The organism is Sphingomonas fuzhouensis (assembly GCF_034659795.1).
Taxonomy (GTDB): domain Bacteria; phylum Pseudomonadota; class Alphaproteobacteria; order Sphingomonadales; family Sphingomonadaceae; genus Sphingomonas; species Sphingomonas fuzhouensis.
In genome coordinates, this window is record NZ_JAXSQY010000001.1 from 638,416 (window position 1) to 1,030,258 (window position 391,843).

Here is a 391,843-nt window from a genome sequence, read left to right on the forward strand (position 1 = left end):
CCACCGGGGGTCGGGGTGATCTCGGTCTTGGTGTAGGAGCCACCGCCCGTCAGGCCGAAGCCGTCGAGGAAGCCGACGATCTGCCCCAGCGGCAGTGTCCCCGCCAGTTCGACGCCGTAGATTTTGCCGCCGGTGCCGTTGATCGGCCGGGTGATGCGCCCTTGCGTCGGAATGCCCGCAGGCAGCGAGGCGGGCAGCGGTAGACCGGCATAATTGTAAGGCTGCTCAAGATTGTAAACGAAGCTCTTGAGATCCTTGTAGAAGCCCTGCGCGGCGAGGTAGCCGCGCGTGCCGAAATATTTCTCGACCGTCACGTCATAGGAGTTGGAGCGGATCGGGCGGAGATAGGGATTGCCGCCATTGCCCGAGATGATGCCCTGTGCCGCGTCGAAGCCATAGGACAGCGCAACCCGCATATCGTCGAAGCGGGGCCGCATCATCTGGCGCGCCGCCGCCACGCGGAACACCCAGTCGCTGGGCAGGCGCAGCGACAGGTTGGCGCTGGGCAGGATGTCCCAATAATCGGCGCCCTGGGTGATGTTGGTATAGCCGGTGCCGTTATAGATCAGCCCGCGCGACTTCTGCTCGGTGCCGACCGCCTGCACGCCGACATTGCCGGTCAGCTCGGCGGTGCCGAGTTGCGCCTTCAGGTCCGCCTGGAGATAGGCGGTCATCAGATGCTCGGTCGTGGTATAGGCCTTGGCGGGCACGTCGGGGCTGGTGTTGGGCGTCAGCGTATAGACCCCGCCCGCCAGCAGCGCGCGCGGATCGTAGCTGAGCATCGGTCCCAGACCCAGATAAGTCAGGTCGGTCGGCGTCTGGCGATATTGCTGCGGCAACGGCGCGATGGTCGCACCACCCGGCAGCGTCACGAAGGACTCGTTCGGCGCCAGCGACTTGACGTGATCGGTATAGTTCAGGCCGAAGCGCAACGCGCTGACGATCGGCGTCTCGACCTCGCGTTCGATCTCGACGCGGTATTGCTTGATCTGGTCGGTGATCTTGCGGTCGTTGAAATAGCCCGCCTGCCGCGTCGAGCCGCCCCAGCCCAGCGGATCGGTCAGCTGGATGAGGTTGGGGTCGGAATAGTTGAGCGTCGGCTTGAACACGGTGCCGGTGGGCCCGGTTACGAAGCCGATCGTATCGGTCGCGCCATTGCCCTGGCCGTATCCGGTGCCGCTATAGGTTTCCAGCGTCACCTCGTCGCGGTCGGTGCGCGAATAGCTGAGGTCGATGAACGCGCTCCAGCCGTCATCGCCCTTGTACTTGCCGTTATAGCCGAACGAATAGAGCTTGGCCTTGCGCTGGAACGAGTCGTTGCGGACAACGCCTTCGACCTTGTTGAAGGTGCCCGAGGTGACGAGGCCGTTATTGACCACCGCATTGGTCAGCGACGTGCCCGAACCCCATTGCAGCGGCAGTTCGATGCCGCGCTTGATCTGGTCGTCGTTGAAGTCGGAATAGAAGCCGTCGAGCGTGCTGGTGAACGTGTCGCTCATCCGCCACTGCACCGTGCCCGACAGGCCGAGGCGCTTCAGCGTGGTCGAGGTGACATAGGATTTGGACCCGCCGATGACGTCGACCGGCTGGCCGCCGACCGTGGTCTGGGCATAACCCCAGGCATTGCCTTCCTGAATCTGGTATGGTTCGTTCAGATAGCTGGCCGACAGCGCGACGCCGATCGTGTCGTCGGCGAACTGGTCGACATAGGTCGCGCTGGCGCGGTAGCCGAAATCCTTCGACCCCGCATTCAGCTTGCCGATATCGGCATAGGTGCCGCGCGCACCGACCGAGATCACGCGCTTGCCGTAATCGAGCGGGCGGATGGTCTTCAGGTCGACGGTGCCCGACAGGCCCTGGCCGATCAGCCCGGCATTGGCCGTCTTGTAGATCAGGACCTGGTTGACGACTTCCGCCGGATACTGGTCATATTCGACCGCGCGGTTGTCGCCGGTCGAGGTCTGCTCGCGCCCGTTCAGCAGCGTGGTCGAGAAATCGGGGGCGAAGCCGCGGATCGAGATGGCATTGGAGCGGCCATTGACGCGCTGCGACGTGACGCCGGGCAGGCGGGCGATGGACTCGGCGATCGAGGCGTCGGGCAGCTTGCCGATATCCTCGGCCGAGACGGACTCGACGACCAGGTCGCGGTTCTTCTTCTCGGCGACGGCATTTTCCAGCGCGGCGCGAAAGCCGGTGACGACGATATCGCCTGGCTCGGATTCGGCCTGGGCCTGCTGGGCGGCGGCATCGGCCTGGCCGGTGGTGGGTGCGGGCACGATCGCGGCGCTTTGCGCGAAGGCGGGCGCGGCGATGACCATGGCCAGCGTGCTGACCCCGAGCTTCAGGAACGAGCGCGCGGCATCGGCCGGCGCCCCAGGGCGAACCGTCATGAAATCCCCTCCAGGAAACCCCGTCTTCGTTCAAAGGACGGGTATGGTTGTTGCCCCTCCTGTGAAAGGACGCGCACCGAAAAGGAATGATGCCGCATACGTATTCAATGCGGCCGGATCGGCCTGTTGCATTATTACGACAGCGCTTCTGCTTAACCCGGCTCAGGAAAGCCGGTAAGCGGGGCGGAGAGGAGGAAGCATCGATTTGGCCGGTCCGCGAAAGCCCACATCGTTCGACATCGCGCAAATGGCGGGCGTATCGCAGCCGACGGTCAGCCGTGCGCTGCGCGGCAGCCCCTCGGTCAGCGCCGCCACCCGCGCGCGGATCGAGGCGATTGCCAAGACCCTGAACTATACGGTCGACCGCGCCGCCTCCAATCTGCGCAGCGGGCAGACCCGCACGCTGGCGCTGCTCCTCTTCCGCGATCCCTCGCCGGGGCGGACGCTCATCAACCCGTTCTTTCTCGGCATGCTGGGCTCCATCATGGAGAGTTGCGCGGAGGTCGGCTACGACCTGCTCGTCTCGTTCCAGAACCCGACCAGCAACTGGCAGGCGGATTATGAGGACAGCCACCGTGCCGATGGGCTGATCCTGCTGGGCTATGGCGACTATGCCGATTACCGCGAACAGTTGGAGACGCTGGTCGCGCGCGGCACGCATTTCGTGCGCTGGGGATCGGTGACGCCGGGGCAGCCGGGGCTGACTATCGGCTGCGACAATCATGCGGGCGCACTGGCCGCGACGCGGCATCTGATCGCGCAGGGGCGCAAGCGGATCGCCTTTCTGGGCGATGCGACCGACCATTATCCCGAATTTCACGATCGCTATCGCGGCTATTGCGACGCGTTGGCCGAGGCGGGGCTGGACTGCGATCCGGCGCTGCAGGTCGGTGCGATTTCCAGCGAAGAGGCGGGCGAACAGGCGGCGCGCGCCTTGCTGGCGCGGGGGCGGTCCTTTGACGGGATCATGGCGGCCAGCGATCTGATCGCGCTGGCCGCGCTGCGGGTCGTGACGGAGGCGGGGTTCCGCGTGCCCGCCGATATCTCGCTGGTCGGCTTCGACGATATTCCGGCGGCGAGTTTTGCGCATCCGCCGCTCAGCACGGTGATCCAGGACGCCGCCGCCGCCGGACGATTGCTGGTGAGGGCGCTGCTCGCCGAGATTGCGGGCAAGCCGCGAACGCCGACCCTGCTGCCCGCCACGCTCGTCGTGCGCGGGTCAAGTATCAGACCATAATCATAACGAAAATAATATGTTGGGAGAGACTATGGAGAAGCCGCGTCAGGGCTTTTGGGGGTTGTGGAACACCTCGTTCGGCTTTTTCGGCATCCAGATCGGCTTTGCTCTGCAAAACGCCAATGTCAGCCGCATCTTCCAGTCGCTGGGGACGGCCGAGAAGGACCTGGCGTTCCTGTGGATCGCCGCACCCCTGACCGGGCTGCTCGTCCAGCCGGTGATCGGCCATTATAGCGACCGGACCTGGGGACGGTTCGGGCGGCGGCGGCCTTATTTCCTGGCAGGCGCGGTGCTCGCGACGCTGGCGCTGGTGGGGATGCCCAATGCGGGCGGGCTGGTCGCGGCCGCGATGCTGCTTTGGCTGCTCGACGCCTCGCTCAACGTGTCGATGGAGCCGTTCCGCGCCTTTGTCGGCGACATGTTGCCCAGCCGCCAGCGGACGGCGGGCTATGCGTTCCAGACCGGGTTCATCGGCGCGGGGGCGGTGTTGGGGTCGCTGGCCCCGATGGTGCTGACCGATGTCTTCCATGTCGCTAATGTCGCCGCACCGGGCGAGGTGCCGCCCTCGGTGCGCTATGGCTTTTATATCGGTGCCGTGGCCCTGTTCATTGCAGTGTTGTGGACCGTCCTGACCACGCGTGAATATGCGCCCGAGCAACTCGCCGCCTTTGCCGATAGCGATGAAGGGCAGGCGACGCATAGCGATGCCGCGCCCAGCGATCGGATGGGCACGGCGCCGCTCTGGATCGCGGGCGGGGCGGTGATCGTCGCGGGCGTCGGCTGGCTGGGGCTGGACAAGCCGGTCTATCTGCTGGGCGGCGGGCTGATCGCCTTTGGTCTCGCAAAGATCGTCAGCGCCGTGCTGGTTCGGGATGGGCGGGGGAGTAATGCGCTCAGCCAGATCCTTGCCGATCTGGCCGCCATGCCTTTAACGATGAAGCGGCTTGCGCTCGTTCAGTTCTTCACCTGGTCGGCGCTGTTCATCATGTGGATCTACACGACGCCAATCGTCGCCGAGCGGGTCTTTCATAGCAGCGATGCGAACAGCGCCGCGTTCAACGCGGGCGCGAACTGGGTCGGGGTGCTGTTCGCGGTCTATAGCGGGGTGGCAACGCTCTGGGCCTTCGCGCTGCCGCCGCTGGCGCGGGCGATCGGGCGGCGGAATACGCATATCCTGGGGCTGCTGAGCGGCGCGGCGGGGTTCGCGTCGTTTCTGGTGATCCGTGACGCGTGGTGGCTGATGGGGTCGATGGTGCTGGTCGGCATCGCCTGGGCCTCGATCCTGACCATGCCCTATGCGATCCTGTCGGCCGCGCTTCCGGCAGAAAAGCTGGGTATCTACATGGGGTTGTTCAACATCTTTATCGTACTGCCGCAGTTGATCGTATCGTCGATCATGGGTGCGGTGGTCGGGCATTTCTTTGCCGACAATCTGGTCTGGGCGATGGCGATCGCCGCTGCGGTGATGGGGCTGGCGGCGCTGGCGATGCTGCGGGTGGAGAAAACCGCCTGATCTAGGAGCGCGGCAGGGTAATCGTCGCCGCCAGTCCGCCCTCGGGCCGGTTGGTGAGGCGAATGTCGCCCCCCGCCTCGCGCACGATCGAGCGGGCGAGGGCGAGGCCCAGGCCCACCCCACCGGTGTCGCGGTTGCGCGAGGTTTCCAACCGGGTGAAGGGATCGAACACCGTCTCCAACTGCTCCTCGGCGATGCCGGGGCCCTGGTCGGCGACGATGATCGCGACATGCTCGGCCTGCGCATCGATGCGGACATCGGCGGCATGGCCATATTTGACCGCATTCTCGATCAGATTGCGCACCGCGCGCCGCATCAGCGAGGGGCGCAGTTTCAGGCGCAGGCGCCCGCGCTCCTCGAAGGTCACGTCCTGCCCCAGATCGTGGAAGTCGGCGACGACCGCATCGACCAGCGCGTTCAGGTCGACATCGGTCTCCGCCTCGCTCGGCCGCCCCATGCGCGCCAGCGAGAGGATATCCTCCAGCGTCTTGTTCATCTCGGCGATGGTGTCGGCCATGCGCAGCCGGTCCTGCTCGTCTTCGACCGACTCGATCCGGACGCGCAGCGCGGCGAGCGGCGTGCGCAGGTCATGCCCGATCGCACCCAGCATCCGGTCCTTTTCCTCCAGCATCGCTCCGATCCGCAGCCGCAGCGCGTTGAAGGCGGCGATCAGGCCCGACACGTCGAGCGGCCCTTGTTCGGGAATGGGCTCGCCCGGTACGCGCGGGTCGAACCGCTCGGCCGCGCGGGTCAGGTCGCGCAAGGGCCGCGAGATGCGCCGCCCGATCCACAGCACGGGAAGCAGGATGATGCCGTAGAGGATCAAGGTCTGGAAGAAGAGGCGCCAGACCAGGAACAGCCCCTCGCGTGGCCAGCCCGCCCGCGTCACGAACCAGCCCATTTTCGGCGTCTCGACCGCGATCAGTATTTCGTCTTCCGGATGGCGGTTGCGGTCGAAGCGGCGACGCGGCCAGTCGAAATCGGCGGTGTTGAACGGGCGGACGCCGGTCACGACCTGACGGACCGGGTGGCCGAGTTCCTTCATGCCTTCGCGCACGATCGATTCGACGACGGCGACGCGGGGCAGGTCCGGCTTGACCGGATTGGCCGGCAATCGCCGCACCCGACCGCGATCGGGACCTGGGCCGCGCCCCAACGCGCTTCGTTCGATCGCGTCGTTCAGCCGCGCGACCGAGGGGCCCGTCACCTGCTCCAGCACCAGCGTCCGCCGCTCGCCGAGCAGCAGGACGAAGCTGATCGCCTGTGCCACGAACAGCGCGATGGCGAGCAGCAGCGCCATCTGCGCCGCCAGCCGACGTGGCCAGAAGCGGAGCTTCACGGGCCTGGGCGTCACAGGCGCGTGACTTCGGCGGCGAGCGTATAGCCGCCGCCCCAGACCGTCTTGATGATCTCGGGCGATTTAGGGTCCGCCTCGATCTTGCGGCGCAGGCGGCTGACCTGATTGTCGATCGCCCGGTCGAAGGCGGCGGCCTCGCGCCCCTGGGTGAGGTCGAGCAACTGATCGCGGGTCAACACCTGGCGCGGGCGGCTGACCAGCGCGAGGAGGAGGTTATATTCGCCGGTGGACAGCATCACCGACACACCCTCGCGGTCGACCAGCGAGCGTTCGCCCGATTTCAGCACCCAGCCCGCAAAGGCATAGGAGCCGCTGTCGGGTGCATGGTGGCGCGCGCCGCCCGCCTGGGTCCGGCGCAGCACGACCTTGGCACGCGTCGCCAGCTCGCGCGGGGAGAAGGGCTTCACGACATAATCGTCCGCCCCCATCTCCAGTCCGACGATCCGGTCGGTTTCCTCGGCCCGCGCGGTCAGCAGGATGACCGGCACCTCACTGGTCGCGGCGATATGGCGGCAGAGCGACAGGCCGTCCTCGCCCGGCATCATGATGTCCAGGATGACCAAGTCGATGGCATAGGCGGCCAGCCGCGTGCGTGCCGAGGCGGCGTCGCCCGCCTGCGTCACGCGGAAACCCTGTTTGGTGAGATAGACGGCCAGCGGCTCGCGGATCGAACGCTCATCGTCGACGAGCAGCAAATGCGGCGTTTCGGACATAGGATCGGTGTCTAGCATGGCGGGCGCAAGCCGCAAAAGGGACGGGCCGGGGGAGAATGGCCCGTCCCTCTTGCAGTCGATCAGTCGGCGTCGGGCCGGGGCCGATCGGGGGCGGTCATGCCGCCGCCATGACGGCCGCCCCAGCGTGGGGCGGCGGCGCGTTCCGCCGGGTCGATCTTGCCGTCATGATTGGTGTCGAGCCGATCGAACATCGCGGCGGCGCGGGCGCGGAAGGCGTCGGCGGTTATCGGCTGCGGCGCGGGGCGACCCGGCCGGTCGGGGCGTGCGCCCTCGGGACGGCGGGCAGCGCGTTCGGCCCGCTGCTGCGCGCGATAGGCCTGCATTTCCTCGGGCGTGACGGTGCCGTCGTGATTGGCATCCATCGCGGCGAAGCGCCGGTCGGCAGCGGCGAGCGCGGCGGCGCGGGTGATGTTGCCGCTGGCATCCGGTTGCAGCCCCATCAGGCCGCCGCGCATCCCGCCGCCGGGCGGGGGTGGCGGTGCGTCACTCTGGGCATGGGCCGCAGTCGTGCTGAATATCGCGGCGCTCAGCAGCAGGGCGGGGGAAAGGCCGATCAGGGTCTTTCGCATGGGGTGGGCATCCTCTTGACGGCAAGGGTGAAGTCCCCGCCGGACGATGGCCTTTCTGCGCCCCGGCTGTCGCCCGATCATGTCGGACCGCCCCCGCAATTGTCGCAAATTGTGTGCCTCAGTCCAGAAAGCGGTCGTCGAACATGCCGTAGAGGATCGTCGAGGCGTAGAGCGCGATGGCATGGGGGCGCGCCATCGTGCCCGCCCATTTGCGCATGTCGAAGGCGGCGTTCTGGATCGCCATCAGCGCCTGCGCCGCGATCAGCGCATCGACCGCGCGCATCGATCCTTCGCCGATGCCGTCCATGATCGTGCCCGCATAGCGCCGCGCGATCCGGTTGGACCGTTCGACCATCTGGGCGCGCACGTCACCGGGCAGGCTGGCGAGCGCGGTGGTGCGCAGCAGCGGCCCGCGCTCGGCGAACTGGATGTCGAGCAACGTCGCGATCGCACTCGACAAACGATGCCAATGGCTGCCCCCGGCGGCGTCGGCCAGTTGCTGGGCGGTGGTGATGGTGTCGAAGCTGCGGCGATAACAGGCGGCGACCAGATCGTCCTTGGCGTCGAGATGATGGTAGAAGCTGCCCTTGGTCACGTTCAGCTCGGACGCGATGCGCTGTACGCTGGCGCCGCGATAGCCGAGCTGGTTGATGAGCCGCGTCGCCGCCAGCAGAAATGCCTCGCGCCCCGGCTCGTGCTCGTCCGCCGTCCGGGCATCGAGGTCGAGCATGGCGGGCGACCAGTGCGCACCGGGCGCGGCGATGCCATGGGTCAGCACGTCGAGCAGCCGTTCCTCGACACGCGCATATTGGTCGGGCTCGTACCGGCCCAGCCACATCGGCAGCCAGAAGGTGTTTTCCAGCAGGACATGCGCGCGGGCGCCGTGCAGGTCGGTATGCGCACGGCTGGGGGCGGGGCCCCACAGGCTGCGGGTGGCGCGGAAGACCTTTTGCCAACCGGCCATCAACCGGCCCCGGATCGGCTCTTCCATCGCGCGCAGGTCGGACAGCACGGCGAACGGCGTTTCTTCACCGCGTTCGATCCGCGCGAGCCGCGCCATATTGATCGACAGATAGCGGGCGACACGGGCTTGCGGCGTCGCCTCTTCGGCGGCCTCTTCCAGCATCGCGAGCAACCGTTCCAGCGTGTGTTCGAACGCCGCGGCGGCCAGATCCTCCTTGCGGCGGAAATAATAGGTGACGCTGGTGGTGTTCAGCCCGACGCGGCGCGCGACATCGGCAAAGGTCAGGCCCTTGGCCGATTGTTCGTTGATCGCCTGCGCCGCCGCCGCCAATATGGCATCACGCTTCTGCCGATAGCGCTCGGTATTCTGTCCTTCACCGACGGACGTTGCCGCCATCCCTTGCATCCTCTCCGATGGTCGCGGCGCATGACGACGCGATCGGCCATGTTTAGAAGCGGAAGTGTCGTGCGTCACCGGTATTTGCACATCATCGCGCTGGAGAGGGAGGAAAAATCCGTCATCATCCTAAAATGGGTATGGCGTCTGCCCCGAAACGGTACGGTGCAGCCGGTCCCGCAGGACCGGCCGGGCGGGGCTTCGGCATCGCCGCCGCCGTTAGCCTATGGCTCCCGGCTCACCCCCACGCAGGCGGATCAGCCCTTCCTGCGCTACGCTGGCCACCAGCCGCCCGTCGGCGGCGAAGATGCGCCCCCGGTTGAACCCGCGCGCATGGCCCGCCCAGGGGCTGTCGGTCGTATAGAGCAGCCATTCGTCCGCCCGGAACGGCTCGTGCAGCCATAGCGCATGGTCCAGGCTCGCGGTCTGCATGTCGTGGATCAGCCAGTTGATCCCGTGCGGCAGCGTCGAGGTGCCGAGCAGCGCGAAATCGCTGGCATAGGCCAGGATCGCCCGGTGCAGCGCGGGATCATCGCCGATCGGCGCGACCAGCCGGAACCAGATCGCCTGGACCGGCTCGCGTGGTTCGGGGGCGAGCATCTGACGCGGATCGACGGGACGCAACTCGATCGGGCGCGGGCGTTCGAGAAAGGCACGGATCTGCGTCGGCACCTGATCGCCCAGCTGCGCGAGCAGGGTGTGTTCGGACGGGAGCGCGTCGGGCGCGGGAACGTCGGGCATCGCGTCCTGATGATGCATGCCCGCTTCGGGTGTCTGGAACGAGCAGGCCATGTTGAGGATCGGCTTGCCCTTCTGCATCGCGATCACCCGGCGGGTGGCGAAGCTGCGCCCCTCGAAATCGCGTTCGACCCGGTAGATGATCGGAAACCGCTCGTCGCCGGGCCGCATGAAGTAGGCGTGGAGCGAATGGGCGATGCGCGGCGCATCCGTGGCGCGCTGTGCGGCCTGCAACGCCTGCGCGATCACCTGCCCGCCGAAGACGCGGCCCTGACCGCCGGGGCGCCGGGCGCCGCGATAGAGATCGGTGTCGATCTCCTCGACATCCAGCAGCGCGACCAGGCCTTGCGCCAGTTGATCGGACGAGGGGCGGGGGCGGGGTGTCGCGTTCATCGGCCAAGTGATGGGAAACGTTAACGTAAACGTCAACCCGAAAGGCCGGGATTCGGGCCGGGGCGGTGGAACTGGGACGCACCAAAAGATGCTTTCGCGCTGTTGGGGGGCTCGCTACACAGTCGGCAGCGATCTGGCTGGGAGAAGGCGATGGACGGTGTGAACGATGATGGTGTCTCGGAACGTGCCGAACTGCACTTCCTGGCGGCATTGACCGAGGAACTGATGCGCCATCTGATGGAGGCCGGGGTGCTGACCCGGACCCAGCTTCAGTCGATTGAAAATGCGGTGGCGGAACGCACCGGCGGCATCCCCCGCGCCTGGTGACGCGGCCCATGGGGCGACATGTACGCCTCACATGACATAAAGGTCATCGTCTGACGGCGTTAGCGGCTTTTCTACCATGGGAAAGCCGCTAACGTGACCGTCATGAGTGACGTGCATGACGACGTGGTCGACAAGGCTTATCCGGCGGGTGATTCGATCCTGGGGGTGCCGGTGGGCATGGGGCCGCGCGATGCGGTGCGGATCGCGATGCGGCGCGACCGGTTGCTCGCCGGGCTGACCCTGACGGCGGGGGCGGGATTTATCCTGGCCTTGCCCTTCGCGCTCCATGAGGGGGCCGAATTCTTCCTGCCGCTGACCACCGCGCTGGTCATCGCGATCGCGCTGGTGCCCATATTGGAATGGCTGGAGCGGCGGCGCGTGCCCTCGGCGCTCGCGGCACTGATGTGCGTGCTCCTGTTCCTGATCGTCGCGAATATCGCGCTGGCGGCGATCATCGTGCCCGCGACCGACTTCTTCCGCCTGCTGCCCAGCCGGATCGGGCGCATCCAGTCCAATCTGGCGCCCCTGCTCGACCTCTATTCCAGCCTCGAACACTATGTGAACAAGGCGCTGCGCCAGGTCGCCTCCACCCCCATCCGCCAGGCGCAGACATCGGCCGTGTCGCCGCCCAGCTCGATCCTCGAACTGGCGGCGACCTCGGCACCGGCGCTGATCGTGCAGTTCCTGTTCGGCGTCCTCGTCGTCTTCTTCGTGTTGTCCGGCTGGACCCGGATGCGAAAGGAGACGATTCGCGGGCGGACCAGCTTCGACGGCGCGATGGCGACCGCGCGGGTGATCCAGGAGGTGGTGGACGACGTCTCGGCCTATCTGGGCACGATCACCATCATCAACCTGGCCTTGGGTGGCGCGGTGGCGGGGGCCTTGTCGCTGTTCGGCATGCCCTATCCGCTGATGTGGGGCGGTATCGTCGCGCTGCTTAATTATATCCCCTATTTCGGTCCGGTGATCGGGGCGCTGCTGCTGGCGGTGGGCGGTCTGATGACCTTCAGCGACATCTGGGTCGCGTTGGCGCCGCCTGCGATCATGTACGGGATGCACCTGATCGAGGCGAACCTCATCACCCCGCTGATCGTCGGACATCGCCTGACCATCAGCCCGGTGCTGATCCTGATCTCGTTGAGCTTCTGGGGATGGGTCTGGGGCACGCTCGGCGCATTGCTGGCGGTGCCGCTGCTCATCATCCTGCAAACCGTCCTGAAGGCGGCCGGAAAGCCCGATATCGCGGGCTTCCTGTTCGAGCATGGAACGCTCACCCATCTCGACCGCGAAACCGACCCGGAGGACGTTCCGCAAGAAAAATGAAATGATGCGTTGACAGGTTCGGAAGGCTCGCCTAGTTGGCGCGCCTCGACGCTTTCAGCGGGTGTAGCTCAGTTGGTTAGAGCGCCGGCCTGTCACGCCGGAGGTCGCGGGTTCGAGCCCCGTCACTCGCGCCATTCCCTTACCGGAATGGCTGAAAATATCGAAATCCCCATTGGGGCCGATGCCTACATTGGTAGGCATCACATGGCTTTCAAGCGGGTGTAGCTCAGTTGGTTAGAGCGCCGGCCTGTCACGCCGGAGGTCGCGGGTTCGAGCCCCGTCACTCGCGCCATCCTTCGGGATGGCGTTTTTGTTTGCCGACAGCGCTGGGTTCTCCCCGCGTCATCCCAGCGACGGCTTCGTCAGCGCCGACCACCCTCCATCCAGCGCAGCAGCGGCTTCATCGGTGTGATCCATATGATCCCGGCGACGATGTAGAAGGCCAGTTGCAACACCCAATGCCATTGGCCGATGGTCGCGGACAGGCTGGCGACCAGTGCCGCCCAGGCGATGATGATCGCGACGATCAGCAGCATTCCGGCGGGTTTGCGCCAACTGGGGGTCATGGGACGATCCATTCCGATTCGGTGGCGATGGCGTGAAGCGGCACGTCCCAAGGATCGGGCGCCAGTTGCTCGACCGCCTGGACGCCCCAGGCAAGGCCGACGCGCCAGGCATCGGGATGGGCGGCAAAGGCGCGGTCATAATGGCCTGCGCCCTGTCCCAGCCGATTGCCGCGCCGGTCGAAGCCGACCAGTGGCGTCAGGATGATGTCGGGGCGGCATTCCGGCGCGTCGTCGGCGGGCTGGTGCAGGCCGAACGCTCCGACATGCAAATCCTGCCCCTGCGCCCATCGCAGGAAGCGGATCGGGTTCTCCCGGTCGACGACATGGGGCAGGGCGAGGGTCGCGCCCGCATGAAGCGCGGCCTCGACCCACAGTGCAGGATCGGCCTCCGCCCTCAGGGGGCGATAGGCGGCAATGACGAGATTGGGGAACAGCCGGTCCAGAAAGGGCCTTGCCACCGGCAGCAGGCCGGGGCCGTGCGCGTCGCGCAGGGCCCGCATCCGGGCGCGCAGGGTACGCTTATCGATCATGACAGGGTGGGGCGGGTGGCGGGACCGCCATGGCCGTTTGCCGTAATATCCACCGACGCCCAATACGTCAGGTGGGGACCATGTACGTCGGACCAGGGTCCGGGCAGGGACAGCCCCCTTGGATGAAGAATAGCCTCAGGGATTATCGTGGCTCGTACCGGGCAGAGCCCGCCGCCAACCCATGTAGGCGAGCGCCCAAGGATACTCAAGGGTGTCCTTCCTCATCCAGCGCATCGGCCAGCCCCTCCAGCCGCTCGGCGATGCGGGCGAGCGCGGCTTCGCTGACTGCGGCGCCTGCGGGGGGACGCCGTTCGGCCTCTTCCAGGGAATCGGCCAGCATCAGCGCCACGAACAGCAGCGCCCGCTCGCCATTATGGCCGCCCGAGGCGCGTAGCGCCGCCGACCAGCGCTGGTCGAGCATCTGGCCCAGCATCCGGACGCGGGCCTCGCCGCCGTCCTGACACGCCACGCGGTGCGGCCGGTCGCCGACCAGGATCGTCACCTCGGCCATCAGGCGGCGCTCCCCCGGCTGATGACGTCATCAAGGGCGCTCACCGCCTCGGCCATGCGCGCCTTCAGCGCGGCGTGACGGCGGGCGAGCGCATCCTCCTTGGTGGCGCGGGTTCGGATCGCCCGTTCGATGCGGGCGATCGCGCGGTCGATCCGCTCGACGGAGGAAAGGACGTCGTCGGCAATAGGTTCGGGCATGAAAGGGGCTTAGCAGGCTGGTTTCATGCGGCAACCCGGAATTGGACGGCCAGCGGCGCTGCGGCGGTTGACAGACACTCGCGCGGCTCCGAAAGGCGTGGCGCGAACGATGGAATCATCTGAACGATCTCCATCCAACCGGGGGCGGTGCCGTCCAAGGCACGGCCCGTAAGAGACAGGAGCTTGCTGGCATGACGGTCAAGGTTGCAATCAACGGTTTCGGCCGCATCGGTCGTCTGGTCGCGCGTGCGATCCTCGAGCGTGGCGAGGGCGCGCTGGAACTGGTCGCGATCAACGATCTCGCCGACGCCAAGTCCAATGCCTGGCTGTTCAGCCGCGACAGCATCCATGGCCGCTATCCGGGCGAAGTGTCGGCCGAGGGCAACGACATCGTGATCGACGGCAAGCGCATCCGCGTCACCGCCGAGCGTGATCCGGCCAACCTGCCGCACAAGGAACTGGGCGTCGACCTGGTGCTGGAGTGCACCGGCTTCTTCACCGACAAGGCGTCGTGCGAAAAGCATATCGCGGCGGGCGCGAAGAAGGTGCTGATTTCGGCGCCGGGCAAGAATGTCGACCTGACCGTCGTGTACGGCGTCAACCATGACAAGCTGACCGCCGACCACACCATCGTGTCGAACGCCTCATGCACCACCAACTGCCTGGCGCCGGTCGCCAAGGTGCTGAACGACGCGATCGGTATCGAGCGCGGCCTGATGACGACGGTCCACGCCTATACCAACGACCAGAAGATCCTCGACCAGATCCACCCCGACCTGCGCCGCGCCCGCGCCGCCGCCATGTCGATGATCCCGACCACCACGGGTGCTGCCCGCGCGGTGGGTGAGGTTCTCCCCGAGTTGAAGGGCAAGCTGGACGGCTCGGCCATCCGCGTGCCGACCCCGGACGTCAGCCTGGTCGACCTGACCTTCACGCCCGCGCGCGACACGACCAAGGAAGAGGTCAACGCGATCCTGAAGGCGGCGTCGGAGAGCGAGGCGCTGAAGGGCGTGCTGGTCTATACCGACGAGCCGCTGGTCTCGATCGACCTGATGCACTCGCCGCAGTCCTCGACCGTCGACAGCCTGGAGACGGCGGTGATCGACGGCAAGCTGGTGCGCGTCGTGTCCTGGTACGACAATGAATGGGGCTTCTCGAACCGCATGGTCGACACCGCGACCGCGATGGCGAAGTTCCTCTGATGACGACGCGGGCGATGACCGGGCGTCTGGCCGGTATCGCCCGCCATGCCGTGCCGAAAGGGCCGATGGCGGTGATCGACACCGCCATCGTCACCCTGGAGGGCGGCATCGAAGGCGATGTGCGCGGGCGTGTGAAGCCCGGCGGTCGCGGGCGGCGTCAAGTGACGCTGATCGAGCGGGTCGACTGGAACGCCGCGCTGGCCGAGATCGATCGTGACATCCCCTGGCAGGAGCGCCGGGCGAACCTGCTGGTCGAGGATTTCGACCTTCCCCAAATTCCGGGCACCCGGCTTCGTATCGGGACTGTCCTGCTGCAAATCACCATGGAATGCGATCCGTGCCACCGCATGGACGCGATCGCCGATGGATTGCAGGCGGCTCTTCGGCCTGACTGGCGCGGTGGCGCGTGCAGCAAGGTGATCGAGGGCGGCACGATCCGCATCGGCGATACAATCAGGATCGAGGAATCATGACCAAGGCCTTCAAGACGCTCGACGATATGGGCGATGTCCAGGGCAAGCGCGTGCTGGTCCGCGAGGATCTGAACGTGCCGATGGCCGATGGCCGCGTCACCGACGACACCCGCCTGCGCGCGACGATCGCGACCGTGACCGAACTGGCCGACAAGGGCGCGATCGTCCTGATCCTCGCCCATTTCGGCCGCCCCAAGGGGCAGCGTAACCCCGAATTCTCGCTGGCGATGCTGACCCAGCCCTATGGCGACGTGCTGGGCCGTCCGGTCCGCTTCATCGACGATGTGGCGGGCGAGGCGGCGGAGGCTGCCGTTGCGACGCTGAACCCCGGCGATATCGCGATCCTGGAAAACACCCGCTTCCATGCCGGTGAGGAAAAGAACGACGCCGAACTGGCGGCGCAGATCGCGAAGCTCGGCGATCTCTACGTCAACGACGCCTTTTCGGCGGCGCACCGCGCGCACGTCTCGACCGAAGGGCTGGCCCGCCAGCTTCCCGCCTTTGCGGGCCGGGCGATGGAGGCCGAACTCGACGCGCTGGAAAAGGCACTGGGCAATCCCGAGCACCCCGTCGCGGCGGTGGTCGGCGGGGCCAAGGTTTCGACCAAGCTCGCCGTCCTCAAGCATCTGGTCGGCAAGGTCGATCACCTCATCATCGGCGGCGGCATGGCCAACACCTTCCTCGCCGCGCGCGGGGTCGATGTGGGCAAGTCGCTGTGCGAGCATGACCTGACCGGCACCGCCGAGGAGATCCTTGAGGCGGCGGACAAGGCGGGCTGTACCGTCCACCTGCCCTATGATGTGGTGGTGGCACGCGAGTTCAAGCCGAACCCCGAGACGCGCACTGTCAACGTGCACGAAGTCGCCGCCGACGAGATGATCCTCGACCTTGGCCCCAATGCGGTCGAAGCGCTCGGCGACGTGTTGAAGAACTGCCGCACCCTGGTCTGGAACGGCCCGCTCGGCGCGTTCGAGACGCCACCCTTCGACATGGCGACCGTCGCGCTGGCCAAGACGGCGGCGGCGCTGACCCAGGACGGCAGCCTCGTCTCGGTCGCAGGGGGCGGTGATACCGTCGCCGCGCTCAACCAGGCGGGCGTCGGCACGCAGTTCACCTTCGTCTCGACGGCGGGCGGCGCGTTCCTGGAGTGGATGGAAGGGCAGGACCTGCCCGGCGTCGCTGCGCTGATGGCCTAATCCAAATCCTCCCCTGTAAGGGGAGGTGGCAGGCCGAAGGCCTGACGGAGGGGTGTCACCATCGGCGAGGGTGGACCTACCCCATAAACGGAGACACCCCTCCACCAGCTTCGCTGGTCCCCCTCCCCTTGCAGGGGAGGAAGATTACATCGCTACGACCCCGTCGCCGCTGGCGGCGGGGTTTCCTTCAACAGCGGCACCAACAGCCGGTTGAGATCGTCGATATCGAACGCCGCCGCCTTGGCGTAGCGGACGCGTCCGGCGCGATCGATGATGTAGTTGGTCGGCACCGCGCCCAGTATCGCATAAGGCCCCTTGATCCGCCGCGCCGAAGGAATGGCCATCGCGGCGAACAGCGGTTTCAGCTTGTAGAGGGGCAGCGAATCCTCGGTCGCCACCGCGAACACCTTCAAGCCATGTTTGCCCTGGATGCGATAATATTGGTCGAGCAGCGGCAGCTCGGCCCGGCACGGCCCGCACCAGGTCGCCCAGAAGTTCAGCACGACCACCTGTCCCCGCAGATCGGCCAGCCGGACATGACTGCCGTCGATCAGCGTCAGATCGAAATCGGGCGCCATCTCACCCAATTCCGGTGCGGACTTGGCGATGGCCGGAGGGGCGGCCGTCGACATCATCAGCGCCGCAGCCAGCGCCCACCGAATCCCCGTCATCCTTTTCCTCCCCCCAAATCGCCCCGGATCAGGATGATCCTTGGTTGGACATGGCGCAAGGACGCTTGATCCCACTTGTCCGACTTGCTAGGTTAAACGCGTTAAACGAAGGAAGTGGCAATGCTCGGCGTCCGCCTCGATACCGAATTGGAAGAGCGGCTGGCGGCCGTCGCGCGCACGCAAGGGCGCAGCAAGAGCGATATCGCCCGTGAGGCGGTGCGCCGCTATGTCGACCTGCACGACGAAGCCTATCGCCGTGAAGCCCGCCGCCAGTCGACCCGCGCGTCGAAACGCGACACGCCGGAGGATTTCGCCTTCTGGAATGCGCTGGCCAAGGAGGCGGAGGCGTGAAGATTTCGCATGCCGCCATCGTGCTGGCGACGACAAGCGAGGGGAACGATCACCGGCCCTTCCTGGTTGTTCAGTCTGATCTCTATAACGAGACGCATAACACCATCACCGTCTGTCCCATGACGTCGGTCGTCGGCGGCGAGGCGCTGTTCCGCGTCGCCTTTTCCCCGCGCGAGCATACCGGCCTGACCGTCGAGTGCGAGGTGCAGGTGGACAAGATTCTGTCGATCCCGCGCAATCATATCGTCAAAGTGCTGGGCCATGCTTCGCCCACCCGGATGGAGCAGGTCGATCAGGCGCTGCGCCGCTGGCTGATGCTCTAACCCCGTTTCGAACCCAAAATCCGTCTGGAGAGAATTGATGACCCCGATCGTGAAAGCCATTCTCGACAAATATGAAGGCACACCCGCCGCGGTGAAGGCCAATCTCGCCCGCATCCTGATGCAGGGTAAGCTGGGCGGCACCGGCAAGGTCATCATCCTGCCGGTCGACCAGGGCTTCGAGCATGGCCCGGCGCGCAGCTTCGCGATCAACCCGCCCGCCTATGACCCGCATTACCATTTCCAGCTGGCGATCGACGCCGGGCTGTCGGCCTATGCCGCGCCGCTGGGCATGCTGGAGGCGGGCGCCGACACTTTTGCGGGCCAGATTCCGACCATCCTGAAGATCAACAGCTCGAACAGCTGGGGCACCTCGATCACCCAGGCGGTGACGGGCAGCGTGCAGGACGCGGTGCGGCTGGGCTGCGCGGCGATCGGCTTTACCATCTATCCGGGTTCGGACGGCATTTTCGACGCGATGGACCAGATCGCGATCCTGTCGGCCGAGGCGCGCGAGGCGGGCCTCGCCACCGTCATCTGGAGCTATCCGCGCGGCGGCAAGCTGACCAAGGACGGCGAACTGGCGCTCGACGTCGGTGCCTATGCCGCGCACATGGCGGCGCTGCTCGGCGCGCACATCATCAAGGTGAAGCTGCCCACCGACCATATCGAGCAGGCCGAGGCAAAGAAGGCCTATGAGGGCAAGGACTGGTCGAAGCAGTCCGACCGTGTCGCCCATGTCGTCCAGTCGAGCTTTGCGGGTCGTCGCATCGTCGTCTTCTCGGGTGGTGCCGCCAAGGGGGCGGACGCCGTCTATCAGGACGCGCGCGACATTCGTGACGGTGGCGGCAACGGCTCGATCATCGGCCGCAACACCTTCCAGCGTCCGCGTGACGAGGCGCTGGCGATGCTCGACAAGCTGATCGCGATCTACAAGAACGAAGAATAAGTTCTTGCTAGGGTTGGGCGTTCCGGTTGGGGAACCGGGACGCCCATTCCTCCGCCGCGCCAAAGAGGTGACGGATGCCGCGTCAGGCGCTAGGGGGAGGGCCATGACGCTTGATGACGATCCCCTGGGGCCCCTCGACCCGAATTTCGCCGCGGCCTTTACCCGCGATGTGCGGCGCCCGCCCTGCCAGCTCTATCTGATCTCGCCGCTCGACGTGACCGGTAATTTCGCCGACCGTTTGGCGCGCGCGCTCGACGCCGGGCCGGTCGCGGCCTTCCAGTTCCGCGTCAAGGACATGGACCAGCACGCCGCCGCCAAGCTGGCCGAACCGCTCCAGCGCATCTGCGCCGATCGCGAGGTCGCCTTCATCGTCAATGACAGCATCAGCCTGGCCAAGCGGCTGGGCGCGGACGGCGTGCATCTGGGCCAGGAAGACGGCGACGCCCGCGAGGCCCGCGACGTGCTCGGCCCCTCGGTCCAGATCGGCATCACCTGCCACGACAGCCGCCACCTGGCGATGGAAGCGGGCGAGGCGGGCGCGGACTATGTCGCGTTCGGCGCCTTCTACCCGACCATGACCAAGGAAACCAAACATCGGCCCGAGCCGGTGATCCTGTCCTGGTGGTCGGCGCTGTTCGAACTGCCCTGCGTCGCGATCGGCGGCATCACGCCTGCCAATGCCGCCCCGCTGGTCAAGGCAGGCGCGGACTTCCTCGCCGTGTCGGGCGCGGTGTGGAACGGCGATGAGACCGCGGCGGTCAAGGCCTTTGCCGAGGTCCTGCGCTGACCGTAGCCGCTGCGTCCGTTGCGCAGAGGAAACAAGCTCCGCCCGCCCGCGTTTAACCTAGGATCGATAGGCGGACCTGGGGAGCGGGCGTGAAGAGACTGGCAATCGCTCTTATCGGCGGCGTGGCAATGGCACTGGTCGCCGTGGCGACGCATCCGACCCCGGCGCAGAATGTGAAGCCAGTCGATCACCAGCCATCCGCCGCGCGCAATATGGCGGCATTGCCGCAATGAGGCGTGGCGGGGGCAGGGGGCCGCTGTCGCGTTTTGGCTGGGTGATGCTGGCCCTGATCGTCATCGCGGTCGGTGGCTTCCTGTCGATGCTGTCCTTCGGGCCGGGCGAGGTCGTGGTGCCGGACGTCGCGGCTCCCGCCAAACAGGCGGCGGCGGGCAGTGCGGCGGCCCTCGCCATGCCGATCGCCGATTATCCGGTGGCGTCGCTCCATCATGACTGGGGCGATCCGCGCGAGGGCGGCACGCGCAGGCATGAGGGGATCGACCTCCCCGCACCCGCCGGAACGCCCGTCGTCGCGGCGCTGAACGGCACGGTCGAGAAATTGTTCGACAGCGATCGCGGCGGCCATACCCTCTATATCCGTTCGCGCGATGGCCGCTGGAGCCTCTATTATGCGCATCTCAAGGGCTATGCGCCCGGCATCGCCGAAGGGCAGCGGGTCAGGCGCGGCCAGGTGGTCGGCTATGTCGGCGACACCGGCAATGCGGGGGCGGGCAACACCCATCTCCACTTCGCGATCAGCTGGATGCGCGCGGGCGACGGCTGGTGGCAGGGCGAGCCGGTCGATCCCTATCCGCTGCTTGCCGGAAAGCGCGCCACAGGCTAAAGCGGCCGACACGGACCGCCGGGCCGCTTCCATGCCCCGGCATCCTTTGCTCTTTCCAGCAGGTTGAAGACCCATGAAGATCAGCGGCGTGGACATTCGTCCCGGCAACATCATCGAGTATGAAGGCGGCATCTGGCGCGCCGTGAAGATTCAGCACACCCAGCCTGGCAAGGGCGGTGCATATATGCAGGTCGAGATGAAGAACCTCATCGACGGCCGCAAGACGAACGTCCGCTTCCGCTCCGCCGAGACGGTCGAGCGCGTCCGCCTGGACACCAAGGACTTCCAGTTCCTGTTCGCGGAAGGCGACGACCTGACCTTCATGGACAAGGAAAGCTATGAGCAGATCACGCTGCCGCGCGACCTGCTGGGCGATGCCGCCGCTTTCCTGCAGGACGGCATGGATGTCGTGATGGAACTGCACGAGGAAAAGCCGATCTCGGTCCAGCTTCCCGACCAGATCGAAGCCACCATCGTCGAGGCCGACGCGGTGGTGAAGGGGCAGACCGCCTCGTCTTCGTACAAGCCCGCCATCCTCGACAATGGCGTGCGCGTGATGGTGCCGCCGCACATCGCGTCCGGCACGCGCATCGTCGTCGACGTGTACGAACAGACCTACGTCCGCCGCGCGGACTGATGACGATCGGCGGATGACCGGCGCGATATAAGCGCGACCCCGTCATCCGCCGTCCCGGCCCGTCGTTCGCGGCGGGCCTTTTCAATTAGAGCGCCCTGGGCAAGCAGCGGCGCGATCGAAAGGACGATCATGGCCTCGCACTCCGGGCTTCTCACCATCATGGAACGCGCCGCGCGCAAGGCTGCCCCGCGTCTGCGCCGCGACTTCAACGAGGTTCAGCACCTCCAGGTCAGCCGCAAGGGTCCCGCCGACTTCGTGTCGATGGCCGACAAGCGCGCCGAGGAAACTGTCTTCGAGGAATTGAAGAAAGCCCGTCCCGACTGGAACTTCCTCATGGAGGAGGGCGGCGAGATCAAGGGCGATCCGTCGAAGCCGCGCTTCATCATCGACCCGCTCGACGGCACCTCGAACTTCCTGCACGGCATCCCGCACTTTGCCATCTCGATCGCGGTCGAGGAGCAGATGCCCAACGGCAAGCGCGAAGTCACGACCGGCCTGATCTATCAGCCGCTGACCGACGAGAGCTTCTGGGCCGAAAAGGGCCGGGGTGCGTGGTTGCAGGACGGCCGCCTGCGCGTGTCGTCGCGCCGCGATCTGTCGGAGGCGCTGATCGCCACCGGCATCCCGTTCCTCGGGCATGGTGATTTCGTCCAGTGGAGCCGCATTTTCGGGGCGATCGCGCCGCAGGTCGCCGGTATCCGCCGCTTCGGCTCGGCCGCGCTCGACCTCGCCTGGGTTGCCGCCGGTCGCTATGACGGCTTCTGGGAGTCGGGCCTGAAGCCATGGGACGCGGCGGCGGGCATGCTGTTGGTGCGCGAAGCGGGCGGTTTCGTCAGCGACTTCCGCGGCAGCGACAAGTCGCTTGAGCGCGGTGAGTATCTGGCGGCCAATGAGGGCTTGCATTCCAAGCTGCACAAGCTGCTGGCCAACGCGCTGCGTTAAGAATTTGGTGGGATTTGAGCGCGAGTGGCTGGGGCCCTTGCGCTCAACCATCTGAATTACCATGTAAAAATTCGAGGATAACAGCGGGTGGCGGCGTTCACTTGCGATTCATTCTCATGCCTCCGCTGGCTTGCTCCGGCCGACCCATCGGCCTAAAGCCATCCGCATCCAGTTCCGCATCTGCGAGAGAAAAACTTGGTCGATCTGTCGCAATATCTGCCGATCCTCCTGTTCCTGGGCGTTGCCCTGGCACTGTCGACGGCCTTCGTGTTTCTGCCGATGCTGGTGGCGCGCCTGACCGGTGCGCATCAGCCCAACGAGCAGAAGCTGTCCGAATATGAATGCGGCTTCCCCGCGTTCGAAGACCCGCGCAGCCAGTTCGACGTGCGTTTCTACCTCGTCGCGATCCTGTTCATCATCTTCGATCTGGAAGCGGCGTTTCTGTACCCCTGGGCGGTCAGCGTCTTCAGCCTCGGCTGGACCGCCTGGTTTTCGATGATGATCTTCATCGGCGAGCTCGCGCTGGGTCTCGTCTATGCGTGGAAGAAGGGAGCGTTGGATTGGGAGTAAATCTTCACTCCGGTCCGGTTGAGTTCAAGCCGCAGGCCCATGGCGGACTCGTCCATGATGGCCAGGCCGTCGTCCAGCCCGATCAGGGCTTCTTCGATGGTCTGAACGGCGAGCTGACCGACAAGGGCTTCCTCGTGACCTCGACCGAGGAACTGTTCCAATGGGCGCGCACCGGCTCGCTCTGGTGGATGACCTTCGGTCTGGCGTGCTGCGCGGTGGAGATGATCCACGTCAACATGCCGCGTTACGACATGGAGCGCTTCGGAGCCGCACCGCGCGCGTCGCCGCGTCAGTCGGACGTGATGATCGTCGCGGGCACGTTGTGCAACAAGATGGCTCCGGCGCTGCGTCGTGTGTACGACCAGATGTCGAACCCGAAATACGTCATCTCGATGGGCAGCTGCGCCAATGGCGGCGGCTATTATCATTACAGCTATTCGGTGGTGCGCGGCTGTGACCGGATCGTGCCCGTGGACATCTATGTCCCCGGCTGTCCGCCGACCGCCGAAGCGCTGTTGTATGGCGTGATGCAGCTGCAGCGGAAGATCCGCCGCGCCGGGAGCATCGAACGGTGAGGGCGCCTGCTCCCCGTTTCGCCGCGAATGACGGCGTGATCGATGCGGCCCGCGCCGCGCTTGGCCCGTGGCTGGTCGATGCGCGCGAGCATGTCGGTGAGGTCGCGCTGATCGTCGATCGCGCGAACCTGGTGCCCGCGATGACCGCGCTGCGCGATACCAAGGGGCTGGAATATCAGCAGCTGATGGAGATTGCGGGCGTCGACTATCCCGAGCGCGACGAGCGTTTCGAGGTGGTCTATTGCCTCCTCTCGCTGACCCGCAACCACCGCCTGCACGTCCATGTCTGCACCGACGAGGACAAGCCGGTGCCGTCGGTGACGGGCCTGTGGCCGGTCGCGGGCTGGCTGGAGCGTGAGGTCTATGACCTGTACGGCGTGCTGTTCTCAGGGAATAGCGACCTGCGTCGCATCCTGACCGACTATGGCTTCCGCGGCCATCCGCTGCGCAAGGACTTCCCGCTGACCGGTTATACCGAGCTGCGCTATTCGGAAGAGGAAAAGCGCGTCGTCTATGAGCCGGTGAAGCTGGCGCAGGACTTCCGCAACTTCGACTTCCAGAGCCCGTGGGAAGGTGCTGAATATGTCCTTCCCGGCGACGAGAAGGGCACGCAGGCGCAGGGTAAGGGGGCTCAGACCCCGGCCAGCGCCGACGCGGTGAAGAAGGCCGACGCCGCGCCGGACAAGACCGCCGCCGCCAACGCGCCCGAGACCAAGACCACCGAAAGCCCCAAGCAGACGGGCGCGGGTGAACCGCATCCGGGCAACAAGGCCGAAGGTAAGCCCCAGGACCCGGACGTCGTGCCGGGCAAGGGCGGAGGACAGAATCAGTGAGCGACTATGTCGACGAACTGCTCCACAAGACCGATGCGGTCGACCCGACCACGGGCGACGTGTCGATCCAGAACTATACGATCAACTTCGGCCCGCAGCATCCGGCGGCGCACGGCGTGCTGCGCCTCGTTATGGAGCTGGACGGCGAGATCGTCGAGCGCGTCGATCCGCATGTCGGCCTGCTGCATCGCGGCACCGAGAAGCTGATCGAGTACAAGACCTATTCGCAGGCGCTGCCCTATTTCGACCGCCTCGATTACTGCTCGCCGATGTGCATGGAGCACAGCTATGTGCTCGCGGTCGAAAAGCTGCTCGACCTCGAAGTACCGCTGCGCGCGCAGTATCTGCGGACGTTCTTTGCCGAGCTGACGCGCATTTCGAACCACATGCTCAATCTGGGCAGCCATGTGATGGACGTCGGCGCGATGACGCCGAACCTGTGGATGTTCGAAATCCGCGAAGACTGCATGAACTTCTATGAGCGCGCCTCGGGCGCGCGCATGCATGCGAATTATTTCCGTGTCGGTGGCGTCCACCAGGACGTGCCGCTCAAGCTGCTGACCGATATCGCCGACTGGCTCGATACCCGTCTGCCGCAGCTGTTCGAGGATGCGATCGGCCTCGTCGCCAACAACCGCATCTTCAAGCAGCGCAATGTCGACATCGCGGTGGTGAACCGCGAGGACGCGATCAAGTGGGGCTTCTCCGGCCCAATGATCCGCGGCTCGGGCATTCCGTGGGATTTGCGCAAGTCGCAGCCCTATGACGCCTATGACAAGGTGGACTTCGACGTGCCGGTGGGCACCAGCGGCGATTGCTATGACCGGTTCATGGTGCGTGTCGAGGAAGTGCGCCAGTCGGCCCGGATCATGAAGCAGTGCCTGGCGCAGATGCCCGAAGGTCCAGTGCTGGCCAGTGATCGCAAGGTCACGCCGCCCAAGCGCGGTGAGATGAAGCGCTCGATGGAAGCGCTGATCCACCACTTCAAGCTCTATACCGAAGGGTATCACGTCCCCGCCGGTGAAGTGTATGTCGCGACCGAAAGCCCCAAGGGCGAATTCGGCGTGTATCTCGTCTCCGACGGATCGAACAAACCCTATCGCTGCAAGATTCGCCCGACCGCGTTCAGCCATCTCCAGGCCATGGAATTCATGTCCAAGGGCCATATGCTGGCGGATACGACCGCGATCCTGGGCGCGATGGACATCGTGTTCGGGGAGTGTGACCGGTGATCCTCTCGCGTGAAAAACTTGGACTTCGCCTCATAGTTGTTGCGGCGTGTTTTGCTGCGGGGTGGATGGTTCTGAGTTTGGTCGGCATCCAGCATTGGAATGTCACCGGAGGCGACGTATCCGCGCTCATTGGCCTTATTGGTGGCACGATCGCGGCACACCTGATGACAGGTAAGAAGAATGGCTGACGCTCCCAACATCCCCGACGAGGCGGAAGTCCGCGCCCGCTGGGGCAATTTCGCCTGGACCGACGAGAACCAGAAGAAGGCGAACGAGATTCTCGCGCGCTATCCGAAGGGCCGCGAGCAGTCCTGCTCGATCCCGTTCCTTGATCTGGCCCAGCGCCAGGTCGGCGCGGAGACGCAGACGCAAGGCTGGCTGCCGGTGCCGGTGATCGAGTTCGTCGCGCGTCAGCTCGGCGTTGCGTACATGCGCATCTATGAGGTCGCGACCTTCTACACGATGTTCAACCTCGCGCCGGTCGGTCGCTATCATGTGCAGGTGTGCGGCACGACGCCGTGCATGCTGCGCGGGTCGGACGACGTGCTGGCGGCGTGCAAGAATAAGGGCCTCATCAAGGGCAAGACCACGCCCGACGGCATGTTCACGCTGACCGAGGTCGAGTGCATGGGCAATTGCGCCTCGGCCCCGATGGTCCAGATCAACGACGACAATTACGAGGACCTGGATTACGACCGTACGGTCACAATCCTCGAGGCGCTGGCCAAGGGCGAGCATCCGAAGACCGGCACCCAGGAGCCGGGTCGCCACACGGTCGAGCCGATCGGCGGTCCGACCACGCTGACCGCCATGGTCGGCGACAATCACGACTATCGCGGGGAGTGGGGCGCATAATGCTCGCTGACAAGGACCGCATTTTCACCAATCTCTACGGCTATCAGCCGTGGAACGTCGACGCGGCGATGAAGCGCGGCGATTGGGACAATACCAAGGCGCTGCTCGAGCTGGGCCAGGACAAGATCATCGACGTCATCAAGGCGTCGGGTCTGCGTGGACGTGGCGGGGCCGGCTTCCCGACCGGCATGAAGTGGAGCTTCATGCCCAAGGAACCGCGCCCCGACCGGCCGAGCTTCCTGGTCATCAACGCCGACGAGTCCGAGCCGGGCAGTTGCAAGGACCGCGAGATCATCCGCCACGATCCGCACAAGCTGATCGAGGGCGCGCTGGTCGCGGGCTTCGCGATGCGCGCGCGGGCGGCCTATATCTATATTCGCGGCGAATATATCCGCGAGGCCGAGACGCTGTTCGCAGCGGTGGCCGAGGCCTATGACCGGGGCTTCCTGGGCAAGAATGCCTGTGGCTCGGGTTACGATTTCGACGTCTTCGTTCACCGGGGCGCGGGCGCGTATATCTGCGGTGAAGAGACCGCGATGATCGAAAGCCTGGAGGGCAAGAAGGGCCAGCCGCGCCTGAAGCCGCCTTTCCCGGCGGGTGCGGGCCTCTATGGCTGCCCGACGACGGTCAACAACGTCGAGTCGATCGCGGTCGCTCCGACGATCCTGCGTCGCGGCGCCGAATGGTTTTCCTCCTTCGGGCGTGAGAACAACAAGGGCACCAAGCTCTTTCAGATTTCCGGCCATGTCGATCGCCCCTGCGTGGTCGAGGAAAGCATGTCGATCAGCTTCCGCGAGCTGATCGAGAAGCATTGCGGCGGCATTCGCGGCGGCTGGGACAATCTGCTCGCGGTGATCCCGGGTGGTTCGTCGGTGCCGTTGGTGCCCGCCGCCGAGATCATGGACGCGCCGATGGACTTCGACGGCCTGAAGGCGGTCGGATCGGGTCTCGGCACGGCGGCCGTCATCGTCATGGACAAGTCGACCGACATCGTCCGCGCGATCAGCCGCTTGTCGTACTTCTACAAGCATGAGAGCTGCGGCCAGTGCACGCCGTGCCGTGAAGGCACCGGCTGGATGTGGCGTGTGATGGAGCGGATGCGCACCGGCGATGCCGATGTGGCCGAGATCGACACGCTGTTCCAGGTGACGAAGCAGGTCGAAGGCCACACCATCTGCGCGCTGGGCGACGCGGCGGCCTGGCCGATCCAGGGCCTGATCCGCCACTTCCGCCCGGAGATGGAACGCCGCATTCGCGAACGCAAAGGCGAGACGGGCGGCAACGCCCCGATGATGGAAGCTGCCGAATAATGCCTAAGGTCAAAGTCGACGGCGTCGAGATCGAGGTGCCGCAGGGTGCCACCGTGCTCCAGGCCTGTGAGCTGGCGGGCAAGGAAATCCCGCGCTTCTGCTATCATGAGCGGCTGTCCATCGCGGGCAATTGCCGCATGTGCCTGGTCGAGGTGAAGCCTGGGCCCCCCAAGCCGCAGGCGTCGTGCGCGCTTCCGGCGGCGGACAATCAGGAAATCTTCACCACCACCCCGATGGTGAAGGCCGCGCGCGAAGGCGTGATGGAATTCCTGCTCATCAACCACCCGCTGGACTGCCCGATCTGCGATCAGGGCGGCGAGTGCGACCTGCAGGACCAGTCCATGGCCTATGGCAAGGGCCATAGCCGCTATGACGAGAACAAGCGGGCCGTCACCGAGAAATATATGGGTCCGATCGTGAAGACGGTCATGACCCGTTGCATCCAGTGCACCCGCTGCGTCCGCTTCGCCGAAGAGGTCGCGGGCGTGGAGGAGATCGGCGCGATCTATCGCGGCGAGAACATGCAGATCACGTCCTACCTCGAACAGGCCGTGTCGAGCGAGCTGTCGGGCAATGTCGTCGACCTGTGCCCGGTGGGCGCGCTGACGTCCAAGCCCTATGCGTTCGAGGCGCGTCCCTGGGAGCTGAAGAAGACGCTCGCCATCGACGTGATGGATGCGGTGGGAACGAACATCCGCCTCGACAGCCGGGGTCGTCAGGTGCTGCGCTGCGTGCCGCGGATCAACGACGAGGTGAATGAGGAGTGGGCGAGCGACAAGACGCGTCACGCGATCGACGGTCTGGTCCGTCGTCGTCTCGACCGTCCGTTCATCCGCCGCGACGGCAAGCTGGTGCCCGCGACTTGGGACGAGGCGTTCGCCGCGATCCGTGACATGAATGCGGGTTCGAGCGTCGCCGCGATCGCCGGTGATCTGGTCGATTGCGAGACGATGTTCGCCGCCAAGGCGCTGCTCGCCAAGATGGGGTCGTCGTTGCTCGAAGGTCGTCAGACTGGTATGGACTATGACGTGTCGAGCCTGGCTGCGGTCAACTTCAACACGACCATCGCGGGCGTCGAGCGCGCCGATGCGATCCTGCTGATCGGCACCAATCTGCGCTGGGAAGCGCCGCTGGTTAACACCCGTATCCGCAAGGCGATCAAGAAGGGCGCGAAGGTCTTCGCGATCGGCCCCGAAACCGACCTGACCTACAAGGTCGAGTGGCTGGGCGCCGACCTGTCGGTGCTGGGCAACCTGCCCGAGGTCGTGACCGAGCTGTTCGGCAAGGCCGCGCGTCCGATGGTGATCGTCGGTGGTGCTGCGCTGAAGGGTGCACATGGCGCCAGCCTGAAGCTTGTCGACCAGTTCAATCTGGTGCGGACGCTGGAGGATGGTTCGGCCTGGAACGGCTATAATGTCGTTCACATGGCGGCGGCTCGTATGGGCGGGCTGATGCTCGGCTATGCGCAGAAGGGCGGCATTGCGGACGTGGTTTCGGCCGCGCCGAAGCTCGCCTTCTTCCTGGGCGCCGACGAGGTCGATTTCGCCAACTTCTCCAATAGCTTCAAGGTGTTCGTCGGCCATCATGGCGACAAGGGTGCGCATCACGCCGATGTCATCCTGCCGGGTGCGACCTATGCCGAGAAGTCGGGCACCTGGGTCAACCTCGAAGGCCGGGTGCAGCGTGGCGACCGCGCGGTGTTCGCGCCTGGCGATGCGCGCGACGACTGGACGATCTTCCGCGCGCTGTCCGAAGTGCTGGGCCAGACCTTGCCGTTCGACACGCTGGAACAGCTGCGCGCTGCCATGGCCGCAGAGGTTCCGGCGCTGGGCCAGGTCGGCCTCGTGACCTTCGACTGGGCCGCACCGTCGCTGGACGCGACCGCGAGCGGCACGCTCGAGGGGTATCCGATCAAGGACTTCTACCTCACCAACGCGATCTGTCGCGCCAGCCCGACGATGCAGCGCTGCTCGGCCGAACTGGTCCATGGTGAGAGCTATGCGGAGGCAGCGGAGTGACCGCGTTTTTCAACACGACGCTCGGCCTTCCTTATGGCTGGGCCTGGACGATCGCGACGCTGGTCGGGATTCTGGCGATCGCGCTGCCGCTGATGCTGGCCGTCGCGATGGTCATCTATGTCGACCGCAAGATCTGGGCGGCGATGGCGCTGCGCCGGGGGCCGAACGTGGTTGGTCCCTTCGGTCTGCTTCAGTCCTTCGCCGACGGTCTGAAGGTCTTCCTGCAGGAAACCATCGTTCCGGCGGCCGCCAATCGCGGGCTGTTCCTGCTGGCGCCGATCATCACCTTCACGGTCGCGCTGATCGTTTGGGCAGTGGTCCCGTTCCAGCCGGGCGTGGTCGTCGCCAACATCAATGTCGGCCTGCTCTATGTCCTCGCGGCTTCGTCGCTGGGCGTATATGGCGTGATCCTGTCGGGCTGGGCATCGAACTCGAAATATCCCTTCTACTCGGCGCTTCGTGCGGCCGCGCAGATGGTGTCCTATGAAGTCGCGATCGGCTTCATCCTGATTTCGGTCGTGATGTGGTCGGGCAGCTTCAACCTGACGAATATCGTCGAGGCGCAGAAGGGTGTGCTGAACACGCCCGTCAACGGCTTCTTCCTCAACCCGCTGCTCTTCCCGATGGCGATCATGTTCTTCATCTCGGCACTGGCCGAGACGCAGCGCGCGCCGTTCGATCTGACCGAAGCGGAGTCGGAGCTCGTCGCGGGTTACCAGACCGAATATAGCTCGATGTCGTTCGCGCTGTTCTGGCTGGGTGAATATGCCAACGTCATCCTGATGTGCGCGCTGAACGCGATCCTGTTCTGGGGTGGCTATCTGCCGCCGCTCGACTGGGCGCCGCTTTACGCCGTGCCGGGCATCGTCTGGCTGCTCTTGAAGATGTGCTTCTTCTTCTTCGTCTTTTCCTGGGTGAAGGCGACCGTACCGCGCTACCGGTACGACCAGCTGATGCGGCTGGGCTGGAAGGTGTTCCTGCCGGTGTCGCTGTTCTGGGTATTCTTGGTGTCTGGCGTGCTGATGTATGCGCGCGTGGGAGTTCCGGCATGAGCGTCGCTCAGTACGTCAAGGCTTTTACGCTGTGGGAGTTCGTGAAGGGCCATGCGCTGACCCTTCGCTACTTCTTCAAGCCGAAGGCGACGATCAACTATCCGTACGAGAAGAACCCGATTTCCCCACGCTTCCGGGGCGAGCACGCGCTGCGTCGCTATCCCAATGGCGAGGAGCGGTGCATCGCGTGCAAGCTGTGCGAGGCGATCTGCCCCGCCCAGGCGATCACGATCGAGGCGGAACCCCGCGACGACGGCAGCCGCCGCACGACGCGCTACGACATCGACATGACCAAGTGCATCTATTGCGGGCTGTGCCAGGAGGCCTGCCCCGTGGATGCGATCGTCGAGGGTCCGAACTTCGAATTTTCGACCGAGACCCGCGAAGAGCTGATCTACGACAAGTCGAAGTTGCTCGATAACGGTGACCGCTGGGAAAGCGCGATCGCGGCGAACCTTGCCGCCGATGCGCCGTACCGTTAAAGCCCGCGACCAACGGTTCGGGGCGGACAGAAAAGGGGCCTGACAGGCAGTGATACAGGCTATCGCCTTCTATATTTTCGCGACCGTGGTGATCGTGTCCGCAGGGCTTACGATCGCGTCGCGCAATCCGGTGCACTCGGTCATGTGGCTGATCCTGGCGTTCTTCAACGCCGCGGGCCTCATGGTGCTGTGCGGGGCCGAGTTCATCGCGATGCTGCTCGTCATCGTCTATGTGGGCGCGGTCGCGGTGTTGTTCCTCTTCGTCGTCATGATGCTCGATATCGAGGTCGCGGCGATGCGGGCGGGCTTTGCGCGCTATCTGCCGCTGGGCCTGGCACTTGCCGTCGCCCTGCTGGCCGAGGTCATCATCGCGTTCCAGGCGTGGAGCGTCGGCGGCGTGCAGCTGGCGGCGCGTGCCGCGCCCATCGCGCCGGAAGTGTCCAACATCCAGGCGATCGGCAATCTGCTGTACACGCGCTATCTGTTCATCTTCGAGGGTGCCGGCCTGGTCCTGCTCGTCGCGATGATCGGTGCGATCGTGCTCACGCATCGCAAGCGCGGCGGCGTCCGTCCGCAGAACATCGCCAAGCAGAATGCGCGTCAGCCGCATGAGGCGATCCGCAATATCAATCAGCCCATCGGGCAGGGGGTGGAACTGTGACGATCGGTCTCGTCCATTATCTGGTCGTTGCAGCGATCCTGTTCACCATGGGGGTGCTGGGTATCTTCCTCAATCGGAAGAACCTGATCGTCATCCTCATGGCGATCGAGCTCATCCTGCTCGCCGTGAACCTGAACCTCGTCGCCTTCTCGGCCGCGCTTCAGGATCTGGTGGGTCAGGTCTTCGCCATGTTTGTCCTGACCGTGGCCGCCGGTGAGTCGGCGATCGGTCTGGCGATCCTGGTCATTTATTTCCGTGGCCGCGGCACCATCGCGGTCGACGATGTCAACCGGATGAAGGGGTAATCGGGTTGATCCTCGCTATCGTCTTCCTGCCGTTGCTGGCCGCCGCCATTGCGGGGTTCGGCAACAAGGCCATTGGGAACGTGCCCGCCAAGGTCGTCACGACCGGCGCGCTGTTCATTTCCTGTGCCCTCTCATGGCCGATCTTCATCGGTTATCTGTCGGGCCATAACGTCGCGACCGTGACGCCAGTGCTCCACTGGATCACCAGCGGCGATATGTCGGTCGACTGGGCGCTGCGCGTCGACTCGCTGACCGCGATCATGCTGGTGGTCATCACCAGCGTGTCGGCCTTGGTCCACCTCTATAGCTGGGGCTATATGAGCGAGGACCCGGATCAGCCGCGCTTCTTCGCCTATCTCTGCCTTTTCACCTTCGCGATGTTGATGCTCGTGACGGCGGACAATCTGGTCCAGATGTTCTTCGGCTGGGAAGGGGTGGGCCTTGCGTCCTACCTGCTGATCGGCTTCTGGTTCCGTAAGCCCTCGGCCAATGCGGCCGCGATCAAGGCGTTCGTCGTCAACCGCGTCGGCGACCTCGGTTTCATGCTCGGCATCTTCGGCACCTTCCTGGTGTTCAAGACCGTCTCGATCCCCGAGATCCTGGCGGCGGCGCCCGGCATGACGGGTTCGACCATCGGCTTCCTGGGCCACCGGTTCGACACGATGACCGTGCTCTGCCTGCTGCTGTTCGTCGGCGCGATGGGCAAGTCGGCGCAGCTGGGCCTCCACACCTGGTTGCCGGACGCGATGGAAGGCCCGACCCCTGTGTCGGCGCTGATCCACGCGGCGACGATGGTGACCGCGGGCGTGTTCATGGTGTGTCGCCTGTCGCCGATGTTCGAAACCTCGCCGACCGCCATGACGGTGGTGACGGTGGTGGGTGCCTGCACCTGCTTCTTCGCCGCGACGATCGGCACGGTGCAGACCGACATCAAGCGCGTCATCGCCTATTCGACCTGTTCGCAGCTCGGTTACATGTTCTTCGCGGCAGGCGTCGGCGCCTATGGCGCGGCGATGTTCCATCTGTTCACCCACGCTTTCTTCAAGGCGCTGTTGTTCCTGGGTGCGGGCTCGGTGATCCATGCGATGCATCACGAGCAGGACATGCGCTATTATGGTGGTCTGCGTCGCCACATCCCCGTAACCTTCTGGGGCATGATGATGGGCACGCTGGCGATCACCGGCGTTGGTATCTACGAAGTGGGCGGCTTTGCCGGTTACCACTCGAAGGACGCAATCATCGAAGTGGCCTATGCGGCGGGTTCGCCCTTTGCGTTCTGGGCGGGTGTGATCGCGGCGCTGCTGACCAGCTTCTATTCGTGGCGCCTGATGTTCCTGACCTTCTGGGGCAAGCCGCGCTGGGCCGCGTCGGAGCATATCCAGCACGCGTTGCATGACGCTCATGGCCACGGTCATGACGATCACGCGCACGCCCATGACGCGCATCATCATGACGAGGCGCATCACAATGTCGCGCATGCCGAGGATGCCGGTGACGAGCCGAGCGTTCACGGCGCGGCGCATACCGATCTGCCGGAAGGCACCGGCGGCTATCATCCGCATGAGAGCCCGCTGGTCATGCTGATCCCGCTGATCATCCTGTCGATCGGCGCGATCGCGGCGGGTTTCGTCTTCCAGCCCTGGTTCGTCTCGCCCGAGGCGGGTGAGACGTACTGGAAGGGTGCGATCTTCTTCAACGAACACCTGATGCATGCGATGCACGGCATTCCGGTGTGGGCGAAGCTGTCGGCGACGATCGTGATGCTGATCGGGTTCGTGACCGCGTATCTGACCTATATCCGTGCACCGGAGTTCCCGGCCAAGTTTGCGGACCAGTTCCGCATCCTGTACCGCTTCCTCCTCAACAAATGGTATTTCGACGAGATCTACCATTTCCTCTTCGTGCGCCCCGCCTTCGCGATCGGCCGGTTCCTGTGGCACCGTGGCGACGAGAAGACGATCGACCGCTTCGGTCCCAATGGTGTCGCCTGGCTCGTCCAGCTCGGCAGCAAGGGTGCGGCGCGCTTCCAGACGGGATACCTCTACAGCTATGCGTTCGTCATGTTGATCGGCCTGACCGCGGCCGTCACCTGGGCCATTTTGGGTTGATCGCGTGATGCAGGGCTTCCCGATCCTCTCCGTCATGCTGGCGGTCCCGGCTGTTGCCGCGATCGCCTGCCTTTTCCTCAACGCCAACGGCGCGCGTATGCTCGCGCTCGCCGCCACGCTGGTCGATTTCGTACTGGGCATCGTGCTCTGGATGAATTTCGACGTGGGCGGCGCCCAGTGGCAGTTTGTCGAGCATGCCCCCGGCATCTTCGGCCCGTTCGGCTGGTCGCTCGGCATCGATGGCTTCGCACTGCTGCTGATCATGCTCAGCGTGTTCCTGATGCCGATCTGCATCGGCGCCAGCTGGCGCGCGATCGACAAGCGGGTCCCGGAATATATGGGCCTGTTCCTGTTTACCGAAGTGCTGATGATCGGCACCTTCGCGGCGCAGGACCTGTTCCTCTTCTACGTCTTCTTCGAAGCCGGCCTGATCCCGATGTATCTGATCATCGGCATCTGGGGCGGGGCGAACCGCATCTACGCGTCGTACAAGTTCTTCCTGTACACGCTGCTCGGCTCGCTCCTCATGTTCGTCGCGATGCTCTATATGGCGCGCACGGCGGGCACGACCTCGATCCCGGCGCTGCTGGCCTATGACTTCCCGGTCTCGGTCCAGATGTGGCTTTGGTTCGCGTTCTTTGCCTCGTTCGCGGTGAAGATGCCGATGTGGCCGGTCCACACCTGGCTTCCCGACGCGCATGTGCAGGCGCCGACGGCGGGTTCGGTCATCCTGGCGGGCGTTCTGCTGAAGCTCGGCGGTTATGGTTTCATCCGCTTCCTGCTGCCGATGTTCCCGGAGGCGAGCGGACAGCTGACCTGGCTGATCTTCGCGCTGTCGGCGGTGGCGGTGATCTATGCCTCGCTGGTCGCGCTGGTGCAGTCCGACATGAAGAAGCTGATCGCCTATTCGTCGGTCGCGCACATGGCGATCGTGACCATCGGCCTCTATGCCTTCAACCAGCAGGGCATTGAGGGCGCGATGATCATGATGCTCAGCCATGGTCTGGTGTCGGGCGCGCTGTTCCTGTGCGTCGGCGTTATCTATGACCGGCTGCATACCCGCGAGATCGCGCGGTACGGTGGCCTGTCGATCAACATGCCGAAATATGCCGTGCTGTTCCTGTTCTTCACCATGGCGTCGATCGGTCTGCCGGGCACCAGCGGCTTCGTTGCCGAGTTCCTGTCGCTGATGGGCACCTATCAGGTGTCGACCTGGACCGCGCTGCTTTGCACCACCGGCATCATCCTGGGTGCGGCGTACATGCTCTATCTCTACCGGCGCGTCGCGTATGGCGAGATCAAGTCGGACGAGGTGGCGGCGATGCCTGACCTGTCGCATCGCGAGCTGTGGCTGCTGGCCCCGATCGCTGCGGTGACGCTGTGGATGGGCGTGTACCCGGAGAGCTTCCTGGCGCCGATGCGCAAGGACGTGGCGATCTTGCTTCAGCGGATCGACCGGGCGAACCCCGGTTCGGACAGCCGCCCGACCGCTGGCAAGCCTGCCCTTGTGACCACCCATGCCCCTGAGCACCAAGCTGCGCACGGGGAGGCGCACTGATGAGCTATTCGTTGAACCTCTTGATGGTCCTGCCCGAGTTGGTGCTGACCCTCGGCGCGATCGCGCTGATGCTCGTCGCTGCCTGGGGCGGGACCAACGCCACACGCGGCATCTCAATCGCGGCGGTGTTCGTGCTGGCGGGGGCGATGGTCGCGCTGGCCGGGCCTGCTACTACCGGCGGTCTCGCTTTTGGCGGGCTGTACCGGGCGGATGCCTTTGCGGGCTTTGCCAAGGTGCTGATCTATCTGGCGACCGCGGTGGCGATCATCATGGCGCCGCGCTTCTTCGCCCGTTCGCCGGGTGAGGATCTGCGGCCCGAATATCCCATCCTGATGCTGCTCTCGTCGGTTGGCATGGGTATGATGGTGTCGGCGGGTGACCTGCTGACCCTCTATGTCGGTCTCGAACTGCAGAGCCTGTCGGCCTATGTGCTGGCCAGCTTCATGCGGCGTGATGGTCGTTCGGCCGAAGCGGGCCTGAAGTATTTCGTCCTTGGCGCATTGGCCTCGGGCATCCTGCTCTACGGCATCTCGCTGGTCTATGGCTTCTCCGGTTCGACCGATTTCGCGCAGATCGCGGGCGCTTATGGTCGCGATGCGGCGATGGGCACACGCTCGCTGGGTTTGATGTTCGGCCTGGTATTCGTGTTCGCGGGCCTGGCGTTCAAGATGTCGGCGGTGCCGTTCCACATGTGGACTCCGGACGTCTATGAAGGCGCGCCGACCCCGGTCACGGCCTTCTTTGCCTCGGCTCCCAAGGTCGCGGCGATGGCGCTGGCGATCCGCGTCGCCGTCGAGGCGATGGGCTCGGCCGTGCAGCAGTGGCAGCAGATCGTGACCTTCGCCGCCCTGGCCTCGATTATCCTGGGTGCGGTCGCGGCGATCGGGCAGACCAACATCAAGCGGCTGCTGGCCTACTCCTCGATCAACAATGTCGGCTTTGCCCTGATCGGTCTGGCGGCGGGCACGGCGCAGGGCGTCGCGGCGGTGCTGACCTACCTGACCATCTACGTCATCATGACGCTGGGCGCGTTCCTGATCGTCATCCGCATGCGGGATGAGAACGGCAATCCGCTGGAGTCGATCGCCAGCCTGTCGGGCCTGTCGCGCACGCGTCCGGCGCTGGCTTGGGCGATGGCGTTCTTCATGTTCTCGGTCGCGGGCATTCCGCCGCTGCTCGGCTTCTATGCCAAGTTCGCGGTGTTCAATGCGGCGGTCGCGGCGGGCCTGTTCCCGCTGGCGGTGATCGGTGTCGTCGCCTCGGTGATCGGTGCTTATTATTATCTGCGCATCATCAAGACGATGTTCTTCGACGAGCCGGTCGGTGCGTGGGATAACGGCGATGCGCAGCCGGTCGAGAACGGCCTGATCGCCTTGTCGGCGTTGTTCGTCTCACCGGTCGGCTATCTGGCGATCCCGCTGCTTGGCGCTTGGTCGCTGGCGGCTGCTCGGGCGCTGTTCTGAGCCGATTGCTGCACGTCCCTGAAACGGGATCGACCAATGCCGATCTTCGCCAGCTTGCCGAGGCAGGCGGCGAAGAAGGCCTTTGGCTCCGCGCCGACCGCCAGATGGCGGGGCGCGGACGCCAGGGACGGGACTGGTCCTCGCCTTCGGGCAATTTTTACGGGTCGACCCTTGTGCGGTTGCGACCGGGCGATCCGATGGCGGCCACTTTGGCGCTGGTTGCAGCAGTGGCGATCGAAGACGCGGTTCGCGCCTGGCTTCCCGAGATTGGCGCTCGGTTGAGCCTGAAATGGCCCAACGACCTGCTGATCGACGGCGCGAAGCTGTCGGGTATCTTGTTGGAGCGCACCGGCGATGCGGTCATCATCGGCATGGGGATCAACCTGGCGTCGGCCCCGCAGCTACCCGACCGCGCTACGACCGCGCTGGTCGATCATGGCGTCGATGTCGCGCCCGCGGCGATGCAGGCGCTGCTCGCCGAAGCCATGATCCGCTGGCTCGCCGTCTGGCGCGAGCAGGGATTGGCCGCGATTACCCGGCGCTGGGAGGCCCGTGCGCATCCGCGTGGCACCGCATTGACGGCGCGGTTGCCCGATGGACAGGTCCTGACGGGCAGCTTTGAAGGGCTGGCAAGCGACGGCGCGCTGCGGCTCGGCTTGGCGGATGGCTCGGCCCATGTCATCCATGCCGGCGACATCTTCCTGGTCTGAGGAACCATCATGCTGCTTGCGATCGATGCCGGGAACACGAACGTGGTCTTCGCGCTGCTCGAGGGGCGGACGATCAAGGGCCGCTGGCGCATCGCGACCGATCCGCGCCGCACGGGTGACGAATATGCGGTGTGGCTTAGCCAGTTGCTGGCGCTGGAAGGCTATGCGCGCGAGGATGTGACCGGCGTCATCATCGCGACGGTCGTGCCGCGTGCGCTCCACAATCTGCAGGTGCTGGCGCAGAAATATTTCAAGGTCGATCCGCTGATCGCCGGACGCGCGCCGGTGGAGTGGGGGATCGCCATTGATGTCGACGAGCCCGCCTCGCTGGGCGCGGACCGCGCGGTCAACACGATCGCCGCGCACGAACTCTATCCCGGCGACCTCATCACCATCGATTTCGGCACCGCGACGACCTTCGACATCAGCGACTATCAGGGCGCGTACAAGGGCGGGATCATCGCGCCGGGCATCAACCTGTCGCTCGACGCGCTGGTGACCGCCGCCGCCAAGCTGCCCCGCATTGCGATCGAGGCGCCCGAGAGCCGCAGCGTGATCGGCCGCAACACGGTCGACCAGATGCATATCGGCATTTTCTGGGGCTATGTCGCGATGATCGAAGGATTGGTCGCGCGGTTGAAGGCGCAGGTCGGGCGGCCGGTGAAGGTGCTCGCGACCGGCGGCCTGGCGGCGCTTTTGTCGCCGCATACTGACGTATTCGATCATATCGAGCCCGATCTGACCATTCAGGGACTGGCGATCCTGTGGGAACGCGCCCATATCAGGTGACGAGTTTCGGATCGTGCCGCCCGCGAGATGCCGCAGGGCGCATGAGCCGCGAAGAAATGACCGCGCCCTGACCGGCGCACCCCTATCGCCCCGAACCCGCTTTCAGCGGGGTGGGCGTCTATTGTCAGGAAGTGAATGACTCCCAAGAAAGAATTGCTGTTCTGCGCGCTCGGTGGATCGGGCGAAATCGGCATGAACGTGAACCTGTACGGCACCGATGGTAAGTGGGTGATGGTCGATTGCGGCATCACCTTCGCCGATCCGGCCTATCCCGGCATCGACGTGATTCTGCCCGACCTCAGCTTCATCGAGGATCGGCTAGACGATCTGGTCGGCATCGTGCTGACCCATGGTCATGAAGACCATATCGGCGCGCTGCCCTATCTGGCCGAAGACCTGGGCGTGCCGATCTATGCCACCGCCTTTACCGCGGGCCTCGTCCGCGGCAAGCTGGAGGAAGAGGGCAGCGCCAATCGCGTCAAGCTGCGCGTGATGGAAGCGGGCAAGGCGTTCGAGGTCGGCCCGTTCGACTTCACCTTCGTCCCGCTGTCGCACTCCATTCCCGAAGCCAATGCGCTGCTGATCGAAACGGCGGTCGGCCGTGTCTTCCATACCGGCGATTGGAAGCTCGACCAGACCCCGGTTATCGGCAAGCCCGCCAGCCCTGCGCAGCTGTCGTCGATCGGCGATCGCGGTGTCGACATTCTGGTGTGCGATTCGACCAACGCCTTCAACACCGAGGCTTCGGGCTCGGAAGCCAGCGTCCGCCCCGGCATCGCCGAGACGGTCGCCAAGGCCAAGGGGCGGGTGGTCGTCACCACCTTTGCTTCCAACGCCGCGCGTCTGGTGACGCTGGGCGAAGTCGCCAAGGAGACGGGGCGCAAGCTGTGCGTCACCGGCCGTTCGCTCGACCGGATTTTGAAGGTCGGCAAGGCCTGCGGTTACTTTAAGGGCTTCCCGGAGACGGTCGATCCCGAAACCGCGATGCGCCTGCCCAAGGACCGCGTCCTGATCGTGGCGACCGGCGGGCAGGGCGAGCCGCGCGCGGCGCTGTCGCGCATCGCCGAGGGCAGCCACACGATCCGGCTCGACACCGGTGATACCGTGATCTTCTCGGCGCGCCAGATTCCGGGCAATGAGACGGCGGTCGGCCGTATCCAGAATATCCTGGCGGGCAAGGGCGTCCGCATGGTCACCGAGCGTCAGGCGCATGTCCATGTCTCGGGCCATCCCGGCCAGCCCGAACTGGCGCAGATGTACAAATGGCTTCGCCCGCGCACGCTGATGCCCGTGCATGGCGAGATGCGGCACATGATGGAGCATGCCCGCTTCGCCACGACGCAGGGCGTGCCGCAGACGCTGGTTCAGTCGGACGGCGATATCGTCCGCCTGCTGCCGGGCAACGCCACCAAGATCGGTCAGGCGCCGGTCGGGCGGCTGGTGCTGGACGGCGACGTCATCCTGCCGTCGGACGGATCGACGATGAACGAGCGGCGCAAGCTGGCGATCAATGGCCAGATCTCGGTCGGCGTCGCGGTCGCCAAGGGGCGGCTGGTCGGTAGCCCGCAGGTCCGCGTGCAGGGCGTGCCGGTCGAGGACGAGCGCGATGCCTTCATCGCCGAGGCGGTGGCCGCCGCGGCCAAGGCGGTCGACGGCCCGCGCCGTGCGACCGACAAGCTGCGCGAGGATATCCGCCTGTCGGTGCGCAAGGTGGCGACCCGCTGGACCGGCAAGAAGCCGATCGTCGACGTCCTGCTGATCGAGGGATAAGACCATGCACTGGACGTCGGCCCTTGCGATCTACGTCCTGTTCTGGTTCCTCGCCGTGTTCCTGGTCCTGCCCTTCGGGGTCAGGACCACGCACGAGGTGGGGGGGCAGCATATTCCCGGCACCGCCGAGAGCGCGCCGCACGTCTTTCTGATCGGGCGTTTCTTCCTGCGCACGACGATCGTCGCGACGGTGATGTTCGGCCTTTTCTATCTGAATTACGTCAACGGCTGGATCACCGCCGACATGCTCGACTGGAGCGGAGTGAGCGGGCGCGCCTGACATGGCGCGTGCGTCCCGCCTGTTCGATCTACTCCATCTGCTCCATCGCCAAAGTGGCGTCGTCTCCGGGCGGCATCTGGCCGAGCAACTCGGCATTTCGCTGCGCACCCTCTACCGCGATATCGCGACGCTTCAGGCGATGGGCGCGGATGTCGAGGGCGGGGCGGGAGTCGGCTATCGGCTGAAACCCGGCTTCATGCTGCCGCCGCTGCGCTTTCCGGTCGAGGAGGTCGAGGCGCTGGTCCTCGGCGCGCGCTGGGTGGCCGAGCGGGCGGACCCGGCGATGGGGCAGGCGGCGCGCAGTGCCGCCGCGCGGATCATGCGCGCGATGACGCCTGAACAGGCCGATGCGATGCGCGACACGGCGCTGTTCATCGCCTCACGCGCCGAGCCTTATGCGGCGAACGTCGATCCGGCCCCTTTGCGCGCCGCGATCCGGGCGGAGCGCCGCCTGTCGCTCCTCTATCGCGATGTGCAAGGGCAGGCGTCCGAGCGGATCATCTGGCCGATCGCGATGGCCCTGTTCGACCGCGCGGATATGCTGCTGGGGTGGTGCGAATTGCGCGGCGCGTACCGGACGTTCCGCATCGATCGGATCGTCACCGCTCGCACCCTGGCCGAGCGTTACCCGCGTCGCCGCGCGGTGCTGCTGCGCGAATGGCGCGAGGCCGAGGGTATTCCGCAGGAGCGTTTCCTGCTGACGGAAACTGACGCGGCGGTCGGATAGCCAGGGCTCCTCTTCAACGAAGGAGCTTTTCATGACCTGCCCGACCACGACCATTTTGCTGCACGTCGCCGATCCGCTCGCCAGTGCCGAATTTTATCGTCGCATTCTCGAAAGCGAGCCCGTCAGCGCGGACCAGGACTTTGTCCTGTTTGCACTATCGCCGGGCAACGCGCTCGGCCTGTGGCGCCGCGACCGGATCGATCCGCCCGCGACCGGCGTGACCGACAGCATCGAGATCGGCTTCAAACAGAGCCATGATGGCGTCGATGCCTGTCATGCCGATTGGGTGGCGCAGGGCGTGACCATCCTGATGCCACCGAGCGACCGTCCGTTCGGGCGCAGCTTCGTCGCGCTCGATCCGGATGGGCATCGGCTGCGGGTCTATGCGTTGAAGGGGTGAACGGCCTGCGCAACCGCCCTTCAAAATCCGAAGGCCGGAATGGCTGTTACCGCAGCCGCTCGATCGCCTGGGCCAGCGCGACATAGAGCTTGCCCATGTCCGACGACAACAGCGTCACGCCCAGCGGCGATCCGTCCCGCTGGGCCAGCACGCCGCGCAGCATCGCTTCGAAATCATGGATGTAGCGGTTCACATGGTCGCGGAACTTGGCGTCCGAATCATAGAGATCGGCGATGTCGCGCGCCTGATGCGAGTCGAGGATACGCACGGCCCGCCGCGTGAAGACGCCGCGATCCCCCTTTAGATAGGCCGCCCAGGCGCTGTCGGTGACTTCGGGCGCATAGATTTTGGTGATGTCGATCGAGGCGGAGTTGAGCGATTCGACCAGCAGCGAGGCGCGGCGGGCGAAATTGTCGCGGTCGGCGTCCTCGCGCTCGCTCCGGGCTTCCTCGATCCGGCTTTCGACGATCGCGGTCTTCTCCGCGATCAGGTCGGCCTGCCGTGCGAGGCGTTCGGTCGCGCGGGTGGCGGCCTCGACCGCGCCCTGCGTGGCGTCGACGATCGCATGGACCTGCCGCTCGACCGTGTCGCCGGTTGCGCGGCGCATCGCCTCGGCACTGGCGCGTTCGAGCGCCAATGCGGCTTGCGGAATGACCTCGGCCAGCGTCTCGCGCGCCTGTTCTGCCGCCGTCGCGGCCGTCTCGCGAACGCGCAGGAGGGCATCGACCAGCTTGGGCGCGGCCTCGTCGGCGAATTGGTGCGAACGGTCGATCGTCTCTTCGACCATCATGCCCAGCGCATCGGCCTTGGCGCGGCCGGTCGACAGCGTCTCGATCAGCGAGCCCGACAGCGTTTCCAGCGTCTGGCGCTGCTCGGCGATGACGTCGGCGATGGCTTCGATCGCCTCGTGCGTGCTTTCGGCCGCCGCGACGAGTGCCAGCAGCTCGGGCTTGGTTTCGACCACCACTTCGTGGCTGGCCTGCATCCGCGTGTCCAGGCGATCCAGCGCCTCGGGCAATGTCTCGTCGATCTCGCGCGCCGCGGCGTCGAGTGCGATCAGCAGGGTTTCGGTCGTGCCGATGACCCGGTTGGCCATGGCCTCGCCCGCTTCCAGCGCGCCGGTCATCGCGTCCGCCGATCCGCCCAAGGCGCTGATCGAGGCGGCGAGCATCTGCGATTTTTCCGTGCCCTGGCTATGAAGCACCGCGATTCGCGTCTCGACCCGTTCCAATTCGGTATCGAGCGTGTCGATCACCGTCTCGCCTGCGATCCGCTGCGCCTCCAGTTCGGCGGTCAGCCGGGCGACCGCGCCGTCGACGGTCGTCAGCCGCTCGGCCAGCGCGTCGGCACTGTCCCGGGCAGCGCTGTCGAGCGCGGCCTGGTTCGCCGCGACCATCGCCAGCATCGCCTCGCCCTGGGCGGCAATACCCTTGCGCGACTGGTCGATCGCCTCGGCGGTACGGTCGAGCAACGCGTCGATGGTCGTCGCGACATTGGCGGTGACATTTTCCAGATGCGCGCTGGCGGTGCGGCTGGTCGCCTCCATCTGTTCGATATGCGTGGCCAGGCGGAGCGTTGCACCGCTGGCGATCGTGTCGGCATCCTGGCCGCGCCGCCCGAGCGCCACGAGTTGTGCGTCGAGTGCGGACGCATGGCTCTCCGCCGAGCGTGCGGCCTCCGCCATCCGGTCGCTCGCCTCGCCCACCTCGTCGGCCGCGCGGGGAAGCGCGTCGAGTAGCTGGGTCAGGCTCGCCTGGCTGGTCCCGGCAATCTCGGCCAGGGTACGGCCATGCGCCTCGACCATCTGGATATCGTCGGCCAGATCGCGGGCGATGGTGTTGAAGCGCGTCTCGGCGGCCTGCGCCATTTCGGACAGCGCGATCGCCTGGGCCGACAATTCGGAGCGGTTGGCGGCCAGCGCCTGTCCGATCGCGGCGACCGCGCGTTCCAGCGCCGCCGCCTCAACGCGCATGTCCCGCGCGGTCAGCGCGAAGCGGCGTTGCTCGGCGCGGCTGCTGCGCTGTCCGACCAGCCAGAGGATCGCGATCAGCATCGGCCCGGCCAGCGCCAGGGTGACGAGCGGCGCCAGCGTCACCGCCGAAAGCGACGCCGTCGTGGCCAGGCCCCATGCCAGCACTGCAACGATCCATAAGACGGCGCCGATGATCGCCACGATCAACGGCCAGCGTGCCGGCGGTGCCTCTTCGACCGGGGCGGCCATGTCGTCGAGCCAGGGGCTGGACGTGGCGGAGAAGGCGGGCGCATCGTCATCGGCCGGGGGCAGGGGGGCATAGTCCACCATATCCGGTTCCGCGTTCGGCATGTCCGACCTGTCCTGACGCTCCGCGCGCAAATCCACGATCATCTGGGCCCCCGTGTCACAATGGGCCGGTTTATCACGTTTGCCAGCGGCAGAAAGCGAATTGCGCTATTCCGTGTCGTCGCGCTTCGGGTTTAAGGGGGGGGGATGACCTATGAGCATGGAACGATCGATTCTGCCTTGGCGGCCGTGGCGGGTGACGAACCGGCGGTCATCCAGGATCTTCGCCGTGCCTTTGTCGAGAGCGTGACCCGCGCGATGGAGGCGATGCACGCCGCCGAGAACGAAGGCGAATGGCGGGAAGCGGCGCTTCGACTGAAGGGGCTGGCCGCCAGCGTCAACGCGTTGCCGTTGATGACCCTGGCAGGGCAGGCGGCCGAGCGTGACGGTCCCGATGCCGTGATCCTCGACCGGATCGGGGAACTCGTCGCCCGGCTGTGACCCGGTGAGCCCGGCATGGGGCTCGGGGCTGGCATGGCGCGCGCCAAGCGCCTAACAGCACGCGATGCTGTCCGGTCTTCTCTTTGCGATTGACGACGCCGACGACCGCCCCGGGCGGTTGACGGCCACCTTGCCGTTCGCGGGTGTCACCCTGATCGAGTATCAGGCACGCCTGCTGATCGCGGCGGGCGCAGCGCAGATCATCATCGTGGTCGCCCGGCTGACCCCCGAGCTGCTCGGCGCGATCGCCCGAATCGCCCAGCGCGGCGTGGTGGTCGACACGGTGCGCAGCGCGGTCGAGGCGGCGGAAAAGCTCCATCCCCTGTCGCGCCTGCTGGTGTTGGCCGATGGCCTCATCACCACCGAGGATACGATCGCGCTGGTGCTGCGCGAGGCGGGGCATGACGCGCTGATCGTCCTGCCCGAGGCGGAGGCCGAAGCCGGGCTGGAGCGGGTCGGCGGGCAGATGGCATGGGCGGGCGTCGCGCGGCTCGATCCGCGCCGGGTCGCCGAAGTCGCCGGGCTGCCTCGCGATTATGACCTGCAATCGACCTTGCTCCGCCTCGCGGCGCAGGCACGGGCGACGCATATCCTGCTGCCCGCCGATGCCGAAAAGGCGGGCCATGGCATCGTCCACCGGGCCGAGGCGCTGGAAGCGCGCGGACGCGCGGTGGTCGCGCGGCTGGTGTCGGGGCGGCGGAGCTGGTTCGACCGTTATATCCTGGCACCCATTGCGCGATTGGCGCTGCCGCGTCTAGTCGAACGGGCCGTCCCCGCCCATGTCGCGGGCGGCGTCGGAGCCGGACTGGGCCTGTTGGGGCTGGTGCTGATCCTGTTCGGTCTGCCCGCCTTCGGGCTGATCGTCGCGATCATGGGGACGCTGGGCCTGGGGCTGGGTGAGACGCTGGCGGGGCTTCGCGACGAGCAGGGCACGGCGCGAGTCGGATCGGCGGCGATCGCCGCGCTGGCCGGGCTCGCCGTCGCGGCGGTCGGCTGGCAGGATTATCGGCTGTCGGGCGAGGATATCGCGCCGGTTCTGGCGTTGATGCTGATTATCCTGGGTATATTGGCGGAGCGCGCCGGGCTGTACCGGTTCCGGCGACGCTGGTGGGCCAGTCCGCCCGCCTATCTGCTGGTGATTTTCCCGGCGGCGCTGGTCGGCCTGTCCTCCTGGGGGCTGGCTTTGGCGAGCGTCTATGCCATCGTCACTTTGGCGTCCGCAATCGAGACATTGCGGTCCCAAGTTTAGTGTCGCTTTAACATCAAAGCGGTTAGCGGTTTCGGATGGCGGTCGAACCGGACCCACTTCACGCCTCCGAATGGCATGGCGCGCGGCTATCTGCCCGCGTTGCCGCCGCGCGTGCGCGCAGTGCGGCACGGGGGCGGGGGGCGGTGCTCGACCTGCGGCTGGACGATGATTCGCGGCTGACCGATCAGGTTCGCTTCGCGGTTACGGCGCGGCTGAAGAAACTGGTCGAGACGGCGATGTGCGATCTGCTGCATCAGGCGGAGCGAGTCGCACCGCAAGGCGAAGTGTCTCTGCGCCCCACCCCCGAACAGGTGATCGAACGTCTGCGCCGCGCCGATGCGCTGGCCGAGCCCGCGCTGGTCGAGGAACTGGTCGCGCAGGTTCGGCAGGAACTGATCGCCCACGCGCTGCCGATCGAAACCCTGGCGGGCGACGCGCCCAGCCTGCTCGTCCGCCTGACCGAAGCCCCCGATCGGATCGTGGCCGCGGCCGCGCGGGCGGTGCTGGCGGCCGAAGCCCGCGCACGCGATGCGGATGAGGCGGTGTCGCTGCCGATGCGTCTTCAGGACCGGTTGATCTGGACGGTGGCGGCGGCGCTGCGGGACGGCGACGAGCCGGCCTGGGACGGCGCGCTGGCGCAGGCGGCCGAGCGGGTGATCGCGGCGCAGGACGAGGCCGAGCGGCCAGGCGCAGCGGTATTGCGGCTGGCGGCGGCGATCGACGCGCGGGCGGCCGAACTGCCCGATCTGCTGCTCGAAAGCCTGTCCGATCGGCAACTGGGCGTGTTCGTCGCGCTTCTTACCCATGCGCTGGGCATCGAGCATGGCCTGGTGCGCGAGATCGTGTTGGAGCCCGAAGGCGACCGATTGTGGCTGGCCTTGCGGGCGCTGGAGCAGGATCGTGCGACGATCGCGCGAATCGGCCTGTCACTATGCGAAGCCGATGGCCGCCGCGACGTGGAGGCCTTTGCGGAGGCTCTGGACGCGATCATGGCCATTCCCGCCGCAGAGGCGCGCCGGGCCATCGCATCGCTGACGCTGCCCGAACCTTTTCGGGAGGCGATGGCGCGTCTGGAAGGTTCTGACCAGCGATGACCTCGATGGACAGTCCCGGCGAATCGATGGTGGCGCGCGCGATCCTGGATTCGGGCGACCATATCCTGTCGGCCGATCCCCCGATCGAGCTGTTGCACATGCGCGCGGGCGGCGGGGTCGGTGATTGCCTGGCAGTCGCCCCTATCGCCCGGATCGCGCGGCTTGCCCGGCGGCTGGGCATTGCGGTGTCGCGCCAGGTGGTGGTCGCCGATGATGAGGGCGATCTGGACCTGTGGGTGCAGGCCCGGCCCGAAACGGGGCAGATACGTCTGAGCGTCAGCGGCTGGCGTGACCGTGCCGCCTGGAAGCCGGGCGCGACGCCGCCCGATTATGCCGCGATGGGGGCCGATTTCCGCTGGGAAACCGATGCGGCGCTTCGCCTGACCTTTCTGTCGCCGGGCGCGGGTGCGCGCCATGGGTTCGACGGACAGGCGATGCTGGGGCGGCCGCTCAACGCGCTGTTCGCGTTCGATACGGGCGCGGCCGCCTTGCTGGACGATAGCGCGCCGCTCGATGGCCGGGGCGCGCGGTTGCGGCCGACCGATGCGCCGGTACGGCTGTCGGCGGCGATCCGGCATGACGGCATGGGCGGTATCGCCGGGCTGGTCGGCGCGACCTATCTGATCGACGAGCCGGGCGAGGGGGACGAGGATGTTGCGCTGCACCCCGGCGGCTCGCCGCTAACCGAGACGTTCACCGCTGGGCTCGACCGCGCGCTGCGCACGCCGCTGGCGCGGATCGTCGCCAATGCCGACAGCATCGCCGCGCGCAGCGACGGGCCGATCGCGGCGGAATATGCGGATTATGCCAATGACATCGCCCATGCCGGGCGGCATCTGATCGGGCTGGTCGACAATCTGGTCGAGTTGCAGGCGATCGAGCAACCCGATTTTCGCCTGGCCGCCACGCCGATCGACCTGGCCGATGTCGCGCGCCGTGCCGCCGGGCTGCTCGGGGTCCGTGCCGACGCCGCCGGGGTCGGCATCCGCCGTCCCGGCATGGCCGAGGGCCTGCCCGCCATCGGCGATTTCGGCCGCTGTCTTCAGATCCTCATCAACCTGATCGGCAATGCGATCCGCTATTCCCCGCGGGGGGGCGAGGTGATCGTCACCGCCGAGCGCGACGGCGAATGGGCGCTGGTCAGCGTTACCGATCACGGCAAGGGCATCGCACCCGAGGACCAACTGCGCATCTTCGAGAAGTTCGAACGCGTCGACCCCAGCGAGCCCGGCGGCAATGGCCTGGGCCTGTATATCGCCCGTCGTCTCGCGCGCGCGATGGGTGGCGAACTGGGGGTCGAAAGCGTGCCCGGCGAAGGTGCGACCTTCCTTTTCCGCCTGCGCGCTCGATAAAAAAAGGGCCCCCGAAGGAGCCCTTCTTCCCAATTTCCGCCCTGAACCGTTCAGCGCCGCCGGGGAAGCCGCCGCGCGATCAGGATCAGCGCCAGTCCCGCCACCGCGACGAACGCGCCGCGATCGGCCCATTCGCCCTGACCGAGCATGAAGCTCTGTTCGGGCCAGTGGATATATCCCAGGCCCTGGCCGATCCATAATCCCCCCGTCAGCGCCAGCATGACGCCGATGGCGATCAGGATCGGCCGGACCCGGTTCACGGCTTAGCGCTGCTCGACCGGAACATAGGCACGCTGCGTCGGGCCAGTGTAGAGCTGACGCGGACGGCCGATCTTCTGGTCGGGATCGGTGATCATCTCGTTCCACTGCGCGACCCAGCCGACGGTGCGGGCGAGGGCGAACAGCACCGTGAACATCTCGGTCGGGAAGCCGATCGCCGACAGGATCACGCCCGAATAGAAGTCGACGTTCGGGAACAGCTTCTTCTCGATGAAATACGGGTCGTTGAGCGCGATCTCTTCGAGGCGCAGCGCCGTCTCGAACAGCGGATCGTTGACCTTCAGCGCGTCGAACACTTCGCGCACGGTCTTCTGCATCACGGTCGCGCGCGGATCGTAATTCTTGTAGACGCGGTGACCGAAGCCCATCAGGCGGAACGGATCGTTCTTGTCCTTGGCGCGCGCGATGAACTCAGGGATACGCTCCGGCGTGCCGATCTCGCGCAGCATGTTGAGCGCGGCCTCGTTCGCGCCGCCATGCGCCGGACCCCACAGACAGGCGATGCCCGCCGCGATGCAGGCGAACGGGTTCGCGCCCGACGAGCCCGCCAGACGGACGGTCGAGGTCGAGGCATTCTGCTCGTGATCGGCGTGCAGGATGAAGATGCGGTCCATCGCCTTTTCGACGGCCGGGTTCACCTCATAGGCCTCGGCCGGAACGCCGAAGGTCATGCGCAGGAAGTTGCCGGTGTAGGACAGCGAATTGTCCGGGTACAGGAAGGGCTGGCCGACGCTGTACTTGTACGCCATTGCCGCGATCGTCGGGATCTTGGCGATCAGGCGGTGCGACGCGATGGTGCGCTGCACCGGGTCATGGATGTCGGTCGAGTCGTGATAAAAGGCCGACAGCGCACCGACGACGCCGCACATGATCGCCATCGGGTGCGCGTCGCGACGGAAACCGCGGAAGAACGCCGCCAGCTGCTCATGCACCATGGTGTGGCGCGTGATCGTGGTGGTGAAGCCCGACAGCTCGTCCTGGTTGGGCAGCTCGCCGTTCAGCAGCAGATAGGCGACTTCCATGAAGCTGCTATTCTCGGCCAGATCGCCGATCGCATAGCCGCGGTGGAGCAGCACGCCTTCGTCGCCGTCGATATAGGTCAGCTTCGACTGGCACGACGCGGTCGAGGTGAAGCCGGGATCATAGGTGAAGGCGCCGGTCTGCGCATAGAGCTTGCGGATGTCGACCACGTCGGGGCCGATCGAGCCCGACATGACCGGATAGTCAAAGCCCTTGCCGCCGATGTCGAATTTCGCGGTGTCGCTCATACTCAATGATCCTTCCTATCTGCGGTCATCTGGTCCGCGATCCGACCCAGGCTTTCCTCGCGGCCCAACAGGCTGAGCACGTCGAAGATCCCCGGAGACGTCTTGCGTCCGGTCAAGGCGGCGCGGAGCGGCTGGGCGACCTGGCCGAGCTTCACGCCCTCGGCTTCGGCCACTTTGCGTACCGCGTCTTCCAAAAGCTCCGTATCCCAGTTGTGCACCGCGTCAAGCGCGGTGTGAACGGAAACGAGAATGCCCCGTGCCTTTTCGTCGAGAAGGCCGGTGGCGGCATCGTCCAGGCTCAACGGACGGGTCGCAAAAAGGAACCGCGCGCCGTCGGCCAATTCGTTCAAATTCGCCGCGCGCGGCTTTAGCGACGGCATGGCGGCGGTCAGCAGCGCGACGTCCTCGACACCCATCCGCTTGGCCACCAGATCGGCGAGCCGCGCGTCATCGGCCTCGCGGATATAATGGCCGTTGAGGTTTTCGAGCTTCTTGAGGTCGAAGCGCGAAGGGGCCTTGCCGACGGCCGTCAGGTCGAACCACTTCACCGCCTCTTCGCGCGAAATGATCTCGGCATCGCCATGACCCCAGCCGAGGCGGAGGAGGTAATTGTCGAGCGCTTCGGGCAGGATACCCATTTCGTCGCGATACGCCTCGATGCCGACCGCGCCGTGGCGCTTGGACAGCTTGGCGCCGTCCGATCCGTGGATCAGCGGGATGTGCGCGTAGATCGGCTCGGCCCAGCCCATCGCCTTGTAGATCGGCAACTGGCGGAAGGCGTTGTTCAGGTGATCGTCGCCGCGAATGACATGGGTCACGCCCATGTCATGGTCGTCGACCACCACGGCCAGCATATAGGTCGGCGTGCCGTCCGAGCGGAGCAGGACGAGGTCGTCGAGTTCGGCATTCTGGACGGTGACGCTGCCCTGCACCCGGTCCTCGATTGTGACCGAGCCTTCACGCGGTGCACGCAGGCGGACGACGAAGGGCTGACCCTCGGGCGCCGTGGCGGGATCGGCGTCGCGCCAGGGCGAGCGGATGCGCAAGGGTTGCTTGGCGGCCTGCGCGGCCTCGCGCTGGGCGGCGATCTCGTCCTGCGTCATATAGCAGCGATAGGCGTGGCCGCGCGCCATCATCTCCTGCGCGACCTCGGCATGGCGGTCGGCGCGGGCGAACTGGAACACCGCGTCACCGTCCCAATCCAGGCCCAGCCAGCGCATGCCGTCCAGGATCGCGTCGATCGCGGGCTGGGTCGAGCGGACGCGGTCGGTATCCTCGATGCGCAGCAGGAACTTGCCGCCATTCGCGTGCGCGAACAGCCAGTTGAACAGCGCGGTGCGCGCGCCGCCGATATGGAGGAAGCCGGTCGGCGAGGGCGCGAAACGGGTCACGATCCCGTTGGCGGCGATATCATCTGTTGCGCTCAACCGCGCATACTCCCAATCATGAAATCCGATGGCCCATTCAGCCGCCGCAGCCCCTAGCACCATGCGCCCGCGCCGCCAAATGCCGCGCCTGATCCAATTGGAGCGCTGGGCCGAGGCGGAGCGCAACCAGATGCCGCTGTGGACGCCGGTGATGCTGGGGACGGGGATCGCGGCGTGGTTCGTGCTGCCCGATCCGAGAGCCTGGGTCGCGACGGCGCTATGGTGCGCCGCGATCGGCGTGGCGGCAGTGACGCTGTCCGATGGCGGACGGGTCATGCGGGGGGTGGGTGTCGCGGCGTTGGTGATGCTGGCGGGTGTGCTGCTCGCCTGGGCTCGCGCCGAGTCGGTGCGGGCGCCCGTGCTCGCCCGGCCGATGATGGCGGAGATGGTCGCGCGGGTGGAGGGTGTCGACCGGCTGGCCGCACGGCAGATCGTGCGCCTGATGCTGCACCCCTTAACGGCGTGGGACGGGCGGGGGCGGGACGTCGCCTTGCCGCCGCGCATCCGGGTGTCGCTGGCGGAGCAGGATGCCCCGATCGGGCTGGGGCCAGGCGCCGAAATTCGGGTGCGTGCCCGACTGATGCCGCCCGCAGGACCGGTTGCGCCGGGCGGCTATGATTTCGCGCGTGCGGCCTGGTTCCAGGGGATCGGAGCGACCGGGCGTGGCTTTGCACCCGTCGTCATGTTGCGCGGTGCGGGGGCGGACGAGGGGCTGCGTCGGCGCCTGTCGCAGCGGATCACGACGCGACTTGACGGAAGCGAAGGCGGGATCGCGGCGGCGCTGGCGACCGGCGATGTCGGTGCGATCGCCGAAAGCGATGCGGAGGCGATGCGTCGCGCAGGGCTGGCGCATCTGCTGTCGGTCAGTGGGCTGCATATCACGGCGGTCGTCGGGATCGCGATGACCTTGACCATCCGGCTGCTGGCGCTGTGGCCGGGGCTGGCGTTGCGGGTTCGCTTGCCGCTGGTGGGCGCGGCGGCGGGCGCTTTGGCGGCGATCGGCTATACGTGGCTGACGGGGGCGGAGGTGCCGACGATCCGGTCCTGCGTCGCGGCGATGCTGGTCCTGACCGCGCTGGCGCTGGGACGCGAGGCGATGACCTTGCGACTGGTCGCGGCGGGCGCGCTCATCGTCCTGGTGTTTCGGCCCGAGGCGCTGGTCGGTGCGAGCTTTCAACTGTCCTTTGCCGCGATCACCGCCATCGTGGCGCTGCACGATCACCCGGCGGTCCGGCGCGCGCTGGGGCCGCATCCCGACTGGCGCGTGACGGCGGCACGGCATCTGGGTGCGCTGCTGGTGACGGGATTGGTGGTGGAGGCGGCGCTTATGCCGATCGCCGTCTACCACTTCCACAAGGCCGGACTTTACGGCGCGCTGGCCAATATCGTCGCCATTCCATGGACGACCTTCGTCGCGATGCCGTTGGAGATGATCGCGCTGTTGCTCGACCCCCTGGGGCTGGGTGGGCCTTTCTGGTGGCTGCTCGGCAGGGCGATCGGGTTGCTGCTGGCGCTGGCGCACCATGTGTCGGCCATGCCGGGATCGGTCGTCGCCTTGCCTGTCGCGCCCGGATGGGCCTTTGGCGTGAGCGTGGTCGGGGGCGTGTGGATCGCGCTGTGGCGGACGCGGTATCGATGGCTGGGTGCGCCAGCGCTCGCCGCAGGGATCGCGGTCATGCTCGCTGCTCCCGCGCCGGACCTGATCGTGACCGGCGACGGCCGCCATGCCGCCATCGCGACGGACCAGGGCATGGCGCTGCTCCGCGACCGGGCAGGGGATTATATGCGCACCACCCTATCCGAACTGGGCGGGAGCAAGGCCGAGCCGCTTGTGCTGGCCAATCAGCCCCGCGCCCGATGCGGGCAAGATATGTGCGTGACGGACATCGTGCGGGACGGCCGGACCTGGCGGATCGCGGCCACGCGCAGTGGTTATCCCGTGCCGTGGGACGCGCTGGTCGCACTATGCAGGCGGGTCGATATCGTGGTTGCCGACCGGCGTCTTCCGCCCGCCTGTCGCCCGCGTTGGTTGAAACTCGATCCGTCGACCCTGCGGAATACCGGGGGCGTTTCGATCCGGCTAAACCCACCTGACGTTCGGACGACGCGTGAGCCGGGGGATCGGCATCCTTGGGCCTATATGCCTTCCGGCAAAGGGCGCTGACGGAGCAGTCTCGTATCGATGCTCGATGCCGCACGCGAATCCGCTGAACTTATTCTGGCTGAACCCAATCTGCTTATCGCGTCTTACGATTGGATACATCGACAGGAGAGAAAGCTACTCGCCGTTAGGGTGTGGCGGGTAATGCCCTCCGCCAAGCTTCCACCATGCTCCACCCCGACGAAGGCGGAGCTCCAGTAACAGGTCGATCGGAAGGAATTACCAGCCTTACCCCAACTGGGTCCCGGCCTCCGCCGGGACGATGTAATAGGTTCGGCAACGATCCGTCGCAGAGCGGAAAGGGGAACGACCCACGCCATGTCGGGCCCCTCACTCGATCCAAGGCGACGGAGAGACCGCCCGGCCCCCGCCATCCGCCATCATTCGTAGCGGCGGAGGATTCCCGACAATTTACCCTGCACCCGCACCTGCGCCGGCGCATAGCGTTGCGGATCATAAGCCCGGTTGGCGGGGTCGAGGCGGACCATCGAGCCTTCGCGTCGGAAATATTTCAGCGTCGCCTCACTATCGTCGATCAGCGCGACCACGATCTGGCCGTCGCGCGCGACATCGGTGCGGCGGATCAGGGCATAGTCGCCGTCGAGGATACCCGCCTCGACCATCGAATCGCCCGACACCTCCAGCGCATAATGCTCCCCCGAGCCCAGCAGCGCAGCGGGGACGGCGAGCATCGAACTGCCCTCGAACGCCTCGATCGGGACACCGGCGGCGATCCGGCCGTGCAGCGGGATTTCGACCACGTCATTGGCGGGCTCGATCGCCGGACGCGTGGCGGGAGTACGAACATTGCCCGGCCCCGGTTCGGCCGCGACCGGCTTTTCGGGCCGGTCGGGCATCCGCAAGACCTCCAGCGCGCGGGCGCGATTGGGCAGGCGGCGGATGAAGTTGCGCTCCTCCAGCGCGGAGATCAGGCGGTGGACGCCCGACTTGGACTTGAGGTCCAGCGCCTCCTTCATCTCCTCGAAGGAGGGCGAGACGCCGGTTTCCTTCAAACGGTCGTTGATGAAGCAGACAAGCTCATGCTGCTTTGCGGTGAGCATCGCGATCCTCCGTCCAGAACAGACGTGGAACTTATATGGAACGTATTGGCTTGCGTCAAGCGAGCATCAGGATTTCCGCCGAGTCGCCGATCGCGGCGGCCGGAGCATACGGCGGGCGGATAATGAGGCAGGTCGAACGCGCCAGCGTCAGCAGCATCGAGCTGTCCTGAATGGCCGCCGCATGGACCCGCCCGTCGATCATCGCGGCGCGGAGATAATCGATACGCGGGCCGTTGGCGGGCAAATCCTCGCCTAGAATGGCGGGGACGGGCGCGGGGAAAGGGGCCGCCGCGCCCGCCATATGGGCGATCAGCGGACGGACGAACAGCGTTGCGGTGACGAAGGCGGAAACCGGATTGCCTGGCAGGCTGAGCACCACCGTCTCGCCCAGGCGCCCGGCCATCATCGGTTTGCCGGGGCGAAGTGCGATACGCCAGAAATCGACGCTGCCCCCGGCGGCCTTCAGCGCAGGCTGGACGAGATCATGATCCCCGACCGACGCACCGCCCGTCGTCACCAGCAGGTCCGCCTCGACCGAGGCGAAGGCGTCGCGCAAGGCATCCAGATTGTCGGGAAGGATACCCAGATCGATGATGTCGACCGGCAGATCGGCGAGCATCGCGGCCAGCATCACGCCGTTCGATTCGGGCAGCGCGGTCGGATCGGTGCTGCCCGGCGGCACCAGCTCGTCGCCAGTCGCCGCGATCGCGACGCGGACGGGCGGACGGACGGGCAACGTGGCATGGCCGCCGGTCGCCGCGACCGCAATCCGCGCCGGGGTCAGCCGCTGTCCGGCGGCGATCAGCGTCGCGCCCTCGGCAAAGTCCAGGCCGCGTCGCCGCACATTGCGACCCTGATGGGCGGGGCCTTCGCCCGCCAGCGTCAAGATCGTGCCGTCGCGGGCGGCTTCTTCCTGCACAAGCACGGTATCGGCGCCATCGGGCAGCGCCGCGCCGGTAAAGATGCGAGTCGCCTGGCCGGGTTCGACCCGGCCCCCGAAAGGCCGCCCCGCCGCGCTTTCGCCGATGACGGTCCAGGGCCCCGGCATGTCTGCGAACCGGATCGCATAGCCGTCCATCGCCGACAGGTCGTGCGCAGGCTGGGTCCGCCGCGCAGCCACGTCGCGCGCCACCCAGCGTCCGGCGGCTTCGCGCAAAGGACGTTCGACGACGGGGCGTTCGCTGGCCAGTGACAGCAGGCGCGCCTGCGCTTCGGGGACGGGTAAGAGAATGACGGTCGCTCCTTTTGGCCCAAGGACGCATCCGGGCCTTGTCCGTTCCCGCGCTCGGAGGCGTCAGGCGTGCCAGTCGCCCGACTTGCCGCCGGTCTTCGCGATCAGGCGAATATCGCTGATCGTCATGCGCTTATCGAGTGCCTTTGCCATGTCGTAGATGGTCAGCAGCGTCACCGACACGGCGGCCAGCGCCTCCATTTCCACGCCCGTCTGGCCCGCCGTCGCGGCGGTGGCGGTGGCCGTCACGCCTTCTTCGTCCAGCGCGAGGTCGATCTCGACCTTGCTCAGCGGCAGGGGGTGGCAGAGGGGTATCAGGTCACTGGTCTTCTTGGCGGCCATGATGCCCGCTACCCGTGCGACCGCCAACACATCGCCCTTCTGGACGCTGCCCGCGCGGATCGCGGCGGCGGCGTCGGTGGACATGGTGATGCGGCCCCGCGCCACCGCCTGTCGCGAAGTGACCGCCTTGGCCCCGACATCGACCATCCGGGCCGCGCCCTCCGCGTCGAGATGGGTGAGGCCAGTCATCCGATCAGCGCGCGGGTCGCCGCCTCGACGTCCTGCTGGCGCATCAGCGCTTCGCCGACCAGGAAGCAGTGAATGCCGTGCTCGGCCATCGCGTCCAGATCGGCGCGCGTCGTCAGCCCGCTCTCGGCGACGAAGGTGCACCCGGCGGGCGCGCGGCCGACGAGTTCATAGGTCCGCTGAAAGTCGACGGAGAAGTCCCGGAGATCACGGTTGTTCACCCCGATCAGTCGCGACTTCAGCCGGGCTGCACGCTCCATCTCGGCGGCGTCGTGGACCTCGACCAGCGCGTCCATGCCGCATTCGATCGCGGCGGCTTCGATCTCCTGCATCTGCCCGTCATCGAGTGCGGCGACGATGATGAGGATGGCATCGGCCCCCAGCGCGCGCGACTCGTGCACCTGCCAGGGATCGACGATGAAGTCCTTGCGCAGCACCGGGATCGATACCGCGTCGCGCGCCTGTTCCAGGAAGATGTCGGCCCCCTGGAACCAGCGCTCGTCGGTCAGCACCGACAGGCACGCCGCGCCCCCGGCTTGGTAAGCGCGGGCATGGGCGGGGGGATCGAAATCGGCGCGGATCAGGCCCTTGGAGGGGCTGGCCTTCTTGACCTCGGCGATCAGCGCATGGCCGGTCTTGGCGTCGAGCGCGGCACGGAAACCGCGCGGGGCGGACATGGTCGCGATCTTGGCGTCCAGATCGGCATGCGACATGGTCGCCTTGCGCGCGGCAACATCGGCGCGCTTGGTTTCCAGGATGCGGTCGAGCATCGTCATCGGTAAGCAATCCATCGATCGAGAAGCGCCGCGGCCTCGCCCGAGTCGATCGCCCGAGCGGCAGCGACCGCGCCTTGGCGAAGGTCGGTGCTATGCCCGGCGACCAGCAGGGCGGCAGCGGCATTGAGGAGAACCGCGTCGCGATACGCGCCCGGCTCCCCGGCGAGAAGGCGGCGAAGCGCTTCGGCATTGTGCCGCGCGTCGCCGCCGCGAATGGCGGTGACGGGATGGCGGGGGAGGCCCGCATCCTCCGGCGTGATGGTCGCAGGCGCGGTGATCTCGCCCACCGATACCGCGATGCTGGGCCCGGCACCGGACAATTCGTCCAGCCCTTCCTCGCCCGACACGACCAGTGCAGCCTCGGCCCCCAGCTGCTCCAGCGCCTCGGCATAGACGGTTGCATAGTCGGGTCGCGCGATGCCGATCAACTGCCGCCCGACATGCGCGGGATTGGCGAGCGGACCCATCAGGTTGAAGATCGTCCGCCGTCCGATCCGCCGCCGGATTGGGGTGATCCGCGCCATCGCCGGATGATGGTTGGCGGCGAACAGGAAGGCGATGCCGATATCGCCCAGGCTGGCCTCGGCGACCTGGCCCGCCCGCTCCATGTCGAGGCCGAGCACTTCCAGCGTATCCGCCGCCCCCGCCTTGGACGAGGCGGCGCGATTGCCATGCTTGGCGACCGGCACGCCCAGCGCGGCGACGACCAGCGACACCGCGGTCGAGACGTTGAGCGTGTGGTGCCCGTCGCCCCCGGTGCCGCAGACATCGACGGTGCCTTTGGGCGCCGCGATCGGGATGACCCGCTGACGCATGGCGCGCGCGGCTTCGGCGATCTCGATCGAGGTCTCGCCGCGCTCGGTCAGGCCGATCAGGAAGGCGGCGATCGCGTCATCCTCGGCGCGGCCGTCCAATATGTCGGCAAAGGCGGCCGCCGCCGTCTCACGCGACAGCGGGCTGACGGGATCGGGCAGCAACGCGATGGTGGTCACGCGGCGCTCTCGACCGGCGGCCGCAACCGCTCGGGCAGCTCATGCGCGACGCCCGCTTCGCGCAGGAAATTGGCGAGCATCGCATGGCCATATTCGGTGGCGATGCTTTCCGGATGGAACTGAACGCCGTGAATCGGCAGCGTCGCGTGGCGGAAGCCCATCACCGTGCCATCCTCCGCGCGCGCATTGACGACCAGGCTGTCGGGCACGTCGTTGACGATCAGCGAGTGATAGCGGGTTGCGGTGAAGGGCGAGGGCAGGCCCCGGAACAGCCCGGTCCCGTCGTGCAGCACCGGCGAAGTCTTGCCGTGCATCAATCCGCCCCGCTCGACCAGACCGCCGAAATGCTGGCCGATCGCCTGATGGCCCAGGCACACGCCCAGCAGCGGCCGCCCCGCATCGGCGGCGGCGGCGACCAGGTCCAGGCTGACGCCCGCCTCGGTCGGCGTGCAGGGGCCGGGGGAGATGAGAAAGGCTTGCGCCCCCGACGAGAGCGCTTGGCCCGCCGAGATCGCGTCGTTGCGGACCACCTCCACCGCACTGCCCAATTCCTGAAGATAATGGACGAGGTTCCAGGTGAAGCTGTCGTAATTGTCGACGACCAGGATCATGGCACCGCCATAGCCGATCGTACGGACGGTGCAACGCCCCCTTGCTTGGCAGGGCAGCGCGAAGCTGTTGGCGGAATCGAAAGACATGCGACATATGGCCGCAATTTCGCCCGGAATCGGCCCCCGGCGCGCGCCGTTCAGCATGGAGCCATGCCGCGCGTCCGACGTTGTCAGGACATAAGGAGTTTTCGTCACCATGGTTCGAGCCGCTCTGATCGCCGCCCTGTTGCTGACCCCCGGTGTGGCGCTGGCCCAGCAATCCGCTCAGGAGGCGCAGGCCGAGAGCGGCCAGCCGCCCAAGCGCGTGCGCAACGTCACCCTGACCGGCGACCAGAAATGCCCCCCGAGTACCTCGGACGAAATCGTGGTCTGCGGCCGGGACGACGAGCCCTATCGCATTCCCAAGGCGCTGCGGAACGACAAGCCCATCCCTGCGCAGAACCAGAGCTGGGTCAACCGCGCCGCGACGATCGATCAGGTCGGCCGGGTGGCGGGCGGCATTCCCGACACCTGCTCGCCGGTCGGCACGGGCGGCCAGAGCGGGTGCAGCATCATGTGGAACCAGCAATATCAGGCCGACCGCCGCGCGCGTCGGGCCGAGGCGACGCCGCCTGCGGCTGACGGGGAGTAAGAGTTGATAGTGGTAAGACGGTCGGCGCTTTAACCTGCACGACCCTTACCCTTCCGGCGCTTTGCGCCTCCCTCCCTCTCCCATTGAGAGAGGGAAGGGGCCCGCCCGCGATAGCGGGTGGGAAGGGTGAGGGGCGTTCTCCCCGTTTACTGCCCGAAACCACCTTCGCCAGCCCGCGCCACCGCATCGCGCGCGGCGGCGAGCATGGCGCCCGCCTTGGCCTCGCATTCGCGCTGTTCATAGGCGGGGTCGCTGTCGGCGACGATACCTGCACCCGCCTGGACATGGATGGTGCCGTCCTTGACCACCGCCGTCCGCAGCACGATGCACGAATCCATCGAACCGTCGGGCGAGAAATAGCCGACGCCGCCTGCATAGGCCCCGCGTCGCTCCGGCTCCAGCTCGGCGATGATCTGGCAGGCGCGGACCTTGGGCGCGCCGCTGACCGTGCCTGCGGGGAAGCCCGCGAACAGCGCGTCGAGGGCGTCCTTGTCCTCCGCCAGATGGCCGACGACGTTGGAGACGATGTGCATGACGTGGCTGTAGAACTCGACCGTATAGCTGTCGGTCACCCGCACGCTGCCCGCCGAAGCCGCACGGCCGACATCGTTGCGGCCCAGGTCCAGCAGCATCAGATGCTCGGCGCGCTCCTTGGGATCGGCGAGCAGGCTGTCGCGGTTCGCGGCGTCCTCGGCGCGTGTCTTGCCGCGCGGCCGGGTGCCCGCGATCGGGCGGATCGTCACTTCGCCATTGCGGACGCGGACCAGGATTTCCGGGCTCGACCCGATCAGCGAAAAGCCCGGCAGGTCGAGATGGTAGAGGAAGGGTGAGGGGTTGATCCGCCGCAGGCTGCGATACAGCTCGAACGGCGGCAGGGTGAAGGGCGCGGAGAAACGCTGCGCCAGCACCACCTGAAAGATATCGCCCGCGACGATATAATCCTTCGCGCGGGCCACCATCTCGCCATAGCGGCCGGGCGCGAGCGCGGGCTGATAGGCGGGTTCGGGCAGGTCGGCGCGAACCGGCGCGGGCAAGGTCGCGGAGGCGAGGCGCGCGGCGGTCGCGTCCAGTCGCTCTTCCGCCTCGGCGATCATCCGAGCTGCGTCGCGCGACGCATCGGGCCAGACCGGTGCGACGAGATAGAGCGCATCGGCCAGCCGATCGAAGACCAGAATGACGGTCGGCCGCACGAAGATCATGTCGGGCAGGCCGAGCGGATCGGCCTCGGGCTGGGGCAGGGTCTCGACCAGCCCCACCGTCTCATAGCCGAAATAGCCGACCAGACAGGCCAGCGCGGAGGGAAGTCCCTTCGGCACCTCGGCGCGGCATTCGGCGACCAACGTGCGCAGCGCGGCGAGCGTCGGCGTGGGGCAGGGCTCGAACGCCGCGCGGTTGGTCGCCCAATGCCGGTTGATCGCGGCGTTGTGCCCTTCGGCGCGAAAGACGAGGTCGGGCGCGAGGCCGATCAGGCTGTACCGCCCCCGCGTTGCGCCGCCCTCGACCGATTCGAGCAGAAAGTCGCCGCGACCCGGCTCGATCAGCTTCAGCGCGGCGGCGACCGGCGTCTCGGTGTCGGCGATCTGCCGACGCCAGATCAGCTGCGGCTGGCCGTCCGCCAGCCGCTCGGCGGCGCTACGCTCAGTTGCTCCCATTGTTCAGCAGCTCCGAGCGGACCTTGGCGATCGCCTTGGGATCGGTCTTCACGCCGACCACGTCGCGGACCGCGCGGGCGAATTCCGAGACATATTCGCGCCCGATCAGACGGCCGATATCGGCGCGGGCGGCACGGATCGCGGCGTCGTTGCCGGTCGCATTGCCCGGTTCGATCTTGGTCACGCGGATGATGTACCAGCCCTCATTCTGCGGCGCGGCGAGCGTGCGCGCCTTGTTCTGCGGCATCGAGAAGAGCAGCGCGAGCGGGGCGGCGGCGGGGGTGTTCTGCGCGGCGGCCAGATCACGGCGCGAGGCGGCGATCGGACGGACCGGCGGCACCGCCAGCCCGGTTTCCTTCAGCGCCTGCGCCATCGGCATGCCCTTGTTCACCTTGGCGAGCACGGCATTGGCCAGCTTGCGCGCGGCGGCGCGTTCGCGGTCGGCGGTCAGGTCTGCGACGACTTGGTTACGCACCTGCGCCAGCGGACGCGGGGCCGAGCGCTGGATCTGGCCGACGCCGACGACGGCGAAGCCGCCATCCTGGCCGATCGGCACGATCTGCGGCGCGTCGCCCTGCTCGGCGGTGAAGGCGGCGGTGATCATCGCACGCTGTTCGGCTGTGGGCTGGAAGCCGGGGGCGTCGGGCGCGAGACCCTGGGCGGTCACGGCCGGGGTGGCCTGTGCCTGCAGCTTGCGGTCGGCCACCACCTCGTCGAACGTGGCGTTGCCCGACAGCGCGTCCTCGATCGCGTTGCGCATCTCGCCCAGCGCGGCGGCCTGCTTCTGCTTGGTCAGCTCGGCGACGATTTCGGGGCGCGCCTGGGCCAGAGTCTTGCCGGGAACCTGGGTGATCGCATCGACCTTGGCGACGACGAAGCCGAGCGTCCCGCGAACCGGGCCGACGACCGCCCCTTGCGCGGCACCGAACACCGCGTCGGCGACGGCGGCCGAGGTTTGCGCGGCATAGGCGGCCTTGTCGACGCCCTTCTGCACCGACGCCTCCAGCCCGGCGGCACGGGCCGCGTCGGCCAGCGAGGTGCCGCCCTTGGCCTTGGCCGCCAGCGCGTTCGCACCCGCCTGATCCGCGACGATGACCTGGGTCACGTCGCGCTTCTGGGTGGCGGCATAGCGCGATTGGTTGCTCTGATAATAACGGGCGATCTCCGCATCGGTCGGCACCGACTGGGCGGCGACGGCGGCGGGGCTGACGACCGCATAGCGGACCACACGACGTTCCGGCAGCGTGTAGCGCTGGAGGTTGCGGGTATAGAAGGTCTGGATGTCCGCGTCGCTGGGCGCGGGGCCTGCGGGCACCAGACGGGTCGGGATATAGCCGACCTCACCCTGCCGCTTTTCGAGCAGCAGCGAGGCATAGGGCAGCGCCATCTGGGTGGCGAACTGGGTCGCGCCGATGGTCGGGATGGTCAGCTGCTGCGCGAAGGTCGAACGCTCGATATCGGTGCGGACCTGCGCATCGGTCATCTTCCGCTGGGCCAGAAGCTGCTGGTAAAGCGCGGGGTCGAACTGGCCATTGGGGCCGCGAAACGCCGGGATCGAGGCGATCTGGCCATCGACCAGACGGCGCGAGACGACCATGCCCTGCTGTTTGCCGAACTGTTCGAGCGCCAGGCCGGTGATCTCGCGCTGGAGCACGCCCTCAAACCCGCCCGCCGCGATGAACTGCGCCATGTCGAGCGTCGGCTGTTCCTGGCGATAGGCCGCAACCTCGTTCTGCGCGGCGGTGCGCAGGTCGTTGGCGGTCACCTTCGCATCGCCGACCTTGGCGACTTCCGAGCCGGTCAGGCCGCCCGCCATTCCGGCGATGTTGGTCACGTCACCGGCCGCGAACGCGATCGCGATCACGCCCAGCACGATGAAGGTCACGACGACGCCGGCCTTGGAATTGATGATCCGGCGGAAGAAGCTGAGCATGGACGACCGATCGGCAAGAAATAAAAACGTGCCCGCTTTAGGGGCGAGGCGGCTCGGCATCAAGCTTGTGCGAAATCCACGATCCGCTATCGGTGTTGAACACGTAAAACATGCGACTCATCGGGGAGCCTGATATGGCACGGCGCAAATTGGTGGCGGGCAACTGGAAGATGAACGGTTCGCGCGCGGCGCTGGCCGAACTGGACGGCATCGCCAAGGCCGCCGAAGCCGCACCGGGCGTCGATGTGGCGATGGCGGTGCCCTTCACCCTGATCACGCCCGCCGCCGAGCGGGTGCCGGGCCTCGCCATTGGGGCAGAGGATGTGCATGAGCGCGACTCGGGGGCGCATACCGGCTGCGTCTCGGCGGCCATGGTTAGGGAAGCGGGGGCCAGCTTCACCATCGTCGGCCACTCGGAACGGCGCGCGGATCAGGGCGAAACCAGCCAGGACGCCTGGGCCAAGGCGGCGGCGGCGCATCGCCAGGGGCTGCACGTCATCCTGTGCTGCGGCGAGACCGAGGCGGAGCGCAATGCAGGGCGCGCCGAGCGCGTCGTGCAGGCGCAGATCGAAAAGTCGGTGCCGGACAATGCGGACGGCAGCTGGTTCACCCTGGCCTATGAGCCGCGCTGGGCGATCGGGACGGGGCGGACGCCGACCGTGGACGAGATCGCCAGCATCCACGCCATTGCGCGCGCCAAGCTGCGGATGCTGATCGGCGATGCGGCGGACGGGGTGCGCATCCTGTATGGCGGTTCGGTCACGGGCGAGAACGCCGCCGTGTTGCTGGCGGTCGAGAATGTCGATGGCGCGCTGGTCGGCGGGGCCAGCCTGACCGCCGCGAAGTTCGTGCCGATCATCGAAGCCGCCGCCGGATTGTAACCGGAACCCGTCATCCCGATAAGGGCTGGGATGACGGGTCGGACATCAGGCCGAATAACGCCCCTTCAACATTCGGGACGCCGCGCGCAGGGCATAGGCGTCGCCGCCCTTGGGCCGCCCCGGCTTGGCCGAGGGGCGCCAGGCGAACACGTCGAGATGGGCCCAGGCGATATCCTTGGGCACGAAGCGCCGCAGGAACAGTGCCGCCGTGATCGCGCCCGCAAAGCCGCCGTCCGGGGCATTGACCATGTCGGCGATGTCGGACTTGAGCATATCGTCATAGCCGTCCCACAGCGGCATTCGCCATACGGGGTCGTCCTCGGCAGCCGCCGCCGCGAGCAGATCGGCCGCCAGCGCCTCGTCATCGGTGAACAGCGGCGGCAGGTCCGGCCCCAGCGCCACCCGCGCTGCGCCGGTCAGCGTGGCGAAGTCGAGGATCAGCTCGGGCTTTTCCTCGCCCGCACGGGTCAGCGCGTCGCCCAGGATCAGGCGTCCCTCGGCATCGGTATTGGTATTCTCGACCGTCAGGCCCTTACGGGTCTTCAGCACGTCGCCGGGTCGGAAGGACGCCCCCGACACCGCATTCTCGACCGCCGGGATCAGCAGGTGGAGCCGCACCGGCAGCCTGGCCGCCATGACCAGTCCGGCGAGCGCGAGCGCATGGGCCGCGCCGCCCATGTCCTTCTTCATCAGCCGCATGCCAGCCGAGGGCTTGATGTCCAGACCGCCGGTGTCGAAGCACACGCCCTTGCCGACGATCGCGATGCGCGGATGGCTGGGGTCGCCCCAGTGCAGCTCGATCAGGCGGGGCGCCCGCTCGCGCGTCGCGGCCTGGCCGACCGCATGGATCATCGGATAGTCACGGGCCAGCGTCTCGCCGATCGTCACCGTGACCTGGGCGTGATGGGCGCGGGCGAGTGCTTCCGCCTCCGCTTCCAACTCGGCCGGACCGAGGTCGCCCGCGCCGGTATTGACCAGATCGCGGACCTGCGCCGTCGCGGCGGCGAGGCGGATTATTTCGTCCCGGTGGGCGACGTCGCGGGTCAGCAGCACGCGTGCGCCGTTGTCGTCGCCCTTGCGATAGCGGGTGAAGCGATACTGACCGAGCAGCCAGCCGAGCGCATTGGCACCGACCTCCGCGCCGTCGAGCCGATATTGGCCGTCCGGCAAGGCTTCGGCCAGCTTGGCGAGTGCCCAGGGGGCGGCGGCGTTCGCGACGCCCGCGACCACCGCCACCTCGCCGTCATGCGGCACGAGCATATGGGTGTCGGGCTTGGCCGTGAAACGCTGTGCGGCCGCCAGCGCGCGGGTGGCGGCGGACTGCCGCGCCAGCCAGTCGGCGAAAGCCTCTGGTGTCAGCAGGGTGATCGTCCGGGCGGCCTGGCCGCGATCGGGCTGGAGCAGGGGGGCGAAGTCGATCATTCGGCGGGGCTCACGAGGAATTGTTCGATCTTTCCGTTGGCGCCGGGCTCGGCATAGGTGCTGATCCGCAGGCTCCGGCCGGGATAGGTCACGCGGTAGGACCGGTTGACGAACCCGCCGCGCAGACGCGTGCGACCCGTCTGCTCGATCTTGGTCGGCGCGCCCAGCGGCGACAGGCTGGCCTTATAGTCGGCCAGCGTCGTCGGGGTGAAATAATAGGCCGCATCGTCGGTCAGCAGCGAACGGTCGAGGTTCCCGGTCTGCAACTGCGCATAGACGGCCTTGGTTCGATCGAGTGCGGCCGTGTCGGCATCACCCGTCTCGGACGGAGGCAGGATGATGTCGGCGATACCCTTTGCGATCCGGTTCTGGGCGTCGGCGAACCACGCATTGACCTCGACCACGATCGCGGCCTTGTCGTCCGGATACACGATATTCTCGGTGAGGAAGCCGACCGCCTCGCCGCTATGCTCGACCATGCGGTGCCCGTCGGCGACCGCGATCCCGACGCCCAGGCCATAGCCGGTGTTGGAGCCGTCGGTCAGCTTGACCGGCGTTTCCTGCTCGGCCCAGTCCTTGGGCGGAAGCAGCGTGCGGTTCATCCGCGCGATATCCCATTTTGCCAGGTCTTCGGCCGACATGGACAGCTCGCCCGCCGCATAGAGCCAGCCGGGAGCGGCGGGCTTTTCCACCCGCACGGGGCCGAGCGCGTGGCGGAGATAGCCCTGCGGAAAGCCGGGGCCGACCGCCTTGTCCTGATCCAGCGCGCGGATGCCGAGCGGCTTGAAGACATGGCTCTGGAGGAACTGGAGCAGCGGCTCGCCTGAGACCTTCTCGACGATCATGCCCGCGACGACATAGCCGGTGTTGGAATATTGCCACTGGGTGCCGGGCTTGAAGTCGAGCGGTGCCTTGGCCCAGCGGTCGACGATCCCTTGCGGCGTGGTCGGGGTCGCCATCGCCTTGAAGCTGTAATCCTGCGGCCAATAGTCGCGCAGGCCCGAAGTGTGGCTGAGCAGCTGGCGGATGGTGATCTTGTCGCCATCGGTGATGCCGGGGATATATTTGCTGACCCTATCGTCGAGCGACAGCTTGCCTTCATCGGCGAGCAGCAGGATCGCGGCGGCGGTGAACTGCTTGGATACCGACGCGATCTGATAGGGCAGCTTGGGGTCGGCGGGGCCAGCCTGCCCCTCGAACTGTTTGCCATAGGCCTTGGCGAGCACGATCTTGCCGCCGCGCACCACCGCGATCGAGGCGGAGGGGACGCCGGTATCGGCCAGCGTCCTGGTCACCAGCGTATCGATCTTCTGGGTTTCCGCCGGGGTCAGGGCCTGGGCGAGCAGCGGGGCGGGGGCGATGAGCGCGATCGCCGCCAGCAAAGTCGGGTATCTCATGCGTGCCAAGGAAGCAGGTTTGCGGGGGCGGCGCAACGGGGTGATGGGGATCGGTTCACCTGCTGACGGGTGCGCCGTTGGCTATGCCCCTCCACCACCGGGCTGCGCCCGGCGGTCCCCCTCCCCATCGAGGATGGGGAGGATTGGGATGTCCGTCATTCCTCCAGACATGTTCCTCCCCAAGCGCGCTTGGGGAGGGGGACCATCGCGACAGCGATGGTGGAGGGGCTATGTCCGGCCGATAGCGACGGGATTTATTCGTTCCCCGTCACCGGCACGCCGTACAGGTCATGCTCGTCGGCATCCTCGATCGCGACCGGCACGATATCGCCGACCGACAAATGCCCGGCATCACGCAGGAAGACCTCGCCGTCGATCTCGGGCGCATCGGCCTGGGAGCGGCCGGTCGCGCCGCCTTCCTCGTCCACCGCGTCGATGATAACGGGTAGGGTGCGGCCCACCTTGGCGGCGAGCTTGGCGGCGGAGATGGCGGCGGTCTTTTCCATGATCCGCGCGTAACGCTCTTCCTTCACTTCCTCGGGGACGTGATCGGGCAGGGCGTTGGCTGCGGCGCCCTCGACGGGCTCGAAGCGGAAGGCGCCGACCCGGTCGAGCTGGGCTTCGTCCAGCCAGTCGAGGAGATATTCGAAATCCTCCTCGGTTTCTCCGGGGAAACCGACGACGAAGGTCGAGCGGATCGCGATGTCGGGGCAGATGTCGCGCCACTGGTGGATGCGTTGCAGCACCTTGGCGTCGTTACCGGGGCGCTTCATGCGTTTCAGCACCGAGGGTGCGGCGTGCTGGAACGGAATGTCCAGATAGGGCAGCACCAGGCCGTCCGCCATCAGCGGGATCACCTGATCCACATGCGGATAGGGATAGACATAGTGGAGGCGCACCCACGGTGCGATCTTGCCGAGTTCGCGGGCCAGGTCGGTCATGTGCGGCACGACCTCCTGTCCCTTCCACATCCGCGGCTCGCGGCGGATGTCGATGCCGTAAGCCGAGGTATCCTGGCTGATGACCAGCAGCTCGCGCGTGCCCGCCGCGACCAGCTTCTCCGCCTCGCGCAGGATCGCATCGGGGCGGCGGCTGACCAGATCGCCGCGAAGCGACGGGATGATACAGAAGCTGCACCGATGGTTGCAGCCCTCGGAAATCTTGAGATAGCTATAGTGACGCGGGGTCAGCTTCAGGCCCGCATCGGGGATCAGGTCGATATAGGGGGACAGATTGGCGGGCGCGGCGGCATGGACAGCCTCGACCACCTGTTCATATTCATGCGCGCCGGTGATCGCGAGCACGTCCGGAAAGCGGGTGCGGATCGCCTCGGCTTCCTTGCCCATGCACCCCGTCACGATGACGCGGCCATTTTCCTTGATCGCCTCGCCGATCGCTTCCAGGCTCTCCTCCTTGGCGGAGTCGAGAAAGCCACAGGTGTTGACCAGCACGACATCGGCCCCGGCATAGTCGGGCGACATCTGATAGCCATCGGCGCGCAGCTGGGTCAGGATGCGTTCGCTGTCGACCAGATTCTTGGGACAGCCGAGCGAGACCATGCCGACGCGCGGCGGAGTAGGGAGTTTGGTTGCCATGGGATACGCGCGCACATAGGCGAAATCGTGCGGCTTTTCCAGATGTGCTTGCGCCAGGTGGTCGACAGGTCCGGGCGATCGCGGCATGAGGGGCGGAAATTCACAAGGGTTAAGCGCGATGCTGGCGATCGGATTGATGTCGGGAACCTCGCTCGACGGGGTGGATGCCGCGCTGATCGAGAGTGACGGCGACGCGCTGGTCCGGCCCATCGCCTTTCGGAGCGAACCCTATTCGGACGGTGCCCGCACCGAACTGGCCGAGGCGACCGCGCTGGCGCTGACCTTCGACCGGCCGCGTGCCAGTCCGCCGATCGTCGCGGCGGGCGAGTTGATCGTGCGCACCCATGCGATGGTCGTGCAGAAGCTGCTGCGCGATGCCGGGGTGGAAGCGGGCGCGGTCGATGTGATCGGCTTTCATGGCCAGACGGTGGCGCATCGCCCCGATCGCGGCTGGACCTGGCAGATCGGCGATGGGCAGGCGCTGGCGGATGCGACCGGCATCGTCACCGTCTCCGACTTCCGCTCCGCCGATGTCGCGGCGGGCGGGCAGGGGGCGCCGCTGATCCCCGTCTATCACGCCGCGCTGGCCGTCGATCTGCAGAAGCCGGTCGCGATCCTCAATCTGGGCGGTGTCGCGAACATCACTTGGATTGGCCGCGACGGGGCGCTGATCGCCTTCGACACCGGCCCTGCCAACGGCCTGATCGACAGCTGGATGGAGGCGGAGACCGGCCAGCGTTATGACGCGAACGGCGCGCTGGCGGCGAGCGGTCGGGTCGAGCCGACGGTGCTGGACACGATGATGGACAATGGCTGGTTCGACCTTGCGCCGCCCAAGTCGCTCGACCGCAATGACTTCACCATTCAGCCTGCGCGTGGGCTGTCGGCGGCGGATGGGGCGGCGACGCTGACCGCCTTTACCGCGCGGACCGTGGCGCGGGCGCTCGATCACCTGCCCGAGCGGCCCCGGCGGTTGCTGGTCGCGGGTGGCGGGCGGCATAATGCCACCATGCTGGCGATGATCGCCGCCGAGACGGGGCTGACGCCCGAGCCGACCGATGGGCTTGGCTGGGACGGCGATGCGCTGGAGGCGGAAGGATTCGCCTATATGGCGGTGCGGCGGCTTCGCGAGCTGCCGATCAGCTTTCCGGGTACGACGGGGGCGCCAGCGGCGATGACCGGCGGTGTGATCCATCGGCCCGCCGGGCGCTGAGGGCTCCCCCTTCGGGGAAATCGGGTCAGCGTTGCCGTTTGGGTTTTGCACGGACCATGGCGGGGACCGGGCAGCCATCGATTTCGCGAACGACGGCGAAGCGGGGTTCGGCGTCGGGCAGTTCGTTGAGCTTGTGCTGGCCGATGACGGGGGCGGGCTGGCTGACCTGCGTTTCCTTTGGCACGCAGCGTTCCGGCACCTGGCCGATGCGCGGCATGGTCGAAGACGGCGTTCCCCAATCCGCAGACAGCGCCAACACAGCGAGCAACAGCATCGATCATCTCCCGTGACAGGCGATCAGGATATGCTGTCCCTTGATCCTTATCAATCAGCGCGCGACATAGGCGTCGATCAGTGCGCCGACATAATCGGGCTTGTCGCTGGTCAGCTCGGGCGCGGCATGTCCCTTGCCATAGATGAAGCCGTAGATCGGATAGGTGGAGCTGCCCAGGCCATCCGAGTCGCGGAACCAGACCTTGACCATGCTCCAGTCATTTTCGGGGGATACGTCGAACAGGGTCACGTCCTGTTCGGCATGGCCGCGTTCGCCATTTTGGATCGACCAATTGGCATGGGTCAGCATCAGCACCCGGTCCTCGACCACGCGGCTGACCACCGCGACATGGCCCAGCGGCAGGCGGCTGGTCTTTTCGAAGACGACGACCGCGCCGACGCGGGGCTTGCGGCCGCGCGGATATTTTCCCTCCGCCTTCGACCACCAGGTCCAGGCATCGCCATAGATCGCGATGCCCGATGCCTGCCGCGCGAAGGGGACGCATTGCCCGACATAATCGAGCAGCGAGTGCGCCTCGGCGGATTGCATCACCGTCAGTGCGCAGAGCGATACGATTGCTTTGGACACCATGCCTCTCATGGCGCTCACGCTATCGGGATTGCGTGAACGCCAAACTGTTTATGTTGGTTAACAACGCGGTAAGGAGACCGGACGACGTGGAGTTGCGGTCAGCCGAGGCACCCCGCCGCACGGCTCAGCTCCGCCGGGCGCTGGCACGCGCCTCCAGCAGGTCCCACAGCCCGCGATGCTGGATCAGCAGCTGAGTCGCGCCGAATCCCCGCGCGCGCGCCAGGCCGATGCTCGATTCGTCATCCTCTTCTTCGTAGAGCGGCTCGGGCATGTGACCCGGCGTCGGCAACAGGCCGAAGCGCCGCGCCGCCTGGTCCAGCACCTGGCGGATCGATCGCCAGTCCAGGATCAGCGCCGACACCGCCCCGGTCGCACAGCCCCGCCGGTCCGAATTGGCAAGCATTTCCAGCGTATGGCGAAGCTGGGTCAGCGCCGCATCGGTCTGCGCCTGGCCGGGGGTGGAGGGCAGCGGGCCCGCCGCCGAGGTGAGATTGGCGAGGAAGGCGCGCTCGAAGGAAAAGGCGTTGGACGACTGGATCAGCCAGGGCAGCGTTTCAAGCTGGATGCCGCGCGCCATCGCGTAATCGATCATGCAGGGGTGGTTGCCATGGACCGCGCATACCGCATGGACGGCATCGGTCAGGTCATGCAGCAACACCTGCGGCATCAATAGCGCCTGCACATGCGGATGCCCGGCGCTGCCCCATTGCGCCAGGATCGCACGGATGTCGCCGCGTCGATCGCCTTGAAGATCCAATGCCGTAATCGTCGCCATATTCGTTCCGATAATGGGCCGGGTGCGGACGGCAGAATCCATGGTTCGTCCGCCACTCCCGAACGGACGGCCTAATCTGATTTCGTTAACGGCGAGTTTACGAAACCCGAAACGGTTGCGTTACGATCGAAAAAGCCCGGATTTCAGGATGAAAAACCGGTCCCCGAACATAGCGATCCGATCACGCTTGCGGGATCGCGACACCCCCGCGATAACGCCCGGCCATGCGCCGGGCGCGGGCCCGGCAACGACCAAGGTCTGGAGTGGTATGAATGCGCAAATGGGTGCTGGGTCTGGCGCTGGCTTCGGTCGGGGCATCGATCATGGGCGGAATGGGGGCACCGGCCATGGCCGCTGATGCCCCCGCGAAGCAGGACGTGCTGACGCTGTCGCGCGTGTTCGGCAGCCCGGACCTGTCGGGATCGCAGCCGCGCGGGCTTCGCCTGTCGCCCGACGGCACGCTGCTGACCGAGTTGCGGCCCCGCGCCGACGAGCGCGAGCGGCTCGACCTCTGGGCGCGCGATACCCGCACCGGGCAGGAGCGAATGCTGGTCGATTCGAAGAAGGTCGGATCGGGTGCCGAACTGTCGGAGGCCGAGAAGATGCAGCGCGAGCGTGCGCGCATCGGCGGGTCGAAGGGGATCGTCGCCTATGACTGGGCGCCCGACGGCAAGTCGATCCTGGTGCCGCTCGACGGCGATCTCTACCTCGCCAGCCTGGACGGCACGGTCCGCCGCCTGACCAACACGCCGGGTGGCGAGCTGAACCCGATCGTCAGCCCCAAGGGCGGCTATGTCAGCTTCGTGCGCGACCAGAATCTCTGGTCGATGCCGCTCGCCGGTGGGGAGGCGCGTCCGCTGACCACCGAAGGCGGCGGCACCGTCCATTTCGGCGAGGCGGAGTTCGTCGCGCAGGAGGAAATGCACCGCTTCACCGGTTATTGGTGGAGTCCCGATGAACGCTATATCGCGGTCGAGCGGTTCGACGATGCGCCGGTCAAGGTCGCGGTCCGCGCCGCGATCGGCGCGGCGGGGACCAAGGTCTATGAACAGCGCTATCCGGCGGCGGGCACGCCCAACGCGCTGGTCGACCTCTATGTGATGAAGGCGGACGGCTCGGGTCGGGTGAAGGTCGATCTGGGCAGCAATCCCGACATCTATCTGGCCCGCGTCGACTGGACGCCCGATGGCAAGACCCTGCTGGTCCAACGCGAGAGCCGCGACCAGAAGACGCTCGACATGCTGCGCGTCGACCCGGAAACCGGCAAGTCGACGGTCCTCTTCACCGAGCGTTCGGGGCAACGCAGCTGGATCAACCTGTCCGATGCCTATCGGCCGCTGAAGGACGGCAGTCTGATCTGGCGGTCGGAACGCGACGGTTTCGGCCATCTCTACCGCTTCGCCAATGGCCAGTGGACGCAGCTGACCAAGGGTCCTTGGGTCGTAACCGGCCTGGTCGGCGTCGACGAGGCGAAGGGGCGGCTCTATTTCACCGGGTTGAAGGACGATGTGCTCGAACAGCATCTCTATTCGGTCGATATCGCGCACCCGGATGTCATCACCCGCCTGACCGAGCGCGGCTATACCAACAGCGCCTCGATGGATTCGTCCGCCAGCCGCTTCATCGTCTCGCGCTCCAGCCCGAGCCAGCCGACGCAAATCTATCTTGCCGACACCAGCGGCAAGCGGCTGAACTGGATCAACGAGAATGCGATCAAGCCGGGGCACCCCTATTACCCCTATCTCGCCAGCCACCGCGAAACGAAGTTCGGTACGATCAAGGCCGATGACGGCACGACGCTCTATTGGGAGATGATCACGCCCAAGATGGAGCCGGGCAAGAAATATCCCGTCTTCTTCCAGCATTATGGCGGCCCCGGCACCGGCCAGCAGGTCACCCGCGCCTGGCAGGGGGCGTTGCCGCAATATCTGGTCGATCAGGGCTGGATCTTCTTCCAGCTCGACAATCGCGGCTCCTATAATCGTGGTAAGGCGTTCGAGGACCATATCTACCACGCGATGGGCACGGTCGAGGTCGCCGATCAGCTGGCGGGGGCGAACTATCTGAAGACGCTGCCTTTCGTCGATCCCACCAAGATCGCGACCTATGGCTGGTCCTATGGCGGCTATATGTCGATCAAGATGCTGGAAAAGACGCCGGGCGTCTATGCCGCCGCCGTGTCGGGCGCGCCGGTCACCGACTGGCAGCTTTACGACACCCATTATACCGAACGCTATCTGGGCGACCCGCGCACCGCGCCGGAAAGCTATGCCCAGGCCCAGGCGATCACCGCCGCGCCGAAAATCCATGATCCGTTGATGCTGATCCACGGCATGGCCGACGACAATGTCTTCCTCGACAACTCGACCGCCTTCGCCGCCGAGATGCAGAAGACCGACACGCCGTTCGAGATGATGCTCTATCCCGGCCAGACCCACCGCGTCGGCGGCCCCGGCATTTCCGAGCATCTGTGGCACACGATCCTGAACTTCCTCGACCGGACGGTGAAAGATAAGCCTGCCAAAAAATGATCGCGTCATTCCTCCCCTGCAAGGGGAGGGGGACCAGCGAAGCTGGTGGAGGGGTGTCCCCGCTGATGGTGACACCCCTCCGTCAGGGCTTCGCCCTGCCACCTCCCCTTGCAGGGGAGGAATTAGGTGAGCAGCCATGGCATTCCTGAAGACCTTCCACCTCTGGCCGTTCCTCGACACGTTGGTCAGCTATCTGACCGCGTTCATCCTCGGCACGCTGATCGGGGCCGAGCGGCAATATCGCCAGCGCACCGCCGGGCTGCGCACCAACGCGCTGGTCGCGATCGGGGCGGCGGCGTTCGTCGATCTCGGTCAGCGGCTGGGCGGCGATGTCGAATCGATCCGCATCATCGCCTATGTCGTCTCCGGCATCGGCTTTCTGGGCGCGGGCGTCATCATGAAGGAGGGGATGAACGTTCGCGGGCTGAACACCGCGGCGACCCTCTGGTGCTCGGCGGCGGTCGGCGCGATCGCGGGCAGCGACATGGTGGCCGAAGCCGTGCTGCTGACCTTCATCGTCCTGCTCGCCAACACCGCGCTGCGCCCGCTGGTCGATGCGATCAACCGCATTCCCGTCGAGGGGCGGCATGTCGAGGCGACCTATTCGGTCAGCCTGACCACGACCGCCGCCGAAGCGGGGCCGGTCGGCGACCTGCTGGTCGAGCATCTGGAAGAGGCGGGGCTCCCCGTCGCCGAACTGGAGACGGAGGAACTGGGCGAGGATCAGGTAACGGTCACCGCCACCCTGACCAGCACCATCGTCGAAGCGGGCGAGCTCGACCGGATTACCGACCATTTCCAGACCGTCCACGGCATCGTCCACGCGACCTGGGGCGCCAGTACGCATGATTGATGCGCGAACTGCACTCCCGCAAATCGTCGCCCGGGCGAAGGCTGGCTAAACCCCCGCTTGCCGTGATCAAACGCGCACTATTCGCAAAGTTGGTGGACGTGTCCGCGCAATGACGCTACCGGCTCATGCTTCCGAGTGGAGGGTTTAATGGGTTATCGCGTGGTGGTCGCCGGGGCGACGGGCAATGTCGGCCGGGAAATGATCAACATTCTGGCGGAGCGGGAATTCCCGATCGACGAGATCGCGGTGGTCGCGTCCTCGCGCAGCCAGGGCGACCAGATCGAATTTGGTGAGACCGGCAAGATGCTCACCATCAAGAATATCGAGCATTTCGATCCGACCGGCTGGGACATCGCGCTGTTCGCGATCGGGTCCGACGCGACCAAGGTGTACGCGCCCAAATTCGCCGCTGCGGGCTGCGTGGTGATCGACAATTCGTCGCTCTATCGCATGGACCCGGACGTGCCGCTGATCGTGCCGGAGGTGAACCCGGATGCGATCGACGGTTATACGGCCAAGAACATCATCGCCAATCCGAACTGCTCGACCGCGCAGATGGTCGTGGCGCTCAAGCCGCTGCACGACAAGGCCAGGATCAAGCGCGTCGTCGTCGCGACCTATCAGTCGGTGTCGGGCGCGGGCAAGGCGGGCATGGACGAACTGTTCGAGCAGAGCCGCAACATCTTCGTCGGCGACCCCGCCGAGCCCAAGAAGTTCACCAAGCAGATCGCCTTCAACGTGATCCCGCATATCGACAGCTTCCTGGACGACGGCTCGACCAAGGAAGAGTGGAAGATGGTCGCCGAGACCAAGAAGATCCTCGATCCCAAGGTCAAGGTGACGGCGACCTGCGTCCGCGTGCCGGTGTTCGTCGGCCATTCCGAAGCGCTGAACATCGAGTTCGAGGAGGAAATCTCCGCGACCGAGGCGCAGGACATCCTGCGCGAAGCCCCCGGCGTCATGCTGATCGACAAGCGCGAGGACGGCGGATACGTGACCCCGGTCGAGTGCGTCGGCGACTATGCGACCTTCATCAGCCGGGTTCGCGAGGACTCGACGGTCGATAACGGCCTGTCGCTGTGGTGCGTGTCGGACAATTTGCGCAAAGGCGCGGCGCTGAACGCGGTGCAGATCGCCGAACTGCTCGGCCGTCGCCACCTGAAGAAGGGCGACTGACGCTTATCTTCCTCCCCTGTAAGGGGAGGGGGTGTTCGAGCTTTGGTTTGCCTCCGGCAGACCAAGATTGTGCCGGGGGCACAATCTCGCTCGAACACGAAGCTGGTGGAGGGGTGTCCCGCTATCGAGAGGCGACACCCCTCCGTCAGGCTTCGCCTGCCACCTGCCCTTGAAGGGGAGGAAGAGGGTTTACCGCCCCATATACAGCCCCGGCCGGTGCCAGGCGAACAGGATCAGGCTGATCGCCGCCGCGCTGATCGCCGACCATATCATCTGCACGCCGCTGACCACCGGGATCGCCATCGACAGGATCACCACGTCCAGCGCGACCTGCGTCATGCCCATATTCCATCCCCGCTTGCGATAGAGCCAGATGGTGATGACGCCGGTCCCGCCGACCCCCGCCTGATGCCGGGCGAGCGCCAGGATGCCCATGCCGATCACGGTGCCGCCGACCAGCGCGGCGAAGGCCGGGTGGACGGTATCGACATGCACCGAAACACGGGTGATCGCGGACGCCACGCCGATCCCGATATTGACCAGCACCGTCTTCACCGCGAACCGCGCGCCCATCACCTTGTGCGCGAACAGGAAGAAGGGAATGTTGACCAGGGTGAACAGCACGCCCGCGGGCAGGGGGATCAGATAGGAGAGCAGCAACGCGACCCCCGCGATCCCGCCCGTCACCAGCCCCGCCGCTTTCAGGAACACCAGCCCCACGATCAACAGCGTACAGCCGATGAAGATCGCATAGGCATCCTCCAACAGGCTGTGGGGACGCCCGATCGGGCTGGGCAGGGCTTCGGTGGTCGGGGCGGTCGCTGCGGTCATCGAGGGTCCGGATCATGGGTCCGGCATCCGCTCCCGATTGGCCTGCTTCTGGCGGCAGAGGGGCGTTCCTTACCGTAATCGCTTCGAAACGCCAATCGCTTCGCCTAGCGCAGGATCAGCCAGCCAAGGGCGATCATCACCAACAGCGCATAGAGCCCGCCTTTGGCCTGGAGCAGATAGCTCGCCCCCAGCACGCCCGTCGCGGCCAGCGCGCAGGCGGCCACCCGGTCGGCCGCGATCCATTCCAGGATGACGAATGCCCCGACGATATTCGCCGCCGCGTTGACCGCGATCCACAGATAGGAGGGAAAGGCCCCGATCGACCCGATCAGGGGTATCTTGATCGTCGCGAAACCACGCATCGTGCCGGGAAACAGATCGGCCGCCAGATGGAAGCCGACGCCGAAACCCAGTCCGGCGGCGACCGCCCAGGTGCGCGGATCGAGGGTCGCGACATAGAAGGGCAGGATACTGTGCACCAGCGCGCTGCGGTGTTGAAGCTGGAGCGGTGTGTCCAGGTCGGGCAACCGCGTTCCCGCTGCCGTCGCGGCCGCTACGCTTGCGATCAGCATCCACGGCCCGCCCCCACCGGCGAACGCCAGGATCACCGCGAGAAGAAGGAACAAGGATGCTGCCATGGGCGGCGGCTAACGGCTTGTACCCCTTTTGTCCATGATCGCGACTCGTCGGGAATCAGAAAAAAGCACGGATTCCCGCCATTTTGTGATGACATGGTGAGGCGGGGACCCATCGCGCCGTTGCGGACCGCCTCGACCGGGCGGGAGTACAATTTTTTGAGGGTGGCCGCGCCGGCTCGCTCCGGCATAGTCGGCCCCATGACCATGCGGGCCAAAGCGGGCGTCGGGGCGCTGACCGACCGCGAGAAACAGACGCTACGCCTGATCGTGCGAGGGCATGACGCCAAGTCGATTGCGCGCGAACTGAACCTGTCCGTCCACACGATCAACGAACGGCTGCGCGACGCCCGCCGCAAGCTGTCGGTATCGAGCAGCCGCGAGGCGGCGCGGATGCTGCTGGAGGTGGAGGATGCGCCACCGCCCCCCGATTATCTGGGGGACATGAGGATCGGGGAGGACCAGCTCCAAGTGATGACGCAGGAAAGCCCGGCGCCGGTCGTCGGCGTCAGGCGCGGCATCCGCCGCCCCCGGATCATCATCGGAGCGACCCTCATGACCCTTGTCCTCAGCCTTCTCGCCCTTGGCGGCCTGACCCATATGGCTTCCGCACCGCCGCAAACGGCTTCCACCGTGGCGAGCGATCCTGCGGCGGTCGAGGCAGCACAGCGTTTCGTGCAACTGATCGACCAGGGGCGCTGGGCCGACAGCTACCGTATGACCACGACCAGTTTCCGCAGGCTCAATACCGAACAGGTCTGGGCCGCCACCTCGGACAAGGTGCGGACCCCGCTGGGCAAGACGGTGTCGCGCACCTTGCTCAGTCAGGACGACATTCCCGCCCCGCCCGCCGGTTATCGGATGGTGCGGTTCAATACCCGGTTCGGCAACTCGGCGGATGTCGTCGAAACGGTGACGCTGGAGCGCGAGGACGGCGAATGGCGGGTTGCCGGGATTTACGTCGGCTAAGGCAGACTGCCCTCACCCTTCCCTCTCCCATCGGGAGAGGGAGGGAGGCGCGGAGCGCCGGAAGGGTGAGGGCAGCATACCGGCAAGAAAGGTCCACATCCTCGCCGATCCGTATTAGGAGGGCGCGGTATAGCTTAACTGCCGGAGACCGAACCCTTGGCCGACACCGTCCCCGAAACCCGTTTTTTCGACAGCTTCGACGGCACCCCGATCGCCTGGCGCGAAATGGGGGAGGGGCGTGCGGTGGTGCTGATCCACGGCTATTTCTCCGACGCATATACGAACTGGATACGCTATGGCCATGCCGCCGCGATCGCGGCCAAGGGCTACCGGGTCATCATGCCCGATCTGCGCGCGCATGGCGAAAGCGGCAAGCCGCACGATCCCGCCGCCTATCCCGCCGATGCGCTGACCCGCGACGGCCATGCTTTGGTCGAGCATCTGGGGCTGACCGATTACGACCTGGGCGGCTATTCGCTGGGCGCGCGGACGGTCAGCCGGATGCTGGCGACGGGCGCGGAGCCGGGCAAGGCGATCTTCGCGGGCATGGGGCTGGAGGGGCTGCTCCACACCGACCGTCGGGTCGCGCATTTCACCAATATCCTGACCCGCCTTGGCGAGCATCAGCGCGGCAGCCCGGAATGGATGGCAGAGGCGTTCCTGAAGACCACCGGCGGCGATCCGGTGGCGCTGCTCCATATCCTGAAGACCTTTGCCGACACGTCGCTGTCGGCGATCGAGGGCTTCGACCTGCCTGTGCTGGTCGTGGCGGGCGTCGATGATTTCGACAATGGCGCGGCGGTCGATCTGGCCGAAGCCCTGCCGCGCGGTCGCTATGTCGAAATTCCCGGCAACCATATGAGTTCGGTGACGAAACCCGAACTGGGCGCGGCGATCGCGCAGTTTCTGACGGCTTGACGGCGGCGGCCAAAGCCGCACAACTGCGCGCCATTCGCCCCGGTTCGAGGGCAAATCAGAATTTCAGGGGGATAGCATGATCCGTTCCGCCGTTTCCGGCACCGTACTCGCCATCGCGCTGGCGAGTGGCGCCCAGGCCCAGAACGCCACCCAGACCGCCGCGCCGAGCACCCAGCCCGCCGCCACCGTCGCCGGGGCGGATGCCTTCGTCGCCGAGGCCGAAAAGACGCTCGCCGAAAAGTCGGTGCCTGCGCAGCAGATCGCCTGGGTCAACGCGACCTATATCACCGACGATACCGATGCGCTGGCCGCCGCCTCGGGCGCGGAGATGACCGCGCTCGCCGTGCGCTACGGCCTGGGCGCGGCGCGCTATCAGGCGCTGCCGGGGCTGTCCTACGACACCAAGCGCAAGCTCGACCTGCTTCGCGGTGGGATCACTCTGCCTGCGCCGACCACGCCGGGCGCCGCGGCGCAGCTGTCGATGCTGACCACGCGCATGTCCTCCTCCTATGGCAAGGGGAAGGGCCTGCTGAACGGCCAGCCGATCAACGGCTCCGATATCGAGGCCGCGATGGGCAGCGAGCGGGACCCGGCCAAGTTGAAGGAGATGTGGGTCAGCTGGCATGACAATGTCGGCGCGCCGATGCGCGCCGATTATGCGCAGATGACCGCGCTCGCCAATCAGGGCGCCAAGGAACTGGGCTATGTCGATGCCGGGTCGCTGTGGCGTTCGGGCTATGACATGCCGCCCGAACAGTTCGCGCAGCTGACCGACAAGATCTGGGGCGAACTGGAGCCGCTGTACAAGGCGCTGCACACCTATGTCCGGTGGAAGCTGAACGAGAAATATGGCGACACCGTCCAGTCCAAGACCGGCCCGATCCGTGCCGACCTGCTTGGCAATATGTGGGCGCAGGAATGGGGCAATATCTATGACCTCGTCGCGCCCAAGGGGGCGGGCGATGTCGGCTATGACACGGGCGAACTGCTGGAGGCCAAGGGCTATGACCCGGTCAAGATGGTGAAGACGGGTGAGGGCTTTTATTCCTCGCTGGGCTTTGCGCCGTTGCCGCAGACCTTCTGGCAGCGGTCTCAGATCGTGAAGCCCGCCGATCGCGAGGTGATCTGCCACGCCTCGGCCTGGGATATCAACAATCTGGACGATATCCGCATCAAGATGTGCACCAAGGTCAATGGCGACGACTTCGTCACCATCCACCATGAACTGGGCCATAATTACTATCAGCGCGCCTATATGAACCAGCCCTTCCTCTACAAGAACGGCGCGAATGACGGTTTCCATGAGGCGATCGGCGATACCGTCGCCCTGTCGATCACGCCCGATTATCTGGTGAAGATCGGTCTGCTCGATCCCGCCAAGGTGCCGAGCGCCGACAAGGATATCGGGCTGTTGCTGCGCCAGGCGATGGACAAGGTCGCGTTCCTGCCCTTCGGCCTGCTGATCGACAAGTGGCGCTGGGGCGTGTTCTCGGGCCAGATTCCGGCCAGCCAGTATCAGGCGGGCTGGGACGCGCTGCGCCTGAAATATCAGGGCGTGGTGCCGCCGGTCGCGCGTGACGAGACCAAATTCGATCCGGGTGCGAAGTATCACATCCCGGCGGGCGTGCCCTATGCGCGCTACTTCCTGGCGCGGGTGTTGCAGTTCCAGTTCTACAAGGCGGCCTGCGACCAGGCCGGGTGGAAGGGGCCGCTCCACCGCTGCTCCTTCTATGGCAACAAGGAGGTCGGCAAGAAGCTGAACGCGATGCTGGCGATGGGCCAGTCCAAGCCCTGGCCGGATGCGCTTCAGGTCTTTACCGGCAGCCGCGAAATGTCGGGCAAGGCGCTGGTCGAATATTTCGCGCCGCTGAAAGCCTGGCTGGACCAGCAGAACAAGGGCAAGCCGCAGGGGTGGTAAAGGTTTTCCTGGCAGGTGTTGCCTGCCCCTCCACCACGCGCTGACGCGCGCGGTCCCCTCCCCATCGAAGATGGGGAGGATTTGATGGACCATTCCTCCCCAAGCTGGCTTGGGGAGAGGGACCGCCGCGAAGCGGTGGTGGAGGGGCATGGTCGCTAGAGCGGTTTCCGACCAAGCTGAACCACCGTCATCGCCCTGCGGGCGACCGCTACGCGGCGGGGCGCTCTCGATCCGGGGCGGCGTTGCTTGTCGGTCCCGATGCTTGGGCATCGCTCCCTCCGCGCGCCTGGCCCCGAACCGAGATCGCCGCCGTGCCGATGATCCAACCTGGTCGGAAACGCTCTAGCGGCGACACCCCTCCGTCAGCCCTGCGGGCTGCCACCTCCCCTTGCAGGGGAGGAATTTGGAGCTTCTTCCCACCTGACCAAATCCCAACCTGCGTTCAGGCTGAGCGAAGTCGAAGCCCATGCCTCGACTTATGCCAGAGGGGACAGGTTTTCCTTTGGCCTTCGACTTGGCTCAGGCTGAACGGAGCGGGTGAGGGAATCAGCCCTGGTCGTCCTCGTCCCCGTCACGCTTTGCCGCACTCCCCTTGAGCGACAGCAGCGCCGCCGTCAGCCCGGCCGCGGCCGCAAGGCTGCCGAGGATCGAGGCGACACCCCATTTGCCGCCGATCTTGTCCAACCCCTGCTTGCCCAGCGCAGGGGCCGGCGCTGGCTTGATGGCGGCGGGTTTGCGCGGTGCGGTCTTGCGCGGTGTGGTGCGCTTGGTCGAACGTGGCTTGGGCGGTGCCTTGGGCTTGGCGGCGGGTTTGGGGACCTCTGACACCGCGTCGCCGCCCGTCTCCGTGCCGACCGGAGCAGGCGGCGTTTCCTCCGTCACGTCTGCCGGTTTGGGCGCGGGGCGCTTGCGCGGGGTCGGCGCGCCAGCGGCTTTGGGCGTGGCGCGGCGGCGGGGTGGGCGTGGCTTGTTCGGGTCCGTGGTGTCGACCATGGTGAAATCCCCCATTTCAACAAAGCAGCTTCGGTTCGTACCCGTAACGCTTACCCCGCCGCCCGGTTGCTTGTCCGCCTATCGATCAGCGGAAGGGCGGCTCGTTGAACGCGCGCAGCTTGCGGCTGTGCAGCTTGTTGCCCTCGCGCCGCAGCTGCTCGCACGTCTCGATGCCGATCCGCATATGCTCGCTGATCGCGCGCTCATAGAAGCGGTTGGCCTGGCCCGGCAGCTTGAGTTCGCCGTGCAGCGGCTTGTCCGAGACGCAGAGCAACGTCCCATAGGGCACGCGGAAACGATAGCCCTGCGCCGCGATCGTCGCCGACTCCATGTCGATGCCGACCGCGCGGCTGAGCGAGAAGCGCAGCGCCGACTTGGAGTAACGCAGCTCCCAGTTGCGGTCGTCAGTGGTGACGATGGTGCCGGTGCGCAGACGACGCTTCAGATCGTCGCCCGACTGGCCCGACACGATCTCGGCCGCCTTGGCGAGGGCGACCTGCACTTCGGCGATGGCAGGCACCGGGATTTCGGGCGGGAGGACATCGTCGAGCACATGGTCGTCACGCAGATAGGCATGGGCGAGCACATAGTCGCCGATCCGCTGGCTGGGCCGCAGGCCGCCGCAATGGCCGATCATCAGCCACGCCTCGGGCCGCATCACGGCCAGGTGATCGCAGATCGTCTTGGCGTTGGAGGGGCCGACGCCGATATTGACCAGCGTGATGCCGGTGCCGTCCTTGGCGACCAAATGATAGGCGGGCATCTGGTGCCGCCGCCAGGCGCTGTCGGTGACGATCTTGTCGACATCTTCCGGCCGCTCGATCACGATCCCGCCTGCACCCGATAGCGCGGTGAAGCGCGATCCCTCGCCCAGCTGTGACGCGCCCCAGCGGACGAACTCATCGACATAGCGGTGGTAATTGGTGAACAGCACATAGCGCTGGCAATGCTCGGGCGGGGTGCCGGTATAATGGCGCAGGCGGGCGAGCGAGAAGTCGGTGCGCAGGCCGTCGAACAGCGCCAGCGGCCGGTTGCCGTCGGCGGTCATCCACAGCCCGTCGGCAATCTCGTCACCGATGTGCGCAAGCTCGGTCGCGGGGAAGAACCGCGCCAGCTCGGCGGCCGATACCGTATCCAGGCTCAGCGCATGGCCGGGATCGAGGACATAAGGAAAGGGGATTTCCTGCCGACCCGGCACCGCCTCGACCGAGACGTCATAATCCTCGATCAGCAGGGTCAGCTGTTCGATCAGATAGTCCTTGAACAGCGCGGGCTTGGTCACGCTGATCCGATAGTCGCCAGGGGACACCAGGCGACCGAAGGAGCGCATCGGGGCGGGGCGTCCACCTTCGCCGCGATAGAGCAGCCGGATTTCGGGATAGGCGAAACAGCCCTGCGCGCGATCTTCCAGGCTGGGCGCGGTGCCGTCGCGGAGATAGAGGGTCAGCGCATCCTTCAGGCGCGTGACGGAGGCGGTATAAAGGCGGTCGAGTTCTTCGACGATCTGGACAGCGTGAGTCATCGGACAGAGCTAAGCCCTGTTGCGCAGGCTGGCAAGCGGGCGCGGGCGACATCGGATCGCCCGCGCCTTGCCTAAGGGGTCAGGCCCCTTGCGACGAATTCTCGTCGTCATTGGCGGTGCGCAGCTTGGACGCGCCGAAGGCGGCACCCGCCACCGCGGCCGCCACGCCCGCCGCGATGCCGGCGGCGGCATAGGGGTGTTCCTTCACCTTGCCACCGGCGGCCTTCGCGGCTCCTTGCGCCTTTTCGGTGAAGCTCTTGGCCTCAGCCTGCTTCTCGGGGGGGACATAGGTGGTCATGACCAGGGTTCCTCTCGTTATGCCAGTCCGTGATGCGCAAAAAACGCGGCGAGGCCCAGCACTGTTCCACCCCCGATCCGATCAGCCGTGCGTGTCGCCCGATCAGAGGGCGGCGAGAAGATGCTCCGCCGAGCTGACCTTGAACTCGCCGGGGGCCTCGACGAACAGCTGCTCGACGACGCCGTCATCGACCAGCATCGTATAGCGCTGGCTGCGCATGCCCATGCCGAATTTGGTGGCGTCCAGCGTCAGGCCGAGCGCCTTGGCGAAATCGCCATTGCCATCGGCCAGCATGGTGATCGCACCCGCGTCATTGGCCAGGCCCCAGGCCTTCATGACGAACACGTCGTTGACGGATGTGCAGGCGATCTCGTCCACGCCCTTGGCCTTCAGCGCCTCGGCCTGGGCGATGAAGCCGGGCAGATGCTGGGCCGAGCAGGTGGGGGTGAAGGCGCCGGGCACCGCGAAAAGCGCGACGCGCCGTCCCGCGAAATAGTCGGTGGTGGTCACCTGTTCGGGGCCCTCGGGCGTTACCTTGACCAGCGTGGTGGTGGGCAAGCGGTCTCCGGCCTTGATCGTCATCATGCAGATCCTTCGGGGGCAAGGCCCCGGCACCGTGCCGGGCCTTTGGTGCGTTCATGGGACGGAACGGGGATAGATTTCAAGCATGGCGGGGCGGGGCGGCGATGCCTATAATCGATGGCGTGCATCAACTGACCTATCTTTCCGGCCAATTCCTGCTTGCCCTGCCCGGTATGGCCGATCCCCGTTTCGACCATGCGATCATCGCGATCTGCGCGCATGACGAGGGCGGCGCGCTGGGCATCGGGCTGGGCACGACGATCGACGGGATCGGCTTCCACACGCTGCTCGACCAGTTCGGGATCGCGCATGGCGATATTCCCGACACGCCGGTCCATTATGGCGGTCCGGTCGAGCCCCGGCGCGGTTTCGTGCTGCATAGCCATGACTGGCAGGGGCAGGACAGCGTCGATGTCGGCGGCCGCTGGGTCCTGTCGAGCACGGTCGACGTGCTGCGCGCCATTGCCGAGGGTGCGGGGCCGTCGCAATGGATGGTGGCGCTGGGCTATGCCGGGTGGGATGCCGGGCAATTGGAGCAGGAGCTGCGAGAACCGGGATGCTGGTTCAACGTCGGCGGCGAGCCCGATATCCTGTTCGACGTGCCCGCCGAGGATCGCTGGCAGGCCGCGTTCGGCGCAGCCGGTGTCGATCCAAGGCAGTTGGTGACGGGCGGGGGCACCGCCTGAAAACCAGATCGCCAAAACGATATAAAGATATCTTTATATTTGATCCCTAAGGCGATCACCGCTAAGGCGGGCGCCGTGCCGATCGGCGTGCGCGCTACGTCTTGGTCGGCCCCATTTTGCACGGAGTTTCGTCGTGTCCACGACTGCCGCCACCAAGAACGATTATGTCATCAAGGATATCGGCCTGGCCGATTTCGGCCGCGCCGAGATCAAGATCGCCGAGACCGAGATGCCCGGCCTGATGGCCCTGCGTCAGGAATTCGGCGCTGCTCAGCCGCTCAAGGGCGCGCGCATCACCGGCTCGCTGCACATGACGATCCAGACCGCCGTGCTGATCGAGACGCTGACCGCGCTCGGCGCCGATGTGCGCTGGGCGACTTGCAACATCTTCTCGACCCAGGATCACGCCGCCGCCGCGATCGCCGCTGCGGGCATCCCCGTCTTCGCCGTGAAGGGCGAAACGCTGGCCGACTATTGGGACTATGTCGGCGACATCTTTGACTGGGACAAGAATGGTGACGGCACCACCGCCAACATCATCCTGGACGATGGCGGCGACGCGACCATGTTCGCGCTGTGGGGCGCCAAGCTGGAAGCTGGCCAGACCTTCGGCGAGCCGGAGAATGAAGAGGAAGTCGAGTTCCAGCGTTCGGTCAAGGCGTTCATCGCCAAGAAGCCGGGCTATCTGACCCAGACCGTCAAGAACCTGAAGGGCGTGTCGGAAGAGACGACCACCGGCGTTCACCGCCTGTACGAGATCGCGAAGAAGGGCGAGCTGCCTTTCCCTGCGATCAACGTCAACGACTCGGTCACCAAGTCGAAGTTCGACAACCTCTATGGTTGCAAGGAATCGCTGGTCGACGCGATCCGTCGCGCCACCGACGTCATGCTGGCGGGCAAGGTCGCTGCGGTCGCCGGTTTCGGCGACGTGGGCAAGGGCTCGGCCCAGTCGCTCCGCAACGGCGGCGCGCGCGTGCTCGTGACCGAAATCGATCCGATCTGCGCACTGCAGGCGGCGATGGAGGGCTTCGAGGTCGTGACCATGGATGAGGCCGTGAAGCGCGCCGACATCTTCGTCACCGCGACCGGCAATGCCGACGTCATCACCGCCGATCACATGAAGGCGATGAAGCCCATGTCGATCGTCTGCAACATCGGCCACTTCGACAGCGAGATCCAGATCGCGGCGCTGTCCAACTATAAGTGGACCGAAGTGAAGCCCGGCACCGACCTGGTCGAGTTCCCGGACGGCAAGCAGATCATCGTGCTGGCCAAGGGTCGCCTGGTGAACCTGGGCTGCGCAACCGGTCACCCGAGCTTCGTGATGTCGGCTTCGTTCACCAACCAGACTCTCGCCCAGATCGAGCTGTGGACCAAGTCCGAGAACTATAAGAACGAAGTCTACGTTCTGCCCAAGCACCTCGACGAGAAGGTGGCCGCGCTCCACCTCGAAAAGCTGGGCGTCCAGCTGTCGAAGCTGTCGGAGAAGCAGGCCGCTTACATCGGCGTGCCGGTCGAGGGCCCGTTCAAGCCGGATCACTATCGCTATTGATCCCGGCTCGGGGTCTTTACCCGAACCAAGGGGGCCGTCCGCAAGGGCGGCCCCTTTTTCGTGGCGTATCGCCTGTCGATCGGGCTAGAGATGCGGGGATGCAGCGTTCCGGTCCGGCCCTTCTCCAATGATTACGATCGGCAATACCGAGGCGGTCCTGCTGGGCGCAGGGGCCTGTGGGCTGATCGTGGTCGGCATGGTCCTTCTCTATCTCGGCGTTCGCGCGCGGGCGGAGGCGTCGACGGTGCGGCTGGAGCGCGACCGGCTTCACGCGCTGATGTGCGCAGGCCCGGCCCAGGCGATGGTGGTCCGCAGCGACGGGCGGATCGAGATGCCCCGACGCCTTGCCGACTGGCTGGGCCTCGCCGATGTCGCGCGCTTTTTGGAAGAACTGTCCGATGACGATGCGGGTCTGACGGCCGAGGATCAGGCGGTGTTCGCGACCGACCTGACCGCCGCGCAGAAGACCGGGCGTCGTTTCCGCCGGATCGTCCGGCCGCAGGGCTCCGCACGCACCTTGTTGTTCGAGGGGGCGCGGGCACCGGCCCATCAGGGCGCGGGCGGAGAGGTCGTCATCTGGGTCTTCGACATGACCGAGGCGCAGGACGAGATCGTTCGGCTTGACGGCGAAGCCAAGCGGCTGGGGGATGCCTTTCAGGCGCTGACCGGCCTGATCGAGGCGGCCCCCTTGCCCATGTGGTATCGCGGGCCCGACCTGCGGCTCGCCATGGTGAACAGCGCCTATGTCGAGGCGGTCGAGGGGCGCGATGCCGCCGATGTCGTCGGGCGCGGGCTGGAACTGGTGGAAGGATCGGGGCGCGGCGGACCGCTGGCGGGGGCGGCGGCGGCGCGCGATCGGGGACAGCCGCATGAGCAGGTGCTGCCCGCCACGATCGACGGGGCGCGTCGGGCACTACGTATCTTCGACGTGCCGCTGCCCACCGGCGGGATCGCGGGCTTCGCGGTCGATATCGAGGATCTCGAACAGTCGCGTGCGGGTGCCAAGCGCTTTGCCGAGGCACAGCGGGCGATGCTCGACCGGCTGTCGGCGGCGGTGGCGCATTTCGGGCCCGATCGCGGCCTCGTCTTCTGCAACCAGCCCTTCCGCCGTATGTTCGCGATGCGGGCCGAGTGGCTGGCCGATCATCCGGAGTTCGACCGTATCCTGGAGCGGATGCGCGAGGCCAATCGCAGCCCCGAGGTCCGCGACTTTCCCGGTTGGAAGGCCGAGCGGGTCGGCTGGTTCCGTCAGGCGAGCGGCGGGATCGAGGAGCAATGGCATCTGCCCGGCGGCACGCACCTGCGCGTCGTGGCGCAGCCGCTGCCCGATGGCGGGCTGCTGATGATCTTCGAGGATCGCACTGAGGAGGTGCAGTTGGCCTCCGCGCGCGACACGTTGCTGAGGGTGCGGACCGCGACCTTCGACAATCTGTTCGAGGCGCTGGGCGTGTTCGCCGCCGATGGCCGGTTGCAGCTGTGGAACAACCGCTTCCGCGCGCTCTGGGGTCTGGAGGAGGATTTCCTGACCAGCCATCCGCGTGTGGACGCCTTTGCCGAGCGCGTGGCCGAGCGGCTGGCGACACCGGGCCGCTCGGCGCTGATCGTCGATCTGGTCCGCTCCGCGACGATCGAGCGGCAGCAGCGCGGCGGCCGTGTCGCCTTTGCCGATGGGCGGCATTTCGAATTTGCGGGCGTGCCGCTGCCCGATGGCAATGCGCTGTTCACCCTGCTCGACATCACCGACAGCCGCCGTGCCGAACAAGCCTTGCGCGACCGTGCCGATGCGCTGGAGGCGGCGGACAAGGTCAAGACCGCCTTCGTCGCCAATATGAGCTATGAGCTGCGCACGCCGCTGACCTCGATCAGCGGTTTTGCCGAGATGCTGCATGGCGGCTTCGCCGGGCCGCTGCCCGAGACCGCGACGACCTATGTCGAGGCGATCCTCGAATCGACCGAGCGGCTGGGCCTGTTGGTCGATGATGTGCTCGACCTGACCCGCGACCAGGCCGATGGCGGGATTGCGCGCGAGGATGTCGAGCTGGCCCGCGTCGCACGCGCCGCCGCCGATACGATCCGGCCGATCGCGGGGCGGCGCAAGCTGGACTTCGCGGTTGAGGTCCACCGCTCGCTGGGGCGCGTCACCGGCGACCGTCGCCGCCTGCAGGAGACGATCGAGCATCTGCTCCGCCACGCGGTCGAACAGACGCCGGAAGGCGGGCGCATCCTGCTCCATGCCGATGGCGATGCCGTGCGGGCGCGGATCGTGGTGTCCGATGACGGGCAAGGTATGGACCAAGAGGCGGTGGCTCGCGCCTTCAACCGTTTCGCCGAGCCGGGGATCAAGGCGACGGGCGAACGCGCGCTGGGCCTGGGCCTGCCGCTCGCGAAGAAATTCGTCGAGGCGCATGGCGGCACCATCACCCTGCTCTCCGAGCCGGGGGAGGGCACGCTGGTCACGGTCGAACTGCCACGCCGTGTGACGGAGAAGGACAAGGCATGACGATCCGGCTGGCCGATGCCGCCGCGACCGAGGATTTCGGACGACGGCTGGCGACGCATATTCGCCCCGGTGACGTGGTGACGCTGACCGGCACGCTGGGGGCGGGCAAGACCAGTCTGGCGCGCGGGGTACTTGCCGCGCTCGGTCTGCCGGGCGAGGCACCTTCCCCCAGCTTTGCCATCGTTCAGCCCTATGCCCCGCCCGAAACCGCGTTTCCCGTCCTGCATGTCGATCTCTACCGGCTCGACGGGCCCGAGCAGATGGAGGAACTGGGGCTGGACGAGGCGCTGTGGGACTCCGCGCTGATCGTCGAATGGCCCGACCGTGCGGGCGAGGGCGCCTGGCCGCAGGCGCTAGCGCTGACCATCGCGATGGACCCGGACGGCGGACGTATCTTGACAGCGAAGGTGCCCTCGGGCTGGGAAATGCGATGGCCGATATGACCCCTCCGGCGGATGCGCCCGCCTTTCTGACGACGCTGGGATGGGAGGGGGCGGTGATCGCTCCGCTCGCCGGGGACGCGTCGTTCCGCCGCTATTTCCGGGTGACGCTGGCGGAGCGCCGCGCCGTCCTGATGGACGCGCCGCCGCCGCACGAGGACCCGCGCCCGTTCATCGCGATCGCGCGCTGGCTGGTCGGCCGGGGCTTTGCCGCGCCCGCGATCCTGGGGGCGGACGAAGCGCGCGGCCTCGTCCTGATCGAGGATTTCGGCGACGATCGGATGCGCGAGGCGATCGAGGCCGATCCCGACGCGACGGTGAAATTGTACAGCGACGCGGTCGATCTGCTCGCGGCGCTGCGCGGCCATGCCCCTGAGGGGCTGGCCCCTTATGACGAGGCCGTCCTCCACCGCGAGGTGGCGTTGTTCCCCGAATGGTACACGCCCGCCGTCGGCTTGGATGTCGATGTCGAGGGCTATCGCGCCGCCTGGGACCAGGTGTTCGCCCATGCGCTGGCCGACAAGCCCGTCACCGTGCTGCGCGACTATCATGTCGAAAATCTGATGCTGGTCGGGCCGAAGCGTACGCTCGGCCTGCTCGATTTCCAGGACGCGCTGGCGGGGCATCCCGCCTATGACCTCGTCTCGCTGCTTCAGGATGCGCGGCGCGATGTCGAGCCGTCGATCGAACAGGCGATGCTCCAGCGGTATCTGGCGACGACGGGCGAGGGCGATGCCTTTCTGGACGCCTATCATGTGCTGGGCGCACAGCGGAACGCCAAGATTCTGGGTATCTTCACCCGCCTGTGGAAGCGCGACGGCAAGCCGCGTTATGCCGCGCTGTGCCCGCGCGTCTGGGCCTATCTGGAGCGAGATCTGTCGCAGCCGGTGCTGGCCCCGGTCGCGGCGTGGTTCGACGACAATGTGCCGCCCGAACTGCGCGGCGATCCGAAGGTGTTGTCCCAATGACCCGCCAACTCTCGCTCCGTCCCACGCCTTCGGGGCAGGTGCCGCGCACCGCGATGGTGATGGCGGCGGGGTTGGGCAAGCGGATGCGCCCGCTGACCGCCACGCGCCCCAAGCCGTTGGTATCGGTGGCGGGCAAGCCGCTGATCGATCACGTCTTCGAGCGGCTGGTCGCGGCGGGGGTCGAGCGGGCGGTGGTCAACGTCCATTACCTCGCCGACCAGTTGGAAGCGCATCTGCGGGACCGTTTTCCGGGGATCGAGATCATCATCTCCGACGAGCGGGATCAGCTGCTCGAAACCGGCGGTGGGCTGGTCAAGGCGCGGCCGTTACTGGGTGACGAACCCGTGCTCGTCGTCAACAGCGACAATCTGTGGATTGACGGCCCGGTCGATGCGATCCGCCTGTTGTCGTCGCGCTGGGACGAAGGCGTGATGGATGCGCTGTTGCTGATGGTGCCGCTGGCCCGCGCGCATAATCATCAGGGGCAGGGCGATTTCCATCTCGGTGCCGATGGCCGCATCACCGCGCGGCGGGCGCAGGGCCGTGTCGCGCCCTTTTCCTATACCGGGCTACAGATCCTGCACCCGCGCCTGATCGTCGATGCGCCGGAGGGGCCGTTCTCGACCAATCTGTTCTGGAACCGGGCGATCGAGGCGGGACGTGCTTATGGCCAGGTCCATCAGGGCCTGTGGTTCGATGTCGGCACCCCCGCCGCGATCCCGCGCACGGAGCTGATCCTGACGGATGGCTGAGCCGCGTCGCCCGAGGCTGCACACCATCCCCGCGCATCGCGGTTTCGCCGATGCGCTGGTCGCCGGGCTGATGCGGCGGACCGGTGGCGATCCGCTGATGCTGGCGCAGGGCATGATCCTGCTGCCGACCAATCGCGGCGTCCGCGCGGTGACCGAGGCGTTCGTGCGCGCCAGCGGCGGCGGCCTGATCCTGCCGCGCATGGTGGCGCTGGGCGATCCCGAACTGGGCGAGGCGGCGGGCTCCGCGCTCGACCCCGCGGATGCCGAGGCACCCCCGCCGCCCGCCATCGCGCCCTCGGCGCGCCGGATGATCCTGGCCCGGTTGGTCGAGCAGGAGCGGCAGCGCGCGGGCCAGCCGGTGACGGCGGCCGAGGCGGTACGGCTGGCGGGCGATCTGGCGCGCACGCTGGACCAGATGCTGGTCGAGGAGGTCGATCCGGCCGAACTCGCCGCACTCGATCTGGGCCCCGAACTGACCGAGCATTGGCAGTCGGCGCTGGCGACCTTTTCCGTGGTGCTCGACCGCTGGCCCGCCGTGCTCGCGAAGATGGGGCGGATCGATGCGGCCCGGCGACGCACGCTGCTGCTCGATCGGATCACGGCGCGCTGGCGTGAGGCGCAGCCCGCCGGGTTCGTCTGCGCGGCGGGCGTTACCGATACCGCGCCTGCGGTGGCGCGGCTGCTGCGCTGCGTGTCGGAGATGCCGGGCGGGTCGGTGGTCTTTGCCGGGCTGGACCTGACCATGCCGGACGAGGAGTGGAACGCGCTCGGGCCGCACAAGCCCGACCCCGATACCGGGCGGGCCCGCCGGTCGATCGAGACGCATCCGCAATATGCGCTGAAGCTGCTGCTCGACCGTATGAGCGTCGGCCGCGGCGAGGTGACGGTGTGGCGCGGCGGCGGCGATTATGATGCCGGGCCCGCGCGCGGGCGTGCCATCGCCAATGCCATGGCCCCGGCCGACTTCACCGGCAAATGGACCGAACTGCCCGCCGAGGACCGGCGGCTGTCGGGCGTGTCGACCATCGAGCTCGCCACCCCCGCCGAAGAGGCGCAGGCGATCGCGCTGGCCCTGCGCGAGGCGGTCGAGGAACCGGGCCGGACCGCCGCGCTCGTCACGCCGGACCGGGCGCTGGCACGGCGGGTGGCGGCGCATTGTCGGCGCTGGAACATCCTGATCGACGATACGGCGGGGCGGCCCCTTTCGATCCTGCTGCCGGGCACCTTCCTGTTGCAACTGGCCGAGGCGGCGGCGCAAGCTTTCGCGCCGCTGCCTTTGCTGGCGCTGCTCAAGCATCCGCTGATCCATGGCGAGATGGAGCGGGTCGACTGGCTGGACGGCGTGCGCGCTCTCGATCAGGCGCTGCGGGGGCCTCGGCCTGCGCCAGGGCTGGAGGGGATTGCCGCGCATATCGCCGACAAGCCCACCGCCGCCGCCTTCTGGGCCAAGGCCGCGCCGATGCTGGAGGCGGTCGGGCGGACCTTCGGCGACGGACCGCAAGGGATGCGTAGCCTGCTCGCCTGTCTGCGCGAATGCGGCCAGACCCTGTGCGGCGACGCGCTATGGACGGGGCCAGCGGGCCGGGCGGCGGCGGAGTTTCTGGCGGGCTATGAGGAACAGGCCGATCACGGCCCCGCGCGGGTCGACCCCGCCGAGCTTCCGGCCCTGCTCCGCAGCCTGTTCGACGAGATCGCGATCCGCGCCATCCCGCGCGAGGGGCAGCATCCCCGACTCGCCATCTATGGCCCGATCGAGGCGCGGCTTCAGACCGCCGACCTGATGATCGCGGGTGGGCTGAACGAGGGTGTCTGGCCGGGGCGGCCCGCGCCCGATCCGTGGCTGGCGCCGCGTATCCGTTCGCTCTTGGGGCTGGTCGGCTTGGAGCAGCGGATCGGTATCGCCGCGCATGATCTGGCGCAGGCGATGGGTGCGCCCCGCGCGATCCTGACCCGTGCGCGCCGCGATGCGAGCGGGCCGACCCTGGCCTCACGCTTCTGGCTGCGCCTGCAGGCGATGGCGGGCGAGCGGTTCGAGGCGCATCCCAGCCTTGCACGCTGGGCCGAAAAGCTCGACCGGCCCGACGATTACACCCCCGCCGACCGCCCCGCGCCCAAGCCGCCTGCCGTGCTGCGCCCCACGACGATTTCGGTGACCGAGGTCGACCGGCTCAAGGCCGACCCTTACGCCTTTTACGCGCGCCGGGTGCTGCGCCTGTCGCCGCTCGATCCGGTCGATGCCGACCCCAGCGCGGCATGGCGTGGCACCGCCGTCCACGACATTCTGGAGATGTGGTGGAAGGAGGACCGGTGCGATGTCTCCGCGCTTCGCCCCCGCGCCCTGGCGATGTTGCGCGACCAGCGGACCCATCCGATGATGCGCGCGCTCTGGCAGCCGCGGCTGATCGAGGCGATCGACTGGATCGCCGCCGAGGTCGCCGCCAAGGCCACCGAGGGCCGTCACGTCCTCAGCGCCGAGGGCAAGGGCGAGGCCAAGCTGGCGGGGGTGACGCTGACCGGGCGGTTCGACCGGATCGACAAGGCCGCCGATGGTTCGCTGGTGGTGATCGACTACAAGACCGGCAAGCCGCCCTCCACCGCCGCCGTGCGCGAGGGGTTCAGCCTGCAACTGGGGCTGCTCGGCCTGATCGCCGAGCGTGGCGGGTTCGAGGGCGTCATCGGCAAGGCGGGCGGCTTCGAATATTGGTCGCTGGGCCGGGGGCGCGAGGGGCTGGGCTATATCGCCACGCCGGTCGATCCCGATGGCAAGCGCGAGCGTATCCGTACCGATGAGTTCGTCAGCATCGCGGCGGCCAATTTCACGGAGGCGGCGGGCCAATGGCTGACCGGTGATGCGCCGTTCACCGCCAAGCTGGTGCCCGAATATGCGCCCTATGCCGAATATGACCAACTGATGCGGCGGGATGAATGGTATGGCCGTGATCGGTGATCCCGGAGTGACGACATGACCGCGCGGCCCATGGCGAATCTGCCGCCGCTGAAGGGCGATCAGGCCGCCGCGAGCGACCCCGCCGCCCATGTCTGGCTGTCCGCCTCGGCGGGCACGGGCAAGACGCAGGTGCTGGCGGCGCGTGTCTTCCGCCTGCTGCTGCGCGGCGTCGCGCCGGAGGCGATATTGTGCCTGACCTTTACCAAGGCGGGCGCGGCGGAGATGGCGCAGCGGATCAACGGCCGCCTCGCCGCCTGGGTGCGGATGCCCGAGACCGAGCTGTTCGCCGATCTGAAGGCCTTGGGGGAGGCCGCAACGCCGGACCTGCGGGAACGGGCGCGGACGTTGTTCGCGCGCGTGCTCGACGCGCCGGGCGGCGGCCTGCGTATCCAGACCATCCATGGCTTCTGCCAGGGCCTGCTCGCGGCCTTCCCGGTCGAGGCAGGGCTGGCCCCCGGCTTCCGGCCGCTGGAGGCGCGCGAAGAGGCGGTGCTGGCGCGCGAGGCGCTGGCGCGGATGCTGGAGACCGCCGAGCGCGAAGGCCGGGTCGGCCCGGTCGAGACGGTCGGCGCGCTGTCGCTGCGGCTGGGGGAGGGCGGGGCGGAGGCGTTCCTTGCCGCCTGTGCCCGCGCACCGGGCGCGCTGGAGACGCTGCCCACCGGCATCCAGCCCTGGCTGCGGCGTGCGCTCGACCTGCCCTCGGGCGATATCGACGCGGCGATTGCCGAGGGTGTCGAGGAGATTGACGAGGATGCGGTCGCGCGGCTGGCGGGGGCGAACCGCGCCTGGGGCACTGCGACCGGCGAAAAGGCGGCGATCGTCCTCGAACGCTGGCTGGGCAGCGACCGGGCGGGGCGGGTGGCCGGGCTCGAAGAGCTGATGGGCACGGTCTTCACCGCCAAGGGCGAGCCGCGCAAGGCGTCCAAGAAGCTGACCGATGCCGACCCCGATTATGAAGATATGGCGCGCGAGCTGGGTGAGGCATGCCGCCATTTGCTGGGTCTGGCGGCACGGGCGCGGCATGCCGATCTGCTGGCCGATGCGCTGACCGTCGGGCGCGACTATGCGCGTGCCTATACCCTGTCCAAGCGGGCGATCGGCGCGGTCGATTTCGACGATCTGATCCGCACCACTGTCGAACTGCTGGAGCGGCCCGGCATCGGCGAATGGGTCCGCTACAAGCTGGATCAGGTGACTGAACATGTCCTGATCGACGAGGCGCAGGACACCAATGCGCACCAGTGGCGGATCGTCCGCGCGCTGGCCGACGAGTTCTTCGTCGGGCGCGGCCTCTATGCCCCCTCGACGCGGACGCTGTTCACCGTCGGCGATCACAAACAGGCGATCTTCGGCTTTCAGGGGACCGACCCGATCAACTTCCAGGCGGCCGAACTCCATTTCTCGCGCCGCGCCGAGGAGGTCGCGGGTGACGATGAATGGCCCGAGGATGAACGCGGCCTGCCGTTCAACCAGCTGTCGCTGACCCATAGCTTCCGCTCGACCACGCCGATCCTGGAGTTTGTCGATGCCGCGATCGAGGCGCTGGGCGAACCCGGCATGGGCATGGCGGGCGAGGTCGAACGCCACGCCAGCGAAGTGAAGGGCCCCGGCCGCGTCACGCTCTGGCCGCCGGTGGTGGCGGGCGGCAGCGACGAGGATGAAGAGGCGTGGATCGATGATGCGGTGCGCAAAGTCGCCACCGACATCGCGCGCGCCGTCCGTCGCTGGCTCGATGACGGCGTCATGCTGGAGAGCAAGGGCCGCAGGCTTGAGCCGCAGGACATCATGATCCTGGTCAAGCGGCGCGGTGACCTGGCCTCGCTGATCGTCGCGCGCCTCTATGCCGAGGGAGTGCCGGTGGCGGGCGTCGACCGGCTGCGCCTGAACGCGCCGCTGGCGGTGCAGGATCTGCTGGCGGCGGTGCGCTTCGTGTTGCAGCCGGAGGACGATCTTTCGCTCGCGTCCCTGCTCGTGTCGCCGCTGATCGGCTGGTCGCAGGAGCGTTTGATGGCGGCGGGGCACCGGGCGAGGGGATCGCTTTGGGCGCATCTGACGCGGACCCTGCCCGTCGAGGACCTGGCCCCGCTCCGCCAGATGCTGGCGCGCGCCGACGTGTTCACACCGTACCAGTTTCTGGAGGAATTGCTGTCCGGCCCGCTCGACGGTCGCCGCAAGCTGATCCGCCGATTAGGCACCGAGGCGCGCGATCCGATCGAGGAACTGCTCAACGCCGCGCTGACCTTCGAGAGCACGACCACGCCCTCGCTCCAGCGTTTCCTCGACTGGTTCGATCGCGGCGATGTCGAGATCGTGCGCGATCCGTCCGCGCCGCTCGATGCGGTGCGGGTGATGACCGCGCATGGCTCCAAGGGGTTGCAGGCGCCGCTCGTCATCCTGGCCGATGCCACCGCCGATCCGACCGCTTCGCCAAGGTCGATCCTGCGCTGGACGCCCGAGCCCGGCGCGTTGCCCATTCCGGTCTTCCCGCCGCGCGCCGAGGAGCGGGGTGGGCCGCTCGACGCGGTGGCCGCCGAGATCGCCGCGCGCGAACTGGCCGAGCATTGGCGGCTCTTCTATGTCGCGGCGACGCGTGCGGAAGAGCAACTCGTCATCACCGGCGCGCTGGGCAAGCGGGCGGCGGGGGTGCCGCCGATGCATAGCTGGTACGCGACCTGCGCCCGCGCGATGACCGCGCTGGGCGTGCCGGAGACCGAGCCAGGGGATGGCCAGTCGCGCCTGTTCCTCGGCACCCGGCCGCAGCCGCCGGTCGCGCTGCGCCCCGGTTCGGCCGTCGCCCCCGCCGAGCGCGAAGCGACCGCGCTGCCCTATTGGGTGCACAGCCCGGCCCCGCAAGAGTCGCGCCCGCCCCGTCCGCTGGCGCCGTCATCGCTGGGCGAGGATATGGTCGCCGATCCGCCGCCCACACCGGCGATGCGCGCGGCGGCGGAGCGTGGGCGGCTGATCCACTGCCTGCTCGAACGCCTGCCGCCGGTCGCGGTCGAGGCGCGGCGGGGCGCGGCGGAACGCTGGTTGACCCAGGCGGCGGGGGTCGAGGATGCGGCCTTGCGCGCCGATGTGACGGCCGCCGTCTTCGCGATCCTCGACGATCCGGCCTATGCCCGGCTGTTCGGGCCGGGCTCGCTGGCCGAGGTGCCTATTGCGGCGACGCTGGCCAACGGACTGGTCGTCTCGGGCCGGGTCGACCGGCTGCTGATCGAGGCGGACGCGATTTCGCTGATCGATTACAAGACGGGGCGGCGTGCGCCGACGGGGATCGAGGACGTGCCGCTATTCCATCTGGCGCAGATGGCGGGCTATGCCGCGGCGTTGGAAGTGATCTTTCCCGGTCGACCAGTATCGGTGGCGCTGCTGTATACGGCGGGGCCCAGGCTGGTCCGCGTGCCCGATGCGGTGCTGGCCGCGCACAAGCCCGGCTATCGCGATGGGGAGCAAAGCTTGGCGTTCGGTGGTTGAGCGACCGACGCCTGCATCCTAGATGGATGACAATCCAAGGAGTGAAGAAACATGGCAACCAAGCAGATCACCGACGCCAGCTTTGAGGCGGACGTCCTCAACTCCGACAAGCCGGTGCTGGTCGATTTCTGGGCCGAGTGGTGCGGACCGTGCAAGATGATCGGCCCGTCGCTGGAAGAGCTGTCCGAAGAGCTGGGCGAGCAGGTGACGATCGCCAAGCTGAACATCGACGACAATCCCGACGCGCCCGGTCGTTACGGCGTGCGCGGCATCCCGACGATGATCCTGTTCAAGGGCGGTGCCGCCGCCGCGACCAAGGTCGGTGCCGAGCCCAAGGGCCGGATCAAGGCCTGGCTCGAAGGCGCGCTCTGACGCTTGTGTCGATCTGAATAAGAGGGCCGCTCCCGTTCGTTGGGAGCGGCCCTTTTGATATCCGCCGTCATTGCTTCGCTACGCTCGCAATGACGGATGATGGTGCGTCAGCTGAGCGGGATCATCACGACGTCGCGAAATGGCGGGCGGTCCTGCAACGCCGCATACCAGCGCTCCAGATTGGGCCGTGACGGCCGCTCGACCGGCAACTGGAACCACGTATTCGCATAGGCCGCGACGGGAATGTCCCCGATGCCGAATGCATGACCCGACAGCCATTCCTGCCGCCCCAGCACATCGTCCAGGATCGCCGACAGGCCCGCCGCCCGCGCCACGCTCCGCTCGACCAGCGCGGTGTCGCGCTGGTCGGCTTCGGTGCGCACCATCTGGAAGAAGATCGGCCGGATCGCATCGGCCCAGGTGAAGCCCCAGTCCATCCATCGCTCCAGCGAAGCCCGCGCCTGCGGATCGGCCGGATAGAAGGCCTCGCCTCCATGCGTCGCCGCCAGATAGCGCAGGATGCTGTTCGATTCCCACAGGACGAAGCCGTCATCCTCGATCGTCGGGATCAACGCATTGGGATTGAGCGCGCGATACGCCGCATCCATCCCGAACGCGCCGCCGACGTCGTGGCGGTCATAGGCCAGCCCCATTTCCTCGGCCAGCCAGACGACCTTCTTCACATTGTGCGAGTTCAGGCGCCCCCAGATGGTCAGCATCGCGGCGTCAGCTCCGGTAATCGGCGTTGATCGAGATATAGCCATGCGTCAGGTCGCAGGTCCAAACCGTCGCAACGCCGTCGCCCAGGCCCAGGTCGACGCCGACTGCGATTTCCCGGCCCTTCAGATGCTGGGCAACCGGGGCCTCGTCATATCTCTCGACCGCCAGACCTTCGTGCGCGACCAGGGTCTCGCCGAAGCGGATCGACAGCCTGTCACGCTCCGCCGGTTCGCCCGCCTTGCCGACCGCCATGACGACGCGGCCCCAATTCGCATCCTCCCCCGCAATGGCGGTCTTCACCAGCGGCGAGTTGGCGATCGACATGGCGATGCGGTGCGCCGAGCGGTCGCTCTCCGCGCCCTCGACCCGGATTTCGATGAGCTTGGTCGCGCCTTCGCCGTCACGCACGACGAGCAATGCGAGCTGATGGCACAGATCGGCCAGCGCGGCGCGGAAGGCGTCGGCCCCGTCACTGTCATCGTCGGTGAGCAGGGCATTGCCCGCCTTGCCCGTGGCAAAGGCCAGCACCGTATCGCTGGTCGAGGTGTCGCCATCGACCGTGATGCACGAAAAGCTGCGGCCGTTGGCGGCGCTGAGCGCGCGTTGCAGGAATTCCGGGGCGACGGCGGCGTCGGTGAAGATGAAGCCCAGCATCGTCGCCATGTCGGGCGCGATCATGCCGGAGCCCTTGATGATCCCGGCCAGCGTCACCGTGCGGCCATCGACGATGGCCGTGGTCGTCGCACCCTTGGCGAAGGTGTCGGTGGTCATGATCGTCGCGGCGGCATCCTCCCAGCCGCAAGGCTCGGCGGTGAAGGCGGCATCCAGGCCCGCTTCCGCCTTGTCGATGGGCAGCGGCACGCCGATCACGCCGGTCGAGGCGACAAATATGTCCGACGGCTGGCAGTCGACGGCCGCCGCCGCGCGCGCGGCGATCGCCTCCACCGCGGCCCGGCCCCGGTGCCCGGTAAAGGCGTTGGAGTTGCCCGCATTGACGACCAGCGCACGGGCCTGACCCAGCACCAGCGCCTTGCGGCACCATTCCACTTCCGGGCTGGGGCATTTGCTGGTGGTCAGCACGCCCGCCACGCTCGTCCCCTCGGGCAGCGTCACGAAGGTCAGGTCGGTCCGGTCCCACTTCTTATACTGCGCGCGGGCGACGCGAAGCGTTACGCCATCGATTTCGGGCAGAGGGGGGAAGGGCTGGGCGAGGGGCGAAATGGCGGTGCTCATGGGGCCAAGCTAAATAGCCGAGCGGGGATCGGGGGCAAGCGCTTCCATCGCCTTGACCCACGCCGGGGCGACGGCTTTGATACGGATCGGCTGGACCGGGGTGGGGCGATATGTGGGGTCCCGTGCAGGACCACATGCAACGGATGGACGCGCGGCGCGTATCTGCCTAAGACAAGTCTCGCATGAACCTGCTTCTGCTCCTTTCTGCCCTTTTGTCCGCGCTGACCGGCGTGGGCGCGAGTGCGCGTGGGCAGGAGGCGCGCGGGGTCGTTGCCGAGCGTTGCATCGTGGCGGCTGCCAAGCAGGCTGCCGTGGCGCGCGCCGCGACCCGGCCGGTGCAGGCGCTTGCCGCGCTGGTGGATAGCGCCCGGCCGCTCGGGCTTTTCCGGGCGACCACACCCCGGCCGATTACCGCGATCTTCATGGGCCGTCGGCGCGAATAGGCCCGGCGTCGGTCTCGACCGACCCTTTCCTTGCCATTGCAGCCGCGCGCGCCTCCAGTCTTTGGCGCCGCGCCAGTCTCACGATATTTCAGTCAGGAAATCGCTTATGTTCGGCGGCCTCGCCAAGTCCCTGTTCGGTTCGTCCAACGACCGTTATGTCAAGTCGCTCAAGCCCCTGGTCGCCAAGATCGCCGACTTCGAGCCGACGATGGCGGCGATGAGCGACCACCAGCTCGCCGCGCAGACGGTCAAGTTCCGCGAGCAGCTGGATCAGGGCGCGACGCTCGACAGCCTGTTGCCCGAAGCCTTTGCGACCGTGCGCGAAGCGGCCAAGCGCGTGCTGGGTCAGCGTCACTATGACGTGCAGATGATCGGCGGCATCGTCCTTCATCGCGGTGAGATCGCCGAGATGCGCACGGGCGAGGGCAAGACGCTGGTCGCCACGCTCGCCACCTATCTCAACGCGCTGCCCGGCAAGGGCGTGCATGTCGTCACCGTCAACGACTATCTGGCCAGCCGCGACGCCGCGACCATGGGCCGCATCTATAATTTCCTGGGGCTGACCACCGGCACCATCATCCCCAATCTGGACGATGCGCAGCGCCGCGCGGCCTATGACGCCGACATCACCTATGGCACGAACAACGAGTTCGGCTTCGACTATCTTCGCGACAATATGAAGTATGAGCGCTCCTCAATGGTGCAGCGCCCCTTCAACTACGCGATCGTCGACGAGGTCGACTCGATCCTGATCGACGAGGCGCGCACCCCGCTCATCATCTCCGGCCCGACCGACGACAAGTCCGAGCTGTATATCGGCGTCGACGCGATCGTGAAGCAGCTGACCGAGGATGATTACGAGAAGGATGAGAAGCAGAAGTCGATCATCCTGACCGAGGACGGCACCGAGCGCGCCGAGCGCCTGCTGGAGGCGGCGGGGCTGCTCCAGGGCGAAAATCTCTACGACTTCGAGAATACCCAGGTCGTCCACCACCTGAACCAGGCGCTGCGTGCGAACATGATGTTCAAGCGCGACACCGATTACATCGTGAAGGACGGCAAGGTCATCATCATCGACGAGTTCACCGGCCGCATGATGGACGGACGTCGCTGGTCGGAAGGCCTCCACCAGGCGGTCGAGGCGAAGGAGGGCGTCAATATCGAGCCCGAGAACCAGACCATGGCCTCGATCACCTTCCAGAATTATTTCCGCATGTACCCGAAGATTTCGGGCATGACCGGGACCGCCGCCACGGAAGCGGGCGAATTCTACGACATCTACAAGATCAACGTCGTCACCATCCCGACCAATCTGCCGATCGCACGCGTCGACGAGGAAGACGAATTTTACAAGAACACCCAGGACAAGTTCCTGGCGATCGCCAAGAAGATCCGCGACCATGCCGCCAAGGGCCAGCCGGTGCTGGTCGGCACCGTCTCGATCGAGAAGTCCGAGCTGCTCAGCGAGTTCCTGACCCAGGAGAACGTACCCCACAAGGTGCTGAACGCCCGCTATCACGAGATGGAGGCGCATATCGTCGCGCAGGCGGGCCGTCTGGGTGCCGTCACTATCGCGACCAACATGGCCGGTCGCGGCACCGACATTCAGCTGGGCGGCAACCTCGAATTCCGGATGCTGGACGAGCATCCCGAGCTGGTCGAGGGCACGCCCGAATATGAGGAAGCGGCGACCCGTATCCGCGCCGAGATCGCCGCCGAAAAGCAGAAGGTGCTGGAGGCGGGCGGCCTGTTCGTGCTCGGCACCGAACGCCATGAAAGCCGCCGTATCGACAATCAGCTGCGCGGCCGTTCGGGCCGTCAGGGTGATCCGGGCCTGTCGCGCTTCTATCTCAGTCTCGACGACGATCTGCTCCGCATCTTCGGGCCGGACACGCTGTTCGCCAAGATGATGCGCAGCAATATCGAGGATGGCGAGGCGATCGGCAGCAAGTGGCTGTCCAAGGCGATCGAGACCGCGCAGAAGAAGGTAGAGGCGCGCAACTACGACATCCGCAAGCAGGTCGTCGAATATGATGACGTGATGAACGACCAGCGCAAGGTCATCTACGAACAGCGCTCCGACATCATGGATGCCGAGACGGTCGGCGATGTCGTCGCCGACATGCGCGCCGAGACGATCAACGCGATCGTCGGCACCGCCTGCCCGCCCAACAGCTATCCCGAGCAGTGGGATGTTGCGGGCATGAAGCAGCTGCTCAAGGACCAGCTGAACCTCGAGCTGCCGGTCGACGACTGGCTGACCGAGGAAGCGATCGACCCCGAAATCGTGCTGGAGCGCGTGACCGCCGAGGCCGATGCGATGGTCGAGGCCAAGGCCAAGGAGCTGGAGCCGGAAACCTGGGCGAGCGTCGAAAAGTCGATCCTGCTCCAGAATCTGGATCATCACTGGAAGGAGCATCTGGCGACGCTCGACGCGCTGCGCCAAGTCGTCCACCTGCGCGCCTATGCGCAGAAGACGCCGATCAACGAGTATAAGCACGAGGCGTTTTCGCTGTTCCAGCGGATGCTCGACAATATCCGCGAGGATGTCACCCGCACCATCGCCTATGCCCAGTTCCAGCTTCAGGCCCCGCCGGAACTGCCCGAGCTGCCGGACTTCATCACCTCGCACTTCGATCCGTTCACCGGCGAGGACAATAGCAACGATTGGGATGCCGCCGCGCGCGGGCTGCTCCAGCCGCAGATGCCGCCGATGCAGATCCCGCAGCCCGAGGGCATGGATCTCGGCACCGATCCCGCCCAGTGGGAAGGCCGCGTCAACCGCAACGCGCCGTGCCCCTGCGGCTCGGGCCTGAAGTACAAGCATTGCCACGGAGCGGTGACGGCCTGATCGTTTTACGATCGGCAGAATAATAGGGCGGCGGACTTCGGTTCGCCGCCCTTTTCATTCCTCCCCATCTCTGATGGGGAGGGGGACCGCCGCGAAGCGGTGGTGGTGGGGCACCTCGACCAGCGTTGCCCCCCTCCGTCAGCGCTCTGCGCTGTCACACCCCCTTACAGGGCAGGAATGTCGGACAGCCTTCGTTCAGCCCGGCCGCGCGATCCTCAGCCGACAGGGAGGATCAATCATGAAACGCTATGCGATTCTGGTCGCCATAATGGCTACGCTGCCCGCCAATGCGCCTGCGCAGTTCGTCAGTGCCGGACCGCCGGCTGATATCATCGCCATGCCCAACCAGCCGAGCTTTGCCGCGGATCGCCGGGATATCCGCCGCTCGATCCGCGCGGCGCGACGCAGCGGAGACATATCGCGCGCCGAGGCCCGGTCCTTCCGGCGAGAGGATGCCGCGATCGGCGAGCTGGCCGAGCGCTTCGGGCAGGACGGACTGTCGCTGTCCGAGGAACGTGAGTTGCAGGTCCGCGCCGAAGCGTTGCGGGGGATGGTCAATGCTCGCCGGGTGCGTGGCGGACGCCCCTGACGCCTTACGAAAAAGGGCGGCCACCCCGAAAGGTGACCGCCCCATCTTCGGGCATCGATGCCGACTTACTTCGGCAGCACCACCGTCGGCCCGATCGTGGCGACGATCGCGCGGGCGTCGAAGGCGCGGAGATTGTCGCGCGGGATCGGGCCCTTGCGCATCACGATCTCGGCGGTCGCTTCGTAGCGGTCGATGGTGTTGATATCCATGTTGTTGCCGAAGAAGGGATCACCCCAGAACGGGTCCCAGCTGCGCCAACCGAAGCCGCGGCCATAATAGCGCCACGACGGACCCCACCAGCCGCCGCCCCAGCCGCCGAAGCCCGGCCCAAAGGCACCGGGCGTCGAATAGGTGCGCGAGCGCAGCTGCGTGTCACGATCGGCCATCACGAAATAATCATAGCCATTGGCCAAAGTCAGCTCGGCCGCGCGGTACAGCAGATAACGCTCGACCGTATCACGCGAGGTGACGGTGTTGCCCGCGAAGCTGACGATGAAACGACCCGGCTCCAACTGCTGGTCGGAATAGCCGGTGCGGTAGAAGCCCGATCCGGTGGCGGGGCGATAGGTGGTTTCGGTCGCGCATCCCGCGACCATCAAGGTGCTGGCGCCGACCAGCGCGAGCGCGATCTTACGACCGAATTGCATGGACTTTTTTCCTTTCCTGCCGTCCGGCCGTGCCGAGCGACACCAGTCCTGTAGCGTATGGCAGCAAAACGGTCGATGAACGGTTTGGCTCCCGCGATGAATTGCGTGTTAGTCTCCGGCCAGATGCAGCGCGATCTGCCGCCGGTGCGGTGCCCGACGATGTTCGAACAGATAGATGCCCTGCCAAGTTCCCAGCGCCAGCCGCCCGTCGATCAGCGGGATCGACAGGTTCACGCCGGTCAGGATGCTGCGCAGATGCGCGGGCATGTCGTCGGGCCCCTCATCGTCATGGGCATAGGCACGGACATCCTCGGGCGCGATCCGTGCGAAATAATCGAGGATATCGGTCTTCACCTCCGGCGCGGCATTCTCCTGAATGATGAGCGAGGCCGAGGTATGGCGGCAGAACAGGGTCAACAGCCCCTCGTCCATGTCCTGTTCGCGGACCCAGGCAGTGACCGATCGAGTGATCTCGGTCAGGCCCTGACCCTGGGTGCCGAAGGTGATGATGGTGGTGGCTTGGCGCATGGGCGTTCAATGCCCGACATGCCCCAAGGGTGCCAGTCGCGTCGGGATTGAACGGGTTTGCGCGACGCGCGTTGTGCCCGCTTGAAGATTAAGGAGACCTGCCATGAAAGCCCTGCTCGCCGCTTTGGCCGTCGTTACCGTTGCTGCCCCGATCGCCGCCACGCCCGCCGTCGCACAGGAGCGCGACTATCGCTGGCATGGCGATCGCAACGACTGGGATGCCTCGCGCGACTATCGCCGCGGCAACCACCGCGAGCGTCGCCTGACCCGCGACGACCAGATTTTCCGTGGTCGCGACGGCCGCACCTATTGCAAGCGCAATGACGGCACTACCGGCCTGGTGATCGGTGCGGTCGGCGGCGGCGTGCTGGGCAATGTCATCGGCGGCGGGACGCTGGGCACGCTGCTGGGCGCGGGCGGCGGTGCGCTGCTTGGCCGTTCGATCGATCGCGGCAAGGTCCGCTGCCGCTAAGGTCGGGAGTCGTAAGGGCGTCGGTGGACAGGGTTCACCGGCGCCTTTCCATTTTTCTGGCCAAGCGCGCCGATCCTGCACCATGATGGGCGCGGGAGGGACGAAATGGCTTTTGATCTGAAATTTACGACGGCGATGGCGGCGGCGCTGCTGGCCAGCGGATGCAACCGGGCCAAAGCTGATGACAATTGGACCGCCGATCGCGACACGGCGATCTGCACCGACGCACAAGGTACGCGCCTGCCCGATGATCGTTGTCGGCAGCACCGCGTGGGCGGCGGCGGGGCCTTCTGGTATTTTCTCGGCCGTGGTCGGCCCATTCCCTTTTTCGGCGAACGCGCGACCGGCGGCAGCTTTCGCGCCGCGCCTGGCGCCCGCTATGGTTTTGCGCCCGCCGGTAGCGCAATGACCCGCGCCGCTGCCGTCAGCCGGGGCGGCTTCGGCGCATCGGCCCATCGCTTCGGCAGCATCCACGCATGATCCGCCAGACCCTGACCCCCCGGCCCGATTGGCAGGCCAAGGTCGAGGCGCTGGGCCTGATCTGGCATGAGGGGCGCGAGCGGCCCTATTGGGACGAAAGCGCCTGTTATCGCTTTACCCGCGCGCAAATCGATGTGATCGAAGGCGCGACGACCGAGCTGTACCGGCTGTTCCTGGCGGCAGGGGAGGCGGTGGTCAGCGATCCGGCGCTGCTGAACCGCTTCGCCATTCCGGCGGCCTTTCACGATCCGATTCGCGAAGCCTGGGAGGCCGAGCCGCCTTCGTTGAACTTCGGTCGGTTCGATCTCGGCTATGACGGAGGTGACGCGCCCAAATTGTTCGAGTTCAATTGCGACACGCCGACCTCGCTACTCGAAGCGGCGGTCGTGCAATGGGCGTGGAAGGAGGAGGTTTTCCCGGCGCTCGACCAGTTCAACAGCCTGCATGAGGCGCTGGTCGCCCGTTGGGCGGAAATCGCGCCCGCGTTGCCCGCCACGCTCCATGTCGCGCATGTCGAGGATCTGGCGGGCGAGGATGCCGTCACCGCCGCCTATGTGCGCGACACGGCCGAGGCGGCGGGGATCACGACCATGCCGATCCTGATGGAGCGGATCGGCTGGAATCACGCCACTCATTGCTTTGTCGACGAAGCGGATGTGCGGATCGAGGCGCTGTTCAAGCTCTATCCCTGGGAATGGCTGGTGCAGGAAGCGTTCGCGCCGCATCTCCTCGACAATCTGGAACGGGGCGACCTGACCTGGATCGAGCCGATCTGGAAGATGATCTGGTCGAACAAGGCGATTCTGCCGGTGCTGTGGGACCTGTTCCCCGGTCATCCCAACCTGTTGCCCACCAGCTTCACGATCCCGAACGGCGATGCGGTCGCCAAACCGCTGCTCTCGCGGGAAGGGGCCAATGTCTCGATCCGCAAGGCCGGGGCCATCGTCGCGGAGACGGCGGGGGATTATGGCGAGGAAGGCTATATCTACCAGTCGCTCTATCGCCTGCCCGAGGCGGCGCCGGGCTGTTTTCCGGTGCTGGGAAGCTGGGTGGTCGACGGCGCAGGCGTTGGGATGGGCATCCGCGAGGACGGCCTCATCACGTCGAACACCGCGCGGTTCGTGCCGCATGTGATCGACGGCTGACCCGTCATGGCTGGCGCTGTCTGGGAGAAGACAGCGCCGGTGGCTCCCTGAGTAGGATTCGAACCTACGGCCGCTCGATTAACAGTCGAGAGCTCTACCGCTGAGCTATCAGGGAATGTTCCGGCGCTGTGGAGGGGTCCTATAAAGGGCTCGAAAAAAGCCGCAACCCCTTTTTTGACGGTTTTGCGTAAGTCTGCCCGCCAAAGCTGTGGATAAAAGCGGGTCGGGCCTCAGTTGACTTACATTCCTCCCCTGAAAGGGGAGGTGGCAGGCCGAAGGCCTGACGGAGGGGTGTCCCGCTCTCGATAGGGGTGACACCCCTCCGACGCGCTACGCGCGCCACCTCCCCTTGCAGGGGAGGATTAGGGGGATGTGCTGCCGCTCGTCAGGAGACGAACTGCTCCATCGTGATGCGGTCGTCGAGCGCATGTTCGGGGTCGAACATAAGGGTGAGTTCGCGCGAGCGGTCCATGCAGATATCGACCTGTGCCACGTCGCGGACTTCGCGCTGGTCGGCCACCGCCGAGACGGGGCGCTTGCCGGGATCGAGGACCTTGATCGAGATGCGCGCCTTGTCGGGGAGGATCGCGCCGCGCCAGCGTCGGGGGCGGAAGGGGCTGATTGGGGTCAGCGCGATCAGCGCCGAGCCGAGCGGCAGGATCGGGCCCTGCGCCGAGAAATTATAGGCGGTCGATCCCGCCGGGGTCGCCGCCAGGATACCGTCGCACGCCAGTTCGGGCAGGACAATGCGGCCATTGACCGCGACCTCCAGCTTGGCGGTCTGGCGGGTTTCGCGCAGCAGCGACACTTCGTTGATCGCGGGCAGGGTATGGACGCGGCCATCGATCCCGGTCGCCGTCATCTGAAGCGGGGTGACGCGGAAGGGCTTGGCGCGCATCAACCGCTCTTCCAGCCCATAGCTGCGCCATTCGTTCATCAGGAAACCGACGGTGCCCAGGTTCATGCCGAACACCGGCACGGGCCCGCGTCGCCGCTCCAGCATCCGGTGCAGCGTCTGGAGCATGAAGCCGTCGCCGCCCAGCGCGATGACATAATCGGCCTCGTCGAAATCGACCCAGTCGCTGCTATTCTGAAGATCGGCGACCGCCGCCTGCGCGGGCGCGGTAGGCGAGGCGACGATCGCCCGCCGGACGGGATGCGTCATCCGCCGGTCACGCTCATATGACGCGATACCGCCGGGGCCGATCCCGACTCGATACGGAAATCATGCCGGGCGGGCTTGGCCGCCAGCCCCGCATCGATCGCCGCGTCCAGCGCCGCGATGCCCCCGTCCCGCAGCGCGGCCTTCAAATCCACCTGATCCTCATGACCAAGACACATATACAGCTTGCCCTCGGTCGTCAGCCTCACCCGGTTGCAGCCATCGCAAAAATTCGCGGTGAGGGGAGAAATCAGGCCAAGCCGGGTTCCACTACCCTCCACCTGCCAATAGCGGGCGGGGCCGCCGGTGCGGTGCCCGGCGCGGGTCAGGGGGAACTGTGCCGCCAGCCCGTCGAACACGGCGGTCAGCGGCAGGAAACGGTCGACCCGATCCTCATCGATCGCGCCCAGCGGCATCGTCTCGATCAGCGAAAGATCCAATTGCTCCGAAACGCACCATGACAGCATCGAACCGATCTCGTCTTCGTTCAGTCCCTTGAGCGCGACCATGTTGATCTTGATCGCAAGTCCTGCGTCGCGCGCGGAGAGGATGCCATGGATCACCTGTCCCACATCGCCGTGCCGGGTGATGTAGCGGAAACGCTCGGGGTCGCGGCTGTCCAGGCTGACATTGATCCGCCGGATTCCCGCATCGACCAGCGCGCCCGCATGATCGGCCAGCCGGGTGCCGTTGGTCGTCATGGTCAGCTCGTCCAGGCCATGGCCGACATGTCCGCCCAGCCGCTTGACCAGATCGCCCACGTCGCGCCGGACCAGCGGCTCACCGCCCGACAGGCGAATACGGGTCACGCCGCGCGCGATGAAGCGTTCGGCGATGATCGCGATTTCGTCCAGGCTCAACAGCTTGGCGCGGGGCAGGAAGGTCATCTGCTCGGCCATGCAATAGCGGCAGCGCAGGTCGCATCGATCGGTCACGGAAATACGCAGATAGCGGATCGTCCGGCCATGACGATCGACCAGCGATCCGGCGGCCGGGTGCCGGTCCGCCGCGGATATGGCATCCGCCATATTGGTCGGAATATTGACACGCCCCATCGTCATGACGGTAGCCCCAAGGCGGGACGCGAACAAGGTGGATTGCCGTTGGTGATCCCAGTGGCGGTGGATAGGGTGCGCCCATGACGCAGGATGAATTCGGTTTTAACGCCCACCGCAGAGGAACGGCGATCTTTGCGCTTTCGTTCCACCATCCTGCGATGCTGGACGAAGCCATCATCCGCGGCGGCTGGGCGATCTGGTCTATGGCGCCGCGCGATGGCGAGCCGCCCGCGGGCGACGTGTTGGTCGGTTCTTTTCTGGCCAGCGAGGCGCGGGTCGCCTTTATCGATGCACGCGGATCGAGCGATGCGGGGCTTCGCGCGGCCCAGGCGCTGGGGGCTGTGATCGCCGCGACCGGTGCCGCGATGCTGGTCGCCATTCCCGATTCGGAGCCCGAGACGTTCGACGCGTTCCTGGCCGCGGGCGTCACCCATATCCTGGCGCCCGACGCGGACGATGCGATGCTGCACGCCTCGCTGAAACTCGCCGAGCGCCATGCGCGGCGGACACTCGACGTGCGGCGGCGGCGGACCCATGCGGACGGCGAAGTCGGGGAAATCCATCGCTGGATCGCCGATGCGCTCGACCGGGGTGACCCGTGCGTTGCGGTTGTCGTCGCCTTGTCGCGGCTGGACCTGATCAACGCTGCCCATGGTCGACCGGCGGGCAATATGCTGCTGCGCGGGGTCGAGGTGCGGATGCAGGCCGCCGCCGCCGAGGCCTTTGGCGACCGGGCGATCGTCGCACGTTCGGGTGGTGCCGAGTTCGTGATGGCGGGCGTCGCGGATGGCCGCGATGCGCGTGCGATCGCGGAGACGCTGGAGGCCCTGCTCGCCCAGCCGTTCCAGGCGGGGGCGGTGCCGATCCGACTGGGCGTCCGCTTGGGCCTGTCGGAGTCCCGCCAGCATGAGGACCCGGCCAATTTGCTCGCGCGGGCGGGCGAAGCGCTGGCCCAGGCGCAGGCCAGCGACGGCGCGATGCTGCGCTTCGCGCATCCGGGCGATGTCGCGCCGCTCGACGTGCTGGCCGCCGATCTCCACCACGCGATCGAGCGGGGCGAGATCGACATCGTCTTCCAGCCGCAGGTCGCCATCAAGACCGGGCGGATCACCGGTGTCGAGGCGCTGGCCCGCTGGCGCCACCCGACGCTGGGGCCGCTGGGTGCCGACCCGTTGTTCGCGGCGGCCGAGCGCGCCGATCTGGGGCTCGCGCTGTCCGATCATATCCAGCAGATCGCACTGCAACGCGCGGCGCGCTGGCCGGGAACGCTGTCGCATCTGCGGTTGTCGATCAATATTACCGCCGCCGATGTCGGGCGGGCGGGGTTCGCGCGGATCTTCCTCGACCGGGTGGCGGCGAGCGGCTTTCCGATCGAGCGGCTGACCGTCGAGATTACCGAGACGGGGCTGATCCGCGAGCTGGACCGCGCCGCCGCCGTGCTCGACACGCTGCGCGACGCAGGCATCCGGGTGGCGATCGATGATTTCGGCACCGGCTATTCCAGCCTGGCCTATCTGACCAGCCTGCCGATCGACTATCTGAAGCTTGACCGGGCCCTGGTGACCGAGGTGGACGGATCACGGCGCGACCGGGTGGTGGTGCGCGGGATCATCCGGATTGCGGCCCATCTGGGCATGGGCATCGTGGCGGAAGGGGTCGAAACCCAGGAACAGGCCGCGCTGCTCGGGCGGCTGGGATGCGAGACCTATCAGGGCTTTCTATGCGCCGCGCCGCTGGACGAGATGGCGCTGCGGGCGATGGTCGAGGGAGAGTTGGAATGCGCGGCCTGACGATCGCGGCGGCCTTTGCGCTGTCGCCCATGGCGGTCCATGCCGCAGCCCCCGTCACCGATCCGGCGGCGGCTGGCATCCGGGCGGCGATGCTGGATAGCGCGGCGGCGTGGAATGCGGGCGATCTGAACCGGTTCGTCGCCATCTACGCCCCCGATGCGGTGTTCGTCGGACGGAACGGGCTGGTCCAGGGACGCGCGGCGATCGCCGACAGATACCGGAAGAGCTTCACCGATGGCGGGAATAGCCGGGGGCAGCTGCGTTTCGATTTCCTCGAGCTGAAGCGGATCGGCGACCGCCGCATACTGTTCGCGCGGTGGAACCTGTCGGGCGGCACGTCGGACGAGAGCGGGATGACCACCCTGGTCTTCGAGCACCGCGCCGATGGCTGGAAGATCGTCGCCGATCATAGCAGCTAGGCCCATTCCTCCCCAAGCTCGCTTGGGGAGGGGGACCGCCGCAAAGCGGTGGTGGAGGGGCTTTTCCCCGACGTTTGTATCCAGCCCCTTGCCCCTCCACCACGCCCTGCGGGCGCGGTCCCCCTCCCCATCGGAGATGGGGAGGAACGGAATTACCCCGCCGCTTTGGCCAAGCCCTTCGACAATTGCAGCGCGCCGTGCAGCCGTGCCTTGGGGTCCGGCCAGGCGCGGTTGAGCACCAGCCTGCCGTCGGGGCGCAGCTTGGCGAGTTCGCCCAGTCGCTCGACATAGGCGAACAGCCCGTCGACATTGGGTGGACGATTGTCGTGGAACGCCACCAGCACCCCGCGCGGGCCGACGTCCATCTTGGCGATGCACGCCGTCTTGGCGTTCAGCTTGATCTTGATGACCTGGATGAGGTTGTCGGTCGCCTCGGGCAGCGGGCCAAAGCGGTCGATCATCTCGGCGGCGAATTCCTCCACTTCCCTGTTCTTTTCCAGGTCGTTGAGACGCCGATACAGCCCCATGCGCAGGTCGAGATCGGGGACGTAATCGTCCGGGATCAGGATCGGCGCATCGACGGTGATCTGGGGCGAGAAGTCGCGCTTCTTCTCGAACGCGCCGCCCGCCTTGGCCTCCAGGATCGCCTCCTCCAGCATCGACTGGTAGAGTTCGTAGCCGACCTCCTTGATATGCCCCGACTGCTCGTCGCCGAGCAGATTGCCAGCCCCTCGAATGTCGAGGTCATGGCTCGCCAACTGGAAGCCCGCGCCCAGCGAGTCGAGGTCGGATAGCACCTTCAGCCGCTTCTCCGCCGCCTCGGTCATCATCCGCTCAGGGGGGGTGACCATATAGGCATAGGCGCGGGTTTTCGACCGGCCGACCCGCCCGCGCAACTGATAGAGCTGGGCCAGGCCGAAGCGGTCGGCGCGGTTGACGATCATCGTGTTGGCGGACGGAATGTCGATGCCGCTTTCGATGATGGTGGTCGACACCAGCACCTCGAACTTGCGGTCGTAAAAGGCGGACATGCGCTCTTCGACCTCGGTCGCCGACATCTGGCCGTGCGCGACGACATAGCGGACCTCGGGCACCTCCTTGCGCAGATACTCCTCGATATCCGGCAGGTCGGCGACGCGCGGGGTGACGAGGAAGCTCTGCCCGCCGCGATAATGTTCGCGTAAGAGAGCCTCGCGCAGCACGACCGGGTCCCAGGGCATGACATAGGTGCGCACCGCCAGGCGATCGACCGGCGGGGTCTGGATCACCGACAGTTCGCGCAGGCCCGACATCGCCATTTGCAGCGTGCGCGGGATCGGCGTGGCGGTCAGCGTCAGCATATGGACGTCGGCTTTCAGCGCCTTCAGCCGCTCCTTGTGGGTCACGCCGAACCGCTGCTCCTCATCGACGATGACGAGGCCGAGCCGCTTGAACTCCACATTCTTGGCCAGCAGCGCATGGGTGCCGACGACGATGTCGAGATCACCCGACGCCGCGCCGTCCTTGGTCCGCTTGGCCTCGGCGGCGGTGACGAGGCGGGAGAGGCGGCCGATCTTGATCGGGAAGCCCTCAAACCGCGTAACGAAATTGTTGTAGTGCTGGCGCGCGAGGAGCGTGGTCGGGCAGACCACCGCCACCTGCATCCCGGCCATCGCCGCGACGAAGGCGGCGCGAAGGGCCACCTCGGTCTTGCCGAAGCCGACATCGCCGACGATCAGCCGGTCCATCGGCTTGCCTGCGGTCAGGTCGCCCAGCACATCGTCGATCGCGCGGTCCTGATCGTCGGTTTCCTCGTAGGGGAAACGGTCGACGAACGCGGGATAGCCCGCGCTGTCCGGTTCGGCCACTTCGCCGGGGCGCAGCGCGCGTTCGGCGGCCACCGCGATCAGCTCGCCCGCGATCTCGCGGATGCGCTCCTTCATCCTGGCCTTGCGCCGCTGCCACGCCTCGCCGCCCAGACGGTCCAGCGTCGCGCCGTCCTCGCCCGAGCCATAGCGGGTCAGGACTTCGAGATTTTCGACCGGCACGTACAGCTTGTCGCCGCCCGCATAGGAGAGCGCCACACAGTCATGCGGGCTCTTGCCGACGGGGATCGAGGTCAGCCCCTCATAGCGGCCGATCCCGTGATCCGAGTGCACGACCAGATCGCCGGGCGAGAGCGTCGCCAGCTCGGCCAGGAACGCGTCGGCCGACTTGCGCCTTTTCTGCCGCCGGATCAGCCGGTCGCCCAGCATGTCCTGCTCGGTCAGCACCGCAATGCCCGGCGCAGTGAAGCCATGGTCGAGCGGCAGGACGACCAGCGCGACGCCGAAGCTTTTCGACGTGTCGGCGATGCCCAGCGCTTCCTGCCAGGTTTCGGCGGCCTTGGCCCCCTTCAGCCCATGATCCTTCAGCAGGCTGCCGAGCCGCTCGCGCGCGCCCACCGAATAGCTGGCGAGGACAGGCTTGCGGCCGTCCTTGCGTAAGCCTTCGACATGGTCGACGACCGCCTCATAGATATTGGCGTGGGCCGCGCGTTCGGGGGCGAAATCGCGCGCGCCGTCGACCTCGAAGTCGAGGACGGTGGCACTTTCCGGCTCGTGGAAGGGCGAGACGAGATGCGCGGTCGCAGCCTGCAGCCCTTCGTCCCATTCCTTGGGCGCGAGGTAGAGCGCCTTGGCAGGCAGTGGGCGGAAGCTGCCCGGTTGCGCGGCCTCGGCCCGTTTGCGGTTTTCGTAATAGTCGGCCACCGCCTCGAACCGGGCTGTCGCCGCCGCCGTCACGCCGCTGTCGCGCACCACCACCGCGCCGTCGCCGAGATGGTCGAACAGCGTCGACAGCTTCTCCTCGAACAGCGGCAGCCAATGCTCCATGCCCGCCATGCGCCGCCCCTCGGACACCGCCTGGTAGAGCGGATCGCCGGTCGCGGTCGCGCCGAAGGTTTCGCGGTAGCGGGTGCGGAAGCGCTTGATCGATTCCTCGTCGAGCAGCGCCTCGGAGGCGGGAAGCAGGGTGAAGCCTTCGATCCGGCCCGTCGTACGCTGGTCGGCGGGGTCGAAGGTGCGGACGCTCTCGATCTCGTCGCCGAAGAAGTCGAGGCGTAGCGCCTGTTCCTCGCCGCTGGGGAACAGATCGACCAGGCCGCCGCGCACCGCGAATTCGCCCTGGTCGTGCACCGTCTCGGTGCGGACATAGCCATTCGCCTGAAGCAGCGCCGACAGCTTTTCCAGCCCGATCCGCTCGCCGGGCGCGAGGCGGGCGACCAGTTGCCGGATGCGGAACGGCGTCAGTACCCGCTGGGTCGCGGCATTGGCGGTGGTCAGGACCAGCTGCGGCGTCTTGGGCTTTGCCTGGAGCCGGTGAAGCCCCGCGATCCGCTCCGCCATGACGCGCAAGGTCGGCGAGGCGCGGTCATAGGGCAGGCAGTCCCAGGCGGGGATCTGCAATATTTCCAGCTCGGGCGCGAAATAGGTCGCGGTCGAGGCCAGTTCGCGCATCTGTGCTTCGTCGGCGCAGATGAACACCGCGCGCGTCGTGGCGGCGCGTGCCAGATCGGCGAGCAGCACGGGCAGGAACCCCGCCGGAACGCCCGACAGGGTCAGCGGGCTTTTGGCGGACAGGATCGTCTTGATATCGGGCATGGGGTTCCGAAACTGGGGTGTTGAAGCATGGTGTCGTCAGCGTCCTTCACCCCTCCCCTTCAGGGGAGGGGCCGGGGGTGGGGCACTTCCGCGAGCGTGGCGCTCTTGGTGAGGCCCCACCCCAACCCCTCCCCTGAAGGGGAGGGGCTAGGCTCGGATCAAATCATCCGCGCGGGAATAAGTTACCGGGCGATCGGCACGAAATTCAGCGCGCGCATCCGCTGCATCACCGGGCCGTCCCATTGCGGGGGACATGCTTGGGTGCCGATGGCCCAGGCCATGATGTCGACATCCTGCTCCTCCAGCAGCGCCTCGAACCAGTCGAGTTCTTCTTGGCTCAGCGTCTCGTGATGCGCGTCGAAAAAGCCGCCGATCATCAGGTCGGCTTCCTTGGTGCCGCGATGCCAGGCGCGGAAGCGGAGGCGCTTGATACGGGTTTCGTGGTCCATGAGGCTCCGATCGAACGAGAATAGGTTCCGCACGCTCTGGCGGCGTACGAAGCAGAGGCTATACAGACCCATCTAGTCATGCGTCCCAATATCCTCAATCCGCTGTTCGCCGAGGTCACGTCGCTGAAAGGCGTCGGGCCCGGCCTCGCCAAGCCGCTCGAGCGTCTGCGCATCGCGCGGGTGGTCGATGTCGCCTTTCATCTGCCGACCGGTCATATCGACCGTTTTCCGCGCGACGAACTGATGGTGTCGGACGCGGGGCGGGTGATCGCCATTTCGTTGACCGTAAAGGAGCATCGCGCCTCATCGTCCCCGCGCGGGCCGACGCGCGTCCGCGCCGAGGATGCGGCGGGCAACAGCGTGGCGCTGGTCTATTTCGGCGGCAATTCGGGTTGGGTGAAGAAGCTGCTGCCGATCGGCGAAACCAAGGTCGTGTCCGGCCGCCTCGACCTGTACGGCCAGGATTTGCAGATCGTGCATCCCGATCTGGGCGACAGTGCCGAGGATTTCCGGGAGCGCGAGGCGATCTATCCGCTGTCGGAGGGGATCACCTCGCGGCGGCTGGGCGCGCTGGCGGCGCAGGCCGTCGAGCGTTCACCCGAGTTGCCCGAATGGATCGAGCCGGGACTGAAGGCGCAGCGCGGCTGGCCCGACTGGAAGGACGCACTGGCCCGCATCCATGCCGATCCGGCCGATGCCAAGGCACGTGAGCGGCTGGGCTATGACGAAGTGTTCGCCAATCAGCTGGCGATGACGCTGGTCCGCGCCGATACCCGCAAGCGGCGCGGGCGGGCCCTCAACGGTGACGGGCGCCTGCGCGACATGCTCAAGCTGCCCTATACGCTGACCGGCGCGCAGAGCCGGACGGTGCGCGAGATCGAGGGCGATCTGGCGCAGGACGCGCCGATGCTGCGGCTGCTCCAGGGTGACGTCGGCGCGGGCAAGACGCTGGTGGCGGCGATGGCGATGCTGATCGCGGTCGAGGCGGGGGCGCAGGCGGCGATGCTGGCCCCGACCGAAATCCTGGCGCGCCAGCATTATGAAACGCTACGCAAGACGCTCGCCGGGCTGCCGGTCGAGATCGCGGTGCTGACCGGCCGCGACAAGGGCAAGGCGCGCGAGGCCACGCTGATGGCGCTGGCGGCGGGGGAGATCGACATTCTTGTCGGCACGCATGCAATCTTTCAGGAAACGGTGACCTACCGCGACCTCGCGCTGGTCGTAGTGGACGAGCAGCACCGCTTCGGCGTGGCGCAGCGGATGATGCTGTCCGCCAAGGGCAAGGCCCCGCCGCACCTGCTGGCGATGACCGCAACGCCGATCCCGCGCACGCTGACGCTCGCCAATTATGGCGAGATGGATGTCAGCCGATTGGACGAGATGCCGCCCGGCCGCCAACCGATCGAGACGCGGGTGGTGTCCGAGGACCGGCTGGACGAGGTGGTCAACGCACTCGGCCGTCATTTGTCGGACGGCGGGCAGGCCTATTGGGTGTGCCCGCTGGTCGAGGAGAGCGAGAAGTCCGACCTCGCCGCTGCCGAGATGCGCGCCGAGACCCTGCGCGCCCGGTTCGGCGAGCGGGTGGGGCTGGTCCATGGCAAGATGAAGCCCGCCGAGAAGGACGCCGTCATGGAGGCGTTCGCGGGCGGGCGGCTGGGCGTGCTGGTCGCGACGACGGTGATCGAGGTGGGGGTGGACGTGCCCAACGCGACGCTGATCGTCATCGAACATGCCGACCGCTTCGGGCTCGCGCAGTTGCACCAGTTGCGCGGTCGGGTCGGGCGGGGCGGGGGGCTGTCGCGCTGTCTGCTCCTGCGGGGAAGCCATCTGTCGGAAACCTCGCGGGCGCGGCTCGCCCTGATGCGCGAAACCAATGACGGCTTCCGCATCGCGGAGGAGGATTTGCGGTTGCGCGGGGCTGGGGAGCTACTCGGCACGCGGCAGTCGGGGGAGATGGCGTTCCGGCTGGCCACGCCTGAAAATATGGCCGACCTGATGCAATGTGCGCAGGACGATGCGCGGCTGCTGATCGACCGCGATGGGGGACTGGAGGCCCCGCGCGGACAGGCGGCGCGGACGGCGCTTTATCTGTTCGAGCGGGATGCGGGCGTCGCGCTGTTGCGGTCGGGCTGAACGAAGCGGCGTTCGTCGCGTTGGGCGCGGATGGCTGCGTTTTTTCCGCTCATCCTCGTCCTGATCGCCGGCATCGGTCTGGCGATCCAGCCGCCGACCAATGCCGCGCTGGCCAAGGCTTCCGGCTCGGTGGTGCTGGCGGCGCTGACCTCTTTCCTGATCGGGACCGTGGTACTGGCGGTGGCCTGGGCCGCGATCGACCGGACCAGTCCGGCGGCGCTCAAGGGCGCGCCGGGTTGGGCTTGGCTTGGCGGGTTCTACGGCGCGGGTTTCGTCGCGGTGCTGGCCTATGCGGCGCCGCGTCTCGGCATTTCGGTCGCGCTGACGGCGGCGATCGCCAGCCAGTTGGTGGCGGCGCTGATCGTCGACCATTTCGGGCTGTTCGGGGTGCGGGTAGAGCCGGTGACGATGGGCAAGGTCATTGGAGTCGCGCTGGTGATTGCGGGGGCGGTGGTGGTGCGGCGAGGGTGAAGGCCTGGCTTATCAACGTAACCGTACCCCGGCGTAGGCCGGGGTCCAGTTGCTTTGCGGTTGAATGGGTGGAGAGAAAGCCTCCCACGCAGCGTGGTCCCGCTTCGCCGGCCGCTTAGAAACTGGGCCCCGGCCTTCGCCGGGGTACAATGTGGGGCGAAGGCCTATCTTCCCGAACCCCGTTCAGCCTGAGCGCAATCGAAGGCCAAGAGAATCACCCTGCCGTCAGCAAGCCGTGATTCTTCTTCCCCGAGGAAACCTTCACCGGTTCCGTGCCGACCGCGATGACGGCATTCTCGTCCGCAATCTTCTCGCCATCGACGCGTGCGCCGCCGCCCGCGATCAGGCGCCGTGCTTCGCCCTTGGACTTGGCGAAGCCCAGCCCGATCAGCGCATCGACGATGGTGATCGATCCGCCCGCGACCGCAAAGCTCGGCAATGCCGCGCCTGCCGATCCTTCCTCGAAGGTCCGCCGTGCCGTCTCGGCCGCTTCGTCCGCCGCCGCGCGGCCACGGCACATGGCGGTGGCTTCGTTAGCGAGGATCTTCTTGGCCTCGTTGATCTCCGCGCCTTCCAGCTTTTCGAGGCGGGCGATCTCGTCCAGCGGCAGGTCGGTGAACAGGCGCAGGAAGCGGCCCACGTCACGGTCGTCGGTGTTGCGCCAGAACTGCCAGTAATCAAAGTGCGGCAACTGGTCCTCGTGCAGCCAGACCGCGCCCGCCATGGTCTTGCCCATCTTGCCGCCGTCCGCCGTGGTGATGAGCGGGGTGGTCACGCCGAACACCTCGGTCCCGTCCATGCGGCGGGCGAGTTCGATGCCGTTGACGATATTGCCCCACTGGTCCGACCCGCCCATCTGCAACCGGCAGCCATGGCGCTGCGCCAGCTCGCGGAAGTCATAGGCCTGGAGGATCATATAGTTGAATTCGAGGAAGCTCAGCGACTGTTCGCGGTCGAGCCGCAGCTTCACCGAATCGAACGACAGCATCCGGTTGACCGAGAAATGCTGGCCCACTTCACGCAGGAAGGGGATATATTCCAGCTTGTCGAGCCAGTCGGCATTGTCGACCATGACCGCATCGCTGGGTCCGTCGCCGAAGGTCAGGAAGCGTTCGAAAATGCGCTTGATCGAGGCGACATTGGCCTGAATGCCATCTTCGGCGAGCAGCTTGCGCGCCTCGTCCTTGAAGCTGGGATCGCCGATCTTGCCGGTGCCGCCGCCCATCAGGACGATCGGCTTGTGCCCGGTCTGCTGCATCCGGCGCAGGAGCATGATCTGCACCAGGCTGCCGACGTGGAGTGACGGCGCGGTCGGATCGAAGCCGATATAGCCGGGCACGACCCCCGACGCCGCCAGCGTGTCCAGCGCGGCGGCATCGGTCATCTGGTGGACGTAACCCCGTTCATCCAGGGTGCGAAGCAGATCGGACGTGTATGCCATAGGCGTGGCTCGTTACACCGCCGATCCGCGTTCGTCACCCCACAGGAAACCGACGATCAGCGGCAGAGCGTCCGCCCGTTGCGCTGGACATAGCGGCAGGGGCGATAGCCCGAACCGGGGCCGGTATAGTTGGTATAGTCGCCCTGCGAGCGCGGATCGACATAGCCGGGGGTGCGGCGGGCACGATCATATTCGCGCGCGACGCGGGCCTCGCGCCGGGCGCGCCAGTCGTCACCTCGCCAGCCCCGATCATCGCGCCAGCCCCGCCGTTCGCCCCGCCAGTCGCCGCGATCATCACGCCGATCACGACGATCCTCGCGCCAGTCCGGGCGGTCGTCACGCCAGTCCCGGCGATCGCGGTCAAAACGGGGGCCGTCGTCGCGCCACGACTGGGCCTGGGCGCTGGAGACGGGCAGTGCCATCGTCGCCGCTACGCCCGCAACCGAAAGGCCGATCAAGGCCAAACCATGGAACAGCTTTTTCATACGCCAACTCCCAGGGGCACCGGCCCCATGTTCGTTTTCAACCTATGGCAGGTCACGGCGTTCCGAATCCTGAACCGCCTGTTAGGCGATGTTCAGGATTGCGGAAGGGGGCGTCAGTGCCCCGGCAGCTGGCTGAGCGGATCGACGGGCGTGCGGCCACGGCGCAGTTCGAAATGCAGTTCGGGCCGGTCAGCGAAACCCGTCTGTCCGGACAGGGCCAGCGTCTGGCCGCGCTTCACGCTCTGGCCGCGCTGGACCATCAGCTTGGAGGCATGGCCATAGACGCTGGTCCAGCCATCGCCATGCTTGACGATGACGAGGCCGCCCAGCGCCGCGATACCGTCGCCGACATAGGCGACCACGCCGTCCGCCGTTGCCTTGATCGGCGTACCGATCGGCACCGCGATCTTGATCCCATCATTGCGCTCGCCACTCGACCCTGCGCCGAAGCGTTTCACGACCTTGCCCTCGACCGGCCAGGCAAAGCCCGAGCGCAACCGGGTGGGCGCGGCGACGACGGCGGTCGGCGGCAGGACGCGGCGCGGCGTTGGGCTGGGCTTGGCGGGTTCCTGGTTGCTGGCGAGGGCAGGCTCACCGCCGGTCAGGATGTCATCGACATCGAGCGTGAAGGCGGCGGCCCGCTCGGCCGCGCTGCTGAGCGGTATGGCGCCGACCGCCATACCGGGGATCAGGATGCGCTGTCCCGCACGCAGGACGAACGGCTCGGTTAGCGCATTGGCCTCGACGATGCGCGACCATGCGACGCCATAGGCGCGCGCGATGGCGATACCGCTCTCGCCCGAGCGGACCAGATGATAGCGGCCGCCGGGAATGGTCAGCCGCTGGCCCGCACGGATCATGAAGGGCGGGGTCAGCGCATTGGCGCGCGCGATCGCTTCCGAGCCCGCACCCGTACGGTCCGCAATAGCGCGCAGCGTATCGCCCGGTTGGACGATGTAGGTCGTGTCGGCGATTTCGCGCGCATCGGGGGTGACGGGGCGCACTTCCCAGGACGGGCGCGGCGCAGGCAAGCTGGAGACACGGGGCGTGGGGGGCGTGGCCGGCATCGGCTTCTCGATGACGGGCATAGCCTGTGCCACGCGCGGGGCGGTGCGGCCCGGCGTCACCGGCACCGATCGGCGGATCGCGGGGCGCGATGGGTTCGGTCTGGCGATGGGCCTGGCCGGGGCAGGGCGGGGCATCGGCACGACCTGGGGCGGGGCGGCGTCGACGGGCGCGGCGGGGAGCGGCGCGACGGGTTCGGCCGCACGCATTGGCGGCTCCATATTTGGAATGCAACCCGATACGAGCAGCCCCGCGCCGATGATGCGCCCGATGGCGCCCGATGTCCGACTCAACCCCTAGTCCCCCCAAGAACCCGTTCAGCGATAGGCTTCGTTAAGCATAACGAATGAGGGTTCATGTGTCAGGTCGAGTTGCAAAGGCGTTACCGCGATGCAATCCGCGGCAATGGCATCCAGGTCGCTGTCCTGGCCCGGCTGGTGCGGCAGGCGGCCCAGCGCCAGCCAGTAATAGTCATAGCCGCGCGGGTCGGCGCGCCGTTCGAACCGGGCGCGGCCATAGTCGCGCAGGCCCTGGCGCGCCACGCGGATACCCTGCACCGCGTCCGGCGCGACCGGCGGGAAGTTGACGTTGAGCAAAGTGCGCGGGGCAAGGTCCAGGTCGAGCAGTGGGCGAAGCACCCGCTCGCCCCAGGCCTCCGCAGTCGCAAAGGATACCGCGTCGCCGACCGCCTGCTGCGCATAACGCTGACTGAGCGCGACCGAGCGTATGCCTGCCAGCGCCCCTTCCATCGCCGCCGACACCGTGCCGGAATACAAGACATCCTCGCCCAGATTGGCGCCGCGATTGACGCCCGACAGGATCAGGTCGGGCTTGTGGTCCGCCATCACCTCGCCCAGCGCCATCAGCACCGAATCGGTCGGTGTCCCCGTCACCGCAAAGCGCCGCTCACCGAACTGACGCAACCGCATCGGCCGGGTCAGGGTCAGCGAGCGGCTGGTCCCCGACTGGTCCTCGGCGGGTGCGACGATCCAGATATCGTCCGACAGCGTCGCCGCGATCCGCTCCAGTGCGGCCAGGCCCGGCGCATGATAGCCGTCGTCATTGGTGAGCAGGATGCGCATCAGCGCGGCTCCAGCACCGCCTGTCCGCCCAGATAAGGCTGCAGCATGTCCGGCACGACGACCGAGCCGTCCGCCTGCTGATAATTCTCGATCACCGCGACCAGGGTACGGCCGACCGCCAGTCCCGAGCCGTTCAGGGTATGGACGAAGCGCGTCCCCTTGCCCTCGGCGGGGCGATAGCGCGCCATCATCCGGCGCGCCTGGAAATCGGTGCAGGTCGAGCAGGACGAAATCTCACGATAGCGCGCCTGTCCGGGCAGCCAGACCTCCAGGTCATAGGTGCGCGCGGCCGAGAAGCCCATGTCGCCCGTGCACAGCAGCATCCGGCGATAGGGCAGGCCAAGCGCCTCCAGCACGCCTTCGGCGGCGGCGGTCATCCGCTCATGCTCGGCATCCGATTGCTCGGGCGTGGTGATCGACACCATCTCGACCTTGTCGAACTGGTGCTGGCGGATCAGCCCGCGCGTGTCGCGCCCCGCCGCGCCCGCTTCCGACCGGAAACAGGGGGTCAGCGCGGTGAAGCGCAGCGGCAGTTCGGTCTCGCTCAGGATCGCCTCGCGCACGATATTGGTCAGCGAGACTTCGGCCGTCGGGATCAGCCAGCGGCCATCGGTGGTGCGGAACAGGTCTTCGGCGAATTTGGGCAACTGCCCGGTGCCGAACGCCGCTTCGTCGCGGACCAGCAGTGGCGGCTGGACCAGTTCGAAGCCATGCTGCTCGGTCATCCGGTCGAGCATGAACTGGCCGAGCGCGCGCGACAGCCGTGCGATCGGCCCGCGCAGCAGGGTGAAGCGCGCGCCCGACAGCGCGACGCCGGTTTCGAAATCCATGCCCAGCGCGGGCGCGATCGCGTCATGCTCGCGCGCCTCGAACGTGAAGCTGGTCGGTTCGCCCTTCTGATGGACCAGCGCATTGTCATTCTCGTCCGCGCCTTGCGGCACATCGGCGGCGGGCAGGTTGGGAATGGCGGCGAGTGCGCTGTTCAGTTCGGCCTCGACGCTGCGTTCCTGCTCCTCCAGTTCGGGGAGCTTGGCCTTCAGCGCGGCGACCTCGTCCATCAATCCTTGCGCGCGCGCCTCGTCCTTGGCCGCCTTGGCCTGGCCGATCTGCTTGGACAGGTCGTTGCGGCGCGTCTGCGCCCCTTGCGCCTCGGCGATGATCGCGCGGCGACGCTCGTCGATCGCGATCAGCGTGTCGGCCTGGGGCGCGGCGCCCCGCTTGGCAAGGGCGGCGTCGAAGGCGGCGGGGTCGTCCCGGATCAGGCGAATGTCGTGCATGGGCGAGAGGCTATGGCCTTCGCTCCGCCGTCACGCAACCCGTGGCGAAGACCTTGCGTTACCCCTTTGCACATAGAAGGAGAAACGCGATGCAGGTGCCGCATAACAGCTTCGTGCTGGTCGTCGATGGCCGCAAGAGCCTGTTCTTCCGTAACGAAGGGGATGCCGAATATCCCAATCTGATCGTCGAACACGCGGTCGAACATCCCAATCCGGCGGACCGCGATCAGAAGACCGATAGTGCGGGGGCCGCATCCTCGACCCAGAGCGGCCCCGGTGCGCCGCCGATCGCGCAGGGCGGATCGAATCTGGCGGGCGGTGGTGGCCAGGGTGCCCAGTTCGCCGCCTCGCGCGGATCGATGGGCGAAACCGATTATCACCAGCAGGAGGAGGATCGCTTCGCCGCCGAAACCGCCGAGATGCTCAAGCGCCGCGCGCTCGCCAACGAGTTCGAGGCGCTGATCGTCGTCGCCCCGCCCAAGACGCTGGGCGAGTTGCGCAAACATTATCACAAGGCGGTCGAGGATCGGCTGGTGGGTGAACTGGCCAAGGATTTGACCGGCCATCCCGTGCCCGAGATCGAGGCCGCGCTGCAAAAGGCCTGATTGCCCTTGCCCGGCGGCGACGCGGTCAGGCCGTTTTCGGCTTGGCCAGTCGCCGCCGGATGACCAGCGCTGCCGCGGCGCTGCCGAACAGCAGGACCATCGGCGGGGCAGGAACCGGCGTGACCGGCGGTTTGTCGCCGCCCGACGATGACGCGCTGCTGGCCGAGGATGTGGACGAGGCGCTGGACGCCGACGACGCGCTGCTGGCGGAACTGGCCGAGGAGCCGTTGGACGACCAGCCGCTGCTGCTCGACGCATAGCCGCTCGAGGACGCCGAGGAAGCGGACGATGCCGAGGAGGCACTGGACGCGCTCGACGAACTGACATTGCCGGATGACGAACTGGTCGACGAGACATTGCCCGACGATGTCGACGACCCGCCCGAGGCCGATGACGTGGACGTCGACCCGCCGCTGCTGGTCGAGGAAATGATGATATTGCCGTTCGATCCGCCGCCACCGAAACCGAAGCCGCCGCCAAAACCGCCGCCCCAGCCGCCGCCCCAGCCGTCGCCGAAACCGCCACCCCAACCGCCGATCACGGCGGGGACATAGCCGCCGCCCGTCCCCAGCGGTGCGCTGGCGGGCAGGGGGACGGGGACCGGCGGTTCCTGGGTCGTGACGGTGACGATGGTCGGCGGCGGCGTGGTCGTCGTTGTGACGGTACGCGTGACGATCCGGCGCTTGCGATGCGGCGGGACGTGGTGGACGATACGCTTCTTGACCTTGGTCTGCTTGACCAGGGCCGGGCGCTGGGGACGGTCGACCATATGCACGGCCCCGCCGCCGATCACGGCGCCGCCCGCGACACATGCCGTCAGCTTCGCCAGGGCCATTCGCACAGACATCGTCACATCCTCAAACGGTGCAAGGCCCGAACCAAGGCTCAAGCGGCGTGATGGTTCCGGCACGCCGTCCGATCACGCCTATTGCAGCATTTCTTACGCCATTGTCATCACAGTGACCAAGAAATGCTTAAGCTCCAAGTCCGGAGTTTTTTCCGCCGTCTAGCTTTGGGATTCCGTAGCGGAAGGCGCGGCCGACCCGATAGCGCGGTGCGACGGTCGCCGATGGAGATTCGATAATTGGGTGTGGAAATTGGCCGCAATGGCACCAATTCGTCCATTTTCGGTTAACATCGCAACATTATTATAGAAATTGGCAACACGACGAAATGCCGGTCGCTTGCGGCAGACGGATGCACCGATTATAGGCCCTCTCAACCATCAGGGGGCGGCCCCGAGGACACGGTGCCGAACGTCGCACCGACGGGCCCTTTGGGAGAGTGGTATGGCGACGGTGTTTAATCGCGTGACGGACTCCACCGGGCCGGATGTGGCCAACGATATCGACGAGAATTATCGTCCCAGCGCGGACGAGCCTTTCATGAATCTGAAGCAGCAGGCGTATTTCCGCCGCAAGCTGATCGAATGGAAGGAGGCCATCCAGCGCGAGGCGCAGGGGACGCTGTCCCAGCTTCAGGTCGATTCGCTGCGCGAACCCGATCTGACCGATCGCGCTTCCAGCGAGACGGACTGGTCGATCGAGCTGCGCACCCGCGATCGCCAGCGCAAGCTGATCTCCAAGATCGATGCGGCGCTACGTCGTATCGAAGAGGGCGAATATGGGTATTGCGAGGTGACCGGCGAGCCGATCAGCCTGGGGCGGCTGGAGGCGCGGCCGATCGCGACCATGACGGTGGAGGCGCAGGAGCGTCACGAGCGCAATGAAAAAGTGTCCCGCGACGATTGAGGCGCGATGACCCCGACCGGTTCATGCCGGTCGGGGATGTCGGGGCTTATCAGGGCGTTGATCGGTGGGGTGGCCCGACCGAACGCAATCGGCTTGCCCCATATGATGACAGGCGGTTCGAATCCGTTGCCATTAATGATTGGCAACGGGACCCGGCGTAGCGCATGGTCGCGCGGAATTTTTACGGGTACGCAGGATAATCAGGATGGCGATGGACCGCGCACCCGCTAATAGGTCTGACATGGTGCAAGACGACGTGGAACGCAGCGACCGGACCGGACAGCGCGACAGCCTGTTGATGATGGCGCAGATGATGCTGGCCGACGAGTCCCAGCCGCGCGATGTCCGCGTCCGCAATATTTCCGAGGGCGGGTTGATGGCCGAACTGGCCGTAGCCGTGGAGATCGGTACGCCCGTCTCGCTCGATCTGCGTGGCATCGGCCCTGTGTCGGGGCGTATCGCCTGGTGCACCCAGGGACGGGTCGGGGTGGCGTTCGATCGCCAGATCGATCCCAAGCTGGTGCGCAGGCCGGTGGGCGGCGGCCCTTCGACGCCGGAATATGCCAAGCCCGCGACGGGCGGCAGGACCCGGTCGTTCCACTGATTATCACTTGAGGGTGCCGGCTGTCCCCATGGCCGGGGCAGCGAAGGCGGGCGGCCTGCCGGACAGGCGGCCCGCGACAAAGGCCGCGGCAGGTCAGGATGACCTGCGCGGCCACGCCAAGGCTATAGGCCTTGCATCTCTTCCTTCAGTTTGAGCTTCTGCTTTTTCAGATCCGCCAGGATCAGCGCGTCTGGCACGGGACGCTGTGATTCGGCGCTGATTCGCCGGTCAAGCGTGGCGTGCTTGGTCTCCAGGGCCGTTTGATGCGCCGTATGCATGGGCTTCAACCTCCTGTCTTCTGTTGGGGGAGTGATTAAAACACCAAAAATCCTGTCTGTCCCCACTCATTTTCGTCAGAATCGACCGGATGAGGCATTTGGCGCGACGACATGTTACGGCCTCTCGCCGCGCGCGTTTCCGCTTGCTACAGGGGCCCGATCGGCGTCGGACTTCCCGCGCCGGTCCGATCAGGGGGAGCAGGATGGACGTCACGCTGGCACGCGCGCGGATCGACATGTTGCGGACCGAACATCGCGATCTGGACGATGCGATCGCCGCCCTGCTGCAATCCTCGACCCCCGACCAGTTGCAGATCGCACGTCTGAAGAAACGCAAGCTGCGCCTGCGCGACGAGCTGGCGGAGCTGGAGGACCGGTTGATCCCCGACATCATCGCGTGAACGGCGGCTGGCGCGGGCGCTTCGTATCGGGACAGGTGGGGCAAAGCCGTCTCTTGTCCCCGCCGCGAACGGCATGCGAGCCAGGGGGCATGGCCAACGCATTGCCCGAATCCCCTTTCCACACGAAACTGATCGACAGCCTCTATGCCGAGGCGATGGCTTTGGCGGAGAGCGCGCGTGGCTATTTCGACGGGGTGGGGCGGAGCGAGCGCGATGCGCTGGCCCCTGTCGCGCGGGTCGCCTTTTCGTGCGAATCGTTGAAGGTCACGACGCGGCTGATGCATGTCATCGCCTGGGTGCTGACCCAGCGCGCGGTCGAGGCGGGAGAGATGCGCTGGGCCGATGCGCGCCATCCGGTGCGGCGGCTGGGGCGCTCGCCCGAGACGGATGATGCGCAGCTCGGGGCCTTGCCGGACCATGCGCAAAGGCTGACCCAGGCCAGCCTCGACCTGCACCGCCGGGTCGAGCGGCTGGACGAACTGGCCGACGCCGCGGTGCCGGTCGGCAGCCCCGTGCAGGCATTGCAGGCCCGGCTGGGTCAGGCCTTTTAAGGATCAGCGGGCGAGCGACAGCCGCGCCCGCGCGGCGTCATATTGGCGCGCCAGTGTCGCGACACGCTCGGCGGCGGGTAGGATCTGGTCGACCGCGCCGATCCCTTGGCCCGCGCCCCAGATGTCGCGCCACGCCTTGGCCGCCTGTCCACCGCCGAAGTTCATCGCCGCCGCATCACCCTCGGGCAGGTGATCGGGGTCGAGCCCCGCCGCCACGATCGAGGCGCGCAGGTAATTGCCATGAACACCGGTAAACAGGCTGGAATAGACGATGTCACTGGCTCGGCCGTCGACCACCGCCTGCTTATAGGCCTGTGCGGCATTGGCCTCGATCGTGGCGATAAAGGGCGAGCCGATATAGGCGAAGTCCGCCCCCATCGCCTGCGCCGCCAGGACGGCGTCGCCGGTCGCGATCGCCCCCGCCAGCGCCAGCGGCCCATCGAACCAGCCTCGGATCTCCTGGACCAGGGCAAAGGGCGACAGCCGCCCCGCATGGCCGCCCGCGCCGGTCGCCACCGCGATCAGACCGTCCGCGCCTTTCTCCACCGCCTTGCGTGCGAAACGGTCGTCGATCACGTCGTGCAACGTGATCCCGCCCCAGCGATGGACGCCCGCATTCACATCCTCGCGCGCGCCCAGGGAGGTGATGACGATCGGCACCTTCCACTTGGCACAGACCGCCAAGTCCGCCTCCAGCCGGTCGTTGGAGCGGTGGACGATCTGGTTGACCGCAAAGGGCGCGGCCGGGCGATCGGGATGCGCACGGTCATGCGCCGCCAGCTCCTCGGTGATCCGGTGCAGCCATTCGTCGAGCAGGCTGGCGGGCCGCGCGTTCAGGGCTGGAAACGACCCGACGATACCCGCCTTGCACTGGGCGATGACCAGATCCGGATTGGAGATGATGAACAGCGGGGACCCGATGACGGGCAGCGCCAGGCGACTCAGGGCAGGGGGCAGGCTCATGGCTTGACGATAACGTAAAGGTAAAGCCTGTCCAGCGCCGCAAAAGGTACGTGCAACATTATTACATGACCGTCATTTGCTTTGGGCGGCGTAGGGCGTAGAGATTTGCCCATTCCCAATTGAAAGGCCCCGATTGTCATGAAGTCCGCCCTTTCGGTCCTGTTGGCCCTGACCGTTTCCACCCCCGCCCTGGCGGCGGGCCAGTTGCCGCAGACCGTGGCCCCGATCCTGTACGACATCACGGTACGCCCCGATGCGAAGGCGCTGACCTTCACCGGCGAGGAAACGGTCGATGTCGATGTGAAGCAGGCGACCGCGACGATTGTCCTGAACGCCGCCGAGCTGACCATCACCCGCGCCACGTTCGACGGCAAGCCGGTGCCCTTCGCGCTCGACAAGGCGGCGCAGACCCTGACCCTCACCCTGCCACAGGCGGCGAGCGTCGGGCGGCACAAGGTGGGCTTTGCCTGGACCGGCACGATCAACCGCTCGGCCAATGGCCTGTTCGCGATCGACTATACCAATGCTGACGGCACGCCTGACCGGATGCTGGCCACCCAGTTCGAGGCACCCGACGCCCGCCGCTTCGCGCCGATGTGGGACGAGCCCGCCTTCAAGGCCCGGTTCCGCCTGACCGCGACCGCCCCGAAGGGCCAGCGCGCGATCAGCAACATGCCCGCCGCCTCGATCACCCCCCAGGCGGACGGCAGCCAGCTCTATCGCTTCGACGAAACGCCGGTGATGTCGAGCTATCTGCTCTATTTCGGATCGGGCAATCTGGACCGCAAGACGGTGGATGCGAACGGCGTCCAGATCGGCGTGGTCAGCCGCAAGGGCGTGGTCGACCAAGGCGATTACGCGTTGGGCGCGGCGACCAAGCTGCTGTCCTATTACAATGATTATTTCGGTACGCCCTATCCGCTGCCCAAGATGGACATGATCGCCGGGCCCGGCTCCAGCCAGTTCTTCGGCGCGATGGAGAATTGGGGCGCGATCTTCTATTTCGAGAACGAACTGCTCTTCAATCCGCTGGTGATGAGCGAGAGCAACCGTCAGCGCATCCACACCGTCGTCGCGCATGAAATGGCGCACCAGTGGTTCGGCGACCTCGTCACGCCGCGCTGGTGGGACGATCTGTGGCTGAACGAAGGCTTTGCCTCCTGGATGGAGGGCAAGGCCACCAACGACCTGAACCCGGCCTGGGAAGCGGCGGCCGCCAGCGTTTCGGGCGAGCGGGAATCGGCGATGGGGATCGACGCGACCAGCGCGACCCACCCGATCATCCGCAAGATCGAGACCGTCGACCAGATCGGCGAGGCGTTCGACAGCATCACCTACCTCAAGGGGCAGGCGGTGATCGGGATGCTGGAATCGATGCTGGGCCAGGACACGTTCCGCAAGGGCATCCGCGCCTATATGGCGAAGTACAAGTACCAGAACACCGTCACCGAACAGCTATGGGCCGAACTGTCCAAGGCGTCGGGCACCAATGTCGCGACGGTCGCGCATGACTTCACGCTGCAGGGCGGCGTGCCGCTCATCACTCAGGTCAGTTCGCGCTGCGAAGGCGGCAAGACCGTCGCGATGCTGTCCCAGGGGCGGTTCGGGCTGGATGCGGCATCGAAGACGCCGCAGACCTGGCATGTCCCGATCCGCGTCGCGACCATCGGCGGCGGGGAGACGAGCGCGATCGTGACGGGTGCGGCACCGACGGCCGTGACGATCGCGGGTTGCGGGACGCTGGTCCTCAACCAGGGCAAGGGCTCCTATACCCGCGTCATGTATGACGATCCGGGCCATGCTGCGATCGTGCGCGACTATACCAAGATGGAGCTGAAGGACCGGCTGGGCACGCTGGGCGACGATTATGCGCTGGCGGCGGGGGGATATCAGAGCCTGGGCCGCTGGTTCGACCTGATGGCGCAGGTCCGGCCCGAGGCCGATCCGCTGGAATGGGAAACGGTCGCAGGCGAACTCGGTCGCCTGGATGGACTATATGAGGGCACGCCGCTCGAAAAGCCGCTCCGCGCCAGGGCTGCGGCCATCCTGTCGCCGGTGCTGGCGCGGATCGGGTTCGAACCCAAGCCCGATGACAGTGCGCTCGTCTCGAACCTGCGCGAGACGCTGATCGGGATGCTGGGCGCCAGCGGTGACGATATGGTCGCCGCACGGGCGCGTGGCTATGTCGCGGCGCTTGCCAGGAACCCGAACGCCATTCCGGGCGCGATCCGGCAGCCGATCCTGGCGACCTATGCCAAGCGCGCGACGCCCGCCGAATGGGACAAGCTGCTCGACCTCGCCAAGGCCGAACGCAACCCGGTGGTGAAGAACCGCCTGGTCGCGCTGCTCGGCTATGCCGAGGACGAGGGGGCCGCGCGCCGGGCGCTGGGCCTGCTCAAGAACGACACCTTCACCCCGCCGCAGCGCGCCGCGCTGCTCCGCTCGATCGCGGGTGCGCATCCCGACATGGCATTCGACTGGGCGGTGGCGAACAAGCCGCTGGTCGACAGCTTCCTGGAGGAAAGCAACCGCGCGACCTTCATCGTCGGCCTGGGCGCAGGCTCGAACGATCCCGCCATGCCCGGCAAGATCGAGACCTGGGCCGCCGCCAACCTGTCCGAGGGTTCGCGCGGTGGGGCCAAGCGCTCGATCTCGCAGATCGCGGTGCGCAAGGCGGTCGCGGATCGGCTGAAGCCCGCCGTCGAGGCATGGCTGGCGCGCTGACGGTTCGGGATCGGCCCCTCCACCATTGCGCAGCAATGGTGGAGGGGCCGATCCCATCCTCTCGAACCGCTTGCCTTCCTGGCAAAAACGCGGGAACCATGACGGCTCCGTCACTTATTCCGTGAGCCCTTCGTGATCCGCAACAGCCTCGTCCTTCTTCTCGCCGCCACCACGCTGACCGCGCCGCTCGCCGCGCAGGAGGAGGGGGAGAAAAAGGCCGCGCATCACGAAGCCGCCAAGGCCGAGGCGGAGGCCGCCTGGGCCCGCGCGCCGTTGGAGGAGACCGAAGTTCGTCACCGCGACAGCGTGACGATCAACGGCCGTAATTATCCCTATATCGCATCGGCGGGCACGCTGACCGTGCGCGATATCGAGGGTAAGCCGACCGCCTCGATGTTCTATACTGCCTATACGCTCGACGGCACGAAGCCCGGCACCAAGCGGCCGGTGACGTTCCTGTACAATGGCGGGCCGGGATCGCCGTCCTTCTGGCTGCGCATGGGCTCGTTCGCGCCGATCCGCATCCGTACGACCAGCCCGGAGTTCGTACGGCCCGCACCCTATGATGTCGGGCCTAATCCGGACTCGCTGCTCGACAAGACCGACCTCGTGTTTCTCGACGCGATCGGCACCGGCTATTCGCGGCCGCTGGGGGATATGAAGCCCGCGCAATTTTACGGCGTCGACGAGGATGTCGATGTCTTTGCGGGCGCGATCCAGCGCTACGTCACCAAATATGGCCGCTGGATGAGCCCCAAATTCCTGCTCGGGGAAAGCTATGGCACGCTGCGTTCGGGGGCGCTGGCCTATCAGTTGCAGGAACGGGGCATGGCGCTGAACGGTGTGGTGCTGCTCAGTTCGATCATGAATTACGGCTATCGCCAGCCGGGGCTGGATCAGGTCTATCTCAACTATCTGCCCAGCTATGCCGCCACCGCCTGGTATCATAATCGCCTGGCCGACCGTCCCGCCGATGTCGCAACCGTGGTGGCGCAGGCCCGCGCCTTTGCGGTCGGGCCCTATATGTCGGCGCTGGCCAAGGGGCAGAACATCTCGCCCCAGGAACGCGACCAGGTCGCCGAACAGATGAGCCGCCTGATCGGCATCTCGCCCGATTACATCAAGCGCGCGAACCTGCGCATCGACCTGCCGCGGTTCCAGAAGGAATTGCTGCGGGGGCAGGCGCGGACGGTCGGCCGCTTCGATTCACGCTATCTGGGTATCGATACCGACGCGGCGGGCGAAGCGCCGGAAACCGACGCGTCGTCGGATGCGATCTCGGGCGCCTATATCGCGTCGTTCCAGGATTATCTGCAATCGACGCTCGGCTACAAGACCGAGCTACCCTATCGCCTGTCGGCGCGGGATGCGGCGGGCTGGACCTGGAACTGGAAGCACAAGTCGCCCGACGGCGGGCAGAACAATCCCAACACCGCGATCGATCTGGCCGCCGCGATGCGGGCAAACCCGTATCTGAAGGTGCTGTCGATGAACGGCTATTACGACATGGCGACCCCGTTCTTCGGCACCGAGAACGACCTGGGCCATATGATGCTGGAGCCAGCCCAGCAGGCGAATCTGCGCTTCACCTATTATCCGGCGGGGCACATGACCTATCTCAACCCTGACGCGCTGCGGAGCATGAAGGCGGACCTGTCGCGCTGGTATGACGAAGCGGTCAGCGATGCGAAATCCTCGACCCCGCCGGTGCCGCCATCGGGGCAGGGGGCACGGTGATCGATCGGCGATAGAGCGCACGATCAGGTGTCGTGCGCGCATTGCGGTGCGATGATGTCATCTGCCCGTAAATCCTCGAGGGGTAATCGCCAGAGGTTTAGGGCTAGATGACATGAGATAGCCTCACCCCTCCCCTTCAGGGGAGGAGCCGGGGGTGGGGCGGACCCGCAAGCGTGCGGTTCGGGGCAATGCCCCACCCCAACCCCTCCCCTGAAGGGGAGGGGCTCGCGTCGGTTCAATGCGCCTTATCCCCGACGCAGCATGGCCTCAGAATGCGATGCGGATCGGCTTGCCGGTATAGTTCACCGTCTTCGACGCAGGCAGATCGGCGATGCCTCCGGCCATGCCCGGCTTCACGACGACGATATTCAACCGCCGCGTTGACACCATGTTGGGAAAGCGGCCCTGCCGCGCGCCGATGGTCAAGGTTCGCCGCGCGTCGTCCCAGGTCAGGTCATAGGTCGCACGGCTGCCGCGTTCATAGGCATAGGTCTCGTTATCGTCCTCATACAGGGTGAAGCGGCCATCGGCGCCGGGATAGACGCGGATTTCATAGGGCGCGTCGGGCTTCTCGGTCGCATATTGCTGCACCGGGCCGAGCGGCAGGATCGCGCCTGCCCGGACATAGAGCGGCATGATGTCGAGGGGGACGTCGCGCGACGTCTCGGTGCCGCCCGCCACGCGCTGGTTCGTCCAGAAGTCGTACCAGTCGCTGCCTGCGGGCAGATAGGTCGCGACCGCCAGCTTCGGGGCTTCGCCCGCCTTGGCGGCCACGCGGCGCAGTTCGTCGGGAGTGCGCCAGGCGAAGCGCAGGTCGCGGTCGCCGTCGCCCTGATAATATTCGATGCGGATCGGCACGCGCTGTCCCTTGCGCAGCGTCACCTTCGCGCCATGATAGCGCGACGCACCGCTGGACCAGTCCTCGATTACCTTTCGCCCGTCGACGAACAGGCGCACGCCGTCATCGCCTTGCAGGCCCAGCTCATATTCGCCGTCCTCGGGCGCCACCAGCACGCCGTCCCAGCGGGCGGAGAAGTCGTTCAGGCTCTTCAGCCCCGGCGGCATGGGCTGGAGCGGCGGCTGGGGCCAGCGCTTGTCGATCACCGTATCGACGACGCGGCCTGCGGGCTTTTCGAAGTTGCGTCCCTCGAAATACTGGCCCGCCAGCCCCGGCTTGCCATCGGCCGTGAACAGCGCGGTCGCGGGCACGGTGGCGGCGGGTTCGGGCTCGACATGATACATGGCGCGGGTGACCGGGTGGACCAGCAGCGATCCGCCGAACATGAAGGCGTCGTTGAGCGCATGGACCCGCGCATCGTCGGGGAAGTCCATCGCCAGCGGCCGCATCATCGTATAGCCGCCCGACGTCACCTGCCACGCATTCGCATAGATATAGGGCAACAGCCGGTAGCGCAGGTTCACCGCGTCCAGCAGCGCGCCGTACATCTGCGGGTCGAGCGCCTTGAAGATATAGGGTTCGCGCTCGATGCTGGTGCCATGAACGCGCATCAGCGGGTTGAACACCGCATATTGGAACCAGCGCGCGAACAGCTCGCGATACGCGGGGTTCTTCTCGCCGCCGCTATAGCCGTTGACGAAGAAGCCGCCGGTGTCCTGCGTCCAATAGGGATTGCCGGTGACGGTGACGTTCACCCCGCCCGCGACCTGATGGCGCAGCGTCTCCCAGCTGGCCTGCGTATCCCCTGACCAGGATGTCGCCGCCGTCCGCTGCGCCCCCGCCCAGGCCGACCGGGTCAGGGTCAGCGCGCGCTTGTCGCTGGTCGCCCGCTGCCCCTGATAGGTGCCCAGCGTCGTCATCAGCGTATAGGCGTTCAGATAGCGCGAAAAGTCGCCCAGCGCGTTGCGGCCCAGCGACTTGACGTCGTCGACCGCCGCCTTGGCATCGTGCATCGCGCTGCTGACCTCGACCTCGGTCCCGTCCATCCACAGCGCGTCGACGCCTTTGTCGAGCAGGCCCGACTTGGCATGTTTGAAATAGATCTGTCGCCCCAGCGGGCTGAACGCGTCATAGACCCGCGCCTGTTTGGATATCCAGTGAAGCGGCTTGAACCGCAGGCCGTGCTGGTCCAGTTCCTTGCCCAAAGCGGTGTCGTTGCCGACCGAGGGCCAGATCGACACCATCAGCTTCATGTGCAGGTCGTGGATTTTGCGGATCGCGCCGACCGGATCGGGAAAGCGGGTCTTGTCCCACGTCATCCCGCTCCAGCTGCCGTCATTGCCGCCCCAATATTGCCAGTCCTGGACGATGTAATCGAGGGGGAAGCGTTCGCGGCGGAACGTCTCGGCCACTTCGACCAGCCGGTCCTGCGTTGTGTAGCGTTCCTTGCTCATGAACAGGCCGAAGGCTTGTTTGGGATACATGGGCGCGTCACCGGTCAGCTTGCGATAGGCCTGGACGACGCCGTCCATCGTATCGGCGCCCATGAAATAATAATCGACCCCGCCCGGCGCATCCTCCGCCCAGAGCCGCGCGCCGTTCGCATCGTCGGCAAAACGCATGTGCGAATAGGTGTCCCACATCACGCCATAGCGCCGGTTCGACACCATGACGGGGATGATGATGCCGATATTGGTCTGGATCAGGTCGAGGTCCGCGCCGCGCCGGTTGATCGTCGCGTCGTCGGTAAAGCCGAAGCCGTAAATCGCCTCGTCGGGCGTCAGGCGGAAACGGTTCTCCACCTCATAGCTGGGGTCCTTCGCGCTGGTGATCGGCTTGACGCTTTGCGGTCGGGCCTGGTCCTCGCGGGTATACAGCTTGCCTGCGGGATCGAAGAAGCTGACCGCCCCGGTTGTCTTGTCGACCGACAGGCGCAGTCGGGCGGTCGCGACGATCAGCGCCTCGGGCTGATCGGTCACCGTGAAGGCGATGTCGGCGGGCGGGGCGACGACCACGATGCTCTTCGCCGACCAATAGTTGCGGCCACCATTGGTGTTCACGCGCACGGTCGAAGGGCCATAGAACAGGATCGTCTTCGACACCCCGTTCAGCCGCAGCTGAACGCCATTGCGCAGCCGGCTATAGGTATAGCCCTGAACGGGTATCGGGCCGATCGCCTGAGGATGACCTTGCGCGTCGAGCCCCGTCGGCGTCCGCGCCTGCTCTTCGCCGACCGGTCCGGCGAGCGCCGATCCGCTCACCGCCAAACCCATCACCGCCACGCCGATGGCGAGTGCCGCCCGATACGCACGCTGGTTCACACGCTCTCCCGTCGTCATATTATCATTCGTCTCGGACACCGGAAGGACGACCAGCCATCAAAGGCGCGAACATACCGCCAAGATTGACGGCTATCCGCGTGATACCGATACGCGCTTCACGGCTCCTAATTGTCCGACTTTTGGAAGTGATACAGACTCTCGGGGGCGTTGCAAGAGCCTGACCCAGCGGTTTCGGAAACGTTTTCGATTGCAGGCTTTCAAATCCGTTCGTGCAGGCGCGTGGCGCTCGACCAATGGCGGCGTGGATAAAAGCCCCGCATGGGAAGTTCTGTGAGCCGGATATCGGGCGTTTGCGTATGATCGGCCATATAACGGGCGGCGTGCCATCGTCGTTTGATCGCGTTCGACGCCTTGGGGGTAGACGGCGGCCTTGCGATGATCGTCTTCGACCAGGGTGGCATAGGCCGTAAAAGGGAGATGGGGCGCCACATGATTTCGAAGGCCCGTATCGGATGGCTGCTCCATCGTATCGCTCGGAAAATCTGGTTTCGCGCCGCGCTCATCAGCGCCGCCAGCGTGGTGGTCGCCGCATTTGCGGGGATCGTCGCGCGAACCGTCCCCTATCATTTTACCGGCGATATCGGTCAGAATGCCGTCGGTACGGTCCTGGAAATCATCGCCTCGTCGATGCTGGCGGTGACCACCTTCTCTTTGACGGCGATGGTCAGCGCTTATTCCTCGGCGACCCAGCTCGCGACGCCGCGGGCGACACAATTGCTGATCTCGGATCGCATGTCGCAAAACGCGCTCTCGACCTTCCTTGGCGCCTTCATCTTTGCCGTCGTCGGCATCATCGGCCTGCAAACGCGGCTTTATGGCGGGCAGGGGCGTGTGTTGCTCTTGATCGCCACGGTCATGCTCGTGGCGCTGGTGGTCGTCACCCTGCTGCGCTGGATCGCCCATCTGGCCGCGTTCGGGCGCATGTCGGATGTGATCGACCGGGTCGAGGATGCGGCCCGATCGGCCATGCTGACCTTCGCGAACGATCCGTATCAAGGGGGTAGGCCCGCTATCCCGGTCCCCGACAATGCGCGACCGGTGCTGTCACAGACCATCGGTTATGTGACGCATGTCGATATCGAGCGCCTTGCCGCGCTGGCCCGGCGCCAGGAGATCGTCCTGCATGTGGAGGCGATCCCCGGTACGTTGGTCCATAAGGGGCGTCCGCTGCTCCGGACGGTCGGGGATGTGGCGGAACTGGAGGACGAACTGTCGCGCGCCTTCGTGATCGAGCGGCATCGCGCGTTCGACCATGACCCACGGCTTGGACAGATCGCGCTCGGCGAGATTGCCGGGCGGGCGCTGGCACCTGCCACCAACGATCCCGGTACGGCGATCGAGGTGCTGAACGCCTTGCTGCGGACCTTGAGCGAATTGCCGGTGCAGGGGCCTGCGCCCGACGATGATCTGCCGCCTGTCTATGTGCCGCGTCCGTCCGTGGACGAGTTGATGCGCGCCGGTTTCGCGCCGATCGTGCGTGAGGGGGCTGGCGAAGAAGAGGTGGCCATTCGCGCCTTCAAGGTGCTTCATGCGCTGGGAGAGACGCTGCCCCATGCCCTCGAAACCACGCAAGCCCTGGCGAATGAGCTGAAGCGGAATATCGAGCGGGTGATGCTCGACCAAGCCGCGCTCGCCAGGACGTTGGCGGTCTATGACGATCATGCGTGACGGCGGTATTGTCTTGGCGGGTGACGACACGTCGCCGGGTTATCTGCTGTGCTCAGGCGACCCGACGAAGGCGAGCAGGCTGACACGCTCGACCCGCTCTGATGTCCACGATGCCTGGGTTCAACTTACGCGTTTAACCATTCCACGGTGATCTCGCCCCGATGCCCTTCCGGCGCCAGTGCGGCGCGGAGGGCTTCGAGCAGAGGTGGCAATCCTTGCGTGAAGGCATAGGGCGGATTGACGATAAAAAGCCCCGCGCCGTTATAGATGCCGGGCTGATCGGCATCATACAGCCAATGCTCGACGACCAGGAATTTCGGGATGCCGAGCCTGCGCAAGTCGGTCTTCCACCGCTGATGCGTCGCGCGGTCCTTCAGCGGATACCAGATGACCGTCACGCCATGCGCCCATTTGCGGTGCGCGGCGGCGAGGGTAGCGGTGATGCGGGCGCGTTCGTCGGTCTGCTCATATGGCGGATCGACCACCACCACGCCGCGCGCCGTGCGGGTGGGAAGCATCGCGAGCCAAAGCTCATAGGCGTCGCGCTCATGCACGGCTGCAGGCGTACCGCGCATCGCGCCGCGTAACGAACGGGCGTCTTCGGGATGCTTTTCATTGAGGATCAGCACGTCCTGCGGGCGCAGGAGCTGCGCCAGGAACTGCGGCGAGCCGGGATAGAGCTGTGGCTCCGCCCCGACATTCACCGCCCGTACGGCGGCGCGATAGTCGTCCAACAAGGGGTTCGCATCGGCAAAGGCCCGCACCACGCCTTGCGCCGCTTCACCGGTGCGTTGCGCCTGCTCGCCGCCAAGGTCGTAGAGCCCGCAACCGGCATGGGTGTCGATCAGGGTCAGCGCGCCCTGTTTTTGCTGCAAGGCCCGGACAAGGGCCATCAGCAGGCTGTGCTTCACGACATCGGCGCTGTTGCCGGCATGGAAGGAGTGGCGATAATTCATGGCAATCCAAAACGAACCGGACGAAGGGCGTCGAAGTCCCTCCGAGCGAAGCCTCAAATCAGCTTTTGCGGTCGGCGGCAACCGGCGTCAGAGACAGCCGTGATCCGCAATCGCGCCCGCCATAGGTGCGGCCGACGCTATAGCGAGAGCTCTTCGAACTGGCCCGGTGCAATCCCGTCGACCGACCAGTCGCCGATCGACCAACGGACCAGCCTGAGGGTAGGCAACCCGACCGCCGCCGTCATGCGGCGCACCTGCCGGTTGCGGCCTTCACGGATGGTGATTTTCAGCCAGCTGTCGGGGATGTGCTTGCGCTGGCGTATCGGCGGATCGCGCAGCCACAGGTCGGGCGCGTCGATAGGCGCAATATCGGCAGGCAGGGTCATGCCGTCCTTGAGCCTCACCCCCCGGCGCAAGCGTTCCAGTTCCGGCTCCTGCGGATCGCCTTCGACCTGCACGAGATATGTCTTTGGCATCTTGAAGCGCGGATCGGCGATGCGCGCTTGCAGCCGTCCGTCATCGCACAGCAGCAGCAGGCCCTCGCTGTCCCGATCGAGCCTCCCGGCGGGATAGACGCCCTTCACCGGAATGAAGTCCGACAATGTCGACCGAACCGTCGGCGATCCGCGGTCGGTGAATTGCGATAGGACGCCGAAGGGTTTGTTGAACAGGAGCAGCCGGGCCATCCCGCGCTCATAGCGTTCGACCGAGGCCATGTCTTCTGGCGCAGATCGCCGCCGGACAGGCTGGGCCGGTTAGACCTACCGATAGGCTGTCGGATCGCTTTTCAGGGCGCTGGAATTCGAGCGCGAACAGTTAGAACAGAACGACATGAAACGGATTCGTCATTGCGAGCGCAGCGAAGCAATCCAGTGTCCGGGCAAGACGCTCTGGATTGCTTCGCTGCGCTCGCAATGACGGATTAGGTCAAGCCGACGTCATGGCGCTCTAATTTGGGATTTTTCGACGGGGCAGACCATCCCAGCAGATACAAAAGGGAGAAATCAGGGGAGCCCAAAAGCACAACGGCCCCGCATCGCTGCGGAGCCGTTGAAAAACCTGGTGGACGCACTTGGGCTCGAACCAAGGACCCGCTGATTAAGAGTCAGCTGCTCTACCAACTGAGCTATGCGTCCATTGCCGATTTGCGGCAAGGCGGGGAGCCTGTCCCCGTCTGGTGGCGCGCTGTTAGCCGAGCATGTCCGAGCTGCCAAGAGGGTTTTTGACATTTTTCTTGCGGCCGGGCGCGAACCCGCGATCCCGGCCGCGCATTTCCTCAATAGCCGACGGTAAAGCGCTGCCGGATATGGCGCGGCTGCTCGATCTCGTCGGCGAGCGCGATGGCGTAATCCTCGAACGAAATGCTGCTGCCCTGTTCGTTCGACAGAAGCTGGTCGGTGCCCAGCCGGAATTGCCCGGTCCGCTCGCCGGGGACGAACATCGCCGATGGGGACAGGAAGGTCCATTCCAGATCCTCCGCCCCCCGCAACAGGTCGAGAAACGCCGCGCCTGCGCTGGCTTCTGCCTTATATTCCTCGGGGAAGCCGGGCTGGTCGATCAGCCGTTGGCCGGGCGCGACTTCCAGGGTGCCCGCGCCGCCGACGACCAGATAACGCTTCACGCCCGACGCGCGCACGGTGTCGATCAGCTTGGCCGCGTCGGTGGGCAGGAAATGCACCGAGCTGATGACCGCGTCATGCCCGCGCAGCGTCTTGGTGAGCGCGGTCGGGTCGTTCACGTCGCCCGCGACTGGCGTGACGCCGGGCAGGGCGGCGATCCGCGCCGGAGTTCGCGCGATGGCGGTCACGGCGTGGCCGCGATCCGACACTTCCTTCAGGATGCGAGAGCCTGCATTGCCCGAGGCGCCGATCAGGGCGATCTTCATACGCTTTCCTTTCCATGGTCCACTTCGTAGACCATGGGGCTATGCAAAGCCTTTGCTCGCCACAAGACGTCCTTTTCGAGGGACCAGGTCACAACGGCGTGACCATGACGCTGACCGGGGAGGGCGGGTGCCCGATCCGCGATGTGCTGGACCGGATCGGCGATCAGTGGAGCTTGCTCGTCCTCGCCGCGCTGGAGCCGGAGACGCTGCGGTTCAACATGCTGTTGCGGCGGATCGGCGATGTGTCGAAACAGATGCTGTCGCGCACGCTGCGGCGGCTGGAGGAGGACGGCTTCGTCGCGCGGACCGTCTATGCGGAGGTGCCGCCGAGGGTGGAATATTGCCTGACCGATCTGGGGCGGTCGTTCCTGGAGCCGATGCGCGCGCTGATCCGCTGGGCGGACATGCATCAGCCGGAAGTGGAGGCGGCCCGCGCGGCCTATCGCGCGCGGACCTGACCCCATCCCCCTCAGGCGATGTGAACCGCCTTGGTAATCATATGGTTGGCGATGCCTTCGGGGCCGTCTTCCGAACCATAGCCGCTTTCCTTGACCCCGCCGAAGGGCGCATCGCCCCAGCTGAGCCGGACGGTGTTGATCGCGATCATGCCCGCCTCGATCTCGTCGCCCAGCTGGTTCTGGCGGCGGCCATTTTCGGTGAAGCAATACGCTCCCAGGCCGAAGGGCAGGCGGTTCGCCTCGGCGATCGCGTCCTCGGTGGTGGCGAAGGGGCGGATCAGCGCGATCGGGCCGAAGGGCTCTTCGTTCATCGCCTTGGCGTCCAGCGACACATCGGCCAGCACGGTGGGCGCGAAGAAGAAGCCGTCTCCGTCCTTGGCCTCGCCGCCGGTCAGCTTGCGCGCGCCGTTCCGCACCGCATCCTCGATCATCGCGCCGATCGCTTCCGGACGGCGGGGATTGGCCATCGGGCCCATCTGCGTGTCCGACGACAGGCCGTCACCGATCTTCAGCGCGGCGGCGCGCTCGGCAAAGCCCTTGGCGAAGCGCTCATAAATGCCCTCCTGCACATGGAAGCGGGTGGGGGCGACGCAGACCTGGCCCGCATTGCGGAACTTGTGGGTGACCAGGATGTCGAGCGTTTTGTCGAGATCGCAATCGTCGAAGACCAGCACCGGGCCATGACCGCCCAGCTCCATGGTCGACTTCATCACCGTATCGGCGGCCAGCTTCAGCAGATGCTTGCCGACCGGCACCGATCCGGTGAAGCTGAGCTTGCGGGTGACCGGCGAGGCGAGCAGATGGCGCGACACCGCGTCGGGCACGCCGAAGACGAGCTGCGCCACATCGCCCGGAAGCCCTGCATCCTGGAAACAGCGCAGGATGGCGATGGCGCTGGCGGGCGTTTCCTCGCTGGGCTTCAGGATGACCGAGCAGCCGGCGGCGATGGCGGGCGACAGCTTGCGCACCGGGTTCATGACGGGGAAGTTCCAGGCGCAGAAGGCCGCGACCGGCCCGACCGGCTGGTGCAGGACCAACGAGCGGGTGCCGGTGGGGCGTGGCAGGACGCGGCCATAGATACGCACCGCCTCACCGGCATGGAAATCGAGCAGCGCGGCGGTGGCGGCAACCTCGCCGCGCGCCTCGACGATCGGCTTGCCCTCTTCGATGGTGGCGAGGCGGGCGAGATCCTCGGCACGCTCGCGGACCAGCGCGGCGGTACGGTGGAGGACAGCGGCGCGCTCCTGCGGCGCGGTCTTGCGCCATAACTCGAACCCGCGCGCGGCGGCCTCCAACGCGCGGTCCATGTCGGCGACGGTCGCCAGCGGCAGGTCGCCCAGCGGCTGGCCGGTCGCGGGGTTCAGCACGGCCTGCGTGTCGCGCCCCTCCGCGCCCAGCCATTCGCCTGCGATATACAGGCCGGTCTTCACGTCGAAATTCGGGGCGGTCATGCGCGTCCTTTCCAAATGGGGTGAGGGGGTTATCCGGGCGGGAGATCGGCCCTGTCCGCCGCCGATGCAAGGTCGGACACGGCCGGAACGGGCATCCGTCGGGATCGAGGGAGCAAAAGCAGGGCTTTGTGCGTCCCAAGCTTTACGGCATTTCCTATCGGGGGGATCGAGATAGGTTACGCGCCGAAACGAAAGGGACAGGTCCAGATGCGAGCACCATTTCCGGCCATGATGGCCGCCTTGATGATCGGGACGGTTGGCCTGTCCGGCTGTTCGGGCGGGGGCAGCGGCAAAGGCTCGGTTGAGCTGCTGAACGTCAGCTATGATCCGACCCGCGAGCTGTACAAGGACGTCAATGCCGCCTTCGCCAAGCAATGGAAGGCCAAGACCGGCCAGACCGTCTCGTTCCGTATGAGCCATGGCGGATCGGGCAAGCAGTCGCGCTCGGTGATCGACGGCCTGTCGGCGGATGTGGTGACGCTGGCGCTCGCCTATGACATCGACGCCATTGCCGAGCGGGCCAAGCTGCTGCCCGCCAACTGGCAGACGCGCCTCCCGGACAATAGTTCGCCCTATACCTCGACCATCGTGTTCCTGGTGCGCAAGGGCAATCCCAAGGGCATTCGCGACTGGGGCGATCTGGTGAAGCCGGGCGTCCAGGTCATCACGCCGAGCCCCAAGACCAGCGGCGGCGCGCGGTGGAATTTCCTGGCGGCGTGGGCCTATGGCAAGAAGGCGGGCGGATCGGATGCGGCGGCGCAGAAATATGTCGCCGACCTTTATTCTCATGTGCCGGTGCTGGACTCCGGCGCGCGCGGGGCGACCACGACCTTTGTCGAGCGTGGTCTGGGCGATGTCCTGATCGCCTGGGAGAATGAGGCGCTGTTGTCCGAGAAGGAACTGGGCGCGGGCAAGTTCGACATCGTCGTGCCCTCCATCTCGATCCTGGCCGAGCCGCCGGTCGCCGTGGTCGACGCCAATGCCAAGGCGCATGGCACCGAGCAGGTCGCGACCGAATATCTGAAGTTCCTCTACACGCCCGAAGGGCAGGAGATCGTCGCGCGCAACTTCTATCGCCCGCGCGACCAGGCGGTGCTGGCGAAATATGCGGCGACCTTCCCCAAGCTGGACATGGTGACGATCAAGGATTTCGGCGGCTGGGGCGCGGCGCAGAAGCGGTTCTTTGCCGATGGCGGTGTGTTCGACGCCATCTATGGCGGCCAGGCCAAGCGGCGCTGATCGCATGAGGGTTGGAAAGCGCCGCTCGGCGCTGCCGGGCTTTGGCCTGACCATGGGGATGACCCTGTTCTGGCTGGGGCTGGTCGTGTTGGTGCCATTGTCGGCGCTGGTCATCCGGGCGGCGGGCATGGGTTGGGAAGGCTTTGCGGCGGTCGGGCTGTCGCCGCGCGCACTGGCCGCCTATCGGTTGAGCTTCGGCGCGGCCCTGGCAGCGGCGGCGGTCAATGCGGTGTTCGGGCTGCTGATCGCCTGGATACTTGTCCGCTATGAGTTTCCCGGCAAGAAGCTGATCGATGCGGCGGTCGACCTGCCCTTCGCCCTGCCGACGGCGGTGGCCGGTATCGCGCTGGTATCGCTCTATTCGGACAATGGCTGGGTGGGGTCGTTGCTGGCGCCCCTGGGGATCAAGGTCGCCTATACGCCGCTGGGCGTGACGATCGCGTTGGTTTTCATCGGCTTGCCCTTCATCGTTCGCTCGGTTCAGCCGGTTCTGGCGGACCTGGGTCGCGATGTGGAGGAGGCGGCCGCGACCCTGGGTGCCACGCGGCGGCAGACCTTCGCGCATGTCATCCTGCCCGCCATCGCGCCCGCCCTGCTGACCGGCTTTGCGCTCGCCTTTGCGCGCGGGGTCGGCGAATATGGCTCGATCATCTTCATCGCGGGCAACATGCCCTTCAAGTCGGAGATCGCACCGCTGCTCATCATCACCCAGCTCGAACAGTTCGACTATGACGGCGCGACGGCCATCGCCTGCGTCATGCTGGTCCTGTCCTTTGCGATGCTGTTATTCGTCAACCTGCTCCAGGCGTGGCGGGCCAAGCGGGGGACGCGATGAGCGGTTCCAACCCCACCACGATCGAAAGCCCCTGGGCGCGGCGGGCGCTGATCGGCGTCGGCTTCCTGTTCCTGGCGCTGTTCCTGTTCCTTCCGCTTATCATGGTGTTCGCCGGTGCCTTTGCGAAGGGATGGCAGGTCTTTCTCGACGCGCTGGTCGATCCCGATGCGGTGGCCGCGATCCGGCTGACCCTGTTGGTCGCGGCCATTTCGGTGCCGATCAACGCGGTGTTCGGGGTGGCGGCGTCCTGGGCCATCGCCAAGTTCGACTTTCGCGGGAAAAGCCTGCTGATCTCGCTGATCGACCTGCCTTTTTCGGTGTCGCCGGTGGTGTCGGGGCTGGTCTTCGTCCTGTTGTTCGGGGCGCAGGGCTGGCTGGGGCCATGGCTGACCGAGCATGGCGTGCGGATCATCTTCGCGGTGCCCGGCATCGTATTGGCGACGGTCTTCGTCACCTTTCCCTTTGTGGCGCGCGAACTGATCCCGCTGATGGCCGAGCAGGGGCGCGACGACGAGGAAGCGGCGCGGTCGCTGGGGGCGAGCGGGTGGCAGACCTTCTGGCATGTCACCCTGCCCAATATCCGTTGGGGGCTGCTCTATGGCGTGCTGCTGTGCAATGCCCGCGCGATGGGGGAGTTCGGCGCGGTGTCGGTCGTGTCGGGGCATATCCGCGGGCTGACCAACACCATGCCGCTGCATGTCGAGATCCTGTACAATGAATATGACTTTGTCGGCGCATTCGCGGTGGCGTCTCTGCTCGCCTCGCTCGCGCTGGTGACGTTGGGAGTGAAGACCGTGCTGGAATGGCGTTTCGGCATCCACCGGGCGGGAGCCGCGAATTGAGCATCACTGTCGAGAATATCTCCCGCCGTTTCGGGGGCTTTACCGCGCTGGACCGGGTGTCGCTGGAGACCAGGCCCGGCGAGTTCCTGGCGCTGCTCGGGCCGTCGGGATCGGGCAAGACGACGCTGCTCCGGACCATCGCGGGGCTGGACTTCGCCGATGAGGGTCATGTCCTGTTCGACGGGCAGGACATGACCGGCACCCCCGCGACCGAGCGGCGGATCGGCTTCGTCTTCCAGAATTACGCGCTGTTCCGCCATATGACGGTCGCGCAGAACATCGCCTTCGGCCTGACGGTGCGCAAGCGGCGCGACCGGCCCGCCAAGGCGGCGATCGCGGCCAAGGTCGCCGAGCTGCTCGCGCTGATCCAATTGCCCGACCTCGGCGACCGCTATCCGGCGCAGTTGTCGGGCGGCCAGCGGCAACGTGTGGCACTGGCCCGCGCGCTGGCGATCGAGCCGCGCCTGCTGCTGCTCGACGAGCCCTTCGGCGCGCTCGACGCGCAGGTGCGCAAGGATTTGCGGAGCTGGCTGCGGCGTATCCATGACGAGACGGGGCTGACCTCGATCTTCGTGACGCACGATCAGGAAGAGGCGCTGGAGATCGCCGACCGGATCGTCGTGATGCGCGGCGGCGTGATCGAGCAGGTCGGCACGCCCGACGAGGTGCAGCGCGCGCCCGCCACCGCCTTCGTCTCCTCCTTCATCGGCGAGACCAACCGCTTGGCCGTCACCCGGCGCGACGGTGCAGCGGTGGTGGGTGAGGGGCTGGCGACGTTGGCCGACGACGCGCGTGGGGACGGGGCGGGGGAGGTCCATATCCGGCCGCACGACGTGGAACGCGCCGAACCGGGTAATGCCGACGCGCTATCGGTCACGGTGCTCACCAGCCGCCCCATCGGTCGGTCGCGCCGGATCACGGCGGCGCTGGCCGGGGTGGCCGAGCCGCTGACCTTCGACCTGCCCGTCGCGGTCGAGGCGGCGCCGGGCGAACGCCTGTCGATCCGTCCGGTCCGCTACCGGATTTTCTGACGCGATTTCCGGCTTGTCGATGGTTCCACCCCTTTTCGCCATTTGCCAGCGCCGGGCACTCCGGGCATGAGGCGGCGGCAAAGGGGAGATCGTCGTTGAAGGTCGGACAGGAATGCTGGCGGATCGAGCAGGCGGACCGGATGGCGGTCATCGTCGATGCCGAACGCTATTTCCGGATGGCGCGCCGCGCGATGCTGAATGCCCGGCGGCAGATCCTGCTGATCGGCTGGGATTTCGACGCGCGCATCGTGCTCGACCATGACGAAGCGCCGGGCGAGACGGTCGGCGACTTCATCTACTCACTGGTTCAGCGCCAGCCGGACCTGGAGATATTCCTCCTCCGCTGGGACACCGGCGCGATCAAGTCGCTGTTCCGGGGCAAGACCTTCTTCACCGTCATGAAGTGGATGGCGCATCCGCGCATCCATACCAAGCTCGACGGCCATCATCCGATCGCCGCGTCGCATCATCAGAAGATCGTCATCATCGACGACCAACTCGCCTTTTGCGGCGGCATCGACATGACCAGCGAGCGTTGGGACACGCGCGAACACCGCGACAAGGACCCCGGTCGCAAACGGCCCGGCGGTCAGCCCTATAAGCCCTGGCACGATGCGATCAGCGCAGTCGAGGGTCCGGTGACCCATGCGCTGGGCGAGCTGTTCCGCGAACGCTGGCACGCCGCCGGGGGCAAGCCCATGGGGCCTGCGGTGCCGGGCGCGAGCTGCTGGCCCGAGGGGCTGGAGCCCGACTTCGTCGACCAGCCCGTCGCGATCGCGCGGACCATGCCCGAGATGGACGATCAGACGCCGGTTCACGAAAACGAAGCGCTGTTCCTCGCTCAAATCGCGCGGGCCGAGCGTTATATCTATATCGAGAGCCAGTATTTCGCCTCGCGCCGGGTGGCCGAGGCGATTGCGCGGCGGCTCGATGACGAAAACGGGCCGGAGTTCGTCATCATCAATCCGCTGACCGCGCAAGGCTGGCTGGAGCCGATCGCGATGGACACGGCGCGGGCGCGGCTGGTCGAGGCGCTACGGCGGCGCGATCGGCATGGGCGTTTCCGGCTCTATCATCCCTTCACCACGGCGGGCGAGCCGATCTATTGCCATGCCAAGATCCTGATCGCCGACGACCGCGTGTTCCGGCTGGGCTCGTCGAACCTCAACAACCGGTCGATGCGGCTGGATACCGAATGCGACCTGGCGATCGCGGTCGAGCCGGGCAGTGCGACCGGGCAGCGGATCGCGGCGATTCGCGACGATCTGCTCGCCGAACATCTGGGCGTGGCTCAAAAGGTGGTTGAGGATACGGTCGCGCGGACCGGCTCGCTGATCGCGGCGGTCGAGCTGTTGCGCCGGGCCGAGGGGCGGAGCCTGCGCCCCTATGAGGTGCCCGACCTGTCGAGCGTCGAGGAATGGCTGGCCGACAACGAAGTGCTCGACCCCGAAGGGCCGGATGAGATGTTCGAGGCGTTCAGCCAGCGCAAGGGGCTGTTCCGGCGGCTGCGGCGGCGCTGATGGGGGACGTCGTCAACTTCCGTCAGGCGCGCAAAGGGCTGGTTCGTAAGGCAGCCGAGCAGCAGGCGGCGGAGAACCGGGCGAAGTTCGGCCGGACCAAGGCCGAGAAGCAGCGGGATGCGGTGGAGCAGGAGCGGCTGCGTAAGGAACTGGACGGAGCCAAGCGGGACCCAATTCCTCCCCTGTAAGGGGAGGGGGACCATGCGCAGCATGGTCGAGGGGTGTCACGCTCTTGATAGGGTAACACCCCTCCGTCGCGCTTTCGCGCGCCCCCCCCTTGCAGGGGAGGAATGGGATTTCAGCGCGGCGTCGCGAACCAAATGGTATGGGTCGCGCCCTTGCCATTCTCGCGGGCACGGACCTTCACCTCGTCGACCAGGAACCCCGCCCGCGACAGCCTCCGGGTGAACACCGGATCGGGCGCGGCCGACCAGATCGCCAGCACGCCGCCGGGTCGCAATGCGACGCGCGCCTCGTCCAACCCCCGGTTGGAATAAAGCCCGTCATTGGCCGGACGGGTCAGCCCGTCGGGGCCATTGTCGACATCGAGCAGGATCGCGTCATACGTACCCCGTCCTGCATAGATCGCATTGCCGACATCGCCCATCGCCAGCGTGACGCGCGGATCGTCCAGGCACCCGGCGGTCAGCTCGGCCATCGGCCCGCGTGCCCATTCGATGATGCCGGGGACGAGTTCGGCCACCGTCACCCGCGCGTCGCGGCCCAGCCGGGCCAGCACGGCACGCAGCGTGAAGCCCATGCCATAGCCACCGATCAGCAGATGCGGCGCATTGCGTCCGCCCAGCCGGTCGCAGGTCATCGTGCCCAGCGCCACTTCCGAGCCGCTCATCCGCGTGCTCATCAGCTCGTTGCGGTCGAGCACGATCATGAAGTCCTTGCCCCGGCGGAACAGCCGCAGGGGCTCGCCGCCCGGCACCTCCGCGATGCCCAGCAGCTCGCGCGGGGTCACTTGCCCTGACGCGCCTTGCGAGCGGCGTAGCGGGCGTCGCGCGCGGCCTTCAGCTCGGCGGCGGTGGGGACCACCGGCGGGCGTGCGGCGGCGGCAGCGGCCTCGGCGGCGGCGTCCGCCTCGGCCTTCGCCTTGGCGCGGGCTTCCTCACGGGCGGCCTTTTCCTGCTCGATCGCGGCCTTGTGGGCGGCGCGGCGCTCGGCCTCGGCGGCTTCCTTGGCTTCGCGCGCGGCGGCGCGGGCGGCGACGACCGCAGGGTCGGGCGCGGCCTTGTTGCGCAACTTTTCGAGCGCGGCGGCCTTGGCGTCGCGCGAGGCCGATGCGCGATCGGCGAAACCGGGAACCTTATATCCTGCCATCAATCCTTCATCCCGCTGGAGGGCTATGGAGAGCCCAATGCACAACGGCCCCGCATCGCTGCAGGGCCGTTGGAGAAACTGGTGGACGCACTTGGGCTCGAACCAAGGACCCGCTGATTAAGAGTCAGCTGCTCTACCAACTGAGCTATGCGTCCGTTCGTCACGCTCGTCAGGCCGTCCGGCGGCCCGCCTCGTGATCGGGAGGCGCGCCTTTAGCACTGCTCCTGCGCTTTGCAAATGGTTTTTGCGGCAGCGCGGCGATTTTTTGGCCTACCATCGCGCCGCGCGCCGGTTCTCGCGGTCGATCGCCATCAGGATGCCCAGGCACAGCAGCACCGTCATCTGCGACGATCCGCCATAGCTGACCAGGGGCAGGGGAATGCCGACCACCGGGGCCAAGCCCATCACCATCATCAGGTTGACCATGACATAGATGAAGATGGTCGTGGACAACCCCGCCGCGGTCAGCCGGGCAAAGCGCGTCTGCGCCGCCTGCGCCACGTTCAGGCCCCAGCGGATGACGAGGATGAAGGCCAGGATCAGGAAGCAGCCGCCGACCAGCCCCCATTCCTCCGCCATGGTGGCGAAGACGAAGTCGGTATGTCCCTCGGGCAGATAGTCGAGATGGCTCTGCGTGCCGTTCAGGAACCCCTTGCCCCAGATGCCACCCGATCCGATCGCGATCTTGGACTGGCTGATATGATAGCCGGTGCCCAGCGGATCGCTTTCGGGATCGAGGAAGATCAGCACGCGGTTGCGCTGATAGTCGTGCAGCACGAAATTGACGGCCAGCGGGGCCGCGACCGCCAGCGCCATCGCGCCGCCGATGAACAGGCGTAAGGGTACGCCCGCCAGGAACATGACGGTCGCACCGCCCGCACAGATCATCAGCGCGGTCCCCAGGTCGGGCTGCTTCATGACGAGGATGGCGGGCACCGCGATCATCGCCGCGACCGGCCATATGCCGGAGAAACGCCGCGTCTCGGCAGGGGGCATCAATTCATAGAAACGCGCTGCACCGAGAACGATGAACAGCTTCATCAACTCGGAGGGCTGGAGCCGGATGAAGCCGACGTCCAGCCATCGCTGGCTGCCCCCGCGCACCGCGCCGAGCAGTTCGACCAGCACCAGCGCGACGACCAGGATCAGATAGCCCGGCATCGCGATCCGTCGCCACAGGTCGAGCGGCAAGCGCGACAGCACCAGCGATCCCGCGAGCAGGACGAAGAAGCGCACGCCTTGCGGCTTGGCCCAGGGGGTCAGCGATCCGCCCGCCGCCGAATAGAGGACGACCAGTCCGAAACAGCCGATGGCCGTGACGAGCAGGATGACGCGCCAGGGTAGCTGGGCGATGGGTTCGGGGATGATGCGGGGGCCGCTCATGGATTGGGGTCCGCCACATCATCGGGATCGGTTTCGCGCGTGGCCATCGCCTCGGCCTGCGCATCGGAGACGTTGGTCGCGGCCTCGACGGCGGGCGCGTCGGTGGCGGCGCCGGCATCGGTCTTGGTCGCGGCGGCGGCGGGCTGGGGCGAATGCGCCGCGCGGTAGGCGGCTTCCTCGGCCCGCATCCGGGTGGCGATGTCGCCGCCCCAGGTCGGCTCACCTTCCGCCAACGACGCCAGCGCCCGGTTGCGGTCGAACAGATAGGTCATGATGTCGCGGCCGATCAGCGGCGCGTCGAGATTGCGCACGGTATGGCCGTTATGCTCCAGCACCACGGAAATGGCATATCGTGGGTTGTCGGCGGGGGCGAAGCCGACGAACAGGGCGTGGTCGCGCAGCTTGAAGGGAAGCTGTCCGTTCTTCAGTACGCCCGTGCTGCGCCGCTCGGCCATGGTGATGCGGCGAACCTGCGCGGTGCCGGTCTTGGCCGCCAGCGAAACGCCGGGCACCCGCATTCGCGCCGCGCCGCCGGTGCCGCCCTGGTTGACCACGCCGAACATCGCATCGCGCACGATCGCCAGATGCTCGGAGGCGACGGGCAGGGCGGGGGCGTCGAGATGGACCTGATGCGCAAGCAGGCTGGGCTCCAGATGCCGACCCGAGGCCAGCCGCGCCGCCATCACCGCCAGCTGCAAGGGATTGGCCAGCACATAGCCTTGCCCGATCGACGCGTTCAGGCCGTCGGCGATCGTCCACTTCTTCTTGTATTTCCGTAGTTTCCACTCAGGGTCTGGCACGGTGCCGTAACGCTGGGTGCTGAGCGGCATGTCGAATTTCTGACCCAGCCCGACCATCCGGGCGATCGGTGCGATCCGGTCATAACCCATGCGCCGGATCATCTCGTAGAAATAGATGTCGCAGCTCTGCTCGATCGCGCCCTTCAGGTTGAGCGCGCCGTGCCCGCCCCGCTTGTGGCAGTGGAAGACGCCGGTGCCGACCCGCATCGCGCCGGTGCACAACACCCGGTCGTTCGCGCCGACGCCCGCTTCCAGAAGCGCAAGGCCGTTCATCGGCTTGACCGTCGAGCCCGGCGGATAGAGCCCCTGCGTCACCTTGTTCATCAGGGGCACATGGTCGTTTTCCGACAGCATCGCCCATTCGAGATGGCTGATCCCGTCCGAGAAGCTGTTGGGGTCATAGGCGGGCATCGACACCATCGCCAGCGTCTCGCCGGTGCGGCAGTCGAGCACCACCGCCGAACCCGAATTGGTGCCCAGGCGGCGCGCGGCATATTCCTGCAACCCCGCATCGATGGTCAGGCGGATGTTGCGGCCGGGCGTATCGGGACGGGTGGCGAGTTCGGCGACGACCTTGCCCCGCGCGGTCACTTCGACGCGCTTGGCGCCGGGCTTGCCGCGCAGATACTTCTCCAGCATCTTTTCCAGCCCGTCCTTGCCCAGCTTGAAGCCGGGGGTGACGAGCAACTGGTCGTGAGTCGCCTTGAACTGTTCGGCGGTGGGCGTGCCGACATAGCCGGTCAGATGCGCGACCGCAGGTCCGGCCGGGTAGAAGCGCGCAAAGCCCCGCGTCGGCTGCACGCCGGGCAGCTCGGGCAGGCGGACGCTGACCGCCGCGAAGCGTTCCCAGTCCAGCCGCTCGGCGACCTGCACCGGCTGGAACCCGGCGGCATGTTCCAGGTCGAGGCGGATGCGGTTCATCGCCTCGTCGTCCAGCTTCAGGATCTGGCGGAGCAAGGCGAGGACGCGATCCTTGTCCTCCAGCCGGTCTGGGATGATGTCGACGCGGAAGTCGGTGCGGTTGTTGGCGATGGGCACGCCATGCCGATCGATCAGCCAGCCACGGCGCGGCGGGATCATCGTCGTGTTGACGCGATTGCTCTCGGAGAGAAGATTATACTTCTCGTTCTGCGCGATCGACAGCCACGCCATCCGCCCGGCCAGCAACAGCCCGACGCCCGCCTGCGCCGTGCCCAGCACAAAGGCGCGGCGCGAGAAGCTATAGGCCTGTGCGGCCTCGGTCATGATCCGCCCCTGGCGTTCCATGGTCAGGCCCCTACCTCATTTCGGCCGCGTTTGCGATCGATCCAGGCGACCAGCCGCGTCGCCATGGGGAAAAGCAGGATGGTGATGGCGATCTGGATGACCAGCGGCGCGTCGACCTGCGCTCCCACCGGCACCGCCAGAAACCGCCCGGCGATCAGGCAGAAGGCGATGGCGCCGCTGGCGATCAGCCAGTCCTGCCAGAAATCGCGGAACACCAGCCGATGCTCGAATAGATCAATGGCGAGCGAGGTCAGCGACCAGAGCAGCATCGCCGACCCCAAAGGCTGACCCGACACCAGATCGTCGAACAGCCCCAGCGGCGCCGCGGCCCAGAGCCGCAGCGCGAACCGCGCGACCAGCCGCCAGGCGAGCAGCATCAACAGCCCCATCGGCGGCTGCAGGGGCACGATCGCCACCACCGGTACGATGGCAGTCAGCGATCCGGCCATCACGGTCAGCCACGGCAGCGCACGGGCGCGGGCGGGGGGCAGTCCGGGGTCGAAGGGATTATAGGTGTCGAGGGTCACGGCCGGGGTGCCGGCGCTGATGGCGGCATCGGCATGAAGGCGCGCTGAACGATCGCGAAATCCAGCGTGTCGGGATGGATGAAGGGCCGCGCCACCGCCACGTCGCCGCCATCGGCCTGGACGCGCGCGACGGGAATATTGGGGGCATAGAGGCCGCCGGTCCCTGAGGTGACGAACAGGTCGCCCTTGCCCAGCCGGACATTGGTGTTGACCGAGCGGACGTCGAGCGTCCCGTCGCCGCGTCCGACCGCGATGGCGGGCATGCCGTCGCGGGTGCGCCGGACCGGCACGATACTCTCGGGGTCGGTCAGCAGCAGCACGCGCGCGGCGGCGGGGCCCGCCTCGGTCACGCGACCGATCAGCCCTTCGGGCCCGCGCACCGCCATGCCGGGGGTCACGCCCTGCCAGCGGCCTGCGTTCAACAGTGCGAAGCGGCGGCCGCTGGACCCTGTGGAACTCACCAGTCGCGCGGTCGTGACTGTATCGGGCGTGCGATCACGCACCGCCAGCAGCGTGCGCAGGCGACGATTGTCATAGGCGATCGTCCGCGCGGTCAGCAGGATTTTACGCGACTGCTCCAGCTCCGCGCGCAGACGCTCGTTTTCGGAATGGACGAAGAAATAATGGCCGATCGTGTCGGGCACGCCGCTGACCGCGTCCGCGACCGCGACGAACGCGCCTGAAATAGGCGCGGTCACGCTGCCCAGCGTCATGCGCAACGCGCCGAAGGCGGGCGGGTTGAAGGTCGATGCGACAAGCAGCACCGCCCCCACCACCGCACCCGCCACCGCGAGCACATAGGCCAGGAAAGCTCCATATTGCCGCCGTCGCGAGAAACCGGTGCGACGGTCGCGGGCGGGCGCCATGCGCCGGTCCCCTTATGCTGGAGGTTAGCCGTTCAGCAGGACGCCGCGATACATCGGGTCTTCCAGCGCACGGCCGGTGCCCAGCGCCACGCAGGTCAGCGGATCTTCCGCCACCGTCACCGGTAGGCCGGTTTCGTCGCGCAGCACCTCGTCCAACCCTTCGAGCAGCGCGCCGCCGCCGGTCAGGACGATGCCCTGGTCGACGATGTCGGCGGCCAGTTCGGGCGCGGTATTCTCCAGGGCGACACGGACGCCTTCGACGATGGTCGCGACCGGCTCGGACAGCGCTTCGGCAATCTGGCCCTGGTTGATCTGGATTTCCTTGGGCACCCCGTTGACGAGGTCGCGGCCCTTGATCTGGATCGTCACGCCGATGCCGTCCGCCGGGGGACGTGCGATGCCGACTTCCTGCTTGATCCGCTCGGCCGTGGCTTCGCCGATCAGCAGGTTGTGGTTGCGGCGAACGTAAGAGACGATCGACTCGTCCATCTTGTCGCCGCCGACACGCACGCTCGTCGTATAGGCGAGGCCACGCAGCGACAGCACCGCGACTTCGGTCGTGCCGCCGCCGATATCGACGACCATCGAGCCGATCGGCTCGGTGACGGGCATATCGGCGCCGATCGCGGCAGCCATCGGCTCCTCGATCAGGAAGACCTGGCTGGCTCCTGCGTTCGAGGCAGCGTCACGGATCGCGCGGCGCTCGACCTTGGTCGAGCCCGAGGGCACGCAGATCACGATTTCCGGCCAGCGCGCGAACTTGCGGGGGCCGTGCACCTTCAGGATGAAGTGCTTGATCATCTGTTCGGCGACATCGATGTCCGCGATCACGCCGTCGCGAAGCGGGCGGATCGCCTCGATATTGCCCGGCGTCTTGCCCATCATCAGCTTGGCGTCGTCGCCGACCGCCTTCACGCGCTTGATGCCGTTGATCGTCTCGACCGCGACGACGGACGGTTCGTTCAGCACGATGCCGCGTCCGCGGACATAGACCACGGTGTTCGCGGTGCCGAGGTCGATCGCCATGTCTTGCGACATGAATTTCAGGAAGCGGGGAAGGGGCATCGAGACTATCGTTCCGTCTATGGACCGGGTGGGCGTGGACTCATATCCCGAACCGCCGCCAAGAGCCGTCCCAAGAGCCTTCAAAGGCACCTGCACCGTCATTTGCGGGGTCGCGGGATGCCGTCGCTTGGGCTAGGGTTTGCCGCATGTCAATACGGCGTCTGCCTCCCCATCTCGTCAATCGTATCGCGGCCGGTGAAGTGGTGGAAAGGCCCGCCAGTGCGTTGAAGGAATTGGTCGAAAATTCGATCGATGCGGGCGCGACCCGGATCGCGGTCGCGCTGGGCCAGGGCGGGGTCGGCCGGATCGAGGTGGCCGATGACGGATGCGGCATGTCGGCCGAGGACATGGCGCTGGCGCTGGAGCGGCACTGCACCTCTAAATTGCCAGACGAGGCGATCGAATCGGTCGTAACCCTCGGATTTCGGGGCGAAGCGCTACCCTCGATCGCCAGTGTCGCGCGGGTGACGATCGAAAGCCGTCCACCAGGCCGCGATGGCTGGAGCCGCGTCGTCGACAATGGCGAGGTGCTGCGCGACGGCCCCGCCGCCGTCCCGTCGGGCACCCGGATCGTGGTGGAGGACCTGTTCGCGCGGGTGCCCGCCCGGCGCAAATTTCTGCGTTCGCCACGTTCCGAATATGCCGCCTGTCTCGACATGGTGCGCAGGCTGGCGATGGCGCGGCCCGATATCGCCTTTACCCTGGAGCATGACGGGCGGCGCGTACTGACCGTACCGGGCGGCGAGGAGCGGCCGGGTCGTGTCGCCGGGCTGACCGACCGGGCGCTGGCCGAGAATTCGGTCGCGATCGACTGGGTGCGCGACACGGTGTCGCTGGGCGGTGTGGCGGGATTGCCCACCTTCAACCGGGGTATCGCCGATCACCAATATCTGTTCGTCAACGGACGGCCTGTGCGTGACCGCCTGCTGATGGGCGCGATTCGAGGGGCTTATGCCGAGATGTTGCCACGCGATCGTCATGCGGTCGTGGCGTTGTTCCTCGACATGCCGCCGTCTGAAGTCGATGTGAACGTCCACCCCGCCAAGACCGAGGTGCGCTTCCGCGACCCGGCGCTGATCCGGGGCATGATCGTGTCGGGCCTGCGCCGGGCACTCGACGAAGCGGGACATCGCAGCGTTCAGCGCCCGCCCGACTCGGCACTGGCCATGTGGCAGACCGAAAACGTCGCGCCCGTGGCTGCGCCGCCGCTGCCTGCCGATGACTGGTCCGCCGCAGCGCCCGAAAGCCGGGTCATGGAGCGTCAGTCGCTGTTCGCGCCGCGTCCCGGCTTCACCGCCCCGCCGCCACTCGCCCGCGCCGAAGCGGCGTTCGCGCCGCCGCCAGAGGTTCGTCAGTTTCCCATGGGCGTCGCGCGCGGACAGGTCGCCAAGACCTATATCGTCGCCGAGGCCGAGGACGGGCTGGTCCTGGTCGACCAGCACGCCGCCCACGAACGGCTGGTGCTGGAGCGGATGCGCGCCGCACTGACCGGCGGCCGGATCGCGTCGCAGGCGATGCTGATTCCCGAAGTCGTCGAACTGGACGAACCCGCCTGCGACCGTCTGGAGGCGCGCGCGGAGGAACTGGCCGAGTTCGGCCTCGACCTCGAACGCTTCGGCCCGACCGCGATGCTGGTCCGCGCGACGCCCGCGCTCTTGGGGCAGAGCGATCCCAAGGGATTGGTCGCCGACCTCGCCGACGAACTGGCGGCGTTCGACCAGGCGCTGTCCTTGCGCGAACGGCTCGACCACGTCGCGGCGACCATGGCCTGCCACGGTTCGGTTCGTGCAGGCCGCATCCTGTCGGTCGCCGAGATGAACGCGCTGCTCCGCGAAATGGAGGTCACGCCGCATTCCGGCCAGTGCAATCATGGTCGCCCGACCTGGGTAAAGTTGCAGCACGGCGATATCGAGAAGCTGTTCGGACGGAAGTGAGGGGGCTCCAACCCCCTTCGCGCCTGGCTTTGACGCCGCTAGGCTGCCGCCCTTCAGCTGGCGGTAAAGGCGATCATGCAACAGGCTCCTATCGTCACCCTCATTCTTGGCCTTGTCACCGCGATCATCACCGCCGTCACGCTGATCGCGACCAAGGAAAACAAGATCAGCGAATTTCGTCAGTCCTGGATCGATGGCCAGCGCGCCGATCTGGCGGCAGCGATTGCGGCGGCACAGGGCTTTTGCGGGACGCTGGAGGCTGAAGGGCGCGGGCGGTGGCTGGCGGAGTTCCATGCGGCACGGACGCGGATCGCCTTGCGGGAGCGGCCGGGCGGCGAGGAGTGGCGCGAAGTACTGGCTGCGCTCGATCGGATCGGAGCGATGCTCGCTGCGCGCCGGATCGACCGGGCGGTGCTGGGTGAAGCGACGGCGGTGATCGAGAGCGCAGCTCGGGTGCCGTTGAAGCGGCACTGGGAACGGGTGAAGGCGGGCGAGCGGGGTTTCCGAATCTTCAAGGCGGTGTTCCAAGCCTGTCTGGGATTTCTGGCCGCGGTTGGCGTTTTCCTGGCCTTCACCACCTCACGAACGGTTCCGCCGACCAATGTACCACCAGCCGCAGCGCAGAAGCGTTAAAAAGTCACCTGATAGGGCAAATTCTGTCTAACCCACGATAGTCTGCCTCTTGTGGCCACGGTGAACCGAGCCCATAGGGCGATGAGTTGAGATTTTTCTCGTTCCGGCGTTCACCGTAACGAAACTTTTGCACTTGGCCGTGTATTAATCGGCTATTGGACAGGTAGGCAGTCAGATCATGAAGCACATCATGCCGATCATCTTCGCGCTCATCCCGCTGGCCGCCGTCGTCGGCGCCTGCGTCGCCTGTCCGTAAAGCGGTTTCGCGTGGCCGCCGGGTCGCGCACCATGTTGCCGTCCCCAAGACGCAAAAAAGGGCCGCCCGGTCATGCCGGACGGCCCTTCTTTTATCGGCGGACAAGCCGAAGCGTCGGGGATTAGCCCTGCGCTTCTTCCTGTTCCGGCTGAACCTCGGCGGTGGCGCCGGGCTCTGCGTTGGGATCGTAATCCTCGGTGAAGCCGGCTTCGTCACGCTCGAACATCGAGGCCATGACGTCGACGCCCTGCGCCTGCATCTCGGCTTCTTCCGGCGAGCGGGCGACGTTGACCTTGACGGTCACGGCTACTTCCGGGTGAAGCGCGACACGCACGTCGTACAGGCCGATCGCCTTGATCGGACGGTCGAGCACGATCTGGCTCTTGTTGACCTTGTGCCCATCGGCGATCAGCGCCTCGACCAGGTCACGCACTGCGACCGAGCCGTACAGCTGGCCGACGTTCGACGCCTGACGGATCAGGGTGACGGTGGCGTTCTCGAAGGTCTTCGACTCGACCTCGGCCTCGGCGCGACGGTTCGCGTTCTCGGCTTCGATGCGGGCGCGGTTGGCCTCGAACACCTTCTTGTTGGCTTCGTTGGCGCGCAGCGCCTTCTTGCGCGGCAGCAGGAAGTTACGGGCATAGCCGTCCTTCACCGAAACCACGTCGCCGATGGCGCCGAGCTTCTCGACGCGCTCAAGCAGAATAACGTTCATCTGTAAGACCCCTTACTTCACGACGTAGGGCAGGAGGCCCAGATGGCGGGCGCGCTTGATCGCCTGAGCCAGCTCGCGCTGCTTCTTGGCCGACACGCTGGTGATGCGCGAGGGCACGATCTTGCCGCGCTCGGACACGAAGCCCTGCAGCAGACGGACGTCCTTATAGTCGATCCGGGGCGCGTCCTTCGCGGAGAAGGGGCAGCTCTTGCGGCGACGGAAAAACGGGCGGGCCATTATGCGGCTTCCTCTTCACGATCACGACGGGGGCGGTCAGCGCGGTCGGGGCGTTCGCCACGATCGGCACGACGCTCGCGGTCGCGCTCCTGCTTGCGCATCATCACCGACGGACCTTCTTCATGGCCGTCAACCTTGACGGTCATGTAGCGGATCACGTCTTCGTTGATCTGGGTCTGGCGCTCCAGCTCGGCGACGACACCCGCGGGGGCGTCGATTTCGAGCATGACGTAATGCGCCTTGCGGTTCTTGGCGATCTTGTACGCCAGCGAACGCAGGCCCCAGGTCTCGGTCTTCACGACCTTGCCCTGATTGTCCTCGACGATCTTCGTGGCGGCTTCCGCCAGCGCGTCCACCTGCGCCTGTGCCAGATCCTGGCGCGCAAGGAACACGTGCTCGTAAAGAGCCATGCAGCTTACCTTATGTTGGCCGATCGCTGACGCCCACCCCATGTGGGACGCCCCTCCGGCTGTCTTCCATACTTCAATACCGTCACGCCAAAATGGCATGAGGGCGGGTGAAGCAGGTGCTTCCCGCCCAATGGTGCGCTGGCTCATAGCGATCTGGCGGCAAAAGGCAAGCGGGGAAGGGGGCGCGGACTTGCCAGCGGCGGGCGACCTTTCTACCGCGCGGACCATCCTATTACGCTTTGATGGCAGAACGACATATGCGTGCATTCATCTTTCCGGGCCAGGGCAGCCAGGCCGTCGGCATGGGCAAGGCGCTGGCCGAGGCGAGTCCGGTCGCCCGCGAGGTGTTCCAGGAGGTCGACGAGGCGCTGGGCCAGCATCTCTATCGCCTGATGACGGAGGGCCCCGCCGACGAGCTGACCCTGACCCAGAATGCCCAGCCCGCGATCATGGCGAATGCCATCGCGACGCTGCGGGTGCTGGAGAAGGAAGGCGGCGTCCGTCTTTCGGAAAAGGCCGATTTCGTCGCGGGCCACTCACTGGGCGAATATACGGCGCTGTGTGCTGCGGATGCGATCGACCTTACCACGACGGCGCACCTGCTGAAACTGCGTGGCCTGGCAATGCAGGCGGCGGTGCCGGTGGGCGAGGGGGCGATGGCCGCCCTGCTCGGCGCGGACTTGGAAAAGGCCAAGACCATCGCTGGCGCGGCGGTCGATGCGATCCTGGCCGAGGGCGGCAAGGATCTGGTCTGCACGGTCGCCAATGACAACGACCCGAGCCAGGTCGTGATCTCGGGCCACCGTGCGGCGATCGAGAAGGCGGTCGCGCTGGCCAAGGATCTGGGCGCCAAGCGTGCCGTCCTGCTGCCGGTGTCCGCCCCCTTCCACTGCCCGCTGATGCAGCCCGCCGCTGATGCGATGGACGCCGCGCTGGCCGAGGCGACGATCCGCGCGCCGCTGGTCCCGGTCTATGCCAATGTCGAGGCGGCGCCGGTTGCCGATCCCGACGCGATCCGCGCGCTGCTGGTGGCGCAGGTGACCGGTATGGTCCGCTGGCGCGAATCGGTGCTGGCGATGCAGGATGCGGGGGTGACGCAGTTCGTCGAGTTCGGTGGCAAGGTGCTCGGCCCGATGGTCAAGCGCATCGCACCGGACGCGGATGCGCTCAGCGTCGTGACCATGGACGATATCGAAGGGCTTCTCGCCAAGCTCTGATTTTGCGCGCAGAGGCGCGGAGGACGCAGAGGGGGGAGTCGGGGCCATGCGGGACATTGATCTCGTTAGTGGGGATGTGGTCGATGTCGCCTTGCGGTTGCATCGCGAGCTTGGCCCCGGTCTCCTTGAAAGCGTCTATGAGATTGTCTTGGCCGCCCGATTGGCGGCCATGGGCTACTCTGTCGCGCGTCAGCGCAGCATCGATATTGAGTTTGAAGGCGTGCGGATCGAAGGGGCTTTCAAGATTGACCTATTGGTCGATGAGCGGCTTGTGGTGGAAATCAAATCGGTGGAGCGACTGGCTCCTGTTCACGCCAAACAACTTCTGACGTATCTTCGTCTTACCGGGCAACCTGTTGGGCTGCTGATCAACTTCGGAGGGGAGACGCTGCGCGAGGGCATACGTCGCCTCGTCAACAACCACACCCCCTCTGCGTCCTCCGCGCCTCTGCGCGAACAAAAATTCTAGGGAGTTTCTCAAATGTTCGACCTGACAGGAATGACCGCCCTCGTAACTGGCGCATCGGGTGGCCTCGGCTCGGCGGTGGCGAAGGCGCTGGCGGGGCAGGGGGCCAAGCTGGCGCTGTCCGGCTCCAATATCGACAAGCTGGAGGCGTTTCGCGCGGAACTCGGCGGCGATCATGTCGCCGTGCCGTGCAACCTGTCCGATCCTGCCGCCGTCGATGCGCTGATCCCGCAGGCGGTCGAGGCGCTGGGTGGCAAGCTCGACATCCTGGTCAACAATGCGGGCGTCACCCGCGACAACCTGACCATGCGGATGAAGGACGAGGAGTGGGATCAGGTCATCAGCGTGAACCTGGAGGCGACCTTCCGCCTGATCCGCGCCGCTGCCAAGCCGATGATGAAGGCGCGCTTCGGGCGCATCATCTCGATCACCTCGATCGTCGGCGCAACCGGCAATCCGGGCCAGGCCAATTATGCCGCGTCCAAGGCGGGCATCGTCGGCATGTCGAAGGCGGTGGCGCAGGAGCTGGCCAGCCGCAACGTCACCGTCAATTGCGTCGCCCCCGGCTTCATGCGCTCGGCGATGACCGACGTTCTCCCCGAGGCGCAGAAGGCCGCGCTGCTCGGCAAGATTCCGGCGGGCGATCTGGGCCGTGGCGAGGATATCGGCGCCGCCGTCGTCTATCTGGCGTCCAAGGAAGCGGGCTATGTCACCGGCCAGACGCTGCACGTCAACGGCGGCATGGCGATGCTCTAAGACTGTTTGAAAACGTGCTGAGGGCACGTTTTTCGGCACCGGCCCACTCCCCCACCCGGCCTCCCATCCAGGATACTCTGTGGGAGGCCGGGTGGGGGAGCGGGCCGGTGCCGTCCGAAACTCGCTTTTAGCGAGTTTCCAAACGGGCTCTAAGCCCGCAAAAACGGCACGAATGATCCGATCCTAGAGCAAGTCCGTCGCTGGACGGGCTTGCCAGACTAGGGCGCGCGTTCTACGTGCGTTCAGGAAGTATCAACCCCCGATGAATTACGAGAAGGGATTACCATGAGCGAGACCGCCGACCGCGTGAAGAAGATCGTCGTCGAGCATCTCGGCGTCGAAGCCGACAAGGTGACCGAGGACGCGAGCTTCATCGACGACCTCGGTGCCGACAGCCTCGACATCGTCGAGCTCGTCATGGCGTTCGAGGAAGAGTTCGGTGTCGAAATCCCGGACGATGCCGCCGAGAAGATCACGACCGTCAAGGACGCGATCACGTATATCGACGAGAACAAGGCCTAATTCCGGGGCCACTCGGCGCGTGTGACCCACGCGCCGAACAGGTCGCGAGACCAGGTTGCAAGCGGCTCCCCGACCCCGACATAGCGGGCGGGGAGCCGTTTTCGTGTGAGATGGAGTAGAATATGCGGCGCGTTGTCGTAACTGGTCTGGGTCTTGTCACGCCGCTGGGCGCGGATGTGGAAACCGCCTGGGCCAATCTGATCGCCGGCAAGTCCGGCGCCGGTCCGATCACGCGGTTCGATACTACGGGGCAGAAATGCACCATCGCGTGCGAGGTGAAGCCCAAGGATCACGAATATGGCTTCGATCCTGACAAGCGCGTCGACCACAAGGTTCAGCGTCAGGTCGATCCCTTCATCGTCTACGGCATCGACGCCGCCGGACAGGCGCTGGAAGACGCCGGTCTCACCGAGATGGACGAAGAGATGCGGCTTCGCGCGGGCGTGTCGATCGGCTCGGGCATCGGCGGTCTGCCGGGCATTGAGATCGAATCGGTCAACCTGCATGAGCGCGGCCCCGGCCGGGTCAGCCCGCACTTCGTCCATGGTCGCCTGATCAACCTGATCTCGGGTCAGGTCAGCATCAAATACGGCCTGATGGGCCCGAACCATGCGGTCGTCACCGCCTGCTCGACCGGCGCGCATTCGATCGGCGATGCGGCGCGCATGATCCGCGACGACGATGCCGACATCATGCTGGCGGGCGGTGCGGAAAGCACGATCAATCCGCTGGGCGTGGCGGGCTTTGCCCAGGCACGCGCGCTCAACATGAGCATGAACGATCGCCCCACCGAGGCGAGCCGCCCTTACGATAAGGGCCGCGACGGTTTCGTGATGGGTGAGGGCGCGGGCGTCGTCGTGCTCGAGGAATATGAGCACGCCAAGGCGCGCGGCGCGAAAATCTATGCCGAAGTGGTCGGCTATGGCCTGTCGGGCGACGCCTATCACGTCACCGCGCCGCATCCCGAGGGCAAGGGCGCCGAGAATGCGATGCGCATGGCGCTGCGCAAGGCGGGCATGGAGCCGTCGGACATCGATTACATCAACGCGCATGGCACCTCGACCATGGCCGATACGATCGAGCTGGCCGCCGCCAAGCGCGTGTTCGGCGACGACCTGTCGGGTGCGTCCATGTCGAGCACCAAGTCGGCGATCGGCCATCTTTTGGGCGGGGCAGGCGCGGTCGAGAGCATCTTCTGCATCCTGGCGCTACGCGACCAGATCGTGCCGCCGACGCTGAACCTCGACAATCCCGATGAGGGGACCGAGGGTGTCGACCTGGTCCCGCATATGGCCAAGAAGCGCGAAGTGAAGGCGGTGCTGAACAACTCGTTCGGCTTTGGCGGCACCAACGCCTCGCTGGTGATGAAGGCGATCTAAGGCGCCCCTCCGTGCTTCGCCTTATGCGGGCGAAGGTGGACGCGTGAAAAAGACGGCCCCGGCGACGACCGGGCCCGCTTGCAAAACGGTCAGGCTCACGCCATCGGCCAGACATGCAAGCGGACCCGGATCGTTGCCGGGGTCGTTGTCTGTTCGGGGCTGGTGTCCCCTTCGAAACCGGGTGAGATATGCGCAAGGTCGGCTGTATCGGATTGCTGCTGGGGCTGATCGGCATCGCCGTCTTCGCCTGGGTCGCGCATGACTGGGCGGGCAGCGGTCCGGCCGACAAGCCGCTCGCGGTCGTCGTGCCCGAGGGGGCCAGCCTCGCCCGCGCCGCCAACGAACTGCAAAAGGTGGGCGCGATCCGCTCGGCCGGGCGCTTCCGCCTCTATGCGCGGCTGTTTGGCGAGGGCGGTGCGATCAAGGCGGGCGAATATGCCATCCCCGAACATGCCAGCGCCTCCGACGTCCTGGCGCTGTTGCAGGAGGGCAAGGTGCGCCAGCGGCTGGTGCCGGTGCCGGAGGGTTATCCCTCGGTCCTGGTCCATGACGCGCTGATGCGCGCGGACGGGCTGACCGGCGACGTGGCCGTACCCGCCGAGGGATCGGTCCTGCCCGACAGCTATGCCTATCAGAAGGGCGACACCCGTGCCTCGGTCGTCGCGCGGATGCAAAAGGCAATGAAGGATTATCTCGCCCAGGCCTGGGCCAACCGAAAGCCGGGCATCGCGGTCAAGACACCGCAGGAGGCGATCATCCTCGCCTCGATCGTGGAGAAGGAGACGGCCAAGCCGTCCGAACGGCGGACGGTGGCGGCGGTTTATGGCAACCGTCTGCGCATCGGCATGCCGCTTCAGGCCGACCCGACCGTGATCTACCCGATCACCAAGGGCCGTCCGCTGGGACGCCGCATCCTGCGCTCCGAACTGCATGCCAAGAATGGCTACAACACCTATGCCAGCCCCGGCCTGCCGGTCGGGCCGATCGCCAATCCGGGCCGTGCGTCGATCGACGCGGTGCTGGACCCGGCGGACAGCAAGGCGCTGTATTTCGTCGCGGACGGATCGGGCGGCCATGTCTTTGCCGACACGTTGGCAGAACATAATGCCAATGTGCGCAAATGGTACGCGATCCGTCGCCAGCGCGGGGAGATGTAAGGATCAGCGCCGTTCGCTGCTGATCCGTTGGGCGAGCCGCCGCTGCGACGACAGGGCATAGGCGCGGCAGGCTCCCGGTTTGGTCAGGTAGCGCTCGGTTGCGCCGTCCTGATCGGCATGGGCGGTGATCAGAATGTCGCAGGGCAGGGTGCGCATCGCCGCCTGGCCACGTGCGAAAGCTGCGACCACGGCCTTGTTCGCGGGCGCAGAGAAGCGATAGTCGTCGGTCGATACCGGGTTCAGGCTGGCGGCGAAGACGATCGCCTTGCACCGGGTGCCCTCGCAGGCGCGCCAGCTCCAGCTCATGCTGCCCATCGTATGCCCCGGCGTCGCCCGCGCGGTGATGACGGTATCGCCCAGCGTCAGTCGCTCGCCGTCGTGGATGACCGTCACGGCGCGCACGGGCGGAAAGCGGCTGTCATAGCCACGTTGCGGATCGTCCCCCGCCAGTCGGCCGCTCCGCAGGCCCTCGGCTCCGCGTGCGCTCGCAACGACCGTCGCGCCGGTATCGCGGGCCAGTGCCGCAATTCCGCCCGCATGATCGAAATGCGGTTCTGTGCTGAGAATATATTTGATGTCGTGCGGGCCAAAGCCGAGCTTGGCAACATTGGTGAGGATCGCAGGGGCCGCCTGGGGCAGCGCGCCGTCGATGAGGATCAGGCCTTTGCCGGTATCGATCAGGGCGACGTTCAGGCCACCGAAGCCGACCAGATAGGTCTTGCCGAACACCCGGACGGGCGGCCGGGGCGTCAGCCATTCCGCTGTATGTTCGGTGACGATGGGCCGCGTCAGCGGGTCTATGGTCTGCGGCGTCGCGGGCATGGACGTAAGGGCGATCAGCGAGAGCAGGGTCGGTCTGCCGAGCATGGCGTGTCTCCTCGGGCGTCATGATGCCGACCGCCTTCGGCATCGGCAAAGCATCTTCCCTCGACAGAGCCATGAGCAAAATTCATGATGGGGTATGGACCGCGCCCAATTGCCGCTGAACGCCCTGCGTGCTTTCGAGGCCGCCGCGCGCCATCTGAACTTCACGCGCGCCGCGATCGAACTCTGCGTCAGCCAGGGGGCGGTCAGCCATCAGGTCGCCGCACTGGAGGAGCGTTTGGGGACGCGGCTGTTCCACCGGCTGCCGCGCGGATTGGCGCTGACCGATGACGGACAGGCGCTGGTGCCGGTGCTCGCTGAGATGTTCGACCGGATCGGCGCCACGCTGGACCGGTTCGCCGACGGACGGTTCCAATATTCGCTGGGGTTGGGCGTGGTGGGGACCTTTGCCACCGGCTGGCTGCTGGAGCGGCTTGACGATTTCGCTTTGGCCCATCCGCACATCGATGTCCGGGTGTCGATCAACAACAACCGGGTCGATCTGGCAGGCGAGGGGCTCGATTACGCGATTCGTTTCGGCGACGGGGCGTGGCATGGCACCCATGCCGAGCCGTTGCAGGCCGCTCCGCTGACACCGTTATGCGCGCCAAGGATTGCCGGGCGCTTGGGCCAACCCGAGGATCTGGCGCGGGAGAGGCTGCTGCGCTCCTACCGGGTCAGCGAATGGGAGCGGTGGTTCGAGGCGGCGGGCGTTCCGGCCCCGGCGTTGCGCGGGCCGATGTTCGACAGTTCCGCGCTGATGGTGGGCGCGGCGATGGCGGGGCTCGGCGTGGCGCTGGCCCCACGCGCGATGTTTCTGCGCGAACTGGCGGCGGAGCAACTGGTCCAGCCCTTCGCGCTGGAGATCGATGCCGGGCGTTACTGGTTGACGCACTTGCTGTCGCGGAAGGAAGGGCTGGCGATGCGGGCGTTTCGGCAGTGGTTGCTGACGGCGGTTCGGGAAATTCCTCCCCTGCAAGGGGGGGGTGGCAGGGCGAAGCCCTGACGGAGGGGTGTCACCACGGCGGGGACACCCCTCCACCATCCTTCGGATGGTCCCCCTCCCCTTGCAGGGGAGGAACAGGCTTAACCGCGCAACGCGGCTGCGGCGCGGGCCTTGGCCTCCACATCGGCCATCGATCCGCCCGTGACCCAGCTCCCGCCGACGCATAGCACGCGGTCGAAGGCCAGCCAGCCCGGCGCGCTCGCCTCGGTAATGCCGCCGGTCGGGCAGAAGCGCGCCTGATAGAAGGGCGCGGCAAGCGCCTTGAGCGCCTTCAGGCCGCCGCTGGTCTCGGCGGGGAAGAACTTGAAGTGGGTCAACCCCAGGTCGAGACCACGCATGATGTCGCCCGCATTGGCCACGCCCGGCAGATAGGGAATGCCGCTGTCGATCACCGCCGCACCCAGCCGGTCGGTCAAACCCGGCGAGACGATGAACTCCGCCCCCGCATCGGCGACGTCGCGCAGCTGCTGTTCGTTGACGACGGTCCCTGCGCCGACGATCGCGCCGGGCACCTTCTTCATCTCGGCCATCGCCTCCAGCGCGGCGGGGGTGCGCAGCGTCACCTCCAGCACCTTCAGCCCGCCCGCGACCAGCGCTTCGGCCAGTGGCTTGGCGGTGGCGGCGTCGTCGATGACCAGCACGGGGATGACCGCGCTGGTGCGCATGATGGTGGCGATGTCGGTCATGAATGCTCCTGGGCAAAGGCCGCGGCCGCGCCGAACAGGCCGGGCTGGGGATGGGTGATGAGCTTGACGGGGATGCGCGCCATCAGCGACTGGAACCGGCCCTTGGCGACGAAGCGCTGGTCGAAGCCCGAACGCAACAGCTTGTCCTTGATCCGGTAGCCGAGGCCGCCCGCGATCACGACGGTCTTGGCCCCCTGCGCCAGTGCGAAGTCGCCCGCCACCGCGCCCAGCGCGAGACAGAAACGGTCGAGCGCGGCGAGCGCGATCGAATCGGTGCCCTCCAGCGCCTCGGTCCAGATTTCGCGGTCGTCGCGGCTGGGCACCGCACGGCCTTCCAGCGAGGCGAGCGTCTCATAGATCGCGACGATGCCCGGCCCGGAGCAAATCCGCTCGCACGACACGCGCGTATAGGTGCGGCGCAGGCGCTTCAGGATGGCGTCCTCGATCCCGTCGAGCGGCGCATAGTCCATATGCCCGCCCTCGGTCTCGATGACGTGATAGCGGTTGGGGGTCATCAGCACCTGCGCGACGCCCAGGCCTGTGCCCGGACCACAGACGGTGACGACGCCGTGTTCGGGCATCGGCTCCTCAGGGCCGCAGATATGCAGGAAATCCTCTTCCGGCACCTGCGCGACAGCATGGCCGACCGCGCCGAAATCGTTGATGACCGTATAGACGTCCGCGCCCAGCCGTTCGGGAATCAGCGAGGGCCGGATGACCCAGGGATTGTTGGTCATGCGGATCACGTCGCCGGTGATCGGCGACGCGATGGCGAGCGAGGCGGCCTTGGGCAGCGGGCGGCCCAGATGCGCCTCGAACGCCTGCCACGCCGTCTGGAGCGAGGCGTGCTCGGCGGTCTTCTGCGTGCACGGTTCGCCGAGCTTCACCACACGCCCATTCTCGACCTCGGCGATCGCGAAGCGCGCATGCGTGCCCCCGATGTCGACGGCTACGATTTCCATGATGTCCTCCCCCTTATCGTTTTACAGACCGGCGGCGGCGAGAATGGGCGATGCGCCCTTCTCGGCTTCGTCGGCGGCCTGACGGAACAGTGCGAACAATTCGCGGCCCATGCCCTGAACCGGGGCGGGCGTCTCGACCCGCTGCCGGGCCGCCCATTCGGCCGGATCGACCAGCGCGTCGAGCGTCCCCGCCACCGCGTCGAGCCGCACGATGTCGTCGTCGCGGATCAGGCCGATCGCCCCCCCGCCGATCGCCTCGGGGCTGAGATGGATGGCGCAGGGCACCTTGCCGCTCGCGCCCGACATGCGGCCGTCGGTGACGAGCGCGACCTTGAAGCCCCGGTTCTGGAGCACGCCCAGCGGCGGGGTCAGCTTGTGCAACTCGGGCATCCCGTTCGCCTTAGGGCCTTGGAAGCGGACGACGACCACGACATCGCGCTCCAGCTCGCCCGCCTTGAACGCGGTCTGGACTTCGGATTGGTCGGAGAAGACGCGGGCAGGGGCCTCGATGACCCAGCGCTCGCGCTCCACGGCCGACACCTTGATGCAGGCGCGGCCCAGATTGCCCGACAGGATGCGCATCCCGCCATCGGCCGAGAAGGGCGCGGCGGCGGGGCGCAGGATCGTCTCGTCGCCGCTGTCGCCGACTGGCGTCCACGCCAGCTTGTCCTCCGCGATGACGGCGGTCTGGCCATAGTCGGACAGGTCCTTGCCCGCGACGGTCATGATGTCGCGGTGGAGGAGGCCTGCGGACAGCAGCTCGCGAATGACATAGGGCATGCCGCCCGCCGCCTCGAAGCCGTTCACATCGGCCGAACCATTGGGATAGACCCGCGCGATCAGCGGCACGGCGGCCGACAGGCGGTCCATATCCTCCCAGTCGATGATGATCCCCGCCGCGCGTGCGATGGCGGGCAGGTGGATCAGGTGGTTGGTCGAACCGCCGGTCGCCAGCAGGCCGACCGCCGCGTTGACGATGGCCTTTTCATCGACGCACCGGCCCAGCGGGCGATAGTCGTCGCCGCGCTGCCCGATCGCGGCCAGGCGGTGGACGGCGGCGCGGCTGAGTTCCTGACGCAGCTTGGTGCCCGGATTGACGAAGGCGGCGCCCGGCATGTGCAGGCCCATCACCTCCATCATCATCTGGTTGGTGTTGGCGGTGCCGTAGAAGGTGCAGGTGCCCTTCGAATGATAGGCCGCGATCTCGGCGTCGAGCAGTTCGTCGCGGCCCGCCTTGCCCTCGGCAAAGGCTTCACGGACGGCGGCCTTCTGCTTGTTGGGAAGGCCGGTCGGCATCGGGCCGCCGGGGACCAGGATCATCGGCAGATGACCGAAGCGCAGCGCCCCCATCAGCAGGCCGGGCACGATCTTGTCGCAGATGCCGAGCAGCGCGGCACCCTCGAACGTGCCGTGGGACAGGGCAACTGCGGTCGACAGCGCGATGGTGTCGCGGCTGAACAGCGACAGTTCCATGCCCGCATAGCCTTGCGTCACGCCGTCGCACATGGCGGGCACGCCGCCCGCCACCTGCGCGGTGGCACCCACTTCGCGCGCCCAGACCTTCATCAGTTCGGGGTAGCGATAATAGACGGCGTGCGCCGACAGCATGTCGTTATAGGCCGACACGATGCCGATATTCATGCCGCGATCCGCCTTCATGGCGTCGCGGTCTTCCTCGGTCCCGGCATAGGCATGGGCCAGGTTCGCGCAGCCCAGATTGGGGCGGCGCACCGACGTCTCGGCCTCACGTGCGATCAGGTCGAGATAGGCCTGACGGCCTGGCCGGGAGCGTTCGATGACCCGGTCGGTGACGGCAGAGACGGCGGCGTTCAGGCTCATTGCTCGCTCCAGTGGATATCGATCGGCAGTTCCACGTCCGCAAGCACACGGCCGATCGGATAGGGCGACGAGGCGCCTTCCTTGATCGCGTCTTCAAGGACCTTCTTCTTGGCAGGGCCAGAGATGGCGATCATGATCGACCGCGCCGAGACGATGCCCGCCCGGCTGAGCGTCACGCGCGCCACCGGTGCCTCGGGCGGCAGCGGGTCGGGCATCAGGCCCAGCGCGCGGCGCTCCTTGGGGCCGTTGAGCGCTTCGTCATAATCGGGGCCGGGGAAGATCGAGGCGGTATGCCCGTCCGCACCCATGCCCAGCAGGACGAGATCGAGCGGCCAGTGCAGTTCCTGCATCAGCGCATCGGCCGAACGACCCGCGGCCTTATAGTCCGACGTCGCCTGCGGCACGATCGGCATGACGCGCGCGCCCTTGGGCAGGAAGATCTTGCCGATCATGGTGACGTTGGACAGCGGATCGCCCAGCGGCACGATGCGCTCGTCGGCGGGGACGATGGTCACCCGCTTCCAGTCGAGCTTGGCTGCGCTGAGCTTCTCATAGACCGGGATCGGCGTCTTGCCGCCCGACAGTGCGATCACCGCCGCGCCGCGCGCCTCGATCGCGCTTTCGATGATGAACTGGATGTCGCCCGCCAGCGCATTCGCCATTTCGGTGGTGTCTTCATAATCCCACCATTCGATTTCGTCGGTCATGTCATCCTGTTCCAAAAAGTCGGGGCAAGGCCGGTCCGCCGCGTTGGCCAGCGGACCCGGTCCTTGCCGATAATGCCACACGTCGCGCGACGCGCGGAGGGTGTCAGTCGTCCTGCCAGTGCACCCCGTCGCGCTCGGTCAGCGCGATGGCGGAGGACGGACCCCAACTGCCGCTGGGATAATGTTTGGGCTTGACGTCATTGGCGTCCCAACCGGCGCGGATGGCGTCGATCCAGGTCCATTGCGCCTCCACCTCGTCGCGGCGGACGAACAGTGTCTGGTCGCCCTCGATCAGGTCGAGCAGCAGCCGCTCATAGGCGATGCGGCGACGGGTCCCTGCAAACTCGGCGTCGAGCGACAGGTTCAGCGGCACTTCGCGCAGACGGATGCCGTCGCGGTCGAGGCCCGGCTCCTTCGCCATCACCAGCAGCTGGATATATTCTTCCGGCTGAAGGCGGATGACGAGCGTGTTGGGCTGGAGCAGCCCGCCACGCCCGGCGAACATCGAGTGCGGCACCGGCTTGAACTGGATCGCGATTTCCGAGCGGCGCGCGGCCATGCGCTTGCCGGTGCGCAGGTAGAAGGGCACGCCCTGCCAGCGCCAATTGTCGACATGCGCCTTGATCGCGACGAAGGTCTCGGTCTTGGACGGCTTGCCCAGTTCGTCGGCATAGGAGCCCACGATCTTCCCGCCGACCGCGCCGTCCGCATATTGGCCGGTGACGGTGTTGTGCGGCACCTCTTCGGGCGTCATCAGCCGCAGCGAGCGGAAGACCTTGGCCTTTTCATCGCGGATCGCGGTGCCGTCGTAACGCGCGGGCGGCTCCATCGCGATGAGCGCGAGCAGTTGCAGAATATGGTTCTGCACCATGTCGCGCAGCGCGCCTGCGCCCTCATAATAGCCCGCGCGATCCTCCAGCCCGACCGTCTCGGCGATGGTGATCTGGACATTGTCGATGCCGTGCGCGTTCCAGATCGGCTCGAAGAAGAAGTTGCCGAAGCGCAGCGCCAGGATGTTCTGGACGGTTTCCTTGCCCAGATAATGGTCGATGCGGAAGGTCCGCTCCTCGGGGAAGCCGAACGCCACCGCGTCGTTGATCTCCTTGGACGAGGCGAGGTCGTAGCCGAGCGGCTTTTCCAGGCCGATCCGCACCGTCTCGCCCGCCAGGCCGACCGATTCGAGGCCCTTGATGGTCGATTCGAACAGGCTGGGTGCGGTCGACAGATAGATGGCCAGGCCGTTCGACACGTCGCCGACCTTTTCGGCGAGCGCCGGAAACCCCTCGGTCGTCGAGGCGTCGAGCGACTGATATTGCAGCCGGTCGAGGAAGCTGGCGATGATGCCGCCATCCTTGCGATCGTCGGGCAGGAAGGTGTCGAGCGCATGTTCCGCAAAGGCGCGGAAGCTGGCATCGTCATGATCCGACCGCGCGGTGCCGGTGATCGTCAGGCCTTCGGGCAACAGGCCGTCGGAATGAAGATTGAACAGCGAGGGCAGCAGCATCCGCTGCGACAGATCGCCGGTCGCACCGAACAGCAGCAGCTTGCCAACGGGATTGCGCGTCATGACGTCTCCTTAGAGGACGAGGCCGGAGGTCGGATCGAGCCCGGCCATGATATTCAAATTCTGCACCGCCGCTCCTCCGGCCCCCTTGCCCAGATTGTCGAGCGTGGCGATCAGTCGAGCCTGACCCGTGGCCGCATTGCCGCAGACGCGCAAGGTCATCCGGTCCGAACCGGCATTTTCCTCGATATTCACCGCCGCCACGTCTTCGGGCGCGAAACGCACGATGCGGCTGTCGGCATAGGCCTCTGCCAGCACCTGCGCGATGCTCTCGAGCGAGGGCGTGCCGGGCAGCGCGTAAAGGGGCAGGGGCACCTCGACCACCATGCCGCGATAGGTGTCGACCACGGCGGGCGCGAAGATCGGCGCATGGCGCAGGCCCGAATGACGCTGCATCTCGGGCGCATGCTTGTGCGCGAGGGTGAGGCCGTAGGGGCGGAAGGCGCGCTGGGTCGCGCTTTCATATTCGGCGATCATCGCCTTGCCGCCACCCGAATAGCCCGAGGCGGCGTTGACCGTGACCGGCCAGTCGGCGGGGATCAGCCCGGCGCGGACCAGCGGGCGGACGAGCGCCAGGAAGCCGGTGGGGTAGCAGCCGGGATTGGAGACGAAGCGGGCGGCCGCGATCCGGTCCTGCTGCTGGGGCTCCAGTTCGGCGAGGCCGTACACCCAGCCATCGGCCGTGCGATGCGCGGTCGAGGCGTCGACCACCCGCGTCCGGTCGTTGGCGATCAGCGAGACCGCCTCGCGCGCCGCGTCGTCGGGCAGGCAGAGGATGACGAAATCGGCATCGTTGATCGCCTCGCGCCGTGCATCGGCATCCTTGCGGCGGTCATCGGGCAGCGTCAGGATCGACAGGTCGGGCCGCCCCGCCAGCCGGTCGGCGATCTCCAGCCCGGTGGTTCCCGCGCCGCCATCGATAAAGACCGTCTTCGTCACTGCACCCGCTCCAACAGTTGCGCATCGCAATAACCGACCAGCCCCAGCCTGGGCGCAATGCCCCAGGCATGGCCGCCCGCCAGTTCCAGCACTTCGAACGTCTCGCCCGCACGAAGTTCGGCCAGGACCGCGCTGTCGGTCGGACGTCCTTCGCGCAGGGTCACCGGCGCGTTGGTCCTATAGGGCAGGGGGGCGGCATAATGCGGCGCGAATACGTATTCAGCGAGCCTGACATCGGCCAGATCGGGACGAACCGCATGGGTGCGGGGATCGAGACCGACGGTCCGACCCTGCAGCGCAAAGCTCTTACGCGCTGGCTCGTTGGAGGGCAGGGGCGTCGCCAGCGCCGATGAAATGTCCGAATTCTTCAAGAAAGTCCGCCCCTTCAGGTGTCCTGGCGACAAAGATGTTGCGCTTGTCGCTATCATCGCGTTGGCGGCGCAGATAGCCCAGCGTTCCCAGTCTATTCAAGGCGCGGGTGACGACGGGTTTCGAGACGTTCAAAGCGCGCGCCAGACCGCGAACCGTATGGGGGCCGGGGCGCAGGTAGACGACGAGCAACAAAGCCATTTGCCGGTTGGTCAGATCGGGCTCCCCCGACCGGACATAATCGACAAGGGCGCTCATCCAGGCGAACAGCGACTGCGGGTCGTGTGGATTGGACACGATGGCGATTCCAATGGCTGTGCCGGGCTTTGCCGGGCGTTGTTTCGAAGTCATAACGCCCTTTATCCGTGGTGGTTTCACTCCTGTTCCGATGAGGTGAACAACTTGCGTCAGTGATTCTCATTCCTCCCCGAGCCTGCTCGGGGAGGGGGACCATCGCGTCAGCGATGGTGGAGGGGCGAAACGGACCGGCCATGCCCCTCAACCACGCCCTGTGGGTGCGGTCCTCCTTCCCATCCGGCGATGGGGAGGATCTGGCGAGGTTGATCCCGCCACGCGCCTCGCCTATGTGCGCGGTTTCGCACACCCCTTACTCGGGATCATACGCGCCTCATGTTCGCATTCCTGCTCGTCATCCACGCCATCATCGCCGCGACCCTGGTCACGGTGATCCTCATGCAGCGGTCGGAAGGCGGCGGTCTGGGCATGGGGGGCAGCCCGTCGGGGCTGATGTCGGCGCGCGGCGCGGCGGACTTCCTCAGCCGTGCGACGGCGGTGCTGGCCACGGCGTTCGTCGGCTTCTCGATCCTGCTGGCGGTGATGGCCGCGACGCGCGGCGCGCCCGCGATCGATACCTCGCTCGCCCGCACCCCTGCGACTCAGGCGCCGATCACCCAGCCTGCGCCCGCCCCCGTTCCGACCGGCAATGCCAGCGCTCCGGCGACTCAGCCCGCGGACAATTCGGCGGTCCCGCTCGCCCGCTAATCCGGGCTTTCATCGCAGCTTAGGCCCTCGCGCCGCCGCAAATCGTCGGCGGCGCGCATCTTTGCTGTTGTCGTATCCACCCCATCCAAGCTAGGCGATTCTTCCCATGGCGCGGTATATCTTCATCACCGGCGGCGTGGTCTCGTCGCTCGGCAAAGGCCTCATGGCGGCCTCTCTTGCGGCTCTCTTGCAGGCGCGCGGCTACAGCGTGCGCATCCGCAAGTTCGATCCCTATCTCAACGTCGATCCGGGCACGATGAGCCCGTATCAGCACGGCGAAGTCTATGTGACCGATGACGGGGCGGAGACCGACCTTGACCTCGGGCATTATGAGCGGTTCACCGGCGTTTCCTCGCGCCAGTCGGACAACGTCACCTCGGGCCGGATTTACAAGACGATCATCGAGCGCGAGCGGCGCGGCGACTATCTGGGCGCGACCGTCCAGGTCATCCCGCACGTCACCGACGCGATCAAGGCCTTCGCCAAGGCCGACACGCTCGACGAGAACGGCAAAGAGATCGACTTCATCCTGTGCGAGATCGGCGGCACGGTCGGTGATATCGAATCGCTGCCCTTCATCGAGGCGATCCGTCAGCTCAAGAACGAACTGGGTCGCGGCAAGTCGATCAGCATCCACGTCACACTGGTGCCGTACATCGCGGCGGCGGGCGAGCTGAAGACCAAGCCGACCCAGCATTCGGTGCGCGAGATCGCGGCGCTGGGCGTGGCGCCCGACGTGCTGGTCTGCCGCTGCGAGCATCCGCTGCCCGCCTCGGACCGGGCCAAGATCGGCCTGTTCTGCAACGTGCCGCCCTCTGCTGTCATTCCGGCGCTGGACGCCAAGAGCATCTATGCGGTGCCGCTGCAATATCATGCCGAGGGTCTCGATTCGGAAGTGCTGCGCGCCTTCGGTATCGAGCCGGAGGGCGCACCAGACCTGTCACGCTGGACCGAGATCGTCGACCGTCTGGTCAATCCGGAAGGTGAAGTGACGATCGGCGTGGTCGGCAAATATGTCGGCCTTCAGGACGCTTATAAGTCGCTCAACGAAGCGCTCGTCCATGGCGGCATCGCCAACAAGGTGAAGGTCCATATCCGCTGGATCGACGCCGAACTGTTCGAGGGCGACGAGAGCGAGATCGCGCAGCAGCTCGAACCCTGCCACGCCATCCTCGTCCCCGGCGCGTTCGGCGAGCGCGGCGCGCAAGGCAAGATCGAGGCGGTGCGTTTCGCTCGCGAACGCCGCGTGCCCTATTTCGGCATCTGCTTCGGCATGCAGATGGCGTGCGTCGAGGGCGCGCGGAACCTTGCGGGCATTACGGAGGCCTCCTCGACCGAATTCGGCCCCACCGCCGAACCGATCGTCGGCCTCATCACCGAATGGATGGGCCGCGACGGTCTGGAAAAGCGTGAGGCGAGCGGCGACCTGGGCGGCACGATGCGGCTGGGCGCCTATCAGGCCAAGCTGGCGGGGAACAGCGTCGTCGCTTCCATCTATGGCAGCGAGGACATTTCGGAGCGTCACCGTCACCGTTACGAGGTGAACACCGGCTATAAGGAAGCACTGGAAAAGGGCGGTCTGGTGTTCAGCGGCATGTCGCCGGATGGCACGCTGCCCGAAATCGTTGAGCGGCCCGACCATCCCTGGTTCGTCGGCGTGCAGTTCCACCCGGAACTCAAGTCCAAGCCCTTCGACCCGCACCCCCTCTTCGCCAGCTTCATCGAAGCGGCCGTCAAGCAGAGCCGGTTGGTCTGATTTGAGAGCCCCGCCTCCTGATAAAGGGGGGCGGGGTTTTCTCTGCGAAGCGGAGAATGAGGGCAGCGACGCTTTTATTCTTGTGTGGGCTGTCGACAGTCCCCTAATGAAACAGCCCCCCCATCGGCCCTAATCTGGATCAGTGATCAATTGCCCGCCATAGCCTCGGTTTGGCATATCGGGGGCGATCATGGTCGAACTGTGCGATTATACGGCAGTCATTCGGACGAACAGAGCCGATGAGTTGCTTGGCCGGGTGGTAGCTTTGCTGCGTCGACAAAGCATCCCGCCCAAAGATATCGTCTTCGTGGATTCATCGGGCGACGAGCAAACGCATACAGCGTTACGGGCTATGGGACGTGTTGTGCGATATGCCGGTGAATTCAATTATTCCAAGGCGATAAACCTTGGGATTGGTGCCGTTCGTACGCCACTCTCCTTGATGATCAGCAGTCATACCGTTCCCATGGCTGACGATCTGATCGAGCGGGGGTGGCAAGAAGCGCAGCGCGTCGGGGCCCGGATCATCTATTGGTCTCCGCCACCGCCCAATGCATCGGGCGTCCAGCGCTTCGACATCATTGACTCACGATCCTACACCGGACGAAATGGCCTTTCCAACAGCTTCGGGATGATCGAGACGGCGGAAGCGCTCCGCTATCCGTTCCGCGAGGACGTATTCGCGTCGGAAGATCAGGAATGGGCCAAACGGTATCTCGAGCGCCATCCCACATCCAAGATCGCGGGGGTCATCACCACCGACGTTGCCTATGAGAACCGTGGCGCGGCGGAGAAAGGCGTCTTGCTGGAAAAATATATCCAGCAGGAGTTGGCGCATCTGTTGTTCACCGCGCGCCGATCAGAAATCCCGGTGGAAATCATAGGCAGGATGGCGCGCTCAGTCTTGGCCCTGTCGCGCGGCCGAATGGATAGGGCACGAGGCCATTCCGCCATCCTCTTTCGCTATTTCAAGCACAGGATCGGCTTGGCAAAAAGCTGACCAGTAGCAGCGCCTGCAAACGGGACTTGGCGGAAGCATGGGCCTATCCTCCCATTAAAACATAAGGCGCCCGGACCCATCGGTCCGGACGCCCCGCGACGTCTTCAGGGAGAGAAAGACGTCGAGCTTCTTACGCCGCCTTGGCCTCGTCGGTCTGGTCGGCGTGATGTTCCACCGCAGCGAGCGGCTGGCCCGTCTTGATCGCGATCGTCTTGGGCTTCATCGCCTCGGGCACCTCGCGAACGAGGTCGATGACGAGCAGGCCGTCGTTCAGGCGAGCGTCCTCGACGAACACGAAGTCCGCCAGTTCGAAGCGCCGCTCGAACGAGCGATTGGCGATCCCGACATGCAGGAAGTTGGGCGCGGTCGCCTTGTCATCCTTCTTGCCGGTGACGAGCAGCATGTTCTGCTGCGCGGTGATCTCGATTTCGTCGCGGCTGAAACCGGCTACCGCCAGGGTGATGCGGTAACGGTCCTCGGCCAGACGTTCGAGGTTGAAGGGGGGATAATTCTCCGCCGAAGCACTACGCGAATTGGCCTCCAGCAGATCGAACAGCCGGTCGAAGCCAATGGTCGAACGGCGGTACGGGGTCAGATCGATACGCATGTCAAAACCTCCATCAGAAGCGAATTGAAACGGGATCGGCCGGTCCGCCCCGGCGCGGGGTGGCGCTCGACTGATCCGTGCGGCCCGATACCGGCACCGCACGCGAACCAATATGGTTCATGATAAAGGGTCTTCAAGAGCCCTGATGGACGGAGAAGCAAATCTTCGCCTTGCCCAAGCCGCCCGTGGCTTGAATGCATACTAAAACGATGTGTGAATGGGAGATGAAATCAAAAGGGGAGCTTCCATGTCCTTGACCCTGGCCCTGATCCTGGCCGCGCAGACGAGTGCCGCCGCCGTGCCGCAAGCCGATCCGACGAATGCGGCTCCGGCGACGCAGACCCGCCAGGACGAAGGGCGGCTGGGCACCGCACAGCAGGGTGGTGGCGATGTCGTCGTCACCGCACGCAGGCGGGCCGAGACCATCCAGAGCGTCCCCATCGCCATGTCAGTGATCGGCGGCACCGCACTGGCCGAGACGGGGACCTATAATGTCAACCGGCTGACCCAGATACAGCCGACGCTGCAATTCTATTCGACCAACCCGCGCAACTCGGCGGCGAACATCCGCGGACTGGGCGCGCCGTTCGGGCTGACCAATGACGGGATCGAGCAGGGCGTCGGCATCTATGTCGATCAGGTCTATTATAGCCGCATCGCCTCGGCGACGTTCGACTTCACCGATACCGAACGGATCGAGGTCCTTCGCGGGCCGCAGGGCACGCTCTATGGCAAGAACACCACGGCGGGTGCGATCAACATCATCACCCGCCCGCCCAGCTTCACGCCCGAGGCGCGGGTCGAGCTGAGTGCGGGCAATTACGAGTTCTTCCAGGGCAAGGCCTCGGTGTCCGGCCCCCTGGTCGACGACAAGGTGGCGGTGCGGCTGTCGACATCGATTACCACGCGGCGCGGCACCATCTGGAATACGCGCCAGCAGGAATGGCAGAACAGCCAGGATAACCTGTCGCTGCGCAGCCAGTTTCTGTGGCACGCGACGCCCACGCTCGACCTGACCCTGTCGGGCGATTATGCGCGACAGAACCCCAATTGCTGCGTCCAATATTATGCGCGGGTCGGCGCGACGCAGCGGCCGCTCAACCGGCAATATGCGGCGCTGACGGCGGCGCAGGGCTATAGCGTGCCGTCGACCAACGCCTTTGACCGGCTGACCGATGTCGATACCGATCTGCGTGCGAAGCAGGAACTGGGCGGGCTGTCGCTGCTTGCCAATTGGGATGTGGGGGATGCCACGCTGACCAGCGTGTCGGCGTGGCGCTTCTGGCATTGGGACCCGTCCAACGACCGGGATTTCATCGGCCTGCCGATCACCACCGTCTCGGCCAATCCGTCGCAGCAGAGCCAGGTGACGCAGGAGGTCCGCATCGCGTCCAACGGCAAGCGCACGCTCGACTATGTGCTGGGCGCCTTTTACTTCTGGCAGTCGATCGATACCCAGGGCTTGCAGGTACAGGGTCCGGCGGCGAGCGCCTTCCTGCTCAATCCGACAAGTGCGGGCGGGCGCAATCCCGCGACGCTGAACGGCCTGACCGCGCGCAATAGGATCGGCTTCACCAACACCTCGGCGGCGCTGTTCGGCAAATTGACCTGGCATCCCAGCGAGCGGCTTTCGATCTCGCCGGGCCTGCGGCTCAATTATGACCGCAAGGACGGCTCCTATGTCTCCGTGGTCACCAACGGCGCGGGCTCGACCAGCCTGACCAGCGACCAGCGCGGCGTGCTGGCACCGCAAAGCTACACGCCGTCCTTCACCAACTGGAATTTGTCAGGCGACCTGACCGTCGCCTATGAGTTCAATCCCAACGTCCATTATTATGCGACCTATGCGCGCAGCTATAAGTCGGGGGGCATCAACCTGTCGGGCCTGCCGCTCGATGCGCAGAACAACCCGATCCTGGCGACGCAGACGGTGCGACCCGAAAAGGTCAATCATTTCGAACTGGGCCTGAAGACCCAGTTCGCCGATCGCCGGGCGACGGTGAACATCGCGGGCTTCTGGACCGAGATCGCGGACTATCAGGCGACGGTGAACAATCTGCAGGTCAACGTCCTGCGCGGCTATCTCGCCAATGCGGGCCGGGTGCGGACGCGCGGGATCGAGATCGACTCGGCCTTCCGCCCGACGGAGCGGTTTAATGTCTATGCCAATGGCGCCTTCACCGATGCGCGCTATACCCGCTTCACCAATGCGCCATGCCCGCCGGAACTGTCCGGCGGTACGGCGCTGCCGGTCGTGAACGGCCAGATCGTCGGCACGCCCGCCGCAGTCGGAACGCCGGGGGCTTCGCTGCCCTATTGCGACATTTCGGGCCAGTGGCTGCCGGGCGTGTCGCGCTGGGCCTTTTCCTATGGCGCGGAGTACGATCTGCCAGCGACCGTGGCGGGGACCGAGGGGCAATTCTATCTGGGCTATGACGGCAGTTACCGGTCGAAATTCTCGTCCAATCCGTCGCGCTCGGCCTATACCGATATCAACGGATACAGCCTGTCCAACATCCGCGCCGGGTTCAAGGCGCCGGGCAGCTGGAACGCCTTTGTCTGGGTGCGCAACCTGTTCGACCAGGATTATTACGAGCTGCTGGCGACGCAGTCGGGCTCGACCGGCCTGATCGTCGGGCAGCCCGGCGATCCGCGTACCTATGGGTTTACGATTTCCAAGTCATTCTGATCGGGCGTTGCCCGCCCCTCCACCATCGCGTTGCGATGGTCCCCCTCCCCAAGCAAAGCTTGGGGAGGGTTTTCAGTACGCTTATTCCTCCCCAAGCTTTGCTTGGGGAGGGGGACCGCTCGCGTCAGCGAGGGGTGGAGGGGCAAGCCTCCGCAATGGCGAATCACAGGATTTGTCCACATTCGGTTCATCTTGATTTGCTATAGGGAAATTCCCGTAACGGGCGCCGGGCCGGCATCTGGGGTACGGAGTTTGGAAGCTCCCCGTTTCCCAGCCGGTTCCGGCGGCTTTTCGGGTGGAGCGATGCGCGACGAGGCCCGAATGACAAACGCCCGGACCGTTTCCGATCCGGGCGCCTGCGTGACGATCGCTCGTCAGCCCCCTTTTCCCGCTCCCGCATCAACCTCGTTGGGTGAGCGTTGGAGCAATCCCCGAACCACGGCCGTTGCTGCCTGTGTCTCAGTAAGATTGTGGTACGTTAGGAGGGCGGGGCTTGTCATCCCTCTTGCGGCATTCGCGCTACGATTGACTCGGATGTGTGGCGTGCGCGCAACAATGGGCAGGATGGGCCGTTTGGCTGCCCGAATCGGGCGCGGCATTGCCAGCGCCGGACCCGCCCCGTACAGCCGCGACAGTGACAGGAATTTCCATGGATCGATCGGACCGCAATGATCCTCTCTCGCTATGAACGGATGATCGCCCGGCGCTATCTGCTGCCGGGCAAGGGAGAGGCGTTCATCTTCCTGGTCGCCTCGATCAGTCTGGTCGCGGTCATGCTGGGCGTCGCGGCGCTGGTCATCGTCATGAGCGTCATGAACGGCTTTCGGGCCGAGCTGTTCGACAAGATCGTCGGGCTGAACGGTCATGCGGTGGTGCAGGGAGTGGGCGGACGCCTGCCCGACTGGCGCGACATCGTGCGCGAGGCCAAGGCGACGCCGGGCGTGACCAGCGCGGTGCCGATGATCGAACAGCCGCTGATGTCCAGCTATAACGGCCGGGTCGAGGCGGTGCTGGTGCGCGGCATGCGGGTGCAGGACATCCGCAACAACTCAGCGATCCGCTCCAAGATCATCATGGGCAATCTCGACAGCATCACGCCGGGCAGCGGCCGGATCGCGATCGGCAGCCGTCTGGCCGAGGCGCTGGGCGCGACGGTGGGGTCGGAAATTTCGCTCATCAGTCCGCAGGGGCAGACCACGCCCTTCGGCACGGTGCCGCGCATCGTCAGCTACAAGGTCGGCGCGATCTTCGAGATCGGGGTGTACGACTATGACAAGGCGTATGTCATCATGCCGATCCAGGATGCACAGACATTACTCCTGATGGGCGACACGGTCGGCATGGTCGAGATTCAAACGGTCGATGCCGATAAGGTAGGGCAGATATTGGCGCCGCTCGCCGAAAAACTGGGCGGCCGTGCCGTGATCGCCGACTGGCGGACGATGAACGCGCAATTGTTCGAGGCCCTGGCGGTCGAGCGGGTGGCGATGTTCACCGTGCTGTCGATCATCATCCTGGTCGCGGTGTTCAACATCCTGTCCTCGCTCATCATGCTGGTCCGCGCCAAGACGCGCGATATCGCGATCCTGCGGACGATGGGTGCGACGAGGGGCGGGCTGATGCGCATCTTCATGACGGTCGGCACGACGATCGGCGCGTTGGGGACACTGGCCGGATTGGTGCTGGGGGCAATCTTCCTCTTCTATCGGCAGGGTGTGGTGAATTTCGTGCAGTTCGTGACGGGGCAGAATCTCTGGGACCCGTCCATCCGCTATCTGACCGAACTGCCCTCCAAGACCGATCCCGTCGAGGTCATCGTGATCGCGTCGATGGCGCTCGTCTTCTCTTTCCTCGCCACGCTCTACCCCGCCTGGAAGGCGGCGAGCACGGACCCGGTTCAGGTGTTGCGCTATGAATGATCCGATCATCCGCATGGGCGATGCCGTCGCCCCCCGCGCCGCCGAGCCGGTGCTGGAGACGCGCGGCCTTTCGCGCAGCTTCACCCAGGGCGGCCAGACCATCGAGGTGTTGCGCGGCGTCGATCTGGCCGTGGCCCCTGGTGAGATCGTAGCGTTGCTGGGGCCTTCGGGTTCGGGCAAGTCGACGCTGTTGCAGGCGGTCGGCCTGCTCGAAGGCGGCTTCTCCGGGTCGATCCGGATCGCGGGGGAAGAGGTGTCGAAGCTCGACTCGCATGGCCGCACCATCGCGCGGCGCGATTATCTGGGCTTTGTCTATCAGTTCCACCATCTGCTGCCCGACTTCAACGCGATCGAGAATGTCGTCCTGCCGCAACTGGTGCAGGGCAAGCTGCCCGTTGCCGCCGATACCCGCGCCAAGGGGCTGTTGACCGCGCTGGGGCTCGGCCATCGACTGACCCACCGGCCAAGCCAGTTGTCGGGCGGCGAGCAGCAGCGCGTGGCGGTCGCCCGCGCGCTCGCCAACCAGCCGCCGCTGGTGCTGGCGGACGAGCCGACCGGCAATCTCGACGAGCATACCTCCGAGGTCGTGCTGGCCGAATTCCTGCGACTGGTGCGCGGCGAGGGTTCGGCGGCCTTGGTCGCGACGCATAACGAGCGGCTGGCGATGAAGATGGACCGGGTGGTCCGCCTGCATGAGGGGCGGCTGCAATGAGCGTCTGGACCGAAACGCCGACGCTGGTCGGTCGTCACGTCACGCTGCGCCCGTTCGTCGAGGCGGATATGCCAGCGCTGGTCGAGGCGGCGCGCGAGGGCGATCTCTGGGACATTTTCTACGCCAATGTCTCGATGATGAAGGTGCCGGAGCGCTGGCTGGCGGCGGCGCTGAAGGAGCGCGATGTCGGCCGCGCGCTGCTCTTCACGGTCGAGACGCCGGAGGGCGAGGTCGTCGGCACCACCCGCTATATGCGGATCGCGCCCCAGCATCGGCGGCTGGAGATCGGCGGCACCTTCTATGCCACGCGGGTCCAGCGTACCGGCGTCAATACCGAAGCCAAGCGGATGCTGCTCGCCCATGCCTTTGAGGTGATGGAGTGCCAGGCCATCCAGATCCGCACCGATGCGCTGAACAAGCGCAGCCAGGCGGCGATCGAACGGCTCGGCGCGAAGAAGGACGGCGTGCTACGCGGGCATCAGGTGATGGCCGACGGGCGTATTCGTGACAGCGTCGTCTATTCGATCATCGACCGCGAATGGCCGGGCGTCCGCGCCAATCTCGACTATCTGCTGGGGAAGCATCGATGAGTGGGATCACCGATTTTACCGTCCGGGCGGCCGATGGCGCGACCGTTGTCATGTCGACCTATGCGGACCGGGTGTTGTTGGTCGTCAACACCGCCTCCAAATGCGGGTTCACGCCGCAATATGAGGGGCTGGAGGCGCTGCATCGCCGCTATGAGGCACAAGGGCTGACGGTGCTCGGCTTTCCCTGCAACCAGTTCGGCGCACAGGAACCGGGTGATGCGGCGGAGATCGCCAGCTTCTGCTCGCTGACCTATGATGTGACCTTCCCGGTGATGGCGAAGGTCGAGGTCAATGGCGATGGCGCCGATCCGCTCTTCCAGTGGCTGAAGGCCGAAGCGCCGGGCGTGCTGGGGACCAAGGCGATCAAGTGGAACTTCACCAAGTTCCTGATCGACCGTGCTGGCCATGTCGTCGGCCGTTATGCCCCGACGACCAAGCCGGAAGACCTGGCCAAGGATATCGAAGCGCTGCTCTGACGCCCCGATAGGCCCCGGATAGACTCCGATAGACAATGCCGCCCCAGCACAGGCCGGGGCGACGGGTCTGTCATCAGAGGGCGAAGGCGCTCGCCCCCTTCTTGTGATCGAGCGCGGAGGCGATCGACGTCACGCCGCCGAAGAAGAAGCTCAGCCCCAGGATATAACCCGGCAGCGTCATCGCGCTCCACGGCAGCGTCGCGAGCACGAACACCGCCAGGATGATGTTCAGCACGCCCAGCGCGATCATCCACCCGCGCCGCCGCCGCATCCGCGCGCCCAGCCCGATCTCCAGCGCGCCGCGCAGGCCCAACCAGATCGCGACCAGCAACGTGATCGAGATCGCCCCCGTGGCAGGCTCGAACGCCATGATAAGACCGATGACGAGCGAGACCAGGCCGAAGCCGATCGCATAGCCGCGCCCCTCATGCCCCTTGCCGAAAATCCCTGCGCCGATCGCCACGATGCCCGACGCCAGGAAGAACGCCCCGATCACCAGGGTCGCCGCCAGCGTCGCGGGCACCGGAAAGATGAACGCCGCCAGACCGAGCAGCACCGACAAGATGCCGTAAGCCAGAATCCAGCCCCAACCAGCACCGGGGCGAAGGGAGGTCGCAAAGGAACGATCGGTGTCGGTCATGGTCGGTATCCTGCTTTGGATTAGTCCTTCTGTCGCCGTAACGGTTCGCTTTGGACTGGGTTCCGCGCTGGTCGAATCATGCGGGCTCGGCTAGGGATGGGGGATGCATTCCGGTTATGTGCCCCTTCGCATCTTTTCCTCCTTCACGATGCTCGACGGCGCGATCGATCCCAAGGCGATTGCCGCGCAAGCCAAAGCCAACGCCTTCCCCGCTGCCGGGCTGACCGACCGCAACGGGTTGTACGCGGCGATGGCCTTTTCGGACGCGGCGAAGAAGGCGGGGGTGCAGCCGGTGATCGGCACGATGCTGGGCATCGCCCGGCCTGATATGCCCGACAATGTCGGGGCCGTGGTCGACTGGATCGCGCTCTATGCGCAGGACATGACCGGTTACGACAATCTGTGCGCGCTGGTGTCGGCGGCGCATCTGGATCGCCCGATCGAACTCGCCGCGCATGTTGGCTTCGACGTGCTGGAAAAGTTCAGCAAGGGCCTGATCGCGCTGACGGCGGGCGGCGAGGGCGGTATCGCGCGCCTGTTCGCGGAAGGCCAGCCGGACCGGGCCAGGGCCTATGCCGACCGGCTCCAGACGATCTTCGGCGACCGGCTCTATGTCGAACTCGCCCGGCGTGACGACCCGATCGAGACGGCGGCCGAGCAGGACCTGATCGACCTCGCCTATGACCGCGATCTGCCGCTGGTCGCGACCAACCCCTGCTGCTTTGCCGATAGCGGGTTCCGCGACGCGCATGACGCCATGTTGTGCATCGCCAATTCGACCTATGTCGAAATGGACGACCGCCCGAAGAGCTGTCCCGAAGCCTGGCTGAAGCCCGCCGAGACGATGAAGCAGCTCTTCGCGGACCTGCCCGAGGCGATCGACAACACGCTGGTCGTCGCACAGCGCTGCGCGGTGATGGCACCGTGGCGCAAGCCCATCCTGCCCAGCCTGGCGGGCGACCGCGAGGGCGAGGCGGCCATGCTTCGCCGCGACGCGACCGCGGGGCTTGAGGCGCGGCTCGACCGGATCGCCGAGCTGGAGGGTGAGGGGGAACCCGGCTGGCGCGAGGCCTATCATGAGCGGCTGAAGTTCGAGGTCGACATCATCATCCAGATGGGCTTCCCCGGATACTTCCTGATCGTCGCCGACTTCATCAAATGGGCCAAGGACCATGACATTCCCGTGGGGCCGGGGCGTGGTTCGGGTGCGGGCTCGGTCGTCGCCTGGGCGCTGACCATCACCGATCTCGATCCGCTGAAGCTGGGCCTGCTGTTCGAGCGCTTCCTGAACCCGGAACGCGTGTCGATGCCCGACTTCGATATCGACTTTTGCGAAACCCGGCGTGGCGAGGTCATCCGCTACGTGCAGGAGAAATATGGCCGCGATCAGGTCGCGCAGATCATCACCTTCGGTAAGCTGAAGGCGCGCGCGGTGCTCAAGGATACCGGCCGCGTGCTCCAGATGAGCTATGGTCAGGTCGACCGGCTTGCCAAGCTGGTGCCCAACCATCCGACCGACCCTTGGGACCTGAAGCGCGCGTTGAACGGCGTGCCCGAGTTGGCGAAGGAATATGCCAACGACAATCAGGTCCGCCGCCTGCTCGACCTGGCGACTAAGCTGGAGGGCCTGCCGCGCCACTCGTCCACCCACGCCGCCGGTGTGGTGATCGGTGACCGGCCGCTGGCGCAGCTGGTGCCGCTCTACCGCGATCCGCGCTCGGATATGCCGGTGACGCAGTTCGACATGAAGTTCGTCGAGGGTGCGGGGCTGGTGAAGTTCGACTTCCTCGGCCTCAAGACCCTGTCGGTCCTGCAAAAGGCGGTGCAGCTGCTCGCCAAGCGCGGGGTCGAGGTCGATCTCGGCGCGCTCGCCTGGGACGACGAGCCAACCTATGCCCTGCTCCAGAAGGGCGACACGGTCGGTGTGTTCCAGCTGGAATCGGAGGGCATGCGGCGCACTCTGTCCGCCGTGCGCCCGACCAATTTCGGCGACATCATCGCGCTCGTGTCGCTGTACCGGCCGGGTCCGATGGACAATATCCCCAGCTTCGGCCGCCGCAAGCAGGGCACCGAGGAGATCATCTACCCGCATCCCCTGCTCGAACAGATCTTGTCCGAGACCTACGGCATCTTCGTCTATCAGGAACAGGTGATGCAGGCCGCCCAGATATTGGCCGGCTATTCGCTCGGCGGCGCCGACCTGTTGCGCCGCGCGATGGGCAAGAAGGTGAAGGCGGAGATGGACGCGCAGCGCGCCATCTTCGTCAAGGGCTGCCAGGAGGTGAACGGCATCCCCGCGCAAAAGGCCAACGAACTGTTCGACTTGATCGACAAGTTCGCAGGCTATGGCTTCAACAAGAGCCACGCGGCCGCCTATGCGTTGCTCGCCTATCAGACGGCGTGGCTGAAGGCGCATCATCCGCACGAATTCTATGCCGCGTCGATGTGCTACGACATGGCGCTGACCGACAAGCTGGCGATCTTCGTCGACGATGCGCGGCGCATGGGCGTGACGATGCTGCCGCCCTGCATCAACGCCAGCCAGGCCGAGTTCGATGTCGAGCCGCATGAGGATGGCCTGGCCGTCCGCTATGCGCTGGGCGCGCTGAAGTCGGTCGGCGAGGGTGCGATGGAGAAGCTGGTGGTCGAGCGGGAGGCGGGCGGCCCCTTCGCCTCGCTGGATGCGCTGGCCAAGCGGGTCGATCCGCGGCTGATGAACAAGCGCCAGTTGGAAACGCTGGCGTCGGCGGGCGCGTTCGACGGGATCGAGCCGAACCGGGCGGGCGTCCATGCGGTGGCCGAAACCGTCCTCGCCATCGCCGCACGCACCCATGAGGGGCGGACGAGCGGGCAGGGCGGTCTGTTCGGCGAAGCCGAGGTGGCGGGCGACGCGATCAAGCTGCCGACCGGCACCCGCTGGAGCCTGTCGCAGCGCATGGAGCAGGAGAAGGAGGCGTTCGGCTTCTATTTCTCGGCGCATCCGGTCGATCGCCATGCGCATATCGCCAAGATGCACGGCGCGCGCACCTATACATCGCTGACCGAGCTTATCATTCCCGATGACGGCGCGCGGATCGGCGCGACCATGGCGGCCCTGGTCGAGGATGCGCGCTGGCGGACCTCGGCGCGCGGCAAGCGTTACATGATGGCGCAGCTATCGGATGCGACGGGGCAGTTCCTGGCGACCTGTTTCGACGATTCGGTCGCGGCCGATCTGGAAAAGGCGGCCAAGGAGGGCGATTGCGCGCTCATCACCGTCGAACTCGACCGTCGACCGGGCGAGGAAGCGCCGCGGGTCAGCATCAAGCGGGTGCAGCTGTTCGACGGTCTGGCCAGTACCGCTAAGTTCGTGGTCGAGGTGACGGTGGCGGACAAGGCGGCGTTTCCGGCGCTGCATGCCATGCTCGATCCCTTGCGGAACGGGCGGGGCGAGGTGCGGGCGCGGATCAAGGGCGCAGAGGGCGATACGCTGTTGACGCTCGGCCGCAATTTCCTCCTCGATGCCGAACTGGCGAGCCATATCGAGGATCTGCCGGGCGTGACGGCGGTCGCGATGAAGTCGTCCGAAGCGCGACTGGCATTGGTGGGATAAGGCGCTCGACCGTCCTCGCAGCCTGTGCGGCGACGACGGTCCCGGCAAGCGTGCTGCGGAGCGGTCAGCCACCAACCTCGCGACGGTCTTGTTCCTCGTCCGCGTCGCCATGATTGCCATAGCCGCCGCCCGAGCTGTCGGCCTCGTCCTCGTTGGGCAGGTTTTCCGGGCTGGTCTGTTCGGGATCGTGGATCATATCGTCTCTCCTTCCATGGCATAACGCCTTGGAGATGCGGGACGATCCTCAGAACAACTCACCTTGCGGGCCTCTGGGCGGGCGAAACCGGCTGATATCCAGTTTCGGCCGATCCAGGTTGAGTCCGTGAAGCCGACAGGCCCGATGGAAGCGGACCCGCAGCAACTCGGCCCAGGGGCCTTGCCCCTTCATCCGGGTGAAGAAATCCGGGTCATTGTCGCGCCCGCCGCGCAAGGACTGGATGATCGCCATCACCTTGCCCGCGCGATCGGGAAAATGCGCCGCCAGCCAGGCACGGAATAGCGGTGCGACTTCGTGCGGCAGGCGGACGGGGATGAAGAAGGCATGGCGCGCCCCCGCCTGTGCGGCACGCTCGACCAGATGTTCGATCTCATGATCGGTGATCGCCGGAATGACTGGTGCGATCGAGACATAGGTCGGGATACCCGCCGCCGACAGCTTCGCCACCGCCGCCAATCGGCGTTCCGGCGTGGGTGCGCGCGGCTCCACCGTGCGCGCGACCCTGGCATCGAGCGACGTGACCGACACGCACACCGTCGCCAGCCCCTTGGCCGCCATCGGCCCCAGAATATCGATGTCGCGGACCACCCGGTCGGACTTGGTGGTGATCGCCACCGGATGGTCCGTTTCGGCCAGCACCTCCAGGATAGCGCGCGTGATCCGCCACGCGCCCTCGATCGGCTGATAGGGGTCGGTATTGGTCCCCAGCGCGATCGGCGCGACGCGGTAGCCGGGCTTGGCCAGCTCGGCGCGCAGCAGTTCGGCGGCATTGGGCTTGGCGAACAAGCGGCTTTCGAAGTCCAGCCCCGGCGACAGATCGTAAAAGGCATGCGTTGGCCGCGCAAAGCAATAGATGCAGCCATGCTCGCAGCCGCGATAGGGATTGATCGAACGGTCGAACGGCAGGTCGGGCGAGCTGTTACGGCTGAGGATCGTTCGCGCCCGTTCGACCGTCACATTGGTCCGCAAGGGCGGCGGCGCGCCGTCGATGGCGTCCTGGGCGTCCAGCCAGTCCCCATCGGCGATCGTCTCTGTCAGCGTGAAGCGGCGGCTGGTCGCGTTGACCGTCGCACCGCGTGACGCCCGCTTTGACTGATCCGGCTTGCCCATGGCGCGAGATTAGGGCATGAAGCGGAACATAGCAAGAACGATGGAGGCGAAGATGGCGCGATTGGACTATCTGGAACTGCCGGTCGGCGACCGGGCGGCGGCGAAGCGTTTCTATGCGGCGGCCTTTGGCTGGACCTTCACCGATTTCGGGCCCGATTACGCCGCAACGATGAGCGGGGATACCGATGTCGGGCTCGACGCCGCACCGGATAAGGTCAAGGCGCCGCTCCCCGTCATCAAGGTCGAGGATCTGGAGGCGGCGCTGGCGGCGGTCGAAGCGGCGGGCGGAACAGTCGTCGTACCGATCTTCGCCTTTCCCGGCGGGCGGCGCTTTCATTTTCGCGATGTCGACGGCCACGAACTCGCGGCGATGCAGGCCGACTGATTATTGCTCCAGCAGACGGGGCATCAACTCGACGAAGTTGCAGGGGCGGTGGCGGCTGTCGAGCTGGTCGCGCAATATGCCGTTCCACGCATCCTTGACCGCACCTGTGGAGCCGGGCAGCGCAAAGATATAGGTGCCCCGCGCGACGCAGGCGCAGGCGCGCGACTGGATGGTCGAGGTGCCGATGGTCTGATAGCTCAGCCAGCGGAACAGCTCGCCAAAGCCGGGGATCATCTTGGTCGCGACCCGCTCAACCGCCTCGGGCGTGACGTCGCGGCCGGTGACGCCGGTGCCGCCGGTGGTGAGGATGCAGTCGATGCTGGCATCATCGATCCAGCGGTTGAGCTGCGCGACGATGGCGTCGCTATCGTCGCGCAGGATGGTGCGCTCGGCCAGCGCATGCCCCGCCTCGGTCAACAGACCGACCAGCGTGTCGCCCGACCGATCCTCCGCCAGCGAACGGGTGTCGGATACGGTCAGCACACCGATGCGGACGGGCAGGAACGGGCGGGACGTGTCGATCGGCATGGCGGCTTTCGATTGGGGAGGGATAACGGGAGGACGTCAGTTTGACCCGATCCGTCACCCGTGAGCGTAGCGAAGCAATCCAGTGTCCGGGCAAGACGCTCTGGATTGCTTCGCTACGCTCGCAATGACGAATCCAGCTTATGTTCTTTCCCAAACGCGTCGATGACGGTTTCGGATGCAGCGGCGCAGCGCGAAAGGGGCCTAAGCCAAGCCTCGGTCGGCGGTCACGCGATGGCGCAACCGCCCGACCTGGTCAATTGGCCTGGGGCAGCGCCGTATTCGACTGCGGGCTGACCGTCGCGTTCAGGGCGATCGTCGTCTTCGGCTTCAGACTTGCCTGCGCGATGTTCGGGCGTTGGAGCCGGACGGCGGTCGCGCCGGGCAGGCCGGGGAAGCGCGGCCACAGGCCTTGCGCCAGCGCGGCACGGCTGGGCGACTTGGATTTGCCGGTCTGGCTTTCGTACATCCAGTAATTGCGCAGAACCATGGTGACGTATCCGCGCGTCTCCCAATAGGGAATGCTCTCGATATAGAGCAGCGGATCGCCACCGTCACGGACCAGACTGTTCCACTCAGCCACCGGCTTGGGCCCCGCATTATAGGCGGCGATCACCTTGGGCAGCAGGCCGCCGGTGATGCCGGTCATGTCGCGCAGCCGCTCCAGATGACGCTGGCCGATGTCCATGTTGGTCGATGGCTTGGTCAGCGCGCTGCGGTCGATCGATACGCCGCGTTCGCGGGCGAAATCGGTCGCGGCGGCGGGCATGATCTGCATCAGGCCGTAAGCGCCCGCCGGGCTGACCACTTTGTTGCGGAAGCCGCTTTCCTGCAGGGTATGGGCATAGACCAGCGCCTTTTCGACACGCCAGCCGCTGTCGGGCGTCCAGCTCGGGGTCGGATAGCGCGCTTCGGCGGTCGCGGTGACGCCCGCTGGGCAATTATGCGCCAGCCAGACGGTGGTGGCGGGCAGGTCGAGCGATTCGGCGAGGCGGACGAGGCTGCGGAACTCGGTCGGCTGGCCGATCCGCGCCTGCTGGCGGATCACCTGATCGGCAAGGTCGGTCTCGCCGATCTCGACCAGCGCGGCGGCGACCAGGATGTTCGGGCGACGATCGAGCGCGGCCCAGTCGGTCGCGACCAGCTGCCCCTTGGGTTCGCGGTCGGCACGCATGCCCAGGGCCTGGCGGGCGAGCTGGCCATAGAAACTCTCGCGGAACTGCGAGGCGGAGCGCAGGCGTCCCTCGATCTTGTCGGGACGGCCACAGACCATGTCGGCGCGGGCGGCCCAATAGAGCGCGGCGGCGCGTAGATCGACATCGGTGGCGCGCGCGGCCGTGCCCTCGAACGCGGTGGCGGCGGCCTGACAGTCATTCTGCCGCCATGCCGACAGCGCCACGGTCCAGCGACCCTGCACCGCCCAGTCGCCGCTGCCCTCGGCGGCCTTGCTGGCCAGGGCGCGGGCATTGGTGTCGTCGCCGCTGAGGAAATAGATCCAGGCGACCTTGTCCTGCCACTCCGTCAGCGCCTCTGGCGACAGGCCTTGGGTCGATTCGAGCAGCGCCTGGGCCGAGGGGCCGTCATCGGCCTTGACGAAGGGCTGCATCTTGACCGCCAGCTCGGCGGCGATCTGGTCGCTGCGGATGCTCTTGGCGCGGACCCGGCGAGGCGCGCCGTCCTGCCAGATCAGCGTATGCGTCTCGGGCAGCGGGGGCAGGTCATGGGCGCCGCGGGACCGGGCGAGGCGGGCCAGCTGCTCGGCCTGGGGCAGTTCGGGCGCTTCGTTGAGCAGCGCGACCAGCCGCTCGACATCGACCTTGGGCGATCCCTTGGCGGTGTAGAGTTCGGCGCGCGCGATGGCGTGGAGCGGACCGGGCTTGAGCGAATCCAGTTCTAGCTGCGCGTCGGTCCAGCGGCCGTCCCGGATCGCGGCGAAAACGCGGATATAGCCCGCCTTCTGATCGGCATCGAGCAGCGCGGGGATGGCGGGCGGGGCCTTGAGCGCGGCAGGGCTGCGGGTATCGCCAGCAGGCTCGGCTGCCAGGGCAGCGCCGCTTCCGGCCGCCAATAAAGCTGCGATGGTCGCGCCCTTCGCGATCGCCCGGCCCAGCTTCATGCGCTCAAATCCCCCATGACCCTTTGCAAATCCTTCCAGCTTTCCGCCTTCGCCATCGGCTTCTCGATCAGGAAGCGCGGATGGAATGTCGCGACGGCACTGGTTTTGCCGCTTTTATGGTCAATGACATGCGAATGTCCGCGCGCGTCGGTCAATTCGGTCCCAAGCACGGCACGGCTCGCCGCATTGCCGAGCAGCAACAGCCCGCGCGGGGCGATCAGGCCGACATGATGCAGCGCGATTTCGGCCAGCCGCGTCTCCAATCCGGCGGGCGTCCGCCCCGCGATCGGCCGCCGCGCACAGACCGAGGCGACATGCACCGTCTCGCGCGATTGCCCGATCGCCGCGAGCATCCGGTCGAACAACCGGCCCGGCGCGCCCGACAATATCTGTCCTGCATCGCCATCGTCGCGGTCGGGACAGTCGACCAGCACCATCAGCGCGGCATCGGCGGGCCCGGTCGCGCTCAGCGAAATGCCGTCCCACGACGCCTCCGGCGCGGCATCGGACAGCCGCCAGGCGATAAATGCCTCCAGCGTATCGGGTAACAGCGCAGCCGGTGCTGCCACCATGGCGGGCGCGGCGGCTGCGGGGCTGTGTGTGGGCGCGAAGACGGGCGCGCGCACAGGCTCCGGCGCCATCCAGTCGCGGGGATGGTCCTCGACCAGCAGGTCGACGCCCGCATCATGCCACCAATCGAGCGCGCTGGCCGCGAGTGCCCTGTCAATCGGTGCACTGTCGAGTGGTGCGGTGTCGAACGTTGGAAGAGCCCCCATATGGTATCGACCCATGCTGCAAGGTTGACGTGCGCGTCAATCTGTCGGATCGGCTGTCAGGACAAGATGTTTCCCGTCCGCGCCCGGACGAGCCCGCCAAACGGGACGCTACGGCAGCGGCGCGGTCAACGATGCGAGGATGCCATGAGCGAACGCGAATCGATGCCCTATGACGTGGTGATCGTCGGCGCTGGCCCAGCGGGCCTGTCCGCCGCGATCCGCCTGAAGCAGCTGGCGGCGGAAACCGGCGGCGAACTGTCGGTCTGCGTGCTGGAAAAGGGATCGGAAGTCGGCGCGCATATCCTGTCGGGTGCGGTGATCGATCCGATCGCGCTGGATGAATTGCTGCCGGACTGGCGCGAGGACGGTTGCCCGCTCGCCGAGGTGCCGGTGACCGAGAATCTCCATTGGATTTTGAGCGCGAACAAGCAGCGCAACCTGCCGCACGCGCTGACCCCGCCCTTCATGCACAACACGGGCACCTATACCGGCAGTCTCGGCAATCTGTGCCGCTGGCTGGCGGGCAAGGCCGAGGAACTGGGCGTCGAAATCTTCCCCGGCTTCGCCGCCGCCGAAATCCTGTTCCACGAGGACGGCCGGGTAAAGGGCGTCGCGACCGGTGATATGGGCGTGGCGCGCGATGGCACGCACAAGCCCGATTACCAGCCGGGGCTGGAACTGCACGCCAAATATACCTTCTTCGCCGAAGGCGTGCGCGGGCATCTGTCGAAGGAAATCATCCGTCAGTTCGACCTCGCCCGCGACAGCCAGCCGCAGGTCTATGGCCTGGGCATCAAGGAACTGTGGGACATCGATCCCGCCAAGCATGTGCCGGGCCGGGTGATCCATACCCAGGGCTGGCCGCTGGGCGACGACGCCAATGGCGGCGGCTTCATCTATCACCAGGCGGGCGGGCAGGTCGCGCTCGGCTTCGTGACGTGGCTGAACTATACCAACCCCTATATCTCTCCCTTCCAGGAGATGCAGAAGTGGAAGACCCACCCGGTCATCGCCGAGCTGCTCAAGGGCGGCAAGCGCGTCTCCTACGGCGCGCGCGCGATCAATGACGGCGGGCTTCAGGCGATCCCGAAGCTGACTTTCCCCGGCGGCGTGCTGGTCGGCTGTTCGGCGGGCTTCCTGAACGTGCCGCGCATCAAGGGCACGCACGGCGCGATGAAGTCGGCGATGCTGGCCGCCGAGGCCGCGTTCGCCGCCGTCCAGGCAGGGCGCGAGGGTGACGAATTGACCGATTACCCGGAAGCGTTCCGCGCGTCGTGGCTCTATAAGGAGCTGTCGACCGTCCGCAACGTCGTGCCGTTGGTCAAGAAGTACGGCGACACGCTGGGTTCCGGCCTGGCAGGCGTGACCATGTGGGCCGAGCATTTCGGGCTGAAGATGCCCTTCACCATGAAGCACAAGCCCGATCACGAAAGCCTGTGGCGGAAGGATCAGGTGAAGAAGCCCGACTATCCCAAGCCCGACGGCGTACTGACCTTCGACCGGCTGTCCTCGGTGTTCCTGTCGAACACCAATCACGAGGAGGATCAGCCGGTCCACCTGACGCTCAAGAACGCGGATGTGCCGATCGAACACAACCTGCCCTTGTTCGACGAGCCTGCGCAACGCTACTGTCCCGCCGGTGTTTACGAGGTGGTGGGCGTGGAAGAGGGCGATCCGAAGTTCGTGATCAACGCCCAGAACTGCGTCCACTGCAAGACGTGCGACATCAAGGACCCGACCCAGAACATCAACTGGGTCGTGCCGGAAGGCGGCGGAGGACCCAATTATCCCAATATGTAAGCGTCCGTTCTTTCGCGTCCTGACCGGCATGCTGCTGGTCGGGGCGTGCTGGTCCGCCCCGTCGCTCGCGGCGACCGAACTGCCCCGCTCGCCGCTGTCGGCCTATCTGGCGGCGCGGGTCGCGGCGGCCGACGGACGCTCGGCCGCCGCCAGCGGCGATTATGCGATCGCGCTGAGCGGCTGGCCCGATGATCCGGCCATCGCGGTGCGCGCCTATCGCGAGGCGATGACGAGCGGCGACGTGCCGCTGGCCCTGAAGGCCGCGCGGGTGATGGAGGCCGAGGATGTCGCGCCGATCGACGTCGCGCTCCTCGACCTGGCGATCGCGGCCCGCAAGGGCGACCGTGCGGGTTATGACGCCGCGCTGACCCGGATCGACGGCGGTGCGCTGCGTATCCTCGCCCCGACCCTGCGGGCCTGGGCGGCGTGGGATCGCAAACAACCGGTTGAACCCGGCCTGGACAGTGCGGGCAAGGAGCCGGTCGCACGGCGGTTGGCCGAGGAACATCGCATTCTCCTCGCGCTGGCTAGCAAGCGGATCGACCCGGCTTCGGCGCGGGTATTGCTGGAGACGATGCGCGCCGCCCCCGATACCCGGATCGCAGCGGCCGAGATGATGGCGGGGCGCGGCGACGAGGCCGATGCCCGCGCGCTGCTCAGCGATCCGCTGGTCCTCGCCGACCGCAAGGCGCTGGGCGTCAAGCCGAGCCTGGGCTTCGGCGTCTCGCGACTCCTGGTACGTATCGCCGCCGAGCTGGCCAGCGAAGGGCCACGTCCATTGGTCATCGCATTGGCGCGGACGGCGCTGATCGCAGACCCTGATAATGACCGCGCCCGATTGGTCATGGCCGAAGCGCTCTCCAAGGACGAGGCCTGGAACGCCGCCATCACCGCGATCGAGGATGTGCGCCCGCGCGGCGCCTTTGCGCACCGCGCCGCCATCGTCCGTATCGGCCTGCTCGCCGAAGCGGGGCGTCGCGGCGAGGCGCTGATGCTGGCACAGGGACTGGCGACCGCAAAGGATTCCGCGCTCGACGATTGGCAACTCTATGCCGACCAGCTGATCGCCGCCAAGCGGCCGGCGGACGCCGTGCCCTGGTATGAGCGTGTCACCCGCGCCGACCCGGCGATCCCCTGGGCGGCATGGCTGCAATATGGCGGCGCGCTCGACCAGGCGGGCCGCAAGGACGCAGCGGACGTGGCGCTGGCCAAGGCGGTGGAACTCGGCCCTGACGAGCCGCTGGCGCTCAACTATCTGGGTTATGCGCGGATCGAGCGGGGCAAGGACGTGCCCGGCTCCCTCGCGCTGCTCGAAAAGGCGAGCAAGCTGGCGCCCGACGATGCCTCGATCACCGATTCGCTCGGCTGGGCCTATTATAAGGCCGGGCAGACCAAGCGCGGCCTGCCACTGGTCGAACGCGCCGCCATGGCCGAGCCTGCCAACGCTGAGATCAACGATCATCTCGGCGACATCTATTGGGCGCTCGGGCGGCATTACGAGGCACGCTATGCCTGGCGCGCGGCGGCGCTGACCGCGGATGATAGCGAACAGGCCCGGCTTGCGGCGAAGATCGCGGGCTGACCGGCCTTGCCGCGTGCGCTGATGCGACGCATGGGACGGGCATGACTGCTATCGTCGAGACCGCCCCGGCCAAGATCAATCTGGCGCTGCATGTCCGTCGTCGTCGCGAGGACGGCTATCACGAGCTCGAGACGCTGTTCGCCTTTTGCCGCGACGGCGATGTCGTGACGGTGGCGCGCGCCGATCGCACTACCCTGACGCTGAGCGGGCCGTTCGCAAGCGTGCTGGCGGGCGAATCGCAGGACGACAATCTCGTCATGCGCGCGGCGTGGGGGTTCGGTGCGCGCTTCGGCGTGACGGAGGAGCATGCGATCACCCTCGACAAGCATCTGCCAGTCGCCTCGGGCATCGGTGGCGGCTCGGCGGATGCGGCGGCGACGCTGCGCGCGCTGGCGCGGCTGTACGGTGTTGCGATCGATCACCCTGACTTGTTCGTGCTGGCCGCCGAACTGGGGGCGGATGTTCCTGCCTGCCTGTTGGGACAGACGGCGCGCGGTGAGGGGAAGGGCGATGCGCTGCATCCGTTGGCGCCGCTGGGCGAGCGACCGGTCCTGCTGGTCAACCCCGGCGTCGGCGTATCGACGGCGGCGGTGTTCGCTGGCTGGGACGGCGTGGACCGGGGCGCGCTGGGGCAGGGGGATGTGATGACGATCGCGGCGGCGGGTCGCAACGATCTGGAGCCGCCCGCCCGCGCGATCGCGCCACAGATCGATGCGGTACTCGCCCTGCTGGCCCAGGCCTACGGCGTGGAACTGGCACGCATGTCGGGGTCGGGTGCGACGTGCTTTGCCATTTTCGCCGACACGGATACGCGCGATAGGGCGGCGGAAGCGGCGCGGGCGCAGGGCTGGTGGACGCTGCCGACTTTTTTGCGATAGGCTTTGTTCGCATCTTGTTCTCGCGGAACAAAGCGCATACATTGCAGATGCGTTGAATGGACCACAAGGTTGGTCTAGCGAGGGAAGCATCTGATGGCCGCCAATCTGAAAGTGATCGAAACAGGCATGGCAACCGCAAACGCAGACCGGCAAAAGGCGCTGGACGCCGCACTCGCCCAGATCGACCGGGCATTCGGCAAGGGCTCGGCGATGAAGCTGGGGCAGAAGGAGACGATGCAGGTCGAGGCGATCTCGACCGGCTCGCTCGGCCTCGACATCGCACTCGGTGTCGGCGGCTTGCCGCGCGGCCGCGTGATCGAGGTCTATGGTCCGGAATCCTCGGGCAAGACCACGCTGGCGCTGCACGTCATCGCCGAGGCGCAGAAGATGGGCGGCACCGCCGCCTTCGTCGACGCCGAACATGCGCTCGACCCGGTTTATGCCAAGAAGCTGGGCGTGAATATCGACGAACTGATCGTGTCGCAGCCGGATACCGGCGAACAGGCGCTGGAAATCACTGATACGCTGGTCCGCTCGAATGCGATCGACGTGCTGGTGGTCGACTCGGTCGCGGCACTCGTCCCGCGCGCCGAAATCGAGGGCGAAATGGGCGACAGCCATGTCGGCCTCCAGGCCCGCCTGATGTCGCAGTCGCTCCGCAAACTGACCGGGTCGATCAGCCGTTCGCGCTGCATGGTGATCTTCATCAACCAGCTGCGCATGAAGATCGGCGTGATGTACGGCAATCCGGAGACGACGACAGGCGGCAATGCGCTGAAATTCTATGCTTCGGTCCGGCTCGACATCCGCCGCACCGGCCAGATCAAGGACCGCGAGGACATCACCGGCAACACGACCCGTGTGAAGGTGGTGAAGAACAAGGTCGCGCCGCCGTTCAAGCAGGTCGAATTCGACATCATGTATGGTGAAGGCATCTCGAAGATCGGCGAAATTCTCGATCTGGGCGTCAAGGCCGGTCTGGTCGAGAAGTCGGGCAGCTGGTTCTCCTACGACTCGGTGCGTATCGGGCAGGGGCGTGAGAACGCAAAGAATTATCTGCGCGACAATCCCGACATGGCCGACCGCCTGGAACGGGCGATCCGCCAGCGGACTGAAAAGGTCGCGGAGGAAATGATGACCGGCCCCGATGCCGAGGACGACATCTGACGACATACGGCCCGCCAGCGATGGCGGGCCGTTTTGTATCAGGTGCACGGATTGCGGACTGGTAGGGTGGTGCGATGACCAGCGGGCTGGATTGGCAGGGGCGGGTCGGCGATGTCTGGGCGGCCGAATGGCGTCGGACGGAGCGTAGCCTCGCCGATCTCGCCCGACATCTGGATGCGGCCATCGCCAGTGCTGCACCAATGACGGGTAAGGCGCTCGATATCGGCAGCGGGGCGGGGTCGACCAGTCTGGCGCTTCATGGCATCCGTCCGGGTCTTCATATCACCGGTGTCGACCTTTCGCCCGGATTGGTCGCGCTGGCCCAGGATCGGGCGGGGCGTATCGGCTCCGGTGGTCCCCAATTCCGGTGTGCGGATGCGATCGAACTTGCCGAGCGGGAAGGGCCTTTCGACCTGTTCGTGTCGCGTCATGGCGTGATGTTCTTCCCCGATCCGGTCACGGCCTTTTCCCGTCTGCGATCGGCGGCGGGTGATGGGGCGGCGCTGGTCTTTTCCTGTTTCGACGACCGCGCGCGAAATGCGTTCGCGACGGTCGCGGACGAAGCGATTGGTGTCCAGCCTGCCCCGGAGAGTGGTTATCAACCCGGCCCCTTCGCCTTTGCCGACCGGGACCGGGTTGCCGCATGGCTCCATCAGGCAGGATGGCGGCCGGAGAGCGCGGCTCGGGTGTCGTTCGACTATGTCGTAGGTGAAGGCGACGATCCGGTCGAGGACGCTCTGTCCTTCCTGTCGCGGATCGGCCCGGCGGCACGGGCGATGACGCAGGCCGCGTCTGACGAACGGCAACGGATTGAGGGTGGCTTGCGCGCGGCGCTGATGCGATACCGTGTGGGAGACCGCATCGCCTTGTCCGCCTCGGCCTGGATTTGGCGTGCCGTCGCGGATGGCGCCCTCATGAAATGATGATCGTCAGAATCCCGGTGGCAATAATGAGATAAATCAACAGCGAGACGATAGTCTTCAACTGTATTCGCGCGGCTCGCCGGATGGCGCGAACGGATGTGGTGGTTTCTCTTCGCGGATCGATGATCGCCCATTCCTGTCCTTTCGGAGCGGGCTGACATGATAGGAACGCACCGCTCTCCTTCAGGGGTGGGGCATGTCCGCACGCTGGTCGCTCGTGATAATGCCCCAACCCAACCCCTCCGAGTCCGCGAGCCTTCATCGCCCCCGCTGGGCCCTCCACCCTTACTGGCGCGTTGTCGCGGCCGAATATGGGGAACAGGCATGACGATCATCGTCCATCATCTCGAAAACAGTCGATCGCAGCGCATCCTGTGGATGCTGGAGGAACTGGGCCTGCCTTATGAGGTGAAGCACTATAAGCGCGATCCCAAGACGATGCTGGCCCCGCGCGAACTGCGTGCCGTGCACCCGCTCGGCAAGTCGCCCGTGATCGAGGATGACGGGCTGGTGATCGCCGAGACGGGGGCGATCATCGAATATCTGGTGGGCAAGGGCGACGGGCGATTGGGGCCGCCCGCCCACCGCGAGGCGATGCAGCGCTGGCGCTTCTGGCTGCATTATGCCGAGGGTTCGCTGATGCCGCCGCTGTTCGTCTTGCTGGTGCTCAGCCGTGTCCCGGTGATGGGCAAGGTCGCGATGAAGCGGTTCCAGCCGATGGTCGACCGGCATCTCGATTATGTCGAGAGCGAATTGGCGCGGTCGCCCTGGTTCGCGGGCGACCAGATGACCGCCGCCGATATCATCATGAGTTTCCCGCTGGAGGCCGCCCGCTCGCGTGGCGGGCTGGACGAACGCCGCCCCGCCACCATCGCCTGGCTGGAACGCATCCACGCCCGCCCGGCCTATCAGGCGGCGCTCGCCAAGGGCGGACCCTATGCCTATGCGTGAGGCATAGGGTCGTCAGGTGGGGGGCCGGCGGTCAATGCCCTCCGATCTGCCGGAAGCTGTCGGGGGCGGGCTCGGCGGGTGTGCCGGAGGGCGCGTGCAGCGAGGGCACGTCCACCGGCTCGGGAGGATCGAGCGGCCCTTCCCATTTGGCGATGACCGCGCTCGCCACCGCATTGCCGATCACGTTGGTCGCCGAGCGGCCCATGTCGAGGAAATGGTCGACCGCCAGGATCAGCAGCAGCCCGGCCTCGGGAATGTTGAACATGGGCATGGTCGCCGCGATCACGACCAGCGAAGCGCGCGGCACGCCCGCAATCCCCTTCGACGTGACCATCAGGACCAGCAGCATGGTGATCTGCTGCCCGATCGACAGGTCGATGCCGTAAGCCTGGGCGATGAACAGCGACGCAAAGGTCATGTACATCATCGAGCCGTCGAGGTTGAACGAATAGCCCAGCGGCAGCACGAAGCTGGCGATGCGCGGCGGCACGCCGAACCGGTCGAGCCCCTCCAGGATGCGCGGATAGGCGGCCTCGGACGAGGCGGTCGAGAAGGCGAGGATCAGCGGCGCACGGATATGCGCGATCAGGTCGCGAATGCGCGGCCCGATGAACAGCGCGGCGATGCCGAGCAGCACGCACCACAGCAGGATAAGGCCGAGATAAAAGCTGCCCATGAAGATGGCGAGCTTGCCGATCACCGACGGACCCTGCTCGGTCAGCGTACCCGCCACGGCGGCGAACACCGCGATCGGCGCGACGCGCATGACATAGTCGGTGACCTGCAACATCACCGCGACCAGTGCATCCACGGCACGGACCAAAGGCGCGGCGCGCTCGCCGACCGCGGTGATCGCGACACCCAGAAACAGCGATCCGATGACGATCTGAAGCACTTCGTTGGTCGCCATCGCCTCGATCAGCGAGGCGGGGACGAGGTGGGTGACGAACTTCTGCAGGTCGAACCCGGCCTTAACCACCCCGCTATCGGCGGTGACGGCGGGCAGCGGCAGGTTCAGGCCGACGCCCGGATGCAGCAGGTTGACCAGCAACATGCCCAGGCTGAGCGAGACGAGGCTGGCCGAAATGAACCAGGCGAGCGATCGCACCCCGATCCGCCCCAGTGCGCGGGTGTCGCCCATCTGCGCGATTCCCGACACCAGGGTCGCAAAGACCAGAGGCGCGATAATCATCTTGATGAGGCGCAGGAACAGGCCGGTGACGATCGCAAAATAACTCGCGATCGTCTTCAGTTGCGCGGTCGCCTCCGCGCTGCCGTCGTTGAGCGACAGGTTGAGCGCGAGCCCCACGACCAGCCCCAAAATGAGGCCGATGAAGATGTACAAGGTCAGCCGCTTGGCCATGCATACCCCAAATTAGAATCCGCGCGCGAGCCAAGGGCATTGCGGCGCTCAGGTCAAGAATTCTATCGTCACCGTCATGCACACCCTCTTGTCCCGCCGCGCGATGATCGCGGCCGCCGCCCTGCCGCTCTTCGTCCGGCCGGGCCTGTTGCGTGCGGCGGAGCCCGATCTGTCGGCGCTGTCCGATATCACGGGCAAGGCGGTGCCGATCGGCCCGGCGGAGCGGGCGCGGCGGCTTGCGCGGGCGCAAACCCTGATGAAGGCGAATGGGATGGCTGCGATCCTGATCGAGCCGGGGTCGAGCATGGTCTATTTCACCGGCGTCCGCTGGGGGCGCAGCGAAAGGCTGACCGCCGCGATCCTGCCGGTCGAGGGCGAGCCGTGCGTCGTCACGCCGTTCTTCGAGGAGCCCTCGGTCCGCGAGACGCTGGCCGTGCCCGCCGAGGTACGGGTATGGCAGGAGGATCAGAACCCGCTTGCCGTCGTCGCCGGGTTCCTGCGCGACCGCAAGCTGACCAGCCGCCCGGTCGGAATCGAGGAAACTGCCCGATTCTTCGCGTTCGACGGGCTGCAAAAGGCCTTGCCCGGCGCCCGGCTGGTCTCCGCCAACCCGGTGGTGCGCGGATGTCGGATGGTGAAGACCCCCGCCGAAATCGCGTTGATGCAGTTGGCGACCGACGTGACGATGGCGGCCTATCGCTGGGTCTACCCCCGCGTCGAGGCAGGCATGACCGGTTCGGAGGTCGGCGCGCTGATGAATGCCGCCACCCGCAAATTGGGCGGTGCGCCGGAGTTCAGTATGGCGCTGATCGGCGAAGCCTCGGCCTATCCGCATGGCAGCAAGCAGGTGCACCGCGTCGCGGATGGTCAGGTCGTGCTGATGGACTGCGGTTGTACGGTACAGGGCTATCAGTCCGACGTGTCGCGAAGCTGGGTGCACGGCCAAGCGGGCACCGAGCAGAGCAAGGTCTGGGATACGGTCGCCAAGGGCCAACAGGTCGCGCGTTCGGCGGCGCGGATCGGGGCGCCTGCGGGCAGCATCGACGACGCGGTGCGGCGCTTCTACACCGCCCAGGGCTATGGCCCTGACTATCGCCTGCCCGGTCTGTCGCACAGAACCGGCCACGGTATCGGGATGGACGGGCATGAGCCGGTCAATCTGGTGCGCGGAGAGGCGACGCGGCTGGCACCGGGGATGTGCTTTTCCAACGAACCGGGGCTATATCTGCCGGGCAAGTTCGGCATCCGGATCGAGGACTGTTTCCACATGACGGATAGCGGGCCGGTCTGGTTCTCGACACCGCCCAAGGCGATCGAGGCGCCGATCGGGTGATCGCCGAACTGGACGAACAGGGCTATGCCCTGTGGCCGTGTGGTTTGTGCTGGGCGGCGGATCACCACGAATAAGGGGGATGCGATGAAGCGCCCCGGACGCGCGGGCGCTTGAGCGCGCGCAAAACCTCGCCTAAGTCGCGTGCATGACCTCGACCAACGACATCCGCCGCGGCTTTCTTGACTATTTCGGCAGCGAGGGGCACCAGATCGTGCCCTCCGCGCCGCTCGTGCCGCAGAACGACCCGACGCTGATGTTCGTGAATGCGGGCATGGTGCCGTTCAAGAATGTGTTCACCGGCCTGGAGTCGCGGCCCTATTCCACCGCGACCAGCTCGCAGAAATGCGTGCGCGCGGGCGGCAAGCATAACGATCTCGACAATGTCGGCTATACCGCGCGGCACCATACCTTCTTTGAAATGCTGGGCAATTTCTCGTTCGGCGATTATTTCAAGGAACAGGCCATCACCCATGCCTGGACCCTGCTGACCAAGGTCTGGGGTATCCCCGCCGAGAAGCTGACCGCCACCGTCTATCACACCGATGACGAGGCGTTTGACCTGTGGAAGAAGATCGCGGGGCTGCCCGATCACAAGATCATCCGCATCCCGACCAAGGATAATTTCTGGGCGATGGGCGAGAATGGGCCGTGCGGTCCGTGCTCCGAAATCTTCTACGACCACGGCGACCATATCTATGGCGGCCCTCCCGGCAGCCCGGAGGAGGATGGCGACCGATTCGTCGAGATCTGGAACCTGGTCTTCATGCAGTTCGAGCAGGAAGCCAATGAGATCGTCGGTGAGCTGCCCAAGAAGTCGATCGACACCGGCATGGGACTGGAGCGGATCGCGGCCGTGCTGCAGGGCGTGCACGACAATTATGACACCGACACCTTCAAGGCGCTGATCGCCGCGTCGTGCGAGCTGACCCATACCAAGGCCGAGGATGGCCAGAAGGCATCGCACCGCGTCATCGCCGACCATCTGCGCTCGGCCGGGTTCCTGGTCGCGGACGGCGTGTTGCCCGCCAATGAAGGGCGTGGCTATGTCCTGCGCCGCATCATGCGCCGCGCGATGCGGCATGCCCATCTGCTGGGCGCCAAGGAGCCGTTGATGCATCGGCTGGTCCCGGCGCTGGTTGCCGAGATGGGCGCGGCCTATCCCGAGCTGGTCCGCGCGCAACCGCTGATCGAAGCGACCTTGAAGCAGGAAGAGACTCGCTTCCGTCAGACGCTCGACAAGGGACTGAAGCTGCTCGACGAAGCGACGGCGGGCATGGCCCCCGGTGCGACGCTGGCCGGTGAGACGGCGTTCAAGCTCTATGACACCTATGGCTTTCCCTATGACCTGACCGAGGACGCGCTGCGCGCGCAGAATCTGTCGGTCGACCGCGCGGGCTTCGACGCCGCCATGGCCGAGCAGAAGCGCGCCGCGCGTGCCGCCTGGAAGGGCTCGGGGGCGAAGGCATCGGATGACGTCTGGTTCGACATCGCCGAGGAAACCGGCTCGACCGAGTTTCTGGGCTATGCCTCCGACACCGGCGAAGGCGAAGTGCTGGCGCTGGTCAAGGACGGCGCGCGGGTCGACAGCGCTGCGGCTGGCGAAAGCGTCGCGATCATCGTCAACCAGACGCCTTTCTACGGCGAAAGCGGTGGTCAGGTCGGCGACACCGGCACCATCTCCAACGATACGGGCCTGAAGGCCATCGTCACCGACACCTCCAAGCAGCTCGGCCGGGTGTTCGTGCACAATGCCGAGGTCCAGGAAGGCGGCATCAAAGTCGGCGACAGCGTGAAGCTGGCCATCGACACCACGCGCCGCGCCGCGATCCGGGCCAACCACTCGGCGACGCATCTGTTGCATGAGGCGCTGCGCCAGCGGCTGGGCACCCATGTCGCGCAGAAGGGCTCGCTGGTCGCGCCGGAGCGTCTGCGCTTCGACTTTTCGCAGCCGGTCGGCATGACCGCCGAGGATATTGCCGAGGTCGAGACGAAGGTGAACGAGCAGGTGCGCGGCAATGGCCCCGTCGTCACCCGCCTGATGACTCCCGACGAAGCGATCGAAATGGGCGCGATGGCGCTGTTCGGCGAGAAATATGGCGACGAGGTACGCGTCGTGTCGATGGGCGAGGATGCCGACGGCACCTACTCGCTCGAACTGTGCGGCGGCACCCACGTCAATGCGCTGGGCGAGATCGGCGTGTTCAAGATCGTGTCCGAAGGCGCGGTGTCGAGCGGCGTGCGCCGTGTCGAGGCGCTGACCGGCGAGGGCGCGCGCGCCTATCTGTCGCACCGCGACGAGATGTTGAAGGCTGCCGCCGCGACTCTGAAGACGACGCCCGACGAGGTGCCCGCGCGCATCGCCGCGCTGGTCGAGGATCGCCGCCGCTTGGAGCGTGAACTGGCGGAAGCCAAGAAGGCGCTGGCGATGGGCGGCGGTGCCGGTGGCGCGGCGGCTGGGCCGGAGCAGATCGGCGACGTGGCCTTTATCGGCCAGGTGCTCGACGGCTTCGAGGCCAAGGGGCTGCGCGGGGCGGTTGACGATGCCAAGCAGCGTCTCGGCGGATCGGGCGTCGCGGTGATGGTCGCGATCAATGACGGCCGTGCTTCGGTCGCGGTCGGCGTCACCGACGACTTGACCGCCAAGCACAATGCGGTCGAGCTGCTGCGGAAAGCCGTGGCGGCACTGGGCGGGCAGGGCGGCGGCGGTCGTCCCGACATGGCGCAGGGCGGCGGCCCCGACGGCACCAAGGGGGCCGAGGCGGTGCAGGCGGTTCGGGACGCACTGGCAAGCTGATGACCGCTAAAGGGGGGCGAGTGATGCGAAGACCTGTTCTTGCGGTTTTGTCATTGCTCGCCTCCCTGGGGGTGGCGCCTGGTGCCTGGGCACAGGCAGGCGCCTCATCCGCTGCCGACCCGATCGTGGTGACGGCTCGCCCCCTGCCGCCTCGACGCGAGACATTGCGCTGGTTCGGCGCGATTTCGGGCTATCCCAGCGGGGACTCGCCGTTGTCGCGCCTGACCGAACCCTTGTGTATCGGCAGCGCGGGACTGGCGGCCAAGGCGGCGCTGCCGATCGCCGACCGTATTCTGGGCCATGCCGAACGGCTGGGCATACGGCTGGGTGGCGACAAATGCCGCCCCAATGTCCTGATCCTGTTCGTCGACCATGGGGCGCAGCAGATCCAATGGCTGATCGATCACCGGCCCGGCATCTTCGGCAATCTGCCCTATTCCGATATCCGCGCGATGGCCAAGGACAAGGGGCCGGTGCATGCCTGGCACCTGACCGCGATCACCAGCCGTGACGGCGACCAGCTGATCCTTGGCGCAGGCAACATCCCGACCTTGAACATTCCCAGCGCCAGCCGGATCACCCTGTCGACCAAGTCGCATATCGCGGCGGCCGTGGTGATGATCGACCGCGACGCGGTGAATGGGAAGACGATCAACCAGATTGCGGACTATGCCACGATGCGCGCGCTGGCGGTCGTCCGGCCGCGCAAGGCCGACGGCATCGCGACGATCCTGACCTTGTTCGATCATGACGCGGAGCCGGAGGGGCTGACGCCGTTCGACTGGGGGTATCTGCGCGGGCTGTATTCCGGTGAGGGGAATCAGAAACCCGGTTTCCAATATGCGGCGATGGCGCGTTTCATCGACGAGGAAATCAAGGCCGGAGACAAGAAGCCGTGAAACCCCAAAGCGGGCGTCGTGACCTGACCGCCGGGCCGATCGGCCGAACACTGCTGTTATTCGCGCTGCCGACTTTGGGGTCGAGCGTGCTGCAGTCTCTGAACGGATCTATCAATGCGATCTGGATCGGCCAGTTTCTGGGCGAGCGCGCGCTGGCCGCGACGACCAACGCCAACATCATCATGTTCCTGCTGGTCGCGGCAACCTTCGGCTTCGGCATGGCGGCGACCATCCTGATCGGCCAGAATATGGGGCGGCGCGACGTGGAGGCGGTGCGCCGGGTGCTGGGGTCGGCGCTAGGCCTGTTCGCGGTTATCTCGAGCGCGACGGTGGTGATCGGCTGGCTGGCGGCACCGGCCATCCTGCGCGCGCTGGCGACCCCGGCGGAGGTGTTCCCGCTGGCGCTGGCCTATCTGCGGGTGATCTTCATCGCCATGCCGCCGGGCTTCATCTCGGTCCTGCTGACCATGGCGCTGCGCGGCGTCGGGGATTCGATCACACCGTTGAAGTTCATGGCGCTGGGCTCGGTCCTCGACGTGGCGTTGAACCCGGTCTTCATCCTGGGGCTCGGGCCCGTCCCCGCGCTGGGGATCGAGGGTTCGGCGATCGCGACCTTGATCGCCAATACCGGATCGCTGCTGGCGCTGGTTACCTATCTCTATGCCAAGGATTTGGTGATCCGGCTGCGGGGGGCGGAGTGGCGCTATCTGTTGCCGACGGCCGGACTGCTCAAGACCATCGTGGTCAAGGGGTTTCCCATGGGCCTCCAGATGCTGGTCGTCTCCACCTCGGCCCTCGCGATGATGGGGCTGGTCAATCGGCACGGCACCGCGACCACGGCCGCTTATGGCGCGGCGAACCAGCTCTGGACCTATATCCAGATGCCCGCCATGGCGGTGGGCGCGGCGGTCAGTGCGATGGCGGCGCAGAATATCGGGGCGGGGCAGTGGGACCGGGTCGACCGGATCACCCGCGCCGGGCTCCGCATGAACCTGTTGCTGACCGGCGTGCTGGTGCTGATCGTGACGCTGCTCGATCGCCATGTCCTGTGGCTGTTCCTGGGCAATGAGCGGGGCGCGATCGACATCGCGGCGCAGATCAACCTGATCGGCGGATGGAGCTTCATCCTGTTCGGCGTGTCGATGGTGTTGGCGGCGACGGTGCGGGCCAATGGTGCGGTGGTGGGACCGCTGGTCATCCTGGCGATCTCCATGTTCCCGGTCCGCTTCGGCCTTGCCAACCTGCTGGAGCCCAGGCTGGGGGCCGACGCGATCTGGTGGAGCTTTCCGGCAGGGTCGTTGGCGTCGATGCTGATGACGATCGGCTATTATCGCTATGGCGGCTGGCGCAAGGGCCGGATGGCGGTGACGGCGGGCAAGGAAGAGTGCGAGGAACAGGCGCTGGCGGAGGGACAGCCGACCAACAAGGCGATGCCGGTCGGGTAGAAGCAAAATTCCTCCCCTGTAAGGGAAGGGGGACCATCCGGAGGATGGTGGAGGGGTGTCCCCGCTGGCGGTTACACCCTTCCGTCAGGGCTTCGCCCTGCCACCTCCCCTTACAGGGGAGGAATGGTCATTCGGCAGGCGCCATCACCTCGATGATCCCCGGCGCAATGCGCGCGGTGACGGGCGTTTGTGCCAGCACCTCACCGTCGATCGAGATGGGCAGCGGCGGGATGGTGGTGAGTTTGATCTCGCGGCCCCGGAAATCGCGGACCTTTTCCTTGCGATAGTCGCTGCGCAGAATGCTTGCCGCCCAGTTGACGATCAGGCGGCGCTTCACATGGCCGCACACCGCCTGCACGACGATCTCGCCCGAGTCGACCTCGGCGGCATCCACCAGCTCCGTGCCGCCATGATAGGGGCCGTTGGAGATGCGCACCTCGACGACGCGCAAGCGCTCGCGCTTCCCATTCTGCTCGACGATCAGGGTGAAGGGGCGGAAGCGCAGGAACTGATACGCCGCCCAGCCCAGATAGCCCAGCCGCCCCGCCACGCGCTTCAGGCCGTGCGGCACCGTCTCGGCGATCTTCGGGCTGATCCCCATCGCGGCGCAATTGGCGTAATAATCATCGTCGATCATGCCCAGGTCGATCCGGCGCGGGCGGCCGTTGCGGATCACGTCGATCGCGCCCTCGATGGTCAGCGGAATGCCCAATGAGCGGGCAAAGCTGTTCGCGGTGCCCAGCGGCAGGACGCCCAGTATCACGTCATGCCCGATCATTAGGTCGACCAGCCCGCTGATCGTCCCGTCGCCGCCGCCCAGGATCAGCAGGTCGGGCTTGGCGGCGAGCAATTCGCGCACCGTCGGCTCCAGATCCTCGGGCTCCTCGACGGCGCGCGCATCGACCGGATAGGGAAGGTCGGCCATCGCTGCACAGGCTTGCCGGAACAAGGCCTGGCCGCGCCGCGACTTGGCATTCACCACCATCGCCGCCGATCGTATCTCGCGCACTATCCAATTCCTTTCGCCCCCGGAACGCTTTACACGCAACGCTTGGCAAGCGCGGTCCGATCCCGCAAAAGCCCTTTTGATGACTGCATCTTATCCCGCGCTTCGCCTTCGCCGTACCCGCGCCTCGCAGTGGAGCCGCAGGCTCCATGCCGAAACGGTGCTGACCCCGGCCGATCTGATCTGGCCGCTGTTCGTGACCGAGGGGCAGGGGGTGGAGGAGCCGATCGCCAGCCTGCCTGGCGTGTCGCGCTGGTCGCTGGACGGAATCGTCGCGCGCGCGCGGGAGGCGGCGGATCTGGGCATTCCCTGCCTGGCGTTGTTCCCCAACACGCCGTCGCACCTGCGCACCGATGACGGGCGCGAGGCGATGAACCCCGACAATCTGATGTGCCGGGCGATCCGCGCGATCAAGGATGCGGTGCCCGATATCGGCGTGCTGACCGATGTCGCGCTCGATCCCTATACGACGCATGGCCATGACGGGCTGGTCGACGCGGCGGGCTATGTCGTGAACGACGACACGGCCAACGCGCTGGTCGAGCAGGCGCTGACCCAGGCGCGCGCCGGTTCGGACGTGATCGCGCCGTCCGACATGATGGACGGCCGCATCGGCATGATCCGCGCCGCGCTGGAGAACGAGGGCTTCGTCAACGTCCAGATCATGGCCTATGCCGCCAAGTACGCCAGCGCCTTTTACGGGCCGTTCCGCGACGCGGTGAACACGCGCGGGCTGCTGAAGGGGGACAAGCGCACCTATCAGATGGACCATGCCAATGCCGAGGAGGCATTGCGCGAGGTCGCGCTCGACCTGGCCGAGGGCGCGGACAGCGTGATGGTGAAACCGGGCCTGCCCTATCTCGACATCATCCGCCGGGTGAAGGACGCGTTCCGGGTGCCGACCTTCGCCTATCAGGTGTCGGGCGAATATGCGATGATCGAGACGGCGGTGGCGGCGGGTGCGGCGGATCGTGACGCGATGGTGCTGGAGACGCTGATGGCGTTCAAGCGCGCCGGATGCTCGGGTGTGCTCACCTATCATGCCGCCCATGCCGCGCGACTGCTGAACGCCTGACCCTTTCTTCCGTGTCCAGCCGACGATCCGATCTGGCGGCGCGCGCGCTGTTCGTCGCGACGATCCTGATCGGATCGTTCCTGCTGTTCCTGGTCCAGCCGCTGGTCGCGCGCATGGCGCTGCCTCGGCTGGGCGGGGCGCCCGCCGTCTGGAACTCGGCGATGTTCGTCTATCAGGCGTTGCTGCTGGGCGGTTATGCCTATGCCCATGCGCTGGGCCGGTGGCGTCCGCGCGTGCAGGCGGGGGTGCATATTCTGTTGCTGGCAGCGGCGGCGCTTTGGCTGCCGATCGGATTGATGGCGGTGGACCTGCCGTCCGATGCCGAACCGGCGCTCTGGGTGCCTTGGCTGCTCGGCCTGTCGATCGGGCCGCTGTTCTTCGCTGTGTCGGCTCAGGCGCCGCTGATCCAGCGCTGGTTCGCGCTGGCGCATGTCGGACGCAATCCTTACGCACTTTATGCCGCGTCCAACCTGGGCAGCTTTGCCGGACTGATCGCCTATCCATTGCTGGTCGAACCGGCGATGACCCTTCATGGCCAGAGCCTGTTGTGGAGCCTGGGCTATGGCCTGCTGGCGGTGCTGGTCATCGCCTGTGCGACGCGGCTTCCGGCTTCGAGCGATCGGCAAGCGACCATTGTATCGACGTCGCCTCCGCCCGGATGGCGGCGGATTGCCTATTCGGTCGCGCTGTCGGCCGTGCCTTCGGGGCTGGTTCTGGCGACCTCGACCTATATCACCACCGATATCGTCGCGATGCCGCTGCTCTGGGTGCTGCCGCTGGGTCTGTATCTGGCGAGCTTCATCATCGCCTTCGCCACGCGGCGGGGGGCGGCGGATACGCTGACCCGGATCGCGCCGGTGACGCTGCTGCTGTTCGGCGGGGTCATCATGGGCGGCTATCCGGAGCGGCCCTATTCCAACGTCGTCGTCGCGCTGCTGCTGCTGTTCATGGTGTCGGTCGCGCTGCACACCGCCCTATATCGCGCGCGGCCCGCGGTCGACCGGCTGACCGGCTTCTATCTGTGGATGGCGGTCGGGGGTGCGCTGGGCGGGGTGTTCGCGGGCATATTGGCGCCGGTGCTGTTCGACTGGACCTATGAATATCCGCTTCTGATCCTCGCGGCTGGGGTGCTGATCCCGCAGCAGTTCATCCTGCCGATGATCCGCGACCTGTGGCGGCGGCATCCCCGCGCGATGCTGATCGCGCTGGCGGTGGTGATCGGGCTGGTCCTCGACCTGCGGCTGGTCGGGCCGGCGGCGTGGTTCGGCGAAGAGCGGCAAGGGACGGTGTTCCTGGTCATCGCCGCCTTGGGCTTCCTGACCATCGGGGCGCGAACCGGTTTCGTGCTGTTGCTTGGCGGGGCGCTGGTGCTGTTCGGCGGATACCGCGCGCTGTCGCTGTCGATGGAGCGTGATGCCCGGATGCGTAGCTATTTCGGCGTCTACACCGTGCGCGACGGCGCGGGCTATCGCGAGTTGGACCATGGCTCCACCGTGCACGGCATCCAGTTGCGCGGATCGGCGGCGCGGGAGCGGACGCCGACCACCTATTATGCCCCCTATTCGGGTGTCGGCCGGGCCATGCGCGCCGCTCCGTTGCTCTATGGCCCGGCGGCACGGATCGGTGTGGTCGGACTGGGGACGGGGACGCTCGCCTGCTACGCTCAGCCGGGCCAGCGTTGGCGCTTCTACGAGATCGATCCGGTCATCGCCCGCATCGCGCGCGACACCGGCCAGTTCAGCTATCTGCGCCGGTGTCTGCCCGATCCCGTCATCCGCATCGGCGATGCCCGCATCCGCCTGGCCGCCGAAGCGCCCGCCAGCCTGGACTTGCTGGCGCTCGATGCCTTTTCGTCCGACGCGGTTCCGGCGCATCTGCTGACTCGCGAGGCGTTCGCGACCTATGCCCGTGTGCTGTCGCCGCGCGGATTGCTGCTGGTCCATATCTCGAACCGATTCGTCGATCTGGAGCCGCTCGTCGCCGCCGCCGCGCGCGACGGAGGCTGGGCGATCGTGCGGATGAGCTATGTGCCGACCGAGCTGGATCGCCAGGCGCAGGCGACGGCTTCGGTCTGGCTGGCGCTGTCGCGCGATCCGCGTGTGTTGAAGACGCTGGAGGCGCAAGGGGGCGACTGGACCCCGGCCGTGGCCCCGCCCGGCCTCGCGGCCTGGACCGACGATTATTCCAGCGTCCTGCCCTTCATCCGCCGGTTCTGATCGCGTCAGGCGGCGGGCAGGCTGTTGCTGAGCGCGCCGATCCGTTCCTGCTGTTGCGTGCCCGCCTTGACCGCCCGCTCGCGCAACGCGGTCAGCGCCGGATAGGGGGGCTCCAGCCTATTGGCGCGTGCAATGGCATCCGCGTCGATCTCGGACAGGAGCGAGGATGTCCGCGAATAGATATCGTCCAGGCCCGCCAATTGGGTCTGCGCGGTCAGCCACGCGTCGCTGCCCACCTTGTCACCGCGCGCCTTGGCAGTGCTGATGCGCGCCTCCTCATAAGCCTTGGCGAACGCGTCCTCGATCTGGCCGAGGCGTGTGGTCATGTCGGCGATCTTGGCGTCGAGCGCGGGATCGGGGCGAAGCGGGACCGGCTTGACCACCGGTTCGGCAAAACCCTGTTTCTCGACCGGCCGCACCGCCAGCGACGGATAGGGCGTCGTGTCGCGATCCCGCGCGCATCCGCCCAGGCTCAGGCCGACGAGAAGGACACAGGCGCGCAGCATAGGGGTGGGCCGGGCGAACGAGGCGGGGCGATAGGATGTCATCGCTATCTTCCTAACCGCAACAGGGGTGCCGAACCAAATGCCGTAAATCCCGCCCCAGGTCCGCCTTGCGAAAAAATGTGGATAACCTTTGCAAAGGGCTTGCCAAGATTCCGAAGCGCTTCTATCAGCCCACCTCCACAGCGCGCCCGTAGCTCAGCTGGATAGAGCATCAGACTACGAATCTGAGGGTCGGACGTTCGAATCGTTCCGGGCGCGCCAGTGGATCAAAATCAGGTCTCGACAGAGGCCCCATGCGCGCCCGTAGCTCAGCTGGATAGAGCATCAGACTACGAATCTGAGGGTCGGACGTTCGAATCGTTCCGGGCGCGCCATTTCTTCCTACATCATTAGTTTCCAGACGCGTCGGCCCCGACCATGGCCGGGGCCTGTCCCGTCGTCAGCGCCAGCCGAGTGCGGGTGCGATGTGGCGCAGGATGTTCTCGATCACATGCGCGTTGTAATCCACGCCCAGCTGATTGGGCACGGTGAGAAGCAGCGTGTCGGCCTCCGCGATCGCCTCGTCAGCGCGCAGCTGTTCGATCAGGCGCTCGGGCTCGGCGGCATAGGAGCGGCCGAAGACCGCGCGCATATTGTCGATGACACCGACCTGATCCTGGCTGTTGTCGCGGCCGAAATAGGCGCGGTCCTGATCGGTGGTCAGCGCGAAGATCGAACGCGAAACCGAGACGCGCGGGGGGCGCCTATGACCCGCCTCTGCCCAGGCCGCACGATAGGCGCGGATCTGCTGTGCCTGTTGGACGTGGAAGGGCTCGCCGCTCTCATCGGCCTTCAGGGTCGAGCTTTGCAGGTTCATGCCCTGCTTCGCCGCCCAGATCGCCGTGGCGTTGGAGGCCGAGCCCCACCAGATACGGTCGCGCAGGCCCGCCGAATGCGGCTCCAGCCGCAACAGGCCGGGCGGATTGGGGAACATCGGCCGGGGATTGGGCTTGGCGAAGCCCTGGCCCTTTAGCAAATGCAGGAATACCTCGGCATGGCGACGGCCCATATCGGCGTCCGTCTCGCCCTGCGCCGGACCATAGCCGAAATGGCGCCAGCCATCGATCACCTGCTCAGGCGAGCCCCGGCTGATGCCCAGTTGCAACCGCCCGCCACTGATGAGGTCGGCCGATCCCGCATCCTCGACCATGTAGAAGGGGTTTTCGTAGCGCATGTCGATCACGCCGGTCCCGATCTCGATCCGCTTGGTCCGCGCACCCACGGCGGCGAGCAGCGGGAAGGGGGAGGCCAGCTGCTGCGCGAAATGATGGACCCGGTAATAGGCCCCGTCCGCACCCAGTTCCTCCGCCGCGACCGCCAGGTCGATCGACTGGAGCAGCACGTCCTGCGCCGAGCGCGTGGCGGACTGGGCGGAGAGCGACCAATGGCCGAACGACAGGAAACCGATCTTTTTCATGCACCCAAGATAGGGCGGATGTGGATTTGGTCCACTTGCCTGCCGGAAACGCTCGCTTTCCGAAAAGGCGGTGTCGTTACCGGCTGCGCCAGCCGCTCGCGATCGCCTTCTTCTCGCCCGCGGCGTCGAGCGGCATGTCGGCCATCATGTCCTGGGCCGCCGCCATCAGGGCGGCGTCGGACGATCCGGCCTGCTGATAGCCGCCGCGCGTCGACATGGTGCTGCCCGGCATGGTCCGGCGGAGCGCCCAGCCTTTGGGGTCGCGACAGGCGATGCCGTCCGCTTCCGCCGACTGGAAAACGCGGCAAAAGCCATTGTCCTGCGCGCGGAAGCTGACCGCGACGCGGACCGGGCCGCCGGTCCCGCTCGGCTGATCGTTCAGTGCACGGGCCAGCGATCCGGACGCATAAAGGCCATGGTCGGTCGCGGTGATCGGCCCCTCCTGATGGACGCCGCGCCCGATCAGCACACCGACGACCAGGCACGCGGCCATTGCGGCCGCCGATCGCCAGCCCGCCGACAGACGGGGCGTGCGGGGCGCACGCCGGGGCAGCGGCACCACATTGCTGGTCAGCAGTGCGGCCAGCCGGTCGGGCACGGGCTCGTCCGCGATCGGGGCATAGGCGGTGCCCAGACGGGCCTTCAGGCGGCGATGACGGGCGACTTCCTCGGCCAGTACCGGGTCGGCGGCGATGGCCCGTTCGACCCGCTTCGCCGTCAACGGATCGAGCGCGTCGTCGGCATAGGCCATCAGCAATTCGGGTTCGATCGTCATGCCGCTTCTCCCAGCCGCGCCATCAGCGCCTGCCTGCCCCGTACCAGTCGCGAGGTCAGGGTGCCCATCGGAATGTCGAGGATTTCGGCGGCCTCCTTATAGGCCAGCCCTTCGACCAGAACGAGCGCCACCGCCTCGCGCTGTTCGTCGGGCAGGGTGCGCATGGCCGCCTCCACCTCGTTCAGCGCGACGCGGGCCTCCGCTTCGCCCGGCGCACCGACACCCAGCCCCGCATCCTCGGCGATAAAGGTCTGGGCCGCGCGCTGGCGGGCGCGGGCGGTGTCGATCCAGGCGTTGCGCATGATCCGGTACATCCAACTGTCCAATCTGGTTCCCGCCTGCCACGAGCCCCGCGCCATTAGCGCCTTTTCGACCGCGACCTGGCAAAGATCGTCCGCATCCGTCCCGTCATGGGTGAGCGATCGCGCGAACCGCCGCAGTCGCGGAAGCAGCGCCAACAACTCGGTCTCGAAAGCGGCCAAACCTATTTCCTTGTTGCAGGGATGAAACGGATGCGGTTGATCGTTTAATCCATGTCAGCACAAATTTTGGCAATGGGTGAGCGGCGATGAAGCGGACGACCCGCTATCTGGCAATCCTGGCGGCCACCGCCGGGCTCGGGATGGGCGTGACGGCGGGGCGGGCGCAGCTTTTGCCGTCCATGCCCGCCATGCCGTCGCTGCCCGGTGCGATCCCGTCGATCGGGCGGGCGCTGCCTTCGCTGGCCGATCCGGTGATCGAGCGGGTCGAGGGACTTTCGCGCGCGGCCGCCCGGCAATTGGATCAGATGCGCCGAACCGCCTATGCCCAGCTCGTCCGCGAGCACCCGGACGCCATCGCCCTGGACCCCAAGGGCTTTCCGGCGCGCGCCGGCGAGGTCGTCGTCGATGCCCCGAGCGAGGCGCTGCTCGCGGCCGTCGCACGGCTGGGCTTTACGGTGATCGAGCGGGACGATGTGCTGGGGGTCGGCTTCGTCCGCCTGCGCGTGCCGCCGGGCCAGTCGCTGAAGGTGGCATTGACGACGCTGGAAAAGCTGGGCGGAGAGGTCAGCGCGGACCAACTTCACTTGCCGAGCGGTGGCATGGCCCCTCTCTGGACGACCGCCTTGGCCGAGCCCGGCGGGGGCGGCACGATGGTCGGGGTGATCGATGGTGGGGTCGAGGGGGCGGCGCTGGCCCAGGGCTTCGCCACCGGCGCGCCGCGTCCCAACGACCATGGCACCGCCGTCGCCTCGCTGATCGCCGGGCGCGATGGCGTGCGCGGCGCACTGCCCGGTGCACGGATCGCCTCGGCCGATGTCTATGGCAGCGATCCGGCGGGCGGCAACGCGACCGCGATCGCCAAGGCGCTGGGCTGGCTGGTCGAACAGCGCGTGCCCGTCGCGACGATCAGCCTGGTCGGGCCCGCCAACCCGCTCCTCGCGCGGGTCGTGGCGGCGGCGCAGGCACGGGGCCTCATCATCGTGGCGGCGGTCGGCAATAACGGCCCCGCCGCGCCGCCCGCTTATCCCGCCTCCTATCCCGGCGTGATTGCGGTCACCGGGGTCGATGCCCGGAACCGCCCGCTGATCGAAGCCGGACGGGCGAGCCATCTCGATTATGCCGCACCGGGCGCAGACATGCTGGCCGCCGGGGTCGGCGGTCGCCGGTTCAAGGTGCGGGGCACCTCCTTTGCCGCGCCGCTCGTCGCGGGGCGGATCGCTGCGGCCTATCCCATGCTCGATCCCCGCCGGATGCGGGCGGCACTAGCGAAGGTGGATGCTGAGGCCAAACAAATCGGGCGGCGTGATGAAGAAAAATTCGTCGGTCGTGGAGTGGTTTGCGGCGATTGTCGCACGCCTGCGCAATAAAATGCATTTTTTCCGGGATTAAATTTGAAACCTCGGTCGTTGTCTCCTCAGAAGTTAAGGAGAACGATGATGAAAACGCTTCTTTCCAGCACCGCAATCCTTGCTGCCGCGCTTGTCGCGATGCCCGTATCGGCGCAGCTGCTTGGCGGCGGCGGCGGTCTTGTCGGCGGTGGCGGCCTGAGTGGCCAGCTTGGTGGCGTGACCGGCGGTCTGACCGGGGGCCTGAATGGTGGCGCGAGCGGGGCTTTGAACGATGTCGGTCAGACGGGTCGTGTCGCCACCGACACCGCCACCCGCACGCGTGGCTCGGTGCGCGGCGACAGCAATGTCGACCTGCGTCGGGGCCGGGTGTCGGCTTCGGGTAATGCCTCGGGCGGTTCGACGCTGGACAGCGCGACGCGGGTCGGGAACCAGTCAGGCAGCACCAATGGTTCGACCTCGGGCTCGGTCGGCGGCTCGGTCGATGCGCAGCTGGTCGGCACCGATGCGGTGCGCGATGTCGCGGGTCGCGGGGTGAATACGGTCGGCAATGTCGCCGGGCGCGTGCGTGACACGGCGGGTGCCGTCGGCAACCGGGCGCGCGGCGCGGTATCCAACCTGGCCGATCGTGCCGGTAATGCCGGTGGCAATGTCGCGGGCTCCGGCTCGGGCACGGCGTCGGCCTCGGGCGGCAACGGATCGCTGACCGGCAATCTGGCGCTGGCCGGTAGCGGCGCGGCACGGGGCGGTGCGTTCCCGGTCAATCCGGGCATGGTCGTCAACGATGCGCAGGGCCGGGCGATCGGTGCGGTCCAGGCGGTGCGGACCAACGCCCAAGGCGCGGTCGAGCGGGTGATGGTGAAGGTCGGTAACAAGATCGCCGACCTGCCCGCTGCCAATTTCTCGGGCTCGGGCAGCGCACTGGTCTCTGCGATGGGGCAGGGCGAAGTCAGCAGCGCCGCCAAGTAACGGCGCTATCAGGAAAGGCGATGCGTCCGACCCGAAGGGGCCGGGCGCATCGTCGCATTCAGGCGGGTATGCCTTGCGCGGCAGGCAGTTCGGCGATGTCGGAGGATTCGGCCCACAGGTTGATGCCGCCATCCTCCGCCGCCTGATCGATCGCGGCCAGTTCGTCGGTCGTGAAGTCCAGCCGGGCAACTGCGTCGAGCGAGTCGTCCAGTTGCTCGACCGTCCGTGCACCGATCAGCGCCGAGGTGACGCGCGGATCGCGCAAGACCCAGGCGATCGCCATCTGCGCCAGCGTCTGTCCGCGCGCCTGGGCAATGGCGTTCAGCCGCCGGATCGCGGCCAGATTCTGCTCGGTCAGCAGCGATTGCGACAGCGATCCGCCCCGGCTGGCACGCGCATCTTGCGGCACGCCGTTCAGATATTTGCCGGTCAGCATGCCCTGCGCCAGCGGCGAAAAGGCGATGCACCCTGTCCCAAGTTCCGCCAGCGTCGCCAGCAGATCGCGCTCGATCCAACGGTTGAGGATCGAATAGCTGGGCTGATGGATGAACAGCGGCACCTTCTCCTCCGCCAGGATCGCCGCCGCGCGCCGGGTCAGCCCGGCGTCATAGGAGGAGATACCGACATAGAGCGCCTTGCCTTGCCGGTGGAGCTGGACCAGCGCGCCCATCGTTTCCTCCAGCGGTGTCGTGGGGTCGACGCGGTGCGAATAGAAGATGTCGACATAGTCGACGCCCATCCGCTTCAGGCTCTGGTCGCAACTGGCGATCAGATATTTCCTGGACGAGCCGATATCGCCATAAGGCCCCGGCCACATATCCCAGCCCGCCTTGGTCGACAGGATCAGTTCGTCGCGGTGTGCGGCGAAGTCGGTCGCCATTACGCGGCCGAAATTCTCCTCGGCCGAGCCGTAGGGCGGGCCATAATTGTTCGCGAGATCGAAATGGGTAACGCCCCGGTCGAAGGCGCGGCGCAGGATCGCACGGCCCGTTTCAAACACGTCGGTCCCGCCGAAATTCTGCCATAGCCCCAGGCTGATCGCGGGCAGCTTCAACCCGCTGCGCCCCGTGCGACGATAGGGCATCCGGCCGTCATAGCGGGCAGGATCGGCAGCATAGGGAGCGGGGAAGGGCATGGATCGGTTCCTCTCGTATCGGCACGGGCTCTACCGCCAAGGGCAGCGTCCGCCAATCGCCTGGGTCAAGGTCAGGCGAGCAGGTCTGTCAGCTGCTCCAGGCGGTCGGCCGCGCGCTCCTGTCGTTCCTTCAGGAGATAGCGGCCGTCCTTTTCCTCCAATCCGTCGATCCCGCTCAGATCGGCGTCGTCGTTATGCGGCGTCAGCGCCATCGCGGCGGGCCCCGCATCGATCCGCGCGATGCCCATCGCCCGCATCCGCTCGCGCAGCCGGGCGAGGGCGAGCAGCGTCGCGGCCTCCTGGGGCAGCTCACCGAACCGGTCCTCCAGCTCCGCCTCGAAGGCATCCAGTGCGGCATCGTCGCGCAGTCGGCCGAGCCGCGCGTAAAGCGAGATACGCAGGTCCTCGTCGGGTATCCATGTCTCGGGCAAGCGCCCCTCGACCCCGATGCGCAGTTCGGGCGTCCAGCGCTCGACCGTTTCACCGCGCGCGGTCCGCAGGGCGTCCTCCAGCAATTGCTGGTACAGTTCGACCCCGATCAGCCGCATATGCCCGGCCTGGGTATCGCCCAGCAAATCGCCTGCACCGCGCATGTCCAGGTCGCGCGCGCTGATCGCAAAGCCCGCGCCCAGCCGGTCGAACGCCTCCAATGTGCGCAGCCGCTTCAGGGTGCGCGGCGCGATGGCATCCTCGCCCTTGGCGAACAACAGCACTTGGCCCCGCCGATGCCCGCGCCCGACCCGTCCGCGCAACTGGTGCAACTGGGCCAGGCCGAAGCGGTCGGCATGGACGATCGCCATGCTATTGGCGCGCGGCACGTCCAGCCCCGCCTCGATGATGTTGGTCGCCAGCAGCACATCGCCATCGCCCCGGCCGAAGCGGACCATGACATCGTCGATCTCGGCGGCAGGCAGCTTGCCATGCGCCTGCATCACCTCCAGCTCGGGCACGATCCGGGCGAGCTTCTCGGCCAGTGGCGCCATGTCGGCGATGCGGGGCACCACGACGAAGCTTTGCCCGCCACGCGACCGCTCACGAAGCAGCGCGGCGCGTAGCGTCTCGGGCGAGAAGGTCGAGACGGCGGTGCGGATCGGTTGCCGCCGGGCAGGCGGGGTGGCGATCATCGACAATTGCCGCAGGCCGACCAGCGCGGCTTGTAGCGTGCGCGGAATGGGGGTGGCGGACAGGGTCAGGACATGGCCCGATGACAGCGCCTGAAGCCGCGCCTTGTCGGCGGCGCCGAAACGCTGTTCCTCGTCGACGATGACGAGGGCAAGGTCCTTGTAGGTCACGCCCTTGGCCGCCACCGCGCCGGTGCCGATGACGATCCGGATGCTGCCATCGGCCAGCCCGGCCTTGACCTTGCGCTTTTCGGCGGCGGTGGACAGGCGGGAGAGGCCTGCGACGGCGATGCCGGTATCTTCGAACCGGGCGGCGAAGCTGTCGAGATGCTGGCGGGCCAGTACGGTGGTCGGGGCGGCGACGACGACCTGCTTTCCGGCAAGTGCCACGATAGCGGCGGCGCGAAGGGCGACCTCGGTCTTGCCGAAGCCAACATCGCCGACCACCAGCCGGTCCATCGGCCGACCCGAGGCGAGGTCGGCCCGAACCGCCTCGATCGCAGCCAACTGGTCCGGCGTTTCGCTATAGGGAAAGCCCGCCGCGAACCGCTCATAATCGGCAACCGGCGGATCGAGCACGGGGGCGTGGCGCTCGGCGCGCTCGGCGGCCATGTCGGTCAACTGGCGTGCGGTCTGGGCGATCGCCTCGTCGATGCCGCGCCGCCGATCATGCCAACTCTTGCCATCGAGCGTGTCGAGGCGGACCGCGTCATCCTCGCCGCCATAGCGCCACAGCCGGTCGGCCTCGGCCACCGGGACCAGCCGGGTCGCGTCGCGCGCATATTCCAGCTTGATCGCATCACCCGTCACGCCGTCCTGCCCCTCGATCGTCTCCAGCCCGATGACGGTCGCGATACCGTGATCCTCATGGATGACGGTGTCGCCGACGCGGATTTCGGCGGTCTGCATCAGCGACAGGTCGACATGCGGTGCCGCGCCGTCCTCGCGTTCCGCCCGGCTGCCGAGCAGATCGGCGGCGCTGACCGCCAGCACGCCATCGCGCGCGAACCCGCGCTGGGCGGGGGCGGCCAGCGTCAGCAGGCATCCGGCCGGGGCGTTCACGACTTCCTGCCAGCGTGCCGCCCGTGTCGCGGTCTTGCGCAGCACATTGTCGACCCGCTTGCCCAGGAAACGCAGGTCCCGCTCGCTACCGATCAGGACGACGGAGGCGTGCTTCATCGCCGAACGGGCGACGGCGGCGAAGTCGCGCAAGGGCGACCGGCTTTCCACGAACCGGGGCGGCGGTTCGGCGATGCGGGTGATGGTGGCGGTGTCACGCTTGGCCAGCGCGGCCTGCCAGCGCTTCTCGGCGATCATGTCGCGGGCGGCGCGCTTCGAACCGCGCTTGGCGACATCGGCGCTTAGCAGCAAAAGGCGGCGGCGACGCGCGTCGGCGGCGGGCTCGATGATGACACAGGCACCCGGCAGATGGTCGAGCAGGCTGGTCGCCTCGTCGCCAAGAGCGGGCTCCGCCACCCGGCCCAGTTCGCGCCGCTCGATCTCGCCGGTGCTTCGCTGGTCGGCGGGGTCGTAGGAGCGGATGCCGACGATGCATCCCTCGGCGACCTCGATGCGCAGCGGCTGTTCGGCATCGGCGGGGAACACATCGAGCACCTGGCCGCGCAGCGCCACCTCGCCCGGCTCGTCCACCCGTTCGTCGGCGACATAGCCCAGGTCGAGCAGCATCGCGTGCAGTTCCGCGAGATCGCAAGGGGTGCCGGGCGCGACGCAGGGCGGCTCGGCGGCGAAGGTCGCGGGCGGTGGCAGCGCCCGTGCCAGGGCCTCGCCGGATGTGACCAGGGCGATGCGGTCCCGCGTCTTGTTCGACAAGGCGATCTGCGCGCGGTGAAGGGCCGACACCCGTTGCCCGACATTGGCGGGCGAGGCGGGGGCATCGTCGCCGGGCAGCGCGTCGGACCCCGGACAGAACAGGATCGTCGCATCGGGTGCCATCGCACCGAGCATATGGGTGACGGCCAAGGCCCTGTTCTCGTCGGTGACCGCCAGGATGATGTCGGATATCGCCAGCCGTTCCGCCGCGCCCGCGGCCAGTTCGGCCACCCCCAGCACGGGGCCGGGACCATCAGCGGAGGGCGGCATGGTGGCGATCTCGGCCTCGGACAACATGCGCAATGACGGGCACTCCTGCGGATGGCGGGAGGGTTCGAACGGGCGGGCAAGCCCGCGCGTTCCGCGATGTTTCAAAGACTTGTTTCTGGCATTCGCGGGGAACCCTATCGGCGCTGGGCGCTTCAAGGGCGGCATATTGATCCGCATCTATGATCGGTGTGAGCGGTGTTTGGGGAGCGCCGCCCCCGCGCGTGATTGCCAAGGAGAGTGACGATGGATCTGGGTATCAAGGGGCGCATCGCGCTTATCAGCGGGGCGGATTCCGGCATGGGCAAGGAAACGGCACGGCTGCTGCTGGAGGCGGGGGTACGCGTCGCGCTGACCGACAAGCCCGACGGCACGCTGGACACGGCGATCGAGGAACTGTCGCCGCTGGGCGAGGTGATCGCGGTGACCGGCGACGTGACCAAGGCGGATGACGTGCGCGCGGTCTGGGCCAAGGTACGCGAGCGGCTGGGTGATCCGGACATCTATGTCAACGCGGCAGGCGTGACAGGCGCGACCGGCGACTTCCTGGAGATCGACGACAAGGGTTGGCAGGAGACGCTCGACATCGACCTGATGGGCGCGGTGCGCATGTGCCGTGAGGCGATCCCGGCAATGCGCGCCAAGGGCTGGGGTCGGGTGGTGTTGTTCGCCTCGGAGGATGCGGTGCAGCCCTATGTCGATGAGCTGCCCTATTGCGCGGCGAAGGCGGGTATCCTCAGCCTCGCCAAGGGGCTGTCCAAGGCTTACGGGCCCGATAACGTGCTGGTGAACACCGTCTCGCCCGCTTTCATCGCGACCCCGATGACCGACGCGATGATGGAAAAGCGCGCCAAGGAAAAGGGCGTCAGCTTCGACGCGGCGATCGAGAGCTTTCTGGACGAGGAGCGCCCCGGCATGGCGCTGAAGCGGCGTGGCCGCCCCGAGGAGGTCGCCGCCGCCGTCGCCTTCCTGGTGTCCGAACGGGCGAGCTTCATCAATGGCGCAGGTATTCGAGTCGATTCGGGATCGGTCTTCACCATCGCAGGCTGATCCGGCCCGCTTGGCGTTGGTCCATTACCCGGCCTATACCCTTCCCTAAAGTTGAGAGGGGATGGCAATGAAACGAATGGCTTGGTGGCTGGCGAGCGTGATGTTGCCGGTCAGTGTCGGGGCTTCCGCGCAACAGGTGGAAGCGCCGTCGCTGGGCGCGACCAACTATGCCTATGACGGGGCGATGGCGGCGCCGTCGTCGCGTCCGACCTTCGGCGATGAGTTCACCAGGACGATCGACAAAGGCCGCTGGCGCTGGGACACAGGCCAGAACAAGACCGGCTGGCCCAACCACGAACTGCAATATTACGCCGGGCCCGACCGGCCCAACGCCCGGATCGAAAAGGGCGCGTTGGTGATCGAGGCACGGGCGGAGGCGCTGCGGGGCGAGCCCGATTGGGGCGGGCAGCGCTATAGCTCGGCCAAGCTGGTGACGCAGAAGCCGCTGGGCTATGGCTTTTACGAGGTGCGCGCGCAGCTGCCTTGTGGACGTGGCATGTGGCCTGCCATCTGGCTGTTGCCGATGGACGGCGCACGCTGGCCCGATGGCGGCGAGATCGACATCATGGAGATGGTCGGCTGGAACCCCGATGTGATCCACGCGACGGTCCATTCCGCCGCCTATAATCACCGGCTGAAGACCCAGCGCGGTGCGGAAAAGCGTGTGGCGGGGGCGTGCACCGCCTATCACCGCTATCAGCTCGACTGGACGCCTCAGGCGATCACGATCGGCGTCGATGGCCGCGCCTATATGCGGGTGCTGAACGACCGGCCGGGCGGGGCGGCGGCATGGCCGTTCACCCGGCCCTATTCGCTGATCCTGAACCTGGCGGTCGGCGGCGACTGGGGCGGGCAGAAGGGCGTGGATGACGCCGCGCTGCCGCAGGCGATGAAGGTGGATTATGTGCGCTATTGGCAGCGCTGAGCCTATTCCTCCCCTGTAAGGGAAGGAATTACAGCAAAGTCCCCGACAAAATGGCCAGCGCAATGGTGAAATAGATCACCAGCCCGGTCACATCGACCAGCGTCGCGACGAACGGCGCCGAGGCGCTCGCCGGGTCGAAGCCCAGCCGTTGCAGGACGAAGGGCAGCATCGACCCCGCCAGCGAGCCGAAGGTGACGATGCCGATCAAGCCGGTGCCGACCGTGGTCGCGACCAGCACCCAGTGCGGCCCGTAATCGTAAAAGCCCAAGCTCTGCCACAGCGCGATCCGCGCCATGCCCAGCAGCCCCAGGATCGCGCCCAGCGCCATGCCCGCGGGCAGTTCGCGCAGCGCCACCCGCCACCAGTCGCGCAGGCGGACCTGGCCCAGCGCCAGCGCCCGGATGATGAGCGAGGTCGCCTGGCTGCCGCTATTGCCGCCCGAGCTCATGATGAGCGGGATGAACAGGGTCAGCACGACGGCGCGCTCCAGCTCGGATTCGAAATGCTGCATCGCGCTGGCGGTCAGCATTTCGGAGAAGAACAGGATGCTCAGCCACCCGGCGCGCTTGCGGATCATCGCCAGGAAGCCGGTTTCCAGATAGGGGCCGTCCAGCGCCTCGACGCCGCCGAACTTCTGCGTATCCTCGGTATGCGCGGCGACGAGCGCGTCGAGCACGTCGTCGACCGTGACGATGCCCATCGGGCGGCCCTGTTCGTCGACGACGGCCAGCGCCAACAGGTCGTGACGGCGGATCAGATGCGCGACTTCCTCGCGGTCGGTGGTCGGTGCGACGGTGATCGGATCATGACCACGCGCCAGATCGATGGCGCGCGAAGCGGGCTCCGCGGCGATCAGCTGACGCAGCGAGACGGTGGCGACCAGCCGCCCCTGCGGCTCCAGCAGGAATACCGAATAGACGGTCTCGCGGCTGCGCTCGACGGTGCGGATATGCGCCAGCACGTCGGCGACGGTCGCGTCCGCCGGGCATGCGACATATTCGGTCGTCATCATGCCGCCCGCGCTGTCGGGCGGCCAGCGGAGCAGCGTTTCGATCGAGGCGCGGATCGGTGCGGGCAGCCCAGCACGCAGGGCGGCCGCGTCCTCTTCCTCCATGTCCGACAGCACGTCGGCGGCGCGGTCCTCGGACATCTGCGCGAGGAGTGCGACGGCGCGGGCAGGTGCCAGGCGCGACAGGATATCGGCGGCCGAGCGCAGTTCCGGGCTGTCGAGCACGGCGACGGCCCGCGCATCGGGCATCTGGGTCAGCGCGTCGGCGGCTTCCTCGACGGGAAGCGACTGCAACGTGTCGACGAGATCGGCGATGGACAGACCGCGCCGGGAGGAACGGAAACCGGCGGCGACACCGGCAATCAGATCGTTGACCATTTCAAACCTTTCGTCCGCACGACCCGGGGCGGACGAAAGCCAGTTGCGAAACTAGCGGACGACCCCGTGACGTGCGGCGCTACTGGAACTGTCGCTGGACATGTTCTCGCTTTCTGGAACGACGCGGGGGCTCCCGCGCCTGGGGCGGCATCTGATCCTCAAGGCTGCAATCGTCAACACCCGCGAGGCATCTGACAAAATTTTAATGTGCAAACCAAGGTTTCGGCCGGGCGGCTCCGTCTGGAGGGACAAAGGCACATAAAGGGGACCTTATCCGTGCATCGCCTGCTCTTCGCCTCGACCGCCACGCTCGCGCTGGCGGCGGGGACGGCCGCCTCGGCCCAGACCGTCATCGACACCAAGCGGACCGCGCCCGTCCGTAGTTCCACCGTCAATAACGGCGCCGCCGCCGACATCAGCATTACGGCTGCGGGCAGCGTGGTGACGACCGGCGGCGGCACCGCCGTCACGATCGACAGCAACAACAAGCTTACCAATGCCGGGACCATCCAGACGACCGACGCCAATGACGCGATCGGCATCGGCGCGGCGGCAGGCGTCACCGGCGAGATCACCAATAGCGGCAAGATCATCATCGACGAGACCTATACCCCGGTCGATATCGACAAGGACGGCGATCTCGATGGCCCCTTTGCGCAAGGGGCGCGGCGGACCGGCATCCGCACCGGCGGCGCATTCGCCGGCACGATCGCCAATAGCGGTGAGATCACCATCAAGGGCAATGATTCCGCGGGGATCGCGCTGAACGGGCCGCTGACCGGCAATCTGGTCCAGTCGGGCAAGATCAACGTGCTGGGCGACCGATCGGTCGGCGTGCGCACGGGGGCGGTGTCGGGCAATGTCACCCTGGGCGGTTCGATCGTCGCGGTCGGCGAAGGCGCGGTGGGCGCGCGGATCGACGGCGATGTCGGCGGTGCGCTGACCATCGAGGGGGCGATCGGCTCGACCGGCTATCGCTACACCACGCCGCCAGCGGACGTGTCGAAGCTCGACCCCGACGATCTGCTGCAGGGCGGATCGGCCTTGGTCGTCGGCGGCAATGTCGCGGGCGGGATCACGCTGGGCAATGCGACCGGCAAGGCCGCCGACCTCGTCACCAATGGTGCCGCGCCGACGATGCAGATCGGATCGGCGACCCGCGCGGTCGTGATCGGTGCGACCGGCGGCACGACGCCCGCACCCGGCCTCGTCGTCAATGGCCGGATCACCTCGGCAGGGGTGTATAGCGGGGTGCGCTCGACCGCGCTGGCGATCGGCGGGCTGGGCGGCAACGTCCAGATCGCACAAGGCGTTGCCGTCGGCGGCACCGTGCAGGCGACGGCGAATGGCGCAGAGGCGACGGCGATCCGCTTCGGTGCGGGCGCCGCGACGCCCGAGTTGCGCAATGGCGGCACCATCTCGGCGACCGGCGGCGGCGCGCCGGGCGTGCTGACCACCGCCGTTCTGATCGAGGCGGGCGCTTCATTGCCGACGATCCGCAACACCGGATCGATCCGGGCAGCGTCTTCGTCGGCCAACGCCACCGCGATCCTCGACCGTACCGGCGGGCTGACGCTGGTCGAGAATTCCGGGGCCATCGCTGGTGCAGGTGCGGACAGTTCCCGCAGCATCGCGATCGATCTGTCCGCCAATACGAGCGGCGCGGTGATCCGCCAGATCGCGCCCGCCACCGGAGCCGCCGCCCCCAGCATCACCGGCGCGATCCGCTTCGGCAGCGGCGACGACCGGCTTCAGATCGGCGCGGGTTCGGTCAGCGGCGATGTCAGCTTCGGCACCGGCAACAACCGGTTGGAGATGAGCGGCACCGGCACCTATGCGGGCACCGCGACCTTCGGCACCGGATCGGATACGCTCACCATCGGCGACACCGCGCGCTTCGATGGCGTGGCGGACTTTGCCGGGCAGGGCCAGGATCTGCTGGCGATCACCGGCAAGGGCGTGTTCGCCGGGCGGCTTGCCAACGCCTCCCATGTCGCGGTGACGGTCGCGAGCGGTGGCGGCACCTTCGCCGCCAATGGCGTGACCAACATCGCTGCGCTGTCCCTGGGCGATCAGTCGATCTTGAGCGTCGCGCTCGACAAGGCGAACCCGACCGGCAATCTGATCCAGGTCGGCGGCGCGACGACGATCGGCGCGAACAGCCAACTCGCGCTGCGGGTGTCGGGCGGGACGGACGTGACCGGCCGCTATGTCGTCTTGCGCTCCGGCACGCTGACCGGCGCGAACAACCTGACGCTCGCCCCCTCGGCCATGCCCTTCCTCTACAAGGGCGCGATCGTCGCCGCGCAACCTAACGAGATCGCGGTCGAGGTCAGCCGCAAGGCCAAGACCGAACTGGGCCTGAGCAACGCGGGCGTCAGCGCCTTCGACGCGATCGATGCGGCGATCGGCAGCGATGCCAAGCTGTCCGACGCGATCCGGGGCATTTATGACGGCGCGGCGTTCCGTGGCGCGGTTGAGCAGATGTTGCCCAACTATACCGGCAGCGTGTTCGAGGGCGTGACGCTCGCGTCGCGCGCCGCCGCCGCCCAGCTTCGCGAACCGGCGGGCGAGTTCAGCGAGGAAGGCAAATGGGGTTACTGGCTGACCCCGCTCGGCTGGGACGCGTCGAAGGGCACGCGTTCCACCCGGAGCTATGACGTGCGCGGCTGGGGTGTCAGCGGCGGCATCGAGCACAAGACCGATGCGGGCAATTTCGGGGCTTCGCTCTCCTATCTGAGCGGGCGCGACAATGAGGGCTCGGCGGTCAACCGCGTCAACCACAGCCAATATGAGCTGGCCGGGTTCTGGCGCGCCCGCTGGGGCGCGTTGGCGGCGCAGGCACGCGGCTCGGCGGCGTTCCTGTCCTTCGACTCGCAGCGGCAGTTCGACGGTGTGGTCGGCACCGAGGCGGTGCAACGCCGCGCGACCGCCGATTGGAAGGGCATGCTCTATTCGGGTTCCGGCTCGGTATCGTGGGAGCATTGGGTCGGCCAGTTCAATGTGCGCCCGATCCTGGCGGTCGACTATTACCGGTTGAACGAGGATGGCTATCGCGAGACCGGCGGCGGCACCGGCTATGACCTGACGGTGCGCAAGCGGACCAGCGACGAGCTGGCGCTGACCGCCAGCGTGGCGGCGGGCATCAATTTCGGCGGCAATGACCGCTATTCGCAATGGAGCCGGTTGGAGATCGAAGGCGGTCGACGCGAGCGGATCGCGGGCACGCTTGGCCGCACGGTCGCCAGTTTCGGCGATGGCACGCCCTTCATCCTCGATCCCGAGGCCCGCGATGGCGGCTGGATCGGGCGGGTGCGCGCGATCACCGGGACGAGCGAAATCCGCCTGAGCGGCGAGGTCAATGCCGAGCAGCGGCTGGGCAATGTCGCCTTGTCGGCGCGCGCCGCGTTGCAATTCGCCTTTTGACAGGGTTCGTCCGCGTGCATCCCCCCTGTAGCGTGCGCGGGCGATCGGAGCCCCACCAAGCGTCCCGGTGGGGCTCCTTTTCACGGGCGGGGGCTTCGTCTAAACGACGGGACTTCCGCCCATTTTGTCCGGTTCAGACCATGACGCCCACCGGGATCGAGGCCGTCTTCCTCGCCAATCGCGACAAGCTCGTGCGCTTCCTGACGGCGCGCGGGGCGGGCGATGCGGCGGAAGATCTGGTCCAGGACCTGTGGTTGAAGGTGGCGGGGCGGATGGACGGGCCCGTCGCCAATCCGCTCGCCTATCTTTACCGCGCGGCCGACATGCTGATGATCGATCGCTATCGTTCCCGGCGCCAGGCCGAATTGCGCGAGCAGGACTGGGTCGAGGGGCAGGGGCCCGAACCACCGGCGGCGGAACGCGCGGTGGTCGCGCGTCAGACCGCCGAACAGGTGGCCGCGACGCTGGCGGCACTGGGGGAACGGCCCGCCGCCGTCTTCCGCCGCGTCCGGGTCGAAGGTGTGCCCCAACGCCAGGTGGCGGCCGAACTGGGGGTGAGTATCAGCACGATCGAAAGCGATCTCCGTATGGCGGCCCATGCGATCGCCGCGCTGAAGGAACGGATCGGATGAGCCAGGACCGTCAATCCCCGACTCCCGGCGTCGACGCGGTGGCGCTCGACTGGGCGCTGCGCATGGCCGATCCGGTGCGTGCCGATTGGGACGCCTTCACCGACTGGTTGGAGGCGGACCCCGGTCATGCCGAACGCTATGACCGGATGGCGGCGACGCTGCGCGATGCCGAAGAGGCGCTGGCGGCGCATCCCGAGATCGCGGCCCCCGTCGTCGAGCCCATCCACCCGCGTCGCTCGGTGCGGCGCTGGATCGGGAGCGCGGTCGCGGCCGTGCTGATCGGGGCGATCGGCGTCACCGCCTGGCAGGATCGCGCCCAGCCCTATGCCGTGGAAACCGCGGCGGGCGAAATGCGGCGCGTGCCCCTGTCGGACGGCAGCACCATTACGCTCGCCGGGTTGAGCCGGATCGAGCTGGACCATGCCGACCCGCGTCGCGCCGTGCTGGCGCGTGGGGAAGCGCTGTTCCAGGTCCGCCACGACGCCCGCCATCCCTTCGCGGTGCAGGCGGGGCCGGTGGCGCTCGTCGATCTGGGCACCGTGTTCGACGTGCGGCTGGGTCGACAGACTCGTGTCGCCGTGGCCGAGGGCGCAGTGATGGTCGATCCCAAGGGGGCGGCGCTCCGCCTCGACGCCGGGCAGGCGGTGGTGGTCGCGGGCGACCGGCTGATCCGATCGGCGGTGGCGCCCGATACGGTCGGCGACTGGCGCGAGGGCAGGTTGGCCTTTGACGGGGCGCCGCTGGGCAGTGTCGCGGAGGAGATGTCGCGCTTTCTGACACGGCCGGTGACGGTCGCCCCCGCGATCGCCGCGCGGCCTTTCCGGGGAACGATCGATCTGGAAGCGGTGCGGCGTGATCCGGCGGTCCTCGGGCCATTGATGGAGGTTCGGGTGCGGCGCGACGCCGTAGGCTGGATACTGGAACCGCGCGAGTGAGGCATATCGGGGGCGGGATCGGATGCGTGGCGGCGGTGGCGGCGGCAGCGATGCCCGCGACCGCCGCCGAACCCCTGTCCATCGACCTGCCCGCCGGGACCGTGGGCGCGCAGGTGATGGCGCTGGGTCGCACCGCGCGTGCAAATATCGTCGTGCCCGACGCCGGGCTGTGGCGCAGGCCGGTGCCGCGTCTGCGGGGGACCGTGTCGGTCGAACAGGCGCTGGCGAGGATTGCACGGGGCAGCGGCGCGCGGGTCGAGATGCTGGGGCCGGGAAGCTGGCGGCTGAGCCCGCGCGTCCGCGCGGCCGCGCCCAGGCCGCATCATCGCCCCCAGCCCCCGCCCGACGTTCATGGCGACGATGTCGTCGTCACCGCCAGCAAGCGCGACACGATGCGCGCCCATTTCGCGGGCCAGGTGGTGCAGGTGTCGGGCCGCGACCTGGAACTGGGCGGGGCGGGCGGCACGAGCAGGCTTGCCGATCGCATGACGGCGATCGCCTCGACCTATCTGGGGGCGGGGCGCAACAAGCTGTTCATCCGAGGCATCGCCGATTCCAGCTTCACCGGCCCGACCCAGGCGACGGTCGGGCAATATTTCGGCGACTTGCGGCTCAGCTACAACGCGCCCGATCCTGACCTCCGCCTCGCCGATCTGGCGGCGGTCGAGGTGCTGGAGGGGCCGCAGGGGACGCTTTACGGTGCGGGCTCGCTGGGCGGGCTGATCCGGCTGGTGCCCAATGCCCCTGATGCCACCCGCGCCGGTGGTTCGGCGATGCTCGGTGGATCGGCCACCACCAACGGCGCGCCGGGGGCCGATGCGCAAGCCGTGCTGAACCTGCCCGTCATTGCCGACCGGCTGGCGATCCGGCTGGTCGCCGACAGTGCGAGCGAGGGCGGCTATATCGACAAGCCGTTGCTCGGCCGGACCGACGTCAATCGCACCCGGATCGCGGGCGGCCGGGCGGCGGTAAAGGCCGATTTGGGGGGCGGCTGGAGCATCGAGGCGGTCGGTATCGGCCAGCGTATCCGGGGGGCGGACAGCCAATATGCGGATCGCGACGGCCCGCCGCTGACCCGCTCGGCCCCCGTGACCGAAGGCTTTTCGGCCGATTTCGGACAGGCGCAGCTGATCCTGTCCGGCCGGGTCGGACGAGTGCGTTTCCGCTCCAGCAGCGGCATCACCGCGCATGATCTGATGGAACGCTACGACGCGACTCCGCCGGGTGGGCCGGTGCAGCTCTTCGCCCAGGCCAATGCGACGCGGATGCAGGCCAACGAGACGCGCGCCTGGCATTCCACGCCCGATGGATCGGGGTGGCTGGCCGGGTTCAGCTATGTTCACAATCGTACCCGCCTGACCCGGCTGTTCGGCGAACCCGGTCAGCTTGTCCCCCGCACCGGGGTCGTCAACACGGTGGAAGAAGCGACCCTGTATGGCGAGGCGAGCCTGCGCCTGCTGCCGGGCCTGCTGACCACGGGGGGCTTGCGCATCACCCGATCGGTGCTGGACGGGGCGGGGGAGGATTTGCCCGCCGCGCTATCCATCCAATCGCTGGCGCGGTTGCGCGAGGTGACGGCCCGGCGAGCGCAGACGATCCTGCTGCCTTCCGCCTCGGCGCTGATCGACCTGACACCGGGGGCGCAGCTCTTCCTGCGCTATCAGCAGGGGTTCCGGCCTGGCGGCCTGACCATCGAAGGGCCGCTGGTCCGCCGCTTCCGCAACGACCGGGTCGCGACGATCGAGGCGGGCCTGCGCACCGGGCGGCCGGGGCGTGACCGGTTCGACGGATCGCTGACGCTCGCGCATACCGCGTGGCGCGATATCCAGGCCGACTTTATCGATGCGAGTGGCCTGCCCAGCACCGCCAATATCGGCGACGGCCAGCTCTGGACGATCGAGGCGCTGGCGGGCTTTCGTATCGCGCCGGGGCTGCGGATCGAGGGTGCGGTATCGTATAATGACAGCCGTATCGACGAGCCGTCGCGCGCGCAGGCCTTTGCGCTGATGGATGGGCAAGCCGCCGACCGGGCGGCGATCCTCGCGCGGCTGAGCCAGATCCCGAACATCGCGCGCGTCACGGGCCGCGCGGGGGCCGTCTATCAACAGATGTTGGCGAGCGGGCGTGACCTGCGGATCGATGGCTGGTTGCGCTATGTCGGGTCGTCGCGGCTCGGCGTCGGGCCGATCCTGGGCGAGCGGCAGGGCAGCTATCTCGACAGCGGCGTCACCGCGCGGCTGGGGCTGGGCCGCTACGGCGTGACGGCGGGGATCACCAATTTGGCCGATGTGCGCGGCAACCGCTTCGCCCTGGGCACGCCCTTCACGACGGGGCGAGACCAGGTTACGCCGCTGCGGCCGCGCACGCTTCGCATCGGGCTGGACGCCGCCTTTTAGCTATCGGCGCGTGAACAGCGATAGCGGGATCGCCGCTGCCATGACGCGGTATCCCGCCATGCTGGGGTGCAGATGATCGCCCGAGTCATAAGCGGGCAGCAGCCGGTCGGGCTTGGCCGGGTCGCGCACCGCCTGGTCGAAATCGACCACGCCGTCGAAAATTCCCGCCGTTCGGATGAAGCGGTTGATCGCCTGGCGGTCCGCCTCGGTCTCCGGGCCGGGATGATAATAGTCGTTGCCCTGAAACGGCGTGATCGTGCCGACGATCAGTTTGATGCCATGCTCATGCGCGCGCTCGGCCAGTTGGCGATAGGCGTAGGTGATCCGGCGGACCATCGCCTGATGCGTCGCGGCATCGACCGGGTGTTCGCGGGTCAGCACGCCCAGATCGTTGACGCCCTCCAACAGGATGGCATGGGTCACGCCCGGCCGCGCGATCACGTCGCGGTCGAACCGTGCCATCAGATTGGGCCCCAGCCCGTCGAGCAGCACCCGGTTGCCACCGATCCCGGCATTGACCACGGAAAATGTCCGCGTCGTGGGCGAAGCGGCCAACCGGCGGGCGAGGTCGTCGGGCCAGCGGCTATTGCTGTCATCGGTGATGCCATAGCCATCGGTGATCGAGTCGCCGATCGTCACGATCGTCTGCTTCTGGACGGCGTCGCGAACCTCGATATCCGACAGGCTCCACCAGCCACCGATGACTTGCGCATCGGCCAAGGTAGGGCGCGCAGTGGCGTCGCCGGTGGTCAGGAAGGTCTTGGACCGTGCACCCGAATGGCCGGTCGGGGTATTGACCGCTTCGGGGAAATAGAGGCTGACCGCGACATCGCGGCCCGCCTCGACCGGCAGGGCGATCGGATCGGAATAGAGTTCCGCGCCCGGCGGGACGATCACATCCGCTGCACCGTCGAAGCGCACGGGCACAAGGCGGGACACGTCCGACCGCCCCGGCGTCGCCAACCCGATGCTGGCCGCCCCGATCGTCAGCGGCGTGGTGCCCGCAACATTGGACAGGCGGAGGCGGAGCGTCTTGCCGCTGGCGGTCAGGTGGACGATCTGACGGATGGTGGCCGGGCCCGCCTTGGTCAGCTTTTCGGCATTGGCCCCTTCGATCCGCATCTGCGACGAACCCCATGCCGGGGTCCAACGCGCGCCCTGCATCGGTGCGGCGGCGGTCATCGCCAAGGTCAATGCGATCAGTCCCGCGGCCCGGTGCATCTGGCTGAACGGCGTCATGCCCATCCTCTCCCTCATCGTCGATCCGCGCTTGCGGCTTTGCCGGATGGTAGCGATAACGGCCTCGGAAATCCAATGAAGAACGCCCTGCATGGTCAAGGACGGGGCGAGGAGAGAGACGATGCGCCACCTGTTCCTGTCCGTTGCGCTGACGGCGCTGATCCCCGGCGCCGCATGGGCCGCGCCCGGATGCGCCGGGCCGGTGGCGGCCTGCGAGCGCGCGACGCCGGGAGCCCTGTCATTACTGGCGCCGGGGCGGGCGGCGACTATCGTGGTCGATGCTGGCGACGAGTCCGGCGTGGCGCGCGCGGCGACCGATCTGGTCGCCGACCTGAAGGCGGTGGGCGGCGGCGATGTACGCTTGGCGAACGATGCCTCGGGCGGCGCGACGATTATCGCGGGCACCCTCGGCCATAGCGCGCTGATCGATGCGCTGGTGAAGGCGGGCAAGCTGGACGTCTCGGGCCTGCCGGGTCAGTGGGAAGGCTATGTCGAGCAGGTGGTCGACAATCCCGTGCCCGGCGTCGCCCGCGCGCTGGTGATTGCAGGGTCGGATCGGCGCGGCACCATCTTCGGCCTGTACGATATCAGCGCCAAGGCGGGCGTCAGCCCCTGGACCTGGTGGGCCGATATACCCGCGCAACGTCACCCGACACTCTACCTGACGGCGGGCCGCGTCGCCGATCACCCGGTCGTCAAATATCGCGGCATCTTCATCAATGACGAAGAGCCGGGTTTCGGCGGCTGGGCCCGCGCGACATTCGGTGGGGTCAATCACCTGGCCTATGAAAAGATATTCAACCTGCTGCTTCGATCCAAGGCGAATTTCCTTTGGCCCGCCATGTGGGGCAAATCGCTCTGGGAGGACGATCCGGCCTCCGCCCCGTTGGCGCAGGAGATGGGGGTGCTGCTCGGCACGTCGCATCACGAACCGATGCAGCGCGCGCAGGCCGACTGGAAGCGGGAGGGGCGCGGGCCCTGGGACTATACCAAGAATGCCCCCGCGCTCCGGGCCTTCTGGCGCAAGGGCATCGAGCGGCGCGGCAAGGCCGAGGACCCCGTGACCATCGGCATGCGCGGCGACGGCGACGAGCCGATGACCGAGGGCACCGCGACCGACCTGCTCGAACGGATCGTCGGCGACCAGCGCCGGATCATCGCCGACGTGACCAGACGCCCCGCGGCCGAGACGCCGCAGGTCTGGGCGCTCTACAAGGAGGTGCAGGATTATTACGACAAGGGGATGCGCGTCCCCGACGATGTGACCCTGCTGTTCGCCGATGACAATTGGGGCAATATCCGTCGCCTGCCCCCGATCGGCGAGCACCGCGCGGGCGGGGCGGGCGTCTATTATCACTTCGATTATGTCGGCGGTCCGCGAAACTATAAGTGGCTCGATACCAACGCGATCCCGCGCATCTGGCAACAGATGCGGATGGCTGACGACTATGGCGCGGACCGGCTGTGGATCGTCAATGTCGGCGACCTGAAGCCGATGGAATATCCGACCAGCTTCTTCCTCGACCTGGCCTGGAACCCCAAGCGCATGGATCTTGCCGCGATGCAGGCCTATCCGGCCAAATGGGCGACGGAGCAGTTCGGCGCGGCGCATGGGGCCGAGATCGGTGCACTCCTGACCCGCTATGGCCAGCTGGCCAGCCGTCGCAAGCCCGAGCTGATCGATGCGACGACCTATGGCTTCGCCAATGGCGAATGGGCGCGGGTGCTGGCGGAGTGGAATGCGCTCGACGCACAGGCGCGCCGGGTCGAAGCGACGCTGCCCGCCAATCTGCGCGATGCCTATTATGAGCTGGTGCTTCACCGGATCGAGGCGATGACCAATCTCCACCGGATGTACGAAGCGGTCGCCGCCAATCGCGCCGCAGTTCAGGTCGGGGATGTGGCAAAGGCGACGCGCTTCGCCGAGGCGGCGCGCCGTTATTATGCGCAGGACGGCGCGATACGCCGCCGGTACGAAGTCGATACGGCGGGCGGCAAATGGACCAGCATGATGGCCCAGACGCATATCGGCTATACCGGCTGGCAACAGCCCGATGCCGATGTGATGCCCGCGCTGGCGACGGTCGCCAAGCCGTTGCCGCTGCCCCCGATCACGCCGAAACCACTGGTGCGGATCGCCGCCGATGCCGGGCGAGCGGTCGACGGACGCGGCATCCGGTGGCAGCGGGTGGCGGGCTTTACCGCCGAGGGTGCGGCAATGGTCGCGACGCCGACCACGGCACCCGCGATCGAGCGACCCGGCGGGGACAGCCCGCATATCGTCTATGACGTGACCTGGGCGCGGGGTGGCCCGGCGACGCTGGGCGTGATCGCGGCCCCCGGCCTGGACGTGCGCGGCGGGGGCAAGCACCGGGTGGCGCTGTCGGTCGATGGTGGCGCGCCGATCATGCTCGACCTCATGGCGAATGAGACGGAAGCGAGCTGGGGGCAATCGGTGATCGAGAACCGCCGCGTCGCCTCGACCACGCTGCCCATGCTGGCGGCGGGCAAGCACCGCCTCACGCTATGGCTGGTCGATCCCGAAGTGGTGGTCGAGGGGGTGACGCTGAACCCGCGCTAACCGCCGCGCAGCATCCGCATGGCATGGGCCCGGATCATCTTCCTGTTCTCCGGGCCCTCGCTCAGAATGCCGTGGCGCTCGTCCGGCAGATGCGCAAGCGGATGGCCACCGGGTCGAAAGACATAATGGTCGAACCAGGCCCGCCACGCCGCCCGCTCGGCAGGCGGGCGGGCGGCGATCGCGCTCATCGCGAGAAGTAGCGTCGGGAAGGGCTGATCCGGGCCGACCGGGAAGGCATCCCACCAGTAATTGACCAATATGTTCACCGCGCCCGTCGCCTCGACCCCGTGCCACCAGAGTTTCGGCATATAGAGCGCGTCGCCGGCCGAAAGCTCGACGGTGATCGCCCGGTCGCGGGCCTGCTCGAACCGGGGATAGCGCGGGTCTCCGGGGGCGGCCCCGGCGGCAAGCGCGATCGGCTGGCCCGCCATGTTATGGTCGATCGGCCCGACATAGAGGTCGCCGATCGCATCGGGTGGATAGAGGGTGAAGGTCCGCCGCCCCGCCACCACACAGGCGATATTGTCCATCATGTCATAGTGGCAGGCGATGGACGAGGCATGGCCGATCCAGATCAGCGGCGACACGCCGGGCGGCGCGAAGGGCAGGCGATTGTCCTCGGCCAGACCGGACAGGGCGGCCGCCATCGGTAGGGAGCCGATATAGAGTGTCTCGGTCCCGCTTTCGGCGGTGACGCGCGCAACCGCTTCGCGCAAGGGCATGGTTTGACGCCGGAAATTGAAACCCGACAGGTCGTCGCTGTAATCATAGCGCCCGGCGATCGCCGCATCGCCGACAAAGGCCTCGACCTGTCGCCCGGTATCGAAGCGCGCCAGATAGGTGGCCAGCGCATCCCCGCCCGATGCCGCGATCCGGGCGAGCGGCCACTCGGCGACGGCGCTCCGGATGACGACCGGCTGGCACCGCTCGGCCACCAGCCGCCGGAATGCGTCATGCCCTTCCAGCGCGGTGCGATCGATCTCGACCGCTGCCCCGCTCATTGGGTCAGGCCGCTCAGCCGGTCGTTGCGGCGGCGCGCGAGCGTCGGGATATGCCGGACCGAGCCGGTCACCGCATAGATGAGTTGCAGGTCGCCCGTGCGGAACAGCGCCAGCGCCGCCGCGTCGGGCAGCGCATGAAGCGCATCCAGGCTGATCGTGTAGAGCGAGTCGAGCCGCAGGCTTTCGCCATTGTCGAACTGAAAGCTCAGGTCGATCGGCTCGACCAGCTTATGCTCCTCCAGCCGTTTCAGGAACAGCTCGGTTTCGGGCAAGCCATTATGCAGGCATCGCAGCGCGGCCTGGACGCGGCGCAATGTCGGCGTCGGGCTGCCGTCCGTCTCGAACACCGCCGCGCCTTCGAGCTGGCAGAGGGCAGGGTGGCGGGCGTCGATCGCGATATTCTCGCCCGAAACATAGAAGCCCTGCCGCTCCAGATCGGCGGGGCGATAGCCCGTCAGTTTGCCGTCCGCGCCGAGGCAGAGATTTTCGTCCGGCACGAGCCCCATCAACGCGCCCGCATAGAGATCGCCGGTGTCGGGATGGCGGGCGAACAGGATCGGATAGTGAAGCGCGGCGGGCAGGAACTCCTCGGCCACCAGCTGGACGAAATGGCGGGTCCCATCGGGGGCCGCGGAGACGCGGAGGGCCGCGTGCCGTGCGCTGTCGAGCAATTCCATATCGGCCATGATGGTCGGTCCCTTCATCCCCTCTGTCCCCCTCGCGTACGACGCGAAACGGGGCGGTCGTGCTGGAACTGTGTCCGCCCCGTGCACCTGCCGTCAAGCCATGGGATAGCCCGTTGATAGCGCTATGACAAATGGCTTGTGGCGCATCTATTATAACGCTAACATCGATTCATCGAATGGGCGGTACGGCGATCATAACGTCGGCTGCGCATGACTATGATAACCAGAGGAGAGGGGAAGATGGTGGCTCGCACAGCTTTTGTGGCCGCATTCGTTTCACGCCGGACCTTGATGGCGGGCGTCTCGCCGCTGATGGCCCTGGCGATGGTGTCGCCGGGCCAGGCCATTGCCCAGACCACAACCGCTCCCGGAGCCGTCCGACCGGACGTGCCGGTCCAGGCCAACACCACCACCGCACAACAGGCCGGTACGCCGCAGGATCAGGCCACGGCCCCCAGCGAAGCGAACAACAGCCCCTCTCCAGCGGGTGAGGCAACGACCGGCGACATCATCGTCACTGGCCTGCGCAGCTCGCTGCAACGCAACCTCGACATCAAGCGTACCGCGACCGGCGTGGTCGATGCGATCTCTGCCGAAGATATTGGTAAGTTTCCCGATTCCAACGTCGCGGCGTCGCTCCAGCGTCTGCCCGGCGTCTCGATCCAGCGTAACGGTTCGCGTGGTGAGCCGACCGGCATCACCGTTCGCGGCTTTGGCGGCGACTTCAACACCACCTTATATGATGGCCGCCGCATCTCGACCGCGGCGGGTGGTCGTCAGATCGACTTCAGCACCGTCGGCTCGGATTTCATCGGCGGCATCAGCGTCCTGAAGACGCCGGATGTGGCGCTGGCGTCCAGCTCGATCGGCGCGACTGTCGATATCCAGTTCCCCAAGCCCTTCGACCATCCCGGCTTCCGCGCCGCCGTCAGCGCATCGGGGTCGTATCAGGACAAGGCGGGCCATGTCGTGCCGACGATCGGCGCATTGGTTAGCGACACCTTCGCCGATGATACACTCGGTATCCTGTCGAGCTTTATCTATACGCGGCGTGATACCGATACCAACCGCGTCTTCGTGTCGGGTTGGCCGGGCGGCAATTTCGCCCCCTGCCAGCTGGCGGGCAGCACGGCGGCGACCTGTGCGCCGACCGACAACAACACCGCCGCTGCGTCCAATCAGCGCACCCTGACCGGCTGGTTCCCGCAGCAATATGGTGCCGAGCAGCAGCGGACCAAGGATGAACGCGTCGACGGCCGCGTCGCGCTGCAATGGCATCCGTCCAACGACCTGATGGTCACGCTGGACAATAATTACTCGCGCCAGACGATCACCACCAACGTGTTCGGCTTTGGCGTGTGGTTCAACCAGGGCGACCTGCGCAATGTGACGCAGGATGCCAACGGTACGGCGGTCAGCTTTACCCAGTCGGGCACCCCGACCGACTTCACCGCCGCGCTGAACAAGCAGGTGCTGCAGACGAACCAGACCGGCCTGAACGTCAAATGGGACGTCAGCGACAAGCTGACCGTCGAGGCGGACGGGGCCTATGCCAAGAGCTGGCTGAACCCAGGCGGGGTAGTGGGCAGCAGCAATGGCGATATCGGCTATGGGGGCGCGCTCGGCACGAATCTGGGCTTCAACATCACGGGCGACAGCAACAAGGCGTTCCCGACGATCAGCAATTACGGTCCGGCCGGGAATGGCGCGCGCTGGGATGATCCGGCGCTGATCGGCTCGCACGTCACCGTGCTCCAGACCCAGAAGAACACCGACGACCTGAAGCAATTCCGCGCGGTGGCGACCTGGAAGGAAGACAATCTGACGCTGAAGGCGGGCGGCCAGTATGTCGACGACAAATTCTATCAGCAGAATGCCAGCACCTTCACCAACAATTTCTGGCAGGCCTATGCCGGTTATGGTTCGCCCTCGGGCCGCGCGACGGGCATTTCGCCGCTGCCGTCCAACCTCTATCAGGGGTCGATCAGCCTCAACAACTTCATCCCCGGCTTCCAGGGCAGCCTGCCGCCGTCGGTCCTGGTCTACAGCCCGCAGGCCTATCAGAATTACCTGACCAGCCTGGGCAATCCGCAGGCCCAGACGATTCCGGGCTTCAATTATGGCGAGGTCAACGGCTTCACCGGGCGGTTCGTCGAAGCGGTCGACCCCAACTCGGTTCGCACCATCCAGGAAAAGACCTGGTCGCTGTTCTTCAGCGCCCAGCTGGAAGCGCAGGTCGCCAATATGCCGCTGCACATCGCGGTCGGGTTGCGGAACGAGAATACGCATCTGACCTCGGCCGGGCAGGGACGTCAGCCGACCGTCATCACCCGCAGCACGGCCGACCCGACCTTGCTGTCGATCGATTTCACCCAGACCCAGCCGGTCGTGGGCCGCAACAACTATTCCTACATGCTCCCGACGCTCGATCTGCGGCTGGAAGTGACGGACAAGTTGCAGCTGCGTTTCGACGCCTCGCGGACCCTGACCCGTCCAGGCCTGACCCTGCTCAGCCCGGTGCTGAGCATCGGCAATGGCCAGCGCGTCGGCGCGCTGTCGGGCAGCGGCGGCAACCCGCAGCTGAAACCCTATCTGGCGGACAATTACGATCTGGCCGCCGAATGGTATTATCAGCGCAACTCGTATCTGTCGGTCGACTTCTTCCTGAAGAATGTCAGCAACTTCATCGTCAACGGCGTGACCCGCCAGACGGTGAACGGCGTGATCGACCCAACCACCGGCCAGCCCGCCGTCTTCTCGATCTCGCAATCGATCAACGGGCCGGACGCCACGGTGCGCGGCGTCGAAATCGCCTGGCAGCAGGTGTTCGGCGATAGCGGCTTCGGCTTCCAGGCCAATGCGACGCTGGTCGATACCAACAAGCCCTACAATGCGCAGGACGTCTCGCAGAGCGGCTTTGCGGTGACGGGCCTGGCGAATTCGGCGAACTTCGTCGGCTTCTATGACAAGAACGGCTTCCAGTTCCGGACCGCGCTCAACTGGCGCGATTCGTATCTGCTGGCGTTCAGCCAGAACCAGAATACCGGTTCCTACGGTGCCGAGCCGACCTTCGTGAACCAGAGCTTCCAGGTCGACCTGACCAGCAGCTATGACGTCACGAAGAACTTCTCGATCTTCGGCGAAGTGCTGAACCTCAACAACAACAAGCAGAGCACGCATGGCCGGTTCAAGAACCAGCTGCTCGACGTGTTCGACTATGGACGCCGCGTGACGGTGGGTGCACGCTATCGCTTCTGATGATGGCGCAGGCAGCGGGGATGTCGGGCATCACGCTTGACATCCCCGTGACTTATCGGACCTTCTTTCCCTTATGGTTCAGCCCGTTCAGCATATCGTGATCGTCGGCGGCGGTACGGCCGGATGGCTGACCGCGGGCGTCATCGCCGCGCGGCACCAAGGGCGGCGACCGCATGGCTTTACCGTCACGCTGGTCGAGTCCCCCAATGTCCCGATCATCGGGGTGGGCGAGGGGACCTGGCCGACGCTGCGCACCACCCTGAAGCGGATGGGTGTGTCGGAGACGGCCTTTTTCCGCGAATGCGACGCTTCGTTCAAACAGGGTGCGCGGTTCAATCGCTGGACCACGGGCGCGGCCGATGACGGTTATTACCACCCGCTGATGCTGCCGCAGAGTTTTGCGCAGGTGAACCTGGCACCGCACTGGCTGACCGGTGAGGGCGATGTCAGCTTCTGTGATGCGGTGACGCCGCAGGGGCGCATTTGCGACGCGGGACTGGCCCCCAAGACGATCGCGACGCCGGAATATGAGGCGATTGCCAACTACGCCTATCACCTCGACGCGGGCAAATTTGCCGACTTCCTGCGCCGCCATTGCTGCGAGCAGCTGGGCGTGCGGCATGTGCTGGCGGATGTCGAAGAGGTGCTGCTGACCCAGAGCGGCGATATCCGTGCGGTGCGGACGGCCCAGGCGGGCGAGGTGACGGGCGACCTGTTCGTCGACTGCACCGGCTTTCGCTCGCTCCTGCTGGGCGAGGCGATGGGGGTGCCGTTCAAGCCGCTGAACGACGTTCTGTTCTGCGACACGGCGCTCGCCATTCAGGTGCCCTATGACGATTCCGAGGCGCCGATCGCCTCGCATACCATCTCGACCGCGCAGTCCTCGGGCTGGATTTGGGATATCGGTCTGCCGACCCGGCGCGGCGTGGGCCATGTCTTTTCCAGTAGCCATATCGACCGCGACGCCGCCGAGCGCGAACTGCGCGCCTATCTGGGCGAGGCGGGGCGCGCCCTGCCCGTGCGCGAGTTGAAGATCCGGGCAGGTCATCGCACCCGTTTCTGGGAGCGTAACTGCGTCGGTGTCGGCCTGGCGGCGGGCTTCCTGGAGCCCCTGGAAGCCTCGGCCATCGTGCTGATCGAACTGTCGGCCAAGCTGATCGCTGAGCAGATGCCCGCCTGTCGCGAGGTGATGGACATTATCGCCAAGCGGTTCAATGAGACGACCCTCTACCGCTGGGACCGGATCGTCGATTTCCTGAAGCTGCATTATGCGCTGACCAAGCGGACCGACAGCGATTTCTGGCGGGATAATTGCCGTGCCGAGACGATGCCGGATCGATTGCAGGGGCTGATGGAGCTGTGGCGTTATCAGGCACCGTGGATGCATGACGAGTTCGACCGGGTGGAGGAGGTCTTCCCCTCGGCGAGCTACCAATATGTCCTGTACGGCATGGGCCAGCGCACCGATATCGCGCCGGGCAGCCTGATTGCCGAAACGGTCGCGGCCGAGCGGGCGCGGCGCGAGAATGACGTGCAGACCGGGCGATTGCTGGCGGGGTTGCCCAAGCATCGTGATCTGATCCGCCGGATCGTGGAGCGGGGGATGCCGACGATTTGAGGCGATGCCCTCACCCTTCCCTCTTCCAATGGGAGAGGGAAGGGTGAGGGTAGCGTGGCGGACTTACCGCCCCGACAGCGTGAAGCTGTCCACATCCATCCAACCGCCCTGCGACCCCGGATTATAGCAGAACAGCGCATATTGCTGACCCTGGAACGTCCCCGTCCGCCAGTCGAAGGCGAGTGGAAAATCCCCGCCCAGCGTCTGCCAGTCCCGTCCATCGACACTATAGGCGACACGCGCCCGGTCGGTCTTGAAGTCCATGTCGGTGCGCAAGAACAGCCGCTTGGCCGACACCGGCTTGGCATCGACGCGAACATCGGTCTTCTGCGTCGTGCCCTTGGCCGCTGCGACATCCTCGATCACCCGCATGGTCAGGGTCAGCCGCCCGTCGCGTCCCCGGCCGACCGCGATATGGCCGCTATATTTGCCGAAGGTGCCGAAGCCGCACTGATCGCCGCTGCGGATATGCGTCGGGTCGATCGCTACCGTTCCCCGGCTGAACGGCCCTTGCCCCTTTTGCAGCAGCGTGTTGCGCGCGCTCCACAAGGCGGGGGCCTGACCCGCGCGCAACCGCAGATACCCTGGCCGTTCGGTCAGCGACCAGCCGCTGGCGACAGGATTATGGTTCCACTGCCATTGCAGGCCGAGCGTGCCTCCCGTGAAATCGTCCGAGGCGGGCAGGACGCTGACCGGCTGGCCCTGGATCGGCTTGGTCGCGCTGGCGGGCACCCGCCCCGGCGCATCCGGCGTGCCCCATACCGGCCAGCCGTCCTTCCAGAAGACCGGGCTGATATTGGTCATGCGGCCGACCGCGCCCGCATCGATCATGACGAAGCCATAATCGGTGCCGTCGGGCAGATCGACGATCGCCCCCTGATGGCCGCCGGTCTTGTCGTCGATCTGGTCGCGGGTTTCCCAGGGGCCGAACAGGCTCTTGGCGCGGGACACGGTCATGCCCAGCCGCCGGGGGATGGCGTTAAACATATAGTAGGTGTCGCCGCGCTTGACGAGCTTCGACCCCTCCGCGCCCTTGTTGTAATAGACCACGCGCTTATCCGTCACGGTGCGCAGGTCGCGGTCGAGGCTGAGCAGCGTGTTGGTGCCGTCCGACCCGACCGAGGTCATGATATAGGCGCTGCCGTCGGTGTCGAAGAACAGGCCGGGATCGAAGGCCTCCTCGCTGATCCGGTTCATCTCCCAGGGGCCGCGAATGTCCTTGGAGCGATAGATGCGGGTCTTCTCGCCGACAGGCGTCACCGCGATGTAGAAGACGCCGTCGCGGTAGCGCAGGCTGGGCGCGAAGATGCCCTTCCGATACGCTCCGCCATTCTTCAGGTCATATTCGGGCAAACCATCGAGATGGTCGATGACATGGCCGACGAAGCGCCAGTTCACCAGATCGCGCGAGGTCATGATGGTCAGGCCGGGGACGTTGGCGAAGGTCGTGGTGATGAAATAGAAATCCTGACCCACGCGGATGATGTCGGGATCGGGATAATCGGCATAGAGCGGCGGATTGGCATAGGTGCCGTTCCCCCGATCCGATTGCCAGACCTGTGCGCCCGCCAGCGCGGGGATGGCGGCGAGCAGGGCGAGCGAAAGCGGACGCCACTTCATTTCGGCGTATACGCATAGGGGCCGATGACCGTACCGACGAACCCGCCCGCTCTCGCGGTGCTGAGGAAACGTACGTCGAGATCGGATTTCAGCGTCATGGTCTTGCCGCCCGCCTGATAGTCGAAATTCATTGTCCCGCCTTTCGCATGGATGGTCAGCGTGACCGGCCCCTTCGCCGTCAGGGGCGCCGCGGCGATCAGCGTCTCGGGCGCTGCTTCGTCGCGCGTGTTCTTGCCCTCGCGGACATAGAGGGCGATCCGGGGCTGGCCATCGATACGGGTCAGCCCGAAGAACAGATAGGCATAGTCGTTCTGCATCGCCGCCAGCCCGGCGCGCGCGCCGTCCCTGGCGGGGGTGAAGGTCACCGTCGTCGAGACGTCCGCAATCGCATGCTGTTGCCGCCGCCCGACAAAGGCGGGGACGCCGCTACGGTCGCCGAGCGGTGCGCCGCTATCCAGTGACAAATGGCCATTCGCCACGCGGTAGAAGGGCATCTTCGGCGTGCGGACGCCGATCCACTGCATCGCCAGCCGGTTACCCTCGAACGTGTCGGTATAGCCGAAGTCGCCGCTGGTCGGCAGCTTGGGCGGCGGCGAGGCGGGCAGTTTGGGCTTGGCCACGGTCCAGGGCACCGTCTTGCCCTTGTCCAGGATGATCGGCCAGCCGTCCTTCCACGTCACCGGCAGCAGGAAGGTCTCGCGGCCGATATTGTAATAATCGTCGGCATAAGGCCGCGTCGCCAGGAAGGTCGCCCACCAGTCGCCATTCTGGGTCTGGATCAGCTCGGCATGGCCCGCCGCGCTGATCGGATGGGGGCGCTTGGGATCGAGATCGCGCTGGGTCAGGATGGGGTTGTTCGCGAAGGGGACATAGGGGCCGCGCAGCGCCTTGGACCGCAACACGACCTGCGAATGGTTGACGCTGGTCCCGCCCTCGGCGGCGGTCAGATAATACCAGCCGTCCTTCTTGAAGATGTGCGGCCCCTCGATCCAGACGGGCTTCTTCGCAATATCGACACCGCCATTGACGAGTTGGGTGCTCTCACCGACCATCTTGCCGGCGCGCCAGTCATATTCCTGCACCCAGATGGCGCGGTGGCCGTCATAGCGGGGCGTCTCGTCCGGCGCGCGGTTGTTGACGATATAGGCGCGGTCGCCCTCCCAATAGATGGATGGGTCGATCCCCTCGAAGGGCAGCCAGATCGGGTCGGACCAGGGGCCCGCCGGATTCTTGGCGGTGATGACGAAATTGCCCCGGCACTGAACGCAGGTGTTGACGATGTAGAAGGTGCCGTCGTGATAGCTGATGTCAGGCGCGAACACCGCCTCCGACACCGAGCGCCCGCTGAAGTCCAGCTGTCCCGGCCGGTCGATCGCATTGCCGATCTGCGTCCAGTGGACGAGGTCGGTCGAATGGAAGATCGGCAGGCCGGGGAAGTGCGCAAAGGACGAGTTGACGAGATAATAGTCCTTGCCCACCCGCGTCACCGACGGATCGGGATAATAGCCCGAAAGGATCGGGTTCAGATACTCGCCCGCCTTGGGCTTCACCTGCTCGATCGAGCGGCCGTTATAGGTGAAGCGGTCGAAGGTCGCGGTCTGGGCGGTGGCGCCCCCGGCGATGGCAAGCGACAGGGCCAGGGCGGTCAGGCTGTGCCGGATCATGCAATACCCTTTCGGACGGGGGCGGCGCGCAGCGCGTCGGCGATGGCGGCGCGCATCGGCTTGGGTTTGAGCGCGTCGTCATAGGGCAGGGGACGCTGCGGAAGGCCATCGCCGCGCGGGGCAAAGCCGTTGAGCCAGCTATGCTTGTCCCACAGCCCCCAGCACAGCAGTTGGTCAAGCTGCGGATAGGCGAGCATCATGTCGAGATAGCTTTTGGCGACCGACGCGACCTGCGCATCGCGCTGGGCGATGTCCTTGGGCATTTCCCGGTCGTTGATGTCGAACTCGGTAATGAGCAGGCGATAGCCCATCGCGGTGACGCTATCGAGGAAGCGCTTCCATTCGGCGCGCTGGACCCTGGAATGGCTGCCGTCATTGCCGAGATGGCTCTGGATGCCGAGCGCGTCGACGGGCACGTTTTCCTTGCGGAACCGCTCCAGCAGACGGAGCACGCCCGCGCGGTGCGTCTCGTTGCCGACCTCCCAGGACATATAGTCGTTATAGACCCGCTGGGCGTGGGGGGCGTGTTCGCGGGCGGCCTCATAGGCGATCTTGAACACGTCGAAGCCCAGCGCCTTGTCGAACACCGTGCCCCGGACCTGGCCGGTCTTGGGATCGATCGTCTCGTTGACCACGTCCCAGCTATAGACCCGGTCGCCGAAATGCCCGGCGACGGCGGCGATATAGTTGCGCAGCCATTTCTCGGCGCCGGTCTTCGTCACCGTCTCGGCGAGCGCCGGGGAGATATATTTTTCATAGTTCCACAGCAGCGTGTGGCCGCGCAGCTTCATCCGGTTGTTCCGCGCGAAGTCGGCGATCCGGTCGGCGGGGCCGAAGTTGAGATGCGCCGGGTCGTTGCCCAGCACATAGACCTTCATCTCGTTTTCCGGGACCAGCACGGCGCATTCGCGCGCGACGATCGCGCCGTACCCCGGATCGTTGATCGGCGAGCCCCGGCCCGCATTGATCGCGGTGCCGAACAATATGCCCTTCTGCGCCGCCAGATCGCGCAGCGACGTGTTGCCCTCGGCCGCCCAGAGTGTGCTCGGGAGCGCTCCCATCGCCAGGCCGCCTGCGATCCCGGCCAGTTGCTGACGACGGGTCAGCAGCGGCCCTTGTCCATTGGGTTTCATCACCCTCTCCTTGTCCTTTGCCGGAACATTTGCATGGCCCACGCGAAACGGCAAGGCCATGAAACTCCGTTCGAATAGCCGTCAGCCGGTCAGCCGCGCGTCGGCCCAGACCACGGGCAGGGCCGCGTCGGGAGCGCTATCGGCGCGCGCCACCAGTTCGATCAGCTTGCGACCGCGCACATCCGCTTCGATGGTTGCGGGCGCTTCGTTCAGCGCGACCGGCCGGGAGCGGGTCAGCAGCTTGCCGTCACCATAGACTTCGAACACCACGCGCCGCCCGCGCGCGGTGGCGGAGTCGTCGATGCCGACCGTCGCGTCGAAGCGCGCCTGGCCGCGATTGCGCACCTCCAGCCGCGAATTGGCGAGCACGCCGATGCCGGTGTCATAGACCTTGCCCATCAGCCGCAACGGCCGCCCGAACGGGGTGCGATCGGCCTGCGCCCCGCCCCAACCGGCATATTGCGGAAAGTCGCCCGGCCCCTTGCTGCCGCCCCAGGGGCTGAGTTCGTGATGGATGGTCGGATCACCCTCCGGCGTGGCGATGCCGTCCTCCGCCGGGTTCACATCGCTGGGCGCCTCGGACAGATAATGGCCATCCGCCAGGCGGTGCGTACCGGTGACGCGGTAGATCAGCGTCTGGTGTGGCGCGATGGTCAGCTTGATCTCGCCCGAAAAGCGGCTCTTCGCGCCCGTCCACAGATCGGTCATGGCGATATCGCCGCGCAGCTTCAGGTGATCGGCGGTCAGCACGGGTTGGACGGGCGCGGCGGTGCGGTTGACGATCGCCACCGCCTTGTCGCCATTCGCCAGGCTCTTCACAAAGATCTGGACATCGTCGGACAGATAGGCGGGCACCGCCTGATTTCCGGCAGGGTCCTGATTGAGCGCGATGATCGCCCGGTTGCCGAGCAATGCGATCTGCTCGGCATTGGCCTTGCGCAGGTCGAAGCCGATCAAAAGGGGGGCGTTCATCATGGCCCAGAGCGCGAAATGCGACCGCGCTTCGGTCATGTGGTTCGCATCGAACTCGCCCGAGCCGATGAACAGCATGTCGGGGTCGTTCCACGTATGCGGATGGGCATAGAGCGCGCGGGTGGCGCTGGTGTCGAGATTGGTCAGCATCCGCGACCAGTGCGCGGTGATGTCGTCGCTGGTCCGTGAGACATTGCCGAGCTGCTTGCCCCAACTCCGCACATCCGCCGAGCCCCAGAGACAGATGGAGAAGAGATAATCGCCGTCAGGGTTCTCGCGCTTCAGCGCGGTGGCGACCTGATCGTAGAGCGCCCGCACGGCGGGGATGTCGGTGCGCGCCAGTGAGTTCATATCGATCAGCGGCGTCAGTTCGCGATAATCGCCCTTGCGGACATGCTCGCTATCCTTGCCCAGCCCGCGAATGCCGCAGCCATCGACCTTGATGTAATCGAAGCCCCATTCGCGGAAATAGAGGGCGATATCCTGATCGATATGGCCGTACAGTCCGACCTCGCGCTCCGCGATCGTCCCTTCGGGCTGATTGGCGAAGTTCGGGGTATAGACCTGCCCGCAGCTATTGCGTCCGATATCGGAATAGATACCCGCCTTGAACCCCATGGCATGGAGCCGGTCGGTCAGCGGACGGAAGCTGGTCTGCTGGTTGGGACCGGCGGCGGCGGACGGAAACTTGTCGGCGCGGATGACCATCCGGCCATCGGGCTGGCGACGGCGCAGCCACCAGCCGTCATCGATGTTGATATAGCGATAGCCCGCCTCGCGTAGCCCTTTGTCGACGATCAGCTTGGCGGAGGCCATGACCTTGTCTTCATCGACATCACTGTTGAACGCGTTCCAGCTGTTCCAGCCCATCGGCGGCAGTGCGGCCTGTCCGCCCTGATTGGCGCTCCAGCGGCCGGTGGGGGCGAGCGGATCGACCCGATCCGCCGCTACGGCCGGTCCACACGCCGTCCAGGCAATGGCGATAGCGCTCGCGAAAACCCTGGCGATGATGGGCCGCATGATGATCCTCCCCGTGGTAGCGTTTGGCCGATCTTGTCGGACTAAAGCGCCGCTGTCCACCGGTTGCCGGTGGAAACGGCGTGACAAAATCGAATGCTGGACGGTGGTGGTTTGTGTGATACCGTTACCAAAAATATGGTTTCTGGGGAGTGGTTTGGCATGAAGGCATGGCGTGCGGTGATCCTGTCGGCTTTGGCGATGTCGACGTCCGGCATGGTGCTGGCGCAGCAGCAAGCGGCGGGTGGTCCTGAACAGGCCGAGGCCCTGGCGGCCCGGCTGGTCGGCCGGATGACGACCGACGAAAAGCTCGCCCAGTTGCTTAATACCGCACCCGCGATCCCACGGCTGGAAGTGCCCGCCTATAATTGGTGGACGGAGTCGCTGCACGGTGCGTTGGGGCCGGTGCCGACGACCAATTTCCCCGAGCCGGTCGGGCTGGCGGCGACGTTCGACGATGCGCTGGTCGGCCACGCGGCGCAGGTCATCAGCACCGAGGTTCGTGGGCTCCACGCTTTGGCGCGGACGACGGGGCGGATGGGGCGGATCGGCACGGGGCTCGATACCTGGTCGCCCAACATCAACATCTTCCGCGATCCGCGCTGGGGCCGGGGGCAGGAAACCTATGGCGAAGATCCGTTCCTGACCGCGAAGATGGGCGTCGCCTTCGTGCGCGGGATGCAGGGTAATGATCCTGCCCGCATCGACGTGGTCGCCACGCCCAAACATTATGCGGTGCATAGCGGCCCGGAATCGACCCGGCACGAAGCCAATGTCTATGTCTCGCGCCATGATCTGGTCGACACCTATCTGCCCGCCTTTCGCGCCGCGATCGTCGAGGGCGGGGCGGGATCGATCATGTGCGCCTATAACCGGATCGACGGACAACCCGCCTGCGCCAGCGACCTGTTGCTGAAGGACTATCTGCGGGATCGCTGGGGCTTTCGCGGCTATGTCGTCTCAGACTGCGACGCAGTGAAGGACATTGCCGCCAACCATCACTACGCCCCCGACGCGGCGAGCGCGGTGGCAGCGGCGTTGCGCGCGGGCGTGGATAACGAGTGCAACAATGCGACGCTGACCGATACGGACGGGCTGACCAATCCGTATCGCGAGGCTTTGGCGCGCGGATTGATCTCGGTCGCGGACATCGACCGGTCGCTGACCCGGCTGTTCGCGGCACGCTATCGCACCGGCGACCTGCCGGGCTTGCGGCCCCTGTCGACGCAGACCAGTTCCCCGACGGATATCGATACGCCCGCGCACCGTGCGCTGGCGCTGGAGGTCGCCGAGAAGAGCCTCGTCCTCCTGAAGAACAAGGGCATCCTGCCGCTCAAGCCCCATGCGCGGATCGCGGTGATCGGGCCGCTTGGCGATGCGACGCGGGTGCTGCGGGGCAATTATTCGTCGTCGCTGTCGGGCCCGCAGGTCTCGGTGGTCGAGGGGCTGCGTCAGGCCATGCCGGGCGCACAGGTCCGCTATGTGCCCTTTGCCGAAACCTTCACCGACGGCGATCCGATCCCGACCAGCGCGCTACGGACCGAAGACGGCCAGCCGGGGCTGCTCGCCCGTTATTACAACGTCACCGGCCGCATCCCCGAACGCTTCGCCCCCGGTGCGCTCGGCGAATGGTTGAAGACCGCCAGGTTCGAGGATCGCCCTGTCGTCACCCGTGTCGAGGCCAATGCCGCCTCGCGCAGTCTGGATCTCTCCTCGGTCCGCGACGTGCACCGCGCGATCTGGACCGGCTATCTCGTGCCGCCGGAGACGGGGCGCTACCGCCTCGGCATCGCCGGGTTCAACGGTGCGATGACCTTTGACGGGCAGCCATTCGTCGACCTGTCCAAGGCGTCGTGGAACAGCCTGCCGACGATGCGCACCGTCATGCTGGAAAAGGGGCGGCGCTATCCGATCACCGTCACGACTGAGGCGCGTATCCTGACCGGCATCAACCTGGTCTGGAAGCGGGTGTCCGACGATCCGCAAGGCGAATTGCGCGCGGCGGCGAAAGCCAGCGATGCGCTGGTCGCGGTCGTCGGCCTGACCTCCGACCTGGAGGCGGAGGAAGCGCCGATCGCGGTTCCCGGCTTCAAGGGGGGCGACAAGACCACGCTCGACCTGCCCGCCGAACAGCAGAGGCTGCTCGAACAGGCCAAGGCGACCGGCCGTCCGCTGATCGTCGTGCTGATGAACGGCAGCCCGGTGAACCTCGCCTGGGCCAAGGCGAATGCGGACGCGATCGTCGAGGCCTGGTATCCGGGACAGGCGGGCGGCCTTGCGGTCGGCAACGTCCTGTCGGGTAAGGTGAACCCGGCGGGGCGGCTGCCGCTGACCTTCTATCGCTCGGTCGACGACCTGCCGCCCTTTGGCGACTATGCGATGAGGGGACGAACCTATCGTTATTTCACCGGTACGCCCGTCTATCCGTTCGGCTATGGGCTGAGCTATACCAGCTTCGCCTATGCGCCGCTGTCGGTGCGGGCGGGCGCGGATGGCGGCATGATCGTCACGACCGAGGTCCGCAATACCGGCCGCCGGGCAGGGGACGAGGTGTCGCAGCTCTACCTCAACTTCCCCAAAGTCGACGGCGCCCCCCGCGTGGCGCTGCGCGGGTTCGAACGGGTGCATCTGGCCCCTGGCGAGCGGCGGAACCTGACCTTCACCCTCACCCCGCGCGACCTGAGTGCGGTGGATGCCGATGGCACGCGCATGGTGATGAAGGGCGACTACCGCGTCTCGGTCGGCTCGGGTCAGCCGGATACGGGTGTCGCCACGCGAAGCGCGCCGTTCCGGATGGATATGGCGCGCGCCATCGCGGACTGACGATCAGGCGAGCGTCGGTCCGCGCAACCGGACCGGCCGCCCCGGCGTGAAGGCGATGGTCCGGACGGTGTCGCCCAGCCGTACCGTTCGGGTGCCGGGCAAGGCCGAGGTCAGCGTCGCCGACACCAGCCGCCCGTCGCGCCAGCGCAGGTCGACCAGCATCCGCCCCCGCGCTCGCAGGCCCCTGACCGATCCGTTGGGCCAGGCGCGGGGCAGGGCGGGGAGCAGGCGGATGTCGTCGTCCCGGCTTTGCATCAGCATCTCGGCCACCGCGCGCGTCCCGCCGAAATTGCCGTCGATCTGAAATGGCGGATGCGCATCGAACAGGTTGGGATAGGTGCGCTGCGGCCCCAGCAGATAGGTGATGATGCGGTGCGCATGCTCGCCATCGTGCAGCCGCGCCCAGAGGTTCGCGCGCCACGCGGTCGCCCAGCCGGTCGACTGATCGCCGCGTGTTTCCAGCGATCGGCGCGCCGCCTGCGCCAGGGCGGGCGTGCGGTCGGGCGTGATCTGGTCGCTGGGGAACAGTGCGTAGAGGTGCGAGACGTGGCGGTGGTGCGGATCGGGGGCGCGGGCGTCCCAATCCTCCTGCCACTCCTGCAACTGCCCGTCGCGGCCGATCCGGTCGGGGGCCAGCCGGGCGCGGGCGGCGGCGACCTGGCCTGCGAAATCCGCATCGACGTTCAGGATCGCGGTGGCCCGTGCCACCTGATCGAACAGGTCGCGCAATATCTGCTGGTCCATGGCGGGCCCTGCGCAGATCGACACGCCGGGCGAATGCTCATTTTCCGGCGAGATGGAGGGGCTGGTGACGAGGTGCCCGGTCGTCGGATCGCTCTGAAGCGTGTCGAGGAAGAACAACGCCGCGCCGCGCATCAGTGGATAGATGGCGGTGAGGAACGCCCGGTCGCGGTGATAGTCGTAATGCTCCCATAAATGGGTGCACAGCCAGGCCCCGCCCGTCGGCCACATGCCCCAGGGCGCACCATCGATCGGCGCGGTCGCGCGCCACAGGTCGCTATTGTGATGACACACCCAGCCGCGCGCACCGTACATGGCCCGCGCGGTCCGCTCGCCGCTGATCGCCAATTCGCGGATCATCTGAACGAGCGGAGCAACGCATTCGCCAAGGCCCGTCACCTGCGCGGGCCAGTAGTTCATCTCGGTATTGATGTTGACGGTATATTTGGAACCCCAGGGCGGATTGGTGCTCTCGTTCCACAGTCCTTGCAGATTGGCGGCCTGCCCCCCTTCGCGCGAACAGGCGATCAGCAGATAGCGGCCATAGTTGAAATAGAGCGTCGCCAGCGCCGGATCGTCCACCGCCCGGTCGGCACGCACCCGCTCGTCGGTGGGGCGCCGCGCCTGCGGGCTGGTGCCGAGGTCGAGCGCGACGCGGGCATAGAGGCGGCGATGCTCGGCCAGCGCATCGGCCGTAATCCGGGCACGCCCCCGCGCGACGGCCCTGGCGATGGTCGCGCCGACCAACGCGTGGGGATCGGCACCCTGGTCGTCGAAGCCGCGATAGCTCGTCGCCATGGCAAGGAACAAGATGACATCCCGCGCGCCGCGTATCGACAGGCCATCCCCCGCCGCCGCGACGCGACCGCCCGCTGTCTGGGCCTGTACCTGCGCGGCGAAGCGAAGCGCGGCCTTCACCCCGGCATGGTCGTCGTTGCGGCCGGTCAGGGTCAGCAAGCCGCCTGTCGACGCCACGCGCGCATCGGGCTGGGGCGAGGTCAGGGCGATATCGAGGTCGAAGGGGCGATCCGCCGCGATCCGTATCAGGATGACCCCGTCGATGGGTGAGGCGATCACGGTCCGTCGATGCGCGACGCCACCGATCGTGAAGCGGGTCTTCGCGGTCGCGCTGTCGAGATTCAGTTCGCGGTGATAGCCGCTCGCATCCTTGGAAAGACCCGGCCAGGTCAGGGTCAGGTCGCCCAGCGGTTGATAGGGCATCTGGGTGCGCGGCGTGCCGATCAGCGCGCGGTCGGCCAGCGCCTGGGCCTCTTTCAACCGGCCCGCCGCAATCAGGCGGCGCACTTCGGGCAGGGCAGAGCGGGCGGCGGGATTGACCGCATCATATGGGCCGCCCGCCCACAGGCTATCCTCGTTGAGCTGCAACCGTTCGCGCGCGATCCCGCCAAAGACCATCGCGCCCAGCCGCCCGTTGCCGATCGGCAGCGCCTCGGTCCAGGCCTTGGCGGGCTGGCGATACCACAGGACATGCGTCGGATCGGGTGCCGCCTCCGCTGCCGATGCAGCGCCGGGCAGCATGCCTGCAACCGCGCCCGCGCCCAGCCCTTGCAGGACTCCGCGCCGCGACGCGCCCCTCATTTGGTCACCAGCGACCGGCCGAAGAACGGCAGCACCTGTTCCTGAAAGCGGACCCCGATCCGGTTGACATGGTCGCCGTCATAAATCTCGAATTTATGGGCAATGCCATATCGGTCGAGCGCCTCGTGCAGCGCCTGCGCATCGGCCTTCAAGCCGTCTTGCGACCCGACATCCAGCGCGATCGCGCGGTAGCTGCGGAGCGGCGCGATATATTGGTCGACAAAGGCGAGCGGCGTGTTGGCCAGCCATTTGGCGGTGATATCGTCGCGCATTTTGCCGTCCTTGACCGGCAGATCGAGATAGAGTGGCGGGTTTTTCGGATTGGGCGACCAGGCCGCCGACGCGGCGAGCATCGCGCGCTGGCCCCAGTTGAGCTTGGCCGACTCGGCGGGCGAGGTCAGGCCGGTCAGCAGCTTTTCGTCGGTGCCCTCGGGCCGCGCCATCATCCGCGGCGACAGGCAGCAGGGGCTCATCATATAGATGGCGCCGTACATATCGGCATGCTTCATCCCGATGCGCGCGGTGCCGTAACCGCCCATCGAATGCCCCGCCAGACCCCGCGCTTCACGGCGAGGGATGGTGCGATAGCGCGCGTCGATCGCGGCGATCAGGTCGTGGCTAACGAACCGTTCGAAGTCGCCGACCGTCTGCGACGAGGAATACATCGAGCCATTGTGCATCGTCTTGCTGTCGGGGAAGACCAGGATCATCGGCGGCACGCCGCGCGCAAAGGCCCCTTCGACCGAGGCGGGGACATGGATTTCCTTCGTCCACTGGTCCGCGCCGATCGAATAGCCGTGCAGCGCATAGACGACTGGATAGCGGCGGCCCTTGTTCTTGGCATAATCGGGCGGCAGGACGACGATCACGTCGCGGTCGGCGCTGTTGCCTTCCAGATTACCCGCGATCGCGGCCGAGTGGACCTTGATCCGCTCGACCGTTACGGGCTTGGCACCGGGCACGACGGCGGGCGACTGGGTCGCCACCTGCGCCGGGGCGGCGCCCAGCGGTAGCAGCGCGACACCGGCCGCCAGCAGCCACCGGGAAAGCGAAACGCGAAGGGCCATGCGGGTCATCCTCTATCCTGGAGATTGCGCCGACATGCGGGTGTCGGTCGTGTCGTGTCTTGGGCAAATGGGCGACCGGAACGCGTCGCCGGACATATGCTCCGACCAAGCCTCGCCAGGGGCGGGCGAGGCCCGGATATCGTTACCAACTATGCATACTGCCCAAAGTCAAGCCGATCGGGCAACCCGAAACGAAGCGATCGGAAAACACCCGACGGCCTTGCATGTCTTTGCCTGATAGCGCTATCGTGCCTGCAAAGCTCCAAAGATGGGGCGGATGGGAGAGAGGAAAGCGATGAAGCGCTTGATGATGGCCAGTCTGGTGCTGGGGCTCGGCACGGCGGCTTGTGGCACGCCGAACACCGCCGACAATGCCGCGCAGGAAAACACGGCCACCACGTCGAACGACGCCAATCCGACGTCGCCCGACGGCCGCCATTATCTGTCGCAGCCGCTGGTGCGCGAGATCTTCACCGCCGACCCGTCCGCGCATGTCTGGAACGACGGCAAGCTCTATATCTATCCCAGCCATGACGTGCCGACCGATACGCCCAACGACGATCTGGGCAACCAATATGCCATGCGCGACTACCGCGTGCTGCGCATGGACGAGCCGGGCGGCAAGGTCACGATCGGCCCCGTTGCGCTCGACGTGAAGGACGTGCCCTGGGCCTCGCAGCAGATGTGGGCACCCGACGCCGCCTATAAGGACGGCACCTATTATCTCTATTTCCCGGCGCGCGATAAGACCAAGGACAAGAACGGCCTGGGCGCGTTTCGCATCGGCGTCGCGACCTCGAAGAACCCCATGGGCCCGTTCAAGGCCGAGCCGGAGGCGATCCCCGGCAGCTTCTCGATGGACCCGGCCGTCTATCAGGACACGGACGGCACCGCGTATATGTATTTCGGCGGCATCTGGGGCGGGCAGCTTCAGCGCTGGAAGGACGGCAAATATGATCCGAACGGCAGCGACACCGACCTGAAGCAGGACGATCAGCCCGCCATCTCGGGCAAGATCGCCAAGATGAACCCGGACATGAAGACCTTCGCGGAAACACCGCGCGACGTCGTCATCCTCGACGAAAAGGGCAAGCCGGTGCTCGGCGGCGACCATGACAAGCGCTTCTTCGAGGCGTCCTGGGTCTTCAAGCGCGACGGCAAATATTATTACACCTACTCGACCGGCGACACGCATTTCCTGAACTATGCGATCGGCACCAGCCCCTATGGCCCCTTCACCTATAAGGGCCATATCCTGAAGCCGGTGCAGGGCTGGACCACCCACCACTCGATCGTCGAGTGGAAGGGCAAGTGGTGGCTTTTCTACGCCGACACCCAGTTGTCGGACAAGAACCATCTGCGTAACGTCAAGATGACCGAGTTGAAGTTCAACCCGGACGGGACGATCCCGACCATCGACCCGTTCGTGAAGTAAGGACGACGATGTTCCTAGGTATCGATATCGGTACGTCGGGCGTGAAGGCCGTCGTGCTGGACGAACATGGCGCGGTGGTGGGGCAGGGGACGGCGGCGCTGACCGTACAGCGTCCCCACCCGCTCTGGTCCGAACAGGACCCGGAGGCCTGGTGGCAGGCGACGACTTCGGCCGTCCGCGCGATCGACCCGGCGGTCCGCCGGGCGGTGCGCGGCATCGGCCTGGCCGGGCAGATGCACGGTGCCACCCTGCTGGGCGCGGATGACCAAGTGCTGCGCCCCGGCATTTTGTGGAATGACGGCCGCAGCCATGCCGAATGCGTGGAGCTGGAGGCCAAGGCACCCGATCTGCACCGCATCGCGGGCAATCTGGCGATGCCGGGCTTCACCGCGCCCAAGCTGATGTGGATCGCGCATCACGAGCCGGAAACGTTCTCGCAAATCCGCACCGTGCTGCTGCCCAAGGATTATGTCCGGCTGCGCATGACCGGCGAGAAGGCGTCCGACGTGTCGGATGCGGCGGGCACGCTCTGGCTCGACGTGGAGCGCCGCGAATGGAGCGACGACATTCTCGCCGCCACCGGCCTGACCCGCGCGCAGATGCCGCAGGCGGTCGAGGGTACGGCACAGACCGGCCGTCTCCGCGCCGAGGTGGCCGAGGCCTGGGGCATCGACCAGGTGCCGGTCGCGGGCGGCGGTGGCGACAATGCCGCCGGGGCCGCTGGCGTGGGCGTGGTCAAGGATGGCGATGCCTTGCTGTCGCTGGGCACGTCGGGCGTGATCTTTGCCGCGACCAAGGAGTTCCGCCCCAATCCGGCGGGCGCGGTCCATGCCTTCTGCCACTGTCTGCCGAATGTCTGGCACCAGATGTCGGTGCACCTGTCGGCCGCAGCTTGCATCGACTGGGTCGCGCGGTTGACCGGCACGCCCGGCGCGGCCGAGCTGTTCGCGCGCGCCGAAAGCGTCGGCCCGGCGAGCGGCCCGGAAATCTTCCTGCCCTATCTGTCGGGCGAGCGGACGCCGCATAACGATGCCGAGGTGCGCGGCGCGTTCCTGGGGCTGGACCATGACACCACGCCCGAGCGTTTGGCGCAGGCGGTGCTGGAGGGCGTGGCCTTTGCGCTCGCCGATGGCCTGTCGGTGCTGCGCGATGCCGGGACCGAGCTGTCGCAGCTGTCGGTCATCGGCGGCGGCGCACGCTCCTCCTATTGGGGGCAGACGCTGGCCGCCGCTTTGAACGTCGAACTCGTCTATCTGAAGGGTGGCGAGGTCGGCCCGGCGCTGGGCGCGGCACGGCTCGCCCAGCTGGCGGTCGATGGCGGCTCGCCGGAAGAGGTCTGCGCACCCCCGCCGATCAGCCACACCATCGCCCCCGACGCCGCGCTTGCCGAGCGTTTCGCCCCCAAGATCGCGCGCTTTCGCGACAGCTATTCCCGCATCACTCCGAGGAATTCGTAACATGGCTACCGACTTTTTCGCCGACATCCCGACGATCGCCTATGAAGGCCCGGACAGCGACAACGAGCTCGCCTACCGCTTCTATGACAAGAACCGCGTCGTGCTGGGCAAGACGATGGAGGAGCATCTCCGCTTCGCCGCCTGCTTCTGGCACACCTTCTGCTGGCCGGGTTCGGACGTGTTCGGCGGCGGCACCTTCAACCGCCCCTGGCACGCTGGCGCCAACGACAGCGCGGCGGCCGCGCAGAAGCGGGAAGTGGCGTTCGACTTCTTTTCGAAACTGGACGTGCCCTATTACTGCTTCCACGATGTCGACGTGATGGCCGATGCGCAGGGCGTGGTCGAGCATCGCCGCTATTTCGCCGAAGCGGTCGATCACCTCGAAAAGCTCCAGGCCTCGTCGGGCCGCAAGCTGCTGTGGGGCACCGCCAACCTGTTCAGCCATCCGCGCTTCGCCGCCGGTGGCGCGACCAACCCGGACCCCGAAGTCTATGCGTTCGGCGCGATGCAGGTCCGCGACGCGCTGGAAGCGACGCACCGTCTGGGCGGCGCCAACTATGTGCTGTGGGGTGGTCGCGAGGGTTACGAAACGCTGCTCAACACCAACATGAAGCGCGAGCTGGACAATCTCGGCCGCTTCCTGACCCTGGTCGTCGAGCACAAGCACAAGATCGGCTTCAACGGCACCATCCTGATCGAGCCGAAGCCGCACGAGCCGACCAAGCACCAGTATGACTTCGACACGGCAACCGTGTACGGCTTCCTCAAGGCCTATGGCCTCGAGAATGAAGTGAAGGTCAATATCGAGGCGAACCACGCCACGCTGGCCGGTCACACCTTCGAGCATGAGATCGCGACGGCCGGTGCGCTGGGCATCTTCGGGTCGATCGACGCCAATCGCGGCGACCACCAGAATGGTTGGGATACCGACCAGTTCCCCAACTCGGTCGAGGAGCTGACGCTGGCCGTGCTGGAGATCATCCGCGCGGGTGGCTTCACGACCGGCGGCTTCAACTTCGACGCCAAGGTGCGTCGTCAGTCGATGGACGCGGTCGACCTGTTCCACGGCCATGTCGGCGGGATCGACGTGGTGGCCAAGGGCCTGCTCAACGCCGCCGCGCTGATCGAGGACGGCCGTCTGGATGCGATCAAGTCCGAGCGTTACGCCGGTTGGGATAGTGATTTCGGCCAGCAGATCGGTGGGCTCGACCTGGCCGGGATCGCCGATCTCGCGGAACAGAAGGCGATCGATCCGAAGCCCCGTTCGGGCCGTCAGGAGCGGATCGAGAATATCGTCAACCGCATCGTCCATTCGGGCAAGTGAGCGACGGGCGGACCGGGCAATCCGGTCCGCCGACCGTACGAAAAGGGGCGCGTCCGAGGTCCGGGCGCGCCCCTTTTTATCGTCCCGGTCCGCCAGGCAAGGCGGACGATCGTGGCTCAAGCCACCCCGTGCGCCGCCATGTCGCGCAGCGCGTCGTGGAAGACGGTGATCGCCGCCGTGTTGAACCCGGCGATGTTGATCCGCCCCGATCCGGCCATGTAGATGGCATGGCGGTCCCGCAGCCATTCGACCTGGGTCGGCGAGAGGGGCAGGGTGGCGAACATACCCTTGCCATGCGCCACCGCACCCAGATCGATCGCCCCGATCCGACCGCCCGCCGCCAGTGCGGCGCGCAACGCTTCCAGCCGCTGACGCATCGTTTCCAGCTCGTCGCGCCATTCGGCGGTCAGGCCCTCGTCCTCCAGGATGATACGGACGATCGCCGCGCCGTGATCCGGCGGCATCGACCAGTTGGCGCGCGCCAGTGCCAGCAGGTTGGAAAAGACGGTCGCCCCGCTGTCCCGGTCCGGCGTGATCGCGAACAGCGCACCCGTCCGCTCGCGATAGAGACCGAAATTCTTGTCGCAGGAATAGGCGAGCAGTGCTTCCGGTACGGCCGCCAGGATCGTGCGTGCGCCCTGGGCATCGCTATCGAAGCCGTCGCCCAAGCCCTGATAGGCCAGGTCGACCACCGCAAGCAGCGCGCGCTCGGCCACGCGCCCGGCAATCGCCGCCCAGCCCGCCGCATCGGGATCGATCCCGATCGGGTTGTGGCAGCAACCGTGCAGCAACACCGCGTCCCCCGCGCTCGCCTGATCCAGCCCGGTCAGGAAGCCATCAAGGTCGAACGTCTGGGTGCCCAGGTCGAAGCAGGGGATCATCGCGGGCTCGACCCCCGCCTGGCGGAAGAGCGGTGCGTGATTGGCCCAGCTCGGGCTGCCGATCCAGATCCGCGCCACGCCCGCGCGCGCCAGAAGCTCGGCGGCGAGGCGAAGCGCCCCGGTCCCGCCCGGCGTCTGAAGTCCGACGACGCGGTCGGCCGCGACCGTGTCACCCAGGACCAGCGACGCCAGCGCGCGGACGAAGCCCGTGTCGCCCTCCGGCCCCAGATAGGATTTGCTCGGCTGTTCGGCGAGCAGTCGGGCCTCGGCCGCCTTGACCGCGGTCATGACAGGCGTGCGCCCTGCTTCGTCGCGGAAAACGCCGACGCCCAGATCGATCTTTTGAGGTCGCGGGTCGGCGGCATGCTGGCCGATGATCCGCAGCAAGGGGTCGTCGGGCTGGCGGGTAAGGCTGGCGAAACGCATGGCAAGGCCTCTTGGAGGGAAAGGCGCGCACCATAGGGTTTCGGGCTCAAAAGGGAATAACGGATGACCTTTTATCGACGCCGCCGCCGATCGGGTGATCGGAAGCAACGCTGCCAAGCCTGAATTGCCCATGAGAAGGGATGCGCCGTATCGTCCAATTCCAACAACTTGGCCTATTTTTGCCAACAACCCACGAAAAACGCACGACATTGATATGCATTATGGAGCGTGGCTGGCGGTTGTTCGTAGACCATTGTTACGGAGAATATCGCGGCAGTGCCCGGTCGATACGCCATGACCGTGATGGCGGATCATCGGGCGTCCTGCCGCCGGTTCGGCCCGGTCGAACGATCCTTTCTGATATGACCCCGGTGGCGTTCGTCGCGTCATCGCTCTCCCTGCATGGCCAGCTTCGGTCATCGGCCCGATGAGGATATTTTGCGATGATTTTATCTCGAAGCCTGCTGCGCCGCCCATCCGATTTCGATCATGTCGTGTCCAGTGAAGGACAGGCCCGCCGTTCGTCGACGGAGGGAAAACCATGACCATTCCCCTGACCCGCACCGCCCGCCCGGTGCCCCCGGCGCTGATCCGCCTGTCGCGGCTGGCGCCGCTGGACAATGCCGCCGTCGCGGCGCTGATCGATGCCACGGGACGATCCCAGCTATTGCGCCCCCGGCGCGATCTGATGGTCGAGGGACGGGATGTCGCAAGCCCGCAACTGATCCTGTCGGGCTGGGCCGCACGCGTACGCATCCTGCTGGACGGGCGGCGGCAGTTCCTGAACTTCCTGCTGCCGGGCGATGTCATCGGCCTCTATCATCATCGGCGACCTCTCGCTCCGACGAGCGTCATCACCCTGACGGAGGTGACGACCTGCGTCCCGCCAGAACCGGGCAGCCAGCCGACGCTGGACGAGGCCTATGCCGTGGCCCATGCGATGGATGAAGCCTATCTGCTGGCGCAGATCGCGCGGTTGGGACGGATGAACGCGATGGAGCGGATCGGCGACCTGATGCTCGAACTCCAGGAGCGGCTGGACATGAGCGATCTGACCCATGGCCGCAGCTTCGACCTGCCGATCACGCAGGAGACGCTGGCCGATGCGCTGGGGCTGACCGCCGTGCATGTAAACCGTATGTTGCAGGCGGCCAGGCGTGCGGGCGACCTGATCTGGTCCTCGCGCTCGATGACCATTCCTGATCCCAAGGCGCTGGCCCGCAAGGTCGGTCGCGCGCAGATCCGGGTGACGGCCGGCTGATCCGCAAAGCCACTTGATGTGTATCAAGATACTGTAAAACATGAGAAAATAAGGAACATCCCGCCTCATCCGACGCTGTCCGGGCACGGAACGAGGAGAGAGGCTTATGCCGGACATCGCCGACAGACCCTATGACGACGCGCCGGTGTCGACGTCCAAGGACAGCGACGCCGCCGCCAGGATCGCCACCGCCGAGGCGATCGAGGATCGCGGGGACAGCTTTGCCGGATGGGCGGTGACGATCAACCGCCCATCCGCCGAACTCTATGCCTGGTGGCGTGACTTTTCGAACCTGGCCAGCGTGATGGAGAATGTCGAGCGCGTCGATGTGCTCGATGACAAACGCTCGCATTGGGTGGTTAAGGCGCCGGGCGGCACGACGGTCGAATGGGACGCGGTCGTCACCGAGGAACGCGAAGGCGAGCTGATCGCCTGGGCCTCGGACGAAGGGGCGGACATCGCCAATTCGGGCCGCGTGACCTTCCGCGATGCAGGGGCGCGCGGCACCGTCGTCACCGCGACCATCCTCTACGATCCGCCAGCAGGCGTGATCGGCAAGCTGGTGGCCAAGCTGTTCCAGCGCGAACCCAATATCCAGGTTCGCCGTGACCTCGCGCGCTTCAAGCAACTGATGGAAACCGGTGAGGTCGCCACCAACGCGATGAACCCCAAACAGCGTGAGGAGCAGGCCGCATGAAGGCGCTGACCTGGCATGGCAAGCATGACGTCCGCATCGACAATGTCGACGATCCGGAAATCGTCAATCCGCGCGACGCGATCATCAAGGTGACCGCGACCGCCATCTGCGGCTCCGATCTCCACCTCTATGACGGCTATATCCCGACGATGCAGTCGGGCGATATTCTCGGCCATGAGTTCATGGGCGAGGTGGTCGAGACGGGATCGGGCTCGACGCTGAAGAAAGGGCAGAAGGTCGTGGTGCCGTTCACCATCGCCTGCGGTTCCTGTTATCACTGCGGCAAGCATCAATATTCGGGATGCGAGAACGGCAACCCGGCCGACAATCAGGATATCGCGCGCGAGCTGTACGGCCATCCGATGTCCGCGCTGTTCGGCTACAGCCACATGACCGGCGGCTATGCGGGCGGTCAGGCGGAATATGTCCGCGTGCCGTTCAGCGATACCGGCCCGATCGTCATTCCCGACGGCGTGGACGACGAGAAGGTGCTGTTCCTCTCCGACATCCTCCCCACCGGCTGGATGGCGGCGGAGAATGCCGAGATCGAGCCGGGCGATACGGTCGCCGTCTGGGGCTGTGGCCCGGTCGGGCTGTTCGCGGTCCAGTCGGCCTTCCTGATGGGGGCCGAGCGGGTGATCGCGATCGACCACTTCCCGCACCGGCTGGAACTGGCGCGCAAGTTCGGCGCGGAGACGATCAATTATGAGCAGACCGCGACCTATGACGCGCTGATGCAGATGACCGGCGGGATCGGTCCCGATGCGGTCATCGACTCGGTCGGGCTGGAGGCGCACGGTCTGTTCGTCGACAACGCCATCGACCAGATCAAGGCGTCGACCTTCCTCGGCACCGACCGCATCCATGCCATCCGCCAGGCGATCATCGCCTGTCGCAAAGGGGGGCGTGTGTCGATGCCCGCCGTCTATGGCGGCTTCGTCGACAAGTTTCCACTGGGCGCGGTGATGCAGAAGGGGCTGACGCTCAAGACCGGCCAGACCCATGTCCAGCATTACCTGCCCGGCCTGCTCGACGCGATCATGGAGGGCAAGATCGATACGACCTTCCTGATCTCGCACCGACTGCCGCTGGAACAGGCGCCCGAGGGCTACCGTATGTTCCACGACCAGCAGAATGAAGTGACCAAGATCGTGCTGAAGCCCGGTCAATAAGGAGCCACGCCATGGCAGAGAAATTCGCAATCGTAACCGGTGCCTCGACCGGCATCGGCTATCATCTCGCGTCCTGTGCAGCGCGTGAAGGCTATGATCTGCTGATCGTCGCCGACGAACCCGCCATTCATACCGCCGCCAGCAAACTGGCCACCGAGGGCGCGCAGGTGCAGGCGGTGGAGGCCGACCTGTCGACGCTCGAGGGCGTGGACATGCTGCTCGCCGCCGCCGATGGCCGGACCATCGACGTGCTGTGCGCCAATGCGGGCAACAGCAAGGGCGGCGCATTTCTCGACCAGTCGGTCGAGGATTGGCGGCGCTCGGTCGACACCAATGTCACCGGCACCGTCTATCTGCTCCAGCGGGTGCTGTCGGCCATGGTCCGGCACGGCGAAGGCAAGATACTGGTCACGGGATCGATCGTCGGCTTCATCCCCGGCCCGTTCAACGCCATCTACAACGCGACCAAGGCGTTCATCGACAACTTCACCGAGGCGCTGCGCAACGAGCTGAAGGACGAGAAGGGGGTGACCCTGACGACCCTGATGCCCGGCCCGACCGACACCGAATTCTTCGCCCGCGCCGACATGCTCGACACCAATGTCGGCCAGGGCAAGAAGGACGATCCTGCCGAGGTCGCCCAGAAGGGCTGGGATGCGATGAAGGCTGGCGAGGGGCACATCACCACCGGCTTGAAGAACAAGCTGCAGGTCGCAGGGGCGGGCGTCGTGCCGCAGTCGGTGCTGGCCGAAGCGCACCGCAAGATCGCCGAGCCCGGCTCGGCCGACCGCTGAACCCACCCATAAGGAGACGGATCATGGGCCTGTTTACCAAGGACATCGCGACGCTGAACGACCTGTTCGTCCATCAGCTTCAGGACATTTATTACGCCGAGCATCAGATCACCAAGGCGCTGCCCAAGATGATTGAGAAGGCGACGGACCCGCAGCTCAAGGCCGGGTTCGAGCAACACTTGCGCGAAACCGAGGGGCAGATTCGGCGGCTGGAACAGGTGTTCGAGATGCACGGGCAGACGCCCAAGGCGGTGACCTGTCCGGCCATCGACGGCATTATCAAGGAAGCCAATGAGGTCGCGGGCGAGGTCGCCGACAAGCGGGTGCTCGACGCCGCCCTGATCGCGGCGGCGCAGGCGGTCGAGCATTATGAGATTGCGCGCTACGGCACGCTGGTATCCTGGGCGCGCCAACTCGGCCGCAGCGATTGTGCGGCGATCCTGGACGAGACGCTGGCCGAGGAAAAGGCGACCGACGAAAAGCTCACCGGCATGGCCGAGGGCGGTGCGAATGCGGCGGCGGAGGCCGCCCAGCCCGCCTGATCGCCGTGTGTGGAGAGGGGCATCGTCGTCGGCTACCCTTCCCCGACGGCGATGCCCAAAATCCCCCTAATGGGCGAAGTGGGTGACACCCAGCATCAGGATGATGCCGCCGATCGTCGCCAGCCCGGTCCTGAGCCGCGGGTCGAGTGCGTGGCTGCGCGGCACGAGTTCGCAGGCGCCGATATAGAGGAATATGCCTGCGAACAGCGCCATCAGCGGCGCCAGCATCGTCGCCGGAATGGCCAGCTTCAGGCCGATCAGAACGCCCAGCATCGGCGCGATGCCGTTCAGCACCAGCCAGCGCCGCGCCGCCGCCTCGGACCGGGCGGCAAGGCTGAGACTGACGGTATTGACGCCGTCCGCCACGTCATGGGTCAGGACGGCGACGGCGATCATCCACCCGGCCGCCGTATCGATCTGAAAGGCGATACCGATGCCCAGCCCGTCCATCAGACTGTGCAGGCAGAGCATCGCCGGACCCAGATCGCCGCGCCAGGACACCGCCGCCGCCCGCGGAATTCGGGCAAGCAGCCGGTCGAGCATCATATAGCCCGCCAGCCCGAATGCGGTGAACACCATCAGGTCGCGTTCCGACCAGCGATCCCCCGCCAAGCCGAGCGCCTCGGGCATCAGATCGAACAGCGCGACGCCCACCACGATCCCGGCGGTGAGGCCCAGGATCAGACCGATCCGGTGCCGCAACCGAAGCGCGATCAGTCCGCCCGCCAGCGTCGCGAGCATCGCCGCAAATCCAAAGGCCAGGGGGATCATGGTCATCGCGCGGTCCGCACAAATCGGTCGGCAGAAAGAGGGTGCGGCATCCTCGTCCCATGAACCATGCCATGAGACGATACAAGGTCACATTTCTGCAATCTGGATCGATCTGGCCTAGCCCTGCGCGATCGCTGCCAGCACGGTCGCCGCCACTTCCTGTCGACAGATCAGCAGATCGGGCAGCAAGGGGTTTTCGCAATTATAGACGAGCGGACTGCCATCGATGCGCGAGGCATGGAGGCCCGCCGCCAGCGCGACGGCGGCGGGGGCGCAATTGTCCCACTCATATTGGCCGCCGTCATGCAGATAGACATCGGCGCGGCCCTCGACCACGGCCATCGCCTTGGCGCCCGCCGAGCCCATCGGGATCATGATCGCGCCCAGCCGATCGCCGACGCAGCGTGCGATGTCGGGCGCGCGGCTGCGGCTGACGACGACGCGCAAGCCCGCCGGGCAGGGGGGATGTATGGGGGGCAGGTCGTCGGTGGCGAAGACCTGATCGCGGTCCGGCACCGCCACCGCACCCAGCGCAGGGCGGCCATCGATCGCGAGACCGATATGCACCGCCCATTCGCTCGACCCACCCGCATATTCCCGCGTGCCGTCGAGGGGGTCGACGATCCAGACCCGCTGCGCGGCACAGCGCGCGCGGTCGTCGACCGACTCCTCGGACAGGATGAAATCATCGGGCCGAGCGGCGCGGAGCCGGTCGAGGATCAGCGTGTTCGCATCCCGATCGCCCAGCGCACCCAAGGCGGCGCCGTCCAACCCGCTCGATGCGCGGATGGCCTTCAACAATGCGCCCGCCTCGGTGGCGACGGAGCGGGCGAGTTCGGCGTCGGTCACAGGTCGTAACTCCAGATGCCCAGCACATGTTCGACGATCCGGGCAGCGGCCTGTTCCGCCGTCTCCTTGGTCGTGTCGATGCGGATTTCGGGCCGCTCGGGCGCTTCATAGGGGCTGGAGATGCCCGTGAACTCGGCGATCTCTCCGCTACGCGCCTTGGCATAGAGGCCCTTTACGTCGCGATCCTCGGCAACGGCGAGCGGCGTGTCGATGAAGATCTCGATGAACTCGCCCTTGGGCAGCAGCGCGCGGACCATGTCCCGCTCGGCCTTGAAGGGGGAGATGAAGGCGGTCAGCACGATCAGCCCGGCATCGGCCATCAGCTTGGCGACCTCACCGACGCGGCGGATATTCTCCACCCGGCCTGCTTCCGAGAAATCCAGATCGCGGTTCAGGCCATGGCGGATATTGTCGCCGTCCAGCAGGAAGCTGTGGCGGCCCATGCTGTGGAGCTTCTGCTCGACCAGATTGGCGATGGTCGACTTGCCCGAACCCGACAGGCCGGTGAACCACAGCACCTTGGGGGCCTGGCCCTTCTGCCGGGCATGCGCCTCGCGGGTGATGACCGCCGACTGCCAATGGACGTTCTGGGCGCGGCGCAGCGCATGGTCGATCATGCCCGCCGCGACCGTCGCATTGGTCGCGCGGTCGATCAGGATGAACCCGCCGAGCGCGCTGCCCTTGTCATAAGGCTCGAACACGATCGGCCGGTCCGCATAGACCTCGGCCAGTCCGATATCGTTGAGCGCCAGCGTGTCGGCGGGGCGCTGCTCCTGGCTGTTCACGTCGACCACATAACGTGGCGGCTGCACCGTCGCGCCCACGAGTTGCGTGCCCAGTTTGAGCGAATAGCTGCGCCCCGGCACCAGAGGGGCGTCGGCCATCCAGACGATGGTGGCGACGAACTGATCGGCAATTTCCGGCGGGTCCTCGGCCGCCGCGATCACGTCGCCGCGCGAGCAATCGACCTCTTCGGCCAGCACCAGCGTCACCGCCTCGCCCGCAATCGCCTCGTCCCGGTCACCCTCATAGGTGACGATCCGCGCGATGCTGGTCATCCGGCCCGACGGGGCGATCCGCACCCGGTCGCCGACCGAAACCCGGCCGCTGGCGATCAGCCCCGCAAAGCCGCGAAAGTCGAGGTCGGGCCGGTTGACCCACTGCACCGGCATCCGGAACGACGCCGACACCGCGCGGTCGCCGTCGATCGCCACCGTCTCCAGATGCGGCAGCAGCGGCGGGCCGTCATACCAGGGCATATCGGGCGACGGCGTGGTGACGTTCGCGCCGGTCAGCCCCGACAGCGGAATGGCGGTGAAGCGTTCGATCCCGATGGTCTTCGCGAAAGCCGCATAATCGGCGACGATCGCATCGAAGACCGACTGGTCGTGCCCGACCAGGTCCATCTTGTTGACCGCCAGCACGATCTCCTTGATGCCCACCAGATGCGCCAGATAGCTGTGCCGCCGCGTCTGGGTCAGCACGCCTTTGCGCGCATCGATCAGGATCACGGCGAGATCGGCGGTCGAGGCGCCCGTCACCATGTTGCGGGTATATTGTTCATGGCCCGGCGTGTCGGCGACGATGAACTTGCGCTTCTCTGTCGCGAAAAAGCGATAGGCGACGTCGATGGTGATGCCCTGCTCGCGCTCGGCGGCGAGGCCGTCGACCAGCAGGGCGAAGTCGATGTTCGCGCCTTGCGTGCCGACGCGGCGGCTGTCCGCCTCCAGCTGGCTCAGCTGGTCCTCGAAGATCGTCTTCGAGTCGTAGAGCAGCCGCCCGATCAGCGTCGACTTGCCGTCATCGACCGAGCCGCAGGTGATGAAGCGCAGCATCGACTTGGCGGCATGGGTGGCGAGATAGGCGTCGATATCGGCGGCGATCAGCGCATCGGGTTGATAGGCGGTCATCAGAAATACCCCTCGCGCTTCTTCTTCTCCATGCTGGCCGCCTGATCGTGATCGATCGCGCGTCCCTGCCGCTCGGAGGTGGTGGTCAGCAGCATTTCCTGGATAACCTCGGACAGCGTGGCCGCCTCGCTCTCGACCGCGCCGGTCAGCGGATAGCAGCCCAGCGTGCGGAAGCGGATCGAGCGGTCGACCGGCACCTCGCCGGGCCGCAACTGGAAACGGTCGTCATCGACCATCAGCAGCATGCCGTCGCGCTCGACCGTGGGGCGGGGAGCAGCGAAATAGAGGGGCACGATCTCGATGCCCTCCTGCAGAATATACTGCCAGATATCCAGCTCGGTCCAGTTGGACAGCGGGAAGACGCGGATGCTCTCCCCCTTGTGAATGCGGCTATTGTAGAGGTTCCACAGTTCGGGCCGCTGCGCCTTGGGGTCCCAGCCATGCGCGGCGGAGCGGAAGGAGAAGACACGCTCCTTGGCACGGCTCTTCTCCTCATCACGCCGCGCGCCACCGAACGCCGCGTCATAGCCGCCCGCGGTCAGCGCCTGTTTCAACCCTTCGGTCTTCCACATGTCGGTGTGGCGACTGCCATGGTCGAACGGGTTGATGCCCAGCGCCTCGGCCTCCGGGTTGCGGTGGACGATTAGCTCCATGCCCGCCGCCTCGGCCGCCCGGTCGCGCAGTTCGTACATGGCGCGAAACTTCCAGGTCGTGTCAACGTGGAGCAGCGGGAAGGGCGGTCGCGCCGGAAAAAAGGCTTTCTTGGCAAGGTGCAGCATCACGGCCGAATCCTTGCCGACCGAATAGAGCATCACCGGCCTTTCGGTCTCGGCAACGACTTCGCGGAGGATGTGGATGCTCTCGGCTTCGAGCCGTTGCAGGTGAGTAAGGCCAGTCATCGGATTGTCAGATAATGTCGTCAGCGAACCGCGCGACCAACTTATCCTGTCAATCGCGATAGTCCCGCTCCAGCGAGTCCAGGATGCGCGCGCCGGCCATGAACACCGCGATGGGGCAGGCGGCGAACAGGATTTTGCCCGTAACCCCCGGATAAGCGGTCAGATAATGGGTGCCGCGCTCGACCGCGCCAAGGCCCAGACCATAGATGACCAGGAAAGCCTCGAACTTCGACTTGATCGTGAACAGGGCGACCAGGCGGGACCACATGGCCGCGTTACACCACCGGATCGCCTCGCCGCCAAGGGTCAACCGCTTGCCAAATTGAGACAGTCCAGCTCGGTCAACAGCGCCGTACGCGCTGCCTCGATCGTCGCGATCAGGCCGGGGTCGCCGATAGCGGTCGGGTCGATCGCCTGGGGCCAATGCGCCTCGATGACGGCGGCGATCCGGTCGAGCCGGGCATGATCGACCAGAAAGCGCGGGTCGATGGTTGCCGGATCGGCGACGACGCGCAGGCGCAAACAGGCGGGGCCGCCGCCATTGGCCATCGATTCGCGGACGTTCACCACCTCCAGCCGCCGGATCGGGCCGTTGCCCGCGACATGATCCTGCAGCCAGGACCAGACGGTAGCATTGTCGCGCGCCTCCTGCGGCAGGATCAGCGTCGGTTGGCCATCGGGGGGCGTCACCAGTTGTGCGTTGAACAGATAGGAGGCGATGGCATCCTCCAGGCTGACCTTGTCGGCAGGAACCTCGACGATCTCGACATCGGGCATCAGGCTGCGCAGTTCGGCATGGAAGGTGTCGCGATCGGCAAAGGCCTGTTCGTGCGCGAACAATACCCGCTCATTGGCGACCGCGACCACATCATTGTGGAAGGCTCCGGCCGCGATCGCCGCATCCGACTGGCGTACGAACAGCACGCGATCGGGCGATAGGCGGTGCGCACGAGCAACCGTCTCGCACGCCTCGCGATGCTGGCGCGCGGGGAAGGGGCCGCCGCCCTCACCATAGACGAAAACCTCGACGCCCGGATGGTCATGACCGCTGCACAGCCGCATATGGTTCGCCGCACCCTCGTCGCCGAAGGGCGCGGGCACCGGCGGATGGACGACAAAGGCAGGGTCGGCGAAGATCAGCTTCAACTGGGCGAGCGTCGCAGGCCATTCATGACTGCGATGCGGCATGGTCAGCAGATTGGCGACGGTCAGGTGGCAACGCCCGTCGCCGCTGTCGGGCGCGGGCGAGACGGTCGCGGCATTGGCCGCCCACATGGCCGAGGCCGACAGCGCCTGTGCTTTCAGGACGGGTGAAGCGCTCTCATAATCGGTCGCGAGCCGTCGCAGCCACGCGTGATCGGGCCGGGGGTGCGGCAGCAACAGGCCCTGCACCAACCCCAGATCGAGGTTCGCGCGCATCTTGGCGATGCCCTGAAGCGCGGCGGCACGAGGATGCGAGGTCTTGCCCGCATTGCGGGTGGCGGCCAAATTGCCGTGGCTGAGCCCCGCATAATTGTGGCTGGGCCCGATCAGCCCGTCGAAGTTGATTTCTTTCAGCATGACCCTCACCGATCGATGTGCAGGACGATGTCGTCGATCGTCAGGTCGAGCGTCTCTGCCGTGTCCTGCGAGACGATGATCCCGTCATCACCCTCGCGTATCTCCCCCAGCGCACAGCGGAAGTCGGTCAGCTTGCCGACCGCGATCAACGCCTCGCGGCCCGGCTGTGCCTCGATCCCGACGACCCGGCTTTCGCGCGCGTCGCGGATGGTGCGAACCTGGTCGGTGCGCGCGGTCATGGTCGGGCCGCCATCGAAAATGTCGATATAATGCTCAAAGGCGAAGCCCTCGTTCTCCAGCATCCGCATCGCCGCCCGACCGGACGGGTGGGGCAGGCCGATGGCGGCACGCGCCGTCTCGGTCAGCATCGCGGTGTAGATGGGATGCTTGGGCATCAGATCGGCGATGAACTGGTGGCCATGGATCGCGTTGAACTCGTCCGCCTGCTGGAAATTCATGCCGAAGAAGCGGCCCGCCAGCCCGTCCCAGAAGGGCGATCCGCCCGCCTCGTCGATCACGCCGCGCAGTTCGGCCAGTACCCGGTCGGCAAAGCGCGGGCGGTTGGCGCGCATGAAGAGGTAACGGCTGCGCGCAAGCAGCAGGCCCAGGCCGCCTGCGCGCTCGCCCGGATGGAGGAACAGCCCACCGACCTCGCTCGCGCCCTCCAGATCGGTGGTCAGCGATAGCATCTCGGCGCGGAAGGTGCGGTCGAGCTCGCGGCTATGCTGGGTCAGCGTGCCGATGCGATAGCTGTAGAAAGGGTGCTTCTGCCCGACATGGGTGAAGATCTGGCAGGTGCCGCGCACCTCGCCGGTCTTGCGGTCCTCCAGCATCAGGACGAACAGCTCGTCCTTCACCTTGCCGTCGCCGTCCCCGGCAAAGGCGGCGTGGCTGCGCGCCAGCTTGGCGGTCAGCGCACGGCGGTCGGGGGGCAGGTTGGTGAAGCCGCCGCCGGTCAGCTTGGCCATTTCATAAAGGTGACGAAGGTCGCTATCGACGGCGGGACGGATGCAAAAGCTGCTCATGCGGCCCCGATGATGCGCAGAATGGTCAGCGCCGACAAGCCTGCGCGTTCGGGAAGGCTGTCGATCAGCATATATTCGTCCGAAGAGTGGATCGCGCCGCCGCGAACCCCCATGGTGTCGACGACCGGTACGCCCGCCGCCGCGATATTATTGCCGTCGCACACCCCGCCGGTCGCGCGCCAGCCGATCGTCAGGCCCAGATCGGCCCCGGCTGCGCGAACCGTTTCGAACAGCGCGGCGGCGCCGTCGTCGATCGGCTTGGGCGGGCGATTGAAGCTGCCATGCACCGCGACGTCGACGTCATGGTCGGCGGCGATCCGCTCGGCAATGGCCTTCATCGCCGGGCCGGTCCGCTCGATCGCGGCCAGTGCGCGCGGGCGGAAATTGACGTGGAGCATGGCAAGGTCCGGCACGACATTGTTCGGGCCGCCGCCGTCGATCCGCGCCGGGTTCACCGTGATGTCGTCGGCGGCGAGCTGTGCCAGTTCCACCGTGATCCGCGCGGCAGCGACGATGGCGTTGCGCCCCTCTTCCGGGTTGCGGCCCGCATGCGCACTGCGTCCGCGCACGACGATGGTGAAATTGCCGGTCCCTCCGCGTGCCCCCGCCAGCGTGCCGTCGGGCAGCGCGGGTTCATAGGTCAGCGCGGCGACCTTGCCGCTCGCGCATCGAGCGATCAGCGCGGCGGAGGAGGCCGATCCCGTTTCCTCGTCCGAATTGATGAGCACGTCATAGCCCAGCCGCTCGGCCACCGGGCTGGCCTCTACCGCCGTCAGTGCGGCGAGCAACACCGCAAGGCCCCCCTTCATGTCCGCGACGCCCGGCCCGCCGAGCCGGTTGGCGTCGAGCCGCGTCACCGCCTGGAACGGATGATTGATCGGATAGACGGTGTCCATATGGCCGGTGAACAGCATCCGCCGGGGCGCCTCGGGGCGGACGGACAGCAGCAGATGGCGGCCATGCGGCAGGGCCGAGGGGCGGCCATCGGCACCGATCCGCTCGACCGGCTCGGGCTCGACCAGCGTCAGCGCGCCCGGCAGCGTGCCGAATTGCGCGGCCAGATGCTCGGCCATGGTAGCCAGCCCGGCAAGGTTGCGCGTTCCGCTGTTGACCGCGCTCCAGCGCTCCACCAGTGGCAACATGGGATAAGAAGCGGCGGCCGCCACGGCGTCCCGCTCGATCGTGTTCAATCTCTCCATGGCCGCAATCTAGGCCATGGATGCTACAAAGGTGAACCCCTTGGTGGCGATTAGAAGCTGTAGACCAGCGAGGCGCGGCTGATCGTGTCGGTCGTCCGGCGGCCGGCGGGCGGCTCGCTTTCATATTGGACGTTATAGGACAGCGCCGCCGAGAGTGGGCCGAACAGCTTGGCATTCAGGGCCGAGTTGGTGCTGACCGTGCTGTTGAATTTCTGCACATAGGCCGAGGCAACCTGGTTGAACGACACCGCCGGGGTCAGCTTCCACACGAAGTTCAGGTTGCCGCGCGCCGCCAGCGCGCTTTCGATCCGGCCGTCGGTGAACTCGGTATGCCGGAACGCCGGGCCCAGTTCGACGTCCAGCGTCATGCGGGGCTTGCGGATCGCGCTGTAGCCCGCACCGCCCGATGCCGAGAAGCGGTTGAAATAACCGAGGAACCGGTCGCTTTCATATTGCGCCGAGCCATAGACGTAGTTGTTGGCGCTCAGCTTGTAATTGGGTTCGTAGGACGCGACATAATGTTCGCGGCTGACGATATTGGCGCTTTCCTGATAATCGCCCTGCAAATGGATCTTGTGCCGCCATTGCAGCCCCTCGCGGGTCAGGTCCAGGACGCCGGTCAGGCCGATATTCTGGCTGTTGCCCGTGGTCGCGAAGCCGCCCAGTTCGACCCGGCCATGCCACAGGTCGAAAAAGGTCGCCTCGCGCAGGGTCCGGCTGCGGCTCGCGGTCTTTTCGTCGCGCCAGACATCGGCCATCGCGTCGATCGCGTCGGCGGCCTGGGGCACTGCGTTGCGCGCATATTTGACGACCGTCGTGATCTCGGTTTCGTTCCCGCTGGCGATCGCGGCCTCCAGCATCGCGCGGATCGGGGGTGGGATCAGCGCCGGATCGGGGTCGTTGGGATCGGCATTGGCAAGCAGGCCCAGTGCCATCGGGATCAGCAGCAGCCGCGTCTTCATGGCCCGGTGCCTTACCCCTTCGCCCCGTCGGCGGAAATGGCACGGTCGCCATGCGGTGCGGCGAAATGCTCCGCGAAGACGACCAGCAGTTCCTCATACAGCGCCTTTTTGAACGGCACGATCATCGCGGGCAGCGTCTCGGGCTCGGCCCAGCGCCAGGCACGAAATTCGGGATGCTCGGTGTCGATGCGGATGTCGCCGTCCTCGCCCAGAAAGCGATAGAGGAACCAGATCTGCCGCTGGCCGCGCCACTTGCCCTTCCACACCTTGCCGATCATATCCTCGGGCAGGTCATAGGTGAGTTCGTGCGGCGCGCGGGCGATCAGCTCGACCTTGTCGGCGGTGACCCCGGTTTCCTCGAACAGTTCGCGCAAGGCGGCCGCATCGGCCTCCTCGCCGGGATCGATACCGCCCTGCGGCAGCTGCCATGCCTCCAGCGTCGAATCGATCCGCTGGCCGACAAAGACCCGGCCGTCGCGGTTCATCAGGATGACGCCCGCGCAGGGGCGATAGGGAAGGTCGGTCATCGTCATTGTCCCATCGGGCGGATGCCCTGCGCCTCCACGATCATGGCCTTCAACGCAAGCAGGAATGCGGTGAGATCGGCAACGCCCGAGGGGATCGCCTTGCGCAGCGTCGCAAAGCCATGGATCGTGCCGCGCGCCTCCTGGAAGGTCACCGGCACACCCGCCCGGATCAGGGCGGCGGCATAGGCGCGGCCCTGGTCGCGGATCGGATCGCATTCGGCGGTGGCGATCACGGCGGGCGGCATGGCGGTCAGCTCCCCCCGCATCGGCGCGGCGCGGATATCGCCCAGATCGGCGGCATAGCAGGCGACGAACCAGTCGAGCATCGCGCGGGTCAGGAAATAACCCTCGGCGAAATCGCGCAGGGAAGGATGCGCGCGCGCCATATCGGCGGCCGGATAGAGCAGGCCTTGTGCGATCACCGCCGCCGCCGCGGGCCGGTCACGCAAGCTCATCGCGGTGACGGTGGCGAGGGTGCCCCCGGCGCTGTCCCCCATCACGATCAGGCCGGTCGTGTCCGGTTGTTCGGCCAGCCAGCGCGCCGCCGCCTCGCAATCGTCAGGCGCGGCGGGCCAGGGATGTTCGGGGGCAAGCCGATAGCCGATCGACACGACTGGCAAATCCAGCGCGCGCGCGATCTCGGCGGCGAGCGGCGCATGGGTGTCCACGTCACCGATCACGAAGCCGCCGCCATGGAAGAACAGCACGACCGGCCCCGGCGCGCGCCGATCGCGCGGATCGAAGCGCCGCGCGGGGATCGGTCCTGCCGGGCCCTCGATCGTGAACGTCTCGTCAAGCCCCAGTGGGCCGATCGGCGGATCGGTCAGGTCGCGGGCCGCCCGCATCATCGCCCGCGCGGCTTCGGGGCCCAGCTCCTGCTGGGGTGGGCCGGGTAGACGGTTATAATAGCCGAGGAAGCGCCCGACATCGGCACGCAGTTCGGGCAGCGGGGCCGGGGCCCTCCTATCGCGGGTCATGGCTCCCTACCTAGGGGCGATGATCCATGTCGTCCATCACCCGGCCTATGTGACCGAAGCACCGGCGCGTTCGACCTATCGCTGGGGCAAGAACGGGGCGATCCGCGATCTCCTGCGTGCGCGGGGCGATGCGATGGCGTGGACCGAGCCCGAGTTGATCCCGCCCGTCTGGCTGGAGGCCGTGCACGACCCCGACTATGTTGCCGAAGTATTGGAGGCGCGGGTGCCGCCGGACAAGACCCGGCGGATCGGCTTTCCGGTGACCGAGCAGGTCGCCCATCGCGCGCGGGCGGTGCCGGGTGGGACCTGGACCGCCGCGCTGCTGGCGCTGCGTCACGGCTTTGCCGCGAATACCGCCGGGGGCAGCCATCACGCGCTCGCCAATACGGGCGCAGGCTACTGCGTGTTCAACGATCTGGCCGTCGCGGCGGTTCGGCTGGTCGAGGAGGGCGTCGTCGGGCGGGTCGCGATCGTCGATTGCGACGTGCATCAGGGCGACGGCACCGCTGCCCTGACCGCCGGGCGCAGCGATATCGTCACCTATTCCATCCATGCCGAGAAGAATTTCCCGGCGAGGAAGGCGCGCTCGACCCTGGATGTCGGACTGGCCGACGGGGTCGATGATGCAGCCTATCTGGCGCAACTCGAAGCCACGCTGATCCCGTTTCTCGACGAGCATCGCCCCGATATCATCCTGTATCAGGCGGGCGTCGATCCGTTCGTCGATGACCGGTTGGGACGGCTCTCGCTGAGTCAGGATGGGTTGATCGCACGCGAACATCGGATCGCCGATCTGGCGTTCGCACGGGGCCTGCCGCTCGCCAGTACGGTGGGCGGCGGCTATGGCGACGACGTGATGGCCATTGCCGAACGGCATGTGACGGCCATTCTTACGCTGGGTGAAAGACTGTCCCATCGGAACCTGGCGGGAGTCGAAGCGTAGCGGCTGGATGACAGCTTCCCCCTCGATCCTGTGGTTTCGCCAGGATCTTCGCCTTCACGATCAACCCGCGCTCCTAGCGGCGGCAGACGCGGGGCCGGTCATCCCCGTCTATATCCTGGACGATGAAACACCGGGCGACTGGCGGATGGGCGCGGCGCAGCGCTGGTGGCTGCACCATAGCCTGACCGCGCTGGCCGAGGATTTGAAGGACCTGGACAGCCGCCTGATCCTGCGTCGGGGCAGGGCGGTCGAGACCTTGCGCGCGCTGATGGACGAAACGGGCGCGACGGATATCCATGCCATCCGCCATTACGAACCCTGGTGGCGTCAGGCGGAGCAGGCGCTGGAGGACTGCCTCCACCTGCATGACGGCAATCATCTCGCGCGGCCGGAACTGGTGACGACGGGCAGCGGCAAGCCCTTCCGCATCTACTCGGCCTTCTGGAAGGGGTTGCAGGGACATATGCCGCCCGAGCATCCGTATGAGGCGCCCGAAGCTCTGACCGCCCCTGCGCATTGGCCGAGGAGCGAGACGTTGGCCGACTGGGCGTTGCGGCCGACCAAACCCGATTGGTCGACGGGGTTCGGGCAGGACTGGACCCCCGGCGAAGCGGCGGCGCGGGAGCGGATGGCCGATTTCGGCGAGAAAGCCGCCGCCTATGACCATGCGCGCAACATGCCCTCGGAGGAGGGCAGTTCGCGCCTGTCCCCGCATCTCCACTTCGGCGAGGTGTCGCCGCGCGCGGTCTGGCACGCGCTCGACCGGCATGGGGATACCGAGACGTTCCGCAAGGAACTGGCGTGGCGCGACTTTACCGACGGGGTCGTCATGGCGCTGCCCGACTATGCGGATCGCAACGGTCGTGACGCCTTCGACACGATGCCATGGCGCAAAGGGCCGGAGGCGGAAGCCGATCTGAAGGCCTGGCAGCAGGGCCGCACCGGCTATCCCATCGTCGATGCCGGGATGCGCCAGCTCTGGGCGACCGGCTGGATGCACAATCGCGTCCGGATGATCGCGGCGTCCTTCCTCATCAAGCATCTGCTGATCGACTGGCGTCAAGGCGAGCGCTGGTTCTGGGACTGTCTGATCGATGCCGATTACGGGAATAATTCGGTCAACTGGCAATGGGTGGCAGGCACGGGCATCGATTCGAACATGTTCGGCCGGATCATGGCGCCGCTCAGCCAGTCGGAGAAGTTCGAGGCGGGCGACTATATCCGCGAATGGGTGCCGGAACTGAAAGACGTGTCCGACGCCGCCATCCACGATCCCGATGACGCCGGATGTCGGCCCAAGGCCTATCCCGCCAAGATCATCGGCCACCGCGAGGGGCGCGAACGGGCGCTGGCCGCGTCGAGGGCGATGCGCGGTTAGCGGTGGGTCGGGCGCCCTACCGCTTCCTGCGGCAGGCGTCCGAACAATAGACCACCTGCTCCCAATCCCGCGCCCATTTCTTGCGCCAGGTGAAGGGGCGTCCGCAGGCCGGGCAGGTCTTGCTCGGCAGATCCTGTTTGCGGACGCCGTTGGGCATCAGCGGGGTTCCGTGTCCAGGAACGCGGTCACGTCGCCCAGGTCGACCGTCTTGTCGAGATAGGTCTGTCCGATCCCGCGCGCGAGCAGGAAGGGCAGGGTGCCCGCCACCATCTTCTTGTCGTGCTTCATATGCTCGACCAACGTCGCGGACGGTGCATCGATCCCGGCGGCGGCGAGGCCATCGGGCAGACCGACCGCGCGCAGATGCGCCGCGACCCGCTCGGCATCCTGTCGTTCGCAAAGCCCCTTGCGCACCGAATAGCGGAAGGCGAGCGCGCAGCCCGCCGCCACCCCCTCACCGTGGAGCAACCGGTCGGAGAAGCCTGCCTCCGCCTCCAGCGCATGGCCGAAGGTGTGGCCCAGATTGAGGAGCGCGCGGATGCCGTTCGTCTCATGCTCGTCCGCCGCCACGATCCGCGCCTTGGCGGCGACCGAATGGGCGATGGCGTGGGCGCGGGCCGCGGCGTCGCCCGCCAGCAGCGCAGGCGCGTTCGTCTCGCACCATTCGAAAAAGGCGAAGTCGTCGATCAGGCCGTATTTGACGACCTCGGCATAACCGGCGCGGACCTGCCGCGCGGGCAGGGTATCGAGCACGTCCGGGTCGATCAGCACCATGGCGGGCTGATGGAAGGCGCCGATCAGGTTCTTGCCCGCCGAGGTATTGATCGCGGTCTTGCCGCCCACCGACGAATCGACCTGCGACAACAGGGTCGTCGGGATTTGCACGAAGCGGCAGCCGCGCTTGACGATCGAGCAGGCGAAACCGACCAGATCGCCGACCACCCCGCCACCCAGCGCGATGACATGATCCGCCCGCTCGATGCCCAGGTCCAGCAGCCGGTCGCAGACATGCTCCAGCATCGCCCAGCTCTTGGTCTTCTCCCCCGGCGGCAGGATGATCGCCTCGCTCTCGACGCCCGCTGCGCTCAGCGCGGCCTGAAGCACCGCCAGATGTGGCCCGACATTCTCGTCCGTCACGATCGCCATCCGTCGCCCGCGCGACAGGGGCGCGAGATAATCGGCGGCGCGGGTCAGCAACCCGCCCGCGATATGGATGGGATAGCTGCGGTCGCCCAGCGACACGGTGACGGTCTTCATCGTCCGATGGCTTTCAGAATGGCGTTGACGGTGGCTTCATGCGGCCCCCGCTTGCTCGAGACATGGATGGGGGCGAGCGAATAGATCGGGTTGCGCTGTGCGGCGAGGTCGCGAAGCACCTTCAACGGGTCCTTGCCGCGTAGAAGGGGCCGGGTGTCGCGCCGCTTGACCCGTTCGGCCAGCACTTCGGGGCTGGCGTTCAGCCAGATGGCGGTCGCCTGTTCCAGGATCAGCGCGCGGGTCTCGTCGTTGATGAACGCGCCGCCGCCGGTCGCGATCACCTTGGGACGGCCATCGACCAGCCGGGCGATCACCCGGCGTTCGCCGTCGCGGAAATAGGGTTCGCCGAATTGTTCGAAGATTTCGGCGACGCTCATGCCGGCGGCTTGCTCGATCGCGTGGTCGGCATCGACGAAGGGCACGCGCAACCGATTCGCCAGACGGCGGCCCACGGTCGACTTGCCCACGCCCATCAGACCGACGAGCACGATGGGCGACCCGTTCCAGCTTGCATCTACAGGGTTGTGGCTTTGCAACATTGCGCTCTGCGCTATACAGCGGGCGCGCGCCCGGCAACACCGGCCGGGCTTTCACGGGTCCATTATAAGGTTTTGCGTTTCATGTCCCGTATGGTCGTTTCGCTCATCGTCCTCCTTGTCATCGTCGTCGGCGGGCTGGTCCTGCTCTCGGGCCGGGCGACCGAACGGCCGACCACCCAGGTCGAAAAGGCGGTCTCGCTTGGCAATCTGCAATAAGCGGGGCGGCGCTTTTCGCCACCTGCCCAGGGCCGTCGCCCTGCTGATGGTCGGGGCCGCCGCGATCGCGGCGGCGCAGGACCGTCCCGAATCACTGCTGCCCCCCGGCTTCGGCCAACCCGCCGCGCAGCCCAGCGCCCGGCCGACGTCGCGCCCGACCCCGCGTGCCGCCCCCGGCACGGGGGGCGCGACACCCGTTGCCGCGCCGACGCCTGCGCCGACCCCGGCGTCCGCCGATCCGGTGGGCGCGCTGCTGGATTCGCTGGCGACGCCCGTTCCCACCTCGACCCCGTCGCCGACGCCGACCATGGATGCGGCGACCCTGGCCGAATATGAACTGCCCGCCTCCGCCCGGCGGTCGCTGGCCGTGGTCGGCCCGGCCGGACCGCGCGAGGGTGCGCTCGACCAGAATGTCTTTGCCGGAGTGGACGGCCGCTTCGCCGAGGTGCTGATGCGGCGCCTGTCGGCACCCTTGCCGTCGCGCTGGACCTCGATCCTGCTCCGCCGGGCGCTCGCCGCGCGGATGGTGACGCCGCGCGGGGTGAACGGCGCGGACTTCGCCGCCGAACGTGCCTGGCTGCTCCTGCGCATGGGCGAGGCCGAGGTGGCGCGTGCGGTCGTCCAGTCGGTCGATCCGGCCAATTATACGCCCAAGCTCTATCAGGTCGCGATGAACGCGCTGCTCGCCTCCAGCGACCCTGCGGGGCTGTGCCCGCTGGCCGATCGCGGGGCGGCCGTGACGGGGATGAACGGCTATCGGCTGGCCCAGGGCTGGTGCGCGGCGCTGGCCGGGGACGGCGCGCGGGGCACGTCGGTCGTCAAGCAACTCCGCCGCCAGCGGGTCGCCGAGGATATCGACCTGAAGCTGGCCGAAAAGCTGATGGGCGCAGGCGCCGCGCGCAAGGCGGTGAGCGTCGATTGGGGCGGGGCCGACCGGCTGACCGTCTGGCGCTTCGGTCTGGCGACGGCGACCGGCGTGACGGTGCCGCCAGACTATCTGTCCTATGTCGGGCCGCAGGTGCGCGGCTGGCTGGCGACCTCGGCCGCCGTACCCGCCACCGAGCGGGCCGGGGTGGTCGATCAGGCCGCGACGCTGGGCGTGATCTCCAACGCCGCGCTGGTCGATTTCTATTCGGCCCTGGCGGATGACGATCAGGTGAGCCGCGCCCAGGGGGCGATCGCCAACGACCTGCGCAATGCCTATGCCGCCGGGGACGAAGGTCAGCGGCTGTCGGCGATCCGTTCGCTCTGGGGCGACGACGCACGCACGCCCTATGGGCGGCTGGTGCTGACCGCGCGGGCGGCGGCGCGTCTGCCCGTCGTGGCGGACGGGAGCGAGGCCGATCGGCTGGTGGCCTCGATGCTGTCCGCTGGGCTGGATCGCAGCGCGGCGCGTTGGCGCGGTGCGGCCAAACAGGGGAGCGATGCCTGGGCGATGATCCTGCTGAGCGATCCCGACCAGCAAGGTCCGATCGCCTATGACCAGGTCACCAATTACGGCAGTGATGCGCTGAAGCAGCGGATGTTCTTTGCCGGACTGGCGGGGCTCGGCCGTCTGTCGCGTGGCGATATCGAAAAGGGCGCCGAGGCGCTCGACGTGCGGGTCGGCCAGCGCAATGCCTGGACCGAGGCGCTGGATCAGGCGGTGGCGGACGAACAGACCGGTCTGGTCGTGCTGCTCTGCGCGGTGGGGATGCAGACGGGCGATTGGCGCGGCGTGCCGCCCCAGGCGCTGTACCGGATCGTCGAGGCGCTGCGTTCGGTCGGGCTGGAGCCCGAGGCGCGGATGATCGCGGCGGAGGCGATCGCGCGGACATGATGTCGCGCGACGCCGCACTGGTCGACCGCTTCCTCGAGATGATGGCGGCCGAGGCGGGGGCGGCGGGCAACACGCTGGCGGCCTATCGCTCCGACCTGCGGCTCTCGGCCGAGGCGATGGACGGGCTCGCCGAGGCCGACGAGGCGGCGCTGCGGGCCTTGGCCGAGGGCTGGTCGTCGCTCGCCAATGCCACCGTCGCGCGCAAGGCGGCGGCGCTGCGGCGTTTCTATGCCTTTCTGCATGAGGAAGGGCTGCGCAGCGACGATCCATCCTCGGTCCTGCCGCGCCCCGGCCAGCGGCGTGCGCTGCCCAAGATACTCAGCCATGCCGATATCGACCGGTTGTTCGCCGCGATCGCCGAGCGGACGGGGGCCGCGCATCCCAGCCCGAACGACCTCCGGCTCGCCGCGCTGGTGGAACTGCTATACGGATCGGGTCTGCGCGCCAGCGAGCTCGTCGCTCTTCCGCGCAATGCCGTCCATCCCGACCGCCCCTTTCTGATCCTGAAGGGCAAGGGCGGGGTCGAGCGGATGGTGCCGATCTCTGACCGAGCGCGCGGGGCGGTGGCGGCGTGGCGGGTGCATGTTCCAGCCGACACGCTCTGGCTCTTTCCCGGCGGGAAGCGGCATCTCACCCGCATCCGCCTCTATCAGCTTATCAAGGCCTTGGCGGCCGAAGCGGGCATTCCGCCCGACCGGGTCAGCCCGCATGTGTTGCGCCACGCCTTCGCCACCCATCTGCTCGGTGGCGGGGCGGACCTGCGCGCGGTGCAGGCGATGCTGGGTCATGCCGATATCGCGACGACCGAGATATACACCCATGTCGAGGCGGCGCGACTGGTCGAACTGGTCAACACCCGCCACCCGCTCGTTGATTTTCGGACAAACCACCCTTAGGCGCTAGCCCCATGTCAACGACCTTCCTCGATTTCGAGAAACCGATCGCCGAGCTTCAGAGCCGGATCGACGAGCTGCGCGACACGACCGCCGATGGGACGGTCGATATCGGCGCGGAGATCGCCAAGCTGCAGGCCAAGTCGGACAAGCTGCTGCGCGACACCTTCGCCAAGCTGACCCCGTGGCAGAAGACGCAGGTCGCCCGCCATCCGCAGCGGCCGCACTTTAAGCATTATGTCGCCGCGCTGTTCGACGAGTTCGTGCCGCTGGCGGGCGACCGCGCGTTCGGTGACGACCAGGCGATCATGGGCGGCTTCGCGCAGTTTCGTGGCCAGCGCGTGATGGTGCTGGGCCATGAAAAGGGCGAAGATACCGCCAGCCGCCTGCGCCACAATTTCGGCATGGGCAAGCCCGAGGGCTATCGCAAGGCGATTCGCCTGGTCGAACTGGCCGATCGGTTCGGCCTGCCGATCGTGACGCTGGTCGATACCTCGGGCGCGTTTCCCGGCATTCAGGCCGAAGAGCGCGGGCAGGCGGAAGCCATTGCGCGTTCGACCGAAGCCTGTCTGGCGGCGGGCGTGCCGGTCGTCTCGGCGATCGTCGGCGAGGGTGGCTCGGGCGGCGCGGTGGCGCTGGCGGCGGGCAACCGGGTGCTGATGTTCGAGCATGCGGTCTATTCGGTGATCTCGCCGGAGGGCTGCGCTTCGATCCTGTGGCGCACCGCCGACAAGGCGGCCGAAGCGGCCGAGGCGATGCGGGTCACTGCGCAGGACCTGAAGACGTTCGGCGTCATCGATACGATCGTTCCCGAACCGGTCGGCGGCGCGCACCGCGATCATGCGGGGGCAATCGCCAATCTGGGCGATGCGGTCGAAAAGGCGCTTGGTGAGCTGGGCGGTCTGGGCCGCGACGAGTTGAAGCGGGGCCGTGCCGCCAAGTTCCTGGCGATGGGGCGCGTTTAATTTGTGACCAAAGCGCGTGCCGCGAGTTCCTTTGCGCCTGTGAATAACGTGATAAGTAAAAAGGGTCGGCATCGCGTGAGCGATCGCCGACCCTTTTCGCAATAGGCAGGCGGAACGCTAGTGCCGTCTGCCCTTGGCTTATCCAATTACTTGGTAGCGGTGCCGACCTTCGTATTGATGGTCGTGAACGTATTCTGCAGCCCCTTGCCGAGCGAGGTCATGGCACCAATCGCGGCCACGGCGATCAGAGCCGCGATCAGGCCGTATTCGATGGCCGTCGCGCCCTTGTTGTTCTTCAGCATCTTGCGAAACGTGGTCATTCCGGTCTCCGTTGCGTGTTGTTACAGTCGATCACCCGGCTGAGCCGGAATGCCGGTTCAGCTAGGGGCCGTGTAACCGCCCACTGGTTGAGGAATATTTAAGATGTGGTCGCCGTGTTAGCGCCGGCGGAAAGCCGATCGCGCCGATAGCGGTCAGGGGGGCGTCACGGATGCGCTCCTGATTTTTGCGAAGTACCGTTCTATGGTTAAGAAATGATGGATACGCCGAACGCCGCCGCCCTCTTCCCCGTCGTCGCCGCGGCCTTGGTGGACGAGACGGGGCGCGTGCTGTTGCAGCAGCGTCCCCAGGGCAAGGCCTTGGCGGGATTGTGGGAATTCCCCGGCGGCAAGCTCGAACCCGGCGAGACGCCGGAAGCGGCACTGGTCCGCGAACTGCATGAGGAACTGGCGATCACCGTCGCGCCGGACGCGTTGGAACCGGCGGGCTTTGCGACCGAGCCCTTGCCCGGTCGCCATCTGCTGCTGTTGCTCTACGTCATCCGGTCGTGGTCTGGCACGCCCGTCGCGCTGGAGGCGGACGGGCTGATCTGGTGCCCGCCCGCGGACATGGACACCTGGCCGATGCCGCCCGCCGACGGACCGCTCGTCCGCCAGTTGCGCGCCTATCTGTCGGACAAGAGCAATTCGGACGCTGCTTTGGATAGCGGCACGGTATAACCGCCGCGTTCGAACGTGCCGCGTTCGGGGCGATAGGGACGGCCCCCCGGCGTGGTCGTTTCGACGAAAAGGCGCGCGGCGGGCGTGTCGCTGCGCGCCGGATCGAGCGTCAGGCGGACCGCGCCGGTCGCCGGATCATAGGCGATCGCCTTGATCTTGCCCGCCTCCAGCGTCAGCCATAGCCCTGCCGGCGCGATGAATATGCGCGCCCGCGCACCGTCGCGCGGCTCGACCCGGACCTGTCCGTCGCTCTGCGACAGATTGCCCCCATAAGCGACCCAGCCCAGCGTCGGATCATTCACCACATAGGTCGCAGCAGCATAGGCATGGCCGAAAAAGCCCATGCCATAATCGCCGCTATACGGGTCCCATTCCATCTGGTCGGGCCAGCTATGGAAGGCGGCCGAGGACGCGCCGTCCTGGTCGATATTGGTGATGCCCCCGAGCAGCCCGCCATAGGCGACGCGCAGCAGATGCATGTCGGCGGGATTGCGGCGGAACGAGTCGAACAGCGGTATGGCGTTCAGCGTCGATCCGTAATGATGGATCTGCCGCTCCAGCCGGGGATATTTGCCGCCGTACAGAAAGTCCCAATAGCGCCGCGCATTGCCGTTATAGCCCCAGTGCGGGATCGACGGATCATAGCCCAGGATGACTTCGCGCGTGACGTCCGCCTGCGGGGCATATCCGAAATAGCGCATCCAGGCATAGACTTCGGCCTGGCCGGTCGAGTCCCATGCCATCTCGCTGCCGAAGGGATATTGCAGGGTGCGCCAGTGATCGGCGCGTCCCTTCATCAGCCGTTGGACCTCGGCGGCCTTGTCAGTCCAGCCCTCGCGCTTCAGATCGGTCAGGATGTCGACGAAGACATCGCCCTCCATCAGGCCGAACTGCGCATAATGCGGCGCATCGCGCATCATGGCGACGATCGTCTGATAGGCATGGTCGAGATACCATTGCCAGTCATGGACCCGCGTCAGGCCGGGATGGTTGCGCGCCACACGGTAGAGCACCCAATGCCCCGCCGCGACATGCGGATAATTATAGGCGCGGCCCAGATCGTCGGCCTGATCCTTCTTCCAGGAGGTCCAGCTCTGCCAGTCCTTGGCGGGTTGATAGAGGTCGGGGAAGGCGGCCGGATCGTAATAGAACAGGCTCTTCTTCACACCGCCCGCATGGGGGCCGTCCGCGACCTGAAGCCGTCCGACCACGGTCTTGTCGACAAGTTCCTCGATCCGGGCGATCTCGGCGGCATCGGGATTGTCGAGTTGTTTCATCGCCGCCGCGACCCAGCTTCCCGCGCCGCCCTCGTCGCTCATTCCCGAAATCCAGACGCGGGGGTCGGCGGTGACGATGCGCTGGGCCTCGCGGTCATAGGTCAGGATCGCGGGCGAACGGCCGAAGGGGTCTCCCTTGCCCTCGTACCATTGTTTGGTCGTGGAGAAGCGGCCAAGATCGGCCATCGTCTGTTCGAGCGGCTTGGTGACGAAATACTGGACCGTCTGAACGTCGCCATTCGCATAACGCAGCGTCAGCCGCGCGCGGCCCCATTGCCGTCCGCGCACCGAGAGGCGTGTCCAGCCGGGCTTGCCCGCCTGCCGCGTCACCGCCAGCGCGCCCGCCGGATAGCTCTCGATCGCGGTGATCGGGGACGGGGCGCGTACGAACAGCGTCGCGTCCAGATCGGTCGGCACGACATAGCCGGGCACGCCCACCACGACCGGCCGCCCTTGTGCCGTCAGCGTCGGTTCGATCGCGCGAATGCTGGGCGCAGCGACCAGGCGCAGGCCGATGCGGCGACTTTCGCCGGGGGCGAGGCGGATGCTGGTCGGCGCGTTCCACGGCGCGCCCGCCTTCGCCCAATCGGTCTGGGCATAGGCGGCGCTGGAGACGATCCAGTCGTAAAAGCCCTCCGAGGTCTGGGCTCGCGGACTGGCTTCGGAAATCACGGCCTGCCCCTTGGTCTCACGCAGTGTCGGAATCGGCACATAGGCCTCCAGCGGCGTGGCGCGTTCGGGCAGGACCAGCAGGGCGGGCCCCGCGCCGTTCAGCCGCGTGACCTGCACATAACCTGCATCGCGCCCGATATAGGGGTCGGCGAAGCTCGCCTGGGCATGGGCCTGTTCCAGCGTCCGGTCGGTGATGATGTTGTCGAACACCATCGGAATGCCGAGGCCCCCAATCTCCACCGGTGCGTTGGACGTGTTGGTGAGCGTGAAGCGCAGGGCAGGGTTCCCCTTGTCGTTCACCCACTCACGAACGATGCGCAGCGGCAGCCCCGTTCCCATCGTTGCGCTGATGTCCGCCGCCGCCAGCACCGATCCGCGCGCAGCCAGCGGCTTGACGGGGTGCCGCTCGCGCGAGGACGAATAATCCTGCCACGCGCCGTTGCCCTGACGCAGCCGCAAATGGATGTCGCCGAGATGGTTATAGCCATTGCCCGCCCGCTCCTTGACGCGGCCGATCGGCAGGAAATCGAAACCCGGTGTGGCGGTCGGCGCCAGGCTTCGCGCGGTCTGGCTGGCGGGGTCCAGGACCAACTGGAATGCGCCGACCCGCAGGCGCGTGGTCGGGGATGTCTGCGCTGCGCTCGTCGATTTCTGCTTGGCACCCGCTCCCGCATCCTGTGCGCTCGCCATGACCGAAAGCGTGGCGAGGGTAACGGGCAAAAGGCGGATAAGGCGTTGGCGCATGGCGAAAATCCCGTGATTCCGGGAAGCTGCTATGCGGGACCATCGCGATTGACCCCCCTCCCGTTCTGGCTATATTGGTATACAGTATTACGGAGAGAGCAAGATGCTGCGGACGAGCAGGCGCGAATGGATGCGGGGGGCGGCGACCGCCGCGTTTCTGGGAATGGCCCCGCGTGCGGTGGCAGCGGGCACGTCGGTGCTTCCTACCAAGGCGGAGCCCTTGCCGCTGTCGGCGGTACGGCTTCATCCGTCCGTCTATGCGACCGCCGTCGAGACGAACCGGCGCTATCTCCACCGGCTGAGCCCGGATCGGCTGCTCCACAATTTTCGCGCCTATGCCGGGTTGGAGCCCAAGGCACCCATCTATGGCGGCTGGGAAAGCGACACGATCGCGGGCCATACCCTGGGCCATTACATGTCGGCGCTGGTGCTGACCTGGCAGCAGACCGGCGATCCCGAGATGCGCCGCCGCGCCGACTATATCGTCACCGAACTGGCCGAGGCGCAGGACAAGCGCGGCACCGGCTATGTCGGGGCGCTGGGACGCAAGCGGCCCGACGGCAAGGTCGTCGATGGCGAGGAAATCTTTCCCGAGATCATGGCGGGCAAGATCAAGTCGGGCGGCTTCGACCTCAACGGTAGCTGGTCGCCGCTCTACACCGTGCACAAGCTGTTCGCCGGATTGCTCGATATCCATGGCGGCTGGGGCAATGCCCAGGCGCTGGACGTGGCGGTCAAGCTGGGCGGCTATTTCGCGCGGGTCTTTGCCGCGCTCGACGATGCGCAGATGCAGACGGTGCTGGGTTGCGAATATGGCGGCCTGAACGAAAGCTATGCCGAGCTTTATCAGCGGACCGGCGACCGCCAGTGGCTGGCACTGGCCGAGCGGATCTATGACCGCAAGGTGCTCGATCCGCTGGTGGCGGGCGAAGACAAGCTCGCCAATTTCCATGCCAATACGCAGGTGCCCAAGCTGATCGGCCTGGCCCGTATCCACGAGATCACCGGCAAGCCGGAACCGGCCAAGGGCGCCAGCTTCTTCTGGGAAACGGTGACGGGGCGCCACAGTTATGTCATCGGCGGCAACGCCGACCGCGAATATTTCTCCGAGCCCGATACGATCGCCCGGCACATCACCGAGCAGACATGCGAGCATTGCAACACCTATAACATGATGAAGCTGACCCGGCATCTCTACGGGTGGAAGCCGGACGGGCGGCTGTTCGACTATTATGAGCGCGCGCATCTCAACCATGTGATGGCGGCCCAGCATCCCGCGCATGGCGGCTTCACCTATATGACGCCGCTGATGACCGGCATGGCGCGCGAGTTCTCCACCGACAAGGACGACGCCTTCTGGTGCTGTGTCGGCTCGGGGATGGAAGCGCATGCCAAGCACGGCGAGTCGATCTTCTGGCAAGGCGGCGACACGTTCTTCGTCAATCTCTACATCCCGGCGGAGGCGCGTTGGGACAAGCGCGGCGCGGTCGTGACGCTCGACACGGCCTATCCGATGGAAGGGCAGGCGACGCTGCGCTTCACCCGGCTCGACCGGGCGGGACGTTTCCCGCTTGCGCTGCGGGTGCCCGGCTGGGCGAACGGACAGGCGCAGGTGGAGGTTAATGGGCAGGCCGTCACCCCGAGCTTCGAGCGCGGTTATGCCGTCGTTCAGCGGCGGTGGAAGGCCGGGGACAGTGTGGCGATCCGCCTGCCGCTCGATCTGCGGGTCGAGCCGACGCCGGGCGACGACAGCGTCGTGGCGGTCCTGCGCGGGCCGATGGTGATGGCCGCCGATCTCGGCGATACCAAGGGGCCGTGGAATTCCCCCGACCCGGTGCTCGTCGGTGCCAATCCGCTGAACGGCTTCGCCCCGGCCGACCCGGCAAGCGCCCGGTACAGCACGGCGGGTGTCTTCCGTCCGGCCGATCTGAGTTTCGTACCCTTTTTCAGCCAATATGACCGGCGCAGCGCCGTCTATTTCAAGCGTTTCACCGAGGCGGGCTGGAAGACCCAGGAAGCCGCCTTCCTGGCGGATCAGGCGCGCGTGCGGGATATCGCGGCGCGGTCGGTCGACGTCATGCATCTGGGTGAGATGCAGCCCGAGCGCGATCATGGCCTGACCTCCGACATTTCCTATCCCGTCTCCTATCGCGGGCGGCAGGGGCGCGATGCGCGGTCGGGCGGCTATTTCGAATTCACCATGGCGGTCCGGCCGGGCCCGATGATCCTGCAGGGGACCTATTGGGGCGATGAGCGCAAGCGCGACTTCGACATATTGGTCGACAATGTGAAGGTCGCCACTCAGCATCTGGAAAACGACAAGCCGGGGTCTTTCTTCGACGTCGAATATCCGCTGCCGCCCGCGCTGACCGCGGGCAAGAAGAGCGTGCGTGTCCGTGTCGTGCCGCATGACGGCAGTTCGGCGGGGCCGATCTTCGGCATGCGGTTGTTCGCGGCGAAGCCGGGGGTGGCGGCGTGAGCGGCGTGCGGATGACCCTGGACGAGTTGCGCAGCCTCGCCCGCGCCAAGCTGTTGGGGGCGGGGCTCGCTGCGCCGCATGCCGAAGCGGTGGCCGAAACGATGGTGTCGGGCGAGCGTGACGGATGCACCTCGCACGGCATCTACCGGCTGCTTGTCGCGGTCGCCAGCATCAACAAGGGCGTGGTCGTGCCCGATGCCGAGCCCGTTCTGTCGCATCCGGCGCGCGCGCTGGTCCGGGTCGACGGAGGCGGGGGCTTCGCGCAACTTGCCTTCCAGACTGGCAAAGCTGCGCTCATCGAGAAGGCGTGCGCGAACGGCATCGCCGCATTGGCGCTGAACAATGTCGTGCATTTCGCGGCGCTCTGGCCGGAGGTCGAGGAGCTGGCGGAGGCCGGGCTGGTCGCCCTGGCCTTCACGCCCAGCCATGCCTGGGTCGCACCGTCGGGTGGTGCCGAGCCGGTGTTCGGGACGAACCCGATCGCCTTTGGCTGGCCACGCCCCGACCGGCCGCCCTTCGTCTTCGACTTCGCCACGTCGATGGTCGCGCGCGGGGAGATCGAACTGCATCGCCGCGCGGGCAAGGTCGTGCCCGATGACTGGGGTGTCGATGCGGAAGGCAAACCGACCACCGATCCGGCCGCTATCCTGTTGGGCGCGATGCGGACCTTTGGCGGGCATAAGGGATCGGCATTGGCGGCGATGGTCGAACTGCTCGCCGGGCCTCTGATCGGCGACATGACCAGCCGCGAATCCATCGACTGGGATAGGGGGCGCGGAGGTTCGCCGCTGGGCGGTGAACTGATTATCGCGATCGATCCCAAGGGTTTCCTGGGTGATCTTCTGCCTGAACATCAGGAACGGGCCGAGGCGATGTTTGCCGCGATCACGGGGCAGGGGGCACGGCTTCCCTCCGCCCGGCGCTATGCGGCCAGAGCGGTATCGGTGACCGAGGGGGTGGAGATTTCGGCGGACCTGTACCGCGACGTGATGGCGCTGAACGGTTGAGCAAGGGGGATAAAAGCATGACGAACCGGTTCGGATGGCTGCTCGCGGGGGCGGCACTGGCGATTGCGCCGTTCGGCGTCGCGCAGGCAAAGATCCGCCCCCATGCCGCGCGCGGCCCCGCCAATACCGCGGATGCCCGTTTTCGTGCGCTATCGGAGGCGGAATATACGTGGCGGATCAGCCAGAACGCGGCGGATGAGGACAGTGGCAGCGCGGGCTCGCGTCAGTTGCCCGATGTCGGACCCGCTGCCCAGGCTGCGCGACTGGCCCGTTGGGAAGCGACGGCCAAGGCGCTGGATGCGATCAACCCAGCCAGCCTCTCGCCCGATGTCCGCACCGACTATATGGTCTATCGCGGCCAGATCGACGCGCTGCTCGCCGCGCAGCGGTTCCGCGAATATGAAAAGCCGCTCAATGCCGATACCAGCTTTTGGGGCAATCTGGCAGGCTGGGCACGGGGCAGCTTTACCAAGGAAAGTCAGTATCGTGACTATATCGCGATGCTCCGCCAGATGCCGCGCTATTTCGATCAGCAGATCGGCAATATGCGCGCGGGCCTCGCCCGTGGCTTCACCGTGCCGCGCGTCACGCTGAAGGGGCGCGATATCGGCGTCGCGCAGGTCGTCGATGCAGGCGCGGGCGAGGATCAGCCCTTCTACGCACCGTTCAGGACGATGCCCGCCAATATGGCACCCGCGACCGCTGCGGCCCTGCGTGCCGAGGCGAAGGCGGCGATCCGGGACGATGTCCTGCCCGCACATCAGCGGCTGCTGACCTTCCTGCGGAACGACTATATGCCTCATGCGCAAGTCAGCACGGCGGCCTATGACCTGCCCGACGGCAAGGCCTATTACCGGTCCAAGATCCGCGAATATGTGACCGCCGACCTGACGCCCGAACAGGTGCATGCGATCGGTCTGTCCGAGATGCAGCGTATCCGCACGCGCATGGATCAGGTCATGAAGGAGGTGAAGTTCAAGGGCGATTTTCCCGCCTTCCTGACCTTCCTGCGCACCGATCCGCGTTTCTATGCCAAGACGCCGCAGGACCTGCTCGATCGGGCGGCGTGGATCGCCAAGCGTTTCGACGGCGTCGCATCGGACTGGTTCGGCCGTTTGCCGCGCAGCCGCTTCGCGATCAAACCCGTGCCTGCGGACCAGGCGCCTTTCTATACCTCGGGGCGCGGGGGGCCGGGTATCTATCTGGTCAATACCTATAACCTGCCGTCGCGACCGCTCTATGCATTGCCCGCGCTGACCCTGCACGAAAGCGCGCCGGGGCATGCCTTCCAGATGCCGCTGGCGGCGGAGAACAAGACCCTGCCCGCCTTCCGCCGTGACAATTATCTGTCGGCCTATGGCGAGGGATGGGCGCTGTATTGCGAGGCGCTGGGCGAGGATATGGGGTTCTATACCGACCCCTATGACCGTTTCGGCATGTTGTCCTATCAGGCGTGGCGCGCGGCCAGGCTGGTGGTCGATACCGGCATCCACGCCATGGGTTGGAGCCGCGAGCGGGCGCAGGCCTATCTCCATGACAATACCGCTTTGTCGGATCATGAGATCGAGACCGAGGTCGACCGTTATATCGCGTGGCCCGGTCAGGCCCTGTCCTATTATATGGGGCAGCTCGCCTTTCAGAAGGCGCGGGCCAAGGCCGAAAAGGCGCTGGGACCGAAGTTCAACATCCGTGCCTGGCATGATGCGATGCTGCAACTCGGCTTTGTCCCGCTGCCGGTCATCGATCAGCGCACCGATCAGTTCATCGCGGACGGCGGAAAAGGCCCTTATCCCGATGAGGAATGACATTGACCGCAGCGAATTCGCTCGCTAGAAACAGTATACGATATCTAAAACAATAGCAGGAAGACAAATTGTGAGCATCGGCTGGCGTGGCGTATTTCCCGCAGTGACGACCCAGGTGCGGGAGGATTTGTCGATCGATCTCGCCGATACGCAGCGGGTGGTCGACGATCTGGTCAATGACGGGGTGACGGGCGTCATCGCGCTCGGTACGGTCGGTGAGAACAACTCGCTCGACTATGACGAGAAGGTCACGGTGCTGACCGCGATCGTCGAGGCGGTGGCGGGCCGCGTGCCGGTCATTACCGGCGTGTCGGAATATGATACCCGCCGCGCCGTCCGTTACGCCCAGGCGGCCGAAAAGGCTGGCGCCGACGGCCTGATGCTGCTGCCGCCGATGGTATATGTGCCCAAAGCGCATGAGCTGGTGAACCACTTCAAGGGTGTGGCGGACCAGACCGGCCTGCCGATCATGCTCTACAACAACCCGCCCGCCTACCGCACGGTCATCGACCAGACGGTGCTGGAAGCGCTGGTCGATGTGAAGAACATCGTCGCGGTCAAGGAATCGGCCCCCGATACGCGCCGTTTCACCGATTTCCGCAATGCCTTCGGCGATCGCTATACCCTGTTCGCAGGGCTGGACGACGTGGCGCTCGAAGGCCTGTATCTGGGCGCGCAGGGCTGGGTCTCGGGCCTGACCAACGCCTTCCCGAAGGAGTCGGTCGAACTGGTCGCGGCGTTCGAGCGTGGCGATCATGCCAAGGCGATGGAAATCTATCGCTGGTTCATGCCGCTCCTCCACCTCGACGCCGAGCATGACCTGGTCCAGTCGATCAAGCTGGCCGAGCAGGTCATGGGCCGTGGTTCGGAGCGCGTCCTGCCGCCGCGCTATGTCCTCGAAGGCGCGCGCCGTGCCGAGGTGATCGCGATGGTCGAAAAGGCCGCCGCGACCCGCCCGACGCTGGGCCAGGCCAAGGCCGCCTGATGGCGACGGCGCTCTCGCATCTGGACGACGCCCTGGATGACGGGCGTCATCGGGGCGAGGGCGTCATCGTCGTGCAGACGCTGGCGGATCGCATCTTCGCGATCGTACGCGAACGGATCATCGCCGGGGCCATCCCCGCCGATCGACCGATCCGCCAGGATGCGCTGGCCGCCGAACTGGGGGTCAGCAAGATACCGCTGCGCGAGGCGATGGCGCGGCTGGAGCAGGAGGGGCTGCTCCACGGCGTCGCCAATCGCGGCTATATGATCGGCGCTTTGTCGGCCGAACAGGCGGAGGATATTTACGGCCTTCGCCTGAAGCTGGAACCGGCCGCTGCGGCGCGCGCTGCCCTGGTCGCCGATGACGCAGACCGCGCCAAGCTGGTCGCCGCGTTCGAGGCGCTCGACCAGGCGGCGGCCAGTGACCTGCCGCGCGTCGCGATCTGCAACCGGCAGTTCCACATGGCGATGGTCCGACCGACCCGCCAGCCGCTGACCATCCAATTGATCCGCCAGCTGGCGCTGCTCGCCGAACGCTATGTCGTCACGCATCTGCAGCCCGCCGGGCGCGATGCACGCGCGCATCTGGAGCATCGCGAACAGCTCGACGCCTTTCTTGCGCGCGACGCCGCGCGGCTTCAGGCATTGCTTGATACGCATATTCGGTCCACCCTGATGGACCTGAAAGGCGGGTTCGCACCCGTCATTTGACAATGATAAGCCGTTAGGGCGGGGGATTTTCCACCAATGTTCGGACCAAGAAAATCGCTGGGCAGCGTGACCCAGCATGCCGAGGGGCAGGCGCTGGCCAAGACGCTCAGCTGGCCGCACCTGATCGCTCTGGGGGTTGGCGCGATCGTCGGCACCGGCATCTACACGTTGACCGGCGTCGGGGCCGAGCGAGCCGGGCCCGCCGTCATCCTGGCCTTCGCGATTGCGGGCGCGGTCTGCGCCTGCGCCGCGTTGGCCTATGCCGAACTCGCCACGCTGATCCCGGCGGCGGGCAGCGCCTATACCTTTAGCTATACCGCGCTGGGCGAGACGCTCGCCTGGGTCGTCGGATGGAGCCTGATCCTCGAATATTCGCTGGCCTGTTCGACCGTCGCGGTCGGCTGGTCGGGCTATTTGGTCGGCTGGATACAGGCGGCGGGCGTGCATCTGCCGCCCGAGCTTCTCTCGGGGCCGCATGGTGGCGGCATCATCAACCTGCCCGCCGTGCTGGTCGCGCTGTCGGTGATGGGGATGCTGGTCGCCGGTACGCGGGAGAGTGCGACGCTGAACATCATCTTGGTCATCGTGAAGCTGGTCGCGCTGGGCGTGTTCGTCGCCTTCGCACTTCCGGCCTTCAACAACGCCAATCTCCACCCCTTCATGCCCTATGGCTTCGGCGCGACCGAGGTGGATGGGGCCAAGCGCGGCGTCATGGCGGCGGCGGCGATCGTGTTCTTCGCCTTTTATGGCTTCGACGCGGTGGCCACATCGGCCGAGGAAGCCAAGAATCCGGGCCGCGATCTGACCATCGGCATCGTCGGATCTATGCTGGTGTGTACGCTGATCTATATGGCGGTCGCGGTGACGGCGGTGGGCGCGCTGCCCTTCCAGCAGCTTGCCAATTCGCCCGAACCGCTGGCGCTGGTCCTGCGTTCGCTGGGCCAGCCGACGGCGGCGCATCTGATCGCCCTGGCGGCGGTCATCGCGCTGCCTTCGGTCATCCTGGTCATGATGTATGGGCAGAGCCGCATCTTCTTCACCATGGCGCGGGACGGCCTGTTGCCGCAGTCGCTGGCGGTGGTCAGCAAGCGTAGCGGCGCGCCGACCCGGATCACGCTCGTCACCGGCGTTTCCATCGCGATCGTCGCGGGTATCTTCCGCCTGGACGAGATTGCCGAGCTGGCCAATGCGGGCACGCTGCTCGCCTTCATCGCGGTCGGTGCGTGCCTGATGGTGCTGCGTCGCAACGCACCCGATGCCAAGCGGCTGTTCCGCTGTCCGCAGCCCTATCTGGTCGGCACGCTCGCCATCCTGGGCTGTGTCTATCTGCTGTTCAGCCTGCCCAGCGCGACGATCATCCGCTTCGTCATCTGGAACCTGGCGGGGCTGGCCTTCTACTTCGCCTATGGCCGTCGGCGCAGCGCCTTGGCCAAGGGCTGAGCGGCGACCGGCAAACCAGAGGGACGGCCGAACAGATAGCCCTGGGCCTGGGGGCAACCTTCCTCCAGCACCATGCGATGCTGTTCGGCCGTCTCGACACCTTCGGCGACGACCGGCAGGTTCAGGCTCTGTCCCAGCGCGACGATCGCCCGGACGATCGATCGCGCGGTGGCATCGCTGGTCACGCCCGAGATGAAGCTCTTGTCGATCTTGATCTTGTCGAACGGAAAACATTGCAGGTTGCTGAGCGAGCTATAGCCGGTGCCGAAATCGTCCATGACGATGCCGGTGCCCATCGCCTTCAACTGGTGGAGCGTCTTCAGGATCGACTCGCGGTCGTGGAGGAGGACATTCTCGGTGATCTCCAGTTCCAGGCGATGGGCGGGAAAGCCGCTATCGGCCAGCGCGCGGGCGACGACCTCGGCCAGATTGGGCAGCTGGAACTGGATCGGTGAGACATTGACCGCCAGCGTCATCGGCGCGGGCCAGGCGGCGGCGGCGCGACAGGCGGTGTTCAGCACCCACTCGCCCAGCTGCAGGATGATGCCGGTTTCCTCGGCCAGCTGCACGAATTCGGCGGGCTGAACCTCGCCGCGTTCGGGATGCTTCCAGCGCAGCAACGCCTCATAGCCGATGACGTCGGCGCTGCCGGTCGCGACCAGCGGTTGATAGACGAGCCGCATCTGGTCGCGCAGCAGCGCGTGGCGCAGATCATGTTCCAGCGCGAGCCGCTTTCGCATGGTGCGGTCCATATCCTGGTCGAAGAAGGAGGCGGTGCCCCGCCCGCTGTTCTTGGCGCGGTACAGCGCGATATCGGCATTGTGGCGCAAGCTCTGCGCATCGGTCGCATCCTGGGGGAAGAGCGAGACGCCGATGCTGACGCCCACCGCCATGGGATCGCGGCTGAGGTCCATTTCGTTGGCGAAGGCCTCCAGGATCGCTTCGGTCAGCTTGCGCACGCGATCAGGTCCGTCGATGCCACGTTGCAGGATCAGGAACTCGTCGCCGCCCACGCGTGCGACCACGCCGGCCTCGTCGATCAGGCTGGTCAGCATGGCTGCCACCCGGCATAGGATCGTGTCGCCCGCCGCATGACCGAACAGGTCGTTGACGGCCTTGAACCGGTCGAGGTCGAGCGCGAGCAGCGCGAACGGCCCCTTCTGATCCGCCTGGGCGATCGCGCTTTCCAGCGCCTGATCGAAATAGATGCGGTTGGGCAGTTCGGTCAGCGGATCATGGACCGCCATGAACTCGATCTGTCGCTGGGCACGGCGCTGATCGGTCAGGTCGCGCACCGACATCACGGTCCCCCGCCGTCCGCGATATTCGATCTCATGGGCCGCGACCTCCAGGCAACGATCGGCCAGCGCCGGATCGCAGGGCTGGGTTTCGATCAGCATGTCGTCGGCCAGGGCGAACGGGCCGCCATCCGTCGTCTCCAGCCAATCCTGCGGGCGTGATCCGATCATCGCGCTGGGCTCGACATCCAACATCGTCGCAAGCCGGGCATTGACCTCGATGATCCGGCCATGGTGCAGGATCGCTATCCCTTCGCGGGTGGCCTGGGTCAGTCCGCGTAGATCGGTCAGCAAGCGGTCGAGCAAGGCGGCCGCAACCATGGCGATGACGATCGCGGCCGTCATCACGCCAATCACGCGCGCCAGATTATGGGGCTGTAGCGGGTGGAGGGCAGGATCGACCGCGACCCCGCCGGGAACCAGCGTCGTGGCGGTCATCGCGCCGAAATGCAGGACCACGATCCCAAGCACTGCCGCGACGACCGACAGGATGGTTCGACTGACCCCACGTCGCGCGCCATGGATGTAGAACGCCAGCGACAATAGCAGCTCTGCGCCGACCACGGCCTGGACGATGCCGAGCATGTCGTAGCGGATCTGGGCCGGTACGATCAGCGCGCTCATGCCGATCAGATGCATCGCGGTCACGCCGAGCGCGGTCAGGCTTCCGGCAATGACATAGGCGAAGATGTCGCGCCGCCGCCGCATGTGGTTCAGCCCGAACCAGATGGTCAGGCAGGGCACGCCGATCGACACCATCGTCAAAGGCAGGTTGAAGCCGAGGGGGAGGGGCCCGCGATAGGCCAGCATCGCCAGGAAATGGGTGCACCAGATGCTGACGCCCGCCGTGATCGCGGCGATCGCCACCCAGCGGCGGCGGCGGGCTTCGATGCATTCCTCCGACCGGTCGTGCAGAACGAACAGGGCGATCAACCCAAGGATGCAGACGCCAAGCGCAGGGACCACGAGCCAGGGGTCGTGCTGCTCGACGATGCAACCGACGATATTCAACATTGTATGTGCTGCCCCCTTGCCGACAGAATACACGCAGGGGCGTTGCAGAATATTTAATCGCGGCGCGCGTGCTGATCGCGAAGGCCCGCGAGGGGGCTTTTCAAATGACCCCGCAAATTCTATACCGAGCGTTATGGAACATGCTTCGCCCATGTGTAAGGGCCGCCCGCGCGAATTCTGCACCGACCAAGCGCTGGCGTCGGCGCTCCGCGTTTTTTGGAGCAAGGGGTATGAAGGGGCCTCGATGGCCGACCTGACCGAGGCGATGGGTATCACCAAGCCCAGCCTATATGCGGCGTTCGGCAACAAGGAGGCGCTGTTTCACAAGGCGCTCGATCTCTACGAGGCGGAGAAGCTCGCTTATATCCGCGAGTCGCTGGACCAGCCGACCGCGCGCCAAGTCGCTGAGCATCTGCTGCGCGGGGCGCTGAAGGCGATGACGAGCCAGTGGGAGCCGAAGGGCTGCCTGGGTGTGATCCATTCGGTGGCGTGCGGGTCGGAGGCCGAGTCGATCAAGGCGGCGGTCGTCGCCCGCCGCGCCTCCGTCCAGGCCGCCATCGTTGCGCGGTTCCAGCGTGCCGTCGATGAAGGCGATCTGCGAGCCGATGTCGATCCGGAGGGCTTGGCGAACCTGCTTTATGCGGTGTTGCAGGGCATGGCGGTGCAGGCGGGGTCCGGCGTGTCCTGCGATCAGCTTGATGCGCTGGTCGACTCCGCCATGGCGCTATGGCCTTCGCACTGATCGGGAATTTTTTCCTACCGACCGGTATGAAAGTCGTTGACGCCTGTCGGTTTGATTAATATACCAGTCGGTATGGAAGGTGGTCACCACCTTCCGACAGAGAAAATGGCGAGACAGCAATGCGGGCGGCCGGGTGCCGTCCACTCGGGCGGGCGTGATGCTGGCCGGGGCAGGATGTCGCGCGGCAGAAAGGGGTTTGCATCATGGCCTATGTCGCATTTCAGGAAATTGGCGCTGCACGCAGCGCGGTAGGCGCCGCCGTCGCCCGGCGGGGCGCGGAGGGTGCGGCCGCGATCCGGCCCGACACCCGCCTGTCGGCGCTGGAGTGGCAGGTCGTAGCGCTTGCCCGTCGCGATCGTATCTCCACCTTGCGCGAGCCGACCAAGCTGATCCGCGCGATCAGCAGCATCTTCGGCGATACCCGCAACCCGCGCCTGGCCGACCCGTCGCTGGAGGCGCTGCGCCGGATGGCGGTGTTGAGCTGGCATCATGGCTATAGCGTCCCTTCGCATGAGGTCCGCGCGTTTCTGGCCGCCGGTTATACGCCCGACCAATATGAACTGATGGTCGACAGCATCGCCACGGCGCTCAGCGATTCGCGGCGCGCGGCCCGACCCGTCGCGGCAGCGTGAGGCAAGGGGGCGTTCGTGCCCTCTTGCCCTTCGCCGAAACTCCCGTAGCTTGGGAGGATCAGCGACGGAGAAGACCATGGCGGCCGAACTGCGCCTGAACGATCCCTTCTCGATCATTACCCTGCCCATGGCGGGGAAGGGCGCTGGCGAGTGTGCCATGCCTTGGGAACATCTTTTCGCCTGGCCGCGGCAGGGCGATGTCCAACTCGCCTTTGACGACGGCTCGCGCGAGGCGCGGGATATCTGGGCGACTCGGCTGGATCATGCGGTGGCCCAGGCCGACAAGGCCGTGCTGCTGGTTGCCGAAGGCGCGGCCTGTCTCGCCAGCATCTGGTGGGCACGGCTGTCGCCCAGCCATTATGTGTCCAAGGTTGCGGGCGCGCTGTTCTTTCAACCGCCGCCCACCGCCGCGCTCGACCGGCAGGGCGGACAGCTTTTTGCCTCGCCCGACGCCGCCTTGCCCTTCCCCTCGCTGATCGTCGACGGCGCGACGCATGGACCTGCGCTGGCGCAGATATGTGGCGGACGCTTGCTGACCCCGCCCGTGGCGGCTCCCATGCCGACGGGGATGTGGCGGCAGGCGCAGCGGCTGATCGAACGTTTCTCTGCCGGGGTGGTCGAACAGGATATGCGTGTCCTGCGCACCCTGGGCATCACCGAGAAATAACGAAAAAGGCCCGGCGGTCGGTGCCGCCGGGCCAGTCGATCGCCACAGGGAGCTTCCTTAGGCGAGGCAGGAGCGGGGACAGGCCCGAAGGGCCCGCCACCGGCGGAAAGTCTAGCTGGCGTTCGAGCCCTCCGGCGCGAGCGCGTTATCCGACCCGACATTGCCCAAAGCGGCATCGGCGCCGATCGGTGCCTCGTCATTCGCCAGCACTTCGTCATTGGCGACGCCGAGATTATCGGTGGCGGTGACGCTGTTGGCAGGCTCCGACCGCGAACAGGCGGCAAGCGGCAGTGCGGATGCGATCAGAAGCAGCGGTAAGGCATGGCGTCGCAACATCAATTCGGTCCCCTTGATGATTTTTCCCGTGTATCGCCGCTTACCGGCTCTTCACAGGTAATACATATCAAATCGATGGGATATAACCAGCGCAATTCTTGTGCCCGTGATAGATGGGCTTTCCTGTCGGCGGTGGTGGCCGGGCTGATCCTGATGACCGGCGTGGCGACGGCGCAAGGCGTGGGGCCGGTGCGCGGGGATGCCGCCCTGGCGCTGGATGCGGCGGAATATGCCGCTATCTCTGGCCAGACGCCGGAGGGCGCCATGCGCGAACTGGCGGTGCAGGCGGCATCGGTGCCGCTGACCGACGCGCTCGCCACCGAGTTCGCCGATCGCCTGGGCGGGCTGTCGGTCGGTCATCGGCCATTCCATATCGACGTGCTGCTGACCGGCGACGCGCCGGTGGCCGACCGTGTCGTTTCGGTGGGGAGCTATCCGGTACTCGTCCGGTTTCGGACGGGCGCCTATGCGACCCACAGCCAATTGGTCGTCGCGCTGGCGCTGCACCAGACCGAAATCCGGGCCAGCCTTACCCAGCCGCCGGGGATTGGCGTCGATCCCCGGATCGGTGCGCTGGTCGTGATGGTGTCCCGCGCGGACGCCGAGGCCGAGCCGGGCGATGCTCTGCGCGACCGGATTGCGCGGATCGCGGGTGTGCCTGTGCGGATCGCGACGTTGGATGCGCCGGATGCAGACCTGGCCGATCTTCAGGGCGGCGCGCGGTTGACCGGAATCGATCCCGCCAATGGGCGGCGCTATGCCTGTACCAGCGGTTTCGTGGTTCGACGGGGCAGCGAAAGCGCCATCGTGACCGCCGCCCATTGCCCCGACAATCTGGTATGGACGGACCCCGCAGGCCAGGCCCATCCCCTGCCGTTCCTGGGGCAATGGGGCTGGGGCTATCAGGACGTGCAGGTGAATGGCAGTCCGAGGCCGCTATTGCCCGATTTCTGGAGCGATACGGCCAAGACGATCAGTCGCACCGTCACGGGGGCTCAATCGCGCGCCGCCACGCGCGCGGGCGACATCGTCTGTCACCGGGGCGAGCGCACCGGCTATAGCTGCGCCGAGGTGTGGATTCCCGATTTCGCCCCCGCCGGGGATTTGTGCGGCGGCGGTTGCACCCCGACCTGGGTCGCGGTGCGCGGCCCCACCTGTCGCAGCGGCGACAGCGGCGGACCGGTATTTCTGGGCAGCACCGCCTACGGCATCGTCAAGGGCGGCAGCTATCGCGGCGGCGACAGAAGCTGTGCCTTTTATTATTATATGTCAGTCGATTTCCTGCCCGATGGCTGGTTGCTGGCGACCGGTTGAGGGATCGCATCACGCCGCCGCGGCGTTGGTTTTGTCATCAGCGGACAGCGATGAAGGCGATGGCATGAAAGCGATGATCCTCGACGCACCCGGCGGATTGGACCGGTTGCGACTGGTCGACCGTCCCGATCCGGGGGTGCCCGGACCCGGCATGATCCGGGTCCGCCTGCACGCGACCTCGCTCAACTATCACGATTATAGCGTGGTCGCGGGCAAGATGCCGACCCAGGATGGCCGCATTCCGATGGCGGACGGCGCCGGGATCGTCGAGGCGGCGGGCGAGGGCGTGGCCGACTTTGCGGCGGGCGATGCGGTCGTGTCCTGCTTCTTCCCGGATTGGCAGGAAGGGCCACCGCGCATCGGCGACTTTTCCCGTGTCCCCGGCGACGGGATCGATGGCTATGCCTGCGAAATGGTGGTCGCGCCCGCCACCGCCTTCACGCGCGCGCCCAAGGGCTATGACCATGCCGAGGCGGCGACCATCACCACCGCTGGTCTGACGGCGTGGCGCAGCCTGGTGGTCGATGGCGGGCTGAAAGCCGGGGACCGGGTGCTGGTGTTGGGGACGGGTGGGGTGTCGATCTGGGCACTCCAGATCGCGCGGATGATGGGCGCGCAGGTGGCAGTGACCTCATCCTCCGACGAGAAGCTGGAGCGGGCGCGAAGTCTGGGTGCGGCGCATACGATCAATTACCGCGCCCATCCCGATTGGGGAAAGCGCATCCATGACTGGGCGGGCGCAGGCGTCGACCATGTGATCGAGGTCGGCGGACCGGGCACGCTGGCTCAGTCGATAGATGCGGTGCGGATCGGCGGCCATATCGGACTGATCGGCGTGCTGACCGGGATGGCGGGCGATGTCCCGACCGCCACGCTGATGGGCAAGCAGGCGCGGCTCCAGGGGCTGATCGTCGGCAGCCGCCGGATGCAGATGGACTTCGTTCGCGCGCTGGAGGATGCCGCGTTTCGCCCGGTGATCGACCGCCGCTTCGCGCTGGAAGAGCTGGCCGCCGCGTTCCGTCATCAGGAAAGCGGCGCACATTTCGGCAAGATCGCCGCGACCTGGTGAATATCATGAGCAGGGCCTCTTCCTCGCCGGGGGCGGCGGTCGATCCCCACTGGCCCCATGTCGTCATCGTGGGGGCGGGCTTTGGCGGGCTGGCGGTGGCGCAGCAATTGGCGCGGGCGCCCGTCCGGGTCACGGTCGTCGACCGCAACAATTACCATCTGTTCGTACCGCTGCTCTATCAGGTGGCGACGGCCGCCCTGTCCCCGGCGGACGTCGCCGAGCCGATCCGCCATGTCCTTGGCCGCTATCCTAATATCCGCGTGATGCTGGGTGAGGTGGAGCGGGTGGATACGGATGCGCGGCAGGTGGCGCTCGCGACCGGCGAGACGTTGACCTACGACCGGCTGGTCGTCGCGACCGGATCGACCAGCAGCTATTTTGGCCATGACGAGTGGCGCGCCTTCGCCCCCGCCTGCAAGTCGATCGAAGAGGCGCGCGTCATCCGCTCGCGAGTGCTCGGCGCGTTCGAAGAGGCGGAGCGGGACGGGGCGGCCGATCGCGAGGCGTTGATGACCTTCGTGATCGTCGGCGGCGGGCCGACCGGGGTGGAGCTTGCCGGATCGGTCGCCGAACTCGCCCGCTATGCGCTGGCCTCCGACTTTCGCCGTATCCGACCCGAAGCGGCGCGGATCATCCTGATCGAGGGCGGGTCGCGCATCCTGAGCGCCTTTCCCGACGAACTCGCCAGCTATGCCGAGCGTGCGCTCGGGCGGCTGGGCGTTCAGGTCATGACGAACATGCCGGTCGAATCGATCACGGCCGAGGGGCTGACCGCGGGGGGCCGGTTCATCCCGGCGCGCACCGTCCTATGGGGGGCCGGGGTGGCACCGACGGGCGCGGCGAAGCTGCTGGGCGTGACGCCGGGCCAGGGCGGGCGGGTGCCGGTGCGGTCCGACCTCAGCGTCGAAGGGTTGGAGAATGTCTATGCGCTCGGCGATGTCGCGGCTTGTCTGGACGAGCATGGCAAGCCCTTGCCCGGCCTGGCGCAGGTGGCGCAGCAACAGGGGCAGTATCTGGGCAAGCTGCTCCGCGAGCAATTGACGCGGGGCATCGCCCCAATGCCCTTTCGCTTCCACAATCGCGGCAATGCGGCGATCATCGGGCGGCATGCCGCGATCTTCGACTTCGGGCGATACCGGATGAAGGGCTATCCGGCGTGGATGCTATGGGCGATCGTCCATGTCGTGCTGCTGGTCAATTTCGCGCAGCGTATCCGGGTCAGCCTGCAATGGCTGTGGCGCTATCTGACCTATCGGCGGGGCGCGCGGATCATCACCACGCCATTTGTTCGCCCAACCCCACCCGGCTGACCCCGGCGATCAGCGTACCAGCTGCGCGCGCAGATCGACCAACGTGGCGCCGATATGCTCGGTCAGGAACCCCGCCACGCGGGCTTCGTCGCGTGCCAGCCACGCGTCGAGCAGCGCGTGATGCTCCTCATGCGCACGGTCCTCGCGACCGGCGGGCTTGAGATGCTGGACGACATAGCGTTCGGCCAGCACCTGCAACCGCTCGATCAGCTGAAATGTCAGCGCGGCGCCGAGCGGCCGCACCAGCGCCAGATGGAAGGCGCGATTGCGATGCGCGACCTCATGCAAGGCCTCCTGCGCCGCCACGTCGAGCGCGGTCAGTGCCTCGCGTGCGGTCGCCTGATCCGCTTCCGTCGCCACGCGGGCGGCGCGGGCGGCGGCGTCGGGCTCCAGCGCAAGCCGCAGTTCGTAAATCTCCTCCGCTTCGGCCGCGCCCAGCGAGCGGACAAAGAAGCCCCGATTGGCCTGGCTGGTCAGCAGCCCTTCCTGCTCCAATCGGGCCAGCGCCTCGCGCAGCGGAATCTTGCTGACGCCCAGTTCATTGGCCAGCGCATCCTGGCGGATCGGCTGATCCTCGGGCAGGTCCCCGCTGATGATCCGCTCCCGAATGATCGTGAAGATTTGCTCCGACAGGGTACGAACGACAAGGCTCATGGATTCTCTCGTGCCGACAGGCCGGGAGGAGCCTGTAATCTATTAGAAAATGTAACGAACAAGCCTTCAGTATAGCGGGGTTCGCCACGCCCTGCCAAGTCCGGGATATTACGTATGGGGCAGGGCATCCCGCAATTCGGCAAGCCAGACGGCGGCGGTCCCGTCCGAGGGCGCGCGCCAGTCGCCACGGGGCGACAGGGCGCCGCCCGGCGACACCTTCGGCCCGTTGGGCAGGGCGGATCGCTTGAACTGGCTGGTCTGGAAGAAGCGGGTCAGGAATCGCTCCAGCCAATGCCGGATCGTCGGCAGGTCATAGGCGACGCGCGCATCCTGCGGTAGATCCTCGGGCCAGCCGCCCGCCTCCGCATCGCGCCAGGCATGCCAGGCGAGGAACGCGATCTTGGACGGCTTCAGGCCGTAGCGGATCACATAATGGGCAAAGAAGTCGTTCAGCGCATAGGGGCCGATCATCGCCTCGGTCGACTGCATCGCGCCGCTGGCATCGGCGGGAACCAGTTCGGGCGAAATTTCCTGCGCCAGGATCGCGGCGAGCACGCGATTGGTCGCCTCGTCATATTGCCCGGTGCGGATACACCAGCGGATCAGGAACTGGATCAGCGTCTTGGGCACGCCCGCATTGACCGCATAATGGCTCATCTGGTCGCCGACGCCATAGGTGCACCAGCCGAGCGCCAGCTCCGACAGGTCGCCGGTCCCCAGAACGATCCCGCCGCGCTGATTGGCCAGGCGGAAGAGATAGTCGGTGCGCAGGCCCGCCTGGACATTCTCGAACGTCACGTCATGCACCGGTTCGCCGTGCGCGAACGGGTGGCGCATATCCTCCAGCAACTGGTGCGCGGCCGGGCGGATGTCGATCTCCTCGGCCGTCACGCCCAGCGCGCGCATCAGCGCCCAGGCATGGGCCTTGGTCCCCTCACCGGTCGCGAAACCGGGCATGGTGAAGGCCAGGATACGGTCACGCGTCCAGCCGAGCCGGTCGGTCGCCTTGGCCGCCACGATCAGCGCATGGGTGGAGTCGAGCCCGCCGGAAATGCCGATGACCAGCGTCTTGGCACCGCTGGCGTCCAGTCGCTTGGCGAGTGCCTCGACCTGGATATTATACGCCTCGTAGCAGTCGGCATCGCGCCGGGCGGGATCGTCGGGCACGAAGGGGAAGCGATGGACGGCGCGGTGCAGCCCTCGGTCGATCGCCTCCGCGCCATGCACGAAGCCGATCCGGCGGAAGCGTTGCTCGGGATGACCGGACAGGGCGGCTGCGTCGTTGAACGTTCCGAAGCGCAAGCGCTCCTGCATGATCCGCTCGACATCGATATCGGCGGTGGTCAACGCGGGTTCGCGCAGGAAGCGCTCGGACTCGGCGATCGTCTCGCCCAGTTCGTGGATCAGGCCCTGGCCGTCCCAGGACAGGTCGGTCGTGCTCTCCCCGATCCCGGCGGCGGAATAGACATAGGCACAGGCCGCCCGCGCCGATTGCGCAGCGGCCAGCATCGCCCGGTCGCGCGCCTTGCCGATCACGATGTTGGAGGCCGACAGGTTGCAGCAGATCGTCGCCCCCGCCAGCGCGCCCAGCGTCGAGGGCGGGGTAGGGGCCCAGTAGTCCTCGCAAATCTCGGCATGGACGACGAAACCGGGGACATCCTCGGCCGCGAAGATCAGGTCGGTGCCGAACGGTACGCTCTGCCCGTCCAGTTCGATGGTCAGTCCGGTCAGCCCCGCGCCGCTCGCGAACCAGCGCTTCTCATAATATTCGCGGTAATTGGGCAGGAAGGTCTTCGGCACCACGCCCAGGATACGCCCGCGGGCGATCACCACCGCGCAATTGTACAGCCGCCCGTTGCGGGGCAGCGCCGCGCCGATCAGCATGACGGGCGACAGCGCCGCGCTGGCATCCACCATCTCGCCCAGCGCCGCCAGCGTCGCGACATGCATCGCGCCCTGAAGATGCAGATCGTCGATGGCATAGGAGGTCAGCGACAATTCGGGAAAGACGATCAGGTCGACCCCATCCTCATCCGCCTGTCGGGCCAGATCGAGCATGGCATGGGCATTGGCCTGTGCATCGCCGACAGAGGCGGCGGGCGTCGCGGCGGCGACGCGGATCAGGCCGTGCGAATGGATGGCGTAAAAGGGGTGGTCCTGCATGACATGGAAATAGCGGTGGGTGCGCGCCTGCGCCACCCTTGATGACTTGCGCCGGATTAGGAGGATGCGCGGTCTGGGCTTTGCGTCTGACTTGCGGCATCGGGGCGATGAACCAATGGCCGAGGCTTTATGACGATTACCCTTTACGGCATCCCGAATTGCGACACGATGAAGAAGGCCCGCGTCTGGCTCGACCAGCACGGCGTCACGTATCGCTTCCATAATTACAAGACCGACGGCATCGACGAAGCCACGCTTGGCGGCTGGGTCGAGCAGGTGGGTTGGGAAAAGCTGCTGAACCGCGCCGGCACGACCTTCCGCAAGCTGGACGAGGCCGATCGGCAGGATATCGATGCGGACAAGGCGATCCGGCTGATGCAGGCGCAGCCTTCGCTCATCAAGCGGCCGGTCCTCGATCGGGACGGTGCGCTGACGGTGGGGTTCAAGCCCGAGGTTTACGGCGAAATCTTCTGACAGGCCAAGGGGGTGGAGCGCACGGCGCACACGGGGTAGAGGCATTCCATGTCCACGACCTATACGCTCGACACCGCGACCAGCCGCGCCAATCCCACGCCCGCCCCGATGAAGCGGCTGACCGTGCCCGCCATCCGCCGTGCCAAGGGCGGCACCCCGCTGGTCATGCTGACCGCCTATACGGTGCGCTCGGCGCAACTGCTCGATCCGCATTGTGACATGCTGCTGGTCGGCGACAGCCTGGGGCAGGTGATCTATGGCCTGCCCTCGACCGTGCCGGTGACGCTCCAGATGATGGCGGCGCACGGCGCGGCGGTGGTACGGGGCAGCTATCACGCGGTCGTCGTCATCGACCTGCCCTTTGGCAGCTATGAGGCAAGCCCGGAAAAGGCGTTCGAGAATGCCGCCTGGCTGCTCAAGGAGACCGGCGCGGCGGCGGTCAAGCTGGAGGGTGGTGTCGCGATGGCACCGACCGTCCGCTTCCTGGTCGAGCGGGGTATTCCGGTCATGGGCCATGTCGGCCTGACACCGCAGGCGGTGAACGTGCTGGGCGGTTACGGCGCGCGCGGCCGTACGCCTGAGGAAGCCGAGAAGATCGTCGCGGACGCCGTTGCCATTGCGGAGGCGGGGGCGTTCTCGGTGGTGATCGAAGGGGTTGTCGAGCCGATCGCGATCGAGATCACCAAGCGTATCGCCTGCCCCACCATCGGGATCGGGGCATCGGCCGAATGCGATGGCCAGGTGCTGGTGGGTGAGGATATGCTGGGCCTGTTCGAGCGGACCGCCCGGTTCGTCCGCCGGTACGAAACCATGGGCGAGCGTATCGGCGAGGCCGCGCGCGCCTATGCCGAGGATGTGCGGGCCCGTCATTTTCCGGGCCCCGAGCAGATCTACGCCCCCCGCGACGCGGGATAGATCAAGCCCGCTTCCCACCGGGGCCGCTCCTCGCTAAAGGTCGCGGCTTCTTTGTTGCCTTGATCCAGAATAGCGGAGCCCGTCTTGGCCCTAACGCCCCAATCCAGCCAGGCCTTCATGAGCGAGGTCGACGACGAACTGCGTCGCGAAAGGCTGACATCCTTCTGGACCCGGTGGGGCCTTGTCGTCGGTGCCGCGATCGTGATCGCGCTGGCGGCGTTCGGCGGCTATCTCTATTGGCAGCATCGCCAGCATCAGGCGGCGGGCGTCGATGGCGAACAGCTCCAGGCGGCCTATGACGCACTGGGTCAGAACGACACCAAGACCGCCAGCGAAAAGCTGAAGGCGCTGTCGAACACCAATATCGACGCCTATCGTGCGCTCGCCGGGTTCACCCAGGCCGACATCCTGTTGCAGCGCGATGATATGAAGGGCGCGGCGGCCCGTTTCGCGGCCCTCGCGAACGACACGTCGCTGGCGCAGCCGTTCCGCGATCTGGCGCTCGTGCGCCAGACCATGGCCGAATATGACACGCTGAAGCCCGAGGCGGTCGTCGCCCGGCTGGGCAGCATGGCAGTGCCGGGCAATGCCTATTTCGGCAGCGCGGGCGAGATGGTCGCGGTGGCCTATCTGCGCATGAACAAGCGCGATCAGGCGGGCCGGTTGTTCGGCCAGATTGCCAGCGACAAGGATGTGCCCGATACGTTGCGGCAACGTGCGGTTCAGATGGCCGGCGTATTGGGGGTCGACGCGGTCGGCCAGAGTGAGGACACCAAGACCCAATGACGAAGCATTTCCGCACCTCGGCGGCGCTCGCCGCGCTGATGGCGCTGGGCGCCTGCGGGGTATTCAAGAGCGCCCCCAAGAAGACGCCGACCGTCGGCAACCGCGTGCCGATCCTGGTGTCGGAGACAGGCGTGGAGGCGGACAAGACGATCGCCGACGTTCAGGTCCTGCTGCCCGCACCGGAAACCAACCCCGATTGGTCGCAGCCGGGCGGCAATGCCGCCAAGTCGATGGGTCAGCTCGCGCTTGGCGAACAGCCGCAGCGCCTGTGGGAGACGACGATCAACGGCGGTTCCGCCCGCGATCCGCTCGGCGCGCCGCCGGTCGTGGCCGAGGGCAAGCTGTTCGTCGTGGATGTCGAGGGCAACCTTGTCGCCATGAACGCCGACACGGGCGCGCGCCTGTGGTCGACCGCCGTCACCGAGGGGAACGAGAACCGCCTGGCCCGTTTCGGCGGCGGGGCCAGCTATGACAGCGGCACCGTGTTCGCCACCGACGGCTTGGGCGACGTGATCGCCGCCAGCGCGGCCGACGGCAAGGTGCTGTGGCGCGCCAAGCCCAGCGGGCCGCTGCGTGGATCGCCGACCATCGCCAATGGCAATGTCTATGTCCTGACCCAGGACAATCAGCTTTACGCGATCAACCAGGCGGACGGTAAGATCGTCTGGGCAGGGCAGGGCACGCTGGAGACGCAGGGCGTGCTGGGCGTCGCGGCGCCCGCCGCCAGCCAGGGCACGGTCGTCGCCGGTTTCTCCAGCGGCGAGCTGAACGCCTATCGGTACGAGAACGGGCGTATGCTGTGGCAGGATGCGCTGTCGCGGACCAGCATCTCGACCTCGGTGTCGACGCTGTCGGACATCGACGCTGCGCCGGTGATCGATCAGGGGCGCGTCTATGCGCTGGGCCAGGGTGGGCGCATGGTCGCCCTGGAATTGTCGACCGGTCAGCGTCTGTGGGAACAGAATTTCGCCGGTATCTCCACGCCGTGGATCGCGGGCGAGTGGATTTTCCTCGTTACCGACGACGCCCGTCTGGTCGCGCTCGCCCGGTCGAGCGGCAAGGCGCGCTGGATCGCACAGCTTCCGCGTTTCCATAACGAGAAGAAAAAGACCGGCGCGATCATTTGGTACGGGCCGGTTCTGGCGGGTAATCGCCTGATCCTGACCAACTCCGAAGGCCAGATCGTCTACGCCAATCCGGGTGACGGCGCAGTTCAGGCGACGGTCAACACCAAGACCCCGTTCGCACTGCCGCCGATCGTTGCCAATGCGACGCTCTATGTCCTGGATCAAAAGGGGCGGGTTACCGCCTATCGGTGATGCATGGCCGCCCCCTTGGTTGATCCCAAGGGGGCGGTATGTTTTGTACCGTGACGAAAGGCTCGCCTTTCGCTAACGGAACGCGATGGCAAAACTCCCTATCGTCGCGATCGTCGGCCGTCCCAATGTCGGCAAGTCGACGCTGTTCAATCGTCTGGTCGGAAAGAAGCTGGCGCTGGTCGATGATCGGCCCGGCGTGACGCGCGACCGGCGTGAAGGCGACGCGCATCTCCTCGGCCTTGATTTCCGCGTCATCGACACGGCGGGCTATGAGGACGAAGACCCCGATACGCTGCCCGGCCGGATGCGTCGCCAGACCGAGGCGGCTATCCGCGAAGCCGACGTAGCGCTGTTCCTGGTCGATGCCCGCGCCGGGGTCATGCCGCTGGATGAGGAAATCGCCCGCTGGCTGCGCAGTTCCGACACGCCGATCGTCCTGGCCGCGAACAAGGCCGAAGGCCGCGCGGCCGAACAGGGCATATTGGAAGCGCTGGCGCTCGGCTTCGGCGATCCGGTTCAGCTTTCGGCCGAACATGGCGAAGGCGTGGGCGATCTGTTCGAGGCGCTGCTGCCCTTCATCGATGTCGAGATCGAGGAAGAGGAGGAGGTCGACCTCGAAAATCCCTTCGCACCGCTGAAGCTGGCGATCGTCGGCCGCCCCAATGCGGGCAAGTCGACGCTCATCAATCGCTTCCTGGGGCAGGATCGCCTGATCACCGGACCCGAGGCGGGGATCACCCGCGATTCGATCGCGATCGATTGGGAATGGCGCGACCGGGACGGTGAAGTGCGGCAGGTCCGCCTGATCGATACGGCGGGCATGCGCAAAAAGGCGAAGGTGCAGGACAAGCTGGAAAAGCTGTCCGTTGCCGACGCGCTGCGCGCCGTCGATTTCGCCGAGGTCGTGGTGCTGCTGCTCGACGCGACGCTGGGGCTGGAGTCCCAGGATCTGCGCATCGCCGACCGCGTGTTGGAAGAGGGGCGCGCGCTGCTGATCGCGCTCAACAAATGGGACGTGGCGGAAAATCCGTCCTCGCTGTTCAACGGTGTCCGCAAGGCGCTGGAAGACGGGCTCAGCCAGGTGAAGGGCGTGCCGCTGCTGGCCGTGTCGGCCGCGACCGGCAAGGGGCTGGACACGCTGATCGAGGCGGCGTTCGAAACGCGCGCCGCTTGGTCGAAGCGTGTGCCGACCGGCGAACTCAACCGCTGGTTCGAGCGTGCGGTCGACGCCAATCCGCCGCCCGCGCCCGGCGGCAAGCGCATCAAGCTGCGCTATGTCACCCAGGTAAAGTCGCGTCCGCCGAGCTTCGTGATCTTCGGCACGCGGGTCGATCAGCTACCCGCCAGCTATGAGCGCTATCTGGTCAATTCGATGCGGCGGGAACTGGGCTTCGGCGCGGTGCCGGTGCGCCTGACGCTGCGTGCGCCGAAGAATCCGTTCGGGAACAAGGACTGATCCTGCGTCTGCGGTGATGCGGACCGTCGTCCCAGCGAAAGCTGGGATTGTCGGCAGGGGCGCCGCTTACGAGCGAAACCGGTGTCCCGGCCCCCAGCCGTTTTAACAAGCTGGCAAATGGGGCCATGGTCGCCGACCACGGCCCCTTATGCGATCAGCCGCCGAGATGCGGTGCCGCGCCCGACTTGGGCGTGTCGTTTTCCGCCATGGCGTTGAGCTGAATATAGTTCTGGATGCCCATGCGCGCGATCATCTCGAACTGACGCTCCAGCGTGTCGACATGCTCTTCCTCGCTGGCGAGGATGCGCTGGAACAGGTCACGGCTGACATAGTCGCGAACCTCTTCGCAATAGGCGATGGCGCCCTTCAGCTGCGCAACGGCTTCGACCTCGATTTCCAGGTCGCCCTTCAGAACTTCTTCGACCGTCTCGCCGATGCGCAGGCGGCCGAGCAGCTGGAAATTGGGCAGGCCGTCCAGATACAGGATGCGCTCGGCCAGCCAGTCGGCGTGGCGCATCTCGTCGATCGATTCGTGATACTCGAACTGCGCCAGCTTGTAGACGCCCCAATGGTCGAGCAAGCGATAATGCAGGAAATACTGATTGATCGCGGTCAGCTCGTTCTTGAGTGCCTCGTTCAGATATTCGATGACCTTGGGATCGCCCTTAACCGACATATGCCGTCCTTCGTGAATGTTTCGGACGCCCTCATAGAGGAGCAGGCGCAACTTGGACAAGCCGTTTTCATCTGTAAAATTAAATGCGGTCTTTTCTCAATAGCGAAAGCTGTTATCGATAACATACGTTATAAGAGGAAATTGGGCGGTGTCGGTGAATGCGGCGGAGCAATTGGCGCTCGTCATGCAATATGTTCGTCACGGGATCGTGATCTACGATGGCGACGAGCGTATCGGCCTGATCAATTCCTATGTCAGTCGCATGTTTGGCACTGCGGAAGATACTATAACGCAAGGCTCTACGCTGGCCGCTTATCTGGACTGTATCGGCGATGCCGTCGGATGGTCGCGGGAGCGAAAGGCGGGCATTCTGGAAAATCACCGCCTATGGGCGCGCGAAGGCGTACGCCGCCAGTTCGACCATCATTTCGACGACGGCAAGGTCCTTGAGATCACCTATCATCCGCAGCCCGATGGTGGTGCCGTCCTGACCTTTTTCGACGTGACGGATCAGCGCAATTTGCAACGCATTAGCGAACGTCGCGAGGATCTGACCCGGCAGGCCGAAGCGGTGCTCGAACGGGTGGGGCGAATTTCGGCGAATACCCGGATGGTCGCGCTGAATGCCAGCATCGAGGCTGCGAGATTGGGTGCCGAGGGGCGTGGTTTTGCCGTGGTCGCGGCGGAGGTTCGTGACCTGTCGCTTGAAACCTCGGACGCGCTGGTGGAGATCAGCCGGATCAACGAGGCGTCGCTCGATCTGACCTGACGTCAGAGCGTATCCTGATAATGTCGCGGAATTTGGTGGGCCCGGCAGGACTCGAACCCGCAACCTAGCCGTTATGAGCGGCCAGCTCTAACCATTGAGCTACAGGCCCCACCGACGATGTCCGTAGCGTGACGCCGGAGGCATCCGCAACGAAAAGATTAGGGTTTCTATCAAAGAAAAAGGGCGCTTCCGAATGGGAAGCGCCCTTTTCCGACATAGCAGTCGGCGCTTCGGACCCGAAGGTCCGAGGCGGCATTACTGCATGTTGTCCGCCTTGGCGTCGGCAGCGTCACGGACGTTGTCGGCAGCGGCGTTCATGTTGTCGGCAGCGTTCTCGAGGGTCGCGGCGGTAGCAGCGTTCGAGGTGTTGTCGGCAACGGCTTCCATGTTGTCAGCCTGCATTTCCATGTTGTCTGCCAGCATGTCCGCGTTGTTCTCAACGGCAGCAGCTTCAGGCGACTTGTTGCAGGCAGCGACGGACATCAGGCCGGCGGCAGCGAGAACGAAAGCGATCTTCTTCATTCGAATGCTCCCAAGCAAAGCAAAAATCGCGGCCGGCCCGAATGCCGTCGCGAAGCGGCTCAAATAACGTGCGGTTCATCGCGGTCAATCCGCAAAATTCATCGGATCGCAAGGTTCGCGACGAACCGATGGCACGGATCAGGCTTTTTCAAGGCGTTGGCGTTACCAAAAGGTTACCGATGGACCGACAGATTACCGTGGGGTGACCGGCCCGATCGCTTCCGGCGCATTGGCGACGACCGCCAGCATCGCGGTCCAGGCGGCGACATTCTGGCGCAGGCCCGCTGGATCGACGCGGTCCAGTACGTCGTCGGGCGTGTGATGGGTATCGAAATAATCCCATCCCGACTGGTTCAGATCGATCGCGCCGGTGCCCAGCTTCAGGGTCGGGCCGATATCGGTGCCGTCCCCGCCCAGCCCGCTGCCCCGCACGATGCCTAGCGGGGCGAGCGCGGTCTGAAGCCGATCGGTGACCGGCTTGGCGGAAGGGGGCAGGTTGACCTCGAACCGCCACACCCGGTCCGCGCCGAAATCGCTTTCCGAGGCGGTGGCATGGCGTTCGTTCGCATGGGCCTTGGCATAGGCCGCACCGCCCATGCCGCCGACTTCCTCCGCCCCGAACCAGACGACGCGGATGGTACGGCGCGGCTGGCCCGCATCCATGATTCGCTTGGCCGCCGCTGCGGTGATGGCGATGCCGCTGGCGTCGTCGATCGCACCCGTTCCCAGATCCCAGCTGTCGAGATGCCCACCGACCAGGACGATTCCCGCCGAGGGATCGCTGCCGGGCACTTCGGCGATGACATTGCCCGATTCGCGCATGCCGATCATGCGGGGCGTCAGGACGAGCTTCATCCGGACCGGCCTTCCGCGCGCGGCGATTCGCTCCAGCTGCTCGGCATCCGGCACCGATAGCGCCGCTGCCGGGATGGGCTTCACGCCATCGGGGAAGTTGGTCGTGCCGGTATGGGGGAAGCGGTGATGGTCGGTGCCGATCGAGCGGATGACGATCGCCACCGCGCCGCGCTCCGCCGCCAGGGCTGGGCCGGTAAAGCGTGCGGTGCCATAGGCGCCGTATCCCGACCCGTCCTGCGTCCGGGGCATGGCATTGCCGATATAGACGATCCGCCCCTTGATCGCGCTAACGGGCGCAGCCTTGAAAGCGGCCATGCTGGGAAAGACCGCGACCTCGGCGGTGAGCCCGGTGGCGGGCGTCGCGCCGGAATTGCCGAGCGCGGCCAGGGTCAGTTTCTGCGGGAATGGGGCCAGGATTTCGGCGCTTTCGGCACCGCGCTCCCACACCGGCATTTGATAGGGTTCGATCCGCACATTGCTGAAGCCGAGCGCGGTCAGCTTGGCGACCGCCCAAGCCCGCGCGCGCGCCTCCGCCTCGGTGCCTGCCAGCCGCTGGCCGACTTCGGTGGTCAGCCCCTCGACAATGTCCCAGGCGACATTGTCGGTCAGCGCCGCGTCGCGCAGCTGCGCGACCTCCGGGGCGATGGTCGCGGGCGGGGGCGGCGGGGTCCGCTGTGCCAGGATGGGAGAGGACAGGGCGGAGGCGGTCAAGGCCGCGAGAACAAGGCGCTTCATGGCCGCGACTGTCGCCCAGCCGGTCCCGTTTGCCAACCGCCCGCGCACCCACTACATGGACCGTCAATATCCCACAGTCGAAAAAGCACGGAGCCCCGCGCCGCCATGGCCGTCCAATATACCTATGTGATGAAGGGTCTGACCAAGACCTTCCCCGGCGCCAACAAGCCTGTCCTGAACAACATCCACCTTCAGTTCCTGCCGAGCGCGAAGATCGCGATCATCGGCCCGAACGGCGCGGGCAAGTCCACGCTGATGAAGGTGATGGCGGGCATGGACACCGACTTCACCGGTGAAGCCTGGGCCGCCGAGGGCGTTCGCGTCGGCTATCTGGCGCAGGAGCCGCAGCTCGATCCGTCGAAGGACGTGATGGGCAACGTCAAGGACGGGGTGCGTCCGATCGCCGATCTGGTCGATCGCTTCAACGCCATCTCGGCCGAGATGGGCGACCCGAAGGACGACACCGATTTCGACGCCCTGATGGAAGAGATGGGCGAGCTTCAGGCCAAGATCGACGCGGTCGACGGCTGGTCGCTCGACAGCCAGCTGGAACAGGCGATGGAAGCGTTGCGCTGCCCGCCGGGCGATGCCGACGTGACCCGTCTGTCGGGCGGTGAGAAGCGCCGCGTGGCGCTCTGCAAGCTGCTGCTCGAAAAGCCCGACATCCTGCTGCTTGACGAGCCGACCAACCACCTGGACGCCGAAAGCGTGTCGTGGTTGGAAAACTACCTGAAGGAATATACCGGCAACGTCATCCTCGTCACCCACGACCGTTACTTCCTGGATAACGTCGTCAACTGGGTGCTCGAGCTTGATCGCGGCCGTTACTACACCTACGAATCCAACTATTCCGGCTATCTGGAAAAGAAGGCCAAGCGCCTGGAGCAGGAAGAGCGCGACGAGGCGGGCAAGCAGAAGGCGATCGCCGACGAGCTGGCCTGGATGCGTCAGACCCCCAAGGCTCGCCAGACCAAGTCGAAGGCGCGTATCCGCGCGTTCGAGGAACTGATGGAGAAGCAGGAAAACCGCGTCGCGGGCAAGGCGCAGATCCTGATCCAGATCCCCGAGCGTCTGGGCGGCAAGGTGATCGAGGCCAAGGGCCTGACCAAGTCGTACGGCGACAAGCTGTTGTTCGAAAATCTCGACTTCATGCTGCCGCCGGGCGGCATCGTCGGCGTGATCGGGCCGAACGGCGCGGGCAAGTCGACGCTGTTCAAGCTGATCACCGGCCAGGAACAGCCCGATGCGGGCACGATCGAGATCGGATCGACCGTCAAGCTCGGCTATGTCGACCAGAGCCGCGACGACCTCGATCCCAACAAGAATGTCTGGCAGGAAATCTCGGACGAGCTGGAGGTGTTCCGCTTCGGCAAGCAGGAGCTGGGCACGCGCGCCTATGTCGGTGCGTTCAACTTCCGCGGGCCGGACCAGCAGAAGAAGGTCGGCCAGCTGTCGGGCGGTGAGCGCAACCGCGTCCATATGGCCAAGATGCTGAAGGAGGGCGGCAACGTCCTGCTGCTCGACGAACCGACCAACGACCTCGACGTGGAAACGCTGCGCGCGCTGGAAGAGGCGCTGGAGACGTTCGCGGGCTGCGCCGTGGTCATCAGCCACGATCGCTTCTTCCTCGACCGCCTGTGCACCCACATCCTGGCATTCGAGGGCGACAGCCATGTCGAATGGTTCGAGGGCAATTACGAATCGTACGAAGAGGACAAGCGTCGCCGGATGGGCGATGCCGCCGACCGTCCGACCCGACTGGCGTACAAGAAGCTGACCCGCTGATCCGTCACGCGCGTTGTTGAAGGTCGACGCCCTTCCCGACCGATCGGGGAGGGCGTCGTGCCATTTGCGGTCGGTGGAGCCGTTCGGCTTCGGAACGGACCGGCATCGGGTTTAAAACGGTGAAGTTAATCCCTATTCTGGTCGCATCCTAAACGGGATCAAAGGGGTTCGACGGCGAATGGCGGTGGTGGAGCAGGCGCAGGGCGAAGATCAGGAAATAGCCAGCGCAGGGCAGCTGCATTACCGGCTCCGCCAGCAATCGGTCCTCGCGGCCTTCGGGATCGAGGCGCTGCGGGCGCGCGACCTGGACCCGATGCTGCAACGTGCGACCGAGCTGTGCGCCGAGGGCATGCGTTCGCGCTTCTGCAAATTCCTGGAATATCGCGCCGACCGGGACACGCTGTTGGTGCGGACCGGCGTTGGCTGGGGCCCCGGCGTGGTTGGGTCGACCGAGATGCGGACGGATATGGGCTCGCCCGCCGGTTTCGCGCTCCAGACGGGGCAGGGGGTCATTTCCAACCATCTCGATCAGGAAGAGCGGTTTCGCACGCCGCAATTCATGGCCGACCACAAAATCCGCCGCGCAATCAACGTGTTGGTCGAGGCGTCGGGCCAGCGTTACGGCGTGCTCGAAGTCGACAGCCCCGATGAGGGGCGGTTTGAGGAGGCCGACCTCGCCTTCATGCAGGGGTTCGCCAATCTGATCGGCGTTGCGATCGAACGACAGGAGGCCGAGCGCCGCCTGGCCGAGGCGGTCGAGCATCAGCAATTGCTGACCCGCGAGGCCAGCCACCGCGTCAAGAACAGCCTTGCCCTCGTCTCCGCCATGCTCAATCTTCAGAAGCAGGAGGATGACGATCCCCGTGTCCTGCGGATGCTGAACGACGCGCAGGCGCGAATCACCGCCATCGCGCAGACGCATGACCGGCTCTGGCGCAGCGAACGGGTGGGCATGGTCTCGCTCGACGATCTGGTCTGCGGGATCGCCGATCAACTGGCGCAGCAGGCCCAGGATCACGCGGTGCATTGCGATATCGAGGCGATCGAGATGAACGCCGACATCGCGATCCCGATCGGCCTGATGCTGACCGAGCTTCTGACCAACGCGATCAAATATGCTTATGGCGAAGAAGGCGGCGTGATCGACGTGTCGCTGCACGTCCGCGACGCACAGATCATCCTGTCGGTGCGGGACAAGGGCAAGGGGCTGCCCGCCGGTTTCGACATGAAGACGGCGTCGCGCCACAGCCTGGGCATGCGGATGATCAGCAGCCTGGCGCGGCAGTTGCGCGGCGAGGTGCGGTTCGAGGAGGCTCGGCCGGGAACCTGCGCAACGCTGACCATGCCCGATCCGAGAGAGTAAGCCCGTTCCTCCCCTTACAGGGGGGAGGAATTCAGACCACTTACCGGACCCGCTTGACGAAGGTACGCCCGTCCTCGCGCCGCTCGGTCTGGAAGTTGGGGACCGCCTCGATCAGGTCGGATAGCCGCTTGAACCCATAATTGCGGGTATCGAAGCTGGAGCGATTGCCCGCCAGTTGGCCCATCGCCGACAGGCTGGCAAAGCCGCGCTCGTCGCGCTTGACCGAGTTATAGGCGTCGACCAGCAACTTGAGCAGTTCGTCGTCGATCGGCTGGGGCGTACCCGCCGTCCTCTTACCCAGTTCGATCGGTGGCGGCAGCGAGTCGGCCAGTGGCACGTCGGCGGCGGTGGGTTTGGCGATGGTGGGCTTTGCTGTCCCGTTGGCGGCCGGGCCGCCGATCAGCGCGCCGACATCGATGAAGCGGCTGCATGCCTGTTTGAACGCCTCGGGCGTGCGGCTATTGCCAAAGCCATAGACGGGAAAGCCATCCTGCCGGATGCGGGTGGCGAGCGGCATGAAGTCGCTGTCGGACGACATGATGCCGAACCCGTCGATCCGTCCCCGGAACAGCAGGTCCATCGCATCGATGGTCATCTTCATGTCGGTGGCATTCTTGCCCTTGGTCAGGTCGAACTGCTGCTGCGGCTCGATGCCGTGCTTGACCATCACGTCGCGCCAGCCCTTCAGGCCGGGCTTGGACCAGTTGCCATAGGCGCGGCGGACATTGACCGTGCCCAGCTCGGCCAGCACCGTCAGGACGGGGTCGATCGCGGCGGACTGGGCATTGTCGGCGTCGATGAGCAGCGCGATATTGGGGGTAAGGGCGTTCATGTCCCTCGGTCTAGCAAAGCCGCGCTGCCCCGACCATCGGTGAAAAAGGGTTCAGCGACGCCCGCCGTTGCGGACCTGACCATTGGCCATTTCGACGCCCTTGGTCACGCGCGCATGGCTTTCGGGATCGTCGGTCGCGCGGGTCAGCTCGTCGCGGGTGCCGACATCGGTGGCGATGCCGCCGGTCCGGCCGACCGCCGAGGGGGCTGGCTCCGCGGCGTCGATAATCGCGCTGTCGTCATGATCGCGCGCGCTGGTGGTACGGGGATGTTCCATGGTCGTTCTCCTGTAACGCTGTTCCTGTCAGCGCAGGAGAGGTGTGATCCGTTCCTCACTCCGTCGGGTAAGTGATGGCAATCACCTCATATTCCCGTTCACCTGCGGGGAGCGTGACGCGGCGCAGGTCGCCGACCGACGCTCCGCGCAGCGCCCGGACCAACGGCGCGTTCCAGCCGACCCGGCCCTTTCCCGCATCGGCTTCGTCATCGCCGACCAGCGTCAGGATGCGTTCGTTATCATCCTCGTCGGCGATGGTGACGGTCGCGCCGAACCACACCTTGCTCCGGTCTTCCTGCCGGGCGGGGTCGATGACCTTGGCGGCTTTCATCCGCTTGGACAGCCAGCCCAGCCGCCGGTCGATCTCGCGTAAGCGCTTGCGACCATAAATATAGTCGCCATTCTCCGACCGGTCGCCATTGCCCGCCGCCCAGGCGATGGTGTCGACCAGCTTGGGCCGCTCGACCGCGAACAGCGCCTCATATTCCTGACGAAGCGCGGCATAGCCCGCCGGGGTGATATAGTTGGGACGATCCATCGCCCCCCTCTATCCCTTGCGCGCCGGCGATCAACCCGGCCGCGACGACTTGCCCAGATACCAGCTGAGCGGGGCCGGTCCCCGGCTGGTGGCGCGGGCGGGGTTCATCAGGTCATAGACGACCGCATTCTCCAGCACCCGCTGCACATAGTTGCGGGTTTCCATATAGGGGATGGATTCGATCCAATCGACGATGTCGACCGAGCCGGTGCGCGGATCGCCATATTGGCGCAGCCACTTGTTCACGTTGCCGCCGCCCGCATTATACGCGGCGATCGCGAGCGGATAGCTGCCGAAATTGTTGCGGATACGCTCGAAATAGCTGGCGCCCAGGCGGATCGACAGATTGGGGTCGGTGGTCAGCTGATCGGGGGAATAAGCCAGCCCGATCTTGCCCGATTGCTCGGCGGCGGTGGCGGGCATCAACTGCATCAGGCCGCGCGCGCCCGCGTGGCTGACGGCGGCGCGGTCGAACTGGCTTTCCTGCCGCGCGATGGCGTGGATGATCGTCCAGCTTTGTTCATAGCCGGTCGGGACCGAAATGGTCGGGAAACCGGCCGCCGAATAATCGGTCAGCCCGTTCTGCATCGCGCTGCGTCCCACCATCACCGCCAGGTCGGGGCGGTTGATGCTGCGCGACAGGTCGGCGGCGAGCAGATGGTCGTTCTCGGTTTCCGCATCGGCCGCGATCTGGCGGATGAAGGCGGTCTGGTCCTGCCACTGGCCGATCTGGCCCAGGAACTTGGCGGCGCGCACCGTCTCGCGCGCGTCGAAGGCGGCGCGGGCGGCGGGCGATACGTTGGTCGCGGCGATCGCGGGCGGCGCCACCAATGGGCGGCCGGTCCGCTCGAGGGCGAGCTGGCCGTAGAACTGGTCGCGATATTGCGCGGCGCGGTTGTAGAAGCCTGCCGCCTCGGCCGAGCGTCCGGCGGCTTCGGCGGCACGACCCGCCCAGTAAAAGCCCTTGGCACGGGTCTGCGGCGACTGACTGCCCCGGCCATAGCGATCGAACAGCGTCATCGCATCAGCGGGCCGCGCCAGCTTCATCGCGCTCTGCCCGGCCAGCCAGACCAGACTCGTATAATCGTCACGCTCGCCATAAGGCTTGGTCGAGACATCGGTGCCCGCCGGATAGGCGTCGTCCACCTGCCGCGCGATATCATAGGCCGTCTGAAGCTGACCGTCGTTCGCCGCCGCGCGCGCGTTGATCAGCAGCGCCTCGTAGAATTTTTCGACATTGCCCGGCCGGGTGGTCAACTGGCGCGACCGGGCGAGCCAGGACCGCGCGGTAAAGCTGTCGCCGGTGTTACGCAGCCAAAGTGCACGGTCGGCGACATAGCCCGCGTCATTGGCGTAGAGTTCGGCGGTCGCGGCGGACAGGCCGGGCGCATCCGCCGATTTGGTGCGGAAGGCCAGGCGGGCGGCGAAGATCGGCCGCCGGGCGGTGCTGGTATAGTTGAGCTGGCGCGCCGCCGCGCTGGTCTGACCCGACCAGAGCAGCGCATCCATGCGCGCGTCATGATCCTCGGACGTCAGCGTGGAGCCGAAGGTCGACATCACCAATGCTTCGTCGGTCGGCGACAGGACGCCGCGTCGCCACGCCGTCCGTGCCGCCTGGGCCGCTTCGCCCGGTGCGCCGGTCGCCAGCAGGGCGCGGGCATAGGCGACCCCGCCCGCCGCCGACTGTGGCGGGAAACGGCGGAAATAGGCGACGATGCTCGACGGGGCGGCGGTGAAGTTCGCGGCCTGTTTTTCCGCAGCGCGGCGATTGCTCGCTTCGCCGGGCCAGCCCGGATGCGCCATCAGGAACCCGGCATAGCTGTCGAAGGGCAGCGAATCGGTCTGCTGCAGAGCCCGCCACTGGGCCAGCGCCGCCGCGATCGCGCCATCGGCGGGCGCGGGCATGCCCTGCGCGGCCTGGTTGGGGCTCATATTCGCCATCTGCGTGCGATACCGGTCGAGCTGATCCTGCCCGCCCGATGCGATTACGGAACCCGCCAGTGTCGCGAGGATCGCCCCCGCCTTCGTCAATGCCATCATGGTGGACAGGATAGGGACTCTACCCGTACATGTCCTGAACAAATTGTCCCACTCGGCGCAGCAGGAGCGCATTTCCTCTCATGTTTTCAGGGTCCATTCCGGCGCTCGTGACGCCGTTCGACGATCAGGGCGATCATGTCGGCGGCGCGTTCGACGAGGCGAAGTTCCGCGATTTCGTCGAGTGGCAGATCAGCGAAGGCTCGACCGCGCTGGTCGCCTGCGGCACGACCGGCGAAGCGGCCACCATGCCCAAGGACGAGCATTTCCACGTCGTGCGCGTCTGCGTCGACCAGGCGCGTGGGCGTGTGCCGGTGATCGCGGGCGCAGGGTCCAACGACACGATCGTCGCCATCGAGAATCTGAAGGCCGCGCAGGAGGCGGGCGCCGATGCCGCGCTGATGGTCCCGCCTTATTACAACCGCCCGAGCCAGGAGGGCATTGCCCGCCACTTCGCCGAGCTGGCGAAGAACGCACCGCTGCCCATCGTGCTCTACAATGTGCCCGGCCGTACCGTCACCGACATCCAGCCCGCAACGCTGATCCGCATCGTCCAGGCGGCACCCGAGGTGTTCGTCGGCGTGAAGGATGCGAGTGGCGTTCTGGCCCGCGTGTCGCATCATCGCGGGGCGCTGGGGGCCGGTTTCTGTCAGCTTTCGGGCAATGACGATCTGGCGCTTGCCTTTAACGCGATGGGCGGTGTGGGGTGCATCTCGGTCACCGCCAATGTCGCGCCGCGTCTGTGCGCCGAGTTCCAGGCGGCGTGCGCGGCCGGAGAGATGGCGCGCGCGCTCGAACTGCACGACCGGCTGTTCCCGCTCCACGAAGCCATGTTCACCGACGCCTCGCCGGGGCCGGTAAAATATGCGCTCAGCCGCATCATGCCGCATTTTCCGAAGGGGGTGCGCCTGCCCATGACCTGGCCGTCCGAGGCTTCGCGCGCGCAGGTCGATGCGGCGCTGGCCCATGCCGGATTGATCTGAACCCGGCCTTCCTCCGGCCGCAATCCCAGACGAACATCGGCGACGACGATGGGGAGTGCAGGGAGGGCGGCCGATGTGGGCATTGGTGATGATCGCCTTGCAGACGGATGCGGTGGCCGGGCCTGTCCTCCCTTCGCCCCGTAAACTAGCGACTACGCGGCGCTGCCCGCCGGATGATGGCGGTGGTGACGTGGTTGTGTGCGGTCGTTCCTCCGACGCGTACCGGATCGGCGCCATTCCCGATTATTCCAGGCCGATGACGTTGCCGAAGGCCCGCACCACGATTGCCGGCGTCGGCGCGCTGTCGGCAGAAGCCGAGCAGGTGGATGTCGGCGGTACGCCCAGCAAGCGGGCGATGATCCGGCTGACGATCCCGCTGGGGGATCGCCGCAAGCCGTGAACGTTCCACTTCAGAAACGGCATGCAGCCGTCATCTGCGGCTTTTCACGGGGACTCATAGCCCCTACATCCACCCGTCCATGCGCCCGAAACCCCAAACCTTCGACAAGAAGAAGATCGTCGCCGAGAACCGGCGCGCCCGCTTCGATTATGCCATCGAGACCACCTATGAGGCCGGTATCGCCCTGACCGGGACCGAGGTGAAATCGCTTCGCTTCGGTGAAGGGTCGATCGCCGAATCCTATGCCGAGGTGCGCGGTGAGGAGGTGTGGCTGGTCAATTCCAACGTGCCGGAATTCAGTCACGGGAACCGATTTAATCACGAGGCGAAGCGCCCGCGTAAATTGCTCCTTCATGAGCGCGAAATAAACAAGCTCCACGGTGCGGTGGCGCGCGAGGGCATGACCCTGGTGCCACTGATGATCTATTTCAACTCGCGCGGTCGCGCGAAGGTGGAGCTGGCGTTGGCGAAGGGTAAGAAAGCGCACGACAAGCGCGATTCGATCAAGGAGCGCGATTGGAAGCGTGAGCAGGGCCGTATCCTGCGCGATCGCGGCTGATGGCCTCCGCCGTGCCCACCATGTGGGGCCGCACGCTGGCATGGGTTCGGCGCAATATGCCGACCCGCGATTCGATGGAGCACAACCGGCTGCTTCGCCCCGTCGCGCACCGGGTACTGGCGCCGGAACTATGGCGCTTTACTCGGCGATCGGTGCCGCGCGGGGTCGCATTGGGCGTGGTGGCGGGGTTCCTGTTCCCCGTGGCGCAGATCGCCATCGCGGCGGTTTTTGCCCTGCCATTTCGCGCCAACGTGCCGGTCGCGGCGCTGACCACCTTCATCACCAATCCGCTGACCACCCCGATCATCTGGGTCATCGCCTATCGCATCGGCACCTTCCTGCTGCGCAGTCAGACGCCGATCGATACCCAGCCGGTGGCCGAGGCCGCGACCGGATGGCTGCAATGGGCGTTGAGCGCTTTCCATTGGTTGTGGGAGCAGGGCCCGGCCTTCGGCCTGGGTCTGTGCGTCCTGACCGGAGCGTGCGCGGTGCTGGGTTATGCCGGCTCGGCCTTGGGCTGGCGGTTATGGATTGCGCGGAAATGGCGTAACCGGCGGAGAAGCCACGCGATTTGACACTTTCGCTCGGTTCGGCGCTGCTTTCTATCGGTTTGACTGGGCGTATCGGCTCGCTACAACAGCCGCATCAATATCCTATTTGGGAATTCTGATGCGCTCTCTGCTGGTCGCCGCTCTTCTGTCCACCGCCATTTCCCCTGTCGTTGCCCAGACTGCCAACCCCATCGACAAGGCCGCGGTCGGCCCGGTCAAGCCCGATGCCAAGAACGGTCCCGAGATCGGTGATTTCGGTTTCGACATGGCGGGGCGCGATATGGCGGTGAAGCCGGGCAATGACTTTTTCGATTATTCGAACGGCACCTGGTACAAGAACACGACGATCCCCGCCGATCGCTCGTCCTATGGCATGTTCCACGTCCTGCAGGATCGCTCGCTGGAACAGACCCGCACGATCCTGGACGAAGCGACCAAGCAGCCGGGGAACAAGGCCGGTGACTTCTATGCCAGCTTCATGGACGAGGCCGCCGTCAACGCGAAGGGCGTGAGCCCGGTCAAGCCGTGGCTGGAACAGATCCGCGCGACCAAGGATCGCACCGCGCTGGCGATCGAGATGGCCAAGCTGCAACGCCAAGGCGTCGATGCGCCCATCGGTGTCTATGTCGGTCAGGATGACAAGGCCCCCGACACCTATATCCCGAACTTCGGCCAGAACGGACTGGGGCTGCCCGACCGCGATTATTATCTGAAGAACGACCCCGCGCTGGCGTCGGTCCGGACCGCCTATCAGGCCTATCTCACCAAGATGCTGACGCTGGCGGGTGAGCCCAATGCGGCGGCGCGGGCAGCGGCGGTGTATAATTTCGAAAAGGCGCTGGCGACCGTTCACTGGAGCCAGGTCGAAAGCCGCGATGCCGACAAGACCTATAACAAATGGACGGCCGCCGACTTCGCCGCCAAGGCTCCGGGTTTCCCGTGGGCGCAATATATGCAGACGCTGGGCGTCGCAGGTCGCCCCGCCTATCTGGTCGCGCAGCCCAGCGCGATCACCGGTGAGGCCAAGCTGTATAGCGAGACGCCGCTGAACGTCCTTCAGGACTATGCGATGCTGAATGTGCTGCGCAGCTATGCGGGCTATCTGTCGAGCGATTTCAACAAGACCAACTTCGCCTTTTACGGCACCACCCTGTCCGGTACGCCCCAGCAGCAGGCGCGTTGGAAGCGCGGTGTGAACCTCGTCTCCGAAAGCCTGGGCGATGACGTCGGCAAGCAATATGTCGCCAAATATTTCCCGCCGGAATCGAAGGCCGCCGCCGACGCGCTGGTCAAGAACCTGATTTCGGCGATGGGTGACCGGCTGCGCAACCTGCAATGGATGGCGCCCAAAACCAAGCAGAAGGCGCTGGCCAAGCTCGCCGCTTTCACCCCCAAGATCGGCTATCCTGACAAGTGGAAGGATTATTCGACGCTGCAGATCGACCGGGGCGATCTGGTCGGCAATGTCGCGCGGGCCAATGCCTTCGAGTTCCAGCGTGGCCTCAACAAGCTGGGCCAGCCGATCGATCGCGGCGAATGGTTCATGACGCCGATGACGATCAACGCCTATGCCAATCCGCCGATGAACGAGATCGTGTTCCCGGCGGCGATCCTCCAGCCGCCCTTCTTCGACCCGAAGGCAGATCCGGCGGTCAACTATGGCGGCATCGGTGCGGTGATCGGGCATGAGATCAGCCATCACTTCGACGATCAGGGCCGCAAGTACGACGCGACCGGCAAGCTGACCGACTGGTGGACGCCGCAGGACGTGGCGCGCTTCAAGACCTTCACCGACAAGCTGGTGAAGCAATATGACGCCTACGAACCGCTGCCGGGTCAGCATGTCCAGGGCGAGCTGACGCTGGGCGAGAATATCGCCGATCTGGCGGGCCTGACGGTGGCACTCGACGCCTATCACAAGTCGCTGGGTGGCAAGCCCGCGCCGATCATCGACGGCACGACCGGCGACCAGCGCTTCTATTATGGCTGGGCGCAGGTGTGGCGGACCAAGTGGCGCGAACCGGCGCTTCGCCAGGCGCTGCTGTCCGATCCGCACTCGCCGGGCCATGACCGTGTGCTGACCGTGCGCAATCTCGATCCCTGGTATGCGGCGTTCAAGGTCCAGCCGACCGACAAGATGGCGTTGCCGCCCGCGAAGCGCGTCCGCATCTGGTAATCGACTGCTTAAAGGCTCTCCGGCACCGACCGGAGGGCCATTTTTCGTTTCGGAGAGAATGATGAAGAGCTTGGCTATCGCCGCGCTGCTCGGTGCGACCGCGATCACCGGTGCCGTGGCGCTGAACGCGCAGGACCGGCCCGCCGTGTCGAACGGCCCGACCTATGGGCATTTCGGCTTTGACGAAAAGGGCATGGACAAGTCGGTTCGCCCCGGCGACGACTTCTATTCCTTCGCCAATGGCGAATGGGCGAAGACCACCGTCATTCCGGCGGACAAGTCGAGCTATGGTTCGTTCGACGTGCTGGCCGATCTGTCGCGCGACCGCACACACACCATCCTGGAACAGGCCAAGGGCCAGCGGAGCCAGATCGGCACCGCCTATGCCACCTATCTCGACACCGCCACGATCGAGGCCAAGGGCCTGGCGCCGATCCAGCCCTGGCTCGACCGGATCAAGGGGCTGACCGACAAGTCCGGCTATGCCGCGCTGCTGGCCCAGGCGGATCGCAACGGCGTCGGCATTCCGTTCGGCTCGGGCGTTGGTCAGGATGCGCGTCAGCCCAATCTCTATACGGTCGGCCTGCGCCAGTCGGGCCTGGGGATGCCGGACCGCGACTATTATCTCAGCGACGATCCCAAGCTCGCGGCCGCCCGTACCGCCTATCAGGCGCATCTGGCCAAGATGCTGACCATGGCGGGCGAACCGGATGCCGAGGCGCGGGCCAAGGCGATCGTCTCGTTCGAGACCGAGATCGCCAAGGTCCATTGGACCCGGATCGACAGCCGCGACCGGACCAAGACCTATAACAAGATGACGGTGGCCGATCTGGCGAAGTCCGCGCCGGGATTCGACTTCGCGACCTATCTGAAGGGCGTGGGCACACCGGTCGACACGCTGGTCGTGGCGCAGCCATCGGCCGTGACGGGCATCGCCGCGCTGATCCAGTCGACGCCGATCGCGGTGTTGAAGGACCAGTTGCTGGCCCGCTCGCTCGACGAGTTCGCCGATGTCCTCCCCGCCAAGTTCGACCAGGAGCAGTTCGCCTTTTACGGCACCACCCTGTCGGGCACGCCGCAGCAGCAGGAACGCTGGAAGCGCGCGGTCGACTTCACCAGCAGCGCGCTCGCCGACGAGGTGAGCAAGGTCTATGTCGCGCGCTACTTCCCGCCCGCGACCAAGCTGGCGGCGGATGCGCTGGTCAAGAACGTCCTGGCGGCCATGGGCAAGCGGATCGACCAGCTCGACTGGATGGCACCGGAGACCAAGGCGAAGGCACATGCCAAGCTGGCGGCTTTCACGCCGAAGATCGGTTACCCGGATCGTTGGAAGGATTATTCGGGGCTGAAGATCGTCAGCGGCGACGCCTTCGGCAACGCCCTGCGCGCGGCCCAGTGGCGCCACCAATATGAGATCAGCCATCTCGGCAAGCCGATCCAGCGTTGGGAATGGGGCATGACCCCGATGACGGTGAATGCTTATGCCAATTTCGGCATGGTCGAAATCGTCTTCCCCGCCGCGATCCTGCAACCGCCCTTCTTCGATCCGAAGGCCGATGCGGCGGTGAACTATGGCGGCATCGGCGCGGTGATCGGCCATGAGCTGAGCCATCATTTCGACGATCAGGGATCGAAGTTCGATGCCAAGGGCCAGTTAACCGACTGGTGGACGGACGGCGACGTCAAGGCGTTCAAGGCGCGCACGGCGGCGCTGGTGAAGCAATATGACGCCTATGAGCCGCTGCCCGGCCTGCATGTGAAGGGCGCGCTGACCCTGGGTGAGAATGTCGCCGATCTGGCGGGCTTGTCGGTCGCCTATGATGCCTATCACGCTTCGCTGGGCGGCAAACCCGCGCCGGTGATCGACGGCTTTACCGGGGACCAGCGCTTCTATCTCGGCTGGGCGCAGGTGTGGCGGCGCAATTACCGTGAGGCGAACTTGCGCAATCGCCTGCTGACCGATCCGCATTCCCCGTCGCAGCAGCGCGCCTGGGTCGTGCGCAATCTCGATCCCTGGTATGCCGCCTATGATCCCAAGCCCGGCGACAAGCTGTACCTGGCGCCCGACCAGCGCGTTCGAATCTGGTAATCTTCATTCGCTTCCCGGCATGGGCCTTTGATCCAAGGATCGCGCTTGACCCATGCCGGGTCGCCGGATGAAGAGTTCATGATGGCGATCGCGTCTCTCGAAAGATTTCAACCAGTCCGTATCGCGGCCGCCGTGTCGATCGCGAGCGGCGCGGGCGCGGCGGCGCTGCTGTTCGTGGCGATTCGCAGCTGGATCGTTGCGGCCGGGTTTTTGGCGGCGGCGCTGCTCGCCTTTGGCGTCATTCTCGTCTGGCGCCTGCTGACCCCGCGCGTCGAACAGGCGCGGCGAAGTATCGATTGGGATTTCGCGCGGGTCGTGGCTGATGCCAGCCTGGACGCGATCGCGGTGACGGACCGCGCGGGGCGGCTGGTCTGTGCAAACGACGCCTATGCCTCGCTTTTTCCGATGATGCCGACCCCGCCGGGCGTCCCCCTCGACGCGCCCTCGGTCGAGGCATTGGCGCAGGCCGGGCGGACCGCGTGGCGCGACGGCCTGGGCCGTGCCGACCGGATCGCGGTGATGGGCACTGAATTGTCGGTGCTGGTGACGCGGGCGGGGGACGAGGCGGACCTGCTGGTCTGGCGTTTCGCCATCGCCGAGGAGCAGGATCTGGCTGAGACGGTCGAGCGGTTGATCGGCGGTATTCACGGCGACCGGCTGGGTACGGCGGGCGTCATGGCGGCGCTGATTGCGCCGGATGGCCGGGTACGCGCCGCGAACCGCGTGCTGTGCGCACGGGCGATGGGCGGCGAGATGATTTCGATCGTCGGCCGCGACTTCGCGACCTTCCTGGCGCATGATCCGAGCGGACAGGTCCGCTTCGCCGCCGAACTGGCGCGAGGCGATGGCAAGCCGCTACGCATCCTGCAAATCCCCTTTGTCGAGGGGGAGGGCGCGCCCATGCTGGTCGTGCTGCTTGACGAGGAGGAGCAACTGGTCGCGCCGCCGGGCGCCAGCGCGGGCAGCCATGTGCGCGGTCTCGTCTCGCTGATGCCGTTCGGCATCGCGCTGGTCGACCGCGACGGGCGTTTCATCCAGATGAACTCGGCCTTCATGCGGGCTGCCGGCGTGAACGGTACGGCGCCACCGCTCTACCCCGGCGATCTGGTCGTGCGCGAGGACAAGGCGGCGGTGGCCGACGCGATCCGGCGCTTCGCCAGCGGCGCGACCCATTCGGCCGACATGGCGGTCCGGCTGAAGGATCATCCCGAGGAGCCCGTCGCCCTCACCATCGCGGGCGCGCGGGGGCTGGGCGAGGCAGCGGTGCTGCTCAGCCTGAAGGACAATTCGGAGGAAAGCCGCCTGAAGCGCGAAGTCGCCCAGGCGACCAAGATGCAGGCGGTCGGCCAGCTGGCGGGCGGCGTCGCGCATGACTTCAACAACATCCTGACCGCGATCATCGGCCACTGCGACCTGATGCTGATGCGCCATTCGCCCGGCGACAGCGACTATGACGATATTCAACAGATTCGCACCAACTCGAACCGCGCCGCCAGCCTGACCCGCCAGCTGCTCGCCTTTTCGCGGCAGCAGACGCTGCGACCGCAAATCCTGCAACTGCCCGATGTCGTGTCGGAGGTGTCGAACCTGCTCAAGCGGCTGCTTGGCGAGCGGGTGCGACTGGACGTCAGCCATGGTCGCAATCTGGGGCCGGTGCGCGCCGATCCGGGGCAGTTGGAACAGGTGGTCGTCAACCTGGCGGTCAATGCCCGCGACGCGATCCTGGAAAATGAACCGGTGGGCGGCGGCATCCTGACCATCCAGACGCGGGCCGTGTCCATGGCCGATGCCCGCGCGCTGAACAATGATATCCTGCCTGCCGCCGATTACACCGCGCTGATCATGAGCGATAACGGCACCGGCATCCCGCCCGAAATCCTGGGTAAGATTTTCGAGCCGTTCTTCACCACCAAGGAGTTGGGGAAGGGCACCGGCTTGGGCCTGTCGACGGTCTATGGCATCATCAAACAATCGGGCGGCTATATCTTCGCCGATTCGCCGCCGGGTGGGGGAGCGAAATTCTCCATCTATCTGCCGGTCCATGCCGCGCCCGCCGTGTCGCCCGCCAAGGCCAGCCCGGCCAGGCCCGCGGCCAAGACCACGACCACTTGGGGCTCCGGCACGATCCTGCTGGTCGAGGACGAGGACATGGTCCGCGCCGTCGCCGAACGGGCGCTGTCGCGGCAGGGCTATACCGTGATCTCCGCCGAGAATGGCGAGGCCGCGCTCGAAATGCTCGACAAGCATGGCAAGCCCGATCTGCTGATCTCCGACGTGGTCATGCCGACGATGGACGGCCCGACGATGGTCGGGCTGGTCCGCCAGCGCTATCCCGACCTCGCGGTCCTGTTCATGTCGGGCTATGCCGAGGAACAGCTGCGCAAATCGATCACCCTGCCCAATGTCGGCTTCCTGCCCAAGCCCTTCTCGGTCCAGCAACTGGCGGAGGCGACGCAGGCCGCGCTGACGCAAGACGGCGGGCCGGGCGCCCTATCGTAACAAGCGGCTGGCGGATGGCGCAAACCATGTTATGGCGATGACGATGAAAGAGCCCGTGCAGATCCTCATCGTCGAGGACGAACCCCTGATCGCCATGATGCTCGAGGACTTCCTGGATGTCCTCGACAAACAGGTTGCGGGCACTGTCGACAGCGTCGACGACGCGCTGGCCCGCGTGGCCGAGGGCGGTATCGACGCCGCCATTCTGGACGTCAACCTGCGGGGCGGCCAGAAGAGCACGCCCGTCGCCGAAGCGTTGGCTGAGCGCGGCGTGCCCTTCGTTTTCGCCACCGGCGGCGCTGACGACGCGGTGGACGAGCGTTTCCGGGACCGTCCGCGCTTGCAAAAGCCATTTACCATGGACGGCGTGGCAAGGGCATTGGGTTCGCTCTGACCCGATAACGCCTGTTAAAGGTGGGTTTTTAGGGCATCTGCGAAATTTGCTTGCGTCAGGGGGGCGTCTGGCGACATAGGCCTGCGCCATGACACGCCAATTCAACAAGTCCCGCCTGCCGTCCCGCCACGTTTCCGTCGGGCCGGAGCGCGCGCCGCACCGCAGCTATTATTACGCCATGGGTATCCAGGAAGAGGATATCGCCAAGCCCTTCGTCGCGCTGGCGAGTGCCGGGAATAATTCGGCCCCATGCAACACCACGCTCGATGCGCAGGCCGATGCCGCGCAGGGCGGCGTCATCCGCGGCGGCGGCATGCCGCGCCGGTTCAACACCATCACCGTGACCGACGGCATCGCCATGGGCCATCAGGGCATGAAGGCCTCGCTGGTCAGTCGCGAGGTCATCGCCGATTCGGTCGAGCTGTCGGTGCGCGGCCATTGCTATGACGCGTTGGTCGGCTTTGCGGGGTGCGACAAGTCGCTGCCCGGTATGATGATGGCGATGCTGCGGCTGAACGTGCCGTCGATCTTCGTCTATGGTGGCTCGATCCTGCCCGGCCGTCACCAGGACCGCGACGTGACCGTCGTCGACGTGTTCGAGGCCGTGGGCCAGCATGCGGCGGGCAATTGTCCGCTCCACGACCTGATCGCGCTCGAAAAAGTTGCGTGCCCCGGCCACGGCGCGTGCGGGGGGCAGTTCACGGCCAACACCATGGCGTGCGTCGGCGAGGCGATCGGCCTGTCGCTACCCAACAGCAACATGATGCCCGCGCCCTTCCTCGACCGCCATGGCATTGCCGAGGCAGCGGGCGAGCAGGTGATGGAGCTGGTCGCTCGCAATATCCGCCCGCGCGACATCTGTACGCGCGAGGCGTTCGAGAATGCCGCCCGCGTCGTCGCGGCGACCGGCGGTTCGACCAATGCGGGGCTGCATCTGCCAGCCATGGCGAACGAGGCGGGGATCGACTTCGACCTGTTCGACGTTGCCGAAATCTTCAAGACGACCCCCTATATCGCCGATCTGAAGCCCGGTGGCCGCTATGTCGCCAAGGATATGTATGAGGCGGGCGGCGTCTATATGCTGATGAAGACGCTGCTGGCGGGCGGCTATCTGCACGGCGACTGCATCACCGTGACCGGCAAGACGCTGGCCGAGAATATCGACGAGGTGACCTGGAACCCCGACCAGAAGGTCATCTATGACGTGAAGACGCCGATCACGCCGACCGGGGGTGTGGTGGGTCTGCGCGGTTCGCTGGCGCCCGAGGGCGCGATCGTGAAGGTGGCAGGCATGAAGCGCCTCCAGTTCGAGGGTACGGCGCGGGTCTTCGATTGCGAGGAAGAGGCGTTTGCAGCCGTCGAGGCGCGTGCCATCACCGACGGAACGGTCGTCGTCATCCGCTATGAAGGGCCAAAGGGCGGTCCGGGCATGCGCGAGATGCTGTCGACCACGGCGGCGCTTTATGGCCAGGGGCTGGGCGAGAAGGTCGCGCTCATCACCGATGGGCGCTTCTCCGGCGGCACGCGCGGCTTCTGCATTGGCCATGTCGGGCCGGAGGCGGCCGATGGCGGCCCGATCGCGCTGGTCGAGGACGGCGATATCATTCGCATCGATGCCGAGGCCGGGACGATCGACCTCGACGTCGAACCCGCCGTGCTGGACGAGCGGCGCGCGCGCTGGACCCCGCGCGTGAACGATTACCAATCCGGCGTGTTGTGGCGCTATGCCCAGAATGTCGGCCCCGCGCATCAGGGCGCGGTCACGCACCCCGGCGCCAAGTCCGAGCGCCATGTCTATGCGGATATCTGACGCGCCGTGGCTGGCTGGTGCCTTGGCACTGGCCGGTTGCTCGGGCGGGCAGGGGGATCGGCAGGCCGCTGCCGAGAATAGCCCCGCCGCCGAGCAGAAGCCGGGCCTGTCGATCGCATGCGCGCTGGCGGGGGCTGCGGTCTTCGCCAAGGACTGCACCGTCGAGCAATCGGCGACCGGCGGTCCGGTGATCCTGACGGTGCGTCATCCCGATGGCGGCTTTCGGCGATTGCAGGTCACGCAGGATGGGCGCGGGGTGGCGTCGGCAGACGGTGCCTTGCCCGCCTCGGTTTCGATCGCGGGCGATCGGCAGATCGAAATCCGTGTCGGCGACGATCGGTATCGGCTTCCGGCGACGATCGGCACACCGTGACGCCGATCGACGGCCTTCCCGTTCTGACCGCCGCCGAGATGCGGGCGGCCGAGCAGTCCGCGATGGCGGCGGGTGTTGCCGAAGCCACGCTGATGGAGCGTGCAGGCGGCTTGGTCGCGCAAGCCGTCGCCCGGTTGGCGGCAGGGCGCGAGGTGCTGGTCCTGTGTGGACCGGGCAATAATGGCGGCGATGGATATATCGCGGCGGCGGCGCTTCGCCGACAAGGACTGTCGGTCCGGGTGGCCGCCAGCCACGATCCTCGCAGCGATGGGGCGCTATGGGCGCGAACGGCATGGGACGGGCCGATCGAATCGCTCGATCGGGTAGACCCCGCACCGGTCCTGGTCGACGCCATCTTTGGCACTGGCCTGTCCCGTGCGCCCGACGATGCGGTGCAGACGGTCCTGGCGCGGTTGGTGGCAGCGGCCGGTTTGCGCATCGCCGTCGATCTGCCGAGCGGGGTGTCAACCGACGACGGCAAGACATGGGGCCAAGTGCCACGCTTCGACGTGACGCTGGCGCTGGGTGCGGTGAAGCCGTCGCATCTTCTGCAACCTGCGGCGAGCGTGATGGGCCATGTGCGGCTGCTCGACATCGGCGTTCCCGTGTCATCGCAAGTGCGCGTCCTGACGCAACCGGCCTTGCCCGAGCCTGACGCCGCGTCTCACAAATATAGCCGTGGCATGGTCGCGGTCGTCGCCGGGAGCATGTCGGGGGCATCCGAACTCGCCGCGCTGGCGGCATTGCGGGCCGGGGCCGGTTATGTGCTTCACCTCGCGTCCGATCGTTGTCCGGCGTCCGCCGCGCCCCATGCGATCGTGCGCCGGGCCTATGTGGGGGAGGCGCTGGATGAGAAGCGGATCGGTGCGGCGGTGATCGGCCCCGGCCTGGGACGTGACGGCGATGCCCGTGACCGGCTCGCGGCGGCGCTGAGTAGCGGGCGTCCGCTGGTGATCGATGGCGATGCGCTTCGCCTAGTCGAATTTGACGACCTTGCCAGACATGACGCGGCAAAGATTCTCACGCCGCACGGCGGCGAATTCCAGCATCTTTTCGGCGATATTGCGGGCGACAAGCTGACCGCGACGCGCGAAGCCGCCCGGCGGACCGGTGCGGTCATCGTCCATAAGGGCGCCGACACGGTCATCGCTGCCCCCGATGGCCGGGCGATCCTATGCCCCGAGGCCAGCCCCTGGCTATCCACCGCAGGGACCGGCGATGTGTTGGCAGGCGCGGTCGGCGCCATGCTGGCGGCGGGGCTGGAGGCGATCGCGGCCGCCGAGGCGGGCGTCTGGCTTCATGCCCAGGCGGCGCGGGCATGCGGCAAGGCTTTCATCGCGGACGACTTGGCAGACGCGCTTTCCGCCGTCAGAGGCTGATCGCATGAGTGATACCATTATCCGCGTCGCCGCCCGTGGCGACGGCGTGACCGCGACCGGCCGCCATGCCGCCTTTGCCGCGCCCGGCGACACCCTGACGGCCGATGGCCATGTCGTGCCCGGCCCGCATCATCAGACTCCACCGTGCGGCCACTTCCCGCGTTGCGGCGGGTGTCAGCTCCAGCATCTGGACGACGAGAGCTATGCCGGGTTCGTGACCGACCGGATCGCCTCGGCGCTCGATGCCCAGGGGCTGGCCGTCCCCTTACGTCCGGCGCATCTCTCCCCTTCGCACAGCCGTCGCCGCGCGACTTTGCATGCCGAGGCCAAGGGCGGGCGCGTGCTGATCGGCTTTTCCGAGGAAAAGAGCCACGCCATCGTCGACATGGCCGAATGCCATATCCTCCACCCCAGCCTCTTTGCGCTGGTCGCGCCCTTGCGCGCCCTGCTTCAGCGGCTGGGGTTCAAGCGGCGCGGGGACGTGCATCTGGCCCTTGCCGATCAGGGGGCGGATATCCTCGTCACCAGCTTCTCGCCCGACGGGCTGGAGGCGGCCGAGACGATCATCGGTTTTTGCCAACGGCACGGCGTCGCGCGCTTCTCGGTCGATGATGGCTTGGGCGCGGAGACGCGCTGGGAGCCAGAGCCGGTGACGATCACGCTGGGCGGTATCGGTGTTCCGCTGCCCCCCGGGGCCTTCCTGCAAGCGACGGACGATGGTGAGGCGGCGCTGGTCGCCGCCGTGCGCGAGGCGGTGGGCAATCCCCTTACCACCGCTGATCTGTTCGCCGGGCTAGGCACCTTCGCACTCGCACTGCCGGGCAAGGTCTATGCCGCCGAGGGTGCGCGCGATGCGATCCTGTCGCTGAAGGGCGCGGCCAATGCGGCGGGGCGCATGGTCTTTGCCGAGCATCGCGATCTTTATCGCCGCCCGCTAACCAAAGCCGAACTGGACCGGTTCGATGCCATCGTCCTCGACCCGCCCCGTGCCGGTGCCCGCGATCAGGCGGAGGCGTTGGCGAGCGCGCAGGTCGGCGCGGTCGCCTATGTCTCGTGCAATCCGGCGAGCTTTGCGCGCGATGCCAGGGCGATGGTCGATCAGGGCTGGCAGCTCGATTGGGTGCAGCCGGTGGGGCAATTCCGCTGGTCGACCCATGTCGAGCTGGCAGCGCGTTTCTCGCGTCAGGCCTCGTCCGGATAATCCGCCCGGACGAAGAACAGCCCGTCCGACGGCGCGTTCAGCCCCAGCTGCGCGCGGTCGCGGGCGTTCAGCGCGGCTTCCACGTCGTCCGGCGTCCAGCGGCCCATGCCGACCAGCGCCAGGCATCCGACCATCGACCGCACTTGATGATGCAGGAAGGACCGGGCGGCGGCACGGATGACCAGCCGCGTGCCCACCCGTTCGACCGAAAGCATATCGAGCGTCCGCACCGGGCTGTCCGCCTGACAATGGACCGAGCGAAAGGTGGTGAAGTCGTGCCGCCCGACCAGCCGTGCGGCGGCGTCCGCCATGCTCACCTCATCCAGCAGCTGCGGCACTTGCCATGCCAATCCGGCTTCATGGGTCAGGGGCGCGCGGCGATTGACGATATGATATTCGTAAGAACGGCGGATGCACGAGAAGCGGGCATGCCAGTCGGGCGCGACCTCGACGCAATCGAGCACGGCGACGGGGGCGGGACGCGCGCGCGCATTGATCGCCTCCATGAGGCGAAAGGGTGCGATGGCTTTCTCGACATCGACATGCGCCCGCATCGCAAAGCCGTGCACGCCCGCATCGGTGCGTCCGGCGGCATGGACGGCGGTGCGCTCGCCAGTCACGGCATGGATTGCGTCCTCCAGCGTCTGCTGGACGCTCGGTCCATGCGATTGGCGCTGCCAGCCCATGAAGGGCCGCCCGTCAAACTCGACCGTCAGCGCGAATCGCGTCAAAGCCGCGTCCCCGCCGGGATCGCAAAACCGCGCAGCAGATCCTCGGCGCTCGATACGCCACGCCCGGCGCGTTGCACCGTGACGGGACGAAGCGCCCCTTCGCCACAGCTGATGGTCAGCCGGTCGTCCAGCACCTCGCCGGGCGCGCCCTGGCCATCGGCCAGTTCGGCCGACAGGATCTTGATCCGCTCGCCCTGATACTCGAACCACGCGCCCGGTGCGGGATGGAAGGCACGGACCTGCCGTTCCAGTGCGATCGCGGTGGCCGTGAAGTCGAGCCGCGTCTCGGCCTTGTCGATCTTGGCGGCATAGGTGACGCCCTCGACGGGTTGGGGGCGGGGCGGATAGCGGGCCGGATCGGCCAGCACCTGCACCATCAACGCCGCCCCCATTGCGGCGAGTTCATCGGTCAGCTCCCCGGTGGTCTTACGCCCGATCGGCGTCGAGCCTTCCAGCCGTACCGGCCCGGTATCGAGCCCGGCCTCCATCTGCATGATGCCGACCCCGGTCACCACGTCCCCGGCCAGGATCGCACGCTGGATCGGCGCAGCCCCCCGCCAGCGCGGCAGGAGCGACCCATGGACGTTCAGGCATCCCAGGCGCGGCGCTTCCAGGATCGGCTTGGGCAGGATCAGGCCATAGGCCGCGACCACCGCGACATCGGCCTCGAACTCGGCAAACCGCGCCTGCTCTTCGTTCGAGCGCAACGATACCGGCGTCAGCACCGGAATGCCCAGACCTTCCGCCGTCTGTTGGACCGGCGACGGCACCAGTTGCCGCCCGCGACGCCCGCCGGGGCGCGGCGGCTGGCTATAGCTGGCGACGACCTGATGCCCGGCCTCGACCAGTGCTTGCAGAACCGGGACGGCAAAGCCCGGCGTACCCATGAAGATGATCCGCATGCCCCAAGCCTCTCTGCGCTGGCGGGACGGCGCGCAACCCCCTATCTGTCCGTCATGGCATCCCCCGAGATCGAGGCGCTGACCCAGGCGCTGGCGCGTATTCCTGGCCTTGGCCCCCGATCGGCACGTCGCGCGGTCCTGCATCTGCTGAAAAAGCGGGAGGCGGCGCTGGTGCCGCTGCTGACGGCGCTGGGGGCGGTCGAGGAACGGCTGGAGACCTGTTCGACCTGCGGCAATATCGATACGGCCAACCCTTGCGCGATCTGTGCCGACCCGCGGCGGGACGCAGGCGCACTGTGCGTGGTCGAGGAGGTTGCCGACCTTTGGGCGCTGGAGCGGTCGCGGCTGTTTCCGGGACGCTTCCATGTGCTGGGCGGCCGCCTTTCCGCGCTGGAGGGGGTGCGGCCCGAGGACCTGACGATCGACGCCCTGGTCCGCCGGATCGAGGGCGGCGGCGTTGACGAGGTCGTGCTGGCGATGAACGCCACGCTGGAGGGGCAGACCACCGCCCATTACGTCGCCGAGCGGATCGAGCGTTTTCCGGTGCGCGTGACCCAGCTTGCCCACGGCCTGCCGGTCGGCGGCGAGTTGGACTATCTGGATGAAGGCACGCTGGCCCAGGCGCTGCGCGCGCGACGGCCGGTGGTGTGATCCGCCCGCTTGACGGGTTCGGCCGCTGACCGTAGCGAAACCGTCATGGCCATTCTTCCGATCGTCGAAGTTCCCGACCCCCGCCTGCGTCTCGTCTCCAAGCCCGTCGAGACGGTGGACGATAATGTCCGCCAGCTCGTCGCCGACATGATCGAGACGATGTACGACGCGCACGGTATCGGCCTGGCCGCGATCCAGGTCGGCGTAGACCAGCGTATCCTCGTCATCGACCTCCAGGAGGAAGAGGATGAGGAAGGCAAGCCGGTCAAGAACCCGAAGGCCTATATCAACCCCGAAATCCTGTCGGTCAGCGAAGAGCTGTCGACCTATAACGAAGGCTGTCTGTCGATCCCCGAGCAATATGCCGAGGTGAAGCGTCCCGCCTCCTGCCGCGTCAAATGGCTGGATGAAAAGGGTGAGGGGCATGAGGCCGAACTCGACGGGCTGCTCGCCACCTGCATGCAGCATGAGATCGACCATCTGAACGGCGTGCTGTTCATCGATCACGTCAGCCGGCTGAAGCGCGACATGCTGATGCGCAAGCTGAACAAGATCCGGAAGGGCTGACCTATCCGGACCAAGCCGGTCGAATGGCCTTGTTCGACCGGCTTCGTTCGTTCTATGTTCTGACCTGTCCCAAGGTTTGACAGGTTGCCATGATGCCCGAATTGATCGCAGTCGCGTTGCTCGCTCTCCTATTGGGAGGCGTCGTCGGCTGGCTGGTCGCGCGGCGCAAGGCCGATGGCTTGGCCGCTGAACTGGCCACCGCCCAGACCCGTGCGGCGGAAGTGGAGCCGCTGCGCAGCGCGCGCGATATCGCCGAGCGTGAACGAAGCGACGCGCTCCAGGCGCTGGCCGAATTGCGGGGGCGGGCGGCCGATCTGGACGTGATCCGCGCCGCGCGTGATGCCGTCGAAGCGGAACGTAACGCCGCCCTGCGTGAACTGGCCGAATTGCGGGCGCGTGCGCAGGAACGCGACGCGGCCTATGCCCAGACGCTGGAAGCGCTGGGTCAGGCGCGCGAGCAGATCAACGCCCAGTTCGGCGAAGCCGCGGCCCGCGCGCTCGAGGTGGCACAGCGCCAGTTTCTGGAGCGCGCCGAAGCCCGTTTCCGCCAGTCGGAAGAAGCCTCTGGCCAGACGCTCAAGGCCTTGCTCGATCCGGTCCACCAGCGGCTTCAGCGTTATGAGGAAGGCGTTCGGAAGGTCGAGGACGAGCGGCGCGGCGCCTTTGGCGAGTTGAAGGGCCAGATCGAGGCGATGCGGATCGGGCAGGAGCGTGTGTCGGGTGAGGCGGCCAAGCTCGTCAACGCGCTGCGCAACGCCCCCAAGGCGCGCGGGCGCTGGGGGGAACAGCAGCTTCGCAATGTGCTGGAAAGCTGCGGCCTCTCCGAACATGCCGATTTCCAGACCGAGGTCAGCGTCGCGGACGGGGAGGGTGGCCGCCTGCGCCCCGATGCGATCGTGCGCGTGCCGGGCGGCAAGGCGTTGGTGATCGACGCCAAGGTTTCGCTGAACGACTATCAAGATGCATTCGGCGCGGTCGACGAACCCGAACGGCAGCTGGGCCTGGCGCGCCATGCCGCCGCGATGCGCGCGCATGTCAACGGGCTGGGCAATAAGAGCTATTGGAGCCAGTTCGAGGACGCGCCGGACTATGTCATCATGTTTGTGCCGGGCGAGCATTTCCTGTCGGCGGCGCTGGAGAATGACCCGACACTCTGGGACTTCGCGTTTGAAAAGAAGGTGCTGTTGGCGACCCCGACGAACCTGATCGCCATAGCGCGAACCGTTGCTGCCGTCTGGCGCCAGGAGAAACTGGCTCAACAGGCCCATGAAATTGGCCTGCTCGGCAAGGAATTGTTCGGTCGCCTGTCGGTCATGGGCGGCCATGTCGCGAAGCTAGGCAAGAATCTCGATACGGCGATGACCGCATACAATGCCTTCGTCGGCAGCCTCGAGAGCAATGTCTTGACGAGCGCCAAGCGTTTTGAGGCTTTGAATATTGACACTGGGGGCAAGACCATCGAGTCGCCGCCGCTCATCGAACAATCGGTTCGCCCGTTAACCAAGCTGATGCCGGTCGCCGACCTGGCGGAGGCTGAGGCGGAGTAAACGGGTCGGTACGCTACGGGTGAGCTGGCGCAATTCCTCCCCTGCAAGGGGAGGAATAGGGAGACGCCTGCCGGAAGCGTCTCCCCACGACGTCAGGCCGCGACCGTGACCTTCGGTGCGGCGGCGCGAACGCCTTCGTCGACATGGTCGGCGAACTGCTCGAAGTTTTCGTTGAACAGGTCGACCAGCTTCGTCGCCGTCGCGTCATAGGCGGTCTTGTCCGCCCAGGTATCGCGAGGATTCAGAATCGCCGCATCGACGCCGGGCACCGCGACCGGCACCTGGAAGCCGAAATTCGGGTCCGTGCGGAATGCGACCTGGTTCAGGCTGCCGTCGAGCGCGGCGTTGAGCAGCGCGCGGGTCGCCTTGATCGGCATGCGGCTTCCGACGCCGTACTTACCGCCGGTCCAGCCCGTGTTGACCAGCCAGCAATCGACCCCGCCCTTGGCGATCCGTTCCTTCAAGAGATTGCCGTACACCGATGGGTGACGCGGCATGAACGGCGCGCCGAAGCAGGTGGAGAAGGTCGCATCCGGCTCGGTCACACCGATCTCGGTTCCTGCGACGCGTGCGGTATAGCCCGACAGGAAGTGGTACATTGCCTGTTCGGGCGTCAGCTTGGCGATCGGCGGCAGGATGCCGTACGCATCGGCCGTCAGCATCACGATGTTGCGCGGCACGCCCCCCATATTGTCCTTCGACGCATTGGGGATGAAGTCGATCGGATAGGCCCCCCGGCTATTCTCAGCCAGGCTATTGTCGTCCAGATCGAGCTGGCGCGTGACCGGGTCCATGACCACGTTTTCGAGAACGGTGCCGAACCGCTTGGTGGTCGCGAAGATTTCCGGTTCCGCCTCGGGCGACAGGCGGATCATCTTGGCATAGCAGCCGCCTTCGAAATTGAAGACGGCGGTGTCGGACCAGCCATGCTCGTCGTCGCCGATCAGCGTTCGGCTTGCGTCCGCCGACAGCGTCGTCTTGCCGGTGCCCGACAGGCCGAAGAATACGGCGGTCGACCCGTCCGCACCCATATTGGCCGAGCAATGCATCGGCATCACGCCGGTCGTCGGCAGCAGATAGTTAAGTAGGCCGAAGACCGACTTCTTCATCTCACCCGCGTAGCGCGTGCCGCCGATCAGAATCAGTTTCTCGGTCATGTTGACCGCGATCACGGTCGAGGACCGGCAGCCATGACGCGCTGGGTCGGCACGGAAGCTGGGCAGGTCGATGATGGTGTATTCCGCAGCGAACTTGCGAAGTTCATGCTCCTCGGGGCGCACCAGCATCGTGCGGATGAACAGGTTGTGCCAGGCGAGTTCGGTCACGACCCGGACGCGGACCCGATGCTCGGGCTGCGAGCCGCCATACAGGTCTTGGACGAACAGGTCTTCCTTCTGGCCGAGCGCGGCGAAGAAATCGGCCTTCAGCGCGGCGAAGTCGTCCGGGCTCATCGGCTTGTTGGTCTTGCCCCACCACACGGTGTCGCGGGTCTCGTCGTCGCGGACCATGAATTTGTCCTGCGCCGAACGGCCGGTGTGCTCGCCGGTTTCGACCACCAGCGGACCATCGGCCGACAGCTTGCCCTCGCCGCGCGCGACGGCGGTTTCGATCAGCCGCGCGGTGACGAGATTCCAATGCAGCGTGGCACGGGTCTCGATCCCCTGCGCCTGCAGACCGGTTTCCGGAATCCGTTCGTTCATAAGAGCTTCCTCGTTCCCCAAGGCGACGGGTCCTGATGGCCCAGCGCTGTTTCACCGCACCGACTACATATGCGTTGGATCGTTCCATACGCCTTTTGTTAAACACGTCAAACACGCTGTTCGGCGAAGATGGTTGAGCCGTGTCTCACTTTGGCCTAACCGATGGCCATGGCGGTTCCTTCGCATGATATGGGTCTAGGGGCGGTTGCATGACGGCGACCATCGCGCTGGTCGATGACGACCGGAACATCCTGACCTCGGTATCGATCGCGCTTCAGGCCGAGGGGTTCGTGACGCGCGTCTATGCGGACGGCGAGGCGGCATTGAAGGCGTTGATCGACAATCCGCCCGATCTGGCGATCTTCGACATCAAGATGCCGCGCATGGACGGGCTGGAGTTGCTCCGCCGCCTGCGCGAGAAGAGCCAGATTCCGGTCATTTTCCTGACCAGCAAGGATGACGAGCTGGACGAGGCGCTGGGGCTGGCGATGGGAGCGGACGATTATATCGCCAAGCCCTTCTCGCAACGCCTGTTGATCGCCCGCATCCGCGCGATCCTGCGCCGTTCGGAAAATGCCGGTGCGCCGCAAGGCACGCCCGCCGCCGAAGTGCAGGGGCCGCTGACCCGTGGCCAGCTCGCCATGGACCCGGCGCGGCACCGCGTGACGTGGAAGGGCGAGCCGGTCACGCTGACCGTCACCGAGTTCCTGATCCTGGAGACGCTGGCGCAGCGGCCCGGCATCGTGCGCACGCGCAACCAGTTGATGGATGCGGCCTATCAGGACGACATCTATGTCGACGACCGGACGATCGACAGCCATATCAAGCGCCTGCGCCGCAAGTTCCGACAGGTAGATCCCGAGTTCGACGCCATCGAGACGCTCTATGGCGCCGGTTACCGATTCTCCGAGGAGTGAAGCCCCCGACCTGGCGTTGCGCTGGTCGGGCCAGATTTCGCTGACCCAGCGGATTCTGGCGCTCAACATTTTTGCGTTGCTGCTGCTGGCGGGCGGATTCTTCTATCTCGATTCCTATCGCGCGCGCCTGCTCGACAACCGGGTCGCCCAGTCGGTCCGCGAGGTGCGGTTGATGGGCGAGGCGCTGACCTCGGTGCGCAGCGAGGAACGCGACGTGCTCGTCGGGCGGCTGGCGCGCGACACCGGCGCGCGCATTCGCCTGTTCGATGCCGGGGGGCGACTGGTCGCTGACAGCCGCGCACTGGGCGTCCGCAACGTCGTGCTGCGCGATCCCGACAAGCAGGATTGGGGGCAGGCCATCGCGCGTTTCCTTGATGCCGGAATCGACACCGTCGTCGGGGCAGCGCGCCCGCCGCTCTACCGGGAACGGCGTGGCGGCGCGGAATGGCCCGACGTGGTCGCGGCCCGAAAGGGCATGGTGGCCGCATCGGTCTGGCGCGCGCCCGATCGCACGCCCGTCATCACGGCAGCGGCGCCCTTGCCGGGGGGCGGTGCGATCATGGCGACGGAGAACGCGCGCTTCATAACCGAAACCGTCCGGATCGAGCGGTTCCGGTTGAGCGTGCTGCTGGCGCTCGTCGCGCTGATCTCGGTGCTGTTGTCGCTGTTTCTCGCGCGGACCATCGTTCGGCCGTTGCGGCGGCTGGCGCGCGCGGCGGTGCGGGTTCGGTTGGGCCGCGCGCGGGAGGTCGTGGTGCCCAGGCTGCCCGATCGGCGTGACGAACTGGGAATGCTGGCGCGCGCGCTGTCCGACATGAGCCTGGCGCTGCGCGCGCGGATCGACGCGACCGAGGCCTTTGCGGCCGATGTGACGCACGAGCTGAAGAACCCGCTCGCCTCATTGCGGTCGGCGGTCGATACGCTGGAGACGATCCACGACCCCGCGCTCCAGGCGCAGTTGCTTGCCATCGTGCGCGACGATGTCCGGCGGCTGGACCGGCTCATCACCGATATCTCGGACGCCTCGCGGCTCGACGCACAGCTCAGCCGGGCCAAATTCGATCCGGTCGATCTCCACGCGCTGATCGGCGGCCTCATCGCGCAGCGCGAGGCGCGCGGGGTGGAGCGTGGCATCCGCCTGCGCTTCGATTCGACCGAACCGGGGCCCGCCATGGTGTCGGGCGAGGGCGCGCGGCTGGAACGGGTGTTCGAGAATTTGATCGACAACGCGCTGTCCTTTTCCCCGGACGAGGCGGTCGTCGCGATCAGCCTGGCGCGCGAACGGGACGATTGGGTCATCCGCGTCGAGGACGAGGGGCCGGGCGTCCCGGAAGAAGCGCGTGAGGCGATCTTCCGCCGTTTCCACTCGATCCGCCCCAGTTCGGAGAATTTCGGCCGCCATTCGGGTCTGGGCCTCGCCATCGCGCGGACCATCGTCGAGGCGCATCAGGGGCGCATCCATGTCGAGGCACGCGAAGACCGGATGAGCGGGGCGCGCTTCGTGGTGCGGCTGCCCCTGGCGGCGATCGCATGAAGGGCGAACTGATCCATGCCAGTTGCGTGGCGATCGGCGATGTCGGCGTGCTGCTGCGCGGGCCATCGGGATCGGGCAAGTCCGATCTGGCGCTGCGGCTGATCGACCGGGGGGCGACGTTGATCGCGGACGATTATGTCGCAGCGACCTGTATCGACGGTGCGTTGCACGTCACGGTGCCCGAACGGATTGCGGGGCTGATCGAGGTACGCGGCGTCGGTATCCTGCCCTTGCCCTATCGGCCGACCGCCATCATCGGCCTCGTCATCGACTTGGGAGACGAAGAACGCTTGCCCGATCCGCAGGACACCGTGATCGCGGGCGTCACAATCCCTATCTATAGGCTCAATCCCCTTCCGGCCTCGGCCCCTATCAAGGTCGAACTGCTGGTATCGCGCGTCAAGGAGCGCCTGTGATGGACCGAAAACGCATCTTGCTGGTGACCGGCATGTCCGGCGCCGGCACGTCGACCACCCTGAAGACGTTGGAAGACCTGGGCTGGGAGGTCGTCGACAATCTGCCGCTTTTCCTGCTGAACGGATTGCTGGAGGCCGCACCGCCCAAGGGGATGGAGGGCAAGAACCGCCCGCTGGCGATCAGCATCGGCGTGCGCACCCGCGATTTCGCGCCGGAGCAGATCACGCAGAGCATCCGGCGGTTGAACGAGAGCCCCAATCTGGCGATCGAGACGCTGTTCCTGAATTGCGGCGGCGCGGAGTTGAAGCGGCGCTATGCCGAGACCCGGCATCGCCACCCGCTGGCGATGGACCGCGCGGCCGATGATGGCATCGCGCATGAGCGCGCACTGCTGGCACCGGTGCGCGACATGGCGGATCGGCTGCTCGACACGACGAACATGACCAGCAATGATCTGGGTCAGTGGCTGCGCGCCAATTACGCCGTCGACGGGCTGAGCGAGCCGGTGTTGACGGTGATGTCGTTCGGCTTTTCCAAGGGCTTGCCGCGTAACGCCGACCTCGTCTTCGACATGCGGTTCCTGCGCAATCCGCATTGGTCGGCCGAGTTGCGCCCCGGCACCGGGCTCGATCAGGGGGTGATCGACTATATCCGGCACGACCCGGCCTATGAGACGGCGGTCGGCCAGATCGAGACGCTGCTCGACACGCTGGTTCCGCGTTATATCGCCAGCGGAAAATCCTATATCACCATCGCGATCGGCTGTACCGGCGGGAGACACCGGTCGGTCCATGTCGCGGAACGGATCGCGGGACGGTTGCGCCAGAACGGTTTTTCCCCCACGGTGGTACATCGTGATTTGAGTGCCGTGCCGAAAGACTCACTGGAAGCCGGGCCGGCCAAGCAATGATGGATATGCGTGTCTGACATGATCGGTCTGGTTCTGGTGACGCACGGGCGGCTCGCCGATGAGTTCGTGACCGCGATGATACATGTGGTCGGTCCGCAGGAGCGGATCGCGACCATCGCGATCGGGCCGGAGGACGATATGGAGGAACGACGTGCGGACATCGCCGCCGCGATCACCGCCGTCGATGCCGGGCGCGGGGTGATCGTGCTGACCGACCTGTTCGGCGGCACCCCCTCCAACCTGGCCATCTCGCTGATGGAACGCGGCCGGGTCGAGGTGATCGCGGGGATGAACCTGCCGATGCTCATTCGCCTGGGGTCGGCGCGCAAGTCGATGCAGGTCGTCGATGCCGTCGCCGCCGCGCGCGAGGCGGGGCGGAAATATATCTCGGTCGCGTCCGAAGTGCTGGGCGAGGCCGCCGCATGACGGAGCAGACGCGGTCCGTTCTCATCACCAACCGGCGTGGCCTTCACGCCCGCGCCAGCGCCAAGTTCGTGACGCTCGCCTCCACCCAACCCTGCGAAGTGCGGGTCGCCAAGGACGGCAGCACGGTGACGGGCACCTCGATCATGGGCCTGATGATGCTGGGCGCCGCGATGGGCGACACCATCACGATCAGCGCGGCGGGTGACGGCGCGGACGTAACGGTCGAGGCACTTGCCGCGCTGGTGGAAGCGAAGTTCGGCGAAGACTGATGCCCCGTGAAATTACCGCTTATTCCAACCCGCTGATCAAGTGGGCCCGCGACCTGCGCGACAAGCGTCACCGCAAGCAATCGCGCCAGTTCCTGGCCGAGGGCCTGCGCATCCTGACCGAGGCGCGAGAGACCGGGCGGCTGCCGACCCTGTTATTCTACGCCAAGCCGTCCGCAGGCCATCCGCTGGTCCGCGACCTGATCGCGGCCGTCGAGGCATCGGAAGGCGAGGCGATCGAGACGACTCCCGACATCCTGTCGAAACTGTCGGGCAAGGACAATCCGCAGGCGGTCGTTGGTGTGTTCGAGGAGTTGGGCGTCACGCTCGATGAGCTGGACCGCAACGCCTCCGGCATCTGGCTGGTCGCCGAGCGTCTGCGCGATCCCGGCAATCTGGGGACCATCCTGCGTACCGGCGATGCGGTCGGGGCGGGGGGGCTGATCCTGGTCGGCGAATGCGTCGATCCCTTCTCGGTCGAGGCGGTGCGCGCGAGCATGGGCGCGCTGTTCACCGTGCCGATCGTGCGGACGGAGTGGCAACCGTTCCTCGACTGGCTGCGGCAGGGGCCTGGGCAGTTGGTGGGGCTCAGCCTCGACACCGATTCGGACTATCGCGCCGCGCGCTATGCCGCGCCGACCTTCCTGCTGACCGGCAACGAGGCGCAAGGAATGCCCGCCGACTATGCCGCCGCCTGCGATACGCTGGTCAAGATTCCGATGCTGGGCAAGGCCGACAGCCTGAACGCAGCCGTGGCGACGGCAGTCATGGCCTATGAGGTGCTTGCGCAGCAGCGCGGCTGATCACGCGTCGGGCTCGATCGGTTCGACCAGCAGCGTACCGCCGTCGACATGGGCGATACGCAGTCGCGTGCCGCTGGTCGCATCAGGCCCGCGCACCGGCCACTCGCCATCCCCCAGCCGGGCGCGACCTTCACCAGCGATGATCGGGGTCGTGACGGTGACGATCTGCCCGCGCAGCCGCCGGGCGGGTTCGTTGAGGACGGGCGCGTCGCTCTCGATGGGAAAGTCGCGATACCATCGCCGCCCGATCATCACGCACACCACGCTCCAGACCGCGAAATCGGCGAGTTGCAGCCCGATCGGCAGGTCCGGCAGCGCCCATGTGGTGAGCGCGGTCACACCCGCCGCGATGGCCAGAAAGATCAGGAAGACGCCCGGCACCAGCAGCTCGGCGATCCCGAGTACCAATGCCCCCGCCAGCCAGAGTGCGGCGGGATCGAATTCACCGATCGTCACGACGGGGACTGGTCGAACGGCCCCGGCTTGGTGGTGACGCGCGGGGTCGCGGGCTGGGCGGGCGTACCCTTTTGCGGCGCCAGGGCTTCCTTGGCCAGTTCACCGATGCCACCCAGCGTGCCGATCAGCTGGGTCGCCTCGACGGGGAACAGGATGGTCTTGGCGTTGGGGCTGGTGGCAAATTTGCCGACCGCCTCGACATATTTTTGCGCGATGAAATAGTTGATCGCCTGCGTGCCGCCCGACTCGATCGCCTCGGACACGACGCGGGTCGCCTTGGCCTCCGCCTCGGCCGCGCGTTCGCGGGCCTCCGAGTCGCGGTAGGCCGACTCGCGGCGGCCCTCTGCTTCCAGAATACGGGCCTGCTTCTGTCCTTCGGCGCGCAGGATTTCAGACGCCCGCGAACCTTCGGCCTCCAGGATGTTGGCGCGTTTCTCACGCTCGGCCTTCATCTGGCGGGCCATGGCGTTGACGATGTCGACCGGCGGGCGGATATCCTTGATCTCGACACGCGTGATCTTCACCCCCCAAGGCGTCGTCGCATGATCGACGACGTTGAGCAGCCGCGCATTGATCTCGTCGCGCTTGGACAGTGTTTCGTCCAAGTCCATCGAGCCCATCACGGTGCGCAAATTGGTCGTCACGAGGTTCAGCAGCGCGATATACAGATCCGACACCTCATAGGCGGCCTTGGGCGCGTCGAGCACCTGGAAGAAGACGACCCCGTCGGTCGAGATCATCGCATTATCCTTGGTGATGATCTCCTGCCCCGGAATGTCGATCACCTGCTCCATCATGTTCACCTTGCGGCCGACGCGATAGAAAAAGGCGGGGTAGAAATTGAAACCGGGGATCGCCGTGCCGGTATAACGACCGAAATGTTCGATCGTATATTGATAGCCTTGGCGGACGATCTTGATCGACATCATCAGGTACATCAGCACCAGCAGGACGGCGAGTGCGGCGATGATCAGGCCCATGGACGGCTTTCCCCTTAATCGAATGCGCCGGTTGTAGCATGTCGGTGCAGCTAGGGCCTAGCGGGAACGGCTTGCTTTGGTTACATGGCCCGCCACTTGTTCCCTCCGCAGGATTTGGCAGCCCCATGGATATCCGCCTCGGCCTCACCTTCGACGACGTGCTCCTCGTACCCCAGGAGTCCGACGTTCTGCCGAGCACCGCAGACACGCGGACGCAATTGACCCGCTCGATCGCGCTCAACATCCCCGTCCTGTCGGCGGCGATGGACACCGTGACCGAGGCCGACATGGCGATCGTCATGGCGCAGCTGGGCGGCATGGGCGTGCTCCACCGCAACCTGACCGTCGAGCAGCAGGTCGCCGCGGTCCGCCAGGTCAAGCGGTTCGAGAGCGGTATGGTCGTCAACCCGATCACCATCTCGCCGACCGCGACGCTCGCGGAGGCGCAGGCGCTGATGGCGCGCCACCGGATCAGCGGCATTCCCGTCGTCGAGTTCGACGGGCGCCTGGTCGGCATCCTGACCAACCGTGACGTGCGCTTCGCCGAGAACCCGCAACAGCCCGTCTCCGAGCTGATGACCCATGAGGGGCTGGCGACCGTCAAGGTCGGCGTCGGCCAGGATGAGGCACGCCGCCTGCTCCATGCGCGGCGTATCGAGAAGCTGCTGGTCGTCGACGACAGCTATCGCTGCGTCGGCCTGATCACGGTGAAGGATATCGAAAAGGCCGTCACCTATCCGTCGGCCACCAAGGATGCGGCCGGTCGTCTGCGCGTGGCCGCTGCGTCCACCGTGGGCGAAAAGGGCTTTGATCGCACGCGCGCGCTGATCGAAGCCGATGTGGATTGCGTCATCATCGACACCGCGCATGGCCATAACCGGGATGTAGCCCGTGCGGTCGAGGCCGCGAAGAAGCTGTCCGACACGGTGCAGGTGATCGCGGGCAATGTCGCCACGGCGGCGGCGACCCGCGCGTTGATCGATGCGGGCGCGGATGCGGTGAAGGTCGGCATCGGGCCGGGCTCGATCTGCACCACCCGCGTCGTGGCGGGCGTCGGCGTGCCGCAGCTGACCGCCGTCATGGACTGCGCCGAGGAGGGCTGGAAGTCGGGCGTGCCGGTGATCGCCGATGGCGGCCTGCGCACCTCGGGCGACCTTGCCAAGGCGCTGGCGGCGGGCGCGGGGGCCTGTATGGTGGGCTCGCTGCTGGCGGGCACCGAAGAGGCACCAGGCGAGACCTTCCTGTATCAGGGCCGTGCCTATAAGTCGTATCGCGGCATGGGCTCGGTCGGGGCGATGGGCCGTGGCTCGGCGGACCGTTACTTCCAGGGCGATATCAAGGATCAGATGAAGCTGGTGCCCGAAGGCATCGAGGGCCAGGTCGCCTATAAGGGCCCGGCGCGCGACGTCATCCACCAGCTGGTCGGCGGCATCAAGGCGGCGATGGGCTATACCGGCTCGGCGACGCTGAAGGATCTGCGCGAGCGTGCGCAGTTCGTTCAGATCACGGGCGCCGGCCTGAAGGAAAGCCACGTCCATGACGTGACGATCACGCGGGAAGCGCCCAATTACCCGACCCGCTAAGCTGACGGAGCGCTTCGCATGACCCCCGCCGCACGGACCCAGGCGGCGATCGAGTTGCTGGACGAGATCGTCGCCGCTGCCGCCAGCGGCGGGGCGGCGGCGGACACGCTGATCGCCCGCTATTTCTCGACCCGTCGCTATGCCGGATCGAAGGACCGACGCGCGGTGCGTGAACTGGTCTATGCCGCCATCCGTCAGGCAGGGCCGCTGCCCGTGACGGGGCGCGCGGCGATGCTGGCGGTCGCGGATAAAGATCCCGCGATCGCGGCGACCTTCGACGGGTCGACCCATGGGCCCGCGGTCATTTCGCCCGAGGAACCCCGCGCAGAGGCGGGCGTCGCCCCGGCATGGCTGGTCGAGGCGCTGACCGCATCAGGGCTGAACGGGGCGCAGCAGGCGGCCTTGGTCGGGCGTGCGCCGCTCGACATCCGGGTCAACAGCTTGGCGACGACAAGGGCCGCCGTGTTGGAGCAATGGCCGGAGGCGACCGCCACGCCGCATGCGCCGATGGGCCTTCGCCTTCCCAACGGTATGCCGGTCGAACAGTCCGATATCTATCGGGCCGGGCTGGTCGAGGTGCAGGACGAGGGCAGCCAGCTGGTCGGCGCGGCGCTGGCGGCCAAGCCGGGCGAATGGCTGGTCGATCTGTGTGCGGGAGCGGGCGGCAAGACGCTCCAGATCGCGGCGGCGATGGGTAACCAGGGTGCGCTGCTGGCCTGCGACATCGACCGGGCGCGGCTTCAAAGGCTTGCCCCCCGCGCGGAGCGGGCGGGCGTGACGATCGTCGAAAGCCGGTTGCTCAATCCCGGCCGCGAGGCCGAGATGCTCGCCGACTGGGCGGGCAAGGCCGACGGCGTGCTGATCGATGCGCCCTGTTCGGGCACCGGCACATGGCGGCGCAATCCCGAGGCACGCTGGCGCCTGACGCCCGATCGTCTGGCGCGTCTCCGAGCGATGCAGGAACAGGTGCTGGAGATCGGGGCCGGGCTGGTCAAGCCGGACGGGCGGCTGGTCTATATCGTCTGTTCGCTGCTCGATGCGGAAGGAAGCGACCAGGTCGCAGCGTTTCTATCGCGGCATTCGGGCTGGTCCGCCGAGCCGGTCGATCCGGCCATCGGCACGCCCCATGGCCTTGGCCGCCGACTTGACCCCGCCACCCACGGCACCGACGGCTTTTTTGTCGCCTGCCTTCGGGCGCCATGCTAGCATCAGGCCCAGTGCCACGTCCGGAGTTCCTCATGCGTTTGTCGTCCCTGGCCGCCGCCGCCGCATTGGCGGTGGTTTCGCTTTCCACCTCGCTCAGCGGCCAGCGCCCGGACAACCAGATCGACGCGCGCTCGATCCAGTTGCTGGAACAGGCACGCGGGTTGAAGGCGGCGGGCAATCTCGACGGGGCGACCGATGCGCTGGAGACGGCGGTTGCGGTCGATCCGCGCAACCGGGCGGCCTTCATCCTGCTCGCCGAGGTGGCGGATGCGCGTGGCCTGCCCGGCAAGGCGATCCGACTGTATCGCGAGGCCCTTCTGCTCGACCCCAACGACACGCGCGCCCTGCGCGGTCAGGGTGAGGCGCTGGTCCAGCGTGGGGCGGTGGCGCGCGCCAAGGACAATCTCGCCAAGATCAAGACGCTTTGCAAAAGCGACTGCGCCGACGCGACGGCACTCGCGGCGCAGATCGCCAAGGGGCCGCCTGCAACGGTGACGACGGCCCAGATCGACAGCAAAACTGCGCCGACGCCGTAACCCGTCTTCTCCATTCCCCCCTTAGCAGGGGAGGAATGTCGCTTTACCCCAGTGCGCGGGCGAGGGCGACGAACTCGTCCACCGACAGCGTCTCTGCGCGACGGGAAGGGGCGAGGCCGATCGACTCCATCGCCTCGACCGCTCCGACGACCGGCTTCAGGCTCTGGCGGAGCATCTTGCGGCGCTGGCCGAAGGCGGCGGCCGTCAGGCGTTCCAGCGTTCGGAAGCTGACCCCCTCGGGCGCGGGCCTGGGGGTGATATGGACGACCGCCGACATGACCTTGGGCGGCGGGGTGAAGGCCGAACGGTGCACCGGCATCGCGATCCGCGACTCGCTGCGCCACTGGGTCAGCACGGCCAGCCGGCCATAGGAGGACTGGTCGGGCGCCGCGACGATGCGCTCGGCGACCTCCTTCTGGAACATCAGCGTGCACGATTGCCACCAGGGCAACCACGCGCCCGATAGCCAGCCGACGAGCAGCGGCGTGCCGACATTATAGGGCAGGTTGGAGACGATATGCGGCTGCCCCTCGAACAGCTCCGGCGCGTTGATGCGCAGGGCATCGCCCTCGATCACCTTCAACCGGCCTGGAAAGGCCTCCGCCAGTTCGGCAAGCGCGGGGATACAGCGGCGGTCACGCTCGATCGCGGTGACGCGCCCCCCCGCCATCAACAGGGCGCGGGTCAGGCCGCCGGGACCGGGGCCGATCTCCAGCACCTCCTGATCGGTCAGGTCGCCGGGAATAGCGGCGATCCGGGCCAGTAACTGGCCGTCGAACAGGAAATTCTGGCCCAGCGACTTGGCGGCGGACAGGCCATGGCGCGCGATGACCTCGCGCAAAGGCGGGAGCGGCGTTACGGGGTCCATATCAGGCGGCGGCTTCCGCCCGGCGGCGTGCCGCGTCGCCCGCCATCGCAATGGCGGCGATCATCGCGCCCGGATGCGCGCTGTCCTGCCCCGCAAGGCCAAAGGCGGTGCCATGATCGGGCGAGGTCCGCACGATGGGCAGGCCCAGCGTGATGTTCACGCCCTCGTCAAAATGCAGCGTCTTGATCGGGACCAGCGCCTGGTCGTGATAGCAGCAGAGCGCCGCATCATAGCGGGCACGGGCGCGCGAATGGAACAGGGTATCGGCCGCGAACGGGCCGGTCGCATCGATTCCCTCGGCCTGTAGCTGCGCGATGGCGGGTTCGAGCAACTCGATCTCCTCCCGCCCGATCGCGCCACTCTCCCCGGCATGGGGATTCAGTCCGGCAAAGACGAGGCGAGGGGCCTTGATCCCGAAATTCCGGCACAGGCCCCGCGCAGTCGCTCGCCCCTTGGCGACGATCAGTTCGACCGACAACAGGCCGGATACCGCCGCCAACGGGACATGGGTGGTGATCGGCACGACCCGCAAGGATGGCCCGGCGAGCATCATCACCGCATTCTCGCCCGCCACGCCACAGCGTTCGGCGACGAACTCGGTCTGGCCGGGATGGGTGAAACCGATATCGTATAGCTGGGCCTTGCTGACCGGCCCCGTGACCAGCGCGCTCGCTGCGTCGGAGCGGACGAGCCCGACCGCCAGCTCCAGCGAATGAAGGGCGCAGCGGGCGCCCTCGACATCCGGCTGGCCGGGGCGGATTTCGCCCGCATCGTCGACCGACAGGATGGGCAGCGCCTCGTCGAAAGCGGCAACGGCCGCCGCCATGTCCGACACGCGGACGATGGGACCGCTCCACACCCGCTCGATCGCGCGTGCGTCGCCGACCGCCAGGAAGGGGGGCAAGCCCGCCTCCCGGCGCGCGGCCCAGGCCTTGGCGATGATTTCCGGCCCGATCCCGGCCGGGTCACCCATCGAGATCGCGAGCGGCCGGATCATATCAACGATATTCGATCACCGCGTCGCGGCGGAGATCGCGCATCTTCTGGTTCGCGCGCAGGTTTACCCGCTGCTGCTCGACCTGATTCTGGATCTGGTCATTAGTCGGCAGGTTGCCCGAGCGCGGTTCCTCGCGGTCGCACAGCACCAGCGAGCGCACGCCCTGTTCCGGCGAACCGAAGGGTGGGGTGGCTTGGCCGATCTGCAGCTTGAGCAGGATTTCCTGCAGCGGTGCCGGCAATTGGCGGATCGTCACCTGGTCATTGTCGACGACCTCGGCCTTCAGCGCGGTCGCGACACGCTGCACGTCGCCGCAGCCACGGATCGCCTGGGTCGCCTTGGCGAACTCGGCGGCGCGGGCGCTGGCCTGGGCCTGGGTCGTGCCCGCCGGGAATTTCACGGTCAGCTGCTTGAGTGACAGGCGCGAATCGCGCGGATCGGCGGTCAGCACCTGACGCTTGTCGGTCAGGTACAGGATCGAGAAGCCGCCCGGAATCTGGATCGGTCCGGCGACCTGGCCGACCTGCATCTGCTGGACGGCGGCCTGAAGCTCGGGCGGAAGCTGTGCCGCGCGGACCCAGCCCAGATCGCCGTTCACCGCGCGGGTCGACGCTTCCGAGAAGCTGCGCGCGAAATATTCGAAGGGCTGCTGCCCCTTCTGGATTTCGCCGATGATCTGGCGGGCGTTGTTGAACACCTGCTGCTGCGTCGCCTCGTTGGCGGAGAGGAAAATCTCCTTGAGATTATATTCCTCGGTGCCCTTGGCCGCTTCCAGGCGGTTGCGGATCGCGGTGACTTCCTCGTCGCCGACATTCACATAGGGCTCGACCCGCTTGCGCAGATAGCGGCTCCACGCGAGCTCACCCTCGATCTGGCGACGCATCGACTTTTCCGACGAGCCGACCTGTCGCAGGAAGGTGGTCATCGCCGCAGGCGTCTTGCCGAACTGCTGCGAGAAGCGGGCATAAGCCTGGTTGATCTCTTCGGGCGTGACGGTGATCTCGGCGGTCTTGGCCTCCTGGATCTGCAACGTCTCGTCGATCAGCTGCCGCAGGATCTGCATCCGCAGCCGGTCGCGATCCTCCGCCGACAGGTTGGTCGCGTTGTTCAGCGCCATGGCCAGCGCCATGCGCTGGTCGATGTCGGTCTGGGTCAGCACCGTGTCGTTGACGATCGCGGTGGGCTTGCGGACATTGGGGTCCAGCTTGCCGAACAGCTGCATGTTCGACGGGATGTTGAGCCCGCCCGTGTCCGGTACGGCCTGATCCGGAACGGTCTGCGCCAGCGCGCCGGTCGCCACTGCGACCAGCATCAACGTTGCGCCCGCACGAAACGAGCGGCCCTTGGTACGAATGTCGTGCTTCACCGTGTCTGTGATCCTCATCGCGCCTGATGGGGCGCGTAACCGTCGCGATATGGGTCGACCATGCTGAATACCGGCTTAGCGGCCGAGATTGGTGAACGCCAGAGTCAACAGGAAGCTGTTGCCCGCGCGCGCGTCGCCCGTCTGCACATAGTCGCGCCGCCAGGTAAAGCCGAGCCGCAGGCAGTCATCCTCATATTGGACGCCCAGGCGATGGCGAATCGGATCGAACCCGTTGGATAGCGACAGCGCATCCTCGGCCCGGTCGGTCAGGTCGATCACGGTCGAGCCGAAGGCCGACCAGAAGCGCGCGAACTGCACCCGGCCCGCCAGACGCAGTTCCTCGCGATCCTGCAAATCCTCGATCGATGTGAAGATGTTGCGGTCGAGCCGCAGATAGCCCGCCTGGACATAGGTGGTGCGCGAACCGATCGTCGCGTCGATCTCGTTCCGGCGCATCGCGAAGCTGTCCTTGTCCAGCCGGAAGCGATGGGTCAGCGAGATGAAGTCGCGGAAACGCAGTTCGGTTCGCCCGACGATATCCGACCAGCGATCCGACAGGCCGGTACCGGGATAAAGGATCGTCGGTCGGTCGTTCAGGCGGAAACTCTGCCCGACGATCGTGTCGAAGGTGAAGCCCGGCAGGGTCAGCGCCCATTGCGCGCCATAGGTGATGCGCGTCGAATCCTCGAATCGGTCGTAACCGGGGAAGCGGTTCAGCGCGAAAAGGTTGGAATCCTCAAGATCGACCGAGCGGGAGTCCTCGTTCGGGATCTCGATATTCTTGATCTTGGGGCTGGCGACGATCTGGACGCGCGGCGTGAAGCGCTGGCTGCCGCCCCAGAGTTCGCCGACGAACGGCCATTTCACGTCGACCGCCAGCGCGCCGATGCCGCGCCCCTGGAATCCGGCCAGCCCCTGATAGACCAAAGGCGTGGTGGCGATGTTGTTCGCGTTATAGGCGTCGGCCCGGCCATAGGCGGTGAACGTCACTTCCTGACCCCAGTTGGTCAGGCGCCGCAAATCCCAGCGCAGGCTGGCAAAGGCCCGCTGCGTATCCTGTCCGGCGGTGCGGGTGATGGCCAATGTGTTCAGCTGCATCTCGAACTTGCCGCCGAGCAGCCCGTCGTCGAACCGGCGGCGATAATCGAGCACGGGCAGGGCGATCGGTTGCTGCCCCTGCGGATCGTTGACGCGCAGCGTTTCGACATACCAGCCCGCCAGCGAGAAATAGCTGTTGGCGTCGATATGCTCGAGGTTGAGGGTCGTCCGCAGCCGGTCGTCGCGCGAAATGTCGTAACGGCGCAGGAAGGTACGGTCGGTGGTGATCCGGGCCGAACCCGACAGGCTCCATTCGGGCGTGAACTGATACCGGCCGACCGCATCCAGATAGCCGCGAAAGGCCTGGGTCGTGTCGGTGGGGTTCAGCGTGTTCAGGTCGTCGCTGCGGCGGCTGGCGGTGCCGAAGCCGGTGATGCGGAACGCACCCAGCGTGTTCAGTTCCTCATACTGCGCCTCCATCATCGGCAGCACGGCGGTAAAGACGTGCGGCGTGACGGTCAGGCCCTTATTGGGGGCCAGGCGCCAGTAATAGGGAACGGCGACCTCGACCCCGTTCACTCGGTCCAGCCGGATATCGGGGGTCAGGAACCCGCTGTCGCCGCCCGGCCCGACCGGTGCGGACAGGCGCGGCAGCGGTATGGCGGGGAGGCCGAACAGGTTGAGCTTGGCCCCGTTGAAATAGACGCGCTCGCGGTCCGGGCGATAGGTGACACGAACCGCCGTGATCTTCCACGTCGGCTCCTTGGGGCAGCCCTCCGACGTCTCGACCGCGCAGGGCGTATAGGCGGCGCGGTCGAGATTGATCGTGCCGTCCGGCTCGCGCGTCCCCTTCACGGCGGCCAGCCGTCCGCCTTGTTCCAGCACGACCAGCATATCGTTGACCACGCCGTCCTTCAGCGAATCGGTCAGTTCGATCTGGTCGCCATAGGCGATGTCGCCCTGGGGGTTCGTAATCGCGATATTGCCGGTCGCCAGAACCTTGCCCGTCTTGCGGTTCCAGGTGACCTTGTCGGCGCGCAGCCTTTCGCCCTCGCGGAACATCCGGACCTCGCCGGTCGCGGTCACGACATCGGCGTTGATGTCATATTCCAGCTGATCGGCGCTGAAACGGACCTGATCGGGATTAGTCGGGGCCGGGCCTTCGCTGGGCGGGGGCGCGACGGGGCGGTCCTGAAGATCCTGCGCGGCGAAGGCGGGGCTCGCCGTCATAAGCGCGAAGGGCAGGGCGCTGCCGGTCAGAAGCGTCATTCTGCGCACGATGATATCTGGTCCGTCCTTGCCGACACGATGATGCAGCCTCCCCCGGCAGGGCGACGCCTTGAAAGGCCTGCCTATCGCATCACCGGCGGCTTGCTGCAATCGCGCGCTTGCCACGACGGGCCAAGAGCCTAGATGATAGCAACTGTTACGAGTTTAGCCGAGGATACCCATGCAGATCGTCTTTACCTCCGACGCCGATGCGAACGATGTGCTCGTCGTCCCGATTCCCAAGGACGGCGCGGTTACCGGAGCGGTCGGCGGCGATAGCATGGTGGCGGTCGCCAAGGCGGCGACCGACGCGGCGCGTTTCAAGGGCGAAGCGGGATCGCTGGTCGAGACGTTCGTGCCCTTCGATGGCGCGGTGCGGCGCGTCGTTTTCTTGGGCATAGGCGAGGGCAAGGATGCCGACTGGCGCAAGGCTGGCGGCGCGCTGACCGCTAAGCTGCTGACCAGTGCTACCTCGGCCACGGTGCTTCTGACCGGGATGGGCAACAAGCCTTCGGCAGAGGCGGTCGCGGGCTTCGCCGGTGCCGCGGTGCAGCGCGGCTGGCGCCATGACGTGTACCGCACCAAGCTGCCCGAAACGTCCAAGCCGACGCTGACGAAGATCGCGATCGTCGATGCCGGGGCGGATGTGGAAGCCGCCTATGCCCGTATCCATGCGGTCAATGGCGGGCTGGAGCTGACCCGCACGCTCGTCTCCGAGCCGCCGAACAAGCTCTATCCCGAAACCTTTGTCGAGCGTGTCCTGAACGACATCGAGGGCCTGGGTCTGGAAGTCACCGTGCTGGACGAAGCGCAGATGCGCGACCTGGGCATGGGGGCGCTGCTGGGCGTCAGCCAGGGTTCGGTGCGCGAAGGGCGGCTGCTGGTCCTGAAGTGGAATGGCGGTGCGGCCGATGCCGAAACGCTGGCGCTGGTCGGCAAGGGCGTGACCTTCGACACCGGCGGCATCTCGATCAAGCCTGCCGCGGGCATGGAAGACATGAAGTGGGACATGGGCGGCGCCGGTGCCGTCGCGGGCGCGATGAAGGCGATCGCGGCGCGCAAGGCCAAGGCCAATGTCGTCGGCGTCATGGGCCTGGTCGAGAACATGCCCGACGGCAATGCGCAGCGTCCCGGTGACGTCGTCACCTCGATGTCGGGCCAGACGATCGAGGTCATCAACACCGACGCGGAAGGCCGCCTGGTCCTGTGCGACGCGCTGACCTGGGTCCAGAAGACGCATTCGCCCTCGACCATCGTCGACCTCGCTACGCTGACCGGCGCGATGATCATCAGCATGGGGCATGAGCATGGCGGCCTGTTCGCCAATGACGATACGCTGGCCGAATCGCTGCTCGCGGCGGGCACCGCGACGGGCGAGAAGCTGTGGCGCTTCCCGCTGGCCGACGCCTATGACAAGCTGATCGACAGCCAGATTGCCGACATGAAGAATGTCGGCCCGCGCGGCGGCGGCTCGATCACGGCGGCGCAGTTCCTGAAGCGCTATATCAACGAGGGCGTCGCCTGGGCGCATCTGGATATCGCGGGCATGGTCTGGTCGGACAAGCCGGGCATCAACCACGACAAGGGCGCGACCGGCTACGGCGTGCGTCTGCTCGACCAGTTCGTCGCGGATCGGTTCGAGGCGTAAGGCAAAGAGGAGGCGGCGCGGGTGCAGGTCGATTTCTATCATCTGACGATCGCGCCGCTCGATCGGCTGCTGCCCGTCATCGCCGATCGGGTGATGAGCGGCGGCGGCCGGTTGCTGATCGTGAGCGGCGACGCCGACCAGCGCGCCGCACTCGATCGCCAGCTCTGGATGATCCCGGCGGACGGCTTCCTGCCCCATGCGCAAGCCGGCGAGGGCGATGACGGCGCGCAGCCCATCCTGATCGCGGGCGTGGTGCAGCCGACCAATGGCGCGCGCCATGTCGCGCTCGCGGACGGCGTCTGGCGCGACGAAGCGCTGACCTTCGACCGGGCCTTTCACTTCTTCGACGGCGACCGCATCGCCGAGGCGCGTGCGGCGTGGAAGGGGCTGGCCGACCGCGACGGCGTGGAGCGCCGCTATTGGAAGCAGAACGACCAGGGTCGCTGGGAACAGGCGGCATAGCATATTCCTCCCCTGGAAGGGGAGGTGGCAGCCCGAAGGGCTGACGGAGGGGTATCCCCATCAGCGGTGACACCCCTCCACCAGCTTCGCTGGTCCCCCTCCCCTTGCAGGGGAGAAAAAGGTTGGGAGGGGCTGCCCTTATAAGACATTGCATTGCATCCGCGCCCCGACTAGGGCGGCGCCACTTCCAGCCACTCACTTATTCAGGAGCTGCGTGACCATCATGGCCGCGAACCGTACCTTTTCGATCATCAAGCCCGACGCGACCCGCCGCAACCTGACCGGCGCCGTCACCAAGATGCTGGAGGACGCCGGCCTGCGCGTCGTCGCTTCGAAGCGCATCCAGATGACCCGCGAGCAGGCCGAGGGCTTCTACGCGGTCCACAAGGAGCGCCCCTTCTTCAACGATCTGGTCGAGTTCATGATCTCGGGTCCGGTCGTCGTGCAGGTGCTGGAAGGCGAGAATGCCATGCAGCGCAACCGCGACATCATGGGCGCGACCAACCCGGCGAACGCCGAACCGGGCACGATCCGCAAAGAACTGGCCGAGTCGATCGAAGCCAACACCGTCCATGGGTCGGACTCGGACGAGAACGCCGCGATCGAGATCGCGTACTTCTTCAAGCCGGAAGAAATCGTCGGCTGATGGACTGGCGGCTGCGACGAGCCGGGCCGGGCGATGCGCCCGCGCTGTCGCTCGTCGCGGCCGCCACCTTCCTGGAAACATTTGCCGGGACCATATCGGGTCCTGATATGGTGCGGCACTGCGCTCTCAATAGCTCGCCCGCCAAGTTCGATGCGTGGATGGCCGACGCCATGAGCGTCGCCAGCCTGGCCGAGCATCCCGATGGCGCCGCGCCGATCGGCTACACCCTTCTCCTGCCCCCCGACCTTCCGGTCGAGACGGATGCGCAGGATATCGAGCTTCGCCGCATCTATACCCTCTCGCTGGCGGCCGGAACGGGCCTGGGCCATAGGCTGATGGCCAGGGCGATCGACGATGCCCGCGCGCTCGGCCGTCGCCGGATGCTGCTCGGTGTGCTGGGCATCAACGAAAGGGCACGTGCCTTCTACGAGCGCGAAGGCTTTGCGCTCGCCGGAACCCGTCAGTTCCGGGTCGGCGACACCGTCTATGACGATGTCGTCTACGCACGCAGTCTCTAATCAGCGGCGCTTGGCGGCCCAGGCGGCATTCAGCATGGCGGTCGTGCCGTTGCGATCGACAAGCCGCAAGCCCTCCAGCCGCAGCGTCCGCCCCCGCAGCAAGCGGCCATGGGTGCGCCAGATCACGTCGTACAGGCCCGTGGCGGTCCGCGCCGTATCGCCATCCCAGTAACGAGCGGTAATCAGCACCGGCAAGCGTCCCTCATGCTTGTCAGTCTTGCCATCGGTCAGTGTGAGCAGCGGACCGGCGATGGGTTCGACCATGATCGCCGGATCACCCATAGGAACCTGTCGGCCGATGCCAGAGGCGGCCGGGAAGTCGATGACGACCTTTTCCAGATCATGGTTCGGATCGCGCAGGAGCAGACGGCGACCATCATCCTCGACCGTCCCGGTCAGGTCGAGTCGGGCGCGGTCCTGCCGCTGGGCGCTGGCGGTGGCCGCCCGGTCTGCGGCGTCGCTGCGTCGCTGCGACCAGTTGAGATAGAGCGTCAGCGCCGCCACGATCAGCCCCGCGACCGCGACGAACTCCGCCAGGGTCAGCAGACGCCGCCGCGATTTGGCGCGGTCGGCGGCCTCTTCACCCGCCGTGCCGCTCATCGCCCGCCAGCCTCCAGCAATTCGGTCGGCGCGACCAGTTCCCAACTGCGCGCGATCCGGTCCTCGATCAGCGTCCAGTCACTGTCGGCGGACAGCGTCACCGCGCTCCAATGCGGCGCGTTGTCCTCGTCGGCGATGCACAGGTGCAGCGCGGATGCGTCCTGGCTGACCCGGACGAACGGCTTGCCCTCGACCAGGAAACGGATCTCGCCGTCGCGGGCGTCCTCCGCCGTGCCCGGCAGCAGCATGGCGATGTCGCGAATGCGGGAGAGGGTATCGGTCATCGGCGCACGAACTCCGTCAACACTTGGGGGTAAAGCCGATGCTCTTCGACGAGCACGCGCGCGGCCAGCGTCGCGGCATCGTCGCCGGGCAGGATCGGCACCTCGGCCCGACCCAGCACTTCGCCGTCGTCCAGTTCCTCGGTCACGACGTGAACCGAACAGCCCGCCTTGGCATCCCCCGCAGCGATCGCACGCGCATGGGTGTCGAGGCCCTTGTACAGCGGCAGCAGCGAGGGATGGATATTGAGGATACGTCCCTGCCACCGGGCGACGAACTCCCCCGACAACAGACGCATATAACCCGCCAGCGCAATCACCTCGACGCCCGCGTCGCGGAGTGCCTGGTCGATTGCCGCCTCATAGGCTGGTTTGCCGATTCCCTTGGGCGACAGGGCAAAGGTCGCGATGCCCTGTTCCTCGGCCCAGGCGAGCCCCGCCGCATCGGGCTTGTCCGACGCGACGAGCGCGACTGCATAAGCGGCGCTGGCCTCTCGCGCGGCGGCGACCAGCGACTGCATGTTCGAACCCCGGCCGGAAATCAGGATGCCGACCTTCACCGGCTTGTCAGCCGACATGGGTCGCGGTCCAGTCGGCCTTGGCGCTCCAGGTCCCGGTCGCGCCCTTGACGGTGCAGCCACGCTCGCCCGCCTCGACCCGGCCGATGGTGACGACCGTCTCGCCCGCCCCGCGCAGCGTTTCGGCCACCGCCTCTGCCTGTTCGGCCGCGACGATCACCGCCATGCCGATACCGCAATTGAAGGTGCGCGCCATTTCCTCGGGCTCGATGCCACCCTGGGCCTGAAGGAAGGCCATCAGGCGCGGCTGCTCCCAGCCGTCCGCATCGACCACCGCATGCGCGCCCTTGGGCAACACGCGCGGGATGTTTTCGAGCAGGCCGCCGCCGGTGATATGGGCCAGACCCTTGATCGTCCCCGCCTTGATCGAGGGGAGCAGCGAGCGGACGTAAATCCGAGTCGGGGCCATCAGCGCCTCGATCAGCAGAACGTCCTGATCGAACAGCGCGGGACGGTCGAGCTTCCAGCCCTTGTCGGCCGCGAGCCGGCGAACCAGCGAAAAGCCGTTGGAATGGACGCCCGACGAGGCCAGGCCCAGGATCACATCGCCATCGCCGATGGTGGCGCCGGTCAGCACCTGATCGCGCTCGACGGCACCGACGCAGAAGCCCGCGAGGTCGTAATCGCCCGGCGCATACATGCCCGGCATCTCGGCCGTCTCACCGCCGATCAGAGCGCAGCCCGCGATGCGGCAGCCCTCGGCGATCGAGGCGATCACGCGCTCGGGCACATCGCCTTCCAGCTTGGCGGTCGCGTAATAATCCAGGAAAAACAGCGGCTCGGCGCCCTGCACGACCAGATCGTTGGCGCACATCGCGACCAGATCGATACCAACCCCGTCATGGCGGTCATGCTCGATCGCCAGCTTCAGCTTGGTGCCGACGCCGTCATTGGCCGCGACCAGAAGCGGATCGGTGAAGCCGGCCGCCTTCAGGTCGAAGAACCCGCCAAAGCCGCCCAGGTCGGCATCCGCGCCCGGCCGCCGCGTCGCCTTGGCGAGCGGGCCGATCGCGCGGACCAGCGCATTACCGGCGGCGATCGAAACGCCAGCATCGGCATAGGTGTAGGACGCGCCCTTTTCGGCGGGCGAGGGGCTGGCGGACGGCGTGCTGTTGTCGGTCATGTTTGCCCGTTAGCTATATCGCGCTTGGATTTCCACGTCTGCTTCGCCAAAAGGCCGCGATGCGTTTGCGATTGCCCTCCATCATGGCCGGTCTGGCCGCCCTTGCCGGGTTAGGCATCGGGGGCGGCGCGGTGCTCGCCCAGATCGAAGGGCAGACGCGCGGCGTTGCGCCGGTCGATAATGGCGGCTCCTATGAAGTGACGGGCGTCGCGGTCGACGTATCGGGCAAGACGGCGGAAGCCGCGCGCCTTGGCGGCTGGCGGATCGCCCAGCGCAAGGCCTGGGCGATGCTGGCCCAGCGTCTGGGGCGCGGCGGCACTGGTGCGTCCGATGGCCTGCTCGATTCGCTGGTCAGCGGTATCGTGGTCGAGAATGAACAGATCGGCCCGACCCGCTATATTGCCAAGCTGGGCGTGTTGTTCGACCGGGTTCGTGCCGCGTCGGTGTTGGGCGTATCGGCCTATGCCGATCGCTCGCCGCCCATGCTGGTCATGCCGCTTCAGATATCGGGCGGTGTGTCGCAAATGTTCGAGGCGCGCACGCCCTGGCAACAGGCCTGGGCCCGCTTCCGGACCGGCAACAGCACGATCGACTATATCCGCCCGGCGGGCACCGGTGCCGAGCCGCTGCTGCTGAACGCCGGGCAGATCGGGCGGCGCTCGCGCGGATGGTGGCGTACCATCCTCGACCAATATGGCGCGTCCGACATCCTGATTCCGGTCGTGCATCTCTATCGCCAATGGCCCGGCGGCCCGGTGATCGGCGTGTTCGAGGCGCGGCATGGGCCGGACAACATGCTGATCGGCACCGTCACCTTGCGGGTCGGAAGCACCGATGGCCTTCCGCAGTTGCTCGACACCGGCGTCGCGCGGCTCGACGGGCTGTACCAGCGGGCGCTGGCGAGCGGCGCGCTGCATCCCGACGCCTCGCTTCGTCCCCCGCCCAAGCCGGAAGTGCCGGTGATCGACGATACGACACCGGGCGAGGAACCCATTGCCGGACTGGATGCTTCGATTGCCGCGTCCGGCGCGGGCATCGCGGTCTCGCTGCAATATGACGCGCCGACCGCCAGCGCGGTGGCCAATGTCGAAAGCCTCGTGCGCGGCATCCCCGGCGTCGTCCGGGCGGGCACCACCAGCCTGGCGCTGGGTGGGGTGTCGATCATGGCCGTCACCTATGACGGCGACCCCGACCAGCTTCGCCGCGCGCTCCAGCAGCGTGGCTTCCAGGTGTCCGGATCGGGCACCACCCTGCGCATTCGGCGTGCGGCGCAAGTGCCCGCGCCGGTGCCTACATCGGATAATGTGATTACCGGATGAACCAGATGGCGCTGCCGCTGCAATGGCCGGCGGACCCCCGATCCGATGCGTTCCTGCTGACCGATTCCAACCGGATGGCGGCGCGGATGCTGGAGCAATGGGAGGCGTGGCCGACCATGGCCGCGATCCTGACCGGCCCGCGCAAATCGGGGCGCTCGCTGCTCGCGCGGATCTTCGCGGCCAAGAGCGGCGGCACGATCATTGACGATGCCGAGCGGGTGCCCGAGGTGCAGATCTTCCATGCCTGGAATACCGCCCAGGCCGATCGGCGTCCGCTGTTGATCGTCGCCGACTCACCGCCGCCGCGCTGGCAGGTCAAGCTGCCCGACCTGCGTTCCCGTCTGGCGAACAGCAGCCTGGCGGAGATCGGTGCGCCCGATGACGAACTGGTCTCCGGGCTGTTCGAACATCTGTTCGAGCGGCGCGGCCTGGACGCGCGTCCCGACCTGATCGAGTGGCTGACCCTTCGGATCGAGCGTAGTCACCTATCTGTCATCCGCGCAGTGGATATGCTCGACCAGGGGGCGATGGAACGGCGTGCGCGTTTGTCCATTCCCTTGGCACGATCCACCCTGATCGCGGCTGGCCTGATCGCCGAACCGTGACCCGCCTGAGCGAGTGAAAATGACCCGTCCTGCCCATATCGCGCAAATGTCCGAGCCCGACGACGATCATTTCACGGCGGAGCCGAACGGGCGGTACTTCAATCGCGAACTTTCCTGGCTGGCCTTCAACCGGCGCGTGCTGGAAGAAGCATGCAATTCGGCCCATCCGCTGCTCGAGCGGTTGCGCTTCTTGTCGATCTCGGGATCGAACCTCGACGAATTCTTCATGGTCCGGGTGGCGGGCCTCAAGGGGCAGCAGGCGCAGGATGTCGAGCAGCGCTCGGTCGACGGGCTCACGCCGGGACAGCAGCTCAGCGGCATCGTGGCGGAGGCGGACCGCCTGATGGCCAGCCAGCAGGAAGTGTGGGGCGACCTGCGCAATCTGCTCGACGAGGCGGGTATCTTCGTCCTGCGGCGCGACTCGATCGACCAGGATGCCAGCGCCTGGCTGGAAACCCATGTCCGCGAGCAGATTTTTCCGATCCTGACGCCCCAGGCGCTGGACCCGGCGCATCCCTTTCCCTTCATCCCCAACAAGGGTCTGTCGATGATCTTCGACCTGACCCGCGTGTCCGACAAGGCGCCGATTCGCGAGTTGGTGATGATCCCGGCGACCATGCCGCGCTTCGTCCGCCTGCCGGGCGAGGGCGCGCGCTATGTCGCGATCGAGACGATCCTGCGCCGGTTCTCCGGGCTGCTCTTTCCGGGGTATGTGGTCAACGGCGCGGCGACCTTCCGCGTCCTGCGCGACAGCGATATCGAGATCGAGGAAGAGGCGGAGGACCTGGTCCGCTATTTCGCCAACGCCATCAAGCGGCGGCGGCGCGGCCGGGTGATCCGGTTGGAGCTGGAAACGGGCATGCCCGACGAACTCGCCGACGTGCTGCGCGGTGAACTGGGCGGGACCGATGCAATCATTACCGAGAGCGGTAATCTGCTCGGCATCGGGGACCTCGACATGCTGGTCGACGAGAACCGCCCCGACCTGAAGTTCCCGGCCTATAGCCCGCGCTTTCCCGAGCGAATCCGTGAATTTGCGGGCGACTGCTTTGCCGCGATCAAGTCCAAGGACATCGTCGTCCACCACCCGTACGAGACGTTCGAGGTGGTCATCGCTTTCCTGAAACAGGCGGCGGCCGACCCCGACGTGGTCGCGATCAAGCAGACGCTCTACCGTGCAGGCAAGCAGTCGGCGGTCATCAACGCCCTGATCGCGGCGGCCGAGGCGGGCAAGTCGGTGACCGCCATCGTCGAGTTGAAGGCGCGGTTCGACGAGGAACAGAATCTCTATTGGGCCTCGGCACTGGAGCGGGCAGGTGTTCAGGTCGTCTATGGCTTTATCGACTGGAAGACGCACGCCAAGGTGTCGATGGTCGTGCGGCGAGAGGGCGGCGATTTCCGTACCTACTGCCATTTCGGTACGGGCAATTATCATCCCGTCACCGCGCGCATCTATACCGATATCAGCTTCTTCACCGCCGACCCGCTGCTCGGGCGCGATGCGGCGCAGATGTTCAACTACATCACTGGTTATGTCGAACCGGTCGCGATGAACCGGGTCAGCCTGTCGCCGCGCGACTTGCGCCACAATCTGATGGCGCTGATCGATGCCGAGATCGCCCATGCCCGTGCCGGGCGGTCGGGCAGCGTCTGGGCCAAGATGAACTCGCTGGTCGATCCGCTTATCATCGAAAAACTCTATGAGGCGAGCGGGGCGGGCGTCGAGATCGATTTGATCGTGCGCGGCATCTGTTGCCTGCGGCCGGGTGTCGAAGGGCTGTCGGACAATATCCGGGTGAAGTCGGTCGTCGGCCGCTTCCTGGAACATAGCCGCATCTGGGCATTCGGCGATGGCAAGGTCCTGCCGCACGACGCGGCCAAGGTCTTCATTTCCTCGGCAGACTGGATGCCGCGCAATTTCGACCGCCGGGTCGAATATATGCTGCCCATTCTGAACCCCACGGTCCACGACCAGATATTGGATCAGGTGATGGTCGCCAATCTGCTCGACAACGAACAGAGTTGGGAGTTGGAGCCGGACGGCACCTATGTTCGCGACCAGCCCGGTGATCGCCCCTTCAACCTGCATCGGTATTTCATGACCAATCCCTCGCTCTCGGGGCGCGGCGCCGCGCTCGACACCAGCAAGGCGGTGCCGACCCTGTCGCTCCGGCGGCAGCGTTGATGGAGGCGTACTGAGCAATGGCAGGTCCCCGCGCGCCGCGTAACGCGATCATCGATATCGGCTCCAACTCGGTCCGGCTGGTTGTCTATCAGGGCCCCGCCCGCCTGCCGGCGATCCTGTTCAACGAGAAGGTGATGGCGGGCCTGGGACGCGGGCTTGCCGCGACAGGCGCCATCGATCGCGCCTCGTTGACCAAGGCGCAGGTTGCGCTCGCCCGTTTCGCCAGTCTGGCGCGCGAGATGGGCGTGACGACGCTGCGCACGGTCGCGACGGCGGCGGTGCGTGATGCGGCCAATGGCGGCGAACTGATCGCCTGCGCCGAGTCGCTGGGACTGGAGGTCGAACTCCTTTCCGGCGAGCAGGAGGCGAAGGCGGCGGGCGAGGGCGTGCTCTCGGCGATCCCCGACGCGGACGGCATTGTCGGCGACCTTGGCGGCGGCAGTCTCGAACTGGTGCGGGTCCGCGACGGTCAGGTCGAGGACCGGGTGTCCTTTCCGCTGGGCGTGCTGCGCATTCCGGCCCTGCGCGAACGTGGCAGCAAGGCGTTCGAGCGGCATATCGGCCGCCTGATCGATGACGCCGGTTGGGAAGGGCGGGGGCGTGGTCTGCCCTTCTATCTGGTCGGCGGATCGTGGCGGGCGCTGGCGCGGCTGGACATGACGCTGGCCGATTATCCGCTGCCGATCATCCATCATTACGAGTTGACGCCGCTCGATATCGTGCGGCTGTCGCGGACCATCCCGCATCTCAGCAAGCCGCGCCTGCGCGAGGTGAAGGGCCTGTCGTCCAGCCGTGCGGCGACGCTGGCCGATGCGACCGCGCTGCTCAGCGTGTTGCTGAAGCATCTGGGTAGCAGCACGACCGTCGTGTCCGCCTTCGGCCTTCGCGAGGGGCTGCTCTATGGCGGGCTCGATGCCAAGACACGTGCGCTCGACCCGTTGATCGTCGCCGCGCGCGAGGAAGGGCGGCTGCTCGGCCGCTTTCCTGAGCATGGCGATCTGCTGGAAAGCTGGATCGCGCCGCTGTTCACCGGCGAGTCGGCGGCGGAAGGACGCTTGCGTCACGCGGCCTGTCTGCTGGCCGATGTGGGCTGGCGGGCCAATCCCGAATTTCGTGCCGAGCGCGGCGTCGAGATCGCGTTGCATGGCAATTGGGTGGGTATCGATGCCGAAGGGCGGGCGATGCTCGCCCAGGCGCTGCACACCAGCCTGGGTGGCGGCCTCGACATACCCGCGCCGCTCGCCGAACTGGCGAGCCCGGCGCAATTGAAACTGGCGACGAGCTGGGGTCTGGCAATCCGGCTGGGGCAGCGGCTGAGCGGCGGGCTCGCCGGGCCGTTGGAGCGTACCGCCCTGGTCCTGGACGATAGCCGTCTCGGCCTCGCCATGCTGGAGGCCGATCAGGGCTTTTATGGTGAAGCAGTCGAGCGCCGCCACGCCGCGCTGGCCACCGCGCTGGGCCGGTCGCCGGTCCGGCTTAGCCGCACTTGAGCCGGACGACCCGGCCTGCGGCATCGGTTTCGATGTTCAGCCGGTCGGGCCGATAGTCCATCGTCACCGCATCACCCGGCGCGATCACCCGCAGGCTGCGCGCGCCGGTTCGCTTCACCGTCGGCGCACGTAGTGCCTCGGTCCAGGCTTTGCCGATCAGGTCGGCGACCTTGGCGTCGCCACAGCCCGTCATCGCCATCTGCTCTTCAGCCTTGGGCATGGTCGTGCAGGCGGTGAGCGGCAGCATGGCGAGCAGGATCAGACGCCGCATCAGGCGGGTTCCTCTTCGGTGCGCACCATCTTCAGCTTGCCGCCCTTGACGACGAAGCCGGTCCGCCCCTCGACCAGATCGAGCGCATCGCGGCCGAATTGCTCGAACCGCCAGCCATCGAGGATGGATAGGCCGGAGCGAACCCCAGCGGCCAGCATCTCCAGATCGTCGGCGCGTGCCAGCAGGCGCGGCGCCACGTCGATGTCGCGTGCGCGAATCTTCAGCAGCAGCTTGAGCAGATCGGCGACCAACGCGCCCTCGCGCCCCAGGCCCGGCTTGCGATCGTCGCGCGCGGGCAGTTCGTCGGCCCCCAGCGGTTCGGCGGCCTCCAGCGCATCCATCAGGCGCGCGCCGATATCATTGCCTGCCCAGGTCGCCGACAGGCCGCGCACCTTGGCGAGGTCGGCTTGTTTGCGCGGGGGATGTCCGGCGAGGTCGGCCAGCGTCTCGTCCTTGACGATACGCCCGCGCGGCAGGTCCTTGGCCTGCGCCTCCAGTTCGCGCCAACGGGCCAGCGCCTTCAGGCGGCCGAGCATATCGGGCTTGCGGCCCGACACGCGCACCCGCTTCCAGGCGACATCGGGGTCATTGGCATAGTGCGCCGGATCGGCCAGCCGCTCCATCTCCTGGTCCAGCCACGCGCCGCGCCCGGTCTTGCGCAGCCGCTCCAGCATCTTGGGGAAGATGGCGGCCAGATGGGTGACGTCGCCGATCGCATAATCGACCTGACGCTGGTCGAGCGGACGGCGCGACCAGTCGGTGAAGCGCGCGCCCTTGTCGACCGTAATGCCCAGCCAGCTGTCGACCAGATTGGAATAGCCGATCTGCTCGCCCTGACCCAGCGCCATCGCCGCGATCTGGGTGTCGAACAGCGGATGCGGGGTCTTGCCGGTCAGGTTGTAGATGATCTCGATATCCTGCCCACCGGCATGGAAGACCTTCAACACCTCGTCATTGTTGACCAGCAGGTCGAGCAGCGGCGTCATGTCCAGGCCCGGTGCCTTGGGATCAATCGCGGCGGCTTCCTGGGTATCGGCGATCTGGATCAGGCAAAGCTCTGGCCAATAGGTGCTTTCGCGCATGAACTCGGTATCGACCATCACATAGTCGGCTTGCGAGAGGCGGGCGCAGAGATTGGCGAGCGTGGCGCTGTCGGTAATCAACGGATGAACGTGCATCGTCTGCACATAGCCCGGCTCACGCGGGTTGACAAAGAGGAACGCACGGGCGGCGCGTTCGGGCACATTAGGATTGACAAAAACCGGTCGGGCGGGGAAGCGGCAGCACTTTCCCCAGACGTACAGAGAATGTCCGCCATGCACGCCTATCGTACCCATACCTGCGCCGCGCTGACTGCTGAGGCGGTCGGCGAGACGGTTCGCCTGTCCGGCTGGGTTCATCGCAAGCGCGATCATGGCGGCGTGCTGTTCGTCGATCTGCGCGACCATTACGGCATCACCCAGATCGTCGCCGACAGCGACACGCCTGCGCTCGCCATTCTGGAGAGCGTCCGAGTCGAGTCGGTGGTGACGATCGACGGCGTCGTGAAGGCGCGCTCGGCGGGCACCGTCAACGCCAACCTGGCGACCGGCGAGATCGAGGTGTTCGCACGCGGCGCGACCGTGCTGTCGGCGGCCGAGGAACTGCCGATGCCGGTGGCGGGCGAGCAGGAATATCCGGAGGATATCCGCCTGCGTTACCGCTTCCTCGACCTGCGCCGCGAGACGCTGCACGCCAACATCGTGCGTCGCACCCAGGTCATTTCGGACATGCGGCGTCGCATGGAGACGGCGGGCTTCACCGAATATTCGACCCCGATCCTGACGGCCTCGTCGCCCGAGGGCGCACGCGACTTCCTGGTGCCCAGCCGCATCCATCCGGGCAAGTTCTACGCGCTGCCCCAGGCGCCGCAGCAATATAAGCAGTTGCTGATGGTCGCGGGCTTCGACCGTTATTTCCAGATCGCGCCCTGCTTCCGCGACGAAGACCCGCGCGCCGACCGTCTGCCGGGCGAGTTCTACCAGCTCGACCTGGAAATGAGCTTCGTCACCCAGGAAGAGGTGTGGGAGACGATGGAGCCGGTGATCGGCGGCATCTTCGAAAAGTTCGCCGATGGCCGTACCGTTACCCCGATCGGCGAGTTCCCGCGCATTCCTTACTCCGAGTCGATGCTGAAGTACGGCAACGACAAGCCTGATCTGCGCAACCCGCTGATCATCACCGATGTCTCGGAGCATTTCACGACCTCGGGCTTCGGCCTGTTTGAAAAGATCGTCGGCTCGGGCGGCGTCGTCCGCGCCATCCCGGCGCCCAAGACCGCCGAGAAGAGCCGCAAGTTCTTCGACGAGATGAACGAGTGGGCGCGCGCCGAGGGTCATGCGGGTCTGGGCTATGTCACCCGCAAGGGCGGCGAGTTCGGCGGCCCGATCGCCAAGAACCACGGCACCGAGGGCATGGAGGCGCTCTACGCCGCGCTCGGCCTTGGCCCCGATGACGGCCTGTTCTTCGCGGCGGGCAAGGTCGAGGCGGCGGCCAAGCTGGCAGGGCTCGCACGCACCCGCGTCGCCGAACAGCTTGGCCTGATCGAGGAGGGCGCGTTCCGCCTGTGCTGGATTGTCGATTTCCCCTTCTACGAATGGGACGAGGACGAGAAGAAGGTCGAGTTCGCGCACAACCCCTTCTCGATGCCGCAGGGTGGCATGGAGGCGCTGAACTCCGCCGATCCGCTGTCGCTGAAGGCCTATCAATATGACCTGGTCTGCAACGGCTTCGAGATCGCGTCGGGCTCGATCCGCAACCAGTCGCCCGAACTGATGGTCGCCGCGTTCGAGAAGGTCGGGCTGTCCAAGGCGGACGTCGAGGAGCGCTTCGGTGGCCTCTATCGCGCCTTCCAGTATGGCGCGCCACCGCATGGTGGCATGGCCGCCGGTGTCGACCGTATCGTCATGCTGATCTGCGGGGCGCAGAACCTGCGCGAAATCTCGCTGTTCCCGATGAACCAGCGTGCCGAAGACCTGCTGATGGGCGCACCCAGCCTGCCCAGCAACAAGCAGATGCGCGAGCTGTCGCTGCGCTCGACCGCGGAGGCCAAGAAGGACGTGGATCAGGTCGTCGCCTCGTCGGCGGGCTGATCCCCCTTACGGGCAAAGAAAAAGGGCGGGCGCCGGATGCGGCGTCCGCCCTTTTTGTGCCTCTTCCGAAATTCCTCCCCTGCAAGGGGAGGGGGACCAGCGAAGCTGGTGGAGGGGTGTCACCGGTGGCGATGACAGTCCGGCCTAACCAGCCGGGACACCCCTCCGTCAGACCTTCGGTCTGCCACCTCCCCTGCAAGGGGAGGAATTTATGGAATTACGCCGTGGCAAGGGCCGGGGTGGCCGGCTGGAACTCGCCATTCTCGTCCATCAGGTGCAGCACGCCGTCCGCGATCGCGAAATAGGCACCGCGAAGCTTGAGCTTGCCCGCTTCTTCCCGCTTGGTGACGAAGGGAAAGGTGCGCAGATTGGCGATCGACGTGCGAACCGACTCCATCTCCATCTCGCGCATCGCATCAGGGCCGTCGCCATGCTTGGCGATGACCTTCTCGCGGGCGTCGTCGAGCAGGTTGACCCAGTCGGAGATGAAGCCGCCTTCACCCTGCGGAGCGTGGGCGAAGCCTTGGGTCAGCGCCGCCTTGCAGCCGCCGCATGCACCATGGCCCATGACGACGACATCGGTCACTTCCAGCTGCGTCACCGCAAATTCGAGTGCGGCCGACACGCCATGATGACCGCCACCCGTCTCGAACGGGGGAACGAGGTTGGCGACGTTACGCACGACAAAGATTTCGCCGGGCAGCGTGTCGAAAATCTGCGCCGGATCGACGCGGCTGTCCGAACAGGCGATCACCATCACCTTGGGGCTCTGGCCTTCCTTCAATTCGGCCCAGCGGTCGCGCTGGCGACGCCAATCGGAGGTCCGAAAGCGCTGATAGCCATCCACGAGGTCGTTAAAGTCGGTCATTGCTCTCTCTTATCCAGTTCAGGAACCGTACTGTAGCAGGCGAACCCGAGCAGGGCCGTTTCGGTTCCATATCAAAGTGTGTCTGTTCCGGCTATGCGGCGCGTCCAGCAGGCATTGTGTCGAGCCGAGTGCATCGCTATTTCGCGGGGCATGAACGAGTTGACACCGTTGGCCGCGCCGGTGCGCGCGCGCAAGCCCGATTGGATTCGCGTCAAGGCCCCGACGAGCGCGGGGTTTGCCGCCACCCGCGAGCTGATGCGTGCCAAGAGCCTGACGACCGTCTGCGAAGAGGCGGCGTGTCCGAATATCGGCGAATGCTGGTCCAAGAAGCATGCGACCGTCATGATCCTGGGCGATACCTGCACCCGCGCCTGCGCCTTCTGTAACGTGAAGACCGGCATGCCGCGCAAGGTCGACGCGATGGAGCCGCAGAATGTCGCCGATGCGGCTGCGCAGATGGGGCTGAAGCACATCGTCGTCACCTCGGTCGATCGCGACGACCTGCCCGATGGCGGCGCTTCGCAGTTCGTGAAGGTGATCCAGGCGCTCCGCCGCACGACGCCCGATACGACGATCGAAATCCTGACGCCGGACTTCCGCAACAAGGCGCAGGCGGCGATCGAGTCGATCGTCGAGGCGCGGCCCGACGTGTACAACCACAATCTGGAGACGGTCCCCAGGCTCTATCCGACGATCCGGCCGGGCGCGCGCTATTATGCGTCATTGCGTCTGCTGGAGAGCGTGAAGCGCCACGATCCGTCGATCTTCACCAAGTCGGGCGTGATGCTCGGCCTCGGCGAGGAGCGGTTGGAGGTCCATCAGGTGATGGACGATATGCGCTCGGCCGATATCGATTTCCTGACCATGGGCCAGTATCTTCAGCCGACGCCGCGCCATGCCAAGGTCGCCGAGTTCGTGACACCCAAGGCGTTCGACGCCTATGCCGCGATCGCGCGGGCCAAGGGCTTCCTGCTGGTCGCCAGCTCGCCGCTGACCCGCTCCAGCTATCATGCGGGTGACGATTTCGAGCGGATGCGCGCCGCGCGCGAGGCAAAGCTCGCAAGCGTTCGCTGATGCCCAGGCATAGCGAGACACGGCATCTGCCCTATACGCCGGAGCAGATGTTCGATCTGGTCGCCGATGTCGCGCGCTACCCGGAGTTTCTGCCCTGGGTATCGGCGATGCGGGTCCGGTCGGACACGCCCGGCGAGACGGTCGCGGACATGATCGTCGGGTTCAAGGGCCTGCGCGAGACCTTTACCAGCCGCGTGACCAAGGAGCGGCCGGGATCGATCGACGTCGAATATCTCGACGGACCGCTCAAATATCTGCGCAACAACTGGCGTTTCCGGCCCGAGGAGCAGGGATGCGCAGTCGACTTCACCGTCGACTTCGCCTTCAAGAACCGGGTGTTCGAGATGCTGGCGGGGCAGGTGTTCGGCACGGCCCTGCGCCGCATGATCGGCGCGTTCGAAGACCGTGCCGCCAAGCTTTACGGCAGCAGCAGTTCCAGCGCCAACAGCGCCGCCTGAAGCCGGATACCGCCCCGTCCGATATCGCCGAACTCGTGACGTTCGGCCTTCACGTCGTCGGGGTCGCCGCCACGTAGCGCCTGGGCGAAGACGACGGTGCCCACCGGCTTCTTCGCCGTACCGCCACCGGGGCCCGCCACGCCGGTAATGGCGACGGCCACGTCCGCGTCGCTCGCCGCCAGTGCGCCCTGCGCCATGCCCCAGGCGGTGGCGGTGGAGACGGCGCCGAAGGTTTCGATCACCTCCGGGCTGACGTTCAGCAGATTGATCTTGGCCTGATTGGAATAGGTGACGAACCCCGCCTCGACCACGTCGGACGAGCCGGGGATTTCGGTCAATGCCGCCGACACGAGCCCGCCGGTGCAGCTCTCAGCCAGTGCCACGCGGCGTCCGGCCGCACGGTTGGCGACGACCACGCGTTCGGCCAGTTCGATCAACGCGCGGGGGAGAAGAACATCCATATCAGTTTCCGTTGGTGCAAAGCGGCAGGTCGGGCACGGCTACCTGCCGCCCGCGAGCCTTTTCGGTCTTCAGATATTGCAGCGCGGTCACGACGACGCCCGCCATGTTGCGCGGGGGCAGGGGGGCAAGTTGCGTCACTAGTCGATCGATCGTGCCGCAATCCTCCAGCCCGATCCGCCCGACAATGAAGGGCACGAGCAGCGAAGTCAGCAGCGGGCGCGCATAGTCCGACTGAAGCAGCGTATCGATCGCGGGATCGGACAGCTTGACGATCGCGGCCTTCGCAGCGGGCCAGGCCTGGTCGGCGGCGCTTTCATATTTGGAGATCAGTGAGCCGCCGCCCCGGATCAGGCTGCCCGCGGGCAGGCGTGCACCACAGACCCGGCCCGTTTCGCGCAGGATGTCGGGCATGGCGACCAGGGTCATGGCCTCCGCCTCGGGCGTGGTGATGCAGGCACGCTGCGCCGTCGCCACCTCGGGCGCGGCCAGCGCAGCGAGCGCTACGATCAGGCCCAGCCGCTTCATGCTGCCACCCCGCCCGGCAGGCGAACGGTCGCCACCGCCTGCGTCGCGATACCCTCGCCGCGCCCGGTAAAGCCCAGCCGTTCGGTGGTGGTCGCCTTCAGGCTGACACGATTATGATCGATGCCGAGCAGCCCGGCGATCCGCCCGACCATGGCGGCGCGGTGCGGGCCGATCTTGGGGGCTTCGCAGATGATGGTCAGGTCGACGAAATCGATCCGGCCGCCCTTGTCGGCGATCAGCTTGGCGGCGTGCTGGAGGAACTGGCCCGACTCGGCGCCCTTCCACTGCGGGTCGCTGGGGGGGAAGTGGGTGCCGATATCGCCCGCCGCGATCGTGCCGAGCAGCGCATCGGTCAGCGCATGGAGCGCCACATCGGCGTCGCTATGCCCGGACAGCCCCTGGTGATGCGGGATCAGCACCCCGCCCAGCCACAATTCCTCGCCATCCTCCAGGCGGTGGACGTCATAGCCCATCGCGGTCCGGGTTTCCCAGGTCAGGCGCATATCGGCTCCGGTCATGTCATCGGGATAGGTGATTTTCTCGAGCATGGCATCGCCCTGCACCAAAGCGACGCGCCCGCCAAGCCGTCGCACCATCTGCGCATCGTCCGTCGCTTCCGCTTCGGCGGGCCAGGCGGCGTGTGCCGCGATCACGGCTTGCAGGTGGAAGCCCTGCGGCGTCTGGACCCGGACCACCCCATCACGCGGTACGACCTCACCCAAGGCTTCGTCATGCGACCGGGCCAGCGTGTCGGCGACGGGCAGGACGGGCATCGCGCCGTCCGCGGACCCCAGCCCGGCCAGCACGCGGTCGATGACGTCCGCCGAGAGGAAAGGCCGCGCCGCGTCGTGGATCAGCACCTTTGTCACGCCCGCCAGCGCCAGATGGCGAAGTCCCCGTGCGACCGACTCCCGGCGACTGGCACCACCGGCTTCCACCCAGCCATCGGGCAGGATCGACCGCGTATGATCGATCTGCTCCTCCGCCACCACGGTCAGCACCGTATCGATCGCAGGATGCGACGCGAAGGCTGCATGGCTCCAGCACAGCATCGGCCGTCCGCCCAGATCGCGAAACTGCTTCGGCACGCCGCCGCCCATGCGGGCGCCCCCGCCCGCCGCGACGATCAGCGCGGCGATCTTTTCATTCTGGCTCATGGGCTTCGCCTAGCGGCTTTTGGCCGGGCCCGCCAATCTTGCCATGGCGGCCCTATTCCCCTATGGCGATTGCTTAATTTTCAGGCAGTATGATGCGTAATCTCGCCCCCATTCAGGTCGGTCCGGTGACGATCGATAGCCCCGTCGTGCTGGCACCGATGACCGGTGTCACCGACATGCCTTTCCGCACGCTCGTCCGCCGCTATGGCTCGGGACTGAACGTGACGGAAATGATCGCCAGCCAGGCCGCGATCCGCGAGACACGCCAGTCCATCCAGAAAGCGGCCTGGCATCCGCTGGAAGAGCCGGTGTCGATGCAGCTGGTCGGCTGCACGCCCTATGAGATGGGCGAGGCGGCCAAGCTGAATGCCGATCGTGGCGCCGCGATCATCGACATCAACATGGGCTGTCCGGTGCGCAAGGTCGTGAACGGCGATGCGGGTTCGGCGCTGATGCGCGACCTGAAGCTGGCTGCGGCCCTCATCGAAGCCACGGTCAAGGCCGTCGATGTGCCGGTGACGCTGAAGATGCGCATGGGCTGGTGCCATGACAGCCTGAATGCCCCCGAACTGTCGCGCATCGCCGAGGATCTCGGGGTAAAGATGATTACGGTGCACGGTCGCACCCGCAACCAGATGTACAAGGGTAGCGCCGATTGGGCCTTCATCCGGAACGTCAAGAATGCGGTGTCGATCCCGGTCATCGCGAACGGCGACATCTGCTCGATCGACGATGCCGATGCGGCGCTCGACCAGTCGGGTGCGGACGGCATCATGATCGGGCGCGGGGCCTATGGTCGTCCCTGGCTGCTGGGACAGGTGATGCACTGGTTCGCGACCGGCGAGCGTCGCGAAGACCCCGCCCTCGACGAACAATATCGTGCCGTGACCGAGCATTATGATGCAATGCTGGAGCATTATGGCACCGAGACCGGCGTCAACATGGCCCGCAAGCATATCGGCTGGTACACGCGCGGCCTGCACGGCTCGGCCGAGTTCCGCAACAAGGTGAACCAGGAAGCCAGCGCGGATCGGGTGAAAACCATGCTGCGCGACTTCTACCTGCCGCAGATCGAGCTTGCTGCCGCCGCTTGAGCCCACGCGCCACGGTCGACCGGGCTTCGCGGCGTTGTTCGCCGCGCTGCCGGTGGCGGTGGTCGTGGTCGACCCCGACGACCGTATCGCCCATGCCAATGGATTGGCCGAACAGCTGCTGAACCTGTCGGAGCGGCTGATGAACGGCCAGCCCTTGGCCGCGATCCTGCCGCCGCCCGATGCACCGCGCAGCCGCGACGGGCATGGATTTGCGGTCTATGACACGGTCATCGCCACGCCACATGGCCCGAAGATCCGCGTCGATTTCGTCGAGGCGCAAATCCCCGACCATCCCGGCTGGCGTGCGATCACGTTGCATAGCGCGGGGCCCTCACGGCGTCTTGCCCATGCGTCGGACCGGAGTGCAGGGGCGCGCGCGGCGGTGGGCGCGGCGGCGATGCTGGCGCATGAGATCAAGAACCCGCTATCGGGTATCCGTGGTGCCGCGCAATTGCTGAATGGCGGAGAGTTGACCACGCTCATTACGACCGAGGTTGACCGGATCGCCGCGCTGATCGATCGCATGCAGGATTTCAGCGATACTCGGCCGCTGCCGCTGGCGTCCGAGAATATCTATCCGCTGCTCGGCCATGCCCGCGGCGTGGCGCTGGCCGGGTTCGCCCGAGGCATCGCGATCGAGGAGCGTTTCGATCCTTCGCTGCCCCCGGCGCGGATCAATCGCGATGCCTTGCTTCAGATCGTCATCAACCTGCTCAAGAACGCGCGGGAGGCAGTGCGGGCGGTGCGCAACCCCCAGATCATCCTGACCACCGCCTATCGCCACGGCATGTCGATCAGCATGGGGGAGGGGCGTCCGCGCCTGCCATTGCCGATCGAAATCTGCGTCGTCGACAATGGTCCGGGGGCACCCGCCGATATCGCCGATCATCTGTTCGACCCCTTCGTCTCGGGCCGTCGCGAAGGCCAGGGTCTGGGGCTTGCGCTGGTCGACAAGCTGGTCCGCGACATGAGCGGGATCATCCAATATGCCAGGGAGGGATCGCCCGAGATGACGGTCTTTCGCCTGCTTCTGCCAAGGGCACATCCATGAGCCATGTCCTGGTCGTCGATGACGACGCCGCGATCCGTACCGTCGTTGGCCAGGCACTGCGCCGTGCCGGGCATGAGGTGACGGTGGTCGAGACGCTGGCGCGGCTGGATCGCATCCTGGCGGGCGGCGCGCCGGATATCCTCGTCACCGACGTCATCCTCCCCGATGGCGACGGGATCGATCATATCCGGGGGGTGGCAGAGCGCTTTCCGGCGCTGCCGATCATCATCCTTTCGGCGCAGAATACACTGACCACCGCCGTTCGCGCGGCCGAGGTGGGGGCCTATGAATATCTCCCCAAGCCCTTCGATCTCGATGCGCTGACCAATGCGGTCGCTGGCGCGCTGGCCCGGCGCGGGGTGCTGGTCGAGGATGGGCTTGGCGAGGACGACCGGGCCTTGCCGCTGATCGGGCGGTCGCAGGCGATGCAGGCCGTCTACCGCGTGATCGCGCGGGTCGTGTCGACCGACCTGACGGTCCTGGTCTCGGGCGAATCGGGGACCGGCAAGGAACTGGTCGCGCGGGCGATCCATGATCTGGGGCCGCGCCGGGCCGCGCCCTTCGTGGCGATCAACATGGCCGCCATCCCGCGCGAACTGATCGAGGCAGAACTGTTCGGCCATGAACGCGGCGCCTTCACCGGTGCGGCTCAGCGCAATGCGGGGCGGTTCGAGCAGGCGGCAGGCGGCACCCTGTTCCTCGACGAGATCGGCGATATGCCGATGGAGGCACAGACCCGGTTGCTGCGCGTCCTGCAATCGGGTGAGTTCACCACGGTCGGCGGCGCGCGGACGATTCGCACCGATGTCCGCATCGTTGCCGCCACCAACCGGGATCTCAGCCAGCAGGTCGCGTCGGGCCAGTTTCGCGAAGACCTGTTCTACCGCTTGAACGTGGTGCCGATCGCCCTGCCAGCGCTTCGCGAACGGCGGCAGGACATTCCGCTGCTCGCCCGTCACTTCCTGGAGAATGCCGCGCTTCAGGGGCTACCGAAGCGCCGGATCGACACGCACGCCCTGGACGTGCTCGTGACGCATGACTGGCCGGGCAATGTTCGCGAGCTTGAGAATATGATGCGCCGTCTCGCGGTGCTGGCGCGGGACGAGGTGATCGACGCAGATGCGGTGCGCGCCATGCTGGGCGAGGCGCGGTCCATGTCCGCACCCAACGGTGCCGCTGCCGCCGATGGTGACCTGTCGGCGGCGGTGCGTGCCTATATCGCGCGGCTGGCGATGGCGCACCCCGCGGCGCTGGACGACGGCACGCTCTACGACCGGATCATCGGCGAAGTCGAACGTCCCCTGATCGAAGCGATGCTGGCACGCCATGGCGGCAATCAGCTTCGGGCCGCCAGGGCCATGGGAATTAACCGGAATACCTTGCGCAAGCGTCTGGATACGCTGAACATCCCGGTCAATGGCGATGACGGGGGTGGCGAGGCCGTGGCATAATTTTCACGAATTGTGGCTTGCAGGACACGCTTGACGTTGTACGATTGCAACGATGTTGGCGTCCGTGAAGCTCGCTGAACCTGCCGAAGGGCCGCGCTCTCGCTTCGCGGTCACCCCGCTTGTGGAAATCGCCGTGATCCTCGGTGCGGTCGCAATCGCGATCGGCACCTATGTCTATATCGACAGTCGCCACGATGCGCAGGGCCTGATCGCGCCGCCGGTGATGGCTGGTCTGCTCGCGCTCAACCTGGTTCCCGGCGTGCTTCTGCTGATGCTGCTCGGGCGGCGGGTGGCGATGCGTCGTGCGGCCGAATCGGCGGTCGGCGGCGGCGGGCGGCTGCATGTCCGGCTGGTCGCCTTGTTCTCGCTGACGGCGAGCGTGCCGATCCTTCTGACCGTGGTAACCGCCTCGATCCTGTTTCAGTCCTCCGCCGAGTTCTGGATTTCGGACCGGGCGCGCAAGGCGTTCGGCGATGCGATGAACATCGCGCGCCAGTCGCAGCAGCAGATCATCAAACGCTGGGTCGATACCGGCCGTGCCATGTCGCAGGATTTGGGCCGAAATCTGCCCGCCCTTCGTGAGAACCGCCGCGATTTCCACGACTATCTCGTCCAGCAGACGGTCGTACGCGATACGGTGGAGTCGGTCCTCTTCTCATACGACCCCAAACAGGGGTTCAAATTCTACGACTTCTTCAACCAGCCGTCGGACACCACCTTCCGCGAGTTGGTGACGCCCGAGATGATCCAGCAGGCGAGCAAGCTGAACCGTCCGGAGGTCGGGATCAACGAGCAGCGCGTCTGGGTGGTCACGCCTTTGCCCGAGGGCAATGGCCTGATGCTCTATATCGGTACGCCGGTGAACGCCGAGTTCCTGAGCAAACAGCATTTCGCGGCGGAGGACGTATTCGACGACTATCGCGCGCTCCAGGGCCGGGCGCGTTCGCTCCAGCTGAAGTTCAACCTCGTCCTGTTCGCGATCGCCCTGCTGATCGTCGGCATCGCGGTCTGGATCGCTTTGGCGGTTGCGGATCGCCTGGTGCGGCCGGTCGGGGAACTGGTTGATGCGGCGCGGCGAATCGCGGGCGGCGATCTGACCGCGCGCGTGCCCGATCCGCGTACCCGTGACGAGGTCGGCACGCTGGCCAATGCGTTCAACCAGATGACCGGTCAGCTGGAGCGGCAGAACACCGAGCTGGTCACCGCCAATGCGCAGCTGAACAATCGTCGTGCGCTGATCGAAGCGGTGATGGCGGGGGTTTCGGCCGGCGTGATGGCCGTCGGTCGCGATCGGCAGGTGCGGATCGCCAACAACTCCGCGGATATCCTGCTAGGCGCTGACCAGGGGGGCCTTGTCGGCCGGAAACTGGGAGAAGTCGCCCCCGAACTGGACGAACTGCTCGACCAGGGACGGCGCGAGGCGACGGTGCAGGTGGCGCTGCATGGCGACATGCGGACGCTGGCGGTGCGGATCGCGCAGACCGCTGACGGCCCCATCCTGACCTTCGACGACATCACCCAGCAACTGCTCGACCAGCGCCGTGCCGCCTGGTCGGATGTCGCCCGCCGTATCGCCCATGAGATCAAGAATCCGTTGACCCCGATCCAGCTGGCGGCCGAGCGGCTCCAGCGGCGATATGGCAAGGTCGTCGGTCCCGAAGATCCCACATTCGGCCGCCTGACCGAAACGATCGTCCGCCAGGTCGGCGACTTGCGGCGGATGGTCGACGAATTCTCCTCCTTCGCGCGCATGCCCAAGCCGGTGTTTCGCGAAGAGGCGATCGCCGACATTGGTGCGCAGGCGATGTTCCTGCATGAGGTCGCGCATCCCGAAGTCCGCTTCGAGTTCCATCAGGAAGAGCCCGCGCCGACCCTGGTCTGTGACCGGCGGCAAATGAGCCAGGCGCTGACCAACATCGTCAAGAATGCGGTGGAAGCGATTGAATCCCGGCCAGAAGGCATGGCGGGGGGCAAGGTCGTGATGACGGTCGGTCACCAGGGGGGTATGGTCACGATCACCGTGACCGACAACGGCATCGGCCTGCCCCCCGAGCGCGACCGGATCATCGAACCCTATATGACGACGCGCGCGCGCGGCACCGGCCTGGGCCTGGCGATCGTCAACAAGATCATTGAGGAACATGCCGGCACGATCGGCTTTTCCGACAATCCCACAGGCGGCACCATCGTATCGATGATGTTCGATGCCGGTGCCCTTGCGGCGCTGGATCAGGGGGGCGCCGAACCCGAACTGGCTGGGGAGGGCCAGCTCACCGCTTTGACTCGTACCCGGACGTAAAAAGATCATGGCTTTGGACATCCTCGTCGTCGACGACGAACTTGATATCCGCGAACTCGTCGCGGGCGTGCTGGAGGACGAGGGCTATGATGCCCGCGTCGCGGCGGACAGCGATTCGGCGCTGGAGGCGGTGGCGGTACGGCGGCCGTCGCTGGTGTTGCTCGACGTCTGGTTGCAGGGGTCGAAGCTCGACGGGCTGGAACTGCTCGACGAGATCAAGCGGCGCGATCCGTCGATCCCCGTTCTCGTCATCTCGGGGCATGGCAATCTCGACACGGCGGTTGCGGCGATCCGCAAAGGGGCGGCCGACTTTATCGAGAAACCGTTCGAGGCCGAACGGCTGCTGCTGATGGTCGCGCGCGCGACCGAAACCGAAAGGCTGCGGCGTGAGAATGCCTCGCTGCGCGCATCGGCAGGGCGCGAGACGGACCTGACCGGATCGTCGAGTGCGATCAACGGCATCCGCGCCACCCTGAAGCGGGTCGCCGCGACCGGCAGCCGGGTGCTCATCATGGGCGCGGCGGGCGTCGGCAAGGAAGTGGCGGCTCGCCTGCTCCATGGCTGGAGCAATCGCGCGGACGCGCCGTTCGTCGTCGTCAGCGCCGCGCGTATGACGCCGGAGCGCGTCGAGGAAGAGCTGTTCGGGGTAGAGGAGGGGGGCGACCTCGTCCGTACCGGTCTCCTCGAACAGGCGCATGGCGGCACCCTGTTCCTCGACGAGATCGCCGACATGCCGATCGCGACCCAGGCGCGTATCCTGCGCGTCCTGACCGATCAGAGCTTTACCCGTGTCGGCGGCATCCGCGTCGTCAAGGTCGATGTCCGCGTCGTCTCCGCCACCGCACGCGACCTGACGCAGGAGATTGCCGAAGGCCGCTTCCGCGAAGACCTGTATTATCGTCTGAACGTCGTGCCCGTCACCATCCCGTCACTGGCCGAACGGCGCGAGGACATCCCGCCGCTGGTCGAGCATTTCATGGCGCATTACGCCACCGAGCGCCGGGTCCGCACGCCGGAGATCGCGCCCGACGCGATGGTGGCGATGCAATCCTATGACTGGCCGGGCAATGTCCGCCAGTTGCGCAACGTGGTCGAGCGGACGATCATCCTGGCACCGGGCGACCGGGTGGGGCGGATCGACCTCGACCTGCTGCCCGCCGAAGTGCTGGGCGAGGGGGCCGATATGGGCGGCGGGGGGGCGACAGCGATCATGGGGGCGCCCTTGCGAGAGGCGCGTGAGAGTTGGGAGCGCGAATATCTGCGCGTCCAGATCCGACGCTTTTCCGGCAATATCTCGCGGACCGCGAGCTTTATCGGGATGGAGCGATCGGCGCTGCATCGCAAGCTGAAGCTGCTGGGGATCAGCGAGACGCGCGAGGATTGATCGCGTGCCTCTGGACGAATGCCCCTGGAAACCATAGATATCGGCGGCGCCCGGTCCACGGGCGCAATTCCGACGCCGGGAAACGGCGCTACTCGCGGGCACGGACCCGCCAAGAACAAGGGCTCGACCATGGCCGACAAATCGGGTTCGCTCCAGGACCTGTTTCTGAATGCACTGCGCCGCTCCAAGGCGCCGGTGACCATGTTCCTCGTCAAGGGCGTCAAGCTCCAGGGGATCGTCACCTGGTTCGACAATTTTTCCGTGCTGTTGCGCCGCGACGGTCAGTCGCAGCTGATCTACAAGCACGCCATCTCCACCATCATGCCCTCGGGCCCGCTGGACGTTGCCGCGATCGTCGACGGCGTGAACGAACAGCAGCGCAAGAACCCGCTTTTGCAGGAAATCTTCCTCAACGCGGTGCGCAAGTCCGAAGACCCCGTCACCATGTTCCTGATCAACGGCGTGATGTTGCAGGGGCAGATTGCCGGGTTCGATCTGTTCTGCATGCTGTTGCAGCGTGAGGGCATGGCGCAACTCGTCTACAAGCATGCCGTTTCGACCATTCAGCCGGCGCGCCCGCTGAACTTGGCCGAAGAGCAGGCGGGATCGGCCGAGGATTGAGTACCGGCTTCGATCGCGATCGCGGGGAGTTCGCTCGTGGCGCCCGCACGGTCATCGTCCTGCCCGATCAGGGCGATGCCGCGCGTGATGCCGAGGCGCGGCTGGAGGAAACTGCCGGGCTCGCCATGGCGATCGGCTTGGATGTGGTCGAGCGCATAGCGTTACGGGTGCGCGCACCCAAGCCCGCGACGCTGATCGGCAGCGGCCAAGTCGAGCAGGTCGCGCAACAGGTGCGAATGGAAGAGGCGCAGCTCGTCGTATTCGACGCGGCGCTGACCCCGGTGCAGCAGCGCAACCTCGAAACCGCGCTGGAGGCCAAGGTCATCGACCGAACCGGCCTGATCCTGGAGATCTTCGGCGAGCGTGCGGCGACCGCCGAGGGGCGGTTGCAGGTCGAGCTGGCCCATCTCGACTATCAGGCAGGTCGGCTGGTGCGCAGCTGGACCCACTTGGAACGCCAGCGGGGCGGCTTCGGCTTCCTGGGCGGGCCTGGCGAAACGCAGATCGAGGCCGACCGCCGCATGATCCGTGATCGCATGGCGCGGCTACGGCGGGAGCTTGATCAGGTCAGCCGGACACGGGGCCTTCACCGCGAACGCCGCCAGCGGGCACCTTGGCCGGTGATCGCGCTGGTGGGTTATACCAACGCCGGAAAATCGACGCTTTTCAATCGCTTGACGGGCGCTCATGTCATGGCGAAAGACCTTCTTTTCGCCACGCTCGACCCAACGCTGCGCCAGATTTCATTGCCCGGTATCGACAAGGCGATCCTGTCCGACACGGTCGGCTTCGTCTCGGACCTGCCGACGCAGCTGGTTGCGGCGTTCAAGGCGACGCTCGAAGAGGTGGTGTCCGCCGACCTGTTGATCCATGTCCGCGACATCGCCCATCCCGACAGCGAAGCCCAGCGCGCCGATGTCGAGGCTGTGCTGACCGAAATCGGTGTCGACCCGGAAACCCCGCGATTCGAGGCGTGGAACAAGATCGACCTGATCGAAGGCGACGCACGCGAGGACGTGCTGATCGAGGCCGAACGTCGCCCCCATATCGTCGCGGTATCGGCGATGACGGGAGAGGGCATTGACGATCTGATCGAGCAGGTCGCCGCCGCATTGACCTCGGGGCATCGTCGCTACCGGGTTACGCTGGATGCCGGTGACGGGGCGGGGGCCGCCTGGCTCCATGCGCATGGCGAGGTTCTGGATCAGGTGATCGAAGGCGACCAGGCGGTCTATGACGTCCGCCTGTCCGAACCCGATTATGACCGTTTCACCCGTCGCGACGTTTGACGGACTGCCAAAGCGCTTCTTTGGCTTCCAGATCGAGCGCAGCGAACGCGTCGCCCGCTTCTGCTTCCATTCCGCGAAAGCGGCGCTCGAACTTGCCATTGGCATAACGGAGCGCCGCTTCGGCATCGACGCCGCAGTGGCGGGCCCAGTTGACGACCGAGAATAGCAGATCGCCGAATTCTTCCGCCAGTGTCTCGGGTGGGGCTTCGGCGATTTCCTGAAGTTCCTCGTCGACCTTCGCGCGCGATCCTTCGACATCGGGCCAGTCGAAGCCGACCCGTGCCGCGCGCTTCTGCAACTTCTCCGCACGCATCAGCGCGGGCAAGCCGAGTGCAACGCCGTCGAGCGTCCCGCCCGCCGACCTGGCCTGGCGTTCCTCGGCCTTGATCTGTTCCCACAGGTGATGGCCGCCCTCGGCAACGTCACCAAAGATATGCGGATGGCGGCGCTCCATCTTGTCACTGATCGCCGCGACGACATCGGGAAAGGCGAACTGGCCCTGATCCTCGGCGATCTGGGCGTGGAAGACGACCTGGAGCAGCAGGTCGCCCAGTTCGTCCTTCAAGTCCGCCATGTCGCCGCGCGCGATGGCATCGGCGACTTCATGCGCTTCCTCGATCGTATAGGGCGCGATGCTCTCGAAGCTCTGCGCGACATCCCATTCGCAACCGGTATGCGGATCGCGCAGGCGCTTCATGATGGTCAGCAGACGATCCATAGGATCAGCTCCTTGTTCCCGCAGTTTAGAAAAGACATAATCTTCGCCAGATAGAAATGACACTGTCTGGTAGCAGCGGGGGCAGCGTGGAGCCATCCAAACAGCGCAGCGCTGCCCCAGCTGTTGCGATCACCTCTCGGCTCCTGACCCCGGACCCGCTGCGCCAGCAGCGGGCTCGGTCACGCCGGTTTTCAGACGGCCCGCCCTTTCCCGAAACTCCATGTCCGATGGGGCATTTCGGGAAAAGGCAATTGGGAACATATTTCGGGCAAACGCGCCACCTGGGCGGCCTACAGCCCACTCGTCGGCGTACCATCGTGGCGGCAGACCTTCCCAATTGGGAATGCTGGATCGACTGCTAATCCGGCTCCGGCTCCGCTCTCCATTCGCGGCCTTTTATGTCAACGTGAGCGCTGTCTTGTGTGTGGCTCACGCTGGTTGCATCATCTGTCGATGATAAAGATGTTTCTGCTCGCCATAGCATCCGCCGCCAGCGCCAGTTCTACAACATCGCCTTGTGTGCCTGTCGCATCAGATCATCTGGCCCCAACAAAGTCGGCCATTGATGACCATAAAGCGCTCCGAAAAGTGATCTGGCCCCCGTTTGGCCGGACGGATTCAAGCGGTTGCAGAAACCATTGCGCGATGCTCGCGCGGGGAACGCATTTTGAGCCCTGAATGAGGGTGGTTGTCGTTGTAGTCTTCGATCCATCCGGCAAGCGATGTCAACGCGGTGAGTGCATCGGGTAGCGACGAGACGCGGACGTAATCGCGTTTGAGGGTATGCACGAAGGCTTCGGAGATGCCGTTGGATTGCGGGCTGCGGACAGGGGTGAAGCAGGGTTTGAGCCCGAGTTGCCGGGCAAAGGTCCGCGTTTCGCGGGCGGTATAGGCCGAGCCGTTATCGGACAGCATCTCAACCGGCGCGACCGTGCGCATACCGCCGAAGCGGGCCTCCACGGCTTCCAGCATGATGTCGCGCACGTCCGAACCGCTGATGCCGGCATTGGTGACGGCGTGCCAGGCGATGATCTCGCGGTCGTGGGCGTCGATGATAAAGGCGCCGCGCACGACCTCGCCGTTCCAGCAGGTGAACTCGAACCCGTCCGAGCACCAGCGCAGGTTCGAGCGGATCGCCACCACGACGCCGTCATGACCGTAATCGGTTCGCTCGGTATAGCGCCGCGCCAGCAGCAGGCGGTTGGCTGCCATGATGCGGTAGACGCGTTTGTGGTTGACCGGCACCAGTCCTTCGGCGCGCTGCTGTCGATTGAGGACCGCCGCGATGCGGCGGTAGCCGTATGTTGGCCGCTGCGCGGCGATCTGGCGAATGCGGGGCAACAGGTCCGCGTCGTCGGCCTTCGTGTATGGCCCGCGCGTCTTGGTGCTGCCGGTCAGGCGGTCGTACACCGTCGAGCGTCCGACGCCGAGCGTGCTGGCGACCAGGCTCACCGGATAGTCTCCGGCAGCGGCGAGTGCATGAGCAAGCTCGCTTTTTTTGGGCGCGAGCGCTCCAGCGCCTCCTTCAGTATCTCGACCTCCAGCGTCTTGCGGCCGAGCTGGCGCTCCAGTTCGCGGATGCGGGCTTCCATCTCACGGACCTGACGGTTGCTGGTTACGTCATCGTCGCCGACGATCGCGACGCTTCCGCCTTCCAGCATCAGCCGCCGCCAGCGGTACAGCAGGTTCGGGGCCACGCCATTGCGGCGCGCCACCACCGATATGCTCTCGCGACCATCGAGCGTTTCCTCAACGATCCTCAGCTTCTCGGTGGAACCCCAGTGACGACGCCGACCGCCGTCGGTGATGATCTCGGACACGGACATAAGCCTATGCTCAGGGGATAGCCCCAAGCCTCCTTCTTAGGCTTGAATCCGTCCGG

Annotated in this window: 356 protein-coding genes and 8 tRNA genes (1 of these 364 cut by a window edge); 210 read left to right on the forward strand and 154 right to left on the reverse strand. The window is 66.4% G+C overall.

The genetic code is table 11. From position 1 onward, the window contains the following. A protein-coding gene (locus tag U1H82_RS02975; protein ID WP_322963448.1) for a TonB-dependent receptor crosses the window boundary here: on the reverse strand, positions 1-2,390 show its 5' portion. It extends 355 nt beyond the left edge of the window; 2,390 of the gene's 2,745 nt are visible here — the first part of the coding sequence; it begins with the start codon at positions 2,388-2,390; its stop codon lies beyond the left edge, outside the window. A gap of 205 nt (positions 2,391-2,595) precedes the next feature. Here U1H82_RS02975 and U1H82_RS02980 point away from each other — a divergent pair, with 205 nt between their 5' ends. Next, complete coding sequence (locus tag U1H82_RS02980) at positions 2,596-3,627, forward strand: LacI family DNA-binding transcriptional regulator (RefSeq protein WP_322963449.1); 1,032 nt, start codon at positions 2,596-2,598, stop codon at positions 3,625-3,627. Between the two features lie 16 nt (positions 3,628-3,643). Next, a complete protein-coding gene (locus U1H82_RS02985) occupies positions 3,644-5,140 on the forward strand; it encodes an MFS transporter (RefSeq protein WP_322963450.1) in 1,497 nt (498 codons plus the stop codon). 1 nt (position 5,141) lies between these two features. On the opposite strand, the gene U1H82_RS02990 is transcribed toward U1H82_RS02985, so the two are convergent. The 5 genes from U1H82_RS02990 to U1H82_RS03010 all read right to left on the reverse strand — a co-directional run bounded on the left by U1H82_RS02990 (position 5,142) and on the right by U1H82_RS03010 (position 10,291). Then, complete coding sequence (locus tag U1H82_RS02990) at positions 5,142-6,440, reverse strand: sensor histidine kinase (protein WP_322963773.1); 1,299 nt, start codon at positions 6,438-6,440, stop codon at positions 5,142-5,144. A gap of 50 nt (positions 6,441-6,490) precedes the next feature. After that, a complete protein-coding gene (locus U1H82_RS02995) occupies positions 6,491-7,210 on the reverse strand; it encodes a response regulator (RefSeq protein WP_056438153.1) in 720 nt (239 codons plus the stop codon). Positions 7,211-7,290: 80 nt separating this feature from the next. After that, positions 7,291-7,800: an EF-hand domain-containing protein gene (locus U1H82_RS03000; RefSeq protein WP_322963451.1), complete on the reverse strand. Its 510-nt coding sequence runs from the start codon at positions 7,798-7,800 to the stop codon at positions 7,291-7,293. Positions 7,801-7,918: 118 nt separating this feature from the next. Then, positions 7,919-9,160 (reverse strand): TetR/AcrR family transcriptional regulator, encoded by a 1,242-nt coding sequence (locus U1H82_RS03005; RefSeq protein ID WP_322963452.1) that lies wholly within the window; start codon positions 9,158-9,160, stop codon positions 7,919-7,921. A 219-nt stretch (positions 9,161-9,379) separates the two neighbouring features. After that, a complete protein-coding gene (locus U1H82_RS03010; protein ID WP_322963453.1) occupies positions 9,380-10,291 on the reverse strand; it encodes an acyl-CoA thioesterase in 912 nt (303 codons plus the stop codon). 150 nt (positions 10,292-10,441) lie between these two features. On the opposite strand from U1H82_RS03010, the gene U1H82_RS03015 reads away from it, so the two are divergent. From U1H82_RS03015 to U1H82_RS03030, 4 genes are all read left to right on the forward strand, one after another. Then, positions 10,442-10,618, forward strand: a complete 177-nt coding sequence (locus tag U1H82_RS03015; RefSeq protein ID WP_322963454.1) for a hypothetical protein — start codon at positions 10,442-10,444, stop codon at positions 10,616-10,618. Between the two features lie 177 nt (positions 10,619-10,795). Beyond that, positions 10,796-11,941, forward strand: a complete 1,146-nt coding sequence (locus tag U1H82_RS03020; protein ID WP_322963774.1) for an AI-2E family transporter — start codon at positions 10,796-10,798, stop codon at positions 11,939-11,941. A 57-nt stretch (positions 11,942-11,998) separates the two neighbouring features. Then, positions 11,999-12,075 (forward strand) — tRNA-Asp (locus U1H82_RS03025). A gap of 81 nt (positions 12,076-12,156) precedes the next feature. Beyond that, positions 12,157-12,233 (forward strand) — tRNA-Asp (locus tag U1H82_RS03030). A 70-nt stretch (positions 12,234-12,303) separates the two neighbouring features. Here U1H82_RS03030 and U1H82_RS03035 read toward each other — a convergent pair. From U1H82_RS03035 to U1H82_RS03050, 4 genes are all read right to left on the reverse strand, one after another. Continuing rightward, complete coding sequence (locus tag U1H82_RS03035) at positions 12,304-12,507, reverse strand: DUF2842 domain-containing protein (RefSeq protein WP_322963455.1); 204 nt, start codon at positions 12,505-12,507, stop codon at positions 12,304-12,306. Continuing rightward, positions 12,504-13,037 carry a 5-formyltetrahydrofolate cyclo-ligase gene (locus U1H82_RS03040; protein ID WP_322963456.1) on the reverse strand — a complete coding sequence of 178 codons (534 nt, stop codon included), beginning with the start codon at positions 13,035-13,037 and terminating at the stop codon, positions 12,504-12,506. The genes U1H82_RS03035 and U1H82_RS03040 overlap by 4 nt, the downstream gene beginning before the upstream one ends. Before the next feature lie 205 nt (positions 13,038-13,242). Beyond that, entirely contained in the window at positions 13,243-13,548 is a 306-nt protein-coding gene (locus tag U1H82_RS03045) for a cell division protein ZapA (protein WP_322963457.1), read from the reverse strand. After that, positions 13,548-13,745 (reverse strand): hypothetical protein, encoded by a 198-nt coding sequence (locus tag U1H82_RS03050; RefSeq protein ID WP_322963458.1) that lies wholly within the window; start codon positions 13,743-13,745, stop codon positions 13,548-13,550. The genes U1H82_RS03045 and U1H82_RS03050 overlap by 1 nt, the downstream gene beginning before the upstream one ends. 191 nt (positions 13,746-13,936) lie before the next feature. Here U1H82_RS03050 and gap point away from each other — a divergent pair, with 191 nt between their 5' ends. From gap to U1H82_RS03065, 3 genes are read left to right on the forward strand one after another with little or no spacing between them, the layout of a single operon-like run. Beyond that, positions 13,937-14,947 carry a type I glyceraldehyde-3-phosphate dehydrogenase gene (gene gap / locus U1H82_RS03055; RefSeq protein ID WP_042483227.1) on the forward strand — a complete coding sequence of 337 codons (1,011 nt, stop codon included), beginning with the start codon at positions 13,937-13,939 and terminating at the stop codon, positions 14,945-14,947. Further along, the gene (locus U1H82_RS03060) at positions 14,947-15,420 is read left to right on the forward strand and encodes an MOSC domain-containing protein (protein WP_322963459.1); all 474 of its coding nucleotides are present in this window, start codon (positions 14,947-14,949) and stop codon (positions 15,418-15,420) included. The genes gap and U1H82_RS03060 overlap by 1 nt, the downstream gene beginning before the upstream one ends. Further along, complete coding sequence (locus U1H82_RS03065) at positions 15,417-16,616, forward strand: phosphoglycerate kinase (RefSeq protein ID WP_322963460.1); 1,200 nt, start codon at positions 15,417-15,419, stop codon at positions 16,614-16,616. The genes U1H82_RS03060 and U1H82_RS03065 overlap by 4 nt, the downstream gene beginning before the upstream one ends. A gap of 152 nt (positions 16,617-16,768) precedes the next feature. Here the strand turns inward: U1H82_RS03065 and U1H82_RS03070 are convergent, their stop codons facing one another. Further along, positions 16,769-17,287, reverse strand: coding sequence for a TlpA family protein disulfide reductase (locus tag U1H82_RS03070; protein ID WP_322963461.1), 519 nt, complete (start codon positions 17,285-17,287; stop codon positions 16,769-16,771). 120 nt (positions 17,288-17,407) lie between these two features. On the opposite strand from U1H82_RS03070, the gene U1H82_RS03075 reads away from it, so the two are divergent. From U1H82_RS03075 to U1H82_RS03215, 29 genes are all read left to right on the forward strand, one after another. Next, positions 17,408-17,638: a ribbon-helix-helix protein, CopG family gene (locus U1H82_RS03075; protein WP_322963462.1), complete on the forward strand. Its 231-nt coding sequence runs from the start codon at positions 17,408-17,410 to the stop codon at positions 17,636-17,638. After that, positions 17,635-17,961: a type II toxin-antitoxin system PemK/MazF family toxin gene (locus U1H82_RS03080; RefSeq protein WP_322963463.1), complete on the forward strand. Its 327-nt coding sequence runs from the start codon at positions 17,635-17,637 to the stop codon at positions 17,959-17,961. Before U1H82_RS03075 ends, U1H82_RS03080 begins: the two co-directional genes overlap by 4 nt. 37 nt (positions 17,962-17,998) lie before the next feature. Continuing rightward, complete coding sequence (locus U1H82_RS03085; protein ID WP_322963464.1) at positions 17,999-18,907, forward strand: class I fructose-bisphosphate aldolase; 909 nt, start codon at positions 17,999-18,001, stop codon at positions 18,905-18,907. A 103-nt stretch (positions 18,908-19,010) separates the two neighbouring features. Next, a complete protein-coding gene (gene thiE, locus U1H82_RS03090) occupies positions 19,011-19,694 on the forward strand; it encodes a thiamine phosphate synthase (protein ID WP_322963465.1) in 684 nt (227 codons plus the stop codon). An 89-nt stretch (positions 19,695-19,783) separates the two neighbouring features. After that, complete coding sequence (locus U1H82_RS03095; protein WP_322963466.1) at positions 19,784-19,927, forward strand: hypothetical protein; 144 nt, start codon at positions 19,784-19,786, stop codon at positions 19,925-19,927. Continuing rightward, positions 19,924-20,535: a M23 family metallopeptidase gene (locus tag U1H82_RS03100; RefSeq protein WP_322963467.1), complete on the forward strand. Its 612-nt coding sequence runs from the start codon at positions 19,924-19,926 to the stop codon at positions 20,533-20,535. The genes U1H82_RS03095 and U1H82_RS03100 overlap by 4 nt, the downstream gene beginning before the upstream one ends. Positions 20,536-20,608: 73 nt before the next feature. After that, complete coding sequence (efp, locus tag U1H82_RS03105) at positions 20,609-21,172, forward strand: elongation factor P (protein ID WP_007403968.1); 564 nt, start codon at positions 20,609-20,611, stop codon at positions 21,170-21,172. Positions 21,173-21,301: 129 nt separating this feature from the next. Beyond that, positions 21,302-22,114 (forward strand): inositol monophosphatase family protein, encoded by an 813-nt coding sequence (locus U1H82_RS03110; RefSeq protein WP_322963468.1) that lies wholly within the window; start codon positions 21,302-21,304, stop codon positions 22,112-22,114. 195 nt (positions 22,115-22,309) lie between these two features. Further along, positions 22,310-22,684 carry an NADH-quinone oxidoreductase subunit A gene (gene ndhC, locus U1H82_RS03115; RefSeq protein WP_230481820.1) on the forward strand — a complete coding sequence of 125 codons (375 nt, stop codon included), beginning with the start codon at positions 22,310-22,312 and terminating at the stop codon, positions 22,682-22,684. Beyond that, a complete protein-coding gene (locus U1H82_RS03120) occupies positions 22,675-23,259 on the forward strand; it encodes a NuoB/complex I 20 kDa subunit family protein (RefSeq protein WP_375339480.1) in 585 nt (194 codons plus the stop codon). Before ndhC ends, U1H82_RS03120 begins: the two co-directional genes overlap by 10 nt. Next, on the forward strand, positions 23,256-24,092 hold the full coding sequence (locus U1H82_RS03125) for an NADH-quinone oxidoreductase subunit C (RefSeq protein WP_322963469.1): 837 nt from the start codon (positions 23,256-23,258) through the stop codon (positions 24,090-24,092). The genes U1H82_RS03120 and U1H82_RS03125 overlap by 4 nt, the downstream gene beginning before the upstream one ends. Next, positions 24,089-25,324, forward strand: coding sequence for an NADH-quinone oxidoreductase subunit D (locus U1H82_RS03130; RefSeq protein ID WP_322963470.1), 1,236 nt, complete (start codon positions 24,089-24,091; stop codon positions 25,322-25,324). Before U1H82_RS03125 ends, U1H82_RS03130 begins: the two co-directional genes overlap by 4 nt. Then, a complete protein-coding gene (locus U1H82_RS03135; protein ID WP_322963471.1) occupies positions 25,321-25,512 on the forward strand; it encodes a hypothetical protein in 192 nt (63 codons plus the stop codon). The genes U1H82_RS03130 and U1H82_RS03135 overlap by 4 nt, the downstream gene beginning before the upstream one ends. After that, positions 25,505-26,179, forward strand: coding sequence for a complex I 24 kDa subunit family protein (locus U1H82_RS03140; protein WP_322963472.1), 675 nt, complete (start codon positions 25,505-25,507; stop codon positions 26,177-26,179). Before U1H82_RS03135 ends, U1H82_RS03140 begins: the two co-directional genes overlap by 8 nt. Continuing rightward, positions 26,179-27,489: an NADH-quinone oxidoreductase subunit NuoF gene (nuoF, locus tag U1H82_RS03145; protein WP_058745084.1), complete on the forward strand. Its 1,311-nt coding sequence runs from the start codon at positions 26,179-26,181 to the stop codon at positions 27,487-27,489. The genes U1H82_RS03140 and nuoF overlap by 1 nt, the downstream gene beginning before the upstream one ends. Then, positions 27,489-29,507 (forward strand): NADH-quinone oxidoreductase subunit NuoG, encoded by a 2,019-nt coding sequence (gene nuoG, locus U1H82_RS03150; protein ID WP_322963473.1) that lies wholly within the window; start codon positions 27,489-27,491, stop codon positions 29,505-29,507. Before nuoF ends, nuoG begins: the two co-directional genes overlap by 1 nt. Then, on the forward strand, positions 29,504-30,559 hold the full coding sequence (gene nuoH / locus U1H82_RS03155; protein WP_322963474.1) for an NADH-quinone oxidoreductase subunit NuoH: 1,056 nt from the start codon (positions 29,504-29,506) through the stop codon (positions 30,557-30,559). The genes nuoG and nuoH overlap by 4 nt, the downstream gene beginning before the upstream one ends. Beyond that, a complete protein-coding gene (gene nuoI, locus U1H82_RS03160) occupies positions 30,556-31,041 on the forward strand; it encodes an NADH-quinone oxidoreductase subunit NuoI (RefSeq protein ID WP_007403979.1) in 486 nt (161 codons plus the stop codon). The genes nuoH and nuoI overlap by 4 nt, the downstream gene beginning before the upstream one ends. Before the next feature lie 49 nt (positions 31,042-31,090). Continuing rightward, positions 31,091-31,702: an NADH-quinone oxidoreductase subunit J gene (locus U1H82_RS03165; protein ID WP_007404217.1), complete on the forward strand. Its 612-nt coding sequence runs from the start codon at positions 31,091-31,093 to the stop codon at positions 31,700-31,702. After that, positions 31,699-32,007, forward strand: a complete 309-nt coding sequence (gene nuoK, locus U1H82_RS03170; protein WP_007404079.1) for an NADH-quinone oxidoreductase subunit NuoK — start codon at positions 31,699-31,701, stop codon at positions 32,005-32,007. The genes U1H82_RS03165 and nuoK overlap by 4 nt, the downstream gene beginning before the upstream one ends. A 5-nt stretch (positions 32,008-32,012) precedes the next feature. Continuing rightward, entirely contained in the window at positions 32,013-34,115 is a 2,103-nt protein-coding gene (gene nuoL, locus U1H82_RS03175; protein WP_375339482.1) for an NADH-quinone oxidoreductase subunit L, read from the forward strand. 7 nt (positions 34,116-34,122) lie between these two features. Next, a complete protein-coding gene (locus tag U1H82_RS03180; RefSeq protein ID WP_322963776.1) occupies positions 34,123-35,673 on the forward strand; it encodes an NADH-quinone oxidoreductase subunit M in 1,551 nt (516 codons plus the stop codon). Continuing rightward, the gene (gene nuoN / locus U1H82_RS03185; RefSeq protein ID WP_322963475.1) at positions 35,673-37,136 is read left to right on the forward strand and encodes an NADH-quinone oxidoreductase subunit NuoN; all 1,464 of its coding nucleotides are present in this window, start codon (positions 35,673-35,675) and stop codon (positions 37,134-37,136) included. Before U1H82_RS03180 ends, nuoN begins: the two co-directional genes overlap by 1 nt. 5 nt (positions 37,137-37,141) lie before the next feature. Then, the gene (locus U1H82_RS03190; protein ID WP_322963476.1) at positions 37,142-37,846 is read left to right on the forward strand and encodes a biotin--[acetyl-CoA-carboxylase] ligase; all 705 of its coding nucleotides are present in this window, start codon (positions 37,142-37,144) and stop codon (positions 37,844-37,846) included. Positions 37,847-37,855: 9 nt separating this feature from the next. After that, a complete protein-coding gene (locus tag U1H82_RS03195) occupies positions 37,856-38,635 on the forward strand; it encodes a type III pantothenate kinase (RefSeq protein ID WP_322963477.1) in 780 nt (259 codons plus the stop codon). 135 nt (positions 38,636-38,770) lie between these two features. Then, on the forward strand, positions 38,771-40,405 hold the full coding sequence (locus tag U1H82_RS03200; protein ID WP_322963478.1) for a ribonuclease J: 1,635 nt from the start codon (positions 38,771-38,773) through the stop codon (positions 40,403-40,405). Positions 40,406-40,409: 4 nt separating this feature from the next. Continuing rightward, a complete protein-coding gene (locus U1H82_RS03205; protein WP_322963479.1) occupies positions 40,410-40,685 on the forward strand; it encodes a DUF1467 family protein in 276 nt (91 codons plus the stop codon). Between the two features lies 1 nt (position 40,686). Beyond that, positions 40,687-41,412: a helix-turn-helix transcriptional regulator gene (locus U1H82_RS03210; protein ID WP_322963480.1), complete on the forward strand. Its 726-nt coding sequence runs from the start codon at positions 40,687-40,689 to the stop codon at positions 41,410-41,412. A gap of 31 nt (positions 41,413-41,443) precedes the next feature. Further along, positions 41,444-41,812, forward strand: a complete 369-nt coding sequence (locus U1H82_RS03215; RefSeq protein WP_322963481.1) for a VOC family protein — start codon at positions 41,444-41,446, stop codon at positions 41,810-41,812. Between the two features lie 46 nt (positions 41,813-41,858). Here U1H82_RS03215 and U1H82_RS03220 read toward each other — a convergent pair whose 3' ends face one another. Beyond that, entirely contained in the window at positions 41,859-44,177 is a 2,319-nt protein-coding gene (locus U1H82_RS03220) for a coiled-coil domain-containing protein (RefSeq protein WP_322963482.1), read from the reverse strand. A gap of 102 nt (positions 44,178-44,279) precedes the next feature. Between U1H82_RS03220 and U1H82_RS03225 the strand changes: the two genes are divergently transcribed. The 4 genes from U1H82_RS03225 to U1H82_RS03240 all read left to right on the forward strand — a co-directional run bounded on the left by U1H82_RS03225 (position 44,280) and on the right by U1H82_RS03240 (position 48,268). After that, entirely contained in the window at positions 44,280-44,573 is a 294-nt protein-coding gene (locus tag U1H82_RS03225) for an Hpt domain-containing protein (RefSeq protein ID WP_322963483.1), read from the forward strand. 64 nt (positions 44,574-44,637) lie between these two features. Continuing rightward, positions 44,638-45,822, forward strand: a complete 1,185-nt coding sequence (locus U1H82_RS03230; RefSeq protein WP_322963484.1) for a hypothetical protein — start codon at positions 44,638-44,640, stop codon at positions 45,820-45,822. Positions 45,823-45,857: 35 nt separating this feature from the next. Then, complete coding sequence (locus U1H82_RS03235) at positions 45,858-46,916, forward strand: hypothetical protein (RefSeq protein ID WP_322963485.1); 1,059 nt, start codon at positions 45,858-45,860, stop codon at positions 46,914-46,916. Between the two features lie 5 nt (positions 46,917-46,921). Next, positions 46,922-48,268: a sensor histidine kinase gene (locus U1H82_RS03240; protein WP_322963486.1), complete on the forward strand. Its 1,347-nt coding sequence runs from the start codon at positions 46,922-46,924 to the stop codon at positions 48,266-48,268. A 50-nt stretch (positions 48,269-48,318) separates the two neighbouring features. On the opposite strand, the gene U1H82_RS03245 is transcribed toward U1H82_RS03240, so the two are convergent. From U1H82_RS03245 to gltX, 3 genes are read right to left on the reverse strand one after another with little or no spacing between them, the layout of a single operon-like run. Beyond that, the gene (locus tag U1H82_RS03245; RefSeq protein ID WP_322963487.1) at positions 48,319-48,528 is read right to left on the reverse strand and encodes a hypothetical protein; all 210 of its coding nucleotides are present in this window, start codon (positions 48,526-48,528) and stop codon (positions 48,319-48,321) included. Positions 48,529-48,531: 3 nt separating this feature from the next. Next, on the reverse strand, positions 48,532-49,815 hold the full coding sequence (locus U1H82_RS03250; protein WP_322963488.1) for a citrate synthase: 1,284 nt from the start codon (positions 49,813-49,815) through the stop codon (positions 48,532-48,534). Positions 49,816-49,817: 2 nt separating this feature from the next. Further along, positions 49,818-51,242: a glutamate--tRNA ligase gene (gene gltX, locus U1H82_RS03255; RefSeq protein ID WP_322963489.1), complete on the reverse strand. Its 1,425-nt coding sequence runs from the start codon at positions 51,240-51,242 to the stop codon at positions 49,818-49,820. A gap of 79 nt (positions 51,243-51,321) precedes the next feature. On the opposite strand from gltX, the gene U1H82_RS03260 reads away from it, so the two are divergent. Continuing rightward, positions 51,322-53,406 carry a ComEC/Rec2 family competence protein gene (locus tag U1H82_RS03260; protein ID WP_322963490.1) on the forward strand — a complete coding sequence of 695 codons (2,085 nt, stop codon included), beginning with the start codon at positions 51,322-51,324 and terminating at the stop codon, positions 53,404-53,406. 377 nt (positions 53,407-53,783) lie between these two features. Here the strand turns inward: U1H82_RS03260 and lexA are convergent, their stop codons facing one another. The 6 genes from lexA to U1H82_RS03290 all read right to left on the reverse strand — a co-directional run bounded on the left by lexA (position 53,784) and on the right by U1H82_RS03290 (position 58,602). Continuing rightward, entirely contained in the window at positions 53,784-54,464 is a 681-nt protein-coding gene (lexA, locus tag U1H82_RS03265; RefSeq protein WP_322963491.1) for a transcriptional repressor LexA, read from the reverse strand. A 55-nt stretch (positions 54,465-54,519) separates the two neighbouring features. Continuing rightward, positions 54,520-55,695, reverse strand: coding sequence for a molybdopterin molybdotransferase MoeA (locus U1H82_RS03270; protein ID WP_322963777.1), 1,176 nt, complete (start codon positions 55,693-55,695; stop codon positions 54,520-54,522). A 63-nt stretch (positions 55,696-55,758) separates the two neighbouring features. Beyond that, positions 55,759-56,226, reverse strand: a complete 468-nt coding sequence (gene moaC, locus U1H82_RS03275) for a cyclic pyranopterin monophosphate synthase MoaC (protein ID WP_322963492.1) — start codon at positions 56,224-56,226, stop codon at positions 55,759-55,761. Continuing rightward, entirely contained in the window at positions 56,223-56,999 is a 777-nt protein-coding gene (gene trpC, locus U1H82_RS03280) for an indole-3-glycerol phosphate synthase TrpC (RefSeq protein ID WP_322963493.1), read from the reverse strand. The genes moaC and trpC overlap by 4 nt, the downstream gene beginning before the upstream one ends. After that, a complete protein-coding gene (gene trpD, locus U1H82_RS03285; protein ID WP_322963494.1) occupies positions 56,996-57,991 on the reverse strand; it encodes an anthranilate phosphoribosyltransferase in 996 nt (331 codons plus the stop codon). Before trpD ends, trpC begins: the two co-directional genes overlap by 4 nt. Continuing rightward, entirely contained in the window at positions 57,988-58,602 is a 615-nt protein-coding gene (locus U1H82_RS03290) for an anthranilate synthase component II (protein WP_322963778.1), read from the reverse strand. The genes trpD and U1H82_RS03290 overlap by 4 nt, the downstream gene beginning before the upstream one ends. A 196-nt stretch (positions 58,603-58,798) precedes the next feature. On the opposite strand from U1H82_RS03290, the gene U1H82_RS03295 reads away from it, so the two are divergent. Beyond that, entirely contained in the window at positions 58,799-59,233 is a 435-nt protein-coding gene (locus tag U1H82_RS03295) for a hypothetical protein (protein WP_322963495.1), read from the forward strand. A 146-nt stretch (positions 59,234-59,379) separates the two neighbouring features. Here U1H82_RS03295 and trpE read toward each other — a convergent pair whose 3' ends face one another. Both trpE and U1H82_RS03305 read right to left on the reverse strand, forming a co-directional pair. Continuing rightward, the gene (gene trpE, locus U1H82_RS03300; protein ID WP_322963496.1) at positions 59,380-60,885 is read right to left on the reverse strand and encodes an anthranilate synthase component I; all 1,506 of its coding nucleotides are present in this window, start codon (positions 60,883-60,885) and stop codon (positions 59,380-59,382) included. Further along, positions 60,872-62,818, reverse strand: coding sequence for a peptidylprolyl isomerase (locus U1H82_RS03305; protein ID WP_322963497.1), 1,947 nt, complete (start codon positions 62,816-62,818; stop codon positions 60,872-60,874). Before U1H82_RS03305 ends, trpE begins: the two co-directional genes overlap by 14 nt. Positions 62,819-62,952: 134 nt before the next feature. On the opposite strand from U1H82_RS03305, the gene tpiA reads away from it, so the two are divergent. After that, positions 62,953-63,699 (forward strand): triose-phosphate isomerase, encoded by a 747-nt coding sequence (tpiA, locus tag U1H82_RS03310; protein ID WP_322963498.1) that lies wholly within the window; start codon positions 62,953-62,955, stop codon positions 63,697-63,699. A 45-nt stretch (positions 63,700-63,744) separates the two neighbouring features. On the opposite strand, the gene U1H82_RS03315 is transcribed toward tpiA, so the two are convergent. The 3 genes from U1H82_RS03315 to rimO form a co-directional block, all read right to left on the reverse strand. After that, positions 63,745-65,121 carry a leucyl aminopeptidase family protein gene (locus tag U1H82_RS03315; RefSeq protein WP_322963499.1) on the reverse strand — a complete coding sequence of 459 codons (1,377 nt, stop codon included), beginning with the start codon at positions 65,119-65,121 and terminating at the stop codon, positions 63,745-63,747. Then, positions 65,118-66,518, reverse strand: coding sequence for a serine hydrolase domain-containing protein (locus tag U1H82_RS03320; protein WP_322963500.1), 1,401 nt, complete (start codon positions 66,516-66,518; stop codon positions 65,118-65,120). The genes U1H82_RS03315 and U1H82_RS03320 overlap by 4 nt, the downstream gene beginning before the upstream one ends. A 254-nt stretch (positions 66,519-66,772) precedes the next feature. After that, the gene (rimO, locus tag U1H82_RS03325; protein ID WP_322963501.1) at positions 66,773-68,113 is read right to left on the reverse strand and encodes a 30S ribosomal protein S12 methylthiotransferase RimO; all 1,341 of its coding nucleotides are present in this window, start codon (positions 68,111-68,113) and stop codon (positions 66,773-66,775) included. A gap of 118 nt (positions 68,114-68,231) precedes the next feature. On the opposite strand from rimO, the gene U1H82_RS03330 reads away from it, so the two are divergent. Continuing rightward, positions 68,232-69,326, forward strand: coding sequence for an anhydro-N-acetylmuramic acid kinase (locus tag U1H82_RS03330; RefSeq protein WP_322963502.1), 1,095 nt, complete (start codon positions 68,232-68,234; stop codon positions 69,324-69,326). A gap of 25 nt (positions 69,327-69,351) precedes the next feature. Here the strand turns inward: U1H82_RS03330 and U1H82_RS03335 are convergent, their stop codons facing one another. The 3 genes from U1H82_RS03335 to U1H82_RS03345 all read right to left on the reverse strand — a co-directional run bounded on the left by U1H82_RS03335 (position 69,352) and on the right by U1H82_RS03345 (position 70,966). Next, the gene (locus U1H82_RS03335) at positions 69,352-69,600 is read right to left on the reverse strand and encodes a hypothetical protein (RefSeq protein ID WP_322963503.1); all 249 of its coding nucleotides are present in this window, start codon (positions 69,598-69,600) and stop codon (positions 69,352-69,354) included. Between the two features lie 54 nt (positions 69,601-69,654). Further along, positions 69,655-70,191: a CHAP domain-containing protein gene (locus U1H82_RS03340; protein WP_375339483.1), complete on the reverse strand. Its 537-nt coding sequence runs from the start codon at positions 70,189-70,191 to the stop codon at positions 69,655-69,657. Between the two features lie 124 nt (positions 70,192-70,315). After that, positions 70,316-70,966, reverse strand: a complete 651-nt coding sequence (locus tag U1H82_RS03345) for a DUF6975 family protein (protein WP_322963504.1) — start codon at positions 70,964-70,966, stop codon at positions 70,316-70,318. 272 nt (positions 70,967-71,238) lie between these two features. On the opposite strand from U1H82_RS03345, the gene U1H82_RS03350 reads away from it, so the two are divergent. The 3 genes from U1H82_RS03350 to U1H82_RS03360 all read left to right on the forward strand — a co-directional run bounded on the left by U1H82_RS03350 (position 71,239) and on the right by U1H82_RS03360 (position 75,526). Beyond that, on the forward strand, positions 71,239-73,497 hold the full coding sequence (locus U1H82_RS03350; RefSeq protein ID WP_375339484.1) for a S9 family peptidase: 2,259 nt from the start codon (positions 71,239-71,241) through the stop codon (positions 73,495-73,497). A 136-nt stretch (positions 73,498-73,633) separates the two neighbouring features. Next, positions 73,634-74,350, forward strand: coding sequence for an MgtC/SapB family protein (locus U1H82_RS03355; protein ID WP_322963505.1), 717 nt, complete (start codon positions 73,634-73,636; stop codon positions 74,348-74,350). 147 nt (positions 74,351-74,497) lie between these two features. Further along, positions 74,498-75,526 carry an aspartate-semialdehyde dehydrogenase gene (locus U1H82_RS03360; protein ID WP_322963506.1) on the forward strand — a complete coding sequence of 343 codons (1,029 nt, stop codon included), beginning with the start codon at positions 74,498-74,500 and terminating at the stop codon, positions 75,524-75,526. A gap of 189 nt (positions 75,527-75,715) precedes the next feature. Here the strand turns inward: U1H82_RS03360 and U1H82_RS03365 are convergent, their stop codons facing one another. Both U1H82_RS03365 and U1H82_RS03370 read right to left on the reverse strand, forming a co-directional pair. After that, entirely contained in the window at positions 75,716-76,357 is a 642-nt protein-coding gene (locus U1H82_RS03365; protein WP_322963507.1) for a YitT family protein, read from the reverse strand. Between the two features lie 104 nt (positions 76,358-76,461). Continuing rightward, positions 76,462-76,983 (reverse strand): hypothetical protein, encoded by a 522-nt coding sequence (locus tag U1H82_RS03370; RefSeq protein WP_322963508.1) that lies wholly within the window; start codon positions 76,981-76,983, stop codon positions 76,462-76,464. Positions 76,984-77,193: 210 nt separating this feature from the next. On the opposite strand from U1H82_RS03370, the gene U1H82_RS03375 reads away from it, so the two are divergent. The 3 genes from U1H82_RS03375 (at position 77,194) to U1H82_RS03385 (ending at position 80,797) form a co-directional block, all read left to right on the forward strand. Then, positions 77,194-77,961 carry a helix-turn-helix domain-containing protein gene (locus U1H82_RS03375; RefSeq protein WP_322963509.1) on the forward strand — a complete coding sequence of 256 codons (768 nt, stop codon included), beginning with the start codon at positions 77,194-77,196 and terminating at the stop codon, positions 77,959-77,961. Positions 77,962-78,117: 156 nt separating this feature from the next. Then, entirely contained in the window at positions 78,118-78,879 is a 762-nt protein-coding gene (locus U1H82_RS03380) for an alpha/beta fold hydrolase (protein WP_322963510.1), read from the forward strand. A 76-nt stretch (positions 78,880-78,955) separates the two neighbouring features. Beyond that, a complete protein-coding gene (locus U1H82_RS03385; RefSeq protein ID WP_322963511.1) occupies positions 78,956-80,797 on the forward strand; it encodes a M2 family metallopeptidase in 1,842 nt (613 codons plus the stop codon). 546 nt (positions 80,798-81,343) lie between these two features. Here U1H82_RS03385 and U1H82_RS03390 read toward each other — a convergent pair. The 4 genes from U1H82_RS03390 to U1H82_RS03405 form a co-directional block, all read right to left on the reverse strand. Further along, positions 81,344-81,790: a hypothetical protein gene (locus tag U1H82_RS03390; RefSeq protein ID WP_322963512.1), complete on the reverse strand. Its 447-nt coding sequence runs from the start codon at positions 81,788-81,790 to the stop codon at positions 81,344-81,346. An 85-nt stretch (positions 81,791-81,875) separates the two neighbouring features. Further along, positions 81,876-83,312, reverse strand: coding sequence for an AMP nucleosidase (locus U1H82_RS03395; protein ID WP_322963513.1), 1,437 nt, complete (start codon positions 83,310-83,312; stop codon positions 81,876-81,878). 79 nt (positions 83,313-83,391) lie between these two features. After that, positions 83,392-83,610 (reverse strand): hypothetical protein, encoded by a 219-nt coding sequence (locus U1H82_RS03400; RefSeq protein ID WP_322963514.1) that lies wholly within the window; start codon positions 83,608-83,610, stop codon positions 83,392-83,394. 102 nt (positions 83,611-83,712) lie between these two features. Next, positions 83,713-84,192 carry a peroxiredoxin gene (locus tag U1H82_RS03405; RefSeq protein WP_322963781.1) on the reverse strand — a complete coding sequence of 160 codons (480 nt, stop codon included), beginning with the start codon at positions 84,190-84,192 and terminating at the stop codon, positions 83,713-83,715. Positions 84,193-84,296: 104 nt separating this feature from the next. Here U1H82_RS03405 and U1H82_RS03410 point away from each other — a divergent pair, with 104 nt between their 5' ends. The 9 genes from U1H82_RS03410 to trxA all read left to right on the forward strand — a co-directional run bounded on the left by U1H82_RS03410 (position 84,297) and on the right by trxA (position 97,883). Continuing rightward, positions 84,297-84,878: a YqgE/AlgH family protein gene (locus U1H82_RS03410; RefSeq protein ID WP_322963515.1), complete on the forward strand. Its 582-nt coding sequence runs from the start codon at positions 84,297-84,299 to the stop codon at positions 84,876-84,878. Positions 84,879-85,011: 133 nt separating this feature from the next. Continuing rightward, positions 85,012-86,430 (forward strand): adenosylhomocysteinase, encoded by a 1,419-nt coding sequence (ahcY, locus tag U1H82_RS03415; RefSeq protein ID WP_322963516.1) that lies wholly within the window; start codon positions 85,012-85,014, stop codon positions 86,428-86,430. Positions 86,431-86,557: 127 nt separating this feature from the next. Beyond that, the gene (locus U1H82_RS03420) at positions 86,558-88,930 is read left to right on the forward strand and encodes a sensor histidine kinase (RefSeq protein ID WP_322963517.1); all 2,373 of its coding nucleotides are present in this window, start codon (positions 86,558-86,560) and stop codon (positions 88,928-88,930) included. After that, on the forward strand, positions 88,927-89,373 hold the full coding sequence (gene tsaE, locus U1H82_RS03425) for a tRNA (adenosine(37)-N6)-threonylcarbamoyltransferase complex ATPase subunit type 1 TsaE (RefSeq protein ID WP_322963518.1): 447 nt from the start codon (positions 88,927-88,929) through the stop codon (positions 89,371-89,373). The genes U1H82_RS03420 and tsaE overlap by 4 nt, the downstream gene beginning before the upstream one ends. After that, positions 89,370-90,338, forward strand: coding sequence for an aminoglycoside phosphotransferase family protein (locus U1H82_RS03430; protein ID WP_322963782.1), 969 nt, complete (start codon positions 89,370-89,372; stop codon positions 90,336-90,338). Before tsaE ends, U1H82_RS03430 begins: the two co-directional genes overlap by 4 nt. Further along, a complete protein-coding gene (locus tag U1H82_RS03435; protein ID WP_322963519.1) occupies positions 90,335-91,090 on the forward strand; it encodes a nucleotidyltransferase family protein in 756 nt (251 codons plus the stop codon). The genes U1H82_RS03430 and U1H82_RS03435 overlap by 4 nt, the downstream gene beginning before the upstream one ends. Next, positions 91,083-94,037, forward strand: a complete 2,955-nt coding sequence (gene addB / locus U1H82_RS03440; RefSeq protein WP_322963520.1) for a double-strand break repair protein AddB — start codon at positions 91,083-91,085, stop codon at positions 94,035-94,037. The genes U1H82_RS03435 and addB overlap by 8 nt, the downstream gene beginning before the upstream one ends. 15 nt (positions 94,038-94,052) lie before the next feature. Further along, on the forward strand, positions 94,053-97,511 hold the full coding sequence (gene addA / locus U1H82_RS03445) for a double-strand break repair helicase AddA (protein ID WP_322963521.1): 3,459 nt from the start codon (positions 94,053-94,055) through the stop codon (positions 97,509-97,511). 51 nt (positions 97,512-97,562) lie between these two features. After that, on the forward strand, positions 97,563-97,883 hold the full coding sequence (gene trxA, locus U1H82_RS03450) for a thioredoxin (RefSeq protein WP_007404159.1): 321 nt from the start codon (positions 97,563-97,565) through the stop codon (positions 97,881-97,883). A 107-nt stretch (positions 97,884-97,990) separates the two neighbouring features. Here trxA and U1H82_RS03455 read toward each other — a convergent pair whose 3' ends face one another. Both U1H82_RS03455 and argJ read right to left on the reverse strand, forming a co-directional pair. After that, entirely contained in the window at positions 97,991-98,602 is a 612-nt protein-coding gene (locus tag U1H82_RS03455) for a glutathione S-transferase family protein (RefSeq protein WP_322963522.1), read from the reverse strand. A 7-nt stretch (positions 98,603-98,609) separates the two neighbouring features. Then, a complete protein-coding gene (gene argJ / locus U1H82_RS03460) occupies positions 98,610-99,836 on the reverse strand; it encodes a bifunctional glutamate N-acetyltransferase/amino-acid acetyltransferase ArgJ (protein WP_322963523.1) in 1,227 nt (408 codons plus the stop codon). Positions 99,837-100,018: 182 nt separating this feature from the next. On the opposite strand from argJ, the gene U1H82_RS03465 reads away from it, so the two are divergent. The 3 genes from U1H82_RS03465 to U1H82_RS03475 all read left to right on the forward strand — a co-directional run bounded on the left by U1H82_RS03465 (position 100,019) and on the right by U1H82_RS03475 (position 103,719). Further along, on the forward strand, positions 100,019-100,279 hold the full coding sequence (locus U1H82_RS03465; RefSeq protein ID WP_322963524.1) for a hypothetical protein: 261 nt from the start codon (positions 100,019-100,021) through the stop codon (positions 100,277-100,279). 106 nt (positions 100,280-100,385) lie between these two features. Then, positions 100,386-103,130, forward strand: coding sequence for a preprotein translocase subunit SecA (secA, locus tag U1H82_RS03470; protein ID WP_322963525.1), 2,745 nt, complete (start codon positions 100,386-100,388; stop codon positions 103,128-103,130). Positions 103,131-103,368: 238 nt separating this feature from the next. Beyond that, entirely contained in the window at positions 103,369-103,719 is a 351-nt protein-coding gene (locus U1H82_RS03475; RefSeq protein ID WP_322963526.1) for a hypothetical protein, read from the forward strand. A gap of 65 nt (positions 103,720-103,784) precedes the next feature. Here the strand turns inward: U1H82_RS03475 and U1H82_RS03480 are convergent, their stop codons facing one another. Together U1H82_RS03480 and U1H82_RS03485 are read right to left on the reverse strand one after the other, a co-directional pair. Next, positions 103,785-104,366: a CC0125/CC1285 family lipoprotein gene (locus U1H82_RS03480; protein WP_322963527.1), complete on the reverse strand. Its 582-nt coding sequence runs from the start codon at positions 104,364-104,366 to the stop codon at positions 103,785-103,787. 108 nt (positions 104,367-104,474) lie between these two features. Beyond that, complete coding sequence (locus U1H82_RS03485; protein WP_322963528.1) at positions 104,475-104,894, reverse strand: secondary thiamine-phosphate synthase enzyme YjbQ; 420 nt, start codon at positions 104,892-104,894, stop codon at positions 104,475-104,477. A 103-nt stretch (positions 104,895-104,997) separates the two neighbouring features. Here U1H82_RS03485 and U1H82_RS03490 point away from each other — a divergent pair, with 103 nt between their 5' ends. The 3 genes from U1H82_RS03490 (at position 104,998) to U1H82_RS03500 (ending at position 106,991) form a co-directional block, all read left to right on the forward strand. After that, positions 104,998-105,366, forward strand: a complete 369-nt coding sequence (locus U1H82_RS03490; protein WP_322963529.1) for a glycine zipper 2TM domain-containing protein — start codon at positions 104,998-105,000, stop codon at positions 105,364-105,366. 105 nt (positions 105,367-105,471) lie between these two features. Beyond that, complete coding sequence (locus tag U1H82_RS03495; RefSeq protein ID WP_322963530.1) at positions 105,472-105,846, forward strand: hypothetical protein; 375 nt, start codon at positions 105,472-105,474, stop codon at positions 105,844-105,846. After that, positions 105,843-106,991 (forward strand): glutathionylspermidine synthase family protein, encoded by a 1,149-nt coding sequence (locus U1H82_RS03500; RefSeq protein WP_322963531.1) that lies wholly within the window; start codon positions 105,843-105,845, stop codon positions 106,989-106,991. The genes U1H82_RS03495 and U1H82_RS03500 overlap by 4 nt, the downstream gene beginning before the upstream one ends. 40 nt (positions 106,992-107,031) lie before the next feature. Here U1H82_RS03500 and U1H82_RS03505 read toward each other — a convergent pair. The 3 genes from U1H82_RS03505 to moaA all read right to left on the reverse strand — a co-directional run bounded on the left by U1H82_RS03505 (position 107,032) and on the right by moaA (position 109,181). Beyond that, positions 107,032-107,106, reverse strand: a tRNA-Asn gene (locus U1H82_RS03505). Positions 107,107-107,376: 270 nt separating this feature from the next. Next, complete coding sequence (locus U1H82_RS03510; protein ID WP_322963532.1) at positions 107,377-108,156, reverse strand: NAD kinase; 780 nt, start codon at positions 108,154-108,156, stop codon at positions 107,377-107,379. Continuing rightward, complete coding sequence (gene moaA / locus U1H82_RS03515; RefSeq protein ID WP_322963783.1) at positions 108,153-109,181, reverse strand: GTP 3',8-cyclase MoaA; 1,029 nt, start codon at positions 109,179-109,181, stop codon at positions 108,153-108,155. The genes U1H82_RS03510 and moaA overlap by 4 nt, the downstream gene beginning before the upstream one ends. 110 nt (positions 109,182-109,291) lie before the next feature. Here moaA and U1H82_RS03520 point away from each other — a divergent pair, with 110 nt between their 5' ends. After that, on the forward strand, positions 109,292-111,001 hold the full coding sequence (locus U1H82_RS03520) for a putative bifunctional diguanylate cyclase/phosphodiesterase (protein ID WP_322963533.1): 1,710 nt from the start codon (positions 109,292-109,294) through the stop codon (positions 110,999-111,001). Then, entirely contained in the window at positions 110,989-111,420 is a 432-nt protein-coding gene (locus tag U1H82_RS03525; RefSeq protein WP_322963534.1) for a YybH family protein, read from the forward strand. The genes U1H82_RS03520 and U1H82_RS03525 overlap by 13 nt, the downstream gene beginning before the upstream one ends. Positions 111,421-111,572: 152 nt before the next feature. Here the strand turns inward: U1H82_RS03525 and mfd are convergent, their stop codons facing one another. Continuing rightward, the gene (gene mfd / locus U1H82_RS03530; RefSeq protein ID WP_322963535.1) at positions 111,573-115,040 is read right to left on the reverse strand and encodes a transcription-repair coupling factor; all 3,468 of its coding nucleotides are present in this window, start codon (positions 115,038-115,040) and stop codon (positions 111,573-111,575) included. A 182-nt stretch (positions 115,041-115,222) separates the two neighbouring features. Beyond that, positions 115,223-115,489: an FAD assembly factor SdhE gene (locus U1H82_RS03535; RefSeq protein WP_322963536.1), complete on the reverse strand. Its 267-nt coding sequence runs from the start codon at positions 115,487-115,489 to the stop codon at positions 115,223-115,225. 78 nt (positions 115,490-115,567) lie between these two features. Here U1H82_RS03535 and recG point away from each other — a divergent pair, with 78 nt between their 5' ends. Both recG and U1H82_RS03545 read left to right on the forward strand, forming a co-directional pair. Next, a complete protein-coding gene (recG, locus tag U1H82_RS03540) occupies positions 115,568-117,622 on the forward strand; it encodes an ATP-dependent DNA helicase RecG (RefSeq protein ID WP_322963537.1) in 2,055 nt (684 codons plus the stop codon). 30 nt (positions 117,623-117,652) lie between these two features. Then, a complete protein-coding gene (locus tag U1H82_RS03545; protein WP_322963538.1) occupies positions 117,653-118,093 on the forward strand; it encodes a DMT family transporter in 441 nt (146 codons plus the stop codon). A 214-nt stretch (positions 118,094-118,307) separates the two neighbouring features. Here the strand turns inward: U1H82_RS03545 and tyrS are convergent, their stop codons facing one another. From tyrS to U1H82_RS03560, 3 genes are all read right to left on the reverse strand, one after another. Then, positions 118,308-119,534, reverse strand: coding sequence for a tyrosine--tRNA ligase (gene tyrS, locus U1H82_RS03550; protein WP_322963539.1), 1,227 nt, complete (start codon positions 119,532-119,534; stop codon positions 118,308-118,310). A 56-nt stretch (positions 119,535-119,590) separates the two neighbouring features. Next, on the reverse strand, positions 119,591-120,019 hold the full coding sequence (locus tag U1H82_RS03555; RefSeq protein WP_322963540.1) for a hypothetical protein: 429 nt from the start codon (positions 120,017-120,019) through the stop codon (positions 119,591-119,593). Between the two features lie 113 nt (positions 120,020-120,132). Then, positions 120,133-121,107, reverse strand: a complete 975-nt coding sequence (locus tag U1H82_RS03560) for a peptidoglycan DD-metalloendopeptidase family protein (RefSeq protein ID WP_322963541.1) — start codon at positions 121,105-121,107, stop codon at positions 120,133-120,135. On the opposite strand from U1H82_RS03560, the gene U1H82_RS03565 reads away from it, so the two are divergent. Beyond that, entirely contained in the window at positions 121,076-121,384 is a 309-nt protein-coding gene (locus U1H82_RS03565) for a hypothetical protein (protein WP_322963801.1), read from the forward strand. The genes U1H82_RS03560 and U1H82_RS03565 overlap by 32 nt on opposite strands. 17 nt (positions 121,385-121,401) lie before the next feature. On the opposite strand, the gene surE is transcribed toward U1H82_RS03565, so the two are convergent. Both surE and serS read right to left on the reverse strand, forming a co-directional pair. Then, positions 121,402-122,166: a 5'/3'-nucleotidase SurE gene (gene surE, locus U1H82_RS03570; protein ID WP_322963542.1), complete on the reverse strand. Its 765-nt coding sequence runs from the start codon at positions 122,164-122,166 to the stop codon at positions 121,402-121,404. Continuing rightward, a complete protein-coding gene (gene serS, locus U1H82_RS03575) occupies positions 122,166-123,443 on the reverse strand; it encodes a serine--tRNA ligase (RefSeq protein ID WP_322963543.1) in 1,278 nt (425 codons plus the stop codon). The genes surE and serS overlap by 1 nt, the downstream gene beginning before the upstream one ends. A gap of 89 nt (positions 123,444-123,532) precedes the next feature. Here serS and U1H82_RS03580 point away from each other — a divergent pair, with 89 nt between their 5' ends. Continuing rightward, positions 123,533-124,048, forward strand: coding sequence for a host attachment family protein (locus U1H82_RS03580; protein ID WP_322963544.1), 516 nt, complete (start codon positions 123,533-123,535; stop codon positions 124,046-124,048). Between the two features lie 25 nt (positions 124,049-124,073). Here U1H82_RS03580 and U1H82_RS03585 read toward each other — a convergent pair whose 3' ends face one another. Continuing rightward, positions 124,074-124,895, reverse strand: coding sequence for a PEP-CTERM sorting domain-containing protein (locus tag U1H82_RS03585; protein ID WP_322963545.1), 822 nt, complete (start codon positions 124,893-124,895; stop codon positions 124,074-124,076). A gap of 442 nt (positions 124,896-125,337) precedes the next feature. Here U1H82_RS03585 and dksA point away from each other — a divergent pair, with 442 nt between their 5' ends. Together dksA and U1H82_RS03595 are read left to right on the forward strand one after the other, a co-directional pair. Continuing rightward, positions 125,338-125,799: an RNA polymerase-binding protein DksA gene (dksA, locus tag U1H82_RS03590; protein ID WP_322963546.1), complete on the forward strand. Its 462-nt coding sequence runs from the start codon at positions 125,338-125,340 to the stop codon at positions 125,797-125,799. Between the two features lie 241 nt (positions 125,800-126,040). After that, positions 126,041-126,403 carry a PilZ domain-containing protein gene (locus tag U1H82_RS03595; protein WP_322963547.1) on the forward strand — a complete coding sequence of 121 codons (363 nt, stop codon included), beginning with the start codon at positions 126,041-126,043 and terminating at the stop codon, positions 126,401-126,403. A 122-nt stretch (positions 126,404-126,525) separates the two neighbouring features. Here the strand turns inward: U1H82_RS03595 and U1H82_RS03600 are convergent, their stop codons facing one another. Continuing rightward, positions 126,526-126,681 (reverse strand): DUF465 domain-containing protein, encoded by a 156-nt coding sequence (locus tag U1H82_RS03600; RefSeq protein WP_175311339.1) that lies wholly within the window; start codon positions 126,679-126,681, stop codon positions 126,526-126,528. 203 nt (positions 126,682-126,884) lie between these two features. Here U1H82_RS03600 and U1H82_RS03605 point away from each other — a divergent pair, with 203 nt between their 5' ends. Next, positions 126,885-127,082 (forward strand): YdcH family protein, encoded by a 198-nt coding sequence (locus U1H82_RS03605; protein ID WP_042482878.1) that lies wholly within the window; start codon positions 126,885-126,887, stop codon positions 127,080-127,082. An 89-nt stretch (positions 127,083-127,171) separates the two neighbouring features. Then, the gene (locus tag U1H82_RS03610) at positions 127,172-127,633 is read left to right on the forward strand and encodes a DUF1465 family protein (protein ID WP_322963548.1); all 462 of its coding nucleotides are present in this window, start codon (positions 127,172-127,174) and stop codon (positions 127,631-127,633) included. A gap of 3 nt (positions 127,634-127,636) precedes the next feature. Here the strand turns inward: U1H82_RS03610 and U1H82_RS03615 are convergent, their stop codons facing one another. Beyond that, positions 127,637-128,596, reverse strand: a complete 960-nt coding sequence (locus U1H82_RS03615; RefSeq protein WP_322963549.1) for an NAD(P)H-dependent flavin oxidoreductase — start codon at positions 128,594-128,596, stop codon at positions 127,637-127,639. A gap of 138 nt (positions 128,597-128,734) precedes the next feature. On the opposite strand from U1H82_RS03615, the gene U1H82_RS03620 reads away from it, so the two are divergent. Then, positions 128,735-131,320 carry a M1 family metallopeptidase gene (locus tag U1H82_RS03620; RefSeq protein WP_322963550.1) on the forward strand — a complete coding sequence of 862 codons (2,586 nt, stop codon included), beginning with the start codon at positions 128,735-128,737 and terminating at the stop codon, positions 131,318-131,320. 132 nt (positions 131,321-131,452) lie between these two features. After that, entirely contained in the window at positions 131,453-133,057 is a 1,605-nt protein-coding gene (locus tag U1H82_RS03625) for a S10 family peptidase (RefSeq protein ID WP_322963551.1), read from the forward strand. 267 nt (positions 133,058-133,324) lie between these two features. Here U1H82_RS03625 and U1H82_RS03630 read toward each other — a convergent pair whose 3' ends face one another. Beyond that, positions 133,325-136,294: a glycoside hydrolase family 31 protein gene (locus U1H82_RS03630; protein ID WP_322963552.1), complete on the reverse strand. Its 2,970-nt coding sequence runs from the start codon at positions 136,292-136,294 to the stop codon at positions 133,325-133,327. A 432-nt stretch (positions 136,295-136,726) separates the two neighbouring features. Between U1H82_RS03630 and U1H82_RS03635 the strand changes: the two genes are divergently transcribed. Then, positions 136,727-137,965 (forward strand): DUF2254 domain-containing protein, encoded by a 1,239-nt coding sequence (locus U1H82_RS03635; RefSeq protein ID WP_322963553.1) that lies wholly within the window; start codon positions 136,727-136,729, stop codon positions 137,963-137,965. Positions 137,966-138,090: 125 nt separating this feature from the next. On the opposite strand, the gene U1H82_RS03640 is transcribed toward U1H82_RS03635, so the two are convergent. The 4 genes from U1H82_RS03640 to U1H82_RS03655 form a co-directional block, all read right to left on the reverse strand. Further along, positions 138,091-138,921 carry a 23S rRNA (adenine(2030)-N(6))-methyltransferase RlmJ gene (locus tag U1H82_RS03640; protein ID WP_322963554.1) on the reverse strand — a complete coding sequence of 277 codons (831 nt, stop codon included), beginning with the start codon at positions 138,919-138,921 and terminating at the stop codon, positions 138,091-138,093. Between the two features lie 137 nt (positions 138,922-139,058). Then, the gene (locus tag U1H82_RS03645) at positions 139,059-139,607 is read right to left on the reverse strand and encodes a pseudouridine synthase (protein WP_322963784.1); all 549 of its coding nucleotides are present in this window, start codon (positions 139,605-139,607) and stop codon (positions 139,059-139,061) included. Positions 139,608-139,981: 374 nt separating this feature from the next. After that, a tRNA-Lys gene (locus tag U1H82_RS03650) sits at positions 139,982-140,057 on the reverse strand. A gap of 140 nt (positions 140,058-140,197) precedes the next feature. Further along, on the reverse strand, positions 140,198-140,806 hold the full coding sequence (locus U1H82_RS03655) for an NAD(P)-dependent oxidoreductase (protein ID WP_322963555.1): 609 nt from the start codon (positions 140,804-140,806) through the stop codon (positions 140,198-140,200). A 104-nt stretch (positions 140,807-140,910) separates the two neighbouring features. Here U1H82_RS03655 and U1H82_RS03660 point away from each other — a divergent pair, with 104 nt between their 5' ends. Next, entirely contained in the window at positions 140,911-141,264 is a 354-nt protein-coding gene (locus U1H82_RS03660) for a winged helix-turn-helix transcriptional regulator (protein WP_322963556.1), read from the forward strand. 11 nt (positions 141,265-141,275) lie between these two features. Here U1H82_RS03660 and U1H82_RS03665 read toward each other — a convergent pair whose 3' ends face one another. Then, complete coding sequence (locus U1H82_RS03665) at positions 141,276-142,715, reverse strand: NAD-dependent succinate-semialdehyde dehydrogenase (RefSeq protein WP_322963557.1); 1,440 nt, start codon at positions 142,713-142,715, stop codon at positions 141,276-141,278. A 243-nt stretch (positions 142,716-142,958) separates the two neighbouring features. Between U1H82_RS03665 and U1H82_RS03670 the strand changes: the two genes are divergently transcribed. From U1H82_RS03670 to U1H82_RS03695, 6 genes are all read left to right on the forward strand, one after another. Continuing rightward, entirely contained in the window at positions 142,959-143,954 is a 996-nt protein-coding gene (locus tag U1H82_RS03670) for a sulfate ABC transporter substrate-binding protein (protein WP_322963558.1), read from the forward strand. A 4-nt stretch (positions 143,955-143,958) separates the two neighbouring features. Beyond that, on the forward strand, positions 143,959-144,789 hold the full coding sequence (cysT, locus tag U1H82_RS03675) for a sulfate ABC transporter permease subunit CysT (protein WP_322963559.1): 831 nt from the start codon (positions 143,959-143,961) through the stop codon (positions 144,787-144,789). Then, positions 144,786-145,631: a sulfate ABC transporter permease subunit CysW gene (gene cysW, locus U1H82_RS03680; protein ID WP_322963560.1), complete on the forward strand. Its 846-nt coding sequence runs from the start codon at positions 144,786-144,788 to the stop codon at positions 145,629-145,631. Before cysT ends, cysW begins: the two co-directional genes overlap by 4 nt. Beyond that, entirely contained in the window at positions 145,628-146,662 is a 1,035-nt protein-coding gene (locus tag U1H82_RS03685; RefSeq protein WP_322963561.1) for a sulfate/molybdate ABC transporter ATP-binding protein, read from the forward strand. Before cysW ends, U1H82_RS03685 begins: the two co-directional genes overlap by 4 nt. Before the next feature lie 140 nt (positions 146,663-146,802). Continuing rightward, complete coding sequence (locus tag U1H82_RS03690) at positions 146,803-148,182, forward strand: phospholipase D-like domain-containing protein (RefSeq protein ID WP_322963785.1); 1,380 nt, start codon at positions 146,803-146,805, stop codon at positions 148,180-148,182. Continuing rightward, positions 148,182-148,370: a DUF4169 family protein gene (locus U1H82_RS03695; protein WP_322963562.1), complete on the forward strand. Its 189-nt coding sequence runs from the start codon at positions 148,182-148,184 to the stop codon at positions 148,368-148,370. Before U1H82_RS03690 ends, U1H82_RS03695 begins: the two co-directional genes overlap by 1 nt. Positions 148,371-148,480: 110 nt before the next feature. Here U1H82_RS03695 and U1H82_RS03700 read toward each other — a convergent pair whose 3' ends face one another. The 8 genes from U1H82_RS03700 to U1H82_RS03735 form a co-directional block, all read right to left on the reverse strand. Then, complete coding sequence (locus U1H82_RS03700) at positions 148,481-149,152, reverse strand: spermidine synthase (RefSeq protein WP_322963563.1); 672 nt, start codon at positions 149,150-149,152, stop codon at positions 148,481-148,483. Continuing rightward, the gene (locus tag U1H82_RS03705; RefSeq protein ID WP_322963564.1) at positions 149,149-149,511 is read right to left on the reverse strand and encodes a DUF6481 family protein; all 363 of its coding nucleotides are present in this window, start codon (positions 149,509-149,511) and stop codon (positions 149,149-149,151) included. The genes U1H82_RS03700 and U1H82_RS03705 overlap by 4 nt, the downstream gene beginning before the upstream one ends. Positions 149,512-149,590: 79 nt before the next feature. Next, positions 149,591-149,666 (reverse strand) — tRNA-Lys (locus U1H82_RS03710). Positions 149,667-149,781: 115 nt separating this feature from the next. Next, on the reverse strand, positions 149,782-150,894 hold the full coding sequence (rodA, locus tag U1H82_RS03715) for a rod shape-determining protein RodA (protein WP_322963565.1): 1,113 nt from the start codon (positions 150,892-150,894) through the stop codon (positions 149,782-149,784). Further along, positions 150,891-152,960 (reverse strand): penicillin-binding protein 2, encoded by a 2,070-nt coding sequence (mrdA, locus tag U1H82_RS03720; protein ID WP_322963566.1) that lies wholly within the window; start codon positions 152,958-152,960, stop codon positions 150,891-150,893. The genes rodA and mrdA overlap by 4 nt, the downstream gene beginning before the upstream one ends. A gap of 2 nt (positions 152,961-152,962) precedes the next feature. Then, complete coding sequence (gene mreD / locus U1H82_RS03725; protein ID WP_294275431.1) at positions 152,963-153,487, reverse strand: rod shape-determining protein MreD; 525 nt, start codon at positions 153,485-153,487, stop codon at positions 152,963-152,965. Next, positions 153,484-154,353 carry a rod shape-determining protein MreC gene (locus tag U1H82_RS03730; RefSeq protein WP_322963567.1) on the reverse strand — a complete coding sequence of 290 codons (870 nt, stop codon included), beginning with the start codon at positions 154,351-154,353 and terminating at the stop codon, positions 153,484-153,486. Before U1H82_RS03730 ends, mreD begins: the two co-directional genes overlap by 4 nt. Before the next feature lie 24 nt (positions 154,354-154,377). After that, positions 154,378-155,418, reverse strand: coding sequence for a rod shape-determining protein (locus U1H82_RS03735; protein WP_042482832.1), 1,041 nt, complete (start codon positions 155,416-155,418; stop codon positions 154,378-154,380). Between the two features lie 146 nt (positions 155,419-155,564). Between U1H82_RS03735 and mutL the strand changes: the two genes are divergently transcribed. Together mutL and U1H82_RS03745 are read left to right on the forward strand one after the other, a co-directional pair. Next, a complete protein-coding gene (gene mutL, locus U1H82_RS03740) occupies positions 155,565-157,352 on the forward strand; it encodes a DNA mismatch repair endonuclease MutL (protein WP_322963568.1) in 1,788 nt (595 codons plus the stop codon). A 75-nt stretch (positions 157,353-157,427) separates the two neighbouring features. Beyond that, complete coding sequence (locus tag U1H82_RS03745) at positions 157,428-157,985, forward strand: hypothetical protein (RefSeq protein WP_322963569.1); 558 nt, start codon at positions 157,428-157,430, stop codon at positions 157,983-157,985. Between the two features lie 171 nt (positions 157,986-158,156). On the opposite strand, the gene U1H82_RS03750 is transcribed toward U1H82_RS03745, so the two are convergent. From U1H82_RS03750 to rpsF, 4 genes are read right to left on the reverse strand one after another with little or no spacing between them, the layout of a single operon-like run. Then, positions 158,157-158,315, reverse strand: coding sequence for a hypothetical protein (locus U1H82_RS03750; RefSeq protein ID WP_322963570.1), 159 nt, complete (start codon positions 158,313-158,315; stop codon positions 158,157-158,159). Between the two features lie 47 nt (positions 158,316-158,362). After that, entirely contained in the window at positions 158,363-158,956 is a 594-nt protein-coding gene (gene rplI / locus U1H82_RS03755; RefSeq protein WP_322963571.1) for a 50S ribosomal protein L9, read from the reverse strand. Positions 158,957-158,968: 12 nt separating this feature from the next. Continuing rightward, positions 158,969-159,193, reverse strand: coding sequence for a 30S ribosomal protein S18 (gene rpsR, locus U1H82_RS03760; protein WP_007403456.1), 225 nt, complete (start codon positions 159,191-159,193; stop codon positions 158,969-158,971). Further along, the gene (rpsF, locus tag U1H82_RS03765; protein WP_037567458.1) at positions 159,193-159,603 is read right to left on the reverse strand and encodes a 30S ribosomal protein S6; all 411 of its coding nucleotides are present in this window, start codon (positions 159,601-159,603) and stop codon (positions 159,193-159,195) included. Before rpsF ends, rpsR begins: the two co-directional genes overlap by 1 nt. Before the next feature lie 257 nt (positions 159,604-159,860). Between rpsF and fabD the strand changes: the two genes are divergently transcribed. The 6 genes from fabD (at position 159,861) to mltG (ending at position 165,100) form a co-directional block, all read left to right on the forward strand. Next, a complete protein-coding gene (gene fabD / locus U1H82_RS03770; RefSeq protein ID WP_322963572.1) occupies positions 159,861-160,820 on the forward strand; it encodes an ACP S-malonyltransferase in 960 nt (319 codons plus the stop codon). A 46-nt stretch (positions 160,821-160,866) separates the two neighbouring features. Beyond that, entirely contained in the window at positions 160,867-161,289 is a 423-nt protein-coding gene (locus U1H82_RS03775) for a GxxExxY protein (protein ID WP_322963573.1), read from the forward strand. Positions 161,290-161,301: 12 nt separating this feature from the next. Further along, on the forward strand, positions 161,302-162,042 hold the full coding sequence (gene fabG / locus U1H82_RS03780; RefSeq protein ID WP_322963575.1) for a 3-oxoacyl-[acyl-carrier-protein] reductase: 741 nt from the start codon (positions 161,302-161,304) through the stop codon (positions 162,040-162,042). A gap of 285 nt (positions 162,043-162,327) precedes the next feature. After that, on the forward strand, positions 162,328-162,564 hold the full coding sequence (locus tag U1H82_RS03785; protein ID WP_007403554.1) for an acyl carrier protein: 237 nt from the start codon (positions 162,328-162,330) through the stop codon (positions 162,562-162,564). A 122-nt stretch (positions 162,565-162,686) separates the two neighbouring features. After that, positions 162,687-163,943, forward strand: a complete 1,257-nt coding sequence (gene fabF, locus U1H82_RS03790; RefSeq protein WP_322963576.1) for a beta-ketoacyl-ACP synthase II — start codon at positions 162,687-162,689, stop codon at positions 163,941-163,943. 188 nt (positions 163,944-164,131) lie between these two features. Further along, entirely contained in the window at positions 164,132-165,100 is a 969-nt protein-coding gene (mltG, locus tag U1H82_RS03795; protein WP_322963577.1) for an endolytic transglycosylase MltG, read from the forward strand. 3 nt (positions 165,101-165,103) lie between these two features. Here the strand turns inward: mltG and bla are convergent, their stop codons facing one another. Beyond that, entirely contained in the window at positions 165,104-165,922 is an 819-nt protein-coding gene (bla, locus tag U1H82_RS03800) for a subclass B3 metallo-beta-lactamase (protein ID WP_322963786.1), read from the reverse strand. Between the two features lie 139 nt (positions 165,923-166,061). Between bla and U1H82_RS03805 the strand changes: the two genes are divergently transcribed. Further along, a complete protein-coding gene (locus tag U1H82_RS03805; RefSeq protein WP_322963578.1) occupies positions 166,062-166,970 on the forward strand; it encodes a LysR family transcriptional regulator in 909 nt (302 codons plus the stop codon). An 80-nt stretch (positions 166,971-167,050) separates the two neighbouring features. Here U1H82_RS03805 and eda read toward each other — a convergent pair whose 3' ends face one another. The 8 genes from eda to U1H82_RS03845 form a co-directional block, all read right to left on the reverse strand. After that, positions 167,051-167,656, reverse strand: a complete 606-nt coding sequence (gene eda / locus U1H82_RS03810; protein WP_322963579.1) for a bifunctional 4-hydroxy-2-oxoglutarate aldolase/2-dehydro-3-deoxy-phosphogluconate aldolase — start codon at positions 167,654-167,656, stop codon at positions 167,051-167,053. Then, positions 167,653-168,618 (reverse strand): glucokinase, encoded by a 966-nt coding sequence (gene glk / locus U1H82_RS03815; protein ID WP_322963580.1) that lies wholly within the window; start codon positions 168,616-168,618, stop codon positions 167,653-167,655. Before glk ends, eda begins: the two co-directional genes overlap by 4 nt. Positions 168,619-168,639: 21 nt before the next feature. Continuing rightward, entirely contained in the window at positions 168,640-170,457 is a 1,818-nt protein-coding gene (gene edd, locus U1H82_RS03820) for a phosphogluconate dehydratase (protein WP_322963581.1), read from the reverse strand. After that, on the reverse strand, positions 170,454-171,164 hold the full coding sequence (gene pgl, locus U1H82_RS03825) for a 6-phosphogluconolactonase (protein ID WP_322963582.1): 711 nt from the start codon (positions 171,162-171,164) through the stop codon (positions 170,454-170,456). The genes edd and pgl overlap by 4 nt, the downstream gene beginning before the upstream one ends. Positions 171,165-171,267: 103 nt before the next feature. Then, positions 171,268-172,731, reverse strand: a complete 1,464-nt coding sequence (gene zwf / locus U1H82_RS03830) for a glucose-6-phosphate dehydrogenase (RefSeq protein ID WP_322963583.1) — start codon at positions 172,729-172,731, stop codon at positions 171,268-171,270. Between the two features lie 9 nt (positions 172,732-172,740). Continuing rightward, entirely contained in the window at positions 172,741-173,667 is a 927-nt protein-coding gene (argC, locus tag U1H82_RS03835) for an N-acetyl-gamma-glutamyl-phosphate reductase (RefSeq protein WP_322963584.1), read from the reverse strand. Further along, positions 173,664-174,038 (reverse strand): SH3 domain-containing protein, encoded by a 375-nt coding sequence (locus U1H82_RS03840; protein ID WP_322963585.1) that lies wholly within the window; start codon positions 174,036-174,038, stop codon positions 173,664-173,666. Before U1H82_RS03840 ends, argC begins: the two co-directional genes overlap by 4 nt. Next, positions 173,974-174,294 carry a MarR family transcriptional regulator gene (locus U1H82_RS03845; RefSeq protein ID WP_058732142.1) on the reverse strand — a complete coding sequence of 107 codons (321 nt, stop codon included), beginning with the start codon at positions 174,292-174,294 and terminating at the stop codon, positions 173,974-173,976. The genes U1H82_RS03840 and U1H82_RS03845 overlap by 65 nt, the downstream gene beginning before the upstream one ends. A 372-nt stretch (positions 174,295-174,666) precedes the next feature. On the opposite strand from U1H82_RS03845, the gene secG reads away from it, so the two are divergent. The 3 genes from secG to U1H82_RS03860 all read left to right on the forward strand — a co-directional run bounded on the left by secG (position 174,667) and on the right by U1H82_RS03860 (position 177,794). Further along, positions 174,667-175,038 carry a preprotein translocase subunit SecG gene (gene secG, locus U1H82_RS03850; protein ID WP_322963586.1) on the forward strand — a complete coding sequence of 124 codons (372 nt, stop codon included), beginning with the start codon at positions 174,667-174,669 and terminating at the stop codon, positions 175,036-175,038. A gap of 106 nt (positions 175,039-175,144) precedes the next feature. After that, positions 175,145-176,794: a CTP synthase gene (pyrG, locus tag U1H82_RS03855; protein ID WP_322963587.1), complete on the forward strand. Its 1,650-nt coding sequence runs from the start codon at positions 175,145-175,147 to the stop codon at positions 176,792-176,794. Between the two features lie 190 nt (positions 176,795-176,984). Next, on the forward strand, positions 176,985-177,794 hold the full coding sequence (locus U1H82_RS03860) for a glycosyltransferase family 2 protein (RefSeq protein ID WP_322963588.1): 810 nt from the start codon (positions 176,985-176,987) through the stop codon (positions 177,792-177,794). Between the two features lie 130 nt (positions 177,795-177,924). On the opposite strand, the gene U1H82_RS03865 is transcribed toward U1H82_RS03860, so the two are convergent. After that, a complete protein-coding gene (locus U1H82_RS03865) occupies positions 177,925-178,401 on the reverse strand; it encodes an Hsp20 family protein (protein WP_322963589.1) in 477 nt (158 codons plus the stop codon). A 247-nt stretch (positions 178,402-178,648) separates the two neighbouring features. On the opposite strand from U1H82_RS03865, the gene U1H82_RS03870 reads away from it, so the two are divergent. From U1H82_RS03870 to U1H82_RS03890, 5 genes are all read left to right on the forward strand, one after another. Continuing rightward, positions 178,649-181,090, forward strand: a complete 2,442-nt coding sequence (locus tag U1H82_RS03870; RefSeq protein WP_322963590.1) for a TonB-dependent receptor — start codon at positions 178,649-178,651, stop codon at positions 181,088-181,090. A gap of 668 nt (positions 181,091-181,758) precedes the next feature. Next, complete coding sequence (locus U1H82_RS03875) at positions 181,759-183,009, forward strand: lipoprotein-releasing ABC transporter permease subunit (RefSeq protein ID WP_322963591.1); 1,251 nt, start codon at positions 181,759-181,761, stop codon at positions 183,007-183,009. Between the two features lie 13 nt (positions 183,010-183,022). Beyond that, on the forward strand, positions 183,023-183,721 hold the full coding sequence (locus tag U1H82_RS03880; RefSeq protein WP_322963787.1) for an ABC transporter ATP-binding protein: 699 nt from the start codon (positions 183,023-183,025) through the stop codon (positions 183,719-183,721). Continuing rightward, the gene (locus U1H82_RS03885) at positions 183,718-184,311 is read left to right on the forward strand and encodes a GNAT family N-acetyltransferase (protein ID WP_322963592.1); all 594 of its coding nucleotides are present in this window, start codon (positions 183,718-183,720) and stop codon (positions 184,309-184,311) included. Before U1H82_RS03880 ends, U1H82_RS03885 begins: the two co-directional genes overlap by 4 nt. Further along, on the forward strand, positions 184,308-184,787 hold the full coding sequence (locus U1H82_RS03890) for a glutathione peroxidase (RefSeq protein WP_322963593.1): 480 nt from the start codon (positions 184,308-184,310) through the stop codon (positions 184,785-184,787). The genes U1H82_RS03885 and U1H82_RS03890 overlap by 4 nt, the downstream gene beginning before the upstream one ends. Before the next feature lie 73 nt (positions 184,788-184,860). On the opposite strand, the gene U1H82_RS03895 is transcribed toward U1H82_RS03890, so the two are convergent. After that, positions 184,861-185,427, reverse strand: coding sequence for an HdeD family acid-resistance protein (locus tag U1H82_RS03895; protein ID WP_322963594.1), 567 nt, complete (start codon positions 185,425-185,427; stop codon positions 184,861-184,863). 103 nt (positions 185,428-185,530) lie between these two features. Here U1H82_RS03895 and dnaE point away from each other — a divergent pair, with 103 nt between their 5' ends. Continuing rightward, positions 185,531-189,019, forward strand: a complete 3,489-nt coding sequence (dnaE, locus tag U1H82_RS03900; protein WP_322963595.1) for a DNA polymerase III subunit alpha — start codon at positions 185,531-185,533, stop codon at positions 189,017-189,019. Positions 189,020-189,083: 64 nt separating this feature from the next. On the opposite strand, the gene U1H82_RS03905 is transcribed toward dnaE, so the two are convergent. Further along, on the reverse strand, positions 189,084-189,215 hold the full coding sequence (locus U1H82_RS03905) for a hypothetical protein (RefSeq protein WP_322963597.1): 132 nt from the start codon (positions 189,213-189,215) through the stop codon (positions 189,084-189,086). Between the two features lie 48 nt (positions 189,216-189,263). Then, complete coding sequence (locus U1H82_RS03910; protein ID WP_322963598.1) at positions 189,264-190,346, reverse strand: PA0069 family radical SAM protein; 1,083 nt, start codon at positions 190,344-190,346, stop codon at positions 189,264-189,266. Positions 190,347-190,398: 52 nt separating this feature from the next. Here U1H82_RS03910 and U1H82_RS03915 point away from each other — a divergent pair, with 52 nt between their 5' ends. Next, a complete protein-coding gene (locus tag U1H82_RS03915; protein WP_322963599.1) occupies positions 190,399-190,731 on the forward strand; it encodes a VOC family protein in 333 nt (110 codons plus the stop codon). On the opposite strand, the gene moaB is transcribed toward U1H82_RS03915, so the two are convergent. The 3 genes from moaB to U1H82_RS03930 all read right to left on the reverse strand — a co-directional run bounded on the left by moaB (position 190,732) and on the right by U1H82_RS03930 (position 194,148). Then, entirely contained in the window at positions 190,732-191,259 is a 528-nt protein-coding gene (gene moaB, locus U1H82_RS03920) for a molybdenum cofactor biosynthesis protein B (RefSeq protein ID WP_322963600.1), read from the reverse strand. A gap of 253 nt (positions 191,260-191,512) precedes the next feature. Next, entirely contained in the window at positions 191,513-193,372 is a 1,860-nt protein-coding gene (locus U1H82_RS03925) for a lytic transglycosylase domain-containing protein (RefSeq protein ID WP_322963601.1), read from the reverse strand. After that, a complete protein-coding gene (locus U1H82_RS03930; RefSeq protein ID WP_322963602.1) occupies positions 193,369-194,148 on the reverse strand; it encodes a uracil-DNA glycosylase in 780 nt (259 codons plus the stop codon). The genes U1H82_RS03925 and U1H82_RS03930 overlap by 4 nt, the downstream gene beginning before the upstream one ends. Before the next feature lie 144 nt (positions 194,149-194,292). On the opposite strand from U1H82_RS03930, the gene U1H82_RS03935 reads away from it, so the two are divergent. The 6 genes from U1H82_RS03935 (at position 194,293) to U1H82_RS03960 (ending at position 201,449) form a co-directional block, all read left to right on the forward strand. Further along, positions 194,293-195,948, forward strand: coding sequence for an electron transfer flavoprotein-ubiquinone oxidoreductase (locus U1H82_RS03935; protein ID WP_322963603.1), 1,656 nt, complete (start codon positions 194,293-194,295; stop codon positions 195,946-195,948). Between the two features lie 28 nt (positions 195,949-195,976). Continuing rightward, positions 195,977-197,530: a tetratricopeptide repeat protein gene (locus U1H82_RS03940; protein ID WP_322963604.1), complete on the forward strand. Its 1,554-nt coding sequence runs from the start codon at positions 195,977-195,979 to the stop codon at positions 197,528-197,530. A gap of 41 nt (positions 197,531-197,571) precedes the next feature. Continuing rightward, positions 197,572-198,408: a 4-(cytidine 5'-diphospho)-2-C-methyl-D-erythritol kinase gene (locus tag U1H82_RS03945; RefSeq protein WP_322963605.1), complete on the forward strand. Its 837-nt coding sequence runs from the start codon at positions 197,572-197,574 to the stop codon at positions 198,406-198,408. Between the two features lie 93 nt (positions 198,409-198,501). Further along, positions 198,502-199,575, forward strand: coding sequence for a recombinase RecA (gene recA, locus U1H82_RS03950; protein ID WP_058716777.1), 1,074 nt, complete (start codon positions 198,502-198,504; stop codon positions 199,573-199,575). Between the two features lie 74 nt (positions 199,576-199,649). Beyond that, complete coding sequence (locus tag U1H82_RS03955) at positions 199,650-200,498, forward strand: class I SAM-dependent methyltransferase (RefSeq protein ID WP_322963606.1); 849 nt, start codon at positions 199,650-199,652, stop codon at positions 200,496-200,498. A gap of 324 nt (positions 200,499-200,822) precedes the next feature. Further along, positions 200,823-201,449, forward strand: coding sequence for a glutathione S-transferase family protein (locus U1H82_RS03960; RefSeq protein ID WP_322963607.1), 627 nt, complete (start codon positions 200,823-200,825; stop codon positions 201,447-201,449). Positions 201,450-201,480: 31 nt separating this feature from the next. On the opposite strand, the gene U1H82_RS03965 is transcribed toward U1H82_RS03960, so the two are convergent. After that, positions 201,481-202,812: a dicarboxylate/amino acid:cation symporter gene (locus U1H82_RS03965; protein WP_322963608.1), complete on the reverse strand. Its 1,332-nt coding sequence runs from the start codon at positions 202,810-202,812 to the stop codon at positions 201,481-201,483. 76 nt (positions 202,813-202,888) lie between these two features. On the opposite strand from U1H82_RS03965, the gene U1H82_RS03970 reads away from it, so the two are divergent. The 4 genes from U1H82_RS03970 (at position 202,889) to U1H82_RS03985 (ending at position 209,283) form a co-directional block, all read left to right on the forward strand. After that, positions 202,889-204,145 (forward strand): M24 family metallopeptidase, encoded by a 1,257-nt coding sequence (locus U1H82_RS03970; protein WP_322963609.1) that lies wholly within the window; start codon positions 202,889-202,891, stop codon positions 204,143-204,145. A gap of 145 nt (positions 204,146-204,290) precedes the next feature. After that, positions 204,291-206,939, forward strand: a complete 2,649-nt coding sequence (alaS, locus tag U1H82_RS03975) for an alanine--tRNA ligase (protein ID WP_322963610.1) — start codon at positions 204,291-204,293, stop codon at positions 206,937-206,939. 23 nt (positions 206,940-206,962) lie between these two features. Further along, positions 206,963-207,838 (forward strand): hypothetical protein, encoded by an 876-nt coding sequence (locus tag U1H82_RS03980; RefSeq protein ID WP_322963611.1) that lies wholly within the window; start codon positions 206,963-206,965, stop codon positions 207,836-207,838. Then, positions 207,835-209,283: an MATE family efflux transporter gene (locus tag U1H82_RS03985; RefSeq protein ID WP_322963612.1), complete on the forward strand. Its 1,449-nt coding sequence runs from the start codon at positions 207,835-207,837 to the stop codon at positions 209,281-209,283. The genes U1H82_RS03980 and U1H82_RS03985 overlap by 4 nt, the downstream gene beginning before the upstream one ends. 127 nt (positions 209,284-209,410) lie before the next feature. On the opposite strand, the gene U1H82_RS03990 is transcribed toward U1H82_RS03985, so the two are convergent. Further along, complete coding sequence (locus tag U1H82_RS03990) at positions 209,411-210,268, reverse strand: diacylglycerol/lipid kinase family protein (RefSeq protein ID WP_322963788.1); 858 nt, start codon at positions 210,266-210,268, stop codon at positions 209,411-209,413. A gap of 103 nt (positions 210,269-210,371) precedes the next feature. On the opposite strand from U1H82_RS03990, the gene hemB reads away from it, so the two are divergent. Beyond that, on the forward strand, positions 210,372-211,364 hold the full coding sequence (gene hemB, locus U1H82_RS03995; RefSeq protein ID WP_322963613.1) for a porphobilinogen synthase: 993 nt from the start codon (positions 210,372-210,374) through the stop codon (positions 211,362-211,364). Beyond that, entirely contained in the window at positions 211,307-213,580 is a 2,274-nt protein-coding gene (locus U1H82_RS04000; RefSeq protein WP_375339485.1) for a spermidine synthase, read from the forward strand. Before hemB ends, U1H82_RS04000 begins: the two co-directional genes overlap by 58 nt. A 5-nt stretch (positions 213,581-213,585) precedes the next feature. On the opposite strand, the gene U1H82_RS04005 is transcribed toward U1H82_RS04000, so the two are convergent. Beyond that, the gene (locus U1H82_RS04005; protein WP_322963615.1) at positions 213,586-214,128 is read right to left on the reverse strand and encodes a hypothetical protein; all 543 of its coding nucleotides are present in this window, start codon (positions 214,126-214,128) and stop codon (positions 213,586-213,588) included. Between the two features lie 142 nt (positions 214,129-214,270). On the opposite strand from U1H82_RS04005, the gene U1H82_RS04010 reads away from it, so the two are divergent. Together U1H82_RS04010 and U1H82_RS04015 are read left to right on the forward strand one after the other, a co-directional pair. After that, positions 214,271-214,347: transfer RNA gene (locus tag U1H82_RS04010), tRNA-Arg, on the forward strand. A gap of 36 nt (positions 214,348-214,383) precedes the next feature. Next, positions 214,384-214,460, forward strand: a tRNA-Arg gene (locus tag U1H82_RS04015). A 65-nt stretch (positions 214,461-214,525) separates the two neighbouring features. On the opposite strand, the gene U1H82_RS04020 is transcribed toward U1H82_RS04015, so the two are convergent. From U1H82_RS04020 to U1H82_RS04030, 3 genes are all read right to left on the reverse strand, one after another. Beyond that, positions 214,526-215,542 carry an LLM class flavin-dependent oxidoreductase gene (locus U1H82_RS04020; protein WP_322963616.1) on the reverse strand — a complete coding sequence of 339 codons (1,017 nt, stop codon included), beginning with the start codon at positions 215,540-215,542 and terminating at the stop codon, positions 214,526-214,528. Between the two features lie 76 nt (positions 215,543-215,618). Continuing rightward, entirely contained in the window at positions 215,619-216,317 is a 699-nt protein-coding gene (locus U1H82_RS04025; protein WP_322963617.1) for an anti-sigma factor family protein, read from the reverse strand. After that, a complete protein-coding gene (locus tag U1H82_RS04030) occupies positions 216,314-216,805 on the reverse strand; it encodes an RNA polymerase sigma factor (protein WP_375339494.1) in 492 nt (163 codons plus the stop codon). Before U1H82_RS04030 ends, U1H82_RS04025 begins: the two co-directional genes overlap by 4 nt. An 80-nt stretch (positions 216,806-216,885) precedes the next feature. Between U1H82_RS04030 and U1H82_RS04035 the strand changes: the two genes are divergently transcribed. Both U1H82_RS04035 and U1H82_RS04040 read left to right on the forward strand, forming a co-directional pair. Further along, complete coding sequence (locus U1H82_RS04035) at positions 216,886-218,166, forward strand: S8 family serine peptidase (RefSeq protein ID WP_322963619.1); 1,281 nt, start codon at positions 216,886-216,888, stop codon at positions 218,164-218,166. A 69-nt stretch (positions 218,167-218,235) separates the two neighbouring features. Then, positions 218,236-219,114, forward strand: a complete 879-nt coding sequence (locus U1H82_RS04040) for a hypothetical protein (protein WP_322963620.1) — start codon at positions 218,236-218,238, stop codon at positions 219,112-219,114. A gap of 58 nt (positions 219,115-219,172) precedes the next feature. On the opposite strand, the gene mgrA is transcribed toward U1H82_RS04040, so the two are convergent. Together mgrA and U1H82_RS04050 are read right to left on the reverse strand one after the other, a co-directional pair. Further along, a complete protein-coding gene (mgrA, locus tag U1H82_RS04045; protein WP_322963621.1) occupies positions 219,173-220,249 on the reverse strand; it encodes an L-glyceraldehyde 3-phosphate reductase in 1,077 nt (358 codons plus the stop codon). Between the two features lie 71 nt (positions 220,250-220,320). Further along, positions 220,321-223,497 (reverse strand): TRCF domain-containing protein, encoded by a 3,177-nt coding sequence (locus tag U1H82_RS04050; protein WP_322963789.1) that lies wholly within the window; start codon positions 223,495-223,497, stop codon positions 220,321-220,323. Between the two features lie 216 nt (positions 223,498-223,713). On the opposite strand from U1H82_RS04050, the gene U1H82_RS04055 reads away from it, so the two are divergent. Together U1H82_RS04055 and U1H82_RS04060 are read left to right on the forward strand one after the other, a co-directional pair. Next, positions 223,714-224,517 carry an SDR family NAD(P)-dependent oxidoreductase gene (locus tag U1H82_RS04055; protein WP_322963622.1) on the forward strand — a complete coding sequence of 268 codons (804 nt, stop codon included), beginning with the start codon at positions 223,714-223,716 and terminating at the stop codon, positions 224,515-224,517. A 67-nt stretch (positions 224,518-224,584) separates the two neighbouring features. Continuing rightward, positions 224,585-225,442, forward strand: coding sequence for a glycoside hydrolase family 16 protein (locus tag U1H82_RS04060; protein ID WP_322963623.1), 858 nt, complete (start codon positions 224,585-224,587; stop codon positions 225,440-225,442). A gap of 28 nt (positions 225,443-225,470) precedes the next feature. Here U1H82_RS04060 and mgtE read toward each other — a convergent pair whose 3' ends face one another. Continuing rightward, complete coding sequence (mgtE, locus tag U1H82_RS04065) at positions 225,471-226,829, reverse strand: magnesium transporter (RefSeq protein WP_322963624.1); 1,359 nt, start codon at positions 226,827-226,829, stop codon at positions 225,471-225,473. 276 nt (positions 226,830-227,105) lie between these two features. Between mgtE and U1H82_RS04070 the strand changes: the two genes are divergently transcribed. The 4 genes from U1H82_RS04070 to U1H82_RS04085 all read left to right on the forward strand — a co-directional run bounded on the left by U1H82_RS04070 (position 227,106) and on the right by U1H82_RS04085 (position 234,218). Further along, positions 227,106-230,255 (forward strand): autotransporter outer membrane beta-barrel domain-containing protein, encoded by a 3,150-nt coding sequence (locus U1H82_RS04070; RefSeq protein WP_322963625.1) that lies wholly within the window; start codon positions 227,106-227,108, stop codon positions 230,253-230,255. A 140-nt stretch (positions 230,256-230,395) separates the two neighbouring features. Beyond that, entirely contained in the window at positions 230,396-230,887 is a 492-nt protein-coding gene (locus tag U1H82_RS04075; protein WP_322963626.1) for an RNA polymerase sigma factor, read from the forward strand. Then, positions 230,884-231,822: a FecR family protein gene (locus tag U1H82_RS04080; RefSeq protein ID WP_322963627.1), complete on the forward strand. Its 939-nt coding sequence runs from the start codon at positions 230,884-230,886 to the stop codon at positions 231,820-231,822. Before U1H82_RS04075 ends, U1H82_RS04080 begins: the two co-directional genes overlap by 4 nt. Next, positions 231,819-234,218: a TonB-dependent receptor gene (locus tag U1H82_RS04085; RefSeq protein ID WP_322963628.1), complete on the forward strand. Its 2,400-nt coding sequence runs from the start codon at positions 231,819-231,821 to the stop codon at positions 234,216-234,218. Before U1H82_RS04080 ends, U1H82_RS04085 begins: the two co-directional genes overlap by 4 nt. Here the strand turns inward: U1H82_RS04085 and U1H82_RS04090 are convergent, their stop codons facing one another. Further along, positions 234,219-235,457: an SGNH/GDSL hydrolase family protein gene (locus U1H82_RS04090; RefSeq protein ID WP_322963629.1), complete on the reverse strand. Its 1,239-nt coding sequence runs from the start codon at positions 235,455-235,457 to the stop codon at positions 234,219-234,221. A gap of 121 nt (positions 235,458-235,578) precedes the next feature. Here U1H82_RS04090 and U1H82_RS04095 point away from each other — a divergent pair, with 121 nt between their 5' ends. Beyond that, a complete protein-coding gene (locus U1H82_RS04095) occupies positions 235,579-238,038 on the forward strand; it encodes a glycosyl hydrolase 115 family protein (RefSeq protein ID WP_322963630.1) in 2,460 nt (819 codons plus the stop codon). Here the strand turns inward: U1H82_RS04095 and U1H82_RS04100 are convergent. Both U1H82_RS04100 and U1H82_RS04105 read right to left on the reverse strand, forming a co-directional pair. After that, the gene (locus tag U1H82_RS04100) at positions 238,035-239,039 is read right to left on the reverse strand and encodes a cupin-like domain-containing protein (RefSeq protein ID WP_322963631.1); all 1,005 of its coding nucleotides are present in this window, start codon (positions 239,037-239,039) and stop codon (positions 238,035-238,037) included. The genes U1H82_RS04095 and U1H82_RS04100 overlap by 4 nt on opposite strands. Further along, positions 239,036-239,743 (reverse strand): SapC family protein, encoded by a 708-nt coding sequence (locus tag U1H82_RS04105; RefSeq protein WP_322963632.1) that lies wholly within the window; start codon positions 239,741-239,743, stop codon positions 239,036-239,038. The genes U1H82_RS04100 and U1H82_RS04105 overlap by 4 nt, the downstream gene beginning before the upstream one ends. A gap of 222 nt (positions 239,744-239,965) precedes the next feature. Between U1H82_RS04105 and U1H82_RS04110 the strand changes: the two genes are divergently transcribed. Together U1H82_RS04110 and U1H82_RS04115 are read left to right on the forward strand one after the other, a co-directional pair. Beyond that, positions 239,966-242,983, forward strand: a complete 3,018-nt coding sequence (locus tag U1H82_RS04110; RefSeq protein WP_322963633.1) for a TonB-dependent receptor — start codon at positions 239,966-239,968, stop codon at positions 242,981-242,983. 73 nt (positions 242,984-243,056) lie between these two features. Then, positions 243,057-244,601, forward strand: coding sequence for a tryptophan halogenase family protein (locus U1H82_RS04115; protein WP_322963634.1), 1,545 nt, complete (start codon positions 243,057-243,059; stop codon positions 244,599-244,601). A 63-nt stretch (positions 244,602-244,664) separates the two neighbouring features. On the opposite strand, the gene U1H82_RS04120 is transcribed toward U1H82_RS04115, so the two are convergent. The 4 genes from U1H82_RS04120 to U1H82_RS04135 all read right to left on the reverse strand — a co-directional run bounded on the left by U1H82_RS04120 (position 244,665) and on the right by U1H82_RS04135 (position 251,010). Continuing rightward, on the reverse strand, positions 244,665-246,221 hold the full coding sequence (locus tag U1H82_RS04120) for a glycoside hydrolase family 43 protein (protein ID WP_322963635.1): 1,557 nt from the start codon (positions 246,219-246,221) through the stop codon (positions 244,665-244,667). Beyond that, positions 246,218-247,885, reverse strand: a complete 1,668-nt coding sequence (locus U1H82_RS04125) for a glycoside hydrolase family 43 protein (protein WP_322963636.1) — start codon at positions 247,883-247,885, stop codon at positions 246,218-246,220. The genes U1H82_RS04120 and U1H82_RS04125 overlap by 4 nt, the downstream gene beginning before the upstream one ends. Then, on the reverse strand, positions 247,882-249,018 hold the full coding sequence (locus U1H82_RS04130; protein ID WP_322963637.1) for an endo-1,4-beta-xylanase: 1,137 nt from the start codon (positions 249,016-249,018) through the stop codon (positions 247,882-247,884). Before U1H82_RS04130 ends, U1H82_RS04125 begins: the two co-directional genes overlap by 4 nt. An 81-nt stretch (positions 249,019-249,099) precedes the next feature. Next, on the reverse strand, positions 249,100-251,010 hold the full coding sequence (locus U1H82_RS04135) for an NPCBM/NEW2 domain-containing protein (RefSeq protein ID WP_322963638.1): 1,911 nt from the start codon (positions 251,008-251,010) through the stop codon (positions 249,100-249,102). 159 nt (positions 251,011-251,169) lie between these two features. On the opposite strand from U1H82_RS04135, the gene U1H82_RS04140 reads away from it, so the two are divergent. Beyond that, on the forward strand, positions 251,170-253,830 hold the full coding sequence (locus U1H82_RS04140) for a beta-glucosidase (RefSeq protein ID WP_375339486.1): 2,661 nt from the start codon (positions 251,170-251,172) through the stop codon (positions 253,828-253,830). Positions 253,831-253,833: 3 nt separating this feature from the next. Here U1H82_RS04140 and U1H82_RS04145 read toward each other — a convergent pair whose 3' ends face one another. Next, entirely contained in the window at positions 253,834-256,170 is a 2,337-nt protein-coding gene (locus tag U1H82_RS04145; RefSeq protein WP_322963639.1) for a glycoside hydrolase family 95 protein, read from the reverse strand. Then, the gene (locus U1H82_RS04150; protein WP_322963640.1) at positions 256,167-257,237 is read right to left on the reverse strand and encodes an alpha/beta hydrolase; all 1,071 of its coding nucleotides are present in this window, start codon (positions 257,235-257,237) and stop codon (positions 256,167-256,169) included. Before U1H82_RS04150 ends, U1H82_RS04145 begins: the two co-directional genes overlap by 4 nt. Before the next feature lie 295 nt (positions 257,238-257,532). Between U1H82_RS04150 and U1H82_RS04155 the strand changes: the two genes are divergently transcribed. Genes U1H82_RS04155 through xylA form a run of 3 tightly spaced genes read left to right on the forward strand, consistent with a single transcriptional unit; the run spans position 257,533 to position 261,453 of the window. Further along, positions 257,533-258,672: a glycoside hydrolase family 43 protein gene (locus U1H82_RS04155; protein ID WP_322963641.1), complete on the forward strand. Its 1,140-nt coding sequence runs from the start codon at positions 257,533-257,535 to the stop codon at positions 258,670-258,672. A gap of 8 nt (positions 258,673-258,680) precedes the next feature. Next, a complete protein-coding gene (xylB, locus tag U1H82_RS04160) occupies positions 258,681-260,129 on the forward strand; it encodes a xylulokinase (protein WP_322963642.1) in 1,449 nt (482 codons plus the stop codon). A gap of 1 nt (position 260,130) precedes the next feature. Then, the gene (gene xylA, locus U1H82_RS04165) at positions 260,131-261,453 is read left to right on the forward strand and encodes a xylose isomerase (protein WP_322963643.1); all 1,323 of its coding nucleotides are present in this window, start codon (positions 260,131-260,133) and stop codon (positions 261,451-261,453) included. 116 nt (positions 261,454-261,569) lie between these two features. Here the strand turns inward: xylA and U1H82_RS04170 are convergent, their stop codons facing one another. Continuing rightward, positions 261,570-262,760 (reverse strand): amino acid aminotransferase, encoded by a 1,191-nt coding sequence (locus U1H82_RS04170; protein ID WP_322963644.1) that lies wholly within the window; start codon positions 262,758-262,760, stop codon positions 261,570-261,572. 541 nt (positions 262,761-263,301) lie between these two features. On the opposite strand from U1H82_RS04170, the gene U1H82_RS04175 reads away from it, so the two are divergent. From U1H82_RS04175 to U1H82_RS04195, 5 genes are all read left to right on the forward strand, one after another. Next, the gene (locus tag U1H82_RS04175; protein WP_322963645.1) at positions 263,302-264,021 is read left to right on the forward strand and encodes a Crp/Fnr family transcriptional regulator; all 720 of its coding nucleotides are present in this window, start codon (positions 263,302-263,304) and stop codon (positions 264,019-264,021) included. Between the two features lie 106 nt (positions 264,022-264,127). Continuing rightward, a complete protein-coding gene (locus tag U1H82_RS04180; RefSeq protein ID WP_322963646.1) occupies positions 264,128-264,718 on the forward strand; it encodes an SRPBCC family protein in 591 nt (196 codons plus the stop codon). Further along, positions 264,715-265,890, forward strand: a complete 1,176-nt coding sequence (locus U1H82_RS04185; protein ID WP_322963647.1) for a zinc-dependent alcohol dehydrogenase — start codon at positions 264,715-264,717, stop codon at positions 265,888-265,890. The genes U1H82_RS04180 and U1H82_RS04185 overlap by 4 nt, the downstream gene beginning before the upstream one ends. Before the next feature lie 11 nt (positions 265,891-265,901). Continuing rightward, positions 265,902-266,684, forward strand: coding sequence for an SDR family NAD(P)-dependent oxidoreductase (locus tag U1H82_RS04190; protein WP_322963648.1), 783 nt, complete (start codon positions 265,902-265,904; stop codon positions 266,682-266,684). 23 nt (positions 266,685-266,707) lie between these two features. Beyond that, entirely contained in the window at positions 266,708-267,226 is a 519-nt protein-coding gene (locus U1H82_RS04195; RefSeq protein WP_322963649.1) for a YciE/YciF ferroxidase family protein, read from the forward strand. 66 nt (positions 267,227-267,292) lie between these two features. On the opposite strand, the gene U1H82_RS04200 is transcribed toward U1H82_RS04195, so the two are convergent. From U1H82_RS04200 to U1H82_RS04250, 11 genes are all read right to left on the reverse strand, one after another. After that, on the reverse strand, positions 267,293-268,003 hold the full coding sequence (locus U1H82_RS04200) for a ZIP family metal transporter (RefSeq protein WP_322963650.1): 711 nt from the start codon (positions 268,001-268,003) through the stop codon (positions 267,293-267,295). 111 nt (positions 268,004-268,114) lie between these two features. After that, the gene (locus U1H82_RS04205) at positions 268,115-268,846 is read right to left on the reverse strand and encodes a 3'(2'),5'-bisphosphate nucleotidase CysQ (RefSeq protein ID WP_322963651.1); all 732 of its coding nucleotides are present in this window, start codon (positions 268,844-268,846) and stop codon (positions 268,115-268,117) included. Continuing rightward, positions 268,843-270,756: a sulfate adenylyltransferase subunit CysN gene (gene cysN, locus U1H82_RS04210; RefSeq protein ID WP_322963652.1), complete on the reverse strand. Its 1,914-nt coding sequence runs from the start codon at positions 270,754-270,756 to the stop codon at positions 268,843-268,845. Before cysN ends, U1H82_RS04205 begins: the two co-directional genes overlap by 4 nt. Next, the gene (gene cysD / locus U1H82_RS04215; protein ID WP_322963653.1) at positions 270,756-271,655 is read right to left on the reverse strand and encodes a sulfate adenylyltransferase subunit CysD; all 900 of its coding nucleotides are present in this window, start codon (positions 271,653-271,655) and stop codon (positions 270,756-270,758) included. Before cysD ends, cysN begins: the two co-directional genes overlap by 1 nt. A 49-nt stretch (positions 271,656-271,704) precedes the next feature. Then, positions 271,705-271,923 carry a hypothetical protein gene (locus tag U1H82_RS04220; protein ID WP_322963654.1) on the reverse strand — a complete coding sequence of 73 codons (219 nt, stop codon included), beginning with the start codon at positions 271,921-271,923 and terminating at the stop codon, positions 271,705-271,707. A gap of 38 nt (positions 271,924-271,961) precedes the next feature. Next, positions 271,962-273,215 carry an N-succinylarginine dihydrolase gene (locus U1H82_RS04225; protein WP_322963655.1) on the reverse strand — a complete coding sequence of 418 codons (1,254 nt, stop codon included), beginning with the start codon at positions 273,213-273,215 and terminating at the stop codon, positions 271,962-271,964. Positions 273,216-273,220: 5 nt separating this feature from the next. Next, complete coding sequence (gene astA / locus U1H82_RS04230; protein WP_322963656.1) at positions 273,221-274,240, reverse strand: arginine N-succinyltransferase; 1,020 nt, start codon at positions 274,238-274,240, stop codon at positions 273,221-273,223. After that, the gene (locus tag U1H82_RS04235) at positions 274,237-275,439 is read right to left on the reverse strand and encodes a hydrolase (RefSeq protein WP_322963657.1); all 1,203 of its coding nucleotides are present in this window, start codon (positions 275,437-275,439) and stop codon (positions 274,237-274,239) included. Before U1H82_RS04235 ends, astA begins: the two co-directional genes overlap by 4 nt. Positions 275,440-275,489: 50 nt before the next feature. Continuing rightward, on the reverse strand, positions 275,490-276,401 hold the full coding sequence (locus U1H82_RS04240) for a DUF481 domain-containing protein (protein WP_322963658.1): 912 nt from the start codon (positions 276,399-276,401) through the stop codon (positions 275,490-275,492). 11 nt (positions 276,402-276,412) lie between these two features. Beyond that, positions 276,413-276,928 carry an RNA pyrophosphohydrolase gene (locus tag U1H82_RS04245; protein ID WP_322963659.1) on the reverse strand — a complete coding sequence of 172 codons (516 nt, stop codon included), beginning with the start codon at positions 276,926-276,928 and terminating at the stop codon, positions 276,413-276,415. 2 nt (positions 276,929-276,930) lie between these two features. Further along, the gene (locus tag U1H82_RS04250; protein WP_322963660.1) at positions 276,931-277,905 is read right to left on the reverse strand and encodes an alpha/beta hydrolase; all 975 of its coding nucleotides are present in this window, start codon (positions 277,903-277,905) and stop codon (positions 276,931-276,933) included. A 19-nt stretch (positions 277,906-277,924) separates the two neighbouring features. Between U1H82_RS04250 and U1H82_RS04255 the strand changes: the two genes are divergently transcribed. Continuing rightward, positions 277,925-278,848 carry a histone deacetylase family protein gene (locus U1H82_RS04255; protein WP_322963791.1) on the forward strand — a complete coding sequence of 308 codons (924 nt, stop codon included), beginning with the start codon at positions 277,925-277,927 and terminating at the stop codon, positions 278,846-278,848. Positions 278,849-278,855: 7 nt separating this feature from the next. After that, positions 278,856-280,226 (forward strand): cryptochrome/photolyase family protein, encoded by a 1,371-nt coding sequence (locus tag U1H82_RS04260; protein WP_322963661.1) that lies wholly within the window; start codon positions 278,856-278,858, stop codon positions 280,224-280,226. 16 nt (positions 280,227-280,242) lie between these two features. Here the strand turns inward: U1H82_RS04260 and U1H82_RS04265 are convergent, their stop codons facing one another. Genes U1H82_RS04265 through U1H82_RS04275 form a run of 3 tightly spaced genes read right to left on the reverse strand, consistent with a single transcriptional unit; the run spans position 280,243 to position 282,022 of the window. Next, the gene (locus U1H82_RS04265) at positions 280,243-280,383 is read right to left on the reverse strand and encodes a DUF2256 domain-containing protein (protein ID WP_082052432.1); all 141 of its coding nucleotides are present in this window, start codon (positions 280,381-280,383) and stop codon (positions 280,243-280,245) included. Next, positions 280,383-281,483, reverse strand: a complete 1,101-nt coding sequence (aroB, locus tag U1H82_RS04270; protein WP_322963662.1) for a 3-dehydroquinate synthase — start codon at positions 281,481-281,483, stop codon at positions 280,383-280,385. Before aroB ends, U1H82_RS04265 begins: the two co-directional genes overlap by 1 nt. After that, positions 281,480-282,022 carry a shikimate kinase gene (locus U1H82_RS04275; RefSeq protein WP_322963663.1) on the reverse strand — a complete coding sequence of 181 codons (543 nt, stop codon included), beginning with the start codon at positions 282,020-282,022 and terminating at the stop codon, positions 281,480-281,482. Before U1H82_RS04275 ends, aroB begins: the two co-directional genes overlap by 4 nt. A gap of 81 nt (positions 282,023-282,103) precedes the next feature. On the opposite strand from U1H82_RS04275, the gene U1H82_RS04280 reads away from it, so the two are divergent. Genes U1H82_RS04280 through U1H82_RS04295 form a run of 4 tightly spaced genes read left to right on the forward strand, consistent with a single transcriptional unit; the run spans position 282,104 to position 285,915 of the window. Continuing rightward, positions 282,104-282,238: a hypothetical protein gene (locus tag U1H82_RS04280; protein WP_322963664.1), complete on the forward strand. Its 135-nt coding sequence runs from the start codon at positions 282,104-282,106 to the stop codon at positions 282,236-282,238. Then, on the forward strand, positions 282,222-284,057 hold the full coding sequence (locus U1H82_RS04285) for a hypothetical protein (RefSeq protein ID WP_322963665.1): 1,836 nt from the start codon (positions 282,222-282,224) through the stop codon (positions 284,055-284,057). The genes U1H82_RS04280 and U1H82_RS04285 overlap by 17 nt, the downstream gene beginning before the upstream one ends. Next, complete coding sequence (locus tag U1H82_RS04290) at positions 284,057-284,953, forward strand: tyrosine-type recombinase/integrase (protein ID WP_322963792.1); 897 nt, start codon at positions 284,057-284,059, stop codon at positions 284,951-284,953. The genes U1H82_RS04285 and U1H82_RS04290 overlap by 1 nt, the downstream gene beginning before the upstream one ends. Before the next feature lie 11 nt (positions 284,954-284,964). After that, complete coding sequence (locus U1H82_RS04295; protein WP_322963666.1) at positions 284,965-285,915, forward strand: acetyl-CoA carboxylase carboxyltransferase subunit alpha; 951 nt, start codon at positions 284,965-284,967, stop codon at positions 285,913-285,915. Between the two features lie 146 nt (positions 285,916-286,061). Here U1H82_RS04295 and U1H82_RS04300 read toward each other — a convergent pair whose 3' ends face one another. Next, a complete protein-coding gene (locus U1H82_RS04300) occupies positions 286,062-286,235 on the reverse strand; it encodes a Flp family type IVb pilin (protein WP_322963667.1) in 174 nt (57 codons plus the stop codon). Positions 286,236-286,451: 216 nt separating this feature from the next. On the opposite strand from U1H82_RS04300, the gene U1H82_RS04305 reads away from it, so the two are divergent. Then, positions 286,452-286,913: a (deoxy)nucleoside triphosphate pyrophosphohydrolase gene (locus U1H82_RS04305; protein WP_375339495.1), complete on the forward strand. Its 462-nt coding sequence runs from the start codon at positions 286,452-286,454 to the stop codon at positions 286,911-286,913. Here U1H82_RS04305 and U1H82_RS04310 read toward each other — a convergent pair. Further along, positions 286,859-289,606 (reverse strand): DUF5695 domain-containing protein, encoded by a 2,748-nt coding sequence (locus U1H82_RS04310; protein WP_322963669.1) that lies wholly within the window; start codon positions 289,604-289,606, stop codon positions 286,859-286,861. The two genes, U1H82_RS04305 and U1H82_RS04310, sit on opposite strands and share 55 nt — an antisense overlap. A 103-nt stretch (positions 289,607-289,709) precedes the next feature. On the opposite strand from U1H82_RS04310, the gene U1H82_RS04315 reads away from it, so the two are divergent. The 6 genes from U1H82_RS04315 (at position 289,710) to U1H82_RS04340 (ending at position 298,032) form a co-directional block, all read left to right on the forward strand. Further along, positions 289,710-292,085, forward strand: coding sequence for a beta-L-arabinofuranosidase domain-containing protein (locus U1H82_RS04315; protein WP_322963670.1), 2,376 nt, complete (start codon positions 289,710-289,712; stop codon positions 292,083-292,085). Between the two features lie 11 nt (positions 292,086-292,096). Next, the gene (locus tag U1H82_RS04320) at positions 292,097-293,092 is read left to right on the forward strand and encodes an Ldh family oxidoreductase (protein ID WP_322963793.1); all 996 of its coding nucleotides are present in this window, start codon (positions 292,097-292,099) and stop codon (positions 293,090-293,092) included. Between the two features lie 17 nt (positions 293,093-293,109). Next, positions 293,110-294,897, forward strand: a complete 1,788-nt coding sequence (locus U1H82_RS04325; protein WP_322963671.1) for a DUF885 domain-containing protein — start codon at positions 293,110-293,112, stop codon at positions 294,895-294,897. A gap of 70 nt (positions 294,898-294,967) precedes the next feature. Further along, positions 294,968-295,882 (forward strand): dihydrodipicolinate synthase family protein, encoded by a 915-nt coding sequence (locus U1H82_RS04330; protein WP_322963672.1) that lies wholly within the window; start codon positions 294,968-294,970, stop codon positions 295,880-295,882. Continuing rightward, complete coding sequence (locus U1H82_RS04335; RefSeq protein ID WP_322963673.1) at positions 295,882-296,592, forward strand: GntR family transcriptional regulator; 711 nt, start codon at positions 295,882-295,884, stop codon at positions 296,590-296,592. Before U1H82_RS04330 ends, U1H82_RS04335 begins: the two co-directional genes overlap by 1 nt. A 36-nt stretch (positions 296,593-296,628) precedes the next feature. After that, positions 296,629-298,032, forward strand: coding sequence for an amino acid permease (locus U1H82_RS04340; RefSeq protein WP_322963674.1), 1,404 nt, complete (start codon positions 296,629-296,631; stop codon positions 298,030-298,032). On the opposite strand, the gene U1H82_RS04345 is transcribed toward U1H82_RS04340, so the two are convergent. Beyond that, the gene (locus U1H82_RS04345; protein ID WP_322963675.1) at positions 297,996-300,344 is read right to left on the reverse strand and encodes a bifunctional diguanylate cyclase/phosphodiesterase; all 2,349 of its coding nucleotides are present in this window, start codon (positions 300,342-300,344) and stop codon (positions 297,996-297,998) included. The genes U1H82_RS04340 and U1H82_RS04345 overlap by 37 nt on opposite strands. A gap of 133 nt (positions 300,345-300,477) precedes the next feature. Here U1H82_RS04345 and U1H82_RS04350 point away from each other — a divergent pair, with 133 nt between their 5' ends. The 3 genes from U1H82_RS04350 to U1H82_RS04360 all read left to right on the forward strand — a co-directional run bounded on the left by U1H82_RS04350 (position 300,478) and on the right by U1H82_RS04360 (position 302,385). Beyond that, complete coding sequence (locus U1H82_RS04350; RefSeq protein WP_322963676.1) at positions 300,478-301,086, forward strand: TetR/AcrR family transcriptional regulator; 609 nt, start codon at positions 300,478-300,480, stop codon at positions 301,084-301,086. Positions 301,087-301,289: 203 nt separating this feature from the next. Then, positions 301,290-301,718: a hypothetical protein gene (locus U1H82_RS04355; RefSeq protein WP_322963677.1), complete on the forward strand. Its 429-nt coding sequence runs from the start codon at positions 301,290-301,292 to the stop codon at positions 301,716-301,718. 76 nt (positions 301,719-301,794) lie between these two features. After that, positions 301,795-302,385: an alpha/beta hydrolase gene (locus tag U1H82_RS04360; RefSeq protein ID WP_322963678.1), complete on the forward strand. Its 591-nt coding sequence runs from the start codon at positions 301,795-301,797 to the stop codon at positions 302,383-302,385. A 111-nt stretch (positions 302,386-302,496) separates the two neighbouring features. Here U1H82_RS04360 and U1H82_RS04365 read toward each other — a convergent pair whose 3' ends face one another. Next, positions 302,497-302,721, reverse strand: coding sequence for a hypothetical protein (locus U1H82_RS04365; protein WP_322963679.1), 225 nt, complete (start codon positions 302,719-302,721; stop codon positions 302,497-302,499). Positions 302,722-302,796: 75 nt separating this feature from the next. On the opposite strand from U1H82_RS04365, the gene U1H82_RS04370 reads away from it, so the two are divergent. From U1H82_RS04370 to U1H82_RS04380, 3 genes are all read left to right on the forward strand, one after another. Next, positions 302,797-304,035, forward strand: coding sequence for a chymotrypsin family serine protease (locus tag U1H82_RS04370; RefSeq protein ID WP_322963680.1), 1,239 nt, complete (start codon positions 302,797-302,799; stop codon positions 304,033-304,035). Positions 304,036-304,099: 64 nt separating this feature from the next. Continuing rightward, positions 304,100-305,104: a zinc-dependent alcohol dehydrogenase family protein gene (locus tag U1H82_RS04375; RefSeq protein ID WP_322963681.1), complete on the forward strand. Its 1,005-nt coding sequence runs from the start codon at positions 304,100-304,102 to the stop codon at positions 305,102-305,104. Between the two features lie 5 nt (positions 305,105-305,109). Continuing rightward, complete coding sequence (locus U1H82_RS04380) at positions 305,110-306,414, forward strand: NAD(P)/FAD-dependent oxidoreductase (RefSeq protein WP_322963682.1); 1,305 nt, start codon at positions 305,110-305,112, stop codon at positions 306,412-306,414. 9 nt (positions 306,415-306,423) lie between these two features. Here the strand turns inward: U1H82_RS04380 and U1H82_RS04385 are convergent, their stop codons facing one another. Together U1H82_RS04385 and U1H82_RS04390 are read right to left on the reverse strand one after the other, a co-directional pair. Then, positions 306,424-307,068, reverse strand: a complete 645-nt coding sequence (locus tag U1H82_RS04385; RefSeq protein ID WP_322963683.1) for a GntR family transcriptional regulator — start codon at positions 307,066-307,068, stop codon at positions 306,424-306,426. Positions 307,069-307,176: 108 nt separating this feature from the next. Next, positions 307,177-309,231 carry an NAD(+) synthase gene (locus U1H82_RS04390; protein ID WP_322963794.1) on the reverse strand — a complete coding sequence of 685 codons (2,055 nt, stop codon included), beginning with the start codon at positions 309,229-309,231 and terminating at the stop codon, positions 307,177-307,179. Between the two features lie 129 nt (positions 309,232-309,360). On the opposite strand from U1H82_RS04390, the gene U1H82_RS04395 reads away from it, so the two are divergent. The 5 genes from U1H82_RS04395 (at position 309,361) to der (ending at position 314,181) form a co-directional block, all read left to right on the forward strand. Continuing rightward, the gene (locus U1H82_RS04395; RefSeq protein WP_322963684.1) at positions 309,361-309,705 is read left to right on the forward strand and encodes an ArsC family reductase; all 345 of its coding nucleotides are present in this window, start codon (positions 309,361-309,363) and stop codon (positions 309,703-309,705) included. A 48-nt stretch (positions 309,706-309,753) separates the two neighbouring features. Beyond that, positions 309,754-310,620 (forward strand): 3-methyl-2-oxobutanoate hydroxymethyltransferase, encoded by an 867-nt coding sequence (panB, locus tag U1H82_RS04400; protein WP_322963685.1) that lies wholly within the window; start codon positions 309,754-309,756, stop codon positions 310,618-310,620. Between the two features lie 117 nt (positions 310,621-310,737). After that, positions 310,738-311,406: a tetratricopeptide repeat protein gene (locus tag U1H82_RS04405; protein ID WP_322963686.1), complete on the forward strand. Its 669-nt coding sequence runs from the start codon at positions 310,738-310,740 to the stop codon at positions 311,404-311,406. Next, the gene (locus U1H82_RS04410; protein WP_322963687.1) at positions 311,403-312,725 is read left to right on the forward strand and encodes an outer membrane protein assembly factor BamB family protein; all 1,323 of its coding nucleotides are present in this window, start codon (positions 311,403-311,405) and stop codon (positions 312,723-312,725) included. Before U1H82_RS04405 ends, U1H82_RS04410 begins: the two co-directional genes overlap by 4 nt. An 85-nt stretch (positions 312,726-312,810) precedes the next feature. Further along, the gene (gene der / locus U1H82_RS04415) at positions 312,811-314,181 is read left to right on the forward strand and encodes a ribosome biogenesis GTPase Der (protein ID WP_322963688.1); all 1,371 of its coding nucleotides are present in this window, start codon (positions 312,811-312,813) and stop codon (positions 314,179-314,181) included. A gap of 154 nt (positions 314,182-314,335) precedes the next feature. Here the strand turns inward: der and bfr are convergent, their stop codons facing one another. Then, positions 314,336-314,857, reverse strand: a complete 522-nt coding sequence (bfr, locus tag U1H82_RS04420; protein WP_322963689.1) for a bacterioferritin — start codon at positions 314,855-314,857, stop codon at positions 314,336-314,338. 148 nt (positions 314,858-315,005) lie between these two features. On the opposite strand from bfr, the gene U1H82_RS04425 reads away from it, so the two are divergent. Next, positions 315,006-315,626: a methyl-accepting chemotaxis protein gene (locus U1H82_RS04425; protein ID WP_322963690.1), complete on the forward strand. Its 621-nt coding sequence runs from the start codon at positions 315,006-315,008 to the stop codon at positions 315,624-315,626. A 33-nt stretch (positions 315,627-315,659) separates the two neighbouring features. Here U1H82_RS04425 and U1H82_RS04430 read toward each other — a convergent pair. From U1H82_RS04430 to U1H82_RS04440, 3 genes are all read right to left on the reverse strand, one after another. Then, a tRNA-Ile gene (locus U1H82_RS04430) sits at positions 315,660-315,735 on the reverse strand. Positions 315,736-315,881: 146 nt separating this feature from the next. Beyond that, on the reverse strand, positions 315,882-316,148 hold the full coding sequence (locus U1H82_RS04435; protein ID WP_322963691.1) for a hypothetical protein: 267 nt from the start codon (positions 316,146-316,148) through the stop codon (positions 315,882-315,884). Between the two features lie 192 nt (positions 316,149-316,340). Beyond that, a complete protein-coding gene (locus tag U1H82_RS04440) occupies positions 316,341-317,738 on the reverse strand; it encodes a M20/M25/M40 family metallo-hydrolase (protein ID WP_322963692.1) in 1,398 nt (465 codons plus the stop codon). Positions 317,739-317,843: 105 nt separating this feature from the next. On the opposite strand from U1H82_RS04440, the gene ettA reads away from it, so the two are divergent. Together ettA and U1H82_RS04450 are read left to right on the forward strand one after the other, a co-directional pair. Then, positions 317,844-319,523, forward strand: coding sequence for an energy-dependent translational throttle protein EttA (ettA, locus tag U1H82_RS04445; RefSeq protein WP_322963693.1), 1,680 nt, complete (start codon positions 317,844-317,846; stop codon positions 319,521-319,523). A gap of 178 nt (positions 319,524-319,701) precedes the next feature. After that, complete coding sequence (locus U1H82_RS04450; RefSeq protein ID WP_322963694.1) at positions 319,702-320,886, forward strand: sensor histidine kinase; 1,185 nt, start codon at positions 319,702-319,704, stop codon at positions 320,884-320,886. 40 nt (positions 320,887-320,926) lie between these two features. On the opposite strand, the gene U1H82_RS04455 is transcribed toward U1H82_RS04450, so the two are convergent. The 4 genes from U1H82_RS04455 to U1H82_RS04470 are packed head-to-tail and all read right to left on the reverse strand — an operon-like array spanning position 320,927 to position 324,572. Continuing rightward, positions 320,927-321,718: an NYN domain-containing protein gene (locus U1H82_RS04455; protein WP_322963695.1), complete on the reverse strand. Its 792-nt coding sequence runs from the start codon at positions 321,716-321,718 to the stop codon at positions 320,927-320,929. 51 nt (positions 321,719-321,769) lie between these two features. Beyond that, on the reverse strand, positions 321,770-321,994 hold the full coding sequence (locus U1H82_RS04460; RefSeq protein WP_322963696.1) for a hypothetical protein: 225 nt from the start codon (positions 321,992-321,994) through the stop codon (positions 321,770-321,772). A 55-nt stretch (positions 321,995-322,049) separates the two neighbouring features. Next, positions 322,050-322,532: a transcription elongation factor GreB gene (gene greB / locus U1H82_RS04465; protein WP_183950790.1), complete on the reverse strand. Its 483-nt coding sequence runs from the start codon at positions 322,530-322,532 to the stop codon at positions 322,050-322,052. Positions 322,533-322,562: 30 nt separating this feature from the next. Next, complete coding sequence (locus U1H82_RS04470) at positions 322,563-324,572, reverse strand: lytic transglycosylase domain-containing protein (RefSeq protein WP_322963697.1); 2,010 nt, start codon at positions 324,570-324,572, stop codon at positions 322,563-322,565. A gap of 80 nt (positions 324,573-324,652) precedes the next feature. Between U1H82_RS04470 and dapA the strand changes: the two genes are divergently transcribed. From dapA to U1H82_RS04530, 12 genes are all read left to right on the forward strand, one after another. Continuing rightward, positions 324,653-325,552 (forward strand): 4-hydroxy-tetrahydrodipicolinate synthase, encoded by a 900-nt coding sequence (gene dapA, locus U1H82_RS04475; protein ID WP_322963698.1) that lies wholly within the window; start codon positions 324,653-324,655, stop codon positions 325,550-325,552. 73 nt (positions 325,553-325,625) lie between these two features. Next, a complete protein-coding gene (locus tag U1H82_RS04480) occupies positions 325,626-325,952 on the forward strand; it encodes a hypothetical protein (protein WP_322963699.1) in 327 nt (108 codons plus the stop codon). A gap of 79 nt (positions 325,953-326,031) precedes the next feature. Continuing rightward, positions 326,032-326,511 carry an SsrA-binding protein SmpB gene (smpB, locus tag U1H82_RS04485; protein ID WP_007403364.1) on the forward strand — a complete coding sequence of 160 codons (480 nt, stop codon included), beginning with the start codon at positions 326,032-326,034 and terminating at the stop codon, positions 326,509-326,511. A 20-nt stretch (positions 326,512-326,531) separates the two neighbouring features. Beyond that, positions 326,532-327,086 carry a DUF2062 domain-containing protein gene (locus U1H82_RS04490; RefSeq protein WP_322963795.1) on the forward strand — a complete coding sequence of 185 codons (555 nt, stop codon included), beginning with the start codon at positions 326,532-326,534 and terminating at the stop codon, positions 327,084-327,086. Positions 327,087-327,180: 94 nt separating this feature from the next. Next, positions 327,181-329,238, forward strand: a complete 2,058-nt coding sequence (locus tag U1H82_RS04495; protein WP_322963700.1) for a M13 family metallopeptidase — start codon at positions 327,181-327,183, stop codon at positions 329,236-329,238. Positions 329,239-329,299: 61 nt separating this feature from the next. Beyond that, positions 329,300-331,327 carry a M13 family metallopeptidase gene (locus U1H82_RS04500; RefSeq protein ID WP_322963701.1) on the forward strand — a complete coding sequence of 676 codons (2,028 nt, stop codon included), beginning with the start codon at positions 329,300-329,302 and terminating at the stop codon, positions 331,325-331,327. Between the two features lie 78 nt (positions 331,328-331,405). Next, a complete protein-coding gene (locus U1H82_RS04505) occupies positions 331,406-333,826 on the forward strand; it encodes a hybrid sensor histidine kinase/response regulator (RefSeq protein WP_322963796.1) in 2,421 nt (806 codons plus the stop codon). A 31-nt stretch (positions 333,827-333,857) separates the two neighbouring features. Then, a complete protein-coding gene (locus tag U1H82_RS04510) occupies positions 333,858-334,220 on the forward strand; it encodes a response regulator (RefSeq protein WP_322963702.1) in 363 nt (120 codons plus the stop codon). 88 nt (positions 334,221-334,308) lie between these two features. After that, a complete protein-coding gene (gene ilvD, locus U1H82_RS04515; protein ID WP_322963703.1) occupies positions 334,309-336,030 on the forward strand; it encodes a dihydroxy-acid dehydratase in 1,722 nt (573 codons plus the stop codon). Beyond that, the gene (locus tag U1H82_RS04520; protein WP_322963704.1) at positions 336,017-336,403 is read left to right on the forward strand and encodes a hypothetical protein; all 387 of its coding nucleotides are present in this window, start codon (positions 336,017-336,019) and stop codon (positions 336,401-336,403) included. The genes ilvD and U1H82_RS04520 overlap by 14 nt, the downstream gene beginning before the upstream one ends. Beyond that, the gene (locus U1H82_RS04525) at positions 336,400-337,782 is read left to right on the forward strand and encodes an NAD(P)H-hydrate dehydratase (protein WP_322963705.1); all 1,383 of its coding nucleotides are present in this window, start codon (positions 336,400-336,402) and stop codon (positions 337,780-337,782) included. The genes U1H82_RS04520 and U1H82_RS04525 overlap by 4 nt, the downstream gene beginning before the upstream one ends. Before the next feature lie 4 nt (positions 337,783-337,786). After that, positions 337,787-338,983, forward strand: coding sequence for a class I SAM-dependent RNA methyltransferase (locus tag U1H82_RS04530; protein ID WP_322963706.1), 1,197 nt, complete (start codon positions 337,787-337,789; stop codon positions 338,981-338,983). On the opposite strand, the gene truA is transcribed toward U1H82_RS04530, so the two are convergent. Together truA and fmt are read right to left on the reverse strand one after the other, a co-directional pair. Then, the gene (truA, locus tag U1H82_RS04535) at positions 338,965-339,714 is read right to left on the reverse strand and encodes a tRNA pseudouridine(38-40) synthase TruA (protein WP_322963707.1); all 750 of its coding nucleotides are present in this window, start codon (positions 339,712-339,714) and stop codon (positions 338,965-338,967) included. The two genes, U1H82_RS04530 and truA, sit on opposite strands and share 19 nt — an antisense overlap. Continuing rightward, on the reverse strand, positions 339,711-340,616 hold the full coding sequence (fmt, locus tag U1H82_RS04540; RefSeq protein ID WP_322963708.1) for a methionyl-tRNA formyltransferase: 906 nt from the start codon (positions 340,614-340,616) through the stop codon (positions 339,711-339,713). The genes truA and fmt overlap by 4 nt, the downstream gene beginning before the upstream one ends. 54 nt (positions 340,617-340,670) lie before the next feature. Here fmt and recR point away from each other — a divergent pair, with 54 nt between their 5' ends. From recR to U1H82_RS04555, 3 genes are all read left to right on the forward strand, one after another. Further along, on the forward strand, positions 340,671-341,267 hold the full coding sequence (recR, locus tag U1H82_RS04545; RefSeq protein ID WP_322963709.1) for a recombination mediator RecR: 597 nt from the start codon (positions 340,671-340,673) through the stop codon (positions 341,265-341,267). A 45-nt stretch (positions 341,268-341,312) separates the two neighbouring features. Continuing rightward, on the forward strand, positions 341,313-341,834 hold the full coding sequence (def, locus tag U1H82_RS04550) for a peptide deformylase (RefSeq protein ID WP_322963710.1): 522 nt from the start codon (positions 341,313-341,315) through the stop codon (positions 341,832-341,834). A 92-nt stretch (positions 341,835-341,926) separates the two neighbouring features. Further along, entirely contained in the window at positions 341,927-343,381 is a 1,455-nt protein-coding gene (locus U1H82_RS04555) for a DNA recombination protein RmuC (protein WP_322963711.1), read from the forward strand. Positions 343,382-343,473: 92 nt separating this feature from the next. On the opposite strand, the gene U1H82_RS04560 is transcribed toward U1H82_RS04555, so the two are convergent. Continuing rightward, the gene (locus U1H82_RS04560) at positions 343,474-345,081 is read right to left on the reverse strand and encodes a phosphoenolpyruvate carboxykinase (RefSeq protein ID WP_322963712.1); all 1,608 of its coding nucleotides are present in this window, start codon (positions 345,079-345,081) and stop codon (positions 343,474-343,476) included. A gap of 209 nt (positions 345,082-345,290) precedes the next feature. Between U1H82_RS04560 and U1H82_RS04565 the strand changes: the two genes are divergently transcribed. The 7 genes from U1H82_RS04565 to U1H82_RS04595 are packed head-to-tail and all read left to right on the forward strand — an operon-like array spanning position 345,291 to position 350,354. Continuing rightward, positions 345,291-345,998 (forward strand): response regulator, encoded by a 708-nt coding sequence (locus U1H82_RS04565; RefSeq protein WP_322963713.1) that lies wholly within the window; start codon positions 345,291-345,293, stop codon positions 345,996-345,998. Then, positions 345,967-347,532, forward strand: coding sequence for a sensor histidine kinase (locus U1H82_RS04570; RefSeq protein WP_322963714.1), 1,566 nt, complete (start codon positions 345,967-345,969; stop codon positions 347,530-347,532). The genes U1H82_RS04565 and U1H82_RS04570 overlap by 32 nt, the downstream gene beginning before the upstream one ends. Next, positions 347,529-347,948 carry an HPr kinase/phosphorylase gene (locus U1H82_RS04575; protein ID WP_322963715.1) on the forward strand — a complete coding sequence of 140 codons (420 nt, stop codon included), beginning with the start codon at positions 347,529-347,531 and terminating at the stop codon, positions 347,946-347,948. The genes U1H82_RS04570 and U1H82_RS04575 overlap by 4 nt, the downstream gene beginning before the upstream one ends. After that, entirely contained in the window at positions 347,948-348,859 is a 912-nt protein-coding gene (rapZ, locus tag U1H82_RS04580) for an RNase adapter RapZ (RefSeq protein WP_322963716.1), read from the forward strand. The genes U1H82_RS04575 and rapZ overlap by 1 nt, the downstream gene beginning before the upstream one ends. A gap of 18 nt (positions 348,860-348,877) precedes the next feature. After that, positions 348,878-349,285, forward strand: coding sequence for a PTS sugar transporter subunit IIA (locus U1H82_RS04585; protein ID WP_322963797.1), 408 nt, complete (start codon positions 348,878-348,880; stop codon positions 349,283-349,285). Then, the gene (locus tag U1H82_RS04590; protein WP_322963717.1) at positions 349,282-349,554 is read left to right on the forward strand and encodes an HPr family phosphocarrier protein; all 273 of its coding nucleotides are present in this window, start codon (positions 349,282-349,284) and stop codon (positions 349,552-349,554) included. The genes U1H82_RS04585 and U1H82_RS04590 overlap by 4 nt, the downstream gene beginning before the upstream one ends. Next, the gene (locus U1H82_RS04595; RefSeq protein WP_322963718.1) at positions 349,554-350,354 is read left to right on the forward strand and encodes a TrmH family RNA methyltransferase; all 801 of its coding nucleotides are present in this window, start codon (positions 349,554-349,556) and stop codon (positions 350,352-350,354) included. Before U1H82_RS04590 ends, U1H82_RS04595 begins: the two co-directional genes overlap by 1 nt. Here the strand turns inward: U1H82_RS04595 and U1H82_RS04600 are convergent, their stop codons facing one another. Together U1H82_RS04600 and U1H82_RS04605 are read right to left on the reverse strand one after the other, a co-directional pair. Next, a complete protein-coding gene (locus tag U1H82_RS04600) occupies positions 350,355-350,810 on the reverse strand; it encodes an NfeD family protein (protein ID WP_322963719.1) in 456 nt (151 codons plus the stop codon). Further along, a complete protein-coding gene (locus U1H82_RS04605; protein ID WP_322963720.1) occupies positions 350,807-351,790 on the reverse strand; it encodes an SPFH domain-containing protein in 984 nt (327 codons plus the stop codon). Before U1H82_RS04605 ends, U1H82_RS04600 begins: the two co-directional genes overlap by 4 nt. Before the next feature lie 125 nt (positions 351,791-351,915). On the opposite strand from U1H82_RS04605, the gene guaB reads away from it, so the two are divergent. From guaB to U1H82_RS04620, 3 genes are read left to right on the forward strand one after another with little or no spacing between them, the layout of a single operon-like run. Then, complete coding sequence (guaB, locus tag U1H82_RS04610) at positions 351,916-353,373, forward strand: IMP dehydrogenase (RefSeq protein ID WP_322963721.1); 1,458 nt, start codon at positions 351,916-351,918, stop codon at positions 353,371-353,373. Between the two features lie 18 nt (positions 353,374-353,391). Further along, positions 353,392-354,579 (forward strand): RsmB/NOP family class I SAM-dependent RNA methyltransferase, encoded by a 1,188-nt coding sequence (locus tag U1H82_RS04615; protein ID WP_322963722.1) that lies wholly within the window; start codon positions 353,392-353,394, stop codon positions 354,577-354,579. Positions 354,580-354,611: 32 nt separating this feature from the next. Then, entirely contained in the window at positions 354,612-355,115 is a 504-nt protein-coding gene (locus tag U1H82_RS04620) for a tetratricopeptide repeat protein (RefSeq protein WP_322963723.1), read from the forward strand. A gap of 43 nt (positions 355,116-355,158) precedes the next feature. On the opposite strand, the gene rsmA is transcribed toward U1H82_RS04620, so the two are convergent. Genes rsmA through U1H82_RS04640 form a run of 4 tightly spaced genes read right to left on the reverse strand, consistent with a single transcriptional unit; the run spans position 355,159 to position 360,653 of the window. Beyond that, positions 355,159-355,983 (reverse strand): 16S rRNA (adenine(1518)-N(6)/adenine(1519)-N(6))-dimethyltransferase RsmA, encoded by an 825-nt coding sequence (gene rsmA / locus U1H82_RS04625; protein ID WP_322963724.1) that lies wholly within the window; start codon positions 355,981-355,983, stop codon positions 355,159-355,161. 1 nt (position 355,984) lies between these two features. After that, positions 355,985-356,980 carry a 4-hydroxythreonine-4-phosphate dehydrogenase PdxA gene (gene pdxA / locus U1H82_RS04630; protein WP_322963725.1) on the reverse strand — a complete coding sequence of 332 codons (996 nt, stop codon included), beginning with the start codon at positions 356,978-356,980 and terminating at the stop codon, positions 355,985-355,987. Between the two features lies 1 nt (position 356,981). Continuing rightward, positions 356,982-358,364 carry a peptidylprolyl isomerase gene (locus U1H82_RS04635; protein WP_322963726.1) on the reverse strand — a complete coding sequence of 461 codons (1,383 nt, stop codon included), beginning with the start codon at positions 358,362-358,364 and terminating at the stop codon, positions 356,982-356,984. A gap of 57 nt (positions 358,365-358,421) precedes the next feature. Further along, entirely contained in the window at positions 358,422-360,653 is a 2,232-nt protein-coding gene (locus tag U1H82_RS04640; RefSeq protein WP_322963727.1) for an LPS-assembly protein LptD, read from the reverse strand. A gap of 181 nt (positions 360,654-360,834) precedes the next feature. Here U1H82_RS04640 and U1H82_RS04645 point away from each other — a divergent pair, with 181 nt between their 5' ends. The 4 genes from U1H82_RS04645 to U1H82_RS04660 all read left to right on the forward strand — a co-directional run bounded on the left by U1H82_RS04645 (position 360,835) and on the right by U1H82_RS04660 (position 363,927). Continuing rightward, on the forward strand, positions 360,835-362,301 hold the full coding sequence (locus U1H82_RS04645) for a leucyl aminopeptidase (RefSeq protein ID WP_322963728.1): 1,467 nt from the start codon (positions 360,835-360,837) through the stop codon (positions 362,299-362,301). Positions 362,302-362,322: 21 nt separating this feature from the next. Beyond that, complete coding sequence (locus U1H82_RS04650; RefSeq protein WP_322963729.1) at positions 362,323-362,763, forward strand: DNA polymerase III subunit chi; 441 nt, start codon at positions 362,323-362,325, stop codon at positions 362,761-362,763. A 223-nt stretch (positions 362,764-362,986) separates the two neighbouring features. After that, positions 362,987-363,409 (forward strand): nucleoside-diphosphate kinase, encoded by a 423-nt coding sequence (gene ndk, locus U1H82_RS04655; protein WP_322963798.1) that lies wholly within the window; start codon positions 362,987-362,989, stop codon positions 363,407-363,409. After that, on the forward strand, positions 363,409-363,927 hold the full coding sequence (locus tag U1H82_RS04660) for a GNAT family N-acetyltransferase (protein ID WP_322963730.1): 519 nt from the start codon (positions 363,409-363,411) through the stop codon (positions 363,925-363,927). Before ndk ends, U1H82_RS04660 begins: the two co-directional genes overlap by 1 nt. On the opposite strand, the gene U1H82_RS04665 is transcribed toward U1H82_RS04660, so the two are convergent. From U1H82_RS04665 to purM, 4 genes are read right to left on the reverse strand one after another with little or no spacing between them, the layout of a single operon-like run. Next, positions 363,928-364,527 carry a hypothetical protein gene (locus U1H82_RS04665; protein ID WP_322963731.1) on the reverse strand — a complete coding sequence of 200 codons (600 nt, stop codon included), beginning with the start codon at positions 364,525-364,527 and terminating at the stop codon, positions 363,928-363,930. Next, positions 364,524-364,811 carry an MmcQ/YjbR family DNA-binding protein gene (locus U1H82_RS04670; RefSeq protein WP_322963732.1) on the reverse strand — a complete coding sequence of 96 codons (288 nt, stop codon included), beginning with the start codon at positions 364,809-364,811 and terminating at the stop codon, positions 364,524-364,526. The genes U1H82_RS04665 and U1H82_RS04670 overlap by 4 nt, the downstream gene beginning before the upstream one ends. Further along, a complete protein-coding gene (gene purN / locus U1H82_RS04675; RefSeq protein WP_322963733.1) occupies positions 364,808-365,386 on the reverse strand; it encodes a phosphoribosylglycinamide formyltransferase in 579 nt (192 codons plus the stop codon). The genes U1H82_RS04670 and purN overlap by 4 nt, the downstream gene beginning before the upstream one ends. Then, complete coding sequence (gene purM / locus U1H82_RS04680) at positions 365,376-366,509, reverse strand: phosphoribosylformylglycinamidine cyclo-ligase (RefSeq protein WP_322963734.1); 1,134 nt, start codon at positions 366,507-366,509, stop codon at positions 365,376-365,378. The genes purN and purM overlap by 11 nt, the downstream gene beginning before the upstream one ends. 59 nt (positions 366,510-366,568) lie before the next feature. Between purM and U1H82_RS04685 the strand changes: the two genes are divergently transcribed. From U1H82_RS04685 to U1H82_RS04700, 4 genes are read left to right on the forward strand one after another with little or no spacing between them, the layout of a single operon-like run. After that, entirely contained in the window at positions 366,569-367,828 is a 1,260-nt protein-coding gene (locus tag U1H82_RS04685; RefSeq protein ID WP_322963735.1) for a heavy-metal-associated domain-containing protein, read from the forward strand. Next, positions 367,825-368,433, forward strand: a complete 609-nt coding sequence (locus U1H82_RS04690) for a P-loop NTPase family protein (protein WP_322963736.1) — start codon at positions 367,825-367,827, stop codon at positions 368,431-368,433. The genes U1H82_RS04685 and U1H82_RS04690 overlap by 4 nt, the downstream gene beginning before the upstream one ends. Before the next feature lie 19 nt (positions 368,434-368,452). Beyond that, on the forward strand, positions 368,453-370,618 hold the full coding sequence (locus U1H82_RS04695) for an RNA degradosome polyphosphate kinase (protein ID WP_375339487.1): 2,166 nt from the start codon (positions 368,453-368,455) through the stop codon (positions 370,616-370,618). Between the two features lie 17 nt (positions 370,619-370,635). Continuing rightward, positions 370,636-372,108, forward strand: a complete 1,473-nt coding sequence (locus U1H82_RS04700) for a Ppx/GppA phosphatase family protein (RefSeq protein ID WP_322963737.1) — start codon at positions 370,636-370,638, stop codon at positions 372,106-372,108. Here U1H82_RS04700 and U1H82_RS04705 read toward each other — a convergent pair. Together U1H82_RS04705 and rnd are read right to left on the reverse strand one after the other, a co-directional pair. After that, positions 372,095-372,379 (reverse strand): I78 family peptidase inhibitor, encoded by a 285-nt coding sequence (locus U1H82_RS04705; RefSeq protein WP_322963738.1) that lies wholly within the window; start codon positions 372,377-372,379, stop codon positions 372,095-372,097. The two genes, U1H82_RS04700 and U1H82_RS04705, sit on opposite strands and share 14 nt — an antisense overlap. Continuing rightward, entirely contained in the window at positions 372,379-373,557 is a 1,179-nt protein-coding gene (gene rnd / locus U1H82_RS04710) for a ribonuclease D (protein WP_322963800.1), read from the reverse strand. The genes U1H82_RS04705 and rnd overlap by 1 nt, the downstream gene beginning before the upstream one ends. A 138-nt stretch (positions 373,558-373,695) precedes the next feature. On the opposite strand from rnd, the gene aspS reads away from it, so the two are divergent. After that, complete coding sequence (gene aspS / locus U1H82_RS04715) at positions 373,696-375,510, forward strand: aspartate--tRNA ligase (protein WP_322963739.1); 1,815 nt, start codon at positions 373,696-373,698, stop codon at positions 375,508-375,510. 217 nt (positions 375,511-375,727) lie between these two features. On the opposite strand, the gene U1H82_RS04720 is transcribed toward aspS, so the two are convergent. Further along, a complete protein-coding gene (locus U1H82_RS04720) occupies positions 375,728-376,378 on the reverse strand; it encodes a carbonic anhydrase (RefSeq protein WP_322963740.1) in 651 nt (216 codons plus the stop codon). A gap of 150 nt (positions 376,379-376,528) precedes the next feature. Between U1H82_RS04720 and lipA the strand changes: the two genes are divergently transcribed. Beyond that, on the forward strand, positions 376,529-377,452 hold the full coding sequence (gene lipA, locus U1H82_RS04725) for a lipoyl synthase (RefSeq protein ID WP_322963741.1): 924 nt from the start codon (positions 376,529-376,531) through the stop codon (positions 377,450-377,452). Further along, the gene (locus U1H82_RS04730) at positions 377,452-377,910 is read left to right on the forward strand and encodes a type II toxin-antitoxin system RatA family toxin (RefSeq protein WP_322963742.1); all 459 of its coding nucleotides are present in this window, start codon (positions 377,452-377,454) and stop codon (positions 377,908-377,910) included. The genes lipA and U1H82_RS04730 overlap by 1 nt, the downstream gene beginning before the upstream one ends. Here the strand turns inward: U1H82_RS04730 and U1H82_RS04735 are convergent. From U1H82_RS04735 to U1H82_RS04745, 3 genes are read right to left on the reverse strand one after another with little or no spacing between them, the layout of a single operon-like run. After that, positions 377,871-378,371, reverse strand: a complete 501-nt coding sequence (locus tag U1H82_RS04735; protein ID WP_322963743.1) for a CinA family protein — start codon at positions 378,369-378,371, stop codon at positions 377,871-377,873. The genes U1H82_RS04730 and U1H82_RS04735 overlap by 40 nt on opposite strands. 1 nt (position 378,372) lies before the next feature. Then, a complete protein-coding gene (locus tag U1H82_RS04740; protein ID WP_322963744.1) occupies positions 378,373-378,897 on the reverse strand; it encodes a hypothetical protein in 525 nt (174 codons plus the stop codon). Further along, positions 378,894-380,054, reverse strand: coding sequence for a bifunctional 2-C-methyl-D-erythritol 4-phosphate cytidylyltransferase/2-C-methyl-D-erythritol 2,4-cyclodiphosphate synthase (locus tag U1H82_RS04745; RefSeq protein WP_322963745.1), 1,161 nt, complete (start codon positions 380,052-380,054; stop codon positions 378,894-378,896). Before U1H82_RS04745 ends, U1H82_RS04740 begins: the two co-directional genes overlap by 4 nt. Before the next feature lie 92 nt (positions 380,055-380,146). Here U1H82_RS04745 and dusB point away from each other — a divergent pair, with 92 nt between their 5' ends. The 7 genes from dusB (at position 380,147) to hflX (ending at position 389,243) form a co-directional block, all read left to right on the forward strand. Further along, positions 380,147-381,148 (forward strand): tRNA dihydrouridine synthase DusB, encoded by a 1,002-nt coding sequence (gene dusB, locus U1H82_RS04750; RefSeq protein ID WP_322963746.1) that lies wholly within the window; start codon positions 380,147-380,149, stop codon positions 381,146-381,148. After that, positions 381,132-382,199 (forward strand): two-component system sensor histidine kinase NtrB, encoded by a 1,068-nt coding sequence (locus U1H82_RS04755; protein WP_322963747.1) that lies wholly within the window; start codon positions 381,132-381,134, stop codon positions 382,197-382,199. Before dusB ends, U1H82_RS04755 begins: the two co-directional genes overlap by 17 nt. Continuing rightward, a complete protein-coding gene (gene ntrC / locus U1H82_RS04760) occupies positions 382,196-383,650 on the forward strand; it encodes a nitrogen regulation protein NR(I) (protein ID WP_322963748.1) in 1,455 nt (484 codons plus the stop codon). The genes U1H82_RS04755 and ntrC overlap by 4 nt, the downstream gene beginning before the upstream one ends. Before the next feature lie 64 nt (positions 383,651-383,714). Continuing rightward, complete coding sequence (locus U1H82_RS04765; protein ID WP_322963749.1) at positions 383,715-385,949, forward strand: sensor histidine kinase NtrY-like; 2,235 nt, start codon at positions 383,715-383,717, stop codon at positions 385,947-385,949. A 7-nt stretch (positions 385,950-385,956) separates the two neighbouring features. Continuing rightward, complete coding sequence (ntrX, locus tag U1H82_RS04770; protein WP_322963750.1) at positions 385,957-387,333, forward strand: nitrogen assimilation response regulator NtrX; 1,377 nt, start codon at positions 385,957-385,959, stop codon at positions 387,331-387,333. Between the two features lie 18 nt (positions 387,334-387,351). Next, positions 387,352-387,954: an RNA chaperone Hfq gene (hfq, locus tag U1H82_RS04775; RefSeq protein ID WP_322963751.1), complete on the forward strand. Its 603-nt coding sequence runs from the start codon at positions 387,352-387,354 to the stop codon at positions 387,952-387,954. Further along, entirely contained in the window at positions 387,951-389,243 is a 1,293-nt protein-coding gene (hflX, locus tag U1H82_RS04780) for a GTPase HflX (protein ID WP_322963752.1), read from the forward strand. Before hfq ends, hflX begins: the two co-directional genes overlap by 4 nt. Here hflX and mazG read toward each other — a convergent pair. Both mazG and U1H82_RS04790 read right to left on the reverse strand, forming a co-directional pair. Beyond that, positions 389,224-389,961 carry a nucleoside triphosphate pyrophosphohydrolase gene (gene mazG, locus U1H82_RS04785; RefSeq protein ID WP_322963753.1) on the reverse strand — a complete coding sequence of 246 codons (738 nt, stop codon included), beginning with the start codon at positions 389,959-389,961 and terminating at the stop codon, positions 389,224-389,226. The two genes, hflX and mazG, sit on opposite strands and share 20 nt — an antisense overlap. Positions 389,962-390,579: 618 nt before the next feature. Then, positions 390,580-391,787 (reverse strand): IS3 family transposase gene (locus tag U1H82_RS04790; RefSeq protein ID WP_322962882.1). Its coding sequence is split into 2 segments (ribosomal slippage): positions 390,580-391,463 and positions 391,463-391,787, totalling 1,209 coding nucleotides; the frame shifts between segments, so codons are not numbered across the junction. Positions 391,788-391,843: the final 56 nt, after the last annotated feature.

Bases quoted from the DNA above. Each gene is read 5' to 3' on its own strand.
- U1H82_RS02985 (WP_322963450.1), top strand. From the start codon at position 3,644: ATGTTGGGAGAGACTATGGAGAAGCCGCGTCAGGGCTTTTGGGGGTTG.
- U1H82_RS02990 (WP_322963773.1), bottom strand. From the start codon at position 6,440: ATGGCGCTGCTGCTCGCCATCGCGCTGTTCGTGGCACAGGCGATCAGC.
- U1H82_RS02995 (WP_056438153.1), bottom strand. From the start codon at position 7,210: ATGTCCGAAACGCCGCATTTGCTGCTCGTCGACGATGAGCGTTCGATC.
- U1H82_RS03000 (WP_322963451.1), bottom strand. From the start codon at position 7,800: ATGCGAAAGACCCTGATCGGCCTTTCCCCCGCCCTGCTGCTGAGCGCC.
- U1H82_RS03005 (WP_322963452.1), bottom strand. From the start codon at position 9,160: ATGGCGGCAACGTCCGTCGGTGAAGGACAGAATACCGAGCGCTATCGG.
- U1H82_RS03010 (WP_322963453.1), bottom strand. From the start codon at position 10,291: ATGAACGCGACACCCCGCCCCCGCCCCTCGTCCGATCAACTGGCGCAA.
- U1H82_RS03015 (WP_322963454.1), top strand. From the start codon at position 10,442: ATGGACGGTGTGAACGATGATGGTGTCTCGGAACGTGCCGAACTGCAC.
- U1H82_RS03020 (WP_322963774.1), top strand. From the start codon at position 10,796: ATGGGGCCGCGCGATGCGGTGCGGATCGCGATGCGGCGCGACCGGTTG.
- U1H82_RS03035 (WP_322963455.1), bottom strand. From the start codon at position 12,507: ATGACCCCCAGTTGGCGCAAACCCGCCGGAATGCTGCTGATCGTCGCG.
- U1H82_RS03040 (WP_322963456.1), bottom strand. From the start codon at position 13,037: ATGATCGATAAGCGTACCCTGCGCGCCCGGATGCGGGCCCTGCGCGAC.
- U1H82_RS03045 (WP_322963457.1), bottom strand. From the start codon at position 13,548: ATGGCCGAGGTGACGATCCTGGTCGGCGACCGGCCGCACCGCGTGGCG.
- U1H82_RS03050 (WP_322963458.1), bottom strand. From the start codon at position 13,745: ATGCCCGAACCTATTGCCGACGACGTCCTTTCCTCCGTCGAGCGGATC.
- gap (WP_042483227.1), top strand. From the start codon at position 13,937: ATGACGGTCAAGGTTGCAATCAACGGTTTCGGCCGCATCGGTCGTCTG.
- U1H82_RS03060 (WP_322963459.1), top strand. From the start codon at position 14,947: ATGACGACGCGGGCGATGACCGGGCGTCTGGCCGGTATCGCCCGCCAT.
- U1H82_RS03065 (WP_322963460.1), top strand. From the start codon at position 15,417: ATGACCAAGGCCTTCAAGACGCTCGACGATATGGGCGATGTCCAGGGC.
- U1H82_RS03070 (WP_322963461.1), bottom strand. From the start codon at position 17,287: ATGACGGGGATTCGGTGGGCGCTGGCTGCGGCGCTGATGATGTCGACG.
- U1H82_RS03075 (WP_322963462.1), top strand. From the start codon at position 17,408: ATGCTCGGCGTCCGCCTCGATACCGAATTGGAAGAGCGGCTGGCGGCC.
- U1H82_RS03085 (WP_322963464.1), top strand. From the start codon at position 17,999: ATGACCCCGATCGTGAAAGCCATTCTCGACAAATATGAAGGCACACCC.
- thiE (WP_322963465.1), top strand. From the start codon at position 19,011: ATGACGCTTGATGACGATCCCCTGGGGCCCCTCGACCCGAATTTCGCC.
- U1H82_RS03100 (WP_322963467.1), top strand. From the start codon at position 19,924: ATGAGGCGTGGCGGGGGCAGGGGGCCGCTGTCGCGTTTTGGCTGGGTG.
- efp (WP_007403968.1), top strand. From the start codon at position 20,609: ATGAAGATCAGCGGCGTGGACATTCGTCCCGGCAACATCATCGAGTAT.
- U1H82_RS03110 (WP_322963468.1), top strand. From the start codon at position 21,302: ATGGCCTCGCACTCCGGGCTTCTCACCATCATGGAACGCGCCGCGCGC.
- U1H82_RS03140 (WP_322963472.1), top strand. From the start codon at position 25,505: ATGGCTGACGCTCCCAACATCCCCGACGAGGCGGAAGTCCGCGCCCGC.
- nuoF (WP_058745084.1), top strand. From the start codon at position 26,179: ATGCTCGCTGACAAGGACCGCATTTTCACCAATCTCTACGGCTATCAG.
- nuoG (WP_322963473.1), top strand. From the start codon at position 27,489: ATGCCTAAGGTCAAAGTCGACGGCGTCGAGATCGAGGTGCCGCAGGGT.
- nuoI (WP_007403979.1), top strand. From the start codon at position 30,556: ATGAGCGTCGCTCAGTACGTCAAGGCTTTTACGCTGTGGGAGTTCGTG.
- U1H82_RS03180 (WP_322963776.1), top strand. From the start codon at position 34,123: ATGCAGGGCTTCCCGATCCTCTCCGTCATGCTGGCGGTCCCGGCTGTT.
- nuoN (WP_322963475.1), top strand. From the start codon at position 35,673: ATGAGCTATTCGTTGAACCTCTTGATGGTCCTGCCCGAGTTGGTGCTG.
- U1H82_RS03195 (WP_322963477.1), top strand. From the start codon at position 37,856: ATGCTGCTTGCGATCGATGCCGGGAACACGAACGTGGTCTTCGCGCTG.
- U1H82_RS03200 (WP_322963478.1), top strand. From the start codon at position 38,771: ATGACTCCCAAGAAAGAATTGCTGTTCTGCGCGCTCGGTGGATCGGGC.
- U1H82_RS03205 (WP_322963479.1), top strand. From the start codon at position 40,410: ATGCACTGGACGTCGGCCCTTGCGATCTACGTCCTGTTCTGGTTCCTC.
- U1H82_RS03210 (WP_322963480.1), top strand. From the start codon at position 40,687: ATGGCGCGTGCGTCCCGCCTGTTCGATCTACTCCATCTGCTCCATCGC.
- U1H82_RS03215 (WP_322963481.1), top strand. From the start codon at position 41,444: ATGACCTGCCCGACCACGACCATTTTGCTGCACGTCGCCGATCCGCTC.
- U1H82_RS03220 (WP_322963482.1), bottom strand. From the start codon at position 44,177: ATGATCGTGGATTTGCGCGCGGAGCGTCAGGACAGGTCGGACATGCCG.
- U1H82_RS03225 (WP_322963483.1), top strand. From the start codon at position 44,280: ATGACCTATGAGCATGGAACGATCGATTCTGCCTTGGCGGCCGTGGCG.
- U1H82_RS03230 (WP_322963484.1), top strand. From the start codon at position 44,638: ATGCTGTCCGGTCTTCTCTTTGCGATTGACGACGCCGACGACCGCCCC.
- U1H82_RS03235 (WP_322963485.1), top strand. From the start codon at position 45,858: ATGGCGGTCGAACCGGACCCACTTCACGCCTCCGAATGGCATGGCGCG.
- U1H82_RS03240 (WP_322963486.1), top strand. From the start codon at position 46,922: ATGGACAGTCCCGGCGAATCGATGGTGGCGCGCGCGATCCTGGATTCG.
- U1H82_RS03250 (WP_322963488.1), bottom strand. From the start codon at position 49,815: ATGAGCGACACCGCGAAATTCGACATCGGCGGCAAGGGCTTTGACTAT.
- U1H82_RS03260 (WP_322963490.1), top strand. From the start codon at position 51,322: ATGCCGCGCCTGATCCAATTGGAGCGCTGGGCCGAGGCGGAGCGCAAC.
- lexA (WP_322963491.1), bottom strand. From the start codon at position 54,464: ATGCTCACCGCAAAGCAGCATGAGCTTGTCTGCTTCATCAACGACCGT.
- moaC (WP_322963492.1), bottom strand. From the start codon at position 56,226: ATGACTGGCCTCACCCATCTCGACGCGGAGGGCGCGGCCCGGATGGTC.
- trpC (WP_322963493.1), bottom strand. From the start codon at position 56,999: ATGACGATGCTCGACCGCATCCTGGAAACCAAGCGCGCCGATGTTGCC.
- U1H82_RS03290 (WP_322963778.1), bottom strand. From the start codon at position 58,602: ATGATCCTGGTCGTCGACAATTACGACAGCTTCACCTGGAACCTCGTC.
- U1H82_RS03295 (WP_322963495.1), top strand. From the start codon at position 58,799: ATGGTTCGAGCCGCTCTGATCGCCGCCCTGTTGCTGACCCCCGGTGTG.
- trpE (WP_322963496.1), bottom strand. From the start codon at position 60,885: ATGGGAGCAACTGAGCGTAGCGCCGCCGAGCGGCTGGCGGACGGCCAG.
- U1H82_RS03305 (WP_322963497.1), bottom strand. From the start codon at position 62,818: ATGCTCAGCTTCTTCCGCCGGATCATCAATTCCAAGGCCGGCGTCGTC.
- tpiA (WP_322963498.1), top strand. From the start codon at position 62,953: ATGGCACGGCGCAAATTGGTGGCGGGCAACTGGAAGATGAACGGTTCG.
- U1H82_RS03315 (WP_322963499.1), bottom strand. From the start codon at position 65,121: ATGATCGACTTCGCCCCCCTGCTCCAGCCCGATCGCGGCCAGGCCGCC.
- U1H82_RS03320 (WP_322963500.1), bottom strand. From the start codon at position 66,518: ATGAGATACCCGACTTTGCTGGCGGCGATCGCGCTCATCGCCCCCGCC.
- rimO (WP_322963501.1), bottom strand. From the start codon at position 68,113: ATGGCAACCAAACTCCCTACTCCGCCGCGCGTCGGCATGGTCTCGCTC.
- U1H82_RS03330 (WP_322963502.1), top strand. From the start codon at position 68,232: ATGCTGGCGATCGGATTGATGTCGGGAACCTCGCTCGACGGGGTGGAT.
- U1H82_RS03335 (WP_322963503.1), bottom strand. From the start codon at position 69,600: ATGCTGTTGCTCGCTGTGTTGGCGCTGTCTGCGGATTGGGGAACGCCG.
- U1H82_RS03340 (WP_375339483.1), bottom strand. From the start codon at position 70,191: ATGGTGTCCAAAGCAATCGTATCGCTCTGCGCACTGACGGTGATGCAA.
- U1H82_RS03345 (WP_322963504.1), bottom strand. From the start codon at position 70,966: ATGGCGACGATTACGGCATTGGATCTTCAAGGCGATCGACGCGGCGAC.
- U1H82_RS03350 (WP_375339484.1), top strand. From the start codon at position 71,239: ATGCGCAAATGGGTGCTGGGTCTGGCGCTGGCTTCGGTCGGGGCATCG.
- U1H82_RS03355 (WP_322963505.1), top strand. From the start codon at position 73,634: ATGGCATTCCTGAAGACCTTCCACCTCTGGCCGTTCCTCGACACGTTG.
- U1H82_RS03360 (WP_322963506.1), top strand. From the start codon at position 74,498: ATGGGTTATCGCGTGGTGGTCGCCGGGGCGACGGGCAATGTCGGCCGG.
- U1H82_RS03365 (WP_322963507.1), bottom strand. From the start codon at position 76,357: ATGACCGCAGCGACCGCCCCGACCACCGAAGCCCTGCCCAGCCCGATC.
- U1H82_RS03375 (WP_322963509.1), top strand. From the start codon at position 77,194: ATGACCATGCGGGCCAAAGCGGGCGTCGGGGCGCTGACCGACCGCGAG.
- U1H82_RS03385 (WP_322963511.1), top strand. From the start codon at position 78,956: ATGATCCGTTCCGCCGTTTCCGGCACCGTACTCGCCATCGCGCTGGCG.
- U1H82_RS03390 (WP_322963512.1), bottom strand. From the start codon at position 81,790: ATGGTCGACACCACGGACCCGAACAAGCCACGCCCACCCCGCCGCCGC.
- U1H82_RS03395 (WP_322963513.1), bottom strand. From the start codon at position 83,312: ATGACTCACGCTGTCCAGATCGTCGAAGAACTCGACCGCCTTTATACC.
- U1H82_RS03400 (WP_322963514.1), bottom strand. From the start codon at position 83,610: ATGACCACCTATGTCCCCCCCGAGAAGCAGGCTGAGGCCAAGAGCTTC.
- U1H82_RS03405 (WP_322963781.1), bottom strand. From the start codon at position 84,192: ATGACGATCAAGGCCGGAGACCGCTTGCCCACCACCACGCTGGTCAAG.
- U1H82_RS03410 (WP_322963515.1), top strand. From the start codon at position 84,297: ATGCCTATAATCGATGGCGTGCATCAACTGACCTATCTTTCCGGCCAA.
- U1H82_RS03420 (WP_322963517.1), top strand. From the start codon at position 86,558: ATGATTACGATCGGCAATACCGAGGCGGTCCTGCTGGGCGCAGGGGCC.
- tsaE (WP_322963518.1), top strand. From the start codon at position 88,927: ATGACGATCCGGCTGGCCGATGCCGCCGCGACCGAGGATTTCGGACGA.
- U1H82_RS03430 (WP_322963782.1), top strand. From the start codon at position 89,370: ATGACCCCTCCGGCGGATGCGCCCGCCTTTCTGACGACGCTGGGATGG.
- U1H82_RS03435 (WP_322963519.1), top strand. From the start codon at position 90,335: ATGACCCGCCAACTCTCGCTCCGTCCCACGCCTTCGGGGCAGGTGCCG.
- addB (WP_322963520.1), top strand. From the start codon at position 91,083: ATGGCTGAGCCGCGTCGCCCGAGGCTGCACACCATCCCCGCGCATCGC.
- addA (WP_322963521.1), top strand. From the start codon at position 94,053: ATGACCGCGCGGCCCATGGCGAATCTGCCGCCGCTGAAGGGCGATCAG.
- trxA (WP_007404159.1), top strand. From the start codon at position 97,563: ATGGCAACCAAGCAGATCACCGACGCCAGCTTTGAGGCGGACGTCCTC.
- U1H82_RS03455 (WP_322963522.1), bottom strand. From the start codon at position 98,602: ATGCTGACCATCTGGGGGCGCCTGAACTCGCACAATGTGAAGAAGGTC.
- argJ (WP_322963523.1), bottom strand. From the start codon at position 99,836: ATGAGCACCGCCATTTCGCCCCTCGCCCAGCCCTTCCCCCCTCTGCCC.
- U1H82_RS03465 (WP_322963524.1), top strand. From the start codon at position 100,019: ATGAACCTGCTTCTGCTCCTTTCTGCCCTTTTGTCCGCGCTGACCGGC.
- secA (WP_322963525.1), top strand. From the start codon at position 100,386: ATGTTCGGCGGCCTCGCCAAGTCCCTGTTCGGTTCGTCCAACGACCGT.
- U1H82_RS03475 (WP_322963526.1), top strand. From the start codon at position 103,369: ATGAAACGCTATGCGATTCTGGTCGCCATAATGGCTACGCTGCCCGCC.
- U1H82_RS03480 (WP_322963527.1), bottom strand. From the start codon at position 104,366: ATGCAATTCGGTCGTAAGATCGCGCTCGCGCTGGTCGGCGCCAGCACC.
- U1H82_RS03485 (WP_322963528.1), bottom strand. From the start codon at position 104,894: ATGCGCCAAGCCACCACCATCATCACCTTCGGCACCCAGGGTCAGGGC.
- U1H82_RS03490 (WP_322963529.1), top strand. From the start codon at position 104,998: ATGAAAGCCCTGCTCGCCGCTTTGGCCGTCGTTACCGTTGCTGCCCCG.
- U1H82_RS03495 (WP_322963530.1), top strand. From the start codon at position 105,472: ATGGCTTTTGATCTGAAATTTACGACGGCGATGGCGGCGGCGCTGCTG.
- U1H82_RS03500 (WP_322963531.1), top strand. From the start codon at position 105,843: ATGATCCGCCAGACCCTGACCCCCCGGCCCGATTGGCAGGCCAAGGTC.
- U1H82_RS03510 (WP_322963532.1), bottom strand. From the start codon at position 108,156: ATGACGCATCCCGTCCGGCGGGCGATCGTCGCCTCGCCTACCGCGCCC.
- moaA (WP_322963783.1), bottom strand. From the start codon at position 109,181: ATGGCGGATGCCATATCCGCGGCGGACCGGCACCCGGCCGCCGGATCG.
- U1H82_RS03520 (WP_322963533.1), top strand. From the start codon at position 109,292: ATGACGCAGGATGAATTCGGTTTTAACGCCCACCGCAGAGGAACGGCG.
- U1H82_RS03525 (WP_322963534.1), top strand. From the start codon at position 110,989: ATGCGCGGCCTGACGATCGCGGCGGCCTTTGCGCTGTCGCCCATGGCG.
- mfd (WP_322963535.1), bottom strand. From the start codon at position 115,040: ATGCCCGATATCAAGACGATCCTGTCCGCCAAAAGCCCGCTGACCCTG.
- U1H82_RS03535 (WP_322963536.1), bottom strand. From the start codon at position 115,489: ATGGACCACGAAACCCGTATCAAGCGCCTCCGCTTCCGCGCCTGGCAT.
- recG (WP_322963537.1), top strand. From the start codon at position 115,568: ATGCGTCCCAATATCCTCAATCCGCTGTTCGCCGAGGTCACGTCGCTG.
- U1H82_RS03545 (WP_322963538.1), top strand. From the start codon at position 117,653: ATGGCTGCGTTTTTTCCGCTCATCCTCGTCCTGATCGCCGGCATCGGT.
- tyrS (WP_322963539.1), bottom strand. From the start codon at position 119,534: ATGGCATACACGTCCGATCTGCTTCGCACCCTGGATGAACGGGGTTAC.
- U1H82_RS03555 (WP_322963540.1), bottom strand. From the start codon at position 120,019: ATGAAAAAGCTGTTCCATGGTTTGGCCTTGATCGGCCTTTCGGTTGCG.
- U1H82_RS03560 (WP_322963541.1), bottom strand. From the start codon at position 121,107: ATGCCCGTCATCGAGAAGCCGATGCCGGCCACGCCCCCCACGCCCCGT.
- surE (WP_322963542.1), bottom strand. From the start codon at position 122,166: ATGCGCATCCTGCTCACCAATGACGACGGCTATCATGCGCCGGGCCTG.
- serS (WP_322963543.1), bottom strand. From the start codon at position 123,443: ATGCACGACATTCGCCTGATCCGGGACGACCCCGCCGCCTTCGACGCC.
- U1H82_RS03580 (WP_322963544.1), top strand. From the start codon at position 123,533: ATGCAGGTGCCGCATAACAGCTTCGTGCTGGTCGTCGATGGCCGCAAG.
- U1H82_RS03585 (WP_322963545.1), bottom strand. From the start codon at position 124,895: ATGTCTGTGCGAATGGCCCTGGCGAAGCTGACGGCATGTGTCGCGGGC.
- dksA (WP_322963546.1), top strand. From the start codon at position 125,338: ATGGCGACGGTGTTTAATCGCGTGACGGACTCCACCGGGCCGGATGTG.
- U1H82_RS03595 (WP_322963547.1), top strand. From the start codon at position 126,041: ATGGTGCAAGACGACGTGGAACGCAGCGACCGGACCGGACAGCGCGAC.
- U1H82_RS03600 (WP_175311339.1), bottom strand. From the start codon at position 126,681: ATGCATACGGCGCATCAAACGGCCCTGGAGACCAAGCACGCCACGCTT.
- U1H82_RS03605 (WP_042482878.1), top strand. From the start codon at position 126,885: ATGGACGTCACGCTGGCACGCGCGCGGATCGACATGTTGCGGACCGAA.
- U1H82_RS03610 (WP_322963548.1), top strand. From the start codon at position 127,172: ATGGCCAACGCATTGCCCGAATCCCCTTTCCACACGAAACTGATCGAC.
- U1H82_RS03615 (WP_322963549.1), bottom strand. From the start codon at position 128,596: ATGAGCCTGCCCCCTGCCCTGAGTCGCCTGGCGCTGCCCGTCATCGGG.
- U1H82_RS03620 (WP_322963550.1), top strand. From the start codon at position 128,735: ATGAAGTCCGCCCTTTCGGTCCTGTTGGCCCTGACCGTTTCCACCCCC.
- U1H82_RS03630 (WP_322963552.1), bottom strand. From the start codon at position 136,294: ATGACGACGGGAGAGCGTGTGAACCAGCGTGCGTATCGGGCGGCACTC.
- U1H82_RS03635 (WP_322963553.1), top strand. From the start codon at position 136,727: ATGATTTCGAAGGCCCGTATCGGATGGCTGCTCCATCGTATCGCTCGG.
- U1H82_RS03640 (WP_322963554.1), bottom strand. From the start codon at position 138,921: ATGAATTATCGCCACTCCTTCCATGCCGGCAACAGCGCCGATGTCGTG.
- U1H82_RS03645 (WP_322963784.1), bottom strand. From the start codon at position 139,607: ATGGCCCGGCTGCTCCTGTTCAACAAACCCTTCGGCGTCCTATCGCAA.
- U1H82_RS03655 (WP_322963555.1), bottom strand. From the start codon at position 140,806: ATGAAGATCGCCCTGATCGGCGCCTCGGGCAATGCAGGCTCTCGCATC.
- U1H82_RS03660 (WP_322963556.1), top strand. From the start codon at position 140,911: ATGACGCTGACCGGGGAGGGCGGGTGCCCGATCCGCGATGTGCTGGAC.
- U1H82_RS03665 (WP_322963557.1), bottom strand. From the start codon at position 142,715: ATGACCGCCCCGAATTTCGACGTGAAGACCGGCCTGTATATCGCAGGC.
- U1H82_RS03670 (WP_322963558.1), top strand. From the start codon at position 142,959: ATGATCGGGACGGTTGGCCTGTCCGGCTGTTCGGGCGGGGGCAGCGGC.
- cysT (WP_322963559.1), top strand. From the start codon at position 143,959: ATGAGGGTTGGAAAGCGCCGCTCGGCGCTGCCGGGCTTTGGCCTGACC.
- cysW (WP_322963560.1), top strand. From the start codon at position 144,786: ATGAGCGGTTCCAACCCCACCACGATCGAAAGCCCCTGGGCGCGGCGG.
- U1H82_RS03690 (WP_322963785.1), top strand. From the start codon at position 146,803: ATGGCGGTCATCGTCGATGCCGAACGCTATTTCCGGATGGCGCGCCGC.
- U1H82_RS03695 (WP_322963562.1), top strand. From the start codon at position 148,182: ATGGGGGACGTCGTCAACTTCCGTCAGGCGCGCAAAGGGCTGGTTCGT.
- U1H82_RS03705 (WP_322963564.1), bottom strand. From the start codon at position 149,511: ATGGCAGGATATAAGGTTCCCGGTTTCGCCGATCGCGCATCGGCCTCG.
- rodA (WP_322963565.1), bottom strand. From the start codon at position 150,894: ATGAGCGGCCCCCGCATCATCCCCGAACCCATCGCCCAGCTACCCTGG.
- mrdA (WP_322963566.1), bottom strand. From the start codon at position 152,960: ATGGAACGCCAGGGGCGGATCATGACCGAGGCCGCACAGGCCTATAGC.
- U1H82_RS03730 (WP_322963567.1), bottom strand. From the start codon at position 154,353: ATGGCGCCCGCCCGCGACCGTCGCACCGGTTTCTCGCGACGGCGGCAA.
- U1H82_RS03735 (WP_042482832.1), bottom strand. From the start codon at position 155,418: ATGCCCCTTCCCCGCTTCCTGAAATTCATGTCGCAAGACATGGCGATC.
- mutL (WP_322963568.1), top strand. From the start codon at position 155,565: ATGTCAATACGGCGTCTGCCTCCCCATCTCGTCAATCGTATCGCGGCC.
- U1H82_RS03745 (WP_322963569.1), top strand. From the start codon at position 157,428: ATGCAACAGGCTCCTATCGTCACCCTCATTCTTGGCCTTGTCACCGCG.
- U1H82_RS03750 (WP_322963570.1), bottom strand. From the start codon at position 158,315: ATGACCGGGCGGCCCTTTTTTGCGTCTTGGGGACGGCAACATGGTGCG.
- rplI (WP_322963571.1), bottom strand. From the start codon at position 158,956: ATGAACGTTATTCTGCTTGAGCGCGTCGAGAAGCTCGGCGCCATCGGC.
- rpsR (WP_007403456.1), bottom strand. From the start codon at position 159,193: ATGGCCCGCCCGTTTTTCCGTCGCCGCAAGAGCTGCCCCTTCTCCGCG.
- rpsF (WP_037567458.1), bottom strand. From the start codon at position 159,603: ATGGCTCTTTACGAGCACGTGTTCCTTGCGCGCCAGGATCTGGCACAG.
- fabD (WP_322963572.1), top strand. From the start codon at position 159,861: ATGCGTGCATTCATCTTTCCGGGCCAGGGCAGCCAGGCCGTCGGCATG.
- U1H82_RS03775 (WP_322963573.1), top strand. From the start codon at position 160,867: ATGCGGGACATTGATCTCGTTAGTGGGGATGTGGTCGATGTCGCCTTG.
- fabG (WP_322963575.1), top strand. From the start codon at position 161,302: ATGTTCGACCTGACAGGAATGACCGCCCTCGTAACTGGCGCATCGGGT.
- U1H82_RS03785 (WP_007403554.1), top strand. From the start codon at position 162,328: ATGAGCGAGACCGCCGACCGCGTGAAGAAGATCGTCGTCGAGCATCTC.
- fabF (WP_322963576.1), top strand. From the start codon at position 162,687: ATGCGGCGCGTTGTCGTAACTGGTCTGGGTCTTGTCACGCCGCTGGGC.
- mltG (WP_322963577.1), top strand. From the start codon at position 164,132: ATGCGCAAGGTCGGCTGTATCGGATTGCTGCTGGGGCTGATCGGCATC.
- bla (WP_322963786.1), bottom strand. From the start codon at position 165,922: ATGCCCGCGACGCCGCAGACCATAGACCCGCTGACGCGGCCCATCGTC.
- U1H82_RS03805 (WP_322963578.1), top strand. From the start codon at position 166,062: ATGGACCGCGCCCAATTGCCGCTGAACGCCCTGCGTGCTTTCGAGGCC.
- eda (WP_322963579.1), bottom strand. From the start codon at position 167,656: ATGACCGACATCGCCACCATCATGCGCACCAGCGCGGTCATCCCCGTG.
- glk (WP_322963580.1), bottom strand. From the start codon at position 168,618: ATGGAAATCGTAGCCGTCGACATCGGGGGCACGCATGCGCGCTTCGCG.
- edd (WP_322963581.1), bottom strand. From the start codon at position 170,457: ATGAGCCTGAACGCCGCCGTCTCTGCCGTCACCGACCGGGTCATCGAA.
- pgl (WP_322963582.1), bottom strand. From the start codon at position 171,164: ATGACCGACGAAATCGAATGGTGGGATTATGAAGACACCACCGAAATG.
- zwf (WP_322963583.1), bottom strand. From the start codon at position 172,731: ATGACGCGCAATCCCGTTGGCAAGCTGCTGCTGTTCGGTGCGACCGGC.
- U1H82_RS03845 (WP_058732142.1), bottom strand. From the start codon at position 174,294: ATGAGCGCCCTTGTCGATTATGTCCGGTCGGGGGAGCCCGATCTGACC.
- secG (WP_322963586.1), top strand. From the start codon at position 174,667: ATGTTCGCATTCCTGCTCGTCATCCACGCCATCATCGCCGCGACCCTG.
- pyrG (WP_322963587.1), top strand. From the start codon at position 175,145: ATGGCGCGGTATATCTTCATCACCGGCGGCGTGGTCTCGTCGCTCGGC.
- U1H82_RS03860 (WP_322963588.1), top strand. From the start codon at position 176,985: ATGGTCGAACTGTGCGATTATACGGCAGTCATTCGGACGAACAGAGCC.
- U1H82_RS03865 (WP_322963589.1), bottom strand. From the start codon at position 178,401: ATGCGTATCGATCTGACCCCGTACCGCCGTTCGACCATTGGCTTCGAC.
- U1H82_RS03870 (WP_322963590.1), top strand. From the start codon at position 178,649: ATGTCCTTGACCCTGGCCCTGATCCTGGCCGCGCAGACGAGTGCCGCC.
- U1H82_RS03875 (WP_322963591.1), top strand. From the start codon at position 181,759: ATGATCCTCTCTCGCTATGAACGGATGATCGCCCGGCGCTATCTGCTG.
- U1H82_RS03880 (WP_322963787.1), top strand. From the start codon at position 183,023: ATGGGCGATGCCGTCGCCCCCCGCGCCGCCGAGCCGGTGCTGGAGACG.
- U1H82_RS03885 (WP_322963592.1), top strand. From the start codon at position 183,718: ATGAGCGTCTGGACCGAAACGCCGACGCTGGTCGGTCGTCACGTCACG.
- U1H82_RS03890 (WP_322963593.1), top strand. From the start codon at position 184,308: ATGAGTGGGATCACCGATTTTACCGTCCGGGCGGCCGATGGCGCGACC.
- U1H82_RS03895 (WP_322963594.1), bottom strand. From the start codon at position 185,427: ATGACCGACACCGATCGTTCCTTTGCGACCTCCCTTCGCCCCGGTGCT.
- dnaE (WP_322963595.1), top strand. From the start codon at position 185,531: ATGCATTCCGGTTATGTGCCCCTTCGCATCTTTTCCTCCTTCACGATG.
- U1H82_RS03905 (WP_322963597.1), bottom strand. From the start codon at position 189,215: ATGATCCACGATCCCGAACAGACCAGCCCGGAAAACCTGCCCAACGAG.
- U1H82_RS03910 (WP_322963598.1), bottom strand. From the start codon at position 190,346: ATGGGCAAGCCGGATCAGTCAAAGCGGGCGTCACGCGGTGCGACGGTC.
- U1H82_RS03915 (WP_322963599.1), top strand. From the start codon at position 190,399: ATGGCGCGATTGGACTATCTGGAACTGCCGGTCGGCGACCGGGCGGCG.
- moaB (WP_322963600.1), bottom strand. From the start codon at position 191,259: ATGCCGATCGACACGTCCCGCCCGTTCCTGCCCGTCCGCATCGGTGTG.
- U1H82_RS03925 (WP_322963601.1), bottom strand. From the start codon at position 193,372: ATGAAGCTGGGCCGGGCGATCGCGAAGGGCGCGACCATCGCAGCTTTA.
- U1H82_RS03930 (WP_322963602.1), bottom strand. From the start codon at position 194,148: ATGGGGGCTCTTCCAACGTTCGACACCGCACCACTCGACAGTGCACCG.
- U1H82_RS03935 (WP_322963603.1), top strand. From the start codon at position 194,293: ATGAGCGAACGCGAATCGATGCCCTATGACGTGGTGATCGTCGGCGCT.
- U1H82_RS03940 (WP_322963604.1), top strand. From the start codon at position 195,977: ATGCTGCTGGTCGGGGCGTGCTGGTCCGCCCCGTCGCTCGCGGCGACC.
- U1H82_RS03945 (WP_322963605.1), top strand. From the start codon at position 197,572: ATGACTGCTATCGTCGAGACCGCCCCGGCCAAGATCAATCTGGCGCTG.
- recA (WP_058716777.1), top strand. From the start codon at position 198,502: ATGGCCGCCAATCTGAAAGTGATCGAAACAGGCATGGCAACCGCAAAC.
- U1H82_RS03955 (WP_322963606.1), top strand. From the start codon at position 199,650: ATGACCAGCGGGCTGGATTGGCAGGGGCGGGTCGGCGATGTCTGGGCG.
- U1H82_RS03960 (WP_322963607.1), top strand. From the start codon at position 200,823: ATGACGATCATCGTCCATCATCTCGAAAACAGTCGATCGCAGCGCATC.
- U1H82_RS03965 (WP_322963608.1), bottom strand. From the start codon at position 202,812: ATGGCCAAGCGGCTGACCTTGTACATCTTCATCGGCCTCATTTTGGGG.
- U1H82_RS03970 (WP_322963609.1), top strand. From the start codon at position 202,889: ATGCACACCCTCTTGTCCCGCCGCGCGATGATCGCGGCCGCCGCCCTG.
- alaS (WP_322963610.1), top strand. From the start codon at position 204,291: ATGACCTCGACCAACGACATCCGCCGCGGCTTTCTTGACTATTTCGGC.
- U1H82_RS03980 (WP_322963611.1), top strand. From the start codon at position 206,963: ATGCGAAGACCTGTTCTTGCGGTTTTGTCATTGCTCGCCTCCCTGGGG.
- U1H82_RS03990 (WP_322963788.1), bottom strand. From the start codon at position 210,268: ATGGTGGTGAATGCCAAGTCGCGGCGCGGCCAGGCCTTGTTCCGGCAA.
- hemB (WP_322963613.1), top strand. From the start codon at position 210,372: ATGACTGCATCTTATCCCGCGCTTCGCCTTCGCCGTACCCGCGCCTCG.
- U1H82_RS04000 (WP_375339485.1), top strand. From the start codon at position 211,307: ATGCTCGGGTGTGCTCACCTATCATGCCGCCCATGCCGCGCGACTGCT.
- U1H82_RS04005 (WP_322963615.1), bottom strand. From the start codon at position 214,128: ATGACATCCTATCGCCCCGCCTCGTTCGCCCGGCCCACCCCTATGCTG.
- U1H82_RS04020 (WP_322963616.1), bottom strand. From the start codon at position 215,542: ATGAAAAAGATCGGTTTCCTGTCGTTCGGCCATTGGTCGCTCTCCGCC.
- U1H82_RS04025 (WP_322963617.1), bottom strand. From the start codon at position 216,317: ATGACGATCGAACCCGAATTGCTGATGGCCTATGCCGACGACGCGCTC.
- U1H82_RS04035 (WP_322963619.1), top strand. From the start codon at position 216,886: ATGAAGCGGACGACCCGCTATCTGGCAATCCTGGCGGCCACCGCCGGG.
- U1H82_RS04040 (WP_322963620.1), top strand. From the start codon at position 218,236: ATGAAAACGCTTCTTTCCAGCACCGCAATCCTTGCTGCCGCGCTTGTC.
- mgrA (WP_322963621.1), bottom strand. From the start codon at position 220,249: ATGCCCTTCCCCGCTCCCTATGCTGCCGATCCTGCCCGCTATGACGGC.
- U1H82_RS04050 (WP_322963789.1), bottom strand. From the start codon at position 223,497: ATGTTGTCCGAGGCCGAGATCGCCACCATGCCGCCCTCCGCTGATGGT.
- U1H82_RS04055 (WP_322963622.1), top strand. From the start codon at position 223,714: ATGGATCTGGGTATCAAGGGGCGCATCGCGCTTATCAGCGGGGCGGAT.
- U1H82_RS04060 (WP_322963623.1), top strand. From the start codon at position 224,585: ATGAAACGAATGGCTTGGTGGCTGGCGAGCGTGATGTTGCCGGTCAGT.
- mgtE (WP_322963624.1), bottom strand. From the start codon at position 226,829: ATGGTCAACGATCTGATTGCCGGTGTCGCCGCCGGTTTCCGTTCCTCC.
- U1H82_RS04075 (WP_322963626.1), top strand. From the start codon at position 230,396: ATGACGCCCACCGGGATCGAGGCCGTCTTCCTCGCCAATCGCGACAAG.
- U1H82_RS04080 (WP_322963627.1), top strand. From the start codon at position 230,884: ATGAGCCAGGACCGTCAATCCCCGACTCCCGGCGTCGACGCGGTGGCG.
- U1H82_RS04090 (WP_322963629.1), bottom strand. From the start codon at position 235,457: ATGACGCCGTTCAGCCAGATGCACCGGGCCGCGGGACTGATCGCATTG.
- U1H82_RS04095 (WP_322963630.1), top strand. From the start codon at position 235,579: ATGCGCCACCTGTTCCTGTCCGTTGCGCTGACGGCGCTGATCCCCGGC.
- U1H82_RS04100 (WP_322963631.1), bottom strand. From the start codon at position 239,039: ATGAGCGGGGCAGCGGTCGAGATCGATCGCACCGCGCTGGAAGGGCAT.
- U1H82_RS04105 (WP_322963632.1), bottom strand. From the start codon at position 239,743: ATGAAGGGACCGACCATCATGGCCGATATGGAATTGCTCGACAGCGCA.
- U1H82_RS04110 (WP_322963633.1), top strand. From the start codon at position 239,966: ATGGTGGCTCGCACAGCTTTTGTGGCCGCATTCGTTTCACGCCGGACC.
- U1H82_RS04115 (WP_322963634.1), top strand. From the start codon at position 243,057: ATGGTTCAGCCCGTTCAGCATATCGTGATCGTCGGCGGCGGTACGGCC.
- U1H82_RS04120 (WP_322963635.1), bottom strand. From the start codon at position 246,221: ATGAAGTGGCGTCCGCTTTCGCTCGCCCTGCTCGCCGCCATCCCCGCG.
- U1H82_RS04125 (WP_322963636.1), bottom strand. From the start codon at position 247,885: ATGATCCGGCACAGCCTGACCGCCCTGGCCCTGTCGCTTGCCATCGCC.
- U1H82_RS04130 (WP_322963637.1), bottom strand. From the start codon at position 249,018: ATGAAACCCAATGGACAAGGGCCGCTGCTGACCCGTCGTCAGCAACTG.
- U1H82_RS04135 (WP_322963638.1), bottom strand. From the start codon at position 251,010: ATGCGGCCCATCATCGCCAGGGTTTTCGCGAGCGCTATCGCCATTGCC.
- U1H82_RS04140 (WP_375339486.1), top strand. From the start codon at position 251,170: ATGAAGGCATGGCGTGCGGTGATCCTGTCGGCTTTGGCGATGTCGACG.
- U1H82_RS04145 (WP_322963639.1), bottom strand. From the start codon at position 256,170: ATGAGGGGCGCGTCGCGGCGCGGAGTCCTGCAAGGGCTGGGCGCGGGC.
- U1H82_RS04150 (WP_322963640.1), bottom strand. From the start codon at position 257,237: ATGGCCCTTCGCGTTTCGCTTTCCCGGTGGCTGCTGGCGGCCGGTGTC.
- U1H82_RS04155 (WP_322963641.1), top strand. From the start codon at position 257,533: ATGAAGCGCTTGATGATGGCCAGTCTGGTGCTGGGGCTCGGCACGGCG.
- xylB (WP_322963642.1), top strand. From the start codon at position 258,681: ATGTTCCTAGGTATCGATATCGGTACGTCGGGCGTGAAGGCCGTCGTG.
- xylA (WP_322963643.1), top strand. From the start codon at position 260,131: ATGGCTACCGACTTTTTCGCCGACATCCCGACGATCGCCTATGAAGGC.
- U1H82_RS04170 (WP_322963644.1), bottom strand. From the start codon at position 262,760: ATGCGTTTCGCCAGCCTTACCCGCCAGCCCGACGACCCCTTGCTGCGG.
- U1H82_RS04175 (WP_322963645.1), top strand. From the start codon at position 263,302: ATGACCATTCCCCTGACCCGCACCGCCCGCCCGGTGCCCCCGGCGCTG.
- U1H82_RS04180 (WP_322963646.1), top strand. From the start codon at position 264,128: ATGCCGGACATCGCCGACAGACCCTATGACGACGCGCCGGTGTCGACG.
- U1H82_RS04185 (WP_322963647.1), top strand. From the start codon at position 264,715: ATGAAGGCGCTGACCTGGCATGGCAAGCATGACGTCCGCATCGACAAT.
- U1H82_RS04190 (WP_322963648.1), top strand. From the start codon at position 265,902: ATGGCAGAGAAATTCGCAATCGTAACCGGTGCCTCGACCGGCATCGGC.
- U1H82_RS04195 (WP_322963649.1), top strand. From the start codon at position 266,708: ATGGGCCTGTTTACCAAGGACATCGCGACGCTGAACGACCTGTTCGTC.
- U1H82_RS04200 (WP_322963650.1), bottom strand. From the start codon at position 268,003: ATGACCATGATCCCCCTGGCCTTTGGATTTGCGGCGATGCTCGCGACG.
- cysN (WP_322963652.1), bottom strand. From the start codon at position 270,756: ATGACCGCCTATCAACCCGATGCGCTGATCGCCGCCGATATCGACGCC.
- cysD (WP_322963653.1), bottom strand. From the start codon at position 271,655: ATGACTGGCCTTACTCACCTGCAACGGCTCGAAGCCGAGAGCATCCAC.
- U1H82_RS04220 (WP_322963654.1), bottom strand. From the start codon at position 271,923: ATGTGGTCCCGCCTGGTCGCCCTGTTCACGATCAAGTCGAAGTTCGAG.
- U1H82_RS04225 (WP_322963655.1), bottom strand. From the start codon at position 273,215: ATGCTGAAAGAAATCAACTTCGACGGGCTGATCGGGCCCAGCCACAAT.
- astA (WP_322963656.1), bottom strand. From the start codon at position 274,240: ATGAGCAGCTTTTGCATCCGTCCCGCCGTCGATAGCGACCTTCGTCAC.
- U1H82_RS04235 (WP_322963657.1), bottom strand. From the start codon at position 275,439: ATGGAGAGATTGAACACGATCGAGCGGGACGCCGTGGCGGCCGCCGCT.
- U1H82_RS04240 (WP_322963658.1), bottom strand. From the start codon at position 276,401: ATGAAGACGCGGCTGCTGCTGATCCCGATGGCACTGGGCCTGCTTGCC.
- U1H82_RS04245 (WP_322963659.1), bottom strand. From the start codon at position 276,928: ATGACCGACCTTCCCTATCGCCCCTGCGCGGGCGTCATCCTGATGAAC.
- U1H82_RS04250 (WP_322963660.1), bottom strand. From the start codon at position 277,905: ATGACCCGCGATAGGAGGGCCCCGGCCCCGCTGCCCGAACTGCGTGCC.
- U1H82_RS04255 (WP_322963791.1), top strand. From the start codon at position 277,925: ATGATCCATGTCGTCCATCACCCGGCCTATGTGACCGAAGCACCGGCG.
- U1H82_RS04260 (WP_322963661.1), top strand. From the start codon at position 278,856: ATGACAGCTTCCCCCTCGATCCTGTGGTTTCGCCAGGATCTTCGCCTT.
- U1H82_RS04265 (WP_082052432.1), bottom strand. From the start codon at position 280,383: ATGCCCAACGGCGTCCGCAAACAGGATCTGCCGAGCAAGACCTGCCCG.
- aroB (WP_322963662.1), bottom strand. From the start codon at position 281,483: ATGAAGACCGTCACCGTGTCGCTGGGCGACCGCAGCTATCCCATCCAT.
- U1H82_RS04275 (WP_322963663.1), bottom strand. From the start codon at position 282,022: ATGTTGCAAAGCCACAACCCTGTAGATGCAAGCTGGAACGGGTCGCCC.
- U1H82_RS04280 (WP_322963664.1), top strand. From the start codon at position 282,104: ATGTCCCGTATGGTCGTTTCGCTCATCGTCCTCCTTGTCATCGTCGTC.
- U1H82_RS04290 (WP_322963792.1), top strand. From the start codon at position 284,057: ATGTCGCGCGACGCCGCACTGGTCGACCGCTTCCTCGAGATGATGGCG.
- U1H82_RS04295 (WP_322963666.1), top strand. From the start codon at position 284,965: ATGTCAACGACCTTCCTCGATTTCGAGAAACCGATCGCCGAGCTTCAG.
- U1H82_RS04300 (WP_322963667.1), bottom strand. From the start codon at position 286,235: ATGACCACGTTTCGCAAGATGCTGAAGAACAACAAGGGCGCGACGGCC.
- U1H82_RS04305 (WP_375339495.1), top strand. From the start codon at position 286,452: ATGGATACGCCGAACGCCGCCGCCCTCTTCCCCGTCGTCGCCGCGGCC.
- U1H82_RS04310 (WP_322963669.1), bottom strand. From the start codon at position 289,606: ATGCGCCAACGCCTTATCCGCCTTTTGCCCGTTACCCTCGCCACGCTT.
- U1H82_RS04315 (WP_322963670.1), top strand. From the start codon at position 289,710: ATGCTGCGGACGAGCAGGCGCGAATGGATGCGGGGGGCGGCGACCGCC.
- U1H82_RS04320 (WP_322963793.1), top strand. From the start codon at position 292,097: ATGACCCTGGACGAGTTGCGCAGCCTCGCCCGCGCCAAGCTGTTGGGG.
- U1H82_RS04325 (WP_322963671.1), top strand. From the start codon at position 293,110: ATGACGAACCGGTTCGGATGGCTGCTCGCGGGGGCGGCACTGGCGATT.
- U1H82_RS04335 (WP_322963673.1), top strand. From the start codon at position 295,882: ATGGCGACGGCGCTCTCGCATCTGGACGACGCCCTGGATGACGGGCGT.
- U1H82_RS04340 (WP_322963674.1), top strand. From the start codon at position 296,629: ATGTTCGGACCAAGAAAATCGCTGGGCAGCGTGACCCAGCATGCCGAG.
- U1H82_RS04345 (WP_322963675.1), bottom strand. From the start codon at position 300,344: ATGTTGAATATCGTCGGTTGCATCGTCGAGCAGCACGACCCCTGGCTC.
- U1H82_RS04350 (WP_322963676.1), top strand. From the start codon at position 300,478: ATGGAACATGCTTCGCCCATGTGTAAGGGCCGCCCGCGCGAATTCTGC.
- U1H82_RS04355 (WP_322963677.1), top strand. From the start codon at position 301,290: ATGGCCTATGTCGCATTTCAGGAAATTGGCGCTGCACGCAGCGCGGTA.
- U1H82_RS04360 (WP_322963678.1), top strand. From the start codon at position 301,795: ATGGCGGCCGAACTGCGCCTGAACGATCCCTTCTCGATCATTACCCTG.
- U1H82_RS04365 (WP_322963679.1), bottom strand. From the start codon at position 302,721: ATGTTGCGACGCCATGCCTTACCGCTGCTTCTGATCGCATCCGCACTG.
- U1H82_RS04370 (WP_322963680.1), top strand. From the start codon at position 302,797: ATGGGATATAACCAGCGCAATTCTTGTGCCCGTGATAGATGGGCTTTC.
- U1H82_RS04375 (WP_322963681.1), top strand. From the start codon at position 304,100: ATGAAAGCGATGATCCTCGACGCACCCGGCGGATTGGACCGGTTGCGA.
- U1H82_RS04380 (WP_322963682.1), top strand. From the start codon at position 305,110: ATGAGCAGGGCCTCTTCCTCGCCGGGGGCGGCGGTCGATCCCCACTGG.
- U1H82_RS04385 (WP_322963683.1), bottom strand. From the start codon at position 307,068: ATGAGCCTTGTCGTTCGTACCCTGTCGGAGCAAATCTTCACGATCATT.
- U1H82_RS04390 (WP_322963794.1), bottom strand. From the start codon at position 309,231: ATGCAGGACCACCCCTTTTACGCCATCCATTCGCACGGCCTGATCCGC.
- U1H82_RS04395 (WP_322963684.1), top strand. From the start codon at position 309,361: ATGACGATTACCCTTTACGGCATCCCGAATTGCGACACGATGAAGAAG.
- panB (WP_322963685.1), top strand. From the start codon at position 309,754: ATGTCCACGACCTATACGCTCGACACCGCGACCAGCCGCGCCAATCCC.
- U1H82_RS04405 (WP_322963686.1), top strand. From the start codon at position 310,738: ATGAGCGAGGTCGACGACGAACTGCGTCGCGAAAGGCTGACATCCTTC.
- U1H82_RS04410 (WP_322963687.1), top strand. From the start codon at position 311,403: ATGACGAAGCATTTCCGCACCTCGGCGGCGCTCGCCGCGCTGATGGCG.
- der (WP_322963688.1), top strand. From the start codon at position 312,811: ATGGCAAAACTCCCTATCGTCGCGATCGTCGGCCGTCCCAATGTCGGC.
- bfr (WP_322963689.1), bottom strand. From the start codon at position 314,857: ATGTCGGTTAAGGGCGATCCCAAGGTCATCGAATATCTGAACGAGGCA.
- U1H82_RS04435 (WP_322963691.1), bottom strand. From the start codon at position 316,148: ATGAAGAAGATCGCTTTCGTTCTCGCTGCCGCCGGCCTGATGTCCGTC.
- U1H82_RS04440 (WP_322963692.1), bottom strand. From the start codon at position 317,738: ATGAAGCGCCTTGTTCTCGCGGCCTTGACCGCCTCCGCCCTGTCCTCT.
- ettA (WP_322963693.1), top strand. From the start codon at position 317,844: ATGGCCGTCCAATATACCTATGTGATGAAGGGTCTGACCAAGACCTTC.
- U1H82_RS04450 (WP_322963694.1), top strand. From the start codon at position 319,702: ATGGCGGTGGTGGAGCAGGCGCAGGGCGAAGATCAGGAAATAGCCAGC.
- U1H82_RS04455 (WP_322963695.1), bottom strand. From the start codon at position 321,718: ATGAACGCCCTTACCCCCAATATCGCGCTGCTCATCGACGCCGACAAT.
- U1H82_RS04460 (WP_322963696.1), bottom strand. From the start codon at position 321,994: ATGGAACATCCCCGTACCACCAGCGCGCGCGATCATGACGACAGCGCG.
- greB (WP_183950790.1), bottom strand. From the start codon at position 322,532: ATGGATCGTCCCAACTATATCACCCCGGCGGGCTATGCCGCGCTTCGT.
- U1H82_RS04470 (WP_322963697.1), bottom strand. From the start codon at position 324,572: ATGATGGCATTGACGAAGGCGGGGGCGATCCTCGCGACACTGGCGGGT.
- dapA (WP_322963698.1), top strand. From the start codon at position 324,653: ATGTTTTCAGGGTCCATTCCGGCGCTCGTGACGCCGTTCGACGATCAG.
- U1H82_RS04480 (WP_322963699.1), top strand. From the start codon at position 325,626: ATGTGGGCATTGGTGATGATCGCCTTGCAGACGGATGCGGTGGCCGGG.
- smpB (WP_007403364.1), top strand. From the start codon at position 326,032: ATGCGCCCGAAACCCCAAACCTTCGACAAGAAGAAGATCGTCGCCGAG.
- U1H82_RS04490 (WP_322963795.1), top strand. From the start codon at position 326,532: ATGTGGGGCCGCACGCTGGCATGGGTTCGGCGCAATATGCCGACCCGC.
- U1H82_RS04495 (WP_322963700.1), top strand. From the start codon at position 327,181: ATGCGCTCTCTGCTGGTCGCCGCTCTTCTGTCCACCGCCATTTCCCCT.
- U1H82_RS04500 (WP_322963701.1), top strand. From the start codon at position 329,300: ATGAAGAGCTTGGCTATCGCCGCGCTGCTCGGTGCGACCGCGATCACC.
- U1H82_RS04505 (WP_322963796.1), top strand. From the start codon at position 331,406: ATGATGGCGATCGCGTCTCTCGAAAGATTTCAACCAGTCCGTATCGCG.
- U1H82_RS04510 (WP_322963702.1), top strand. From the start codon at position 333,858: ATGGCGATGACGATGAAAGAGCCCGTGCAGATCCTCATCGTCGAGGAC.
- ilvD (WP_322963703.1), top strand. From the start codon at position 334,309: ATGACACGCCAATTCAACAAGTCCCGCCTGCCGTCCCGCCACGTTTCC.
- U1H82_RS04520 (WP_322963704.1), top strand. From the start codon at position 336,017: ATGCGGATATCTGACGCGCCGTGGCTGGCTGGTGCCTTGGCACTGGCC.
- U1H82_RS04530 (WP_322963706.1), top strand. From the start codon at position 337,787: ATGAGTGATACCATTATCCGCGTCGCCGCCCGTGGCGACGGCGTGACC.
- fmt (WP_322963708.1), bottom strand. From the start codon at position 340,616: ATGCGGATCATCTTCATGGGTACGCCGGGCTTTGCCGTCCCGGTTCTG.
- recR (WP_322963709.1), top strand. From the start codon at position 340,671: ATGGCATCCCCCGAGATCGAGGCGCTGACCCAGGCGCTGGCGCGTATT.
- def (WP_322963710.1), top strand. From the start codon at position 341,313: ATGGCCATTCTTCCGATCGTCGAAGTTCCCGACCCCCGCCTGCGTCTC.
- U1H82_RS04555 (WP_322963711.1), top strand. From the start codon at position 341,927: ATGCCCGAATTGATCGCAGTCGCGTTGCTCGCTCTCCTATTGGGAGGC.
- U1H82_RS04560 (WP_322963712.1), bottom strand. From the start codon at position 345,081: ATGAACGAACGGATTCCGGAAACCGGTCTGCAGGCGCAGGGGATCGAG.
- U1H82_RS04565 (WP_322963713.1), top strand. From the start codon at position 345,291: ATGACGGCGACCATCGCGCTGGTCGATGACGACCGGAACATCCTGACC.
- U1H82_RS04570 (WP_322963714.1), top strand. From the start codon at position 345,967: ATGGCGCCGGTTACCGATTCTCCGAGGAGTGAAGCCCCCGACCTGGCG.
- U1H82_RS04575 (WP_322963715.1), top strand. From the start codon at position 347,529: ATGAAGGGCGAACTGATCCATGCCAGTTGCGTGGCGATCGGCGATGTC.
- rapZ (WP_322963716.1), top strand. From the start codon at position 347,948: ATGGACCGAAAACGCATCTTGCTGGTGACCGGCATGTCCGGCGCCGGC.
- U1H82_RS04585 (WP_322963797.1), top strand. From the start codon at position 348,878: ATGATCGGTCTGGTTCTGGTGACGCACGGGCGGCTCGCCGATGAGTTC.
- U1H82_RS04590 (WP_322963717.1), top strand. From the start codon at position 349,282: ATGACGGAGCAGACGCGGTCCGTTCTCATCACCAACCGGCGTGGCCTT.
- U1H82_RS04595 (WP_322963718.1), top strand. From the start codon at position 349,554: ATGCCCCGTGAAATTACCGCTTATTCCAACCCGCTGATCAAGTGGGCC.
- U1H82_RS04605 (WP_322963720.1), bottom strand. From the start codon at position 351,790: ATGGGCCTGATCATCGCCGCACTCGCCGTCCTGCTGGTGCTGATGTAC.
- guaB (WP_322963721.1), top strand. From the start codon at position 351,916: ATGGATATCCGCCTCGGCCTCACCTTCGACGACGTGCTCCTCGTACCC.
- U1H82_RS04615 (WP_322963722.1), top strand. From the start codon at position 353,392: ATGACCCCCGCCGCACGGACCCAGGCGGCGATCGAGTTGCTGGACGAG.
- U1H82_RS04620 (WP_322963723.1), top strand. From the start codon at position 354,612: ATGCGTTTGTCGTCCCTGGCCGCCGCCGCCGCATTGGCGGTGGTTTCG.
- rsmA (WP_322963724.1), bottom strand. From the start codon at position 355,983: ATGGACCCCGTAACGCCGCTCCCGCCTTTGCGCGAGGTCATCGCGCGC.
- pdxA (WP_322963725.1), bottom strand. From the start codon at position 356,980: ATGATCCGGCCGCTCGCGATCTCGATGGGTGACCCGGCCGGGATCGGG.
- U1H82_RS04635 (WP_322963726.1), bottom strand. From the start codon at position 358,364: ATGAGGATCACAGACACGGTGAAGCACGACATTCGTACCAAGGGCCGC.
- U1H82_RS04640 (WP_322963727.1), bottom strand. From the start codon at position 360,653: ATGACGCTTCTGACCGGCAGCGCCCTGCCCTTCGCGCTTATGACGGCG.
- U1H82_RS04645 (WP_322963728.1), top strand. From the start codon at position 360,835: ATGCAGATCGTCTTTACCTCCGACGCCGATGCGAACGATGTGCTCGTC.
- ndk (WP_322963798.1), top strand. From the start codon at position 362,987: ATGGCCGCGAACCGTACCTTTTCGATCATCAAGCCCGACGCGACCCGC.
- U1H82_RS04660 (WP_322963730.1), top strand. From the start codon at position 363,409: ATGGACTGGCGGCTGCGACGAGCCGGGCCGGGCGATGCGCCCGCGCTG.
- U1H82_RS04665 (WP_322963731.1), bottom strand. From the start codon at position 364,527: ATGAGCGGCACGGCGGGTGAAGAGGCCGCCGACCGCGCCAAATCGCGG.
- U1H82_RS04670 (WP_322963732.1), bottom strand. From the start codon at position 364,811: ATGACCGATACCCTCTCCCGCATTCGCGACATCGCCATGCTGCTGCCG.
- purN (WP_322963733.1), bottom strand. From the start codon at position 365,386: ATGTCGGCTGACAAGCCGGTGAAGGTCGGCATCCTGATTTCCGGCCGG.
- purM (WP_322963734.1), bottom strand. From the start codon at position 366,509: ATGACCGACAACAGCACGCCGTCCGCCAGCCCCTCGCCCGCCGAAAAG.
- U1H82_RS04685 (WP_322963735.1), top strand. From the start codon at position 366,569: ATGCGTTTGCGATTGCCCTCCATCATGGCCGGTCTGGCCGCCCTTGCC.
- U1H82_RS04690 (WP_322963736.1), top strand. From the start codon at position 367,825: ATGAACCAGATGGCGCTGCCGCTGCAATGGCCGGCGGACCCCCGATCC.
- U1H82_RS04695 (WP_375339487.1), top strand. From the start codon at position 368,453: ATGACCCGTCCTGCCCATATCGCGCAAATGTCCGAGCCCGACGACGAT.
- U1H82_RS04700 (WP_322963737.1), top strand. From the start codon at position 370,636: ATGGCAGGTCCCCGCGCGCCGCGTAACGCGATCATCGATATCGGCTCC.
- U1H82_RS04705 (WP_322963738.1), bottom strand. From the start codon at position 372,379: ATGCGGCGTCTGATCCTGCTCGCCATGCTGCCGCTCACCGCCTGCACG.
- rnd (WP_322963800.1), bottom strand. From the start codon at position 373,557: ATGCACGTTCATCCGTTGATTACCGACAGCGCCACGCTCGCCAATCTC.
- aspS (WP_322963739.1), top strand. From the start codon at position 373,696: ATGCACGCCTATCGTACCCATACCTGCGCCGCGCTGACTGCTGAGGCG.
- U1H82_RS04720 (WP_322963740.1), bottom strand. From the start codon at position 376,378: ATGACCGACTTTAACGACCTCGTGGATGGCTATCAGCGCTTTCGGACC.
- lipA (WP_322963741.1), top strand. From the start codon at position 376,529: ATGAACGAGTTGACACCGTTGGCCGCGCCGGTGCGCGCGCGCAAGCCC.
- U1H82_RS04730 (WP_322963742.1), top strand. From the start codon at position 377,452: ATGCCCAGGCATAGCGAGACACGGCATCTGCCCTATACGCCGGAGCAG.
- U1H82_RS04735 (WP_322963743.1), bottom strand. From the start codon at position 378,371: ATGGATGTTCTTCTCCCCCGCGCGTTGATCGAACTGGCCGAACGCGTG.
- U1H82_RS04740 (WP_322963744.1), bottom strand. From the start codon at position 378,897: ATGAAGCGGCTGGGCCTGATCGTAGCGCTCGCTGCGCTGGCCGCGCCC.
- U1H82_RS04745 (WP_322963745.1), bottom strand. From the start codon at position 380,054: ATGAGCCAGAATGAAAAGATCGCCGCGCTGATCGTCGCGGCGGGCGGG.
- dusB (WP_322963746.1), top strand. From the start codon at position 380,147: ATGCGTAATCTCGCCCCCATTCAGGTCGGTCCGGTGACGATCGATAGC.
- ntrC (WP_322963748.1), top strand. From the start codon at position 382,196: ATGAGCCATGTCCTGGTCGTCGATGACGACGCCGCGATCCGTACCGTC.
- ntrX (WP_322963750.1), top strand. From the start codon at position 385,957: ATGGCTTTGGACATCCTCGTCGTCGACGACGAACTTGATATCCGCGAA.
- hfq (WP_322963751.1), top strand. From the start codon at position 387,352: ATGCCCCTGGAAACCATAGATATCGGCGGCGCCCGGTCCACGGGCGCA.
- mazG (WP_322963753.1), bottom strand. From the start codon at position 389,961: ATGGATCGTCTGCTGACCATCATGAAGCGCCTGCGCGATCCGCATACC.